Consider the following 461,373-nt stretch of genomic DNA (forward strand, 5'->3'; position numbering starts at 1 on the left):
TTGTGGTGCTTTTTAGCAGCCTGGGCTTTCTGTGCAGCTGGCTTGGTTGCTTTTTTGTGGTGCTTTTTAGCAGCCTGGGCTTTCTGTGCAGCTGGCTTGGTTGCTTTTTTGTGGTGCTTTTTAGCAGCCTGAGCTTTCTGAGCCGCTGGTGCTTTCTTCGCTACTTTTTTGTGTTTCTTAGCTGCCTGAGCTTTCTGGGCAACTTTCTTATGATGAACTGCTTTGTGCTTAACAGGTGCTGCGGTAGTGGTAGCGGCAGCAGCCGGAGCAGCTGTAGTGGTCTCAGCAGCGAAAGCAACAGAAGACATACCCATAGCAGCGGCGATCACCAGTGCAACTAATTTTTTCATCGCAAAATCCTCGAACTATTTTTTCATGTGTAGCCCACTGCGGGGCCGGTGAAAGAACTATATGAAAAACAATTCGGTCTTTCCGTGAGGCATTGGTATCGGCGTGTAACGGAATGTACAAAGGCGGGTAAAGGAAGTGAAAAGGGCGGCCCATCAGGCCGCCGCGCAGTTTACTCAGAGAGATAGCGTTGTTCAAGGTGTTGACGGAAATAGTGCGGATTCAGTGTTTCACCCGTGGCATTCACCAACAGTTGCTGCGTCGGGAAGCGGCTGCCGTGCTGCCAGATGTTCTGCTGTAACCAATCAAACACCGGCTGCAACTCCCCGTTACGGATCAGATCATCCACTTGTGGGATAGCGCGTTTCACCGCCTGGAACAACTGGGCGGCGTACATGGCACCCAGCGTGTACGTTGGGAAGTAACCAAAGGCGCCATCGGTCCAGTGAATGTCTTGCATGCAGCCATCGCGGTAGTTGCCACGCGTATCCATCCCCAGAGATTGCTGCATTTTCTCATCCCACAGCGCGGGGATGTCATCAACTTCAATCTCGCCTTCAATCAACGCACGTTCGATTTCGTAACGCAGGATCACATGAGCGGGATAGCTCAGTTCATCGGCATCCACGCGGATAAAGCCCGGTTTCACGCGTTGTGTCTGACGAACAAAGTTATCCAGCGCCAATGCGGGCTGGTCACCCATCAAGGCGACGACCTGCGGATGAATATGCTGCAGGAACGCCTTGCTGCGGCCCAACTGCATCTCCATAAACAGGCTTTGTGATTCATGCATGGCGGTCGATCGCGCATGTGCCACTGGTTGTCCACGCCATTGCTGCGGTAAATTCTGCTCGTAACGTGCGTGGCCGGTTTCGTGGATCACGCCCATCATCGCACTCAGGAAATCGTTCTCATTGTAACGTGTGGTAATGCGCACATCTTCTGGCACGCCACCACAGAAGGGGTGAGCGCTGACATCCAGGCGGCCATGGTTGAAATCGAAGCCCAGTGTTTTCATCACACTCAAACCGAGTTGCTTTTGCGCTTCAATGGCAAAGGGACCCACCGGCGCCGCGATGGCGGTTTTCTGTTGCTTCTCGATGGCTTTTTGCAGCAGCGCGGGCAGCCAGCTTTTCAACTCGCCAAAGGTACTGTCGAGTTGCGCACTGGTCATGCCGGGTTCGAACACATCCAGCAGCGCGTCATACCGAGACACACCCAGTGCATCGGCGCGCAGTTGTGCTTCTTCACGGCTGAGTTTCACCACTTCTTTCAGGTTAGCTGAGAAGCCTTGCCAGTCATTGGCGGGGCGCTGTTGGCGCCAGGCATGCTCACAACGCGAACCAGCCAGCGATTTGGCTTCGACTAATGAAGCGGGCAGAATCGTTGCCTGTTGCCAGGCACGCTGCATTTCGCTCAGGTTAGCTTGCTCAACATCGTTCAACGATTCCTGCTGAGCGGCATCGAACAGGCCGCCGAGGCGTTTATCGGTCAACAGTTCATGCATAAACACGCTGAGTTCCGCCATGGCTTCACCGCGCGCCTGGCTGCCGCCGGGTGGCATCGTGGTTTGCATATCGACACCGGCGATAGCCCCAAGGTGGCCAAAGCGCGCCAGGCGCTGGAAAGTTTTGCTAAGTTCCTGATAAGCAGAAGTCACAATTAAAGCTCCTTATGACGGTAAACGGGGCGAAATATCTCGCAAGGGTAGATCAACCGGCCAGCAGAAGCGAACGCAGGCGCCACCAAGCGGACTGCTCTCAATAGTGACATGTCCCTGCAGTGCCTGGGCAATGGAGTGGACAATTGCCAGCCCAAGCCCGCAGCCACCGGTCGCGCGATCCCGACTGGGATCGAGACGAACAAAAGGTTCGAACACGCGCGCGCGTTCTTCGGGGGGGATACCCGGCCCATCATCTTCGACCTGTAAATTACCAATGGCGCCGTCAAACCACAGGCTAACGCGCAGCCGCTGCTGGGCATAACGCAGCGCATTGTTCACCAGATTGTCCAGAACGCGCTCCATCAGACGGGTATCGGCGGATCCCACATTCTCAAGTTGCGGAATATCCAGGGCGATATGTGCCTGCGGATTCATGGTTTGTACATCTTCGATGTGCACTCGCAGCCACTGCGCCAAATCAAACGATTGAAGGTTGAGATCGACACGCGGGCGGTCGAGGCGCGCATAGGTCAACAGCTCTTCTATCAGACTCTCTAACTGGCCGACATCGCGGTTCAACGCAGCGGACTCGGCGTCACTGAGGTTATCGCTCATTTCCAGGCGATAGCGCAGTCGAACCAGCGGTGTCCTTAACTCGTGGGCGATGCCATCAATCAGCTGTTTTTTGCTGGCGACCAGCGTATTGATATTGTCCGCCATCTGGTTAAACGCCACGCCAAGGCTGTGCAGACTCGAGGTACTTTCAAAATGGGTACGCACATCCAACTCACCGCGACCAAAACGTTGCGCGGCTTTTTCCAGCCGCTGCATCTCCTGCCAGTGCGGTCGTAGCCAGATAAACACCGGCAGCGCCAAAGACATACCGATAAACGCCAACAGCGCGATATCCAGAATGCGCATTTGATGCAGATAAAACAGATAAGGGATCGGGCCGACCGACAGCACATAATGGCTGCGCGGTATGTGCTGCAGGAAGGTGTATTGATCGTCAAGTGCGACGATCTCACCGGCGCGCAGGCGGCGCATATCAGGCTCATCCAGCTGATATTTACTCATCGGTTCGATATGCAGCTCAAACGACAAGTCGAGATCGAGATTGCGGATGGTTTTATTCCAGTCACGCGGGGGAATCTCACGCAATTCACTGCGCATTAAAAACAGCGAACTCGCCATCAAATCGTTCATTGACTGGCGGCCCGCACGCTCAGCGGTGAACTTGTAGACCAGCCCCACCAGCAAGGTCATCACCAGAAAGCAGACGAACAGCAGCAGATAGAACTGGATAAAGAGTTTTCTCATGCGGAGCGGGTATCCCAGGCCTGAGGCGCGAACAGGTAACCTTTATTGCGGATGGTTTTGATACGAAACGGCTCGGTGGCACTGTCATACAGTTTTTTGCGCAGGCGAGATATCGCCACATCAATACTGCGATCCATGCCGTCATAGCTCACCCCTCGCAAGGTTTTCAGCAACGCATCACGATTCAGAATCTGGCCTGCATGCGTGGCCAGCTCCCACAGCAGATCAAAATCGGCGGTGGAGAGGGTGATGTTTTCATCAAACAGCGTTACCTGGCGATTGAGGGAGTCAATGGTCAGCGAACCAAAACGCAGCACCCGTTGCGAACTCTGAATGGCTGGCGCGACTTCGGGCTGGGAACCCTGCGCCTGACGCAGATGCAGGCGCAAACGTGCCAGCAAAACAGCGGGCGGTGTGGTTTTCAGAATGTAGTCATTGGCACCCATTTCCAGCGCCAGAATGTGGTTCATGTCGCTGTCCAGCGATGTCAGCAGCACAATCGGCCCAGACCAGTGCGCACGCAAATCGCGACAGACGGTCATACCATCTTTGCCTGGCAACATGATATCCAGCAGCACCAGGTCGGGATCGGCGTTGAGAATAGTGGCTTCAGCGCGGTCACCGCGCGTTTCTACAGTCACTTCAATATCGTGGCGGCCAAGGTAGGCGGCGATCAGTTCGCCGACTTCCGGCTCATCTTCCACATAGACAATTCTGTTCATATTTCACTGCGAGTGATGAGAATGGCATCAGCATAACTTTTCCTGGTCCTGAGCTCTACGCTATCGCACGAAATATCCCTGGCTGACTGGTATGTTTACCGTGAAATGTGCCATTATTAGCCGCGCATTGTAGCGCAAGGTTCGGAACCGTAACGAAAACCAGGAGGAGTGCGAGGGTGTCTGATAAAGAGCTGGCTTCAGCCGGATACAGTGACCGCATCTGCTTCAATTACAGCGATTTTCTTTCTGCTTCCTGCAAAAAACGCTGGAGTTTCGTTGACGCTATTTACGGCGTGATGCCGATTTTTGGCATGGTCACGCGCAAGTCAGCTCACGGCTTAGCCGCAAGTGACGATCATTTGAAAGAATTAGCATTACAAATCATTTCAACGCAGGTCAGTGACGAGATAAATATCGCACGACTGATTACCCTCGCGGAACAACAGCACATCAGCCGTTTTGACATCCAACTGCCTTATCCGTTGTCAGAAGACCAGCTGGACGCGATTCATCAGGAATACCGTAAAGCGTTGAATCTGACACAGCAGGATGACCTGCTGTGCGTCTCAATCCCGGTTCAACCTCACTAATTACTGCGTTAGCTGCCACATCGCTGGCAGTGCTGCCGCAATCAGTAATCCAATCGCGATGCGCTCAAGTTGTGTTAGCACTTTGTTGCCACGGCCGCCGCGTCGCGCGTACAGGAACAGCAGTAATCCCGGCGCGTACAGCACCACAGACAGCAGCAGATGCAGCGGACCTGAAGCATAAAGCAGCCAGAATCCATAAGCACTGGCACCGACTCCGACCGACATCGCCAGCGGATTTTTTTGTCCGCGAACCGCTTTAATTAAATACAGACCCACCAGTAGATATGGCACCAGAATCATCTCTGACGCGATGGTCAGCAGCGTATTGTAATCCGCGCCAGTGACCGCAATCAGGATCAGACAAACCTGCACGCTGCCGTTGGTGAGCCACAACGAAGCGGCTGGCGAATTGTGACGATTCTGTCGCGCAATGCTGCGGGGAAAAGCCCCTTGCTGTGCCGCCAGAAAAGGGACTTCTGCCGCCATAATTGTCCAGCTTAAATACGCGCCACACACGGAAATAATCAGACCCACCGCAATCACCGTATTACCCCAATGCCCCAACAGATGCTGCATCAAGCCGGCCATGGAGGGATTTCGCATTTGCGCCAGCTCTGCACGGGGCACCACGCCCAGTGCAAGCAGGGTCACCAGTAAGTAAACCAGCAGTGCCGCGATAACCGCCAGCATGGTGGCGCGTCCCACATCTTTCTTATGACGTGCCCGCGCGGAGACTACCACGGCGCCTTCCACACCAATGAAGACCCACAAGGTAATCAACATGGTCTGCTTGACTTGCTGCCACAGTGGCTGACCTAGCGCGACGCCGCTGAAGTCAAAGTGGAAGCGGTGGTAGTTAAATGCGAGCAAAGCCAACACCACAAACAGCAGCAGCGGTACCAGTTTCCCCAGGGTAGCGAGCAGGTTGATGCTGGCAGCTGTTTGCACGCCTCGTAACACCAGCCAGTGCACCAGCCATAAAAGTACCGACGCACCGAGCATCGCTTGCCAGGTATTGCCATCGCCAAATACCACTTGGTCAGGCGAATCGGTGAAGAAACTCAGCGCCGAAAAGACAATCACCAGATAAGAAACGTTGGCGATGACCGCACAGAGCCAGTAACCCCATGCGGAACAAAATCCGACTACCTCACCAAATCCGGCGCGTGCATAGGTAAAAATCCCGCCGTCCAGTTCGGGTTTTAAGCGCGTCAGCAGCAGCATGGCCATCGCGAGAAACAGAATGCCGACACCGGTGATCAGCCAGCCAATCAGCAGTGCAGCGGGACCGGCGACGGCAGCCATATTTTGCGGCAGGCTAAATACACCCGCACCGAGCATGGAGCTGAGTACCAGCGCGGTGAGCGCGCTCAGACCTAATTTTTTATCCAAAACACCATTCCTGGACAGCAGAGTATGCTGGGTAGTGACGATTCCGCTGGAGTGTAACGTGGCAATTGGCCGATTTTGAAACGGAATACCCTGAAAACAGGCGAAGGATTTTACGGAGAGCGAAAAGGGAAGGCAATGCAGGATTATGCAGATCTGCGCACAGACTATGCAAACAGATGAGCAGGGCGACGAAAGCCGCCCCGCAAGCGAATTACTTGAACAGATCCGCGGTCACGGTCAGGTTGCCACCGCTTTGGTTCGACCACTGACGCGTGATGTGATAGTACTTCGCACCTTTTTCCACGGCACGTTTGCCCACAGCATCAGAGATCTCTGTTGGCGTACCGAAGTGGTCAGAGAAGGTGATGGTATCAAACGGCTGCATCTGTGCCGCAGTAATCGCATTCACTTCCTGCACGCTACGGCCATCCGCCAGTTTCACCGTATAACGTTCACCGGTGGAGCTTTGCGTTTCAAAGAAACGGCCTACGCTACGACTTGGCGTATCAGAAGAGGCAACGCCAGGGATAGCCACTTTCTTCGCTTCTGCACCGCCCGCGGCTAAAGCGGCTTTACCGGCTTCAGAATCAGCTGGGATGGAATCGGAGACGCTCTGCACTTTGCGCTCTGGTGCATCGGCTTTATAAACATAAGCCGTCACGTACTGGTTGCCGCCGTTGTTGGCATCAACCTGACGCACAATAAAGAAGGAAGCTGCGCCTTTGTCTTTCGCTTTTTTAGCAATCGCTTCATTCACATCAGGCTGGCTGGAGAAAAAGCCATTGACGGAAACCGTGTCGAATGGCTCTAAACGATAGGCTTCCGCTTTCGGCAGTTCTTTAACACCGCTGAACTTACGGTATTGAGTGGACTCATCCGCTTTAGGGGCATTCGCTTTGTACAAATCTGCGGTGACGCGCCAGTTGCCGCCGTTACCGTTAGTATCGTTGATACCCTGCACATAGAAGGAGTCAGCGCCTTTTTCATCGGCTGCTTTGGAGATGGCATCGGTGGCATCGCCAATAGCATTAAAGCGACCGTTGATATTAATACGTTTGAATGGCTTCAACGCGGCCGCTTGTTCTGGCGTCAACTCTTTGGCGGCAAATGCATTTGCTGCCAACAGTGATAACAAGGTGGTCGCCAGAATGGTGTTCTTCAGCTTCATAAAAATGATCCTTCGCCTTACGCAAAATGAGTACGAAAACGTGCTGGACTCTTGATGTATAACAGATTAGCCGCTGATTATTGCATGTAATAATCAACCTGTCTCAGCCAATTTATGCGCATAAGATTGACAATCTCCGCAAATTATTCATCGACATGTCATTTACCTATGCTATGGCTTTTTTTTGACCGCTTTACCACTTATTCTGGTAACACATAGCATCATAATAGTTAAAGTATTGTTAAATAAAGGTTTTTAAAAACACTAAATTCGACATGACACGATTTTGCGCAGCAGAATATTTTTTATTATGTCGCAAAACTAGTGGCAAAACGTGGCATTCAATCTTTGCATCTGAATATTAGTGTGAATGTCATAAGTGTGCGTTATCGCTGTGGATCACTTTTCACATTTTCAGTAGGTTATAAAGACTTTGTTACATTGCGCATTTTGCTCATAAAAAGCTGAAACGCTGTTTCAGCCTTATGGGCTTGTGCCACTTACAGAACCTCATCCTTTAATTGTTGAAAGGAAACAGTATGTTAATTGGGATACCCAAAGAGCGGTTAGCCAATGAGTCGCGCGTTGCTGCAACGCCAAAGACTGTTGAGCAACTGATCAAGCTGGGATTCAGCGTCACGGTCGAGCAGGGCGCTGGTATTCGCGCAAGTTTTGACGATGAGAGCTTTATCGCCGCTGGTGCCACTGTCAGCAACACCGAAAGTGTCTGGCAGTCTGACATTGTGTTGAAAGTGAATGCGCCAGACGATCAGGAGATCGAACTGACTCGCGCGGGCAGCACCTTAGTGAGCTTTATCTGGCCAGCACAAAATCCGGCGCTGCTAGAAAAACTGGCCGCGCGTAACGTCACCGTCATGGCGATGGATTCTGTACCACGTATTTCCCGTGCCCAGGCACTGGATGCACTGAGTTCCATGGCGAACATCGCCGGTTACCGTGCCATTGTTGAAGCTGCGCATGAATTTGGCCGCTTCTTTACCGGGCAAATCACCGCAGCAGGTAAAGTACCACCGGCGAAAGTGATGATTATCGGCGCGGGCGTGGCGGGTCTGGCGGCAATCGGTGCAGCGGGCAGCCTTGGGGCTATCGTTCGTGCGTTCGATACCCGTCCAGAAGTGAAGGAACAGGTGCAGAGTATGGGCGCCGAGTTCCTTGAGCTGGATTTCGAAGAGGAAGCCGGCAGTGGCGATGGCTATGCCAAAGTGATGTCAGAAGCCTTTATTAAGGCGGAGATGGAACTGTTTGCCGCGCAGGCGAAAGAAGTCGATATCATCGTAACCACCGCGTTGATCCCAGGCAAACCGGCACCGAAGCTGATTACCGCTGAAATGGTTGCCAGCATGAAGCCGGGTAGCGTGATTGTCGATCTGGCGGCAGCCACCGGCGGTAACTGTGATTTGACGGTAGCCGATCAGGTGACGTTGACCCGCAACGGCGTGAAGATCATCGGTTATACCGATCTGCCTAGCCGTCTGCCAACGCAATCTTCTCAGCTGTATGGCACTAACCTGGTTAACCTGCTGAAACTGCTGTGCAAAGAGAAGAACGGCGAAATCACCGTCGACTTCGATGACGTCGTCGTGCGCGGCGTCACGGTGATTCGTGAAGGCGAAGTCACCTGGCCAGCACCGCCGATTCAGGTATCAGCGGCGCCGAAAGCCGCGCAGGCAGCCATTGAGCCAAAAGCAAAAGTGGAAGCCAAACCGGTTTCACCGTGGCGCAAATATCTGTTGCTGGCATTGGCTGTGGTGCTGTTCGCCTGTCTGGCCAACGTGGCACCGCCTGAGTTCCTGTCCCACTTTACGGTCTTCGCGCTCTCTTGCGTCGTCGGTTACTACGTGGTGTGGAACGTCAGCCATGCATTGCATACGCCATTAATGTCCGTCACTAACGCCATTTCCGGCATTATTGTGGTGGGTGCGGTGCTGCAAATGGGCCACGGCGGTTGGGTGACTTTCCTTGCCTTCGTCGCTGTACTGATTGCCAGCATCAATATCTTCGGTGGATTCACCGTCACCCAGCGCATGCTGAAAATGTTTCGTAAGAATTAAGGGGTAACAACATGTCTGGCGGATTAGTGACTGCAGCATACATTGTTGCCGCAATTCTGTTTATTTTCAGCCTGGCCGGCCTCTCAAAACACGAGACGTCAAAGCAGGGTAACATCTTTGGAGTCAGTGGCATGGCGATTGCGCTGCTGGCGACCATCTTTGGTCCCAACAGCGGCAACGTGGCGTGGATTCTGTTGGCGATGGTGATCGGTGGCGCAATCGGTGTGCGTCTGGCGAAGAAAGTCGAGATGACTGAAATGCCAGAGCTGGTGGCGATTCTGCACAGCTTCGTGGGTCTGGCTGCCGTTCTGGTGGGCTTCAACAGCTACCTCGATCATGCACCCGGTCTGGCGCCGGTGATGGAAAATATCCATCTGACGGAAGTGTTCCTTGGCATCTTTATCGGTGCGGTGACCTTCACCGGTTCTATCGTGGCGTTTGGCAAACTGCGCGGCAAGATCTCTTCTAAAGCGTTGATGCTGCCACATCGTCATAAGATGAATCTGGCTGCGCTGGTGGTTTCTTTCCTGCTGATGCTGTGGTTTGTGCAGACGAATAGTACCGGTTCACAAGTGGTTGCCTTACTGCTGATGACCGTCATTGCTCTGGTCTTCGGCTGGCACCTGGTCGCCTCCATTGGCGGTGCGGATATGCCGGTTGTGGTGTCGATGCTGAACTCTTACTCCGGTTGGGCTGCGGCGGCGGCGGGCTTTATGCTTAGCAATGACCTGCTGATTGTCACCGGTGCGTTAGTGGGTTCTTCGGGTGCGATTCTGTCCTACATTATGTGTAAGGCGATGAACCGCTCGTTCATTAGCGTTATTGCAGGTGGTTTTGGCACCGATGTGAGTGTCGGTGGCGAAAGCGAAGAAGAGGGTGAACACCGTGAAATCACGGCAGAAGACACTGCAGAACTGCTGAAAGGTTCAACGTCAGTGATCATCACGCCTGGCTACGGCATGGCGGTGGCGCAGGCGCAGTACCCGGTGGCGGAAATCACCGAGAAACTGCGTGCGCGTGGCATCAAAGTGCGTTTCGGGATCCATCCGGTTGCCGGTCGTTTGCCTGGCCACATGAACGTGTTGCTGGCTGAAGCCAAAGTGCCGTATGACGTGGTGCTGGAAATGGACGAGATTAACGATGATTTCAGCGATACCGATACCGTGCTGGTGATCGGTGCCAATGACACCGTTAACCCGGCGGCGCAGGAAGATCCGCGCAGCCCAATCGCGGGTATGCCCGTACTGGAAGTGTGGAAAGCGCAGAACGTTATCGTGTTTAAACGTTCAATGAATACCGGTTACGCCGGGGTACAGAACCCGCTGTTCTTCAAAGACAACACGCAAATGTTGTTTGGTGATGCGAAGGCGAGTGTAGAAGGTATCCTGCGCGCGCTGTAATCTGTATTGCGATTAAAAAAGGCGACCATCTGGTCGCCTTTGTTGTTTTAATCGTCTTCGTCTTCTTCATCGTCATAATCAATCGGCGATTTGAAATCGTCCGGTTTGATTGCCAGCAAATCACAACGCAGATGATCGATAACCTGCTCTGCGGTATTCCCGAGGAACGCGGCTGAAAGGCCAGTGCGGCCGATGGTGCCGAGTACCACAATCCCCGCCTCCAGATGAGAGGCGATATCCGGTATCACTTCCTCCGGCAAGCCTTTTGCCACATGCGTAAACTCTTCGCCGATGGAGAATTTCTGGCGTAACGCTTTCATCGCCACCAGATGTTGTCCGCGAATCGCATCGTTATACACGCTGGGGTCAAAGTCGGGGAGTTCAATAGCGATATTGATTGGCGTGATGGGATAAGCACCGACAAGGTGCACTTCAGTATGATTGACCATATCAGCCAGCAGCACCGTTTCACGAATCAGCTTTTGATTTAACTCATCGTGATGGGGCTCTTCACTGGCCAGATTGACCGCCACAACGGCTCTGCCTCCTTCTGGCCATGGCTGATCTTTCACCATCCACGCCGGGCAGGGGCATTTACGCAGCAGATGCCAGTCAGTTGGGGTAAAAATCACCGCTTCGAGGCGATCGTGCTGGTGGGCCATTTTCAACACCAGGTCGTGCTGGTGCGCCATCACTTCCTGAATGATCGCTTCATAAGGGCGATTATGCCACACCACTTTAATTTCAATATCAACACCCGCCTCAAGATAGGCGTGGGCCTGTTGACGAATCCATTCAGTACGCTGACTGATGACGCCTTTACGCATGTTGGAACGTTCATCAGGCGACAACAAGGTGGTCATTTCATAGGAGAAGTCGTAGATAGGCAGAAAAGCTTTGATTTTTCCGCCGATACGTTGATTCAGATACACCGCACGACGTAACGCGGGTTGATCGTCCTGCTGGGCGTCAATCGCCACCAGAATATTTTGGTACCGGGACATAGGGCAATCTCCTCAAACCAAAGCAAGTTGGATTAAAGATAGCCTAAGTTGGCGCGGGGCAGAAGGGGAAAAGTTGTTGCCGGATCAATAAACTAACATTTATCGACCCGGCATAGAATCACGCAGCTTGTTCAGTCTGACCTGCCAGTTCTGCCAGCAACGCATGGTTCTCGATGGTGATATATTTGCCTTTCACTGCCAGCATGCCACTTTTCTGGAAGCGGCCCAGCAGACGGCTGATGGTTTCTACGGTTAGTCCCAGGTAGTTACCAATGTCCCCACGCGTCATGGTCAGGCGGAACTCGCGTTGAGAAAAACCACGTTGACCAAAGCGGCGGGACAGATTCCAGACAAAGGCCGCCAGACGCTCTTCCGCGTTTTTCTTCGAGAGCAGCAGGATCATGTCCTGATCGCCTTTAATCTCACCGCTCATCAGACGCATCATCTGCTGACGCAGTGCCGGCATTTTACCGGAGAGATCGTCAAGGGTTTCGAAAGGAATTTCACACACCATTGCCGTTTCCAGCGCCTGAGCAAAACTGGGGTGATGCGCGCCGACAATCGCATCAAAGCCCACTAAATCCCCAGCCAGATGGAAACCGGTGATTTGCTCATCACCCTGTTCAGTGATGGTATAGCTTTTGATAGTGCCGGAGCGGATAGCGTAAAGCGATTTCAGTTCATCACCGGCTTTGAACAACGTCTGACCTTTCTGAATCGGCTTTTTGCGCTCAATGATATTGTCCAGCTGATCCAGCTCATGCTCGTTCAGTGTGAAAGGGATACACAACTGGCTGATACTGCAATCCTGACAGTGAATGGCACAACCGCCAGACTGAATACGTCGAATGCTGCGTTTTTCCGGGATCATATAGGTACGCTCGATGATTATTGACTGCCGTCAATTTTAACATTTTTACGCGTTAAGGGAACTCATCCGAGCAGTAATTCCCCTTAAACCCCCACTAACGTAGGGTATACCTGAGTTTGCGCAAGGTTTGCCTGACATTATTTTTTGACCTGGAACGTTTTGTTGCCATATTTACATCTGGTCACAACTTGTCTTAGCGCAAAAAGTGACAGATGTGATGCCAAAAATCCTTTGCTACTATTTTGTTTTTGAGCGGCAACTTGCGCTCAGCAAACCACCAGGCGTGAGAAAACACCATGAACCTAGACGATGAAAACCTTTTCCGGGATGCCATGGGCGATGTGACGCCACTGAAAGATTGTGCCAATACCCAATGGTTGCGTTCCCCTTCAACCAAAGCGCCGCGCCCGACGCAAGCCAATGACGAACAGGAAAATTTCCTCACGCGGGGCTTTCTTGACATCATCCCGCTGACGACTCCGCTGGAATACAAAACAGAAGGGATTCAACAAGGTGTGCTGGATAAGTTGCGGCTGGGGAAATATTCCCTGGACGCCAGCCTGAACCTGCTGCGTCAGCCGGTAGAAACCTGTCGAAAGTCATTGTTCAGTTTCATGCTGCAGGCACGCAAGCAGGGGCTACGCAATTTGCTGATTATCCACGGCAAAGGCCGTGATGATGAAGCGCATGCCAATATCGTACGCAGTTATCTGGCTCGCTGGCTGACGCAGTTTGACGAGGTGCAAAGCTTTTGCGTGGCGCAGCCCCAGCACGGAGGTGCCGGGGCGTTGTATGTCAGTTTAAGAAAAACGGATCAGGCGCGGCTGGATAATCGAGAGCGCCACGCCAAACGCAGTCGCTAATCAGGTGTGAAATTTGCGAATGGTCGCCAGCAACACTTCAGCACTCAGGCTGAGATGACTGCCGCTGCGGGTGATAATCCCCACCGGCTCTCCCGGCCCTGGAGAGTTAATCGGCAGGGCAATCACGGCATTGTGGCTTAGATCTTCCTTGATAGCGCCTGAGGGGACAAACCACACATAGTCATAACGCAGGGCCAGCTGACGCGCCAGCGAAGTGGATGAGGTTTCAACACAATTAGCGGGAAGCGCACAACCTTGCTCGTCCAGCATATGTTGAGCGATACGGCGCGGGGCAGTGCCCTCCGGCGATATCACCACCGGCCACTGCATCGCGCGGGATAACGTGACATTGTCACTGAGGAGCGGGTGTTCCGGGCGTACAACCAGTTTAAGCGATTCAAGGAATAGCAATTCATAACTCAGACCCGCCATCATTTCACTGTCGGCCATGCGCCCAATGCCAATATCAAACTCACCCGCGCGCAACCCAGCCAGCAGAACATTATTATGTAATGTCGCCACTTGTACCGTGGTGTTCGGCTGTTGCTCATGAAAGCGATCGAGAATCTGTGGCAGCATGCCCATTGCCGCGGTGGTGAGCGCGCCGAGACGAATCACGACCGGTCGGCCTGGTTGTGGGGCATTAAAGCTTTGGCCCGCATGGTTAAGTGCATCCAGCACTTTTACCGCATGGACAAGAAATTGCTCGCCGAGCGTCGTTAATTGGGCACCGAGACGGCCACGTTCAAACAGACGCGCACCAGCCAGTTCTTCCAGTTCATTCAGGGTTTTTGAGAGCGCAGGCTGGCTGAGATTGAGTGTCTCTGCCGCGCGCCCCAGCGTGCCTTGCTGCGCAACCGCAACAAAGGTGTGTAAATGGCGCAAGCGAATGCGCTGATTGAAAAGGGAATTTTTGTCCATAGCCTCAAACATAATGACTTTTACCTGATGGCGGCAATGGGAAAACTGGAATTATGTTAACTTCACTGCAAAATTATATTAACAAAACCCCTGAAATTGCTAACCTGATGTTTTAAATCGAATTAGTAAAAATCAGCGTCAGTGCAAAATTATCACCTATTGCAATATCAAGCGCTTAATCTCGCATAATTTGAATAATTCTCACTTACACCTAAAAATCCTGCCCGTTATTGTTAACGATGAGCTATCATTAGCGCCGTTTTTTTTACCAAAACTGATGATTAAACGATGAATGTGCAGGAGTTGATCCGTGACCACCGTTGAAGCCGTAGATGTTCGCCAGCTGATTAATCAGAGTGCGCTTAGCCGTTGGCAAAAACGCCTGATTGCGCTGTGCTTCATCGTTGTTGCGCTGGATGGCATGGACATCGCGCTGATGGGCTTTATCGCTCCGACATTGAAAGCCAGTTGGGGCGTCACTAATCATCAGCTTGGCATGGTGATCAGCGCCGCGCTGATTGGCCTGGCCTTAGGTGCCATGGTGGCGGGGCCATTGGCCGATCGCTACGGGCGGCGTGTGATGATACTGCTCAGCGTGGGTTTTTTTGGCTTGTGGACGCTGGCAACCGCCATGGCGCAAAACATCGATCAAATGATGTTGTTCCGTTTTCTCACCGGCCTTGGCCTCGGTGCAGCCATGCCAAACGTTGGCACGCTGGTAGCAGAGTATGCTCCAGAGCGTCGACGTTCCTTCATTATTACCGTGGTGTTCTGCGGTTTCACCTTTGGTGCCGCATCGGGCGGATTTGCGGCTTCCTGGCTGTTGCCTCGCTATGACTGGCACTCCGTGATGTTGATGGGTGGCGTCTTGCCGCTGATTGTGTTGCCTTTCCTGCTGCGCGGCTTACCGGAATCCGTGCGCTTCCTGATTAGCCGTCGTGCACCTGCTGCACGTATTCATGCCATTTTGGATCGCATGCTGCCTGGCGTCGTTGAGCCGAACAGCCATTACCAGTCCACTGAACAGGTTGTCGTGCGGCGTGGCGCAGTGGCGACGGTGGTATCGCGGCGTTATCTCTTCGGCAGCCTGATGTTATGGGGCGGCTACTTTATGGGGCTGTTCCTCGTCTATCTGATTGGCAGCTGGATGCCCTCGCTGATCAACACGCTGGGAATGTCGGTGACGGAAGCCGCCATCGTTACGGCGATGTACCAGGCGGGCGGCACGGTAGGTTCGCTGTTTGCTGGCTGGCTGATGGATCGCATCAATGCCAATATCGCGCTGGCGGTGATCTACTTCTGTGGCGGTATTGCGATTGTCGCGCTCGGCTTCTCTCCGGCGGAAGTGGGATTAATGAGTGCCATCGCCTTCTTTAGCGGCTTCTGCTTTAACGGCGCCAACACCGGCATGAATGCGCTGTCGGCCAGCTATTACCCTACGCACGCGCGTGCGACCGGTTCCAGCTGGATGCACGGTGTGGGCCGCGTCGGCGCGATTATGAGTGCTTTTGTCGGCGCAGAACTCCTTTCGCTCGGGTGGTCGTTCAGCCAAATCTTCCTGTTGCTGGCGATTCCAGCGGTGCTCACCACGATCATGCTGGCCCTGAAATGTCGCTTTGGTGACCCGTCAGACCGGGCTGAGTGACAAGGCGGTCACAGTTCCACGAAATTCCTCCACGGCGATAAAGGGTTGATCTACATTAGCAACAACCCTTAACGCCGAGGTGATGACCATGGAAAACTTTCTCACCAGCGATGCGATTCGCACGCTGTTCTCGCAAGCGATGTCCAGTATGTATCAGCAGGAAGTGCCGCAATATGGCACCCTGACGCAACTGGTCACGGCCGTGAATGAACGTACGCTGGAAGCACAACCCGCTTTAAAAAACCGTCTCGCCGCCGCCGATGAACTGGACCGACTCAGTGTGGAACGTCACGGTGCGATTCGCGTGGGAACGGCAGAAGAACTCAGCACACTGCGCCAGATGTTTGCGGTGATGGGAATGGAACCGGTGGGATATTACGATCTCTCGCAAGCGGGGGTGCCGGTTCACTCCACCGCGTTCCGTCCGGTCACTGACAGCGCATTGCGCCGCAATCCATTCCGCGTGTTTACCTCTCTGTTACGGCTGGAACTGATTGATGACGCCGCGCTAAGGGAAAAAGCCGCAACTATTTTGGCCGCGCGCGATATTTTCACGCCGGGTTGTCGCGCATTGATCGCTCAACATCAACAGCAGGGCGGTTTGAATGCTGCGGACGCGGCGCGTTTTGTCAAAGAGGCGCTGGAAACCTTCCGCTGGCATGCCCAAACCACCGTGGACAGCGTGACCTACCGCGCACTGAGTCAGCAACATCGATTGATCGCCGATGTGGTGTGCTTCCAGGGGTGCCACATCAACCATCTGACGCCGCGCACGCTGGATATCGATCGCGTGCAAACCTTGATGCCCTCGCGCGGCATCGATCCCAAAACCCTTATTGAGGGGCCACCACGGCGCGAGGTGCCGATCCTGTTACGTCAAACCAGCTTTAAAGCGCTGGAAGAGGCAGTGCATTTTAATGACGGCACTCCCGGCACCCATACTGCGCGCTTTGGCGAGATTGAGCAGCGCGGCGCGGCACTGACCCCCAAAGGACGTACACTGTACGACCGTCTGTTGGCGGAAGCAGGCACCGGCAGCGATAACCAGCATCATCAACAGCATCTGAGCGCAGTGTTTCGTGATTTCCCTGATGATGAAGAAGCCTTGCGTGAACAGGAACTGGCGTGGTTCCGCTACCGTTTGACCGCTAAGGGCACCCAGCATCCTCCGCAAATGGGGGAAACCCTGGCCCAACTCCTCGCTGAGGGGCGGGTGCAGGCAGAACCGATTGTGTATGAAGATTTCCTGCCAGTGAGTGCAGCGGGGATATTCCAGTCTAATTTAGGCGACGAAACGCACGCACGCAGCGCGGGCAATGCCAGCAGGGCGGATTTTGAAGCCGCGTTAGGCGCAGCGGTGCAGGATGAGATGGCGTTGTATCAGCAGATGCAGCAGCGCAGCCTGGCACGTTGCGGTATCCGTTAGCGGCATAAGAAAACCGGTCTGTGAAGTGGCATCACCACTTCAGCAGACCGGCTTCATTTCTTTTGATTTTTATTGCAAGCGCGAATCACGCACCAGCGTGTACTTCCCGGCACCCAAAAACATGATGGCGAGTGCGCCAAGCAGATAAAGAGCCTCTGTTTCCAGAGACCAGGCGCCAACATCTGTGCGATGCCAGACTGCGCCCATTTTTACCAGCAAGGTCGCAACAACCATGTTCACCGCGATAATGAAGGCCGCAGGGCGCGTCATTAAACCGATGATCACCATAACAGGTGCCACTATTTCCCCGATGTAAGCACCGTAAGCGATGAAACCTGGCATGCCTTTAACGGCCAGCAGATGGGCGATCCAGTCGACGCCATGCATCACTTTGAATTCGCCATGAAACAGCAGCAGGCCGCCAAACGTCAGACGTAACAGCAGTTTACCGAAGTCCGGGTGATCGCTCATCCGATTGAACATCTGGTTGATACCACCAAACATCGCGCTTCTCCGTCTCGCCAGGTTAACTTGTAACCTTAAAGCAATTCGCCATGCCAGGGTTAGCCAAAAAATTTGATGGAGATGTTCAATGGATCGAAAGCATATTCGGCTTAATCTGCAAATGCTTTCAGAACATGGACATTCGCTCAAGGCCTGCAAATAATGGAACCAAGCTTGATCTGGGAACCCGAGATGAAAAACGAACGACGTCTGAGGATCATGACCGCAGAGGGTGAGCTCAGAGGCCTGATTGACGATGATCTTTTTGTCTTCAAGGGAATACCTTACGCCGCACCGCCTGTGGGCGCACTGCGCTGGCGTCCGCCACAGCCGGTTGCGCCTTGGCAAGAAGTACGTGAAGCCACGCAATGGGGGGATGCCAGCTGGCAAAACCGGGATTATTGCGTGGCAGTGGGTGGCGGCGATCCGGGCCGGTTCAATGAGGATTGTCTGTACCTGAATATCTGGACGCCAGACGTTGAGCCCTCCCGTCCCTTGCCGGTGATGGTGTGGCTGCACGGCGGGGGCTTTACCATCGGCGCAGGTAGTCTTGATCCCTATCGTGGCAAAGCCTTAGCCGCGCAGGGCGTCGTCGTGGTCACGCTCAATTATCGACTTGGCCACTTTGGCTTTTTCGCCCATCCGGCGCTGGATGCTGAATACCCGCAAGAAGCGGTGGTGAATAACTTTGCCTTGCTGGATCAAATCGCTGCGCTGCAATGGGTTCAACGCAATATTCCTGCCTTTGGCGGCGATCGCCACAATATCACGCTGTTTGGTGAATCATCGGGTGCGCGCAGCGTGTTGTCTTTGTGCTGTTCTCCGCTGGCTGAAGGGCTGTTCCACAAAGGCATTGTCCAGAGTGCATACAGCTTGCCGGATGTGCCGCGCAGGAGGGCGCAACAAATCGGTAAACAGGTTGCAGCGCATTTTGGCCTGCCGGATCACGCCTCTGCTGAACAGCTTCGTCAGTTACCTGCCGATCAATTCTGGCCGCTGCAACGTCCACTGGGATTAGGTCCGGTGGCAATCAGCGGTGATGCGGTGCTCCCCAAACCGATGCTCGAAACCTTTATGGCCGGTAAACAGCATCGGGTGCCGTTGATGGTGGGAAGTAACAGTGATGAAGCCAGCGTACTGGATTATTTTGGTGTGGATCCTGCAACGGTGTTACAGCAAATTCGTCGCAAAAATCGCCTGAGCTATGGCCTGATGAAATGGCTATACGATATTCACGACGATACCTTACTGGGCCGGTCAGTGGCGCGAGACATGGCGTTTACCGTGATCCCGTTACTGGTGGCGCAGTCTCAACACAGTATTGGCATGCCTGCCTGGCGATACTGGTTCGACTATGTGTCAGAGAATGCCCGCGATCTCTATCCACATGGCACCTGGCATGGCAACGAAATCCCCTATGTATTCAACACGCTGACCTCGCTTAAACCGCTGCCTGAGCGGGATTACACTGCCGCAGATAAGCGCTTTGCCGACATGGTCAGTACCTATTGGGTGACCTTCGCCCGGGATGCCAGTGAGTTTAGCTATCAGTTGCAGGGCCAAATCGACTGGCCGGTGTGGCGTCCCCGTGAAGACCTGACACTCGCCCTCGGTGATCAGGGTAAACCGCAAGCGGTGTTGAAGTCGCGTTTTATGCGTGGGCGTCTGCGTTTGTTCCGTCTCATGATGCGCAGCCACGTTAAGCTTTGATGAGCAGGCTAATAGTGAAATTGCGCAAATGAATCCTTAAGGCAAATGACGCGTTAACTGATTGATTAATGATAACAATGGCAGCCATTCCTCTTAAGCAGACAGCAATTAATTAGCTTATTAAACCGTTACATTTTCCCAATCCACTGCCGATAAACGCAATATGCCCGATTTTATCGGGCCTCCTACGCGTTTCACACCAAGGGATTATGTATGGGAATCTTAAAAAACTTCACTATTCGCGCCGTCATGCTGACTATTCTCGGGCTGTTTTGCCTGCTGTGGTGCGGTGTCGGATTATTTAGCGTGCACTCGCTCAATGCCCTCGGCGAAGGGAATGAGATAGACCGTGAGCTGGTTAATCAGATGACGGTACTGAGTAAAGGCAACGATCAATATTTTCGTGTGGTGACGCGTCTATCCCGCGTGATGGAAGGGCGTGCATCGGGCGCGGCAGTGAGCGCGGAAGCATTCGCACCGGTGCAACAGGCGCTGGAGAGTATGAAAGCGCAGCTGGTGCAATTCAAAGCGATGGCACCCGGCCCGATGGACAGTGAAACGGTTAACAGCGTTATCGCCAGCTGGCAGAAATTGCTGGATGAGGGGATTGCGCCGCAGGTGTCGCTGGCACAGCAGAGCACTGTTGAAGCTTACCGCACACAGGCTAATAACGTGACGCCCGCCCTAAGCCGCGCCTTTGGCACCAGCGCGGAGGCGTTCAATAAAGCTGCAGGCATTAAGCTGGATGAAACCCGTGTCACCGTCGATAAACTCACCAATATTACCAAGGTGATTATTCTGGTTGCCGTGGTGTTCGGCCTTGTCATTTTGTTGTTCACCGACCGTTATCTGGTGGCGATGCTGGTGAAACCGCTGGAGCGCGTGCGCAACCATTTCGCGGTGATTGCGCAGGGCGATCTCAGCCAGCCAGTAGAGGATTTTGGTCGCAACTGCGTCGGCAAACTGGTGCCGCTGCTGCGTGCGATGCAGGACAGTCTGCGTGAAGCAGTGAGTGCCATTCGCAGTGGAACAGAGAATATCTATCGCGGGGCGGCAGAAATTTCATCCGGTAATAACGATCTCTCCTCACGCACTGAAGAGCAAGCGGCCGCGCTGGAGCAAACGGCAGCCAGCATGGAGCAGCTCACGGCAACGGTGAAATTCAACGCCGACAACGCCCGTCAGGCCAGCTCGCTGGCAGAAACGGCCACCGGCACCGCACAGCAGGGCGGCCGTCTGGTGGGGGAAGTGGTCACCACCATGCAGGGCATTTCCGGCAGTTCGAAGAAAATCGCTGAGATCACCAACGTGATCAACAGCATTGCTTTCCAGACCAATATCCTGGCCCTTAACGCCGCTGTTGAAGCTGCGCGTGCGGGCGAACAAGGCCGTGGTTTCGCGGTAGTGGCCAGTGAAGTACGTAATCTGGCACAGCGCAGTGCGGGTGCGGCGAAAGAGATCGCCACGCTGATTGAAGATTCCGTCCAGCGTGTTGATAAAGGCTCTGCGTTGGTCAGCAGCGCGGGCAGCACCATGAACGATATTCTGAAGTCGGTACAGGATGTAAATGAGATCATGAAGCATATCGCGGCTGCCTCCGAAGAGCAGAGCAAGGGCATTTCGCAGGTCGGCACCGCCGTCACGGAAATGGACAGCGTGACCCAGCAAAACGCCTCGCTGGTGGAGCAGGTTTCTGCGGCGGCCAGCGCGCTGGAGCGTCAAACGGAAGAGTTGCAGGCTTCTGTCGCGAAATTCCGTCTGTCGGACAGTGCGCCGTTAGGCAAAGCTCAGGCCGCGCCAGCCAGCACCGTTCTGCGCCGGCCGCTGCTAACCAGTACGCCAGTCGCTCAATCGAAGTCGGCCAGCGCCGATGAGTGGGTTTCATTCTGAGGCTGACACAGCCACGCCACCAGATCCGGCAGGAACGGTGGCGCATCCTGTTCTGCACACTGTAAAAGGCTGTACGCTGCCCCGGTGGCCACGCTGTTGGCAAACGGGGCAATCAAGCGACCATTCGCCAAATCATTTTGCACCAGTGTCACATCCGCCACCGTGGCACCAAAGCCCTGAATCGCCGCGCTGATGGCAAGATCCATGGTGGCAAAGTGCTGATTGCGTGCCATCGGCACCTTCGCCGCCTGGTCCGCCAGCCACATTTGCCAGTCGCGAGCATCATTGGTGGGATGCAAAAAAGTAAACTTCGCCAAATCGCTGATGCTCACGGGCGGCGTGACGTTACTGCCCAAAACCGGCGTCAATCGCTCATCAAATAAACGAATGGAACCAGCAGGGGGCGTGCCAAACACAATTGCCGCATCAAAATTTTCCAACTGTGAAGCGTGATCCAGCGTGGTGGTGAGCGCTACGTGGATTTCTGGCCGCTGTTGCTCCAGTGCCACCAAACGCGGCACCAGCCAGCGCATGGCACAGGTCGGTGCTTTCAAACGAATCGAGGCATTGCTGCGGCTGGCTTTCTCTGTCGCGTTCACCAGCATGGCGTAACCTTGCTGCAGTTCGGGCAACAATGCCGCCCCTTGTTCGGTGAGATGCAGACCGCGCGCATGACGGGCAAACAACGGAAATCCCAGCCAGCTTTCCAGCGTAGCGATTTTACGGCTCACCGCCCCCTGCGTAATGCACAACTCACTGGCCGCGCGCGTCAGATTGAGATGACGTGCAGTGACCAGAAATGCATGGATGGCATTTAGCGGTAGTGCAGAGCGGGACATAATGACCTCAAGCTATGATTTTTAATCATGGCTATTATGACAACAATTCGCTTGTCGACTCAAGCGTCACGCCGTTGAATAGAAATCTACTTTCCTTACGTGGTTATGCAACCTTGTGGAGCAACGATGACCTTGAATAGCAGTGTTAACATCTCTTCCAAACAGCCCGATGTCGGCACGACGATTTTCAGCGTCATCGGCCAGCTATCGGCACAACATAAAGCCATCAACCTGTCGCAGGGCGCGCCGAATTTTCCATGCGATCCCCATCTGGTTGAGCTGGTCAGTAAAGCCATGCGCGAAGGTCATAACCAATATGCCTCTCTGACCGGTTTACCCGCGTTGCGTGAAGCGCTGGCCGAAAAAGTCGAGACGCTTTATGGCCAGCGCTACGATGCGGGTAGCGAGGTGTTAATCACCGGCAGCGCCAGTCAGGGGATTTACATGGCGATTTCTGCGCTGGTGCACCCTGGCGACGAGGTGATCTTCTTCGAGCCGGCGTTCGACAGCTATGCGCCAGTGGTACGTTTGCAGGGAGCAACGCCGATTGGCCTGAAATTGCAGGTGCCGGATTTTGCGATTAACTGGGATGAGCTGCGTGCCACCATCACGCCGCGCACCCGCATGATCATTATCAACACCCCGCACAATCCGAGTGCACAGGTGCTGACGCCAGCCGACCTGGAACAGCTGGCAGCCTTGACCCGCAACACGGATATCGTGGTGCTGTCCGACGAAGTCTATGAACACATTCTGTTTGATGGTCGTGCCCACTGCGGCATGGCTACCCATCCGGAACTGGCGCAGCGCAGCGTGATCGTTTCCTCCTTTGGCAAAACGTTCCACGTCACCGGCTGGCGTGTGGGTTACGCGCTGGCACCGGCCGCGCTGATGGAAGAGATTGTAAAGGTGCATCAGTTCATGATGTACGCCGCCGATACACCGATGCAGGTGGGTTTTGCGCACTATCTGCAGAATCCGCAAAACTACCTGCAGCTGTCACCGTTCTATCAGGAAAAACGCGATCGTCTGCTGTCATTGATGCAAGATTCGCCGTTTAAACTGCTGCCGAGCGCGGGATCCTTCTTTATGTTGGCCAGTTACGGACATTTCAGTGACGAAAGCGACAGTGAAATGGTAAAACGTCTCATCGTCGATCACGGTGTGGCCACCATTCCGTTGTCGGCGTTTTATATGGACGGCACTGACAATAAATTAATTCGCCTGTCATTCGCGAAAGACGACGCAACACTGCAGGCAGGCGCGGAAGCGCTGTGCCGTATTAAAGGGTAATTAGGGGAAGAATAATGAAAAAATTAAACGCACTTTTTGTGGCGCTGGGCATGCTGACCTCAGCACACGCGCTGGCACAGGAAACCTTACGCTACGGTCTGGAGTCACAATATCCGCCGTTTGAAAGCCGCAACGCACAGGGCGAGCTGGAAGGTTTTGATATCGAACTGGGCAAAGCGATTTGCCAGGTCGGTAACTTTGACTGTAAGTGGGTGGAAAGCAGCTTTGATGCGCTGATCCCGGCACTGCAGGCGAAAAAGTTTGATGCGATCAACTCGGCGATGAATATCACCGAAGCGCGTGCTAAAAGCATCGATTTCACCAAACCTATCTACCGCATTCCTACCATGCTGATCGTCAAAGCGGGTGAGAAGTTGCTGCCAACCGCCGAGTCGCTGAAAGGCAAAAACATCGGCGTGTTGCAGGGTTCTATCCAGGAAACTTACGCTAAGAAGCACTGGGAGCCGCAGGGTGTGACCGTGACCTCTTATCAGGACCAGAACCAGGTTTATAACGACATGGTCGCGGGCCGCCTTGATGGCACGCTGGTGATGTCTGCTGCAGGCCAGTCTGGTTTCCTTGATAAGCCTCAAGGTAAAGGTTTCGCCTTTGTCGGCAAGCCGGTTGAAGATGACACCATCCTCGGTTCAGGTATCGGTTTTGGTCTGCGTAAAGGTGATGCCAAGCTGAAAGGTGAACTGGATGCGGCTATCACGAAAGTGCAGGCTGACGGCACCATCACCAAGCTGGCGGCGAAATTCTTCCCTGGCATTGATGTGACCGCAGCGAAATAACATCAAGCGCCATACTGGCGCGCTGCTCCGTTAAAACCGGATTGAATTAAGGCTGCCGTTGTTCACCTATGGCAGCCTTTTTCGTTTACGTCGGAGTCGGTGACATCGTCTCTCAGCGGTTGCCGGGCCGCTGACAGCGTTAAGATCTGCCGGTAAGGATCGGGCTTATTTCGCCGCCAGATAACACAGCGCTTCGGCTACCTGATACGATTTCACAAACGACGGCACCGGTAAAAACTCGAAGCGTGAATGGAAATTGTGTGCGCCGGTAAAGAAGTTCGGTGTCAGCAATCCTTTTGCCGATAAAGCCGCACCGTCTGTGCCGCCGCGCATCGGGATGACTTTCGGCTCCACGCCCACTTGTTCGAGCGCCGCAAATATCAAGTCAATTGCACGACGATCTTCCCCAATGGCATTACTAATGTTGCTGTAGGTGTCGTTAATGGTGAGTGAAACATGCCCGGTGGGGTATAGCGCGGCGATCTCATCTGCGACTTCCACCAACTGCTGTTTTTTCTGATCGAAACCCTGTAAATCAAAGTCGCGAATCGATGCCTTCAGCACCGCACGGCTGGCATTGGCATTGATATCGTTAAACCAGATATAGCCTTCACGTCCTTCGGTATGCTCTGGCGTGGCCAGGCGATCGAAACGTGAGATGAAGTCGTGAGCCATCAGTAGTGGGTTAACCAGCACGCCTTTGCCGGACATCGGATGCGCCGGCACGCCGGTAAACACCAGTTCCGCCGCCGCCGCATTAAAGTTCTCATACACCACTTCGCCCAGCTCACAGCAATCGATAGTCCAGGCAAAATCGACGTTAAAGCGAGTGTCCAAATCCAGCGCTTTGGCACCGCGCAGCCCAATTTCCTCATCCGGTACAAATGCCACCACGATGTCGCCATGATCGCCTTTCAGATTCTCCATCAACGTCATTACCACCGTCACCGCCGCTTTATTGTCGGCGCCGAGCACGCTGGTGCCATCGCTAAAGATGATCTCCTGACCGTGATAGGGCGCAATCTCCGGGTGTTCCGCTACGCGCAGCCAAATATCCTGCTGCGCGTTCAGACACAAATCATCGCCGTTAAACGTCAGGGTTTGCGGGTGGATATCCGCTGACAAACCCACATCCACCGTGTCGATATGGGTAATAAAGCCGATGCGTGGCGCATCTGGTCGATTGCCCGGTTTCACCGCCGTCACCGTCGCATGCTGATCGATGACGATATCCTGCAGCCCAAGCTCATGCAGTTCCTGTGCCAGCAACTCCGCCATCGCATGTTGTGAAGGGGTGCTGGGCAGCGTGGTGGATTTGGCATCGCTCTGGCTGGAAACCGCCAGATAACGGTAAAAACGTTGGGTCAGTTGGCGAGCGAGTTGGTCTGTCATCACATTTCCTTATTAGCTTTGCGCGATGTGCATTACACACCTCGGATAAATCGTGTTATTTATCAATAAATACCGATGCGGGCTCATGGAAGTCAACAAAAACGAGGATCACAATGAAAAAGATGATGGCAAAGTTCACACTCAGTGCGTTGTGTTTAGCGGTGGCAGGCGGGGTATCGGCAAAAACGCTGGTTTACTGTTCTGAAGGTTCGCCAGAGAATTTCAATCCGCAACTTTACACTTCAGGTACCAGCGTTGATGCCAGCGCAGTGCCTATTTTCAACCGTTTGGTGGACTTCAAGCCCGGCACTACGGAACTGGTGCCAAGTCTGGCTGAAAGCTGGGATATCAGCCCGGACGGCACGGTTTACACGTTTCACTTACGCAAAGGGGTTAAATTCCAGAGCAACAAACTGTTTAAACCCTCGCGCGACCTGAATGCCGATGACGTGATCTTCTCGTTTATGCGTCAGATGGATGCCAAAAATCCCTACCACAACGTCTCCGGTGGCAACTACAGCAATTTCGATAGCCTGGAACTGGCGAAGCTGATCAAGAATATAGAGAAGGTGGATGACAATACGGTGCGCATCACGCTGGCGCATGCGGAAGCGCCGTTCCTCGCGGATTTGGCCTGGTACTTCGCCTCCATTCACTCTGCGGAATATGCCGATCAGATGCTAAAAGCGGGCACACCAGAGAAAGTCGACATGGAGCCGATCGGCACCGGTCCCTTTGAGCTGGTGCAATATCAAAAAGACTCACGCATCCTCTACAAAGCCTTCCCGGATTACTGGCAGGGCAAAGCGAAACTGGATCGCATTGTCTTCTCCATCACCCCGGACGCCTCGGTGCGCTATGCCAAGCTGGAGAAAAACGAGTGCCAGGTGATGCCGTTCCCGAATCCTGCCGATCTGGAAAAAATGCGCAGCAACCCGGATCTGACGCTGGAGCAGAAGTCGGGGCTCAACACCGGTTTCCTGTCGTTCAATACCACCAAAGCGCCGTTGGATAACGTGAAAGTCCGCCAGGCACTGGCGATGGCCATCAACAAGCAGGCGATTATTGACGCGATATTCAAAGGCACTGGCACGGTGGCGAAAAATATTCTGCCGCCGGGTGTCTGGAGTGCAGATAAGGATCTGAAGGATTACGATTATGATCCGCAGAAAGCCAAAGCACTGCTACAGGAAGCAGGCATCAAACCCGGCACTGAAATCGCGCTGTGGGCGATGCCGGTACAGCGCCCTTATAATCCAAACGCGCGACGAATGGCAGAGATGATTCAGGCCGATTGGGCGCAGGTGGGCATTAAAGCCAATATCGTCAGTTATGAGTGGGGTGAATACCTGAAGCGCGTGAAGGGCGGCGAGCATCAGGCGGCGCTGATGGGCTGGACCACGGCGACGGGCGATCCGGATAACTTCTTTGGCCCGCTCTACAGCTGCACCTCGGCCAATGGCGGTTCCAACTCCTCCAAATGGTGCTATCAGCCGTTCGAGAAGATCATCACTGAAGCGCGCGCGGAGCAAAATCACGACAAGCGCGTCATGCTGTATCGTGAAGCGCAGCAGATCATGCACGATCAAATGCCTGCCGTGATGATCGCCCATTCAACGATTTTCGAGCCGGTGCGCAAAACGGTGAGCGGATATACCGTCGATCCGTTTGGTAAACACATTTTCTATCCGGTCGATATCAAGAATTGATGACGGGCAAGTGCCGCTCAAAGGCGGCATATTATGTTGAGCGCGCGTGACGTGTCAGGGCTTCCAGCGTTGACGCAATGGTTCCTCCAGCGCGTTCATTTGCTGCAGTAAAAACGTCATAAATACATTCAGGGCGGCACTGCGAGTTCGCCCTGATTGCGCCTGTAACTGCAAGTTGCGCTGACTCAATTGATCGATCCCCACCGAGCGTAATATCAAGCCGTGCGTTTCCGCTTCCTGCAGCACGGTAAAGGCGCTGCAAATGGTCAGGGCCAGCGGAGTGCGCAGCAGAAAGTGGAACAACGTTGAGAAGGTATCGCAGGTAATCACCGGTTCAATCAAATTGCCGCTCATGTGGCTCGCCAGCTCAAACAATTGGCGCACGGTGGTGTTTTGCTGTGGCAAAGCCAGCGGATAGTGGCTGACATCGTTCAGGGTCACGTGTGCGGCGCTGGCCAGCGGATGACTCTGATGCATCACCAGCAGCACCGGGGCGGACCAGGAACCGATCACCTCCACGCCGCGTTCAGCGTGCAGGCTGAATTGCAGTGCCAGATCGCACTCGCCGCTGCGCAGCAGTTCAGCGACACCTTGCGTACTTGCCACTTTGATATCAAACAGCACGCCGGGATTATCCTCACGGAAGGCGGCAATCATGCGCGGCAGCAGCGTAAAGGCTAATCCATCGGTACAGGCCACGCGAATCAGGGTGCGTCGCACGGCCTTCAGCCCCTTAATTTCTGCCAGCGCGTACTCCATCTCAAGCATCGTTTTGCGTACGTGATGGGCGTAAATTTCGCCGGCTTCGTTCAGCACCATCCCGCGCGCATGCCGGTCAAACAGGGGCACGCCCACCTGGTTTTCCAGTCGCTGAATTTGTCTGCTGATGGCAGACACCGCCACAAACAGCTGTTCACTGGCCGCGCTGAGCGAACCGGTATTGGCAACGGCCAGGAAATAGCGGATTTCATTGCTTATCATGCGGATGCCTCATGCTGGTGCATGCCTCGAAATCGGGCAGCAGAGCTTTGCCAAAAAAGCAAATCATACTCGATAAATTGATAATTGTGGCAAAGCAAGGTTTCCGCAAAGATGACAAAACCAAAATACCAATATAAGACATGCAAACATGACAGCACAACAAGCGGTACAACAAGCCACCGCCTGGTTCGACAGCGGGGAATTTCAGGAAACATTGGCTCGACGTGTGGCGCAACGCACCGAAAGCCAGCGCCAGGATCGCGACAACGAATTACAGCGTTACCTGCAGGATGAGATTGGCCCACAGCTCATCGCGCTGGGCTTCACCTTACATTTTATCGACAACCCTGAAGCCGCCCATCGCCCATTCCTGGTGGCGGTACGCATCGAAGATCCGGCACTGCCGACCTTGTTGAGTTACGGACATGGCGATGTGGTGTTCGGTGACGACGAAAACTGGCGTGAAGAGTTATCGCCGTGGCAGTTGGTGGAAGAGGGTGACCGCTGGTACGCCCGTGGCAGCGCGGATAATAAAGGCCAGCACTGCGTGAACCTCGCGGCACTCGAACAGGTGTTCAAGGCACGCGGTGGACGGTTCGGTTTCAACTGCAAAATGCTGTTTGAGATGGGTGAGGAGATCAGCTCGCCGGGTCTGGCTCAGCTGTGTCAGCATCATGCTGAACTGCTGAAAGCCGATCTGTTTATCGCTTCTGACGGCCCGCGTCTCAATGCGGTGCGCCCAACCCTGTTCCTTGGCTCCCGGGGTGCGGTGAACTTCCGTCTCACCGTTACCGCGCGTGACAACGCCTATCACTCCGGTAACTGGGGCGGATTATTGACCAATCCAGGCACTCAGTTAGCCAACGCCATTGCTTGCCTCGTGAACGAAAAGGGCGTGCTGCAGGTTGAGGCGCTGAAACCTGACTCTCTCACTCAACAAGTGCGCGACATCCTCAGCGACATCGAAGTGGGCGGGATGCCAGGGGATCCCGAGATTGATACCACCTGGGGCGAGCCGACGCTCTCTCCGACAGAAAGACTCTACGGCTGGAATACGCTGGAAGTCCTCGCATTCCTGACGGGCAATCCGGCACGTCCGATGAATGCGATTCCCGGTGAAGCCACGGCGGTGTGCCAACTGCGCTTTGTGGTCGGCACCGATTGGGAAAACCTGGCTCAGCATGTGAGCGATCATCTGGCGCAGCACGGTTTTGACTACGTGAAAGTGGAGTTTATGCGCGGGTCACCGGCCACGCGACTCGATCCTACCGATCCGCTGGTGGATTGGGTGCTGGCGAGCATGGCAGAGACCAGCGGCAAAAAACCGGCGTTGCTGCCAAATCTCGGCGGCTCACTGCCAAACGAAGTGTTCTCTGACATTCTCGGGCTGCCGACATTGTGGGTGCCGCACTCTTACCCGGCCTGCGGTCAGCATGGCGTCAACGAACATATGCTGAAGTCGATTGCGCGTGAAGGTCTGCAAATTATGACACGCCTGCTGTGGGATCTCGGCGAGCAAGGTAGCGAGCTGGTGGCTAAACACCGTCAGCACGCAGGAGGTGCTGCATGAGCACGCTTAACACAGCTGCCCCATTGAGCAGCACCAAACCGAATCTGCATAAAACGCTGTTTGCCACCTGTATCGGCAATGCGCTGGAGTGGTTTGATATTGCGGTGTATGGCTTCTTTGCCAGCTACATTGCCCATGCGTTCTTCCCCACCAGCGATCCCTCCGTCTCCTTGCTGCTGACCTTTGGCAGCTTCGGCGTCTCATTCCTGATCCGTCCGCTGGGGGCGATTGTGCTCGGCAACTATGCCGATCGCCACGGGCGTAAAAAGGCGCTGCTGCTGTCGATCAACCTGATGATGCTGGGCGGTGCGGTCATCACCTTTATGCCTGGTTACGCCAGCATTGGCCTGATAGCGCCGCTGCTGATTTTACTGGCGCGTCTGGTGCAGGGCTTCTCGGCGGGGGGTGAATTCGGTAGCTCGACAGCATTTCTGGTCGAGCATTTCCCGGAGCGCAGGGCGTTTATCGCCAGCTGGCAGTTTGCCACCCAGGGCGCAAGTACCTTGCTGGCCTCGGCGTTTGGTTTGGGACTGACGCAGATCCTCACGGAAAGTCAGATTCAGGATTGGGGATGGCGTATCCCGTTTGCCTTCGGGCTGCTGATTGGCCCATTGGGCATCTATATCCGCCGTCATGTGCATGAGCCTGCCAGTTTTGAAGCGCAAGCGCCTGAGGCCGCTCCGCTCAAGCGTCTGTTTGGTCGTCAAAAAGAGCTGATGCTGCTGGCGATTGGCCTGATGGTGATCTCCACCGCCGTGAACTACATGCTCAACTACGTGCCAACTTACGCCACCAAAAACCTGCATCTGCCGGGTTCTGCCGCGTTCACCGCGACGTTGCTGGCAGGGGGGATCCTGACGGTGGTGACGCCGCTGATGGGGCTGTTGGCGGAGCGCGTGGGCCGCGTGCCGTTGATGTGGGGTTCGCTGATCATGCTAATCGCCACCATTTATCCGGCGTTTAAGCTGGTGGTGAATCACACCACGCCGACCACCTTGATCATTCTGGTGTGCTGGATGGCGTTGCTGAAATCGATCTATTTCTCGACGGTCCCGTCAGTGATGGCCGACCTGTTCCCCATTGGTACTCGCGCCAGCGGGATGGCGATCAGCTATAACGTCGCGGTGACGGTGTTTGGTGGTTTTGCACCGCTGATTTGTACGCTGTTGATCAGTGCCACTGGCACCAGCCTCGCGCCAGGCTATTACCTGATGGCGATGTCGGTACTGAGTGGATTAGCCTTACTGCGCAGTCAGAAGCGCATCGCGTAAAGACGATTGAGTTGCGCCGTACCTGAAAGCGAACAGCTTAAATAGCGAAGAAGAGGTGTGGCTGCGCGTGCCATTGCGCAGCCTTCAAAAGGCGCCATTTCTGGTGCAGTTCACCTCATGGCAATGCCTGGCTGGCAGCTTATCCAGCCAGGTACTTCACTCAGGAAAACTGCAAATAGGCCACGTGGGTTTGCAGATACTCTTCCAGTCCATGACGTCCATCTGCACCACCGATACCCGATTTGCGCCAACCCGCATGGAACCCTTGCATCGCCTCGAAGTTCTCGCGGTTGATGTAGGTCTCACCAAACTTCAACTGACGCAACGCAATCATCGCCGTGTTCAGATTTTGCGTGTAGATCGAAGAGGTCAGGCCATATTCACAATCGTTAGCCAGCGCGATGGCTTCATCCAGAGTTTTAAAGGTCATCACCGGTAATACCGGCCCAAAGATCTCTTCGCGCATGATTTCCATCTCCTGACGCACACCGGTAATGATCGTCGGTTCGAAGTAGAACCCTTTATCGCCCACGCGCTTGCCACCCAGAACCACTTTTCCGCCCTCAGACACCGCTTTGGCCACTTTCTGCTCCACGCGTTCCAGTGCGGCGGCGGTGATCAGCGGGCCCATGTCGATATCGGTTTGCTCGGCTGGGTTGCCAAACTTCACCTGTTTCATTGCTGCAGTCAGTGCGCTGATGAAGCGATCATAAATGCCTTCCTGGACGTACACGCGTTCCGCACAGTTGCACACTTGCCCGGTGTTTATTACCCGAGAGCTGACAATGGCCTTCACAGCGAGATCCAGGTCCGCATCATCCATCACAATGGCTGGCGCTTTACCGCCAAGTTCCAGCGACACCTTGGTGACGTTTTTCGCGGCGGCTTGCATCGTAGCAATGCCCGCGCCCACGCTGCCGGTCAGGCTCACTAAACCGACCTTCGGGTTGGCGGCCATCTCCTGACCGACTTCGGGGCCATAGCCAAATACGAAATTGATCACGCCTTTCGGCAGGCCGATCTCATGAATGATCTGCGCAAAAATCGCTGCATTGTTAGGGGTGAGTTCACTGGGTTTGATGGCGATAGTGTTGCCGGTAATCAGCGCCGGAGCGGCTTTACGCGCAATCAGGAAGAACGGGAAATTCCAGGGCAGGATGCCGGTGGTGACACCGATGGCTTTCTTGAACACGAAGATATTTTCATTTGGGCGATCGCTATTGACGATTTCACCTTCATAACGGCGCGCCCATTCGGCCATGTAATCCAGATAATCTGCGGTGAACAGCACTTCAGTCTGCGCCAGCCCCTGCGTTTTACCGCCTTCCGCCACGATAGTGGCCGTCAATTCGGGTTCACGCTGGCGAATGCTTGCAGCAATTTTACGCAACCAGTTACCGCGCTCAATGGCGGGCAATGCTTCCCATGCGGGTTGTGCTGTTTCTGCCGCTGCAATTGCCTGCGCTGCATCTTGCTGTGTGCCTTGCGGCACCCGTGACAGCAGCGTTTCAGTTGCTGGATTGATGACCTCAATCCACTTATCGTTCTGATCGTTTACAAACGCGCCATTAATGTAGTGTTGATGGTGTGTTGTCATCTGTAGGGTCTCCGCGATCGGTTTTGTTAGCATGGTGTGAATCGAGAGTGAAACAGATCAAGGTGTAGCACCTTTTTGTCAGTGCCAGAGCGGATGGCGGGATGGCAGAGAAGGGAAGAACGATACGACAGACGCAGCATTCCTGATGAAATGCCGCGTATTCAGCGTGTTAGTAAGAAAAAATTTTATGCAGAAAGATCAGGAACCCGGCACCGCTGCGCCGCTGGCGATAAACCACGCGAGGAAACTGACGCCAGCAATGATGATGGCAATAGGGAAGAGCAATCCGATTTTCATAGATATCCTGATCTTTAAGCGAGTTGAACAATGGCGCGATGGGTTTTCATCATACTGAACAGCTGGAATTGGCTGGCGTCATCCACCTCGCGCAGATGTTCGCCTTTCTGATAACGAATGCGGTGAATATGACCGAGTTGACGCCACACCACGATGGCCGAAGCCAGCAGGGCGCAATTCTCTTCGCTCTGAATGCAGTCGAGTGTGGCGTAACGCTCTTCATCCAATCCATTAATGAACACGTTTAACGCCTGAGGCGGCACAATGGCGCGGATATCATCCAGCATCACGCGGCTCACCGGCTGCGACAACAGCAGCGTCAACCTTTTGCTATTCATCTCATTCCTTCGTTGCGATGATTTTTCCAACGTTATACGGAATTCGCCACGTCGGGGAAAGCTCATCGGGCGGCTTTGTGTGACTGCCATGTTAAACAGCAGGCTGGCAGTCAGTCAAAAACTGTGTCGATCAACACAACAAAAATAAAAAATATCCTCAATAATAAGTGACTTATAAAAACCAGCCCGATTGATGCCTGCAAATGCAATTTTGTGATCCTCATGTTGAAGACCCGCCGAATTTTGCCAGCACCGCGCGCTTTCCGGCAGCCATCCAAAGGCTGATGAAAAGCTGCGCACCGTAGACTGCTGCTAATCGGGAAACTGTCAGTTTCCTGTGGGCCTCAACCTTTCGAAGGAATAACAATGAACAGTGCCATTCTTGCCGGTATTTTATGGCATCTGGTGGGTGCCGCCAGTGCCGCATGTTTTTATGCTCCGTTTAAGCAGGTAAAAAAGTGGTCATGGGAAACAATGTGGTCAGTCGGCGGCGCGATGTCATGGCTGATTCTGCCCTGGGCGGTCAGCGCGGTGCTGCTGCCTAACTTCTGGGCGTATTACGGTAGTTTTAGCTTCTCGCAGCTGCTGCCGGTGTTTCTGTTTGGTGCCATGTGGGGCGTCGGGAATATTAACTATGGCCTGACCATGCGTTATCTCGGCATGTCGATGGGCATTGGTATCGCCATCGGTATCACGCTCGTGGTGGGCACCCTGATGACGCCGCTGTTGCAGGGACGCTTTGTTGAGCTGTTCAGCTCGCCGGGCGGACGAATGACGTTGTTAGGCGTACTGGTGGCGTTGGTGGGTGTGGCAATCGTTTCGCGTGCCGGTTTGTTGAAAGAGCGTGCACTCGGCATCAATGCAGAAGAGTTTAATCTGAAGAAAGGGCTGGTGCTGGCGGTGCTGTGCGGCATCTTCTCAGCCGGGATGTCTTTCGCGATGGATGCGGCGAAACCGATGCATGAAGCGGCAGCCAATCTGGGTATCAATCCATTGTACGTAGCCTTACCCAGTTATGTGGTGATCATGGGCGGCGGTGCGCTGGTTAATCTGGCCTATTGCTTTATCCGTCTGGCGATCAAACCGGAACTGTCGGTACGCCGCGATTTTTCAGTGGCAAAACCGATGCTAATGGCCAACGTGGCATTCGCCGTGCTCGGTGGCACCATGTGGTATCTGCAGTTCTTCTTCTACGCCTGGGGCCACGCGAAAATCCCTGCGCAATATGACTTTGTCAGCTGGATGCTGCACATGAGCCTGTATGTGCTGTGCGGCGGATTAGTCGGCCTGGTGCTGAAAGAGTGGAAAGCGGTAGGGCAGCGCCCGGTTCGCGTGTTGTCGTTGGGTTGTGTGGTGATCATCATCGCGGCCAACATCGTTGGATTAGGCATGGCCAACGGTTAATTAACTCGCCTTCCTCTAAAAAGCCTGACGCACGGCAAGGTGCATCAGGCTTTTATTTTATCGGTCAGTGATGTGCGTTGCGGGAGAAAGCGCTGGCGCCAGGCACTCGGTGTCAAACCCGTATCCCGCGTAAACACCACCGAGAAGTAATTGCTGTCATCAAAGCCGCAGCGTGCGGCCACTTCACTGATTAACCCATCCTGCGTACGCAGCAAATATTTTGCCTGGCATAATTGCAGTTGTCGCAAGTAGTGGCCAATTGTCATGCCGGTTTGCTGGCGGAACAGCTGCTTCAGCGCACGCTCATTTAATTCATTTTGTTGGCAAAAATCGGCTAAGTCGAACGGACGATGCAGTGCACCCTGTAAGGCAGACATTAGCAAATCAAGCTGTTCACCTTCCGGCAGCGCCCATGGACGGTCGGCGGCATAACCATGGCGACGCAAGATCAACGCCAGCTGCAGGAACAGGGCTTCAGAGAGCTGAATCGACAACGAATCGCTTTTGCGGCTTTCCCGTTCCAGCTGGCTGATTACCCCTCGTGCCAGCGCCATGCCGCGCGTGGTTAAGCGCCAGCAACCTGGTGCATCATCGTCTTGCGGGGGCAGCAGCTGGCTCCAGTCCAGACTCAGGCGAAAGCGATCGCGGCAATAGAGGATGTTATCCAGCGCCAGATCGTTGACGCTGTCATAGCTGTGGCAATCATTGTCACGGATATAGAACACATCGCCGCAGGTGATCAACCACGGGCGGTCATTGAGCACGTGCAAGCCGTTACCGCGCCAGACGATCACAATTTCACTGAATTCATGACGATGCGGTGGGAAGGAGGGCTGAGGCATGCGTTCGGCCACCGCAATCGGCAGATTGGTGGCCGGGAAATAGTCTTCGCGCGTCAAAATCAGCGACATGGTAACCACTCCAATTACAACATCTGCTGGCGCTCCGCTCGGGGCGCGCAGCCAAATTCCCGCCGAAACAGCGTGGAGAAGTGGTTGCTGTCACCGAATCCACACTGATAGGCGATGTCCGTTATGCGCATATCGCTATGACGCAATAAATGCCGGGCCTGCAATAAACGCAGCCGATTCAGGTAGCGCTGAGGCGTATTGCCGGTTTGCTGCTTCATCTGGCGATGCAGGGTGCGCAGCGAAAGCGAGAAGCGATCGGCCAGCGCATCCCACTCAATATCTTCACTGTAGTGCTCATTGAGCCAGTCAAGCAACCGATGCAGGCGTGCTTCCTGATCCTGCGCATGATCGTTGTGACCGGCTTCGCGCAACAGCACCAGCAGTTGCAAAAACAGCTGTTCCTGATGCGCCTGACGCTCCAGCGACCAGACCTCCTGCTGTTTCATCTGCGTCACAATCTGCAGCGCCTGCGCCATCACCTTGTGATTGATACGCCAGTGCGACAGATAGCTGCCGTTTTCATCTCCGGGCAGCAATGACTGTAAACCGGAGAGAAAACGAAACGCTGCCGGGCTGCGGTACAGCACATTGGTCAGGCACAGATTCTCTGTTTGTTCATACAGATGGCGATCGTGATCGCGTACAAAGCACACGCAACCGGCGCACAGGGTCTGCGGCTGGCCGTTAAACACGTGAATACCGGAACCTTGCTCAACCAGTACGATTTCATGGAAATCATGATGATGCTCAGGAAAGGCCTGCTGCGGTACGCGCGGCTCAATGGCAATCGCGTAGTTTCCTTCCGGAAAGAAATCAGCACTGTGCAGAACGGTCATGATGCGCCTCTCGATTAACAATTTTGTAACCGAGTCTACGCAGGCGCTGTGCACCTTACCTTGAAATTTAAACCGCACAACGCAGGAAAATGGCGAATTATTCAAGATCGGCCAGGTGATTGATGGAATTGCGGTAAAGCTCACAACTCTGTTGTTCCACGGTTCTGTGAGCTTTCTCACGATCATCTTTGCCAGCCTGCCAGCGACTATCACGCGCTGGCAGTAAGGGGAAGGTGGCGAGGCGCCTGTATTTATACGCTATAGCCATCTCATCACAGGAAGAAACGCCATGAGTATGCGTAACATTGTTGCCATTGATTTAGGCGCATCCAGCGGGCGCGTGATGCTCGCACAATGGACCTCTGCTAACCAGCGCATCACCCTGCGTGAAGTGTGCCGTTTTGCCAATCAGCGTATTCGTCGCGCCGGTTATGACTGCTGGGATCTCGACAGCCTGGAGCAGGCGATTCGCGCAGGATTGGCGCAATTAGATGATGAGGGCATCGTGCCGGATAGCATCGGCATTGATACCTGGGGCGTGGATCTGGTGCTACTGGATGCCAACGGAGAACGCATTGGCGAAACGGTCAGTTATCGTGACTCGCGCACCGATGGATTGATGGCGCAAGCGATCAATGAGCTGGGCAAAGCCGCCATTTACCAGCGCACAGGTATCCAATTTCTGCCCTTCAATACCCTGTATCAGATGCGTGCGCTGCACCAGCAACAGCCGGACTGGCAGGCACAGGTCAAACATGCACTGATGATCCCGGATTATCTGCATTATCGTCTGACCGGCAACATGAACTGGGAGTACACCAACGCCACCACTACGCAGATGCTGAACATTGAAACTGGCGAGTGGGATAGCGAGTTGCTGTCGTGGGCAGGGATCGAAGCCGACTGGTTTGGCAAACCGACTGCACCGGGCAATACCGTAGGCAACTGGATCAATACCAGCGGTAAAAAAATTCCGGTCGTGGCCGTTGCCACGCACGATACCGCCAGCGCAGTGCTGGCCACGCCGCTCATGCAGGACGACGCCGCTTATCTCAGCTCTGGCACCTGGTCCTTAATGGGCATAGAAAGTCTGCAACCCTGCGTAAGCCGCACTGCGCTCGATGCCAACATCACCAATGAAGGAGGCGCGGAGGGCTATCGGGTGTTGAAGAACATCATGGGCCTGTGGTTGTTACAGCGCGTTTGCAGTGAATTGCACATTTCAGATCTCTGCACATTGATTGACGCAGCGGAAAATGAACCTGCCTGTCGTGCCCTGATCAATCCCAATCATCCGCGTTTTATCAATCCCGCCAGCATGGTGCAGGAGATTCAGGACGCCTGCGCCGAGCAGCACATGCCGATTCCACAAAGCCCTGCAGCGCTGGCGCGCACCATTTTCGACAGCCTGGCGCTGCTGTATCGCCAGGTGATAGGCGAACTGGGCAACCTGCGCGGAGCACCGATTCGCCAGTTACATGTGGTTGGCGGTGGCAGTCAGAACCCATTACTGAACCAGTTATGCGCCGATGCCTGCGAAATGCCGGTGCTGGCCGGTCCGATTGAAGCCTCAACGCTCGGTAATGTCGGCTGTCAGCTAATGGCGTTGGGTGAACTGCGCGACGTGGCCGAACTGCGCCGCTGCATCGACAAGAATTTCCCGTTAGAAACGTTTGTACCTCAGAACGCCAGCATCTTCGCTGCCCACCAGGCACGCTTTGCGGCACTGAGCCAACCTGCTAAGGAACTTGCATATGACAAAGCTGATTGAACAAGCCTTTGAACTGTCGAAACAACGCTACGCGGCGTTGGGTATTGATGTGGACCAGATCATGACGAAACTGGATGGCATCCCGGTGTCCATGCACTGCTGGCAGGGGGATGATGTTCGTGGCTTTGAAAACCCGAATGGCGAACTGACGGGCGGCATTCAGGCTACCGGTAACTATCCGGGGCGCGCTCGCAATGCAGATGAACTGCGCGCTGACATTGAGAAAGCGATGTCACTGATCCCCGGCGCCAAACGCCTTAATCTGCACGCCATTTATCTGGAAAGCGACACCCCAGTTGAGCGTGATGCCATTGAGCCGAAGCACTTCAGCGGCTGGGTAGAGTGGGCGAAATCCAACAAGTTAGGACTGGATTTTAACCCCAGCTGCTTCTCGCACCCGCTGAGCGCCGACGGCTTTACGCTGTCCCATGCGGATAAAAGGATTCGCCAGTTCTGGATCGACCACTGCAAAGCCAGCCGCCGTATTTCAGCGCACTTTGGTGAACAGCTCGGGACGCCATCGGTGATGAACATCTGGGTGCCGGATGGCATGAAAGATCTCACCATCGATCGTCTGGCACCGCGCGAGCGTCTGGCCAGCGCGCTGGATGAGGTGATCAGTGAGAAGCTCGATCCCCGTCATCATATCGATGCGGTGGAGAGCAAACTGTTCGGTATCGGCGCGGAGAGTTACACCGTGGGCTCCAACGAATTTTGCCTCGGCTACGCCGCCAGCCGTCAAACGGCGCTGACGTTAGACGCCGGACATTTCCATCCAACCGAAGTGATTTCCGACAAGATATCCACTGCCATGCTGTATGTGCCGCGTTTGCTGCTGCACGTCAGCCGCCCGGTACGTTGGGATAGCGATCATGTGGTACTGCTCGATGATGAAACCCAGGCCATCGCCACGGAGATCGCCCGCCATAAACTGTTCGACAAAGTGCATATCGGCCTGGATTTCTTTGACGCCTCAATCAACCGCATCGCCGCCTGGGTGATTGGCACCCGCAACGCCAAAAAAGCGCTGCTGCGCGCACTGCTGGAACCCAGCGATCAGCTGCGGAAATGTGAGCAGGAAGGGGATTACACCGCGCGTCTGGCGCTGCTGGAAGAGCAGAAATCGTTACCCTGGCAGGCGGTCTGGGAAGCCTGGTGTCTGCGCCATGATGTGCCCGCCGATGCCAGCTGGCTGAGCGAAGTGCGTCACTATGAACAACAAACATTGCGTCTACGTTAAGGGATCAACCATGCAAAATATTCTCTCTTCTTCATTCGTTCAGGACATGGTGAAGGCGACCAGTGATATGTGGCTGAAAGGCTGGGATGAGCGCAATGGCGGCAATGTCAGCCTGCGTTTGCTGCCGGAGGAAGCGCAGGCCTGGTCAGCTGATTTTTATGCCGAACCGCGCTGTATTGAGTTAACCCAACCGGCACCGGCCCTGGCCAACGATTGGTTCCTGGTCACCGGTTCTGGCAAGTTCTTCCGTAACGTTCAGCTTGATCCCGCCGACTGTCTGGCGCTGTTACAGGTGGACGACAAAGGGCTGTCGTACAAAATCCACTGGGGGCTCAGCAACGGCGGGTTACCGACCTCGGAACTGGCGGCGCATTTCCAGTCGCACAGCGTGCGTAAGCAGGTATCCAACGGGGCTGACCGCGTGATTATGCACTGCCATGCCACCAATTTTATGGCGTTGAGTTACGTGGTGAATCTGGATTCCGCCCGTTTCACGCGTTTGCTATGGGAAGGCAGCACCGAATGTCTGGTGGTGTTCCCGGATGGCGTCGGTATCCTGCCGTGGATGGTGCCGGGAACCGATCAGATTGGTCAAGCCACCGCTGATGCCATGGAATCACACAGCCTGGTGATGTGGCCATTCCACGGCATTTTCGGTGCCGGTCCGAATCTGGATGAAACTTTTGGCTTGATCGACACGGCCGAGAAGTCTTCTGAAGTGGTGGTCAAAGCCTTGTCGATGGGCGGGATTCGCCAGAGCATCACCACCGAACAGCTGGTGGCACTCGGTGAACGCTTCAGTGTGAAACCGTGGCAGGCTGCATTGGATGCGGAGCGCAGCGATGTTGCGTAAAGCCTTTGTGATGCAGGTGCATGCGCACTGTCATGATGAATATTTGCGTCGCCATTCACCGATTTGGCCTGAGCTGGAGCAGACGTTGAAAGCCCACGGCGCGCACAATTATGCGATCTGGCTCGATGCGGAACGTAATTTGTTGTTTGCCAGCGTGGAGATTGAATCAGAAGCGCGTTGGGAGGCGGTCGCAAACACGGAAGTGTGCCAGCGTTGGTGGGCATCCATGAAAGATCTGATGCCATCGAATGTGAACAATAGCCCGATCAGCCAGGCGTTGAAACCGATGTTTTTTATGCCGTAAGGCTTTCAAACATGGCACTTTGGTGCAAGTCAGGGGCGGCCTGGAGGTCGCACCTGACTTCAGGATGAGAAAACATCACGGGTCAGCATGCTATGACGCGTTTAACGCGCAGTAGCCTGCCAGAGCGGGCCAGATGGCCATCTGCGTATCGACTATTCCATCGAGATCGTCACGACTTGCGCCTTCACGGGCGCGCACCGACATGCCTTGCAACACGCAGGCCAGATAGCTGGCCAACGTACCGCTGTTGGCACACTGCGGCAATTCACCGCGCTGCTGCCGGCCATCCAGAAATTGCTGCAAAGCCCGTTCCTGCGCATGATGTTGCTTAGCCAGCATCTGTGCAATCTCGTCTGAGCCTGAAGAGAGCGCACTGGACGTGCAGATAAAGAAACAGCCAGCGGGCTTATCGCATTCGGTAAAACAGGCTGCAGTGGCACGAAAATAGGCTTCAATCGCGGCTTTGACATCGAGTGTTTCATCGTTAAGCACCTGTTGACGCTGCGCGCTGAAAGTGTCGATATAGCGCTGCATTGCTGCGCGGAACAAGCCTTCCTTATTCTCAAACTCCGCGTAAAGCGTCGGCGCTTTCGCCCCCGTCGCGTTCACCAAATCTGACAGCGAGGTGCCTTCATAACCGTGTGCCCAAAACAACATTAATGCTTTATCCAGCGCATCGTTGCGATCAAATACTTTGGGGCGACCACGCGTTTTGCGATTAAGCGTGTCGGTCATTTGCGTCATAGGGACACCTCACTGCATGAAGAACATGTGATTAAATTACCGATCGCTAACTAAATATGCAAGCGCAGCCGACATTCTCCCTCATTCACTTTGCCCGTTTGTGCTTTACCTGTGGCACAACACTCATATCGATAAGTGAAAAAGGGCGCTAAAGCCCATAATCACGCCACTTGAAAATAAAATAACGACCGTTAATAAAATGATTGACGAGATACCCGCTTCGGCGCTAGCATTTAATTAACGGTTGTTAACTTAATTCAGCCGACCCCTTTCATCTGCATAAGAGAGACGATCATGAAAAGCATCAAAATGGTATTAGCCGCAGTCGCACTGTCATCCATCGCGTTTGGTAGCATGGCTGCCGAATTAGTGAATCAGGCACCTTTAAACCAGCAGCAAATAGGTGTGGTCAGTGCATCAGGTAGCACTAACCTGACTTCACTGGAGCATCAGCTATCTGAGAAGGCGAGTGCTGCCGGAGCAAAGTCGTTCCGCATCACTTCGACCTCTGGCAACAACAAGCTAAATGGCACAGCGGTAATTTATAACTAATCACCAAAGCGCAAAGAATGGCGCAGGGGCGCACCGATGTGTGCCCCTGGTCGTGAAGCGAATTATCCGTTAGAGCGGAGCTGCGGATACCGACGGAAGATGGTGATACACCAGAACAACGCAACAAGTCCGATTAACCCACCTACGTTACCCACATCCGACATTTTCATATGCAGGCTGACCTGGTTACCCAACAGGGCACCCGCACCAATCCCGATGTTATAAATGCCTGAGAACAATGACATCGCCACATCGGTAGCATCCGGTGCCAGTGACAGCACACGAACCTGCATCGCCAGGCCTATCATCATCATTGCCATGCCCCAGAAAATGCACAGCAGCGAAATGGCTGCCGGGCGCACGGCGGCAAACAGCAAAAGCCCCATACTCAACGTGATGATGCCAATGGCGGCAAGTAACATCGCTGAGGGGAATTTGTTGCCCAGCGTACTGAACAGCACGCTGCCGATAATCCCGGCGGAACCGAACAGCAAGAGCAGTAAGGTCGTGAAGTTCTCATCCGCATTCGCGACCACCTGCATAAAGGGTTCGATGTAGCTGTAAGCGGTGTAGTGCGCAGTAACCACCAGCGTTACCAGAATATACATTGCCACCAGCGCCGGACGGCGGAACAGCATCGGTACGCTACTCAGTGAGCCAGTGTGCTCGCTCGGCAGCCGTGGCAGTATCCGCACCAGCAAAATCAACAGCACCAACGCTGACAAGCCGATCATGCCGAAAGTGGTGCGCCAGCCGAGATATTGCCCAACGATACGGCCAATGGGCACGCCCAACACCATCGCCAATGCGGTACCGGTTGCCAGCATACTCAACGCCTGGGTTTTCTTGCCAGCCGGTGCAACTCGAATCGCGAGTGACGCGGTAATCGACCAGAACACCGCGTGCGCCAGTGCGATGCCGATGCGCGAAATCACCAGCGAGGTGAAATCCCATGCTACGGACGAAAGCACATGGCTGGCGATAAACAGAATGAACAACACCGACAGCAGCAGGCGGCGTTCAATATTACGCGTCACTAGCATTAACGGCAGGGATAACAGCGCAACGACCCATGCATAAATGGTCAGCATAATACCGACATCAGCAGTCTTCATGGCGTAGCTCGCCGCGATATCGGACAACAGGCCAACAGGGACAAATTCAGTGGTATTAAAAACAAAGGCGGCAATCGCCAGCAGCACAACGCGTAGCCAGGCTGTTTTACGTGAGACGATAGTTGGTTGCATGGGGTTCAAATCGATCTGACAGCGAGTGAGGGGGCGAAACGAGCCCGGTTAAGTGACCTGCATCACAAATTGGGGCTATTGTGGAGCATTAATGAGCGGATGAAAACCATATAGACCGTTTTTATTCCTGAATATTTTTTATCGCTGAAGGCCAGGTTAATAGCCTGAGGTTATTATCAATTCTTGCTTTTTGCCTAAAGGGTGAAAGCAGGCAAGAACCATCAAGGCGTAGCGCTTTACGATCCCGTGATGAGGAAGTCGGCTGTTTCTGTATGAGAACGATGTGACAGCCGTACTTAACATCACGCCTTAAGCGCTACGCGATTGTCAGACCAGCATTATCAGAGTTGCACCATGTGTTTTAGCGCCACGCTATGCTGAGTGGTCAGGCTTTTTTTTACCGCCACCGGACAACAATGCTCGCATCCCATCGCACTGGAATAAAATTTACGGGCTTGTTGAATGGCGGCAGTGGCCGTGTAGAAAGTCCCGAGAAAGCGCCGTGCACCATCAGAAGGGAGGAACGGGCAGCCTGTTGCATGTACCACATGGTTGTCGTTATAGCCTGCATGCTTATCGACGTAATAATAGAGTTGCATCTAACGTCCTCATTGCTGTGAAAAAAGAAAATCTAACTATTGTTGGAATAAAAAGGATTATAGCGACGAATTGTCGTTTTGTTTTAAGTGGGACTATTTGAAAGCGCGATTCTGACGGCTTAAGCGAGAAGCGGGGCGCAGCGGCCCCGTCATTTAGATGAAAGGTATTACAGTTTTCGGCACTGCAAACGCCAGCCGACGAACAAGGCCAGCAACAGCAACACAGTGATGAACAGCGTCACGCCCGTCCAGCCATAGCTGTGCCAGAACACACCGCCTAGCGTGCCCGCCACGCTGGAACCCACGTAATAGCTGAACAAATAGAGTGACGAGGCCTGGCCCTTAGCGCGGCGCGCGCGCGGACCAATCCAGCCGCTGGCGACAGAGTGCGCGGCAAAAAAGCCCGCCGTAAACAGCATCATACCAGGCAGTATCAGCCAGAGAGAATGAAAGGCGGTGAGCAACAGTCCGGCCAGCATAATAGCCGTGGCGCTAATCATCACCGGACCACGACCAAAGCGACTGGTCATCGCGCCCGCTTTGGGAGAACTCCACGAACCGGTCAGATAAACCACCGACAGCAGGCCCACCACCGCCTGGCTCAACGACCAGGGTGCGCTCAACAAACGGTAGCCGATGTAATTAAACAGCGTCACAAACGCGCCCATCAGCAGGAAACCTTCTGCGAACAGGAAGGGTAACCCTTTGTCGCGCCAGTGCAGCCGGAAGTTAATCAACAAGCTGCGCGGACGTAACGAGGCGGGACGGAAATGACGTGACGCCGGCAAAATCTTCCAGAACATCAGTGCGCCCGCCAGCGAAAAGCAACCGATCACCCCAATCGCCACACGCCATGAGAAGAAATCGGTTAGCACGCCGGTCAGCAAGCGACCGCTCATGCCGCCAATGGAGTTACCGCTGATATACAGACCCATCGAGAAGGCAATGACGCGGGGATGTATCTCTTCACTCAAATAGGTCATACCGACCGCCGCAACGCCACTGAGAGACAAACCAATCAGCGCGCGCATCATCAGAATGCCTTGCCAGCTGGTCATGGTGGCCGAAATCAGGGTGCAAATGGCAGCGAGCATCAAGGCCGTGACCATCACCGATTTACGCCCGATGGCATCGGATAGTGGGCCGGTCACCAGCAAGCCCAGCGCCATCAATCCCGTGGAGAGTGACAGTGAAATACTGCTCTCAGCGGGAGAGACGCCAAACTGCTGCGACAGCACGGGCAGAATCGGCTGAACACAATACAGCAGTGCGAAGGTGGCCAATCCTGCGGAGAATAATGCAAGAGTGACGCGCATAAACTGCGGTGAACCACGCTCAATCCATTCTGAGGGGGCGACGGTTGGAGCAGGCTGAACGGACAACTCGTCTTCATGAATTGTCACTGCCTGGGAAGAGCGACTCACGGAATATCCTTAGATGAGAAACGGTCTGATTACTGTAGGAAAATGGGAATAGGTTGTACAATATATTAATAATCTCAAATGAGACGTTTAAAGTATGAATGTTGAGTTGCGCCATCTGCGTTATTTCATCGCCGTTGCGGAAGAGCTGCACTTTGGCCGCGCGGCACAGCGGCTAAATATCTCCCAACCGCCGCTCAGCCAACAGATTCAGCAGCTGGAGCAGGAGATTGGCGCACAGCTGTTTACCCGAACCAATCGCAGCGTGCAGATCACACCTGCCGGTCAGTTGTTTTTACAGGATGCGCGCGTCATTCTGCTGCAGGTTGAACAAGCCGCCAGTCGGGCTGCGCGTGTGCACAGTGGACAGGAAGGCGAGCTGCGCATTGGTTTCACCTCTTCCGCACCCTTCACCGGACTGGTTTCCGATGCGCTTTATCAATTTCGTCAGCGTTGGCCGGAAGTGCACATTTCGATGCAGGAAAATAACACGCGTCAGCAGTTAGCACCGCTGCACGAAGGTCGGTTGGATTTAGGTGTGATGCGCAACACACCGTTGCCAAGCGATTTACAGCATCGGGTACTGCTACGCGAGCCATTGTGCGCGCTGGTGCACTGGGCACATCCGCTGGCGGATGCCGAATCGATCTCCATTCAGGCACTGGCCAACGAGCCCTTCGTGTTTTTTGATCCGCAGGGGGGGACCGCGCTGTACGGGGAAACACTGGCGCTGCTGCACCGTTATCAAATCAAACCCTTTATTACTCAGGAGGTGGGCGAGGCGATGACGATTCTCGGTCTGGTCGCAACCGGATTGGGTGTTTCTATATTGCCGGCCTCATTTCGGCGTGCGCGACTGGCTGATGTGGTGTGGATTCCCCTGCAGGAGCACGATGCCATTTCTGAAGTCTGGCTGGTCTGGTCAGCCACGCGGCAACCCACTGCGCAAATGCACAATATGATGCAGTTGATGATGCAGAATGCCGAAATTTAAATCGTCTGATGATCAATGGCCCGATCTTTATGTGCGATAAATCACATTTCTAATCAAATATTTGACGCTGCCTGCCAATCTGCATCACCATAGCTGCTGTTTATTTAGAAGCGCGAAAATATCCGGGAGCAGGGCGTGAATCTGGACAGTCAGCCTGGCCACATTGACCAAATAAAACAGACCAACGCAGGCGTGGTTTACCGACTGATTGACCATTACGGCCCGATTTCGCGTATTGAGCTTTCTAAACGTGCCCAGCTGGCGCCCGCCAGCATCACTAAAATCGTGCGGGAAATGCTCGATGCGCATCTGGTGCAGGAAACTGAATTCCAGGAGCCGGGCAGCCGAGGACGCCCGGCCATTGGTTTGATTCTGGATACGCTCGCCTGGCACTATCTTGCCATACGAATTCAACCGGGACAGATCACGCTGACGCTGCGCGATCTTAGCAGCCGTGCGTTGCAGGAAGATCGTTTACCCCTGCCTGCCAGCGCTGACCAGCCGCTGCTGCAAACACTGCAGAATAGGGTCAATGAGTTCTTCGTCCGCCATCAAAACAAACTTGAGCGTCTTACCGCGATTGCCATCACCTTACCCGGTTTAATTAACGCGGCATCGGGTGTGGTGCATCGCATGCCGGGCTATGATGTGCAGGAAATGCCGTTAGGTGAAACACTTTCCTCGCTCACGGGTTTACCCGTATTTGTGCAACATGACATCTCCGCCTGGACGCTGGCCGAAGCGCTGTTCGGTGCTTCGCGCGGTGCGCAGGATGTGATTCAGATAGTGATTGATGAAACGGTAGGCGCGGGCGTGATCAGCGGAGGCCAGCTTTTGCACAAACGTGGTCGTGCGCTGGTAGAAATTGGACATACGCAGATCGATCCTTACGGCCAGCAGTGTTACTGCGGCAATCATGGCTGTCTGGAAACCGTAGCCAGCACCGGCAGTTTATTGCAATTGGCTGCACAGCGTTTGTCTTCGCAACCCGACAGTTTGCTGCATCGTGAACCCCTGACCATCGCCAGTTTATGTGCCGCTGCACAGCAAGGCGATCGGCTGGCGCGTGACGTTATTGCCGGGGTGGGCCACCACATTGGTCGCATGCTGGCTATGATGGTGAATATCTTCAACCCACAACAAATCCTGATTGGTTCTCCGCTTAATCAAGCCGCTGATGTGCTGTTTCCTGCCGTCAGCAGCACTATTCGTCAGCAGGCGCTACCCGCGTACAGTCATGAGATCCAACTTGCCCCTACCAGCTTTAGCGATCCGGGTACTTTTGGTGCCGCCGCGCTGATCAAAGACTCACTTTATAGCGGTCATTTGCTGGTAAAACTGTTGCAGGGCTAATCACTGCTCGCCTTAAGTTTGCGCTAACGCAATCTGCCATCCGAGACATTTCCTTAAACTGCCTTCTTCGCAGGTTACACATCGCTTCAACGAAGGAGGAGTAAGGTGAAAACAATCTTTGTCACCGGTACCGACACTGCGGTGGGTAAAACCGTCGTGTCACGCGCACTGCTGCAGTGTTTTGCCAAAGCGGGCCTCTGTGCCGCGGGCTACAAACCTGTTGCCAAGAGTGCACAGCACACGCCTGACGGGTTGCGTAATAAGGATGCTTTGCTGTTGCAGCAGGCGTCGGGTCTTGACCTGCCGTACCAGGCGGTGAATCCCATTACGCTGGAAGAAGATGAAATCAGTACCAGCGCATCGGTGCGAATGGATTATCCGTTGCTGAGCCGCAGCCTTGAGCAGTTAAAAAGTCAGGCTGCGCGGGTAGTGGTGGAAGGAACCGGTGGATGGCGCAGTTTGATGAATGATCTGCAACCGTTGTCCAGTTGGGTTCAGCAGGAACAACTGCCGGTCGTCCTGGTGGTGGGCATTAAGGAAGGTTGCATTAGCCATGCTTTACTGACCGCCGATGCCATTGCACGCGATGGTCTGCCTTTAGCGGGTTGGGTCGCCAATCGTATTAATCCGGGGTTAGCGCATTACGCTGAAATTATTGATGTTCTGCGTGAAAAGCTGGGTGCACCACTGCTGGGGGAGTTGCCTTATTTGCCCCGTGCTGAGCAGCGTGAGCTGAGCGGTTATCTGGATATTTCTCTGCTGGACGAGACACTAATGCACGATGACAGTGCGCAGCTTGCGGCAGGATGAAACGAAGTGATGCAAATGATCGGTGGCTGAATCTAAGGTTTCGGATTCAGCATCCGAGAACATCCTACTTAAATCCTATTATTTTCATTCTGTTATAAAATTTCTCCTCATTATGAGTGCCAATGGCGTGAATCATGCATCAGCCCTGCTGATGAATATTCTGCCGGAGCACACTTATGTCACACTCCCCAAAAGGTTTATTGTATGGGCTTGATGCCCGTATTGGTCCTGTTCCCGCCTTTTTCGCTGCGTTGCAGCACGTCCTTGCCAGCGTGGTGGGGATCATTACGCCGCCACTGATTATTGGTTCAATCCTCGGATTGCAGACTTACATTCCGTATCTGATCAGCATGTCTTTGCTGGTTTCCGGTTTAGGGACGTTTCTGCAGGCGCGTCGCTTTATGGGGATTGGGGCGGGCATGATTTGCCTGCAAGGCACCAGCTTTGCCTTTCTGGGTGTCATTTTGTCTGGTGGTTTGATGGTGAAAGCGCAGGGCGGTTCACCGGAAGCTGTGATGGCGATGATCATGGGCTGCAACTTCGTGGCAGCGTTTATTCCGATGTTGATCAGCCGTTGTGTGGCGCCGCTGAGGAAAGTGCTGACGCCAGTGGTGACCGGCACGGTGATTACCTTGATCGGTATCAGCCTGATTAAAGTTAGCATCACCGATTGGGCAGGCGGGCATAACGCCGCTGACTTTGGCGCTCCGGGGAATCTGGCGCTGGGCGGGCTGACGCTGCTGGTGATCATTGTGCTTAACCGCTCCCAAAATCGCTGGATGCGCCTTGTCGCGGTAGTGGCAGGCATTGTGGTTGGCTGTCTGGCGGCGGCACTGACCGGCCATCTGCCCATCAAACCGATGATGTCCAGTCACTGGCTGGTTTTGCCTTCATTTTTCCGCTTTGGCTTTGATTTTAGCTGGAGCATTTTCGTGCCGATTGCGCTGGTGTCGGTGATTTGCGTGATTGAGGCGGTAGGGGATCTGACAGCGAATTGCCTGATCTCGCAACAACCGATTGAGGGCGAAGGTTTTCAGCGTCGTTTGCAGGGAGGCATTCTGGCAGATGGTATGAGCTGCCTGTTCGCCGCGATGTTTTCGGCATTCCCCAACACCACTTTTGCGCAAAATAATGGCGTGATTCAGATGACCGGCGTGGCCAGCCGTTATGTTGGTATGGTGATTGGCCTGATGTTGTTACTGTTGGGCGTGTTTCCGGTGATCGGCAATGTGCTGCAGCAAATCCCTGCGCCGGTCCTTGGTGGCGCGACCCTGGTGATGTTTGGCAGTGTGGTGGCGGCAGGTATTCGGGTGATGACGCAGTCACCGTTGGGCCGCCGTGAGATGTTAATCGTCGCGGTGTCATTTGGCATTGGCTTAGGTGTGGAAGCGGTACCCGAGGTGTTGAAACAGTTGCCATCATTGGTGAGTAATTTGTTTGGTCATGCGGTGACCACGGGTGGCATTCTGGCGATGCTGTTGAATATTGTGCTGCCATCGGAACGGGGGGATGAACGGATGGTTAATGCGGTGGAGGAAAATCACTGATTTTGCGTTAGGGGAATTGGGGATCTAAACCACTGGCTGTGAGTCGGTGCGTATGTCGGAAGAGGCGGGGATCTAAACCAAGGGCTGTGAGTCGGTGCGTATGTCGTAAGAGGTGGGATTTAAACCACTGGCTGTGAGTCGGTGCGTACGTCGGATGAGGTGGGGATTTAAACCACTGACTGTGAGTCAGTGCGTACGTCGGAAGAGGCGGCAGATCGTAAAGACGCCGTAAACCATCCCTGGGGCTCGGCCCGCGCCATCCCTGGCGCAGGACGCTTTACTCCTCTGCCGCCTCTTCCAACGTTTCAGCTGTCGTGCGGTTTGTTTGCGTTCGGGCTTTCGTGCGATTTGCTCTAAAATTCAGCTGTTGTGCGGTTTATCTGCATTCGGGCTGTCGTGCACTGTTCCTTAAGATTCAGCCATTGTGCGTTTGCTATGGATTCAACCTACGGCGCGTACGTCCTGAGCTGAGGTAATCCGCGATATAGTCCTGCGAAATCTCACCGCTGTAGCGACCTTCCTCATCCACGATCGGCATCCAGACGGTGTTGTGCTCATACAGCTTGGATAGCACCACGCGCAGGTTCTCTTCCGCTTTGCCCGTCACCTTAAAGGTATGCAGCATCTCCTCGCAGCGACCGGCGGCATTGCGCGCTTCGCGACGTTTTACAAAGCCCAGCGGCTTGCCATCATTATCCACCACGGTGACCGATCGCATATCGTTGTCATCCATAGTGGCGAAAGCCTCCTGCAACGGAGTGCTGCGCTTAACGGTGATGGTCGGCTGTTGATCGGTGACGTCGCCTGCCTGCACCAGCAGCAGGCGTTTCAGCGTACGATCCTGGCCAACAAAGGAACCGACGAAATCATTGGCCGGTTTCGCCAGCAATTCGTCGGGACTGGCGCATTGCACGATCTTGCCCTGACCAAACACCGCGATGCGGTCGCCCAGTTTGAGTGCTTCATCGATATCATGGCTCACCAGCATCACGGTTTTCTTCAGCTGGCGCTGCATCTCAAGAAACTCATTCTGAATCACTTCACGGTTGATTGGGTCGACAGCGCCGAAAGGTTCATCCATCAGCAACACCGGTGGATCAGCCGCCAGCGCGCGGATCACGCCGATACGCTGCTGCTGACCGCCTGACATCTCTCGTGGATAGCGATGTAGGAATTTGCTGGGGTCGAGCGCCACCATGCTCATCAATTCAGTCGCCCGTTCGCGACAGCGCTTTTTATCCCAGCCCAGCATACGCGGCACCACGGTAATGTTCTCTTCGATGGTCATATTAGGAAACAGACCAATCTGCTGAATCACATAGCCAATATTACGACGCAGCGTGACGGTATCCTGTCCACTGGTGTCTTCGCCGTTGATCAATATCTTACCGCTGCTGGCAGGAATCAGACGGTTGATCATCTTCAGCGTGGTGGTTTTGCCGCAACCGGAAGGGCCGAGCAGCACACACATCTCTCCGGCAGGCACTTCCAGGCTGACGTTATCCACGGCGTTAAACGCGGTGCCGTTCTTTTGCGTAAAGGTTTTCGTCAGGTTTTCCAGTTTTATCATTATCGAATCCCCTTAGGAGTCAGCGCCGACTGCAAACGGTGCAGTAGCCAATCAAGCACAATCGCTAATAAACAAATCATCAGTGCACCCGCAATCAGCATGCGCACGTCACTGCCGCTGATACCATCCAGCAGCTGTAAGCCCAATCCACCTGCGCCTATCACTGCGGCAATCGCCATGACGCCGACGTTCATCACCACGGCAGTACGAATACCGCCGAAGATCACTGGCAGCGCCATGGGAATCTCCACCCAGCGCAGGCGCTGCCAGAATGTCATGCCAATACCGCGGCCGGCTTCACGCAAGCCCGGTGACAAATTCTCCAGTGCGGTATGGGTGTTACGCACAATCGGCAGCAGGGAATAGAGAAACACCGCGCAGATAGCGGGCAAAGCACCAATACCCTGACCGATCATGGAAAACAGCGGAATCATCAGACCAAACAGCGCAATGGTCGGAATGGTCAGTACAATGGTGGCGATACCGAGCACTGGCGTTGCCAGCCATTTGAAACGCACAATCAAAATACCCAACGGCACGCCAACGATGATGGCGAATCCCACCGCCACCAGCACCAGCCAGGTATGCTGCCAGGTTAACGCCATCAGGGTGTGCCAGTTACTCATGATGTAATGCAAAGTCTCCATGACGCCTCCTTACAGCATGTTTTTCGATTGAAGGAAATCACGCGCCACCTGCTGCGGTGACTGGTGATCGATATCAACACGTTTGTTCATCTCAGTGATCGCTTCGTCGGTGATCAGTGGTGAGAGTTGATTGAGGGCCGCATCCAATCCCGGATGGCTTTCCAGCACATCCTGGCGCACGACAGGCGTGACGTTGTAACTCGGGAAGAAGTGCTTATCATCGTCCAGTACCTTGAGATCAAAGCCTTTGACTCGTCCGTCAGTGGTGTAAATCAAGCCCGCATCGACAAAGCCATCGCGTACCGCGTTGTACACCAATCCCGGGTCCATCTGGCGGATCTGCGGGCGATCCAGCGGCATGTTATAGGCTTTCTGTAATGGCTTGAGACCATCGGAGCGGCCAGAAAACTCTAAATCGAGACCGAGTTTCCAGTTGTGGTCTGGATCAGTTTTGCGCACCTGCTCCAGCTTGGCCACGAGCTGTGACATGGTGCTGATGCCTTCTTTGTTTGCACGGTCACGCTGCATGGCAAATGCATAGGTATTATTCATTGGCGCGGGGTCAAGCCAGATCAGCCCCAGTTTGGCATCGAGCTGTTTGACGGTTTTATAGGCTTCTTCTGAGGACATCGGTTTGTTGATGTGATTGAAGATGATCAGCGAAGTACCGGTGTACTCCCAGGTCATGTCAATTTGCTTGTTGATCATCGCATTGCGGCCGATAGTCGTGGCGATATTGGTCTTGGGGACCACCTGAAAACCTTTCTTTTGCAGCCAGAGCACGGTCATGGCAGACAGGATGTGCTGTTCGGTAAAGCTCTTCGTTGCCATCACAATCGGTGTGGCCGCAGCGGCGGATTGGCTGATGGCCAGTGTGGCGGCCAGTGCCAGCGCGGAGTACTTCATCCAGCGCGTTAAGTTGTACGTGATACCCATCACTTATCTCCTTGTGTTAAGCCGCAGAGTGCGGGCTGAGGAAACGTCCGAGGGCTGCCAACAGCAAATCGAGGATCAGTGCAAACAGGGCGGTGGCCACGGCACCAATGATCAACGTTGGGAAGTCATTGAGGTAAATGCCGGGGAAAATCAGTTCACCATAGCTGCTGGCACCAATCAGGAAGGCCAGCGGCGCTGTTCCCACGTTAATGGCAGTCGCGATGCGTACGCCCGCCAGAATCACCGGCAGGGCATTGGGAATTTCCACCTGAAGTAGACGCTGGAATTTGGTCATGCCGATACCGTTGGCGGCTTCAATCAGCGACGGCGGCACCGCGCTCAAACCGGCAAAGGTATTACGCACAATGGGCAGCAATGAGGCGAGAAATAGGGCGATTAACGCAGGCCGATCACCAATCCCGACGATAACCATGGCTAATGCCAATACCGCCAGCGGCGGCAACGTATTTCCGACGTTAAAGATCTGCATCACATATTCAGCCCAGCGGCGGGCGAACGGGCGGCTCAGTAAAACCCCGCTCGGAATACCAATCAGCAGAGCAAAAAACATTGACCAAAACACTAAAAACAGATGCTGTTGGCCGAGATAGATTAAGTCTTCTTGCCGGTCGCGCAGCGTATTCAGCCCGATTCCCCAAACCAGCAGGGCAATCACCGCGACGATGGCCAGCAGTGCCAGCCCGGCTCTACTGATGAGCGATGCATTATGCATGCGAGAGTCTCCCTGATTCGACAAATTGCTCGATCTTGTTATGTCATTTCACGGTTGAGGGTGTAGTGAAGAAAGAATCACATACGAAAGACCTGAACCGCATCAAATTACAGATAAAATGACTGTTAGATGCTGCTTTTCCAGTGAATAACTGGAAACTGCTGTTAAAAGCTATAGCAATACTTAGCGCAATGCGCCAGTTTTTACGGCAAAATCAGACAGATAGAAAAGGGGTTAAAACCTTCTTAACCCGCATGAAACAAGGCATCATCTGACAATAAAAAAATTCATCGAATTGAGTGACATTGTCACATTGCAGGCGCACACAGAGGAAACTCGTCTGATGGAAAATCAGCTAGCCTTGAGAGAAAAAAGGAGACGTATGACTGAAACTGCAGAATTGAACACGGAACATCGCCACTGGATCCTTATCGCCTGCATGCTAGCCATGTTTATGGCTGCGATTGAAGTCACGATTGTGGCGACCGCGATGCCGACCATCATTGCTGAACTCGGTGGTTTTTCGCAGTTTGGCTGGGTCTTCTCGATCTATTTGCTGACGCAGGCGGTGAGCGTACCACTTTATGGACGGCTCGCTGATATGTGGGGCCGTAAACGGCTCTTCTTCATTGGCGTCTCGCTGTTCCTGATGGGTTCGATATTGTGCGGGTTTGCGCACACCATGACGTGGTTAATTCTATTCCGCGCGTTTCAGGGGCTGGGGGCAGGCGCGATTATGCCGCTCACCAGCACCATTGTGGCTGACATCTATTCTCCGCGTGAACGTGCCAATGTGCAGGGCTGGCTCTCCAGTGTTTGGGGTGTCGCGGCTATTATTGGGCCACTGAGCGGAGCCTGGCTGGTACAGCACTTTAACTGGTCGGTGATTTTCTGGGTTAACGTGCCGATTGGCCTGTTTTCCATGCTGCTGTTAGCGCGCTTTTTACCGGCGCGTGAGCATCATAAAGGGGCAACGCTGAATTTTACCGGCAGCTGCTGGCTGATGATCTGCGTCACCGCGTTACTGGTTGCGCTATTGCAGGCGGATGCCCTTGGCTATTGGCTGCTGGCTTTCTTATTATTAGCGCTTCTGGCGGGCTGGCAGTTAAAGCAGCACGAGCAACGTGCTGAGGCGCCGCTGTTTCCTCTCGCCATCTGGCGCAGCCGTCTCATTCTGGCAGGCAATGCCGGCAATCTAATTATTGGCGCCACCATGATGGGCATCAGCGCTTTTCTGCCAACGTGGATTCAGGGTATTACTGGCGGTACACCGCTGCAGGCGGGGAGTGCGCTGGCGATGATGTCGATTGGCTGGCCGTTAGCCAGCACGCTGAGTGGTCGATTGATGTTAGTCACGTCCTATCGCTTTACCGCGCAGCTGGGAGCCTTGTTATTGATTGCGGGCAGCGCGCTGCTACTGCTGTTGCGTGCCGACAGTTCGATTATGCAAGCCGGGCTGACTGCCTTTGTCATTGGCACGGGTATGGGCATGACCAGCACCACCTTCCTGGTGTCGGTGCAAAACCATGCCCATTACGACATTCGTGGCATTTGCACTGCGTCAATTATGTTTAGTCGAATGCTGGGTTCGGCGATTGGTACTGCGTTAATGGGAGCGGTGCTGAACTTCAATCTTGCACAGCGTCTGCCGCAGGCCCACGATCCGATGCAGCAAATCATGTCACATGAAAGCCGTCAGTCACTGTCCGAAGCGACATTGCATCAGTGGACAAATCAGATCGCCGCTTCGCTGCACTGGGTATTTGTGGTGGCGTTGGCCATTGCGATGTTGACGTTGTGGATTGCGTGGTTAATGCCGCGCCAGCGGCCTGAAGCGGAATGAAAAAGGGCGGCCATCGGCCGCCCATTCACGATTACTGCGCTGGGGCATCCTGTGAACTGCCTGCGCTGGCCGGGACATCACTTTCGCTATCGCGGCCGTTTTTCTTATACACGATTTTCTGGCTGTCATTTTCGCAGTGACCCACCACCTGACCGCCCGCTTGATCGGCCTGATCGTTAGGCACAATATCCAGCGTGAAGTCTGATTCGGCCACGCCATTACTGACGATTTTCTTGCTGATATCTGCTTTGACACTTTCACAGGAAGCCTGTGCCAGCACCGGCAACACCAGCATTGCCATCAACATCACTGCATTACGCTTTTTCATCACACTCTCCTTGGTTCTGAATTCCCTTGAAAACTATAGCAGCAACAGCGAATTAAGGTGCGACCGTACGGCCGGTACGACGATCAAGGCAGCGCAAGGTATTTGGTTCCCAATACGCATTGACGTTATAGCTCTTCTCGCAGCTATCACGGGTGTCAAAAGCCTTATCGGTTTTATCGAACTCTTTCTCCACGCGCGTATTCACTTTATTGCGCAGATTTTTGGTGTCGTTCCACTGCTCTTTACTTTGACGCGCGGCTTCGTTGCTGGAAGCACTGTTGCCATTCTCAATGATCAGGCGGTCAGTTTGGGCCGATGCCAGCGGTGCAGTCAGCAGCGCACCGCAGGTTAACGTCACAGTCAGCAGGAGAGAAAACAGGTTTTTCATTGTGATTTCCTTTAGTTAACACCAGCACAGCCAGAAACCCGGCTGTTACAACCATGAGGGCTAGTATATCATCGCTGCAACTTTGCTCACCAGCGGTGAGCCTTTTGTTTAGGCGAGAGAGAGATTTTCTATGCTGTTGAAAACCACTTTGCTGTTTTTTTTGACTGCAATTGCCGAAATTGTCGGCTGTTTCTTGCCATGGCTGTGGCTGAAGAAGGGAATGAGCGCGTGGCTATTACTTCCTGCAGCGGTGAGTCTGGCGCTGTTTGTCTGGCTACTGACCCTTCATCCGGCGGCAAGTGGCCGGGTATACGCGGCCTACGGTGGTGTTTATGTTGTGACGGCGCTGATTTGGCTGCGCGTGGTGGATGGCGTCAAACTGAGTACGTGGGATTGGGTTGGCGCGTTGGTGGCGTTTAGCGGTATGTTAATTATTGTTGCCGGTTGGGGCCGGGCATAAGCGAAGGGCGCAACCTGTGCGCCCATGACAATAATCAGCCTTTATACACTTTCAGACCTGCAAGCGTCTGGGAGACCGGCATGATTTCCAGCGTATTGATATTGACGTGTTTAGGCAGTGTCGTGACCCAATATACCGCTTCAGTGACATCTTCCGCTGTCAGCGCGGTGGTGCCTTCGTAAACGGCATCTGCACGCCCATCATCGCCTTTGAAGCGCACATTAGAAAACTCGGTGCCGCCCACTAAGCCCGGCTCGATATCGGTGACGCGCAGCGCGGTGCCGTGCAAATCGGTACGCAGATTAAGGCTGAACTGGCGCACGAACGCTTTGGTCGCGCCATAAACGTTGCCGCCCTGATAAGGCCAGCTGCCAGCGATGGAGCCGATGTTAACGATGTGACCGACATTGCGCTCCACCATGGCGGGCAGCACGGCACGCGTCATGTACACCAAACCTTTGTTGTTGGTGTCGATCATGTTTTCCCAATCTTCAATATTGGCTTTATGCGCGGGCTCGATCCCTAATGCCAGACCGGCGTTATTCACCAGTACGTCGATATCACGCCACTCTGCGGGCAGCGCAGCGATAGCTTCATCAATAGCGGCGCGATTACGCACATCCAACTGAACGGTGTAAAGGTTGGCACCCAACTCATCTTTCAGCTCTTTCAGACGCTCTGCGCGACGTCCGCTGGCAATCACTTTATGACCATTAGCGATGAAGCGACGGGTGATGCTTTCACCAAAACCGGCGGTGGCGCCAGTGACAAAAATAATCATCTCACTGTTCCTTAAACAATTGTACGTCAATGTTAACCAATTGATTTTAAGACTAAAAAACCAACTCTAAACTACGAAAGGGGCATATAGGGGGTAAACTAAATTGCCAGCACAGTATTGAGCATGTCAACCTGGCTACCGCTAAACTTTATGATCATTGAGCCATAAACATCATAAACCATCTGTGCATTCTCATGGCCCATTTGCGTTGCTATGAACGTTGGATTGGCTCCCGCGGATAACATCCAGCAAGCGTAAGTATGCCTTGTCTGGTAAGGATTTCTCCTTTTTATTCCCGCCCGCTTAGTTGCTGCATTCCAGCGGGCGCTAATGCCGGCGGTGGAAAACCATGGTTTATCTTGCGGATCCAAACGCCTTGGCACAAACACAAATCTGAGATGCTGCTCTTCAGTTTTACCGTAGTCTCTTGGGTGAAACGTGATGGTGACATCTGGTCGGGATGGATCACGTTTAGCACAATGGAAAAGCCATTCTGAAAGTTGAAGCGATTGCAGTAACATGAACCTACCAAGAGTTTCTGGTTAATTCGATTGCAGTAAGTCAAATTAAAAAAACTTCAATAAGATTTATCTCATTAGCCATTACTAAGTGTTTAGAAACTGTTAATATTCTTATCTTCGTTGCTTTGGGGATAATGGAATGTCATATATTGATTCAAACTTGGTAGGTAATGAAACGGTTCTATACCGTGGGAAAGTAACGCTTTGGGCATGGTTGCCTTGGCTGATTTGGGGATTAATCTTGGGATTTGCCACCATTGTTGGTTTTCTATTAATACCTCTAGGTTATTTAATGATCAGGTCAAATGAGGCTGGCGTTACAAACAAGCGACTCATCGCGAAGTCTGGCCTTATTCGCCGGGATACTGTCGAAATACCAATTAAAAAAGTTTCCAGCCTGCAAGTCAAACAAGGCATTATTGGTCGCTTACTGGGTTACGGCACTCTTATCATTAGTGATGTAGGTGCAGCGCATGCACCTATCAGATACATTAGAGAGCCTTTAAAGTTTAGACAAAGGTTCTTCGAGGTTCAGGAGGAGTTAGAAAATTCCTGAACATTAAGCTAACCCGCTTAGGCGGGTTTTTTATTGCCTGGATAAAACATGACAGCCTTTTCATAAGCGCTGGCTGGTGGCGAACAGCAGTCAATGAAAGTACTGACTGACTCCAACTTATCTAGTTAGACGCAGTAACTTTTAAAAGTTAATATATTTGGTGCGCCAGATATGGCATAACTTGCCATATCTGGGTAATGCTAAAAATAGCAAGAAAAATCATTCCTGCTTATTTGTCTTTAATGAGTTAACAAATAGCTCACTATATTTCTTATTGATTATTTTTGAAAGTTGCAAGGATGGCCTCTCTACATATATCCATGAAACTAAGGCAAGGCAGGCCGTAACCATTAGAGGAAGAATGATCCCAGGAATTGGGTTTAATGGCGAGTGAAGGGTAAAAACTTGCTGAATAGGGAAGCCCCATAGATAAATGCCATACGATATATCATGCTTAGGTCTGAGCTTTACGAACCATCTCGCGGTTGCGAGGTGAAACGAAAGCAAGCAAAAACTAATACATATCAGCCAGGAAAACACATTTTCTTTGTCTTTAAAGAATGGAGAGGCCACAAGAAGAAAAACAGGCATCAGTAAATTCTTGCTAAATTGATTTTTATTTATTGCCAGCAGTGCACCCAGTGAAAAACATGGCGCGAGTAAATAAATGGCGTTGTTATCGCTGGAGGCAAAAAGAACCCCCTTGAAAGGGGTTAACGGCTCGATGATAATTGCCAGGCATATTAAAGAGGATAAAACCCTACTTCTCAAGGCCTGAAGCACAAAGGCCATCGCAAGAAATGAATAACAGTATGACTCGTATTTTATCGTCCAAATTGAACCATTAAATCCATAACCATTAACGAAATTCACTCCGGGAAGGAAATACTTTGTATCCAGAATCATGTTTTTGTAAACATATTCGTAAATTACTGGGCTTTTGAAATAATCCACTAAGTCGACTTTGGTTATTGCTGGCCCTATAATGAAAGCAGAAATAAACACGACAAATAATAGGCCAGGAAAGATCCTGAGAGAGCGAGAGCAAATGAAATGGAATATCGATCTGTTCGTCAGGATGCTATTTGTAACGAGCAGGCCACTTACAAAAAAGAATATTTTAACAGCCAGCCCACCAGTGGTGACGTAAGTGAATAAATATTTTGTTGGGTCAGATAATCCCCAGGAAGGATTTAGGGCAAAGGAGTGATAAACAATTACAGCTATTGCAGCCAAAATTCTCAGCAGGTCTAAATTATTATTACCACGTTTTAATAACTCATCAATACTGTTGTTCATTATAAAAACCTTACGATATGATGATGAACTTTAACAAAAAATTTTGACTATGTCGCTTGATAAATGGGTGCATTGCGGAATCAAACAGCTAAGCCCCACTTAAATTTCCTTTTGCGCCAGTTAAGCTGATTGACAGAATTGCTAAGGTTTAGCGCTGGTGAGCGGGTCGCGCTCCAGATGGAAGGCAACCCCATGCGACGAATAGGGTATTCGAAGCACCTGAGGACGGAAGACCGTCTGATTGAGGGGAGTTACTGCAATAAGTTATTAAGGTGAAACGGTGAAGGTGGAAGTCATCATAAACCCTCCATGCATGCACATTTATCACTGTTGCGATAAATGTGGGATTAGCCTGTGCAGAAAATAGTTAGCATACGTAAGAATGCGGTTTTATGCGGGGAAGAGAAGATACAACGCAATGCGGATCGGGGGCTGCCTGCTGTTATCTTGGGTTAGGTCTTTCAGCAAGCCTGGCATCGAAGTTTATCACCCCGACACCAGGTGCCTGTTTAGCTCAGTGAATCAGAAGGAACGCCAGTTATCCTCCGGGGAGGTGCCCGCTGTTACCAGCGCTGCGCGCGATTTTAGCGGGGAGAGAACCGGCTTTTTGACGAAATTTTCAGATCTCGGTGTCATGGCATCAGTGCTATCCATCAATTTAAACGTGCTGACCAGTTCTGCCATCACTGCAGCCTGCTCTGACATCGACAGGGCGGCACTGGCTGACTCTTCAACCAACGCTGCATTCTGCTGCGTGGTGGTGTCAATTTGTCCCATTGCGATGTTGATTTGACCGATACCCTCACTCTGTTCGCGGCTGGCATGGGCGATTTCTTCAATCAACTGCGTCATGTTGTGGATATCAGACACAATGCTGGACATACCCTGATCGGCTTTGACGACCAGTTCTCTGCCTGAAGTCACGCGTGAAACCGTGTCATCAATCAGTGTCTTGATCTCGCGCGCGGCACCTGCGCTTCGCTGAGCCAGACTGCGGACTTCGCTGGCGACCACCGCGAAGCCTCGGCCTGATTCTCCGGCGCGCGCAGCCTCAACAGCGGCATTCAGTGCCAGAATGTTGGTCTGGAATGCAATGCCATCAATCACCTTGATGATTTCGGACATCTTCTGCGAATCGTTCGAAATCTCCTGTATCCGTGAGGATACAGCGTTCATCACGGTGCCGTTATCTCTGACCGCCGTAGCTACGCCGCTGACAAACTGGCGAGCCTGTTCGGTATTATTGGCGGTATTGCTCAGCGTTGAAGTCAGCTCTTCTAACGTAGCTGCCGTTTCTTCCAGGCTCGATGCCTGCTCCTCGGTGCGAGAGGCCAGGTCATTATTACCGCCACTGATTTCACTGGAGGCAAGCGCGATGTTGTTTGCACCTTCACGCACACGAAGCAGCACGCCCGAGAGTTTTTCAACAAAACGGTTGAACGCCGCTGATATCTGCGCCAGCTCATCTCCGCCACGCACATCCAGGCGACGCGTCAGGTCACCTTCCCCTGAAGCCACGTCTTCCAGGGCATCACGTAAAATGGCGAGGCGACGCAACTGCTGGTTGAATACCAGCCCGGCAATCAGCGCGGTAATAATCAGACTCACCAGAGTAATGAGGATGCTTTCACGCTGTAATGTCGTCAGTGATGCCGTCACTTCATTACGATCAACGGCGATCACCAGTGACCATGGCGTCCCTTTAACGGGGGACGCGTAAACAAACTGCTGTTCGCCACCGATGGTCAATTCGGCATGACCGCCATTGCTGGCCAGATTATGGATAGTGTTGATATCGAGTGAAGGTGATAACTCGGTCACTGGCTTGAGAATCAGATCTGCTTGCGGCGCGGCAATCAGTTTACCGCTGCTGTCGACCAGGAAGGCAAAACTCTTCTCAAGTGGATGGATGGCACTCACCGTATTGGAGACGGTATCGAGGTGCAAATCACTGCCTATTACACCCAATGTTTTACCGTTATCCACAATCGGCTGAGCAAAGGTAATGGTCAGCTTGCCCGTTGAGGCATCGACATACGGATCCAGTAACACCGGATGGCCGGCTTTGACGGTTTCCAGATACCACGGACGTTGGCTGCCATCATAGGTTGCTGGCATAGGGTGCACGAACACATGGGAATGCGGCTCAGGATAGACGATGTAGGCATCATCAAACTCGCCTGCTTCGATCGCAGCACGGAGAAAAGGAACAGCATCGTCGTGACGGCCAAACGCCGTTTTGATCGATCCGGTGATACGTTGTTTTTCTGCTGCCCAGCCAGCCAGTTCGGCGGCATGAATCCGCGAAAGCTGCCCAATCCGCTCATCAATGCTCTCAAGTGTCTTGCCACGCACCGTGGTGTAAGTAAAAGTGGCAAGTGCGATAAGGGATACTGCCGTAATAACCACGCTGATAGCGATTAAACGCGAGCGTAATGTTTTTAACATGATTGACCTTCCACCCAACTGGATCACATTTGAGGTTTATTTTTCCAGAATGCGTCCTGCGTCACTGAAAATTCCGAATACGTATCTGTTATCGGTAACCCAGCATAAAACTGTAGTGAGGCGTATTGGGTGCGGAAGGAAGAGCGATCAGGGTGTTTGAGATGAGTGATTTTGCCCGTCTCACATGTAAAGGGGACGGGCAGGTTAATGGTGAGGGCATTCGCGCCGCGTAACTGCTTAACTTAGCGGGATGAGTGCTACCTGATGTGCGTCGGAATAACGATCAGAAGTCACCGGTGTGGCGTCCTCATCAACCTGGAATTGTGTCACCGACTGCTGCAAATTCACCACTTGCTGTTGCAGAGAACTCGCTGCGGTAGCGACTTCAGCCACCAGCGAAGCATTCTGCTGCGTCACGCCATCCATCTGCTGGATAGCGATATTGATCTGTGATATGCCGCGAGTCTGCTCGCCGGAAGCCAACATCACTTCATCCATGATATCGACCACTTTCTTCACATCGAGCATCACTTCATTCATGGTGACGCCAGCATCCTTAACCAAGCCTGAACCTTGCTCAATGTTGCTGAGCGAGTCATTGATCATCAGGCCAATTTCCTTCGCAGCGGTGGCGCTGCGCTGAGCAAGCACCCGAACTTCCGAAGCGACGACCGCAAAACCGCGTCCCGCTTCACCGGCGCGAGCGGCTTCAACGGCTGCATTTAAGGCCAGCAGATTGGTCTGGAAGGCGATGCCGTCAATCACACCAACGATGTCGCCAATTTTAGCTGAACTTTTCTCAATAGAACTCATGGTGGTGACCACTTCAGAGACGACCGTTGCACCCCGCGAGGCAGAGTCAGAGGCCTTCTGCGACAGTGCGTTAGCTTTGCGCGTATTGTCCTCATTGTTTTTTACTGTCGCCATAATCTGTTCCATGCTGGAAGCCGTCTCATCCAGCGAGGCAGCCTGTTGCTCAGTACGACTGGAGAGGTCAATATTGCCAATGGCGATCTCCTCAACACCGGAGCCGATGGCATCGGTGCCATGGCGCACCATCAGCACCATGTTCACCAGGCCATCGCGCATACGTTGTACCGCGGCAAACAATTGCGCTATTTCGTTTTTACCAGAGATGTCGATACGCGCACGCAGGTCTCCTTCGGCGATGCGGTCAAACACATTAATCACATGATTGAGCGGCTTAACGACGAGATGGGTCATCACCGACCAGGCTAAGCCAGCCAGCACCAGCGCGCAGGCAATACAAAAGTAGAGCGTAAACGCCATGCGCTGAACGCGATCGCTGGAGTCGCTATAGGCGACATCGATACTTTTAATTTTGAATGCGACCAGCGCTTTAGAGGCTTTATCAAAGGCGCCGTACAACGCAGTTGATTTCCCTGCACGCTGGCGATACTCATCCAGTTTGCCTGCTTCGAGCGCGGCAAAAGCCGGATCAATAAACTCTTTCATCAGTGCAGCACGCGTGGTGGCCATCTCAGCGGCAATCGGCTTCTCCGCTGATGATTGCGGATATTTAAGATATTCCTGCCACTTAGCGCTGGCGTTATCTATTTTACCTCTGGCGCGTTCCAGTGCGACTTTGGCTTTTTCGGTTTCACCACTGCCCACCAGTGATTCATATAAACGCAAGTCCAGGCGCCCGCGCAGTAATAATTCTGAACTTTCATTAAGTGCCACCAGGCCCGGCAGGACTTCTGTATCGACGGTGGCAAAGGATTTATTGCCAGACTGTACGGCAAATAACCCTAAAATACCGACGAACAGCAATAATGCCGTTAATGAAAAAACCATGATGCTGAGGGCGGTACGGATCTTTATTCTACGAAACATGGACTATTCCCTGAGAACGTTTAATTGAAAAAGATGAAGGCGTAGTGAAAATGAATTTTTAATGAAAACGGGAAGCCATGAACATGACTTCCAGTCGGCGATCTGACTTAACTCAAATGCTAGGGGCTGGCAGTCTCAGCCAGGAAGGTTTGAAGTTTTTTATGATAAAACTTTGCTTGCATCATGGTGCCATGGCCGCTGGTCTCAGCACTGGCTGGAATAAGCAATAATTCTGCTTTCTTAATCTGATGCAGTTCATTCTGCATAATGCCAGTTTCAACCGGATTACGTTCATCATCTGCTGAATTAATGATCAGCATCGGTGCTGTAATACGGCTTAATCCGGGCATGGCATTATAATTCGCCGATGAACCCCAGATATAAATGAAATCGTTGGCATCCGCGGTGACAGGTGCAGCAAGGCGTGCCTCCACCAGTTTATCCGCCAGTGCGCGCGTTGGGGCTTTGTGTTGATAAGCCAGAGTGCCGCCGGTGGTGGCAATACTGAACATGATATTCGCGGTTTTTAAAGTAGGGGGTTGCTGCTGATAGTTGCCTTCGGCCCAGGCAGGATCGCCTTTGATCGACTCAATCAGCATACGGCGTAGCATCCAGTTGCGGCCCGATAACTCATTCGGCTGCGATGCCATCGGGACCAGTGCATCCATCATGCCGGGATATTTTTCTCCCCAAAGCCAGGTCTGCATACCCCCCATGGAATAACCCATCACCAGGCGTAAATGGGAAATGCCCAGGCCTTCTTTAATCAGCCGATATTGCGCGGTCACCATATCGTCATAATCGTAATGCGGGAATGCCATTCTCAAGCCATCAGAAGGTTTAGATGATTTCCCTGATCCAATTCCTTCCGGAATGATAATAAAATACTTGCTGGCATCCAGCGCCTGTCCCGGGCCAAATAACTCTCCGGCAAATCCCGGTGCCAGCAGTGCGCTGAGGGGTTGATTGGTTCCGTGCAGTAATAATACCGCTGGTTTATTCTTATCACCTAAAGTAATGTAGTGAATGCGCACGTCTTTTAATTTTTCACCGCTATTAAAGCTAAATTCTTTAGCGGTCCAGTCAGCTTCTGTTGGCGTGGGTAATGAACTGGCTGCGTGCGTTAAGGGTGACAAAGTTAACAGAATGGCACTGGCCACTCCTGATATCGTGCGATTAAACATAAACGTCGCTCTTATGTGGTGGTATACCCTGGAGGGCTGATATTAGTTTTAATAGAGATAAATCCCAATTAATATCAACGTGATTTAAGGAAAAGCAGACAATAATCTTCTTTTTTGAGTTTTAACAAGACGATTTTTATCGGGTTTTTCTTAGGCTAATACATCCGTGTGCCAGTGCGATGTTTAGCATTATTGGATTCATTCCGTCCTTTCATATTTATCATTGTCAACAATTTATGGGTTTTTCATAAATTGATCTTTTCCAATTAGCCATATCTCGCTTCCAGCCCATCGTTACCCATCCCTGATGAAAAGATCTGCACGGAAACCGTGCGACGCTGCACCTAAATGACGCATAAAAATGGCTGTTATTAACCTGTATTCGTCGAGTATTCACCTTCAACCTGGCTTTGAATCACTCCGCAATCGGTTGCTAATGTTAGCAAACGGTTGCGCATTCGATTGCGATTCAGAAACGGTTTCGGCGCTACAAAAAATGAATAAAACATTGAAAAATAACAACATTAATTAATTTTCGCGTTGGCATAGCGTTTGCACTACACCTTTAAGGCAACTCATTGCAATTTTACTTATCAAGGAACCGTTATGCCTTACGCCTCTGAAACGCTACTGCGCGCCAGCTTTTTTGATTTCACCGCACTGGCTTCTCAGCCCGATGATATCGCTGCGCATGCGCGCTACCTCGAAGACGGCTTGCTAACATTACGCGAGGGTAAGGTGGTGTCGCTTGAAAGTTGGGAGATCGCAGAAGGGCGCGTTGATGCCGCCACGGTCATCGATCTGCGCGGCAAGCTGATCGTGCCGGGCTTTGTTGATACCCATATTCACTATCCGCAAACCGAGATGATTGGCGCATTCGGCGAACAGCTGCTGGAGTGGCTGAACCAATATACTTTCCCGGTCGAGAGTCAGTATCACTGTCCGGATCACGCAGCACAGATGTCGGCCTTCTTCCTGCAACAATTGCTGTCTAACGGCACCACCACGGCGTTGGTGTTTGGCACGGTGCACAAACAATCGGTCGATGCGCTGTTTCATGCCGCGCAACAGCTGGATATGCGTCTGATTGCCGGAAAGGTGATGATGGACCGCAACGCACCCACTTATCTGACAGAAACGCCGGAAGAGAGCTATCAGGATTCACGTGAACTGATTGAACGCTGGCATCAGCGTGGTCGTCTGAGCTATGCCTTGACGCCACGTTTCGCGCCGACCTCCTCGCCAGAACTGCTGGAAAAAGTCCGTCAGCTGCGCGAAGCGTTCCCGGATACCTGGTTGCATACGCATCTGAGTGAAAATCAGCAGGAGATCGCCTGGGTCAAATCGCTGTTCCCGGCGCGGGATGGTTACCTCGACGTTTATCATCATCATCAGCTCACCGGCAAACGCAGCGTTTTTGCTCACTGTCTGCATTTGGAAGAGAACGAGTGGCAATGCCTGCACGACACGGATTCCTCTATCGCCTTTTGTCCGACGTCGAACCTGTTCCTCGGCAGTGGCCTGTTTAACATTAAACGCTGCTGGCAGCAGGGCGTGCGCATGGGCATCGGAACGGATGTGGGCGCCGGCACCACCTTCAATATGCTGCAAACGCTAGGGGAAGCCTACAAAGTTGGGCAGTTACAGCAGTACAAGCTCAGCGCCTGCGAAGCCTTTTACCACGCAACGCTGGGTGGCGCGCATGCGCTGGATATCGACGACAAAATTGGCAATTTCAATCCCGGTAAAGAAGCGGATTTCGTGGTGATCGACCCCGCAGTTTCACCGCTGCAAAAACTGCGCAGCGCCAACAGCAAAGATATCTGGGAACGTTTGTTTGTGATGATGACGCTGGGAGACGATCGCAACATTGCGCAAACCTGGGTCAGCGGTAAACCGGTGTGGCAGCGCGATCGTGAGGAGGTCACTGCATGATCCAGTTCCTGCTGAATAATCGGCTGGTCACCGAAACATCCGTGTGTATCAGCACCAGCAGAGCGGTTGTTGAGTGACGTTGAAACTGCCAGGATAGAAGCATCCCGCCGCACCGGTTGCGGCGTTGCTGATTATCAGGAGCGATAATGACTTCACGAGCCAATCCGTTTTTCACCGTCAGTGCATTGCCCTATCAAACTCCGCCTTTTGACCTGATTGAGGAAGCCGATTTTCTCCCGGCTCTCGAAGCGGGTATCGCAGAAAAACGTCAGGAAATTGCCGCCATCGCCAATAATCCTGAACCGGCCACTTTTGCCAACACCTATGAAGCCCTGGAGCGCAGCGGGCAGTTGCTAAACCGCGTTAATCTGGTGTTTGGGGCCATGACGTCGGCGAATACCAGTGATTTGTTGCAGGAAGTGGATGAACTGATCACCCCTAAACTCACCGCGCTGAGTGATGAGATCCATTTGAACAGCCAGCTGTTTGCCCGTCTCGACAGCGTGTACCAGCATCGCGGTTCTGCCTGCCCGGATGCAGAGTCGATGCGTCTGGTGGAAGTCACCTGGCAGCACTTCCAGCTGGCCGGTGCCAGTCTGAGCGATGCGGATAAAGCTCAGCTGCGTGCCTGTAATCAGGAACTCGCCACGCTGAGTACCCGTTTTGGCAACAAGCTACTGGCGGCGACCAAAGCGGGCGCGTATACGGTGAGCAGTGTGGCGGCGCTGGCAGGATTGAGTGAAGAAGAGTTAGCCCATGCTAAAGCCGCAGCGGAAGCGCGTGGATTACACGGCGAATGGCTGCTGCCGTTACAAAACACCACGCAACAGCCCGCCTTGCAGTCGCTGGAAGTGCGTGCCACGCGCGAAGCCTTATTCACTCAGGCACTGACGCGCAGCGAACAGGGCGATGAAAACGATACGCGTGCGATTGTGTTACGCATGGCGCAGCTGCGCGCAGAACAGGCGAAACTGCTGGGTTTCAATACTTACGCGGAGTGGAGTATGCAGGATCAGATGGCGAAAACGCCGGATGCTGCTTTTGCGTTTATGCGTAATATCGTCCCGGCGGCGCGAGCCCGCGCCGAGCGAGAAGCCGCGGACATCCAGCAGATCATTGAGCAGCAGCACCACAATTTCCCGCTGCGTGCCTGGGACTGGAATTTCTATGCTGAACAAGTGAGAAAAGCCAAATACGCCCTGGATGAGAGCCAAATCCGCCCGTACTTTGAACTGAATAACGTACTGGAAAAGGGCGTGTTCTGGTCCGCCAGCCAGCTGTTTGGTATTCGCTTCGCGCAGCGTCACGATCTACCGGTGTATCATCCGGACGTCAACGTTTATGAAATCTTCGATGCTGACGATACGCCACTGGCGTTGTTCTATACCGACTTCTACAAGCGTGATAACAAAAGCGGCGGCGCCTGGATGAGCAACTTCGTTGATCAGACGACGCTGCTTGGCACCAAACCGGTGATTTACAACGTCTGCAATTACACCAAACCGCAGGCTGGGCAACCTGCGTTGCTCAGCTGGGATGAGGTGATCACACTGTTCCACGAATTCGGCCATGCGCTGCACGGGCTGTTTGCGACTCAACGTTATCCAAGCCTGTCCGGCACCGCTACGCCACGCGATTTCGTCGAGTTCCCTTCACAGATTAACGAGCACTGGGCCAGCGATGAAAAAGTGTTCGCCAACTATGCCCGTCATTATCAGAGTGGCGATGCGATGCCCGAAGAACTACGCGAGAAGATGGTGCGCGCATCTAAGTTCAACAAGGGCTACGACATGACCGAACTGCTGGCGGCGGCGTTGCTGGATCTGCAATGGCATTCGCTGACCACGCAGGACAATCCGCAGGATGTCAGTCACTTTGAACTACAGGCGCTGGCGGCAGAGCAGATCGCGTTAGCGACCGTGCCACCGCGTTATCGCTCCACTTATTTCCGCCATATCTGGGGCGGAGGGTATGCGGCCGGTTATTACGCGTATATCTGGACGCAGATGTTAGCCGATGATGGTTATCAGGCCTTTGTTGAACGTGGCGGGTTGAGTCGCGAGAATGGCCAGCAGTTCCGCGATCATATTCTTTCACGGGGTAACAGCAGCGATCTGCAACATCTGTGGCTGGCATGGCGTGGAAAAGCACCGGAGATTGGTCCGATGCTGAAGAATCGCGGTTTAGAAGAGGCGTGATAAGCAGGGCGCACGGCGTGAAGTGAACCCCGAAAGTTGGACACCGTTACAACAAGTATGGGGTCATTCCTGGCGGTGCGCCCTGGCATTAACCCAACGGGCCACCTTCAATGGTGTCACACATCCCGGCCAGCACCCGCTCGCCGGTTTCGTTTTTCAAATCGGCATACCACGCAGCGGTCACTTCCGCATCTTTCGCATGCGTTACATCGCAGCGTTTGCGTGCTTTCAGCACCAAATCTTTGGTGCGTTCCACGCGGCGCGCCTCGTAGCGCTGCAATCCATCTTCGATACCCAGCGAATGCGAGGCCAGCGTCTGCGCCAGCACCACCGCATCTTCCATCGCGGCACAGCCACCCTGGCCGATATCTGGCGTGGTGCTGTGGGCGGCATCGCCGAGCAAGGCCACACGACCTTTGACGAAACGGCTAAAGGGTTCAATGTCGTGAATTTCAACCCGATTGGTGGTGTCGGGATTGATAGTGTCGATCAGACGCTGCACCGGATCGGCCCAGCCGCTGAAGTAATTCTTCAGATCCTGCCGCAGAGTGGAACGATCTTCGGCTAAGCCCTTGGGCAAAGGCACGTCGAAGAAGAAGTAAAAGCGATTGCCGCTCACAGGCATCAAGGAGACGCGCTTACCCTCGCCAACAAAGGTTGTCCACTGATCGGCTGGGGCGATGCTTTCATCGACGGTGACCAAGCCGTTCCAGTTAACGTAGCCGGCGTAGCGTCGTTCGACATGTTCTCCCAACACATAGTGGCGGATCACGGAATGCGTACCGTCAGCAGCGACAAGGAAATCGCCTTCAGCCAGGCTGCCATCATCAAACCATGCAGTCACGCCCGTGGCGCTTTGCTCGACCTGTGTCACGCGTTTGCCAAACTGGATACGCGAGCGGCCATAGGTATCAATCAGCATCGCCTGCAACTCGGCGCGTGCCACTGGATAAGGGTATTCTCCCACCTGCTGCACCAGGGGTGACAGGCTAAAGCGGGTCAGGGTGCTGCCAGTGTGCGCATCGTTATAGGCCATAAACGCCATATTGCCGCCCAGAGCCCGCAGTTGCTGTCTCATGCCGAGCGCATTCAGGCATTTTACGCCGTTGGGCCAGATAGAGATGGCCGCGCCGACCGGCTTCATCTCTTTAACCGCTTCAAATACGGCGGTCTCGAATCCCGCTTTCTCCAGCGCAATCGCCGCGCTCATGCCACCAATACCCGCTCCAATCACAATCGCTTTCATCACTGTCTCCTTTGTCTACCTGATGTCTCCTGCAACTTTCGTACCATTAAGTTTTCTTCGCGTGCTTATTATGTATTCCATTGATTTAAATGAATTATATTTGATCCCGCAAAGTGTGTACTGCACCGTTATTGCGCAACAATTTGCACGACAATAGGGCGCCAAAAGCCGAAGGTGAATCGAATGTTGCAATATGGCGTTTGGCAGAGGAGACGCCATACTATGTAGAACCTTTTCGCGAGGAGCGTCATATGAAGTGGATAATGGTGTTGGTCATGCTGTTCAGTGCCGGTGCGATAGCGCAAACCCAATGGCAACCGGATAAGAAAGTGCCGGTGGCGCAGTTGACGCCGGTTGCCGCCAAATGCGACCTCTCGTCATGTCAGCAGAATTGCTACATCCAGCAGTCGCAATGCAAAAATGACAACGGCGGTGGCTGTGGATCGCTCGCACAAATTTGCGTACAAAACTGTTCGAACGAGTGCCGATAAATGAAATAAATCTGTCATAACAGGGTGCTAGCGTGTTTCCCCGGCAAGGTAATATTCTGATAACAGGGGAAAATAATGAAAACCCGCTATACACTGATTGCAACGGTTTTATTGCTCGCTCAACAAGCTCATGCGGCAACGCTGCCGCAGGCAGCTGCACTGGCCGCGCAAACGTCAACCGGTTCAACCCCAGGCTATACGCAGCTGGAACAGCAGTCGCTACAGGCTCAGCGCGCCTGGCTGCAAGGTGACAGTGCGACACTGAAACGTGAGCAACTGGAAAAAGCCAAACAGACCAGCACGCAGGCAGACAAAGCGTGGCTCAAAAGCAGCGGTTACGATTTTAACGTCAAGCAAAATCAGCAGGCTGGCATCGCGCTGTTATCAGGTTTCAGCACATTGCCGGACAGCGTATTGACGGCTAACCGCGCCACCGTGACCGATATCAACCTGAATGCCACGCAGAACGTGCGCCATCAGGCGTTACAGGATGCGGAGGCGATCAGCTCGCTCTATTTCCTGTCTGATGCGATGGGGCCGCGTCTCGGCAAAGCTTTCATCGCGGCTTATGACAAAGGTGAAATCAATAAAGCTGCTGCGCTGATTAAAGCCAGTGAGGTCAGCACCAGCGCCGCTAAAAAACATTTCAACTACCCGCGCCCGTTCCTGCATGAAGGCAACACCATACATCTGGTACCGGATGATGTGGTGGTGAAAGACAATGTGCGATATACCGCGGACGGCGGATCGTTCCCCAGCGGGCACACCAATACCGGTTATACCGATGCGCTGCTGATGGCCGAAATGGTGCCAGAACGCTTTGAGGCGCTGGTGACACGCGGCGCGCGTTATGGTTATTCGCGTCTGGTGCTGGGCGTGCACTATCCGCTGGACGTGATGGGTTCACGCATGGTGGCAGAGCGCAACGTGGCGACCTACCTTAACGATGCACGCTATCAGGTGTTGTTCAAAGAGGCGCGCGATCAATTGCGTACCGCGTTAGAGAAAGAGTGCGGCACCTCACTGGCTGAATGCGCACGTTCGACCGGCAAGGACGATGCTTACCGCGCGCCGGATATGAAGCAGTTCTATCGTTTCACGATGAGCTACAATCTGCCAAAAGCCAATGTGAAAAATACGCCGGTTCAGATACCGCAGGGCGCAGAGATCCTGCTGAAAACGGCGCTGCCGCATCTGTCTGACGCGCAGATTCGTCGCCTGATGGTGAAAACAGCCTTGCCAAACGGCTATCCGTTGTCGGGTAATGCTGAGCAATCCTTCTGGCAGCGCGTCGATCTCACCGCCGCGTACGCCATGGCGAAGTGATCCTGACGCGGGCACTGACGTCGTCAATATGTCGGTGCCCGCAACTTACGGATTTGCGTTCTTGTTACGGTGATCAAACGCGAAGAGCGTAGAAAGGGTTAACGCGATGACTGCAGCAACAGCGGAATAGTCAGAACAAACCGCCATTATCTTCTCAGACTACCGTATTCGGTATGAAGATTCGCAGTGCATAGCCGCAGCCCGGGAGCTAATCGACGATAAATAGCTTCGCACCGTGTGTCGTGGAGGAACGATGTGCTTCGGCATTATCGGCAACCTGATAACTCACGCCCGGCGTCAAAGTAAAAGTGCGGCCATCTTCCAGTTCGGTGACCATTTCGCCTTCCAGACACAGCAGTATATGACCTTTGCTGCACCAGTGATCGGCGATATAACCCGGTGAATACTCCACCATGCGCACACGAATATCGCCAAAACGCTGAGTGCGCCACAGCGCAAACCCGCTGTCGCCCGGATGTTTTTCGGTTTCGAGGGTGCTCCAGTCGGTAATGCCAAACGGTAGTTGATTGATCTGCACGACGCTATCCTTATTGAATTCGACGAGAACACAACATTACCGCCTGGCATAAAAATAACCAGTTAATTCAACCAACTTCATGCCACATTTCGCTCATCGCCAGCTCCAGACTTTTGAACACCCGATAACGTGCATTATGAAACGCAAAGCGTTCCGGGCGTGGCTGTAACTCGCCGGGATTAAGGAGTACTGCGTGCTGTGCCGCCGTTGACAGATCGGGCCAGACACCCACGCCGACGCCCGCACAAAGCGCAGCACCCAGCGCGCCAGTCTCTTTGCACTCCGCCACGCGAATCGGAATCCCTAACACATCAGCAAACATTTGCGGCCAGATACAGCTGCGCGCCGCGCCACCCGAGAGGATTGCGTGGGTAAACGGGATCCCTGCCGCGCGCAAGCGATCGATGTGCGCGCGATGGGCAAATATCACGCCTTCAAACAGCGCAAACAGCATATCCGCGCGCGTATGCCAGCCGCTCAATCCGTAAAACCCCGCTTTTGCGGGTTCAGATTTACGACCGGAATAGAGGTAAGGATGATAGAGCGGCAACTGCGGGTTGGGCTCAACATGAGCCACGGTATCACTGCTGTGCGCCGCGCCGCTGCCGGCGCGGCCATCATCGAACTCACGCAGGAACCAGTCGAGATTGGCGGCCGAGGTGGCGCTGGCTTCAATCGCCATAAAGCGATCATTTTCAATAATTGAATTCATAAACACGGGCCGCTGGTAATCCGGTTTATCGACCACCACCTGATTGATGCTCCAGGTTCCTGCGACGATAGAAGCCTCTCCGGTTTTCACCACGCCAGAACCAATGGCGCTGGCCACCACATCGAAAATGCCGGCCACCACCGGAATGCCTGACGGTAATCCGGTGAGTTGCGCGGCGCGCGCGGTCACGTGTCCGACCACCGCACAAGACTCGCGCAGAGGCGGCAGCAGGTTAAGCGCCTCTTCAATGCCATACAAAGCCATCAACTCGCGGCTGTAATTGCGCTGCCGATAATCGATTAATCCAGCCCCGGCGGCATCGGAAACCTCAGCGCTGATAGCCCCGCAGAGGAAATGGGCGATGACATCTTTAGCACACAACAAATGGCCGATCTGCGCCCAGCGATCGGGCTGATGTTGTTTGATCCAGCTTATCAGCACAGGCGTGGCAGCGGGCCAGGGCTTCTGCAGCGAAAGTTGATAGATGGCTTTATCGGCACCGCTGGCTTCCAGATCCTGCACGGTTTCCATGGCGCGATGGTCGATAGATTGAATGCCGAACAAGGGCTGTTGCTGCTTATCAAGTGCATACAGACCATTACCGTGACCCGCCGCGCCCACGGCAATCACCTCATTCGCCGCGCTGCCCGCCTGTTGCAGGCAGCGCGTGACAGCCACGCTGACCCCGTGCCAGATATCTTCTACCGGACGCTCCGCATAACCTTCCTGCGGCTGGTGGGTTTCTCCCGCACATTCGGCAACCGACAGCACGCGGCCACTGAGATCAAACAGTACCGCTTTGATCATGGTGTTTCCGGCATCTATGCCGAGAAGTTGACTCATATCCGACTCCGATTCACAGACGAAGACGGCGCACCGCTTAAGCGCCGGTGCAGGTAAAACTCAACCCTGCTGATAAATGTCCAGGGCTTCCGCGCCGCTGGCGCCCTGGTGGATGATCGCCATCAGCGCTTTCACTACGCGAGACGGATTATCGTGTTGATACACGTTCCGGCCGTACACCATACCGCTGGCACCTTGTGCCATTAACGCAGCGCTTTTCGCCAGTACCGGTGCCAGTTCACCTTTACCGCCTCCTCGCACCAGCGTAGGGCAGCGCGCCGCTTCCACGACGCGGTGAAAATCTTCTACATTTTCCGTTGGATCGGCTTTGATGATGTCAGCGCCAAGCTCTCGCGCCAACCGCACCAGCGGCACGATTTTCTCGACATCACCGAGTGAACCATAAGCCGCACCTTGTCCGGCGGGGGCCATCACCAGAGGCTCAATCATCAACGGCATGGCGTAACGATCACACGCCTGACGCAGACGGCCGATATTCTCCACGCACATGCGGAAAATGCCGGGTTCATCAGGAATCAGATAGAGATTCACCACCACTGCAGCCGCATCCATCTGCAATGCAGCGAGGATGGGCTCATCAGGGTTGTGCAACACCGCCCACATCTCACGATGGCGTGCCACGTTGTAGGCGTTACCGACATCCGTACGCATCACCAATGCTGGCTTACGGCCTGCGACCTGTTGCAACAGATCCGCCTGGCCGTAATTCACCTGAATCGCATCCGGCTGTGCGGCAATCAGGTTTTTTATGACCCCCTCAATATTTTCCAGCCCAATCAGAAAATCAGGCTCGTTAGCAATGCCGTGGTCGATGGCCACATCAAGGCATTTGCCGTGTTGAAACAGACGATTCATGCGGACTTTATTGCTGACTAACATGGCGTGTTTCCTCCTGGAAAAGAGTGGGGTTAAGACCGGTCAGACCGTGCTGACGCGCCAGACTGGCGCAGCTGCTTTGTAAATGGTGTTGTCGTTGAGTGGCGTTCCAGCCGCGCAAGTCGGCCATCAGTTCAGCAATTTCTGCTACCAGTGCGGGGGTTAATTCGCCGCAAATCGCCAGCGAGGTGCGGCGCACCAGCAGGTCCTCAAGCTGCTGAACCTGCTCATGCTCAATGAGGTAACGGAGTTCCAGCGCGCTATAACCTGCATGATGCTGCAGCGGTTGTTCACCCTGTTGCTGGATCAGGTGCAGGATCGGCAGAGCACGGCTGCCATAACGGCGGACTAACTGCGACACGCGGGACAGTGGCAGGGAATACTGCTGTGCGAGCTGGGTAAGCCACGCGGTTTGCCCGGAAGGTGCTGGGAAATCGCGGCCGCCGCCAATCGGCAGATCGCCGCTCGATACCCGGCGTTTTTCTCCAATCAGACGCAATACCCGGTCCGCTGCCTCTTCACCAAACTGACGGAAGGTGGTCCATTTACCACCAACCAGACAAAGCAGGCTGTAGGTATGTGCGGCAGCGGGGGGCAGCAGCACCAGCGAGTGATTGCGGGAGATTTGCCCGTTTACTTTGGCGTCGCTGGCCGGAAGTGGGCGCACACCGCAAAAGGTGTAAAGAATGGACGATTCCGGCACCACGACGTCAGGGAAAACAAAGCGCAGCGACTCAAGAATGTAGGCTTTTTCCTCTTCCTCACACACCACGCTATCCGGGTCGTCAACGCGAATATCCGTTGAACCCAGTAGCACCTTGCCAAACCAGGGAAACATGATGCAGACACGGCCTTCCTGGTTTTCGAAATAGACCATTTCCCCATCGAGCATCTGTAACAGTTCGGGGTGATCGATGATCAGATGCGAACCCTTAGTCCCGCCAATCAGTTTGGTGAAATGCCCAGAGGGCGCCAGGCGATGATTAAGCTGATCTATCCACGCGCCGCCGGCATTCACCAGTACATGCGGCTGCAGAGTAAAGTGCTCACCGCTGAGTGCATCCTGTAAGGTAACGGATTCGCCATCGGCACTCACCAGTTGCAGATAATTCAGCGCCAGCGCGTCTGGACAGGCGCGCTCAGCATCCTCTATCAATTCATAACCCAGTCGTTCCGGTGCACTGATCCAGGCATCGTAGTAGCTGGCGCTGTATTTCACCCAGGGTGCGAACCCAGGCCAGCGGTCGCGCGTAGCCGCCTCAGCGCGTACCTGATGTTTGGGCATGGAGCCGTACTGTTTGGTGTAAACATCGTAAAGACTGAGGCCGGTTTTGATCAGCAGTGCACCACGCCGCGTGGGTTTATCGCTCAGACGCAGAAAGCGCCGCGTGGCATTGATGAGTCCACCCCCCAGATTATCGATCGGGACGGTGGTGCGCAGCGGAAAAACATAGTGCGCGGCATTTTTCAGCAGCCGGTCGCGCTCAATCACCGACTCTTTGACCAGCGCAAACTCGCCGGTTTCCAGATAGCGCAGTCCGCCGTGGATCATGCGCGATAAGGCACCGCTGGCCGCCTGACACCAGTCGCCTTTTTCCACCAGAATCGCTGGAATACCTTGTAATGCCAGCTCGCGAAAGGTACTGATGCCGTTAATGCCGCCACCAATAATGAGCACCGGTGTCGACGTGCGTTGTCGTAAAGCACTGAGTCGCTGCTCGCGTGTTGCATTATTCTCCATGGATTGCTCCCCGGCTCGCGGCCATTTCGAGTACACCTGCTGTGGTAGATGTGACTGATCACGCTTGAATAAGAAAGAGTGTCACCTTTCCCATACCCGTAGCGGTAAAGCGTATTGTGAGATTTAAATCGTTGACGTAAAAAGGAGTTATCGTTAATGGGATTTTCAAAAGTTGTGATTGCTCTCACAAAGACGGTGTAAGTGTGAGGACGCAGTCGTGCCTGAATTAGAGCTGAAATTAGTTTCGTGTCAAAATAATGACTTAACTAAAATTAAGGGATTATCATGAATTTCTCGAAGATCGTCGGTGCGATTGGCTTGCTGACCAGCAGTAGCGTTTTCGCACAAACCCCTTCACCTGACGCCATTATTAAACCGTTGATGGAGCAGTATCAGATTCCGGGCATGGCGGTGGCTATTTTGCACGACGGCAAAACCGAGTTTTACAATTACGGCGTGGCATCTAAAGAGACACGGCAGCCGATTACCGCGCAGACCTTGTTTGAAATCGGGTCACTCAGCAAAACCTTTACCGCCACCCTGGCGAGCTATGCTGCTCAGCAGAAAAAGCTGCAATTTAGTGATAAAGCCAGCACATGGTTGCCGGAACTGAAGGGCAGTGCGTTTGATCAGGTGTCACTGCTTAACCTCGCGACCCACACATCGGGTACGCCGCTGTTTGTTCCGGACGATGTCACCAATCAGCAGCAGTTGATGAACTGGTACAAAAACTGGCAGCCGTCGGCTCAGCCGGGCACCCAGCGTGTCTACTCCAATCTCGGGATTGGTATGCTCGGCATGATCGCCGCCAAAAGTTTGCATCAGCCATTTATCCGCGCGATGGAACAACAACTGTTACCTGCAATGGGCATGCATCACACTTTTATTCAGGTGCCCGCATCGGCGATGGGCCAATATGCGCAAGGTTATAACAAGCAGGACAAGCCAGTGCGTGTGACGCCAGGCCCATTGGATGCGGAATCCTATGGACTGAAATCGACATCAGCGGATTTGATTCGCTGGCTGGCGATCCAACTCGATGAACAGAAGGTGGCGACGGAGTGGCAGCAGGCGATTGACGCCACGCATCAGGGCTACTACAAAACCGCCGCGTTTACCCAGGCGATGATGTGGGAATACTATCCGCTGCCCGTTTCATCCCAGCAGTTGGTGGACGGCAACAGCGGCCAGCGCATCATGAAAGGGATGTCGGCCACGTTGATCACGCCACCGCAGGCTGCGCCACAACAGGCGTGGTATAACAAAACCGGTTCGACTAATGGCTTCTCGACCTACGCGGTGTTTATTCCGTCACAGAAAATTGCGGTGATTATGCTGGCGAATAAATGGTTCCCAAATGACGATCGCGTTATGGCAGCGGACCACATCATTCAGGCGTTGAGTCATTAACAAATGAATGGGCGCGCCCCGGCGCGCCACGTTAAAGGGCACGCTACTTTCGTGCATCCAGAGCGAGTTTGACGGCCATTCCCGCCAACACCGTCCCCATCAACCAGCGCTGTAAACGCTGCCAGCTGGGGCGTGCCAGTAAAAATGTCGACACCTGGCCAGCAGTAGTAATGAAAATCGCATTGACCGTCAGGCTAATCACAATTTGGGTGACGCCCAATACCAGCGACTGCGTCAGCACGCTACCGTGATGCGGGCTAATAAACTGCGGTAACAGTGACAGAAACATCATGGCGATTTTTGGGTTGGCGAGGTTAGTGAGGAAACCCATGGTGAACAATTTACGCGGATTGTCGGCAGGGAGATCGCGCACGGCGAATGGCGAGCGGCCGCCGGGCTTGAGTGCCTGCCACGCCAGATACAGTAAATAGAGTGCGCCACCGAAACGCAACGCGTCATAGGCCCAGGGTACCGCCAATAGCCAGGCGGTGATGCCAAGCGTCGCGCACAGCATGTAAAACACAAAACCTAACGCCACGCCGCCGAGGGAAATATAACCCGCCCGTTTGCCCTGACACAGCGAACGTGAAACCAGGTAGATCATATTGGGGCCCGGTGTTAGCACCAATCCCAATGCCACCAATGAAAACGCTAACCAACTTGACAGTTCTGGCATGCAACACTCCTTGCGTTATTTTCGCAATTATGGCGTGAACCTGGCATATCAGGCAACGCACGTTTTCAGACTGACAACAGGAATAAGCTGCGTTAGTTTGGCTTTGCTTATTTTATTTAAAAGGGAGATGAAAATGACCGTTCCTGTAGTGGCACTGCTAACGGCAAAACCGGGTTGCGAAGATAAAGCTGAGCAATTATTTCGTGGTGTTATTGAAGAGACGCTGCGTGAAGAAGGGTGTATGACCTATCAGCTCAACATCGATAGCAAAAATCCGCGCCGCTTTGTCTGGACCGAAGAGTGGGCGAGCCAGGAATTACTTGATAAGCACCTGAATGCCCCACACATCGTTAAACTGTTCGCGGATCTTGAACCGCTGCTAGAACACGCCGAAGTGGTGGCATTACGCAAAGTCGCGGGTGGCAATGCGTGAAGAGAATAAGCAGACTTCGGTCTGCTTTTTATTTGTAGATTTTGATATGAGATTCCGCGTCAGAATATAAAGGAGACCAGAATGAGAACACAAAAGCGTTGCATGGGTTACGTCGCTATTGTGGTCGATGATTATGACCGCGCGATTGAATACTATACGCAAAAACTGGGGTTCCATTTAATCGAAGATACCCCGCAACCGGGCAAGCGCTGGGTGGTGGTCAATCCTAATCCGCAGAGCGATTGTAACTTGCTGCTGGCGCAGGCATCGAATGAGCGCCAGCAAGGGTTTATTGGTAACCAATGCGGCGGCCGCGTGTTCCTGTTTTTACAAACGGACGACTTCTGGCGTGATTACCAGCAAATGAAAGCCAATGGTGTCATTTTCTGTGAAGAACCCCGCGAAGAGGAGTATGGCACGGTTGTGGTTTTCGAGGATTTGTACGGCAACCGTTGGGATCTTTACCAGAACAAATGATCGACCGGTCTTACTCGCCTCAAAACCCAGGTTTCATACAGCGGTTAAGCGGCCGATAATGGAAGCCAGAAATGACCTGGTTTCCCACTTTAAACAGGTAGATGCGGGCGGTGAAATTCTCGTCCGCCAGCGGATCAATATATTTCCCGACGGCGGGATCTTGCGTATCGGGACCCGCAATGCGAAAAGATTTGCGGGTGGATACCGTAACGGAATCGGAGTGGTAGTCATAATCCAGGTTCACAGTGCGATCGACACTCATTCTGCTTTCCAACCCCTGCGGTGACATAAACGCCAGATAAGCATTAAGATGGCCTTCACGACTGCCGCTTAATATATCCCAATAGCCATGGCTTACCACCGTCCGGTCTGGTTCATCATAGATAATAAACGTCTCGGTCCGGCAATCGCCAGAAAATGGCCGTACAAAATAGGGCAGCGAAAACCAACCCAGCAGCAATGCCAACAGGCAACATGCCGCAGAAAAAGCCATTCTCATGGATGGTTTCTCCCGATAACCGCAAATGTCTGGCAAAAGGTTGTCGCCAGTTCAATTTCGCCATTGCACACAAAGAAATTAATCGCGTTGCCACGATCGGCATTAATGTAGATTTTGCTTTGCGGCGTAATGGAAACCTGCATTTTGTTAAGCCAGTAATTCACGCGCGTTGCCGACTCATGTTTGTCATTTTCCACGTATTGAGAAAACAGAATGGTGTGCCCATTTAGCTGGAGTGATTCGCCATATCGCAATGGGTGGATAAGTTGTTGGCTACGAATCAGAGCGCCCGCGATAAAGAACAGGCAGCAGAGCAGCAGCGTAAGTGCCCTTAATTTTATGTTAGCCGGTTTATTCTTAACGGCTGATTTCGATGTATCAGAAACAGAGAACGCTGATGTCTCTTGCTTTTGATTCACACTATCCTGGCATTCCGGGAACGAATAATTTTGTGAGTCTGATACCAGGGTAATGCAACCGGGTTTTAAGCGATATCCCATGTATCCCAGTGTTTCAAGAATTTCGCCTTCCACATCAAGTGAAGCGAGTGATTTCCGGATGCGAAAAAGGGTTTGTCGCACAGTATTATCGGAGACCACAGCCCCATGGTTTTTCCAGCAGGCGTCATGTAAGGCTTCTTTGGAAACGATATTACCTTCATGCTCACACATGTACGTCAGGCATAGTTTACTTTGCCTGCTAAGAATAATCTCTTTATCTTCCAGCCTGATCAGACCGGTATCGGTAAAAAAAATAATGGTCACTTCTGCCTGGTCCCCATGGTGCATCTTCAACGCACACTTTTCATTCGGCTGATTATAACACGGTCTGACAAAACGGCATGCTGATGATGCCATTCAAGTAAGTAACAGCCTTGTCACAGATATATCTATATGATTAATATAGAAATAATATTCATATCGGTGACTTTTAAGTGACATTTACACCAGCGTGTTGAAAGCCTTCAATCTAGCGAATAATATGCGCATCGGATTAATCGCATGGCATCGGATAATATCGATCAGATGAATCTGTAATAATTGCATATTGGCGTGATTACAATTGAGGAATATCAACAATGCATAGCGTCATTAAAATAACAACCAGCAAACTCAAAAATAAAAATATCGCTATTATGACACCCAGCGCGATCACTTATTATGGTATTCGCGCCATGTTGACAACATTGAATGCTGTGACGGTGACTCACCATCCCATCCAAACCCATGATGAACAGATCAACATCATTGATAAAGACCTGGATCTGATTATTATCGACACTGAGGTTGGCAATGCAGATGTTATTTCTATGCTGATAAAATCTTACTTGCCCACGGCATCTGTCATCATTTTGACCCGCGCATCGGATATCAGACTATTACAAAAATATAAAAAATCAGGTGTGCAAGCGATATTAAACAGGAAAAGCAATCAACGCGAGGTTGAAGAGGCGGTGACGGCAGTACTTGAACATCGAGTTTGGGGATTTGAAGTCAAACCCACTGCTCCGCAGAAGGGTTCATCTCTTCGGCAGGTATTCTCATCGAGAATGTATGAAGAAGCGATGCTTTCACTCAGTACCACGGAAAGAACGATCATCCGCTCCATCTATCGCGGCCGTACCGTAACGGATATTGCTGTTGCCAAAGACAAAAGTATTAAAACCATTAGCAGCCAAAAACAGTCTGCAATGCGCAAACTCAATGTAAAAAATCTGGCTGAACTCCATCAGCGTTATCACGCCTGGCTGGAATAGCACCTGCCCGGCCATTTCGTTCCCACACATTACCGTCTTCTTCCTCTTTATTTCCCGTCATTTCTCTTCATTTCCCGGCACCGGAGAGCCACTCCGGTGCACTTTCGGTTGGACGTTTTTCTCAGTTTTTTGTGATGTATTTCATAAAATCGTGCGCTGAGGTTAGGTGAAATATCGCCAGGTTGTTATGAATGAAGCTTATCTAAGTTTCATTCGAAACAATAGGGGCGACAAAATGAATACATCTTTTACCTCTTTACAACAACCTGAAGATGCAAAGCACCATATCCGCTTGATGAAACAAGTGCTCAGAGCGCAAATCGGCGATGTTGAGGGCCTGTTTGAGCAGGTCAGAAGCAAAATCCTCAGCGAAATTGCTGCAGCACGCGAGGAAGAAGCGCGAAACGGCACGGCATGGCCACAGGTACGTTGGGATGACATAGCCGCTGGGCGCATTTCCGATGAAGTGAAGGATCACATTCGTCGTCGCGGGTGTGTGGTGGTCAGGCAAACCTTTACGCGCGAGCAGGCGCTGGGCTGGGATGCGTCAATGCTGGAATACCTTGATAAAAATGATTTCGATGAAGTCTATAAAGGGCCGGGTGACAACTTCTTTGGCAGCCTCGATGCATCACGTCCTGAAATTTACCCGATCTACTGGAGCGAAGCACAGATGTCTGCGCGCCAGAGCGACGCCATGGCACAAACCCAATCCTTCCTGAATCGCCTGTGGACCTTCGAATCCAACGGAACGCGCTGGTTTGACCCTGATGTCAGCATTATCTACCCCGATCGTATTCGCCGTCGTTTACCTGGCACGACATCAAAAGGGCTGGGCGCGCATACTGATTCCGGTGCGCTGGAACGCTGGTTACTGCCGGCTTACCAACAGGTGTTCAGCAAAATCTTCAATAACCAATTCGATCAATACGATCCCTGGGATGCGGCACATCGCACCGAAGTGAACGAATATCAGGCCGGTACGACCACCAAATGTTCAGTTTTCCGCACTTTCCAGGGATGGACAGCGCTGTCTGATATGCAATTGCATCAGGGATTACTCCATGTGGTGCCCGTACCGGAAGCGATGGCTTATCTGTTGCTGCGTCCACTGCTAAAAGATGTGCCGGAGGATGAGCTTTGCGGTGTTGCACCGGGCAAAGTGCTGCCCATCTCACAGCAGTGGCATCCGGAACTGATTGAGGGATTGTGCTCGATTCCGGCCATGGAGGCGGGTGATTCTGTGTGGTGGCATTGTGATGTCATTCACTCGGTTGCTCCGGTTGAGGATCAACAGGGGTGGGGCAATGTGATGTACATCCCTGCTGCGCCCCTGTGCGAGAAGAATGCTGCCTATGCCACTCAGGTTGCTCAGGCATTGGCCACCGGTGCTTCACCGGGTGATTTCCCGAAAGAGGACTATGAAACCCACTGGCGTGACCGGTTTACCCTGGACGCGTTAAATAGCAACGGTCGTCGCAGTCTCGGCTTAGAGTAAGTTTCTGGTAAGCTGAGTAAAATTTAAAATGAAGCAGGCATTATGAACGCACGTCATCAGCACATTATCCAACTGGTCAGCGAACGCGGCAGCGTCAGCGTTAATGAACTGGCGCAAACCACCGGCGTTTCTGAAGTGACGGTGCGTCAGGATCTGAATGTTCTGGAGAAAGGCGGCTTTCTGCGCCGCGTGCACGGTTCTGCCGTGGCGCCAGAAAGCGATGATGTTGGTGCACGTATGCAGACCCGCTTTGCCGTCAAAAAACGCCTCGCGGAGTACGCCGCTTCGCTGGTTAACGCGGGTGAAACGGTGTTTATCGAGGGCGGCAGTACTAACGCTTTGCTGGCGCGCGAACTGAGTGAACGCGGTGATATCACGATTATTACCGTAAGCCATTACATCGCTGGTTTGTTGAGAGAAAAGGGCGGTGATGTGATCATTCTCGGCGGGCTGTTCCAAAAAAGCAGTGAGTCCGTGGTTGGGCCGCTGACGCGTTTGTGCATTCAACATCTCAATTTTCATAAAGCGTTTATCGGTATCGACGGCTGGGATGCCGTTACCGGATTTACCGGCCGCGATATGCTGCGCTGCGATGTGGTCAACGCGATCATGGAAAAGCAGACGCACACTGTCGCGCTCACCGACTCTTCTAAATTTGGCCAGATCCATCCCTTCGCCCTGGCGCCGACATTGCCCTTTAAGCAGGTGATCACCGATAACCAACTGTCCCCGGCGTTTCAGGAGATATTGCACCAGCAGCCAATGGAATTAACGCTGATTTAGCGAAATGAGTTTAGCAGGCGTGGCAGGAAGCACGGACGATCAGTTCCCCCTGCGCGATGAGGTGGAGTGGGCTGGCCTCAGGATTATCCAGACGGTGCATCATCGCGACGACCGCGTTATGTCCAATGGCATTGAAGGGCTGTTTCCAGGTGGTTAACGGAATGCCCAGCAGCGCGGAATATTCATTGTCATCAAAACCGACGACGTTGATTTTTGCCCCCTGCTGACTGCAAAGGGATAACAACTTCATCGCGGTAAAGTCATTGGCACAGACGACATCACGCGCGCCACTGGCCAGTAACTGGTGAATAAAGTCGGCATGATTCAGTTCGCCTTCATGCTGCCAGGACTGCTGGGGAGTGATGTCCGCTTCCTGCAACGCCAGTTGATAACCGAGCATGCGCATATAAACCGTGTTTGCGGAGAAACGTTCGCAGAGGAAATCGATGCGGCGTGGGCGTTCGGCCAGTAAATGCCGCGTCATCACTGCACCCGCTGCGACGTTATCGATGCCAATTAAATCCCACCGGCTGCGCGCAGGCCAGCGCACCACATCACTGTCCAGCAGCACCACACTCATGCCGTCGCGTTCCAGTTTACTCAGAATCAATTGATTAATTTCAGTGGCGAAGGGATGAAATTCAATGGGAATAAAGAACACGCCTTTTACACCACTACGTTGGTAGCGCTCAATCACACCATCAATCTTGCTGATGATGGCCTGACGTGAAGCACCTGCGCCCAACGTCATGACACCGTTCCACACCAAATCAAAGTTGAAGGGCTGAGACAGAGCGGCAATGGATTTAAAGATCTGCTCAAACAGAAATCCACTTTCGTTGGCTTCCATACGTGGCGAAAGAATGCCCAACGCCATCGCGGGCGGCAGGTGTGTCATCTGGCTGGGTTCAGAATAGGTAATGTAATGGCCTGAACCCTGGGTACTGCTAATCAGCCCCTGTTCACGTAAGCGTGACAGTGCGCGAGATAGCGTGGGGCGTGAAACATCCAGCTCGGCACACAGCATCATTTCAGTCGGCAAACGTTCACCGCTGGCATAATCGCCACGATGAATACGTTGCGTTAATTCAAGATACACGCGATCCAGCTTGCCTGATTTCGCCATAGTGCGGTTTGCCCGTTGATCAACAGTTTCAGCGATGGAACACATTAAGGGAGTTAATAAGTAAAATCAACTAACTGAAAAACGTGCAAATTTGTAAATTATGAAAAAATGATAGTGGATTCGATTTTTTTAAATTGAACGACATTGAGTGAAAAATAGCGCACAAACTGAACGGAAACTTGTGATCAACTCCGCTAAATCGCTATTTGCGCTCGATATGTAATCCATTTGTGTTTGTTTTGTGATCAATTCCAAAAGATAAAGTAAAAATGTTGCGTAAGGTTGTCATCAGTTGTCAGGTATTTAATTTTACAAATTTGTAAACATAAAACCCTACATCTGTGCCTGTTAGGGCCAACTGAGGAATGACACATGTCTCAATACGCAGCATTGGTAGAGAAGGTCATTAATGAAAACCGCGACACACTGCTGGCCGTTGATCCGCACCAAATTGACCAGCTCATCACAGAAATCCGCCAGGCGAAAACCATCCAGCTTTATGCCATGGGTCGCATGCAACTATCAGTGCGTGGCTTCGCCATGCGCCTTAAGCACATGGGATTTGACAGTTACGTCGTGTATGACACCACCTCGCCCTATCTTGGCAAAGGTGATTTGCTCATCGTGCACTGTGCCGTCACCAATGTAGAACTGAACATCATCAAACTGGCGAAAGAAGCCGGTGCCCGCATCGTGTTGCTTACCGCACACCCTGAAAATGAACATGGTCAATATGCGGATTTGGCGGTGCGTGTACCCGGCCAGATATTCGGCGGCGAACAGGAAATCCCGTCCATTCAGCCCATGTCTACCTTGCTGGAACAGTCGCTGTTCCTCTTCACCGATATCGTCACCATGATGCTGATTGAGCAGTGCGGAATCCAGATGGATGCGATGAAAGCCAGCCACACCAACCTCGAAGGGTTGCCTCATAAATTTGCCTGAGTGGAGCGCATACGATGAAAGACGGTGACATCATTCAGATTGCTCATCTGGTGGAAGATCTTGATGCGGCAATGCAGCACTACTGGGAAGCCTTCAACATGGGCCCGTGGGATGTCTATACCTACGGTCCACACAACGTGAACCAATCGATCTACCGTGGTCAACCGGCAGAGCATATCTACAAAATTGCCGTGTGCTGGATTAATGGCGTGCAGATGGAATTGATGCAGCCGGTCTCAGGCTACAGCATCTATGACGAATACATCGAAAAGCACGGGTACGGCTTGCATCACCTCAAACTTTATTTTGCGGATTGTGAAAAGGCGCTCGAAACCTACAAAGCACGCGGATATGACGTGGTGCAGAGCGGCAATATTGGTGATGACGTTTTCTACTACCTCGATACTGAGGAGCGTTTTCAGGGTGCCGTGATCGAAATCGGTAACGCTGGCTCCATTCCTGAACCTGAACGGCGCTATCCCGCCTGATATAGGACACACATGATGATGAAAACGCGTAATGCTCTCACGCTGGCACTGCTGCTGGGCGTGACCTCAATCTGCACATCGCTGCCTGCTCAGGCGGCAGATGAATACACCATGGTCGGTATTCCCAAGTTGCGTTCTGCATGGTTCAACGATTATGAAACTGGCCTGAAAAAAGCGGCCAAAGATTTCAAAATCGATGCCTATCAGCAGGCACCTGCCTCCGCTGATGAAGCGCAGCAGGTACGCATTATCGAAGACAGCATCACCCAGGGCGCCAATGCATTGTTGGTGGTGCCAAATAATGCCAGTTCGGTGGAGCCAGTCTTCAACCGTGCGCGAAGCCAGAAGATTGTGGTCATCACCCACGAATCAGTGAACCAACCTGGCGCTGACTATGACGTTGAGATGATCGAAAACGAAAAATTTGGTCGCTACATGATGGATGAGTTTGCCAAACATGCGGGTGGCAAAGGGGAGTTCGCTATTTATGTGGGCTCATTGACCGTACCTGCGCACAACACCTGGGCAGATGCCGCGATCAAAGAGATGAAAGAGAAATATCCCGATATGAAGCTGGTCTCCGATCGCTTCCCGGTCAGCGAAGATCGTAACGCCTCACGTCAGAAAACATTGGAGTTACTTTCAACCTATCCCGATTTGAAAGGGGTACTGGCATTCGGCAGTCAGGGTGGGCCGGGTGCTGCACAGGCGCTGCGTGAAAAAGGCCTGGTGGGGAAACTGACCGTGATTGGAACGACGTCGCCGAAAGAGAGCGCCACCTTCCTCAAGGACGGGTCCTTGACCGAATCGATTCTCTGGAGCCCGGGTGAGGCCTCCTACGCCATGGCCTACATCGCCAAAATGGTGCTGGATGGCAAGCGGGATCAGATCAAACAAGGTCTGGAAATCCCCACGCTTGGCGTACCGACCATCAATGGCCAAAACATCATCTTTGATAAGCCACTGACGGTCACCAAAGACAATTACAGCAAGTACGATTTTTAAATGATGAGGGCGGCATCTTTGTCGCCCCCTAAGCCTGAAAGGTTTATTCGTGAGGCGTCATCGATGATGCCCGTCTCTTTCACCGCAGAGTGTGCGGAGGTCGTATGCAGTTTTTATCTGTGGCGAATGTCACGAAAAAATTTGGCGGCGTGACCGCACTCAACGATGTCAGTTTTGATATCAATGAAGGAGAAGTGCACGGCCTGGTGGGTGAAAACGGCTGCGGCAAATCCACCTTAATGAAAATCATTGCCGGCGTTGAATCACGCGATCGCGGTAGCCTGACCATCAAAAATCAACCCATCCAGCGTTTCACGGCAATGGATGCGGTGAAGCAGGGCATTGGCATCATCTACCAGGACCTGTCACTGTTTCCCAATCTCAGCGTGTTAGAAAACATCTATATCAGCCAGATGCTGAATGACCGCAAAGCGCTGGTGCGCAGCAGCACATACAAAGATAACGTCGTCAAAATCATCGCTCAATTGGGCATTCATCTCGATTTAGACGCAACGGTAGACGAACTGCCCATTGCTAAACAACAGTTGGTGGCGATTGCACGTGCGCTGGTCAATCAATCAAAACTGATCATCCTTGATGAACCCACGACCGCGCTAACGCGCAGCGAAATCAACAATCTCTTTGCTATTTTGCGCCAGTTAAAACAGCAAGGTATCGCCTTCATTTTTATCAGCCACAAACTGAATGAATTACTGGAAATCTGCGACCGCGTCACCGTGATGCGCGATGGCAAAGTCATTGACTGCCAGCCCACGGAAAAACTCACCAGCGGTGATATTGAAAATCTGATGCTGGGCTATGCCCTGAGCTTTGAAACGCGGGCAACCAGCGCAACGGATGAGGTGCTGCTCAGTGTTCGCCATCTCTGCAAACGCAACAGCTTTCAGGATGTCAGTTTTGAATTACGCAAAGGTGAAGTCTTAGGCATCGCCGGATTACTGGGTGCCGGACGTACCGAACTGGCCATGGCACTGTTTGGCGTGGAGCCCGCACAAAGTGGCGAAATCTATTTGCATGGTCAACCTGTCACCATCAACAGCATTCATGCCGCGGTTAAACACGGTATCGCCTATGTTCCCGAAGATCGTCTGGCCCAGGGGCTCATCATGGAGCAGAGCATCGCCGCGAATGCGGCTATTTGTACCCTGGATCATTACCTGACCCCGATGCGACTGCTTAACAGTCAAAAAATGCGCGATACGGTTGAGGAGTTGCTCAAAGGCATGCAGGTGAAATATGGCAGTCAGGACCAACCGATTCGCATGCTTTCCGGTGGCAATCAGCAAAAGGTGGTGCTGGCAAAATGGCTGGCCATGCGACCTCAGGTGTTCATTTTGGACAGCCCCACAGTGGGCATTGATGTGGGTGCCAAAAACTACATCTACCAAACCGTGAAAGCGAAAGCGCAGGAAGGCATGGGCATCATTTTTATTTCGGATGAGCTACCCGAGCTGCTGGCCAATTGTGACCGCATCATCATGATGCAGCGCGGTCGTCTGGGCAAAAGCTGGCGCAGTGACGAAATTGATAATGAAACGCTGCAACATGAGATGGAGCGGCAATAACGCCCACCGAAGGAGAGTGTCGTGGATATGATGAAACTGTTCAAAGCGCGTGAGACCCTGCTGCTGGTGCTGATCGTCGTGTTGTCGATTGTGATCACCAGTATCAATCCCAACTTCATTAGCTTTGATAATCTGACCGACCTGCTGAAGTCCTGGACCGTGCTGGGCATCTTTGCGTTAGGTGTCTTACTGGTGCTGATTTCCGGTGGGTTTGACGTTTCGTTTACCGCCATTGCCCAGGTAGCGCAATATGTGGTGGTGTTCTGGTTCCTGCAACTTGGGCTCGACAATATCTGGCTGGCAATAATATGTGCACTGATTCTCGGCGCCTTAATGGGATTGCTGAACGGCATCATCATCTATTACTTCAAAATCACGGCCATTATCGTCACGATTGCCACCAACAGTCTGTTTTACGGCACACTTTACGTCGTGACGCAGGGTGATTTGATTTACGACTTGCCGCCTTCACTGCTCAGTCTGGCAGAGATAAAAATCTTCCCGTTACAGGCGGCAAACGGCGCCTGGTATGGCTTAAGTCTGGTGACCTGTTTGTGGTTTGCCCTGGCGATATTCCTGCATCTGTTCCTCAAACACACCGTACTGGGGCGCAGCATATACGCGGTAGGCGGCAATGCGCTGTCTGCCGAACGCGTGGGTTTTAACCTGCGTCGCACCACCTTATTCATTTATACCTTTGTCGGTGCTATTTCCGGATTTGCCAGCATAATCCAGGTATCGATTGTGCAGACGGTGATCCCTAATTCCATTGTGGGTTCTGAGTTGCAGGTGATTGCGGCCGTGGTGCTGGGGGGGGCATCGGTCACTGGCGGGCGCGGCAGCGTGGCAGGAACGCTGTTAGGCGTATTGCTGTTCGCCATCCTCAGCAACAGCCTGACGCTGCTGAAAGTCTCACCTTACTACTACAACGTCTTCACCGGTTTGGTGATTCTGTTTAGCGTGTCACTGAATGCGCTGCAAATTCTTCGACAGAAAAGGGCGCAGGTGCGCGTGGTGGTGGAACAATGAGGAGCAAAGCCATGAAAACTTACGCGCCCGCACGCCTGCGTCTCAGTGCTGTCATTGCGGAGAATCTGTCGCTGTATGTGGTGCTGATTGCCGTATTTATCCTGATGTTCGCACTCAACGGTGAGAAGTTTGTTCGCACGCAGAACCTGATATCGATGGCCTATCAATTACCGATAGTCGGTTTACTGGCGATTGGCATGATGATTTCAATGCTGTCCGGCGGGATCAATCTCTCCATCATCTCAACGGCGAACCTCAATGGCATTATTATCGCGCTCGTGCTGCAAGCCCTCTCCTCACAGGGCATGAAATTGGCGGGGATCGAACTGGTGATACTCGCTGTGCTGCTCGGCTTTATTGCCTGTCTGCTGGTGGGCGTGATCAACGGCTTGCTGATAGCGATCCTCAAGATCCCCGATATTTTGGTCACGCTCGGCACCATGACGTTAATTGCCGGGTTGAATGTGGTGCTGACGCGCGGTTATACGCTGTCGGGTTTCCCGGATTCATTGTTGAGTCTGGGTAATGGCGTCAGTTTCGGTATCCCTAACGCACTGATTTTGTTCGTCGTGGCAGCCATTATTGCGTCAGTGGTGCTTAATAAAACCCGATTTGGTTTTAGCCTGTATATGATGGGTTCAAACGCGACGGCGGCACAATACGCCAACGTCAACCTGGTAAAAATCACCGTGATGCAATATGTGTTCTCTTCAACGTTCGCAGCGCTGACCTCGCTGGTGATGATGGGGCAACTGAACTCGGTCAAAGCCAGCTATGCGGATTCTTATTTGCTGGTGGCGGTACTGGCCGCGTTTCTCGGTAAAGTGAGTCCGTTTGGCGGTTTCGGCCGTGTTTCGGGTGTTGTCCTGGCGGTGATTATCCTGCAGATGATATCCAGCGGATTAAACCTGCTGCGTCTCGATCCCTTTATGATCACCGCGACCTGGGGGGCGATAATTATCGCAATTGTGGTGTTCCGGGGCTTGTTCTCTCAGATTAAACTGCGTATGAGTAAATAATTAAAACATCAACATCGCGAATTCAGGATTCAATGTTCCCTAACATCACCTCTAAAAGACTGCAGTATCGCCAGTTAGCTGCCGATGACTGGCGATTCTTTCTCTCGCTGCAACAGGATGAGCGCGTGATGCGCTATGTGGCCGATCCGCAGCCTGAAGACGAGATTCGACGTGACAGGTTCGAGATAAGATTGCCGCGCTGGCAAAAAGGCAGTGCACATTGGCTCTGTCTGGTCATCATAGAAAAGGGGCACTCTGCGCCGTTAGGCCTCACCGGATTGATTGATCGCGGTGCAGGTATAGCGGAAGTCGGTTTTTTACTGGCAGCAGAGGCTCAAGGCAAAGGATTGGGTTCGGAATCACTTCACGATATCGCGCGTTATGCGCTGAATGAACTGGGCTTTCGCAAGCTGATTGCCACTGTGACCGCTGGAAATGAAGCCTCGCGCAGGACACTATTAAAAGTGGGATTCCAGCAGGAGGGCACCTTGCGGAAAAGCTATCATCTCGCCGGTGAATGGCGGGACGATTGGGTCTTTGGATTATTCGCGGACGAATGGAAGCCACTCTAACCTGCGATTAACGCCTGTGCCGTTAACTCATCGGTAATTAATCCCGTCACCAAACCGCTGGCCAATACCGCGCGGATCGCGTCGACTTTGCTTAATCCCCCCACCAACGCCACAATCTCGGCGCGGTGGGCAAGCTCTAAATCCACCGACAGCGTGCGCGCCGTCAGGCTGTTGTGAATCATCTGCCCGCTGGCGTCAAAGAAATGACCGAGCAGCTCACCGACAGCGCCAGAAGCCGAGATATCGTTGATCTCGGCTTCATCAATCATGCCGGCTTCAACCAATTGCGCGGCCGGTTCCACGGTCCCGATCCCCACCAGTTTCACCTCGCTCTGTGCAGCCATGGCAAACACTTCGCTGACGCCGCGCTGTTTAAGCAGCACGTCGCGGTCTTCCTGAGTATTGGCAAAGAACGGCACCGGCATCATATACGCCTGCGCACCGGTCTTTTCGGCAATGCGATGCATGACATCGTGGGGATTGAGCGCATAGTTGCGCGTCAAACAGCCCAGCAGCGAAACGAAGCGCATATGCGGGGCGTCAATGCGCGGGAGTTGGTGAATAGCTGCGGAAAGGGTGCGACCGTGTCCCAGCCCCAGGGTGATCGCAGGCTGTGACGTGAGTAGATTGCGCAGGTAATCCGCGCCCGCCATACCCAGCGTTCGTACCGGCAATCCCTCTTCACCAAGGTCAGGCGCAACGTGGCAAAAACGCAGTCCGTGCTTTTCGCGCAGCTGATCTTCCAGCGCCACGCACGCCATGATATCGCCATCAATCGACACCTTCACCGCACCCTCCGCGACCATTTTGGCAATCATGCGATGGGTTTTGACAGACGGTAATCCCAGACGTTTGGCGACTTCAGCCTGGGTCAGGCCGCCCACGTAGTGCAGCCAGGCGGCACGCAGGGCTAAAGAGTCATCGCGTTCAGCGGGAGTAGGAGCCGGTTTCATGTTTCATTTCCTGATCAATAGGCTTAGGAAGCCAGATGCAAATCCTGCACGCCCGTATCAATGTGCGATGCCCAAAACGCGACGCTTTCCGCGATATCCGCCACCACCTGGCGGTCAGTGGGTTCACGCTCTTTAAAACTCAGTTCGAGGCAGATTTCGTTATCGTGCGCGCCGCCGCGCGCCAGCGCGTCCAGCAGCGGCTGGGGCTGAATACGGCCGCCCGCATTGTACTGCAATGTGAAGGGTCTGTGGCCGCCTTTGTCCATCATGCTTTGTTTTATATGAATAATCGGCGAGTAGCGCGGCACCGCTTCTGCCCACGCGTAAGGGTCGTAATCACGCGGGTCGGTTGAAGTCACATCGCCGTGATCGATATCCGCCATCATCCACATCGGCAGGGCAAAGGACTCACTGCTCAAACGCTGCTGCAGTGCGAGGCAAGCCGGAATGGTCTCACCAAACTCGCGTCCGATGCTCATCGGTTCCCAAAACAGGTACTTCAATCCGGCGGATTGGGCATGTTCCGCTACCTCGGCCCAGCAGTCTATCGCGATCTCGATCAAGGCATCCCGCCGCGTCCTGTCGTTGAAATCCTGCTGGGTGAAAATGGCGAACTGCGATCCGACCGCCTCGCCGCCCAGTTCCGCAGTGATATCCGCGAAGGTTTTGAACCAGTCAACGTAGTAGCGCCGCACTTCAACGTCCGGATGACCAAAATGATTGAGGCGGCCATAGGGGCCAGTCATACCCGAGGTCACGCGCACCCCGGTTTCTCGCAGCGCTTTCTGCATCTGGCGCGACATGCGGTTGATGGTGGCGGCTGGCCAGCCGGGATTAATAAATTCATGAGTTAACTGCAGATCGCGGATACGGATCTGTTGTGCCACGGTGTGAATCAGATCCTGCGGATCGGCAAAACGATTCACCAGTGGGTTGGTATTGAGCGAAAGCGTTAACGGCATGATTACGCCTCCTTACGCAGCGGCACGGCCGCAGCATAGGTCGCGTCAAACCATTGGCTAAAGGCCTGCTGCTGCACTGCCGTCAGATGCAACTGATGCTTGGTGCGACGCCACAGCACATCCTCCGCCTGCTGCGCCCACTCATTTTCCACCAGGTAGCGCACTTCGGCTTCATATAACTGTGCGCCGAAATGGCGGCCCAGATCGTTGAGCTCACGAGCGTGACCCAGCACTTTCTCAATGCGCGTGCCATACAAACGCGCATAGTGTTTGCGTAGCGGCGCCGGTAACCATGGCCAGCGCGTTTTCACTTGCTCAAGGAAACTTTCGAAATCGCCATTTGCCATATCACCGCCCGGCAAAGTGGCCTCGCGTGTCCAGTCTTCTCCCATATTGGGGAAGAAGGGCGCGAGCTTCTGGATAGCGTGTTCTGCCAGCTTACGGAAAGTGGTAATTTTGCCACCAAACACATGCAGCAGCGGGGCGTTTTGCTGATCGTCGAGATCGAACACGTAGTCACGCGTGACGGCAGAAGGGTTACCTTTGCCATCGTCAAACAGCGGACGCACGCCCGAGAATCGGGTAATCACATCGCTGGCGCGCAGTTTCACTTTGAAGTAGCGATTGACCACATCGATAAGGTACTGCTGCTCGCTGTCATCGGCGGTCACCGCTTCCGCTTTGCCTTGCCACGGAATATCGGTGGTGCCGATCAGGGCTTTATCGCCTTCATAAGGGTTGATGAAAATGACGCGTTTGTCGGTGTTTTGCACCAGATACGCCTGCTGGCCTTCCCAGAATTTCGGCACGATGATGTGTGAACCTTTAACCAGACGCACGCTGCGATTGCTTTTGGTCTGCGTGACCTGATTGACGATATCCAGTACCCACGGCCCGGCTGCATTCACCAGCACTTTGGCGAATACCGTGCGCTGCGCGCCGCTGGCCGCATCCTGAAGGGTCACTTCCCACTTGCCGCTGATGCGTTTGGCGGAGACACAGCGGGTGCGCGGCAAAATCGTTGCGCCGCGCTCCGCGGCATCCACCGCATTGAGTGCGACCAGGCGGGCATCATCGACCCAGCAATCGGAGTACTCGAAGCCTTTGCTGTAACTATCGAGGATCGGCGCGCCTTCAGGATCGCGCATCAGATCGAGCGATCGCGTGCCGGGCAGCTTTTTGCGCCCACCTAAGTTGTCATAAAGGAACAGCCCCAGACGCACCAGCCACGCCGGACGATCGGACGGGCTGTGCGGTAACACAAAGCGCATCGGCCAGATAATGTGCGGCGCGGCATTCAGCAACACTTCACGCTCGATCAGCGCCTCACGAACCAGGCGGAACTCATAATATTCAAGATAGCGCAGCCCGCCGTGTACCAGTTTGCCCGAGCGCGAGGAGGTACCCTGTGCAAGGTCGTCTTTTTCACACATCATCACGGACAAGCCGCGCCCGGCCGCATCACGTGCGATGCCCGCGCCATTAATGCCACCGCCAATGACAAACAGATCCAGCGTATTTTCACTCATGGTGTACTCCTTAAAACTTATTCAGTGCATGCCAGGCGGCAGGGAGATCGCTGCGGATCTGCTGATAATGGGGAAACAGTTGGTTATAACGCTGCGACAGTTCAGCGGAAGGCGGTTCAGGCGCATCCAGCAACGGGCGCACCCAGGTTTCCACGCACTGCGCCATCGAGGGATAGGCGCCAATCGCCACCGCTGCCATCATCGCGGCGCCCGCTGCACCGGCTTCATCACGCTGGCTGATACGCACCGGCGCGCCAATGCAGGAAGAGAGGATCTGGCGTAGCGGCTGGGAACGCACCGCACCGCCCGTGAGACGAATCTCACCCGGCAGGGTGCTGCCCATCGCCTGATAACAATCACGCGCGGCCATACCGATGCCTTCAATCACACCACGCACCAGGTCGGCAAAATTATGCTGATAGTTAAGTCCGGTGAAGCTGGCGCGCGCGTCGGCGTTGACGAACGGCCCGCGTTCACCGGCAATCGAGATGTAGGGATGGAACAGCAGGGTGCCGGGTTCAGCTTTGTTGAGCCACTGGTCGATATGTGCCACCAGCCGCGCATGATCGATTTCACAGCCGAATCCGCTCAGCAATTCACTGGCCACATTCAACAACCAGTCGAGATTAAGGGTAGACGCCATATTGGTTTGCACCTGCGTCACATAGCCCGGCCAGGGCAGCGGAATCACATAGCCAGTTTGCGCAGGATTCAGCCACACCTCATCAATGGTCACGCTGCGCAGATGCACGCCGGTAGAGCCGACAATTGAGCAGGCGGTATGGGCTTCGCCGGTGTGCACGCCTGCGCCCAGCGCGGTCATCGCCATATCCACATAACCCAGCGATATCGGTGTGCCCGCGCGCAGGCCGGTGAGGGCTGCGGCCTCAGCGGTCAATGGATGGGTGATTTGCGTGCCATCAATGATTTCGGGCAGCAGATGGCGGCGATGTTCCAGTCCCAGCGCCGCGATGACGGTGTCGTCATAACGCTGGGTGCGAAAGTTACCAAAGGTGAAGCTGGCCTCAGAAGGATCGGTGGCACGTACGCCCGTCAGATTGAGGTAAAGCCAGTCTTTGCAATGCAGCGCCACTTCGCTGTTCGCCAGCAGATCCGGAAAGTGCTGGTCCATATGCGCCATCTGCGAACCCTGCTGGCAGGTATTCAGCCCGGTGCCCGTGGCCTTAAAACGCTCGGCTGCAAGGGCGTGCTGGTTTAGGGCATCGACGGTGTGTGCCGCACGCGCATCCAGCCAAATCCAGGCATCCTCCACCGGCTGGTTGTTGGCGCCGACCAGCCAGGTGCCATCGCCTTGTGCGGTGACAGCCACGGCCACCACGCGGGAAGAGAGGTTTTCCACACGCTCGCCCAGTTTCCTTATCGCGTCCACGGCATCTTGCCAGGTCTGCGTCATGGATTGCTGCGCGGCACCGCCTTCACTGCGGTAATAGCGGTTACGCACGGAGGCGCACGCCAGCTGTGTGCCTTCCAGATCAAACGCCACCGCTTTCACCACGGAGGTGCCGGAATCCAGACCCAGAATGATATCGCTGTTACCCACGTACACCTCCGAAGGGAAGAAAAGTTGACCCATCACGTCGTGTTAATTCCCTGTGATGAATTTGCTAAATAATGTCTTACACCACTTCCCATGGAGATAACATATCTCGTGTATTATTTTTCGATAAAACGAATAAATTTCACCTCAGTTAGCGAGTTTGATCACGAAAATGGCGGTGGTAGACGACAGGATGAAATGAGATATCACAAGAATAAGGCTTGTATGGCGGGCCTTTATTAGCTGGCTAGGCGCTAGGGTGTGAATTTAGCGATCCAGATCGCGCTCCTGAAAAATTCGTGAACCCTCTGTTGACAATTTAGTCACATCAGCACAATCCTCATCACAAGAGTTATCACATTTATAACATTTAATGCGGCGATTATCGCAGCAGATAACAGTGAGAGGTCACGTTATGTCCGATGTCTCAATGCTGGCACAGCAGCTCTCCCGAAAGCGCATTCGCCGCTACAGCATCATCGGTGTTGTGGTGGTTGCGGTGATTGCCGCCATGGCCATTGACACAAAAGTGGTGAAAATCGGTTCCGGGCAAGATGTGCAAGAGCAAGGTTTCTCGCCGGATAGCTACGGGGAGAAAACCTTCCCCGGTATTCAGCAGGATGTTGAAGCGCGTGCGGTGGATGCAAAAACCCTCGCCGATGCATTGAAAGCCAATCAACAAGCCGCGGTACAGCAATACGGTGTGGGTTCGCCGCTTCCGGTCATCCCCGTCAAGCTGGAGGGGGTGGTTCAGTCAGGGCAGATGGGCATCTTCCCGCTGAAAGTGGCCGGCTTACCGGAAGGAAATGTGATTCGCCTGCAAACGGGCCCGGCTATCACCGGCACCGACTTGCGTGATGCCAGCGGAAAAATCCAGTTCGGTGATTTTACCAACCAGATTGAGTATCAAAACGCCGGTTCGGCGATCAATCGCGCCATGAAAGCCAAAGTACTGGATAAGTTGGATCGCGATGCGCTGCCCGGAAAAACCGTTCAGGTGGTGGGGGTGTTCCGGTTGCTCACGCCGAATAACTGGATGGTGACGCCAGTCAGTCTGGAGGTGAAATGAAACCGTTCAACGTTAACCCGGCGCTACTGAAAGGCGAAGTGATCCTTGAAGCGCGCAACATCAGCAAGATCTATGGATCGACCCATGCACTCAAGGGCGTGAATTTTGAGATCCGTCGCGGTGAAGTCACTACGTTGTTTGGTGAAAACGGCGCAGGCAAATCCACGCTAATGAAAATTTTGTCAGGCGTGATTACGCCAACATCCGGGGAAATTCTCTACAACGGCGAAGAGAAAGTGTTTCGCTCCGCCACTGAAGCACGCGATTGCGGCATCTCGATTATCCATCAGGAGCTGAATCTCGCTCCCAACATGAACGTGCGCGACAACATCTTTATGGGGCGCGAAATCATGAAGCCGGGTGGGGTGGACTACGCGGAAGAAGCCCGCATAACCGCCCATCTGATGGCGGCGCTGGAGGAGGAAATTGATCCGCTGACGCCGGTGGAAAACCTGCGTCTGGGCCAACAACAGATTGTCGAAATCGCCCGCGCGTTGTCGGTGAATTCACAGATTCTGATCATGGATGAACCGACATCGGCGCTCAGTGCTGCGGAAGTGGCGGTGCTGTTCCAGGTGATCCGCGATCTCACCAGTCAGGGCGTGGCCATTGTTTACATCTCACATCATCTCGAAGAGGCACTGGAGATCACCGATCGCGCCGTGGTACTGCGTGATGGCGTGATGACCGCGTACGCGAAACGCGATGAGATCGATCTCGAATGGATCGTGCGCAATATGGTGGGCGACCACTTTGACCTGGGTTCGCCCCCGCAAGGGTATGACTTTGGCGACCAGGCGTTGACTGTGCAAGACCTGACGGTGAAAAGCAAAACCGGGATTCGGCTGGTGGATAACCTCTCGCTGGCAGTGAAAGCCGGTGAAATTGTCTGCATCTATGGCCTGATGGGCGCGGGGCGCACCGAACTGCTGGAGTGTATCGCCGGGCGTATTCATCAAAGCCAGGGACACATTTTGCTGCAAGACACCGATGTCAGCGGCTTAACCATTCAACAGCGCATTCAAATCGGCCTTGCGTTGGTACCGGAAGATCGGCAACGCGACGGTCTGGTGCAAACCATGTCAGTGGGCGAAAACCTGTCGCTCGCCAGTATCAGCGAATTTGTGCGCGGTCTGGTGCTGTCACCACGGCGTGAAAAGCAGCTGGTGACAGACAGTATTCGCAACGTGACGGTGAAAACCGCTGGCGGTGAGGCGGCCATCGGTTCGCTTTCCGGTGGCAATCAACAAAAAGTGGTGATCGGCAAAATGCTGGCCACCCGTCCAAAAGTGATCCTGCTGGATGAACCCAGCCGCGGCATTGATATCGGTGCCAAAGCGGAAGTGTTTCGTCTGCTGGCGGAAAACGCCAAAAAGGGGCTGGCGGTGGTGTACACCACCTCGGAAGTGGGGGAATGCCTGAGTATTGCGCATCGCATTGTAGTGATGAGCAAAGGGCGCATTAACGCCATCTTCGATTCCAGCGTGAGTAAAGAACGCATTATGGCCGCTTCAGGCGAGTCTCTGGTGGCATGACATGAAAAACGGAGCAAACGGTATGACAGACAGAACACACACGCTGGATTCGCCGCCCGTCGCGAGTAAAAAGAAGGCCGATAAAAGTCTCAATCTGGCGCGATTGCTGCTGGAAGGGCGTGCGTTTATTGCGCTGCTGGTGATTATTGTCACTTTTTCCCTGCTCTCGCCTAACTACTTTACCGGCGCCAACTTCCTGACCATGGCATCTCACGTGGCGATCTTTGGCTTACCGGCGATTGGCATGCTGCTGGTGATCCTCAATGGCGGGATTGATTTGTCCGTGGGCTCGACGCTGGGTCTGGCCGGGGTGATGGCCGGCTTTATGATGCAGGGCATCAACCTTGAAGCGCTGGGCGTGGTGCTGTATCTGCCGGTGTGGGCGGTGGCGATATTAACGCTGGTGATCGGGGCGCTGGTGGGATTGGTGAATGGCGTGCTGATTGCCTGGTTCCGCGTTCCAGCGTTTGTTGCCACGCTCGGCACCATGTATGTGGCACGCGGTATCGCATTGCTGATCACCAATGGTCTGACCTACAACAAACTCTCTGGAAGTGATGCGCTGGGCAACACCGGCTTTGACTGGCTTGGCTTCAATCGCATCTTCAATATCCCCGTCGGTGTGTTGGTGCTGGGTGTAGTAGCACTGGCCTGTGGTTTCCTGCTGAGTCGTTCGGCGTTTGGCCGCTGGCTCTATGCCTCTGGTGGTAATGAGCGCGCCGCCGATCTTTCCGGCGTGCCGGTGAAACGCATCAAGATCAGCGTTTACGTGTTGTCGGGTATCTGTGCCGCGATGGCGGGACTGGTGCTCTCTTCACAGCTCACCTCAGCCGGCCCAACGGCGGGTACCACCTATGAACTGACCGCGATTGCTGCGGTGGTGATTGGCGGAGCGGCCCTGACCGGTGGTCGCGGTAATGTGCGCGGCACGCTGCTGGGCGCTTTTGTAATCGGTTTTCTCTCTGATGGCTTAGTGATTATCGGCGTTTCTGCCTACTGGCAGACGGTGTTCACTGGCGCCGTGATTGTGCTGGCGGTATTGCTCAACACCCTGCAATACGGCAAACGCAGTCGCTAACTCACGCGCGCTGTCTGGCAGCGCGCGGTTATCCGTAAAACCTGTACCCTAAATAATAACGGAGCACCTATGTTCACAAAACGTCTGTTTATTGCTGCCGCAGCGATGGCTATCACCACCTTCGCTGCACCGACCTGGGCGGATAACGGGTTGATGACCATCATCGTCAACGATCCTTCCAACCCTTACTGGCTGACAGAAGGCCAGGTCGCGCAAAAAGCGGCTGAAAAACTTGGCTACAGCGCAAAAGTCAGCGCGCACAAAGGTGATACCAACACCGAAAGCCAGCTGATTGATACGGCGATCACCAACAAATCCAAGGCCATCATTCTTGATCCGGCTAACGCCGACGGTTCTGTCGGTTCAGTGAAAAAAGCCATCGCGGCGAACATCCCGGTGTTTATCATTAACGCCGAGCTGAACCAGAGCGGATTGGCCAAAGCGCAGTTGGTTTCTAACAATGCGCAGGGCGCGGCGGTGGGCGCGATGGAGTGGGTGAAACAGGTAGGCGATACCGCCAACTATGTTGAATTAGTGGGCCCGCCATCCGATAACAACGCGGCAACACGTGCCAATGGTTTTGATACTGTGCTGTCACAGTACCCGACGCTGAAGAAAGTGGGTCAGGAAGTCGCCAACTGGGACCGTACCCAGGGCTTCAACAAGATGCAGTCACTGCTGCAGGCTAACCCGAATATCAAAGGCGTGATTAGCGGCAACGATGAAATGGCGCTGGGGGCGATTGCCGCGTTGAAAGAAGCCGGTAAGCTGAACCAGATTAAAGTGGGTGGTTTTGATGGCTCGCCGGATGCCGTTGATGCCGTAAAAGCCGGTACTCTGGCGTATACCGTAATGCAGCCCGTGGCGCAGTTCGCGCAGAAAGCGGTAGAGCAGGCTGACAGCTTCCTGAAAACCGGTAAAACCGGCGCAGCATCGGAAAAACAGCTGTTTGACTGCATTTTGATCACCAAAGAGAACGCGGGTAATTTCGTATCACCGTTTGTATTGAAGCAGTAATGCATGACGTGCGGCTTTCGGGCCGCACACTGCTCAGCGGACGCACTCCGGTGCGTCGCTGTAACCCTTCTCGTGAGTCCAAACACCACATCATTTGCAAAAGGCGCGTTTCCGCGTTGTAATCACCTGGAACCCGCATTTCTGCATCACTTTCTGGACGAAATATGGCGCACAACCCGCAGGACTCTTCTCTCAACGTCTTCATGGCCGAACCCTTACCCAGCGACAGTCGTCAGGCGCGGCAGTTGGCGCGACGCCAGTTAATCGCGGAAGCCGTGATGGCAGAAGGCGCAATTCGCATTGAAGATATCACTGACCGTTTCGGCATCAGTCTGATGACCGCGCACCGTGATATTGATGAGATGGTCGAACGTGGATTGCTGCATAAGTCGCGTGGGGTGGTCTCCGCCACGCCAACCAGCCTGGTCGAGTCCAGCGATATCTACCGTGCGACGCGTCAACTGGAAGAGAAGCAAGCCATCGCTGAAGTGGCTGCCACTTATCTGGAGCCAGGACAGGCGATTTTCCTTGATGATTCCACCACGGTATTGCAGATGGCTCGCCTGTTACACGCGCGCGCCCCGTTAACGGTGATCACCAACTCACTGACGCTGATGAATGAGTTACGCAACGGGCGCGATATCACGCTGATGGGATTAGGCGGTCAGTTTTATCACTGGTGCAATGCGTTTATGGGCCGCATGACGCGAGAAGAGATTGCCAGTCTGCGCGCCGATGTGTTCTTCGTCAGTATGTCTGCGATCATTGATGACACGGTCTTTCATCAGTCAGCTGAAACCGTCGAAACCAAACGAGCGATGTTTGATGCTGCACAGAAACGTATTTTGATGATGGATAACACCAAATTTGAACGCCGGGCGCTGCATCGTTTTGCCCATCTCAGCGAGTTCGATGTGGTGATTGTCAACCAGGGTACGCCGGTGCCCGTGCTGCGACGGATGCAGGATCTGGGCGTGAACGTCGTGGTTGCGCCCATGAAGATCCACACGACCCCACGCGAAGAAGTCTGATTACCCCTGCGAATTTATTCCCTCAGATAACCGGAGGTGCTCACGGTCGGCCGCGACAGTGAGGCTTCTGCCTGTGCAAATGCGTTTGACAAGACAACCTACCTACTAGTAGATTGAATGCTCAGCACCTGCCACCGTCAACCAGGACGGCGCAGTTGATTACCACGCGCTATTGATTCGGCTCGGGTAAGTGCCTTGTCTTAATTTATGCCATGTTGAGCGAACCTATGAACAAGCCTTCTCTTTCGACCGGCCAGACACTCACCCGTCTGGCCGCTATTGCAGTGGTACCATTGATAGTCATCGCGTTATTTCTCTGGGCTGGCGGCTGGTTAACACCGAATAAGTTGACCTCCGATAAGCTCATTACCGTGCTACAAAAATCAGGCGGGGAGCATCCCGGCTACCGACGCAATCATGCCAAAGGCGTCTGTATAAACGGCAGCTTTGCCGCTAACGGCAATGCCAGCGTGCTGTCGCGTGCCGGGCTGTTTGCACCGGGCGAAACCCCGGTGATCGGGCGCTTTGCTATTGCCGGTGGCAACCCGAACGCCCCGGATTATGCCGTGCCGGTGCGCAGCATGGCGTTAGCGTTTTACCAAAAAGATGGTCAACAGTGGCGCACTGGAATGAATGCCATGCCGATGTTTCCGGTGAAGAGTGTGGAAGGGTTTTACGATCTGCAAATCGCCACGCTCCCCGATGCTAAAACAGGTAAGCCCGATCCCGCGAAAATTCAGGCCTTCGTTCAAAAACATCCCGAAATCAAACCATTCTTCGGCTGGGCGCAACAGTATGTGCCTTCATCGAGTTGGGCGAGCGATCGCTTTAACAGCCTCAATGCCTTTAACTTTGTTGATTCGGCCGGTAAGAGCCACGTGGTTCGCTGGAGCATGGTACCGCACAGCGAGTATCAGCCAATCAATGCTGCGGATAAGAATGACAGCAACTTCCTGCAGAGCGATCTGCAACAACGTCTTGCTAAAGGGGCGCTGCAATGGGACCTGATTATCACCGTCGCTGATGCGCAGGACAGCAGTAGCGATGCTTCGATTGCCTGGCCAGCGGACCGGCAAACCATCAATGCGGGAACCCTGACCATCAACCAAACCACGCCACAGCAGCAGGGCGCCTGTAACGACATCAATTACGATCCGCTGATTCTGCCAGAGGGTATCACCGCTTCAGACGATCCGATCCTCAATGCACGTTCATCGGCTTATGCCAAATCCTACAACGCCCGTACCCGTGAACAGGCAGGAGCACACTGATGAAACACACAGAGACTTTCCATCCGGCGTTGCGCGCGATTCACTGGCTGATGGCTGCCGCTATTATGACCATGCTGTTTATCGGTGTGGCCATGGTCGCCACCGTATCGTCACTGCACAGCTTGCTCGTGGCGATCCACAAGCCGTTGGGCTTAATGATATTGCTGTTGGTGGTGGTGCGATTGTGGCTGCGTTTTACCACCGCTAAACCGGCCTTGCCGGAGACGTTATCAAACGGGCAAAAAGCGCTGGCACACCTTTCGCATTGGGCATTGTACGCAATGATGCTGGCGCAGCCTCTTATCGGCTGGGCGATGCTGTCGGCTGCAGGCTATCCGATCAGTCTGGGAGGCAGTCTGGTGCTGCCCCCCATCACGCCGATCAGTAATGATCTCTATGCCTGGTTGCGTCCGCTGCATAGCTGGGTGGCCTTAGCCTTGTTCATAACGGTCATGCTGCATCTTGCTGCCGCGTTGTTCCATGCGCTGATTCTGCGTGATGGTGTATTCAGGAGTATGACCGGCCGCCGTAAGCGTTCTGAAGCGCCTTGACATCCCGGCTGCAGGTCAGTAGGTTCAGTGCCAATTTACTGATTTGCAGCCATTTCATCTTTGCTGCCGGAGCCCTACATGACCGTTGAACGTTCGCCTAAAGCCACTGAAATCATTAACCACACCCGAGAGTTGCTCACTGCGGGTGGTTATAAAAGTTTCAGCTATGCCGATTTGGCAGAACGCGTGCAAATCCGTAAAGCCAGTATTCATCATCATTTTCCTGGCAAAGCCGATCTGGTGCTGGCCGTGGTCAATGATTATCGTGAGGAGGCGCGAGCCGGCATGGCCGCGACCAGTGAGCATTTCAGCGATGATCCGCTGGCTGAGCTGAACGGTTATGTGAATTTTTGGGCTACCTGCATTAAGGAAAACAACTCCCCGTTCTGTATTTGCGTGATGCTGGCAGTGGAACTGCCGACCTTACCGGAAGAAGTGGCGGCTGAAGTGACCGGACATTTCGCCGATCTGTCCGCGTGGCTGGCCGGTGTGTTGCAGAAGGGGGAAAAGCGTGGGGTGTTTATTCTGCGTGAAGGAGCGGAAATGGAAGCCAAATCGCTGATGGCCACGGTGCATGGTGCCATGATAGCCGCGCGCGCGTTTAATAACCCCGAACTGTTTTTACCCATGATTAAACCGGTGTTGAACAATCTGGTTATTACCGCCTAATTGCCTCGCGGAGATTTAGCCTCGCGACTCTTTCATCAGCAACAAAATCACTTTATCCACCAGATAAGGCGCCTGTTTATTTAATTCAGGGTCATCGCGTAACTGCGCGGCAATATTTAACGCAAAGTCGCGAAGGGTTTGTTTATCCGATTCCGTTGATTCAGCAGCCGAAGAACGGCAAACGGGATGTTGGTTGGGAAAATGAATCACACTCACGTTGCCCCCTGAAATATGTCGCTAAAGTCAGCTGAATAAACATTAATCTACTAGTTGGTAGGCTGGCAGTCAAGGGATGGATTCTCAGTAAAGCACCGCAGGTTTAAACGCCTCTCAATGCCCTGAAAGCGCTGCATCGGCTGGTTTCTCACCGCTTCGCCAGTACCGCCCGAAAATAGGAATTTTTACCTTTCGCCGTTTCACAAATCCTCTTAAATTAGCGCCGACGAGCAGTGCAAGTCGCCAACGATTTGGTGTCTTAACAACAATCAAATTAAAAACAATTGCATTCCATTTTTAATGGTAATGAGGATTTCGATGCTTTTAAAACGCAGCTGCAGTTTTGCCATTGTCGCTTTAGTCTGTTTATCGGTTACCGCTTGTGGCATGTCGCATCGTGGTCGTAATACGGCGATTGGTGCGGGTGTCGGTGCAGTGGGTGGTGCGGTATTAACCGGCGGCAGTACCTTTGGTACGCTGGGTGGTGCGGCCATCGGTGGTTTGATTGGTCATGAAGTGAGCCGTTGATCCACTCTGCTGATCTATTTCGTCGCGCACTGAATGCGCGACGAAATAAAATATTTTATAACGTCGTCTTTATTCTTCTATTAGATTTTCTTTAACTGGCCAAACACCTGTTTGCCGTTATGGAATGTCGCCATCACCGGTGCAATATGCGCCACGGCTTCTGCAGAACAACTCGCCGCGACCAACATCATCGTTGCGCTGTCCTGTGCCTTCGGCCACTGCTGTTCTCCCTGGCTATTCAGCGGCAGCACCTCATTGGTGGCAATACCCAAAGCACGACTCAATGAGAATTCATCCGGGCCACGATACAACTGCGCATAGACATTGGCTTTTTCCAGCATGCTGCCGCTGCCAAAGGGTTGCCAGTGGTCGGCAATGGTATCCGTGCCGGACCATACCGGCACGCCCGCTGCACGCAGTTGCGGCAATGGCATGATCACGCGACCAATCGGCACGGTTGTCGCGATGCTAAACTGCTGCGCTTTGAGTTCCTCGATCATCGCATCCAGTTCACTGCCCGATAACGTGCCCAGCGCAAACGCATGGCTGAGGGTGACTTTTCCTTTTAACTGCGGATTCTCGCGCACCGTTTTCAGCATATAGCGTATCGCGGCTACGCCGTGCGGCTCGGTTTCATGCAGGTGGATATCCACCGGCGCAGCAAAATCCAGTGCGATGCTGAACATCGTATCCAGTGACTTCTCCATCGCACCATCGACGTTGGTCGGATCCAGGCCACCGACATAATTGGCCCCCATTTTCATCGCTTCACGCATCATGCCTTCGACCTTTGAACGCAACAGCCCATGCTGCGGGAAGGCGACAATCTTCGCGGTAAAGTCCTGACGGTGATTTTCAATCGCCTGTTGTAAGTGCGCCAACCCATCCAGCTTACTGATCGGGTCGATATTACAATGGCTGCGCGCTTCGGTGCTGCCTTTGGACTGCAGTAAGCCAATCAGCTTTTCGGCACGTATTTCGGAGGTCGGCACAATCTCAGGAAGAATCTGCTCCTCCTGATGAATCATATCGATAACGCTTTTGCGCGGTAGCGGGGCGCGCCATCCATCGCCATAAAAGGTTTTATCGAGGTGAATGTGCATATCGCGTGTTGCGGGCAGCAGGACGTGTCCCGCCGCATCCCAGGCGGGGAGGGTGCTGCTGAATCCCGCGGCGTGGATGCCCGTGATTTGCGCGCCGTTGATTTCGATATCGTACAAACCGGTGCGCGTGGCGGTGATGACGCCCTTATGGCGCACATAGCCTTCTTCCAGGCGTACATTGCGCAACAGATAGTGGCTAACATCGATGTGCGTCAGGTTTTCAGGCGCACAGGCTGCCGCTACAGCTGTGCGGCCACTTAATCCGGCGCCGAGCAGCGTGCCTGCCGCCGTCAGTTTGATGCCAGCGGAAAGAAAGTCACGGCGGTTGCCGGAAGTCATGAGGCTCATACGTTATTTTCTCCTTGTAGGGGAGATTTACCCTAGAGGAGCGATAAGCGCTGTGCTGTGATTTTTTCCACTGATAACTATGGAGAAAAGTAATGACGCACCGTACAACATCGTTATCCGATGCGGACTGGCCGGAAGCATTATTTGTCTTAAATGAATCTTGCCTGGCTCATTCTCAATGTGACAAGTGTGCGCACGGTGTATCTTGAATGTTACGAGTCGGTATATTTAATAGAGCGAATTTTATAAATTCAATGACCCAGAAATTAAGTGTTCTGAAAGTGACAATTGTTTTTGGCTTGTTAAATTAAATCATGCCGACTGTTATTAAAATACAATAACTCAATACTTGTTAAAATTCCGTATTATTGATGTTGAGCGAATGTCTATGGTAATTGTCACTCTGCTAAATAGTAAGATAATCGCATCATTACGGCACATTCCCCGAGTTTTTCTCACTTCAGCGCTGCAAAATTAACGCACAAATCCACGCTAAAACCTTGAATTAAGTTGATAAAAATCAAAGTTTATTTCTGGGTTAACTGTGTCGTTACATTTAATTCACATGAAAATCATTCATTTATAGCGCGATTTTTTGCTTTTTGTTACAAGTTACCCCTTTAATTAGGATGCCTTTGTGTAAACGAAAATATAGAATAATTTACAGAAAAATTCTTATTACGAGCGGTGTCGATACCTACGCCTGCAAGTGTTATCGACAGACATTTCGTTAACAATCATGATTTATTTTCCCCGTTCTTTCTCCGGAACGAACGCCGAAGTGAATAACCTATTCTCCAGTCGTCATCTGTCTGGAAAATATACTGTGGTTGTTGCTCGTAGTTAAGAGAAAGACGACAGTGCGGCACCGATTTCAACTTGTTATGCACCAATCTCACTTCATAACTCGTGAAATGGCGCTGGATTGCCGTTAACTAATTCGGTCACTCAAAAAAAGAAGATAGTCATGCTAAGTAACGATCTTACATCGCTGATCACGCGTATTGACTTCGCGCTAATTTCATCCATTCACATCATTTTCCCCCCGCTAACCATCGGACTGGCTGCACTGTTGTTCATTTCTGAACTGATGTGGGTCAGGAAGCAAGATGAGCAGTGGTATCGCCTGTGTCGCTTCTTTGAAAAGCTGTTTATCGTTAACTTCGGTGCTGGCGTGGCAACCGGTGTCACCATGGAAATGGCCTTTGGTATTCTTTATGGCCGCTTCTCGCAGGCTGCTGGCCCGTTCTTTGGTCAAGTGCTCGGCTATGAGACCATCACCGCCTTTATGTACGAAGCCGGCTTTATCGGCCTGATGATCTTTGGATGGGGCAAGATCAGTAAAGGGATGCACCTGTTTGCGACCTTTAACGTGGCGCTCTCTTCTACGCTTTCTGCGATGTGGATCCTGGTGGCTAACTCCTGGATGCAGACACCCACCGGTGTTGAACTGCATAACGGCATCTTCATTGTGACCGACTGGTTGGCCGCACTGTTTAACCCGAATGCGCGTAGTGCCTTCCCACACATGCTGCTGGCAAGTTTTGAGTTGTCGCTCTGCTTCGTGGTGGCAACCTGTGCCTGGTATGTGCTGAAACAGCGTCATGTGGACCTGTTCCTGAAACCCCTGAAGTATTCACTGATGGCGCTGGCCGTGGTCGCCGCCGTTCAGATTTATATGGGTGACGTGCTGGGTGAAGCAACGCTGGAACATAAACCGGCGGCGCTGGCAGCAATGGAAGGGCACTACGATACTTATGATTCAGCGGGTAACGTCAACAGTGCCTGGCATATTCTGGGTTGGCCAAACAAAGAAGGCACTGGCCTCGCATGGTCTATCGATATCCCGCACGGTTTAAGCCTGATTGAAACCAAAACCTGGAACGGTACGGTAACGGGCCTGAACAGCTTCCCGAAAGATCAGCAACCACCTGTGGTGTTGCCGTTCTACGCTTTCCGCGCCATGTCAGGTGCCGCTGGTGCCATGTTGCTGGTGAGCCTCTGGGGCGTCTGGCTGATTGCACGTCGTCGCATGACCGCTGAGCGGGCTCCGCGCAATAAGCTGTTCCTGGCGCTGGCCGTCATTATGGTGGCCCTGCCTTACATCGCAGTAATTGCGGGCTGGTGGACGCGCGAAATTGGCCGTCAGCCGTGGATCGTTTATGGCCTGATGCGCACCGAAGACGGTATGAGTCCAATGACCCTGGGTCTGGCGATCTTCTGGCTGGTGGGCTTTGCCATCTTTGAAACTGCGGTGGTCGCGGGCACCATTTGGTTCCTGGCGAAAGTGGTGCGTATTGGTCCTGATTTGACCAGCAAAATTCCGGGCGAGGGGCATGAGCATTTGGGTCACCTTGAAATGCCTGCCAGTGGTCATGCTGACCATCCTGAATATATCCGTCCGGTTTGATGGGAGAATAAATCCATGGACATGCTTAATTCGACTCAGCACTTCCTGATCATCGCCTGGTGGTTAGCCTTTGGTATCAGTGTTCTTTTATATATCGCGCTGGATGGCGCCGATCTGGGGGCAGGGATCTTCTCGCTCTTCGTCCGCGACCATGATGAACGTGGCGCGATCATGTCGGCAATGGCCGGCACCTGGGATGCCAATGAAACCTGGCTGATCGTCGCTGGCGGGATTATGTTCGGCACCTTCCCGTTTGTGTACGGTTCGGCGTTTAGTTATCTGATGGTGCCGATGGCGCTGGTACTGTGGGGCATTATGTCTCGTGCGGTTGCCCTGGAATTCCGTCATCTGGCCTCGCCATTCTGGCAGAAGTTTTCTGACGGCATCTTCGGTGTCGCCAGCCTCGCGGTCACCTTCTTTGGTGGGATGAGCGTTGGCGCGTTGCTGCAAGGTTTCCAGATGGATTCACCAGCTCAAGGGGTTCCAACCTATGTGGGCGGTGCATTTAACTTTATTTCAGCGTTTTCCATCTGGACCGGTGTGGCCTCCTGCGTGGCAATGACGCTGGCAGGCGTGCTGTTCGTGCGTGCTCGCTTCGAGAAAAATGAACCGATTCGTCAGGATGCAGCTCGCTGGACCGCGGTGATCTTCTGGTTAGCGATTGCTGCCGTGGTGATTACCTGGGTGTGGAGTGCGGTGATCTTCGACTGGGCACGTGCGAAATGGTTTGGTCCGCATTTCTGGATCTGGGGCCTGTTTGGCTTAATCGCACTGGTCTGTATTGATCAGGTGCGTCGTGACACTCTGAAGGACAAAGATTTTGCAGCGGTGATGTGGTTCAATGGCGCGGCATTCATTCTGGGCTTCGGTATGTTACTGACCATGTTCCCATGGATCGTGCCAGGCACCTGGACCATCTGGGCGGGCGCCAGCCCACAGGTTTCGCTGATTACCTTCACCATGACCATGGGCGGTTTTGTGCCGGTGATGCTGATGTATAACTGGTATCAGATCTGGGTATTCCGCGGCCGTATCTCCAAGCTGGTTGGTCACGGGGGACACTAAGACATCATGTCTGCGAGTTCCCCTCCAAGTGGAATGGCAGCCCGCCTGGCGGAACGTTGGCTTTCGAGCCTGCGTCGCCAGGCGGGCGGTTTATTTTCACTGTCCATCAGTATGGCGGCGCTCAATGCCATATTGATGATTGCACAGTGCTGGCTGTTAGCCTGGCTGATCAGCAACGCTGTGCTCGGCGGTAAAAACTTTACTGCACTCCTGCCTTATCTCTTGTGGCTCCCGGTGGTGATGTTGTTGCGGGCAGGGATCGATATCCTGCGGCAGGGCTTTGCATTTGAAGCTTCTGCACGTATCCGTCAGGGACTGCGCGGCATGTTGTTAGATCGCATCGCTGCATTAGGTCCAGCCTGGAGCCAGCATCAACGTACGGGCAGTATCGCCAGCTCTCTTGGCGAAGGCGTCGAAGCTATCGAAGCCTATTTTTCCGGTTTTCTTCCGCAAAAAATCATCATCGGCATTGTGCCGCTAGCCATTCTGGTGGCGCTTTTTCCTTTTGACTGGGTCTCCGGCTTAATCATGCTGATCACCGCGCCGCTGGTGCCGTTGTTCATGATCGTCGTAGGAAAGGGCGCAGAGAAAATGAGCCTGAAGCAGTGGCACAAACTCAGCCTGATGAGTGCCCACTTCTTTGATGTGATTGCTGGCCTGACAACGCTTCGTCAGACCAATGCGGCGCGTCGGCAAGCGAACATTATCGCGGCGATCTCGGACAGCTATCGTCAGACCACCATGAAGGTGTTGCGACTGGCATTCCTTTCATCATTAGTGCTGGAATTTTTTGCCACCATCAGCACCGCGATGGTGGCGGTGTATGTCGGATTCCGTCTGTTCTATGGCGAGATGGGCTTCCTGCCTGGGCTGTTTGCCTTGTTGCTGGCGCCAGAATTTTTCCGTCCCCTGCGTGATTTGGGCACGCACTATCATGCCCGAATGGATGCCATTGGTGCGACGGAAGGTCTACTGGCGATCCTGAATGCTGAAGAGCCTGCATCGTCGCAAGGCCACGCCGAACTCCCGGCAAAACCGCGTGAAATCACCGTGGAAGGCGTGAGCTATCAGTATGAAGAGGGCGGCGGAGTCGCGGATGTCTCGTTGACTTTGCGGAGCGGGGAAACACTGGCGATTGTCGGCACCAGCGGCGCCGGTAAAACGACGTTATCGCGCCTGTTATTGGGCTTTATTACCCCAAACTCTGGACGCATCGTCATTGATGGCAGCGATCTTTCATCATTAGATCTTCCCGCATGGCAGCAACAGATTGGCTGGCTCCCGCAGCGACCGACCCTCTTTGCCGGTTCGATTGCGGAAAATATCCTGTTGTCGCGTTCAGGTATCAGCCAGGCAGAGGTTGAAGCAGCAGCACAGCTGGCTCAGGCTGACACGTTTATCCAGTTACTGCCGGGGCAGTATGAATACCGGCTGGGCGACGGTGGAAAAGGGCTGTCCGGTGGGCAGATCCAGCGTATTGCGATGGCGCGCGCCGTATTGAGTACGCCAGCGGTGGTGATTCTTGATGAACCCACGGTGGCACTGGATCGTCAGACAGCACAGCAAATGATTGCCGCGTTGAGTGACACATTACCGGATAGCGCACGCTTGATCATCACCCACGATACGGAGATCGCTGCCGCGGCTGACCGGGTTATCGTGCTGGCGAAAGGGCGTGTGGTTGAGTCGGGAACGCCGCAGGCACTGCGCGATCAGGCTGGGGTATTCGCTGAACTCGAGCGTCTGCAAACAGGAGACCTCGCATGAAGGATCTTTGCCATCTCTTGCGCCTGGCGCGCCCATGGCGTTTCCGCATGGCGGTGGGGATATTGCTCTCTGTGATTGTGATTCTCTCCAACGTTGCACTGCTTGCCTTGTCAGGCTGGTTTATCACCTCCATGGCGCTGGCTGGCGTAGGCTCTCTGGCACTGGAGTTCTTCACTCCGGCTGCGGCGATTCGTGGCCTTGCGGTATTGCGTACTTTCGCGCGTTATCTGGAAAGATTAGTGACGCACGATGCAACGTTGCGCTTGTTGTCGGTTTTGCGTGTCTGGTTCTATCAACAATTAGCGCATCTTGCGCCTGCGCGACTGCAGGATTTCCGCGATGGGGATGTGCTGGCACGTTTTCGCGCTGATATTGATAGCCTCGACAATTTCTATCTGCGTATTCTGACGCCGGCCATTGCAGGGCTGATTTCGTCGCTCATCATTTTGGCAGGAATTTGCTGGTTCTCACCTTCAGTGGCATTAATTGATGCCGTGGTGCTGTTGCTTGCGGGCGTGATCGTGCCCTGGATTGTAGCATCGCTGACGCAAGCCAGTGGCAACCAGATTACTACCGTGCGCTCATCCGTTCAGGCTGCATCCACCGATTTGGTGCGGGGATTACCAGAGTTACAGCTGGTTGGGGCTGTTAGCCATCAAACCGATCATCTGCGCCAGCTTTCTCAGCAATTGATTAGCGCACAGCGTCGGCAAGCCTGGATTAGCGCCAGCGGCGGGGCGCTCTGCGCCTTAATGGGGCAGCTCGGGTTATTTTTTGCCTTTATTCTGTTGTTTAACACTGACCATACAACCGGCATTTCTGCCAGTGAAATCGTGATGTTGCTGTTCACCATACTGGCAAGTACTGAAGCGGTGGCTGGGTTGCCCGCTGCCTTTGCCGCCCTTGGCACTACGCGCGCAGCGGCACGCCGATTGTTCTCGATGACCGAACTGACACCGGCGATCGTCTTGCCTGAAACCAGCTCAGTACCGGAAAGCAGTGAGCTGTCATTTAATTCAGTCACGATGCGTTATTCACCTGATGCTCCCAACGTACTGGATAAACTGAGCTTTACCGTGCCCGTCGGCCATTGCCTGGCGATTTTGGGACCCAGCGGAGCGGGTAAAACCACCGTATTGAATCTGGTGCAGGGATTCTGGGAAACGACAGCGGGAGATGTCACTATTGGCGGTCGTCCGGTCAGGACGCTTTCTGAAGATACACTGCGCCAGATGATCTCGGTGGTTGGCCAGAAAACCTATCTCTTCAACGCATCGATTCGAGACAACCTGCGCCTGGTTGCACCGGATGCGGATGACGAGGCTTTGTGGGATGCACTGGCGCGCGCCGCTTTATACGACGAAGTCCGCGCATTTCCGCTGGGGCTCGACACCCTGGTGGGAGAGTTAGGAGGGCGTCTGTCTGGTGGTCAGGCCCGCAGGATTGGGATTGCCCGCGCGTATCTTTCCCATGCGCCGATCATGTTGCTGGACGAGCCCACCGAAGGGCTGGACGCAGTAAATACCGAATTAGTGCTTAACTGCTTGAAAGAACTCATTAAGGGTAAAACCACGCTGCTGGTGACCCATCAGATCCAGCCACTTTCCCTCGCGGACAGTCGGTTACTGCTCGATAAACAATAACAAGAGCAGGGATCTGTTTTTTGGTTTATTTACATCTGCTTAGGGTCAACCTGAGCAGATGCTTAATCAATACAAAAATAAACTTGTGAGACAACTGACCAGGGATCACCATGGATAAAATGACAAACTCCAAAACCCGACGAAAACATATTCGTTTCCCACATCTGCTGATTGATCAAATCGAAGAGAGTATGAAGAGCGAAAACATTCAAAACTTCTCAGCCTGGGTTGTCGAAGCCTGTCGTCTGAAAGCGCGGGAAGCTGGCAACAGAAAGAAGTAATTTATCATTTCCCGTCGGTGGCAGGTCATCATCGCTGACGTGTAGCGGACGGGAAATCCAATCTGGTTTAAATCCTTCAATTTCATCTCACATAAGTTTTCCGCGCTTGGAACAGCAGCGCCAGTAGAACGCACAGCTCAACAAAACACACGCATATTAGAGGCGGTCATCTTATCTTAGCCAGATGATAAAAGGGCGCATAATGTATATTATGTTAAATAAGGTATCTGAAGGCGCACCAGAAACTGTACACCATGCTCACCCGCTCTCCACTGTCTTGTCCTGCCAGACTGTCTTGACTGCCAATCGACATCCTGCTGATAGTTTATGGCAATACAGGAAATGGTTATTTCCCCGCACTGGCCTAACCGGCTTCAATTGCGTATAAGCCATCAAACCTCCCATGCTGTTCGATGGCTCACAGAGTAAATGACTCATCATGGGCTTTACCTCTCAACTCGTTTTGTAGAGACACGAGTAGCGACGATAACCGACCGCTGGCATAAGTGATGAATTCTGGGCGCCCCAATGTACGGTCAAAAACCTGCTGTGGCAGGAATCTTTTCATCTCATTGTAAAAGCGACCATCACCTATAATTGCACCAATGCTTTGAATACGTTGTGCCAGCAATTCATCATAATGCGGAATTTTATAGTCATTAATTTTTTTCTTAACTAAATCAATTTCATAAACAGCATTCTGTTGCAGTAGCCAAGGCAAATCCCACAGATCGCGGTAACGAATATACCTTGTGGTTGCGGCAAGAGAGATAAGTTTGTCACTCATAATTTCGTTGAGAGATTCACACATAACCAGCGTATCGCTGTAACCATCAGGCAAAACGCTGTAATTGCGTGTCAGTGACATGGGTTTTCTGGTGTATGCGGGTACATTGGCGATTTCGATCTTGATACGCTGTTTTGGCATATCCCTTCTTTCTGGTGCTGTTGTTACCGATACTTGCCACTTATCAATTCTAATCTCTTCATAACCTGGCTCGTTCCTCAGCTCGGCTGGTTCTTTTACCGTAACTTCTAAGCCGTATCGGGAGCCGAGGTAGTCCTCAATACAACTCCTGAGATTTTTAAGGTCTACGCTGGAAAAACCCATACCACCCGCAAAATCAAGGTCTTCGCTAAAGCGATTGCCGCCATAGCACAGTCTCAGCGATGTTCCGCCCTGAAATGTAAGGTCCTGTAGTAATCCTTCTTTATCCAGGCAAAATAGAATGTCGTAATGCAGTAGCTCTTTCTCAACGACATTTCGCATGCCATCAAGTTCAGCTGACTCCATGGCTTGACCAACTAAGTCGGCAAAATTAACCTTCTGATTCATCCTGAAGCTCCGTTGTATCGACCAGATGCAGGTTACGCCCTACCCGCCGCAAATCTCTGAGTGCTGTCTTCATCGTGGCCTGACGTAAAGGCGAGTCACCGATGTATGTGTCTTGCAAAATCTGCTCGGGAGAACGCTTGGTATGGGTAAACTCAATAACGCCATAGGGCGTTTTATGCTCTTCAGAACGTCCAGTGGTCATCACTGTAATTCTGCTCATTGGTATTTGAGAGATAGCACCATAAGCAGATAACGCTGATTCCAGACTAAGATAGTTGTATTCACCTCTACGCAGCGCTAATACCACCCTTTCAAGCGTGTAGGCATCTTTACTTCTGGCTAAGGCGTAAACGTAAACCCCCCGGATAGCACGTGTGAGGATGCCGTCTTTTACCAGTCGATTTAAACCTGCTTTAAGGGTTTTCGCGCTATCTTCATAAAAAATTTTGGCTAAATCCCTAAGTGTAAAGACATAACGTCCTTTCTTATCAAACATGTTTAACTGCGTAATGGCGGTCATTCTGTTCATCATTAAGTCTACATAAAAACCAATAAAATATAGTTTATATGTAAACATAATCATTTCCAAAACGTCAAGTAAACATGAAAGCACCATTAATGCAGCCTTCGCGTAGACTTAGTTTTTGATCGCTGATACTGTCCAGCCTAAGCGAGATATCAATCCCCCTTCAAAAATCGTATAACACACCATCAAATTAAGGCGTCGCTACGCCAATCTTTAGCAATAATCCCTCACATGAAATCTCAGAATTCACGTAGCGACGTCAGAGAATGCAGCGTTCAGCCAGCGTCTTAAACCGACAATCATGCAAATCCCGATAGGATTCGTAACAGCTATCTCAGGCGTTTTTCCTGCCATCAACTACAGTTAACTGATTCAAACCCCAGCAAAAAAGACATCATGCCCTTTTCTCTCACCACACATCTGTTCGCGCGGCTACGTCTGTTAATCTCGATTGCTGCCGGAGTCGTCTGCTATTACTTACTGCCTGCAAAACTGGGCGAGTTGCAACGCGTATTGATTGGATGGAATGTGTTGGCGTGGCTTTATCTGTGGTTTATCTGGTTTCGCATGCTGCGTACCGATGCTGGCGAGATCAAGCGTATCGCCCAGATGCAAGATCAGAGCGCCGCGTTGGTCTTGGGCATGGTCATTGTGGCCTGCATGATCAGCATCGTTGCGATCATGAGCGAACTCCCGGCACTAAAAAATCTCAATGGCACGCCGCGCGTATTACATCTGTTATTAACCGCGATGACGTTGATTGTCTCATGGGCATTACTGCCGAGTTCATTTGCCATGCATTACGCACACCAACACTATTTGCGTCGCACTCAGGATGTCACACCCATGATTTTCCCGGAAAAACCGGACGAACCGGCTTACTGGGATTTCCTCTATTTCTCATTCACCATCGCAGTTGCATCGCAGACCGCTGATGTGGCAACCGGTACCACCGAAATGCGCAAGCTGGCGCTGCTGCAATCGGTGATCTCGTTTATTTTCAATCTGGCCATTCTGGGATTGTCGGTGAATGTCGGCGCCGGATTGCTGAGTTAATCCTTAACGACGCCCTTTATTAATTGAGGCAGACCAGTTGAAGTCACTGACTTCGCTGGCAGATTGCGCTTCAGGTTTCTTGCGGCGCGTAGGTGTTTTTTTGGCTTTGTCCGCTTTGGCTTTTTCTTTGGCTAGCTTGATGGTCATCACTTGCTGACGCGCGTCTGCGGTATATTCTTTCTCTTTCTTCGCATCAGGCTCTTTACCGCTGCGCTGACGATGTTTTTCCATTAACCCTTTGAAGATCTCATCCACTTCAATTCGTTCGGCTTCATTAAACTGATCGATTGAAATCATTTTCTTATCGCTCATCGCGTTATTTCCTCAGTAAATGGCTAAGCTCAAGTCTACACCATTGCTGCCGGCGCGGCTTTCTTGTAATCTTGCCCGCCAATCATCCGCCTGCCAATTAGGACGTAATATGACCGCTCACTCTTCTAAAGATCCCATGCACGGCGTGACGCTCGAGATGATTGTTAATGCGTTAGTGGCACATTATGGCTGGGCCGAACTCAGTAAACTCGTCAATATCAACTGCTTTAAAAACGATCCCAGCGTAAAATCCAGTCTCAAATTCCTGCGCCGCACACCCTGGGCGCGTGCTGAAGTGGAAGCGCTCTACCTCGATTCTCTTGAGAAACCCGCCAAACAAGATTCGGTGGAAAGTGGCTTTAATCCCTGGACCCAGGGCCACAAATAACCACAGCGGCTGACGCTCTGCTCGCCCTTTCCTTTTGGACAACCTTGCCAGCGTCATCACATTTTCCAATGACAGGCTGCCTTGTAACTTCGTTTCTCGCGTGACAATATCGATACATGTATATACATGTATCGCCCATTGCAAACACAACTGATAAACAAAAATAACATAACGCACTGCGTTCATTGTTTCAGCGAGGAAACTATGTCAGCCGAATCACCTGCAGCCGATTATTCAGGCAGAGAAAACCAGCGCCTGTCTGAAACCCGCTCCATCGATTACATTCCGCTCCGCGAACGCCATGGTCACCCTTTTAGTCAGTTCACACTCTGGTTTGGCGGTAACCTGCAAATCACCGCCATTGTCACCGGTGCGCTCGCCGTGGTGCTGGGCGGCGATGTGGTCTGGTCGCTTGTGGGTCTGTTGGTAGGCCAGATTATTGGTGCCGCCATTATGTCGTTGCATGCTATTCAAGGCCCGCGCCTTGGCTTACCACAGATGATCACCAGCCGCATGCAGTTTGGCGTGTATGGTGCGGTGATCCCGCTGGTACTGGTATGTATTATGTATGTCGGATTTTCGGCCAGCGGCACCGTGTTGGCCGGTCAGGCACTGGCAAAGTTGATTAATGTTAGCAACGCGACCGGGATGGTCCTGTTCAGCGCCATCATTGTCGTGATTGCGGTGCTTGGATATCGGGTGATTCACAAGCTGGGTAAAGTGGCGAGCGTCATCGGGGTGCTGGCTTTTGCTTACCTGTTTATCACCCTGCTTTCCACGCATGATTTGTCCGCCGTATGGCAAAATCAGCACTTCACGATTGCCAATTTCCTGCTGGCCGTTTCGCTATCTTCTTCCTGGCAGATCGCATTTTGTCCCTATGTCTCTGATTACTCACGCTACCTGCCGGCTAACGTATCGGCGAACAAGCTGTTCAGCTCGGTGTTTTTCGGCACCGTATTAGGCACACAGGCCTCAATGACGTTGGGCGTGATTGTGGCGGCTATTGCAGGAAAAGCGTTTTCCGGCAATGAAGTGGGATATATCGTTGGTCTGGGCAGTAGCGCGACCATGGCAATGGTGATCTACTTCGCTATCTGTTTTGGCAAGATTACCTTCACTACCCTGAATGCTTACGGCAGCTTTATGTCACTCACCACTATTGTGTCAGGGTTCCGGCAGCAAACGTCTCTCAGTCGTGGTGGTCGTATTTTGTTTGTGGTGCTGATGGTGACGATAGCCTGCATCATCGCACTGCTCAGCGAACCGGCCTTCCTCAAGTCGTTTACCCATTTCCTGTTGTTCCTGCTGGCCTTCTTTGTTCCGTGGAGCGCAATCAGCCTTACCGATTTTTATCTGATCACCAAAGGACGCGTCGATATTCCGGCACTTTCACAACCTGATGGCCGTTACGGTCGCTGGAACTGGGTTGGGATTGTGGTGTATTGCCTGGGCGTATGGGTGCAGCTGCCGTTTATTGATAATCCGCTGCACCATGGCTCATTAACCTGGATATTTGCGGGTAATGATGTGTCGTGGATTATTGGTTGGTTTATCACCGCATTGCTGTGGTTAGCTGCACGCCGGTGGGATCGCCGTGGCACGCTGGAAAGAGCGATCCACCCTGCCGAGTGACGTTGTCACGGCCGCCTCAACTGGCGGCCGTATCACTTACTTATCGTTAGTAAATCGCCCCACAATGGTGGCAGCCCCCAAGGTATGGCCTTTCAATTTGGCGATCAACTCATCATGTGTCAGTCCGCCAGGTAATTGATTTACCGGCAAATCTGTTGCCACCATCACGAAGTTATAATGATGTATGCCACTTCCCACCGGCGGGCAAGGACCGTAGTAACTTGTGGTGCCCGGCGAATTCTTACCTCCGGTGTAACCTTCGCCTTTACTCAACTCGCCCTGCGCAAACTGCGTGCGATCCGCCGCGATGTTATAGGCCACCATATGTGTCACGCCTAACCCTTTTCCCCCTACGGGATCGGTCAGCATCAGTGCAAAACTGCGGGTGCCGGCGGGTGCATTCGACCAGCTCAAAGCCGGCGACACATTGTCGCCGGTGCATGACGGGTTACTTTTGTTGTTGCCTGCAAAGGTTTTATTCAGCATGGCACTGTCGTTAAAATCCGAAGATTGCAGCGTAAATACCGGGGCAGCCAACACGCTTCCCGGAAGCAGCGCCAATAATAGTGCGCGTTTGAACATCACCATTTCTCACTCCTGTTGATGAAAAAATCAGCCAAAACATCAAGTATATAACCTGATCACATTCATGCCGCAGACTACACTGCTGAAAGTCCTCTTTGAAACGCAGGAGCATTGGATGCCAGCCTCTTCACTCGCGTTGTTTGCCGCTGCCACGCAGCAATGGTTTCGCGACACCTTTAGCGCGGCGACGCCCGCACAACAGGAAGCCTGGCGAGCCATTTCGAGCGGTAAAAACTGTCTGGTGATTGCACCTACTGGTTCTGGTAAAACGCTGGCGGCATTTCTCTATGCGATTGATGCCCTGTTTCGTGAACGCAGCGCCGGAGATCTCCCCGAACGAAGCCACAGAACACGCATTCTTTACCTCTCTCCGGTGAAAGCGCTGGCGGCGGATGTTCAGCGCAATCTGCAACGGCCTTTAGCGGGAGTGGCTGACGAGCGGCGCAAACGCGGTGAAGCCGAGATCACCCTGGAGGTGGGCATGCGATCTGGCGATACACTCAGCAGCGAGCGGGCAAAATTACAGCGTCGCCCACCGGATATTTTGATCACCACGCCCGAATCTTTGTTTCTGATGCTGACATCAAAAGCCCGCGACACGCTGCGTGGCATCTCTACGGTGATTGTTGATGAAGTACATGCCATCGCAGGCAGCAAACGTGGCGCGCATCTGGCGCTCAGCCTTGAACGGCTGGATGCGCTGCTAACGCACCCTGCGCAGCGTATCGGCCTCTCCGCCACGGTAAAACCACCTGAAGTTGTCGCACAGTTTCTTGGCGGAAGTCGCGAAACACTGATCGTTAATCCTCCCGCTCAGCGCTCATTAGCGTTAACCATTAGGGTGCCTGTTGAAGATATGACGGATATTCAGCAGCGGCCCGATAGCCGTTCAGTGCAGGATGCCACACTGTCCGCGGGATCCATCTGGCCACATATTGAAGCCGGGATTCTGGATGAGGTGTTACGCCATCGCGCCACTTTGGTGTTTACCAATTCTCGCGGGTTGGCTGAAAAACTTACCGCGCGACTGAATGAGCTCTACACGCGTCGTCTCGGAGAAAAGCCCACTGCGCCAGAAGCATCCTTTGCCTACGGTTCCTTTACTGGCGGCACAGAGAAACGCTCCGTCACAACGAATGACTTATTGGCTCGCTCCCACCACGGTTCTGTTTCTAAAGAACAACGGCTGGAAATTGAAAACGCGCTCAAAGCGGGCGAGCTGCGTTGCGTGGTCGCCACATCAAGCCTGGAGCTGGGTATTGATATGGGCGATATCGATCTGGTGATTCAGGTGGGCGCACCCCCTTCGGTTGCCAGTGCCCTCCAGCGCGTGGGCCGCGCAGGCCATCAGGTTGGTGGCACACCCAAAGGTATCATCTGGCCGCGAACCCGACGTGATTTGGTGGATGCGGCCGTCATCGTCGACTCGATGATGGCGGGTGAACTTGATGCGATAACCCTGCCACACAATCCGCTGGATCTGCTGGCTCAGCATACGGTCGCCGCCGCCTCAATGGACACGCTGGAAATCGACAGCTGGTTTGAGCTGGTGCGGCGCGCAGAACCATTCAAAACGTTACCGCGTAACGCATTTGACGCCGTATTGGATATGCTAGCCGGGCGTTATCCTTCCGATGAGTTCGCCAACCTGCGCCCCCGCATCATTTGGGACCGACAGAACAATACCCTCACCGGGCGGCCTGGTGCGCAGCATCTGGCCGTCACCAGCGGTGGCACCATTCCTGATCGCGGCATGTTTAGCGTTATGCTGCCTGAAGGTGAAGAACAGACGGGGGCACGGCGCGTCGGGGAACTGGATGAAGAGATGGTTTATGAGTCGCGGATTAACGACATCATTACCCTGGGCGCGACATCATGGCGCATTCAGCAAATCACCCACGATCAGGTGGTGGTGGTGCCTGCACCGGGCCGTTCAGCACGTTTGCCCTTCTGGCATGGCGACAGCCTCGGCCGTTCAGCGACTCTGGGGGAAGCGATTGGCGGTTATTTGCGACACGCCAGTCATGAGGTGTCACTGCCCGGCGACAGTCTTGACGCCAATGCCCGACACAATATTAAAAGCCTGATCGCAGAACAAATTCAGGCAACCGGCGAGTTGCCCACCGACCGCAGCTTGTTGATTGAGCGTTGTCGGGATGAAACCGGCGACTGGCGCGTGATCCTGCATTCTCCTTATGGGCAGCGCGTACACGCTCCCTGGGCACTGGCGGTGGCAGAACGCATTGGCCGCATCATGGGGATCGATCCGGCTGTGGTCGCCAGCGACGATGGTATCGTGGCACGCTTCCCCGATAGCGACGGTCGAGTGCCAGGTGCCGAGCTCTTTTTATTCGAACCGGATGAACTGCAACGCATCGTCATGGCATCAGTCGGGCATTCGGCACTGTTCGCCGCTCGTTTTCGTGAATGTGCTGCCCGTGCCCTGCTATTGCCACGCCGCAATCCCGGCAAACGTTCTCCTCTCTGGCAACAACGTTTACGCGCGAGCCAGTTGCTGGAAGTGGCGCGTCAGTTTACAGACTTCCCGATCCTGATTGAGACGGCACGCGAATGTTTGCAGGACGTATACGACCTGCCTGCGCTGCATCACCTGATGGCGCGATTACATCAGGGTGATGTGCGGTTGACAGAAGTCACCACCGAAACGCCCTCGCCGTTTGCCGCACCGCTGCTGTTTGGCTACGTCGCCGAGTTCATGTATGCCAGTGATGCACCGCAGGCAGAACGACGCGCTTCAATGCTGGCGATCGACAGCAATCTGCTGAGTGATCTCCTGGGTCAGGCGGAGATGCGTGAGTTGCTGGAACCCGCCGTGATTGCACGCGTTGAACAGGAGTTACAGCGTTGCGTGGCGGAGTATCAGGCGCGCAGTATTGAGGCTCTGGTGGATATGCTGCGCGAACTGGGTCCGTTATCAACCGAAGAACTTGTTGCACGCTTCAATGGCGATGAGCCCCTTGAGCCCGGCTTACACGCGCTGCAACAGGCGCAGCGGATTGTCAGTGTGACAATCGCGGGTATCGCACGCTGGGCAGTGGCTGAAGATGCGGTGCGTCTGCACGATGCGCTGGGTTGCGTGTTACCTGTAGGCCTCCCGGCTGCACTGCTCGAACCGGTCGTCCGTCCATTGCAGGATCTATTGGGGCGCTACGCCCGCACCCACGCCGTATTTTCCAGTTTGCAGGTGGCTCAACGCTTTGGCCTCGGCCGCGCCGTTGTGGATGAAGCTTTGGATCAGCTTCGCCAGCAAAATAAGTTACTTAAAGGCGATTTTCTCGCCTCTGGGGCTGATGAGTCCGCGCAGTGGGCAGCAGAAAGCGTGTTTCGCCGCTTGCGTGTGCGATCGTTACAGTCCGCACGCGACGCCACTCAACCCGTTGCACCGGCGGCATACGTGGCGTTTCTGCTTGAGCGCCAGGGGCTGTTGAGTGATGCGAACGCGCGTCAGACACAAGGCGCTTTCTCCGGTCTGAATGGCGTAATGAGCGTCGTTGAACAACTGGCAGGCGTGGTGCTGCCGGTATCACTGTGGGAATCGCAAATCTTCCCTGCACGCATTCGGGATTATCAGCCAGCCATGCTGGATGAATTGCTCTCATCGGGAGAGGTTATTTGGGTCGGTCATCCCTCATCAAACCTACAGGACGGCTTGGTTTCCCTGCATTTAAGTGAATTCGCCAGCGAAACCTTACCTGCCATGGATCATTCAGTGACATTGTCACCTATTGAAAGCAGATTAGTGGCGCTGATGCAGGACGGCGCGGGTTGGTTCGTCAGACAACTGATGCCACGCATCACTGAAACCATGGATAGCAATGAACTGATTGAGCCGACAGACGTGTATCAGGCTCTTTGGCAACTTATCTGGCGCGGAGTCCTGACCATTGATACCTGGTCGGCACTGCGTAATCTCAGCCAGATTGCCAGCACGCCCAAACCGCGCCCTGTTCGTGCTCGTCACGGACGGCACAGTCGATCCAGTTTTGGCGCCAGCCGCCCGGTCGAATCACGACTCTCGCTTCACGCTATGGCCGGTCGCTGGTCGTTGATTCCTCGCCAGCCGATTGCCGACACCGAACGCGCGCTGTCAATGGCAGAAAATATGCTCGACCGATTTGGTGTCATCACCCGAGGTGCCGCAATCGCCGAACAGATTCCCGGTGGTTTTCCGGCGCTGCAACCGGTGCTGCGCGCTATGGAAGATGCGGGCCGACTGTTGCGCGGGCGTTTTATTGCAGGCATGGGCGCCGCGCAGTTTGCTGATAACTCTGCTATCGATCGACTGCGTCAACTCGATGCCGACAAGTCAGCGCGGCATGCCCCCGTTGTGCTATCAGCCATTGACCCTGTCAATCCCTTCGGGTTAACACTGCCATGGCCGATCAGTATCACGGGAACCAAACCCACGCGCCGCGCGGGTGCTTTCGCGGTGATCGTCAGGGGTCGCGTCATGCTTTACCTGCCACCAGGTGGCAAAGAGTTGATGACCTTTAATGCGCAGGACAGCGACGAAGATCTTCATGCCGCACTGGTTGCGCTGGGCCAGGCGTTAAGCCGCGAAAAGCATCTTAATTTCACGCTGGAACGGATTAACGATCGACCCGTCGGACAATCCAACCTGCTCGCGGCGTTAAAAGAGGCGGGTTTCTCCCGTGTCCCCAAAGGTTACAGTTGGTATGGTTAATAAGCGCGCTGACGATAATCCTGCAGTTGCATTCTTTCCAGCTGGAGCGGCGTGGCAACGGGCCACGCTTGCTGCGGAAACAGGTAAAGACGAATGCTAAAAAGATGAAACAGCGGTGTGAGCAACCCGTCATCCTGCTTTGCCAGCCGTTCCAGCAGCAGCAACAGCCAGTCGAGTTCATCCAGCAAATCCTGGTGTGGTCGGGTTTGCAACGATTTCAGACGCCGTTTCAGGAACAAGGCGAGCTCGTGGAACATCTGCCCACTATCCAGCTGATGTTTTGCCAGCAGATCTTTGTGTCGGGCGTAGTAATCAAAGCTGTTCACGCCCAGCCACACCTCCGTTAATAACATCCCGGCGGTCGACATATCCGGCTGTGGATCGAGTCGTAAACGGGGTAACACCACGTTGACCTTATCCAGCATCAAACTGATAAAACGTTGCCTGCCAAGCAGTGACGACCCCGTACGTTCAAGCTCTTTAATAAAACGCAACAGCTCACGTAAGCCCTGACGAACCGCGCGCCGCGCCGTCCATGAAGGACGTTTGTTACGCATCAGCACAGTGGCTATCACGGCAAAAAGTACGCCCGTCAGTGATGCAATGGCGTTGTTAATGAGCAGTACCAAATCGGGTTTCAGATGATGGCCCAAACCGATAAAGCCAGGAATCTGGATAGCCACGCTGATGCCAATCATATTGGTTGAGGGACGTGCAATCATCAGGCCGAGTATCAGCAAGCCCGGCACCAGACAAATAATCAACGCCTCAAATGAGGTCGCCTGCGGCAACAGCAACGCCACATAAATCACGCTGATAACAATGGCGACAATCACACCACGCACGAACAATTTCATTGAAGTCAGAGGCGTATCCATACTGGCAAAAAGCGAACTCAGGATGGCGGCCATTACCGGTGCTGAGGCACCATCGTGCCACCCCGTGCCCATCCACAGCAAACAGGAGCCAAAAATCGCGCAAAAGGCGGTTAAAGCAGAAAGCCTGATCAGCCCTTTGTCATAGAAACGATGAGTGCGTTTACCGCGTGCGGGTGTGGTGTCACCCGAGAGATCGCTGACCAATCCGCCGACGCTTTGATACGCGCCTGCAATGCGCACGAAGTCGGCCATGCGCTCCAGCAAACCGGTAAACAGCAGGCAGTGTTCAATCGGCAGCTCCCCGCTACGCCAGGCCTGGTTGATATCACTCTGACAACGGCTTAATTCCAGCTGGATACCGCTGGTTTCGCCAACGGCTTCACCATCGTTAAGCCAGTGCAAAAACAGACGAAACGCCACCGCGACGTTGTCCGGGAACGTAATCTGCAATGCCGATAAACGCTGCAGACGCAGCTCAATGGCGGTGAGCGTAGGGATTAAATAAGAGAGATGTTGATACTGCACGCTGACCAGACGAATCAAACGGCGCGCGGCATCACCCTCGTAAACACAGTGCGTAATCAGAATTTCCACTTGCTGCGGATTGGTCGCCATACGCGTCAGAATGTCATCGCGCTCGGGAGACTTATCGCCCGGAATACCTGACAGCAAATCGTGACACAGCTTGCGCGCATTCAAATACCACTGGCTGACACTCTGTTCCAGCAAACTACGCATCGAGACCGGAAACAATAACGCATGCACCAGGCTGCTACACACTGTGCCTACCGCGATCTCTTCAATACGGGATAACACGGTATTGGTGATCGACAGCGGCGTCATCACCTCTGGAAATCCCATGATGGCAGCGCTGTAACCTGCCAGCATGAACACATAGCTTTTCGGCGTGCGATCGTGCAGGGAGAGATACAGGCACACACTGACCCACAGCGAGATAACAAAGCTAAAAAGTAAGGGGTGTTCAACAGTGACGGGAAAAACAAAGAAGATAAACACGCCGCCTAACAAGGTGCCGAGCATACGAAACAGTGATTTCGAAATGGTGGACGCAGAGTATAGCTGAGAGGCAATGAAAACCGTGGTAATGGCCCAGGCGGGTTTATCCAGGTTGAGTTCCAGTGAGAAGTACAATGCCAAAAAGGCAGCCAGACAGGTTTTTACAGCAAAAAAAACGGCGTTTTTTGAAAACCACTGCATGACAGTATTGAGACCAGACGGCACTAAGTGCGGCGTATCCTGCCAGAATATTCAATCTACTCACGGCGATAAATATGTCAGGTTGTTACAGCATCAAAATTGGTGATATTGGCAGGTAATCAATATCAGGGTAATTATTAAGGGCTACTAATGGACTAAGTGCGAATTCAGCCCCTATTTACAGAATCTCTCTGATTTATAAGCCTATTGCTTCACAGCCTGTCATCAGTCAGATAAATGTGTTATGGATCACACTTTTCTAAATAACCTCAATGATTACAACGGCTCCATAAAAACATTTCGCGCAATCTAGCGCACAGTGTTGCGCCAGATCATCGCAGGGTGAAACTCAGTTACTCACCACTGTTACCCAGTTCGCATCTTTGCCGGCAGGCGCTTCACTTACACGCTTCAACGATCCACTTTTGGCATCAATGGCGTAGCTTCCTGTTACCGCGCTTTTTTCACCGCTGGCAATCAACCATTTTCCGTCTGCGGTAATAGCAATGCTGCGCGGCTGCTTCTCAACCGGCCAGCTGCCAATCAGCGTCAGTTTGCCACTGTGTGGATCAACGCGGTAGCCACTCACCGTACTGCTGGTCCGTTCGGTCACATACAGGAAGTGACCGTTTGGCGTCAGATGAATATCGGCTGACCAGATCCGTGGCGTGGTATCGCTATAGCCCGCTGGACGCTCACGCCCATGTTGCAATTTAAATTCCTCGGCTACTGCATTGGGTGTTTCACTGACTTTGACCAGTTCGCCGCTCGGTTCACGGCGGAACTGAGTGATGATGCCGCCCATCTCGCCGACGTTATACAGATAGCGCTGATCCGGCGATAATACCGAATGACGCGGGCCGTTTTCATCGGCGGTTTTCACATAACCGTTACCCAGCGCGCTGAGTTCCCCCTCCTCATTCAATTTCAGCTGTAACACGCGGTCAGTACCGAGATTACCGACGTAGGCAGTTTTACCGGCATCATCAACAATGACCGAATGTGCCGCATGACCCGTCTTGTAACTGCCAACCGGCGGCGCTATCACCTTGCCATCTTTGGCCAGCCGATAGACATGCACCACATCGCCATCGTAGGAGGCGCCCAACAGGAATCGCCCTTGCTTGTCGGTGCTGATGTACGGATAACTGGCGGTAGCAGGGACTTCAGCTCTCTGATGAAGATCGCCGGTGGCGCGATCGATCTGCCAGCTCACCAGTTGCAGTGGCTTGCTGCGAATGGCCGCATATAAATGCTGGTGATCGGCACTCAGTGCCAGTGGCATCACTTTTCCGCCGGCCTGGGTACGACCTAGCAGTTGCAATGCGCCGGATTGTTCATCCAGTGCGTAACGCGCGATAGTGCCATCATCGGCTTCTGAGACGTATACAAAGGTTTTTGCCAGCAATGGTGCGCTGAGCGCCATCGCCGTGAGTAATGTGGCTATCTGAAAGGTTTTCTTCATTTAATTTCCTCAGCGAACCAGAGCCGGACGTTTTGCGTCAAAACGCCAGTTATCAATCAAAAACTGCATGCCAAGTGCATCGTTGCGGTTCTTATCAGGCAGTGCGTTGTAGAGTGCGTGCGCCTGTTCGACGCGCTCCATATTCAGTTCGATGCCCAATCCTGGGCCTGGCGGCAGCTCCAGGTAGCCATCACGGATTTGCGGTGGCTGGTGGCTGAGTTGCTGGCCATCTTGCCATATCCAGTGTGTATCGAAGGCGGTCTGACGATCGCCAGGCGCTGCGGCACCAAGATGGGCCACCATCGCCAGGGAAACATCAAAGTGATTATTGGAATGGCAACCGGTGGTGAGGCCCCATTCGTTACACAGTTGTGCGACGACGTTAGCGTTGCGCATCGTCCAGAAATGGGGATCGGCAAGCGGGATGTCGATGGCGTTGAGCTGCAGAGCATGCTGCAACTGCCGCCAGTCATTGGCGATCATATTGGTCGCCACCGGCACGCCAGTGGCGCGACGGAACTCGGCTAGCGTTTCACGCCCGGAATACCCCTGCTCTGCGCCACAAGGATCTTCCAGATACGGCACTTTGCCTGCCAACTGCTTACCAAAGCGAATCGCTTCATCCAGCGACCAACTGGCATTCGGGTCCACGGTGACGCGAGATTGTGGATACCGCGCCAGCAAGGCCTCCACGGTTTCGACTTCTTGCTCGCCATGCAGGACGCCGCCTTTTAGCTTGAAGTCACGAAAGCCATATTGTTCTTCTGCGGCTTCTGCGAGCCGCACCACTGCTGCACTGTCCATTGCCGGTTGATGACGTAACCGGAACCAGCCATCTGCTTCGTCATCACCCGAACGGTAGCGCATATTCGTGCGTTGACGGTCAGCGATATAAAACAGATAGCCCAACACCGGAATGCGCTCCCGCTGTTTACCACTGGCGAGCAGTTCTGCCACGGGCAGGTCGAGGAATTTACCCTGCAGATCGAGCAACGCTGCCTCAATGGCCGCTGCCGCGTTGTAAAACTTCTCTGGGTTCATCTGCGGAATATGAATGTCGTTGGTGTGCGAAGTCTGCTGCTGCCGCGTGTCGCTGGCAAAGAGTTGACTGAGCGTGGCGTTAGCGCGCATCAGCGAGCTGCCAATGATCAGAGGGCGAAACAGTTCCAGCAGTTGCAACGTTGAAGCGTGGCACGGTGTTTCCCCCACGCCGCTGTTGCCCGCTGAATCAGTCAATAGCACCAGAATACGGGTGAAGTAGCAGTTATGCGCCCCGCCGATGTTCAGCAGCATGCTGTCGTATCCGGCAACCGGAACGATGCGCATTGATTTAATGACTGGTGTGTCGGACATGGTTTCTCTCCGTGTGACCGAATGCAGGGGGAACAGGTTTACGACGCAGCAGCAGCCAGACACCGGTGATAACCGACACGCTGGTCAGCGCATACAGTCCACCGGTGGTGCTGCCGGTATGAAGTTCAAGATAGCCAAACACGGTGGGGGCAAAGAAGCCGCCGAGGTTACCGATTGAGTTGATCAGGGCAATGCCGGGCGCGGCGATTGAAGCAGGCAATTCGCTTTGCGGCATCGGCCAGAAAAAGGCCGCGCTGACTTTCGAGCCAATACAGGCAACGATCATCGCGACAAACCCAAACCAGGGTGTCCCGGTGGTCGCCATAAAGGTGCCGCACGCGGCAATCAGCATGGCAATGCCCAGCCCTTTGTCCAGCTTATTGCGATAGCGATCGGTGGTTTTACCCAGCAGGAACAAGGCCACAATGGCACATAACCAGGGAACGGCGGTCAGCAAACCAATCTCAAAACTGTTGTAACCCTGAATGCGCTGGATAATTTGCGGTAGCCAGAACACCAGGGTGTAACCGGTCATGGTCATGGTGAAAAAAATCAGGCAATAGAACAGCAAGCTGCGATCGCGCAATAAACCCCAGCGGCCATACTCTTTAACATGTACGTCACGTGCTGCGTCTTCTAACGCTAACTGTGCTTGCAGCGCACGTTGCTCTGCTGGGTTAAGCCATTTGGCATCCTGAGGTTTTGAGACCAGTACCAGCGCGGCCAGCAAACCAATCACCATGGAGCCGCCTCCTTCCAGGAACATCACCCATTTCCAACCGGCAAGCCCATTCACTTCATGCAGCAGCAGAATCGCGCCGGTCAGCGGACCGGAAAACAAGAAGGCGCTAGCGGTGGCACTCAACACCATCGCGGTGGCACGACCTCGCCATGCGTTAGGCACCCACTGGCGGAAATAGAACAGCACGCCAGGAAAGAACCCGGCTTCTGCCACGCCTAATAAAAATCGCAGAACGTAGAAGTGCAGCGGTGTACTCACAAAACCGGTTAACACCACCACGATGCCCCAGGTGATCATGATGCGCGTCAGCCACACGCGAGCCCCGAGCTTTTTTAACATCATATTGCTGGGGACTTCGAACAGCGCGTAGCCAATAAAGAACAGGCCGGCGCCCAGACCAAATGCAGCAGCACTGATACCCGCATCAGTTTGTAATTCAGCTTTGACGAATCCGATGTTGGCTCGGTCGATCTGGTTAACAATCAGCATCAGCGCCAGCATTGGAATGATACGGCGGAAAAACTTAGCGATTGCGGAAGCGATATGCGCGTCGTGATCTGCTGCTAAATCATAAGATTGTTGAACCGTCATGCGTCACCTATTGGGTTAATAGCATCGCTATAGGTATACGCAGTCGATTAAAGAGCGGTTATGTGAGAATGCCCGAGACCGTTTGTGCAAATGTTGAAGGGGGTTTTATGTTCAATGCGTTAGCGGTTTTCCCAGCGTAAAGTTTTGTGTGGGTTTGTGCGCTGGCTCACTGGGAAGGTAGCGGCTTTGCCAGTTGGTTAAAATCAGTCATCGTTAAACAGCGCCTCCAGTTCATCCAGTTGCGGTATGCCCGCTGACTGCACGGAAAGTTTTAATTCCAGCGCATTGAGATACAACGTCAATACTTTGAGCGACCCTGAATAAAGGCCGTTCTCAATCTGTGAGATCACTGTGCGGTGAACACCTGAATGTAAGGCTGCAGTGGCTTGCGTCCACCTTTTCGCTTTACGTTTTCCTGGCACTTTATGCCGATATCTTGCATGCCGGGCAGCATACACCTCCAGATGTTGCTATATAGCAACATTCATATGAAAAAGACCTGATTGTTATCATATAGCAACATTTTAAAATTGCGACAAACTCTTATGAAGGGCAAAAACTTTGGTAAAACCGTGGTCAAAGTGGCTGAAGAAGAGTGATGGGGGTCCGGTTATTCTGAACATTCAATAACCGGCTTAATAGCGGCGCTATCTCTGTTTAACCTGCGGCAGCAAGAGTTCCGTCAAAATTTTATGACGCTGCGTTTTGGTCAGCCAAAACATGCGTGGAACCCATGCCGGACGCGGCTGAGTTACATAGAGATGCTGCATTTCATATAACCAGTTTGCGTTGTTCATTGTTCCCTCCTTTGTTAAGAAAAGTATGGAGGGATAAACACGGAACAAATAGTGAGAAGATTATAAAATTTGTTCCGGGTTTAATCAGTGATGGCGAAGCAATGGCGATTAGCGCCCTTTCTTCTTCCTGCCAGGCTGTGTGAAACGCTGACGACCTGCGGGTTTAGCTGCGGATTTCTCTGGAATCTTTGCACCGTTCGATGCGACTTTTTTCCCCGCTGTTGCCGGTTTCTTTTTCGCCTGGCTTTGCTGCGTTTTTTGGTCTTCGGATGAAGAATCCTCGATCAAGTTAAACAACTCAATCAATTCGTCATCGGTAAAATCACGCCATTCGCCCAGCGGGATGCCTTTCAGGCTGACATTCATAATGCGGGTACGTTCAAGCTTGGTGACTTCAAAGCCAAAATGCTTGGTCATACGACGAATCTGGCGGTTTAACCCTTGAACCAGGATGATACGAAACACAAAGGTCGACTCTTTCTTCACTTTGCATTTTTTGGTCACGGTACCCAGCATCGGCACACCCGCCGCCATTCCGGCGATAAACTCGTCGGTGATCGGCTTATCCACGGTCACCACATACTCTTTCTCGTGGTTGTTACCGGCGCGCAGGATCTTATTGACCAGGTCACCGTGGTTGGTGAGGAAAATCAGACCCTGTGAGTCTTTATCCAGACGGCCGATCGGGAACACGCGTTTACTATGGTTAACAAAATCACCGATGTTATCACGCTCACCCTCTTCCATCGTGGTAATAATGCCCACGGGCTTGTTGAGCGCAATCAGCACTAAATCTTCTTCGTTACGCGGCTCGATCAACTGCCCATTCACTTTCACTTCATCCCCGGCAAAGACCTGTGCGCCAACGGTCGCGCGCTTGCCGTTAATAAAAACGTTGCCTTGCTCTATGTAACGATCGGCATCACGTCGTGAGCAGATTCCGCTCTCGCTAATGTATTTGTTCAGGCGCGTGGATGAGTTGGGCAGCATGGTTCCTCCGAAAAAAAACGGACTATACAACAACCTTAGACGTTGTGTAAGACACGGTTAAACATCATTGTTCTAGCTTGTAACCTCATCACCGTTTGGTAACAGCACACTAACATTGTGGTTGTTCCTCAGGAATCGATCAGCGACAATCGCCATCCATCGCGTTTTCTTATGACAGAGTATGACCTTCATGACACACCTGCGTCGCGCCAGCTGGATAACATCGCTGCGGACTTTCCTTGCCCGTCTTTGGCCGCATCCGTTACCGGTCGCCAAAAAACAGAGAGTGATGGCCAGCATCGGTGCGGGCCTCGGCCTGATGATCACCAGCCTGACCAGCCATTGGCTGCTTGGTGAGGTCAACTTATGGTTTGTGGCACCGATGGGGGCGTCTGCAGTGCTGCTTTTCGGCTTACCGAATAGTCCGTTGGCGCAACCCTGGTCGATTGTTGGCGGGAATCTGGTCGCAGGCGTGATAGGCGTGACAACCGCGATGTATGTGCCCTATCCCGCAGTCGCTTGCGGCATTGCGGCTTGTCTCGCCATTGCCGTGATGTTTCAGCTGCGCTGCTTGCATCCTCCCAGCGGGGCGGTGGCGCTGACAGCGATTCTGGGCGGCAGTGGCGTTCAGCAACTGGGATATCAGTTTATTCTCTCTCCCGTGCTGCTGAATTCCGTGTGTCTTGCTGTATTGGCAATCATTTTTAATAATCTTGCGGGTCGCCGCTACCCGCACCCGCTGGCTGCAAACGAACCTAAAACGAATTCAGTGGCGCTTGAAGTGCCAATCACTCGCGATGATCTGCATCAGGCACTGGAGAACGGCCAGCTTCTCGACATTGACGAGGATGATTTGCAGCAGTTGTTACAGCGCGCTGAAGAAATTGCACGTCGTCGGCAACAGTTATCGCCACAGCCCCTGAAGCGCGCCAGTTAGATAGCAGGCGATATGAGCCTCGCCTGCTGACCGCATTAACACAGACCTCGGCTTATCTCCCCGCCGAAGCCGTGAATCCTTACACCATTATCATCCACTTCGACCACCGCAAAGGGCACTTCGCTTGGACCATCGAGCATGCCCTTCATGGTATAAAACCCTCTTTGACCGATGTATGCAGCGTTGCCGCGGTGGTCATGTCCTGAGAAGCAAAACTGTATGTTGTAACTAGATAGAAGATCCACCAGCACACTGGCGTTCATCAGTATATGCGTGGTGTGAGGCGCCAGCGGGTAATGACCAAACACCCCCACTTTCTCACCCCGTTGCTGAGCTTCAATCAATTGCCGTTCAATCCAGTTCAGCTGCTGCTGCCCTACGGCACCGTTCCATGGCTGAGCCTGCGGCTGTCGCTGCGCCTTTAATTCCGCCAGCAGGTTCTCCGCCTGGTAGTAGTCGTCACCATTCTGCGCATTGCAGTACAAACTGACATCGTTACCGTCATAAACGATAAACCGCCACCCCGCTAAACGAAACGCGTAATAACTTTTGGGGAGTGCCGCACGATTATTCAGATGCTGAGCAAGGGTTTGCGCATCATGGTTCCCCAACACCACCGCATGCGGATGCACCAGCTGGTCATACAGCGGCAGAATGGCGGCATAGCTGGCCCAATCGCGGTCAACCAAATCCCCCAGCGTGACAACAAAATCCAGCGGCTGCTGATTCAGGGCTTCAATTGCCTGCGGTAACTTATCAAGAGCATGACGGTAGTAGAGGTTATTTTCGATATCAGCTTCGACATCGGCGTACTGCGGGTCAGCAATCACACCGAAACGCAGCACGTTATCTCTCATCGCAGGACGTAAATCAGGCAAAGCATAAAGTTCGGCCACATCGCCGAGGAGTTCTCGCTGCAAGGATGTCAATGGATGCGGATGAGTCACGGAAAACACTCCTTAGCGAATACCAGCACGCATGAACGACTGAATAAACTGGCGCTGGAAAATCAGGAACAGCACCAGTAACGGCAAGGTGGTCATCAAGGTAGCGGCACCAATGAGCGCCCACTGTACGCCCTGCTCTGGCGCCGAGAACAATTGCAATCCGACGGTGAGCGGTCTTACGTTGACGGAATCGGTAATCACCAGCGGCCACAGGAAATCATTCCAGTGGAAGCTAATCGACACCAGGGCAAACGCGATGTAGATCGGCCGGGCTAGCGGGATGTATATCTTACGTAAGATATAAAAACGGCTGGCGCCCTCGACAATAGCGGCCTCTTCCAGCACCAGCGGGATGCTTTTAAACGTCTGACGCAGCAGAAAAATGGCAAAAGCAGAGGCGAAATACGGCAATGCTATCCCCGTTAAGGTATCGCGCAGCCCAAACGCACCGATGGTTTTGTAATTGTTCAAAATCAAAACATCCGGGCTAATCATCAATTGCAGCAGGATCAGCGCGAAGATAACCCCTGAGAATTTCATTTTGAAACGCACCAGCGCATAGGCCGCCATGGTCGCCAAAATCAACTGCACCACCACAATCATCAGCACCAGCAACGTGGTATTGAGGAAGTAGCGGGCAAAAGGCGCGGCATGCCAGGCCTTGATAAAATTATCGAAGGTCAGCGGCGAGAAAAGCGAAAAACTGGCCTGATCGGATGCTGGATGGATCGCCACCCACAGTGCCACCAGAATCGGCAGCAGCCACAGCAGCGCCGCCAGCCAGATGGTGAGATTCAGACACCAGCCACCCAACAAGTTCGTCTTATTCATTGATAATGGGCTCGCTTGTCCAGCAACGTAAATTTGATCAGCGCAATCGCCGCGAGGATCACCAACAACACCACGGTCATGGCCGCAGCAGCAGGCATATCCCAGAAACTGAATGCGGTGCGATAGATATAGAACAACAGCAGACTACTACTGTTGTTGGGGCCTCCGTTGGTCATGGCAATCACCTGATCGACAATGCGGAAGGCGTTCATCGAAGCATTGATCAACACAAATAGCGTCGTTGGCATCAACAGTGGCCATTGCACACGACGGAAAAAGTAGCCGCGTGAAGCTCCTTCAATCGCTGCCGCTTCATTGAGGCGGGGATCGATCTGCTGCAAGGCAGCCAGATAGAAGATCATAAAGAAGCCCGCTTCACGCCAGACAGAAACCGCCATCAGGCAATAGAGGGAGGTGCCCGGCTCACCGAGCCAGTTCACAGCAGGCAGCGAGAACAGCGCCAGCAACTTATTCAACAGCCCCAGCTGCGGAGTGTAGAAAAACAGCCACAGATTGGCGATGGCAATCATGGGGAGCAATGATGGGATAAAAAACGCCGCGCGGACCAGCGAATTCGCTGCCAATCGTCGGTTCACGGCCAGCGCCATCATCAAAGCCAGCGTGACGGCCAGTGGAATTGTGATCAGTGCATACAACACGTTGTTCCAGAGCGATTGGATGAAAATATCGTCATCCAACAACGCCATGTAATTATCCAGCCCAACAAAGTGGGCCGGATGATTATTACGGGAAGCGCTGAACAGACTCTCCCAGATCGTCGCCACCGCGGGATAATGCGTAAACAGCAGTAAAAAACTGAGTGCTGGCAAAATCAGCAGGTAACCATAAAGCTGCGTCGACCAGAATGCGGGACGACGCTGCGGCGTACTGGCAATTATCGTGCTCATCGCGCTTCCGTTACTGGTAGGACTTTAACAGGCGATCCGCTTGCTTCTGCGCACCCTCAAGCGCTTCTGCCGGGGTTTTTGCCTGGGTCACCGCAGCTTCGACAGCATGGTTCAACGCATCCTGAATCTGTACGCTGTTGTAGGTCGAGAGTTCTGGCTGGGCATACTTCAACTGCTCACGGGCGACCAGCGCCTGAGGGACCTCTTTTACGTAGTCTTTCATCACCGTGGTATCCCATGCCGCTGGAGACGTCGCCACATAGCCGGTCGCGATACTCCAGCGCGCGGCCTGCTCCGGTGACGTCACCCAACGGATAAATTCCATCGCGGCCTTTTGCTGCTCCGGTGAAGCATTTTTGAAGACATAGAGGTTACCGCCGCCCGTTGGGCTGCCACGCTGAGTCTTCTCTGGCAGCATTGCCACACCAAACGGGAATTTGGCGTTATCGCGCACGTTGGTCAGGTTACCGGTGGTGGTCACCATCATGGCGGTTTTACCGCTGATAAAGTCCTGTGGTGTGGTACCCCAGGCGATGGCGCCTTTCGGTGACACTTCTTCTTTCTGCCCAAGGTCGGTCAGCCATTGCAGTGTCTCAACGTTACCTGGCGTGTTGAAATGCACGGCCGTGCCTTTACCGTTATCCAGACGGCCGCCATTGGTGGCAGACAATCCCTGGAAGTTCCAGTAGCCGTTAGGCGTTGACGGAATCTCAATCCCCCATTGGCTGACACCATTGGCATCTTTGATGGTCAGTTTTTTACTGAACTCGACCACTTGCTGCCAGTTAGCCGGCGGCGTGTCGCCATTCAGCCCCGCTTTTTCGAATGCTTGTTTATTCCAGTACATCACCACGGTAGAGCGCTGGAACGGTACGCCCCACACTTTGCCGTCAATGTGACGCAGGAAGGCAGGATAAAAACCGTCGATCCATTTTTTGCCTTCATCACCTGTTGCCAGATCGCTGGCGGCGACAATCGCGCCCGCATCAATCAGGGAATAAGCCTCAATGTCACCAATGACCGCCAGCTGCGGTGCATTGCCGCCACGGAACGCCGTCAGGGCTTTGGTGACCGTTGTCGCATAATCACCGGTGTACACTGGCTGAATGCTCACTTCCGGATGCACTTTTTCGAAATCAGTCACCAGCGCGTCAACGGTGTGGCTGACTTTGCCACCAACCGCGATCGGATAGTACATCTGCAATTTAACCGGATCGGCGGCAAAAGCGGAAACCGAAGTACAGAGCAGTAAAGCAGAGGCCAGGCGTGAGTAACGAATCGCAGACATGATTATCCCTTGGGCGAAAAACAACGGTTAAACAGCGTATTTTTTCTGTGAAACAAACATCTGTTGCTCGGCAGACAAACAGCGCTTGCCGGTCGTGGTGGAGAACAGATATTGACGGGTTGCGGACCACTGCAAGCCGACCTGGCTGTCCTCGACAAAATGCTGCATGCCGGGCACTTTCACGGTGATGGCATCGGCCAGGCCCGCGAGTTGGCACACCAGCAAGGTATCAGCACCCATGTATTCGTAGCTGATCGCCCGGGCTTTAAGCGCCGCGTGTTCAGGTGAAATCAGCTGAATATCTTCCGCTCGTAAACCGAGACTCAATGCCACCTCATCGCAATGCTCAACCACCGGCGCCTGTAAGTGGCTCAGGTAATGACGGTTCTCTTTGTTGTGCAACGGCAGGATATTCATGGGTGGCGCGCCGATAAACTGCGCGGCAAAAACCGTGGCGGGGTTGTTATAAAGATCGTTCGGTGTGCCTTGCTGCTCGATATGGCCGTCATTCAGCAGAATAATACTGTCCGCCATGCTCATCGCTTCGGTCTGATCGTGCGTGACATACAGCATGGTGAGCCCCAGTTTCTTCTGTAAGGCACGAATCTCACGGCGCATGCTTTGGCGCAGTTTGGCATCAAGGTTGGACAGGGGTTCATCCATCAAACACAGGTTGTTATTGGCGATAACCGCCCTTCCCAACGCCACACGTTGCTGTTGGCCCCCCGAGAGCTGAGATGGCAGGCGATCAAGCAACTTATCCAGTTCCATCAGCTTGCTGACGTCATCCAGTCGGCTCGCAAATGTCTGTTTGTCTTCCCCACGTGCTTTTAAGCCAAACAGCAGATTCTCGCGGACATTCAGATGTGGAAAAAGTGCATAGGATTGAAAAACCATCGAGAGTTTGCGCTGCGAGGGTGGCAAATGGGTGATATCGGTGTGTTTGAAGTGGATCTCGCCGCGATCGGCGGTTTCCAGCCCGGCAATGGTGCGCAGTAGTGTGGATTTTCCACAGCCTGATGGCCCAAGCAGCGCAACAAAGCTCCCTTCTGCGGCATCAAAGGTAATGTCATTGAGGGCAATTTTTTCCCCCCAGGCTTTAGTGATGTGATGTAGCGAAAGGTGGCTCATGCATCCGCAGTCCTGAAAACAGAATGGCGGTAAGCTAGCTCAGGGAAATGAAGGATTTATGTTGCTGGGGTGACGGTTGGGTGACTGAAATAAATCTCAGATAACATGACAGTAAAGGAGTGTTAGCTGAGAATGGGCGTAATAGTATGCGCAGTGAGAAAATTGGAGGGTGATAAAAGAGCGACACCGCGTGGTGCCGCCATGAAATAATACCCTACTGCGACATACTCAAAATCGTCCGAATATTTTGTGCTGTCGTCGCCACAATATCGATGGCACCCGTGCGCAATGCACCGAGAATGGCCATGGCTTTAGTATTTTCTGAAGCAATAGCGATCACGCAGGGGATCTTACGTAATTCTTCGATGCTGAGGCCAATCACGCGGTCATTCATCACCGTATCCACGTGTTGCCCCTGGGCATTGAAGAAGTCGTAACCGGCAACATCACCGGTGACGCCCTGATTCACATGCGCGTCGATGATCTCATGCGGCGTAAACCAGCCGAGTTTCACCATATAACTGTTTTCATTCATATCACCGATGCCCACTATCGCCACATCGGCCTTACGTGCCCGGTCCAGCGTCTCTTTGATGGTGCCGTTTTGCATAAAGGCGTCACGGAGTGCGCGGTTCTCAACATAGGCCGGGGCATACAGGGTTTCGCTGATACCGCCAAACTTCTTAGCCAAACGACGGCTGATATGATCGGCGTTAATCGCATCACCGGGACGATGTGTCCCACCGATACCGCTGATAAACAGACAATTACGCGTCGGCACCTGACCGGGATAATCGGCAACAGCGGCGACGTTGCGCCCTTGACCCACAGCGACAATGGCATTGTCTTTTAATGATTGCGCAAGATGGGCTGAAACTAACGCCGCCACCTGACGACGCTGCTCTTCATCGTCCGGCGAATCCAGGGCAATCAGCGCACGTTGTAGTTGGGGGAAACGGCTTTGCAGTTGTTGTTCAAGGCGCGTACTGAACACCGGATGGTAGCGCACATTAATTTCGACGATGCCCTCTTCACGCGCACGTTTGAGCAGTCGGCCAACTTTAATGCGGGATATCCCAAACTTACGCGCAATCTCCTCCTGGGTGATTTCGTCCTGATAATAGGCCACCGCAATTTCTGTCAGCAGCTCGGAGTCCTGAGAAAGCGTGTTTTTTTCCATCCGTTACCTGTCTTGTATCGTGACACCTGATTTAAGGAAGGAGTTATATCATTGATACGACTCGCTTCGCCAGACAGCAGCAAGGCGAGTCGCAGGTTGCATCACGCTTAACGCTTAATGGCGTCGATTTTCAGCATGCGGGCAATGACGATATCCAGCTCTTTCTGATCGAAGATCTGCTTCCAGTCTGGCTTAACAATCTTCTCGCGACCGTATTCCATGGCGATCATACAGGCATCCGAGAACGGGTTGGTGGCGCGGAAGGCCACGGCCAGTGCGATCTGAATATGGCCATACAGCATCGCTTTGGCCGCTTCTTCCGGCACGCCGCTGTGCTTGACGGTCTCATCCAGTGCTTCTTTCATAAAAGCACCCACCATGCAGGCTACGGTTTCCACCAGCGTTGGCTCCAGATAGGCCAGCTGCGTCACCGTGACCCAATGCACTTCCTCTACCGGACCGTACATCACGCTGATGACTTTGCTCAGTTCGGCTTTCTGCGCATCGGAGCCAGTTTCATACGAAGCCGCGACGTGCTGTACAGCCGCGATGCCACCGAAGGCATCCGCGTGCTCTTCTTTGGTGTAGCGCTCCAGGAACACTGACGGATGGCAAGGGTGCGCCACCGCATATTCGATGCCGTCACGATGCGCGATCAGGTTTGCGTAAGCCGCAGCCGGGTCCAGCGTCAGCAGGATCGCACCGGCCTTCATCTGCGGCACCACGCCCTCAGACACTTTGCCCAGAACGATATCCGGTACGGCCAGAATCACTACGTCACTGACCGGCACAACGGAAGCAGCATCAGACAACTCACGGCCTTGCGCCGTCACTTGTTCCTGCGCCTTCGGTGAGTTCTCAACGTAAAACACCTGGTAATCGCTTTTCTGGAAGTTGGCAGAAATGCGCATACCCATTTTGCCGCCTGCGCCAATTACGGTGATGGTTTTCAATGCATTGCTCATTTGTATAACTCCTGATCTTGTTTACTACGTAAGAATTCAACGGTACGGCGCGTCCATTCGGCTTCGCGCTCGCAGGTCAGCACGGCATCGTCCTGCCACGGCAACCAGTGTTCAACGATTTGATTAATCTCTCTTTCTGCCGGGCGCACACTGGCGATCATCCGCTCATAGTCCAGCAGGCCCTCGCCCATCAGGCAGCCGGCAAAGGTAAAGCCGACCCAGCCATCACGACGCGTAAAGGCAAAATCTTTGATGTGCAGGTTACCGACGCGCGCCGCCGTATTGGCGATCACCTGTTCAGGCAATTCCAGCCCTGCTACGCAGTTAGCGGGATCGAGACACACACATAACCACGGCGAGAGGAACTTATTGATCACCGACATCATCGCGCCGCTGTTGACCTGCTCATACGTCTCCAGACACAGACGTACCTGCTGGCGAGCGAAATCAGGCAGCACCGCAGCAATCAATTCTGCGGCTTCATCCAGTGAAGGACGGTGATCGGCGGTGTAAAACATCGAGCGCACGACATGGGCATCGAGAATGTTTGCCATATGCAGATAGCGACGCAGATGGGCGGTGCCCAAGCCGCGTGTACCCAGCTCAAGCGTGATGCCAAGTTTGTCGGCCAGTTGGCGAAGATCCTGCAACTGCTCATCTGACCAACTTTCAATCGCCGGGTAATCACAAATCTGGAACACCGAGATATCCAGTTCGGCGGTCTGCTGCAGCATCTGCTCCAGCGACAGCGGGTTGGGCACTTTGCTGGACATGCGCCAGAAAAAGGCATAAGTACTGAGTCCGATACGGCTCATTAACGGATCTCCTTCGCCAGCACGCTGGCCTCTTCAATGATTTGCGCCAGTGCATTCGGGTCGTGGGCAAAACGGCCCAGGAACAGCCCATGAACGTCAGTCCCCAGACGCTGAATCAGCCCCGGCCCGGCGCTGCCACCATAAATAATTTTCAAGGTGATACCCTCCGGCGTTTTCAGCTGTTGCAGGCCTGAACAGACCGCGCGGATATAGCTATCCGGTGCAGGTTGTGGCGCACCAATCGCCCACTGCGGCTCATAGGCAAAGAACACCTCGCCCTTTAGACCTTGTTGCACTGCATCAGCCAATGCTTCCGCCAGTTGCTGTTCGCACAGTGCGATAGCCTGATCCGGCCCGGCCTGCTGTTCTTCGCCGATACACAGCACCGGTGTTAATCCGTGTCGCAGCGACATCGCCACTTTGGCAGCAATCTGCGCTTTGTCTTCATGGAAGTGGCGACGACGCTCAGCGTGACCGATTTCGGCCAGTGAGCAACCGAGTTCCTGCAACATGCTGGCGCTGACCTCACCGGTCCAGGCGCCGTTCTCAGCCTGACACACATCCTGGCCGCCAAAGCGCACCGGTGTTTTTGCGAAAATGTCAGCCACAGCGGGAATAGCCGGATAAGCGGGCAGTACAAACAACCCAACATCACCGTTTTTCACCGCCGGCAACTGTGCCAATCCGGCGACTTTGCGGCACCAGTCCAGTGTCTGCTGGTAACCGAAATACATTTTCAGGCTGACGCCGAGCCAGATTTTGGGCTGAGACATCATTACGCTCCTTGCTGAGAGGCTTTGTGTTCTTTTAGCAGATCGCCAACGGTATTGACGATCATCGCCAGTGAAATCGCACCCGCATCTGGCGTACCGACACTTTTCTCGGCTAGCGGACGCGCACGACCCATTTTCGGCACCAGCTGAGCGGTGTCTTGTGCGGCCTTATCGGCCACCTGTGCCGCCGCCAACCAGGCCTCAGTCAGTGAAGCACCCTCTGCGACTGCAGCGTTAAGGCTGTCGCTAAACGGCACCAACACATCGACCATGGTTTTGTCGCCTACCTTCGCTTTGCCAAAGTGCATAATGCCCTCTTTGGCTTCACGTACGCCGGCTGCGACGCGTTGCGCATTCGGTGACTGTTGATCGCCAATGGCCGTCCCCAGCGCCGTGAGTGCGACGCCCCACAGTGCACCCGATGTGCCCCCGGCTTTATCTGCCCAGGCATCCGCAGCACGGCACAACAGGCTGCCTGCACCTGCGCCGCGCGTCGCCACTTCACGCGCTTTCTCTACCGCGCCCAGCACGCCACGCTCCATACCGATACCATGATCACCGTCACCGGCCACGGCATCGATATCGCCTAATTTTTCCGCGTTACGCTGTAACAAATCTGCCACTGATTCCAGGATATGTAACACGCGCTGTGCGCTCTGCTGTGACTCTGCAGAAGCCTGCGGCAGTGCTTCTTCCGTGCTCTCTTCACGCTCTTCGGCACTCAACGGTTCCGCGATCAACACGCTACCTTTGCGATAGGCGGGTGCGTTTGCTGGGGCACACCACAGCGTCTCCAGCTCATCATCCAACCACATCAGCGTCAGCGATGCGCCCGCCATATTAAAGCTGGTGACAAACTCGCCGACATCCGGCTGAACCACCTGCAATCCTGCGGCGGCCAGCAGCTGTGCCACGCGGCGATACACCACGAACAACTCTTCATACTTTACGGAACCCAAACCATTGAGGATCACCGCCACGCGCTGGCCCTCAATCTGCCTGACGTCGGCAGGCACTTCGCTCAGCAGACGTTCAACAAACAGCTCGGCCAGTTCGTCGGCACTGGGCACATCGGTTTCACTGATGCCCGGCTCACCGTGGATGCCGAGCCCCAGCGCCATGCGCCCTTTTTCAACTTCAAACAGTGGATGGGTGGCACCCGGCAAGGTACATCCGCCAAATGCCACACCGAAAGTCCGCGTACGATCGTTAGCATGCTGTGACTTCTTAAGCACGGTGGCTAAATCATCGCCCGCTTCCGCCGCTGCACACGCCGCTTTAAACACACATAAATCACCCGCCACACCACGGCGCTTTGCCCGTTCGTCTTTACTGGCGCTGGAGATATCATCCGTCACCGCCAGAATTTCACAGGAAATGCCCTCGGCGCGCAGGCGTTCGCAAGCCTGGCCGAAGTGCAGTACATCACCCGCATAGTTTCCGAACATCAGCAACACGCCCGCGCCGTTATGCGCCGCTCTGGCCACGTTGTAGATCTGCTGAGCAGACGGCGAAGCAAACAGGTTCCCCATAGCTGCGCCGTGTGCCAGACCTTGTCCAACCAACCCGGCGAAGGCCGGATAATGACCGGAACCGCCGCCCACAATCACCGCAACCGTATTAGGTTGGCTGCGCGTGCTGCGCACCACACCACCGGAGACCTGACGAACTTTATCGGCGTTGGCGGCGACAAAGCCTTCAATGAGTTCAGCAGCAAAGGCTGAAGGTTGGTTAAACAGGTACGTCATTTTAGTGCTCCTGTGCGATAGAGGTCGGCTGAGACTGCGGGCGCTGGCGATTCAATAACAGCATAAGGACGGCTGACAGCAGCATGAAGCCACCGACCACAAACATCGGTAACACATAGCTGTTGGTGGCGTCATGCAGTGCGCCAGTGATGTAGCCCGCGGAGAAGCCCGCCACGTTTCCTAAGGTGTTGATAAGTGCGATAGCCGCTGCGGCTGACGCGCCGGTCAGGAACTGCGTTGGCAGCGTCCAGAAGTTAGGCAAGGCAGCAAAGATGGAGCTGGCCGTAATCGCGATCACCATGATGGTGGTGAACGGTGAATCCATATACAGCGCGAGTGGCACGCTGATACCACCGGCCAGCGCTGGAATCGCGATGTGCCAGGTTTTGCAACCACGACGGGTGGCATCTTTTGACCAGAAGTACATCACCACGGCAGCAATCAGGTATGGCACGCCGGTAATCAAGCCCTTCTGCATCACGTTAAAGGTGGTTCCAAACTGCTGCTGGAAGCCGCCGATAATGGTTGGCAGGAAGAAGGCCAGCGCATACAGGCCATAGATAAAGCCGAAGTAGATCAGGCACAGCGTCCACACACGACCGTTGCCCATCACTGAACGCAGGCTGTGTTTCTTATGGCCCTGCTTCTGCTGATGCTCCGCTTCCAGCTCGTTGGTCAGCCAGGTCTTCTCATCTGCGGTTAACCACTTCGCCTGACGCGGTGAGTCCACCAGCCAGAACAGCGCCACGATACCGATCAGAATCGCCGGGATGGAAACACCCAGGAACATCACGCGCCAGCCATCCAGACCAAACAGACCGTGTTGCTCAATCAAACCTGCCGCCAGGGGCGCACCGAATACCACGGTCAGCGGCTGTGCCAGATAGAACAAGGACAGGATTTTGCTGCGATGACGTCCCGGTACCCACATGCTCAGATAAAGAATCGCGCCCGGGAAGAAGCCCGCTTCAGCAATACCCAGCAACAGGCGCAGCGTATACAGGCCTTCGACACTGCTCACCCAGGTGAACAGCAGCGAGACGATACCCCAGCTGATCATGATACGTGCCAGCCAGCGACGTGCGCCGAACTTATGCAACGCCAGGTTGCTCGGCACTTCCAGCAGGATATAACCGATAAAGAAGATGCCGGACGCCAGACCAAACTGCACACCTGTCAGACCGAGGTCCTGAGTCATGCCATTGGGGCCAGCAAAAGAAATTGCGGTGCGGTCAAGGAAGTTAATAAAGAACATCAGTGCTACGAAAGGCACCAGACGCCAGGAGATTTTGCTGATAGCGGATTTCTCAATCGCCGTCATGTTTTGCTGACTCATAACGCACCTCCATGACGTGCGTGGTTAAAACTGTTGTTTGGTGTTGACCAAACGCCAAGGGGGCGCTGGTTGCAGGTGTACTGAGAGGTACGGTGTAAATGACACATGTTCGAGTCCTCGATGGGTCTTCTTGTACATTGGTATCGTTATGCGAACAAATGAACACTACACGTATAAATGCTCATCCCTCAACTGCAATGATTGAAAATGTGAGCCTGCTCATGAGATTTGATTTTGGCCCTGAATCGGAAAAATACGCAGAAATGCGGCGCAATCCGCGTGGCATCAGCCCCTGCTACGGGGCTCATCACCCAAACAGCACACAAAACATATGAACAACCATTGAACATATGATTGTATTTATGGCAGGCTGTCAGTGAACATCTTCTCGCCTACGTAACAAACGTTCAGGCGTCAGAACAAAACCCTGCTGGAGAATGACGATGAAAACAATCGCAATCGGCGCCGATGATGCGGCTATCGAATTGAAAAACATCATTAAAAAACTGCTTGAAGAGAAAGATTACCAGGTGACGGATTACACCAATGACGCGCAAAACGACCGTCCAATGTATCCGGATGTGGCTTTTGCACTGGCGACGGCTATTCAGAAGAATGAATTTGAACGCGGAATTCTGCTATGCGGTACCGGTATCGGCGTAGCCATCGTGGCAAATAAAGTGGAAGGCGTACGTGCGGCACAGTGTCATGACACTTTCTCCGCTGAACGCGCGCGTAAAAGCAACAATGCCCAGATTATGACCATGGGCGCACGCGTTATCGGGCCTGAACTGGCGAAAAATATCGTCAATGCCTGGCTGGCCTCCGAGTTTGAAGGTGGCGGCTCCACCGCCAAAGTCGAGAAGATCGGTTACTACGAACAAGTTTCACATACTAAATAATCACCGACTTCTTACCTCTGGAGAACCTTATGTCAACACGCCGGGAAAGAGCCAACGCCATCCGTGCTTTAAGCATGGATGGCGTACAACAAGCCAAGTCAGGTCATCCGGGTGCCCCCATGGGCATGGCGGATATCGCCGAAGTTTTGTGGCTCGATTTTTTACAGCACAATCCAAACAATCCTAAGTGGGCTAACCGTGACCGCTTCGTCCTGTCGAATGGCCACGGTTCGATGCTGATCTACAGCCTGCTGCACCTGAGCGGATACGACCTGCCACTCAGCGAGCTGAAGAATTTCCGCCAGCTGCATTCAAAAACCCCGGGTCATCCGGAATACGGCTATACACCGGGCGTGGAAACCACCACCGGGCCGCTGGGTCAGGGGATTGCAAATGCAGTGGGCTTCGCGATTGCCGAGCGCACGCTGGCCGCGCAGTTTAACCGACCTGGTCACGACATCGTCGATCACCACACCTATGTGTTTATGGGTGACGGCTGCATGATGGAAGGGATTTCGCACGAAGTCTGCTCGATCGCCGGGACTCTGAAGCTGGGGAAACTGGTGGCCTTCTATGACGACAACGGTATTTCCATCGATGGTCATGTGGATGGCTGGTTCACGGATGATACCGCAGCACGCTTCGAAGCCTACGGCTGGCATGTGGTGCGCGACGTAGATGGTCATGACGGCGAAGCCATCAAGAAAGCGGTTGAAGAAGCCAAAGCGGTTACAGACAAACCTTCCCTGCTGATGTGCAAAACCGTGATTGGTTTTGGCTCACCGAATAAAGCCGGTACCCATGATGTCCATGGCGCACCGTTAGGCGATGACGAAATTGCCCAGACCCGCCAACATCTGGGCTGGCATCACGCGCCGTTCGAAGTCCCTTCGGATATTTATGCCCAGTGGGATGCGAAAGAAGCCGGTCAGGCGAAAGAGTCTGCGTGGGAGGCTAAAGTCGCGGCCTATGCCGAGGCTCACCCTGAGCTGGCGGCGGAATTTAACCGTCGTATCAATGATGCATTACCCGATAACTGGGAAACCGAGTCGCAACAATTTATCCAGCAACTACAGGCTAATCCAGCGAAAATCGCCAGCCGCAAAGCGTCTCAGAATGCGATTGAAGCCTTCGGCAAGATCCTGCCGGAGTATCTGGGGGGATCGGCGGATCTCGCGCCCAGCAACCTGACCATGTGGTCGGGTTCTAAACCCATCAATGAAGATCCTGCCGGTAACTACATTCATTACGGCGTACGCGAATTCGGTATGACCGCCATCGCCAACGGCATCGCGCTGCACGGTGGTTTCCTGCCCTACACCGCAACTTTCCTGATGTTCGTGGAGTATGCACGTAACGCGGCACGTATGGCGGCGTTGATGAAAGTGCGTCAGATCATGGTCTACACCCATGACTCCATCGGCCTGGGCGAAGATGGACCAACGCACCAGCCAGTAGAACAGATGGCCAGCCTGCGCGTGACGCCCAATATGAGTCTGTGGCGTCCGTGTGACCAGGTTGAGTCTGCCGTGGCCTGGAAATACGCTATCGAGCGTGTCAACGGCCCTACCGCGCTGATCTTCTCGCGTCAGAATCTGGCACAGCAGGATCGCAGCGCGGAGCAACTGGCCAACGTAGTGCGCGGTGGTTATGTACTGAAAGACAGTGAAGGTACGCCAGAGCTGATCCTAATCGCCACCGGTTCAGAAGTGGAACTGGCCGTTGCCGCCTACGAGCAGCTGACCCAGGAAGGCCGCAAAGTACGTGTGGTGTCGATGCCCTCTACCGATGCTTTCGACAAGCAGGATGCAGCCTACCGTGAATCAGTATTGCCAAAAGCGGTGGCAGCGCGTGTGGCCATCGAAGCGGGTATCGCAGATTACTGGTTCAAGTACACTGGCCTGAATGGCGCTATCGTGGGCATGACCACCTTCGGTGAATCTGCTCCAGCAGATCTTCTGTTCAAAGCGTTCGGTTTCACCGTTGAGAACGTGGTGAACACCGCGAAATCTCTTCTGTAATCAGCGGTCGCCCGCCGTGGCGGCCCTACAGATGCCGATACCGGGTGCGCATTGCGCACCTGTTTTTTTACACGCTTCTCGCCGTTGACATCAATACATCTCCACACGCCGATTAAAACCTCCCTGCACAAAATTGCGCTAAATCAATCCCCCCTCAAGTAACCTGCAAATCCTCTGGTCAGACAGCTAAATCAAGCCTAGCTTAAAGATGCATTTAAAATACAACTTATACGCAAGGTGTGATTATGTTCTGTGTGCAATGTGAGCAAACCATTCGAACTCCCGTCGCCAACGGCTGTTCTTACGCGCAGGGAATGTGCGGCAAGACCGCTGAAACCTCCGACTTACAGGATTTATTGATTGCAACGCTGCAAGGGCTCTCGGCATGGGCCTGCAAAGCGCGCGAATATGACCTGATTGACCACGCGGTCGACAGCTTCGCCCCGCGCGCCTTCTTTTCCACCCTCACCAACGTCAACTTTGATCCGATCCGTATCGTCGGTTACGCGCGTGAAGCGATAGCCAAACGTGAAGCACTAAAAGCGCTGTGCCTCGCGCTCGATGCCCATGCGCAGGTCGAACATCCGATGGCTGACTTACAGCTGGTCAGTGACGACCTCGGCGATCTGCAAAGGCAAGCGGCGGCCTTTATCCCCAACCGCGATAAAGCTGCCATCGGTGACAACATTCTCGGCCTGCGCCTGCTTTGTCTCTATGGGCTAAAGGGTGCAGCGGCGTACATGGAACACGCGCATGTCCTCGGTCAATATGACAACGCCATCTACGCACGTTATCACACCATCATGGCGTGGCTCGGCACCTGGCCAGCGGAGATGAATGCATTGCTTGAATGTGCGATGGATATCGGCCAGATGAATTTCAGCGTGATGCAAATCCTCGATGCGGGTGAAACCCATGCTTATGGCCATCCCACCCCCACTCAGGTCAACGTCAAAGCGGTCGCGGGTAAAAGCATCTTGATTTCCGGCCATGACCTGAAAGATCTCTATCACCTGCTGCAACAAACCGAGGGCACAGGCGTTAACGTCTACACCCATGGCGAGATGTTGCCTGCGCATGGCTATCCTGAACTGCGTAAATTCAAACACCTGGTGGGTAACTACGGCAGCGGCTGGCAGAACCAGCAGGTTGAATTCGCGCGCTTCCCTGGCCCTATTGTGATGACATCCAACTGCATCATCGATCCGCATGTTGGCTCGTATCAGGATCGTATCTGGACGCGCAGCATCGTTGGCTGGCCTGGCGTCAATCATCTGGAAGGTGACGATTTCAGCCCTGTGATTTCACAAGCCTTGCAGCTCAACGGTTTCCCTTACAGTGAGATTGAACATCTCATTACCGTGGGCTTTGGCCGACAAACGCTGCTCGGGGCGGTCGATACGCTGATCGACCTCGTCAGCCGGGAGAAATTGCGCCACGTATTTTTAGTCGGTGGCTGCGACGGTGCACGCGGTGAACGCAATTACTTCACGGATTTTGCCACCCAGGTGCCGGCAGATTGCCTGATCTTAACGCTGGCTTGCGGGAAGTATCGCTTTAACAAACTCGATTTCGGTGACATTGAAGGCTTACCGCGTCTGGTGGATGCCGGACAATGCAACGATGCCTATTCAGCCATCATGTTGGCCGTAACCCTGGCAGAGAAACTGGGCTGCGGCGTCAATGAACTGCCACTCTCGTTAGTGCTGTCCTGGTTTGAACAAAAGGCGATTGTGATTCTGCTGACGTTGCTGTCATTAGGCGTCACTAATATTGTCACCGGCCCCACTGCGCCCGGCTTCCTGACACCGGACCTGCTTGCCGTGTTGAATGAGAAATTTGGCCTGCGCCAGGTCACCACCGTTGAGCAAGATATGCAACAGATGCTGAGCGCATAGGAGACACCATGACCATGCCAACCCCACTGTGCCCATGGCGCATGCAAGTCCATCATATTCACCAGGAAACGCCTGATGTCTGGACGCTGTCGCTGATTTGCCATGATTACTATCCCTACCGCGCAGGCCAATACGCCCTCGTGAGTATCAGTCATCAAAAGGAGACACTGCGCGCCTATACGTTGTCGTCAACGCCGGGCATCAGCGAATACATCACACTGACCGTCAGACGTATTGAAAACGGGGCTGGGTCAAACTGGCTCACACAGCAGGTGAAACGCGGTGACTACCTGTGGCTATCGGATGCCCAGGGCACATTTACCTGTGACCCCCTCGCCAGTAACAAACTGCTATTACTGGCAGCAGGTTGCGGCGTCACGCCGGTGATGTCGATGCGACGCTGGCTGGCTGCTCATCGCCCTGACGTGGATGTGCAGGTAATCTACAGCGTGCGCTCACCGCAGGATGTGATTTTCGCGGATGAGTGGCAGAACTATCCCGTGACGCTGGTGGCGGAGAATCAGGCAAGCGCAGGATTTACCGCTGGGCGTTTAACACAGGCGATGCTGAATGCCGTCCCGGATCTTACCGCACGGACACTTTTCTGTTGTGGTCCTGCACCCTATATGGAATGGGTAGAAAACACAGCGCGAGAAATGGGGGTTTTACACGTCTTTAAAGAGCCCTTCTTCACCCCTGCGGCGCCCGCGGCGAGTGAAGGCGTGAAGGTGAGCAAACTGTCTGAAGCGAAAACCTTCTTTGCAGCCCATGGCGACTCATTGTTGCAGGCGCTGGAAAGCAATCAGGTAGCAGTAAATGCCGCCTGTCGCGAAGGCGTGTGTGGCTGCTGCAAAACCCAGGTGCTTGCCGGTGAATACAGCGTCAGCAGTACGCTGACCCTAACCGAACAAGAGATCGCTGCGGGCTATGTGCTGGCCTGCTCTTGCCAGCCATTAAGTGATTTAGTGGTGGCATAAGAGGTAAAAAACGCGCTTCAATGGAAGGGCGTTTTTCTTACCTTTCCTTGCCGTAACGCGTAAGCTACGCCTCTCTCTCAAGGAACTGGAGGAAACATGTCCACCCTACGTTTGCTGATCTCTGACTCACACGATCCATGGTTTAATCTCGCGGTGGAAGAGTGCATCTTCCGACAGATGCCCACGACCCAGCGCGTGTTGTTTTTATGGCAAAACGCCGAAACGGTGGTCATTGGCCGCGCACAAAATCCGTGGAAAGAGTGCAATACGCGCAGGATGGCAGAAGATGGCATCAAACTGGCGCGGCGCAGCAGCGGCGGCGGTGCGGTGTTCCATGATTTGGGCAACGCTTGTTTCACTTTTATGGCCGGTAAACCTGAATACGATAAAACCGTCTCGACGGCGATTATTTTGCAGGCGCTTGCGAAGCTCGGTATGCGCGCCGAAGCCTCCGGTCGCAATGACATCGTGGTCAATGTGAATGGCGATATACGCAAGATTTCCGGTTCCGCCTATCGTGAAACACCCGATCGCGGTTTTCACCACGGCACTTTCCTGATGAGCGCCGATCTTTCACGTCTTGCTGATTATCTTAACCCGGACATCAAAAAGCTTCAGGCTAAAGGGATCTCGTCGGTGCGTTCACGCGTCGCTAATATTGCGGATTTTATCCCGGAGATCAGTTTTGCTGATATCCGTCGTGAAGTGATTGCCGCCTACTTCACGCATTACCACGAAACCTGCGAGCCCGAATATATTTCACCTGAAGTGCTGCCAGACCTTCCCGGCTTTAAGGAGCAGTTTGCCCGACAGAGCAGCTGGGAGTGGAATTTTGGTCAGGCACCTGATTTCTCGCATCTGCTGCAGGAACGCTTTGTCTGGGGTGGCGTTGAGATTCACTTTGATGTTGAGCGCGGCACGATTAGCCGCAGCCAGATTTTCACCGATAGCCTTAATCCCGCACCCTTAGAAGCGCTGGCGATGAAGCTTCAAGGGGTGGCGTATCGCCCGGAATCCCTGCAGGCTGCCATGCAAGAACTGATTGCGGCGTTCCCGGAGCAACAGAAGGAACTCAACGAATTGGCCAGCTGGCTGGTGAACAGCATCAGATAAGATGGCGTTGCACCAGCGCCTCAATCAGTCCCTGCAGTTCCTTTACGCCATCCAGTTGCCGAATATCGCTACACACCACGGCATTTGAGATGGCGTCTGCCGCGCCCAGCAAGCCCCACAAGCTGGATTGCGGCAGCTTCGCCTCAGCAAACCACAGACGAAACTTCGCCATGAAATCGAGTTGGTATTTGCGCTTCACTTCGGCCAATTCGGGCGTGCTGTTGAGCGCTGACAGCACATCGGGGATCTCGCGCCCCTGAGTGAGTACACAGTTCACATAACAAGCCGCCACCGTGCTGGCACGTTCCGTCAGTTCGCTGCCCGCCTTGGCCATCGCCGCATCAATCACAGCGTTTTGCCGCACATCAAAGTCCTCATACAGCGCAGCGAGCAAACCGTGTCGGGTACCAAAATGCTCATACACCACGGGCTTACTGACACCCGCTTCGACCGCCACCCGTCCTAAGGTCAGCGCATCACTGCCGTGCGAGCGCACCAGGTTCCACGCCGTGCTGATGAGCTGCTCGCGGCGTTCGTCAAAGGTCATACGCTGGCGCGTTGGTGAGTTCATGCAGGTTCCTTCAAAGTGAAAAGTCGCTGTCCCAACTGCCGGGCGAGCGCGTAATGCGCATCAGGATAACCCTCATCGGACGGCAACAACAGTTCGCTGGTGATCACGGGCGCGCCGCAATAGCCGAAGATCCCCTCATCGATCTGATTGCGCATACTGCCGAAATAACCGCGTCGCAAATACGTGCGCGTATTCGCCGCCCCCAGCGCCAGCAGATGCACCTGAAGATGCCCCAACTTCTTTATCACCTTTTCACCGGTATCGTCATATGCCCAGCCCTGGGTAAATACGCGGTCAATCCATCCTTTCAATTGTGCCGGAAACGACCACCAGTAAATCGGATACAGCATTACCAGCGCATCTGCACGGTTCAGACGTTGCTGTTCAGCCAACACATCCGCAGGTGAAACAGTGCCTGATTTGAACTGATCGAAATCCGCCTGGTTGAAGCGCGGGTCGAATTGCTCAGCGGCTAAATCGGCGATTTCAACACTGTGCAAACCACTCGCCGTGATACCTGCAGCAAGGTGTCTGACCACAGCGTGCGTATGTGAATGGCTGTCAGGATGGGCCGTAACGATAAGCGTATGCATGGGAATAATCTCCGACATTGATTGACCTACCATTGGTAACTTACCAAAAGTAGGTTGTCAATGACTTATTTGTCATGCGACTTGAAGGTGCAATGCCCTATGGTTGAGCCAAGGGGTGATGACAAAGTTTGGGGTTGGCTGGAAGACTTGGTTACGCAGGAGATGACGATTCCTGGGTGGGTTTGTCTGATTTGGCGAGTTCGTCTGATTTGGCTTATTTGGCTTATTTGGCTGATTGGGCTGATTGGGCTGATTGGGCTGATTGGGCTGATTGGGCTGATTGGGCTGATTGGGCTGATTGGGCGAGTTTGACGAGTTTGACGAGTTTGACGAGTTTGACGAGTTTGGCGAGTTTGGCGAGTTTGACGAGTTTGACGAGTTTGACGAGTTTGACGAGTTTGACGAGTTTGACGAGTTTGACGAGTTTGACGAGTTTAGTGATGATCCAGACCAGTGTTCCATACCTTCACTGGGTTTTATCAAAGCGGGCACAATCTAAATGGCCGTAGCACCGCTGATGCTGCAAGGGCTATCCGCAGCGCTGAGGCTTTTACGTTGTGCCAGGAGCCAGGCGCAGGGATGCGCCGGGCAGTTCGGGTTGGCCAGGACGGCCTTACCCGAACGATCCGTCGGCACGACGTGGAAGCCGAGGGTACCGCGTTAGCGGCGCGAGGACGGCCCGGCAGCAGCAGCGGTGCTACGGCCCACACCGGCACATACAAAAAAGCTGCCATTTCTTGATCAATGGCAGCCCTAACACCAGGCAAAAATCTTAGGATGCGCCTTAACAAACAATTTGCTACAACAAACCCTACCCAAGAGCCCTCATGGCCCTCGCCATAGCACGCTTTCTCATGAGCGCTTTTCTAGCCAAGCTCACCCAAACGTGACACCGTCACTCACCAGAAAAGCGATCACTATCGCGTCACGCTCGCCACGCACATCAGGTAAAGCGCCCTGCTCACTGATCGAATCCCCTGGCATCAACCGCTCATCGCCAACACGCACAATGCCATCCAGCAACGTCAGCCATGTTGAGTAACCGGCAAGATGTGGCACCTCAACCTGTGCGCCCCGCTCCACTTTTAGATCAAAAATAAAAACGTCCTGACCCAACGGCAACGGTGCATCGCTACTTTCTGGTCCCGCCAGCAAAGTCCAGGCGTTTAGCGGCAACCCATCCGCGCGAGTGAAATCCAGGGTGCGTGGCGCACCGCCGCTTTTAGCCGGACGGATATAGGCCTGCAGCATCTCGGTTTCAATAAAAGGTGCAGACTCTTCATAACGCACTCCACTCCCCGCACTCACCACCATGGCGCGTTTGGCGTTCAGCGCAATTTTGTCGCCATTTTCAGCAAGGTGTTGAGCGGAACCGCGCCAGACGTAGCTAAAAATCTCTTCATCTTGCCGTGTATGCATCGGAATACGCGCATCCATTTTCAACGACATCTGATCAACAATCGCCAACGCGCCAAAAGCCTCACCGGGTCTTTGCCGGCGGATGGTAAAGGGACCGTATTCAAATAACTGGTCGCGCTGGGCTCGCATCACGTTCATGGTTTGCTCCTCAAAATGTGGCTATGCACATCATGATAGCGGCGAGAAAATCCCAGAACAGGTGTTCGATTTGCTCGCTTATGTCAAAATTTTTGAATATTAATAACCCGTAGCAATAATAAGAGGCAGAAACAACACTCAGACCGCCAACTTTCAGCATTCAGGATTAGTCAGCCTGCATATTTTTGCGTAAAATACACTTTTCCGTGATGAGTAAATAACATGAATCGCAGCGAACAGATTCTTGATGCAGCCGAACAGTGCATGCGCCTAAAAGGTTTTCATCAAACCTCCATTCAGAATATTGCCAGCCAGGCAGACGTTAGCATTGGTTTAATCTACAAGTATTACAAAAATAAAGAAGCCATTATTGAAGCGTTGGTGACGAATGTAGTTCAACGCATGATTGCATTATTAAATGCTGATTTTGAGCGAATTGCCCATGCAGGAGGCGTGACGCATTCGGTGCAGGACATTGTGCCACCTGAAGTCGAGCACAGTATTGTCTTGCTAATGGAAATCTCATCTGAAGCCACACGTAATGGGCGTATTCGTCAGATAATGAATGATGCGTGGCAGGTATTAAAAAATAATTTTATTACTCAGGAACAGACGCTTAATCCGTCACTGGATGCCAGCGTTATCAATACCCGATTGCACATCATTTCACTGGTGATTGATGGCATGATCATCCGCCGTTGCATGAAACAGCGTGAGGTACCTGTCGGGTTTATGCCTTTCTTCGATGCCATCACACGTGACATCAATCAACATGATAAGGTTTGATATCAGCCAAACAGATGATGCGAAAGAATGCCATTGATCCTGCCTTTTTCCCGATGATCGAGGGTATTATCGCCAAAGGCGCGGCAGGCAACGCCATCCACCAGCATCAATAAGAATTGAATACGCTCATTGCACTGCTGATCACTCACGCCAGGGCTCTGTTGACATAATGATGTCTCCAACTCCGTAATTAATAATTGTTCTTCCTGCGCCAGAACTGCGCGCACAGCTTGATTACGCGATGCTTCCGAATACATCTCCAGCAATAAACAGCGATCCTGATAAGGCCAATCCTGCCAAAAGCCGGATTCCGTATTGATAATATCAGCGGTACTGCTTTGACGCGGAAGATTATTTTGCAGAAACAGACGCCAATTCACAGCAATACTCTTAATGGTTTCACTGACGATTAATTCTTTGCTCTCAAAATAACGATATATCTGCCCTGCTCCCAAGCCAGATTCACGGCTAATATCCGCCATGCTGGCACCATGAAAACCCGACTGACTAAAGCAGACTTTAGCCGCTGAAATAATCAGCTGCTGTCGTTGCTGAAAGAATTCTTCATTCTCTGATTTGCTCAATCATGACTCCTAAAATGTCCACAGCGTAATTATTGTTTTTCATAGGATACGCGAAGGCGTTTCTCACTGAAATAGTGATAAAAAACCCGGTTACATTTTTCACCGGGCCGATACATTACCGGCCCGGGAAAGCGTTACAGTTTCAGTTCAGATTCTTTCAATGCCGTACCGCCACCCAATACTTTGTAGAAAGTATTCAGGTTTTGGTAGTAGGCCTGCTCAACACTGACCAAACTGGTCCGCGCCGTGTAGAGCGTACGCTGGGCAGTTAACGCATTCAGATAGGTATCAACCCCGTTCTGATAACGCAGGTCGGCCAAATGATAGTAAGTCTGCGATGCAGCAACATTATTACGTTGGCTGGTCAACTGATCGTTGATGGTGCCACGCCGTGCCAGCGCATCCGCGACTTCAGAGAAAGCGGTTTGCACAGACTTCTCATACACCGCAACGTAATACTCTTTCTGCGCTTTGGTGTAGTTCAGGTAGGAAACGTTATAGCCACCTTTGAAAATCGGCAGCGAAATGCTCGGTGCAAACGACCAAATGCCTGCGCCGTTCTTAAACAGTGAAGACAAATCGGCACTGCCAACACCTCCGCTTGCGGTCAGCGTAATGCTCGGGAAGAAGTTGGCTCGCGCAGCGCCGATATTGGCATTGGCCGCTTTTAGGTTGTGCTCGGCCTGCAAAACGTCTGGGCGATTGTTCAGTGCCTCCGATGACACGCCAGCAGGTACGGTTTTCAACGCATTGCCAATCGACTCAATATCCTGGGGTAACAGGCTATCCGGCACACGCTTCCCGACCACCAAATCCAGCGCATTCTTATCCTGCGCCACGCTGGTGGTATAGCTGGCCACATCTGCCTGTGCAGATTGATAAGTCGTTTCTGCTGAAGCCACATCGACCATCGAATCCACGCCGTTTTGCAGACGTTTGCGCGTCACCTCCAGCGACTGGCGCGCACTCTCTGCCGTCTCTTTCGCGATCGCCAGATTACTGCGATCCGCCGCCAGCTGTAACCAGTAATCCACCGTGTTATACAGCACCGTCAGGCGCGTGCTGCGAGCGCCCTCCAGCGTGCCAAGATAGGTTTCATACTGCTGACGCGAAAGACTCTGATTCTTGCCAAACAGGTCCAGCTCGAAGGAGCTCACGCTGCCTTCCGCCGAATAAGTATTACTGAGCGCGGTTTGATTCCCCTCGCCCGTCAACGCACGCGAACGGGTGCCGCTCACGCCTGCGCTAATCGTCGGGAAGAGATCGGCGCGCTGCTCGCCGTACTGTGCGTGTGCCGATTTCACACTGGCGACCGCTTCACGTAGATCGCGGCTGCTGTCCAGCGCCATCGCCACCACCTGACGCAGCTTGGTATCCAGCACATAATCCTGCCAGCTGATATCACGATAATTCGCTGGCGTGCCCTGCAAGCCACGATAGGCATCGCCGGTTGGTGTGCTGGTGCTGACCGCATCATTGGGACGATCGTAGTGCGGATCGAGTGACACACAGCCCGCGAGAAAGCACGGTAACAACACCATTAATAATTTTGCAGACATATTACTCCTCCGCCTTCACAGCTGATTCGGTTGACTGTGCATCGTCATGCGGAATCGCCGGAAACACGCGACGGACCAGAACAAAGAACAGCGGTACAAAGAAGATGGCCAGTAACGTTGCTGTCAGGGTGCCGCCGATAATACCTGTCCCGATAGCAATACGGCTGTTAGCACCCGCGCCGGTAGAAATCGCCAGCGGCAGCACCCCAGCAGTGAACGCCAGTGACGTCATGATGATCGGACGCAAACGCATCGTGGCGGCATGAATCGCAGCTTTCACCAGATTCTCGCCTTTGCGGTAATTTTCCTCCGCAAACTCCACAATCAGAATCGCGTTCTTCGCGGATAGGCCGATGATGGTGAGCAACGCCACCTGGAAGTACACATCGTTTTCAAGACCGCGCAACGTAATCGCCAGAAGTGATCCAATCACCCCTAACGGCACCACCATCATCACCGAGAACGGCACCGACCAGCTTTCATACAGCGCGGCAAGACACAGGAACACCACAATCAGGGAAATGCCATACAACGACATCGCCTGGTTGCCAGAAAGTTTTTCCTGATAAGAGAGTCCACTCCACGCAAAGGTTGTGCCAGCCGGTAGTTTGGCCGCCAGCTTTTCCATTGCGGTGATGGCATCGCCCGAACTCTTGCCCGATGCTGACGATCCTTCAATTTCATAAGAAGCCAGGCCGTTATAGCGTGACAACACATCTGGACCGTAAGCCCATTTTGAGGAGGCGAACGACGAGAACGGCACCATGGTAGTGTTACTGCTGCTATCCGTTCCGCGCACATACCATTGGTCGATATCTTCAGGCTTACTGCGGAACTGTTGATCGCCCTGCATATACACTTTCTTCACGCGACCACGATCGGTGAAGTCGTTGATGTAACTCCCGCCAATCGCTGCACTCAGCGTGTCGTTAATGTCGCTAATGGTCAGCCCCAGCGATTGCGCTTTGGCATCATCAATACTGACATCCAACTGCGGCAGATCTGGCAGTGAGTTCGCGCGTACCGCACTCAACACCGGGTCCTGGTTGGCTTCGGCAATCAGCTGGTTACGCATTTTCAGCAGTTGGTCGCGATCGGTGGCCCCACGCGCCTGTAATTCAAAGGTAAAGCCGTTCGATTGACCTAACCCCGATACTGAAGGCGGTGAAAGTACGAAGATCTGCGCGTCACGGATGCTGGAGAGCGCAGCCATCGCGCGGCCCGCAATGGCATCGGCGCTGTTCTCCGTGCCTTTACGCTCGCTCCAGTTTTTCAGCGAGATAAAACCAATACCGGCGTTTTGTCCGCTACCAGCAAAACTGAAACCGTTAACCAGCATGCTAACGTTAACGTTGTCTTTTTCTTTGGTGGCAAAGTACTGCTGTACCTGCTGACGGACTTCACTGGTACGGTTTTCCGTGGCACCCGGTGCCAGCTGATACTGCACCATGATATAGCCCTGGTCTTCCGTCGGCAGGAAGCCGGTTGGCAAACGCATATACAGCACTGCACAACCGATCAACAACACGCCGTACAGCAGCAGGTAGCGCACTGAACTGTTCACCACATGGCCCACACCGTTTTGATAGCGCCCCTGCACTTTTTCATAACTGCGGTTAAACCAGCCAAAGAAACCTTTGGTGCCGCTTTCGTGGTTATGAGGTTTCAGTAAGGTTGCACAAAGGGCCGGCGTCAGTGTCAGCGCCACAATCACCGACAGCACCATCGACGACACAATGGTGATCGAAAACTGGCGATAGATCACACCGGTTGAACCACTGAAGAAGGTCATCGGCAGGAACACCGCCGACAACACCAGCGCGATACCAATCAAAGCACCGGTGATCTCCTTCATTGATTTTTCCGTGGCCTGTCGCGGCGGTAACCCCTCCTCGCGCATCACGCGCTCAACGTTCTCCACCACCACAATCGCATCATCGACCAGCAAGCCGATGGCTAGCACCATGCCAAACATGGTTAAGGTGTTTATCGAGTAACCAAACAGCGACAGCACACCGAACGTACCCAGTAAAACCACCGGCACGGCAATCGCCGGGATCAACGTCGTACGAATGTTCTGCAGGAACACGAACATCACGATAACCACCAGGATCACCGCTTCGATCAGCGTTTTCACCACCTCTTCAATCGAGATTTTGACGAAGTCGGTGCTGTCGAGTGGATAAGCAATCTCGTAGCCCGCCGGCATGCTGCTACGGAACTCATTGATGGTGGCTTTCACCTGCTCAGCGGTGGAAAGCGCATTCGCACCAGATGCCAGCTGCACAGCGATACCGGATGCGGGATGGCCATTCGCCAACACGTTGGCACTGTAGTCTTCATCGCCCATTTCGACGCGCGCGACATCACTCAGTCGCACTACCGAACCGTCAGACTGACTCTTAAGCACGATGTTGCGGAACTGCTCTGGTGTTTGCAGACGCGAACGCGAACGAACTGTCGCCACCAGCTGCTGTTCTTTGCTGGCTGGCTGTGCGCCCAATTGCCCAGAAGAAACCTGGGTATTTTGGCTCTCCAGCGCGGTAGTGACATCCGAGGGCATCAGTGAATAGGATGCAAGCTTACTCGGGTCCAGCCAGATGCGCATCGCGTACTCGGCACCAAACACTTGCACGCTACCCACGCCGGAAACACGCGCCAGCGTATCTTCCATATTACTGACCATATAGTCAGCGACATCGGAAGAGCTGCTTTTATTGGTTTTGTCGTACACCGCCAGGATCAGCAGGAAGTCGCTCTGCGCTTTCTCCACGGTGACACCTTGCGTGGTGACCGCGGTAGGCAAACGGCTCTCTGCCTGCTGAACCTTGTTCTGTACCTGAACCTGGGCGATATCGGGATCGGTGCCCTGCTGGAAGGTCACATTGATCTTCACCTGCCCGGTCGATGCCGTGCTGGTGGAGTCAAAATAGAGCAACCCATCCAGCCCGGTGAGCTGCTGCTCAATCACCTGCGTGACGCTGCTCTCCAGCGTTTCCGCCGACGCACCGGTGTACGTTGCCTGAATACTGATCTGCGGTGGCGCGACGTCAGGATATTGCGCCACGGGCAGGCTGTTAATGCTGAGTAGACCGAACATCATAATGCAGATGGCGATAACCCAGGCAAATACCGGCCGACGAATAAAGAACTGAGCCAACATATCAGTTACCCTCGCTGGTCGCGGCTTTATCGTTTGGCGTCACTTCCACGGCTTTAACACTCATGCCCGCCTGCACTTTTCCCGTGCCTTCAACAATCAACTTGTCACCACTATTGAGGCCAGAGGTGATCAGCCACTTATTCCCGATCACGCGATCGGCAACCACTTCACGGCTTTCGACTTTATTCTCTTTATCGACCACCAATGCCGTGGCGTTGCCTTTGGCATCACGGGTGATCCCCTGCTGCGGTGCCAGGATCGCATCGGATTTTACGCCGTTCGTCACATTGGCGCGGACATACATGCCTGGCAGTAGCTCATGTTGCGGGTTAGGGAAGATAGCGCGCAGCGTCACGGTGCCAGTGGCTTCATCTACCGACACCTCCGTCAGTTCCAGTTTGCCCGGATGGTCATAAGCACTGCCATCTTCGAGTTTCACCGTCACAGGCACGGCATCAGTGCTCTGCTGTAAGGAAGCCTGCTGACGCTTCAGTTTGAGCAGTTGGACGCTGGATTGCGTCAGATCGACATAAATGGGGTCGAGAGCACGAATTGTCGCCAGTGCAGTGGTTTGACTGGCGGTCACCAGCGCACCTGGCGTCACCGATGAAATGCCAATACGACCGCTGATCGGCGCTTTGATTTGGGTGTAATTCAGATTGATGCGCGCACTTTCTACAGCGGCACGATATTGGTCCACCGATGCCACGTTTTGCTGATAGGTTGCCAAAGCATCATCAGCATCCTGACGCGACACGCCGTTCTCTTTCACCAAAGCAGCATAACGCTCCGCTTTTAATTTGCTGCTTTTTACCAACGCCTGCGCGTTCTTTAATTGCGCGAGCGCTTGATCGTAACTGGCCTGATAGCTGGCCGGGTCGATCTGATATAACACCTGCCCGGCTTTCACTTCGTCGCCTTCGGTAAACAGGCGTTTCAGGATAATGCCTTCAACCTGCGGACGAACTTCGGATGTCATACTGCCGGTCACACGTCCGGCAAGTTGGCTGTCCAGCGTAACCGATTCGTTTTGCAACGTTTTCACACCCACTTCCGTTGTGGTGGCGTGGGTTTGCTGATTGCTGCTTTGATCGCAAGCGGCGACTAACATCACCAGTCCGGCGATCACACTGCGCTGAAAATTCTTCATGAATAACCCTGTAGTGAACGTTCATTCTCAATCTGAAGTCTATCAAACTCGCATCACCGCAACTGTCAGGAAAATGAAAAGAGTCAGATTATGGATTAGCTTTAGGTGCTACAGGTGCCAGAGGCCACAACGTTCCTTCCACTCGCAAATCGCAAAAAAGTCATTTGGAAACATGAGAATCTTTCAATATAAGAATGAAAAATTGTCAGGTTACAAAACAACAACAGATATGTACAAAAATTTCCATCGCATCAGGATTATTTGATGTGAATTTGCGTTATATCACACCTATATTCTATTTTAATTATTGGTGACTTTAAGAAATGGCACATGAACAAATAACTCCCCGTTAATGTCGCGGAGGATATCTTCCCTTATTAACATCATAACCTGTTGCTTTATTCCTCCCCATCATCCATCTCACCCATGGTGCATATTGGGTCATAATAAAAATTTATTTTTCAATTCAAATTAAAGTCATAAAGAAAATACCACTTCCCTTTACCCGCCTGCAGAGCAATATCCATGGGGGGATCGCTATTTGTCATACTAAAGATGACAATAAAAATAATTGCGTTATGTTTTCGTTAGAAAAGTGTTTAGGAAGTTTCTTATCTTCACACGGGCCAGCAAATAATATAAAAACGTTGAAAGTTTTGTAAATTCGAGTCAATACACAGAGCCTCCATTTAAACGGAATTAAGTGCTCATCGGTTTTTATTGCCGTTTTATTTCAGGGTGCAAAATAAGATTATTTTGCGGTCCGTGCGGTAGCCATGCCGAAATAAAAACAAAGGGTGATTATGGATCGTGTCGTCGTTGCGCATTCCCCGCTAGGTGAATCACTGTTATTCAAAAGCATGACAGGCCATGAGGCATTGTCGTGCCTTTATCAATATGACATTGAATTTCTTAGTAAAGATAACAGCATCGCGTTACCCGACTTGTTAGGTAAACCATTAACGCTGGAGTTAAACCCACGTCCCGGCGTCACACGTTACCTGAGTGGCATTATTACGCGCATGGCATTTGTTGGGCACGAGAAGCATCGGGAAGAATATTATACTTATCGTGCGGAGGTCAGACCTGAATTATGGTATCTGACACAAAATCGCGGCTTCCGTATTTGGCAAAAACAATCCGTAAAGCAAATCATCGAAACGGTCTTGAATGACGCTGGCATTATCTTTGAAAATAAGCTCACCGGTAGCTATCGCGAATGGGAATTCTGCGTGCAGTATCAGGAAAGCACCTTCGATTTCATTCAACGATTGATGGAGCACGAAGGAATCTATTTCTATTTCGAGCACGCCATGGATAAACAGACGCTGATTCTGGCAGATGATCCCTCTGTTCATCACCCTTTTACCGGCTATGACTGCATTGAATATCACCAGGCCGCAGCAGGCGGATATGTCAATGATGAAAGCATCAATATCTGGCAAGCCAGCGCGGCTATTTCCCCCAGCCTTTACCAACACGATGATTACAATTATCTGGAAAGTAATGCTGATCTTTCCGCAAACGGTCAGATCGGTCAATCACACGCAGAAAAAATAGCCACTCAGCGCGAATGGCCGGGACACTATACGCAACAAGGTGATGGGCAAAATTACGTCACGGTGCGTCAGCAGGAATTTGCGGCGCGCCAGCTGGAATCCGATGGCGTGGGCGATGCCTTTGGACTGGCACCCGGCTATACCTTTGCGCTGATCAAGGCCCCACGCGCCAGCGATGAAGGTCAATCCTTTTTGATTACCGCCGTGGATTACCAACTGGTGGAAAACAGTTACGCCAGCAACGACGAAGACTTTACGCGCCACTGCTTTACCTTTCGCGTGGTGCCCGCCACGGTGAACTGGCGACCGGCACGCAGCACGCACTGGCCGCGTACCAGTGGCCCGCAAACGGCTGTGGTGGTCAACGCCCCCGATGCCAGCAAAGGCGATAACAGCACGGTGGCCACCGACGAATACGGTCGCGTGCGGGTGAAATTCCTGTGGTTTAAACCCGATAACGAGGCGGATCTCTACTCCTGCTGGTTACGTGTGGCCAGTGGGTGGGCAGGCAGTCAGCAAGGGTATTATCAAATTCCGCGCGTCGGTGAAGAAGTGGTGGTGGATTTCATTAACGGTGATCCGCACAGGCCAGTCATCACCGGTCGCGTGTTCAATAATCTGCAAACTCTGCCGGTGGGCGAAAGTCTGTTATCCATTGGCAGTGAAGGCGATATCGCCGATAGCGACACGATTACGGCTGAAGCCGCCTCATCCTGGTCATGGTCAAAAAGCGGTTTCTGGACGCGCTCCGTGGGAAACAGCGATGCCAGCAACGGCAATTTTATCTCGTTCGAAGATTTATCAGGCGAAGAGTCGCTGGATATTCATGCGCAAAAAGATCTCAACCTCTCGGCAAACAATGCCATCAAGATTTATGCCGCTAAAGAGGGCGATGGTGCGCTGAAAATTTGGGCTCCCGGTAAAGTGACGATTCACAGCAATGACACGGTGTCCACCAGCGCCCCCACCACCTACCACACCTCGCGCGGCAGTTACTACACGGTCACCGGCGCGAACTTCACCACAACTGGTATCGGCCTGACCATCAACGGCGTCAATGGCACGGTGAACGCGGTGAGCAACGTGGCTGCCACTACCACCGATTTTGCGGTGAAGGGCTTAAGCATGGATTACACCTACATCAAGCGCAGCAAAACCCAGGTCGAATACAAAGCCGATCTGCAACGCTTCGAGCAGGTGCCGTTTTACACCCTTCGCACCAACATGATGTCAATCATGAGTGGCGCGGTGAGTGAAGGCCTCGGTAATACCTTGCAGGAGAAGATCAAAAAGCTCACCGATGAGCGCGATGCGCGCAAAACCATCAAGCAGGAAGCCGACGATAAGAAGAAAACGGATTGGGAGAAGCAGCGCGAAGAGAAGGTGACGCAGAAAAATAACCCGCAGACGCGTGAACAGGCCGAGCGTGAGAATAACCGCGACGGCCAGAACAACAACAACAACAACAACAACAACCAGAATGATAATCCGCCTGCTGATGAAAACGATCCCACCTTCAATCCGTGGGCGGATGCGTAATGCAAATTATCAAACCGTCGCATCTCAGCGTACTCTCCCGCCCCTATCGCTGGCAGCAACAGGATTATCTCGGTGTGGCGGTTATCGCGCTGCTGGATATGGCGCCTCAGCCTGCGCTGCGTGATGAGCAAACGCTGTGGCAGCGCGTCAGTGAAACGCTGCAATCACCCGATGGCGTGCTGGATATGGCGATCCCCAAACAGTGCGCGGAATTTCTCGTCAGTGGTTATGGCTACCCTGCCGCGGGCGAATCCGAATGTGAGGTGGTGATTCAGGTGGCCGGGTTGCGCAAACAGCTCACCGTCGGTTCGGATCAGGTCGCCCCCTTGCACGCGATATCGATGGTTCATCCGATGCGCCAGGCCTTAATGGGCAAGAATTATGACGACTCGTGGCTGCAGCATGATTATCCCGGGTTCCCGCGTGATACCGACTGGCGGGTATTTAATCAGGCCCCTGCGGATCAGTGGTGGTCAGAACGCGATACCCTGCCACGCGGTGCTGAGTGGCGCATTGAGAACATGCACCCCGGCCAGCCGTTACAACAGGGAAAATTACCGCTTTGGCAGGCCTGTGCGTTTGTGACCCGTCGTCGTCAGGATGGCGTGTTGTTTGAAACCGTGACGATGCGCGCCACCACCCTGCACTTTCTGCCGCACTGCAACGAGCTGCTGGTGATTTGGCATGGCCGTTGCCCCATAAACGAAGATGATGCATTTGATGTGAAGTCGCTGATGGTGGCTCTGGAGCGGGATGAAGCACCGCGTGGAGAGGAGCATTATCGCCACGTTCACCAGTTGCGCAGTACCGATGCCGATGCCGCACTGCATGCACTCCGCGAAAGCGATCTCATTGATGGGGCGATTCTCGCCAACACCCGCACCCCATCGTTCAATCGCGATCCCGGCCCTTTGCTGCAAAACCTTAATCGCTATGAACATCAGCAGCGCCAGCAGTTCGATCAACCGGTGCCGGAAAGCAGCCTGCATAAATTCGCGATAGAAGACGATTTAGCCGGCCAGTTGGCGCGGCAGGAAGCCGAAGGTGAGCAGCAGTATCAGCAGATGATGACGCGCTATCAGCAGGAATCACAACGCACTCACGCGGCATCCTTACCGATGCCCGATGGCGCAAGCCAGTATCGCCAGCAGCGCGACGAACTGCATGCCAATCGTCATCTACTCGGCCCGCGTGACAAAGACATTGCGCACAGCGAACAGGCCCTGCTCGACAGCTATCGCCTGACCGCACAGCAACAGCCTTCCGCGCCACGCCTCAGCCTTGCCGCCTCAGACTCTCAGCGTCAACAGCTCATCGCCTGCATGCGCGGCGACAAAGACGCGCGTGGTTGGGATTTGACCGGAGCCGACCTTTCCGGGCTGGACCTGCGCGGCATTGATCTGGAAAACGCGCTACTGGAAAACACCGATTTCAGCCACTGCCAGCTGAACGGCGCCGATTTGCGCGGCGCAGTACTGGTTCGTGCTGAGTTCTATTACACCAGCCTGACGCACTGCCTGCTAGACGGAGCCAACCTGGCGCAAGCGCAGTGCTGGCACAGCGATTTTAGCGACAGCAGCCTGTGTGAAGTCGAACTGGACGCGTGCCAACTGGAACACTGCCGTTTCGAGCGTGCGCTGTTGCGTCAGCTGTTTGTACAGCAGGCGACGATAGCCCACTGCAACCTGCAACATGCCCTGATTGATCGCTGCGATCTGATGAATTTGTCGCTGGAGGCCCTGGATTTTAGCCACGCGCAGGTTGTCCAGAGCAACCTGATTCACTGCAGGTTAAATGCGGTGCGTTTTCAACATGCTAACGCGCACAGCATGGCGCTGGTGACCTGTACTTCATCCGATCTCTGCTTTGACGATGCACAACTGAAACAGTGCGTGTTCACCGCGCAGAGTCAGTTGCCCCAGGCACATTTCCGTCGAGCCCAACTGACTGAATGTAACCTGCGCGACATCGACTTACAGGCGGCTAACTTCGATCAAGCCACGCTGCACAACAGCGACCTCAGCGGTGCCAATTGCCGTGGTGCCAGCCTGCGATTGATGCGCACCCACAATAGCCGTTTTGTCCGCACCGATTTCCGCGCCGCGTGGCTGACCGGCAGCCTTCTGCTCGGTGCCGATTTGCAGAAAAGCCAGCTCGCCGGCTGCGATCTCAGTGATTGCAATCTGTTCCGCGCGGATTTGTCGCAAACCCATGCTGATTCTCACACCCGCTTCGAGGATGCGCTGACCGACAGCATGAAAACGCTGCCGCGTCGTCGCGAACATCAGGTATAGCCATGACGCCAACTCAAATTCAGCACGCCATCAAGCAAGGTCAGATCATCCATGCGATTGCCCCCACTGCGCGTCACTTCGCCGGCATGGATCTTTCCGGGGGAAGTTTTATCGCCGTCGATTTGAGGGGAGCCGATTTTCGCGGCTGTAATTTACATGAAACGCAGTTCAGCGAATGCCAACTTGCCGGGGCGCAGTTTGATCAGGCGCAGCTGCGCGAGACGCTGTTTAGCCAATGTCAGATGGTCGCCACACAGTTCAGCGGCTGCACGCTAACCGACTGTCTGTTCAATCAGTGTCAGTTGATGGAAAGCGACTTCAGCGAAACTATCCACATCAACAGCCAATTCAATAAAGGCGACCTCAGTGACAGCAGTTTCCTGCTGGCATCGCTGTTTCAAAGCGGTTTTATCGAGCTGTCGGCCTACCAGATGCTGCTACGCCATGCCAGTCTGGAACAATGCACGCTGATGAGCCTCGACCTGCGCCGCAGCGATTTGCACAGCAGCCGCTTTGCGCTTTGCACCTTCTATCAATGCGATATGCGCGGCGGCGACTACCGCCAGCAACATTTTGCCCGCAGCCAGTTCACCGCCAGCCAATTGGATGAAGCCAGTTTTCAGGGCGCAGAACTGACGCAGTGCAATTTCAGCCAGGTATCGCTGCGCGCGGCGGATCTGCGCAACGTGCAGGCCTCGCAGGCGCTGTTTACCGGCAGCGTGATGAGCGAAGCACGCTGTCAGCAGAGCAACTTCAATCAGGCCATTTTTATGCAGGCGCAGCTGGACGATGCCGATTTCAGCCACTGCCAATTACAGCGCGTAGTGCTGCAACAGGCGCGGGCCGAGCGCACTAACTTTCAGCACAGCCAGTTGCACTACGCCGATTTCTCCTATGCCACGCTGGATCACGCCGATCTCCGTGACGCGCACTTTGCGCACACCCGCTTGCATCGTGCCAGCCAGCAGCAGAGCCACTTCTCCAGCCGTGACGGCATCGTTGAACAGGATGACGCGCTGTTTGCCGCTGAAAACTGGCAGCCGCACACGCGGTTAACCCCCCACGAGGATCACCATGAACCACGCTGAAAAAACCGTTGCCATGCCGCTGGATCTCCCGTTACAGGCCGAGGGGCAGGTGTTGAGCATCGATGCAACCGGCTCCGTTCAGGTGCTGATTGAAGGCCGCCGCTGGCACGGACAACGCGCCGCCAGTTGCCTGCTTACGCCACAGGTGGATGACCGCGTGCTGATGTGTCGCGCCGGAGAGCAATTGTGGCTATTGGCGGTCCTGGTACGCAGCCAACCGCAGCAGGCCGCTGAGCTGCACTGCGAAGGCGAATTAACCCTCAGCACCAGTCAGAAATTAACGCTGCGCAGCCCACAGTTTCAGTTGGCCGCGCAGCACGGCGACTGTCAGATCGACGAACTGAACTATCGCGGAGAAAAAGTCGCCCTGTGGGTGTCGCTCAGTCGTTTGTTTGGACAACGCTGCGAAAGTGTCTGGGAGAGTCTGAGTCAAATCAGTCACCACCTGCTGCGCCGCACCACCCACACCGAACAAGTGCGGGCGGGCCAGCTGGATATCAAAACCAGCCAGCTCACCCGTTTGCGCGCGCCGACCACTTTGATCAGTAGCGAAGCACTGACGCGTGTCGACGGTAAACAGATTCACATGGGCTAAGAGGGAACAGCATGTTTGCAAATTGTCAGTGTGGTGGCACCGATCAGGCGATTGCCGATGTCTGCAAAACCCCGGCACCGGTCACTTTCGTCAATCTGGCTCTCGGTAACACCGCTGTGCCAACGGCCAGCACGGTGCTGTTCGCCGGTATGCCTGCGCACAACCTCTCCACGATCACGCCAATCACCCAGGGCGATGAAGCGGGCGTGCTGGGCGGTGTGATTTCAGAAACTTTTATGGGGCTGTCGCGCCACCTCACGGGCTGCAACTCTCTTTTAATCAACGGCATGCCCGCCACGCGCATGGGCAGCGTGACGCAACAGAACGTGGCCAACGCGCCCGGCGTACGCATCAGCCCGAGCCAAACCACGGTGGCATTGCTGGCGACATAGTCTTGCACATGGCGAAACAACCCGGGAAATCGCGCAATCAACGGTGCTGCTTACGGCGAAAAGCGCCACCGCACGCCGCGACCACTGCGTACCCCTTTTGAAGACTGATGTTTTTACACAGGACGTTGATAAAAATGACAACACTGCACAGCAAACTGCCCTTTCTCGCTGCCCTTTTTGCCACCGCCATCACGGCCGGCTGCAAAGCGCCGCCTCCCATTGTGACGGCGGATACCCTTGAAACCAGCACCGTCAACGCGGTACCGCTGGTGCATATGCACATCATCCAACCCCCACACCAGTTCACACCGGTCAACGCCGCATATCGCACCCTCTATCCGGCATCACTCATGAACCGTCCCGACTTCAGTGGGCTGCGTATGGAGACGCTGGAAGCCGGTGCCACGCTGCAAGTTCTGGGCGAAGTGGAGAACAGCTGGCTGGCCGTTTCAACGCAAGATAACGGCCAACTCAGCGGTTATATCCCTTATCGCGCAGCCGTGACGGCCGATCGCTACAGCGCCACGGTGAAGGCACAGGCCGCGCGTCCTCGTCGCGCCCAGCAGCAGTGTATTGGCGTGGGCTCGGGTGACCAGGCGTGCCGAAAAGGCAACTCATCCACTTGGATTATTCAGTAATGAAGGCGCGTATCGCGGTGCTGTGCGGGCTGCTGCTGTTGCTCAGCGGTTGTATGTCGTCGTCACGCCAGGTCCCAGCCAACTGGCAATTGACGCTGAACGGTGCGTCGAACGCCAACAACGGCGCGCCGTTAAAAGTGCGGGTCTTTGTGCTGCGCTCGGATGCCAATTTCCAGTCGGCCGACTTCTACTCGTTGCAGAACAACGCATCAACGGTGCTGGGCGCGGATCTGCTGGATACCCAGCAACGTTTTCTGACCTCACAGCAACCCCAGCAAACCCTGAGCGGCACACCGTCACTTGAGGCGCACTATCTGGGGGTGATCGCCGAATACGCCACGCTTAACGGCAAAGCCTGGCGCGTCGTGGTACCGCTGCCCGCCCCCACCGAAACCAATTTCTACAAGTTCTGGCAATTCTCGCCCGATGCACTGCACGGCCAGGTGAACGCCACCGCAGCCGGTTTGCACCTCACGGCAAACGACGATTAAACGGAATCAGGAAGGCGCTATGCACACCGCAGACAAGGTGATTTGGAGTGAAGGGATGTTTTTACGTCCTCACCATTTTCAGCAGTCGGAACGCTGGCTGGAAGCGTACAGCCGCAGTTGGGGCAAGCTACAGTGTCCGTGGCACTGGGGCTTTATGACGCTGACGATTGACCAGGCACTGTTGCGTCAGGGCAAACTGGCGATTGCTGAAGCCAGCGGTCTGCTGCCCGATGGCACGCCCTTTGTGATTAACGGCGCTGAAAATGGCCCGGCACCGCTGGCGCTGAGCGACGTGCAGGAGCCGATTGACGTGGTGCTGGCCTTGCCGGAACAGCGTCAGGGTCAGACTGAAGTGATCTTCAGCGATGCCAGCGATTCACTGGCGCGTTATCTCAGCCAGGATCGTGAAGTGGACGATCTCAATGCCTCCTCGGTGGGGCGCGCGCCGATGCAGTTTGGTCGCCTGCGTCTCTGCCTGATGCCCGCGGCTGATCTTAACGCAGAATGGACCGCCGTCGGCGTGGCGCGAGTCAAGAGCAGCGGCAGCGATCGCGCCCTGACGCTCGACACCGATTACATTCCCCCGCTGCTCAACGGTCATGTCTCCCCGACCATCACCGCTTTTCTTAACGATATGCACGGCCTGCTGCAACAGCGCAGTGAGCAAATGGGCGAACGATTGCAGCAGGCGGGACGCGGCGGCAATACCGAGATGATCGATTTTATGCTGCTGACGCTGATCAACCGCTACATCGGTCAGGTGGCGCACAGCCGCCGCTTGCCGCAGTTGCATCCCGAGCGCCTGTTCAGCGAGTGGTTACAGTTTGCCACTGAACTCTCCAGCTGGTCACCGTCGCGCCGCCCCGGCGAGCAGTTACCGGTGTATGACCACGATAACCTCTATCTCAGCTTTAGCCGTCTGATGATTCAACTGCGCCAAAGCCTGTCGCTGGTGATGGAAGAGAATGCGCTGCAGCTGACGTTAACCGAACGCTCACACGGCCTGTACGTGGCGACGGTGTCCGACGTCAGTTTGATTCGCGATTACGGCTTTGTGCTGGCAGTGCGCGCCGATTTGCCGGGTGAAATGCTGATCACCCACTTCCCGGCACAGATGAAAATCGCCCCGGTAACGCGAATCCGTGACCTGGTGCAGTTGCAGTTGCCCGGCATTGGTTTACGCATCATGCCCGCCGCCCCAAGGCAAATCCCCTGGCACTCAGGCTACGTCTACTTCGAGCTGGAGCGCAGCGGTGATTTGTGGCAGCAGATGGCGAAAGCCGAAGCCTTTGCGCTGCACCTCGCGGGCGAATTCCCCGGTCTCGACCTGCAACTATGGGCGCTGCGTCATGCGCGCAATTAAGCACGGAGAAAAGCGATCATGATGCAGCCGCAGTCACTGAATGGCGAACTGGAAACCGCTTCAGCCCATGAGAATCCGCTGGTGGCGATTGCCAATCCGTTGATCAATTCCATTGCGCAGCTTCGCCATTCGGTCAGCCACGACAATCCTGCGGGCCTGCGTCAGCAGTTGATCGACCTGGTGCGCCGCTTTGAAGTGGCCTGCCAGCAGGCGCAATTGCCGTATGAGACCATCGTCGGTGCACGTTATTGCCTGTGCACTTCGCTGGATGAAGCAGCAGCCCTCACGCCGTGGGGCAGTCGCGATGTCTGGCCGCGCAGCGGATTACTGGTCACCTTCCACAACGAAACCTGGGGAGGCGAGAAGTTCTTTCAACTGCTGGCGCGCCTGACACAGCATCCACAGCAAAACATCCTGTTGCTGGAGCTGATGAACGCCTGCCTGCTGCTCGGCTTTGAAGGTCGCTATCGCATCATGGAGAACGGCCGTACGCAGCTGGAAACCCTGAAACTGCGCCTGCTGCAGTTGATTCGATCAGTGCGCGGTCCTTACCCACCTCCGTTGTCACCGCAGCCGCTGGATGAACCGGTACAACTCAAATTGTGGAAGCCGCTTATCCCGCTGTGGAGTTTTGCCGCCCTGCTGGCACTGCTGGGGTGCGCGGTGTACATCGCGTTGAACTGGCGACTCAACCACTTCACCGCGCCAGTACTCTCTGCGATTTATCAAACCGATGTGCCGAAAGTGGATATCGCCCGCCCGGCGGCACCTGCAGCACCGACGCTGGATCTGCGTCACTTCCTCGCGCCTGAGATCGCCGAAGGGTTAGTGACGGTCCGTGACGAAGCCACCCGCAGCGTGGTGCTGCTGCGGGGTGACGGCCTGTTTGACTCAGCTGCCACTAGCATTCGCGATCGTTATCGCCCGGTGATCCGCCGCATCGCGCAGGCGATGGACAACGTCAACGGTCAGATTCGCGTCAGCGGTTACACCGATAACGTGCCGATTCGCAGCGCGCGCTTCAACTCGAACTATGCCCTGTCGCTGGCGCGTGCCCAGTCAGTACAGGAGATGCTGGCGCAGGATCTGCAGCAGCCGCAGCGCATCATCGTTGAAGGTCGGGGTGAAAGTAACCCGCTGGCACCGAATGATTCTGCCGCCAATCGTGCGCGCAATCGTCGCGTTGAAATCACCCTGCTGGTTGCGCCTAAACAGACAGAAACCGAACTCAACAGCGTGCATTAAAAGGAATGGCCATGATTCGCACTGTGTTTTCCATCGCCACCAGCCGCCTGATGTGGAGCGGCCTCGGCATCACCGCACTCTGTTTGCTGATCTGGACCGTTGGCCCGCTGGTCGCCATCGGTGACTACCGCCCGCTGGAATCCGCGCTGTATCGCTATATTGCTATCGCCGTGCTGTATACGTTGTGGGTCAGCTATCGCGTGGTGCCGCGCCTGTGGCGTCGCTGGCAAAACCGCCGTCTGGTGCAAAAAATCGCGCCGGTGGAAAGTGCGCCTGCCGATGAAATGTCGGCCGAGCATCCGCTGGCGGAGCGTTTCAGTGAGGCGACTCAGTTGCTGCGCCAGGCGCGATTCAACCGCCCGGAAAGCCGTCGCTGGCCACGCTGGATGCAAAAGCTCAATCGACAATATCTGTATCAACTGCCCTGGTACATGCTGATTGGCGCACCGGGGGCCGGTAAAACCACCGCGCTGGTCAACTCGGGGCTGCACTTCCCGCTGGCGGCGCAGTTCGGCAAGACCGCACTGCGCGGCGTGGGTGGCACACGCCACTGTGACTGGTGGTTTACCGACGAAGCGATCCTGCTGGATACCGCCGGGCGTTACACCACGCAGGAGAGCGACCGCCAGCAGGATGCCTCCGAATGGCGCAGTTTTATCGGATTGCTGAAGAAGTACCGCCCACGTCAGCCGGTGAATGGCGCCATTATCACCATCAGCGTCGGTGATTTGCTCAGTGAGTCCGAGGATGTGCGTCATCAACAGGCCAGCGCCCTGCGCAAGCGCCTGCTGGAACTGCGCGATCAGCTGGCGATCCCTTTCCCGGTTTACGTGCTGGTGACCAAAACCGATCTGTTGAAAGGCTTTACCGCCAGTTTTGGCGCGATGAGCAAAGCGCAGCGCGATCAAATCTGGGGCTTTACCTGGCCATGGAGCGAGGATCAGCTCGACCCAGGATCGGCATTCGAACCGCAGTTTGATCGTTTGCATCAGCGCCTCGATGCCGGTTTGGCCGATCTGATGATCAATGAACATGACAGCCTGAAACGCGCCGAGATGTATCTCTTCCCACAAGAGTTCATGGCGTTGAAACCTTTGCTGAAACACTACCTTGACGTGGTGTTTGCCACCTCCGGTTATGACGCAAAGCTGATTCCTCGCGGTGTCTATTTTACCAGCGGTACTCAGGAGGGGTTACCCTTTGACCGCGTGATGGGCCAGATGAGTCGTGCGCTCGGCTTACCGGCGCTACGCGCGGCAGATGCTGCCTCACAGCAACCGGGACACGGCCAGAGTTTCTTCCTGCACCAAATGTTGACCGAAGTGGTATTCAAAGAGGCCGGGCTGGCAGGGATTAACCGCTGGTGGGCGATGCGCAATCGTCTGGTGCACTTAGTCACTTATGGCGTCCTCGCATTGCTGCTGTTGCTGGCGTTGATTGTCTGGTTTACCAGCTATCACCACAATAAAGGCTACCTGGCGGAAGTACAGCAGCGTGTGCCGGATATTGAGAAGCAGAGTAAGGCGCTGTCGCCGCTCAACGGTGAGAACCTCTTCTCGCAGCTGCCGTTCCTCAACAGCCTGGCGGGCCTGCCCAACAGCGACAAGCTCACAGACCTGCAACAGCCGCCGCTCAGCTGGCGCGCTGGATTGTATCGCGGCGAAGAAGTCTCCACCGCCTCCGACTCACTGTATCAGCGAGCGCTGGAGCAGATGCTGTTGCCAGTGATTGCCCGCAATATCACCGACTGGCTGCGCAGTGATAACGGCAGCGATGTCGATTACAGCTACGAAGCGCTGAAAGCCTATCAAATGCTCTATCTGCCGCAGCACTATGATGGCAAATTCCTGCACGCCTGGGTGATGCTTAACGTACAACGCACTCAGGGCGCTAATGCTCCACAGGCGCAGTTAAAGGCGCTGGATTATCACCTGGGTCAACTGCTCGACGACAAAATCAACGCTTCACCGTTTGAGCGCGATGAGCCACTGGTGGTGCGTCAGATCGAGATGATCAGCCGTTCACCGCTATCAACGCGCGTCTATGGACGCCTCAAACGCCTGCTGATGCCACGTATCACGCCGGGTGTTAGCGTGGTCAATCTGAGCGGAGCCCAAACCGAACTGGTGTTCAGCCGTAAAAGCGGTAAACCGTTAACCGAAGCCATTCCTGGCTTCTTCACGCCCGCCGGATACTGGGGACCGTTTAACAGCAACATTAAAAACGTGGCAGCCAGTTTACTGCAGGAAGATCGTTGGGTACTCACCCGCCGCGAAACTGCCGACGAGCAGAGCACACTGGAAGAGACGGTGCGCCGCCTTTACCTCGACGACTACATGCGTCAATGGGATGCGCTGCTGCAAGACATTCAGCTCCAGCCAATCAATAGCCTCGACGCTCGCATCAATATGGCGCGTTTGCTGTCCGGACGCACCTCGCCACTGCGCCAGCTGATCATCAATCTCAGCCGCAATCTGACACTGACGCCGCCCGAGGATGAGAAAGCCAAACAGGATCAGCCATCACTGCTGGAACGCAGCACGCATTACGTCAATAACAACGCGACGGCCACCTTGCAGGCGCTGTTCCGTGCACGTAAGGCGGCACAGAGCGGCAATATTGAGGCTCCGGAGCAGCGGGTGATGGCGCACTTCGCCAGCATCATTGAGCAAGCACAGGTCAGCGATCCTAAACAGAGCAACATCCCGTTTGATGCACAGCTGAAGGACATCGACGATCTTTACAGTTATCTCACCGCCGTGCAGGACGCCAGCAACAGCGGCATGTCGCCGCCGGACAGCAGCATTATCTCCCGCATGCAGGCCGATGCCGGGCGTCAACCTGAACCCTTCCGCACGCTGCTGCTGGAGTTAGCCGTGGGCGCCAGCAGTGACACGCAAAAGCGCGATATGAGCAATATGCAGAAACGTGTCGGGGTGGAAGTGGGTAGCTTTTGCCGCAGTGCCATTGCCGGGCGCTATCCGTTCAATCGCACGTCGGGCACCGATGTCACACCCGACGATCTGGCGCGCATGTTCGCACCCGGCACCGGGCTGATGGACAGCTTCTTCCGCGACAATCTCGCCAGCAAAGTGGATACCACCCACAGCAACTGGCGCTATGCCCCCGGCGTCGATGGCAAAACGTTACCCGGCGGCACCAGCCTGCTGCGCCCCTTCCAGCAAGCACAGGCGATCCGCGAAGCGCTGTTTGCCAACGGTTCAACCACGCCGACCTATCGCCTGACGATCACCCCCATCGGCATGGATAACAGCATTCTGAACCTGACGCTGGATGTGGATGGACAGATCCTACGCTACAGCCACGGTCCGCAGACGCCGCAGGTGGTGAACTGGCCGGGCAGCGGCAACACCCAGCAGGTACGCATGCAGATAGGCCTGACCGACGGCACCACCAATACGCTCAACACCAGTGGCCCGTGGGCGCTGAATCGCCTGTTCGACAAAGCCAGTTTGAGTCCGGCCAGTGGCCAGAGCCAACGCGCCACCTTCTCGTTGGGTGGCCATCAGGTGGTATTGGCTTACACGCCAAACAGCGTGCGCAATCCGCTGCAACTGCCGGGGTTTAGCTGCCCATGAATAACAAAACTTCACCCTTGGGTTGGTACGGCAAACTGCCGGGCAGCGGTGACTTCATGCGCCGTCGTCTGCCCACACGGCTGGTGAATAGCTGGGCGCAATGGTTTCAAAGTAGCCTGCCGCGTCTGGCGCAACAGCCTGCCGGGGGGCGTGCACCGGTGTGGAATTTCATCATTCCCGCGACCCTGGGTGTGCCGATGATCCAGATGGGGTGTCTCTTGCCGACGCGCGATCGCGTAGGTCGGCAATATCCCTTGTGCGCGATGCAGTTAGTGGACCCCGTTGACTGGCACGCCATGCAGTTGCACACCGCCGGTGACTGGTATCACCAGCTCGGCAAAACCCTGACGCTGGCGGTGCAAAATCGCTACAGCGGTGATCAATTCGATAATGCGCTGAACGCACTGCCGCCACAGCTAGCGCGGCCGCCGCAGTCGGATGTATTTGATGTGATCGGTTATCAGGATACGCCCTGCAATCTCAACTGGCCGCAGGTGGTGCACTACTTTGATCCCGCCCAGTACAGCAGTTTCTGGTGGAGTAACCAGAGTGACGGCAGCGCCTTTTACAGCCATTCGCACAGCGGCAACTTCACCACTCAGCTGTTCTTGCGTTTGTTCAATCCACCCCATGCCAGCCGCGGCGAACCGCCGTTGTTTGGCCCGTCTTAACGGTGAATAGATGAATATCGACGCCCTTCTTACCCCGCTGCGTGACGATGCGCCCTGCGGCGATGACCTCGAATACGATGCCGCATTTATGGCACTGGAACAGGCGCGCAGTGGCAAAACGGAACAGCAGTTTGGCAACACCATCATTCCGGCCGAGCCACCCGACTGGCAATTGGTGGCACAGCAGGCCGAACAGCTGTTGAACCGCACGCGTGATATCCGCTTGCTGCTGATTCTCACTGAAGCCAGGACGCACACTCAGGGGTTATCGGGCTGTGCGGCCGGGATGACGTTGCTCAGTGAAGCCATCGCACGCTACTGGCCCACACTGCATCCTGCACTGGAGTTTGACGGCGAGCCGGATCTGCTGATGCGCGTTAGCGCACTGGCCGCCCTCGGTTCGCGATCGGGCTTATGCCGGGCAATGCGCAACAGCTGGTTGCTGAAAAGTGCCACCGGTGAACTTACGCTGCGCGATGCCATCGCTCTGCTCGACGGCAGCAAGAGCGAAATAGCGGATTTCCCCGGCGGACTTGCGCGCTTACGTGAAGCCATGCAACACCCTGACTTCGCCAACGCAGAGGCCATCCGCACGCTGTGTCAGCAATTCACACTGCTGCGCCAGTCGCTGGAACAGCATCTGGAGGCGGCGGACAGGCCCGATCTGGCGACGACAGAAAAGGCACTGGGGTTGCTGTTGCCCCTTCTGCCCACACAAGTGTCCCCCATTGACGCAGCAGAACCGGCTATCACAGAGACGGTGGCAACGCCGCTGCCATCGCTCTCTTCCGTTGGCTCACCGCCGCTGAGCTGGCAGCAGGTTCAGATCGAGTCTCGCGCTGATGCTGAGCTGATGCTGGAAAAAATCCGCCTCTACTTTCAGCAACACGAACCGAGCCATCCGGCGCCGATCATGCTCGAACGCGTGCAGCGTCTGATTCAACTCGATTTCCTCGACATTATTCGTGACCTGGCGCCCGACGCCGTCACCCAACTGCAGGGCCTGTTTGGCCGTGCGGGCGAATAAACGCCTGACCTCAGGCACATCACTCATGGAGAACACTATGGCTAACTTCCCCACCATTAAACGCGCCCGCAGTGGACAGAAGTTCATCTCGCGTAACCGTGCGCCACGCGTGCAGATTGAGTATGACGTGGAGATTTATGGCTCTGAACGCAAGGTGCAACTGCCTTTCGTGATGGGCGTCATGGCCGATCTGGTGGGGCAACCCACAGAAGATCAGCCGGAGATCGCCGAGCGTAAGTTCCTCGAAGTGGATATCGATAACTTCGATGAGCGCATGAAAGCGCTAAAGCCCCATCTTGCGTATCACGTGGAGAACACCCTGACCGGCGAAGGCAAGGTCGGTGTCGATCTCACCTTCAACAGCATGGAAGATTTTCTGCCCGATGCGATTGTGCGCCGTGTCGATCCCCTCAATGAGCTGCTGGAAGCCCGTACACAACTCTCCAATCTGCTCTCCTATATGGATGGCAAAAACGGAGCTGAAGCGCTGATTGCCGAAGTGCTGAAAAACCCGACCTTACTGAAAACGCTGGCCGCTGCCCCTAAACCGGCGACCGCCTCGAACGATGAAAGCGAAACGGAGAAACACGATGAGTAATGCTGCCTCGCAAACCGCACGCCTGCAGACGGAAACCGTCACGCAGAGCGACTTCAGCGCACTGCTGAATAAAGAGTTTCGCCCGAACAACGATCAGGCGCGTGACGCCATTTCACAGGCGGTGCAAACACTTGCCGCGCAGGCACTGGAAAACACCCTGCCGGTATCAGACGATGCTTACCGCACGATTCAGGCGCTGATCGCTGAAATTGACGCCAAACTGTCGCAGCAGGTTAACGCCATCATGCATCACGAGAGTTTTCAGCAGCTCGAAGGCGCCTGGCGCGGCCTGCACTATCTGGTGAACAACACCGAAACCGACGAGATGCTGAAAATCCGCGTGATGAACATCAGCAAAAAAGAGCTGAGCCGCACGCTGAAACGCTACAAAGGCGTGGGCTGGGATCAGAGCCCGCTGTTCAAGAAAATCTACGAAGAAGAGTATGGCCAGTTTGGTGGCGAGCCCTACGGCTGCCTGGTCGGCGATTACTACTTTGACCACAGCCCGCCGGATGTTGAGCTGCTGGGCGAACTGGCGAAAATCGGTGCCGCTGCGCACTGTCCGGTGATCACTGGCGCGGCCCCCAGCGCACTGCAGATGGAGTCCTGGCAGGAGCTGGCTAACCCGCGCGATCTCACCAAAATCTTCACAAACACCGAATACGCGGCATGGCGCACGCTGCGCGAGAGTGAAGACACCCGCTATCTGGGTCTGGTGATGCCGCGCTTCCTCGCACGTTTGCCCTACGGTGTCCGCACGAACCCGGTCGATAGCTTTGATTTCACCGAAGATACTGAAGGCGCCACCCATAAAAATTACACCTGGGCCAACGCCGCTTACGCCATGGCGGCCAACATCAACCGCTCCTTCAAACAGTTTGGCTGGAGCACGTCGATTCGCGGCGTGGAATCCGGTGGTTCGGTGGAAAATCTGCCGTGCCACGTGTTCCCGACCGATGACGGCGGCGTGGACATGAAATGCCCTACCGAAATCGCCATCAGCGATCGTCGTGAAGCTGAACTGGCGAAAAACGGCTTTATCCCACTGGTGCACCGTAAGAACTCTGACTTTGCCGCCTTTATCGGCGCGCAGTCTCTACAAAAACCAGAGGATTACTATGATGCCGATGCCGCCGCCAATGCCCAACTCGCGGCCCGTCTGCCCTATCTGTTCGCTTGCTGCCGCTTCGCCCACTACCTGAAATGCATCGTGCGCGACAAGATCGGCTCGTTCCAGGAGCGCGCCGATATGGAGCGCTGGCTCAACGCCTGGATCATCCGCTACGTCGATGGCGATCCGGTCAACTCCACGCAGGAAACCAAAGCCCGCAAGCCGCTGGCCGATGCGCGCGTCACCGTTGAGGAGCAAGAAGACAACCCCGGTTATTACGCCGCGAAGTTCTTCCTGCGTCCGCACTACCAGCTTGAAGGCCTGACGGTTTCTCTCCGTCTGGTGTCGAAACTCCCTTCGCTGAAACAGCAGCAAGGATAAAACCCTCTGGGCGCAGATTTTCGCCCATTTTTTGCTTGTTCATTACTAAGGAGTGTTATCAGCATGACCATCGCAATGTATCTGAAGCCGGAAGGCGTGGAAGGCGAATCTAAAGACTCAGCTCACACCGGCTGGATCGACATTCTTTCTTTCAACTGGGGGGCGAATCAGCCGAATAACATGAGCGTGGGCGGCGGCGGCGGTGCCGGTAAAGTCAATTATCAGGACCTGCACGTGCATGCTCGTATCGACAAAGCCACACCAACGCTGATGTTGTACTGCTCCAACGGTAAGCACATCCCAACGCTGGAGTTCCACGTCACTAAAGCCGGTGGCTCACAGATTATTTACAACAAAATCAACCTGACCGAAGTGCTGGTGACCAGTGTGCAGTTCACCGGTTCTCGTGATGATGACACTGTCGGGATCGAGTATTCGTTCCAGGCGGCACAGGTCGAAGATATCTACACCCAGCAATCGGAAGACGGTTCAGCGGGTGCGGATACCACTTTCGGCTGGAATATCAAAACCAACACCGCGTCTTAATCGATTCCGATCGGTTTGTTGGGGCGTCCTCTCGGGCGCCCTCGCATGCACTTTTTGCAGGTAATGCCTATGCGATTCACCCTTGTTGAGAGTAAAAACGGCGTACAGCCTCCGCTGACCAGCGTTGATTTCTACCCGCCAGGCGGCACCATTGGCCGCAGTGAAGACAACAACTTTATCCTGCCCGACGACAGTCGCACCATTTCGCGACTGCAACTGCTGGTCCACACCTCTGCCGAAGGCGAATGCCGCATCACCAATCGCGGTAACGTGATCAACGTCGATTTCAACGGCATTCCGCTGGAGCACGGTCGTCAGGTGGAATTACAAAGCGGCGATCTGCTCGGCATTGGCGACTACACGCTGGAAGTCAGTGAGATTGATGGGCAAATGCCGGCACCGCGCGTCTCAATGCCCTCCTCGGCTCAGGCGAAAACCGTACCGCACAGCCCTGATGCGAACGTGCCCGGTGAGATCTGGGACAGTTTATCGCGTGATTTTGCCACGCCCAAAGTGGCCCCTGCCGCGCCCGATGCGCAGCATCCGCTGACCCAACCTGCGGCTAAAGCGCTCAATCCGATTGATCCTTTAAGTCAGGAATCACAGCATACGGACCTGACCGAGCTTGGCGTTCGCGAAAACGACCCGGCTCGTCTGTTTACCGGCAGCGACCTGTTCCAGCAGCCCACCATTTTGCAGGATGCAACGCCCACTACGCTGCGCGATCAGCCGCGAATGGCGCACCCGCAGCCGCAAACCGAACTCGATCCGCTGGCGCTGTTTGGCAGCAGCGGCAGCGCGCAACCTGATGACAGCGATCCTTTTGGTCTGCTGAACGGCCAGGCGCAACCCTTAACGCCGCCTGACCTGTTTCAACCAGAAGCCGCGTCAGCGCTTGCTGCACAGCACACGTCATCCGCCGCTGCGGTGCCGACATCGGCGCCGTTAACACCCGTACCAGCACCATCATCATTACCCTCATCCTCTTCGTCATCGTTATCGTCACAAGCAGCGCCCTCACCGGCATCGCCATTGTCAGAAATACGGCTATCTGAACCCACACCGACGCCAACACCTCGCGTGCAGCAGGCCAACCCTGAGCACTCCAATGCACGCCGTGCCAGCGGCCGTATGGGGATTGACCCGGTGAGTTACAAAACCGCCGCGCAACGACGTGCTGCAAACACGCCAGGCGTGGAGTCAGAACTTTTACAGGCGTTTCTTGAAGGGGCCGATCTCGCCGACCTCGATAGCCAGCCCCATCTCGACAAAGAGCAGATGCACCTGCTAGGTCAGTTGCTGAGTCTGTTTTCGCAAGGCACCGTCGCGCTGCTGTCATCGCGCACCATGCTTAAACGTGGCGTGAATGCCGAAATGACCATGATCCTCGAACAGGCGAATAACCCGTTTAAGCTGCTGCCTTCGGGTAAAAGCGTGCTGGTGCAGATGTTTAGCAGCCAGATGCCCGGTTTTATGGAACCCGAAAAAGCGGTACGCGATGCGCTGGTCGACTTACAGGCGCACCAGCTCGGCATGATTGCCGGTATCCGCGCCATTATCACCGCCATGCTGCAATCCTTTAATCCTGACAATTTGCAGCAGGAAGAGAGTAGCCGCCATCTGTTCTCCGCCTCGCGTAAGGCTGCGCGTTGGGATGCGTTTGTGAAACGTTATCAAACCATCGCCAGTGAAATTGATGACGATTTTCATACCTTGTTTGGCGAAGCCTTCCTGCACGCTTACGACGTCGAAGTGAATCATTACAAAGACCTGCAAACGCAAAAAACGGATAAATGATGAATATAACGTTCGCGTCCATCAGCCATCAGGGCAAACGCAGCACCAATCAGGACCGACTGGCGAATGCACTGGGCGCTCGCGCTGCCTGCTTCGTGATGTGCGACGGCATAGCGGGCGAAAACGGCGGTGACACCGCCGCTCGTCTGGCGTGCGACACCATCATCACCCAGTTTGACGGTGACAACCATCTGGATGCACAGCGTATCCGTGGCTATATCGCCTCCGCGAACCAGGCGATTAAACAACAGCAGCACAGCCACGATGCGTTAAAAAACATGGGCACAACGCTGGTGAGTTTGTTTATCGATCGTGATTACCAGCTCGCCTACTGGGCGCATGCCGGAGACAGCCGCCTGTACCACTTTCGACGCGGTTATCTACTGGAAATGACGCGCGATCACAGTCTGGCGCAGCGCATGCAGGATGCGGGTTATCCCAGCGAGGCGATTAATCAGAATTTGCTCTATTACGCGCTGGGCATGAAAGAGGAGCGTGAAGCCAGCTACAGCGACGTACTGGCGCTGGAAGATGGCGATGTCTTTTTGCTCTGCACCGACGGCTTCTGGCACGAGATGGAGGTCAGTGATCTGGAGCAAACCTTGCGCATGGTGAGCCATCCCCAGGAGTGGCTGGCCCTGTTGCAGCGTATGAAGCCAGAGGACAACGGTGACAACTTTAGCGCCATGGCGGTATGGATGGGCGATCCACAAGAATCCACGCTGCTGAGTTCGCTGGGCGATGCGCAGCGAATTTTGTTGTCGCAGCGCGACTGAGGAGAAGGCGATGAAAACTGCTTCCGCAGTATTGCTATCGCTGCTGCTGTTGCCTGTAGCGAGCGAGGCCAAAAGCGTGCGCATCGTTTGGTCACCCACGCTGCGTCTCAGTGCCTGGCTGGATAACGTGGTGGATGGGCGCGTCAAAAGCTGGTGTGACGACAGCGTGGCCCTGCATTTCGAACCGCAAGGCGAGTTAAAACCGGATGCCCTGGAAACCTTTGTGCCGCAGGTCGGCCAGTTGCTGAAACGTCAGTGCCGCAGCCTCGACACGCTGCACTGGACGCTGATCGACAGCAGCGGCAAAGCGCTGCGCGAAGGCGATGTCACGGCGAAAGAGAACTGGCGGATCCCGCCAAAACCGCCCGTCGTGGTCGCGCAGGCCGACACCACCCCGTGGCAGCGTTTTCGTGTGAATGATCGGTGCCAGATGCGCACTTACTGGCCTGCGTCGGGCGATGCGCGCTTTACCTTTGATGCGCATCCGCTGTGTGACAAGGACGGCTGGATCAGTGGCGCCGGTACCTTGCATCAAGGTGACGCCGCCACGGCACTCTGGTTCCTGCAAGGCTATCCGCTGATCGACCTGCCCGTGGGTGCCCAGGATGCACAGGTGGTGGCAGCCAACAATCAGCGTTTGATCCTCGCCAGCGGCGTGAATGCACAGAGTTGGTTATTACTGCCCTGGGATGCCGAACATCTTGCCTGGCGTTTTCACGGCGATGTGCTGGTAAAAGCCAGCGAAGCGCAAACCCGTGATGACAACCTCAATGCCCAGTTAATGGCTGATGCGTTGCATCGCTGGCAGATTGGCGCCAGCGCCAGCCAGCTCAACTGGCACCGCGTCGATGCGCTAAATCTGCAACAGCGCGATCCCACGCAACCCGACAGCTAAACCACACCAGACTGCGTGATCACCTGACGCTTAAATGGCAAGCACTAGAGGGCGCGCCATTTAATCGCATCCAGATATTAAGGAGCCTGAATGAAACCCCATCCCGACAGTTTCAACGGTTGGCAGGCGCGCACCCAGCAGCGCATCACGGCTCGTGATGAGATGCGTCCCAGTTTATTGGACCGTTTGACTGACGATCATCCTGACCAGCAGCGCGTCGAACTGGGCCGCCAGTCGATCAGTCACCAGGCGTTGCGCTCTCAGGTTCTGCGTGACTTGCAATGGTTGTTTAACTGCATCAACAACGAAAGCCAGCACGATTTAAAGCCGTGGCCTGACGCACAGATGTCGGTTATCAACTTTGGTCTGACTCCGCTGGCGGGCAAACGTATGTCGGAGATTGAGTGGGATGACGTGCGCACGGCGCTGCGACGCGCGATGTTGCAGTTCGAGCCGCGTATCATTCCGCATGACCTGCACATCCGCTGCCTAACCGATGTCAACGCGCTGAACAACCACAACACCCTTTCCATCGAAATCAGCGGCAATCTGTGGTGTATTCCCTGGCCGCTGGCGTTTGTGTTTCGTACCGAGCTTGATCTGGAGCACAGCCGTTTTGACCTGAAGGACGCCGACGCATGAATCCTCAACTGCTCGACTACTACAATCGCGAACTGAGTTACCTGCGTGAGATGGGCGCGGAATTCGCCGATCGTTACCCCAAAGTGGCTGGCCGCCTGGGTATGCAGGGGATCGACGTCGCCGACCCGTATATCGAACGTTTAATGGAGGGATTCGCTTTCCTCACTTCACGCGTGCAGCTCAAGATGGACGCTGAATTTCCGCGGTTCACTGAACAATTGCTGGAGATGATCTACCCCAATTACCTTGCGCCGACGCCGTCAATGGCGATTGTCGAATTTCAGCCAGACCACATGAAAGGCAAAATCAGCAGCGGATTCTCCATTCCTCGCGGTTCGCTGATCGAAAATCAGGCGATGAAAAGCAAAGGCGTCAGCTGCAAATACCGTACCGCTCATGACGTTACGCTTTTACCGTTGCAGCTACGTGAGGTTTCATTGGGCGGTTTGCCCGCTAATCTGCCGATCTCGGCCGCCAGTCTCACACAGCGCGGTGCAGTGCGCGCGTTACGCATCCGCTTGCAAACCACCGGCAATATCCCACTGCATCAACTAGAGATGACCGATATCCGCTTTCATCTTAGCGGCGCAGACTTGCCTGCCAGCGCATTGATGGAATTGTTGATGGCGCATTGCGTCGGCGTGCTGTATCGCAGTCTCGATAATGCACAGCATCTATTACTGGACGCTGACGCCCTACAGCAACAAGGTTTCGCTAACGAAGAAGCCCTGTTGCCCGACGATCAACGCAATTTCACCGGGTATCGTTTATTGCAGGAGTATTTTGCTTTTCCGGCACGATTCCTGTTTTTCCGCACTGGCGGTTTGCAACCCCTGGTGAAACAGCTGCGTGGCGCCACTGAAATGGAAATCGTGCTGCTGCTGGATAAAGCCGATGATGACCTCGAAAGCCTGGTGGATGTCACGCATCTGGCCATGCACTGCACACCGGCCATCAACCTGTTCCCCCGCGTGGCCGAGCGCATTCAGCTGACAGAGGGACGTAACGATTATCATCTGGTGGTGGATAATACCAACCCGCTCGATTACGAGATCTTCAGCGTCAGCCGCCTGTACGGCAGCGGTCAGGCACTGCATGAAGAGCAGATATTTCGTCCGTTCTGGCACAGCTTCGGCAGCGATCATGGCAATTATGGCGCCTACTTCTCACAACGACGTGAGCAGCGTACGCTGTCCGACCAGGCAAAAGTCTACGGCACGCGCACCGGCTACAGTGGTTCCGAGCTGTTTGTTACCCTGGTGGATGAGCATCAGTCGCCGTGGTCTGACGCGGTGCAATACGTGATGGCCGACGTGTTGTGCACCAATCGCGACTTGCCTTTGCTGCTTAAACAGCAAGGCATGGAGCAATTCACCTTACCAACCTCTGCGCCCGTTTTAGGCATTCATCTGCGTAAGGGGCCGAGTGCCCCCCGGCCGGCACTCGCTGCGGGCGCAACGGCCTGGCGACTGATCAGCCAGCTGCAGCTTAATTACCTGAGTCTGATGGAGAGCGAAGGCGATCAGGGCGCGGCTTCTCTGCGTCAGCTGTTGTCGCTGTATGCCAATACCGCGGAAGCGGCAACGGCTCGCCAGATTGAAGGGGTGCGTCACTGCGAACTGCGTCCGGTGTTTCGTCGAGTGCCCGAACCAGGACCGATTGTGTTTGCACGCGGTATCGCCATCACCCTCACGATAGACGAGCAAGCGTTTGGTGGTGCCAGCCCGTGGATGCTGGGCAGCGTGCTCGCCATGCTGTTCAGCCGCATGGTCGCCATCAACACTTTTACTGAACTGACGCTCAACAGCAGCCAGCGTGGTGAAGTGGGCTACTGGCCGCCGCAAATGGGTAAGAGGTCACTGCTGTGACCGCGCTGCACAACGGCTGGCGCATTGCCTGTCGCCTGCCGGATGATTTCTGGGCAAAACGCTGTGCTGCGCCCTTCCAGCACGATCTCTTTCAGCTATTGCGCCGCCTCGATGCGCAGGCCGGTCACGCCTGGTCACTCGGACGGGCCCCACTGCCACGTGACGAGCCCTTGCGTTTGGGCCAGTCACCGTCGCTGGCCTTTGCGCCCGCTACCCTGGCGGGGATTCGCCAACGTAGCGAAGACGAAACGCATCAAGTGGATATCTGGAGTTTTGGCCTGTTTGGCCCCAATGGTCCGCTGCCGCTGCACCTCACCGAATATGCGCACGAGCGCGTCACGCATTTTGGCGACCGCAGCATGGTGGATTTCTGCAATCTGTTTCACCACCGGCTGATTTTACTGTTTTACCGTGCGTGGGCAGATGCCCAGCCCGCGATTGCCCTCGATCGTCCTGACCATCATCAGTTCAACCATTACCTCTCCTGCCTCACTGGCGTTGGCCAACCCGCACTGCAACAGCAGCGTGGCAGCCTGAATGAGCACGCTCGTTATGCACTCGCTGGGCATTTCACCCGGCAAACACACGATGGTGAAGGCCTGACGCGCAGCCTGAGCTGGTACTTTCAGGTGCCTGTTGCCATCCAAAACAACATTCCGCAGTGGATGCAGATCGGTGTGCGGGAACAGGCACAGCTGCGCGCCGGAAAGCATGCGCCGCGCCTCGGGGAAACCGCTTTTCTCGGCGGAGCCGTGCGCGACATTCAGCACAAGTTTCGCCTGCGTTTTGGCCCGCTGCGCCTGAAGGATTATCAGCTATTGCTCCCTCGTGCCCGCCATGCGCAGCAGGTGGTGGACTGGCTGCGGCAATACCTTGGCATTGAGTACAACTGGGAGGTGCAGCTGGAACTGCATGAGGAAGATGTGGCGGGCGTGGTGCTCGGTGGTCAGCAACCTCTCGGCTATACCAGCTGGCTTGGCGAGCAGCCGGTCAAACGCCACCGTGATGATTTGATTTACCAACCGGCTACCCCGCATTGATGTCAGAGACGTTTCATTGCGCACCCATCAGCCTTTATCGCCCAAACCATTAGCGTCGCTCTTTATCAGCGACGTTGGAAACATTCGCGTTAATAAGGGAACACCATGTCAGATATTCGCCGCAACGTTCTGTTTAGCAAACTGAATCGCACCCTGTTTACCTCGCTGGAAAGCGCCACCGCATTTTGTAAGTTGCGCGGTAATCCGTATGTCGAACTGGTGCATTGGCTGCATCAACTCTGGCAGCAACCTAACAGTGACCTGCAACAGATTGCGCGGCGCTTTGAATTGGATGACGCACAACTCAGCAGTGACTTAGTCAGCGCCTTAGATCGCCTGCCGCGTGGTGCCAGTGCCGTGGCCGATCTCGCTGAGCATATTGATAATGCCGTGGAACGCGCCTGGATTTACTGCTCGCTGAGCGTGGGTGAAACACAGATTCGCGGCGGCCACCTGTTGCTCGCCCTGTTGAAAACGGTGGCTCTGCGTCATGTTGTGTTAGCCATCTCCGGCGAATTTGCGCATATCAGTGCCGATCGTCTGCTGGAGTCGTTTGGTGACTATGTTGAGTTGAGTGATGAACAGCCATCAGCGAAAAGTGACAACGTCACTCAAACTACGTCACTTCCCGCCTCCGATGAAAATGTCCTGGCAAAGTATGGTCGTGATCTCACCGCCGAAGCACGTGCCGGCAATATCGACCCGGTGGTTGGCCGTGATGACGAAATTCGTCAGATGATCGATATTCTGTTGCGCCGTCGCCAGAACAATCCGCTGCTGACCGGCGAAGCCGGTGTAGGGAAAACCGCGCTGGCGGAAGGTCTGGCGCAGTGTATCGCCAGCGGCAAAGTGCCACCGCCGTTGCAACAGGTGCAACTGTGGCTATTGGATATCGGCCTGCTGCAAGCCGGTGCCTCAGTGAAAGGGGAATTTGAGGCTCGCCTGCAGTCGGTGATCAATCAGGTCCAGTCCAGCCCACAACCGATTGTGTTGTTTATTGATGAAATTCATACGCTGGTCGGTGCTGGCGGTCAGCAAGGCACGGGCGATGCCGCTAACTTGTTGAAACCCGCCCTTGCGCGCGGGCAACTTCGCACCGTGGGAGCCACCACCTGGGCGGAGTACAAAAAGTACATTGAGAAAGATCCGGCGCTGACACGCCGTTTTCAGCCGGTACAGGTGGCAGAACCGGACGAACACACCGCCATTCTGATGCTGCGCCATCTGGCTCAGCCGCTGTCGCAACATCATCAGGTGCTGTTATTGGATGAAGCGTTGCAGAGCGCAGTCCGTCTATCACAACGCTATATTCCTGCCCGACAGTTACCCGATAAAGCCATCGCTTTACTGGATACCGCCTGCGCCCGCGTGGCGGTGAGTCTGCACCATCAACCGCCGCAGCTGGCTTTTTGTCGTCAACAATTGGCGGCACTGCAACTGGAAATCGACATTGCCGAACGTGAATCACGGCTCGGTTTTGATTCCGCGGCTGCACGCATCGCCAAAGCACAACAAAAGCAGGCGACCTTGCAAGACGAAGAGCAGCAGTTAGATCTGCGCTGGCAGCAGGCACTGGCACTGACCCAGCAGTTGGGCGCGCTGCGCGCTGAACTGCTGGTCGATCAGGATAGCGAACGCACCGCGCGCTATCAGGCGGTGCAACAGCAGCTGGACGACCTGCAAGGTGATACGCCACTGACCTTCCCGGCCGTCGACAGCAGCGTGGTGGCCAGCGTGGTCGCAGACTGGACCGGAATCCCCCTCGGCCGCATGCTACAAAGTGAACGCGATGCCGTGCTGAACCTTGCCGATACACTGGCGCAGCGGGTCATTGGCCAGCAACCTGCGCTCAATGCCATCGCCCAGCGCATCCAGACGTCACGTGCCGGACTCGACGATCCTGGCAAGCCGATTGGGGTGTTTATGCTGTGTGGCCCGTCGGGTACCGGGAAAACCGAGACGGCGCTGGCGCTGGCCGAGACCTTGTACGGTGGCGAACAAAACCTGATTACCATCAATATGAGTGAATTCCAGGAAGCGCACAGCGTTTCAACCCTGAAAGGAGCCCCGCCGGGCTATGTCGGCTATGGCGAAGGCGGTGTGCTCACCGAAGCGGTGCGACGCCGTCCTTACAGCGTGGTGCTGCTGGATGAGATAGAAAAAGCCCACCCGGACGTGCACGAAATCTTTTTCCAGGTCTTCGATAAAGGCTGGATGGAGGATGGCGAGGGTCGGCGCATCGACTTCCGCAATACAGTGATGATTTTGACCTCGAATATTGGCAGTGATGAGCTGGCGCACGCCTGTTCGGATACTGACATGCAGCCAGATACCGAGGCCCTGAATAGCCTGCTGCGCGCGCCACTGCGCGAAGTCTTCCCTGCCGCGCTATTAGGCCGTTTATCGGTAATCCCCTACAAGCCACTGAGCGATGCCATGCTGATTCGCATTATCGATCTGCGCCTGGCGAAGATTCAGCAGCGGCTGCAAGAACGGCACGCTATCCGCGCCGGGTTTACGCCAGCGGTGGCGCATCAGATTATGCAGCGCTGTACGGAAGGAGAATCCGGTGGTCGTATGGTGGACGCGGTGCTGTCGCAAACGCTGCTGCCGCAAATCAGTTGCCAGTTGTTGAGTGAGCCTGCCGCGAGTTCACCACGACAGCTGCACGTTGATTATCAGCATGATGCGTTCCAGCTGTTATTTAGCGTGGAGGCAGATGATGAGTGAAACCCACAACAAAACCGTGTCGCAGGCGCTGCCGGTGGGCTACCGCTTCAACGAGTATGAGATTCAACAAGTCATTGGTGAAGGGGGCTTTGGCATTGTCTATCGCGCCTGGGACAGCGAATTGGATCGTACGGTTGCCATCAAAGAGTTTATGCCTGCATCAATCGCGTTGCGCGATGAAGATCATCACCTGCTGTTGCGCAGCGAGCGATTCATGCGTCTCTACCAGGCCGGGCTGCAAAGCTTTGTGCAGGAAGCCAAAACGCTGGGCCGTTTCAACCATCCCCACCTGCTGCACGTGCTGCGCTTCTGGCAGGCCAATGATACCGCCTATATGGTGACGCAGTTTTATCAAGGAGAAACCTTGAAAAGCCGCTACCTGCGCGATTTTACCCCGTGCAGCGAAGCGGAAATTCGCGCCATGCTGCCACCGCTGCTCAGCGCATTGAAAACCCTGCACGATCATGACTATCTGCATCGCGATATTGCGCCGGACAATATCCTGCTACAGCAGGATGGATCGCCGGTACTGCTGGATTTCGGCTCGGCCTGCAAAACCATCGGACACCTTACCGATAAAACCGAAATCATGCTGAAACCGGGTTACGCGCCCATTGAGCAGTACAGCGAAGGACGCGATGGCGATCAGGGGCCGTGGACCGATATCTATGCGCTGGGCGCGGTGCTGCATACGTTGATTTGCGGCGAGGCGCCGCCGGTGAGCGTGGTGCGTTCACTCAGTGACAGCTATCAGCCGCTGGCAGAACGGGAGCTGGCCGGCTATTCACACGGCTTGTTGCGTACCATCGACCAGATGTTGGCCTGCGAACCGGAACAACGTCCGCAGTCGATTGTGGTTCTGCGCGATCGGTTGGTGGAAAATGACCGTGAAGTTCAGTGTGACGCGCCAGAACCGGAACTGACACCTGCGAGTGACGCCACCTCGCTGCCTGCATTGGTGATACCGGAGAAGGTGATGCCTCAACCGGCTATCACAACAGGGCGCAAACGGCGACCACTGTGGATTGGCGGCGGCATAGCCGCAGCGGGACTCGTTACCTTGCTCGCGGTGCACGGCTTGACAAGCCATAGTCCTCCCCCCGCGGCGGTCACGCCAACCAAACCCGCCGTGGAAGTGGCAGCCAATAATGTGACACCGTCACTTAAACCCGCCGTAGCCGCTGCCCCCGTCACGCCCGCGCAGATCTATTTGCGTGCTGTGGATGCCACACAACTGACTCAGGTCGAGATCAACGGCAAACCGCAAAGCACGGAAGATCAGGATGGCATGAAGAGACTGAGTTTGGTTCCGGGGGACTATCAGTTGCAGGTGACGCTTAAGCAAGGAGGTCGCTGGCAGCACAGCTTACATATTGATGAAGGGAGCGGCACCTGGCTGGTGAATGTGCCGACTCCCGCAAGCTGATTTATTCAACCACGTTGCCATTTTCGCTAAACAGCACCTTGTCACCCTGCGACTGGTGCTGTGAAACCTGCAGCGTCCAGACGTGGTTGTCATCGTTGCCCGCACCTGCTGCCGGAGACAGCACATAGCTGTAATCACCGTTGCGGAAGATGTAGCCACGGAAATCGTGTGACGGACCAATGTTCAGCGTCGATCCCTTAAGCGTCAGTTCGTGATGATTCTTTTTATTAATCGAGTGGTAGATGATGCCATCGCACTCCACGTCACCCTCGACGCATTTGCTGGTATCCAAATACACCTGATAACTTTTGCTGTCGAAGAACGGCTTTTTAGCTGTTGGCGTTTGTGCCGCAGCCTGGAGTGAAAAACAGACCAGTGATAAGGCAAGTAGCTTTTTCATAATTTGATATAAATTCCTTTGTGATAGACGTTCAATTCACTTTTTCTGCGATTCACCAATCCCTTCATACGCACGCCGCGCGAATAAACAAACTGCATCCATGCTCGATCCAAATCTTCTGGCGATTCGCCATTTATCACTTTCAACGCCGTCGAGTAATATAATCCTTTATGATTCAGGTTATCACGCGTACCAATATTAAACGCCAACATCACTAACGCATCAAATTCATTTTGTGTCAGGGCAACTTTGGCATACTGACGCACCGCATCGACGAATTTTTTTAAATCCTGCGAGAATAGCGTTTCAGCCGCCGACTCTGAGATACCGTCTTTGAACTGATCAAATTCACTCTGGCGACTGATCCAATGCCCGTAGCCAATTGTGGCGCCGGCAGTCCAGCTACTGATGGTGTGGGAACGGTGGTCATCATAAGGTAACGTGTGTAGCTGTTCATACTGCATCATCAGTTTAAGTACTTGATAACTCGGATACATCGTCATTGGATTCTTGCGTGCGCCATTCGGGTTACTGCCGGTGGAACCGTGCGCACGCGGCAGCGCGCTGCGTTGACCGGACGATAACTGACTAAAGGTTTTTTTACCGGGAGAAACCAGACCATCGGGATGGTGATAAAAATGTTTTTGGTAGGTGATAATTGCTTTGGTGGTGTTATTTCCGCAAATGCCATCAATTTGCAACTGCGGGAACCCGTTTTTATTTAATAACGTTTGCACCAGTTTGACATCTTGCGGTCGATTAGTTCCGCGCAGTCCAACACTTTCCAGTATCGTATCCATTATTCGCCTCAAAAATTCTTTTCGTGTGAGTAATTTTATTGACGCCTGAAGCACGTAGCGAATAATTATGCCGTATTTTTGACCACGATAATGGACCTGAGCGTTCAGATTGTTCTTAAACTTTTAAATGACATTTTCGTGACACATCACCGAGCCTTTAAATAAGGCTAAGGGCGAAACCATGAATTTTTCCTGCAAATGAATTGCACGACTTTGAGTCCAGGAATAATCGCGGCGGCAGGCGCTGTATCCTTGCCCACGGCCACGTGATAAATCAGTTGCTGGCGATGACGGATTGCAACGCCAGGACTGGGATGGTCAACGGCCGGATGTTATCAGGCATGCCGTTTGCCGCTGCCGCCATTGAGACCTGCGCCAGAGCAACCTGGTGTGCGCCCTGCTCGCGTCCCTGCGTGACAGCGTCGGCGATGAGCGCATGATAGCGTTGATGATCTCCCGCTTTGAATGCGGCCCAGGCGTCCGGGATCAACGCGACCTGTGGCTGTTTTTCTACCGGAAGTGTCGGCGGGCAGAACAACGACTGTGTGGCGGCTAAGGTTGACTCGGCGGCGCATAGCACCAGTGAAGGCCCGGCCATTTGGTGCAGGTGGTGCGCCAATATCCGGTCTGCACGATACACCTGACAGCCCGGTTGTTGCGACTGGAAGCTGTCGGCTACCGGGCCGAGCGTTGAGCAGGTTATGACGATGGCATCGAACCAGGGCGTCAAACTGTGTAATAACTGTTCTAAACGATTCTGCTGTTCTGCGGTCATGCCGCCACTGAGTTCTGCTTCAGCCAGCAGATGCGGCATCACAATATGACTCAATGCGTGGGCAGGAAATTCAAGGGCGTGGGCAGGAAATTCAAGGGCGTGTGCCGCGTGATCGAACAGCGCGATATTGCTGGCGGCGGTGTGCAGGCAAGCGATGGTCATTGTCGTCCTTATCATGATGTCAATTGAGTTTCTGCGTGATCCCCGCAACAGGTTTGCTGAGGTAGGTTATTGCTTTGCCGTCCAAAAGTATTCAAGATTATTTAACATTCCACGGTTGCTGCCACCATGAACCTGCACATACTGGCCTTTATTATTGCGATCTTACCGGTAGCCCTGTCGCCGGGGGCGAGTTTCACTCTTGCCATTAATAATACGCTGGTGGCAGGCTCACGCGGGCTGGCGGCAATTATCCTCGGCACGGCATTCGGTATTTATACCCATGCGCTGTTAATTGGCCTGGGGATCAGCGCCCTGTTGGTGCGATCCCCCATTATTTTTAATCTGTTAAGCGTGGCGGGGGCCGCTTATCTGCTATGGCTCGGCATACAGCTGTTGCGCCGTGGTCGTCATATTTCCCAACCTGTCGCCTCTTACCGCAGCGCCCGCATGGGGATTAAAGATGCCTGGCTAGCCAATGTGCTCAATCCTAAAGCGGTGATGCTCTATCTCACCGTGGTCTCGCAATTCGCCGGGCGCGACCATGCCTTACTGCATTATCTGCTGCTGGCCTCCATACACGTCACCATTATGGCTCTGTGGCTGATCATCATCTGTTTCACGTTGCTGACTTCAGCACGGGTGATCAATATTCGAAAACTGTCCATCGCCATCAACATCGCTGGCGGGCTGATACTGGTGTTCTTTGCTATCAGCAATTTGGTTCAGCTTTTTATGACCTTCAAGCATTAATCTCCACGCCCTGTCATCTCCCGCTTCGCCTGCAAGTTTGGCCTGCGCTGCTACCTTTAGTGGGTTGCATTAACCTTACAAAAGCTGGAGATATTATGAGCAGTGACGATCGTAAACCGACCACCACGGATGCTGGCATTCCGGTAGCCAGCGATGAACACTCCCTGTCTGTCGGGCCGGACGGTCCGCTGGTGCTACATGATCACTACCTGATTGAGCAGATGGCGAACTTCAACCGTGAGCGTATCCCGGAACGCCAGCCGCACGCCAAAGGCAGCGGCGCATTCGGCCATTTTGAAGTGACGGACGATGTCAGTCGTTATACCAAAGCGGCAGTATTTCAGCCCGGCACCAAAACCGATGTGGTGATGCGCTTTTCAACCGTTGCAGGGGAACGCGGCAGCCCCGACACCTGGCGCGATCCGCGCGGTTTTGCCCTCAAGTTTTATACCAGTGAAGGCAATTACGACATGGTGGGCAACAATACCCCCGTGTTCTTCATTCGCGATCCCATGAAGTTTCAGCACTTTATCCGATCGCAAAAGCGCCGCGCCGATAATAATCTGCGCGACCACGATATGCAGTGGGATTTCTGGACGCTGTCGCCAGAATCGGCGCATCAGGTTACCTGGTTGATGGGCGATCGCGGTATTCCCAAAAGCTGGCGACATATGAACGGCTACTCCAGCCACACCTACATGTGGGTGAACGCGCAGGGTGAGAAGTTTTGGGTGAAATACCACTTCAAAACCGATCAGGGCGTGGAGTTTCTGGCGCAGGAAAACGCGGATACGTTGGCCGGTCAGGATGGCGACTACCACACCCGCGATCTGTTTAACGCCATCAAAAACGGTGAGTTCCCCAGCTGGACGCTTTACATGCAGATCATGCCCTTTGCCGAAGCCGAGACCTATCGCTTCAACCCCTTCGATCTCACTAAAGTCTGGCCGCATGCCGACTACCCGCTGATTAAAGTCGGAAAACTCCAGTTAAACCGCAATCCCACTGACAACCATGCGCAGATCGAGCAAGCTGCGTTTGAGCCAAACAATCTGGTACCCGGCATTGGTTTGAGCCCGGACAAAATGCTGATCGGTCGTGTGTTTGCTTACGCCGATGCGCACCGTGCACGTTTGGGCGTGAATTACAAACAGATCCCGGTCAATGCGCCACACTCCCCGGTGCACAGCTACAGCAAAGACGGTGCGATGCGGATGAATCCCGTGTCCGATCCGGTGTATGCCCCCAACTCCAAAGGCGGCCCGGTAGCGGATGGCGATCGTTATCCCACCGACTCCACCTGGGAATCGCAAGGCAACATGGTGCGGGCGCCCTACACGCTGCGTAAGGATGATGATGACTTCGGTCAGGCTAATACGCTGGTGAATAAAGTGATGGATGATGCGGCACGCGATCGTCTGGTGAACAACGTTAGCGGGCATCTGTTGGATGGCGTGGAAGAACCGGTGCTGTCACGCGCGTTTGCGTACTGGCGTAACATTGATCAAACCATTGGCGACCGTATTGCACAGCAGGTGCAGGCAGAACGCGCCAAACGATAATGAAAAAAAGGGCGCAGCTGTGAACAGCGTGCGCCCTTGATGATGACTCTATTACTTCAGACGGAACGCGACCACGCTGTCACCCGCCTGGGTGCCCAGCGAACCGTGACCACCCGCCGCGATGACCACGTATTGCTTACCGTCTTTACCCATAAAGGTTGACGGTGTGGCCTGCGCACCCGCGCTCAGCTCGGTCTGCCACAGCAGCTCACCGGTGGTGCTGTCGTAAGCACGGAAGAAGTTATCCGCGGTTGCGCCATGGAACACCAGATCACCCGCTGTCAGCAACGGACCACCGTGTGCCACCATGCCCATCGGGAAGCCGATTGGGAAACGACCCGGCAGGAAGCTGGTTTTCAGGTTTTTAGTCACACCCACGCGGCGCAACCACTCGGTTTTCCCGGTTTTCAGGTCTACGCCCACCATACGACCCCACGGCGGCGCGATACACGGAATACCCAGGCCAGACGCCAACTGCTGAATGTGAATCGCGTAGTCACCCTGGAAGTTTTCATTCCAGTATGGCTGGCCATCTTTGGTGAACAGACGCTGCGTTTCGGTCTGCGGCGTACGCTTGATCAGGTTGTATTTGTAGGCGAGGCGCACCGGTGCGGCAATCAACATCTGACGCTGTGGATCAACCGCCACAGAACCCCAGTTGAACACGCCAATGTTACCCGGGAAGATCAGCGAACCGGCTTCAGTGGCTGGCGTCCATGGGTTGCCATCATAACGCAGCGAACGGAAATCCATGCGGCATGACATCTGGTCAAACGGCGTGATGCCCCACATTGATTTCTCAGTCAGCGGGTCTGGAATGAAGTTCAGGCTCGAAACCGGCTGCGTCGCGGCAAACTTCTCACCCGGCACACCGCCTTCAGTGGAAACCTTCACCTGATTAACCGGATACACTGGCTGACCGGTCAGACGATTCAAGACAAACAGGTTGCCGGTCTTGGTCGGCAGAATGACGACCGGCTGTTTCTGACCCTGATAATCGATATCCAGCAATGACGGCTGCGATGGGTTATCGCGGTCCCACAGATCGTGGTTCGAACTCTGATAACGCCATTTGAACGCACCGGTCTGCAGATCCAACGCCACCAGTGCATCACGGAATTTCTCCGTGTTGCTGTTGGCATCACGTTCGATGCCCACTTCATCCGGTGACGCGTTACCAAACGGCACATACACCAGACCATTTTTCAGGTCAGCGCTCAGCGTGCCCCAGGCGACTGGCGTATCCTGCGGATAGTTTTGTCCCGCAGCGATTGGCGCAGTATTTTCTGGATTCGACGGATCGAAATTCCATACCAGACGACCGGTTTCGGCGTCATAGGCACGAATCACGCCAGACGGGTTACCGCTGTTGAAGCCGTTGTCCATGACTGAACCACCGACAATCACTAGCTTGCCGGCCACCAGCGGCGCGGCAGTTTGCATCAACGCATGTGGGCGCACTTCGCCCATGTTGGCATGCAGATCCACCACGCCGTTAGTGCCGAAATCAGCACAAGGTTTGCCGGTATCGGCATCCAGTGCAATCAGCTGTGCATCGGTGGTGGCGTTGAAGATACGCTTACGGCAGATGGCTGGAGCCGCAGCTGAATCTTGCGCAGCAACCGGGCTTTGCTCGTAATAGCTCACACCACGACAGGTCTGGTGCTGCTGCAGGTAAGAACGATCTTTATTTGGTGTGTACTTCCACTTCACCGCACCGGTTTCCGGATCGAGTGCGTGCACTTCGTTATGAGGCGTACAGAAATACAGCATACCGTTGGCTTTCACCGGGGTGGCTTCGAAGGTGTATTCGCTGGCATCCGCATCCTGACGCAAATCGCCAGTGTGATAAGTCCAGGCCACTTCGAGGTTTTGCACGTTCTCTTTGGTGATTTGATTCAGTGAAGAGAAGCGTTGACCGTCAGTGGTCCCGCCGTATGCGGTCCAGTCGTTAGCGGCACCCTGCTCGCTGGCTTGTTCACGCGCATTGCTAATGGTGCCCGCCTGCGGCAGTGGATCGTAAAAGCACAGACCGATCACCACCACAATCATCACGATGACGGTGCCACCCAGGAAGGTGTGGAAGCGGCGTTCGCCCTGATACAGCGGTTTGACCACCCACGGCATCGCCAGCCACAGGCCGATCACGCCAAACAGATCGCCACGAGGGATCCATTGCCATTTATCAAAGCCCACTTCCCAGATAATCCAGGCCAGGGTAATCCACATCAGAACCGCATACAGTGCCAACGCACTACGCTGGTTTCTGAACAGTAAAATAGCGGTAATCAGCAAGCCCACCGCCATCAGTGCATAGAACGCGCTGCCGCCCAGCATCAGCAATTTTCCACCCATATAGAGCAGCGCTAATGCCAGAATCGCCAGCACGATGCTGGTTAGTTTGTTAACCATGCCAATCCCTCAACGTTTTTCATCAATTACCACCCAAAATAAACCTACATAAACTCAACAGAATTTTAACGTACGTTATCGAACAGTAAAAACCCGTTGCTGAGTGTGTCGTTAGCTCCGCTTATGAATGTAGCCGGGCTAATGACTGATGAATCCCGCCGAGTTCAATGTGTGACTGAAATCACGTTTTATTTATCGCCGTGAGAATTAATCATTAGTGAGGATAAATCGCATTTTTTGATAACGCCCTATGCATGATCTTTGACCCGTTGCGGCTTTTGCGCTCACTGCATAACGTTGCGCGGATTTGTTACTACGCCTGCTGTAGCGGAAAACTTACGCTGTTTTCTTTTTCTCAGGGAAACACGATGAAAGTTACGCTTATCGCCAGCGCATTGCTGGCCATCACCTTCAACGCTTTTGCTGCCAAAACCGAACTCGTGGTGGGCGATCAAAAAGGCAACGCCCGAGCGGTGATGTCCGCCGCCGGTGAACTCAACAATCTGCCTTATGAGATCAAATGGTACGAATTTCCTAACGCCGCTCCCTTGCTTGAATCACTCAATTCTCAGCATCTGGATGCGGGATTAGTCGGTGATGGTCCGCTGGCTTTTGCGGTAGCGGCAGGTGCTAAAATTCGCGCCATTCAGGCCTCGCAATATCTGGGCAACGGATTGCTGGTCAAAAAGGACAGCGCTGTTCGTAACATCGCCGACCTCAGAGGTAAAAAAGTGGCCACGGTGAAAGGCTCATCAGGCCAAAACATGGTGCTCAACGCACTTCACCAGGCCGGGTTACCTGATGACAGCGTTAACTTTGTTTTCACCACGCCTGCTGAAGCGACATTGGCACTGGATAACGGCGCAGTGGATGCCGTGGCGACATGGGAACCCTATGTCTCTTTTGCGGTAGCTCAGTCAGGTGATCGCATCGCTATCGACGGTAAGGAGGCCCCCGTCTCCAACTATCTGGTGGCCACCGATAGTGCGATCAGCAGTAAACGCACGGAGCTGAGTGATTTTCGGCAACGCCTGATACGCGCTCGCGCATGGGGCGTGGCTCACCCGCAGGAGTATGCCAATGGCATCGCATCGTTGCTGCGCCTGCCTGATAACGTCGCCCTGAGTAAAGTTCAGCGTGAAAACAATGCCCCGGTTGAAGACTATGCGCTGGTGGCACAGCGCCAGCAGGCCGCCATAGATACCTTCGCGCGCAGCGGATTAATCAAACCCGGCCTGCAAGCAAGCAGCCTGGTTGATGCATCATTCTTTGAAAAACAGGGAGCGTCTAAACCATGATGAATCTGGCGTTGTATCTCGACTCAGGCATTCATCAGGGGGGCTGGCGTCATCCGCAGGCCGCCACGACCGGCGGCCGTAACTGGCCGCTGTACCGTAAAATTGCCCAACGCGCTGAAGCGGCAAAACTCGATATGATTTTTGTGGCGGATAAGTTAGCGATTGATGATGTGTATGGCGGACATCTGGCACATACCGTGCAGCACCGTCAGGTGGGTTGGTCTGAGCCGCTCACCTTACTGGCCGCACTGGCGGCGGTCACCGATCGTATTGGCTTAGGCGGTACGGTCTCCTCCTCCTATTCCGAACCCTATACCACCGCGCGGCAGTTGGCCAACATCGATCACATCAGCAATGGACGCGCTGCATGGAACGTGGTGACCTCACTTACCCATGCCGAAGCACGTAATTTCGGCCGCAGCCAGCACTTCAGCCATGAGGATCGCTATCGCCGAGCGGCAGAGTTCATCGACGTGATGAAAACCCTCTGGGACAGCTTTGAAGAGGATGCGTTGGTGGTTGATAAAAGCCGCGCACGCTTTGCCGACCCGACGCGTTTTCATCGCTTCGACCATCAGGGTGAATCCTTTGAGGTGCAGGGTCCCCTAAACCTGCCCCGTCCGCCGCAAGGGCATCCGGTGGTGATTCAGGCCGGTGTTTCTGAGGCTTTTATCGATTTGGCCGCCCAGCACGCAGAGATGCTGTTTGTGGTGCAACCTAACCGGGAACGCGCGCAGCAATTTTATCAAACCCTCAAAGAACGTGCGCAACACTACCATCGCCAACCCGATCAGCTCCGTGTCATGCCGGGTTTAGTGCCCATTGTTGGCCACAGCGAACGGGATGCCAGCGATCGTGCTGAATATCTCAAATCACTGATCACCGTGGAATCCGGCCTTAGTTTTGTCTCTGCCAGCATGAACATCGACCTGTCACAGTATCCGGTGGATGGACCGGTGCCCGATTTGCGTGAACAGATCACCGGCAGTAAAGGCCGTTTCCAATATGTCATTGCCAACGCGATCGAGCAAAATCTGACGCTCGGCGAGATGGCGAAACGTTATGCGGAAAGCCTGTCGTTCCCTTCACCCACTGGCACGGCGGATCATATCGCGCAGCAGATGATCGATTGGTATCAACATCAGGCTTGTGATGGGTTTGTCATTCTCCCCACCTATATTGATGAAAATGAAGATCTGTTCCTCAGCCAGGTGGTACCGCGCTTGCAAGATGCAGGGGTGTTTCATCAGGATTATGCTGCGGGCACGCTGCGCGAACGTTTAGGCCTTGCTAAGCCGGCTAATCGCTTTCGTTGATACGTTCGCTGATGATCGCAAGCAATCGCAAAAGTTATGCTTTTTGCGATTGCTTGCGATATCTCAGCGTTTTTTCAGCCACTCTTTGAGTTTCCATAAGGAGACCGGCGCTTGATACACCGTGCCCTTACCCTCTTTGATCGGTCTCAATAAGCCTTGATCGGCTAGATTTTTTAACCGACTGCGCGCGGTATTATCTGCGATACCGAGTCTTGCTTTCACCCCTGCGGCGCTCAACAGCGAACCCGGCGCATGCAGCGCAATCGCCATGATATCCAGCTCACCTTTCGCCAACGACATATTCTCTTCGACCCAATGCACCAGGCGCGCCCGTTCCTGATGCAGCGTGGTAATTTGCTCTGTGAAAGCGTGCACCGCGCGCATGACAACTTCACATTGGAATTGGACAAAATAGGTAAGATCAAGCTCGTCCGTTTCGCTGTAGAGGTAAGACATTCCGTATTTAACGGCGGCAGCCTTGAGGAGTTTACTGATCGAAATATAGCGAAAGGCGTGATAGCCACGACGGATCAAATGATGATAGAACAAGCCACGAGCCGTACGTCCATTACCATCATTGAAGGGATGAATGTAACCAATGGCAAAATGCAGAATACACGCAACCAGCAACGGGTGTGTATCCTGCTGTTCAAGAAACTCAACTTCAGCGCATAACGCATCCAGCATGCCATTCAATGCGGCATAATCGGGCGGTTGATGAATGATTTCGCCATCTCGCCCGGCGACAAATACGTCATTGTTGCAGCGCACTTCCCCTGGCCGATACTTTTCGTCATTGATGCCGGAACAGGCGATGTGATGCAAATGCAGGATATCGGCGCGGGTCAACGGCCCCTCGCCCATTGCGGCAATATGCTGCATCAGCCGCCAATTCCCCATGATCATGCTCTCATCTTCGTTGCGGGGCTCCCTTCCTACCGCCAGTAACTCCATGGCCACCCGCGAGGTGGTTGCGGCCCCTTCAAGCTGGCTGGAAGAAATCGCCTCTTCCATGATCAATTGGGACATCAGGTAGGAAGCCGCGTCTTGATCAGTCGGCTCACCGTTGCGCGCAAAGGTCATGCGATCCACCAGGGAGATGGCCGCGTTAATTTTGGCGGTAAAGTTGCAACTCACTTCCTGTGACGCAATCACGAAGTGCTGAGCACTACTCTGCCGTTTAAATTTTAACGCGCTCCACACGGCCAATCGTTCATCAGCATCCCGGATACGACGGCTAAGCTCGTCGAAATGCAGATAACGCATATCCCACTCAGCATAGCGGCTTAGCAGCTCCACTGTCTCAGCGTGGGTCTGGGTATCAAGCAGTTGTTTGGGTGGGCGGCGTAATCTCATCTCAAGCAATCTCAAAAATAGTCACTTTTGAGTTTACTTGAGATAACCATAGGTGGCAAATGTAAAAATTAAACTCTAAAGCACTGATATTTATAGTTAACCATCCCCACACCGAAATATAAACAGATCCCTGGCAGTCATGAATTAAAGAAGTGTCAGTGCGTTATTTTTCGTGTCTGAATCGCGTATTCCAGCCGCGATCACAGAATCAGGATAAGTGTGAGGCAGATAAAAGTGGTTTGTCTTTTTTGCCAGAAAACGGGGTGGCTTTAATGAAAATTCCATGCAGATGACCGAGGCGCAGCGCCGCTTTTATCGTCAGACTTGAATGTCAGGAAAAGTAAATTACCCCCGATAAGAGGTTGCCCTGCGATGTCTGAAAGTCACATCTTAATTAAAAATGCTGAAGTTATTGATCCCGCCAGGAATATCCAGGGACGCCAGGATATTCACATCCTCAATGACCTGATTGCCTCCCCCGATACGCCCGTTAGCGCTCGAACCGAAATCATCGATGCTAAGGATTGCTACCTGTTTCCTGGCCTGATTGATTATCACGCACACGTCTTTTATGGCGGAACGCACAGTAGCGTACCGCCCGATCTCGCCTCGTTGCCCTTTGGCGTGACCACCATTGTTGATGCTGGATCTGCAGGCTCAGCGAATGTTGAAAGCTTTTTACGTGACCAGATTCCCCGCAGTCTGGTGCGCATCAAAGCGTTTGTGACGGCTTATCCAGGCGGACAACTTTGGCAAGAGGAGAACCACAACCCAGACTACTTTGATTTTCCCCGCCTGCAGCAGTTGTTCCGCCGTTATCCCGAGACTCTGCTGGGCCTGAAGCTGAAACAGGAGCGTGCAGTCGTGGGCGAGCTGGGTTCCCGACCCTTCCTTCGCGCGGTAGAGATGGCCACGCAGCTCGACTGTCGTGTGGCTGTTCACATGACCGATCCGGTTCAAACCACCGAACAACTGCTGGAAATATTCCGCAGCGGAGACGTTTTCGCGCATTGCTTCCACGGCAAGGGTGACACCCTGCTCGACGACAATGGCCGGGTAAAATCGGCGGCTCGACAAGCTCGCGCAAGAGGCGTGATCTTTGATTGCGCACACGGACGCAATAATTTCTCTCAACGCGTCGCACAGCTGGCAGTCGCCGATGATTTCTTACCCGACATCATTAGCAGCGACCTCTCCGCTCTGACGCTCAATCGCCCGCCGGTGTTTGGCCTCCCCTGGGTGATGTCTAAATTTCTTGCCATGGGCATGTCACTGTTTGATGTGGTGGAACGCTGTACCGCACGCCCGGCCGCTTTGCTGGGCATGTCTCAACAAATAGGCACTCTGCAGCCTGGCAGTTGTGCCGATGTGGCACTGTTCCGACTCGAAAAACGCGATGTCAGCTTCACCGATGTCCATCAGCATACCCTTACGGGTAGCCAGTTGCTGGTGCCTCAACTCACTCTGAAATCCGGCATGCCACTGTGGCGCGCCAATTTTGGCCTTCACTGAGGTATTCCTTATGCGATCTCCCTGGCTTCGTATCGGCGGTACGCTGATGTTGGGCATGTTTATCTCCTACATCGACCGCACTAACCTTTCAGTCACATTAAAAGAAGTGGCGAGCGACCTTGGCTTCAGTGGCGCGGATTTTGCCACTACCTCAAGCCTGGTATTAACCGCATTTTTGATTGGCTACATTGTGGCCAACATTTCGGGTGGCATTTTCACCACCCGCTACGATCCGAAAACCATCGCCATCGGCATGATGGCGCTGTGGTCTGTCGCGACACTGGCTACCGGCTTTGCCAGTACCGTCATGCTGTTAGTTGCCTGCCGTTTTGTGCTGGGTGTGGCGGAAGGCATCTATTGGCCGCAACAATCCCGTTTTGTTCGCTTATGGTTTACGCCCTCAGAACTGACGCGCGCCAACAGCCTGATTCACTATTACGGGCAGTTTTTGGCGCTGGGCCTCGGCTTTATCATTTTAACGCCACTGCATGATCTGATGGGTTGGCGCAATCTGTTCTTCCTCTGTGGGGGGATAGGGTTGCTGATCATGGTGCCTTTGTATGCACGCGTGTTGTTGAACACGCGCGATGCACCGGTTCAGCAAGAGAAGGTTGCCCCACGTCAGGCGCGCCTCACACGTGCAGATTTTGGTGGGCTGTCGTTTGTCCTGCTGATCGTCACTTACCTTACTCAGGGCATGTTGTTCTGGGGGATTACGTTGTGGATTCCGATGGCGGTGAGTTCGCTGGGCTTCAGCGGCTGGAGTGCGGCCCTGGCAAGTGCCCTGCCTTATCTTCTGGCGGTTGTGCTGGCCATCCCGATGTCCTGGCTGAGTGATAAAACCGGCAAACGGATTCTCATCGCTTCGCTTGGGTTGCTGATCCCTGGCGCCATGTTGCTGGTGCTGCCACTGGTACAAAGCGGCATGATGAAAATGACGCTGATTACACTCGCGATGGGGTACTACGCCAGCAGTTTCACACCCAATATCTGGTCGATTATTCAATCCAGCGTGCGTCCACATGCTGTAGGCGCAGCTGCCGGGATTGTTAATGGTTTGGGCGCAGGCGGTGGTGGCACACTGGCGGGTTTTATGGTTGCCATTTTGTATGCCCGAACCGGAAGCTATACCTCTGGATTTGCCCTGCTCGGTGCACTGGTGATTGTTGGCGGCATCTCGCTGTTGGCATTTGGTTGGTGGCGTAATCGCCACCCCGTGGGCCAAACTCAACCTGCCGCACTATAAAATAACGCTGATGTGATCATGCTGGTGCAGAGAAACTGACCCTGGGCGGCCTATTGATGGCCACCCTGACAGCACAGCAGACGTTGTCATTTTACACCGCGTGCCGCTGGCAGAACGCAGCAATGTCTGGCGACTGGAAGTCCGCCAGATGTGCCATCAGCTTCTCCAGCGGCCAATTCCACCACGCAATCGCCTGCAACTGAGCCGCGATGTCCGGCGTAAAACGGCCACGAATGGGTTTCGCAGGCACGCCGCCAACAATGGTGTAAGGTGCCACATCTTTAGTGACGACCGCGCCAGCAGCCAATACCGCACCATCGCCGACGGTCACACCCGGCAACACAATCACGCCATGACCGATCCACACATCGTTGCCGATGATGACGCGGTCCTCTCGACGGTTGGCAAAAAAACCCGCATCACGCTGTGCCTGAGGGTCATAATATTCCGGGCAGTAGGTAAAACGATGCTGGGAGGCGCGATCCATCGGATGATTAGGTGCCCCAATACGCACCTGATTGGCAATCGCGGTGAAACGTCCAATTTGCGCATCAGCGACACAACAGTGCTCGCCCAGGTAAGAAAAATCTCCCAACTCGCTATATTCAAGATAACTTTCGGCGAGAATCTCACATTGCTGACCAATGTGGGTTTCGCGCATACGCACGCTAGGATCGATGACGGTGTGTTGCAGTTTAGCCGGTTGGACAGCGGCAAGGGCCATAGCAAGCTCCAATGTGGTCAGAGGTCTGGATAACGGGATGTATCAGGTCAACGGCGAAGCACAACACTAAAGCGGCAAGATGACAGAAATGCTATCGTAGCGGCTTCGTTATCGGCCATTTAAGGAAAGGGAATGAGAACACCGTGGTCACTGTTAGCACTATTGTGGTCTTCTGGTCAGGCGTCAGCGGCACTGCCCGCTGATATCAAAGCGGGTGATATCGTGCAGGTGCAGTTATCACAATTGCATCCCACGCAAGCCGCGATTGGTTATCGCCAGTTGGATTACAAACTGCACCGTTACCAGGCCGATCCCAAAAAGCTGTTCGATGATTTTTGTGAAAGCATGGGACAGAAAGGCGTAGACAAGTTCAACAGCAAATCACGCATCTCAGATCCAGACAGCTTCACCTGTAAAGCCCCGGTGGGTGCGCAGCCAGGACCGATGAAAACCGCCGTCATCGCCCCGGATAATGCACTCTACCTCACGGATGGTCACCACACTTTCAGTAACTTTGCTGACATTGGTGGCTTGAAAACACGCGTGCAGGTGCGCATCACCAATGATTTCCGCAATCTGAAAACCATGAGTGCTTTCTGGCAGCAAATGGAGGCCGCGCATCTGGTCTGGCTGGATACACCCAAAGGCAAAATCACCCCGCATGACCTGCCGAAAGAACTCGGCCGTAAATACATGCAGGATGACGAATATCGTTCGCTGGTCTATTTCGTGCGCGATATCGGCTTCGAGAAAGAGGAAAATCCCCCGCCGTTCCTTGAATTCTATTGGGGTAAATGGCTGGAGACTGAACTGCCGCTGAAATCATTCGATCTGCACGATCGCAAAGGTTATGGCGCAGCGGTCACCGCCATTGCGGAAAAAATCACCGACGTACCTAAAGACACGGTCATTGCTCAGAGTGATGCCGGGCCGCTCACGGCTGAGAAGCTGGGCGCGATGAAGAAAGTGAATGATAAAAAACTCGATAAGATGATTTCTGCAGATGGCAAACTCGGCTGGGCGTTTAAACAATAGCGTCACTGCGCCTGACCAATCCCAGAAAATTCTGCGCCGTTGCCGTCAATGCATGCTCATGCCAGGCCACCGCTAATCCGGTGGTCGGTACCGGCGCTTTTATCTGTTTAAAAACCACGCCTGATAAGCTGAATTGACGCATCGATTCCGGTACCAGTGAGATTCCTAATCCCGCAGCCACAACAGACAATATCGAAACGATATGCGGTGCGGGCTGCCCTTCCACTGGCGTGAAGCCGTGCTGGCGGCACGCCTGCAGTACGGACTCGCGCAAACTGGTACCGCTCTCTTGCGGCGTCAAAATAAAATGTTCGTCGCGTAACGACGGCAACGCAATTTTGCCGCGTACTCTTGCCAGCGGATGGTTAAGCGGTAGTGCAGCCACCAGCGGTTCCTGCACCAGGAGCTGGACCGTGACGTTATCAGGTATCGTATTTTCCTGGCGCAGTAGCGCGATATCCAGTTGCTGATTGGCTAGCGCCTGAAGCAACACAATCGAATTGGCTTCCATCACCTTTAGCATCACGCCGGGAAAAGCTTCGCGGAAGGCGCGGATAAAACCCGGCACCAGCGGATTCATCCCTACGGTGCCAGTAAACCCTAAACGCAACGAACCTGATCCACCTTGTGCCGCGCGGCGTGCGGCATCCACCGCCCCAGCAGCGATATCAGGCAGCGGCTGAACGGATAGCAAAAATGCTCGCCCGGCCTCCGTCAGTTCCACACCCTGCGCCGTGCGGTTGAACAACGCATAGCCAATCTCTGTTTCGAGATCCTTGATTTGCATGCTGAGCGGTGGCTGTCCGATCCCGAGTTTCGCCGCTGCGCGCGTGAAATTACGCTCGTTAGCGACGGCAAGGAAGTAGCGAATGTGGCGTAACTCCATCTGTTTTATAGATACCTTTATGCAGCGCTATATATTGGACAGATGATAGTTGGCGCGGTAGCGTTGTGCAATCTTCGTTACCCTGGAATCACCATGAGTCGCTCGTTAGAAAATGCTCTGCCTGTGTCATCCCCTGCAACGTTCAGCATCGCGCGCGGTAGCAGTGAGTATCGTCGTGCAGGCATTGCTTTTTTCATGCTCGGACTGGCCAGTTTTTCACTGATCTATTGTGTACAGCCACTGCTACCCGCTTTCACTCACGCGTTTAATGTCACGCCGGCGCAAAGTTCTCTCGCCCTGTCGCTCACCACCGGTTTGCTGGCGGTGTCTATCTTGCTGGCAGGGGCATTTTCTCAGGCTGTAGGACGTCGTGGATTGATGTTCACCTCAATGGCGCTGGCATCGATCTGCAATTTCATTGCGGCGGTGTTACCCAATTGGCATCTGCTGTTGGTCGCCCGTGCGGTAGAAGGCGTGGTGCTGGGCGGCGTCCCAGCCGTCGCCATGGCCTGGTTGGCGGAGGAAATCGATAAAAAAGATCTCGGCAAAACCATGGGATTGTACGTCGGCGGCACCGCATTTGGCGCGATGGTTGGACGCGTCGGCATGGGATTGCTGAGTGAATTCACCTCATGGCGCATCGCCATGGGCGTATTGGGTGTGCTCGGCTTAGCGGCAGCGATAGCATTTGTACTGTTATTGCCTGAATCGCGTAATTTCGAACGCAAACCGGGACTCAATCTCCACTTCCATTTCAGAGCCTGGTTTAGTCACCTCGGCAATAAGGGATTGATTCGCTTGTATGCCACCGGATTCTTCCTGACCAGCGTGTTTGTCACACTGTTTAACTACGCCACTTTCCGCCTCTCTGACGCGCCGTTTAACTTTAGCCAGACACAGGTAAGCCTGATTTTCTGTGCCTACGCGATTGGTATTGTCTCCTCCTCATTGTCGGGGAGTCTGGCCGATCGGTTCGGTCGTAAGCCATTGCTGATTGCCGGTTTTCTGTTGTTGCTAGCCGGTATTTTACTGACGGTGCCAGATAACCTGCTGTGCTTGATTGGTGGCATTATCCTGATTACCAGCGGTTTCTTTGTCGCGCACGCTGCGGCGAGCGGTTCCGTCGGCCCGTTAGCCGGTAATAATCGCGGCCATGCTTCATCACTGTATCTGTTGTTCTACTATATGGGATCCAGCATTACGGGCTCGTTTGGCGGTTGGTTCTGGCTGCACGGTGGCTGGAATGCCGTGGTAGGCCTGACGGTCGTCATGGCGCTGGCCGGCCTGGCATTGAGCGGATTGTCGCGGCAGAAGCATTCTGCATAAAACCTCAGGGGCGCATGCTGTGCGCCCCTTTATCTCTACCCTTTCTTCTTCACCCGGCGTGACTGACGGAACTGATCGACAATCACCGCCAGCACAATAATGGTGCCTTTGATGATGTCCTGGTAGTAGGCGTCAACGCGCAGGAAGGTGAACCCTGACATCATAACCCCGAGGATCAACGCCCCGATAACCGTACCGAGAATACGGCCGCGTCCACCGGAAAGGGATACCCCGCCAATCACTGCGGCGGCGATCGCATCCAGTTCATACATCATCCCCATTCCCGCCTGTGCGGTCTTGATGCGCGCAATCGCGACCATCGCCGCGAGGCCCGCTAACAGACCGGCAATCACGTAGATTTTGATCAGATGGCGTTCAATGTTGATCCCTGACGCACGTGCCGCAGGCAAATTCGCACCAATCGCATAGGTAAATTTACCAAAGCGGGTATAACGCATCACCAGATGGAACAGCAGCGCGACCACAAGGAATATCGCCACCGGTGCCCAGCGTCCCAGGCCGTTACCTAACCATGCGAAGCCATCAGTAAAGCCCGATACCGGGCTACCCTCGGTAAACCAGTTAGCGACACCACGTGCCGCCACCATCATGCCCAGGGTGGCGATAAAGGGTGGGATCTTGGTCAGGCTGATCAGTAGACCGTTCACCAGCCCTGCTAGCGCACCAATTAACAACCCTACGCCAAGTGGCACAAAGAAAGGCAGGTCGGTCAGGCCAGGATAGAACACTTTCGGCCAGAGCGAACTTTGCGCAAAAGTAGCCGCAATCATCGCGCTCATCGCCACCACTGAGCCGGAGGACAAATCAATGCCTCCGGTGATGATCACCAGCGTAACCCCCACAGCGATGATGCCAATGACGGCCACCTGGAGAATGATGATTTGCAGGCGGTGCAGGTTGAACAGGAAGCTTTGCCCTACCACGATCCAGCCCGCGATTTCGAACAGCGCCGCGATACCGAGAAACACCAGGAAGATGTTTACCTCCGTGGGCAAGCGTTTTTTCCGCCGCGCAGGCACGGGCTGCAGGTTATCCGTTGTCGACATAGTCATATTTTCCTCAACTCGATGCGTTAATGAGCCGCCAGACTCATGATGGAGGTTTGATCGGCGCTCGCCGCCGCCACAATGCCGGTGACTTTGCCTTCATGCATCACCACGATGCGGTCGCTCATGCCGAGCACTTCAGGCAGTTCCGATGAGATCAAAATGATGGCAACCCCTTGGCGGGCCAGTTCGACAATCAACCGATGAATTTCCGCCTTGGCACCGACATCTATGCCGCGCGTGGGCTCATCCAGGATCAGGATGCGCGGTTTAGTCAGCAGCCAGCGACAGATCAGCACCTTCTGCTGGTTACCACCGGACAGGTTTTCGATGCATTCGTGCATGTTGGGCGTTTTTACCCGCAACTTCTGGCAAATATCGTGGCAATCCGCTTCCAGCGATGCTTCATCGACGATGCCGTTGCGGCAGTAGTTTTCATGAATGGCGGCGATCTGCATGTTTTCCTGAATATCCAGCGGCAGGAAACAACCGGTCTCCTTACGATCCTCCGTCAGCATCGCCATACCGTGATGAATGGCCTTGTAGGCCGATGACATCACCAGCTTACTCCCGGCCAGTTCAATGCTGCCCGCCGTGGCCGGGGTCACGCCAAATAGCGTTTCCGCGACGTTGGAACGCCCGGACCCTACCAGCCCGGCAAAACCGAGAATCTCCCCGGCACGCAGTTCAAACGACACATCGCTGAACACCCCTGCCAGCCCCAATCCCTCAACTTTTAACGCCACATCACCGATCGGCACCGCCTCTTTGGGGAACATCTGGGTGATTTCACGTCCGACCATCATCTTGATGATCTGGTCGCGTGAGACGTCGCTGGCGGCATGGGTGCCGACAAACTTACCATCGCGAAACACGGTAAATTCGTCAGCAATTTCATACAGTTCATTCATTTTGTGCGTGATGTAGACGATGCCAATGCCACTGTCGCGCAAATCACGGATGATGTTGAACAGATGTGCCACTTCGGTTTCGGTAATCGATGAAGTGGATTCATCCATGATCAGCACATCAGCCTCCAGCGACACCGCTTTGGCAATCTCTACCATCTGCCGGCTGGCCATCGACAGCTCGGCAATCAAGGCGTCAGGATCAAGATCCAACTTGAGCCGGGTCAGCAAGGCTTCGGTCTGTTGATACATGGCAGCATGGTCGATCAGGCCGAAACGGTTGCGCGGCTCGCGCCGTATCCAGATGTTTTCGGCCACCGTCATTGAGTTCATCAACAGCAGTTCCTGATGAATCATCGCGATACCCGCCTGTTGCGCAGCCAGTGGGCTAGCGAGCGTCACGGATTCTCCCCGCAACCGAATTTCGCCGCTATCCGGTTGATACAGGCCGGAGATGATCTTCATGAGTGTCGATTTTCCGGCGCCGTTCTCCCCCATCAGGGCATGGACCGAACCCGGTTTGATCTTCAGCGAGACATCATCCAGCGCCACCACTCCGGGAAAGGCTTTGCGTACCTTTTCCACTTCCAGCACATAATCCCAGCGTGCAGCATCTTGCGGCGCGCCGCGTGGGCGCACCGGTGTCAGTTGGCTTGTCATGGGTCTCTCCCGCTTATTTCATGAACTGATTCATGTTGGCTGGCGTAACCAGCTGATAGGGGATCAGCACGCGCTTATCGACTTTTTCTCCCTTCACCAATTTCATGGCGGTGACCAAAGCTTCGCGGCCCTGAGCATTGGCGTCCTGGAACACCGTGACATCGAGATCGCCCGCCTTCATGGCGTTCAGTGCATCGACAGTGGCGTCAATGCCCGCCACCACTACAGTTTTCATGTCGCGATTCGATGCTTTTAACGCCTGGATTGCACCCAACGCCATTTCGTCGTTGTTCGCCACCACGGCATCAAATTTGAGGTTGGTAGAGAGCCAGTTGGTCATCAGGTTGTTGCCGCCGGTGCGCGTCCATTTCGCCACCTGTTTATCCACCACCTTGATGCCATCGCACGGCGCCTTTTTGAACACATCTTCCACCGCTTGCGTGCGCAGGACTGCCGACTGTTGCGCTAAATCACCTTGCATAATCAACACGTTGCCTTTGCCATTTAGCAAACGACACACTTCTTTGGCTTGCAGCGTGCCTCCTTCGATTTCGCTGGAGCCGACAAACGCCTGATTATCGGGCAGCGTGGCGATATTGGCCGGTTCGCGGTTGACGTAAACCAAAGGGATATCCGCATCTTTGGCTTCATCAGTCACAGATTGCACCGCCGTGCTGTCTACCGGGTTAACAATGATGGCTTGCAAGCTGGAAGCGGTGAAATTTTGGATCTGGTTAAGCTGGGTGCCGACTTCGTTTTTACCATCTTCCATCTGTACCGCTGCGCCCTCTTTCTTCGCTTCTTCAGCTATGGCGCTGCGCAGAATGGTCAGCCAGTTATCGTCAAACGCCGACATCGCTACGCCAATTTGCGGCGTTGCCGCATGCAAAGAGGCGGAGAGGGGCAACATGCACAGCAGGGTAAGCAATTTTTTTGTAGGTTTACGCATGATGTTCTCTTCTTTCGTCAGATTATTATTGGGCTGCGACTGCAGCCCGCTGTTATTAACGGCAACGAATTACCCGATGTTGGGCAGCGTATAATCGGAGGGGGCGTCCGCCAGGCAGCGCTGCAACAGCGCCACTGACTTACGCATCCCCTCGTCACGCGACAACACCACATCTTCATGTTCAATACTCAGCACATCGTCATAGCCCACCTGGCGCAGGTGGTAGCAGAACTGTTTCCACCACTGCTCATCCTGACCGTAGCCCAGCGTGACATAGTTCCATGCGCGTTCCCGGTTATGGCTGGAGTGCAGGTTTTCCAGGCGGCTGGTGAGCGCGGCCTGGCGCGGATTGACCCAGGCGTCTTTGGCATGAACGTGATAGATGGCATCACCCAAATCGTGGATACAGGCCAGCGGATCGGCACCCATCCAGATCAGGTGGCTCGGATCGAAGTTAACGCCAACCGTTTCCCCGATCGCTTCACGTAATCGCCAGAAACTCGGCACGTTGTACACCAGTTGTCCCGCGTGGAACTCAATGCACAACCGTTCAACCTTGTGCTGCTGTGCCAGTTTGACGCGCTGTTTCCACCATGGAATGGCGATTTCATTCCACTGGTATTCGAGGATCTGCCCGCAAAATGGCGGCCAGGCGACGGTGATCCAGTTCGGCCATTGGTCGCCAGGGCCTCCCGGTAAGCCCGACATCATGACCACGCGCTCAATACCCAGCAGACCGGCCAGCTCCAGCGTGGCATCGGCACAAGCCTGGTGTTCTTTGCCACTTTCACCCGGATGTAGCGGGTTGCCACTGGCATTCAGCGCGGAAATCGTCAGACCGTGGTCGCGGACTTTGGCGAGAAAATTGCGACGAGTCTCAGCACTGCTGAGCAGCGCATTGAGATCCAGATGTGGCGCGGAGGACCAGTTACCGCAGCAAAATTCTACGTGGGTCAATCCCAGCTCCGCTGCGGCACGCAGCATTTCGTCCTGACTCAGATGACCAAGACTGTCGGTGACCATGCCGATTTTCATGGTTGTGCTCCTGCAAACTCACTGATAGAAACCGGGCGACGTTCGCGCGCGGCATGTTGTATCGCCTCCAGCACCAACGCCACCGCCAGACCATCGGCAAAATTGCCTTTGCTATAGGGGCGATTTTCCGCCACCGCTTGCATAAACTCGGCAATCATAAAGCCGAAGCCCTCGGCGTAGCCGATTGCCACACCGTCATGCGGCACGGGAATCAAATCACTTAGGTACGGGAAGGCGGGATTGTTGGCGCGTGTGACAAAGGCTCCGCTCTCTTTACTGGCGCGGGCGATCTGGAATTCACCGGGGCGTTCAGAATTAAACAACACGGTGCCTTTGCTGCCGGTTAAGGTGAATGACAGGGTATTGCCCATGCCAACCGTGACGCGGCTGGCGGAAAACAGCCCCTGACAACCGCTGTTAAAACGCAAGACACAGGAACTGATGTCATCCGTGTCCACGACTGCGCTTTGGTCACTCAACGTCACATGGCTATGCCCGGCATTGGCGGTGAGAGGCAGATAACGGTGTTTGATAAAGGTATCTTCCGTGGCACCGACGATCTCAAGAATGTCACCGCAGAGAAAACGCGCGATATCAATGGCGTGTGCGCCGATATCATGCAATGCCCCGCCTCCAGCACGGCTTTCGGTATAACGCCAGCTGTGCGGCAACAGAGGATCAGCGGCATATCCGGTTTGATACTGCACCAGCAGATGAGTTGGCGTGCCGATCTCACCCTGTTCAATCAACTGTTTGATCATCGAGATCGCTGGAATACGGCGATAGTTGAAGACACTCCCATTGATGCCTTTACTGCTTGCCGCCAGTTCGGTGAGCTCTTTGGCTTGTGCTGCGGTCAGCGCCAGCGGTTTTTCGCACAAAACATGTTTACCCGCGCGCAAGGCCGCCGCCGCCACTTCCGCATGCAGGAAATTAGGCAGCGCCACACTGACAATGTCGATATCCGGGTTGTTCAGTACTGCTTGCCAGTCACTGCTGGTGTGTGCAAAACCCCATACGCGTGATAACTCCTGGGCCGCATCTTCGCGGGCATCACATATTGTATGCAGGTTGAACTGATGGTCTGGCCCTGCCAAACGGGCCTGATGCGCCCGATAGCCCGAAGCGTGAGCGGCACCAATCATGCCCGCACCAATGATGGCAATGTTGTAAGTTTTCATTGCGCCACCTCCTGCCACTGACCGGAATCTGCTGAGGCAAACAGCGCATCCATCACGCGCATCTGGGCAATGGCGTCTTCAATACCAAATTCCAGTGCCTGCTCACCGCGCACAGCGCGAGCGAAGTTAGTGACTTCGCACTGATACTGTTCCACTTCAGGCAAGTGACGGGGCTGCGGTGCCGCATCGTCTAAACCGCTGTGGGAATCGATCCATAAGGTGGCGGGCGAACCTTTGCCGGGGACATAGGGGGCGGAGAGATCGAGCAGTGATTTTTCACATACCACCTGCACACGCTGTGAGGCGGCCATTTTCAGGCTGACGGTCAGCGTGACCTGCTGGCCATCACCAAAATCAAGGATGGCGTGGGTGGTCTCATCGGTGCCATTGAGCGGTGAACGCACCATTGAGCAGAACACGCGTTGCGGTTCGCGCCCTAAGAGATAACGTGCCGTCATCACGGTGTAACAGCCGAGATCAAACAGCGCGCCGCCACCCTTTTTCACATCAAAGCGGAAGTCCCCAGGATTATCGAGCATGAATGACAGCAGAATCTGCGCGGTTTGTAGTTTGCCGTGTTCACCACTGCGCAAATGCTGGCGCAGAATGTCAAACTGCGGGTGATGGCGCACCATAAAGGCTTCCGCCACCACCAGATTGGCCGGAATATCGCGCAGGCGCAGCGCTTCCTGCGCATTCAGCGCAATCGGTTTTTCACACAACACATGTTTGCCATGTGCCGCAGCAGCCAACACCATATCGATATGCTGATCGTTTGGCAGTGGCACATAAATAGCCTCAATTTCCGGGTCATTCAGCAATGCCTCGTAATCGCCGTAGGCTTTCTCGATGCCAAATTGTGCCGCTTTGGCCTGCGCCTTCTGCAGTGAGCGCGATGCGATGGCTTTGACTTCACAATTCTCACTCGCCAGCATAGCGGGAATGAGTTTGGCACAGGCGATATTGGCGGTACTGATAACTCCCCAGCGAAGCGGATTGGTCACTTTCTTAACTCCATGATTTGACATCATTTACCTCTCAGACCGAGTGCGATCACATGTTTAGTGTTATGACGATTGGTGACGAAAATGTGTCGCAATTGATCGCTTTCCTCGGTTTTCAAGTCAATCAAGAGAGCATAAATGATGTTAAAATAATGATGCTCATCACACATCATTTTGATGCATTAAAACTCAAATAAGCAATAAATTTGCATTATCAGACAGATAGCAAAGATTGATTTTTGCGTCATTACCGTTATGATGAGTCACAATGATTGAATGATGGGTTTTACATCAGAAATGAATGACAAATTGTATAAGCGTGGACCTACCGTTGCAGAGATCGCCACTTACACCGGCTATGGCACTGCCACGGTTGACCGTGTGATCAATGACCGACCAGGTGTACGCGAGAAAACGCGCCATAAGGTGATGGTCGCTATTCAGCAACTGCAAGGACGACATGAAAATAGTGCTATCCAGCCCGTAAAACGCATTACGTTTATTTGCGATGCGGGTTCAAGCTTTATCCGTTTAATTGAGAGTGAAATTAGAAAATATATTGCTGTCCATCATGAATATTCATTTACTTTCGACAGCATTCCTAACGTACAGGTGGATTCCGAGCGATTCAGTGCCCTTATTCAACAACGCGCTAAAACCAGCGACGGCATTATTTTGGTCTCTCGCGATGAAGTGAAAGTCAATCGCGCAGTACGCCATACGGTTGACCGTGGTGTACCTGTTATTTGCCTGACCACTGATCTGCCCAACTCCCGGCGAAATGCCTACGTTGGTCTTGATCCACTGAGCACCGGTGCGACCGCCGCCTGGCTCATGGGCCGCATGCTGCCCCGTATATCAGGTAAAATCTTGCTGCTGTTTAGCGCCAGCTATCGCACCCAGGAAGAGCGCGAAATCGGATTTCGTCGCGTGTTACGCGCTGAATTCCCACACCTGCATATTCTTGAGCGTATGAACGTAAACGATGAAGCGGAAAATGCCTGCCTGAGCGTTAAAAAATATCTCAGCGAACATGAACCGATGGCCGGTATTTATAATATGGCAGGCGGTAATCGCGGTGTCGCGCAAGCTCTAGCCGAATATGGCCTGAGTGGCAAAGTGTTATTTATCGGTCATGAATTGAGTCACTATACGCGAAAGTTACTGGAACAAGGGGAGATGGACATTGTGTTAGGACACGATGTGCAGCAAGAAATAGAACACTGCATCATGCTGATTGAGCGTTTTAGATCGGGCGACACCTGTAACGATATTAAAACCACGTTACAGGTGTTTAATAAAAATTCCTGGTTTAACTGACAGGGTAAATAATCAGAAACGCGAGTACTTGGTGTAAATCAGTGAGGGGAACCACGTCTTTTCGATGCGTTCACCCTGGCACAGCGCCTCAATGGTGGTGATGCACGCGTTGACTTCACGATCCATATCGTGGGCAAACAGAATGTCCATCTCCCCTTGTTCCAGCAATTTATGTGTATGTTCAGTGAGTTCGTGACCGACAAATAAGGTTTTTCCTGTCAATCCTGCTTCTTTAATGGCGCGGGCAATACCGCGATTGCCACCAGCCAGATTGTAAATACCCGCGACATCCGGATTGTGGGTCAGGAACTCTTTAATGATCTTGTAGGTGCCGTCCGACTCGTCATTGGAATCAATACGTTCAATAACATCAATCTGTGGGAATTCGGCACGCATCACCCGGCGGAAGCCCATTTCGCGCTCTTCCTGGGTGCGATACGTTGAGCTGGCGACAAACAGCACTTTGGCTTTTTCCTGCTTGATCATCCGCCCTATAAACAGCGCCGCATTCGCACCTACACTCACTTCATCCACGCCAATATAAGCAGCGGAATGAGGCATGTCAGAGGTCAGACACACCACCGGGACGTTTTTTAATCCGGCTTCACGCACTTCGCTGTTGATCAAAATATCTTCGCGCGAGACCAACACCACCCCATCGGCTGCATCAATGCGTGATTTGAGTAAATCGCAGAAGGACCGCTGATCGCGCTGGTAGTTAGGCACACTGTCGAAGGTAAAGGAGACGTGAGGATAGTGGTCTTTGACACGTGATAAGGCACCGCGAATGATCTCGATAAAGCTGCTACCTGCATCCACCACAAAAGCGATTTTCTTCTCAGCGACCAGCGGTGCTGACACCGGCGAACGCTGTGACATCGCCTGCTCAACGCGTAGCCTGGTGCTCTCTTTAACCCCCGGACGGTTATTCAGCACACGGTCGACAGTAGCCGTACTCAAGCCAGAAATTCTGGCGATATCCTGAATAGTGAGTTTTTTCCGCAGGTTATGATCGGTCATTGCGCGCATCCATGATTTTTACAAGGAGGTCATCATAGTGCAAAAGAAGAAAAAAATTAACCCGGCTTATGCCGGGTTAATTGATTGGGTTACATCAGATGAAGGCATCAACGCTGCTTGCGACGACGCTCAGTGATGAAAATCAGGATAATCAACAACACCGCGACACCGATCCCAATACCACTCCACGCTAGCGTTGCCGCGTTGCGAATCAGGAATGAGGAGCCACCGCCTGCCTGAATCTGCATCACGTCTTGCGCGGTGAGTTGCGGATCGCCCTTACCAAACTGGCCCATGACGTAATTGGTCACGGCAGCAATCTGCGCAGGCGTCAGCGAAGAGGTGATATGCTCAGCATCCGCGCTGAATGCGGGCATTGAGGCAATTTCCCCCTGACTTTCACGATGAATCCCCTGAGAGATGGCCATCACCACGTTGTTAGCCAGTTCAGCACCCACTGCGCTGTTGCGCGTCAGTGACGGAATACGCTGATCTGCCGTGCCCTCACCGCTCATCGTATGGCAAGCCGCGCAGGCGGAGCTGTACAGCGAAGCACCATCAACATTGCTCAGGTTGTCATGACGTTCCGGGGCCGCATTGTCTGGGATAGGAAATTCGAGCTTCTCCCATGAAGTCTCCGCTTTCGCTTTCTCAACCGCGTAGGACGGCGAAGATTGCTGCGGATTACGCACCGGCTTGACGGTTTTCAGGTAAGTGGCGATCGCATTCAGATCGTCATCACTCAGATGCTGGAAGCTGTTTTGCACCGCTTCCGCCATGCCGCCACCGGCTTGTGCTTTGCCTTCAACATGCCCGGTTTTGAGATACTGCACCAGTTCTTGATTGCTCCAGCCACCAATCCCGGAAATCGGGTCAGAAGTCAGATTAGGCGCATACCAGCCACCGACCACGGCTCCTTGCAGATACTTGCTGTTATCCACCGCCAGCATGTCATTACGCGGAGTATGACAACTGGTACAGTGGGCCAGCCCATCCACCAGATAATGACCGCGATTGACCTCCGCCGAGACATTGCTGTCGGGCTTGAACTGTTCGGTGTTCAGGAACAGGGCATTCCAGACGCGCATCACCCCCGGCAGATTGAACGGGAATTTTAGCTCTGTATGCTCGCCAGGATGCGCATCAACCGGAGCCACACCCTGCATGAAGTACACATACAGCGCATGCATGTCTTCATCGGTAATTTTGCTGTATTCGGTGTACGGCATCGCCGGATAGAGACGCGTACCATCCGGTGCTACGCCTTCACGCACGGCACGGTTGAAATCCGCTTCGCTGTAATGGCCAATCCCAAAATCTTTGGATGGCGTAATGTTGCTGGAGATGATGGTGCCCATCGGCATCGGGAATTCATATCCACCGGCATACGGCTTGCCACCGTGCTCAGCGGTATGGCATGCGATACAGTCACCCGCGCGTGAAAGATATTCACCGCGTTTGATCAGCATCTGATCATCAGCGTGAGCGCCAGTCAAGGTTGCGCCAAACAGCAGTGCACTGAGAAGAAGGTGAGTTTTACGCATCTCAAATCTCCCGCGCAATGATGTCAGCGGACCGAATCGCCAGCGCAATCGCCGTTAAGGTCGGATTCACCACGCCCGCCGCAGGGATGACCCCCACAGAGGCAATAAATAGATTCGGGTGGTCGTGCGTGCGGCAATCTTTATCCACCACCGAGTCTTTCGGATCGTTACCCATGATCATGGTGCCCATCAGATGGTCGTGGTTAACGAAGTCGGTGGTTTCGATGTAGGTGCCGTTCATATCGCGAACGATATTTTTGTACTGCTCCTTCGCGGCAGCAGCACCACGTTTGATGTAATCATCCACGTCGTAGTGCACTTTGAGCGTAGGAATACCCAGCGCATCTTTGTGTGTGGTGCTTGGCATCACGCGGTTATTGGGATCCGGTAAGGCTTCAAAGAACGTTGAAACCTCTGCCCAGCGTTCGCTGTAGTGGCGAATATTTTCATCCAACTCTTTACCCATCATGCCTTGCGACAGGAAGCGCTGAGTCAAGCCCAGTGTAGGGTTTAGGTTAGTGATGGTGTGTTTGATCGCCGAGTGCTCAGAGCGGAACGCCCCATCGCGCCAGTTAAAGATCCCCGTTTGCTGCACCGGTCCACGTCCCATCCACACTGGCTCATCCGTGAGGAAGTGCATGTTGATACCGGTGTGATCCATCAAGTTGCGACCCACTTGATCAGAGGAGTTCGCCACATCCGACAGCAACAGCAGTTTTGCACTTTCGAAGGAGTGTGCCGCAATCACAAAATATTTGGCTTGCAGGCGCACATCATCCCCGTGTGGCGTTTTGTAGTGAATCGCCACAATCTTACGGTCCGGCCCTTTTTCGATGTTATAGGCCACCGCTTCAGTGATCAGCTTGACGCCGTTACGCACCGATTTTTCAGCGTGAATGCTGCCGTTATACAGCGCACCAATCGGACAGACAGGCGCACAGTTGTTATTACCCTGACACGCCGGGCGACCATCATAAGGAACATGGGTACGAATATTCGGCTCGTGGACGAAGTTGTAGCCTTTCTTCTCCAGCTTGTTTTTGAAGTGAGTGGTGAGATAGAGCGGTGGCTCGGGATCCACCGGATAGGGTGCTGAACGCGGAGGAAATGCGCTGCCCCCCTGCCCACTTTGGTCTTCTGTGTCACTGCCAGAGACGCCTAACTCGATTTCGGCACGATGGTAGTACGGCTCTAACTCGCTGTACTCCAGCGGCCAGTCGCGGCCTACGCCATACATTGTTTTCAGCTTCATATCGTTTGGCAGATAACGCCAGGTCGCGCCACCCCAGTGCCAGGTGGTGCCGCCCACTAACTTCAACATTCCCGGCAGCATTTCAAAGGAGCCGGTGTTTTCAATGTAGTTTTTTGCGTAGGAGGTATTCGCCCACGGATTGTTAGGGAACGGATCGTTAAAATCGAATTTACGCGGTGAGTTACGGAAGTTTTCGATCAGCTTCCAGCGTTCCACTTTGGGACCCGCTTCCAGCATGATCACCGATTTACCTTGTTTGGCGAGCTCATTCGCCATGTTGCTGCCTACGGCACCGGAGCCGACGACAATCACATCTGCGTCAAATTGTTTTGCCACAATGACTTACCCTGGATGAATTTATAATGTGTAACGTGCAGCGCTTATTTCGGTACCGAGGTCCAGTAACCGGTACTCCAGCGCGAATAGGACGGAATGGGCGCGTACGCGTAGGTCTGTCGATACATCAACGCCTGGGTGTAGGTGACAAATTGGGTGTCATCCTCTGCATGACCCGGTCGCGCCGTGCCGGCATACCCGAGGTATAGGCTGGCAATGATGTTCATCGCGGTTTGCTTCACTTCACCGGTTAATTCCGGTGCAACTTTTAACGCTTCGATATTGGCGTATCGCCCTTTGTGAATCAGACCAGCCAGTTGCTGTGCCTTTTGCGCAAAAGTGTCATCCACATGGCTCAGTGCACTGTAGGCGCGCTGAGTCAGTGACGGTTCCAGGGTTTTCGCCGTGAGGAATTCACACAATTGATGGAAATCAGCACCATCATTGCTGGCGATGGTTGGCGTACTGGCAAAAGTGGAGAGGTTGGGCAGTAATGTCAGTGACATCATTCCTGCCCCGGAGTACATCAAAAAGTGGCGACGCGACAATACAGCCGCACCCGCCTGAGACTGACGCAATTGCGCGACAGCCGGCAGTGGTAGAAGCTTGCTCACAGTTAACCCCGACATCAAAACACATCAAATGATGCAAAATAGTTAATAAAACACGGCAATCATATACTCAATATTCATAAAATCAACAATCATAAAGCAGCAATAATCATCATTAAGCATAAAAATCACATCTTTTGATCAGGGAGTGAGGGTATTTGATTGGTTATAAGCAGAAGTGAGGGTGGTGCAGAAGTGGAAAGTGAGTTCGGTGCGCGGGGGGTGCGCACCGGTTTGCAGCAAAAAAACGGCCGTGTGGTGCGAACGGCTAGGCCAGTTCGCAGTTTTTTACATCAGCGGAAGGGGCCAGCAAGCTTTTATCAAACTCCTGCAAAGGTGCCGCATCGCGCACGCGCATCGGCCAGTCAGGATTGGCCAGCGCGCTTTTGCCCAGCGCCACAAAATCAGCCCCCTGCTCCAGTGCCTGTGAGGCACGATGGCAGTCTGACAGCGAGCCATTTGCCACAATGGTCAGACTGGGTGCCACCTCGCGAGCAAGCTGCACCAGCGAGCGTGCATTGTCAGTAAACGCGGGTTGCAGCGCGTCATATTCGGTGAGGTGCAGGTAATCAATGCCTGAATCCGCGAACAGACGAAATACCTGCTTTGCGCCCGCTTCCCCTTCCCGCCACTTATGGTGGAAATCATTCACTTTGCCCTGTGAAATACGCACACCTAAGGTGACATCCTGGCCAATGCGCTGGCGTACCGCTCGGATCACCGCCAGGGTCAGCGACAAGCGTGCTGTGATATCGCCGCCCCAGCGGTCGTGGCGCTGATTGGTGTAATCCGTGAAGAATTGATCGAGCAGATAGCCATTCGCACCATGAATTTCAATGCCATCAAATCCGGCTACACCAATCGCGCGCGCGGCAGTCTCGGCAAAACTGTCAATTGCCTGCTGAATCTGCTCCTCGCTCATTTCTGCCGGCAACGCATAGTCGCCATGACCATGGTAAAAGCCCAGCTGTTCTCCGCGCGGTTGCACGACTGAAGGTGCCAAGGTATCGCTTCGGTAAATATTGCCCTGGGAAATCGCGCCTGCATGCATCAATTGCGCGATAATTTTGCCGCCATGCTGATGCACAGCATCCGTAATGGCACGCCAGCCCGCGACCTGTCGGCTATTCACTAACCCGGCCTGGAACGCGTAAGTCTGTGACCAGGCTTCATCGATATACAATCCTTCCGTAATGATGGTGCCAAAACCGCCGCGAGCGAAACGGGTGTAATAGTGCTTCATACGGTCGCCTGGCACGCCATCCACCGTGGCAGAGATGCGTGTCATGGGCGCAACCATGATGCGATTCTTCAATGCGAGGCGATTTAACGTGCCGCTCTGAAATAAGTGTTTATCGGCCATTTTGCCTTGTGCTTCCTGATTATCGTCAGTGCGCAGTATAGTGTGTCGCATTAAGCGCAAAAATGGCCAAAGATGATACGTCTGTATAACGGAAATCGTTAAAATGAACTCCAAAGATATTGAGGTTTTCCTGATGGTGTCGCAAACCCGTAGCCTGACGCAGGCGGCACGGCGGCTAAATACCACACCGATGACGGTGTCACGGCGGCTGGCCTCGCTGGAGGAAGATCTCGGCGTGCGGCTGCTGCACCGCACCACCCGCGCTATCGCGCTAACGGTAGAAGGGGAAGAGTTTCTGCCTTACGCTAAATCACTGGCGGAAACCGAGCAGAGCGCACGCAATCTGTTTTCCCCACACCAGCAAGGTGCGACCGGGCAACTGCGTATTACGGCACCTTCAGGATTTGGCCGTCGCACCATCATCCCTTTGTTACCTGCTTTAATGGAGGCGAACCCCGAACTGCGCATTGAATTTCAGCTCAGTGATGATGTGACCGATCTGGTGGGATTGGGCTACGATGTCGCCATTCGCATTGCACCGCTGCGTGACTCCCGTCTGGTTGCTCATCGTCTTGCTGACAACCCACGTATGCTGTGCGCCTCCCCCGATTATCTGCAGCGCTTTGGTACGCCTCAGACATTGAATGATCTTCACAGGCATAACTGCCTGCGACTTTCCGGTGTGGTGCAGTGGAGCTTTATCATTGATGGACATATTTCCAGCCTGAGCGTGGAGGGGCGTTTTAGTGGCAGTAACGTAGAGGGTGTGCGTACACTCTGTGTGGCCGGCAGCGGCATTGCGCAGTTATCCGAGTGGGATATAAGGGAAGAACTGGCGGCAGGCACACTGGTTGCCATCGATCTACTCGATGCCCAACCACAGATGCTCGGTGTTTGGGCGCTGTTTCCCACCACGCGACAATTACCCGCACGCGTGACGGTATTTCTTAATGCGCTGAAGCAAGCAATGGAGAAAAACAGATAAATACCCTGTTCTCGCGCCGCTGTTATAGGCTTAAATCATTGATTCAATGATTCACTTCATGGAGGCCCATCTTGAAACCAGAAATTCACACCCTCGCATCGACAGAAATCTATCGCAATCGCTGGATGACGCTTAAAGAAGATAAAATTCAACGGGCGGATGGCAGTGAAGGCATCTACTCAGTGATTGAAAAGAACGATTTTGTGGTGATTCTTCCGGTAGAGCAGGACAGTATTTTCGTGGTGGAGCAGTACCGTTATCCCATCAGTGAACGCACCATTGAGCTTCCTCAGGGCAGTTGGGAACTCGACCCTGGCGCCACACCCGAAGCGCTGGCCGCTGGCGAGTTGCAAGAAGAGACCGGGTTAATTGCCGATCGCTGGCAGTATGTTGGCTATCAAAAACTGGCACAGGGATATTCAGCGCAGGGATACCACATCTACCTTGCCAGCGAGTTGCGTTATCAGGGACAAAACCTGGATGCGGAAGAAGTTGGGCTGACCGCGCGAAAAATGAAGATCAGCGAGTTTCTGCAACTGGTGTTGGCAGGGAAAGTCACCGATGCCACCTCCGTAACCGCGTTTTTGCTGGCGCGGGCGAAAGGGTTGATAGATTAATCCCGGTTAACTCAATGGCATGACGGGATTTCGGTCGCCATAAATGGCGCCCCTACCACGATGGCGTGGGGTTTTCATTGGATAGGGATTGATGTGCATCCTTGGATTGAGTCGTTCACGTCGTTTTGAAAGGTGCGCACTGATGCGCACCTTTATCGCGAATCCTGCCGCTTAGTGACTCACCGCGTCAGCCAACACCAGTTGCGCACCTGCCGCACTGACAGCAACGCCATCAATATACAACTGGCGCTGTTCTGCCGTCGGCAAGACAATCTGCAGCGTTTTCCAGGCTGGCTGGTAATCGCCTTTACGCTGGAAGCTAAGGTGAATCGCTTCGGCATCGCTACGCATTTCCCAGCTTAACCACAAGGCGTTGCCCTGCTGATAACCCCAGGACTCACCGTCATCTTCAAATACCAGACCTTTGCTCTCGCCTTTACCCTGTAATGGATAAAGTTGCAGCGTGCGACGGTCATCCGCTTGCGCATCCACATGACGCAAACGCTGACTGAGCGGCAATGCAGCGCCAGCTCGCACCAACATCGGCTGGGTTTCCAGTGGTGCTGGCAAGGTGATCCACTGACCGCCGCTATACCACTGCTGCGTTGCGAAGTCATACCAGCCAGTTTGGTTATCTGGCAGCCACAAACGGCGTTCACGTTGTCCTGCTTCCACCACGCTGGCCACCAGCAAATCGCGACCCAGCATAAACTCATCGCACTCAGCGAAGGTCTGTTTATCCTGTTCATGATCGAGGAACGTTGGGCGCAGCATCGGCTCATCATCAGCATGTGCTTGCCACAGCAAAGTATAGAGGTATGGCAGCAAGCGATAACGCAGTTCAATCGCAGCACGAATCGCAGGGGTGACTGTCGGATACATCCAGGGTTCATTCACCGTGTGATCGTCATTCCAGGAGTGAATGGTGAAACGCGGATGCATCACGCCGTTTTGCACCCAACGCACGAACAATTCTGCATCCGGCTTATCACCCGAGAACCCCCCCACGTCATGACCCACGTTGTACAGTCCCGACAAACTCATCCCCAGGCCCATGCGGATGTTGTAACGCAGTGACGTCCAGTTAGTACGGTTATCACCGCTCCAGGTTTGCACATAGCGTTGCATGCCGGCGCAGCCAGAACGCGAGATCAGGAAAGGACGCTTCTCTGGGGCAAAACGCTGCTGCGCTTCCATTGACGCACGCATCATCAGTAATGGCATCACCGGGCGAATATGCTTGATGGCGATGGGGGTGCCGAAACCGTGGCAGCGCGCTTCACCATCCCACACTTCATATTCGTTGTTGTCGTTCCAGGTCGAGTCAATGCCCTTCTCCAACAGTTGTTGGGTGACATTTTCCTGCCACCAGGCCACCGCCTGCGGATGAGTAAAATCGAGATGTGAACCTTCATCGTCCCAAAACACCGAGCGCTCTGGCGCATCCTGTTCCGAATCGCGGATAAACAAGCCTTGCGCCGCAACTTCTTCATAACGCGGATGGTCCTGCAATAAGCATGGCTTGATGTTGGCTGCCAGACGCAAACCAGCATCATGAAACGCCTGGCTCATCACTTCCGGCTGCGGCACTTTGTCGTAGTTCCAGTTAAATACATAGCGCTTGTTATTGATCGAGGTATAACCCGATGACAGCTGGAAAGAGTCACACGGAATGTCGTGCTCTTCACACAGGCGAATGAAGTTCATCAGCTGATTTTGCGCATCCGGTGCATCGGTGTAGTGCATGGTGGAACCGCTGTAGCCGAGGCTCCATTTCGGGCCAAACAGCGTTTTACCGGTCAGACGCACAAAGGCTTTGGTGACATCCAGTACTTTGCTGCCAACAAACAGGTAGTAATCAATGTCGCCGCTTTCCGCCTGCCAGCGGCGATAAGGCTGATGGTAGTTATCCAACTCGTTGCCGAGATCAAACCAGCTGCTGCTGAGGTTATCGTAGTAAAGACCGAAACTCACATCGCTGCGTCGCGTAATGGTAAAAGGTACATGTTTGTAAAGCGGATCGGTTGAAGAGGCGTTATAACCCATCGCATCAAGGTTACGCATTTCATAACGCTTGCCATTGCGCTGCAGGTCACCGGCTTTCTCGCCCAGGCCGTAATAGGCATCGTCATTCATACGACGCTGGTAGTGCGCCACGCCATCGCCGTGCGCATTGATAAGATAGGCGCTGGTTGGTCGGTCGCAGGTCAGCAGTTGCCAGGCGCCAGCGCTATCACGATGTTGCCACTCCAGCGCCAGCGGCTGATGGACAATCACGCGCAGCACATCGGTGGAGACCACCAGCGTATCGCCCTCTTCTTCCAGGGTGAATCCTGGCAGGGTAAAGCCTGCCAGACTGTCACGCGGACGCCCTTCCCACGGCACATCGCTCTCTGGCGCAATGCTCCAGGTGCGGTCCAGCGCATAGCCGCTTTGGCGTTTAATCGAGACACGGAACATGCCAGATTCCAGCACATACAGGTTCAGCGTGTATTTTCCATCGACGGTTAATGCAACATGGTGTTGATCAGAATGTGTGAGTGACCAATTCTTTAAGGTTTTCATTGTTACCTACTTTATTCAGGCGCGCTGGGCGCGACGTTCAGCAATAAATGCAATCAGGAAGACCGCGCCAATCAGGTCGAAGAAGCCCATGGCGACAAACAGCGGGTTAAAGCCAATCTTGTCGGCGGTGACGCCGATCACCAGTGAGAACAGGAAGCTGGAGATCCACGCGAAGGAACCGCGCATACCGTTCACCGTCGCCATTTGGCCTTTATCAAACTTTTCCACCACCAGCGCACTGAGCATGCAGGAGATGATCTGATGCCCAAAGCCACCAATCGAGATCAATGCGATGGCGACATACGGGTCTTTAGTCATCGCCACCAGCGCGAGGGAAAGCATCAGGAAAGCACCGGTGACCGAGCTGGCAACGACCGAATTAACCAGTCTGAAACCAAACAAACGGGTGTAGAGGCGCGTCAGATAGCCACTGGCCACACTGCCAAGGTCCGCAGCGAGGAAAGGCATCCAGGCAAACATGGCGATCTGCTTGAGATCCATACCGAGATCTTTCGCCAGATAGAGCGGCACCCAAAAACTCAGTACGCCCCACGCCGGTTCAGCCATAAAAGCGGGAATGGCGATACCGTAAAAACGTTTGTTTTTTGAGACGCTTTTCAGCGCTTTAAAGAAAGGTAATTTGACAGCGGGGGGTTCATTATCCTGACGGATGAATTCCAGTTCAGACGCCTGCAAATTCGGATGGCGCTCAGGATCACGATAGAACAACGCCCAAAGCACCACCCACGCCAGCGCCAGGCAACCGGTGAACAGGAAAGCGCCCTGCCAGCCGAAAGAGGCGTGCGCGAAGTAGATGATGGGCGGTGCCAGCATCGCGCCAATTGAGAAGCCCACACCCGCCCAACCCGCTGCAACCGGACGCTCTTTTTTCGGGAACCATTCGCCTAACACTTTGGCGTTGGCAGGCGTTGCCGCAGCTTCCGCGCCACCCATCACAAAGCGCAGAATGGCAAGATGCACCCAGCTAGCCGCTCCGGCATGGAACAGACAGGCAACCGCCCAGACCGAAGCACAAATCAGGAAGCCGACTTTGAGACCGATGACATCAATCAGCCAGCCGCAAATCGGTTGAAAGAAGGTATACGCCAGCTGAAATGCGCCGACGATCCATGAATATTGTTCAGTGGTGATGCCCAGGCTGGTTTTCAGCTCAGGTGCCAGAATGCCCAATGAGTTACGCGTGATGTAGTTGACGGTAACGCCCGCTAAGAACAACACCAATACCCACCAGCGCAAATTGCGGAAGGTGCGTTTGCTGCCAGCGGCAGCGATCCCTGGATTCAAACTGCGGTTCATCTGGTTCTCCAATCTTTATTAACATCATGAGCTTACAAATCCTGTGATGTTTGCGCGGGCATCGATAAACCGGAAATATCGCTGGCTGCCGCACAGGAATTGCTGCTTGTTGTTGAGGAGCGACTTCAGTGAGTCATCTCTAACCATCCGCCAGGAGTGAACCACAGATGCTGAATCTGGTCGCCAGTAAGATGCCGCATTTGTGATCTGGTTAACCAAAATGGCTAACCAGGTTGACATCCACTGTTAAAGAGTCGAATTTTAGGGCCTGAAAGCGCAATCCATGTCAAAAACAGTGCGCTAACCGATAAATAGGTCAACCAATATAAGAATCGTCTTGAGTTTCATCTCAGGGCCGAGAAGAGGTAACAACATGAAGCAGACCTGGCGCTGGTATGGCCCAAATGATCCCGTTTCTCTTGCCGATGCACGCCAGGCTGGCGCGACCGGCATCGTCACCGCCCTGCACCACATCCCTAACGGCGAAGTGTGGTCGGTGGACGAAATTATGCAGCGTAAAGCCATCGTGGAAGCCGCTGGGCTGGTGTGGTCAGTGGTGGAAAGCGTGCCGATTCACGAAGAGATCAAAACCGGCAGCGGTGAGTGTCAGAAGTGGATCAGTCATTATCAGCAGTCGCTGCGAAATCTGGCGCAATGCGGTATCAAAACAGTCTGCTACAACTTCATGCCGATCCTCGACTGGACACGTACGGACCTTGAATATCTGTTACCCGATGGCGCGAAAGCCCTGCGATTTGATCAGATCGAATTTGCCGTGTTTGAACTGCACATTTTGCAGCGTCCCGGTGCGGAGAAGGATTACAGCGCCACTGAAATAGCGCAGGCAGCTGAGCGTTTCGCCAGCATGAGCGAAGAGCATAAAACCCGCCTGACGCGCAATATCATCGCGGGTTTACCGGGTGCAGAAGAAGGTTACACGCTGGACCAGTTCCGTGCGCAATTAGCCCGTTATGACGGTATCGGCAAAGCTGAGTTACGTGAAAACTTCGCTACCTTCCTGCGCGCCATTATTCCGGTAGCAGAAGAAGCCGGTATTCGTATGGCTGTTCACCCGGATGATCCACCTCGTCCGATTCTTGGTTTACCGCGCATTGTCTCCCATGCAGAAGACTTACAGTGGATGATCGATACCGTACCCAGCCCGGCGAATGGGTTCACCATGTGCACCGGTTCTTATGGCGTGTTGGCGGAAAACGATCTCGCCGGCATGGTGAAACGTTTTGGTCCGCGTATCTACTTCGCGCACTTGCGGTCAACCAAACGCGAAGAGAATCCAAACACCTTCCACGAAGCGGCGCATTTGGGCGGCGATGTTGACATGTTCGCCGTCATTAAGGCGATTGCTGAAGAAGAACATCGCCGTAAAGCTGCCGGTCAGGAGGATTTGATTCCGATGCGCCCGGATCATGGTCACCAGATGCTCGACGACTTGAGAAAGAAAACCAACCCCGGCTATTCAGCGATTGGTCGCCTGAAAGGGTTGGCGGAAATTCGCGGTGTGGAGCTGGCGATCCATCGCGCTTATTTCTGAAAGCTTAGCGCCGTCGTGGTCGCCATAAATGGCGACCCTATAATCCATCGGTAGGCTGTAAGGGACATCCCCCAAAATCCACCGGTAGGCCATATGGGGCCTCTCCCTAACATGCATCGGTCCGATGTAGGGTGCGCATTAATGCGCACTTGGTCGAATGGAGTTTACATGGAACACAACCTTGCCAATGGCGAGCTAAACGTCACCCGTCCCGCATGGAATCATCAGCGGCTGGTACCGCGTATTGTGCATCTCGGCTGTGGCGCCTTTCATCGCGCGCATCAGGCGTTGTATCTGCATCATCTGCTTGAAATCAGCGACACTGACTGGGGCATTTGTGAGGTCAACCTGATGTCGGCGAGCGGCAAACTGTTGGTCGAACAACTGCGCCAGCAAGATCTGCTCTACAGCGTGACGGAAAAAGGTGCCGAGCAGAACGATGTCCACCTCGTTGCGGCCATCAAAGAAGCCTTGCACCCTGCGCTGGATGGGCACGACGGCATTATCGACGCGCTGGCTCGTCCGGAAACCGCTATCGTTTCATTGACGGTGACGGAAAAAGGCTATTGCACTCAAGGTGCCAACGGTGAGTTGGATGCTGACAATACGTTGATACAACATGATGTTGCGCACCCCACGACGCCGAAATCTGCCATTGGTTTTATCGTCGAAGCATTACGTGTTCGTCGTGAACGCGGTGTTGGGCCGTTTACGGTGCTCTCCTGCGACAACCTGCGTGATAACGGCCATGTAGCGCGCGCCGCTGTGGTGGGCCTGGCGCAGTTGCGCGATGCGGCACTGGCGCATTGGATTGATGAGAACGTCACCTTCCCCAGCAGCATGGTTGACCGCATCGTTCCCGCAGTGACCGACGAAACTCAACAGGAAATTCGTCTGCTACTGGGCGTAGACGATCCCTGTGGCGTGGCCTGTGAGCCGTTTCGCCAATGGGTGATCGAAGAAAAGTTTGTCAACGGTCGCCCAGAATGGGATCGCGTTGGCGCGCAGTTTGTGGCCGACGTTGCGCCATTTGAAATGATGAAACTGCGTATGCTCAACGGCAGTCACTCATTTCTTGCCTATCTCGGTTATTTGGGTGGCTGTGAAACCATCGCTGACACCATGCAACTCCCGACCTATCGCCAGGCGGCATTGGCACTGATGATGCAAGAGCAGGCACCTACGCTGTCGATGCCTGAGGGGATCGATCTGCACGCCTATGCCAGCCAGTTGATTAAGCGTTTTAGCAACCCTTCGCTGCGCCACCGGACGCAACAGATTGCGATGGATGGAAGTCAGAAGCTGCCACAGCGCTGGCTCGATTCCGTGCGCTATCACTTGCTGCAGGGCAGTGACTATCGCCACTTGATGCTGGGCATTGCTGGCTGGATGCGTTACGTACTCGGACAAAATGAACGAGGTGAAGCCTTTGATGTGGTTGACCCATTAATTGCCACGCTAAAAGATATCAACCAGCACACGCCAGAAGGCGATGCCCGTGTTATCGCCCTGCTTGCCGTGAGAACCATTTTTGGAGACGATTTGCCCGCCAATCCGGGCTTCGTCAGCCATCTTCAACAGGTGTACGCGCACCTTTGCCAACATGGTGCCCGCGCCGCCGTTGCATCCCTGAATCAGGAGCCGAAATGAAGCACTTTATGGATGACGATTTCCTGCTGCAAAGCGACGTTGCGCGTCGTTTGTACCATGACTTTGCCGCCGATATGCCGATCTACGATTATCACTGTCATCTCAACCCGCAGGAGATCGCCGAGGATCGTCAGTTCGCAAACCTCGGTCAGATTTGGCTGGAAGGTGACCATTACAAATGGCGCGCCTTGCGTGCTGCGGGCGTGGATGAATCGCTGATCACCGGTAAATCTACGAGTGATTACGATAAATATCTCGCGTGGGCCCACACCGTGCCCAAAACGCTGGGCAATCCGCTCTACCACTGGACGCATCTGGAGCTGCGCCGCCCGTTCGGCATCACCAATAGGTTATTTGGGCCGGACACTGCGCAACGCGTATGGGACGAATGCGCCGAGAAACTGGCAACCCCGGCATTTTCTGCACGCGGCATTATGCGTCAAATGAATGTACGTATGGTTGGCACCACCGATGATCCGGTTGATTCGCTGCAATATCATCGTCAGATTGCTGAAGATAGCAGCTTTGATATTGATGTCGCCCCAAGCTGGCGTCCGGATAAGGTGTTCAAGATTGAGCTTGAAGGCTTTGTTGAATACCTGGGACGGCTGGAGGCAGCAGCGGATGTGGCGATCACCGACTTTGATGCGTTGCGCACCGCGCTGTTGCGCCGTTTAGATCACTTCTCTGCCCATGGCTGTCGTGCAGCGGATCACGGGATTGAAGTGATGCGCTTTGCACCTGTTCCTGACGATAGCGTGTTGGACGCCATTCTGGCGAAACGTCGCAACGGCGACACGCTAAGCGAACTGGAAATCGCGCAGTTTAGCAGCGCGGTGCTGGTCTGGTTGGGTTCCGAGTATGCACGACGTGATTGGGTGATGCAGTTACACATCGGTGCCATTCGCAATAACAGCACTCGCCTGTTCCGTTTGCTCGGTGCCGACAGCGGTTTTGACTCCATTGGCGATAACAATATTGCTTTGCCGCTCTCGCGCCTGCTGGATGCGATGGATGTTAACGACCAACTGCCAAAGACCATTCTGTACTGCCTCAATCCGCGTGACAACGAAGTGCTGGCGACCATGGCAGGTAACTTCCAGGGTGCGGGCATCGCCGGAAAAGTGCAGTTTGGTTCCGGTTGGTGGTTCAACGATCAGCGCGATGGCATGCTGCGCCAGTTGGAGCAACTGTCTCAAATCGGTTTGCTCAGCCAGTTTGTCGGGATGCTGACCGATTCACGCAGCTTCCTCTCTTACACACGTCACGAATACTTCCGCCGTATTCTGTGCAACCTGCTCGGTCAATGGGTGCAGGATGGCATTGTGCCGCACGATGAAGCCTTACTTGGCAGCATGCTGCAAGATATTTGCTTTAACAACGCACAGCGCTACTTTGCCCTCAATCCACGTTGAAAATTGCGCCCTGTGCTATAGTGCAGGGCGCAATTGATGGCAGCGTCAGTGGTCGTAAACTTCTTAATTAGCAGAAAAGAGCTCATGAAAACACAAGCATCAGCACAGCGCCCTTATCAGGAAGTGGGGGAAATGTTGCGTAACATGATTACGCAAAAGCAGTATGCCGTGGGCGAGCGGTTGCCGCCTGAGCGTGAACTGGCTGCGCTGCTGGATGTCACGCGTACGCTGGTGCGTGAGGCTCTGATTATGCTGGAACTGGAAGGCTTGATTGAGGTGCGCCGGGGTGCAGGCATTTATGTTGTGAATGACAGTCCTACACCGCGAGCAGCAGCGCAGGCGGCCTGCAATGATGCCGGACCGTTTGAGATGCTGCAGGCGCGTCAGCTTCTGGAGAGCAATATTGCTGAGTTTGCCGCGCTTCAGGCTACCCGTGAAGACATCATTAAGATGCGACAGGCGCTGGAACTGGAAGAGAAAGAACTCGCTTCTGGCGCGGTCAACGAAAGCGAGAACGGCGATCGTAATTTCCATTTAGCGATTGCTGAAGCCACCCACAACAGCATGTTGGTGGAGCTTTTTAAGCAATCCTGGCAGTGGCGTGAAGACAATGTGATGTGGAGCCAGCTGCATCGTCATCTGGTCAACACCCATTACCGCAAACAGTGGCTGGACGACCACAAGAAGATCCTCGCCACGCTGATTAAGAAAGATGCACGCGCCGCCAAGCAGGCCATGTGGCAGCATCTGGAGAATGTAAAACAGCGCTTGCTGGAATTTTCAGACGTCGATGACATCTATTTTGATGGTTACCTGTTTGAATCCTGGCCGCTGGACAGCGCCAACGGCTAGCATGAGCCCTTGTCACCAAGGGCTTTCAGGTGATTACTGCGGTAACGAAGCTTTTAAACGCTGTGCTGCGAGAGCTAAATTGGTTTCCGATACTGAAGCATACGAAATACGCAGTGTAGAAGTATCCGGATTATCACAGTAGAAAAACTCACCGGGAACATACACCACACCATTGCTCAGCGTGGTTTTCAGCCATTCGGTGGTGTTGAAGGCTTCTTTGAACGTTGCCCACAGGAACATGCCACCCAGCGGGCGATAGAAGTGCAGCTTATCCCCCAACTCCGTCTCCAATGCTGCACACAGTGCATCGCACTTCTGCTTATAGGCCGCGCGGATCAAGCGAATCTGCTCCGGCAAGCGACCGGTTTCCAGATAATGACGCGTCAGGGATTGTGACAAAGCACTGGTGTGCAGATCCGTAGCCTGCTTCAGGTTCACCACCGATGATTTCAACCAACCCGGCATGGTAATCCAGCCAACACGTGCACCCGGTGCCAGAATTTTGGAGAAGGTCGAGGTATAAATGACATTCTCACTGGCACCCATGCCTTGAGCATGGGATTTCAATGGGCGGAATGTCTGGTCGGTGAAGTTGATCTCGCTGTAGGGATCGTCTTCAAAAATCAGGAAATCATACTGCTTCGCCAGTGCAACCAGCTGCTGACGGCGCGCTTCTGATAAGGTCACACCGCTTGGATTGCCAAAGGTCGGAACGATATACACGGCTTTGATTGGCGTCTGTTTGACCAGTTCTGCCAGCTCGTCAACGATCATGCCTTCGCCATCGGTGCCCACAGACTTAAATTGCGCATCAGCCAACTGGAAGACCTGTAACGCGGCGAGATAAGTCGGACGCTCCACCACCACCACGTCGCCTGGGTTAATCAGCGCGCGCGCAAGGATATCCAGTGATTGCTGTGACCCGGAAGTGACCACAACGTCGTCCGGTGTGCAATCGATACCACGATCGGCTGAAATGCGGCAGATCGCTTCACGTAACAGCGGATCCCCTTCACTCAAGCCATACTGAAACGCATTGTGCCCATCCTGGGTTAGCGCACGGTCCATGGCAATGCGCAGACCTTCGGTATCAAACAGATCGGAATTCGGGATACCACCACCGAGTGAAATCACCCCTTCCATTTTGCTGTGTTTCAATAAATCGCGAATGGCTGATGAATGAATGCGTTTAACGTTATGGGATAACTTTTGCGACGACATAAAACCTTTACCTGATTATATTTTTCTAAGGCTAAATTCATAACATAAGTTAGCTATGCTGATAATCACATTTTCACGGTTTAGCAAAGAGAATTTAGTACCGGAAGGAAACGACTGATATGGCGAAATTATCACTGTTGGCAAAGAACGAAAAAAGGCGGAGGGGTGAGCTCCGCCTTGCTTCAAGTTCCGGTCAATGTGCCTGACCGGTCAGTTGCAAAAGGGCAACGATGATTTGCAGGATCACCCGGACCAGGTCCAGGAGTAATCGAACAATTTCCATCACTTTCCTTCTCCTCTGACAGGAGCGCGCCTTTCAGCCGTCGGGGCTTTGACTCCACCCGCCGATGGCCTGAGCACAGCTGTGAGGAGTGCTGAGCGCCACTCATTGTGGAAGCCACAGGCCAGCACCACCTGAAACCTGCCGGGATTTGACAATCCGCGCCCCTGGGAGTCATCAGAAAACAATGAGACTGCGCTCGCCACTCAACACCTGTATAACCATACAGTATTTTTGCGAAACTTGAAATATTCCCCCGCACATTTTATGATTTGCTTTGTGAGGAGTGCTGAGCACCCCGTTCGCAGCGCGGTTACCAGCCAGTTAGCGAACATAAAAAAAGGATTTGGCGTGATAGCCAAATCCTTTTTTATTGCCTGCGATACTCAGTTTGCGGAACTGACACGCCAGATGGCATTACCGGCATCATCCGCGATCAGCACACCGCCCTGCTGGTCTGAAGCCAGGCCGACCGGCAAACCTCGTACCTGTTTTTGGTCATCGGTCAGGAATCCCGTGACGACTGGCTGCGGCTGTCCAACCGGTTTTCCGTTTTCGAATTTCACCCACACCACCTGGTACCCATTCAACGGCGTGCGATTCCAGCTGCCGTGCTCACTGATAAATGCCCCACCGCGATACTGCGGCATGTTATCTGCGCCATAGAACAGCAAGCCAAGCGGTGCCACATGCGAGCTAAGCGCGTAGTCCGGCTTGATGGCCTTCTCGACTAAATCGGGACGCTGTGGCTGCGCTCGCACATCGATATGTTGGCCATAATAGCTGTAAGGCCAGCCGTAAAAACCTTTCTCCTGCACTGATGTCATGTAATCTGGCACCAGGTCTGAGCCGATTTCGTCTCGCTCGTTGACAATCGCCCACAGCTTGCCGCTTTGCGGTTCCCATTGCAGACCGGTTGGATTACGCAGCCCGCTGGCATAAATGCGGCTGGCACCGCTCGCCGCATCAACCTCTAATACCGCAGCACGGCGGTACTCTGCACCAATGCCGTTTTCCGTAATGTTACTGTTGGAACCGACGCCGACATAAAGCTTAGTCCCGTCCGGACTGGCGACCAGTGATTTAGTCCAGTGGTGGTTAATCGGCCCACCGGGCAACTCGGTTACCACTACGGGCGGTGTGCGAATCTCGGTTTGGCCGCTCTCATACGGGAACTTCACCAGACTATCGGCATTGGCAACATACAGCGTGTTGCCCACCAGCTGCATGCCGAACGGCGCGGTGAGGTTGTCGATAAAACGATGTTGCTCCCATTTACCATTTACATTGCGCAGCAACGTAATGCGATTGCCACCCGCCCCGCCCTTACCAGACGCATTCTTCACGATGCCGGTAATCAGATCCTTCGGCGCGGTAGTCGGTTTCGGTGTGCCATTGGACTCCGCCACCAGCACATCATTGTTTGGCAGCACCAAAACTTGCCGAGGGTGCTGCAGATGTTCGGCAATCTTTTCAATTTTCAACCCTTCTGCCACCTTCGGCATTTCACCGGCTTTCCACGGCGTAGCCTGCGGTACCTGCATCGGTGGCACAAAGAAGTTTTGCGCTTGCGGTAATTCAGGATCGGGGCCAATTTGCTTTTGCGGATCAATCAACGCACCGTCATCGCAGGCACTGAGTAGCATCGCGAGCGTTACTGCACCAAGAATCTGTTTCATTCGCGACCTCCTTGTACGGTACGTCCACGCAGTGCGAGTTGAACATTAGCAAGTAACAGCAGAACGACGACCGCCGTCGATAATGTTACGCCCAGTGGCACAACCGCATAGGCATCACGGCTATGAATAAAGGCATTCACGATAGCCAGCACGATTGCCAACAGCGACAGCCAGAAGTGCGTTTTTTCACTGGGATAAGGGCCGCGAAATAAGTAAACAAGACTGATTAATCTTGGCAGGATCGCCAGCACCAGACCCATCGCAATCAACCAACTGGCTGATTTGGTCCACATGATGACGAAGGTTTGCAGATAGATGATATCGAACAGCCAGGCCGCGACAAAAAAGCCCAGCGGCAAGGGTTCCAACAGTGCATAAAGCCCGACGACAAACGCCGAACGTCCCGAGGTATACAACATTTGACTCTCCCTTTACGTTTATTTTTCAGACGCTGGCTGTGTTTCTCTTCCCCGAAACCGCAGCCAAACGCCTGTGAAATATTAGTAAAGATGAAGAGTTATGCGCGAAAATCCCGCAAAAAGCCTAAAGGTTATGACTTATCCGCTGGCAGCGTGACCCAATAACCCGGTTGATATGGCAGAGGCAAAAACTTCTCATGGAACTCACGGAATGTCGCGTCAGGATCGAGATCCTTGAACAAATCCGGATGCAGCCATTTCGCTAAGGCCTGAATCGCAACAAACTGATACGGGCTGTCGTAGAACTGATGCCAGATGGCGTGGGCATTGCCATTGTGCGCCACCGGTAGAGTTTTGAAGGCATCGCGCATCATCAGTAATTTCAAACGTGCAGTGGCTTCCTTGGTGTCAGCGCCTGGCCCTACACCCACCCAATTGCCGACGGTGTTGTAATTCTTCCAGTTTGCGCCCGTCACCACTACCACATCCGGGCGGCTGGCAATGATTTGCTCTGGGTTGAGAGTGCCGAACGTACCTGGAATCAGATCTTTAGCGATATTGCTGCCGCCAGAGAGTTCCACCATCTGACCAAAGTTCTCGTTTCCAAACGACATGCAGCATTCGTCGGTATAGCCACCCGCGCGGTCGATCATCACTTTCGGACGCGGGCCCGCGAAGTTTTTCAGGCGATCGGTCACCTTTTCGATCTGCGCACGGCGGAAAGCCACGATCTCTTCAGCACGCTGCGGGTTATTGACCAGTTCGCCCATGATGCGGATGCTCTTCTCGGCGTGCTCCATCGGTTTCTCACGGAAGTCGATAAACACCACCGGTACGCCAACCGCCTGCAACTTCTCAATCAACTTGCCTTCATCCGTTGCCGCTTTGGATTCCAGATTCATCAGCACCAGATCCGGTTTTAACGTCAGGGCTTGCTCAACGTTGAAGGTGCCGTCTTTTGCACCACCGAAGGTCGGCAGCTTTTTAATTTCCGGATACTTTTTCTCATAGGCCATATAACCGTCATAGTCGGCCTTATGGAAGTCATCACGCCAGCCCACCACGCGATGGAACGGCGCAGCAGTATCGAAAGCCGCCAACAGATACATCTGGCGCCCTTCGCCCAAAATAATGCGTTTCGATTCCTCTTTAACTTCAACCTGACGTCCTGCAATGTCAGTGATGATTTTTGCCGAAGCGGAATCCGCCACAGCCAGTAACCCCAGCGCTAACAGCCATTTTTTCATTGTGTCTACCCATACAAATGATAATGATTATTATTAAAATTTCGCGGCGTCACTATTACCTGGCAGACGCGAAATGAAAAGCCCCTGAGACACATTTTTTTACATCCGTTAACGCATCACATCACTGTGCCATCGCTCACAAAACGTCCCGCATCCGTGAATATGCTCACAGCACGCCATGCAACTGCCCAATTAATCGGCTGCTCTTCCCGCATTTTGGCTAATGCGTAAACAAAATGTGAAGGCTAAATTACGAAATGAAACGCCGTTTTAATTTTTAGATAACGCTCAGCCTGAGCATGGAAATCGTTCTGGAGGCCATACCGTGAAGATCAGCGCCATTGATGTCACTCTTTTTACCTACCCAACGCGCCGTGTTTCCGACAGCGCCGGGCACTCCCATCCCGGTGCAGAAACCGATGCACAAATGGCGCTGCTCACCCTGACCAGCGAAGACGGCGATTGTGGTTACGCCTTTGCGCCAGCAGAAGTCATACGGCCGCATGTGGTCAACGCCTTCTTCCGTAAGGTGCTGATCGGGCAAAACGCCTTTGATCGTGAACGTCTTTGGCAGGATCTGGTGCACTGGCAGCGCGGCAGCGCACATCAGCTCACCGAACGAGCGCTCTCCGCCGTGGAACAAGCCCTGTGGGATTTGATTGGCCGCAAACTTAAACAGCCGGTGCATAAGCTGCTGGGCGGCTATCGCGAGAAAATCCCCGCTTACGGCAGCACCATGTGTGGCGATGAGCTTGAAGGTGGCCTCTCAACGCCGGACGAGTACGCCCAGTTTGCCGAGAAGTTGGTAGCACGCGGTTATCAAGCCATCAAACTGCATACCTGGATGCCGCCGGTTTCATTTGCCCCCAGCACCGCGATGGATATCAAAGCCTGTGCCGCGGTACGCGAAGCGGTAGGTCCGGATATCGCCCTGATGCTGGACGGCTACCACTGGTACAGTCGCAGCGAGGCACTCACCATCGGTAAAGCGCTGGAGAAGCTTAACTTCGCCTGGTTTGAAGAGCCGATGGAAGAGGAAAGCATGGCCTCCTATGCCTGGCTGGCGGAAAACCTCAGCATTGACGTCCTTGGGCCGGAGAGTCTCGGCGGCAAACACCACAGCCGTGCCGATTGGGTGCGTGCAGGAGCCTGTGACATCCTGCGGGCCGGGGCCAACGGCGTCGGTGGCATCTCGGCCACCCTGAAAGTGGCCAGCCTGGCCGAAGCCTTCGGTATGGATTGTGAAGTCCATGGCAACGGTGCGGCCAGCATCGCGGTGGTGGGTGCGATTCGTAACTGCCGCTGGTATGAGCGCGGACTGCTGCACCCTTTCCTCGATTACGAACAACCGCCCGCCTATCTCAACAGCCTGGTCGATCCGATGGATGAACAGGGCTTTGTGCATCTACCCACGCGGCCTGGACTCGGGGAGGACATCAATTTCAGCTGGATTGAAACGCATACGGTGAATCGCTGGTAAGCGTCGAACACAAGCAGTACGGCAAACAACTATAAACCTCTGACCTGCTGGACTTTGCTTATGAACATTTCTCGTTATTGCAGAGCGTGGTGCGCCACGCTGCTGCTGCTCACGGGTAGCCCGTCGCTGCTGGCCGCCACGCCAGACGACCAGCTGATCGTGGGCATGAACATGAACAACCTATTGACGCTCGATCCCGCTGCCATGACCGGCAATGAAGTGGTGGGCATTGTGGTCAATCTCTATGATGGGCTCGTTGAGTTGGACCCGCGCCAGCTCACCCACGTGCGCCCTGCTCTGGCGGAACGTTGGGAGATCAGCGCCGATCATCGCCAACTCACTTTCCATCTGCGAGATGGCGTGCATTTCCATTCCGGTCACCCGCTGACGAGCGAGGACGTGATTTGGTCAATACGTCGGGTGCTGCATCTTAATCTGGCACAAGCTTCAGTGTGGAAATCGTACGGCTTTAGCAAAGACAATGTGGATCAGATGATCACGGCCCCCGATGCTCACACGGTGGTGATCCAGTTGCCTAAGCCTAACGATCCGCAGCTAGTGCTCTATTCGCTGGCCGCACTTGGCAGCATGGTGGTGCTGGACAGTAAAACGGTGCAGGCACATGCGGTCAATAATGACTGGGGCAATCGCTGGTTAACCACGCACGAAGCCGGTTCAGGCCCGTTTCGTCTTGATGTGTGGCAGGCCAAAGATGTATTGCGCATGAGCAGGGATGAAAATTACTGGCGTGGCGCTGCCAGATTAACCCGCGTGGTGTTCCGCCATTTGCAGGAGTCACAAACCCTGCGTTTGATGATGCAAAAAGGGGATATCGACATCGCCAGTAACATGGCCATTCCTGATGTGCATGCGCTGCGCCACGATCCCGATCTCAGCATTGATGCGGTGCAAAAAGGCACGCTCTATTACCTGGCAATGAGCATGAAGGATGACCACTTCGCCAACCCGCAAGTGCGCGAAGCCGTGCGCTACTTAGTCGATTATCAGGGCATCAATAAAACCCTGATGGCCGGTTATGGCACCTTGCATCAGCGTCCGATCCAGTCTGGTATGCCTGAAACACTGCCCGATCCCGGCTATCGACTCGATGTGCCACGCGCCAAAGCGTTGCTGGCGGCTGCGGGTTATCCCAACGGCTTCGACACCACCTTGCGCGTGTTAGCCGACCAACCCTTCCTGAACATCGCCATCGCCATTCAATCGACACTGATGCAGGCAGGCATTCGCGCCAAAATCATCACCGGCACCGGTAACCAGATTTATGGCGCAATGCGCGAACGCCAGTTCAATTTACTGGTCGGTCGTGGTGGCAGCGGTGTAGAACCGCACCCGCATTCCAGTCTGCGTTCGCTGGTGTACAACCCGAATAATGCTGACAGTGCCCGGCTGACGAATTTTCAAGGATGGCGCACCGGTTTCTACGATGCCCAGCTCAACAAGATGATCGATCAGGCGCTGCTGGAACGAGATACACAAAAGCAGCAGCAGGATTATTTTGCCATTCAACGACGTTATGACCAGTTGATTCCGGCTCTGATGCCGATTTCTCAAATGACCGATTCGGTGGTGGTGAACAATCGCGTGCAGGATTATGTGCCGCACCCTTCCGCCACCACCTTCCTGCGCGATGTGTGGAAAACGCCGGATAGTCTGGCTGGAGGTGCCCAATGACCTTAACCAAACGTCACTGGCGGCGAGCGCGTAGCCGTGTATTGCAGGTCGCTATCACGCTGTTCGGCCTGTTGTTACTCACTTTCTTCATTGGCCGCGTGATGCCGCTGGATCCGGTGCTGGCCATTGTCGGACCGGATGCCGATCACGCCACCTATCAGCAGGTTTACCACCAGCTGGGTTTTGATAAACCGTTGTGGGTGCAGTTCTGGATTTATCTGCAAGGCTTGCTGCACGGCAATCTTGGGCTGGCGCTGCTCACCGGACAGCCGGTGATCAACGATATTCTGCGTGTGTTCCCAGCCACCGTTGAACTGGCCACACTCGCCATTCTGCTCGGCACCGGTCTGGGCGTGCCGCTGGGCGTGTGGGCTGCTGCACGGCGCAACAGCGTGGTGGATTATCTGGTGCGCATCATCAGTCTGGCCGGCTACTCCACGCCAATTTTCTGGGTCGGTATGATCGGTTTACTGCTGTTCTACGCGCATCTGGGTTGGGTCGGCGGTGCCGGTCGGGTTGATTTCAGTCTCGATGGCATTGTGCCGCGTCGCACTGGATTGTTGCTGATCGATGCGCTGCTGGCAGGCAATCTCACGGTGTTTAACAACGCACTCAATCATCTGATCCTGCCCGCTTCTTTGTTGGGCTTCCATTCACTGGCCTACATCAGCCGTATGACGCGCAGCTTTATGCTGGCGCAACTGTCGCAGGAATTCATTTTGACCGCGCGGGTAAAAGGCCTGACGGAGTGGCAGGTGATTTGGCAACACGCCTTCCGCAATATTCTGGTGCAGCTGCTGACGGTGGTGGCGCTGGCGTATGGATCCCTGCTTGAAGGCGCGGTATTGATTGAAACCGTGTTTTCCTGGCCCGGTTTTGGCTCTTATCTCACGGGCAGCCTGATGCTCGGCGATATGAATGCGGTGATGGGCTGCGTATTGGTGGTCGGCCTGATTTTCGTGCTGCTTAACCTGCTCTCTGACCTGCTTTATCAGGTATTCGATCCGAGGACCAAAGTATGACTGTCTCTCTCGATCTGCTTCATGCCAGCACCACGCGCGAACGCGTGGCACGTTGTCGCCGTGCTCTCTCGCGTATCGGCCATTTCCTGTGGCAAATGGCCTGCAATCCCCTCACGGCCATCGGCGGAGGCATCATTTTACTGCTGCTGATCGTGGCGCTGTTTGCACCGTGGATCGCCCCCTACCATCCACTGATTCAGGATTTGAATAACGCACTCACGCCGCCGAACGCACAACACTGGTTTGGCACCGATGAGTTTGGACGCGATATCTTCAGTCGTCTGGTGTGGGGCGCGCGCATTACTTTGTACATCGTCATGCTGGTGTCGATCACCGTCGGGCCATTAGGCCTGCTGTTGGGTGTGACTGCGGGCTACTTCGGCGGCAAAGTGGACAGCGTATTAATGCGCGTCACCGATATCTTCATTTCGTTCCCGAGTCTGGTGCTGGCGTTGGCGTTTGTCGCGGCGCTGGGTCCCGGCCTGGAACATGTGGTGATGGCCATCACCCTCACCGCCTGGCCGCCAATTGCTCGCCTGGCGCGTGCGGAAGCGCTGTCGCTGCGTCAGGCGGACTTTGTCTCTGCCGTGCGCCTGCAAGGTGCCTCTTCTCTGCGCATTTTGTGGAAACACATCGTGCCGCTGTGTCTGCCCTCGGTGATCATCCGCATCACCATGAACATGGCCGGCATTATTCTCACCGCCGCCGGACTCGGTTTTCTTGGCTTGGGTGCGCAGCCGCCCGATCCTGAATGGGGCGCGATGATCGCCAGTGGCCGCACTTACATGCTGGAGTGCTGGTGGGTGGTGACCATGCCGGGATTAGCGATTTTGATCAACAGTCTGGCGTTTAATTTCTTAGGAGATGGCTTACGTGACATCCTCGATCCCCGTAGCGAATAGCGCTGTTCCCCTGCTCGATGTGCAGGACCTTCAGGTTAATTTCGTCAATGGCCTCCAGATGACGCCAGCGGTGCGTGGCATCTCCTTCCAGTTAGGCAAAGAGAAGCTGGCAATTGTCGGTGAGTCAGGCTCAGGCAAGTCCACGGTCGGCCGGGCGCTGTTGCAACTGCACCCGCGTAGCGCGCAAGTGACCGCTCAGCGCATGCAGTTTGCCGATGTCGATCTGCTACGCGCTTCGCCTGCACAAATGCGTGCCGTGCGCGGCAAACGTATTTCGATGATCATGCAAGACCCTAAATACTCACTGAATCCTGTGGTACGCGTGGGTGAGCAAATTGCCGAAGCCTGGCGCAGTCACCATCCGGGGCAGCGCGAAGTGGCACGCCAGCGGGCGCTGGAGATGCTGGAGGTGGTACAGATTCGTGATCCACAGCGTGTGTACCAATGTTTTCCGCACGAGATCTCAGGCGGTCAAGGCCAGCGCGTGATGATCGCCATGATGCTGATCACCGACCCCGAGTTGCTGATCGCCGATGAGCCGACCTCGGCGCTGGATGTGTCGGTCCGGTTGCAGGTGTTGACGCTGCTGGATGAGTTGGTGCAGCAGCGCGGGCTGGGCCTGATCTTTATCAGTCACGACCTCAATCTGGTGCGACGTTTTTGCGATCGCGTGTTGGTGATGTATGCCGGCCGCGTGGTCGAATCGCTGGCCGCCGATCAGCTCGATCATGCCCGGCATCCTTATACCCAGGGATTACTGGCCTCGCTGCCGGATATGGACGCACGCCGCTCGCGATTGCCGGTACTACAGCGCCAGGCAAGCTGGTTACAACCTTAAGGAGAGAGCATGAACGAGATGATCCGTGTGAGTCACCTTAACCTTAGCTTTGGCGAGGACGAGCAGCGCAACCAGGTGCTGTATGACGTCAATTTGTCGGTGCGTGAAGGAGAAATTTTTGGCCTGGTCGGCGAGTCTGGATCGGGGAAAACCACGGTGCTGAAATGTCTTGCCGGGCTGTTTACCCATTGGGACGGCGAGCTCGCGATTGCAGGACGAAAACGGGAGCATCGCATTGACCGTGCCCTCTGCCGCCAGGTGCAGATGGTGTTCCAGGATCCTTATGGCTCGTTGCATCCGCGCCACACCATTGGCGACATTCTGGAAGAGCCGTTGCACATTCACGGTATCGGACAACGTTCGCAACGCGTGATTGCCATGTTGGAAAAGGTTGGACTCAATCGTGCCTGGCAAACCCGCTATCCGCATCAGCTCTCTGGCGGTCAGCGCCAGCGTGTGGCCATAGCCCGTGCGTTGATTCTCGAACCACGTGTGCTGTTGCTGGATGAGCCCACCTCCGCGCTCGATGTCTCCGTGCAGGCAGAGATTCTGAACTTGTTAAGTGACTTGCAGCAGCAGGAGAACCTGACCTACATGATGGTGACGCACGATCTGGGCGTCGTGGCGCATCTGTGTCATCGAGTGGCGGTGATGCAGCATGGCAAGCTGTTAGAAACATTAGATGTGGACACCCTGGTGGGGAATGGTGCGCAGATGCCCTATACGCGAATGCTGGTGGAATCGAGCCGGGCTTAAATAATGGAAAGCATCAATTAAGCATGGGGTGATAACGCAGTCTGGTGCCGCAGCAGAGACGCTGCGGCCCGTACCCTTGCAGATGACGGAAAACTGCCTTTTTGAAAAAGTCAGTCTGGCCAGATCATAGGCTTAACTCATCGATCTTAAGAACCAAACCCCATCCATAAGATGGCTTGGTTCGATTCTGCAAGGCGCGCATTCAGGCGCACCTGCATACCCAGACAAAATTTTCTCGGCTGAACGCAACCCATCGTTACAGCAGATCACGAACAAAGCGCACGATGTCCTGATTCTGTCCGTGTTCGAACAGACACGCCTGGAAGCGAGCACCGCCAACGGCAGCTTTCACCAGTTCAGGATCCAGTGCGCGCAATGAATCAAGGTAATCTTCTTTCAGCAACGTGGCTTTCACCTGATTGAGAATGCCCGCATTACGCACCTGCGGTTCTTTACGCTCTGGCGGATAGCCTAAGCCTTTTTCGCCGGTGAAGGCTTTCTCGAAGATAAACCGTAGATTCAACTCGGCTCCCCAACCAAAACCCTTGGCGAAAGGCAGCGACAGCGCATTGCCGTTGTTAATTTGCGCGAACAGATAAGCATCGGCGGGATCGATACAGTAGCCGCACACGACACCGGGATGCAGGTTGAGCGACACCAACGCTCCTTGCCCGGTCCCACAACCTGCGACCACAAAGTCAGCCGCTTTACTGTTCAGCAACAGTCCAGCCATGATGCCGAGGTGAATATAAGTCAGATGATGATCCTGCTCGTCGCTCATGCCGACGTTAAACACCTGATGGCCGAGCGGTTGCGCGACAGTTTGCAGTTCTTTCCATACGGTTGCGTTCTTAGCGGCCTGGCTATTTTCCATCATCAAAGCGATTTTCATGATCCATCCTCAGATTAATTTGAAACACTGTTTCATTTTAATCAAGGTGCGCTAAAATGCAGCCCTGAAATGTCCCTTTCGATGTGAGATCTGTCACACATTGATGAAGTCACTGGTGAGGAAAACCGATGTTTATTTATAAAAGCGCGACGACTAAAGAAGACCTCGGCAACGGCGTGACGCGGCGCGTCATGGCCCACGGGGGGCGGATGATGGCGGTCGAAGTGACCTTTGAAAAGGATGCAGTGGGGCCATTGCATCATCACCCCCATGAGCAACTGACCTATGTGTTGGCCGGCCGTTTTGCTTTTACGATTGATGGGGTTACGCAGGAAGTCGGCGCGGGAGACACATTATATAAAGCGCCTAATGTGGTGCACGGTTGCGTCTGTCTGGAGGCGGGTACGCTGCTGGATACCTTCACGCCACAGCGCGAGGATTTTCTCGGGTCGCGGTAGATAGCGGATACACATGCAGGTGCATCTCTGGAGAGTACATGCGTTCCTGCTGGATTGCCGCTTGCCCGTTAAACGATCGGTGTTATCGCCGTCTGGGGCCGCTCATTAACTTCTGTACGTGATGTCAAAAGGCTACAAATATGGCGGGTAGCTCAGGATGGACAGGATGACAGCCGCCCCAGTGCGCAAAAAAAAAGCTGCCACTTCGAAAAGTGACAGCTTTACTAAGCAAAAGCCTTATTTGTGCGTCAATACGCTGCTTAGCGCGATCTGACACTCACTTACGCGTTAGTAAAATTTTTCAGCCCACCAAAGCCGCAATTTCAGTCCCCAGGCACTGCTCCAACCGGTGGTGGTGCTGACCACTTTGCCGCGCTCTAGCACGATAAAGGTCGGCGTCACGTTGATATCCCAGCGTTGACTCACTGCACCGTTTTCATCGTTCACCGCCGGGCCCTGCAGGCCTTTTTTCTCCAGCCAGGTGGCGACACGCTGGTCATCACCCGACCGTAGTGCCACGGTCACCACCTGCGTACCGTTCTGGCTGAGCGCAGCCACCGTGGGCGTGGTGAGTTTGCACACCCCGCACCAGGTGGCCCACACATACACCAGCACCGGCTTATCCTGACTTAACGTGGCCAGGTTAACTTCGCTATTGATCGTCGTCAGCGGCTGTTGTGCCAGATCGGCTGGCAGCTGCGGGGCGCGCAGCCAATCCATGCCCCACATTATCGCCGCGGCGATCAGCACCAGCACTGCTGCTTCACGCAGCCAGCGCTTGAGACGCATCATGGTTTCGCCTGCAACGCGCCCTTCACTGCGGCTTCCAGTTGCGCATAAGGCACCGCGCCGCTGATCAGCTCATTGCCCACCAGCGTAGCAGGTGTGCCCTGCACACCTAACTGCTGCGCCAGCGTCAGATTCTCATTGATGGTGTCGAGGCTGGCTTTACTGGGTTCTTTCAACTTGATACCGGTTTTATCCAGCGCCGCGGCAATGCTCGCTTCGTCGTGGTTGCCCTTTTTCGCCATCAAGCGCTCGTGGAGTTTCAGGAAGTTTTTAGGTTGCTGTTCCCAAACCGTCAATGCCAAACGCGCGGATGTCAAAGAGGTTTCGGCACGATACGGCAGCGGTTTTAATACTACCGCCACCTGTGGATAGGTTTTCAGCAGCTTCTCAATATCCGCATCGAATTTCTTGCAGAACACGCAGTTGTAGTCAGTGAAATACACCAGCGTCAGCGCCGGTTTTTCTGCCCCGATGCGCGGCGAGCCGGCATCATTGAACAGGGCATCGTGGTTTTTCTTCACCATCTGCGCGACAACGCTCTGCTGCTGTTTCGCCGCTTCTTTATCAAAGGCATCAGCGGCTTCGGCCAGAATTGCCGGATTCTGCACCAGCGTTTCACGAATCAGCTGTTTGATACGTGCCTCTTGTTCAGGTGTAAACGGTGCCGCCGCCAGTGCAGGCAGGGTCAGAAACATCAGGGACAGTAACAGGGATTTTTTAATCATTTTTTGGCCTCAGAGAGAGTAGAAATCACCACTTCACGACTCAGCAACGGTGACAAAATGTGGCCATGCGGCAGTGCCGGGCCGTAAATTTGGTTAAAAGGGATGGCAACGCGGTCGCGCTTGCGCAGGAATTCACCGATCGCGGGGTCAGGCTGAGTCCAGTCACCGCGCAGCAGCACCACATCATCGGCTTTCAACGCGGCGCGCACGTCAGGTTGATTCAGCACCCGGGATTTATTCACCTTGCAGGTAATGCACCAGTCGGCGGTGACATCGACAAACACGCGCTTATCTTGCTCTAGTGCCTGATTGATCGCCGCTTCTGTCAGCGGCTGCCAGTAGAGCGTTTCCTCCTCTGGCTCAATGCGCGTCATCAGGAATACCGCCGCCGCCAACGTCAGAGTGATAAACACCACTCCGGCTTGTTGCAGCGCCCGACGCTGAATTAACCAGCCACACAGCACCAGCAGCAATACACCACCCAGCACCATGGCAAAAGATTCACCCCAGTGTGGGATCAGCAGTGTGACCAGCCAGAAAGTGGCGAGCAGCATCAACAGACCAAGCAGGGTACGCAGATGAACCATCCAGCGCCCCGGACGAGGCAGGCAGCGCGCCAAACCTGGCAACGCCGCGACCAACAGCCATGGCAGGCTCATGCCGATACCTAATGCGGCAAAGAGCAACCACAACTGCGGCAAGGGTGCGGTAAGCGCATAGGCCACTGCGGTTCCGAGAAACGGTGCGCTGCACGGCGTCGCCAGTAACGTGGCAAAAGCCCCCTGACCAAAATGCCCCAGCAGCCCGCTACCGCCCTGCGTTGCCAGTCGGGTGTTAAGACCTGAAGGTAAACGGAAATGCAGCAAATCAAACAGACTGGCAGTGAAGAAGAACATCACCAGTACCATCGCCAGCAGGAAACCACTGCTCTGGAACTGGATGCCCCAGCCCAACGCCTGGCCACTCAGCCGCAGGCCGGTCATCAACGCCGCGAGCAGCAGGAACGAGAACAGGATTCCGGCGCTGGAGGCAAGAAACTGCTGCCGGGTCTGACGCCGCGATTGGCCTTGTTGCTGCACCAGACCGCTGAGTTTTATTGCCAGCACCGGCAGCACACATGGCATCAGGTTGAGGATCAATCCCCCCAACAGCGCCAGCAATATCACTGACCATAGGGTTTGTGATTTGCTATCGGAGACAAGGGGCCGAGCGCCGATGATCACCGAACTTTGCTGGGCGATACCCGCGTCAACCACCACCAGCGACAACGTTTTACCGCGCAAATCGGGTGCCGCTTCGCCCCACTCATCGGTGACCGCAACCCGCGCGCTGAGGATGTCGCCCTTCACCGTGATCTGCGGTGCAGCCAGCATGCTCCCTTGCGGATAGTCGAAAAACAGCTCAGGTTTAGTCCATCCACCCTGACGCTGAGCGCGGATTTGGAGTTCGCCATCGACGTTGCTGACGTCGAGTTGATCGGTCAAACCGCTTTCAGCGGGGATCTGCCCCATCGCCTGGGCGTAATCGCGGGCAAAATCGGGGGCAGCCTGTTGGTCGAGATCCAGAGTGAAGGGGAAATCGGTCAGAATACAGACATCGCTACAGGTCGAGAGTGTGAGCGTGCCGGCCAGTTTTTCATCTGGCACCTTTTTCAGCTCAATCGGCAGCGTGATATTGCCTTTGTAGCCTTGGGTGGTGAGCCCGCTCACGTCAAAGCGAGCAGGCGCAGGCCAATACCATGTAGCGTTGCTGGCGGGCGTTTGCCAGCGAATTTCCGGGGCCACGCCACCTTCGCCCGGCGAACGCCAGTACGTTTTCCAACCGTTTTCCAGTCGGATATCCAGTAATATTTGCGCATCAGCGCCATGACTCGCGCTGCGTAAGCGTACTTCTGCATGGCTGTTTTGTGCATTACGCAGCCAGCCAGTATCGGCAGCGTGCACTATGCTCGTGCAGCTGACCAGCAGGAGCAACAAGCTCCTGATAAAGAGATTCATCAATTTTTCTCCGGTGAATAACAAGGTTTACGCGATGGGATGCGTAGCGTTATTCCCGAAAGACGCAGAAGGTCAGATGCCGCCGCTGTACGGGCGGAAAGAGAGGCTCACGACGATAACCTGATGTGGGTTTAGACGAGAAGAGCGTGGTCAGTAAGGCGATGACCATCAACAGAAACGGCATGACGCTGTCGATAATCGGGGCCGCAGCGTGAAGTGATTTTGCGCTGATGGAGCAGATTTTTTCGCCACCGATTTGGTCGTGATCGCTGAACGACGAGGCGCTGATCTGCGCCTGAGAAGCATTGGGCAGATTAAAGCTACGCTGGGCGAGACAAAATGCCAGCACCAGACAAAGCAGTGCCAGAATCCATTTTGCGCGTTGTGCTGATTTGGTCATGCCATCGCCCCAGAGTAAAGTGCGGGCATTTTAAGCACATGCAGCAGAAACACCAAGCGTTGCTGTGTAAACTTTTGTCTGGCTGAGGTTAATCGTGGCGTTGTCGCAGCGAAGTCTATGCGCACCACTCAGCCCTAATGGGGCTTAAGAAGCACGTAATAGGTTACGCTGCGACACGGACTGGCGATTTACTGCGGATTAAACAATATCATCCACCACTCCGCCATCGACGCGCAATGCCGCGCCGGAGGTGGCCGAAGCTTGTTGCGAGCACACGTATACCACCATATTTGCCACCTCTTCCACCGTGGCTGCACGCTGAATCACCGAACTCGGACGCTGCGCCATCACAAACTCTTTCGCCAGTACTTCTAGCGTTTTTCCGGTTCGTTTGACTTCTTCTTCCATCATTGCTGCAAAACCATCTGAGATGGTGGGGCCCGGCAGCACGCTGTTTACCGTCACGCCGCTCCCTGCTGCGACTTTCGCCAGCCCACGCGCCAGCGAGAGTTGTGCGGTTTTGGTCACACCGTAATGCACCATATCCGCGGGGATGTTGCGCGCCGATTCAGAAGAGATAAACACCACGCGCCCCCAACCGCGTTTCACCATCTCCGGCAGCAAAGCGCGGGATAGTCGCACACCCGACATCACGTTGGTCTGCCAGTAAGCTTCCCAGGTATCGTCATCGGTGGCGTAGAAGTCTTGCGGGCCGTAAATTCCGGCGTTGTTGACCAGAATATCAATGGGCGGCAATCCGTTCAGCAATTGCTTTACGCCCTGTGCGCTGCCGAGATCGGCAATAAAAGTATGAATTTTGGCGCCAACCACCAATCCATTCAGCTTCTCACGTGCCCGGCTCACCGAGTCTTCACTGCGCCCATTAAGCACCACTTCGGCACCGCTCTCAGCCAATCCCTGAGCGATCGCAAAACCAATGCCGCCCGTTGATGCCGTCACTAACGCGGTTTTACCGTGCAAATCAATGTTCATAGAGTCTCCTTGATGGATGGGCAATATCATGCAAAACATCCAACAAGCCTGGTTGAGCGAGTGAAATATGCCTTGTCAAATCATGCGGTTATTATCACGACTGTGAATTAGCACAAGCGTGTCTGGCCTGCTTTCTGCCCCGCCAAATCGCCCACAGCGCCACTGCCAGCAGCAATAACCGTGCCGGACAAAACCGCTGCAGGTGGACGGTTGTATTTGCTTGCACTTCCCTAAGCACAATCTCTTCAGCGCGATCCATACTGACAGCTTGATGCCTAAAGGAGTGACCGTAATGAAGACGATTGCTATCGCCGCACCGGGCGCTATGGGCGCGGCCATCGGTGCTGTACTTGCCCGGCATGGGGCGCGGGTGATTGCTCCGCTGAGCGAACGCTCAGCCCAGTCACAACAGCGTGCCCAACAGGCCAATATCGCCAACTGCAGCGCACAGGCGCTTTGTGAGGCCGATATGATTCTGTCGATTCTGCCGCCCGAATCGGCACTCAGCTGGGCACAACAGATGGCTCCGCTTTTACAAGCCGCCGCGCATAAACCGTTGTATGTGGATTGCAATGCCATCAGTCCGGAGACGCTCAAACGAGTGGCTCAGGTGATTGAAAGCGCCGGTACCCCTTTTGCCGATGCGGCGATAATTGGCTTGCCGCCTGGCGAGCAGAATCCTTCCGGACCGCGTTTCTGGTTTGCAGGGCCACATGCCGGGAAACTGGCGCAGTTAAGTGATTATGGGTTGCGGGTGCGGGTGATGGGCGCTGAGAACGGCGCCGCTTCGGCATTGAAGATGGCTTATGCCGGGATTAATAAAGGCATCACCCTGCTGACCTCGGCGATGCTGATCAATGCCAGCCGTGTGGGTGCCGCCGATGCACTGCGTGAAGAGATGCAGGAGAGCCAGCTGGCGTTACTGAAGCGAATGGAAAAAGCCGCCCCGGATATGCTGCCAAAAGCCTGGCGCTGGGCGGCGGAGATGGATGAGATTGCTACGCTTAATCAGGGCGAACTGGCCACCGATCAACTCTATCGGGCCTTAGGGGAAATCTGCCGCCAGCTGGCTGACGATCGCCAACACGATCAACAGTTCAGCGCCTTACTGGCGGACTTCTTTCAACCTGATGCAGACAAAGCGGGCTGAGCACTCACCGGCAGCCGCAGCTGACGCTGCAACCAGGCACTCGCCGCCGCTTCATCCGGATCGGCGGCATTGAGTTGCAACACTGGCCCAAGCGCCATCGGCTGCGCCGTTTCCGCCAGCTTACGTAGCTCAGGCAGATACTCGGCACCTGGATGACCCGGCATGCGATCGGTCAGTCGTGACTGATAACGCGCTACCGCTTCGTCAGGGGTGATCGCCAGCCACAGCTCCAGCACCCGAGTGATACCCGCCTGCTCTAATCCTTGCTGCAACACTTCTTTTGGCTGGAAGCCGAACCAGGCGTCAATCAGGTATACGCAGCAGGTGGGAGCTTGCCCGACCACCTTCCAGATTGCCTGATAAGCCGCACATCCCAACTGACGGTTACGCAGGCGATCCACCGGCGCGAAACTGGCCATAAAAGGTTCTTTGAGGCTGTCCAGCGTCAGTACCGGAAAACCAAACCGTTCCGCCATAGCCCGTGTCAGGGTGCTTTTCCCCGACGCGGGAATGCCGTTGACCAGCACCACCATCTTTTCTTCAGTGTGAGAAGTCATAGGATTTCTATCACCTCCGCCACACTGCTGGCCTGACGTAACCGCACCAGCGTCTCTTCATCTTCCAATAGTGAGACAATCGCGCGAATGCCCTCTTCGATGTGCGCATTGCTGTCGCGCGCGCCGAACATGATGACGATATCGGCTTTGTCACTCCCCTCAAAAGAGATCGGCTCATCCAGCACAATCATGCTGAAGCAATCTTTCAACACGCCCGTTTCCGGACGCGCATGCGGAATGGCTATCCCTTCCTCAAACACATAATAAGCGCCGTGCGTCAGGGTATTGGCTATCACCGCCTCCGGATAGGAATCCTTCACATATCCACCGCTCACCAACGGTTGTGCGGCCAGCGCGATCACTTCGCGCCAGTCCGTGGCGCTGATCCCCACCTGAATCGCATTCGCTTCTTGCAGCAGTCGCTTAATACTCATACTGCCTCCTTAAATTGATTTGCGGATGGTATTACGCAGTTCATCAATTTTAACGAACAGCGGATCAATTTCCTGACGAAAACGGCGGCTTTTCGCAAAGATATTTAATGCACGATTATATTCCAGCATTAATTGTTTCTGCGCATCGACCGCTTGCGGATTAATAGCGAGCTGTTGTTCCAGCTCGCTAATTTTCCCACTGATGGTTTCTGCCTGAAGATCTATTTCTTGTGAATCCTGACTCTTATTATCCGAGCCCTTTTTCAAGAATCCAAACATAGCGTCTCCTGCCCCGAATGGCGCCAGGGCACCTCAGGTTTATTACGTCATGAGTGAGTCGTACTTAACGGAACAGTGAAATCTTTTCTACCAGCACATTGGTGACGGCATCATTAGCGGGTACCAGGAAGTTGCGTACGCTGTCATTCACTTTACCTTTTTCAAACGTCTGCTTGCAGTTTGCCACCCACTGCACATTCATTTCCGTGCCGACGTTCACTTTTTCGATACCGCTGCGCACGGCCAGGCGCATGTCTTCATCACTCACGCCCGTACCGCCGTGCAACACCAACGGGGTTTTGGTCGCTTCAGTAATATCGGCCAGACGCTGATGCTGAATATGCGCTTTACCGGTATACAGTCCATGTACGGTACCGATGGAGATGGCCAGCATATCAACGCCGGTTTCATCCACGAAACGCTTAGCATCATCTACGGTGGTAAAGGACGCATCGTTCATTTCGACTTCTTTACCGTCTTCTGAACCACCGATAGCACCCAGTTCTGCTTCAACCGAGACCTGCAACGGGCGCGCCATATCAATCACGCGACGCGTATTGGCAATATTCTCTTCAATCGATAAATGCGAGCCGTCATACATAATAGAACTGAATCCTGCATCCAGTGCCGTTTGAATCGCATCGAGATCTGAACAGTGATCGAGATGCAGGCACGTTGGCACATTACGGCTTTCAGATAACGAGCGAATCGCATCCACTAATAATTTATGTCCCAGATATTTCGCCGTGCCGGTTGAGATCTGAATCATTAATGGACTGTTGGTTTTCTCTGCTGCTTTAAAAAAGGCCGGTAACATTTCCAGGCAGTGCAAATTAAAGGAACCAAGCGCTTTAAATTCACGTTGTTTAGCCACCTGTAACAGATCGGTAAAGTTATAAAGTTTCATGAAGCTTTTCCTCGTGGGATTTAGGGGATTTTCCGTTAACAAACCAGGCGATCAGAGTGATAAAGACAATAAAGAGTGCGACGAACAACCAGTTGCCCTGGAACGCATGGCCCAATACCAATCCGGTACTGATGACGTCAGAGTCACTGAAGGTCACACCGGTGAAGCCGTAGCTTTCGAGCATTGGCACCAATATGGCCGGCAGGAAAGTGATGAACAGGCCATGAACAAAACCGCCAATCATCGCTCCACGACGCCCACCCAGAGCATTACCGAATACACCTGCGGTGCCACCGGCAAAGAAGTTGGTGAGCAGGCCAGGCAGAATCATCGCCAGACCGAACATGGGGAACACCAGCATGCCGACCACGGAACCCAGAGTTGTCGCCAGGAAGCCGACGATCACGGCATTCGGTGCGTAAGGGAACATCACCGGACAGTCGAGCGCGGGTTTTGCATCTGGCACCAGGCGCATCGCAATGCCACGGAACGCTGGCACCAACTCGTTGAGCAGTAAACGCACGCCGCTATACAGCACGAACACGCCGGCGACGAACTGAATCGACTGCATAAAGGCATACATCAGATAGTTCATGCCGTTGCTGTACTGGCCGATAAATTCTGGGCCTGCTGCCACTGCCGGGATCAGGTACATCGGTACCATCACCACTGCCATCGACAGATAGGTGTCCTGCAGGAACTTGAAGTTGTCTGGCAGCTTGAGATCTTCCGTTGAGCGCGAGCCTTTACCGACCACCTTCGCCACTGCCGCCGTCAGCAAGTAGCCAATGGTGCAGAAGTGCCCCAGTGCAACATCATCGGAATCCGTGATTCGGCGCACCACCGGCTGAGCCAGCGCTGGCATCACGACCGCCATAATGCCGCCGAAGATGCCGCCCGTTAGGATCAGCGGTAAACCCGTCAGCCCGGCTTTATAGCCAATCACCGCTCCGATGGTTGCCATCCACAGCAGCGCCTGACCCGTGAGGAAGATGTATTTGAACGGCGTCAGACGCGCGATGATGATGTTGACGATAAAGATCACCAACAATGTCAGCGCCACTTCTGATCCCAACTCGCGGCTTGCTAATCCGGCAATGGCGGCCACATCGGTGATATAGCCCTTCATGCCAAAACCGTGGGTGAAGATGGTATTCAGGAAGGTCAGCGTACCGACAATGATATTGATACCCGCCATCATGATTAAAAAGCCCAGCAGTGTTTTAAAGGTGCCTTCCACCACCTTACCTGCGGATTTTTTCTGCAGTAGCAGACCAATCAGAGCAATAAAGGCGATCAGAATTGATGCCTGCCCTAATAAGTCTTTTACCAGGAAGTTGATCACACTATTCATGGTTAGCAACCTTCAGATTACGTTCTTTCATAAACGCCACGATTTTTTCCTCAATTTCAGCTTTATCGGTCAGCTTGTTGAGAATAATCACCCGTTTAATTTGTTCCGGGCTGGCATCCGCGTTAAGGACATCCGCAAATGCTTTTTGAGTGAGAATCATGTCGGATTTAAAAGCATTGGCTTCTGAAATAGTGGTGTGATCAATATCCGCTTCAATTTCGAGTTTCTTTAATACGGATTTAGCACTCATTTCGATGGCGAAACTAGAACCCAGACCACATCCACAGACACATAATATTTTCAGCATGGCGTTTTCCTCACAGAATATGCAGTTGTTTAGCGAGTTTGTAATGATGCCCTTCGGTATCAACCAGGCGTTTTTTCATGCTTATAAGATCAATCGGTATCGGTCGATTACTGCCATTAATAATCACCGCTTTGTTGCGCATCCCCGACTGAATACAGCGCGCAACTTCACTGGCCATAATGGTGCCTTGATAAATCTCTTCACAGGTCGGGTCACCACTACGCAAGCCGTAACCGATAATAGTTTTACGAATTCGTACCCCTATCAGCGGCTCAATCTGTTTAATTAAGGTATCAATCGCACCCTGAAAGCCCGGCGAGTATTCGCGGGTGTAGCCTTCAGAGCAGAGAATCACCACGCTGTTCTGCGCGGCAAGCCGCTGCGTGATGCGTTCTGCCAGTTCTTGCGCCGGGATCTGGCACTCCGGAATCAGCGCGAAATCAGCATTGGATTTGATCGCCGATTGCAGCGTCAGTTCGCCACAATAGCCGCCGAGCAACTCAACCATAAATACACGACCGGTTAACGCGCGGCCGGTATTTCTTAATTTCGATACTTCTTTTAAGACTTGCTCACAAGCGGTAGAGAAACCAATGGTGTAGTCACTGCCAAAAACATCATTATCAATGGTCATGCCTACACCAAAGCAATTCACGCCGAATTCGCTTAATGTATGTAAAAACTGTAATGAGCCATCACCCCCGGCCATAATTAATACATCGATGCGCAGCGATTTGAGTTGTTTGGCGATCAGCTCATACTCAGGGCGAATTAATTTTCGCGTGGTTCGTCCAGATTGCATTACGGGAATTGAAGTGATGGCATAATCAACCAGATCGCGCTGCGACATTTCCTGATGGCGATTTTCTAATAAACCGGGAATGCCGCCATTAAATAACACCATATCCGCCTGCGTCATACGTGATATCTGAAACACAAAGTTATTTATTCCGGTAACATCGCCACCGCTTATCACTATGCCAATTCTCATTGTCATCACTCCGTATGCTGCGCGTCTGACATTCATTCTTCCGGTGAACGGCTTTTCTATTTGCAACGAAGATCACATTTTTGCCATGTATTTCATTACTCGTAACGTTGACAAGCATGAATAACCATTGTTTTTTGTGATATTAATCACATTGCGAATTTTGCCCGTTATTTAATAAAACCAATAAAATCATTTAGTTATATTTATTTAACCGTAGAATACACACCGAACCTGCCATCGCTTTTTCATCTGAATTTCTTTCGATCTGAATTGTGATTGCCCACGCATTTTTATCAGTTCGCCGACTTTCTCCACGAAGGATAAAGGGATAATGATTCAGTGCGTTATTTGTTGATCAGTACCGATGAATGATTGACGTCACGTTTATCTGGCTGTCCAATATCGCAGCAAATAAATGACAAAGAAGAGAAAACATGACCAACTCGCAGGAGATGTTGCGTCAGCTCGCTGGCATAGTGGGCGGCAAACAAGTATTGACCCATGCCGATGATAAAGCCTGGTACACCAAGGGATTTCGTGTCGGTCGCGGTGAGGCACTGGCAGTGATATTGCCGCAAAACTTGCTGCAACTGTGGCAAAGCCTAAAGGTATGCGTGGCACAGGACGTCATTATTTTGATGCAAGCCTCGAATACCGGCGTGACCGGCGGCTCAACCCCGGATGGCAATGATTATGACCGCGACGTGGTGATCATCAGCACCCGCCAGCTCAAGGGCGTACAGGTCATCGATCAAGCGCGACAGGTCATCGCCTTCCCCGGTACCACCCTGACCGAACTGGAGCACACGCTGCAACCGTTGGGACGCGAACCGCACTCGGTGATTGGTTCCAGCTGCATTGGCGCTTCTGTCGTGGGAGGCATCTGTAACAACTCGGGCGGTTCACTGATTCGCCGGGGCCCCGCCTTTACTGAAAAATCACTGTTTGCCCGTATCCATGATGATGGGCGCTTAGAGATGGTCAATCACCTTGGTATCGATTTAGGTGATACGCCGGAGGCGATGCTGAAGAGTCTGGCTGAGCAGCAGTATCAGACCGGCGACCAGGCCGATTGGGACGGCAAAATCTGGGCTGATGATTACGCCGACCGTCTGCGGGATGTCCGCGCTGATTCCCCTGCGCGCTTCAACGGCGATCTACGTTATCTGCACGACAGTTCTGGCAGTGCAGGAAAAGTGGTGGTGTTTGCTGTGCGGCTGCCCACCTTTGAAGCGAGCGCGGGGAGCGACACCTTTTATGTCGGCACCCATGATGAGAGTGTTTTGGTGGCGTTACGCCGTTTTCTCCTCACCGAAATGAGCGAACTGCCGCTGCAGGCAGAGTATATTCATCGCAACGCGTTCGATTTAACCGTGCGATACGCCAAACATATGTATCTGGCGATCCGTAAATTCGGTCCACAGGCCATTCCGAAGATGATGGGCAATAAAGCGAAATGGGATGTCCGTGTCAGTCATCTGCCTTTCCTGCCACGCAATTTTGTTGATCGGGCGCTGCAATGCTTTAACCAGCTCACACCCAGCTTTATTGCCCCGCGCATCATGGCTTATCGCGACGAATATCAACATCATCTAATGATCAAAGTCGATGCGCAGCAGACCAACGAATTGCATACGTTGTTGCAGCAATTTTTTGCCGGGCATCCCGGCGGCTTTTTCCATTGTGATGCCCGCGAAGGTGCAGATGCATTCCTGGTGCGTTTTGGCGTAGGCGGGTGCACCATCTCTTATTGTGATGCGCTGGGTTATAACCCGAACGAAAGGCTGGTGGCCTTCGACGTGGCGTTGCGCCGCAATGACGATGCCTGGCGCTTAACCTTGCCGGATCACTTAGCGGCACAGGTGCAGGTCGATTCCTGCTGCGGGCACTTTTTCTGTTATGTGAATCATCAGGATTATGTGCTGAAGGAAGGGGTGGATGCGAAGGCGTTTAAAGAAGCGGTCAAAGTCTATCTTGAACAGCGTGGTGCGAAGTACCCGGCTGAGCATAATGTGGGACATCTCTATCAGGCATCGTGCGAGCATGTGGCGCACTGGAAGCAACTGGACCCCACCAACAGCTGCAATCCGGGTGTAGGCAAGACCAGTAAGAAGAAGTATTGGGCGTAAAGGCAGATCCAAAGAGCGCCTCATTTTTAGCTGAAACGCATCCTGACGCTGGTGCAGGGTCAGGATGCGTCACCTTGCTTTACTGGTACGCCGTGCGAATTACTTCGCGTATGCCTCGGTAGAAAGGGTCAGCGTCACATCATCGCTCACGGCTGGAACATACTTATCCAGCTTAAAGTCCGAACGTTTAATCACGCCCGTGGCGTCAAAACCAATCGCCTGCTTCTTCACCATCGGGTGCATGCCCTGTTGATTCAGCGTCGCGTGTAGCGTGATCGGCTTAGTGATGCCTTTCAGCGTCAAATTGCCTTCCACATCAAACTTATTGTCACCCTTCACCACCACTTTGGTGCTGTGGAACATGGCTGAAGGATATTTGGACGTATTGAAATATTCCGCACCGAGGAACTCTTTGGTCAGCGCGGGCACATGCGTATCAATCTGGGAAACCGGCAGCGTAACATCCACGCGCGATTGCTCTGGATGAGCCTTATCGAACACCAGCGAACCTTTGCTGTTCGGGATGTCGGCCGTTGGATGGGAGAAACCGAAGTGCGTCCAGGTCACGATAACCGAGGTATGCGCGGGGTCGAGGTCATAATGCATTGCCGCAGCCTGAGAAACAGGTGCATACAAAACAGCGGCTGCCAACATTGGCAAGACTAAACGGGTAACGTTTTTCACTCAGAGTTCCTTTTAGATCGGCAGAATCTATTGAGTGTCTCGAAATCCCGGACTGAGGAATAGTGAAGAGATTTGCCCGTGACCTTCAAATATATTCAAAAATATCAGTATGTAATGGTTTACACAGGTGAAAGTATTTTGCACTGATAGTGTTTAATTGCATCCATAGCCTATTAGCTATAACATGTGCTATAGCTAATAGGCTATAGGATGGCGATATGTGGGAAATACTAACAACGGATGTGTTTGACGAATGGTTCCTCGCGCAACATGAAACCTTACGTGAAGACGTGTTAGCCATTATGGGAATTTTAGCAGAAATGGGGCCGCAGCTTGGACGACCATATGTTGATACCCTCAAGGGATGCAAATTTTCGCACCTTAAAGAATTACGTATTCAGCACGATGGTAAGCCGATTCGAGCATTTTTCGCCTTTGATCCTGTGCACCGTGCGATCGTGTTATGTGCCGGAGATAAATCAGGCGTGAATCAAAAACAATTTTACCGGAAAATGATCAGCATGGCTGAGGCCGAATACCGCCGGCATTTAGTGCAGATGGAGGGATAATATGTCTACGTACAAAGAGTTACTGGAAAAACAATCCGCAGAAAGCCAACTACGCATCACAAAGAAAGTTGAAAAACTGCGTCAGGAAATTGCTTTAAGCCAACTGCGTGAAGAGCTAAACCTGTCACAAACAGAACTTGCCCGCACGATTGGCATATCCCAACCAACGTTGGCTAAAATTGAAAATCCCGGCAATGATCCGCGCCTTTCAACATTAAGACGTTACGTGGCTGCGTTGGGTGGGGAAATACGTATTGATGTGACTTTGCCGAATGGTAAGCACATCGCTTTTCAACTTTGATTAATCAGTATTCGCCAGCGGCGGCGTTCACGCATTAATCGGGTATGAAGCTGCAGGATAAGGGGCAACGTCAGGGATGCAACCGCATCACGTGTGAGGTTCGGCAATCCTTGCTGTTGTCGTAGCCCCTGCAGTGCGGCTTCCGCATTATCACTGGCATCACACTGCTCGCGCAATGTGGCTTGCCAGGCCGCGAAAGTTGGCGGCGCGATAGCGTCCAGATCAGCCACGGTCTCACGTAAAAAGCGTTTGCAGTGTCCAAGCAGCGTTTGCCATGGAATCTGTGGCGACTGGAGTGCCAGCATTAGCCCATCGACATCCGCCACGCGCTGGTAGCGCGCCGACACCACATAGCCAATTTGCTGATCGACCCGCAGTCGCTGGAAAAACCGCGGTTCCAGAAACAATGAGAGCGCGCGCAGTGCCGCTAAATTCCGGTCATCAGCAATCGGCAGCGGAATAAACAGCAGCAGCGCCTGATCGCCTCCGGTGCAAGGGATCGGCTTAATACCTCTTTGCAAGCGCGGCGGCTGTGCACTGCTTACCAAACCAGGCGAGAAGTTGCTCAGCAGATGGGACACACGCTGATGTAATAGCCCGTGTTTGCCACACCACGCCGCCAGCCATGGGGTATCACTGGTGGGAGCAATCAATTGAACAGGCAAGGCTGAGAGCAGCTGTCGAATCACGATCGTTTGCGCAGGCGCCAGCGGTTTTGCATCGGGAACCAGATTCAATGCCTCAACTGCATGATGCACGGCCAGCAAAGCTGGTGACTCAGAGACTGGCAAATTCAGCACTAACTGCCAACCTCCCTGCTTCTGCTGCCAACTGCCACTTCCTCCTACATGACGCAACGCCGCCAACACCGGACGCAGCCGTGTTTGCCGCGCCTGCGCATCCTCACCACTCAGCGTGTGATAAAAAGCCGGCCGCAACAGCAAGGTCTCAACCTGCTGTCGTGGCGCGATACGCGGCAGGGGCATCGCTATCGGCGACAACGTGGGCAATACGGCCTGGTGGGCAGCGGGATAGAAAGAAAATGCGGGCGTTGAGAATGTACTCAGGCTGCGCGGCAGCCCTTTTTTGCGCCGCAGCGTGAAACCTTGCGTCTGGACGCTTTCTGGCGAGTCCAGTTGCTGCTGAGTGAGCAAGCGTGAGCAAGGCTTCTGCGCCAGCGCAGCGATAAAAGCTCGGAAACCCTGCGGCACGGAATCGGCAGGCGCAAAACCTAACGCCCGACCACGCAACTGTTCCAGTGGCGATAGACAGGCAAAATCGTGCTGCGCCAGCTGGGAATAATGCTGGAGATGCTCAGGGGTGCAAAGTTTGATGGCGGCTAAATGCTGCCAGAAGCAGTGCTCAATGCGTTGCGCCTGCTCCGCGCTGATTTTAGGCCCAGTGAAGCGCAGCGCTAACCATCCGTGCTGCTTATCCTGCCACAGCCATTGTCCCTGCAGTGTATCGCACAATTCAGCCTCTCTGAGTGCGGCCAACAGGCTGCCCGGCGCTTCATCTTGCCAGAACACACTGAGCAAGGTGACTTTGTCACGTAAAACAGGTTCCTCACCCGATAACATCAGCGTCAGCCAGAAACTCTCATTATCTGATAGCTGCAACATCACGTCGCCCGAAGGCAATGTGGGTGCGGCATATGAAGGGGTGTTTTTTGCTGAATTGACCGCCGAAAAGTGTTGCGCAAGATGCGCCAACTCATCCAGCGATTGCGGGCCCTGTAGCCACAGTTCCAGCGTATTTGCGTGATAATAACGCTGATGGAAGTCGCGCAACGCGGTCTGCAACAAAGTGACATTGTCACCAAACGACTGTTGATTACCGATGCGAAAACGCTGAAAAGCCCCACCCAGCGTATCCACCAGCGCGGCTTCGCTGAGCGTTTCAGCATGATGTTGCAGAAGTTGACACTCTGCATCGATCACCGCGACTTCCTGCCGAATAGCCTGCTGGCCGAGCAACGGTGCGGCGATCATATCGCTTAACCGCTGCACACCTTCTGCTAAATCCGCTGCTGGCAGCTGGAAGAAAAAGGCGCTGTGGCTGAGTTGCGTGGTGGCGTTGACCTGCCCACCCCGCTGTTGCACCCACGGCATCAGGCGCTCGCTATCTTTAAAACGCTCGCTGCCGCAGAACAACAGGTGCTCCAGCAAGTGCGCCAGACCCGGCCAGCGATCGGGTTCATCCAGACTGCCCGCCTGCACGCGGATCAGTGCGGCGGCATCACGCGCACCAGCCTGATGATGCAGGTGGCAACGCAAGCCATTGGCTAACACCAGCTGGCGCGAGGTCATCAGGTCACTCGCTGCTTGAAGATCAGCTCAGAGTTGGAGCGATTGCGGAACTGAAGCTGGGCGATTTTGATATCGCTGCAGGTGGCTTCGCGACGCGCTTCCAGGATCTTACCGTGATGCGGTGACTTACTGCACACCGGATCGGTATTATCCGCATTGCCGGTCAGCATGTAAGCCTGGCAACGGCAACCACCGAAGTCTTTTTCTTTCTCATCACACGAACGGCACGGTTCCGGCATCCAGTCGTAACCACGATAGCGGTTAAAACCAAAGGAGTTATACCAGATGTCTTCCAGGCTATGCTCCAGCACCGACGGGAACTCCACCGGCAACTGACGCGCGCTGTGGCATGGCAGTGCCGTGCCTTCAGGCGTGACACTCAGGAAGATTGAACCCCAGCCGCCCATACAGGGTTTGGGCCGCTCTTCGTAATAATCCGGCGTGACGAACAGCAGATTAGTGAGGTTACCGGACTTGCTCATACGTTCGCGGTACTCCGCCACCACCGCTTCGGCATGGGCAATCTGTTCGCGTGTCGGCAATAAGCCCTGACGGTTAAGATGCGCCCAGCCGTAAAACTGACAGGTTGCCAGCTCAACGTCGTCCGCTTCCAGTTCGATGCACAGGTCGATGATCTTATCGATCTGGTCGATATTGTGTCGATGCAGCACGAAGTTCAGCACCATCGGATAGCCGTGCGCTTTCACCGCTTTCGCCATCTCCAGCTTCTGCTGGAAAGCTTTTTTCGAGCCGGCCAGCGCGGCGTTGAGGGTTTCATCACTCGCCTGGAAGCTGATCTGAATATGATCCAGACCCGCATCGGCGAAGGCGTCGAGTTTCTTCGCCGTCAGACCGATACCGGAAGTAATCAGGTTGGTGTAGAAACCGAGATCGCGTGCCGCTTTGATCAACTCGGGCAGATCTTTCCGCGTCAGCGGTTCGCCGCCCGAAAAGCCCATCTGCACACTGCCCATGGCGCGCGCCTGGCGGAACACGTCAATCCACTGCTCAGTCGTCAGCTCTTTCTCCTGTTGCGAGAAGTCGAGCGGATTCGAGCAGTATGGGCACTGCAGCGGGCAGCGATAAGTCAGCTCAGCCAGTAGCCACAGCGGCGGCGTGGCGGTTTTATTCAGGTTCACGACACTGGATCCATTTCTGTTCTACGGCGGATTGCAGGAATTCCTTCACGTCATCATCCACGCCGCCCGCTTCCGGGAAACGGCTGTTGAGAATGGCGATGATGGCGGCCACATCCTGTTTGCCGGTGACCAGTTCAAGGATCGCCGTTGCGGTTTCATTCAGCTTGGCCATGCCTTCGGGATACAGCACCACATGGCTCTCCTGCGCCGGTTCCCACTGCATGCGATAGCCACGACGGAAAGCCGGAATCAGATTATCTTTCATCATGTTATACCAGTCTTGTGCTGTGCCAGGACACCTGATCGGTGACCGTGTGATAAGGCGGGCGTTGCAAAGAATACGCCATGGTCATGGCATCCAGCAGCGTCCAGAGAATATCGAGTTTGAACTGCAGAATCTCCAGCATGCGGTTCTGCTGCTCAGCAGTGGTGAACACTTCCAGCGCCAGCGCCAGCCCGTGCTCCACATCGCGGTTTGCCTGGCTCAGGCGGCTGCGGAAATAGAAGTAACCCTCTTCTTTGATCCACGGATAGTGCTGCGGCCAACTGTCGAGGCGCGACTGGTGGATTTGCGGTGCAAACAGCTCGGTTAATGAGCTACAGGCCGCTTCCTGCCAGTTGGCGCGACGGGCGAAGTTAACGTAGGCATCCACAGCAAAACGCACGCCCGGCAGCACCAGTTTTTCTGACAGCAGGACTTCACGATCCAATCCCACGGCTTCACCGAGTTGCAGCCAGGCTTCAATACCGCCTTCCTGACCGTTGCTGCCGTCATGGTCGAGGATGCGCTGTACCCACTTACGACGGGTTGCAGGGTCCGGGCAGTTCGCCATAATCGCCGCGTCTTTCAGAGGAATATTGGTCTGATAATAGAAGCGGTTCGCGACCCAGCCCTGAATCTGTTCACGGGTCGCTTCACCATTATGCATCGCGATATGGTAGGGATGATGAATGTGGTAAAACGCGCCTTTGGCACGCAGCGCCTGCTCAAACTCTTGCGGCGATAAGGCTTCGGTAATGATCACGATGCGCTCTCCTGCAGATGAATCGCCATCCCGTCCCAGCTCACTTCAATGCCCTGCTGCGCCAGATACTGACGCTGCGGCGACTGCTCGTTGAGGATCGGATTGGTGTTATTAATGTGAATCAGAATTTTGCGTTGTGCAGGCAGTGACGCCAGCAGTGCCATCAGGCCGTGCTCCTCTGCCAGCGCGAGATGGCCCATCGCTTTGCCGGTGTTTTTACCGACGCCGGTGGCAAGCAGCTCATCGTCTTGCCAGACGGTGCCGTCAATTAACAGGCAATCGGCTTTTTCCAGCCACGGCATGATCACCGCATCGGGCTCGCCCAGACCTGGCGCATACAGCAGTGTCTGGCCATTGGCGGTATTTTCGATAAACAGCGCGACGTTATGCCCCGGCAGCGGACGATCGCGATACGGCGAATACGGTGGCGCATTGCTGAGAATCGGGATAGCAGTGAACTGCAGGTCGCGACACACATCAACGCGAAACGGTTCAAGGGGCGTAAGACCATGGTGCTGCAAACCGCCGTTCCAGTGCTGCAACATGGTGAAAATCGGGAAACCGCTGGTGAGATCGGCATGCACCTCGGGCGTACACCACACCTGATGCGGGCAGCCTTCGCGCAGACTGAGTAAACCGGTGGTGTGATCGATCTGACTGTCGGTAAGAATGATGCTGCCAATCGCGGTGCCGCGCAGGACCCCTTTTTTATTCAGTTCGGGTGTGTGGGCGATCTGTTGGCTGATATCTGGCGATGCGTTACACAGCACCCAATCTTCGCCGTTGTCACTGACAATGATCGAGGATTGCGTCCGCGCCTGAGCCTGAATCGTACCGTTGCGCAGGCCGCTGCAATTGGCGCAGTTACAGTTCCACTGCGGAAAGCCGCCGCCTGCCGCTGAACCGAGCACTTTAATAAACATGAGAGATAACCAGAATGAAAAATAAAATGCCCGCACGAGTGGCGGGCAGAAAGTCTTAGCGGTTGGAGATGTACAGAGTCACTTCCAGGCCCAGACGCAGGTCAACAAATTCAGGTTTTTTCCACATAACTTTCTTCCTCAAAACAAAAAACGCAGAGCAGGCTCTGCTGGAAATGCTTGCACCAGGAAACGAATTTTCTGGCAACAAGGCACGACGCGGGCTGATGTTGCGCCAATGTAACGGTCAGATCAACCCCGATTCGGTAAGGGAATTGTGCTAATCCTGCCAAATCTGTTGCAGGACTCGCTGCCAGTTACCCCAGGCAAACTGCTCAATCATGGTTTGATCATAGCTGAGCGAAGTGAGCAACGCATACAGACGCGGCAGCCCAGACACATCTTTCAATTCATCTGGCACACTGATGCCGTCAAAATCCGAACCAAATGCTACGTTTTCTGGCCCCATTATTTCAACTAAATGATCCAGATGTTTAACAATTTCGATCAATGGCGTATCACTATCGCGTTTGCCATCCGGCCGTAAGAAAGCGTTGCCAAAATTAATCCCTACCACTCCGCCGCTGTCGCGAATGGCACGCAGTTGCTCGTCGGTAAGATTGCGCGGCTGCGCGCAACGCGCGTGTGCATTAGAATGGCTGGCCACCAGCGGCGCGTTTGAGAGCCGTGCGGTATCCCAAAATGCTTTCTCATTCATATGCGACACGTCAATCATCATGCGATGGCGATTAGCGGCAGCGATCAACTGCTCACCTGCCGTGGTGAGGCCCGCTCCGGTATCTGGCGAATGCGGGAAAGCGCCGTTTACCCCTTCACCGAAACGGTTAGGTAAATTCCAGAAAGGCCCGATACTGCGCACCCCAGCCTGATAGAAAGCATGCAAATCTTCGCCATCAGCATCGAATCCATCTGCCCCTTCAATATGCGCGACCATCGCCAGCACACCCTCGTGGCGACAGGCAGCAATATCCGCCGTCGTCAGGCATAAACGGGCGCGCCCGGCGGATTGTGCCGCCAGCGTTTTGAGGATATCGAGTTGTTGCCAGAGAATATCGATCGGCTGCCACTGCTCGTTTGCACGTTGCGGCGCGACCTCATTGATGTAGCGCTGCGGCGGAACAAAGAGCGCAAAAAGTCCGCCGGCAAAACCGCCTTGCTGCATACGCGGAAAATCCAGATGCCCTTTCTCAATACCGGCAAAAAAAGCATTAGCGGGATCATCATGATGATGCAGCCACAGGTTAAGCAGCAGGTCGTTATGACCATCGAAGGTTTTAAATAACATAGGGGGTCACACAGCGAGACAACATGGACGCTATGCTACTCGCCCCCTGCTGATTCGCCAAACACAGGGGCACAAAGCGTTAGTTCTGTGCAACCTTTAAGCCATGATAAAACGTAGGTTTGACGTCGAGGCGCTGCTTGATCAGCCCATATTTTTGATAAAAGTCGGCGGTGTCCTGCTGCTGCGCAATCGTGGCATCATCAATAGCTTGCCAATGCGACTGGCGCCGCGCAAAGGACTTCGCCGCGGCTTCTTTTGGGAAGCCGATAATTTTCGCCAGCGTGGTGGAGTACGCATCAACATGGCTGTTCGCCCAGCGATCCGCCGCCGCAAGGCGATTAACGTAATCCTGCAGCGCCGCGCGTTTAGCCTCATCATTAAGGGCTGCATCGGTTGCCGCCAGGAAACTGTTACCGCTGGAAAGGCCCACGCCGTTGATCAACACGCGGCCCGTGTGTGTCACTTCCGCCAGTGCGGTGTAAGGATCCCAGGTTGACCAGGCATCGACCGATCCGTTGGCCAATGCAATGCGCGCATCGGCGGGTGTCAGGAAACGAAAGTTGACGTCCTTATCCGTCAAACCGGCCTTTTCCAGTGCTTTCAGCGCTTCAAAATGGCCGATAGAGCCACGCCCGGTGGCAATATTTTTTCCTTTGAGATCGGCCACGGTTTTAATTTTTGAATCCGGGCTCACCAATACCGCTAAGCCTTCAGGTACAGATTTACTTACCGCCACCGCTTTCACTTGCGAACCCGCCGCCAGCGAGAACAGCAGCGGCGCGTCACCGATAATACCCGCATCGACGGCGCCCGCATTCAGTGCCTCCGCCAGCGGTGCCGCTGCCGGGAACTCCGCCCATTCGATTTTATAATGGAGATTATTGAGCTGCTGCGCTGCTTCCATCTCGGCGTGCATATTGCCCTTCTGGTCGGCAATACGCAGTGTGACGGTTTCCGCCGCAGCGGTTCCACTGGCAAGCATCACAAACAGGGCTAAAGCTGTTCTTTTCATTCTATTTTCTCTTCTGGCGCAAAACCCCAGACTACCCTGTTGTGCTAAAAGCCCAGATGCCGATTTCGTCTGAGGAATATCATCCTGCGCATAAGCAGCACAACGCTTTTGGCCGTCGATTCTCATCACCCTCCACATTTGTTGTGAACGGTTGGGACAGAGAGGGTTCACAGAATGTGGGGCCTGGCTGTTGCGGCAACTTCACAACGATATGTCAGTTATGCAACGCGAGTTGTCAGTTATGCGTGAGCAGCGTGCGGCGATGTGGTCCAGACTGAGTACAGACCCATAAGGAGAACCTCATGCTCAACCACCCTGCAGAAAAATACCGCCCCTTCCCGGTGATCGATTTGCCCGACCGCCAGTGGCCATCGCGCCAGCTCACCCAGGCACCGCGCTGGCTTTCTACCGATCTGCGCGACGGCAACCAGGCGCTGGCGACGCCAATGGACAGCGCACGCAAGCTGGAATTCTGGCAGCTGCTACTGCGTTGCGGCTTCAAAGAGATTGAGGTGGCGTTTCCTGCTGCCTCGCAAACCGATTTCGACTTTGTACGGCTGCTGATTGAACAGCATCATATTCCGCAAGGCGTTGCGATTCAGGTGCTGACACAAGCACGCAGCGATTTAATCGATCGTACCTTTGAAGCGCTGCGCGGCGCGCCGCAGGCGATTATTCACCTGTACAACGCCACTGCGCCGTTGTTCCGCGAGCGCGTATTCCGCCAGAGCAAGGCGGAGATCATTGAGCTGGCCTGCGCCGGTGCCCGGCAAATCCGCGCCCAATGTGAAGTACAAAGTGATACGGCCTGGACCTTCCAGTATTCGCCAGAAACGTTCTGCTTTACTGAACCGGAATTTGCACTGGAGATCTGTGAAGCGGTAGCGGCGATCTGGCAACCGGGTCCGGATCGCCCGATGATTATCAACCTGCCCGCTACGGTGGAAGTGAATACCCCGAACGTCTATGCGGATCAGATCGAGTATTTCTGCCGTCACTTTAGCCAGCGTTCACAGGTCGCGATTTGCGTGCATCCGCATAACGATCGCGGCACGGGCGTGGCCTGTGCCGAGCTGGCGATGCTGGCCGGCGCCGATCGCGTAGAAGGTTGCTTGTTTGGTAATGGTGAGCGTACCGGCAATGTCGATATTGTGACGCTGGCGCTTAATTTATATACCCAGGGCGTGGCCCCGGAACTCGATTTCAGCGATATCCAGCAGGTGCTGGAAGTGGTGACCCGTTGTAACCAATTGCCGGTTCATCCACGCCATCCGTATGCCGGTGAGTTGGTGTTTACCGCATTTTCGGGTTCGCATCAGGACGCGATTCGTAAAGGCTTTGCCGAGCGTAATGCGCGTCAGGAAGCCATCTGGCAAATGCCGTATTTGCCGCTCGATCCAGTCGATATCGGTTGCAGTTATGAAGCGGTGATTCGCGTCAACAGTCAGTCGGGTAAAGGTGGAGCTGCCTGGCTGCTGGAGCAAAACCATGGGCTGCAGTTACCGCGTGGGCTGCAGCAAGACTTCAGCCGTATTGTGCAGCAGCAGACGGATGGACACGGCCAGGAAATGACGCATCACGCACTGTGGCAACTGTTCTGCCAGCATTACGGCTTAACGCAGCCTTCGCGTCGGTTACTGGACGCGGAAAGCCACAGCGATGAGAAAGGTGAAACGCGATTTAAAGCGCGGCTGCAGGATGGCGGACAAACGCTGACGCTGGAAGGCAAAGGCAACGGGCTGCTGTCGGCGGCGGTAGCGGCACTGCGTCAGCGCTATGATCTGTCCATCAGCATAGAGGATTACCACGAGCATACGCTGGGTAAACGCAGTGACAGCCGCTCTGTCACCTACATTAGCTGTACCAATGCACGCGGCGAACGTGCCTGGGGTGTGGGCATCGATAATGATGTGACACGCGCCTCATTGCAGGCGCTACTCAACGCAGCCCACGCTTTTCTGCCGCAGGAAAGTAGTTCGCCGGCGTAACGCCGAGCACGCGTCGGAACATCGCACTGAAGGCGCTCGGGCTGTCATAGCCCAGTTCGAGCGCCACCGTTAACACCGTTTCACCCTGCGCCAGCCGCGCCAACGCCACGCTGAGGCGTGCGCGACGCACCCAGTCGCTGAACTGCAAGCCGGTTTCGCGGTTAAAATGGCGCGCCAGCGTGCGTTCAGCGACACAGAGTTCGCTGGCTGCTCTCGCAAGTGTCCAGCTTTCGCCCGGGCGCTGGTGAATTTGCTGGCACAGTGCGCGCAGCCTTTCACTCTCCGGCCACGGCAGGCCAAACGGCAGCACATCCATTACGCGAATTTCATCGAGAATCAATTCATAAATGCGTTCAGCGCGGCTGCCAGAGGCGTATGCGTCCGGCAATGCCAGTGCACTGACGATCAGCTCACGCAGCAGTGGGGAAATCTGCACCACCTGACAGCTGGCAGGCAGATCCGCTCGTGCGAGCGGATCGACAAACAGCGTGCGTGCCGCCACGGCTCCGACTATGTGCAGTGCATGCCCGGTGCCCGCCGGTAACCACACGCCACGACTCGGCGGCACAATCCAGCTACCCTGCCGGGTTTCGACTTTCACTACGCCGCTTAAGGTATGGATTAACTGTGCACAATCGTGGTGATGCCACGACTCAGCATCACCGTGCGCATAATCGTGCGCATAAGGCACCAGCGGGCGCTGGCTAAAATCGAAGTTGAGGCGCTGGCTCATTTAGCGCTTCAGGTATTGGTAAACCGCCGCCAGGTCCTGCTCGCCGTAACCGGCATCAACCGCCTGCTGCCAGACATCGACGATGTTCTCCAGCGCGGGCAGTTTGCTATCACCCGCCGCATCCAGTGCCAGTTTGGCATCTTTCAATGCCCATACCAGGTGCATCTGCGGGGTGAAATCACCACTGGCGATCATACCCAGTTTCATTTTGGCGTACGGTGCCGCCAGCGGGCCGCCATCCAGCACTTTCCACAGATCGTCGGTGCTGAATCCAAACTGCTCCGCCAGGCGTGTACTCTCCGCCAGACTTTGCATCAGGCCAATCAGCCAGCTGTTGACCACCAGTTTCATACGCGAGCTGGCACCCGCCTCACCCAGCCACTGTGTGCCTTTACCAATTGCCGCAAACACCTGCTCAGCGGCCTGCGCTTTGCTTTGATCGCCGCTGGCCATCACCAGAATCTGCGCATTTTCGGCAGGCGCTTTGGTACCGGAAACCGGGGCATCGATAAAGAGCACATCCGGACGTGCGTGTTGCAGGTCGGCGATCAGCGCATCAGTGGCTTCCACGCCAATGGTGCCCATCTGGCAGACGGTCGCGCCCTGCTTCAATGCGCTGCTTGCTTCGGTCAGGGTCTGACGCGTGGTGTCGCCGTCAGACAGCATTGCGATCACCACATCAGCACCCTCTACGGCCTGCGCTGCGCTGTCGCTGAGTTGCAAACCGGCATCCAGCAAGTCTTCACCTTTGGCACGCGTGCGGTTCCAGCCGCGCACCACAAAATCTTTTTTCAGTAAGTTTGCGGCAAACGCGTGCCCCATTGCACCCAAACCTAATACCGCCACGACGGGTTGCTGACTCATCTTGATTCCCTTTTATGCATTCAGACAAAACAGTGAGACTGACAGAAATTTCTGCGCGCAGCCAGGCGAGAGGTGCGCCGAAAGGCATTTTTAATCTCACCCCCGACAAGATACAGGGTTAATCAGCATGCTTTTTAAACAGCGCTGGGCGCTTCCTGGCAAAGAGGATCGGATAACAATTTACCGGGTTAATTTTATCATTGCGGCAAAGGCACCAGCATTCGTATTCATCGCTATTCGATTATTGGAAAAAGTTCGCATATGATAAATGGGAAACTAACACTCTATAAATAATTACCGATGACATCAGAAAACCAAAGCTTAAAAGTCACTCGAGAACGTGGAAGACCCCGCGTCTTCGATATGGACGACGTTTTAGATAAAGCAATGATAGTATTCAGAAAGAAAGGTTATCACGCTTCATCAATAGCCGACCTGGGCGAAGCCATGAGTTTAACGGCTGGCAGTATATATAAGGCGTTTACTGATAAGCGCACCCTCTTTTTGCGGGTATTTGAACGCTACATTGCCCTGCGTAATGCCGATTTACGTCAGCGGTTGCAACATTTCCCTGATGGCAGATCGCGGATTGAGGAATTACTGCAATTTTATTTAGACTCAGCGGTTGAGATTGAAGGGCGTAGAGGTTGTTTGGTTGTTGGGAGTACGGTTGAACTGCAAACGCTGGATGAAGAATTGTCAGAGTTAGTCAGGCAGGCCGTGATGCGCAATCAAAACTTTCTCGTTTCGCTTATTATTGAAGGCCAGAAGGACGGATCTATTTCCTCTCAACTGGATGCTGAAACTGCGGCAGGCTTACTGCTGTGCGTAGCATTCGGCATGCGTGTGGTGGGTAAAGTTCAGGATGTGACTAATGGGAAAAAAACCATTACTATGGTGATGAAGGTTCTGGACTAGTTTATTTGCCATATTAGGAAATAATCATTTCCTAATTAAATTTAATCATAGCGCTCCACTGAACGCCTGTGATCCCTAAGAGGAATTGATATGTGCATCAATGATGCAGCGAAGAGTCACAGAACGGTTATGGAGGAGAATATGACATCACCGATAGATATTTCAGAAGAGGAAGCCCTGGGACGCGTTGTGGGCGAAATTTTAAGCGCGGGAAAAACGCTCAGTCGCAAAACACTGTGTTATGAATTGCTCAAAAAACTGGATGAGACTGAAGAATCATCAGTTAAAAAGCACTATTCAAATATTTTTAAAAAACTGTTGTCTTGTTAGACTATAAATGAAAATCGCATCCGCTTGATTGCTTTTAATATCTCTATTTTGAGCAATCATCTGTTTTGTACCGCCGACATCCTGCTTGTATTCGATAAAACCCTGCGCCAATGCTTGCCGTTACGCTTATTTTTCTCGTTTCTGTATAAGAAACATCCCAATAATGGCTAAAACCAGGTAATAGGGAATAATCTGCTTTCCCCGGCGCAGAAAAAAAACAAAATCACATCCTCATCAGATAAGAATTAATTATGTATTTAATCCATGATTAAGGCATGAGGATAATAAAAAATGAAAGACCCTATACAGCGCCGCATCCCGTCAAATTTGTCGCGCATTGAATTATCTGAACAGTGGCAAATCACTTACTGGACGCTCACTCTGCATACGACGCAGGAAAGACTTACCCGGGCGGTGCGAGAAGTAGGATCAGAGACCGAAGCGGTTCGCCGATGGCTCAATGACCATCCTCCTGTCCGACAACCCAAGTCTCTTTAATAAGACCGACTCTCGCCATGACACTGACGGGATAGACGCGTAAGGACAACGTGATCGCAGTTTCGCCAACGTTATGGCTAATGAATCTACCAGGCGGCCGCTCAGTCGTTTATGTTGACCTTGTTCAGCCCATTGCCAGGAAAACAACCGTGAGCCAACCGCCTATACGCTCCCAACGTCACAGCAACCTCCCCGCCCGAAGTATGTCAGTCAAATAACAGCATTTATTTAATATAAAGCGTGAAAATGTAATACCATTTATCGACAAAACTATTAACATATGCGCGATTAATGTTCCACTTGGTTCATTCCACGTCTTTTATACGGTCTTTCATAATGAAAATTGCTTTACTGCGACAGGCACCGTTGCTGATGCTGCCTGCATTATTCCCTTTGCAGCTGATGGCGGCGGATAATGCCAGCAATACCATGGTCGTCAGTGCCGCGCCTGCGGGCACCGGTTTGTCAGAGCTGGATACGCCCGCAGCGGTGAGTGTGGTGTCCGGTGACGATATGCGTCATGCGGCACCACGCGTCAACCTCTCGGAAAATCTCGCCAGCGTGCCGGGCATGCAGATTCAGAACCGCCAAAATTATGCGCAGGATTTACAAATCTCCGTACGCGGATTTGGCTCGCGATCGACCTTTGGCCTGCGCGGTATCCGCCTGTATGTCGACGGCATTCCCGCCACGATGCCGGATGGTCAGGGACAAACCTCAAATATCGACATTGGTTCGATTGATCACGTTGAAGTACTGCGCGGCCCCTTCTCAGCCCTGTACGGCAACTCGTCGGGTGGTGTGATTAATGTCGAAACCCAAACCGGTCAGCAACCCACCACGCTGGAAGCCAGCACCTGGTACGGTAGCTATGGCAGCTGGCGCAACAGCGTCAAAGCCAGCGGTGCCACCGGCGATGGTACCCAGGCAGGCGATGTGAATTACACCGTGTCGGCTTCGCGCTTTACCACCCATGGCTATCGCGATCACAGCTCGGCACAGAAAAACCTCGGTAACGCCAAACTCGGGGTGCGCATTGATGATGTCAGCACCCTGACACTGCTGTTTAACAGCGTTCATGTGGATGCACAGGATCCCGGCGGTTTGACCGAGGCGCAGTGGAAAGATAACCCGCGTCAGGTTGTCAGCAACGTGACGCTCTACAACGCGCGCAAAACCGTCGACCAAACGCAGGCTGGGCTGCACTATCAGCGCCAGATGAGCGAGAATGACGATCTCAGCGTGATGATGTACGCCGGTGAGCGTGAAACCACACAGTATCAATCGATCCCGGCTAGTGCGCAGATTAATACTAAAGGACATCCAGGAGGCGTGATCTCGCTGGCACGCCACTATCAGGGCATTGATACGCGCTGGACGCATCGCGATACGGTGTTCACCTTTCCTGTGACGCTGACTGCCGGTCTCGACTATGAAACCATGACCGAAAAGCGTAAAGGCTATCAGAACTTTACCACCAGCAACGGTGTGACGGACTATGGCGTACAGGGTGATATGCGCCGCAATGAACGTAACCTGATGTGGAACCTCGATCCTTATCTGCAAACAGCGTGGCAGTTCACCGATAAATGGTCACTGGATGCTGGGGTACGTTTGAGTACGGTGAATTTCGACTCCAACGATTATTACGTCACCTCAAGCGATCCCGATGACAGCGGTAATCGCCGTTATCATCGCTGGCTGCCAGCTGCCTCCCTAAAATATGCGATTGATAATAGCTGGAATGCCTATGTGTCTGCGGGTCGTGGTTTTGAAACGCCTACGCTAAATGAGTTGTCTTATCGTTCTCTGAGCCAGTCTGGGCTTAATTTAGATCTCAAACCTGCAACGAGTGACACGGTTGAATTAGGCACTAAAAAAAGAATAGGCAACGGACTTATCACTGCTGCAATATTCCAGACTGATACGTCCAACGAGATTGTTTCAGCGGGAAGTTCTGAAGGGCGTTCAATTTACAAAAATGCCGGTGAAACCCGTCGTCGCGGACTGGAGTTGGGTCTGGATCAGGAGTTTGGCTATGACTGGCACCTGAAAGCGGCATGGACCCTGCTGGATGCGCGCTATCGTTCCAACGCCTGCGGCACGGACAGCTGTGACGGCAACCGTATTCCAGGCATCGCACGTAATATGGCCTATGCCGGATTAGCCTATGCACCGGATCAAGGCTGGTATGCCGGCGGTGATGTGCGCTACATGAGCGACATTGCAGCGGACGATGAAAATGACGTCAAAGCCCCCTCTTACACCGTATTTAGCCTGAACTCGGGTTATAAGTGGCTGGTACAGAACTGGACGCTGGACTTGTTTGGTCGCGTAGATAACCTGTTCGACCGTACTTATGTGGGTTCTGTGATCGTCAATGAGAGCAACGGTCGCTATTACGAACCGGCGCCAGGGCGCAACTACAGCGTAGGCCTGACGGTGAGTTATGCGTTTCAGTAACTGATACCGCGCGCCTGTGAAAAAGCCCTGCAAGCATCTTCGGATCGCAGGGCTTTTTTTATGCCATTTAGACAATACGGGCGCGGTCAATGCAGGCCCATGGCAATGAAGATTACTTCAGCAGAGCCAGCACATCGGCCGTTGAGCCTGTTTCGCCCAGACGCGGGAAGATACGCTCAACGCTGTTTTGGTGGGTATCAGCGTTCAGACAGGTCATCGCATCAGTTGCCAGCGTGACGTTGTAACCCAACTCGTAAGCCTGACGCGCAGTGGATTCCACGCCAATGCTGGTGGCGATACCGCACACCACCACCTGAGTGATACCACGCTGCTGCAACTGATCGTGCAGATCCGTGTTGTGGAAACCACCCCAGGTCTTTTTCGTCACGGCAATTTCATCGGCTTTCAGCGCCATTTCCGGCACCAGCACAGCCCAGTCGGCTGGCAGTTCGCCACTGTGGCGTGCCTGCTCGTTACGGCCGGGCGCGCCACCGGCGACATTCACTTTCACCACCGGCAGGTTTTTGCCATGAAACGCCTTAACCAGCTGTGCACAACGCTCAACCACATCATCGGCTGACAAAGGCGCAACAGGAAGACGGACAATGCCGTGCTGCAGGTCAATCACAATCAGGGCGGTTTTTGCGTCTAAGGTTGTTAAAGCCATGGGAATTCCTCTCAGGATTATTGGTCGGCGATACGTTGCAGTAAGGGAATAGCGGCCAGCAAAATTTTCTGTTCCGCACTATTGAGCGTGGTTGCCATGCTCTGGAGTAGCCAGTCATCACGCTTTGCACGATTGGCGGCGATCAGCGTCAGGCAGCTTTCCGTCGGCAGATAGCGGGTTTTACGGCCGTCCAGCGGATCGGCTTCCCCTTTCACTAATCCCTGCGCCTGCAAGCTGGCCACGGTCGCGCCCATCGACTGACTGCGTACGCCTTCTAACTCGGCCAGTTCTGTTACCGTCATCGCGCCATCGCGCACCAGATAACCCAACACAGAAACCTGTGGCCAGGTGAGATCGCCCGGTGGGGCCGATTCGCGCAGACGTCGCGCCAGTTTGCCATTCACGCTGCGTAGAGTTGCAGCCGCGCTATTCAGGTCGCTCATGGCACCTTCTCCTTACTGATGAAGCGCGAGTATATAAATACGAAGGCAAACTGTGTAGTTTACCTTCGTATCAATTTGTAATTGGCACTCAGGGCCGCTTGATATAATGAATCAAACTGTGAAAACGCAGCGGTGTGCTGAGGGGATTGCGATAACTGTGTGCGACATCCGCCGCGAACTGGTGCGCTTCGCCGCTTTGCAGACGACGCCAGGTGCCCTCCACGCACAGCAGCAGTTCACCTTCCAGCACCACCACCTGCTCGATGACGCCATTTTCGTGCGCTGATGAATCGCTTTGCGCACCACCGGCAAGCGTGACCTCCAGCAGATCAAAACGCAATGCCGCATCATACGGCAGCAGCGGCTTTACCTGCATTTGCGCATTGGGTTGGCTAAACGTCGCGGCGCTACCCGGCGGTTGATCGCTGCCCTGGACAAAAAACGAGAAAGGCACATTGAATCCGGTGGCGATTTTCCACAATGTCGCCACCGTCGGGCTCGATTCACCGCGTTCGATTTGGCCCAGCATCGCTTTGCTGACACCGGTGCGATCCGCTGCCAGTGTCAGGCTCCAGCCGTTCGCCTGGCGCAATTGTTTTAACGCCTGACTCAAATGTTGATGCAGATTTTCCATGATATCTCCTGGCAAATTCGCGCGCAGTGTAGCACTTGTGCGTTATAACACACTCGTGCAATAGTGTGCGCTATAACGCACAGCAGGATGCAATCCGATGATGACCGCCACTTCGCGCAACGCTTTCTCCTTCCCTATGCTGGTTTCCGGTTTTATTGCGGTGCTGGTGGGATACAGCAGCACTGCCGCATTGATTTTCCAGGCCGCTCAGGCCGCAGGCGCCTCGCCAGAACAGATCGGCGGCTGGCTGTCGATGCTCGGCATCGGCATGGGGCTCGCCTCTTTTGGTCTTTCGGTGTGGACACGCATGCCGATTCTGGCTGCCTGGTCGACGCCGGGCGCGGCACTGTTAGCCACCAGCGTGCAGGGCCTGACCTTGAATGAAGTGGTGGGCGTGTTTGTGGCGACCAATGCGCTGATCGTACTGAGTGGCGTGACCGGACTGTTTGCCCGCTTGATGAACCACATCCCGCAATCTTTGGCAGCGGCGATGCTGGCGGGGATTTTACTGCGCTTCGGGATCGGCACCTTCACCGGTTTACAAGGTAACTTTGCGCTGTGTGGCAGTATGTGTCTGGTGTGGCTGTTAAGCCGACGCTGGCTGCCGCGCTATGCCATCATTCTGGCCCTGATCGCCGGGGTGCTGGTGGCGGTGGGTCAGCAGGCGATTCACTTCCCACCGCATGCGCTGACGCTGAGCGTGCCGGAATTTATCATGCCGCAGTTTACGCTGGCATCGCTGATTGGCGTGGGTTTGCCCTATTTCCTCGTCACCATGGCTTCACAAAATGCGCCGGGCATTGCGACCCTGCAGGCACATGGTTACCAACCGCCGGTTTCCGCTCTTACTGGCTGGACCGGCTTTATTGCGCTGGTCTTGTCTCCGTTTGGCGGTTTTTCGGTGTGCATTGCGGCCATTACCGCTGCCATTTGCATGGGAGACGATGTGGATGCCGATCCGAAACGACGCTGGATGGCCTCCGCGATTGCCGGGATTTTCTATCTGCTGACTGGCTTTACCGGCGCGCTGATCGCCATTCTGTTAAGTGCCTTGCCGCAGGTGCTGATCGCCACGCTGGCCGGTCTGGCGCTACTTGCCACCCTCTCCGGCAGTCTGCAACGCGCCCTCGCCGAACCCGATCACCGTGACAGCGCCATCGTCGCCTTTTTGATCACCGCCAGTGGTATCTCACTGCTGGGTATTGGCTCTGCCTTCTGGGGATTAATCGGCGGCATGATCACCCATTTGGTCCTGAGCCAACGCGCACGCGCTTAAAATTTCAGCAACTCACGCCTACACGCGGGAAAAACACCCTGTTTTTCCCCCTTTATCAGCCGTTTGATTCCCTGCATTTGGCTTAAGATCACTAGCATCGCCAATTACACACACTGTTTTGCTTCAGGCAACCACCGATAAGGGCCCTACGAGTGGCAAAAACTTTTCTGCGCAGCGGCAATCTGGATTCGGTACTGGCACTGGGTGAAAACGGCCAGCCGGTCTGGGCCTCTGCCCTGCAAATCCGTGAAACACTGCGTTTACGTCGCCAGACGGCGCTGGCTAACTGCCTCGCCATTCCCCAGGCCAACGAGCGTGGTGACCGCCTCGACTGGTATGCGCCCTTTAACGGCAAAGTGAAATCCTGGCGCGGCGCCAGCGACCACGAACGACAAAAAGCGCTGGAATTACTGACGCTCAATCAGCAGGATTTACTGGCTGCAAGTTTACGCGCGCGTGACGCAGAGAATCCGGCGATGCGCCTGTTTGGCGCCTTACTGAGCAAGACGCTGCAGTTCCCGGATCAGCAGTACGTTTATCTGGTCGATGGCAAACCCGTCATCACCTTCTGGGGCTTTGTCGATCCGCAGGCGCGCTCACGCGATGACGCACTGGCCTGCCTGCGCGACAGCCTGGAAGAGGATTTACCGCCGTTGCTGCCAGAACCACCGGCCGCTGTTATCGTGGCACCGGTTATCGCGCCTTTGATTGAAGTGCCTGCCGTTGCTGCTGTACCCGTGGTGGAAGAGCCCGTCGAGATCGCACAGCCTGAACCTGAACCTGAAGCGCCACAGCCGGTGCCTGAACCTGAACCGAAAGTCGAGCAGCCGCCTGTCCGTCGCCCTTCCGCACTGCGTCCACTGATGCTGCTGCTCCCGGTCGCTGCCGTGGCGGCAGCGGGTGTGGCGTTCTGGCTGCACAGCTCACCGCCTGAAACCGCACCGCAAGCCCAGGTCACCGATGCACCCGTGCCCGTTTTCACGCCACCGCCGGTGGTCGCGAAAGCTGAAAAACTGGCCGCGACGCTGCCGCAAAAAACGGCCACCGTCAGCGCCGCGCCGTTACCTGCCGCGCCACCTGCCCCGCCAGAAGTGATTGCTGAACATACGGAACCGGCTAAGGCTGATGACCTGGTCATGACCACCGAAGATGCGCGTATTGGCTCCGTGAAGTTTATCAACGGCACCTGGCGCGTCATATTACGACAAACTAACCTGCCAACCGGTAAGCCACCAAGCCTGCGTTACCAGCTGCGTAACGGTAAAGGCATCGCCACCATTACGCAGGGCGATAACATCCGCTGTAAAGCCGATGTCACTGCCGCGATGACGGTAGACGGCACCATGGTGGTTCGCAGCCGCTATACTGCGACCTGCAGCGACAAATCGCGCTACCGCATGCCGGAACTGGTGTGTAAAGCCGGTGATGGTATTGCCAGTTGCACTGCGCAGTACGGCGCAGATCAGGTCTTCCCGTTGACGATTAAGCGTGAGAGTAAGTAAACATGTTGGCTCCCCTCATCGATGACAAACAAAAAATCACGCTGATTGAAGATAGCGGTGTGCAGTTTCTCGATTTTGGCTTACGTCTGCCTGCCTTGCAGGCGCGCCGCCAGTTCGTTCGTCAAACCGCTAACGGACCGCTGCTGCGGCTGAACGTGGACGGCAACAGCGGCAAATTTTTGCTCTATCCCGAAGATGGCGGTGCAGCAGAAGTGGTGCGTCCCGAGTCGGACATTGCACTGGCAGATTCGTTAACGCTACTGGCACACCAGTGGCTGCCGCTGCCGGTGTTGCGCTGCACCAGTGGTCGCCGTTTTATCGGCGGCCCGGATAACTGGGCGCGCCTGCACCTGGCACCGCTGGCACAGCCAGATGTCGCAGGTAACACCCATCGCATTACGCTGGCGTTTGATACCCGCATCGTGCCGGAACAGGACGGCGGCGAACAGCACGGTCTGAGCAAAGCCGATGCACAAAACGGCGTGAGTTTCGCCCTTGCCTGGCACAACTATGAACTGGGTGAGTTTCTGGACCACACCTGGGTGGATGGCTGGCTGCGTGAAACCTTTACGCTGCAGGTTAACGCGCTGGAGTCTCGCCGCGAGCAGGAGCTGAATCAGGCGCTGCGTGAGTTTGAGTATCAGGCACACTATCTCAACCTGCTGGAACTGCTGGGTGAGCAGTTGGATCTGGCCGAGATCTACATTCAGGCCACTTCGCTGCAAACCCCGGCGGTGAACGTGGATATCATCCTTGACGTCGGTAACTCGCACACCTGCGGCATTTTGGTAGAAGACCACGCCGAAGAGAGCAACGGTCTGCGCCAGACTTACGAACTGCAACTGCGCGACCTCTCTGAACCGCATCAGGTCTACAACGAGCTGTTTGACAGCCGTCTCGAATTCGCAGAAACCCGCTTTGGTAAAGCGAATTTCTCGCTGGAAAGTGGCCGCGAAAACGCCTTTATGTGGCCATCGCTGACGCGCGTTGGTCGTGAAGCCAGCCGTCTTGCGCTGCTGCGTGCAGGCACAGAGGGCAGCACCGGTCTCTCCAGCCCGCGCCGTTATCTGTGGGATGAAGCACGTTATCAGCCAGGCTGGCGCTTCAACGCCCATGGCAGCAGTGACGAGCCACAGGCAACCGCGATGCCTTTCACCCTGCTGCTGAACGATGAAGGCCAGCCGTTGCACGCACTGGCTGAAGACGATCGCCTGCCGGTGTTCTCTGCCAGCTACAGCCGCAGTTCGCTGATGACTTTTATGCTGTGTGAGCTACTGGCTCAGGCGATGATGCAGATGAACAGCGTGGCACAGCGCCAGCGTATGCCGCAGAGCCAGGCCCCGCGCCAGTTGCGTCATGTGATCCTCACGCTGCCGTCAGCGATGCCAAAACCAGAACGGGAAATTTTCCGTCGCCGCATGCAGGAAGCCATCGCGCTGGTGTGGAAAGCTGAAGGCTGGCATCCCGCAGAAGACGATTTCAGCATGCAAAGCCAGGCGAAAAGCCTGCGCCCGGTGCCGGATGTCCAGATGGAGTGGGATGAAGCCACCTGCGGACAGATGGTGTGGCTGTTCAACGAAACCCAGGTGAACTTTGCCGGGCGTGCAGAAGATTTCTTCAGCAGCATGGCACGTCCGGATCGTCCGCGTGAAGCCGACGAAGTGCCGGGCAAAAGCCTGCGCATTGCTTCCATCGACATCGGCGGCGGCACCACCGATCTGGCGATCACTCAATATCGTCTTGATGACGGCCAGGGCAACAACGTTAAGATCACCCCGCGCCTGCTTTTCCGTGAAGGCTTTAAAGTCGCGGGCGACGATATTCTGTTGGATGTGATTCAGCTGTGGATTCTGCCTGCGCTACAACAAAGTCTGCAAAAAGCAGGCCTGACGCTGGCCGAACCGCTGATGAACAAACTGTTCGGTCACGACAGCCGCATGGATGGGCAAGCCACGCTGCGTCAGCAAGTCACCCTGCAGCTGTTTATCCCGCTGGCGCAGGCAGTACTGGAGCGTTATGAAAACTGGGACCCGCTCGACAGCCACAGCGAAATCAATGCGCTGTTCGGTGAGCTGGTACCGCAAAAGCCTGCCAGTAGCGTGCTGGCGTTTGTTAACGGTGAGATTCAGCGCACGCTGGGCGGCGACAACCGCTTCGATCTGCTTGATGTGCCTTTGGTGGTGAGCATGGCGCAGTTGCACGGTGAATTCCTGCAACATCGTATGGCGATCATCCCGGCCTTGCGCGCCATGTGCGAAGTGGTGTCGCTGTATCAGTGCGATGTGTTGCTGTTGACCGGCCGTCCTTCGCGTTTCCCGGGCATTCAGGCATTGGTGCGTCACCTGCAACCGCTGCCGGGCAGCCGTATTTTGTCACTGGAAGGCTATCACACCAGCGACTGGTATCCGTTCAACAAACAAGGTCGCATTGATAACCCGAAATCCACTGCTGCCGTGGGCGCGATGCTGTGTCTGCTGGCGCTCGATCTGCGTCTCAGCAGCTTCTGGTTCCGTGCGGGTGATTTCGAACCTTACTCCACTATCCGTTATCTGGGTGTGCTGGATGAGAACGCCACGCTGAGCGATGACAACCTGTGTTACAGCGAGATTGACCTCGATAAAGGTGATTTCGCGCTGGATCGGAAAAGCAGCTTCCGCATTCGCGGCAACGTCTGCCTCGGATTCCGTCAGCTGGATAATGACCGCTGGCCAGCTTCACCCCTTTACAGTCTGAGCATCACCGATCCGCATCTGGCACGTAAAGTGGCCGGCGAAAGCATTTTGCGCATTAAGCTGGCGGTCCAGCCGGGGCCTGACAACTTTGGCCCGGAGCGTCTGGTGCTGAGCGATGCCCGTATGGATGACGGCACCCGCGTGCCACTGGAACAACTGAGCCTGAAACTGAATACGCTGTCTGCGACGGGCAATGCCAACGCGCAGTATTGGATTGACAGCGGGAGCGTCTGCAAACGATGAGAACTGCCAAGAGAGTCACCTCTGTTACGCCCGCCAAACGTCTGAGCCTGATGCAGGAGACGCTGGATGGCGCACTGAACTGGATTGAAAACCACCACGCGCAGGCACCGCGTCTGGCGCTGGAAGCGGATACGCTGCGGCTGCAACTGCGCCGCGCGCGCGTGGAGAGTCACGCCCTGGCGCGTCAACTGGCGCGTCCGGTGACGCTGGCGTTGTTTGGCCAGTCGCAGGCGGGCAAAGCCTGGCTGTTAAGTGAGATGGTGGGCGATGCGCAAGGCCAGCTGATGGCGCGTCTGGGCGATCGCGTGGTGAACCATTTCCAGAACATCAATCCCGGCAATCTCGATTTTGCTATTGCCACCCGCTTCAGCCACCAGCGTGAAACCCAGTCCAGCGCCTGGCCGCTGGAAATGACGCTGCTCAATGACGTGGAGCTGATTCGTCTGGTGCTGGCCTGTGCCAAAACCGAAGCGCAGCCGGATAGTGCGGTGATCGATGCCGCGCTGCAGCGTTTGCAGCGCCATCGTCAGGACGAGCTACAGCCAGGCCTCGACAGCGATGCGTTGATCACACTGTGGGCGTGGAGCCGCCGCCAGCATCGTCACGCCGAGGTACTGGATCGCCACTTCTGGCCGCAGGCGGTGGAACTCGCCCCGTGGTTAAACGTCGATGATCGCATTCAGCTGTTTGCACTACTGTGGCCAAACCAGGTGGCGCTCAACGAACAGCTGCGCAATCTGATGCATCTGCGTCACCAGTTGCGCCAGGCACCGCGCCTGCTCGCCCCCCTCAGCCTGCTGACCGATGACGCCTCGCTGCCGGCGGAGAAACTGATTAGCCACGATGCCGACTGGCAGGAAATGATTGAAGTCTGTCCGATCGTCGCCAATCGTGTCGGCAAACCGCAGCAAGTGCCGCTGGGCTTACTGGCGCTGCTGACGCTGGAAATCACCGTTCCATTGAGTTCGACACCGCGTCAGGCGCTGTATGATGAAGCCGATATGCTGGAACTGCCTGCGCCCGGCCAGCCTGCTGATTCGGGCCAGCAAGAGGATTTAGCGCAACTGCGCAAGCGCGATGCTTTGCGCGCGGCGCTGCTGGAGCAGAAACGCGCGCTGCTGCCGGGTCTGTATGCCGCACGTCAGGGCATCGATCTGATGTTAATTTGCACTGCCGCCAGCCAGCGTCAGGATACCGAGCTTGCCGCTAACGCGCTGCGTGAATGGCATATCCATCAAACTGTGGCCGCCAGCGGGGAAAAACCCCGCCTGATTTGGGCGATTACCCCGCACGATGCGCGTTACCAGCAGCATCAGATTAATGTGGATGAAGCCGTACAGCGTCAGATCGGGCAACCCGGACAGAGCTGGGGTTCCATGCTGGCACTCGATCGTGCCGGTGTCGATCGCATGGGCAGCTGGTTGCAGGACGAAATGCAGCCAGAAGCACGTCGTGATCGTCTGGCCCAGCAATTAAGCACCTTGCAGCAAAAGCTGGTGGAGCGTTTGCAACCGTGGACCGAATCCACTGCCACGCCAGAACAGGCAGCACGCAAGCAGGCGATTTCCGATACCTTGCTGAAGTGCCTGCAACATCGCACTGGCCTGCACGGCGAACTGCTGGAGCGCTTACAGCCTTCGCGCGAAGCGGTGCGTCAGCTGTGGCTGAGCCAGAGCAGCGGTAATGTCGTGCAGCACAGCGCGAAAACCGCTGCGGCTGAGCAGAGCTATTTTGGTATTGGCTTTGAGTTTGACCTGTTTAAAGATGAACCGGTGGCCCCTGCGGAACCGCGGAACGGCAGCGGCCAGCGCGATCAGCAATTCCCGCAGCAGGTGTTTGCGCTGTGGCTTGAGCATCTGCGTCAGCTGCCGGAAAGCCGGAGTTTACTGACGCTGCTGAACGTGGATAAACCGACCATGGAATTGCTGGTGGAAGAGCTGATTACCGCCAGCTTCCGCCTGAAAGTATTAAATAAGCTGCAAAGCGCGCTTAGCGAACCGGATGCTCAGGCCAGCGCGCATGAAGCGCGGACCGATCGCCAGGTTTCCCGTGCGATGACGGTGTTGGGGGATTTTGTGGCCTGGTTAGGCTTCCTGCAGCGCCCGGAGAGTGAACGGCCTGAGAGTCGCGTTAATCGCGGACAAACCATCTTCGCACGTCCGCCTGCGCCAAGCGTGAGCTTCTCGCAAGGCCAGCGTTTAACGCGTTTGTCAGCCGCACCCGCCAATCATACCGCGTATTATATTTATGACTGGCTGGTGGGATTAAATTCGGTGATCGTGGAAAACAACGGCTATACCGGCGGCAGCGACCTGCCCGCCAATGCCCGTCAGATGCTGGCGATTCTACTGCTGCCACTGCACGCGTAATCAGTCATGAATCAGGCGCAGCTCGCCTCGCAGCTGCTGCGCCGCTTCTTCCATCAGCGCCAGCACCGGTGCAAACTCCGCCTCGCTCGCCTGTGCAATATGATGTAAATGCAGTTCAGCTGGCAGCGCAATCCCGCCCGTCAGCCAATCCCACAGCGCATCCAGATTACAGCCAAACTCTCCGCTGCAGCCGCTTTGGGCCACAAACTCGCGGTAGAACGCTTGCCGGCTGGCCAATTGCTGGAAATCAAAAGAGAGCGTCAACATGGTTAGTTCACCTGTTTGAAGCTGCGATAGTGATCGGTGGTCAGAAAGATCAGTCCATCTGAAGAGTAAAGCAGACGATCGGCGTCGCGGTGACCGCAATCGTAATTCACATCGGCCTCATACCATTGCCGCCCCGCTTGCATTGGCAGGCGTTGCTCACGATTGCTAAAACGATCGCCTCCAATGGCTCGACCCGGCAACACCGTGCATAAGTCGCCTTTGCTGGGGTTCCAGCCCTGACGGCGTGCTTCATTTTTGGTGAGATAAAGATCCGGCAACTGATGATTTTGCTGTAACCACTGCGCCACGGTGTGGGCTTCGGTGAGTTTGGCAATATCTGTGCCGTGTGCGGCGGTTTTACCGGTTAAATGCGGCTTAAGCCCGGCCCAGGTGGCGGCCAGCGCGAGAATGAGTCCAATCCAGAGTTTCTTTGACATAGTGACATCCCGAAGTGCAGGACGCCGATAATAGCAGGATTATCGTGAAGAAGAACGCGGGCCAGCATGGCTGGCCCTGGCGGAGGTGTTACTGCATCGCACTCGCGGCTGGCACGGCATGTCGACGCCATGCGCCTGGCGCCACGCCATACTGACGTTTGAAACTGCGATTGAACGACTGCTGCGAATCAAACCCCAGTGAAATCGCCACATTAAGGATAGGTTCGTTGGTGGTCGTTAAACGGTCCGCCGATTTTTTCAGTTTCTTATTACGAATGTACTCACCCAGCGGGTAGCCGGTGTGCTCTTTGAACATACGCTGCAGGTGCCATTTCGAATAACCGGCGCGCCCTGCTACGGTGTCCAGATCCAGACGTGCTTCAATGTTGTTATCAATCCAGTCGATCAGATCGTGAATAAATGCGTCGCTCATCATCCCATTTTCTCCCGTCGCCTTAACGAACAGTATCAGTATCAGTTGCAATTACACTTTAAGGGTGACTGACTATGACATTTAATGCAAGTTTTATTATTGCATTAAATGCCGCACTCGCCGTAGGGGCTTTCCCCCCTCTGAAACGAATTGATCAAAACAGCACATAAAGTGTATCAGATATTCTTGCAGATGCAGTTTGCAGCAGCCTACACTCATCGCGTTTTAATGCAATCTTAAAAGTTGCAGATTTTTCGTACATGTCCTTTCTTTTTTCACACCAACGCGGAATAACAACAATGCATCTGCAAACATATGGGGTTCGTCGGGCAGTAAGCCTGTCAGGAGTGATGTTGCTGGGAAGCCTGCTGGCCGCTTGCGATCGGGGTGTGGCGCAAAACGCCCCGCCACCGCCGCCCGAAGTGAGTGTCGCGCAGGTGGTCGAACAAAAAGTCAGCCAATGGGATAGCTTCAATGGTCGCTTTGAAGCGGTGCAAAGTGTGCAACTGCGCCCCCGCGTTTCCGGCTATATCGATCAGGTTAACTATCGCGAAGGCGATGACGTGAAAAAGGGTCAGGTGCTGTTTACCATTGATGACCGCACCTATCGCGCGACGTTAGAGCAGGCACAAGCTGAACTCGCCACCGCGCGCAGTCAGGCCTCGCTGGCACGCAGTGAGTCGGCGCGCACCGATAAACTGATTGGCACCAATGTGGTGTCACGCGAAGAGTGGGAGCAGCGTCGATCGGCGGCAAACCAGGCACAAGCTAATGTGCTTTCCGCGCAGGCCGCCGTTGATATGGCACAGCTGAATCTCGATTTTACCCGCGTCACTGCCCCGATTGATGGCCGTGCCAGCCGCGCGATGATCACCACCGGTAACCTGGTCACAGCCGGAGACAGTGCCAGCGTGCTGACCACGCTGGTGTCGCAGGATCGTATGTACGTCTATTTCGACGTCGATGAAGCCACCTATCTGCAGTATCAGGCGATGGCACGTCAGGGACAAAATCGCGGTTCGCTGCCGGTGGAAATCGCGCTGACCGGCGAGCAAGGTTATCCGCATCGTGGCACCGTTGACTTCCTCGACAACCAGCTGACCGCCAGCACTGGCACCATTCGCATGCGCGCCACGCTCGATAATCATGAACGTCAGTTCACCCCAGGTCTGTTTGCCCGCGTGCGTTTACCCGGCAGCGCCGCGTTTAACGCGCTGTTGATCGACGATAAAGCGGTGTTGACCGATCAGGATCGTAAATACGTGTATGTGGTCGATGCGCAGGGTAAAGCCGAGCGTCGCGATATTCAGGCTGGCGAGTTGGCTGATGGCCTGCGCATTGTTCAATCCGGTTTGAAGCCGGGTGACAAGGTGATCGTCAATGGCCTGCAGAAAGTCTTCATGCCTGGCATGCCGGTGAAAGCTCAGCCGGTGGCAATGCGCTCCGCTCAATAATAATCGAGACTGCCTGTTATGGATTTCTCCCGCTTTTTTATCGACCGACCGATCTTTGCGGCGGTACTGTCGATTTTGATATTTACCACCGGACTGATCGCCATACCGCTGCTGCCGATCAGTGAATATCCCAATGTGGTGCCACCCAGCGTGCAGGTGCGCGCGGAATATCCTGGCGCCAACCCCAAAGTGATTGCTGATTCCGTGGCAACGCCACTGGAAGAGGCGATCAACGGGGTCGAAAACATGATGTACATGAAGTCGGTGGCCGGTTCAGATGGCGTGCTGGTCACCACCGTGACCTTCCGTCCGGGTACCGATCCCGATCAGGCGCAGGTTCAGGTTCAGAACCGTGTGGCGCAGGCAGAAGCGCGCTTGCCAGAGGAAGTGCGTCAGTTGGGTTTGACCACGCAGAAGATGTCACCGACGCTGACGCTGGTGGTGCACATGTTCTCGCCGAAGGGCAAGTATGACTCACTCTATCTGCGCAACTACGCCACGCTGAAGGTGAAAGATGAGCTAGCGCGCCTGCCGGGCGTTGGTCAGATTCAGATCTTCGGTGCCGGTGAGTACGCGATGCGTGTATGGCTCGATCCCAACAAGGTGGCGGCGCGTGGTATGACCGCCTCGGATGTGGTTAGCGCCATGCAGGAGCAGAACGTGCAAGTGTCTGCCGGTCAGTTAGGCGCTGAGCCGACCAAAAAGGCCAGTGACTTCCTGTTGTCGATCAACACTCAGGGCCGTCTGGAGAGCGAAGAGCAGTTTGGCAATATTATCCTGAAAACCGCCGATGACGGCTCGCTGGTGCGCCTGCGTGACGTGGCGCGTATTGAGATGGGTTCCGGTAGTTACGCCCTGCGCTCGCAGCTGAATAACAAGGATGCGGTCGGTATCGGTATCTTCCAGGCACCGGGTGCCAACGCCATCGACTTGTCGAATGCTGTGCGTGACAAGATGGCCGAACTGGCCACTCGTTTCCCGGATGATGTGCAGTGGGCGGCACCGTACGATCCAACCGTGTTCGTACGTGACTCGATCCGTGCCGTGGTGCAAACGCTGTTTGAAGCGATTGTGCTGGTGGTACTGGTGGTGATCTTGTTCCTGCAAACCTGGCGTGCATCAATCATTCCGTTGCTGGCAGTGCCGGTTTCGGTGGTGGGGACGTTCAGCGTGCTTTACCTGCTGGGCTTCTCGCTCAACACCCTCAGTTTGTTCGGGTTGGTGTTGGCGATAGGTATCGTGGTGGATGACGCCATTGTGGTAGTGGAGAACGTCGAACGTAATATCGCAATGGGACTCTCACCGACAGCGGCTGCGCATCAGGCGATGCGCGAAGTGTCGGGGCCTATTATCGCGATTGCGTTAGTGCTGTGTGCGGTATTCGTGCCGATGGCGTTCCTGTCCGGTGTAACCGGTCAGTTCTACAAACAGTTTGCGGTGACGATTGCCATCTCCACGGTGATCTCCGCCATTAACTCACTGACGCTCTCTCCGGCGCTGGCGGCCAAGCTACTGAAGTCGCATGATGCACCGAAAGATATGCCGACGCGTCTGATTGATCGCTTGCTCGGCTGGGTTTTCCGTCCGTTCAACCGCTTCTTCCAGCGCAGCTCGGATGGCTACGAGTCGATGGTGGGCAAAACCCTGCGTCGTCGCGGTGCGGTGTTTGGCGTTTACGTGATACTGCTGGCGGGCGCGGGCTTTATGTTCCACACCGTGCCGGGCGGCTTTATTCCGACGCAGGATAAGCTATATCTGATTGGCGGCGTAAAAATGCCGGAAGGTTCGTCACTGGCGCGTACCGATGAAGTGATTCGCAAGATGAGCGAAATCGGCATGAACACCGAAGGCGTGGCCTACTCTGTCGCCTTCCCCGGTTTGAATGCCTTACAGTTCACCAATACGCCGAACACCGGAACCGTATTCTTCGGTCTGAAGCCGTTTAATGAACGTACCCGAACGGCTGCGGAGATTAACGCTGAAATCAACGCGAAAATCTCCAAAATCCAGCAAGGCTTTGGCTTCTCGATTATGCCACCGCCGATTCTGGGACTGGGTCAGGGTTCGGGTTATTCGCTGTATGTGCAGGATCGTGCGGGCTTAGGTTACGGTGCATTGCAAACCGCCATTAATACCCTTTCCGGTGCGGTGATGCAGACGCCGGGCATGATGTTCCCGATCTCCTCGTATCAAGCCAACGTGCCGCAACTGGATGTGCAGGTTGATCGTGATAAAGCCAAAGCGCAAGGCGTGTCGTTGACTGACCTGTTCAGTACCTTGCAGGTGTATCTCGGCTCCTCTTACGTCAACGATTTCAACAAGTTTGGTCGTACCTGGCGTGTGATGGCGCAGGCAGACGGTGATTTCCGTAGCAGCGTGCAGGATATTGCTAATCTGCGTACCCGTAACAATCAGGGCGAGATGGTGCCAATCGGCAGTATGGTCAACATCACCACCACTTACGGCCCCGATCCGGTAATTCGCTACAACGGCTATCCGGCGGCGGACCTGATTGGTGATGCCGATCCACGCGTGCTCTCTTCGGCACAGGCGATGGAAAAACTGGAGGCGATGTCAAGCCAGGTACTGCCAAACGGCATGAATATTGAGTGGACCGACCTGAGCTACCAGCAGGCGACGCAAGGCAATACCGCGTTTATCGTCTTCCCGGTTGCGGTACTGCTGGCGTTCCTGGTGCTGGCGGCGCTGTATGAGAGCTGGACCCTGCCGCTGGCGGTGATCCTGATTGTGCCGGTCACCATGCTGTCCGCGCTGGTCGGGGTGTGGCTTACCGGCGGCGATAACAACGTGTTTGTGCAGGTAGGTCTGGTGGTACTGATGGGACTGGCGTGTAAGAACGCGATTCTGATCGTCGAGTTTGCGCGCGAGCTGGAGATGCAGGGTAAAGGGATTGTCGAGTCGGCGCTTGAAGCCTGTCGCCTGCGTCTGCGCCCGATCGTGATGACTTCAATCGCCTTTATTGCCGGTACCATTCCACTGATTCTGGGTGAAGGCGCCGGTGCGGAAGTGCGCGGTGTTACCGGGATCACGGTGTTCTCAGGCATGTTGGGCGTGACGCTGTTTGGTTTGTTCCTGACGCCAGTGTTCTATGTGACGTTGCGTAAGCTGGTCACGCGTAAACAGCCGGATGCGGAAGTGCAGACGGTGTAGTTGAATCGCGGTTAAAAACCAAAGGGGCCTTGAGCTCTAAGGGTTATCAGTTAACGTCCTGTTCAGGTAAGGCCGCTATTTTGTTAAAGATGGCGGCCTTTTCTTTTGCGCGATTAAGTGCGGGCCCCACCACCTCTGCTGCTGCCGGGCCGTCCTCGCGCCGCTTCGCGGTGCCCTCGGCTGCATCAGAGGCGCTGTGGCCTCAGACACTTTGCCCTTTGTGGCAGTAAAAGCGCTATCACCTGAGCCATCTCGCCCTTTGTAGCAGTAAAAACGCTATCGCCTGAGCCATCGTGCCCTTTCCAGCAGCGTAAACAGATGTCAGCAAGCAGGCTGGTGCCGCTCTGGGGATGGCATTTCGCAGCGCTGAACGGAATGAGGAAGCCAGGAGAGCCAGCATGGATGCTGGCGAAAGGTGCAACCGGGACAGGGAAAGTCCCGTCTGCACCGGTCCGTCAGGCGGACGAGTGAAGTGAAGGTACCGCGTCAGCGGCGCGAGGACAGCCAGCCCCAGAGCGGCACCAGACTGCGTTATCACCTGTACCACCAGCCACTGAGCAGCGCCAGACTGCGTCATCACCCCATGCTTAACTGACATGCATCAGCCCACTGATCCCAAATTTTTGCCTGTGCAGTGAAAACAAAAAAGGCCGTCATAAAATGACGACCTTAGAGGATGGTTCATAGGTTGTGATGCGCCTTAAGGCGCACCAAGTAAATCAGCGAGCTTTTTTACAGAGTTCCGCGATCTCAAGCTCGGGTAACTCTTCGCAACTGCTGGTGTCGTGTTTCTTCAGCTCAGCCAGTGCATCCGCTACCGTGCGGGTTTCCAGCACTTTTAGGGAAGCCTCTTCGGCTTCTTCGGCAATCGACTTGAAATACCAGCACAAGTTGGCACTGACAAGACAGCGCGGTGCAACATCAGGGCGTGATGCCCAGAGTTTTTTATCTTCGATGACCGAGGTATAAATATCGCGCAGCGTTATCTCCGCGGCTGGACGACCGAGATGAATCGAACCGGTGCGGCCAAGCGTAGAGACGATGATGCCATCGCGCGTTAACGGAACCATAAGTTTCCGAATGAAACTGGGGTTCGCTTCAAGACCATACGCCAGTATGGCACTGGTCGAGCGTTTGCCCAGTTGCTCCGCCATCGCTACGCTCAAAACCATCTGCAAAGCTGTCGGGAAGCGGTAATCTAGCATTTCTGTATCCTGATTTGCGGTCTATCTTATTGTTTTCATACCGCGACAGTGAGTAATCAATGAGCAATAAATATAACAAACACTGTTGCTTTTTAGAAGCCAGCGACTGTGATCAAGGCACGTATTCATCATTTGATCAGGCAGAAGCGCACAGGCTGCTTAGTTTATCGCCCCCTTTTACGTTTTCGGCTTCAGTGCAAGCAATTTTTGCTTCAGCACCCCCACCAACAACACGTTGATTAACGCCAACAGGCACAGCAACCATAATGTGGCATTTGCGCCGAATTGCTGAAAAACATATCCCCCTACCAATGGCGTTAACGCTTGGCCAATCAGTGCCGGGCGCGCCATGCGCCCAACCACAATGGCATAAGCCTCTGGTTTGACCATTACTAGCGGTAAAGTTCCGCGCACAATGGCACGCAGGCCATTTCCGGCACCATAGAGCACCATGCTGACCAGTGCGAATTTAGGATAAAGGGTCAGCAACAGCAGCCCTATCGCCACTAATCCTACCGAGAAAAATGTCGTCCAGATCGGATGTCCGCGTTTGAACGCGATATCCACAATACGTGACCCCACCTGACAAGGACCCAGAATCGCACTGATGGCCAAGGCGGCGGTTAATGAGTGACCGCTAGCCTGTAACAGGCTGATCAACTGCACCGAAATAGCGGTCATGATCACCGAAGCGAGGGTAAAAATGCTGCATAACAACCAAAACAGCGCGGGTGCCAAATCACCACTGGCGTTACGCTGCTTTGTCGCCGTTTTCACGATGGGCTTAATTGGCGCAGGCAGTGCATACCAGTAGGCAGGCAACACGGTGAGGCATAACAGCGCGGCAATGGCGAAACAGGCGCCACGCCAGTCAAGCCAGTGAATCAGCAGCGCAGTGCCCGGCCACACCAGCGTGGTGCAAAAGCCGGAGATTAAGGTAATGCCGGTGATCGCACCGCGAGCCTGTCCACCGTACAGCGTTCCAAGAGTGGCAAACAGGGCGTCGTATAAACCCATCGCCATTCCAATGCCAATAATCAGCCAGGCAAAGAGAAACAGCAGTAAATGGTGGCTCAATCCCATGATGACCAGACCCAATGCCATCATCGCTCCACTCGACGCCAGTAGCACGCGACCATAGCTGCCAGCAATCAAGCGACCACTCCAGGGCGCTAACAGGCCAGAAACCAAAATGCCCAGGGACAACGCGCCATACACCCACTGCTGAGACCAGCCGGTTTCCGCGACAATCGGATTCGCCATCACGGCCATGAGATAAAAGGATCCGCCCCATGAGAGGATTTGGACCCCGCCCAATGTCACAATGGCAGAAACCGCAGGTTTAGGGTGATGCTCCACGACAAGTTTCCGTTAGCAGGCAAAGCATTGTTATAACATGTTCATCCTGTTGGAAAAATGCTTGTGTGCCCTGCTTCGCGAAATCACGTTTACAGAGTGGAAGATTGGCACCAAATACGATAAGTTAAATGGTATGTTGTAACTACGGAGCGTAACATGTCTCGCTATGATTTAGTGGCTGATTTGCACGAGTGCGTCAACGCATTGGAACAAGGTTTAACGACCCTGCGCCAGCAGGTCGAACAACAGCCGTTGCTGATTGCGCGCGCATTCAGCTTGCCCGAAATCGAGAAAGGCCACGAGAATGATGAGATTGAGCGTATCGCCGTCACTCAACATCTCGGGCAAAAAGCACGTGACATGGCGCTGGCTCACTACTGTCGTCTGTTTATGCAGCACCAGTCGGAAAAACTCAGCACCAAGGCTGCGGTGCGTTTGCCTGGCGCCATCTGTATAGAAGCGGATGAAGCCGTCAGCGAGCACATCAGTCAGCAGGTGGCCGATATCAACGCGCTTAAAGTGCGCCTTGAGCACCTGATTACCGTGGAATCAGGCCTGCCGAGCGAGGCGCGCTTTGAGTTTGTTCACCAGCATTTGCGCGGTTTAATCACTCTGAACGCCTACCGTAGCGTGACCTTACTGCACGCGCCGGATAGCCTGCGTTTTGGCTGGGCCAACAAGAACATCATTAAAAACCTGACGCGTGAAGCCGTGGTCGAGCAACTGGAACGCAGCCTGAAGGCAAACCGTGCGCAAGCGCCCTGGACGCGCGAACAGTGGGCAGAGAAAGTCCAGCAGGAGCTGGACATGATCCTGTCACTGCCCGCCGATGCCAAACTGAAAATCAAACGTCCTGTGAAGGTGCAGCCCATTGCCCGCGTGTGGCGCGCCAGTAATAAGAAACAGGTGCAACTCGCCTGCCCTTCACCGCTGCTGGTGCTGTGCCGGGATAAGACGCAGGTGCCAATTTTGGGGGAATTGCTGGATTACGATGCTGATAACGTCACGCATCGTCATAAGCCGCTGGCGCAGCCGCTGCATCTGGTGATCCCACGGTTACATTTGTGGAGCGACAAGCTTTAACGAAGAAGCGGCCCTTAGGCCGCCTCTGTCATAACTCATTATCGCTGAATTGAGCCGTATCAACCCTCAGTTAATCGCGATAATTATTGCTTCATGCTGCCAACCATCTCTTCCGGCCTTACCCACTCGTCAAACTGCTCTTCGGTCAGATAGCCGAGCTTCAGCGCTGAGCCTTTGAGCGTCAGCCCTTCTTTATGGGCTTTCTTGGCGATTTCTGCCGCTTTGTCGTAACCGATATGGGTATTCAACGCGGTCACCAGCATCAACGATTCATTCAGCAACTGATCGATGCGCTCACGCACCGGCTCAATGCCCACCGCACAGTGATGGTTGAAGCTGTCCATACCATCAGCCAGCAAGCGAATTGACTGTAGGAAGTTATGGATCACCATTGGGCGGAACACGTTCAACTCGAAGTTGCCCGATGCCCCACCAATGTTCACCGCGACGTCGTTACCCATTACCTGGCAGCACAGCATGGTCAGCGCTTCACACTGCGTCGGGTTCACTTTACCTGGCATGATTGAGCTGCCCGGTTCGTTTTCCGGAATGGCGAGTTCGCCAATCCCGCAACGCGGACCCGATGCCAGCCAGCGCACGTCGTTGGCGATTTTCATCAGTGACGCCGCCAGGCCTTTCAATGCGCCATGTGCATGCACCAGCGCATCGCAGGTTGCCAGCGCTTCAAACTTATTCGGTGCAGTAACGAACGGTTGCTGAGTCAGTTCGGCCAGCGCTTTCGCCACGCGAACCGCATACTCCGGATGGGTATTTAAGCCGGTGCCCACCGCCGTGCCACCCAGCGCCAGCTCAGCGACATGGGGAATGCTGTGTTCGATGTGCTTGAGGTTATGTTCCAGCATCGCGACCCAGCCGGAAATCTCCTGACCCAGCGTCAACGGCGTGGCATCTTGCAGGTGAGTACGACCAATCTTCACGATGTCCTTAAAGGCTTCAGACTTCTCGCTCAGGGTCTTTTTCAGGACATGAATCTGCGGAATCAGCTGCTCCCGCACGGCGATGACCGCAGCCACGTGCATGGCGGTGGGGAACACGTCGTTGGAGCTCTGGCTCTTGTTAACGTCATCGTTTGGGTGCACCAAACGCGACATGCCACGCTCGCCGCCGAGAATTTCACTGGCACGGTTGGCCAGCACTTCGTTCATATTCATGTTGGTCTGAGTACCGGAGCCGGTCTGCCAAATCGCCAGCGGGAACTCGTCACTGTGTTTATCAGCCAGCACTTCGTCAGCGGCTTTCAGGATCGCTTCCGCCCGCTCTGCCGGCAACAGGCCAAGATCGCGGTTCACCTGGGCTGCAGCGCGTTTGGTCATTGCCAACGCATGCACTAATGCGACGGGCATCTTCTCGGTTGAGATACGGAAATGCTCCAGCGAACGCTGGGTTTGTGCCCCCCACAACTTATCTGCCGGTACTTCGATCGGTCCCATTGAATCTTTTTCAATGCGATTCGCTGCCATGACTACGTCTCCTTAGCTCAGATTTGAGGTTTCCGCCCAGGTCGTCTTCCCGCGACGCCGTTGAGCGAGCAAGATTGTCACACACAAGAAATTAACATTATGCGAGCCCATCGCGTTTATTGCACTTGTTGATGTATTTTGTATGGCACTTTCTGCTTTAATAAGCCTATTTACTTACGGTTATTAAGGGTAAACGATGCAAAAAATGAACAATTCGCTGCAAAATTACGCTTGGGGCAGCAAAACTGCGCTGACCGAACTTTACGGCATTGAGAACCCGCAAGGATTACCAATGGCGGAACTGTGGATGGGTGCCCATCCTAAAAGTCCGTCAACCGTTGAGATCAAGGGTGAAACGCGTTCCCTGCGCGATGTGATAAATGATGACCAGACCGCAGCCTTGGGCGCGGCAGTCGCAGCGCGTTTTGGTGAGTTGCCGTTTTTGTTTAAGGTGCTGTGTGCCGATCAGGCCTTATCGATCCAGGTTCACCCGAGCAAAGCCGCCGCTGAAGAGGGTTTCGCGCGCGAGAATGCTGCAGGTATTCCGATTGGCGCCGCTGAACGCAACTACAAAGATGCGAATCATAAGCCGGAACTGGTGTATGCCCTGACCCCTTTCCAGGCGATGAACGGCTTTCGCGAAATGCACGAGATTGTCTCGCTGCTGGAACCCGTGGCGGGTGCCCACCCGCAAATCGCTCACTTCCTTGAAAAACCTGATGAAGTCAGCCTCGCCAAACTGTTCTCCACACTGCTATCGCTAAATGATGAACCTAAATCACTGGCGTTAGCGGTACTGAAATCAGCGCTCAACTCACGTGGCGGCGAACCCTGGCAGACTATAAAGAGCATTGCGGCCGATTATCCGGACGATACCGGCTTGTTCTCACCGCTGTTGTTAAATGTCATCACTCTGCAGCCCGGCGAAGCCATGTTCCTGTTTGCCGAAACGCCGCACGCTTATTTGAAAGGCGTGGCACTGGAAGTGATGGCGAATTCCGATAACGTACTGCGTGCGGGACTGACGCCAAAATTCATCGATATCCCTGAGTTGATGGCGAACCTGAAGTTTGAAGCGAAGCCCGCTGCCACGTTGTTGACGCAGCCTCAGCAAGTGGGAGACACGCTGAACTTCCCGATTCCGGTGGACGATTTTGCCTTTGCCATCCACGCCCTCTCCGCCACACCACAGCCGTTAGCGCAACAGAGTGCGGCGCTGCTGTTTTGTATCGAAGGTCAGGCGGTGATTGAGAAGTCAGGTGAGCAACTGCTGTTGAAGCCCGGTGAATCATGCTTCGTTGCTGCCAATGAATCTCCGGTTAATGCCGCAGGCACAGGACGCCTGGCGCGGGTCTATAACGCGCTCAGCTGATCCGGCTGACGATACCAGCATTAACTGCTATTCTTTCAAACTATTACTTTAAACGCCTGCGGGCGTTTTTCTTCACCGTCGCCCTCAAGCAGCGGCGGGCGGACCCAAGGATAAGGACGACTCAGCGATGAAAAAGACCAAGGTTGCCGTAGGTGTGATTGTGGCGCTCGGCGTGATCTGGACAGGTGCGGCCTGGTTTACCGGCAAGCAGCTGGAAAGCCATATGGATCAAATGTTGCAGAACGCCAACACACAGCTTAATGCCTATGCACCGAACGCTCGCCTGACGCTCAGCTATCAGGATTACCAGCGCGGCATCTTCAGCAGCAAAACTAAACTGGTGATTCAGGCCAGTTCACAGACTGAAGACAACCCGCTGCTGAAGCCGGGTCAAAGCATCGTGCTGAACGAAACCATCGACCATGGTCCCTTCCCCTTTGCGCAGCTGAAACGCGGCAGCCTGATTCCGAGCATGGCTTCGGTGCATACCGAGCTCGAAAACACCGATGCGGTGAAGAAACTGTTTGAGCTTACCAACGGCAAATCGCTGGTGACCGCTGATACGCGTGTGGGCTACAGCGGTGCGACCGACACCGCACTGGATCTGCTGGCGGTGGATTATAACAACGCGCAGACTGGCGACCGTCTTGCCACCAACGGCGGAACCCTGGAGATCAGCGCAGACAGTAAAGGCGATAAAGTCAGCCTGAACGGTGACTTTTCCAGCATTGCCGTCACCAGCAAAAACCAGGTTGAGCAGCCGGTGCTGTTTACCCTTAACGGCCTGAAGCTGAAGGGTGATACCCATCTCAGCCCGGAAGGCGTGCGCGTCGGCGATCAGTCCATCAGCCTGGATAAACTCGACGCCAGCATTAACGGCCAGGAAGGTTTGTCATTACAGAAGCTGGACACTCAATCCTCCTTCGATAATAAAGATGGCAAGATCGGCGGCGATCTGAATATGAACGTCGGCAACATTAGCTTGCAGAAGCAGCCGTTCGGCGAAGCAAAGCTGGCCATGAAGTTTGCGCAGTTTGATGCGCAAGCGGTGAAAACCTTCTCGGATAGCTACAACGCGCAGATGCAGGCACTGCTGAACCAGCCAGGTTTAGTCGAGGATCCCGTCCGCTATCAGGCTAGCGTGCAGACCATCCTGAAGAATAACCTGCCGACGCTGCTGAAGGGTTCACCTACCGTCAGCATCGCGCCGCTGAGCTGGAAAAACGATAAAGGGGAAAGCACCTTTAACCTCAGCATCGGTTTTAACGATCCCGCCACCGTCACCGGTGAAGCGCAGACGTTGGGCGCGGCAGTGGATCGCGTGCTGAAAACGCTGGATGGCAAACTGAACATCAATATGCCAATGGCAACCGAAACGATGCGTCATGTTGGTCTGGCCGAAGGTTATCAGAGCGACGATGCGCAGAAGATGGCGGACCAGCAGGTGAAAGGTCTGGCGGCGATGGGCCAGATGTTCCGTCTGACGCAGCAACAGGATGACAACATCACCACCAGCCTGCAGTACGGCAACGGCCAGGTGACGATGAATGGCGACAAGATGTCACTGGAACAGTTCCTGTCTCGCTATATGCTGGGTGCGCAGACCAGCGAAGGGATGCCTGAGTAACAACGATATACCCGCGGCGCGAGCTATCGCGCCGCTAAACGCCTCGCACCAACTGTGGCGGCACAATCAGCGTTTGCACTTCCGCCTCCGGTTGCGCCAGTCGTTGCAGCATCCTTTCCCCCGCTCGCCTTCCCACATCACGCGCTTCACTACTGACAAACGTCAGCGAGGAGTCATACGACTCGCGTTGCGGATCGTCATTAAAGCCGACCAGTGCCAGCTTTTGCGTGAAGTAGCTGTCCACTGCATCTTCGCCCAACGAGCGTCCGCTGTGGATCGCACCAAAATAGCAGCCGAGCGTGGTACTGGCGTTATGGGCAATGATAGCGGTGATGCGTGGGTGATGATGCAGTAAGTCTTGCGTCAATGCCGATACGCTCTGTTGCCGGTCATCACACTCAATGATCCAGTCCGGGCGGAACGGTAAACCGTATTGCAGCAGCGTGGCGCAATAACCGCCAATTCTTTCAGCACGCGTCAGTGAAGACCCCAATCCACCTACCCACGCGATACGCTGATGCCCCTGACGGATCAGGTACTCCGTCGCGATGCGCGCGGCCTGGCTGTTGTCTGGACGCAAGGAATCGACTTTATCGAGGCTGCTGGCCCGCGCGGCGCAGATCAAGGCAATTTGCTGTTCGTGTGCCTGCGCCACCAGCATTTCCGCCTGCGCCACGGCGCCGCCCAACACGATGCCATCGGCCCCTTGCGCCACCAATGAATCGAAACAGCGCTGCAGATTTTGCCCGTGCTGACCACTTTGCGTCAGCACCAGGACTTTGCCCTGCTGTTCCAGCACTTCGCTCAAGCCTGCGGTCATCGCTGCGTAAAAGGGCTGGCTGAGATCGCGCACAATCAGACCTATGACACCACTCTCGCCACCACGCAGGATGGAGGCTGAACGGTTGCGCACGTATCCCAGCTGCTCAATCGCCTGATTAACGCGTTCGGCCGTGGCGGAAGAGATACGACCTTTGCCGGACAGCACCAAAGAGACTGTCGATACCGATACGCCAGCCGCCTGCGCGACATCGTGAATAGTGGTTTTAGGCTGAGACATCCGGTTCCGTTTCCAACAACTGATGAAGAAACAAAGAGGTAAAACGTTACACTGATTGACGCAAAAATAAAGCCTGGAATTAGTCACGCTTTGTGACTATAGCCACAAAATTGCTTGGTAAAACGTTTTATCATTCTTTACCCATATGAAAACTTGTCGCTTTTTAACCAGGAGAGACCATGTCCGCCAGCCGACCCAAAATGTCACTTTGGGAATTTTTCCAGAGTCTGGGTAAAACCTTTATGTTGCCCGTCGCCCTGCTGTCTTTTTGCGGCATTTTGCTTGGGATAGGCAGCTCGCTCAGCAGTCACGATGTCTTGACGCTGATCCCGATGCTCGATCAGCCCTTCCTGCAATATCTGTTTATCTGGATGGCGAAGCTGGGTTCATTTGCCTTCAGCTATCTGCCAGTGATGTTCGCCATTGCGATTCCACTGGGCATGGCGAGGGAGAACAAAGGTGTCGCTGCCTTTGCCGGTTTCGTCGGCTATGCAGTCCTGAACCTGAGCGTCAACTTCTGGCTCAATATCAATGGCATTCTTCCCACCACCGACGCGGCGGTGCTGAAAGCCAACAACGTTCAAAATATCCTTGGCATCCAATCCATTGATACCGGTATCCTGGGGGCGGTGATCGTTGGTGTGGTGGTGTTCTGGCTGCATGAACGCTTCCACAACATTCGCCTGCCGGATGCACTCGCCTTCTTCGGTGGCACGCGCTTTGTGCCGATTGTCACCACCGTGGTGATGGGTTTGCTCGGCTTAGTGGTGCCGCTGATTTGGCCTTTCTTTGCGCGCGCCATCACCGGTCTCGGCTGGATGATCAACAGTGCCGGTGAATTTGGCCCGATGATCTTCGGCACCGGCGAACGCCTGCTGCTGCCGTTTGGTCTGCAGCATATTCTGGTGGCAATTATTCGCTTCACCGATGCGGGCGGTACGCTCGACGTCTGCGGCAAAAGCGTCAGCGGTGCCCTCACCATCTTCCAGGCGCAGCTGGCTTGCCCGGATACTCACGGCTTTGCAGAAAGCGCCACGCGTTTCCTGTCGCAAGGCAAAATGCCGGCCTTCCTCGGTGGTTTACCGGGTGCGGCACTGGCGATTTATCACTGTGCCCGTCCCGAAAATCGTCACAAAATTAAGGGGCTGCTGATTTCTGGTGTGGTGGCTTGCGTCGTCGGCGGCACCACCGAACCGATCGAATTCCTATTCCTGTTCGTGGCTCCGGTGCTGTATTTGATCCACGCCCTGTTGACGGGTCTGGGCTTCACCGTGATGGCGATACTCGGCGTAACTATCGGTAACACCGACGGCAACGTTATCGACTTCTTCGTGTTCGGCGTGCTGCACGGCCTCTCTACCAAATGGTATTGGGTGCCGGTCATTGCGGCGGTGTGGTTCGTGGGTTACTACGCGATCTTCCGGTTTGCTATTACCCGCTTCAACATCAAGACTCCGGGTCGCGAAGCAGAAACCAGCAGCGTGGAGCAGCAGGTCAGCCGCGCGGGCGTGGGGAAATCAGGTTACAACACCCCGGCGATTCTGGCGGCGTTGGGCGGCGTGGACAACATCACATCGCTGGATAACTGCCTGACGCGTCTGCGCCTCACCATTGCTGACATGAGTAAGGTGGACGATGCCGCATTAAAAGCCAACGGCGCAATTGGTGTGGTGCACCTTAATCAAACCAGCCTGCAAGTGGTCATCGGTCCACAGGTGCAGTCTGTGAAAGATGAAATGGCACATCTGATGAGTGCGACGGCGTCATGATGCAGAGGTTTGATTTCGACCATGTCGTGGATCGTCACGGTAGCTGGTGCACGCAGTGGGATTTTGTAGCGGATCGCTTCGGTGTGGAGGGCTTATTGCCCTTCACCATCTCCGATATGGATTTCGCGACGGCGCCCTGCATCATTGAGGCGTTGCAACAGCGCTTGAACCATGGCGTATTGGGCTACAGCCGCTGGCAGCACAATGATTTCACCTCGGCGATTCAGCACTGGATGCGCAGCCGTTTTGCCACCGACATTGAGGCACAATCACTGGTTTATGGACCGTCGGTGATCTACATGGTGGCGCAGATGCTGCGCCACTGGACAAAACCCGGCGATGAAGTGCTGATTCATACGCCCGCCTACGATGCGTTCTATAACACTATCAACGGTAATCAGCGCCGCGTGCTAGAACTGCCGCTACAGCGTCAGGGTAATGACTGGCAGTGTGATATGACTCGGCTGGAACAATTACTGGCGCGACCCGATTGCAAAGTGATGCTGCTGTGCAGCCCGCACAATCCTACCGGCAAAGTGTGGCAGCGCGAGGAGTTACAGCAAATGGCCGCGCTCTGTGCACGTTACGATGTGAAAGTGATCAGCGATGAGATCCATATGGATATGGTGTTGGGCGATGCAGACCACATCCCGTGGAGCCAGGTGGCGCAATCTCCCTGGGCGTTATTCACGTCGGCATCGAAGAGTTTCAACATCCCGGCACTGACCGGCGCCTGGGGCATCATTCCGCATGAAACCGATCGTCAGGCCTGGTTCCACGCACTGAAACAGCAGGATGGCTTATCGTCACCGGCGGTGATGGCTGTGGCTGCCACCATTGCCGCGTATCGTGAAGGTGAAGCCTGGTTGGATGGACTGCGCGATTATCTACAGGCGAATATGCAGCACATTGCGCAACGATTGAATGCGGCGTTTCCTGCGCTTAACTGGCAGCCCCCTGCCGCTACCTATCTGGCATGGATTGATCTCACACCGTTGGGCATTGATGAACAGACATTGCAACATCGGCTGATTCATCAGTACAAAGTCGCGATCATGCCGGGTTCAACCTATGGTGAAGCCAGTCAGGGATATCTGCGGCTCAATGCCGGTTGTCCGCGCAGTAAACTCGATGACGGACTGGATCGTCTGATTGCGGCTTTAAAATCGTGTTAAAGGCGTTCGGATGCTGATTAATTCAGCATCCATTTCACAGCTTGCGCAAATCACTGGCGCTGTTGCGCAAGATGTTTTTATAATGCTCTGCACTTTATGAAACTTTAGCGAGTGCGACATGATTGACCTGAAACTCCCCCTGACCGACATTCACCGCCACCTTGATGGCAACATCCGCGCACAAACCATCCTTGATTTAGGTCGCCAGTTTAACCTCACGCTGCCCGCTAACTCGCTCGACGAACTGCGTCCGCATGTGCAAGTCACAGCCAATGAACCCGACCTGGTGAGCTTCCTGCAGAAACTGGACTGGGGCGTCAAGGTGTTGGGCGATTTGGATGCCTGCCGCCGCATCGCGCTGGAAAACGTGGAAGATGCCGCACGTGCTGGCATTCACTACGCAGAACTGCGTTTCTCACCGGGCTATATGGCGATGACGCACAACCTGCCGATCGCTGGTGTGGTGGAAGCCGTGATTGATGGTGTACGCGCGGGCGTAAAACAGTTCGGCGTGGATGTGAACCTGATCGGCATTATGAGTCGCACCTTTGGTGACGAAGCCTGCCTGCGCGAACTGGAAGGTTTGCTGGCACACCGTGATGGCATTACCGCCGTCGATCTGGCCGGTGATGAGCTCGGCTTCCCGGGCAGTGAATTCCTCAGCCACTTCAATCGCGCGCGCGATGCCGGTTTCCGTATTACCGTGCACGCCGGTGAAGCCGCTGGCCCGGAAAGCATCTGGCAGGCGATTCGCGAACTCGGCGCTGAGCGTATTGGCCATGGCGTTAAAGCGATTGAAGATCGCGCATTGATGGATTTCCTGGCAGAGCAGCGCATTGGTATTGAATCCTGCCTGACCTCCAACATTCAGACCAGCACAGTAGCTTCACTGGCCACTCATCCGCTGAAAGCCTTCCTGCAACACGGTATTCTCGCCACCATTAATACCGATGATCCGGCGGTTCAGGGTATTGAGCTGGCGCATGAATATGAGCACGCTGCGCCGCAGGCAGGATTAACCGCTGAAGAGATGCGTCAGGCGCAGGAAAATGGTGTGACCATTGCCTTCCTCAGTGAGGCAGAGAAAGCTGCCCTGCGTCAGCGCGTGGCGGGGTAATTACCTCAAAAGCAAAAAGGTGCGCTTCGCTGCGCACCTTTAAATCACATCGCACGTTAGGGTGAGGCCCTTTTTGAGTGACATCACCCTGGCGTATGCTTTTACTCCGTCACTTCAGCGACATCGTCTGGCGCTTCTCAGCGGACTGTAAGCCGAGTTCAATCAACTCCATCACCTGAATCGCCTCTTCAGCCTGGACTGGGTTATCTCCGGTGCCCGCAATCGCATCGCGAATCGCCGCGTAGTACGCCGGATAGTTACCCGGCAGAGTTAGCAGTTCTTTCTCCACCATCACGTCGCCTTCTGCCAGCGTCAGAGTGCCATTGCGCATGTCATAGCCCCAGTCTTCCTGCGGAGGACGTTCACCTGCTTTCAGGCGATCTTCCTGCGGATCCAGACCGTATTTGACGTAGCTGCCCCGCGTGCCGTGCACCACAAAACGTGCAGATTCTGCCGCCACCAGCATGCTGGCGTGTAACACGACCCGACGAGTGGGATAAGTCAGCACCGCATGGAAATAATCGGTGGTTTGCGCGCCAGGACGCAGTTCAGCCATATCCACAGCGATCGCTACCGGCGGGCCAAACAATTGCAGCGCCTGGTCCAGTACATGGGGTCCAAGATCAAACCAGATACCGCTACCCGGGCCTTTCATTTCACGCCAGCGCTGGCGAACTTCGGGGCGGAAACGGTCAAAATGCGATTCAAGATAGCGCACATCACCTAAGGCGCCATCAGCCAGCAAGGTTTTCAACGTCAGAAAATCACTGTCCCAGCGGCGGTTGTGGAATACGGAGAGCAGTAGCCCTTTGGCTTTGGCCAGTGCATCCAGCTCACGCGCTTGTGACAGTGTCACGGTGAAGGGCTTATCCACCACCACATGTTTACCGGCATTCAGTGCCGCTTTGGCTAACGGGAAGTGAGTATCATTTGGCGTCGGTATGACAATCAGTTGCAGTGTCGGGTCATCCAGCAGGGCTTGTGGATCAGAAACCACTTGCACCGAGGGCCAGTCGGCATGCACCTTGCTGGCATCGCTGCTGGAGACGGCTGCCAATTCAACGCCTGGCGTGCCGACGATCAAAGGAGCATGAAAGGTTTTGCTGGCAAAACCGTAGCCAATCAGGCCGACACGTAATTTATCGCTCATTCTCATTCCTCTTGTTCGTTACCAGACTGATTTAAGACGAATCAGCCAGTAACAACAAGGCGGAATCAGCTGAAAACTCAGGAGATCGCACTCCGTGCCGGTTGCCAGCTCTCCTGAGCCACTAAGGCATCGTGCGCATCCTGACTGCGGCGACGGAAATCACTGGGGCTGACGCCCACCCGTTTACGGAAAACGCGAGAGAAATAGAGCTGATCGTCATAACCCACTTCGCGCCCGACCGAGGCAATCGGCTCCTGCGTGGTTTGCAGCAACAGTTTGGCGCGGATGACACGCTGATCTTCACGCCAGCGCAGCAGATTAATCCCCATCTGCTCGCGAAACAGATGCGCCAGCCGTGACGGGGAAAGACACACATGGCGCGCCACTTCCTCGATTTTTACCTCACTGGCTAAATGGTTGGTGACGTATTGACAGGCCTCAATCACGCGCGGATCGCGAATTTGTTGATGGCTGCGCGGATCTTCCTCCACCGCGCGCAACAACAAGCGCTCCAGCAGATTCATTGCCAGTTCCTCGGCAAAGCGACGACCCGAATTGTGGGTCTGCTCAATGCTGGCAAACAGGCGGTCAAACTCGGCACGTTGCGCTTCTGGCAAACGTAACCGCCCCACGCCCTGACTCTCATCCTGCCACTGCAACCAATCCGTCCAGTAGGCACGCGGACGGAAATAGACCCAACGGTGGAACCAGCATGGGCTGTCAGGGGAACGGCCGTAATAGTGCGGCGTTTTCGGCTGAAACAGCAGCAAATCGCCGGGCTCGCAGTCAAACGCCGACTCTCCATCAAAAATGCGCCCCTGGCCTTTGATGGTCAGATTGAGGATGTAACCTTTCATGCCGAGCGGCCGGTCGATAAAGAAGTCCAGCTGATCGTTGGCATTGATTGGCGTTAAGCCCGCCACCAGCCAGGCATTAAACGGATAGCCGGGTAGCAGTGGATTCTGCTGCTCACTGGGGGGTTCACGATGGTACATAGTGCCCTCACGATAACCTGTAAATGCGCAGTGGATCGCGCCAGATGGGCGACCGGATGGCCGCCCTGCATCATTTTTCACGGCTGGGATCAGGCCGCTTTGTTTTTCTGTTTGTAGCGGTCAAAAATCACCGCCGCTAACAGTATCAAACCGCGCACCACATACTGTGAGAACGGCGAGATATTCAATAAATTCATCGCATTCTCAACCGTACCCAGAATCAGTACGCCCGCCACCACATAAGAAATCTTACCGATGCCGCCTTTCAGCGAAACGCCGCCCAGCACACAGGCTGAAATCACAATCAGTTCATACCCGAGCGAGGTCATCGGCTGACCACTGGTCATGCGCGAGGCCAAAATAATCCCCGCCGCCGCCGAGACCAGTCCCGAGAGAATGAAAATGATGATGCGAGTGCGCACCACCGGCACCCCGGCCAGACGTGCGGCTTCTTCATTACCGCCAATCGCCAGCGTGTTGCGACCAAAGGTGGTTTTGTTCAGCACAAAACCGAAAACAATCATGGTGGCGATGGTGAGCCAGATGGGCGCTGGCAAGCCGAGCCAGTTGGCATAGCCGAGGGTGAAGAAGCGTTCATCCTCAATGCCGACCGCTTTACCGTCAGAGAAGATATACGCCAGACCACGCACAATCTGCATGGTTGCCAGCGTGGTGATCAGCGCATTGATCTTTAGCCGGGCAATCACAAAGCCATTAATAAATCCGGTGGCCATACCGAGCACCAAACCGGCCGCGACGCCCAACCACAGACTCTCCGTCATGTTGATCACCACCGCGGTCACCACACCAGCGCAGGCAATCACCGAGGCCACGGAAAGGTCAAAATCGCCAGAAGCGAGGCAGAACAGCATGCCGCAGGCCACCATGCCGGACATCGACATGGCCAGTCCCAGCCCTTTCATATTGATGAACGTGCCAAAATTGGGTACGAAGATGGCGCAAACGATAAACAGCAGCGCGAAAACCACCAGCATGCCGAAATTATCCCAGATACGCCCCAGCTGCAGGCCGTTACGCTGCACCGGTGGTGTGTTGGAAGTGGTAGATGAAGCCATTGTTGCTCTCCTTTACATCAGGCCACGGCGGCCGCTTGAGGGGTTTTCGGCATCGCCAGGCTCAGCGTCAGCTGCTCCGTGGCCGCATCGTGTGGCAATTCTCCGGCAATCTCACCTTCACGCATCACCACGATACGGTCAGCCAGGCCCATCACTTCGGGCAGATCGCTGGAAGCAAACAGCACCGCGATCCCTTTATTCGCCAGTTGGTAAATCAGGTTATAGATTTCATGCTTGGCACCGACATCAATACCGCGCGTCGGTTCATCCAGCAGAATCACATTCATCTCTTCGGACAACCAACGACCCAAAATCGCCTTCTGCTGATTGCCTCCCGACAGATTCATGATCAGCTGTTGCGGGCCAGGCGTTTTGATGTTGAGCGATCGGATGTGAAGATCGGCGTTTTTCGCCTCCCAGCCGGGTTTGATCAGACACCCCGCCGTGAGATTATGGCGGCGCGCGCTGATATTGATGTTGTCGCGCACCGAGTGCACCGGAATAATCCCTTCGGATTTACGATCTTCCGGACACAGCATAATCCCCGCGTGAATCGCATCGATCGGCTGGCGAATGTTGAGCTTTTTGCCATCCAGTGACACGCTGCCGCCACGCAGTTTGGTCGCACCAAACAGCCCCTTCATCAATTCACTGCGCCCCGCGCCAACCAATCCAAACAGGCCAACGATTTCACCGGCTCGGACCGTCAGCGAAATCGGCATGCGCACGCCTTTGGCCTCTACTTGATCAAGTTGCAAACGGACTTTACCCAATGTGCGCGGCGTATAGCCGTAAATATCACCGAGGTTACGCCCGACCATCGCCTGTACCAGATCGTCATGATGGGTGTTCGGCATGTCGGTGAAGGTGCGCACGTAGCGACCATCTTTGAACACGGTGATGGCATCGCTCAGAGCAAAGATTTCCTCCATGCGATGTGACACGTACAGCACGGTGCGGCCCTGATCGCGCAGCTGACGAATGACGCGGAACAGATGCTCAATTTCACGTGCAGAAAGTGAACTGGTCGGCTCGTCAAAGGCGATGATGCGCGCATTACGCGCCAGCGCTTTGGCGATCTCCACCATCTGCCACTGACCGAGCGACAGATATTTCAGCGGCATGTCTGGATCGATATCCATGCCGAGATTTTTAAGCTGCAGATCTGCTTCATACCGCAGCAATTTGCGATTCACCAATCCGCGTTTGTGTGGCAACTGTCCGAGATAGATGTTCTCCGCCACGCTCATCTCCGGCACCAGATGCAGCTCCTGATAGATGATCGCCACGCCCGCATCCAGCGCATCCACGGTGTTGTTGAAGCTTTTCACTTCACCTTTGATGCGAATCTCACCTTCAGTCGGCTGATAACTGCCGCTGAGAATCTTTAACAACGTGGACTTTCCCGCGCCGTTTTCGCCCATCAGCGCATGCACTTCCCCGGCGCGGCACTGGAATGAGATATCCTGCAGCGCTTTTACGCCCGGAAAGGTTTTACTGATGCCATGAAAGGACAGAAAGGCTTGATCAGTTTCCATGGAAACTCCTCTTCGCCCCCATCCTTCGCGCCATTGCCGCGTTGGCTTCGCACATTTGTCCCAGCGACGAGCGACACGGGAGCAAACGCGGTGGCCAACCTGCTGCAACACCAGGGATGGAGGCTGCGTTTATCAATCAGGCGACTTACATCAGCCCTTTCTTCGCCAACTCAGTTTTGAAGTTGTCGCGGGTAATCAGCACCACATCGGTGACTTCGGTGAACTTCGCGGGCTCTTCGCCTTTGGTCACCCAGTTGTAGAGCATCTGACTGCTCTTATAACCGTGCACATCCGGGCTTGGCAGCAGTGAGCCATAGAAGCCGGTTGGCGCCCCTTTGGAGAGTTCGCTCACCGCATCCACGCCGTTGATGCCAATGCCGATCACGTCTGGCGCTTTAAAGCCCTGGCCTTCAGTCGCGCGTACGCCACCCAGCACGGTGTTGTCATTCATGCCGACAATCAGCCAGTGTTTCACCTCGGGATGCTGCACCAGCAGCGAGTTACCGGCATCAAACGCACCAGGAATGTCGTTGGATTTGGTGGGTACCTGATAGATCTGCTTCTCCGGGAATCCGGCTGCTTTTAGCGCTTCCATCGAACCGCCGGTGCGGCGACGCGCAGTGTCCAACTCATTGGCGGTAATCGCCATCACGCCGGTCTCTTTCGCATCCCAGCCGCGCTTCTGCATCTCTTTATAGAGTTCCTGGCCCTGACGCTCACCGATTTTGGTCGCCGCCATCATCACCAACGGCACCGTGTCCATCGGCTTGCCTTTGGCGGTGACGAACTGATCATCAACCGCAATCACTTTCAGGCCATAACTGCGCGCCTTCGCCACGATGGCTGAACCCAGTTTCGGGTCCGGTGTGCAGATCACGAAGCCTTTGGCACCGCTCGCCGCCAGGCTGTCGATGGCATTGAGGGTTTTCTCGCCGTCAGGCACCGCGATTTTGATGACGTCGAAACCGAGATCTTTGCCGGCTTTATCGGCGAACTTCCATTCCGTCTGGAACCAGGGTTCCTCCGGTTGTTTGACGAGGAAACCGAGTTTCATGGTTTCGGCGATAGCGGATTGTGACATAACCGCGGCGAGACCTACCGCCGCCAGCGCTTTAGTGAATTTATGCATGATGCTCTCCGGCACAATGGTGTTTTATCGCTGTTAATAACGAATCGGTGTAAACGCTACCAATTGGATTTCACGTTTGGGTACAGCGCAAAATCAGCGCGTTAGCTCAAAGGTTGTACAAAGGCTGTGCAAACGCTGGGCTAGTTGTAGCGGTATTGGCGAAGAAAAATGTAGAGCGGTATCACATCCCAAAACGATGACTAATTCCTCCATATATTCAGCGAAATTAACCAGTCATTAACTTTTGCTGCCGATCACATAACCTCGCCGATGGCAGAAAAGTGCATATTCTCAGCCAGCGATGACTAACGGCTTATGCCCCCGCATTCCAGGATAGAGCCAGATAACTCACACAGGAGAATCCCAATGGGTGCTGGCGCCATAACAATTGGGCTGGATTTTGGCAGTGACTCGGTGCGTGCCCTCGCCGTGGACTGCCGCAGTGGTCAAGAGCTGGAAACCGCGGTGGTGAACTATCCGCGTTGGGCGCAGGGGCAATTCTGTGATGCGCATGCCAACCGTTTTCGTCATCACCCACAGGACTACATTGATGCGCTGGAGCAGGCGATCGTGGCGGTGGTGCAAGCGTTAACAGTGGAACAGCGGGCTTGGGTGGTGGGTATTGGCGTCGATTCAACCGGCTCAACCCCCGCCCCGATTGACCGCGATGGCAACGTGTTAGCCTTGCGTCCGGAGTTTGCGACCAATCCCAACGCCATGTTTGTGCTGTGGAAGGATCACACCGCGATTGAAGAAGCGGAAGAGATTAATCAGCTGTGCCGCAACGGTCATTTCACCGATTACACCCGCTATATCGGCGGTGTGTATTCATCGGAGTGGTTCTGGGCCAAGATTCTGCATGTGTCACGCCAGGATGCGGCGGTGCGTGATGCTGCAGTGTCTTGGGTGGAACTCTGCGATTGGGTACCGGCACTGTTAAGCGGTCGCACCGCCCCGGCGCAGTTGCGGCGTGGACGCTGTGCTGCCGGGCATAAATCGCTGTGGCATCCTGAATGGCATGGCCTACCGCCTGCCGACTTTTTCCGTGCCCTCGACCCGATGTTGATCGAGCAGTTGGATTCCCCGCTATTTACCGACACCTTCACTGCTGATGTCCCGGTGGGTACGTTGTCTGCCGAATGGGCGCAGCGTTTGGGACTGTCTGAACAGGTGATTCTCTCCGGTGGTGCTTTTGACTGCCACATGGGCGCGGTCGGTGCAGGTGCACAGCCTTATACGCTGGTGAAAGTGATTGGCACCTCAACCTGCGACATTTTGATTGCTGATAGTGAGAAAGTAGGCGATCGCGCAATTAAAGGCATTTGCGGCCAGGTGGATGGCAGCGTCGTGCCGGGTGCCATCGGCTGCGAAGCCGGTCAGTCCGCGTTTGGCGATATTTACGCCTGGTTCAGTCGTTTGCTGGGCTGGCCGCTGCAGCAGGCGGTGGCGCGCCATCCTGAGTTGCAGCCGCAACTCGCCGAAATGCAGCAGGATTTGATCCGCTCCCTTACCGAAGCCTGGGCTACCGATCCACAGCTCGATCATCTGCCCGTGGTGCTGGATTGGTTCAACGGGCGTCGTACGCCGGATGCCAATCAGCGCCTGAAAGGCGTGATCACCGATTTGAATCTCGGCACTGACGCGCCTGCATTGTTTGGGGGTCTGGTGGCCGCCACGGCGTTTGGTGCCCGCGCCATTATGGAGTGCTTCGAGAAACAACAGATTCCGGTGGAGAGCATTCTGACGCTTGGCGGCATCGCACGTAAGTCTCCCGCCATTATGCAGGCATGCTGCGACGTGATGAACCGCCCGCTGGATATCGTGGCTTCTGACGAATGCTGCGCGCTGGGCGCCGCTATTTTTGCCGCCGTCGCCGCGAAGGTGTATGCCGACGTCCCTGCCGCACAGCAGGTGATGGCGAGTCCGATTGCCGTGACCTTGCAGCCTAACAGCCTGCGCGTAGCGGGCTATCAACAGCTTTATCAACGCTATCAGAACTGGTGCCAGGCCGCTGAACCTCAGTATGCCGCCCGCGCCACATCCGCTAAGTAAAGGAGCGAGAAATGGAACAGAACGTTTGGTTTGTGATTGGGACTCAGCATCTCTACGGAGCGGAAACCTTGCGCCAGGTCGAACATCACGCGCGCCAGGTGATGGATGGTTTGAACCAGGCGGGCACGCTGCCCGTGCCGCTGGTGTTGAAGCCACTGGTGAAATCACCCGATGAAGCGCTGGCGCTGTGCCGTGAAGCCAACCACGACAATAATTGTGTCGGTATCATCACCTGGCTGCATACCTTTTCACCGGCCAAGATGTGGATTGGTGGGCTGAGTATCCTGAATAAGCCATTGCTGCAATTCCATACCCAGTTCAACGCAGAAATTCCGTGGGACAGTATGGATATGGACTTTATGAACCTGAACCAGACCGCTCATGGCGGCCGTGAGTTCGGCTTTATTGGCGCACGTATGGGCCTGCAGCATAGCGTGGTGACTGGCCACTGGCAGGATAAGACCAGCCAGCAGCGCATCGGACGCTGGATCAATGCAGCATTAGCAAAGCAGGCCAGCCAGCAGCTAAAAGTGGCGCGCTTTGGCGACAATATGCGTGAAGTGGCGGTGACCGAAGGCGATAAGGTGGCGGCGCAGATTCAATTTGGTTATTCGGTTAACGGTTGGGGCGTGGGTGATCTCGTTGAGGTGGTGAACAGCGTCAGTGATGGCGATGTGCATGCGCTGATCGATGAATACGAGAGCCAGTATCTGTTTAGCGAGGCTGCCGCCGTGAATGGCGAGAAGCGTCAGAATGTGCTGGATGCGGCGCGCATTGAACTGGGTTTGAAGCGTTTCCTCGATGACGAGGGCTGCAAAGCCTTTACCACTAATTTCCAGACTCTCCACGGCATGACGCAGTTGCCGGGCTTGGCCGTTCAACGTTTGATGGGCCAGGGTTATGGTTTCGCCGGTGAGGGTGACTGGAAGACTGCCGCGCTGCTGCATATTTTGAAGGTGCAGGCCGGGAATCGTGCAGGCGGTACTTCATTTATGGAGGATTACACGTATCACTTTTCACCCGGCAACGATTTGGTGTTGGGTTCACATATGCTGGAAGTGTGCCCTTCGATTGCCAAAGAGGCGAAGCCGTTGATTGATGTGCAGTTCCTCGGCATTGGTGGCAAAGCCGACCCGGCGCGCATGATTTTCTCCACACCCGCCGGACGCGCGGTGAATGCCAGTGTGATTGATATGGGTGATCGTTTCCGTTTGCTGGTGAATGTGGTGGATGCAATTGAGCAGCCGAAACCGCTGCCGAAGTTGCCGGTCGCGCGTGCGTTGTGGCGTGCACAACCCTCACTGGCTACCGCTTCCGAAGCCTGGATTCTGGCCGGTGGCGCGCACCATACGGTGTTTAGTCAGGCACTGGATTTGGATGATATGTATTTGTACGGTGAGCTGAACGGCATTGAAGTGCTGGTGATCGATGAAGATACGCGTTTGCCGGCGTTCAAGGATGCGTTGCGCTGGAATGAGGTGTATTACCGATTAGCGCGTTAATTTGAATGGTTTCTTAAAGCCGCGAGGATTCGCGGCTTTTTTGTGGCTTAAAAGCGTGCGATCCAGTCGACAAAGGTGGGCGTTGCGTAAAGTCGGCGTAAATACATCCCTGTAGCCTCGGACGCCGCATCCCTGCGGCGTACGCTTTACTCCACTGCCCACCTTTGTCTCCTTTATGCATGTCCGCTGCATGGTTTCCAGGGTCAAAAACTGGCGCCGTTCTCTTGCATTACAGCGCTACGATTTGGCGGATTTATAAACCTGGCAGCATTCCTATACTTGCACTGACTACAGCAATAACAGTCTCAATTGCCCCATAAAGGCCAGCCCGAAGAGCAAAGCGTTTGCGCCAGGGATGGCGCGGCCGATCTGCATGGATGCGGGGTTCCTTTGCGATCGGGCTGGCCTTTAGGGGGCCGGGCACCGAACCATCAGCAACGCCACCTAACATTCAAAAATATGAGCGTTAAAACCTGCAACCCCTACCCAACATCCACAAATCTGAACACCAAAAACCGCGTCCCCGAATCGGAGCCCCAAAACAAAAAAGGTGCGCAAATTTGCGCACCTCTCAAAACAAACATGACGCTCACAACTACGAAGTTAAACGCTTAACCGGCGCATTCTTCTGGCGATCCCACATTACCGTTAGCAGACGTTGCAAAGCGATAAATGCGAACAACAGAATACCGATGGCGATCTTTGTCCACCAGGAACTCAGCGTGCCATCGAAGTTAATCCATGTCTGAATCAGACCCTGGATCAACACCCCAAACAACGTGCCGAGCACCGTGCCCACACCGCCGGACAACAAGGTGCCGCCGATCACCACCGAGGCAATCGCGTCCAGTTCCACGCCCAATCCTGCCAGGGCATAGCCTGCTGAGGTATAAATCGAGAACACAATCCCCGCCAGTGTCGCCAGTGTGGTGGAAAGCATATAAATCTTGATGGTGGTGGCGCGTGTCGAAACACCCATCAACTGCGCCGACGTCAGATTGCCGCCGATGGCATACACCTGATTACCAAAACGCGTGCGATGCGCGAGGATAATGCCGCCGATCACTACCACCAGCATAATCACCGCCAGCAAACTAAGACGCCCGCCACCGGGGATCTTCCATGCCAGACTCGACAGCGTGGAATAGAGCGGATGATCGATGGGAATCGAGTTTTCGGAAACCAGATAACTGCAGCCGCGCAAGAAAAACATCCCCGCTAGCGTAATAATGAAGGCCGGGATCTTCAGTGCATCAATCAGCCAACCCATCATGGCACCGAATAGTGCCCCCATTGCCAGCACAATCGCGAAGGCTAGAATCGGATCGACGTGATAATCACCGATGATTTTCGCCAAAAATACGCCGCTAAAGGCAATAACGGCCCCCACTGACAGATCGATACCGCCTGACAAAATCACAAACGTCATGCCCACGGCGATAATGCCGAGAAACGCGTTATCAGTCAGGATATTGCAGATCACGCGCGTCGAGGCAAAGCCAGGGAACTGACTCAGGCAGAACAGATAACCGGCGACAAACACCAGCAGCGTAATCATCAATGGCAGATGGCGTTTAATCATTTTGGACGTCTCCCTTTCAGAATGGCGATAAAGCGCGGCGATTGCAGCAACAGCACACACATCACCACCACCGCTTTCACCACCTGATTCAGCTCCGGCGGGAAGCCAGACAGCAAAATACCGGTATTCATCGACTGAATAATCAGCGCGCCAACCAGCGACAACACCAGATTAAAACGCCCGCCCATCAGCGATGCACCGCCAATCACAACGGCAAGAATGGCATCCAACTCCAGCCACAAACCGGCATTGTTGGCATCGGCGCCACGTATATCCGCTGCCACGATCAGGCCTGCAACTGCTGCACACACACCGCTGATCGCATAGGTGGACATCACCACTAACCAGCCATTTACACCGGCATTACGTGCGGCGCGCAGGTTAATCCCCACCGCTTCGATAAACAGGCCCAGGGCAGTTTTTCGCGTCAGCAGCCACACTAACAGTGCCACCAGCAGCGTAATCCACACCGGAACCGGCAGCATCCACAGCGAGCCGCTGCCAAACCAACCGAGGCTGTCGCTGTTAAAAGTCACAATCTGACCCTGAGTAATCAGCTGTGCAATACCGCGCCCGGCCACCATCAATATCAACGTGGCAACAAACGGCTGAATCTTCAGTAGCGCCACCAGCACGCCATTCCATAAGCCACAGGCAAGGCCGGTGCCAAGGGTGGCGAGGATAATAAAACTCAGGCTGTGCCCCGCAACGGTCAACGTGGCCGCCGTCGCCCCCGCGATCGCCATCACCGCACCTACCGACAAATCAATCCCGCCGGTGGCAATCACCAGCGTCATACCGATCGCCAGTAGGGCAACGGGGGCAGCGCGGTTCAGGATATCAATCGGGCTGCCAAACAGGCGACCGTCCTGGATATGCACCGCAAAAAAATTGTTTGCGACCAGGCTATCCACCAACAGCACCAGAATCAGCGCAACGATTTGCGGCATGCCTGGCGGTAACTTCGGCTTACGCCGTTCAGGTTTTGGATGTGTCATAGGGGATTCAAGCATGTTGTGCTCCTCCATCGGCGATGGCATTCACAATCGACGCCACCGACAGCTGCTCCAGCGGGATTTCAGCTACCTGCTTCAGATCGCGCATGATCAACACGCGATCGGCATAGCCCACCAGCTCTTCGAGTTCAGAGGAGATAACCAGTAACGCCAGTCCATCGGCGCACAGGGTTTCAATCAAACGAATGATCTCGGCATGTGCACCAACATCAATGCCGCGCGTCGGTTCGTCGAGAATTAAGAATTGCGGCTTCGTCACCAGCCAGCGTGACAGCAGCACCTTTTGCTGATTACCGCCGGAGAGTAATTCCACTGGCTGATCGGCATGTGGCGTGCGAATTCCCAAGCTTTTGATAAAGCGTTCTGCGATTGCCTGTTGTTCACGCCGTTTAATCGGACGCAGCCAGCCGCGTTGTGCCTGCAGCGCTAAAATAATATTTTCACGCACCGAAGCCGCACCGATGATGCCGTCGGTTTTACGATCCTCCGGGCAGAATCCCATCCCCAGATGGGAGGCTTTGGCCGGTGTCCGAATATGCTGCACTTTGCCTTTGATGGTGGCAGTGCCCCGATCCGCACGACGGATACCAAACAGCACCTCGGCGGTTTCGGTGCGCCCCGATCCCAGCAAGCCGGCTAAGCCCACCACTTCTCCCGGACGCACCTCGAGGTCGAAAGGTTCAATGGTGCCCTTCTTGCCGTAATCTTTAAATGACACAACCGGTTGATTGCTCTTCAGCGTACTGCCCTGACGCTGCAAGGCGGTCTCCAGCAGTTCGCGCCCCAGCATCAGTTTGATCAATTCGATTTGCGGCAATGATGCCGTATCACGCGTGGCAATAAACTGGCCGTTGCGCAAAACGGTAATACGATCGGTGATGCGATACACCTGGTCGAGAAAATGAGTGACAAAAATCAGGCTCATTCCTCTGGCTTTCAACTGCGCCATCAGGGTGAACAGCATTTCAACTTCGCTGGCATCGAGGCTGGCGGTAGGTTCGTCAAGGATTAACACCTGTGCGGAGAGATCCACGGCGCGACAAATCGCAATGATTTGCTGCATCGCGACTGAGTAATGGCCCAGGGGACGCGTCACGTCGAGCGCAAAACCGTAGTTGCGCATCAGCGCATCGGCATCACGCACCATACGCTTGCGGTCGATCATGCCAAAGCGGCGCGGCTCGCGGCCGATGTAGAGATTATCTGCCACCGACATATTTGGCAGGAGATTCACCTCCTGATAAACCGTACCGATGCCCATTTGCTGCGCATCGGCAGTATTGTGCGGTGAAATGGTACTGCCATTCAGGGTGATGGTGCCGGCATCCCGGGTGTAAACACCGGTCAGCACTTTAATCAGCGTGGATTTTCCGGCACCGTTTTCGCCCAGCAGCGCCATGATCTCGCCTTTGCGAATACTGAATGAGACATTATCCAGCGCTTTCACGCCGGGGAAACCTTTGCTGATACCGTTGAGTGTCAGGAGTGCGGATGCATCTGCGGTGCTCATCAGGTTCTACCTCGCCTTACGTCATGAAAAACCGCCCCGAAGGGCGGTTGCGGGGATCAGTAACCCATGCCTTTTTTGGTGTCGAGCTGTGCCTGCGCGGAATCTGGCAGATACAGTTTCGATTCGGTTTTGATGATTTTTGGTGGCATCGTGCCGTCTTTTTTGAATTTCTCCAGCGCATCAAAAGCCGGACCCGCCATATTTGGCGTCAGCTCGACGTTGGCATTGGCTTCACCCGCCAGCATCGCTTTATAAATATCCGGCACACCGTCGATGGATCCGGTCAGAATATCTTTGCCTGGCTTCAGACCCGCTTCTTTAATGGCCTGAATGGCACCGATTGCCATATCATCGTTATGCGCATACACCATGCAGATGTTCTTGCCGTTGTTTTCCGCTTTGATGAAGCTCTCCATCACCTCTTTACCTTTACTGCGCGTAAAGTCGCCGGACTGCGAACGGATCACTTTGATGTTGTTATGGCCCGCGATGGCGTCGGCAAATCCTTTCTTACGATCGATGGCTACGCTGGCACCCACGGTGCCTTGTAACTCAACCACGTTGCACTTCTTGTCACCGACAGTTTTCACCAGCCAGTCACCGATCAACTTGCCTTCCAGCACGTTGTCTGCGGTCACCACCGCCATGTACAGCGACTTATCTTTCACCACAATGGCGCGGTCTAACAGGAACACCGGAATTTTGGCGTCTTTGGCTTCTTCCAGCACCGGTTCCCAACCAGTCTGCACTACCGGCGCGATGAAAATGGCGTCAACGCCCTGCGCGATAAACGATCGCACCGCTTTGATTTGGTTTTCCTGCTTCTGCTGACCATCGGCGATTTTCAATGTGATACCGCGCTTTTGCGCTTCGCTTTTCGCCACGTTGGTTTCCGCTGAACGCCAGCCTGATTCCGAGCCAACCTGTGAGAAGCCCACCGTCATATCTGCGGCAAGTACCGAAGTACTGAGCGCTGAACTGACCATGGCGGTTAAGAGTAAACGTTTCCACATAATTTCATTCCTCTGAAGGGAGTGTGCTGTAGGGGTACAAAACGCAGATTAAGCCTGGCGTAAAAGTAAAAAAACAAGCGCGACATACCTCACAAAACAGAATGAATTAAAGGAGTTACGAAATTAAACCGCGAAGAAGTCGTACCAGCAATATGGACAATTTGCCTGATATTTATTTCAATGGCGGTTAAATAAATGTAATAAACAGAATCGGTTAGGATGGTGGCTACTGGAAGCGATTACAGACGTTGCGTAAAGAATGGTTATCGAGTGCGAGCAGCAGCAATGATCAGTTTTGTGATTATTCGCACACTATGTGATTTGCAGTTTCAAAGCGTGTACATGAAATTGCTGAACTGTTCGAGATAAATTGACCTGAAAAAGGTTTTATAAGAATGAAAATCAGCACATTAAGCATAAAAAAGAATGACTACTTTCATTTGCGTTTGAGGTGTGAGCTTTTTTCACATCCTGCCGCCTGCCAGGGCTAAATTTGCCTTAATCTCAGTCTGAAATGCGCGTTTAAAATAATGAAATGAAGAAAAAGTGTCTTTTCATGAGCGAATTAGCTCACGTTGTCTGATTTTTGATTTTTTTTAACGCGGGTGTATGGACTCTGGCCGCGTGCTCCCTATACTTGGGCACTTCCCAGTTTTCTATTTTTTAATGGCAATCATGACTGCGCTAGATTACCTGTTGAAATTCCGCAAAGTGAATAATCTTGAGAGTCTGGAAAAACTCTACGACCATCTCAATTATTCGCTGACCGATGATAATGACATCATCAATATGTATCGCGCTGCCGATCACCGTCGTGCTGAACTGGTTTCCGGCGGCCGCCTCTTCGATATGGGCCGCGTGCCAAAATCGGTCTGGCGCTACGTAATGTAATGGGTTTTCCCCACCTTTTTCTGCACTATAGCGTTGTCCATGTCGGGCGTGCCCCGTTTGGACATTCAACGCCTTCTTAATTTCGCTACAGGATCCGCAAGATGACCGAATCGGTAAACCCGCCGCGTATTGCTGGCTGGCTGTTATTGCCGCTGGCCTGGTTGATTATGACGATGCTGACCAGTGCGCTGGTTGTGGCCATGTATCTGAGCCCGTTGTTTGATACTGAATTGCGTACCACGTTGTTCACTCATGCCAGCCAATTGTTCACGCAATGGGCGATTTCCCTGCTCACCGCAGGCGTGGTTTGGGTCTACAGTATTTGGGTTTGCTGGATGTTCTGTAAACGTTCGCGCCGTTTACCGCGTCATTACATCCTGTGGTTACTGATGACGGTGTTACTGGCGTTGAAAACCTTCGCGTTCACCCCGGTGGCAGATAACAAAGCCATTCAAACCTTGCTGTTGTCACTGCTGGCGGCGGCGGTATTTGTGCCCTACTTCAAACGCTCTCAACGTGTGAAAGAGACGTTTATCCAGCCATAACGGCGCGAGTTTCGTCAGGAATTTAATTCTGAGTGCTCTCAACACCCACACATTTTGTGTAAAGGTTGAGATGCACCTCTCAATTCCGGATAATAGACGCCTTTCGGCTTCCCAGGTTAAAAAATGACCGATTACTTACTTCTCTTTATTGGCACTGTGCTGGTGAACAACTTCGTCCTCGTGAAGTTTCTCGGCCTATGCCCCTTTATGGGCGTGTCAAAAAAATTGGAAACGGCCATCGGCATGGGACTCGCCACCACTTTCGTGATCACCCTGGCGTCGATTTGCGCCTGGCTGGTGAACCATCTGATTCTGGTGCCGCTCGATCTGGTGTACCTGCGTACCCTGGCGTATATCCTGGTGATCGCCGTGGTGGTGCAATTCACCGAAATGGTGGTGCGCAAAACCAGCCCGTCACTCTATCGCCTGCTGGGCATTTTTCTGCCGCTGATTACCACTAACTGTGCGGTGCTGGGTGTCCCCTTACTGAGCGTCAATCTCAACCATACCTTTATGCAGGCTGCGGTCTATGGCTTCAGTGCCTCGCTCGGCTTCTCCCTGGTGATGGTGCTGTTCGCCGGTATGCGTGAACGTCTGGTATTGGCCAACGTCCCTGCGCCGTTCAAGGGCAACTCAATTGCATTAGTCACCGCAGGTTTGATGGCGCTGGCCTTTATGGGCTTTACCGGGCTGGTGAAATTCTAATGACCGCGATTTGGATTGCTATTGTGGCTATTGCTGCGCTGGGCCTGGTTTTTGGCGCCCTGCTCGGCTACGCTTCGCGCCGATTCGAGGTAGAAAAAGATCCGATCGTTGAACAGATCGACAGTATTCTGCCGCAGAGTCAGTGCGGCCAATGTGGTTATCCCGGCTGCCGCCCGTACGCCGATGCCGTGGGGAATAACGGTGAAGCCATTAATAAATGCGCCCCCGGTGGCGAGCAAACCATGCTCAAGCTGGCCGCGCTGCTTAACGTTGAACCGCAACCGCTGGATGGCGGTGAGGAAGTGCAGGAACCGATCCGCACCGTGGCCTGGATTGATGAAGCCAATTGCATCGGCTGTACCAAATGTATTCAGGCTTGCCCAGTGGATGCCATTGTCGGCGCCACCCGCGCCATGCATACCGTGTTGAGCGATGTCTGTACCGGCTGCGATTTGTGTGTCGCTCCCTGCCCGACTGACTGTATTGAAATGCGTCCGGTTGCCACGACCACGGCCAACTGGAAATGGGATCTCGAAACCATTCCTGTACGGGTGATCCCGGTAGAAACTCATGCTTAATCTGCTAAAACTGTTCCGCAAAGAAAAACTGTGGGATTTTCAGGGCGGTATTCATCCACCTGAGATGAAAACCCAGTCAAACGGCACGCCGTTAAGCCAGTTACCGCTGCCTGAACAATTCATCATTCCGTTAAAACAGCATATCGGCCATGAAGGCGAGATTTGTGTGTCGCCTGGCGATCACGTTCTGCGTGGTCAACCGCTGACGTTTGGCAGCGGACGCATGCTGCCGGTGCACGCGCCGACTTCCGGCACCATCGAAGCGATTGCGCCACATATGACCGCGCACCCTTCGGGTCTTTCCGAGCTATGTATTTTCCTGCGTGCCGATGGTGAAGACCGCTGGACTACGCTCGATCCGCAACCTGACTTCCGCGCGCTGCCGCGTGAAGAGGTCGTCAAGCGTATCCATGAGGCCGGCGTGGCCGGTTTAGGTGGTGCAGGCTTCCCGACCGCCACTAAACTGCGCGGCGGATTGCGCGGGGTCAAAACCCTGATTATCAACGCCGCCGAGTGTGAACCTTACATCACTGCCGATGACCGTCTGATGCAGGACTGCGCGGCTGAAGTGCTGGAGGGATGTCGCATCCTCGCCTGGGTATTGCAGGCAGAGCGCGTGCTGATTGGCATCGAAGATAATAAACCCGAAGCGATTGCGGCGCTGAAGCAGGCCTTGGGCGGTGATCGCGAGTTGCAACTGCGCGTGATACCGACCAAATACCCGTCTGGTGGCGCCAAACAGCTGACGCAGATTCTTACCGGTGTCGAAGTCCCGCATGGCGGCCGTTCCACCGATATAGGCGTGCTGATGCAGAACGTGGGTACCGCATGGGCGGTAAAGCGCGCCATTATTGATGGCGAGCCGATTACCGAACGTGTCGTCACGCTGACCGGCGAAGCCATTGCGCAACCACGTAACGTTTGGGGACGTCTGGGCACGCCGGTGAGCCATCTTCTGCATCATGTCGGTTTTGCGCCAGGTTCGCGGCAGATGGTGATTATGGGCGGCCCGCTGATGGGCTTTACGCTGCCATCACTTAATGTGCCGCTGGTTAAAATCTCCAACTGTATTCTGGCACCGTCTGCCAGTGAGATGGGCAATAACGAAGAAGAACAGTCCTGTATTCGTTGCAGTGCCTGTGCGGATGCCTGCCCGGCGAAGCTGTTGCCGCAACAGTTGTTCTGGTACAGCCAGGGCGGCGATCATGAGAAAGCGCGCGCCCATAACATCGATGACTGTATTGAGTGCGGTGCCTGTGCGTACGTTTGCCCCAGCAATATCCCGCTGGTGCAATATTACCGCCAGGAGAAGGCCGAGTTGCGCGCCATCGATCTCGAAGCGAAGCGCACCGCTGAAGCTAAAGCGCGCTTTGAAGCGCGTCAGGCGCGTTTAGAGCGGGAAAAACTGGCGCGTGAAGCGCGTCATGAAGAAGCAAAACAGCGTGTGGCACGTAGCGATCAGGGTGAACGTGACGCGGCGATTGCTCGCGTGAAGGCGCGTGCCGCCAAAACTCCAGAACAGGAAACTGCCGAGCGTGAGGCTCGCCATGCGCAGGCGTTAGCTCAGCAGGCGGAAAAACAGTCAGAGACGCAGGCGCTGAGTCGCCAGTCTGGCGATCCGCGTAAAGCGGCGGTTGAAGCCGCGATTGCGCGTGCTAAAGCGAAGAAGTCTGGTGTGACTGAGCAACCGGTAGGCAACGTTGCTGAAACACCTGTTGCTGAGGCTGATCCTCGTAAAGCAGCGGTTGAAGCGGCCATTGCGCGTGCTAAAGCGAAGAAAGCGGCTGCGGCTGGTGAACAAGTATCTGAGCTTGCTGATGCAGCCACAGCCGCTGAAGTTGATCCCCGTAAAGCGGCGGTTGAAGCCGCCATTGCGCGCGCTAAGGCGAAAAAAGCGGCTGCCGCAGCTGTGCCAACTTCTGAATCAGCTGACGTACCACAAACACCTGAGCCTTCTGATGCAGCAACTGCTGCAGAAGTGGACCCGCGTAAAGCGGCAGTTGAAGCGGCCATTGCCCGAGCCAAAGCGAAGAAGGCAGCGGCGGCAGCTGAGCAGACTTCTGAATCTGCTGATGCAGCACCTACCGCTGAAATCGATCCACGCAAAGCTGCGGTTGAAGCCGCCATTGCCCGGGCCAAAGCGAAGAAAGCGGCTGCGGCAGCTGAGTCCACTTCTGAATCTGCTGACGCAGCACAAGCGCTTGAACGTACTCACGCAGCACCTGCCGCTGAAATCGATCCGCGTAAAGCAGCGGTTGAAGCCGCCATTGCGCGTGCCAAAGCGAAGAAAGCGGCTGCGGCAGCTGAGCCGACTTCTGAATCTGCTAACGCACCACAAGCACCTGAGCCTTTTGATGCAGCATCTGCTGCAGAAGTGGATCCTCGCAAAGCTGCGGTTGAAGCCGCCATTGCGCGTGCCAAAGCGAAAAAAGCGGCTGCAGCAGCTGTGCCGACTTCTGAACCTGCTGACGCATCACAAGCATCTGAACGTACTCACGCAGCACCTGCTGCTGAAATCGATCCGCGCAAAGCAGCGGTTGAAGCCGCCATTGCGCGCGCTAAAGCGAAGAAAGCTGCGGCAGCTGCCGAGCAAGCTTCTGCATCTGCTGAAGCCGCGCCTGAATCATCTTCTGAAGTGGAGGCTGCTGCCTCTCCTGACTCCGCCGACCCACGTAAAGCGGCAATTGCTGCCGCGGTCGCCCGTGCCAAAGCGCGTAAAGCGCAGCAGCAGCCTTCGACGACTGAGGAATAAATGGCTTTTCGTATCGCAAGTTCTCCTTACACCCATAACCGCCGCAGCACCGGCAACATCATGCTGCTGGTGGTGCTGGCTGCGCTGCCGGGCATGGCCGCGCAGTGGTATTTCTTTGGCGTGGGGTTTCTGATTCAGGTATTGCTCGCCACCGCCACTGCGTGGATCACTGAAGGCGCCATTTTGCGTCTGCGCAAAACGCCAGTGGTGCCGACACTCTCGGATAACTCCGCCCTCCTCACCGCGCTACTGCTCGGCATCAGCCTGCCGCCGCTGGCGCCCTGGTGGCTGGTGGTGATTGGCACCGTATTTGCCATTGTCATCGCGAAACAACTGTATGGCGGTCTGGGTCAAAACCCTTTCAACCCAGCGATGGTCGGTTATGTGGTCTTACTGATCTCCTTCCCGGTGCAGATGACCAGTTGGTTGCCACCGGATTCCTTGCAGTCCATCAAACCCGGTTTGCTCGATTCTCTGAGCATGATCTTCACCAACCATACACTGGCCGGTGAGACCATGCAGCAGCTACAAATCGGCGTGGATGGCATCAGTCAGGCCACACCGCTGGATACCTTTAAAACCGGCCTGCGTGCCGGGCACAGTGCTGAGCAGTTACTGGCTGAGCCGATTTATACCGGCGTGCTGGCGGGATTAGGCTGGCAGTGGATTAACCTCGGCTATCTGCTGGGTGGCATGCTGCTGTTGGCGAAGAATGCCATTCGCTGGCACATCCCCGTCAGTTTCCTCGTATCGCTGGCGTTCTGCGCCACTCTTGGCTGGTTGTTCTCGCCAGAATCGCTCAACTCGCCACTGATTCATTTGTTCTCCGGGGCGACCATGCTCGGCGCGTTCTTTATCGCCACCGATCCGGTCACCGCGTCGACGACTAACCGTGGTCGTCTGGTTTATGGTGCACTGATTGGTTTGCTGGTGTGGCTGATTCGCAGTTTTGGTGGTTATCCAGACGGTGTGGCCTTCGCGGTTCTGTTGGCGAACATTTGCGTACCGCTGATTGATTACTACACCCAGCCGCGCGTTTACGGCCATCGCAAGGATTAAAGATGTTCGATGCTATTCGAAAAAATGCTATAACGCTGGCGGCGTTTGCGGTAATCACCACCGGTGTGACTGCTGTGGTGAACTATGTCACCAAGCCCACGGTGGAGCATCAGACGGCACTGCAGCAAAAGAACCTGCTCGATCAGGTGGTGCCCACCGATATGTATGACAATCATATTCAGCAAGAGTGTTTTCTGGTCACCGACGCGGCGGCGTTAGGCAATAACAAGCCGCATCATCTCTATCTGGCACGTAAAGGTGATCAGCCTGTCGCGGCGGCGCTTGAGACCACCGCGCCAGACGGCTATTCTGGTGCAATTCAGATGCTGGTCGGTGCTGATTTCCACGGCAAAGTATTGGGCGTCCGTGTGGTGGAACACCATGAAACACCCGGGCTGGGCGATAAGATCGAACTGCGTATTTCTGACTGGATCAATAGCTTTAACGGCAAAGTGGTGCACGGTGCCGACGACAAGAACTTTGCGGTGAAAAAAGATGGCGGTGAATTTGATCAATTTACCGGTGCCACCATTACTCCGCGCGCGGTGGTCAATGCCACCAAACGCACCGCACTACTGATTGAAACGTTGCCAGCGAAGCTCTCTTCGCTGCCTGAATGTGGAGATGCACCATGAGTGAAGCGAAAAACCTGCTGGTTGGTGGCCTGTGGAAAAATAACTCCGCCTTAGTGCAGTTGCTGGGTCTGTGCCCATTGCTGGCCGTGACCTCAACCGCCACTAACGCCCTCGGCCTTGGCCTGGCCACCACCTTGGTGCTGACCATCACCAATAGCGCTATTTCGGCTTCGCGTCGTTGGGTGCCAGCTGAAATCCGCATCCCTATTTACGTGATGATCATCGCTTCGGTGGTGAGCTGTGTACAGATGCTGATTAATGCTTACGCATACGGCCTGTATCAGTCATTGGGCATCTTTATCCCCCTGATCGTGACCAACTGTATTGTGGTGGGCCGCGCTGAAGCGGTGGCGTCGAAAAGCAGCATCCCGCTCTCCGCACTGGATGGATTTGCCATTGGGATGGGCGCGACCTGCGCGATGGTGACGTTAGGTTCGATTCGTGAGTTGATCGGCAGTGGCACGCTGTTTAATGGCGCGGACCAACTGCTTGGGCCGTGGGCCAAAGCACTGCGCATTGAAGTCTTTCATTTTGATTCACCGATGTTGCTGGCGATGTTGCCGCCAGGTGCGTTTATCGGTTTAGGTATGCTGCTGGCGGGTAAATATCTGATCGATCAGAAAATGAAGCAGCGCGCCGCCTTGCGAGCATCGGAACCTGAAATCGCGCCGCAAGGCGAAACCGGGAAGGCCGTGTGAACAAGGACAAGCGACTGCAAATTCTCACGCGCCTGCGTGATGATAACCCCCATCCCACCACGGAACTGAATTTCAGTTCACCGTTTGAGCTGTTGATTGCGGTGCTGCTCTCGGCACAAGCGACGGATGTCAGCGTCAATAAGGCCACCGCAAAGCTCTATCCGGTGGCCAACACCCCTGCAGCGGTACTGGCGTTAGGCGTGGATGGCGTAAAGGAATACATCAAAACTATCGGCCTGTTTAACAGCAAAGCGGAGAATGTGATCAAAACCTGCCGCATTCTCATCGAACAGCATGCTGGTGAGGTCCCGGAAGATCGCGCGGCATTAGAAGCCCTGCCTGGCGTCGGTCGCAAAACCGCTAACGTGGTGCTGAATACCGCCTTTGGCTGGCCAACCATTGCGGTGGATACCCATATTTTCCGCGTCAGCAATCGCACCCGTTTCGCGCCCGGCAAAAATGTCGAAGAAGTCGAAGACAAGCTGATTAAAGTGGTGCCATCCGCCTTTAAAGTCGATTGCCACCATTGGTTGATCCTGCACGGCCGCTATACCTGCGTGGCACGCAAACCGCGCTGTGGATCTTGCCTGATCGAAGATTTGTGTGAGTTTGACGCTAAAGAGTCTTAGTGTCCGTCAGGGGCTTCAGCCACGGCTCCCACAGAGAGACTGACTCCGTCGCCAGCGCGCGAAGACGGTTCTCATCCGCACCGCAGGCGTTAATCAGGGATTGCAGGGTCATAAGTCTTCCTCGCTGACAAAGGTTTCATCCGGCACGTCCTGTGTGTCACTGATAATGAAAATATCGTTCGGGAGCGTGAAGTTGCGCAGCTTCAGCAGCGCCAGCGGCCCCTCACCCGCTTCGGTGCGCAGAATGTAGTTCAGCGGGCGACCGTCGGGAGCCTGCCAGGTGAGCTGCCAGCTGCTGCTGATGCCCGGATTAGCGCTGACCTGGGCTTTATCCAGCAGGCGAATCAGGCCCCAGCTGCCCGGCATGTCGCCGTACTGGCGGGTGCCGGCCTTCGTGCTTATCCAGCTCAGCGATGCGCCCGGCGCTTCGGTGTCGGCAGGCCAGGTGAAGCGTTTCCACACCGGCTGCTGATTCATGTACGTGAGCCTCTGGCTGTCGATAATCAGGTCAGTCTGCATCACGTCTGCGGCCGTACCGGGACGCAGCTCAAAGTGCAGCCCGGCCTCTCCGCGGGTGAACACCACGTCCGATATCCGGCTCAGCTGGTTCATCGCTTTCAGGAATGCGGGATTGAACGTCAGTCCCTGGGCGTTGATGCTGTCCGGCACCAAGCGGGTGCCTTCGCGGTGCAGTACGCCGCTGAGACGCGACTGCAGGAAGCGGGTGATGCGGCCGTTGTCCGCGTTCAGATATTTTGCCAGCAGCGGCAGTGACACCTCGCTGCTGACATTCTTAAAGGGATAACGCCCGCCAAACGCGCTGTTCCACTCGCTCACCACCGCCTGCTGCCACCGGGCGTTCAGGCTTTCCGCTGCAGGCCTCAGCACCTGCTGCCAGGCCTGCTCCATCGGACGCACAAACACCGTCTGACCAAAGCCGCTCCATTCCTGCCCGAGTCCGGCGGCGACCAGGCTGCCGTAGTCGCGGGTGTCAGTGAGGTCAACGGTTTTCCCCTGGAACACCGTCTGCGCCAGCGTCTGCGTCATGGCCTGCGGGTCTGCCGCGTTGGTGACCTGCTGGAGACGCAGACGCACCTGCGTCACACGCGTCAGGAAGGTGCGCAGGCTCATACTGCTGCTGCCCTGATTATCCATCAGCGCCAGCAGCGGGCCGAAGGTGGCATTAAGGGGGCCGGTCGGGCCGCTGTTCTGGTCAATGGCCGGGCGTTTTTCCCGACTGAGCAGGTTCTGCGCGGATTTCACCAGGGAGTCGGCAATGGCATCCCCACTCTGCCCGGTCCGTCCCTGCACGCTGAGGGTGTTCATCAGCGCCACCAGCGGCGACTGGCGCACATCCGCCATCAGCGTGAGCTGATCAATTGCATCGGAAAGCGTCGGAGCAGGCTGCAGGCGCAGGCTGTTGAGGAAGTTCAGCCAGGCGGCGCTGTAGTCAGAGAAGTAACGGCTGGTGAGCCGCGCTTCCAGCGCTTCGGGTGAGGATGCATCACCGGCGGGCGGCGGTGCATCGCTGAGTACCCAGTCCATCTCCTCACGCCGCTCCCGCGCCACTTTTTCAATCGCGGGTTTAACGCCATCTTCCCAGGCCTGGCGGGTGAACATGCCGGGCACAACTTCATCGGTGGTAAACAGGCGACCCGCGTCCGTGTCGCCGGTCATATCGGCCAGCCGCAGGTCCGCATACTGTCGGGCGACCTGTGAGAGCACCCGCTGGTACTGGCGGGTTTCGCTGTTGGTCACCCCCATCTGACGTACCAGCAGGGTGCGCACCTGCCTGACCAGCTCCGGGTCTGCTTTCAGCGCCCATTCGGGGCGAGAGATGAGATTCTCTGCATAGAAGGCCAGTAGAGGACTCCCGGCGCCCTGCCAGTACGCGTTATCCAGGCCCTGCCGCTGCACCCAGTTCTGCATCAGCGTCTGGCTGAACCAGCCGGCGTCCATGCGTTCCGGGTGCGTCATCATCAGATACAGCCTGAGCTGCGTGTAGGCCTGCTTTGACTGCGTTTCGCGCAGCGGGCTGTCGGGTGGGAGTGCCGCGAACGTATTCAGGCGGCCTAGCAGCGTTGCCGCCGCATCACGCAGCAGCGGCAACGCTGCTTCACCATAGCGCGGCCAAAGCGCCGTTAGCAGCGCTTCATTCTGATTGAGGCCCAGGCGGCTATACCACGGCTCAGCGTGCTCAACCCGATACTGCAGGCGCTCGATGGTTTTCTGCAGCACAGCCAGTGACGCCAAACGCTGCGGCAGAGGCTGGCGGGCATCAACCACCTGCTCCGTCTGCGCCTGCACTTCACCAATCACGCTGCGGTTGGCCAGGAAGGATACCAGCATACCCGCCCCCCAAAGCACCACTAGCGCGTAGGACACAGCGGCCAGAACACCCGCCCAGGAAAGCCCCGGACGTACCGCGCGCAGATGCGACGGCAGATGTTTAAGCGAAGCCGGTATTGCATCCCAGCGATTATCCCACCCCCAGTGGTGCGGCATGCTGTGTTGCGCGCCAGCTGAAGGCGTGCTGAACACCATGCCAGCCAGCGGCAGCGGATGAAAAGGGTTTTGCAGCGGCGTGAGCAGCGCAGTCAGCGATCCCGGCTCACGTACCAGCTGGTCAGCGAGGCTCAGCAGAAATCGATGTTCCGAACTGCCTGCGGCCTGCTGAATGCCCTGAGTGGTAAGCTTTTCAGCCAGTTCGGCGCATAACGCAACGGCATTTCCGGCATCCGGCATCATACAGCCAACCGCCTGCGTCTGGCGTCCCGGCTGCTCGCCCGCGCGTAGATGTAGCGACCAGACGAACAGCGGCAGTCGCCAGCCCAGGGCCTTATAGTGAGCCGCCAGCTCATGAACAGTAGCATCTATTGCAGCGGCGGAAGGCAGCTCGGCTGGAGGCGAACCGTTAACAACGGCGAGGCGATCGGCAGCCGAAGTCACCCAGACCAGCGCATCGGCGGGCCTGCGCCGCAGGCGCTTCAGGGCTATTAGCCAGTTCTGATCGGAATATGAAGCCGTGTCACCTCCCCACAGCAGCAGCGTGCCGCTATCTTCCTGCCAGAGCTGCTCAGGCAGGCCAGGCGTCAGACGCTCCACATCCGCTACGCTACCAGTAATCAGCAGGATACGGATTTTGCGTTTCCAGAACTGGCCATATTGTGTGCGGAGAGCCTGCCTGAGGTGCTCAAGCAAAATATTGTGATTTTGAACAGATGTGCTTTTAGTCTGTTGTAATGGCGAATCATTTTCTAATACCTGTTCAGGCTTATAGGGCTTTTGACCTTCATTGCATAATCTTTTCTGATAGAGATAAAAAATAAAAACTGCCATCATTAAGAAAATAATACTACATCCCCAAATGACCCAAACAGATTCTCTACTCACCCCTAATGCATCTATATTTCTTTTTAAAGTGTAAATCAGAAATGCGCTTACACATTCTAGCGCGACAACCAATATTGCATAGCCAGTCACGCTAAAACCGCATGTGGATTGCTTAGTTTTTTCCATCATAAAATAACATCCCTGTAACCAGACAAATTGAATAAGTGCCATCTCTATTGCCACAAATTAACAATTGCGCTTCTTCAGATTGAATCGCAGCTTCTGTTATTAATGACAACGATGTAGGGAAAGATAGTGGACCAGGAGGTCCAAACGAATGATTGATCACTAAAAAAGGATGTCGGGGAGGAAGCGACCATTTATTTGAGTGGGCATACTGTGCAAGCTCGATCTGAGCTTTTTCTTCAATTCCTGTCAACCATACACATTTGATATCAGAACTTTTAAGATTGTTATATTCAACCAGCACATCCAGAGACTGAGTTAGTGATTCTGAATGCAAAAACCTTCCAACACCCGCTTGTGCATTCAATGAATAGCTTTTTATTGTCTCTTTGCTGCATATCAACTTTGCAGAAATAAATTCACTGTACTCAACTTCACGCGAGTTAGGCCAGTCCTGTAAGGTAATAATCAATGTCAACCCTTGGATCTTGCGTGACTCTTTCCCTGAAAAAAAGTCATCAACGGAGCTTAGAAATGCTGGAATTAGATCCCATTGTCTATACACAGCGTGAGAAACTAATTGGATATCATGATTTTTTGTAGTCAATACGACAATGTCATATAAGATGTTTCGATAATCCGAAACCTGATCCTCAATTTCTTTATCCAAAAAATCAAATTTAGCATTGAGTGTGGCGAATTTAGTATGCAACCCTCGCCCTTTCTGGGGGTATGCAGGAATATCAGGAAGAGCACCAGTTAACGCCAGACTTCCTTTTAGTTCAGGACATATAATGACATTCGCTATTATCGGTCTTTGCCACATAGCCCAACGTTGCCATTGAGTCTTAGTATATTGTGTTTGTATATTCCACAATATTGCCACATTCGAAGATTGCTCATACCGAAATAATGCCATTCCCAGAAAACAAAACCAGATTAATAATGAGGGAAGCAGTCCATTGATAAATACATCTAAAAATGTTCGGGCGTGAAAAAGAAAGATAGTGATTGATGTGCCAGAGCCTACCAACACAAAAAGAACAGTAAGCCAGAATTTCTTTGATGGAGGGTTCAATACTTTTTTATGTGGGATATTCGGAATCGGCCAATTCATCTTATTTACTCAACCCTTTCGTTTCTAAAACTAATGATTCTACAACCGCACTCACAAACACAGTCATGTACAACCACCTGAACACCGTTATCAAATAATGTTGGATCGCCTTGCTGAATCTGATTAGTTCCATGTAGTGGACATGAAACCCTATCACCAACTATTGCAACCTGAATTCCTTCAACATACATAGTAGATGAGGCCGTTATTACCTCACCACCATGGGTGGTTGCATCACCCAGACAAGTTAATGCTGGCATAATCTTCATCCTTTAATTAAACAAGAAATAACTGAATGCAAAAAAATGAAAGTGCACTTTCATAACTATGAACCCCTTATAATTATAAAAGCCACAAACATGCCAAAAACATATCCTCCATGCAAAAGACAAGATAACAGACTGTACAGGCCAACACGCCCATCCTTATTCTTTCTAATAACCAAAAACACTATCGACCACAAATAAAAAAGACATGAAAAAAGCATAGATGAGTAATATATGATTATCCTATATATATCCCTACCCAAAAAAAACGACTCTGAACGGTATACTTCAAAGTCAAAAAACTGCAAGATAACCATTGCAAACGCACCGATAAAAAAAGACACAAAAGGTATTCTCTCGGAAATTGAAGAATCCCGAGAGACTACCACCACTCCTTTTATTTTCATGATTTACCCTCGCAAAAAAATAATTTCAACGATTAAGCCATGTGGATCATCAACAAAGCAATGAACTCAAGAGATAAATATCTCAATAGCTTACCCATCATATTGATATTACATCGATAGATTTCGGCTACACCAGGCACTGGAAAGATAAGGAGAGTTTATTTTAACTTCATGAGTTCATTTACTCTCAAAAACGATGACAACTCCATTCGATAAAAACAGAAACATCACCCCAAATAATAAATGATATTAATTCAACACCCATATGAATACCCAAGCTGCTTTCTGTAATACTCAGATAGCTGCTAAATATATCAATCATTCACTCAGTAACTTCTTCAGAAAGCATTATTTCTTAATCGAAAAGAATGAGTTATACGATCCCATATTTCCACTAGTTCAGCATTGTTGTAAGTCGGCGGGGGCATAGCATGATTATTTAATGTCAGGTCAAGATTGGGGTTTTTGAATTCCGCTGTTTTCTCATTGGCTATAGCGGTAAACAATAACTGTGCAGAGGCGTCATCAGGCGACGTTTCTGACGGAGCTGTGGCAAGCCATTCACTTGAATCAAACCCGGCAATCTGTGTTTTACCCTTACGCAGTGTCCGGGCATTAATTTGATTCAAATAAGACTGAATTTCACCGCTTCGCTCCAGCATATTGGTGCTTTCTTTTAAGGCATTATTGCTCCAGACTGTAAACGAAAAGACCGGATTATGCGGATAGACAAAGGTAATATCCTCCTTCGCTAGCGCGCTTCCGTCGCGGATAAACCCTTCTGAAATACAGGCCCCCGGCTGTGTCGGGATTTCATCGTCTTTACGTCCGCTCAGGCGAGACATCAGATCTTGGAGCTCTGCAATTTTCTGTGGCTTATCATTGGCCATCCAAGCGAGTCTACCAACCTCTTTGCGTAACCAAAACTCACGTTCTTTGGCAAATTTTTGGTCCGAGTAATCGGTAATGTTCTGAGTGAGAATAAACGCCACTCCGTCTACGTACAGGTGCCCTTCCAGAATGCGCCCAAAACCCGGCACGCTCTCATTTTTATTACGATCAAATATCACCGCATTCTCACTAACCCGGTACACCTGCTTGAGAAAAGGCTGATCCACTTTTCTTACTGTGTGTCCGTTCTGTAGCTCCTGTTCGCGTCTCCGGATACGCTGTTCAAACGCTGGACGGTAGAGCCGTTTGCTGCTGATACTGACCTCATTAATCTGGGCGCTGTCCGTCAGAGTATTTTCAAAAGAGGCCGGAACCTCAAACACATAACGCCCTACGCACTGGGCTTTCGTGGTGGCAAAAAGAGTATCGACCATACGTTTTTCCTTGTCCGTTAACGCCGACGGCGTATGCACAAATGTCACATAGTTGTAAATATAGAATCCTGCTGCCAGCAGCACCATCGCCAGAGGGATAAGCAGTTGAAGAAGGAATTTTTTCATGGTGTAGGCACCTGCTGCACGATTTTCACCACCGAGCGGATTGTGAACATCAGGGCATCTGACAGGTCGCGGTCAACCGAACGGGAACGGTCTGCCGGGGCAACGGCATAGGCCCCTTCATGGTCAACATCAGTTGCCAGCACACCTCGAATTCGGGGGGACGTCGTGCGGATAGCCGTAACCGGTACCGTGCCGTCTCCAGGCGTTCCCGCAGAAATCAGCTCATGGGTTCTCAACGAGGATAACTCAAGAGGTTTTCCATCATCCTTCCTCACCCTTTGAGCTTCCTTCACGCGCACAGGAATATTTTCCTTCCACGTCAGGAACTCGTCAGACGGATTGTCCGCACTCGCACCGTAAAACAGCCAGGTCTGCGGATGGTATTTGCCGTTCAACTCTTCAATGAATTCTTTAACTTCCTCATTTATCCTCGTTTCATATTTATTCCACTCATCTTCAGTATTACCCAGCAGCAAATCCTGCTCACACAGCCGCCACCAAGCCGCTTTATTCAGATAAATCTCCTTATAAGGATCATCCAGTGGCAGGGACTGGCGGGAATTAGCCCCTTCTATTCTCAGCCAGCCCGAACCATAAGTCCTGCTCGGTAAAAGCTGTAACGGACCGGGGGACTGCGCCAGTACCGGCATCAGCTTTTCTGCATTATCCCCGATAATCATCCCGGTAATGCCCCTCTCACCGATTTTCATCCGCCGGTAGGCCGTTGGCGAGCCAAGGTCCGGCATCACCCCGTGCACTATCCCCAGTATATTTTCCTGTCCGTTCATGTTTTCTGAGTAGTGCCGGGCAACCAGTCCCCCCATTGAGTGGGTGACCAGAATGACTTTATTTATCGCCAGACGGCCGTGGTAGTCCCTTAGTACCTTACCGATATACGCGCCCAGCAACATCGCTGAATCCGCATTGGACTGAAGCCAGTTGTAACCAAAAACGTGCACTGGGTATAAAAATCTATAACTGTGTGCCGCTTCATCAGCAGTTAAAACCTGTTCTATCGGTTCATCTCCTATTCTTACACCTACAAAACGCTGCCGTGTCGTCTGCATCTGAGCCTCTCTGAAGTAATTGTCCATCAGGATGTCATCGTCGTTGAGCAGGTATTGCAGCCGATCTAGTGCCTTCCCATAGCTCTTATAAAATGCACTTCCCCATCCTCTTTCACGTCGGGAGCTGAATTTTATATCTTCCATGGCTTCGTTGAATATTTCGCCACTGTCATCCACAGTAGTGGTCCTCGGATCAAGAAGAAACTTCCTTTTCTCCGCGCTAGCCATCGGCCATTTGCCAAGCGATGTAGCACTGAACTGCCAGACTTCACTATTTTTGTTTTTCAGATTTGACCCCATTACCCCCGGAATAAAAATAACCGGGATCACTTTTTCAGGCGGCGCGAGGCATAGCGCAAAATGTTCTTTTTCTTTTTTTTGGGGAATGATTTGATAATGAAAGTTCCCATTTTCATCCCAGATGGGGCGATGGTAAGACCGATTTTTTTCGTCCATGCATTAACCTCCAGTTATTAATCGCCATAACAAAAATTATTACTCACCCTGATAATACTTGGCATTAAGTGTTGATAATTAAATAAATCACAGACAGACCACATTAGAATAAAACTCCACGATATATTTTAAGAAAGTTGGTGGTTTGTTGCCTTGCCTTGCCTGAAATTCATTAGCATTAATAAATGATGGAGTCTTACTAAGATTTAAATTACCACCTTGAGAAATTTCTCGTCATGTATTCTTAATTACTTTCACCACCCCCATACAAATACCTTTATATTGTACTGATTGCCCAGTTGCATCATTAGCGATTTTACTGTTGCCATTAACACTTAAAATGCTAATACTCTGCCCTCTAATAGGAGGATTATAAAACGGCCTAGTCATAATGGGAGTAATTCCGAACTCGGACTGACTCCATGTTTGCGCCATCTCACTGGCACTCTGGCCCCCAAACTTTTGCCACACTGCCGCTCGTTGAATGATTTTATCTGGAGCACCGCACTCAACTTCTCCATTTCCAATCCTCAGATAAGCACCACCACTACCGATTAAAAGAATTTCCTTAGAAGCGCGAATAATTATTTTTCCTTCGCTGCTGCTTATTCTCACATCTTTGAGAGCATCCAAAGTTACTTCATCTCCCTGCGCCTGAATTTCCACTTTACCTTTAGCCGCAAAAATTTTAATTCCTAAACCCTGAGCAAATAAACTAATAACACTTCCAGCGGCGACTCTGAATGCTTTAATAATACTGAAGTCTGCATTACTTCCACTGGTTGCGATCAGATTCTCTCCAGCAGATATTTGCAGACTCTTTGGGGTTGTCTGGGCGATACCGTGAGGAGCAGACATTAATAGAACAGACTGCTTTAGTTCTTTCAAAGCATCATTGAGGAGTGCCTTTTGGCTTTGTAGATCAGCAAGCTCTGCTTTGGCCACTTCAGCCGCACTTCGCAGTGATTCGGTTAAGCGCTGAGCCTGCTGAAGTTCATTTACCGCCGCTTGCATTGCCAACATATTTCCTTCAGCGTGTGACTGCTCATCAGCGCTGATGAAAATTCCAGCCCCGCCGCGAATAGAAATATGTTTATCGGTACGTAACTCTGCACCTTCCCCACGCAACGATCTTGAAGCATCAACGTTATGACCAAGGTTAAGCTGCGTCTTCCCCCCATACTCCGTGCTGAGCTTGATATGCTCCTCACCACGCTTGTCCTCCATACGCAGCTTATTCAGCCCAGCCGTGCGGATAACGTTGCGGGTACTGTTTTTCTCAGTAACGTGATCAACATGACGCGAATCATGCAGCGCATGTGCAATATAAGGCTGGTCCGGATCCCCCTCACGAAACGCTATGGCCACCTCCGTTCCCTGTATCAGCGGAAAATGGAAGCCGTACCCATCCCCACCGTAAGGCTTCGCGAGGCGAACGGGCATACTTTCAAGACCGCGATCCTTGCCCTCCTCGTCCGCATCAAACACCACACGGTATAACCCGGATGCATCCTGCCAGGCATAGATGTCGTTGTCTTTCGCGCTGGTCACGCGAGCCGTCATGGTGCCGCTGACTTTAGGCCGGGCAAGCAGAGCGGGACGCCAGCAAAGCGTCTCACTGTAAGGCACGGCATTCAGACTGGCCTGGAATGCGGAGCGCCGGCTCGCACTGACATTGATTCGGGTGATTAAAAAGGGAGTCTGCAACCGCGCGGGCAGCGTGGGTATGCCTGTCTCGGTGACAGAGAAAACGTGGCCCGGGCTAATAAAGGCGTCGTTGCATATTCCCGTTATCAGCGTCTGTCGGGCAAGAAAACGTTCATGGTCGAGACGGGCATAAAAGTTTGCGGTCTCGGCCTCCGGAACATACTTATCACCGCTGTAGGGATGGCGCGGACGATAGTGATACACCTCCCCGTAAGTGATGTTGTCACCATCACCCCGCGTCATATCTGCCTTCACCGACCGCAGCACGCGCTGTGCCTCACGATGGTTGTAATCCTTTGCTGTCACACCCGCTTCAACCACGTTATGGGTCAGATTCAGATTCCAGATGGATTCCTGGGCGTTGTCTTCCAGGCCCGATGGGCTGTTCAGCGGCAGCGATTTCTGCTCAGAATAAGCGCTCTGCGTGTCCCCAAACCGGATGACTTCAGTCTGCGTATCGGGCTGAAGCGTGAAGTAGTAGAAGATGCCGATTTCAGACACCAGACGCTGAACAAACTTCAGGTCACTTTCCTGATACTGGTTAATCTGTTCCCTTCTGGGATAGTCATGCTTCAGGCTGAACTCATATTCCCATCCATGAAAACCATGCTCATCCAGTATCTGACTGACGACTTCCGGCACGGATTTATTCACAAAGAAGCGATGTGTGCGGTATTGCTTATCCAGAAGCGCAAAGCGGGGCTCAATAATAATGAGATAACTGACCTGGTCGGCGGAACCCGTCAGGCGGCGGAAATCGGTGATATAACCGTGAACAATCTTCTGCGATTCGAATTTCTGCAGAGGTCCAATGCCCATAGTCAGCGTCACCGCTTTGCGCAGCATCAGGTCTGGTGAAATGTCATTATCCGGGCTGGTGAACATCACGCTGTAAAGATAGTTCTCGCTCAACGCTTCCATGCCCGTAAGATTTTCCACATCAATCGGTGAGTTGCAGGCTGGAATCAATAAAGAATAACGATTGAGCGTAGAGGAAATTGCCGATGCTGTTTTTTCTATTAGGCCAGAGGGGGTCATTGTCATTCTCTCCTTGATGACGAATTGTTATGTCTCCCACTAATTGCAGAGAGAATAACGTCAGTAATATTTTTATTTCTTGATTGCCGATATTGACTTCTTTATCAAGCTATCAGGGATTAACGTCACCGATATCGCATGCTTTTCCACAGGGAAAAAACGCCACCAGTGATTGTCATACGACTGCTGCGACGACTAAAATTGATAAATTCACACTCTGTTTCAGGCACGCTACCGCCCCTGGCCGTTAACCGAAGCCTATAAGGTCTGAGGCATCTGTAAATCGGTGTATTTTTCAGAGGCGTATCTGCGCGCAGGCGAACCTCTGAAAAAGCGGACAGTGAACCACCCACGCGGGCTTACGCGAAGGCGCGTTCGTTCAAGGAATTGGAATGAATGATTTTGACATCCTTGTAAGTCCAGGTTTTTATTCGCGGCGCAGTCCAATCTGCTCCAGGTCGTTGTGCTTCTTTTTATAAGTGCCCTTGATGTCGTGCATCACAGGGTTAATCTTCGCCACCCTTAGGTTCTCCTTATGAACGTGAGGGGAAGCTCGATTGACTTATGCGCCCCTGTGGTGTGCAGGTACTGGCGTAAATTGGAACGGACTTTCAAAGCACCCGCTTGATAAGCCCTACTCATGATTCAATCGTATAAATAGTGAAGAAAAGAATTAAGACCCAACTTTTCCTGTGAGTTCGTGCGCGAATATAAAGTAATTAACGGACCTAAATCAACACTCTGCCACGACCGTTTATCGCTGATTTGTATAAGGAAATTCTTAAATTTGACTTTAAGTCATTGTTAGATAGCTCATAACTTAATCAGGAATATCTGAAAAAATTTTTTAAGAAAATTTATTTTCAGGCGGTCATTTCGTTTAAATGAGAGAAAACCAGTAAGCAGATCTAACAACTTTCATCTGGGGATTACTTTGGGGGGGATTGCAGTGAACATTGCGCCCGGTACACATTGCCGAGGTTGAGGGGGAAATGCGCCGCCGCTATCTCTGTTTCACAAATAGCACTCAGTTTGGGACACATTTTCCTTTCGATCAGAGATGCCGGCAGGTCTGGGCTTTAACCGAAAGGGTATAATCCAATGCATTAACGGGTTGCTATTAATGGAAAAAAACAAAAGTGGTCATGTAGAATTAAAAGAAATCGTCCTTAAGCTAAAACCTCATGACATTAAATAATGGTTATTTGGGACTTCACCATTCCAATTTGACGCCAAAACCCCAGTCTGAGCCTATGCCGATGATCGATCGCAATCTTGCGCTGTGGTATCGGCAGTTTGGCGATCCTATTGATGTACTGACGCTGGAATCTTCCCCTTTAGCCCCACGTCCCGCTGACTTGTTGCGTGTACAAATGCACTATGCGCCGATTAACGCGTCTGACCTGATCCCTATAACCGGTGCTTATCGTCACCGTGTCGCGCCGCCACAGGTGGCCGGTTACGAAGGTGTGGGTACGGTGATCGCCGCGCCCCCCTCTTTTCAACATCGGGTTGGCCAACGTGTGCTGCCGCTGCGCGGCGTCGGCTGCTGGCAACATTATGTGGATATCGATCCGCAGCTCGCTATTCCGGTGCCAGAGGACATCCCCAGCACGCTGGCGGCTCGCGCCTATATCAATCCGCTTGCCGCTTTGCTGATGTTGCGGCAATGGCCGGTCAGCGGTAAAAACGTACTGATCACGGCGGGTGGATCCGCCTGCGCACTTTTGCTGGCTCAGTGGGCTCAACTGCACGGTGCACATCAGGTTGTGGTGGTGTATCGCGCTTCTGCACATGCAGAAAGGCTGCATGCCCTGGGCCTGACTGTGTTGCAGGATACTGCGCAGGAAACACTGAAAGCGGTGAGTGCACAAACAGATATCGTTTTTGATGCGGTGGGTGGCGATGTGGGACAGCTCATCTGGCAAGCACTACCTGAGCACGCACACTTTGTGGCTTACGGTGTGTTAAGCGGCACGCCGGTAAAAGTGAATGCCAACCGTCCGGCGCTGCACTGGTTTCATGTGCGGCACACCCTGGGCGATATTGGCGCGGCGCAGTGGCAGCAGCTTTTCTTAGCGCTCTGGCCGCTGCTGCGCAACAGCGAATGTGGCGAAGTGGAGATTTTCCCGTTGAGCGAGTGGCGCGCGGCCATCGAGAGTTATCACCAGTCAGGGCGGTCACGCAAGCCTATGCTGTGTCTGGACCGGTGAAGAGAGGCTATGCAGCCTCTCTGTTCAATCGATTATTTTGCCGCAGCCTGCAGCCAGGCAACCACCAGCGGTGATAGTCGATTTTGCAGCGCCGCCCGTTCTGACTGGAACAGCGTTGCGACAAAGAACGGGTGATCGGTCAGTTCAACACCGCGCACGTCCCGATCCAAATCCCACGACGTAATCTTCAGATTATGGGTCGCCAGCGCGTCACTGAATTCCGGGTTCACGCCGAAATTACAGTGATACCCCTCATCACTCTCCACCGCGCCGTAAGCTTGCGCAATCCTTGAGCCGGGTTCGAAAGTCACCGTGCCACGCTGTTCCACCAGCGAACAGGCCAGTGGGGCAATCACCCAGCGTCCACCTTCATCGGTTTCCGCATGCCCTGCATCTTCCCAGCCCAGCACGTTACGGGCGTACTCCACCACCGCATACTGAAAACCGCCACATGAACCGAGGAACGGTTTGTGGTGTTCACGCGCCCAGCGGATCGTTGCAAAGACACCTTCGTCGTTGAGATACGGGCTGCCCGGCACCACCCAAATGGCATCGTAATCGTTCCAGTGATGTTGATTGATGTCTGGAGTGGCGATCCAGTCGGCGGTGACGTCGAGCGAGAGAGATTTTGCGGCAAACTGAACAGCAGGAGGAATGGCTTGATGTGCAACGGCATTGGCACGGTAATCGCCAACAAGGGCGACACGAACTGACTGCGTCATGGTTACGTCCTTTCAGGGAAAAAACGAGGTTACAGCAAACATCCAGAGCTGTCTAAGCGCATTTTAGCGAGGTATCACTCACTTTCGTTAACGCGCATTTAGGTTAATACCTGCTTTTTATACGGTTAAATGTTCTTCTTTATGGTGATTAACTCGACGGATGTTGACCACGCAATCGTTTACTTCTTTTACGGTTTTAATTAAATCGTAATTTTGTGCGCAGGATCAACAAATTAGCCATCTGGAAACTTTAGCCAGCCTATTACGCTCAACAATCAAGCAATTGTGCTTAGTAAATGCGCATATGCGGTCTTTATTTTGGCATAAATTATCATATACAGCGTTATATCCTGCAAAACAGACCTTAAGCGGTTTATATCAGGAAAATGATCCAAAGGATCTCCAGCTAACACGTTTATTCTGATATAATGCCACACAGCAATATTTAACACTGATTTACAACTTTTTATAACGGCATTAACCCTACCTGTTACAAGTATTTCAGCGTGCAAAAAATGCTTGCCCTGTTGGTCTGATTCAGCCAAATTAGGCGCCGTTTTTCCTTTCTAATAACAATGTTGCGCGGGATTACTCAGCCCGACGCAGACTTAATTCCTGTCGCAAAACAGGCTATGTATAAACTGAGGTACAAGTGTCAACTGCAAACAAACACACTGACGAGGCAGTAAGCCTCAACGCGTTCAAACAGCCGAAAGCGTTTTATCTAATCTTCTCCATCGAACTGTGGGAGCGTTTCGGCTACTACGGTCTGCAAGCCATCATGGCCGTTTACCTGGTGAAACAGTTGGGGATGTCCGAAGCGGACTCTATTACCCTGTTCACCTCGTTCAGCGCCCTGGTTTACGGCATGGTCGCGATTGGCGGCTGGCTGGGCGATAAAGTCTTGGGCACCAAACGTGTGATTGTGCTCGGCGTTATCGTGCTGGCACTCGGCTATGCGCTGATCGCCTTCTCAGGCCATGATACCGCGATGGTGTATGTAGGTATGGCGACCATTGCCGTGGGTAGTGGCTTGTTCAAAGCCAACCCTTCTTCTTTGTTGTCTACCTGCTACGAGAAAGATGATCCGCGCATCGATGGTGCATTCACCATGTTCTATATGTCGATCAACATCGGTTCTCTGTTCTCAATGATGCTGACACCGTGGTTGGCTGCACATTACGGCTGGGGCGCAGCGTTCTCGCTCTCCGTGGTGGGTCTGGTGATTACCTTACTGAATTTCCTGTTCTGCCAGCGCCTGGTGAAAAACTACGGTTCTAAACCGGACTTTGCTCCACTGAACGTCAGCAAACTGCTGATGACGCTGGTAGGTGTGGTGGCGCTGGTTGCCATTGCGGCCTGGCTGTTGCATCACCAAAGCATTGCACGTATGGCGCTGGGCGTGATTGCCATTGGCATCGTGCTGGTGTTCGCGAAAGAAGCCTTTGCGCTGCAGGGTGCGGCTCGCCGTAAGATGATCGTCGCCTTCCTGTTAATGCTCGAAGCGATTGTGTTCTTCGTGCTGTACATGCAGATGCCGACTTCACTCAACTTCTTCGCCATTCGTAACGTTGAGCATGCCATTCTGGGCATTACCTTCGAACCTGAACAGTTCCAGGCGCTGAACCCGTTCTGGATCATGCTGGCCAGCCCGATTCTGGCGGCGGTTTATAACAAGCTGGGCGACAAACTGCCGATGCCGCATAAGTTCGCGATTGGTATGGTGCTCTGCTCTGCTGCCTTCCTGGTGCTGCCGTTTGGTGCCAAATTCGCTAACGATGCCGGTATTGTTTCGGTGAACTGGTTGATCATCAGCTATGCACTGCAGAGCGTGGGCGAATTGATGATTTCCGGTCTCGGCCTGGCGATGGTGGCACAGTTAGTCCCACAGCGTCTGATGGGCTTCATCATGGGCTCGTGGTTCCTGACCACGGCGGGTGCCGCAATGATTGCCGGTAAAGTGGCTAATCTGATGGCCGTGCCAAATGATGTGACCGATCCGCATACTTCGCTGGAGGTTTACAGCCATGTGTTCCAGCAGATTGGTATTGCTACCGGTGTGATCGCCATCCTGATGCTGATCACCGCGCCACTGCTCAACCGCATGACGCAGAATGATGCTACACAGCCTGAACTGAAAAGCGCCAACGCGAATCAGTAATGGATGTGATGTCACGAAGCCGGGCCAACGCCCGGCTTTTTTATTTCCTGTAACGCATTTCTTTCCCTCGCTTTAACGTTTCCTGCGGTCAGTGCTTCGCTTTTCATCCCATAACCCGCATGATGACGGCTTCTTGTTAAGCAAGCGGTCATCGTCATGGATCGATTCGAAGAACTTCAGGTGTTTGTCGCAGTGATTCAGCAAGGCAGCCTGGCGGGCGCCGCACGTCTGTTACAGCGATCCCCACCGGTGATTACCCGCACATTAAGCGCACTTGAATCCCGTCTCGGCACAACCCTGATAGAGCGCACGACACGACAGCTGGCCCCCACAGAAGCGGGCTGGCGCCTGTTCGAACAGGCGCGACAGTTATTAAGTGATTACCACAGCGCACTGGACAGCGCGCATCACAGCGGCTTACAAGGACTCCTGCGCATTACCGCCCCCGTGCCATTCGGCCGCCTTCACATCATGCCGCTGGTGAATGCCTTCTTACAGCAACATCCCGAGATGCAGATTGAAGTGGTGTTGAGCGACAGCTATCAGGATTTAATTGAAAATGGCCTGGATATCGCCCTGCGCATTGGCGAACTGCAGGATTCCTCGATGGTGGCACGTAAGGTGGGCAGCGTACGTTCTACCCTGGTGGCCAGTCCCGATTATTTACATCGCGCCGGGGCCCCCTCACATCCCAGTGAACTCACTCAGCATGCAGTGATCACCAGCCTGCGGCACACGCGAGAATGGCGCTTTGCCCAGGACTTGCGCGTGCGGATCCTGCCGCGATTGCGGGTCAACGACATTGAAAGCCAGCTGGAAACGCTGCGCGGCGGCCAGGGGATTGGCCGTTTGCTGTCATATCAGGTGCTGGGAGATCTGCGCGAGGGCAGACTGATCCACTTATTACCCGAGTGGGAACCTGCACCGCTACCGGTGCAACTGGTGACTCAGCGGGTGAAAAATATGACGCCGAAAGTACGACAGTTCTGGGAATTTGCGCTTGAACAGCTGCCTTCGCTACCCTGCTTTGTTGCAGATAAGCCAAAGGCAGCGCCGAATTCCTGATCACTGTCACTGGTATTTTTATTTAGCAGTTTTATGCTGTTTCGATCACAACCACACTTCCAGGAGAAGCCATGATGAAACTCTATTGCAAGCCCGGTGCCTGTTCGCTGTCACCGCATATTGTTGCGCGTGAATGCGGGTTGGACTTTACCCAGGTCAATGTTGACCTGCAGAAAAAGGTCACCGAGCAGGGAGACGATTACTGGCAGATTAACCCCAAAGGACAGGTTCCTGCGCTGCAATTTGATGACGGCAGTTTGTTAACCGAAGGCGTTGCTATTGTGCAGTATCTGGCGGATTTGAAGCCAGACCGCAATCTGCTGGCACCCACCGGCAGCCTGACGCGCTACCACACCATTGAATGGCTGAGCTTTGTCAGCAGTGAACTGCATAAAACCTTCTCACCGCTGTTCCGTCCGGATACCCCGGAAGAGTACAAAGCGATTGTGCGTGCACAGTTAGAGAAGAAATATCAGGTTGTGAATGAAGCGCTGCAAGACAAGCAGTGGTTGATGGGTCTGCGTTATACCGTGGCCGATGTCTATCTGTTTGTGGTTACACGTTGGGCAAAAGCCATCAAGCTGGATCTGAGCGGGTTAGCCGCGCTGGAAGCCTGGTTCAACCGTGTGGCAGAACGTCCAGCGGTGCAAGCGGCGTTGAAAGCGGAAGGTTTGGTTTAACAATAGACAGGCGCACCCTGTGCGCCTGTTATTCATGCTGTCAGCAGGCAACCGGATGGTCTCCCGCTTGATCTGTGCGGTGTACGCTTTACAGCTTCTCGGCGGCAAAGTGCTGAGTCGGTTGCGCAATCGCGTCCTGTGCCGCGACCAGTTGCAACTCGTACTCGCCCATCTCATGGGTTTTCAGCATCACTTCATAAACCGCTGCGGTAACGTGCTCCAGCGCATCCTGCAACGATTTGCCGTGCAACAGATCGACCAGCAGTAAACCACTGGTCAAATCGCCCACGCCCACCGGCTGACGGACGCCAAAGTCCACCAGCGGACGGCTGATGTGCCAGCACTCATCAGCGGTGACCAGTAGCATTTCAAACCGATCGCTGCGACGACCAGCACGCGCCAGATGCTTCACCAGCACCACTTTCGGCCCTTGCGCCACTAACGCGCGTGCCGCCACTACCGCCTGCTCTACATTTGCCACTTCATGGCCACTGAGCATTTCCAGCTCCAGCAGATTCGGTGCGATGATATCGCTGGCCGGCATTGCCATCTTGCAATGGAATTCCGCAACGCCAGGCGCCACGATGCAGCCCTTCTCGGGATGGCCCATCACCGGATCGCAGAAGAACCAGGCGTTCGGGTTGGCGGCTTTCACCTGACGCACGATCTCCAGAATCTGCTCGCCCTGCTCCGCAGACCCTAAATAACCGCTCAGCACCGCATCACAGGTCTTCAGACGGTCAATCGCCGCAATGCCTTTGACGATGTCGGTGAGATGCGTGGCAGGCATCACAGTGCCGGTCCAGTGACCATATTGCGTGTGATTGGAGAACTGTACGGTGTTCAACGGCCAAACGTTTGCGCCCATACGACGCATCGGGAATTCGGCGGCGCTGTTACCGGCGTGGCCGTAAACCACATGTGATTGGATTGCGAGGATATTTTTCATTATTGCCCTGTACTGCCTTGCCATAAAAAAGGGCCGGAAACCGGCCCTCGAACCTTACTGCCAGTTAATCAGGCAGTAGTGTTTTTTACCGCGACGCAACAGCGTGAAGCGACCAAACAGTTTGTCGCTGTCGCTGAAACGATACTCGGCGTCAGATTGTTTTTCACCGTTGAGAGAAACGGCGTTGGAACCGATCATGGTACGAGCCTGACCGCGCGAAGGCACCAGCTCTGCCGCCACCAACGCCTGTTGCAGGTCATCTTCTGCATTCAGATTGATCACCGGCATACCGTCCTGCGCCAGCTGTTCGAAGTCCGCTTCAGTCATCTCGGTCAGGCTGCCGGAGAACAGGCTGTCGGTAATACGCTTAGCGGCTGTCAGACCGGCTTCACCGTGCACCAGACGCGTCACCTGTTCTGCCAGCACATACTGCGCGCGTGGCGCTTTACCGCTGTTCTTGTCTTCTTCTTCCAGCGCATTGATCTCTTCAATGCTCATAAAGGTGAAGAACTTCAGGAAGCGATAGACGTCAGCATCGGCGGTGTTGATCCAGAACTGGTAGAACTTGTATGGGCTGGTTTTCTTCGCATCGAGCCACACTGCGCCACCTTCGGTTTTACCGAATTTGGTGCCATCAGATTTGGTGATCAGCGGAACGGTCAAGCCCCATGCCTGCTGCTGATGCAGACGGCGCGTCAGATCGATACCTGACGTGATGTTGCCCCACTGGTCGGAACCGCCAATCTGCAGCACCACATCGTGACGCTTGTTCAGTTCCGCAAAGTCGTAACCCTGCAGCAGGTTGTAGGAGAATTCGGTGTAAGAAATACCCTGATCTTCACGGTTCAGACGCTGTTTCACCGCTTCGCGGTTGATCATCTGGTTCACCGAGAAGTGCTTACCGATATCACGCAGGAAGGTCAGCACGTTCATGCCGCCAAACCAGTCGTAGTTGTTCGCTGCGATAGCACTATTATCGCCGCAGTCGAAGCTGAGGAAAGGCGCAACCTGGTTGCGGATCTTTTCAACCCATTCGCCCACGGTATCAGCGGTGTTGAGTTTACGTTCTGCTGCTTTAAAGCTGGGATCGCCAATCAGACCGGTGGCACCACCCACCAGCGCGACCGGCTTGTGTCCGGCGTCCTGAAAACGTTTCAGGCAGAGCAGCGGCACCAGATGGCCCAAATGCAAGCTATCAGCGGTCGGATCGAAGCCGCAATAGAGTGCAATTGGCCCTTGCGCCAGTCGCTCTGCTAACGCTTCCTCGTCCGTTACCTGGGCGACTAAGCCCCTTTCTTGCAATTGTTGTATCAGGTTACTGCTGGTCATCACTGACTCCAAATTGATCAGACTGCACCTAGGCTGGTACACAGCTTTCCGCTGAGATGCGGATACGAAAAAAATGAGGGCTATAGCATAAAGCGCTGACGCCAACTGCGCCAGCGTTGATAGGGGATAAAACGCAGTTTTACGGCGCTAAACGGTCAATCGTCCAGCCGTTGCCTTCACGTTGGTAGAGGAAGCGATCGTGCAGGCGATGTTCGCCGCCCTGCCAGAACTCCACGGTGTGGAATTTAACGCGATATCCGCCCCAGAAACTGGGTAAAGGCACTTCACCCTGCTGGAATTTCTGCTTCAGCTCGAGGAATTTGCCTTCCAGCACGCCGCGCGCCGAAATTCGGCTCGACTGCTTCGACACCCAGGCGCCGATCTGGCTATCACGTGGGCGGCTGCTGAAGTATTTCAGCACTTCCAGTGGCGACAGTTTTTCCACTTCCCCTAACACCATCACCTGGCGTTCAAGGAAGTGCCATGGGAAATGCAGCGAGATGCGCGGATTGTCCGCCAGCTGCAGCGCTTTGCGGCTGCCCAGATTGGTGTAAAACACCATGCCTTGTTCATCGTAATGTTTCAGCAACACAATACGCTGATAAGGCTGGCCGCTGCTGTCAACGGTGGCGACGGTCATTGCTGTTGGATCGGGCAGTTGGGCATCGCACGCCTGCTTGAGCCAATGTTCAAACAACGCCAGCGGATTGTCTGGCAGATCGTTACGTCTAAGCCCGCCGCGCGTGTACTCACGACGTAAATGGGCAATGTTTTGCAAGCTGTCACTGTCGCTCATGCTGATTCTCTTCGTTACTGGGCGGACGCATCCGCATTTTGCAATTCACAGTCATTAATCACGATTTTGTCATTACGCTCAACAAAAGCGCCATTGCCTTTAGACCAGAAGACATAAGTGCCGTCGCTGTAACGCGCGCCCGAGGCCGATACGGTTTGGGTTAAGGTGAGCGGTTTACCATCCAGAATAAAGCTAACCTGCTGCTTCGGATTGTCCAGTGTCACCGTTAACGGTAACGTGCCGCACTGATAGCGCAATGTCTGTGGTGTCGGCTGCTCTTTGTGCATCATGCCGCAGCCACTCATCGTGACGACACAGCTCAACAGGATAACGATTTTTTTCATCTTTCACTCCTTAACGTGTCAATCGGGCATTCGCCGGATAAATGGCACCCAATACACTCATTTCCCGTGCACCGGTGACGGCAGGCAAATTGCCTGGCAAACCGGACAAGGTGCGAAACGCCAGCCAGGCGAAGGCCAACGCTTCCATATCATCACCACTGATCCCGGCGTCATCCGTCGTCCCCACTTCTGTTCCCGGCAAATGCGCCGCCAGCCGTGCCATCAGCAATGGGTTGCGACTGCCGCCACCACACACCAGCAGGCGATCGCAGCCATCATTGAGCTGAACTTGCTGGGCAATGGTCAGGGCGGTGAGTTCACTGAGTGTGGCCTGCACATCCTGCGGTGCCAGCGCCGGGAAACGCTGCAATTGACGTTCAACCCAGCCGAGATTGAAATATTCACGACCGGTACTTTTCGGTGGCGGTAGCGCGAACCAGGGATCGTTAAGCATTTCATCCAGCAGTGCAGGTACGACCTGACCACTGCGCGCCCAGCTGGCATCTTTATCATAGGGCAAGCCCTGATGGCGCCAAATCCAGGCATCAATCAGCATATTGCCAGGCCCGGTATCAAACCCACGCACCGGCTGGCCGGGAATCAACAATGACAGATTGGCAATACCGCCAATGTTGAGCACCATACGCCGTTCAACGCTGTCCATCAGCAGCGCCTGATGGAACGCGGGAACCAGTGGAGCGCCTTGTCCGCCTAAGGCCATGTCGCGACGACGAAAATCGGCCACCACGGTAATTCCCGTGGCTGCGGCGATTTGATTGCTGTCCCCAATCTGTAGCGTATTCGGGGCGTCGCTTTGCGGCTCATGCCACACGGTCTGCCCATGGCAACCGATGGCCATGATGTCATTGGCTTCCAGCGATTGCTGCTGCATCAGCGTTAACACCGCTTCTGCAAACAGTTTGCCTAGTCGGGTATCCAACTGACCCAGTTGCGACAGGGTCAGCGATTGACCCTGACAGATTGCCAGCACTTGTTGACGAATTTCCTGCGGCATCGGGTGGCAATAGCTGGCCTGCTGCGCCACCATGTGCTCATCAATGACCGCCAGTACGACATCTACCCCATCGAGGCTGGTGCCGGACATCACACCAATATAGCGTCCTGATTTCATAGCGGTTCCTTACCCACGCGCGAGTCTGCAATACGATTCTGTTTAGCCTGGCAAATATCAGCGGCTAATTCTATGATAAAATTCCGCTTTTCAACCGCACAGCACACGGCATTTCAGCGATAAAATATTTTCAGCACGAAATTGAATTTTTGTTGAGGGGCAATGGTCTATCCTTCGCCTCAGCCGCGTATTATTTGGACATAGAGTCAATTGCCAGCTTTCTGTCTTATACTCTTGCTGTAGAGGACGAGAACATGGCGTTTTTTTGCATTAAGGAGCTTTCTGATGATTAAGCGTTTTGTAGCCGTGGCACTGACCGGCCTGACGCTGGCAGGTTGTGTCAGCAATGACACCCTTTCCGGTGATGTGTATAGCGCCAATGAAGCCAAACAAGTACAAAGTGTCTCATACGGTACTCTGGTGTCGGTTCGCCCGGTTAAAATCCAGGGTGGCGATGAAAATAACGTGATTGGCGCGATTGGTGGTGCGGTACTGGGTGGTTTCCTCGGTAACACCATTGGTGGCGGTACCGGTCGTAGTCTGGCTACGGCAGGTGGTGCAGTACTCGGCGGCGTAGCAGGCCAGGGCGTGCAGGGTGCGGTCAACAAGTCTGACGGTGTTGAGCTGGAAATCCGTAAAGACGATGGCAACACCATCATGGTGGTGCAGAAACAGGCCGCAACCCGTTACTCAGTGGGTCAGCGCGTCGTCATGGCGTCGAATGGCAGCCAGGTGACCGTTTCACCACGCTAAGCGAACAGATAAAAAAAACCGACGCCAGCGCGTCGGTTTTTTTATTTCTCGCGGTTCTGGAACTCGAGAATGTTTTTTTCCAGTCGAGCAATCAGCGTGACCATTTGATTAATCTCTTCGAGGCTGATGCCTGAAAGGATGTCATCGCGGGTAGCATCAATCACATTTTCAACCTGCTCGATAATCGGCTCGGCCTGCTTCGTCAGCTTAATGCGTTTGGCACGACGGTCGTTAGCGCAGGTGGCACGCGTAATTAATCCCTTCTCTTCCAACTGATCCAGCGTACGCACTAATGAAGGTTGTTCAATACCAATGGCTTTTGCCAGCTGGATTTGCGACTGCTCTGGCGGAAGTTGATGAATATTGTGTAACGTCACCCAATGCGTTTGTGTCAACTCAAGCGGCTTCAAACGCTGGTCAATCAAGGCACGCCAGATGCGTACCAGCCGAGACAGGTCTGTACCGAGGGGCGTATCCATTTCATCTCCTTATAATTAGCTTGCTAGCTATCAAGCCAGATTTTACACTATTCTGCGAGTTTACAGGACAAATTACAAATCCCAGGCCAGACGGCACGCTCTCTTCTACGCTAGTTTGAGAGAGAACCTGGGACAATGAAGGATGAAGACACGTGTCCATTACCGCACTTTCCACCACTGCTCCGCTAACCGACCTGGTATTCGGTGCCTCGCTGTTCTTTCCGCCGCTGTTTAAAGCTGTGCTGCTGGGATTCTTTTTCTGGTTACTGATTCACCCCTTGCTGCGCGGCTGGATGTATTCCGGCGACATCTGGCATCCCACCTTGATGGATCTTTCCCTGTTTGTTTTGTGCGTCACGGGCGCACTGTGGATACTGAGCCTCGGATAAATCACCATGAAATTCAACCCTTTTAAATATTTTTCAACGTTGGTGGTGTTTGCCCTGGCCCTGATTGCCGGCTGGTGGATGTGGAACTACTACATGCAATCACCGTGGACGCGTGATGGCAAAGTACGCGCGGAGCTGGTGGATATCACTCCTGAAGTCTCAGGACGCATCATTGATCTAAAGGTACAAGACAACCAGTTTGTACATAAAGGTGACACCTTACTGAAGATTGATCCCGTTCCCTGGCAAATCGCCCTCGATAATGCGGATGCCCAGTTGGCGAAGGCCCAATCCGATTTGGCTAAAGCTCAACATGAGGCCAATCGCCGTGCCAGCCTGCCACGTAATGTGATCTCAGCAGAAGATATGGACGCGGCGCGACTGACGGCGAACGCCGCCGCAGCCACCGCTAAAGCTGCGCAGGCGAGTCTGGATCAGGCGCGCTGGAATCTGCAACAAACCACCCTGACCGCGCCCACCGACGGTTGGATCAGCAACCTGACGCTGCGTCCCGGTAACTACGCCACCGCCGGAACGCCACTGTTCGCATTGGTGGATAGTCACTCCTACTATGTGATGGGCTACTTCGAAGAGACCAAACTGCGTCACATTCAGCCCGGCGCAGACGCGCAAATCGTGCTCTACAGCAACGGTGCTCGCTTACAGGGCAAAGTCGAGAGCATCGGGCGCGCCATCTACGATCAGAGCGTTGCGACGGACAGCGGATTAGTACCGGACATTAAACCCAATGTGCCGTGGGTGCGTCTGGCCCAGCGCGTGCCGGTGCGCATTCGATTAGCGGCCATACCGGATGATGTTCCGCTGGTGGCGGGTACCACCTGCACGATTTCCATCGCGCATTGAGGCCGTCATGAATTTGCAATGGCTGGCCTGGCAAAATCTGCCGTGGATTAAAGCAACCGGCGGCCAATGGCGTTATGCCTTGCGTAATGCGATTGCGATGTGCCTGGCACTGACGATCGCGTACGCGCTGCAACTGGATGAACCTTATTGGGCGATGACATCCGCTGCCGTGGTGAGTTTCCCGACCGTGGGCGGGGCGATCAGTAAAAGTCTGGGCCGAATTGTGGGCAGCCTGCTCGGTGCCACCGCCGCACTGCTGATTGCCGGGCATACGCTCAACGAGCCCTGGTTGTTTGCCTTTTTCATGGCCGGCTGGCTGGCGTTTTGTACCTGGATCGCCAACCACTATCAAAACAACGTCGCGTACGCCTTCTCACTGGCCGGGTACACGGCTGCAATTATCGCCTTCAGCAGCGTGAACATTACCGATGTCACCCAGTTGTGGGATATCACTCAGGCGCGCGTTTGCGAGGTGATTTCAGGGATTCTTTGTGCCGGGCTGATGATGATGGTGTTGCCCAGTACATCAGATGGCAACACCTTGATGACTTCACTGCGGCAAATGCACGCCCGTCTGCTCGATCATGCGGTGTTACTGTTGCAGCAAAGCAGTACTGACAACGTACGCACCGCACATGAGAATGTCATCAGCCAGATTCTTACCATGAACCTATTGCGTATTCAGGCATTCTGGAGCCACTACCGCTATCGCCGTCAGAACAACGTGCTTAATTACGTTTTGCACCAACAGTTACGGTTGACCAGTGTCCTCTCCAGTCTGCGCCGCATGCTGCTTAACTGGCCGGACGCGCCCCCGGAACTCTACACCGCCATTCAGCAGTTGTTACATGAACTGGCATTACCGCAGTGTGATAAATATCGCCTGGCGCGGATATTGCGCAGCGTGACACCAGAAGCCATCGGCGATTATCGTCAGCGCGCCTTTGTTCAGCGTCTGCGCTACTTCTGTTGGGTTTACCTCAACGTCAATCGCTGGATACGTTTGATTGAACGCGCTGATGCCGATACACGCTTTCAACCCCCCAAAGTGCCCTCACTGGCACGTGAAAGTGACAGCGCCGAGGCCGGCTGGAGTGCGTTGCGCACTTTCAGCGTCATCATGCTGGGCTGTGCATTCTGGATTGGCACGCAATGGGATGCAGGCGCGGCAGCGTTAACGCTGACGGCCATTGCCTGCGTGCTCTACTCTTCCGCACCCTCTCCCAGCGGCAGCGTATCACTGCTGCTGAAAACCCTGTTGTGGCTGTCGCTGTTCAGTTTTTTATTACAATACGGGTTGATGGTGCAGATCAGCGCTCTGTGGCAATTTCTGCTGGTGCTGTTTCCGCTGCTGATGACCTTGCAACTGTTTAAGCTACAGCAGAAAAAACGCGCGGGAATGTGGGGGCAATTTATTGTTTTTATGGGTTCCTTTATTGCCGTCACCAATCCGCCAGACTGGGATTATCAAAGCTTCCTCAACGATAACCTGGCAAAAGTGTGTGGCGTACTGCTGGCATGGATGGCTTTTCAGATACTGCGTCCCAGCTCCGATGCACGCCGCAGCCGTCGGCATATTCGCGCGTTACGTGATGCGTTTCTGGACCAGCTGCGACGACATCCCCGCCGGAGCGAAAGCCACTTTGAATCGCAGATTTATCATCACATCAGTCAGTTGAGCAATAGTCGTGATGAACAGGCGCGTGTCTGGCTGCTGCGCTGGGGCGTGGTACTGCTCAACTGTTCTCACATCGTTTGGCAATTACGCGAATGGCAACCCGCTTCAGGCACTCTGGCGCAAATGCGCGATAGTAGCTTGCAGGATTTACAACGGATTATGAGCCTGCGCGGCGTGCGCCACACCTCGTTGCAGGCCACACTCGATGAGCTGGAGGGTATGATTGCGCAACTTGAGCAGCAGCCTGATAGCGAGGCCAATACACTGGCGGGCATTTTATGGCGTCTGCGCTGCTCATTGGCGCAACTGAGTCAGGCAGTGCCGGATTGATTACTGGCAATACTGCGTGGTCTGACGGTTAAAATCGTCCTGCAGCTGCTGCAAGGTTTTGTGCCCTTCAAAACGGGTTTTATCTTGCTCGGTCATCGGCTCAATCACCAGGTATCGCTCTTCATACGAATAGATAAAGCGACGATCGAGAAACGTACCGGTGAAGCTTTTTCCGCGGATTGAGCCACACACGGTGGTTAACGAACGATGAAAAAATTCGGTGTGCAGGAAATTGGTTTCAGTGGCACTGCGCAACACATTCTGACAACCCTGCGCCTGTAAACGCTCAAGCGTGTGCGGGGTCAGCCATTCCCGACCGCGGGCGATATCTTCGCAACTTGCACGCAATGGGTTGGTGTCAATGGTGCGCTGTAACTGGCGGCTGGTATCTAATCTCAACTGTGTTTCGTTGGGTTGATCACATCCCGCGAGTAATACACATAACAGCAAAATCCCACGCGTTTTCATTCCTGCCCCTGAGAGGTTCTATTCCTGAATCAACATCCTAGGACGGATATCGCGCGGAGTGAAGCGGGAAAGTGGGTCAGAATTTTTCCGGCATTGAAAAGAGGCAGACGGCAGATGGCCTGCCGTCCAGAACGTTAAATCACGCCGCAGGCAAATCGGGCACCGCCTCCGCCTAACGGTTGTGGATGGTCAGCATGATTATCGCCCCCCACATGGACCATCAATGCCTTACCTTTGACTTCGCTCAGCGATTTAATTCGTGGCGCAACCACGGGATAATCGGCCTTGCCATCATCAGTGACATACAGGGCAGGCAGATCGCCCAAATGGCCATCGGCGTAAGGTCCAAGATGTTTACCGGTATTTTGTGGATCCAGGTGCCCACCCGCTGCGCCGGCCGCAACGGTTTTGCCATCCGATTGCCCTGGCTCACAGCTGCCTTTGGCATGCACATGGAAACCGTGGATACCCGGTTTAAGGCCCGTCAGCGCGGGAGCAAACTGCAAACCATACGGCGTTTCACTGATAGTGACTTTACCAATGGCTGCCCCGATACCCTGTGCGGTGACCTCATGCAAGGTCACCTCTTCAGAGGCGGCCTGTGCCCCAGCGGCACAAACCAACGCCAGCGTGGCGATGAGGATTTTCTTCATAACGTCTCCTTACGGTTGAAATGCTTTGTAAGCCTGGACCGGAATGGACCATGCTGCCGTAATTTGACGTAGTTTTACGCTTCAGGGCACATCAAAACCGAGCGCCGCTTTGCGAATGCGGAACCACTGCTGACGGTCAAGCGTGAGTTGGCCAGCACCTGCCGCTTCGCTGACGCGCGTGGTTTTACCCGATCCGATGATGGGCAATGGCCGGCTTGGCAATTTCATCACCCACGCATACACCACCTGTTCGATGCTACTCGCGCCGATTTCCTGTTTTACCCGCTCAAGCTCATCACGCAGCGGCTGATATTGCGCATCGTTAAACAGGCGCCCGCCCCCTAAACATGACCAGGCCATTGGGCGGATACGCACCTGCTGGCATTGATCGAGCGTGCCATCGAGCAACGTTGATTGCTCCAATGGCGAGATTTCCAGTTGGTTAGTGACCAGGCTGAACGGCAAACGTGATTGCAACAGCGTGAACTGGGAGGCGGTAAAGTTTGATACCCCAAAATGACGCACTTTGCCGCTCTGATGCAGTGCCATAAAGGCTTCGGCAATTTCATCTGCATCCATTAATGGGTCCGGACGATGGATCAGCAGCAGATCGAGATAATCGGTGTTGAAGTAACGCAGCGAATTTTCTGCGCTGTGCAAGATGTGGCTGGCCTCGGTGATGTAATGGCCGATTTTATGTTCAGGCTTAGCACGCGTCGCAATGCCGCACTTGGTGACAATCTGCAGTTTTTCACGCAGCCCGGGCGCCAGGCGCAGCGCATCACCAAAGGCGGCTTCACAACCATAGTTACCATAGATATCAGCGTGATCGACCGTGGTGATGCCCAAAGACAGATGATGCTCGATAAAAGCGACCAACTGCTGCGGCGTCATGCCCCACTCCAGCAGACGCCAGTATCCAACGATCAACGGTGAGAATTGAGGTCCCTGCGGGGCGATAGTTTGCGGTTGTAACATCGGTTAACTCCCTTGAACACGAAAGCGAATCTGGGAGTATAACGGAAAGGCAAATCATCGTTTTCTTAAAACAGGGAGGGTTGTTCCGGATCATGATTTTCATCGACTTTTTGTTGTCGGTGCAGGCGCAACCAACGCTGGCGACAAAGCCGTAGCACATCGCGTTTTTGCGCATCGGTAAACTTCATCCAGTTAAAACGCTCCTCACGGCTTCGCAGGCAGCCACGACAGTAGCCCCGTGCGTCACTCTGGCAAATGCCGCGACACGGGCTGGGAACAGGGAAGAACTCTAATTGCTCGGCCACATCCACTCCGGTTTAACAACAAACTTCATATTGATAACAGCATAGTGACATTGTGCAAAGCGTATACGCAGTTCGCCCACATTTCATCCAGCTATTGCCACGGAAACGGATATTTACCATTGAAGCCAGCGCAGAAACCTTTGGTTGGGTACTGTTTAATAAGCGTTAAGGTTTTCCTCATGTTGTATTCATACGATTGTCACATTCCATCCAGCCATTGAGTTTTCATGAAATTCCCGAACAAGTTACAGTGCCATACCAGCAGTTTTAATCTGATTGCCGCCCTGTTTTTTACCTTCGTGCTCAACGCCCTGTTTCTGCTACGCGCATGGGAAATTATCCCTTACGATCGCCTGCACGATTATCTGTTTGCGGCCAGCATTCCGGTGGTTTTGGCCTCGGCTTTCTATCTCATTTTCTCACTGCTGGCATGGCCCTATGCGCGCAAGCCGCTGCTGATTCTATTGGTGCTGGTCAGCGCCGCCGCTAACTACTTTATGCACAGTTTCGGCACGGTGATCGACACCAACATGATTGAAAACGTGTTTGAATCGGATGCTCAGGAGGCCGGTGCGCTGATCAGCAGCAGCTACGTGGTGTGGATGATTTTGATGGGGTTGGTGCCCGTCGCCGCCATCTGCATGGTGCGGATTAAAACCGGACAACGCTGGTGGTGGAGCCTGCTGCAACGTTTGGCCGGGGCGTTGGGCGCCATTCTGCTGATTCTGCTGATGGCGGTGCTGTTCTACAAAGATTACGCCTCGCTCATTCGTAACAATAAAGGGCTGGTGAAGATGATCACCCCAGCCAATATCGTCAGCGGCACCGGTCATTACGTCGATCAGCGTTATCTGCAAGGCAGCCAGGCGCTGGTCAAAATTGGCCAGGATGCCAAAAAAGGCCCGCTGATCGCGGCTGAACCGAAGAAAACGCTGGTGGTATTGGTGGTAGGCGAAACCGGACGTGCTGAGAACTTTTCTCTTGGCGGCTATGCGCGTGAAACCAACCCTGAGCTGAAAAAGCAGCAGGTTATCTACTATCCCGATGCCAGTTCGTGTGGCACGGAAACGGCCATCTCCGTACCCTGCATGTTCTCTAACATGCCGCGTGAACATTATGATGCCAATCTGGCCCATCACCAGGAAGGCGTACTCGATATTCTGGCACATGCCGGGGTGAGCGTGCTGTGGCGTGAAAACGATGGCGGTTGTAAAGGTGCCTGCGATCGCGTGCCGCATACGGATATGACGCAGTGGAATCTGTCGCAATATTGTCACGATGGTTTCTGTCTGGATGATGTTCTGCTGCATCGTTTTGATCACTACGTGGACAGTCTGCACAATGACGGGATAATCGTTTTGCATCAAATGGGCAGCCATGGCCCGGCCTATTATCAGCGCTATCCGGCAGAATTTCGTCGCTTCACGCCTACCTGCGACAGCAACCAGATTCAGGATTGCGATCATCAGGCGCTGGTAAACACCTATGACAACTCTTTGCTGTATACCGACGATATGGTGAGCCGCACCATTGATAAACTCAAAGCATTAAGCGACCGCTTTAACGTCGCATTGGTCTATCTCTCGGATCACGGTGAATCATTGGGTGAACATGGTATGTATCTACACGGTGCGCCCTATCTGTTTGCCCCTTCACAGCAGACGCACATCCCACTGCTGATGTGGATGTCACCCGGCTATGCGTCGGCGTTCCACATTAATGAGTCCTGTTTACGCCAGCAGGCTGCGAGTGAGAAAGTGTCGCAAGACAATCTTTTCCATACGGTTTTGGGCATGTTCAACATCCAGACACAAGAGTACCAACCGCAACTGGACATGATCAGATCGTGCCAAAATGCCGGATAAGGTTTGCATTAGACCGACTGGTCTAATACTGTGTGGTCCATGAACAAAACTGTGCAACGCAACGAAACCCGTGAACATCTGCTCGCTACTGGCGAGCAGGTTTGTCTGCAACGCGGTTTTACCGGAATGGGGCTAAGCGAAATGCTGGCGCTGGCGGAAGTGCCGAAAGGCTCGTTTTACCACTACTTCCGCTCCAAAGAAGCTTTTGGCGTCGCATTGCTGGAGCGCTATTTCGTTCACTATCTGCAACAGATTGAACAGCAGTTAAGTCAGCCGGGTTTATCGGCACGGGAACGTTTGCTGGCGCACTTCCGCTATGGCGCAACGCTGTTTATCGAGCAGGGTCATATAGTAGGCTGCCTCGGCGTCAAGTTATCAGCGGAAGTGTGTGATTTGTCAGAGCCGATGCGCGATGCGTTACAACACGGTGCCAGCGCAACTATCGCAATTTACGCACGCTGTCTGAGTGAGGTCGCTGCTGAACAGGCGCTACCTTACGGACAAACGCCCGAGCAACTGGCCCAGCGCTGTTATTTGTTATGGCTGGGTGCCAGTTTACAAAGCAAAATTTCACGAGAGCCAGGGCCGATAAGCCTGGCACTTGAAACCATTGAACAGTGGCTGAATGGCCACTGATTTTTAAAAACCGCAGTTTCTAGACGACCGGTCTACTTACAGGAGTCATCATGGCGAGTAAACAGCTGTTCTCCCCACTTAAAGTGGGCGCGATTACCGTACCTAACCGTGTCTTCATGGCACCGCTGACGCGTCTGCGCAGCATCGAGCCCGGCGACATTCCTACTCCGCTGATGGCGGAATATTATCAGCAGCGCGCCAGCGCCGGTCTGATCATTACTGAAGCAACGCAGATCTCTTTCCAGGCGAAAGGTTATGCTGGCGCACCGGGTTTGCATACTCAGCAGCAAATCGCCGCGTGGAAAGTGATCAATGAAAGCATTCACGCCGCGAAGGGTCACAGCGCGGTGCAACTGTGGCACACCGGCCGCATTTCGCACAACAGCGTTCAGCCTGAAGGCAAAGCGCCCGTCGCCCCTTCAGCTATTGTTGCCGGTACCCGTACTTCACTGCGTGCTGAAGATGGCACCGTTTACCGTGAGGACACCTCACTGCCACGTGAACTGAGCGTGGCAGAAATTCAGCAGATCGTTAAAGATTTCGGCCAGGCGGCAGCGAACGCGCGTGAAGCCGATTTCGACCTGCTGGAACTGCATTCAGCCCACGGCTACCTGATGCATCAGTTCCTGGCGCCGGGTTCTAACCAGCGTACCGATGAATACGGCGGCTCGATCGAGAAGCGTGGTCGTTTTGCGCTGGAAGTGGTGGATGCGGCGATTGCGAACTGGTCTGCCGATCGTATCGGCATCCGTATTTCGCCAATTGGTGCCTTCCAGAATCTGGAAAATGGTGCAGACGAAGAAGCAGCAGCGCTGTGGTACATCTCCGAACTGGGGCAGCGTGGCCTGGCGTATCTGCACCTTTCCGAACCAGACTGGGCCGGTGGCCAGCCTTACAGCGATGCTTTCCGTGCTAAAGTTCGTGCGCTGTTCCCTGGCGTGATCATCGGTGCGGGTGCATACACCGTTGAAAAAGCCGACGACCTGATTGCGCGCGGCTTAATCGATGCTGTGGCCTTTGGTCGCGACTTTATTGCTAACCCGGATTTGGTTGAGCGTCTGCAGCAAGACGCACCGCTGAATCCACAGCGCCCGGAAAGCTTCTACGGCGGCGGCGCTGAGGGCTATACGGATTACCCAACCCTGTAAGAATCAGGCTGCCGCACCGGATGTGCGGCAGTGCTGTTTCTTCAGGGCATTAACTGGCTATACTTGCTAGTCTTTGTCATTCCCTGATGACTTTTCAAAAGAGGATGTTATGCGTTTACTTCACACCATGTTACGCGTTGGCGATCTGCAACGTTCTATCGATTTTTATACTCGTGTACTGGGCATGCGCGTACTGCGTCAAAGCGAAAACACCGAATACAAATACACCCTGGCTTTCGTTGGTTACACCGAAGAGAGTGAAGGCGCGGTGATCGAACTGACCTACAACTGGGGCGTTGATAAGTATGACCTCGGCAATGCTTATGGCCATATTGCGCTGGGCGTCGATAACGTTGCAGAGACCTGTGAACGTATCCGCAGTGTCGGTGGCAACGTAACGCGTGAAGCCGGTCCGGTTAAAGGCGGCACCACCATCATTGCTTTTGTTGAAGATCCCGATGGTTACAAAATCGAGCTGATCGAAAACAAACACGCTGGTCACGGCCTCGGTCATTGATGCCGTTAGTCAGTCTGCTAATTTGCAGGCTGACTTCCCTCTCCTGCTGCACCCTCCCGTAATTTTTGCCATAATGCACGCTGCCCCATTTCTTGCTATGAGATCCTGATGTCTGAATCGAACGCCTTAAACGCTCTTCATCAACGCTTCCGTGGTTTTTATCCTGTGGTTATTGACGTCGAAACTGCCGGCTTTAACGCGCAAACCGATGCGCTGCTGGAAATTGCAGCGACCACGCTTAAGATGGATGAGGACGGTTGGTTACACCGTGATGAAACCCTGCACTTTCACGTTGAGCCGTTCGAAGGCGCGATCCTTAATCCTGCGGCGCTGGCGTTTACGGGCATCGATCCCTCCAACCCTTTACGTGGTGCGGTAAGCGAGTACGAGGCGCTGCATGCCATTTTCAAGATGGTACGTAAAGGCACCAAAGATCATGGCTGCAATCGCGCGATTATCGTGGCGCACAATGCCACCTTCGATTTGAATTTTGTGATGGCAGCGGCCGAACGCGCCAGCCTGAAGCGAAATCCCTTCCACCCTTTTGCGACCTTTGATACTGCAGCACTGAGCGGTTTAGTATTGGGACAGACCGTGCTGGCGAAAGCCTGTAAAGCAGCGGGGATGGAGTTTGACAGCACACAGGCGCACTCGGCGCTCTACGACACTGAACAAACGGCCACGCTGTTCTGTGAGCTGGTCAATCGCTGGAAACGTTTGGGAGGTTGGCCACTGGCTTTCAGTGAAGAGCAGACCGAAGACGACGCCTCTGCCTGATGGGCTGATTGAACGATTGAACGATTGATTTTCAAATAAAAGGCCGACATTTGTCGGCCTTCGCAATTATTCCGCTTCTTTATACTTCTCAGCGGTTTCTTTCACCAGCGGCTGCAATTCGCCACGCTGGAACATCTCAACGATGATGTCGCAACCGCCGACCAGCTCACCATCAACCCACAGCTGCGGGAAGGTTGGCCAGTTAGCGAATTTCGGCATTTCAGCGCGGATATCCGGGTTCTGCAGGATATCAACATACGCGAAGCGCTCACCACAGGCAGAAAGCGCCTGCACAGCCTGTGCAGAGAAACCGCAGCTTGGCAGTTTCGGGGAACCTTTCATGTATAACAGAATCGGGTTTTCTGCGATCTGGCGCTGAATTTTTTCAACAGTACTCATTATTGCCTTCCTTAATCCTTCACTTCGTGTTTGTTTATTGTAGCGACTTCAGCCCCACACTGAAAACGGGATTTTGCGTTACCGACCGGCTGATCGCCATGTTTGTTAAGTGCAAACAGGATAGATAACATTTTCCTATCATTAATAAGCATGAACAAATTAATAATTAGCAATAATTTCGCTGCGTTAAACAGCTGAAATCGCTCAATTTAGCGACATTATCTGCCTGGTAACAGATTAATGGAAAAAGGCCTTACCTTTTGGAAAAAAAGTGGATTAGAATTGCTTCGGCGCTGATCGTTGATCAGATTTCTCTTACTCTGCCGCAGCCTGCTTTTTGCCAGACTGCTTAACCTGTAACCGGACTATGCGTTTACTGATTACGCTTTTCATACTGGCCTTTGCCCAACTGTTCTTTAACGTGGCTTCTGCTTCCCAGCATGCCCCGATTAATGCCAGTTTGCATAACGCCGAGAAAAAAAGTGCGCGCGAAGATGAGCGCCGCAAGCGACGCCCGGTTAAAACAACGGCTAAAAAGTCTCGCCTGACTACCGTGCAGAAGCTCAAGCTGAAAAAGCAGAGTAAAACCGAAACCGCCTTAAACAAATCCAGCCGCAAAAAATCCCTGCTGAAGTCGCCATTGAAAAAGTATGGCCATCAACGCCTCGCGAAAAAGTCCCCAGATGTGGACGATGAAGTTCAGGGACTCACTGGCATTAAGATGAGCAAATCCCACCGCTTGCGCTACCAAAAGGCACGCGAAACCGCGATGACGAAGTTGATGGGACAACTGGGCAAGCCTTACCAGTGGGGTGGCACCTCACCCCATACCGGTTTCGATTGCAGTGGTTTGGTGTGGTATGCCTATAAAGATCTCGTCAAATACAAATTCCCGCGCACGGCGAATGAGATGTATCACCTGCACGATGCCGCACCTATTAAGCGTGAGATGCTGGAGAAAGGGGATTTGGTATTCTTCCGCATCAATAATCGCGGGACTGCCGATCATGTGGGCGTTTACCTCGGCAACGGTAAATTCATCCAGTCTCCACGCACCGGTAAAGACATTCAAATTAGTGCATTAGGCGAAGACTACTGGCAGAAACACTATGTGGGTGCGCGCCGTATGATGACACCAAAAACTATTCGCTAATTGTTGCGCAACAACATCCTGTGGCTCTTGCCACAAAAAAAGCCGGACGCTTAATCAGTGCCGGCTTTTTTTATTGATGCGATTTGAATTAATGAAGAATGGCGGTGAAGCTAAACGCAATAATCATCAACAGTGCGCCAACCGTGGTCATTAGCGCCAGCTTTAAATCTGTACTCATCACTACTCCTTAGTCACACATTTATTAGGGTTAAAACAATTTTCGCACAGCGGTGGGCAAAAATCTCGTCTTATCCGCGTTGGCTTGCTAGAATCGCCGCCTTTCGTTGCGCAACTGATTTTGCGCATGCTGTATTTACAGCCTGCTGAAGTGGTTTTCCCTGCCTGAAACGGCAGATTTTCCCCCTTTTTAGGGCGTAAAACCCTTCGCAGACGCAAACGTTTAACAATATACTTATCAGTAAGTTGCGATAAGCCGGGGAGTACCTTTTTCATGGCAACAATTAAAGATGTAGCGAAACGCGCCGGTGTATCAACTACCACCGTTTCGCATGTCATCAACAAAACGCGTTTTGTCGCAGAGGAAACGCGTAACGCCGTATGGGAAGCGATCAAAGAGCTGCACTATTCGCCGAGCGCCGTTGCGCGTAGTTTGAAGGTGAATCACACCAAAACGCTGGGACTGTTGGCCACCTCCAGTGAAGCGCCCTATTTTGCCGAAATTATTGAAGCCGTTGAGAACCACTGTTTCGAACGCGGCTATACCTTGATTCTGGGCAACGCACATAACGATTTACAAAAGCAGCGCGCTTATCTGTCGATGATGGCGCAAAAGCGTGTGGATGGTCTGTTAGTCATGTGCTCCGAGTATCCTGACGATTTGCTGCAGATGCTGGAAGAGAACCGCAATATCCCGATGGTGGTCATGGACTGGGGCGCCTCACGCGGCGACTTCACCGATACCGTGCAGGATAACGCCTTCCACGGCGGTTATCTGGCGGGTCGTTACCTGATTGAGCGCGGCCACCGTGATATTGGTGCCATTCCGGGCCAAATGGAGCGCAACACCGGCGGGGGGCGCCATGCGGGCTTCCTGCAGGCGATGAGCGAAGCCGGTGTGACCGTGCGGCCGGAATGGGTGGTTCAGGGCGACTTCGAGCCAGAATCGGGTTATCAGGCGATGCAGCAGATCCTTAATCAGAAACAGCGTCCGACCGCCGTGTTCTGCGGTGGCGATATCATGGCGATGGGCGCGATTTGTGCCGCCGATGAGATGGGGCTGCGCGTGCCGCAGGATATCTCCGTTATTGGCTATGATAACGTGCGCAACGCGCGCTATTTCACCCCGGCGCTGACCACGGTCCACCAGCCGAAGGCTCAGTTGGGCGAGAAAGCACTGGAAATGTTACTGGATCGTATTACCAGCAAACGCGAAGAGCCGCAAACCATAGAAGTGCAGCCAACATTGATTGAGCGCCGCTCTGTGGCGGACGGTCCATTCCGCGATTACCGCCGTTAATGCTGATTTTCGCTGAGCCATTCGTGGTTCAGCGTTTCAGCATCGCCGAGATAGGCGAGTAACCACTCCAGCGCGGGTGACGCGCGCTGTTCTGACCAGCTGACGCAGCAGGGGCTTTCCGGAAACGGCTGCGGCAGTGATAACTCCACCAGCGCGCCATTGTCGAGTAAAGGTCGCGCAAGGTGGCCTGGCACCATGCCCACGCACAATCCCGCCTGCAAACAGTCCATTCCCGTTTCCCACTCTGGCACCACCAAACGCCGCTGATTATCCAATGTCCAGGTCATGCGTCGTGGTAATGCGCGAGAGGTATCTTCCAATACCAGCGATGGCCAGGCACGCAGCGCTTCTTCATTAAGTTCGATATGCGCGGCCAGAGGATGGTCGGGACTGACCACACAACGCCAGTTAAGGGCGCCCATGTCCTGAAACGCAAAACGTCCGCCTACAGGGATCGCCTGGGTGGCGCCAATCGCCACATCGACCCGCCCGTCCGCTAAGGCATCCCAAACACCGTTAAATACCTCGTAGCTGATAATCAATTCCATATCCGGGAAATGACGGTAAAAGTCCTTTACCAATTGCCGGGTACGCTGTGGTTTTACAATGCAATCCACGGCAATACTGAGTTGTCCGCGCCAGCCATTCGCCAGTTGCTGGCACTGCCTGCGGGTTGCCAGCATTTTTTTGATAACAGATCGCCCTTCCCGCACAAAATGCTCGCCTGCAGGGGTTAAAACCACCTCACGGTGCTGACGCTCAAACAACGGCACGGCCAACCAGGTTTCCAGCTGGCGCACCGTGTAGCTGACGGCAGAGGGCACGCGATGCAACTCCTGGGCCGCAGCACTAAAACTGCCATTGCGCGCGACAGCGTCCACCACTTCCAGCGCATATTCAGACCACATATTTTTGCCTTCAAAAATTTTAACAGCACCGCGCAAATATTAGCGTTTCACAAAGAATGACGCACTCTTTTACACTCCCCGGCGTTCAATCTGCCAATGAGAATCACTATGTTGTCGTCAAAAGGATTTATTCCCTACCTTGCTGTGCTCAGTATGCTCGGCTTCCTCGCTACGGATATGTATCTGCCCGCCTTTGGGGACATGCAACGCGACTTCGCCACCGCACCGGGCACCATCAGCGCCAGCCTCAGTCTGTTTCTCGGTGGATTTGCCTGCGCGCAGGTATTCTGGGGACCGCTGTCAGACCGTTTTGGACGTAAACCGATTTTACTGGCAGGTTTGACGATTTTTGCCCTGGGTTGCCTGGGGATGTTATGGGTGACGGACGTCAACATGATGCTGGCACTGCGCTTTGTGCAGGCTGTTGGTGTGTGCGCCGCTGCAGTCAGTTGGCAGGCACTGGTGGTCGATCGCTATCCCAAAGCCCAGGCTAACAAAGTGTTCGCCACCATTATGCCGCTGGTTGCCCTTTCCCCCGCGCTGGCCCCTTTACTGGGAGCGTGGCTGATGGGCCATTTCCACTGGCGCAGCATCTTTATCGCGCTGACGATCATCACCGTGCTGCTGATCATCGGAACCTTGCAACTTGCCGCGCCTAAAAAAACCAAAGCCGATCATACCCCGCAACCCGGCTGGCTGAATCTGCTCACCACGCGTGTTTACAGCGGCAACGTGCTGATTTACTCGGCGTGTTCTGCCAGTTTCTTTGCCTGGTTAACCGGTTCGCCCTTCATCCTGGCGTCAGCGGGTTTAACCCCCGCCGATATTGGTCTGAGCTATATTCCGCAGACCATTGCGTTTCTGATTGGTGGCTTTGGTTGCCGTGCGATGCTGAGCCGTTATCAAGGGTCACAACTGCTGCCATGGCTGTTGGTGCTCTACAGCCTGAGCATTTTGAGTCTGTTTGTCGTCGCGATGATGCCCGCGCCCTCTTTGATTGCACTGCTGCTGCCCTTCTGCGGCATGGCACTGGCGAATGGCGCCATCTATCCGATTGTGGTGGCCAGTGCATTAGCGCCCTTCCCACATGCCACAGGCAAGGCGGCGGGACTCCAAAACCTGCTGCAACTGGGCTTGTGCTTTATTGCCAGCCTGCTGGTCTCGGCCGGATTACAACAAGCGCTTTACAACACCACACTGGTGATGGTCGCCACGGTAGTTCTGGCATGGGCCGGTTTCATCTGGCAACGCAGCCTAAACGCACAAAGTGATATTGCTCACACCTCCCGTCCCTGCGAAGATAATCACTGATGCAACGATTATCGTTAGCAAACTAACGATAACTCGTTGAATATTGACCCACGTGAGCATATACTCAGTGGGTCAGCATTTCTGCAACAAATCAATAACATAATTGCATTAATTTTAAGCGACTCTGTCGCTGGGATGGCGTCTGCACGATCTTCCTCTCCTGATTGGTGCCAGACATTTCTATTCAGATTCATACCTCTGTAAAACGTCGGATATCTGGCGCACGGATTTTCCGTGAGTTCTCTCACAGGCCTTAGGAAATTGACTATTATTTCCACAGGTTCAAATCGGAAGGGTGATGGAGAAGCTATGAGTTCATCGTGTATAGAAGAAGTGAGCCTTGAAGAAAACCACTGGTTTCGCATCGTCAACGAATTACTGGAACGCGCTGATGTTGCAGTCAATGGCACACGCCCCTGGGATATTCAGGTCAAGCATCCGGATTTTTTCAAACGTGTTTTGCAGGAAGGATCGCTAGGTCTGGGCGAAAGTTATATGGATGGCTGGTGGGAATGCGAACAATTAGATGTCTTTTTCCATCGCGTTCTGCAACACCATCTGGATAAACAACTCCCGCGTCATTTTAAAGATACCTTGCGTATTGCGGCCGCGCGTTTAACCAATTTACAGTCGAAAAAACGTGCCTGGATTGTCGGGAAAGAGCATTACGACCTCGGTAACGATCTTTTTTCACTGATGCTCGATCCCTTTATGCAGTATTCCTGCGGTTACTGGAAAGACGCTGAAACACTGGAACAGGCTCAGTCTGCCAAACTGGATATGATTTGCCGCAAGCTTCAGCTTGAGCCAGGCATGACGCTGCTGGATATCGGCTGCGGCTGGGGCGGATTGGCGGAATTTGCCGCACGCAACTACGGTGTTAAAGTGCAGGGTGTGACCATTTCCGCAGAACAGCAGAAGTTGGCACAGCAACGCTGCGAAGGGTTGGACGTCAACATCTTGCTGCAGGATTACCGCGATTTGAATTTGCAGTTTGATCGCATTGTGTCTGTCGGGATGTTTGAACACGTGGGGCCGAAAAACTATGCCACTTATTTTGATGTTGCCGATCGCAATCTCAAACCAGACGGCATATTTTTACTGCATACCATTGGTGCCATCACCACCGACATGAATGTTGATCCCTGGATTGATAAATATATCTTCCCTAATGGATGTTTACCGTCTGTGCGCCAGATTGCGGATGCCAGCGAAAAACATTTTATTATGGAAGACTGGCATAATTTTGGTGCGGATTATGACACCACATTAATGGCATGGCATGAACGGTTCCTGGCGTCCTGGCCGCAGCTTGAAGAAAAATATGGCGATCGCTTCAAACGGATGTTTAGTTATTACCTCAATGCTTGCGCCGGCGCTTTCCGCGCGCGTGACATCCAATTGTGGCAGGTGGTCTTTAGTCGCGGTAAAGAAGGTGGTTTACGCGTTGCGCGTTAATCAATGACAGCAAGAGAAAAGGCGCCGCGGCGCCTTTTTTATTGGATTACTCTGCGTCTGCGGCTTGCGCCAGCGCAATGGCCGCAGCTTCGCGCTGAGCCAGCACGCGTTCCACCGTCTCGACAATCGCCTGAGTATGGGGATCGATCTCAATATTCACCTTATGCCCCAGTTTTTTCGCACCCAGCGTGGTGCGCTCCAGGGTTTCTGGAATCAGATGCACGCAGAATTTACTCTTGGTGACGTCACCCACTGTCAAGCTGATGCCATCGATACCGACGAAACCTTTATGCAGGATATATTTGATCTGAGAAGCATCCTGCAATTTAAACCACACTTCACGGTTATTTTCTGACTGGATGATTTTGCAGATTTCAGCAGTGGTCATAATATGGCCAGACATTAAATGTCCGCCAATTTCATCACTGAACTTCGCCGCGCGCTCAATATTCACTACATCGCCAACCGCTAATTCTCCCAGGTTGGTAATGCGCAGGGTTTCTTTGATCAGGTCGAAGCTCACGCGATCGCCCTCAATCGCCGTCACCGTCAGGCAGCAACCGTTGTGCGCCACCGATGCCCCCAACGCTAATCCCGGTAAGAGCTCTTCCGGCAGACGAACGATATGGGTACGAAACAACTCTTTTTCTTCCACGGCGATAATTTCGGCCGTGCCCTGCACAATTCCAGTAAACATACTTTCAGCCTCTGCGAAGTTTGCGTCAGTTTATCACAGCTTGGGTTGCGCGGTTTAATTTGCCGGAGTTCAAACTTTACACAATTAACTTAACAAAATGCGATCAAAGTTTGGTGGAACGCAGCGCTACCGCTACACTATGCCGCGCATTCTTTGGGGATATCCCCCTCTTCTCTTCTTAATTTAAGCAGGTGTTACGTGCAGAAGTATTTAACAGAAGCGCGTCAATTGCTGGCCCTCGCGATCCCGGTCATCCTTGCTCAGGTGGCTCAGACGGCGATGGGTTTTGTGGATACCATTATGGCCGGTGCGGTGAGCGCCACGGATATGGCCGCCGTTGCTGTCGGCACCTCTATCTGGCTTCCCGCCATTCTGTTTGGTCATGGTCTTCTGCTGGCGTTGACGCCCACCGTTGCACAATTCAACGGTTCAGGACGGCGCGAACGCATCGCGGAACAAGTGCGTCAGGGGTACTGGCTGGCGCTGGCAGTCGCCTTGCTGATTATGCTGGTGCTGTGGAATGCAGGGTATCTGATTCATGCCATGCACGATATCGATCCGCAACTGGCCGCGAAAGCCGAAGGCTACCTGCATGCATTATTGTGGGGTGCACCCGGTTACCTGTTCTTCCAGGTGGCACGTAATCAGTGCGATGGATTATCAAAAACCAAGCCAGCCATGCTGCTGGGCTTTTTAGGCTTGCTGGTTAACATTCCGCTGAACTACGTGTTCATTTATGGTCATTTCGGTATGCCCGCTCTCGGGGGCGTTGGCTGTGGTGTCGCCACCGCCTCGGTTTACTGGGTGATGTTTATCGTGATGCGTTTCTGGGTTAAACGCATGGCGAGCATGCGCGATATTCGCATGAACAGCCGCTGGTCTCCGCCCTCACGTGTCATTTTGTCACGGCTGTTTAACCTCGGGTTACCCGTTGCGCTGGCTCTGTTCTTTGAAGTCACTTTGTTTGCGGTGGTCGCGCTGCTGGTCTCTCCGCTGGGGATCGTCAAAGTCGCGGGTCATCAGATTGCGCTGAACTTCAGTTCGCTGATGTTCGTTTTGCCACTGTCACTCGGTGTCGCGACCACCATCCGCGTGGGATATCGTCTTGGGCAGGGCTCAACTGAACAGGCGCGCGTGGCGGCATGGACGGGACAAGGTGTCGGTATCAGCATGGCCGCTATCACAGCGATCTTCACCGTCACCTTCCGTGAACATATCGCCGCACTTTACACCGCCAATCCAGAAGTGATTACGCTGGCCGCCCAGCTTATGCTGCTCGCTGCCATCTATCAGTTCTCGGATTCCATTCAGGTCATAGGTAGCGGGATTCTGCGCGGCTACAAAGATACGCGCTCAATCTTCTTTATCACCCTGATTGCCTATTGGGTGCTGGGTTTGCCGGTGGGTTATATTCTGGCGCTCACCGACTGGGTGGTACCGCAACTCGGTCCAGCAGGATTCTGGTGCGGATTTATTGTCGGCCTGACGTCTGCTGCCGTCATGATGATTTGGCGTATTCTTCGGTTGCAACGTTTGCCGGCGCAGATAATTTTGGCGCGCGCGGCCCGCTAAGTGGCTGAACAGGCCGTTATTTGCTCCCGCAATGCCTAAAAAAACAGCGGGTCGCACAGATGCTGGTCAGTCGTCATGGAAAATCATTTTTTCCCTTGCCAGCATCGCGGCCTGCCGTTAATATTCGTCCCCGCTGTCGCCCTGACAGCATGTTGCGCTCTTAGCTCAGTTGGTTAGAGCACCACCTTGACATGGTGGGGGTCGATGGTTCGAGTCCATTAGAGCGCACCAAGTGCGTCCGTAGCTCAGTTGGTTAGAGCACCACCTTGACATGGTGGGGGTCGGTGGTTCGAGTCCACTCGGACGCACCAAATTTCTAAAATGCGCTCTTAGCTCAGTTGGTTAGAGCACCACCTTGACATGGTGGGGGTCGATGGTTCGAGTCCATTAGAGCGCACCACTCTTTGTTTTCTCTCTCTTTGCGCAACACCCCTTTCCTTGATCTGTATCGTTTTCTCTCTCAGCTTTTATATTGGTTTTCGCATACTTAGCGTCTATACTATGCCGCGTTGTCCACCTGAAAGGTTTCAGCGCTAACGTGCCTATGCAAACAACTCAAATGATTTGCGCAACACTGCTCTGCCAGTTCCCTCGCGTACTGCATAACTTCTCTGCACGCTTAGCCTCTGTCACCTATTCTTACTCCTGTACGATCCAAACCAACACCATACACATTTTCACTTCGCTGCCTTGCGCTGCGAATCCCGACCTCTATCATCCATCACAACTTACAGAAAACCTGACATGAAAAAGACCAAGATTGTTTGTACTATCGGTCCGAAAACCGAATCTGAAGAGATGCTGACTCAACTGCTGGAAGCGGGCATGAACGTCATGCGCCTGAACTTCTCTCACGGGGATTATGCCGAACATGGTCAGCGCATCACTAACATGCGTGCCGTCATGGAAAAAACCGGTCGTCAGGCCGCGATTCTGCTGGACACCAAAGGTCCTGAAATTCGTACCATGAAGCTGGAAGGCGGCAACGATGTTGCATTGAAAGCCGGCCAGACTTTCACTTTCACCACCGATCAGTCAGTGATTGGTAACAGCGAACGTGTTGCTGTGACCTATGCAGGCTTCACCGAAGACCTGAAAATCGGCAACACCGTGTTGGTCGATGATGGCCTGATTGGTATGCAGGTGACTGAAGTGACAGAAAACACTGTCGTCTGTCATGTGCTGAACAACGGTGACCTCGGTGAAAACAAAGGCGTTAACCTGCCAGGTGTTTCTATCCAGCTGCCAGCATTGGCTGAAAAAGACAAACGTGACCTGATCTTCGGCTGCGAGCAAGGCGTTGACTTCGTGGCGGCTTCCTTTATCCGTAAACGTTCGGATGTACTGGAAATTCGCGAGCACCTGAAAGCCCACGGCGGCGAGCACATCCAGATCATCTCTAAAATCGAAAACCAGGAAGGCCTGAACAACTTCGAAGAGATTCTGGAAGCCTCTGACGGCATCATGGTTGCACGTGGTGACCTGGGTGTTGAGATCCCGGTTGAAGAAGTGATCTTCGCGCAGAAGATGATGATCAAGAAATGTAATAAAGCACGCAAAGTGGTCATCACTGCGACGCAGATGCTGGATTCCATGATCAAGAACCCACGCCCTACCCGTGCGGAAGCAGGCGACGTGGCGAACGCCATCCTTGATGGTACTGATGCGGTAATGCTGTCGGGCGAAAGTGCTAAGGGTCGTTACCCGCTGGAATCCGTGACTATCATGGCAACCATCTGTGAGCGTACCGACCGCGTAATGAAATCACGCATCGGTGAGCTGCAGGATTCACGCAAAATGCGCATCACTGAAGCGGTTTGTCGCGGCGCAGTGGAAACAGCAGAAAAGCTGGAAGCCCCTGTTATTGTGGTGGCGACCGAAGGCGGTAAGTCTGCCAAAGCGATTCGTAAATACTTCCCGGATGCCACCATTCTGGCGCTGACCACCAATGCGACCACCGCACGTCAGCTGATTCTGAGCAAAGGCGTAGAGACGCGTCTGGTGACTGAAATTGCCTCAACGGATGATTTCTACCGTATTGGCAAGGAAATGGCGCTGGAAAGTGGCTATGCACAGAAAGGCGACGTTGTGGTGATGGTATCAGGTGCGCTGGTTCCAAGTGGCACGACCAACACCGCTTCAGTCCACGTACTCTGATTTTTGCCTGAAGTTTTATTTAAAAGCGCCTTTTTGGGGCGCTTTTTTTATTCTTGCGCTAATACAAAATCCAGATTTTTCCAATCGATAATAACTATTCAATATCCCGCACAATTAAGGTTAGTCCGATTAAATCTCTCTGTTTTAGCTAAATATTTTCATCATCTTCTGCGAAACGCTGCTTCTTTGAGCGAACGATCAAATTTAAGCATGTTCTCATCAAAAATTTATTCTCAACTCAAAAAGCTTTGTGTAATACTTGTAACGCTACATGGAGATTAACTCAATTCTAGAGGGTATTAATAATGAATCGTACTAAACTGGTACTGGGCGCGGTAATTCTGGGTTCAACTCTGCTGGCTGGTTGCTCAAGCAACGCTAAAATCGACCAGCTGTCTTCAGACGTTCAGACTCTGAACGCTAAAGTTGACCAGCTGAGCAACGACGTGAACGCAATCCGTTCTGACGTTCAGGCTGCTAAAGATGACGCAGCTCGCGCTAACCAGCGTCTGGACAACCAGGCTCACTCTTACCGTAAGTAAGAGTTCTGGTTTGAAAAATGGTGCCCATGTGGCACCATTTTTTTTGTCCTGATTTTGGTTCTGAATCAGGGTTTCGCGCCGCTCTCACCCATCGCCTGACTGATGGTCGCTTGTCCTGCCCCAGCGCCACTCTGCTGCGTTTGCAGTACATCCGGTAACGCCGTGTCCTGCGTAACGGGTTCGCCGCTGCTCACCAGTACGGGCATCCCTGAACGACGCGCCATCGCCTCTTTGATCAGTGCCGTGTCACTCTTCTGGCTATTGATAAACGCCTTAGATTTTGCGGTCAACGCAATCGGCATCGTTTGCGGATCGTCCTTCTCATTGCGCGACAACGGCTGATGCACCTCTACGTAACGCTTGCCATCCGGTTCCACCGCATACTTGATCGGCTCGTTAACGATCTGCACCCTCGTTCCCTTCGGCACACTGTTGAACAGCGCTTCGATATCATCCGGACGCAAACGAATACAGCCCGAGCTCACGCGCATCCCAATACCGAAATCGGCGTTGGTGCCGTGGATCAAATACTGGCCGGTCCCGCGCGCCAGACGCATCGCAAACAGACCCATCGGGTTGTCTGGCCCGGCCGGAACGACACCCGGTAAGGTGATGCCCTCTTTCGCGTAGCGTTTGCGGATATTGACGGTAGGCGTCCAGGTGGGATTGGGGATTTTCTGGCTGATGCTGGTGACCATACTGGGTGTCGCAGCGCCCAACTGGCCGATTCCGATCGGATACACCACCACGCGATTCTCCCCTTTCGGATAGTAGTAGAGACGCAGCTCCGCAAGGTTGATGACGATGCCTTCACGAGGTGCATCAGGCAGCAGCATTTGTAATGGAACCGTCAGTTGCGTCCCCGCTTTGGGCAGCCAGGGATCGACACCAGGATTGGCCTCCAGCATGCCGAGCATCCCAATCTTATAATGCGCTGCGATGCTCTCTAAGGGCCGTTTGTCGTCAGGGACAGTGGTCAGGGTATTCTCGCCAATTAAACGGCTGTTATCGGCTGGCAGGGGATATTCCGTTGCAAATGCAGGTGCAGAAAGTCCGAAGCAGGACAACAGCAATGCACCGGCTAAACGTAACGCTGGTTTCATGCAATTTTCTCTTTGTCGGATGGAACAGACCCCGGTCATGCCGGGGTCTGGAGAGTGTAACTTAGCTGAGGCTTTGAGCGTTATGACGGATCGCGCGAATCATCGCTTCCAATCCTTGAGAACGTGTAGGAGTGAGGTGTTGAGTCAACTCTAATTCTGCGAACCAATGACCGACATCCAGCGCGAGAATCTCCTGCGCTTGCAAGCCCTGATAGAGGCTAAATACCACCGCAATCAAGCCCTTAACGATGGCGGCATCACTGTCCCCTTCAAAGGCGATGGTGCCATCAGCTTGTGGGGTCATGCGGATCCACACCTGGCTCTGGCAACCGGAAATCACATACTCTGGCTGCTGTAAGCTTTCAGAGGATTCTGGTAATTTCGCACCGAGTTCAATGATGTAGAGATACTTCTCTTCCCAATTAGCGCAACGGTTAAAGTTGCGCACCAGCTTCTCTTTCTCTGGCAAATTCGCCATGGATAACTCCTGAAATCTGCTCAACCGCCCAGCAGACGATGAATACGCGTCAAACCTGCTGCCAGGCGATCGGCTTCTTCTTCACTGTTATACAGTGCAAACGAGGCACGACACATCGCGGGCACCGCATAATGGCGCATCAGTGGCATAGCACAATGATGGCCGGTGCGGATCGCAATGCCGTATTGATCGAGGAAACTCCCGACATCGAATGCATGATGCTTACCAAGGTTGAATGCCACCACGCCACTGCGCTGTGCAGGACCGTAAATGATCAGGTCTGGCACCGACGCGAGCTTATCTAATGCATAACGCATCAGTGACGTCTCACGTTCGTTGATGACATCTAAACCCAGCTCACTGATCCAGTTCAGCGCCGCGCCCAAGCCGATAATGCCACCGGTATTCGGTGTGCCGGCTTCAAAACGCCATGGCGTGCTGTTCCAGGTGGTGCCAGTTGGCAGCATCACCTGATCGATCATTGAACCGCCGCCTTCCCACGGTGGCATGATCTCCTGCAGTGCTTTACGCGCATACAGTACGCCGATGCCGGTCGGCCCATAAATTTTATGGCCCGAGAAGACGTAGAAATCGCAATCGATATCCTGCACATCCACCTTGTGATGCATCACCGCCTGAGCACCGTCTACCAGCGTGATCACGCCAGCGGCTTTCGCCTGTGCGACGATGGCTTTTACCGGGTTTACGGTACCGAGCACGTTGGAAACATGCGTCACCGCCAGCAGGCGTGTGCGGCTGTCGATCAACCCACTCAGTTGCTCAAGGGCTAATTCGCCTTGCTCGTTAAGCGGCAGAACGCGAATCTCAGCCCCGGTGCGTTGCGCCACCATCTGCCACGGCACGATATTAGCGTGGTGCTCCATCTCCGTGATGATGATGTTATCACCCGATTGCAGCTGACTGCCGCCCCAACTGTTGGCCACCAGATTGATGCCTTCAGTGGTGCCTTTAACGAAGATAATCTCTTCTGGCGATGCCGCATTGAGAAAACGCGAGGCTTGCGTACGCACGTTTTCCATATCGGTGGTGGCTTGCGCACTGAGCGAGTGGATGCCACGGTGCACGGCGGCATAGCCGTGCTGGTAAAAATAACTTTCCGCATTGATAACCGCGAGCGGGCGCTGAGCGCTGGCCGCGCTATCAAGGTAGGCCAGCGGATGTCCGTTGACCTCACGTTTCAGAATCGGAAATTCCGCTCTGATTCGTTCGAGATCGAAAGTCATAACTCAACTCCAGGGAAACGCGCACTAATGCGTTCCAGCACCAGCTGGCGCAGCGGTTCTTCTTCCAGCAGTTCGGTCAATTCAGCTGCGAACGCATGGATAATCATCTGCTGTGCGGCATCTTCAGGGATACCACGCGAGCGCAGATAGAACATCTGCTCATCGTCGATACGGCCAATCGTTGCGCCATGGCTGCACTTCACATCATCCGCATAGATTTCCAGCTGCGGCTTGGTGTCCACTTCCGCCAGGCGACCGAGCAACAGGTTGTTGTTGGTCATCTGTCCGTCAGTTTTCAGTGCATGCTTCGCCACTTTAATGTGACCGTTGAAAATCGAACGGCCCTTATCGCGCGAGATGGTTTTGTGCAGCTGACGACTCAGGCAGTAGCCTTTGTTGTGTTCCAGATAGCTGCGGGTATCCGCCACTTCTGCGTTGATCGGCAGCACCAGACTGTTCAGTGACAGCTGGGTGTTTTCACCGTTGAGCTGCACGCTGGTGTTGTGACGAGACAAGCCGGCACCCAGCAGGAAGCTGGTGCTGCTGACCTGCGCATCACGACCAATCACGATATCATTGTGTGCAAAGTGATAGCTACTGCTCTCTTCAAACGCCAGCTTGATGTGTTTCAGTTGGGCATTGTCGGCGACGGCAAAGGTAAAGCGAGCACCAGTGAAGTGTGCCGCACCGTTCAGCGTCACGTAATGCTCAATCACTTCAGCTTCGGCGCTCTGCTCCAGCTCAAGATGATGGCGGTGATGAACGGTGTTCAACGCATCGGCTTTGCCGCTGGTGATGTGCAGTAAATACAGCGGACGTGCCGCCGACTTGCCGCGCGCCAGACGAATGGAAGTCACTTCTTCCGCCAGGCTTTCGGTCAGATGCAGGAACACTTCTGGCTGCACCGCAGCCGGCAACGGGCGGCGTTCAGCCGCACGGCTGTGCTGCACGTCAAACAGATCGGTGTCGCGCGCACTCAGCTCAGGCTGGAAGCGGCCATCAACAAACACCAGACGCACCGCATCCACCGGCAGCGCCAATTCAGCAACCTGCTCCGCCGTAACGGTCTGCGCTTCTGGCAGCACGAACTGGTTGGCGAACAGGCCATCCAGCGCGGTGTATTTCCAGTTTTCATGCTTACGGGTCGGCAAGCCGACACGCATTAATTGCTGCCAGTGCTGCTGTGCCTGCAGAGAACGCACCTCACCGCGCGATTCAAACAGGTGATGCCACTGTTGCAGGGCGTTATCACTCTTCGTCGGTAAGCCAGCCATAGCCTTGCTCCTCCAGCTGTTTAACCAGCGAGAAATCGCCAGACTTAACGATTTTGCCCTGATACAGCACGTGCACGTGATCTGGCTTGATGTAATCCAGGATGCGCTGGTAGTGGGTCACGATAATGAATGAACGCTTACCGTCACGCAGGCTGTTAACGCCTTCAGCGACGATTTTCAGCGCATCGATATCCAGACCAGAGTCGGTTTCATCCAGGATGCACAATTCTGGCTCAAGAGCGGCCATCTGCAGAATGTCGTTACGCTTCTTCTCACCACCGGAGAAGCCAACGTTCACTGAACGGGTCAGCAGATCTTCAGGCATCTTCAGCAGTTTAATTTTGTCTTCGATGAAGTCCTGGAAATCAAAACGATCCAGCTCTTCCTGCTCACGGTATTTGCGCACCGCATTCACAGAAGTCTGCAGGAAGAATTGGTTGCTGACGCCCGGAATCTCGACCGGGTACTGGAACGCCATGAAGATGCCTTCGCCCGCGCGCTCTTCTGGTTCGAGTTCCAGCAGATCTTTGCCATGGAAACTGACCGAACCGCCAGTGACTTCGTAATCTTCACGACCTGCCAGCGTTGCAGACAGGGTACTTTTACCCGAGCCGTTAGGGCCCATGATGGCGTGGACTTCGCCCGGCTTCACTTCAAGGTTCAGACCGCGCAAAATCTCTTTGTCTTCAACGCTAACCTGTAAATCTTTAATGCTTAACATACTCTTTCCTTCACATTGCTTCCGGCAACGCGTGTGGCATCAGCCCACACTGTGCTCAAGGCTGATAGCCAACAGTTTTTGCGCTTCCACGGCGAATTCCAGTGGCAGCTCGGAGAAAACATCTTTGCAGAAGCCGTTGACGATCATCGAGATCGCATCTTCTTCGCTAATGCCGCGCTGCAGGCAGTAGAACATCTGGTCTTCGCCAATACGCGAGGTGGTGGCTTCATGTTCCAGCTGTGCTGTGTTGTTGCGCGTTTCCACATACGGGAAGGTGTGCGCACCGCACTCGGCACCAATCAGCATCGAGTCACACTGGGTGAAGTTACGCGCGTTGGTCGCGGTTGGCATGATTTTTACCAGACCACGATAAGTGTTCTCACTCTTACCGGCAGAGATCCCTTTCGAGATGATGGTCGACTTGGTGTTTTTACCAATGTGGATCATCTTGGTACCGGTATCCGCCTGCTGACGGCCGCTGGTCAGTGCGACAGAGTAGAATTCACCCACAGAGTAATCACCACGCAGGATACAGCTTGGGTATTTCCAGGTGATGGCTGATCCCGTCTCTGACTGTGTCCATGACATCTTGCTGTGGTCGCCTTCACACAGCGCGCGCTTGGTCACGAAGTTGAGGATACCGCCCTCGCCTTCACCGCCCGGGAACCAGTTCTGTACGGTGGAATATTTCACTTCGGCGTTTTTGTGGATGATCACTTCAACCACTGCGGCGTGCAGCTGGTAAGTGTCACGCACCGGCGCGGAGCAGCCTTCGATGTAGCTGACATAGCTGTCTTCATCGGCGATCAGAATGGTACGTTCGAACTGACCCGTTTTCGCCGCGTTGATACGGAAATAAGTCGACAGCTCCATCGGGCAACGCACGCCTTTGGGGATGTAAACAAAAGTACCGTCTGAAGCCACAGCAGAGTTCAATGCTGCGAAGAAGTTATCGTTGTGGGGAACCACAGTACCGAGATACTTCTGCACCAGCTCTGGATGATCGTGAATCGCTTCACCGAATGAGCAGAAGATAATGCCTTGCTCAGCCAGTTTGTCACGATAGGTGGTGGATACGGAAACAGAGTCAAAAATCGCATCAACGGCGACTTCACGTCCTTCACGTACCGGAACACCCAACTGATTGAAAGCGTCTTCCACTTCTTTCGTCAGGTAATCGCTTGACGCTACGCTGCCAGACGTTTGCTTCGCACCCGGTTCAGACGCGCAACTATCATCGCAATTGCCGCAAGACGGCGCGGAATAGTAGCTGTAGTCCTGATAATCGAGTGAGGCGTAGTTGGCTTTCAACCAATGTGGTTCTTCCATCTCTAACCAGGCACGGAAGGCCTTGAGGCGGAATTCCAGCATCCACTCAGGTTCGTTACGTTTGGCCGAAATGGCACGCACCACATCTTCATTGATGCCGTGTGCCAATTCGTCGGTTTGCAACTGGGTAAAGAAGCCTTCTTTATAATTCAGGCTACCTTCCCACGTTTGTACATCGTCAGATGCTTCGCTGTGTCGTGACATTTTACTTACTCGACGCCAAAACTCTCACCGCACCCGCAGGCGTGCTGAGCTTTAGGGTTGTTGAATTTAAAAATCTGGTTCAGGCCTTCACGGACATAATCCAGTTCGGTACCGTCAACAAACGGCATAGCCTGAAGAGGCACAAATAATTTTGCGCCGAATTGCTCAAACGTCAGGTCGTCATCGGCTGGCTCTTTTGTCAGATCCATAACGTACCCAAAACCGGCACAGCCGGACTGCTTCACACCCAATCTCAGGCCCTTAACTTCAGGATCCGCCTCAACCAGGTTAAGAATCTGTTTCGCTGCCGATTCGGTCAGCGTAAGCCCTTTCCAGACGAAATCGTCGGGTGAAAAGGAAGCTGCATTTACTGATGACATAGTGCTACCTCGTAAGTCTGGGCCTTTTCAGGCTATCCCCCTATGGTAGTGATATCAGATACCACTTCAACCTCTTGTTTTGCAGGGATAATCATCTCGTGCTGTTTTTTACTGTTGCTTTATTAAGCATAGTCTCTTCAATCGAGCTTGTGAGCGGCATTCCCGTGCGCGCCACGCCAGCGTAACCCGTTAAAATGACGTAAAATTTAGAAATTCAACTTTACGACATCGTCATGATTGATAGGTTACGCCTTTCTTCAATGTAAAGAGATTGTTATTGCCGATTTTAGTAACAGGCAAAGGAAATCAATAAAATTTCATTGCGGGAATTGCATTCCTGACGCGGTTGAATATGATAATGATTATCATTAACCCATTTAGGGTAGCGACATGACGCTTACCGTCTCAGCCTGGTTACAACACAAAATCGATGAATATAAGTTTTCAGTGCGTGATATCACCGTCGACTTCTACATGGCTCAGGCTAAGCTCAACCGCACCGATTGTACTATTGACCAACTGCGTCGCTTTAACGACACCTGTCTCGACATGGCAGAAATCTGCGAGCTTAACGGCGACGACCAAAGCTATCTGCATGCCATGGGCAAGCTCCATCACCGCTTAGTGCAGGAGATGGGCAATGCCGATCGCGACCGTTTATTCCGTATTCAGGCCTATCAACTGGCGCGCCTGTCGTTGACTCGTTTGTGTCATCAACTGGCGCTCAGCGGCGAGTGGGATAAAGCCACCAGCCTGCAGAGTGATTTCGTCCGTCACGCAGGCTGGATATTCTAATCCAGCTTTGTGACGACTCCTACAATTTGTTTACATCATTTCCAGTAATGCCTGCAGCGGATGGCGCATGCCGTTGCCCTCGGCGCGTTTAACCTGGCTGCGACAGGAGAAACCTGTCGCCAGACAACGCTGACGTGGCAGTTTCTGTAATTGCGGATGCCACGAGAGTTCGTAGATGCCCAGTGAATTTTCGAGGTTCTTGCTCTCATGTCCGTACGTCCCCGCCATACCGCAACACCCGACGTTGACGTTCTCCAGCTTCGCACCGAAACGCGCAAAGATGTCCTGCCACTGATTCGGCGTAGAGGGCAGCGCAGTGACTTCAGTACAGTGCGCAAACAGATACCAGGCCTCGCCGCTGGCAGCTTGCACCGCGCGCGCATTCAGGGCCTGCTGCAACCATTCGTGGACCAGTTGCACCTTGAACTCACCACGCTGCTCACCCAGCACTTCCTGATATTCATCGCGATAACACAGCACCGTTGCGGGATCGACCCCAACCATCGGCATCCCCAATTGGGCGACACGATTTAGAAACTCGGCGGTTTTACCGGCAGTGCGCGCAAAGCGCTGCAGGAAGCCTTTCACATGCTGCGCTTTACCGTTCGGTGAGAAGGGTAATAACACCGGACGATAGCCCAGCTTTTCAATCAATTTGACAAAATCGGTCACCAGCTGTGCTTCGTAATAGCTGGTGAACGGATCCTGCACCACCAGCACACAGTTTTCACGCTGCGCGATATCCATCGCTTCCAGCTGTTCCAGCGTCAGGCTCATGGCTGGATGCCCACCGAGTTGCTGTTTCAGACTTGGCGATGAAAGCAACGGCAGATCGACCATGCCAATGTGGGTTTTACTGAGATCGCGCACCCACGGTTGCTTAAGGAAGAAGTTGAACACCTTAGGCGCTTTGGCCATCAAAGGCGCATAACTCTCAACGGTGGCCACCAAATGATCGCTCACCGGACGCAAATAGCGCGTGTGATAAAGCTGCAGGAAGCGCGAGCGGAAGCCCGGTACATCAATCTTAATCGGGCACTGCGTCGAACAGGCTTTGCAGGCTAAACAGCCTGACATCGCCTCTTTCACTTCATGAGAAAAGTCATACTCGCCCTGCTTCGCGTGCCAGGAGTTACGCGTGCGTTGGATCAGTGTGCGCAGGCTGGCCCCCTGTTTCGGCAGCGCCTGTTCCAGCTGAGAGGGATCAACGCCCTGCTCTGACAGCAAACGCAACCATTCACGCGTTAGCGTCGCGCGTCCTTTCGGCGAATGGATACGGTTGCGGGTAATCTTCATCGATGGGCACATCGGGCTACGCGCATCAAAGTTGAAGCATAAGCCGTTGCCGTTGCACTCCATGGCGCCGCGCCAGTCAGTTCGCACCGTGACCGGAATCTGACGATCGTAAGTGCCACGTTTCACCGCATCCACCTGCATCATCGGCTCGTTGCTGCTCAGCGGGGTGCATATCTTGCCGGGGTTCAGGCGATTATCAGGATCAAAGGCCGCTTTAATCGCGCGCAGTTCGTTGAACAGCGTCTCGCCAAAAAATTCCGGGCTGTACTGCGCGCGGAATCCTTTACCGTGTTCACCCCACAGTAATCCGCCGTAGCGCGCGGTCAGCGCCACCACTTCGTCGGAGATTTGCTTCATCAGCATCTCTTGTTGCGGATCGCACATGTCGAGCGCAGGACGCACGTGCAGAACACCGGCGTCCACATGGCCAAACATGCCGTAACTCAGGCCATGGCTATCGAGCAAAGCACGGAAATCGACAATGTAATCCGCCAGTTGTTCTGGCGGTACTGCCGTGTCTTCCACAAACGGAATCGGCTTAGCGCGCCCTTTGGCGTTGCCCAGCAAGCCCACCGCTTTTTTGCGCATATTATAAATGCGCTCGATACCGCCTAAATCATTACACAGCTGATAGCCGATCACACCGCCCTGCTGCTGCGCCATCAACTCCTCCAGCCGAGCGCACAAGCTGTTGACCTGCTGTTCGATTAATTCGCCGTTGTCACCGGCAAATTCAACAATATTCAGACCGAGCATTTCCTTATCCGGCACATCGGTAATCAGCTCTTTTACCGAGTGCCAGACAATATCCTCTCGTGCCAGATTCAACACTTTAGAATCCACGGTTTCCACTGACAGCGCTTTGGCTTCCACCATGAAAGGGGCATTACGCAACGCAGAGTCAAAGGAGTCATACTTGATGTTCACCAGACGACGCACTTTAGGGATCGGCGTGATGTCCAGACGCGCTTCCGTAATAAAGGCCAGCGTCCCTTCTGCACCGCATAACAAGCGCGTCAGATCGAAGGTTTGCATGTCATCGCTGAACACATGACGCAAGTCATAACCGGTCAGGAAGCGGTTAAGCTTAGGGAATTTATCCAGAATCAGGTCACGCTGATCACGACAGCGGTTTAACACCTGTTGATAGATGCGCCCTTCGGCTGTCGGTGTTGTTGCTAATTGCTCAGCCAGTTCGGTGGGCATCGCGCGGGTATCCAGGATATCACCGCCGAGCAGAACCGCCCGCAATCCCTCCACGTGATCCGAGGTTTTACCATACACCAGCGAACCCTGCCCGGATGCATCGGTATTGATCATGCCACCTAAGGTAGCGCGATTACTGGTGGAGAGCTCCGGCGAAAAGAAGAATCCATAAGGCTTCAGCCAGGCATTGAGCTGATCTTTCACCACGCCCGCTTCCACACGCACCCAACCCTGTTCAGGATTGATTTCAAGGATGCGATTCATGTAGCGCGACATGTCGACCACAATGCCCTGATTGAGTGACTGACCGTTGGTACCCGTTCCGCCGCCGCGTGGGGTAAACACCAGGCTGTTAAACCGCGTTTCACCTGCCAGACGCGCGATTAATGCCACGTCCGCCGTCGAACGCGGAAACAGCGCGGCATCGGGTAACAGCTGATAAATGCTGTTATCGGTAGAAAGCGAGAGACGATCGGCATAACTGGTGGCGGTATCGCCGGTGAAGCCTTGTTCTTTTAATGACTGCAGGAATGTCAGCACCAGTTGAACGAGGCCTGGCGCCTGGGAAATCTGTGGGATCATTATTGCGTGACCGAGATGTTGTAAACGTTTGCGTGGTTATTTTTTTCAACCATTGGTTTTATCATATTTTTTTATCGCCTGCTGTTTTTTCAGGAAAGACCTTCGCGCGCCCTGCTTTTTTCTGTTTAATTTTCAGGAAATAGCTCATCATTGATCAGGGCCCACGCGGTCCACCACGAAGGATTAATTGAGGTCAAAACGTTGTGATGAAAAGCCTGCAACGCGGTATGGATCTACCGCAACTGCTGTTCTCGTTGATGTTCATTCTCATCATGATCATCGCCTGCCTGTGGGTGGTACAACCCTTTATTCTGGGCTTTGCCTGGGCCAGCATGGTGGTGATTGCGACCTGGCCATTAATGATCCGTTTGCAGCATCTGCTGTGGGGACGACGATCGCTGGCGGTGATCGCCATGACCATTCTATTACTGCTGCTGTTTATTATTCCGATTGCCCTGCTGGTGAGTAGCCTGATCGACAACAGCGCGCCGGTCATCGCCTGGGCAACGCAACGCCATCTGGTTTTCCCGGACTTTGTCTGGCTGCGCGAGATTCCTTATGTCGGCAACAAAACCTACTCCAGCTACCACAAAATGGTCGATGGCGGCGGTACAGCGATTTTAAATCAGCTGCAACCTTACATTGGTCGCACCACAGGCTTCTTTGTGGCACAAGCCGGCCACTTCGGCCGCTTTATGATTCACCTCGCCGTCATGCTGCTGTTTAGCGTGTTGCTCTACTGGCGCGGTGAGCAGGTCGGCCACGGCATTCGCCACTTTGCTTATCGCATGGGCGGACGTCGCGGCGATGCGGCGGTGCTACTGGCCGGGCAAGCGATTCGTGCCGTGGCGCTGGGCGTGGTGGTGACGGCGCTGGTGCAGGGTGTGCTGGGCGGTATTGGCCTGGCAATCTCCGGCATCCCTTACGCCACTCTGCTCACCGTGCTGATGATTCTGACATGCCTGGTGCAGTTGGGGCCGTTAGTGGTGCTGGTACCGGCCATCATCTGGCTCTACTGGAGTGGCGATACCACCTGGGGCACGATATTACTGGTGTGGAGTTGTGTGGTCGGTACGCTCGATAGCGTGTTGCGTCCGATGCTGATTCGCATGGGTGCAGATTTGCCGATGATTCTGATCCTTTCCGGTGTTATCGGTGGATTGATCGCCTTCGGCATGATTGGGCTGTTTATTGGTCCTGTGGTATTAGCCGTGTCCTATCGTCTGGTTTCCGTATGGATGCATGAAGCCCCTGCCCCGGATGATGACCCGCAAACGGTCATCGAAGCTCTTGCCGAACACGAGGAAGAGCAACCTTAAAGCAGACCTTTTCTGCGAGCGGTGCAGATAAATGCACCGCCTTCTTCTCGCACTCCTGATTTGCCTTACCTACCGCGCTGAAAGCAACTTAATCGCTGTCACATAATTGCCTGCAACACCTTTTATTTTTCATAAGCGATTTTTAAGAAAAAACGCAGATTTAGGCGCTTTAGGTGGATTTCGCTAACGGAATGATTATTTTTCGAACTGAATCATCAGGCGCAACCGTTAAAAAAGCACAGAAAAGATTATCAGCTTTAAACTAATAAGAGGATTCTTAAAGACGCCAGCAAGCCTGATGAATAACATGAATCCTATGTTTGAGATCAAACCACTGATTTTTAAACAACCTTTTTCCCCTGAGTAAAGTGAAGAATTGCTGTGTGTAGTCTTTGCCCATCCCCTGTGATGGGCTTTTTTTTTGTATTTTTTATGGATAAAGAAAAGGCCAGCAGCGCTGGCCTTAATGATTTCATCAAGGACGCTTCAGATTTACCCCGAACGCGTCCTAATTGATGTCTGATTACTGCTTAGCAGCATCCAATTCCGCCAGATTTAACCAGGTTTGCACCACGGTATCCGGGTTCAATGACAGGCTATCAATCCCCTGCTCCATCAACCATGCTGCGAAGTCTTCATGGTCTGAAGGGCCCTGCCCGCAAATTCCCACGTATTTACCCTGTTTCTTCGCGGCCTGAATTGACATCGACAGCAGCGCCTTCACGGCGTCGTTGCGCTCATCAAACAGCGCCGAGACCACACCAGAATCGCGATCAAGGCCTAGCGCCAGTTGCGTCATATCGTTCGAACCGATAGAGAAGCCATCGAAGTACTGCAGGAACTGCTCAGCCAGCAAGGCGTTTGATGGTATTTCACACATCATGATCACCTTCAAGCCGTTCTCACCGCGCTTCAGACCTTGCTTACCGAGTTCTTCCACCACGGCCGCCGCCTGGTCAACGGTGCGCACAAATGGAATCATAATCTCGACGTTGGTCAGACCCATTTCATTACGCACACGTTTCACGGCTTCACACTCCAGCGCGAAACAGTCGCGGAAGCTGTCCGCCACATAGCGCCCCGCGCCACGGAAGCCCAGCATCGGGTTCTCTTCTTCTGGCTCGTAACGCTCGCCACCCACCAGGTTGGCGTATTCGTTCGATTTGAAGTCTGAGAGGCGCACAATGACGCGCTTCGGCGCGAAGGCCGCACCCAGGGTAGCGATCCCTTCGGTCAGACGGGCGATGTAGAACTCAACCGGATCGTCGAAACCTTTCATCATTTGACGAATCTGCTGCTGCAATTCCGGTGTCTGCTGGTCAAATTCCAGCAGGGCTTTCGGATGCACGCCGATCATACGGTTGATGATAAATTCCAGACGTGCCAGACCGACACCCTCGTTCGGCAAACAGGCGAAGTCAAAGGCACGATCCGGGTTACCGACGTTCATCATGATTTTCAGTGGCAGGTCCGGCATGGTATCCACTTGCGAGCTGGTGACTTCAAAGTCCAGCAGATCCTGATACACATAACCGGTGTCGCCTTCAGCACAGGAAACGGTCACCTTATGCCCATCTTTCAGATGGTCGGTGGCATCACCGCAGCCAACGACAGCAGGAATGCCCAGCTCACGCGCGATGATCGCCGCATGGCAGGTACGGCCGCCACGATTGGTGACAATCGCGGAGGCTTTCTTCATGATCGGTTCCCAATCTGGGTCAGTCATGTCAGTGACCAGCACATCACCTTTTTCGATGCGGTGCATTTCGCTGATGTCATGAATCACTTTCACTTCACCCGCGCCAATGCGATGGCCGATGGCACGACCTTCGGCCAGCACCTTGCCTTTCCCTTGCAGGTTATAGCGCTCCATCACCTGACCGTTTGACCGCACGGTTTCCGGACGCGCCTGCACAATGAACAATTTGCCAGTGTGACCATCTTTGGCCCACTCGATATCCATGGGGCGTTTGTAGTGCTGCTCAATCAACACCGCCTGACGCGCCAGATCCTGCACTTCTTCATCGGTCAGACTAAAGCGGTCACGCTGCTCCTGATCGACATCTTCAATGCGCACCTGCTCACCGTGTTCCTGAGAATCGGCATATACCATGCGAATCTTTTTGGAGCCCATGGTGCGGCGAACGATGGCCGGGCGATTGGCTGCCAGCGTCGGTTTATGCACATAGAACTCATCCGGGTTGACCGCCCCCTGCACCACCATTTCTCCGAGGCCAAACGCCGAGGTGATGAAGACCACCTGGTCGAAACCGGATTCAGTATCAATAGTGAACATCACGCCGGAAGAGGCAAGATCGGATCGCACCATGCGCTGAATACCAGCTGACAGGGCCACGCCACGATGGTCGTAACCCTGATGCACACGATAGGAGATCGCACGATCGTTAAATAAGGAAGCGTACACGTGCTTCACGGCCACCAGCACCGCATCGAAGCCCTGCACGTTAAGGAACGTCTCCTGCTGCCCCGCAAACGAGGCATCGGGCATGTCCTCCGCGGTGGCGGATGATCGCACCGCAAAGGAAGCGTCGGCATCATCAGAGGAGAGTTGCTCATAGGCAGTACGAATCGCCTCTTCCAGCTCAGGCAGGAATGGCGTGTCCACAACCCATTGACGAATTTGTTTACCGGCCTTAGCCAGCTCTTCAACATCATCAATATCCGTTTTGTCCAGCAAATCATAAATGCGCTGGTTCAGTCCGCTTTGATCGAGAAACAGATTAAAGGCGTAAGATGTCGTGGCATAGCCGTTAGGCACGGAGACGCCCAATGACGACAAGTTAGTAATCATTTCTCCCAGGGAAGCATTCTTGCCCCCCACCCGATCAACATCATGCATGCCAAGCTGGTTGTACCAGAGCACTAGCGACTGTTGGTCTTGATTGGACATTGAGATTATCCTTCATTTAAATGATTGGAGCACATGGAACAATTTGCTATTCGCCAAAACAGCCTGGCACAATCAATTAATAAAGACTAAGTGTTGAATCGTTAAAGCAGAAAAAGAAACGCAAAATCGGACTAGTACCTGTTAGTGCTAGCGTTGCGCAACGGGCTTATTTAATGCTGAAACATGGCCGCAACGATATTTTTCCCCTTTTCAGAGGGTTAGCCATTGCTTTTTGTTGCGCAACAGATTCAGACTTTATTTTTACCTTGTGATAAAAATTGCGGGGAAATAGCCGTTTTCAAAACAGCATTTCATCTAATATTGTTCATCACACAAATCAAATTCCAGCAGAAAGCGCTAACGATATGGATATTTCATTTTATTTTTAATTAAAATGAAATATCAGCAATGACATTGTTACGCAAAAGTAAATAAGAGGGGATTTCGCCTATGAGCACTGAGCGCAGTGTGTTCTACATTTCAGACGGTACCGCCATTACCGCGGAGGTATTGGGGCATGCCGTTTTGTCGCAATTCCCTGTGAACATCAATAGTGTGACCCTGCCCTTTGTTGAGAATGTTCAGCGAGCTCAGGCGGTGAAGGCGCAGATTAACGCGCTGTATCAGCAAAGCGGCGTACGTCCGATTGTGTTCTTTTCCATCGTCACCCCGGATGTGCGCGAAATCATTCTGGAAAGCGAAGGCTTTTGTCAGGACATCGTGCAGGCATTAGTGGGCCCGTTGCAAAGTGAACTGGGCGTTGCTTCAATGCCAGTGGCGCACCGAACCCATGGTCTGACGGCGAGCAATCTCGGCAAGTATGATGCGCGTATTGCCGCAATTGATTACACCCTGGCGCACGATGATGGTATTTCACTGCGTGGTCTGGAAGATGCGCAGGTCATTTTGCTCGGCGTCTCTCGCTGTGGCAAAACACCCACCAGCCTCTATCTGGCAATGCAGTTTGGTGTACGTGCGGCAAACTATCCCTTTATCGCCGATGACATGGATAACCTAAAATTGCCGCCGGCGTTACGCGCCCATCAACATAAGCTGTTTGGATTAACCATCGATCCTGAACGTCTGGCGGCGATTCGGCAAGAGCGTGCAGAGAATACCCGTTATGCCTCAATGCGCCAGTGCCGGCTCGAAGTGGGAGAAGTGGAAGCGCTCTTCCGCACGCATCAGATTCGTTACCTTAACAGTACCAACTATTCGGTCGAGGAGATTGCCACCAAAATCCTCGACATCATGGGTCTGCGCCGCAGCATGTATTAATCGGTACGCCAGGCCGTAAAGCCTGGCTTCCGTCTTGTTTCGCTCACCTTTCTTTTTAGCGGGTTGAATTCGCGGCCTATTGGTTTATTGTGACCACCATCACTTCCCGGTATTTCACCGTTGCGAAGAACAGATTTTGAGAATCCCAATGAACAAGACTGATGAACTGCGTACTGCGCGCATCGGCAGCCTGCTAACGCCTGCTGCGCTTGCGCAAGAACACCCCATTTCACCGGAGGTGGCGGCCACCGTCACCGCTGCGCGCCAGCGTATTGCACGTATTTTAACCGGCGAAGATCCACGCCTGTTGGTGATTATCGGCCCGTGCTCGCTGCACGACCCTAAAGCCGCGCTGGAATATGCCGAACGCCTCAACGTGTTACGCGAACGTTATCAGGACCGTCTGGAAATCGTGATGCGCGCTTACTTCGAAAAACCGCGCACGGTGGTCGGCTGGAAAGGATTGATCTCAGATCCGGATCTGGATGGCAGTTTCGACGTTAATCGCGGCATCGCCATTGCCCGTAAACTGTTGCTGGATATCAACGCCACCGGTATGCCGACCGCCACCGAGTTCCTCGATATGGTGATCGGCCAGTTTATTGCAGACCTGATCAGCTGGGGCGCCATTGGTGCACGCACCACAGAGAGTCAGATCCACCGAGAAATGGCTTCGGCACTGTCGTGCCCCGTTGGTTTTAAAAACGGTACGGACGGCAATGTGCAAATCGCGGTGGATGCCATTCGCGCCTCACGCGTCAGCCATATGTTCCTTTCGCCGGATAAGCACGGTCAGATGACGATTTATCAGACCAGCGGCAATCCGCATGGTCATGTCATTCTGCGCGGTGGTCGTCAACCTAACTACCACGCCGAAGATGTCGCGGCCGCGGCCGCAAATCTGCGTGACTTTAATTTGCCGGAACAGCTGATCATCGACTTCAGCCATGGTAACTGCCTGAAACAGCATCGTCGCCAGCGCGATGTTGCGGATGATGTGGCAGCACAGATTCGTGCGGGATCCCGTGCGGTCGCAGGCGTGATGATTGAAAGCTTCCTGCAGGAAGGCAATCAGAAAGTGGTGAGCGGTGAACCGTTAAACTACGGTCAGTCCATTACCGATCCCTGCCTGAGCTGGGAAGACAGCGCCGAAGTGCTGGAGAAACTGGCTGCCGCGGTCGACAGCCGTTTTTAATCACCTTAGCTGGAGCAACTCACCTCCAGCGTTTTGCCCCACTCTGGCGGCCGTTGGCGTAACTCTGCGCTGACGGCCGCATCATCAAATGGCTGCTGTAAGGCCAGATGGAGCCGCTCCAGCGCCGCCTTCTCACCCTGCTCGACTTCTTCAATCACCTGCTGTGCCAGATAATTGCGCAACACCAGCGCCGGGTTGGCCGCTTTCATGACCTGCTGGCGTTGTTCATCTGATGCTTCATCCTGCAGCAGACGCTGACGATAGCCGTCGTACCAGTGGTCAAACGCCTCGCGATCGATAAATTCATCACGCAGCGGCGAACGCTGTTGATGCTGCTGCGTCTCACTCAGTAAGCGGAAGGTCAGCGTGTAATCGCTTCGCTCTTGTGTCATCAGCGACAGCAGTTGCGTCAGAATCGCGTTGTCATTGGCATCGGCAGTCAGAAGACCCAGTTTAGCGCGCATCTTCTCACCCCAGACCCGCATCAGTTCCGTTTCATACTGGCTGAGCGCCTGTTTTAACTGATCCGTGCTCATCAACCCTGACAATGCATGCGCCAGACGGTTGAGGTTCCACAAACCAATCATCGGCTGATTCTCAAAGGAATAGCGCCCCTGATAATCGCTGTGATTGCAGATGAATCCGGGCTGGTAATCATCAAGGAAGCCATACGGACCATAATCCAGCGTCAGTCCGAGGATCGACATGTTGTCGGTGTTCATCACGCCATGCGCAAAACCTACGCTCTGCCATTGGGCGATCAGGCTGGCAGTGCGTTTCACGATATCGGTAAACCACAGCACATAGCGGTCAGCGTCATCGCTTAGCTGCGGCCAGTGATGATGAATGGCGTAATCCGCCAGTTGCCGGACCTTATCCTGCTCGCCGCCATAGTAAAAATGTTCAAAGTGACCAAAACGCAGATGACTCTCAGCGATGCGCATCAGCATTGCCCCGCGTTCCTGCGTTTCACGCAGCACCGGCTCATCGCCAATCGCCAGAGCCAGCGCGCGAGTGGTGGGAATCCCCAAATGATGCAGCGCTTCCGAAGCCAGGAACTCACGCACGCTGGAACGAATCACCGCCCGGCCATCCCCCATACGCGAATAGGGCGTTAATCCCGCCCCTTTCAAATGCCAGTCGAGTTTACGTCCGTTCGTCAGTTGCTGTTCACCCAGCAGAATGCCACGCCCATCACCCAGTTGGCCGGCCCACACGCCAAATTGATGTCCGCTGTAAACCTGTGCCAGCGGTGCCATACCTGGCAATAGTTCACGACCACTCCAGACGCCGTGCCCCTGCCCAGTGAAGAGCCCGGCATCCAGTTCCATTTCTGCCGCCAGCGGCGCGTTATGATAGAACAGACGCCCGCCTTCCAACGGCGTTGGCATCAGCGCCGTATAGCATCCCGACAGCTCTTGCTGCCAGCTGTTAATAAATTGCATCACCACTCCAGAAGGTGCACACGAAAAGCACCGACAGTGAGTTTAAAGAATAGGGTTCAGTGTAACGCTGGGCGTCAGCGGATGACAGTTGAAAGGACTACTGCTGTGAAGGGGTATGCGAAGTCACATCAGGATAAATAAGATCACCTAACCGTTCCGCTTTGACAACCGGGAACAAATTGCCTTGCAGTTGAGCTCCGCTCAGGGTGCTGACTTTCTCCAGCATGACGTTATCGTCAACACCACATATTATGAGCTGATCGGCATAATCTGAGAAATTATCGATGACCGTTTGGATAAAGGGTGTAAAAGATGCACGTTTAGCCAGGCCTTGTATAAAGGTTTTATCCAGTTTCAGTACACTAAAGAGATTATCGTAAACTGCGGTCGCAGGTGCTTTACCCGCACCAAATTGGGAAAGCGATAAACGGAATTCCTGCTGTAATGTGGCCAAAAGTGGCTGCGCTTTTCCGCGCGCTAATTGCGGAAACGTTTCGCTAATATCGAGAATAATAAAAGGAAGTTGTTTAAATTTCCTTAACAGAAATTCACTTTCAAGCAGCGTTAACGCCATCGAATCATCAATACGAACCAGAGCGATAATTTGATGTAGCTCAAAAAAGTCACGGTACTTTTCCAGTAAAGAAAGCTGGCTCTGCATTAACCGTAATTGCTGCGCATCGTCTAATTGCGGCAACAGCAAATCCTGCGGCAGCGTAATAGGTGCGCTGTCGTGGACGAATTGCGTCACCAGCTCGACCGCAGTCAGCTGGCCCGCCAGTGTATAAACTGGATAGAACCAGGTTTCCGACTGATAGTCGGCAGATAAATGGACTTTCATTTTAGCAGCCAGAAGCAGTGGCAATTGGCGCATCGTATATCAATGAAAACGGTCAGGCAATAGGACCAAACGTTAGAAGAGACGCAATTTTTTGCCTGATTAAACCGTTTTAAGCCATAAATAAAACTTAAGCCAAATAACCGGGGTGGTTGTCCATACTCATTAAATAAATTCAGTCTTATTTTTAGTATTAATGCGGTCGCAGGTAAAGTGCCATTTTAAATGAGAGTTAAATTCGAGGGGAATTCAATAATAAATCGGCTGAAAAACCATGAAGAGAATAGGTCATTCAGCACTGGTATGGTAATCACTCAGATACGACGTGCCTGCCAAAATACCTTGCGCCAATAGACATTATCCAGTGAAGAGCGAATCACGCCCTGGCTGGTAGAAGCGTGGATAAAGGTGTTATCGGTATCATAAATACCCACATGCAGGCCATTCTCTCCGCTGCCCGTTTTAAAGAAGACCAGATCACCGGGCAGCAAATCGCGTTTATCAATGCGTGTACCAATATCCGTCTGGTCGACGGTAGAACGCGGCAGTTGCATATCGAATTTATCGCGGAAGGTTAGATAAACAAAACCAGAGCAGTCTACACCGCCTCGACTTAATCCACCGTAGCGATAAGGTGTGCCACGCCAGCGACCTAACTGATCGTTGAGTTGAGCAATCACGGTGATGGAATCAGAAAGACGGCCATTCGGCGGCGGCGCGTGATGGCTACTACACCCAGCCAGCAGCATCATCAGAAGAAATACCGTTATTCGCATCAGAATGTCCCTAAATCCGTCGCCCGGATGACACTTTAGCGGCAAATCTGCTTAACAGGCAATGTTATTCAGGGAATAAACAGCAAAGGGCCTTGCGGCGTATCCAATTGTTCAAACTCGGTTTGGTAAAGCGGAGAGAGATTGGCGGCGGTGAGGACTTCCCGCGCACGTCCCTGCATGACCACTTCCCCCTGATGCATCAACCCTACGCGGTCAGCATGGCGCAGACTGTGGTTAAGATCGTGGCCGCTGGCAATCACCGCGATACCGGCGCGGCACAGCTGGAGCAGCAATTTGTCCACGGCTCGCTGCTGTGCGACATCCAGCGCCGTCAGTGGCTCATCCAGAATTAAAAGCTTGCCGTGAGGATTGATCGCTGGATGGATTTGCATCACCACCGCCGCCAGCCGCACGCGCTGCCATTCGCCTCCGGAGAGCTGCGTCAGCTTACGGGTTAATTTGTCCTGTACGCTGAGTTGCGTCAGCACATCATTGAGTGTGACATCTGCCTGCGGCGACGCCGAAGAGAAATGCAATCGTAGATAGTGCCAGACGGGCATGGTCCCTAACGCGGCCTGTTGTTGCGGTAACCAGGCACGCCACTGAGCCAGCGCGGACCCGCTTAAGCGGCTCAACGACATTCCTGCAAGCTGAATCACGCCTTGAGCCGGTAATAATCCCGACAGCGCACTGAGCAAAGTACTTTTTCCCGCGCCATTCGGGCCCACCAGATGTATCCATTCACCCGCATTAACGCTGAGATCAACCGGAGCCAGACGTCCCGCGACGCTGACTCCCTGACACTGCAACAGCATTTACTCTGCCAGCGCCTGCTCAACGCGTTTCAGGATGATCGGATCATCAGGCGTCATATCCGGAGAAAAACGCGCAATCACCTTGCCCTGTTTGTTGATGAGGAATTTTTCGAAATTCCACAAAATGTCGCCCTCAGCTTTAGGTGCACGACCTTTGCTCACCATACGCTCGAGGAAACCGCTGCCTTCAGGACGTTCGGCTTCCGGCTGCGCTGCCGTTAACTGCGCATACAGCGGATGACGATCTGCACCGTTCACATCGGTTTTATCGAACATCGGGAAAGTCACACCATAAGTGGTGCTACAGAAGGTTTTGATCTCTTCGTTGCTGCCCGGCTCCTGCTCCAGAAACTGGTTGCACGGGAAACCCAGCACGCTAAAGTTTTTGTCCTGCCAGGCTTTCTGCAGTGATTCAAGTTGCTCATACTGCGCCGTCAGCCCACATTTTGACGCCACGTTGACCACCAGCAGTACGTTGTCCTGATACTGTGCCAGCGTCGTTTTTTCGCCGTCCAGGGTAACCAGTTCTGTCTGATAAATGCTCATTGTCGATTCCTGTTGTTGAGACCAAGATGCCAGCCATTGCTAGCGCGAAGATTTCACTAATAGCACGATAAACAGCGGTGCGCCGAGGGTGGCGGTGACCACGCCAATCGGCAGCTCTGCCGACGTCAGCACCAGTCGGGCGATAATATCTGCCCCGAGGAGCACCGCAGCCCCTGCCAGCGCCGAGGCGGGCAGCAGGTAACGATGATCGCTAAAACCGCTTAAGCGTAACAGATGAGGGATGACCAATCCGACAAACCCGATGGCACCGGCCATCGCCACGCTGGTGCCAACCAGCCAGCCCATCGCCAGCACTAACAGGTTGCGCCATAACAACAACGGCAGGCCTAGCTGACGCGCCGAGGTTTCCCCCAGTGAGAGTAAATTCAGCGTCCGCGCGGTGGCGGTAAGCAGCAGAGTAACCGGCAACAGCGCCAGCATCATCCAGCCATAGCGCCAGTCAATACCGCCAAAGCCGCCCATCATCCAGTACATTAACTGCCGCAGATCGAGGCTGGTGCTAAAGTACACGGCCCATGTCATCACTGCGCTACAGATAATGCCGAGCGCGACCCCCGTGAGCAATAAGCGGTTGGCTGAAAGCTTGCGATGGGCAAAGTGCAGCAGGATCAGCGTGATCAATAATGCGCCCGCCATCGCCGCCAGCGCCAGGCTCCATAATGAGCCATTGCCGAGCATGACACCCAACACTAACCCAATGCCCGCGCCATTTGATACGCCAAGCAGGCCGGGTTCTGCCAGCGGATTGTTGAACAGCGCCTGCATCACCACACCACACACCGCCAGTGCAGCGCCCACCAGCAGCACGGCCAGCGTCCGCGGTAAGCGTAACTGCCAGACGAAGAGCTCACCCTTCGATGAAAACCATTGGGTTGGGGATATCCAGCTGTCTCCAGCACACAGACTGAGTACAAACAGCAGTAGCAGAGTGGCACTCAGCAGCATCAGCCAGCGCTGGCTGCGACGATCGGCCTGATAAGCAAGCTGGTCCAACAGAGTCATAGATGAGATTGGCTGAGAAAACAGAGATTTGATTGTAGTGAGATTGTGGCAAAAAGAAAGCGGCACCGAGTGGGTGCCGCTGAGTAATACTTACTGATGAGGCGGGATCGGTTGACCGTGATTATCACGCTTATCGTGGTTATCGTGGTTATCACGCGGGTCATGATGCTGGTCGCGCGGCTGCGGTTTGTTATCGTGGCGCGGCGCATTGCCCGGGTGCTGTGACTGCCAGCCGTTACCGTTCCAGTAACCGTGTGGGCCTTTCATGCCAACACGCTGATTGTGGTGCTGTTTCCACCAGGTTGGCGCTCGCCAGTCGTAGCCATCCCAATAGTAGCCACGTTTATCCTGATCACCGATATGAATAGAGACACCCGGTGTGTTGATGTTAACGGAAACATTGGCGCTAGCCAGCAGCGGCATGCCTAACAGGATGCCCAGTAAAAGTGCTGTCTTTTTCATCAGCAATACCTCTTGTTATGTGATGGCGCTGTTATAACAAATGGATTGCGACAGTCACTATCAGCCAGTGCCGATTTTCATCCTATTTTCCGCATACTTACGAAATCCTGACATTATGGAAAAATTGCGCAGAATGGCTATCTTGCAGCCAATAAAAAAGGCCGCTAAGCGGCCTTTTTGTCATACTGAAATTAGTCAGCGTCCTTCGGTGTCGCGTTCTCAACGCGACTTTTCAACTTCTGTCCCGGACGGAAGGTCACCACTCGGCGGGCAGTGATAGGAATATCTTCCCCCGTCTTCGGGTTACGGCCCGGACGTTGGTTTTTGTCACGCAGATCAAAATTACCAAATCCGGACAGTTTAACCTGTTCTCCGTTCTCCAACGCGCGGCGAACTTCTTCAAAGAAGAGCTCAACCAACTCTTTGGCATCGCGTTTGCTCAACCCGAGTTTTTCAAACAGGTACTCTGACATTTCAGCTTTTGTAAGCGCCATAGGTTCAATCCCTCAAGGTTGCCTGGAATCGCTCTTTTAATGCCGCAACGCATTTGGCAACGGTCGCGGCAATCTCCTCTTCTTCGAGTGTCCGGCTGGTATCCTGCAAAATCAGGCTAATCGCGAGGCTCTTTTCGCCCTCGTTCACGCCCTTACCACGGTACACGTCAAACAAGTTTACGCCAACTACCTGATTTACGCCAACTTTCTTACACTCCGCGATGATATCTGCTGCGGGCACGTTTTCAGCCACTACCACAGCGATATCACGACGGTTCGCCGGGAAGCGTGAAATCTCGCGCGCGTCAGGCAGGACGCGGTCTGCGACCTTATTCCAAAGCAGTTCAAACACTAAGGTGCGGCCGTTGAGATCCAGCTTACGTTCCAACTCCGGATGAACCACTCCGATAAATCCGATTCGTTCGCCGCGTAAATAAATTGCCGCGCTCTGTCCTGGATGCAGTGCCGGATTAGCTTCTGCACGGAAAGAAATCTCATCAAGTTTACCGGTCAAATCCAGTAGCGACTCTAAATCGCCTTTTAAATCATAGAAGTCAACTGTCTGGCGCGCCAGATCCCAATGCTCTTCGTAACGATTACCGCTCAGAACCCCCGCCAGCATAAGATCCTGGCGAATACCGAGATCGGCCTGCGTATCAGGAACAAAGCGCAAACCGCTCTCAAACAGGCGTACGCGGCCTTGCTGACGGTTCTGGTTATACACCACTGCACCAAGCAGGCCGGTCCACAGCGACAGGCGCATCGCCGACATATCGCTGGAAATTGGGCTTGGCAGAATCAGCGCTTCTTCGCCTGGATGCAGCAACTGCTGCACTTTGGGATCAACGAAGCTATAAGTAATGGCTTCCTGATAACCTTTATCGACGAGCAGGTTACGCGCCCGCTTCAGCGACAAATCCGCTTCGCGATGCTGAGTCATGATCAGGTTGGCTTTCACTGGCACGTCTGGGATGTTGTTGTAGCCGTATACGCGAGCCACTTCTTCAACCAGATCTTCCTCAATCGCCATATCGAAACGCCAGCTTGGCGCAACGGCTGTCCACTCGCCATTGCCCACGCTCACTTCGCAACCCAGACGCGTCAGGATATCGGTGACCTGCTCATCGGCGATCACGTGACCAATCAGACGGTCCAGCTTTTCGCGACGCAACGTGATAGTGGCGCGCTCAGGCAATTTACTGGCGTCGGTTTGATCGATAACCGGACCTGCTTCACCCCCACAGATGTCGAGCAGCAGCTGGGTAGCACGCTCAATGGCTTTGAATTGCAGCGCCGGATCAACACCACGCTCGTAACGATGCGACGCATCGGTATGCAGGCCCTGACGACGTGCACGGCCGGTGATCGCCAGCGGTTCAAAGAAGGCACACTCGAACAGCACATTTTTGGTTTCTTCGTTCACACCAGAGTGTTCACCACCAAAAATACCGCCCATCGCCAGCGCTTTCTGATGGTCAGCAATCACCAGCGTATCGCTGCTGAGTTTGGCTTCAGTGCCATCCAACAGCGTCAACACTTCGCCCTCTTCCGCCATACGCACCACAATGCCGCCGTCAATGCGGTCGAGGTCAAAGGCATGCATTGGCTGACCCAGTTCCAGCAGAACGTAGTTAGTGATGTCTACCACCGGGTCGATAGAACGGATTCCACAGCGACGCAGTTTTTCACGCATCCACAGTGGCGTTGCCGCTTTTACGTTAATTCCTTTCACCACGCGGCCCAGATAACGTGGGCAAGCCTCTGTGGCGTCCACGCGAATCGGGAAGGTATCGGTGATTGTTGCCTTAACGGGCTCAATCGTTGGCTCAGTGAGCGGCAAACCGTTGACCACCGCCACATCGCGCGCGATGCCGATAATACCGAGGCAATCAGCACGGTTAGGCGTCACACTGATTTCAATGGTGTTGTCATCCAGTTGCAGATAGCTGCGGATATCCGTGCCAATCGGCGCATCAGCGGGCAGTTCAATAATGCCGCTGTGATCGTCGGAAATACCCAGCTCAGAGAACGAGCACAGCATGCCTTCTGAAGGCTCACCGCGCAGTTTCGCGGCTTTGATTTTGAAATCGCCTGGCAGCACAGCGCCGACGGTCGCCACCGCGACTTTCAGGCCCTGGCGGCAGTTTGGCGCGCCACAGACGATATCCAGCAGGCGCTCGCCGCCCACGTTGATTTTGGTCACGCGCAGTTTGTCGGCGTTCGGGTGCTGGCCGCACTCCACCACTTCACCCACCACCACGCCATGGAACGCACCGGCGACAGGATCCACGCCGTCCACTTCCAGGCCGGCCATGGTGATTTGCTCAGACAGCGCAGCGCTGTCCAGGGCTGGATTTACCCATTCGCGTAACCAGAGTTCACTGAATTTCATTGGATAACCTGCCCTTATTTAAATTGTTTGAGGAAACGTAAATCATTTTCGAAGAAGGCGCGCAGATCGTTCACGCCATAACGCAGCATGGTGAGACGCTCCATCCCCATGCCGAAAGCGAAGCCCGAGTAAACTTCCGGATCGATGCCGACATTGCGCAGCACATTTGGATGCACCATGCCGCAGCCCAGCACTTCCAGCCACTTGCCGTTTTTACCCATCACATCCACTTCTGCGGAGGGTTCAGTGAACGGGAAGTAAGAAGGACGGAAGCGAATCTGCAGGTCTTCTTCAAAGAAGTTGTTCAGGAAATCGTGCAGCGTGCCTTTCAGATTGGTGAAGCTGATGTCTTTATCAACAATCAGGCCTTCCATCTGATGGAACATTGGGGTGTGCGTTTGATCGTAGTCGTTACGATACACGCGACCTGGCGCGATGATGCGGATCGGTGGCTGCTGATTTTTCATGGTGCGGATCTGCACGCCAGACGTCTGGGTGCGCAGCAGACGGGTGGCATCGAACCAGAAGGTATCGTGGTCAGCACGTGCTGGATGGTGGCCGGGAATGTTGAGTGCGTCGAAGTTATGATAGTCATCTTCGATTTCTGGACCCGTGACCACCGCAAAGCCCAACTCGCCGAAGAAGTTTTCGATACGGTCGATGGTGCGGGTCACCGGGTGCAATCCACCGTTCTCAACGCGACGACCAGGCAGCGAGACATCAATGGTCTCTGCGGCGAGGCGCGCATTCAGTTCAGCGCTTTCCAGGGTGTTTTTACGCTCGGTAAGGCGGTCTTGTACCTGCTGCTTCGCTTCGTTAATCACCGCGCCTGCTGCCGGACGGTCTTCCGCTGGCAGTTCACGCAGGGTGGTCATTTGCAGCGTCAGGTGCCCTTTCTTACCCAGGAATTCGACGCGCACGGCGTCCAGGGCGGCGATATCCGACGCCTCGTCGATAGCGGCCGTGGCACGGGCCACCAGGTCTGCGAGTTGGGACATGATTTCCTCTTCTTCCAGCCGGGCTGGTCAGTTCTTGTAAGGACCGTGAGATCCGATTAAGTGTCGCCAGAAACAAAAAAGCCTCCACGAGGGAGGCTTTCAGCGCGATTTTTCGTTTCTTTTCTTATGCGCAAAAGCCCCCGATTGTCAGGCGCTAAAGTAAAAAAAGAAACGGAAAATAGCAGCGTGCATGCTTGCGTTACCTTGTCTTGATAGAAACCGCACTATTGAAAAGCCCAGCGATTAAAATGTCAATCTTTTGCGTGAGTTGCAGGCAATAAAAAAGGGAGCAAGCTCCCTTTTTCATCTGACTTACGCCAGAGCTGATTTTGCTTTTTCGACCAGTGCCGTGAAGGTCACTTTGTCGAATACAGCGATGTCAGCCAGAATCTTACGGTCGATTTCAATAGAGGCTTTTTTCAGGCCATTGATGAAACGGCTGTAAGAGATACCGTTCTGACGGGCCGCAGCGTTGATACGCGCGATCCACAGCTGACGGAACTGACGCTTACGTTGACGACGGTCACGGTAAGCATACTGACCAGCTTTGATAACAGCCTGGAAAGCAACGCGGTAAACACGTGAACGTGCACCGTAGTAGCCTTTAGCTTGTTTTAAGATTTTCTTGTGACGTGCGCGAGCAATTACACCACGTTTTACGCGAGCCATGTGAGCTCTCCTATATCATATTCTGTGATGCCCTATTCCCTGCAGTACGCAAAGTGTTCAGGCAGATTTATAAAAAGTTTACTTATGCGTACGGCAGGCAGGCAACAACCAGACCCAGATCGCCTTTAGACACCATGCCTTTCGGACGCAGGTGACGTTTACGCTTGGTAGACTTCTTAGTCAGAATATGACGCAGGTTCGCGTGCTTACGCTTGAAGCCGCCAGAAGCGGTCTTCTTGAAGCGCTTAGCCGCGCCACGGACAGTTTTAATCTTTGGCATTTTTACAAATATCCACTTCGCATTGTTAATAAAATGAATCAGACAGGCGAATAAAATTCCGCACAGCGCGAACGCTGCGCGGCATTATTACTTGAAGGCCTACTGTTTCTTCTTCGGTGCGAGCACCATGATCATCTGGCGGCCTTCGATCTTAGTCGGGAAGGACTCGACAATGGCCAGATCCAGATCTTCACACAGGTCTTTACGGACGCGGTTAAGCACTTCCATACCGATCTGCTGGTGCGCCATTTCACGACCACGGAAACGCAGCGTGATTTTGGCTTTATCGCCCTCTTCCAGAAAGCGAATCAGGTTGCGTAGTTTGACCTGATAGTCGCCATCATCGGTACCAGGACGGAATTTGATTTCCTTAACCTGGATAACTTTCTGCTTCTTCTTCTGTTCCTTAGAAGACTTACTCTTTTCATAAAGGAACTTGCCGTAATCCATAATACGGCAAACCGGCGGTTCGGCGTTCGGGCTGATTTCAACTAAATCTACGCCAGCTTCTTCGGCTTTCTCAATTGCTTCGCGCAATGTCACAATGCCAAGTTGCTCGCCGTCTACGCCAGTTAAGCGCACTTCGGTAGCACGGATTTCGCCGTTGATACGGTTCGGACGCGTCGGTTGTACTCGTTTTCCGCCTTTAATAACCTTATTCCTCTAATTGGTGAAGATGTCGGCTGCGAATCTCTTGTTGCAGCTTCTCAACAAACACATCTACGTCCATGCTCCCGAGGTCTTTACCACGGCGGGTGCGCACGGCAACTTTGCCTGCTTCCACCTCTTTCTCACCGCAAACCAGCATATAAGGGACGCGACGTAATGTGTGCTCGCGGATTTTAAAGCCTATCTTCTCGTTTCTCAAGTCTGCTTTGACACGAATGCCAGCTTTCTGCAATTTCTTTGTCAATTCACTGACATATTCTGCCTGACTGTCGGTAATATTCATCACCACAGCCTGCACCGGGGCCAGCCAGCTCGGGAAGAAGCCCGCGAACTCTTCGGTCAGGATGCCGATAAAGCGCTCCATTGAACCGAGAATCGCACGGTGAATCATGACCGGCGTCTGACGATCGTTGTTTTCACCCACATAAGTGGCGTCCAAACGTTTTGGCAGGGAGAAGTCTAGCTGAACGGTGCCGCACTGCCATGCGCGGTCGAGGCAATCGTACAGGGTAAACTCAATTTTCGGGCCGTAGAAGGCACCCTCTCCAGGCTGATATTCGAACGGAATTTCGTTCTCCTTCAGCGCTTCTGCTAAATCCACTTCCGCACGGTCCCACATTTCATCGGTACCGATACGTTTCTCCGGACGGGTCGACAGTTTCACCACGATTTTTTCAAAACCGAAGGTGCTGTACATGTCGTAAACCATGCGGATACAGCTGTTCACTTCATCACGAACCTGATCTTCAGTACAGAAGACGTGCGCATCATCCTGGGTAAAACCACGAACGCGCATCAGGCCGTGCAATGCGCCTGAAGGCTCATTACGGTGGCAGCTACCAAATTCCGCCATACGCAGCGGCAGGTCACGGTAGGATTTCAGACCCTGATTAAAGATCTGAACGTGGCCAGGGCAGTTCATTGGCTTGATGCAATATTCACGGTTCTCTGAAGAGGTGGTGAACATCGCTTCTTTGTAGTTTTCCCAGTGGCCGGTTTTTTCCCACAGCACACGGTCCATCATGAACGGACCTTTCACTTCCTGGTAATCGTACTCTTTCAGCTTGGTACGGACGAACACTTCCAGTTCACGGAAGATGGTCCAACCGTCGTTGTGCCAGAACACCATACCTGGCGCTTCTTCCTGCATATGGTACAGGTCAAGCTGCTTACCGATTTTACGGTGATCGCGCTTCGCCGCTTCTTCCAGACGCTGCAGATAGGCAGCCAGCTGCTTCTTGTCGCCCCACGCTGTACCGTAAATACGCTGCAGCATTTTGTTGTCGCTGTTGCCGCGCCAGTAAGCACCGGAGATTTTCTGCAGTTTGAAGTGATGGCAGAAACGCATGTTCGGCACGTGCGGACCGCGGCACATGTCGATATATTCTTCATGATGATACAAGCCAGGTTGATCATCGTGGCTGATGTTTTCGTCGAGAATGGTGGTTTTGTAGCTTTCGCCACGCTCAGCAAACACGTCACGCGCTTCCTGCCAGCTCACCTTCTTCTTCACAACATCGTAATTAGTCTCAGCCAGCTGGTGCATACGCTTTTCCAGCAGCTCAAGATCTTCCTGCGTCAGTGTGTGATCCAAATCGACGTCATAATAGAAGCCGTTATCGATCACCGGACCAATCGCCATTTTGGTATTCGGCCACAGCTGTTTAATTGCATGCCCTAACAGGTGTGCACAAGAGTGACGAATAATTTCCAGACCGGCTTCATCTTTGGCGGTGATAATTGCCACCTGAGCATCTTCGGTGATCGGATCAACCGCGTCCACCAGCTCGCCATTAACACGACCGGCAATGCAGGCTTTCGCCAGACCCGGTCCAATATCCAGAGCGATGTCCATCACGCTGACCGGACGGTCAAATACGCGCTGGCTGCCATCAGGAAGAGTAATTACTGGCATTTCATATCCTTAATTGCAGTGGTAAGCCACACGAAAGCCTACATGCAACATTGAGTTCTGTTTGAGTAACCCGGCGTAATGTCAGACCCACGTTGTCGGAATGACGCCAGGAATGTAAAGCGCCGGAGATAATAGCAGCTTTCTGCCGCGATCTAAACCCGCGAAAAATGCGCTAAGCCATCGACAGATAAAAAAAAACCGCTGCGCGGCGCAGGCCGGCAACGGTTTCTTCATCACGGCTCGCTTACATCGCGTAAGAAAGCTGGATGGTGGTTTTGGTGTCAGTACGATCCGGCGCAGACTCTGGCGGATTGTTATTCCAGGTCACGTTGTAAGCCAGCTTCAGTGCAAAGTGCGAGTTAATCGCTACCTGCAAGCCGGTTTCGGAGTTCACCGTCGTGTCATCACCGAAGCTGCTCAGCACAGATACACCCTGAATGAACTTGGTGGTATCCGTCAGCTGCCATTGATAACTCACCGCACCATAGCCCAGGGCTTTGGTTTCGTGGCCACCCGCGTGGAAGTCATCATAACGAACACCTGGACCGAATTCAGCACGCAGTGAATGCACCGGGCCGTTAAGGATCTGGCGACCGTAACCTGCGGTCAACACATCGCGTGAGTCATAACCGTTGAAACGGTCGCTCAACCAGCTTGCCTGGCCGAACAGGTAGTCAGCACTGTTCAGGTTGTAACGAGTACGACCACCCAGGCTGTAGGTCTCTGACGAACGCTCATCGTTTGAGGAGTTGTTCGCGGCATTACCCCAGAGACTGTAAGCGGTGTTGGTCTGATACCAGGTCATGTTGGTCGCAGCACTCAGCGCTGAACTGGTGGTGTTACCGGTTTGAGCCAGATATCCCGCTGACGCGCTGCCTTCAAACGGTTTTTTTGCCGTTGAAGGGTCATCCATGGAGGTAAAAACGGTGTTATCAGCTAATGCCTGGTGACAAAATGCTCCAGCAGAGAGCAATACAACAGCGGACAGCTTATTAAAGGCTTTCATTAAATGTGACCCGTACGGCAGTTTAAAAAAGAGTGAGTCTGAAGAGTTTTCCCGGCCAATCAATGCAATTTACGGTAAGTTTTGTAAAAAAGTATGAAGGTGCCAGAAATGCCAGGTTCCGCGCTGGAACCACATGGTTAATAGGAGCTTTCCCATTTCCGCTGCGCATTATAAGAGGCAATTAACCAAATAGCAGCCCAATTGATACAAGAATTTTCTGAAGCCTGTTGACGCAGATTTACGCCTCCTTTCCCCTCCCAATTGCGCAGAATTCGCTCTATTCGCAGCGCTGGTCTACGCTGGAATTTGTTCCATAACAACGAGGTGAATGATGAGTGACCACGACCTGAAACGTTACATTGTCACGCTAAGCTATTCGGATGAGAGCTTAGGCGATCTGCAATCTCTAAACAGTGTGATGGTCAATGGCGGTTACACCACGACCCTGCATGACGACGAGGGCCGTTCACATGAATTGGGGACCAACAGTTTTGGCATCATCACTGCCCTGGAACAACACGAGATTGCGGAACACGCAGCCGGGCTGGCCGATGTTGCTTTGCACCGCCAGGCAGAGGTGAAAATCAGCACGCTATCCGAATTTCTAAAGGCAAAACCCTGACGCGCCACAAATAATCGCCCCACCACTGGTTTTGCTGAAGTTTTGAGCGCTACAATCAAACTTACGCAGCGAATAAAGAGGATTACCCAATGTGGTCAGCCATTAGTCGTCTGTTAAGCGAACACGCCGGTGAAGCTGAAATCACTGAACGTTACGAACTCCCCGGTGGCGATGTGCATCCTGCCTGGCGCCTCCGCTACGGCGATCTCGACGTTTTCGTAAAATGTAATACGCGCGATATGCTCACCCTGTTTAGCTGGGAAGCGGATCAGTTGGGATTGCTGGCGCGGACACAGACGGTCCGGGTGCCAAAAGTGTATGGCGTCGGGAATGACCGCGACAGCAGCTTTTTGCTGTTGGAGTATATTCAGCCAGAGGCGCTGAACGAACAGAGCGCCTTCCAGCTTGGCCAGCAGTTGGCTCACCTGCATCAATGGAGCGAGCAACCGCAGTTTGGCCTCGATTACGATAACAACATCACCACCTCCCCCCAGCCCAACAGCTGGCTACGCCGCTGGTCGGTGTTCTTTGCTGAACAGCGTATTGGCTGGCAACTACAGCTGGCCGCAGAGAAAGGGGTGCAATACGGCAATACCGAACTGATCGTCGATTGCGTGCAACGCGCGCTGGCCAATCATCATCCTCAGCCTTCTCTATTACACGGCGATTTGTGGCCTGCTAACTGCGCGGATAGCAGCAGTGGGCCATGGCTGTTTGACCCCGCCTGCTATTGGGGCGATCGGGAGTGCGATCTCGCGATGTTGAATTACTACGTCGAATTGCCACGCCAGATTTACGAGGGATATCACTCGGTGTGGCCGCTGGCAGAAGGGTTTTCGCAACGACAGCCGGTGTATCAGCTCTACTATTTGCTCAACCGCGCCAACGTGTTTGCCGGTAGCTGGACAAACGCCGCACAATTCGCGATTGAGCAGTTGTTGAATGAAGATGAATTGGGACAACGTCAGGCCAGGCCGGCCTGACGCCTTACAGCATGCCCAGTAATTTCAGGACAAAATACCCCGCAATAGCAATCACAATCGGCAGGATGTAGAGCGGGAAAATTTGCAGCAAAATAGTATGTCGCGGGACATGGATCTTCTCTTCCAGCTGCGCGCGCGTGCGCCCTTCTGCACCTTTGGTTTGTTCAAGAATCAGCTGATCCTCAATACCTTCTTTGATGTGACGTGACTGACGCCACATGCGCGCGCCTGACGCCTGCAGCGCAATGCCGACAAAAATCAGGATGTAGATAATCCAGAAGCCAATATTGGCACCGCCATGAAACTCCGGCACCGGTGAGTTTTGCCAAAACAGATTCAAAAACGGCGTATTGAACTTGATCATGTCGACCATGACATGGACAAAGTCGAGCATCACGGCATCAATGCCCGGCTGCTTTTCACTGTGTTTAAACATGAAGCCGAGAATTGAAATAATGGTGGATAGCAGCGCCGGAATAAAAATTACCCAGCCAGCCACTCGCTTAAGGATGGCGATGCGGCCAGCCTGTTGGTAAGTCATGGTGTCTCCCTTCACATACAGTAGTTTTGCCCTAAGTCTACCTGCACTGCGGCTTTTTTTCCTGAAAAATGCGTAACCTGCCGTGAGTCGGATTTACCGGCTGCACATGGTAAGGTAGGGCAAATTTCAAACGGAGCTGTTGTATGTCTTATCGTCGCCCGGTGTTGGCCGCTATTTTTGATATGGACGGATTGCTGATCGATTCTGAACCCCTGTGGGATCAGGCGGAACTGGATGTGTTTGCCAGTTTGGGGGTGGATATTACCCGCCGCCATGAACTGCCCGATACGCTGGGTTTGCGCATCGATCAAACCGTCCGTATGTGGTTTGAAGCCCTGCCGTGGAACGGCCCGGATCAGGCGGAAGTCACGCAACGTATCATTGCCCGCGCACTGGCATTGGTTGAGGAGACGCGTCCATTACTGCCCGGCGTTGAACAGGCATTGCAACTTTGCCAGCAGCAGGGATTGAAGATCGCCCTCGCCTCAGCGTCACCGCTGTTTATGCTGGAGCGCGTGCTGGAGATGTTCGACCTGCGCAAATACTTCGACGCCATTGCTTCAGCCGAAGCCCTGCCTTACAGCAAACCTCATCCACAGGTCTATCTGGATGCGGCGGCGAAGTTGGCGGTGGACCCGCTGAACTGTGTGACGCTGGAAGATTCGTTCAATGGCATGATCGCCACCAAAGCCGCGCGCATGCGTTCGATTGTGGTGCCTGCAGCCGAGTACGCGGATGATGCGCGGTGGACGCTGGCCAATGTGAAGCTGGCGAATTTAACCGAGTTGAAAGCTGAGCATCTGTTCAATTAATTCTGATACACCTGTGTCGGGCCAGGACGCAGCCCATCCACTCTCGTTGCCCACCTGTGGGCAACGCTTTCCATTGTTCCTCTGAGCACTCACTACGGCAATAACCGCGCGTATTTGATCGCCTACACAAATAAATAAAACAACGTTTCATTTTTATTGAATTCATATCCCATCCTGCCTAAGATGCCCAAAGACCCACTTCGGGACACTTCCTTTAACTTTGAGAGGTCTGAGATGGACGTTCGTCAAAGCATTCATACTGAGCATGCAAAAAATCTGGACACCGCCGGATTACGTCGCGAATTTTTGATCGAGAAAATTTTTGCGGCCGACAATTACACCCTCACTTACAGCCACATTGATCGCATCATCATTGGCGGTGTTATGCCAATCCAGCAGTCGGTGACGATTGGTGAGGAAGTTGGTAAACAGCTGGGCGTCAGCTATTTTCTCGAACGTCGCGAGCTGGGCGTGATCAACATTGGCGGACCGGGCTTGATTGACGTTGATGGCAAAACCTGGGAGGTGGGCCATCAGGAGGCGCTGTATGTGGGCCAGGGTGCCAAAAGCGTGGTTTTCCGCAGCAGCAACGCCAATCTTCCAGCGAAGTTTTACTACAACAGCGCACCCGCACATACCCGTTATCCGGATAAAAAGATCACCCTGCAGGATGCAGTCAAAGCCACGTTAGGCGATGCTGCGACCTCAAACCGTCGCACCATTAATAAATTTATCGTGCCGGATGTGTTACCTACCTGCCAACTCACCATGGGACTCACGCGTCTTGATGACGGCAATCTGTGGAACACCATGCCGTGCCACACCCATGAACGTCGTATGGAAGTGTACTTTTACTTTGATATGGCAGATGACAGTGCCGTTTTCCACATGATGGGGCAGCCGCAGGAAACGCGACATTTACTGGTGCACAACGAGCAGGCGGTGATTTCACCGAGCTGGTCAATTCATGCCGGTGTGGGGACACAGCGCTATACCTTTATCTGGGGCATGGTGGGCGAAAACCAGGTGTTTGATGACATGGATCACGTCAGCATCAGCGCGCTGCGCTAACAGGAGCGAAAGATGATCCTTAACGCATTTAATCTTGAAGGCAAAATCGCGCTGGTCACCGGCTGTAATACCGGTTTAGGTCAGGGGATGGCCTTAGGGTTGGCGCAAGCCGGCTGTGACATCATCGGCGTTAACCGTGCCGGTCCTGCCGATACACAGGCTAAAGTTGAAGCCCTGGGCCGCCGCTTTTGGTCGATTCAGGCCGATTTGACTCAGCCGAAAGGGGTGCCGCAGATTGTTGAGCAAGCCGTGGCTCAGGCAGGACGTATCGATATTCTGGTGAATAACGCGGGCATCATCCGCCGTGAAGATGCGCTCAACTTCAGCGAGCAGGACTGGGACGATGTGATGAACATCAACAGCAAAAGCCTGTTCTTCCTGTCTCAGCAGGTGGCGCGTCAGTTTATTGCTCAGGGCAACGGCGGCAAAATTATTAATATCGCCTCAATGCTCTCCTTTCAGGGCGGCATCCGCGTGCCCTCTTACACTGCGTCGAAAAGCGCAGTGATGGGTTTAACGCGGCTGATGGCCAATGAGTGGGCGAAACACGGCATTAACGTGAATGCCATCGCTCCTGGCTACATGGCGACCAATAACACCGAACAACTGCGTAATGATGAGTCGCGCAATGAAGAGATCCTTGGGCGCATCCCTGCCGGACGTTGGGGTGTTCCGGATGACATGATGGGTCCGATCGTGTTTCTGGCTTCTGACGCTGCAGATTATGTGCACGGCTACACGCTGGCCGTCGATGGTGGATGGTTAGCACGCTAACCTGTTCTTTTCCCGCGTCATTATGACGCGGGAAAGCGAAAAATATTAACGCTTCGTTACAGCGTCACCGTTCTATTTCACTGGATAAATCCCTATACTGGATGCATCGACAGTTTTTGCAGCCAGGTTTCATCATGACGGCCGAAGGCCATATCATTTTTGCCATTGCCAGCGCGATTTTTGCTAAGCGTGCGGAGCTGACGCCAGTCATGGCCAGCGCCGACTGGTGGCATCTCGTGCCTGCTGCACTACTGACCTGTCTGCTGCCTGATATTGACCATCCTAAATCCGTGTTAGGCCAGCGCCTGAAATGGATCTCGCAACCTATCGCTCGCGCCTTTGGTCATCGTGGATTTACCCACAGTTTGCTGGCGGTGGCGGTCAGCCTGTGGCTATTCCAGATTAACGTCCCGGCGGACTGGTTCCTGCCTGCCGATGTCTTACAGGGGATGACGCTGGGCTATCTCAGTCACATCGTCGCCGACATGTTGACCCCCGCAGGCGTCCCCTTGCTGTGGCCGTGCCGCTGGCGTTTCCGTTTGCCGCTGCTCAACAGCCAAAAAGGTAATCAGCTGGAGCGCGCACTTTGCCTCGCATTGGTCGGATATGCACTGTGGTTTCCCGCTGGCATGCCCTCTTTTGGTGCCAACGGTTGGCCCGAGCAACTGTTTAATACGCTGCAAAATGGTGTCGGTCGGCTGGTTAATGGTCAAAACGGTCAATAATCAGGCAAATAAATCAATAAAGTTATAACCCATTCCTTTTGAGTATAAGCCTGCACTTTCCTGAACTGGTAACATTCCTGACATTCCCTGACGGGAACTTACTGTTTTCCGTGCCAGCCAAACGTGCTGCGCGGCACACTTCTGGAGTCGAGTATGGATTTTCCCCTCATTATTAATATCATCGCCTTCGTTGCGTTGCTGATTCTGTTGAATCGCATTGGCAACCAAAGCTGGAGCCTGTCGAAACGTGTGCTGACTGGTTTAGTGATTGGCGTGCTGTTCGGTCTGGCGCTGCAAACCATTTATGGCGAAAACAGCCCGGTGGTTAAGGATTCAATCAGCTGGTTCAACATTGTCGGCAACGGTTATGTCCAGTTGCTGCAGATGATTGTGATGCCGCTGGTGTTTGCGTCGATCCTGAGCGCTGTCGCGCGCCTGCATAATGCCTCTTCACTCGGCAAGATCAGCGTGCTGACCATTGGCGTATTGCTGTTCACCACCGCGATCTCCGCGCTGGTGGGTGTGATGGTCACCGGGCTGTTTGGCCTGAGCGCGGAAGGTCTGGTGCAGGGTGCGCAGGAAACCGCACGTTTGAGCGCGATCCAGAGCAACTATGTAGGCAAGGTTGCAGATCTCAGTACGCCGCAGCTGCTGCTCTCCTTTATCCCGAAAAATCCGTTTGCCGATATGGCGGGTGCTAACCCAACCTCGATCATCAGCGTGGTGATCTTCGCTGCCTTCCTCGGCGTGGCGGCATTGCAGCTGCTGAAGGATGACAAAGTCAAAGGCGAGCGCGTACTGGTGGCAATTGATACGCTGCAGTCCTGGGTGATGAAACTGGTGCGTTTGATCATGAAGCTGACGCCGTACGGTGTGCTGGCGCTGATGACCAAAGTGGTGGCGGGCTCTAACCTGCAGGACATCATCAAGCTGGGCGGTTTTGTGGTGGCCTCTTATCTCGGTCTGGCGATCATGTTTGGCGTGCACGCCCTGCTGCTGTCCGTGAACGGCATCAACCCAATGCGCTTCTTCCGCAAAGTATGGCCGGTGATCACCTTCGCTTTCACCAGCCGTTCCAGTGCGGCCAGCATTCCGCTGAACGTGGAAACGCAGACGCGCCGTCTTGGTGTGCCGGAATCGATTGCCAGCTTCTCGGCTTCCTTTGGTGCCACCATTGGTCAGAACGGTTGCGCCGGTTTGTACCCGACCATGCTGGCGGTGATGGTTGCACCAACGGTCGGCATCAACCCGTTTGATCCGATGTGGATTGCGACACTGGTCGGTATCGTTACGCTGAGCTCAGCCGGTGTTGCTGGTGTTGGCGGCGGTGCCACTTTCGCTGCGCTGATTGTGCTGCCAGCGATGGGCTTGCCAGTCACACTGGTTGCCCTGCTGATTTCCATCGAGCCGCTGATCGATATGGGCCGTACCGCATTGAACGTCAATGGTTCGATGACAGCAGGTTCACTCACCAGTCGCTGGCTCGGTTTGACTGATAAAAAAGTGCTGGAAAGCGACGAGCACGCTGAACTAGCGCATCGCTAATTCCGACGCAACAGAACAACGGCAGCCCTCATCGCCTGCCGTTGTTTTATGGCTGAAACTCCGCAATTCCCCCCGATCGTGGCGCTAGCGTCAGGAAAGCGTTAAGCATGGTAAACAGACGAAAAATCAGCCACTTTTCACTTGAGTTTTGTCATTAAAAGGCGAATTCTGCTATCAGTCATAGCAGGAGAATCACAGATGAAAAACGTTATCGCCTCGGTGCTGGCGTTAACCTTATTAACGCCAGCCATCAGTTTTGCCCACCCTTACGGCTGGGGCCTCGGCCCAGGTCCACATTGGGGTGGGGGTCCACATTGGGGAGGTGGCCCACGTTGGGGCGGCCCGGGTCCGTTGCGCTTCTTACCTGAAGCGGCTACTGCGGTGCTAATTGGCGGTCTCACCTATTACATGCTGAATGGCAACTACTACCAGCGTCAGGGCGATACCTATGTCGTCGTTCAGGCGCCTGAAGCACCGCCAGAGGGCGGAATGCGCGTGCTGGATTTCAACGGAAAACGCTATTACGTGCAGGAAGGTCACTACTATCAGCGTGAGATGGGCGGCAATTATGTTGAAGTGCCCCGCCCGTACGGACTGTAAGCGCAAAACGAAAAAAGGCCCGTCATCGACGGGCCTTTTTGTATTCGGCAAGCATTACTGTGCAGCTTGCGGATCGGTATCGTAGTCTTTACAGCTCTGGAAGCCGTAGTTCATCACGCGGCCCACATCGTTGTAACTGACAAAGTAGGTCTGTGCTTTACCATCACGCTCGCCGAGCACGTAGGTCTGGCAAGTACCACGGGCATGTACCATGGTAATTTCAGTTGATGGCGCACCCGCAATCTGGCGGACCTGATCGCGCGTCATTCCTTTTTTCACATCTTTAACCACCGGCTTAGTCACATAGCTTTCGGCTTTGTCATAAGTCGTACAACCCGACAAGGCTACCAGCGTCATAGCGGCAGCGATACATCCCAGCACTTTATTCATCTTTATATTCCTCATACTTTGTCCATGTCACAATAAGCCTGGAACATAAATCCAGATTTATCAACTTAATGGCTTCGCTTTAAGCCCATTCTGAAGCGTTAGTTTTGCGTAAAATTGCTGTGTTGCCGCTTCACGCTTCGTATAATCTCCCGGCAAAAAAATCTTAAGACATCAATAAAACAGAGGATCAATGACACCTGCACACTCTAATCGGCTGGTTTACGCCATTACGCTGGGCCTGCTCGCGGCACTTGGACCGCTCTGTATCGACCTGTACTTGCCCGCCTTACCTGAACTGGCGCGCGATCTGCATACCGAAACCGCCACCGCGCAGTTAAGTTTAACCGCAGGATTACTGGGCCTCGGCGCAGGACAATTGCTGTTTGGCCCGATGAGCGACAAGTTTGGCCGAATCCGCCCGTTGTTGCTGTCGCTGGTGCTGTTATTTATCGCGTCGATTGGCTGCGCGCTGGCAAAAGACATTCACTCCCTGTTGGTAGCACGTCTGTTTGAAGGTCTGGCGGGTGCAGGCGGCGCGGTGTTGTCACGCGCTATCGCACGCGATATGTACAGCGGCCATGAACTGACTCGCTTCTTTGCCCTGCTAATGCTGGTGAATGGCCTGGCGCCGATTGGTGCACCGGTGCTCGGCGGTGTGTTAATGACGGTGCTGAACTGGCGCGGCATTTTTGTGGTACTCGGTTGTATCGCTGTACTGCTGATCTTCCTCGCGCGCTGGAAACTGCACGAAACGCTGCCCGCCGAACGTCGCAGCCAGGGCTCAATCTTTTCCGCCTGGGCAGCACTCGGCCAGGTGATCACTCATCGTCCCTTCATGGGCTTCTGCCTGACGCAGGGCTTTATGATGTCCGGCATGTTTGCCTACATCGGCGCTTCCCCCTTTGTGTTACAGCAAATCTACGGCCTGTCACCTCAGGCGTTTAGCTTTTGTTTCGCTGCCAATGGCTTCGGCCTGATTATTGCATCTCAAACCAGTGCACGTTTGTGCCCACTGTGGGGAGAATATCGCGTGCTAAAAGGCGGGCTGACGCTGGCATTCGTGGCATCGAGCTGTCTGTTATTAGCGGGTCTGACCGGGGCACCGCTGCCGGTGATCCTGCTGGCACTGTTCTTCACCATTGCCAGTAACGGTGTCATTGCGACGACGGCTTCGTCTCTGGCGATGCAGAGTCAGGGGCATCGTGCAGGCAGCGCCTCAGCGGTGATTGGTGTCACCATGTTCACGTTAGGTGCCATTAGCGTGCCCGTAACCGGTTTGGGCGGCACCTCAGTATCGAGCATGACGGGCACTATCTTTGGCTGCTTTATGCTGGCAATTTTGATGTTCATCCTGTTGGCACAAAAACCGAAAAGCGCCTGAAAAGCCTGCAAATAAGTGCGACAACAAGCCATGCGGCTTGTTGTTTGACAACGGAGGCGTTAGCTTTAGCAGATGATTCGTATTGTGCCGTCAGGCTACTGACTTGAGGAGAGGTTCATGTCACTGCAGCAGGAAATCATTGAAGCGTTGGGTGTTAAACCCGTTATCGATCCGCAACAGGAAGTCCGCGTCAGCGTCGATTTTCTGAAATCCTACCTGAAAGCCAATCCATTCCTGAAAACGCTGGTGCTTGGCATTAGCGGCGGACAGGACTCCACGCTAACTGGCATCCTGTCTCAAACCGCCATTCGCGAGTTGCGAGAAGAGACCGGCGATAAGGACTACACCTTTATCGCGGTACGTCTGCCGTATGGCGTGCAGGCCGATGAGCAGGATTGTCAGGATGCGCTGGCGTTTATCCAGCCGGATCGCACGTTAGTGGTCAATATCAAAGAAGCGATTCTCGCCAGTGAGTGCGCGTTGAAAGAAGCGGGCATCGCAGTCTCCGATTTCGTACGCGGCAACGAAAAAGCCCGCGAGCGTATGAAGGCACAATACAGCATCGCCGGTATGACCAAAGGCGTGGTGGTAGGCACCGATCATGCGGCCGAAGCCGTAACCGGCTTCTTTACCAAATACGGTGACGGTGGCAGCGATATCAACCCGATTTTCCGCCTGCATAAAGGCCAGGGTAAACAGCTGTTAAAAACGCTGGGCTGCCCGGAACACTTGTATCTGAAACACCCGACGGCCGATCTGGAAGACGATCGTCCTGGCTTGCAGGATGAAGTGGCACTTGGCGTGACCTATCAGCAGATTGACGCTTATCTGGAAGGGAAAACCATTGATGCCGCCGCTGCCAAGACCATCGAAGGCTGGTATCTGAAAACCGAACACAAACGTCGTCCGCCGATCACCGTGTTCGACGACTTCTGGAAAAAGTAACCGCCCTGCGTTTCCCGCCGCTGTTGTGGGAAACGCCCTCCTTCTGCCGCTGACTGGCGAGAAAAGCATCACGCTGATATACTGGACGGACAACCAGTAATCGGAGTGTGTTTTGGTCAGACGTGCAGCCATTCACCGCCTGGAATTCGACGCGGCGGCGATTTATCAATATCCCGAACATTTACGACAATGGCTGGAAGGATTACCGAATCAGCCAGGCGTGTATACCTTTCACGGTGAGAGCGACAGCCTGCCACTGTATATCGGCAAAAGCGTCAACCTGCGCAGCCGGGTGATGTCGCATTTTCGCACGCCGGATGAAGCCAACATGTTGCGTCAGGCGCGGCGTGTGACCTGGATCCCTACCGCGGGCGATCTTGGCGCGCAACTGCTGGAAGCGCAGATGATTAAAACGCAGCAGCCGCTGTTTAATAAGCGCCTGCGCAAAAATCGTCAGCTCTGTTCGTTGCAGCTTGGCGATGGTGCTCCGCAGGTGGTTTACGCCAAAGATCTCGACTTCTCCTGCTCCCCCAATCTCTACGGTTTGTTTCGCAGCCGCTTAGCGGCCATGGAAAAACTCAAGGCGATTGCCGATGAACAACGCCTGTGCCATGGATTACTGGGATTAGAGCGCTTATCACCGGGACGCGGCTGTTTTCGCGCCGCGCTAAAACGCTGCGCCGGGGCGTGCTGCGGTAACGAATCCGTTGAAGCCCATCAGCAACGTTTGCATCAGGCACTGGAACAGATGCGCGTGGTGTGCTGGCCGTGGCAAGGTCCAGTTGGCATGGTAGAAGTGGGAGCAGAGATGACACAGATTCACGTCATCGATCACTGGTTCTGGCTCGGTTCGGTCACCACCGAAGCGGAAGCCCGCCAGCTACAGCGCGCACGCCAGGGTTTTGATCATGACGGCTATAAAATCTTGTGTCGCCCGCTGCTGTCCGGGGTTTTCCCGCTGATCGAACTCTAAAACAAAACCGCCGACGCTGCCCAAAGCATCAGATGCAGTGGACAACGTCGGCGGTCTCAAACCGATGAGCTAAACGGCTTATTCACCATCAGCCGGCGGTGGCGGCATTTTACCGTCATGCGGGCCTTTCTCTGTCAGACGTTTCTCAAAGTTGGCGTTGTACTGTTTTTTCTGTTCAGGTGTCAGCACATTGTAAATCTTGTTCTGCGTTTCCATCATGCTCACCGCACGATCTTTCGCGTTGGCGGTCATTTTCTCAGCCTGCGCTTCGGCTTTCGCTTTATCGAAAGTATCTGAAGCGATGATGCTGTGGTTAGCACGACGCTCTTCCAGAGATGGACGTTTCATCTCTTTATGGCTGTCACGCATGATGGTTTTGATCTGCGCTTTCTGCGCATCCGTCAGATTCAGGCCTTTGAACATCATCTCCATACCGTGATGACGCATTGGCGGCTTGTGCATCGGTTTTTCGCTACCTGCTGGCGGTGGTGTCAGATTGTCCGCTGCAGCGTGGACGATGTTGGCAGCACCAAGAGCCATTGCAGTAGCCAGGAACAGGGAAGTGAGTTTACGCATAATATTTGTCCTTACTATTCAGTTTCATGACGACAAGGTGTGTCGCGTCTTCGGAAACAAGCATACGACGCCAAACGTCAACTACTCAGAGTCTGAGTAAAGCCCTGAAAGCATAAAAGACAGTAATCAGGCAATCATGGAGAGAAAGAGAAGAAATGCGTGAGGAATTGCAAAAGAGTATGACAATCAAAGGGAAATGCGCAGGAATTAAGGAGGAGTGTAACGGTATTGTCGGATTTGCGGAAGGGAAAAATGGGTGAATATTCTTCACCCACCTTATTTATAACGTCAGAGCCTGCGTCTGCTCGTTCTCTTCCACCAACATCAGGCCGGCACGCAGCCCCGCGGCGACATTTGGATTGGGAAACAGCACATATTCACGCGCCTGTTGTACGTAGTAGCGCGTCTCCCCCTCTTCAGCCAGCAACGTGCCCTGCGGGAATGCCGTAAAGTTCAGCGTTTCTGGCCCCATGTGCAACACAAACGCGTCACCGTGACGGGTAATCTGCTGCGCCACACGATAATGCCGCGGCTGTTCCCGCACTTCTGGCAGTGGGTCGCCATACAATAATGCCGCCAGCGCCTGCTGCACCGCCGAGAACTGGCTGAGATCATTTTCACCAAACGGCAGGGCTTTACCCAGCTCCAGCGTACAGCTTGCCGCATCATGATGTTCACAGCTGTAGTGGGTAAAAGTGCCGCCAGGGGAACGATGAAACACCAGCGCTTCCAGCTCTGCCGCCGCCAGCCAGTGCAGAAAGTCGTGCGGCCACGGTTGAGGATTCAAGGGCATCACACCAAAGCGCGCATGGTACGAGCCACGAATCGCGGTATGCAGATCGAGATGCCAGCGTACTTCATGATCGCGACATTCGCGCCAGAACTGTTCAAGCGCCTGTTCCAGTCGCAACGTGCGCTGAGCTTCAGGCAAATCGGACACCTTCTGCCAGCGCCCACCGAACAAACGGTTAATATCATATTGCTGATAGCGCTTGCCGCTGCGTAGCGCATCGGGATTGCCCAATATCACCAGCAACCGCACCGCTAACGGTTTTTCTCCGCGCAGCAGTGGCGTCAACAACAGGTTAAGAATCTCAACCGGCGCCGTTTCGTTGCCGTGCACGCCCGCTGACAGCACCAGCGCCTGATGCGTCGGTGCATGGGGTGTCAGGGATAGAATGCCCTCATCGTGCCACTGCCACTGTAAATGGGCATTGCTGCCCTGCCGCTGCTGAGGCGGCTTACCCGACAGGGTTTGTTGTAGAAAATCCTGCATGTACACTCCTTTTCAACTCAGAAGCTTCACTTACCCTCTGAGGTTAACGCTGAAATGCGTAGACACTGTCTAAGTCTAGCAGCTGTGTCAGCTCATCCAGCGCGGTGCGTCCTTCACGCAGTAACTGTGGATCGGCCAAATCGGCTTGGGTGAGGCGATCGCGATAGTGGCGATCGACCCAACTGTTCAGGGTGGTGAACAGGCGATCGTTCATCAGTACCGCTGGATTAAGGGCCTGACGCTCTGCTTCATTGAGCACCACGCGCAAACGCAGACAGGCTGGCCCACCGCCATTGCACATACTCTCACGCAGATCGAACACCGTGAGCTCACGAATCGGTCCGCCGCTCTCCACCAGCTCGCTCAAATAGCGCCACACGCCCGCATGCTGGCGTGACTCTTCAGGCAGTACCAGTCGCATCCCACCTTCAGGATGCTGCAACAGCTGGCTGTTAAACAGATAGGTATTCACCGCGTCGGCCACTGACACTTTATCGCGCGGCACCACAATCGGCTGGAAGCCGGGCACGCGCGCAGCCAGCTGTTGTAATAACGCCGGCTGATCGACAAACGCCTCTTCATGGCAGAACAGCACCTGCTGGTTGCTGACGGCGATGACATCGTTGTGGAATACGCCCTGATCGATCACCAGCGGGTTTTGTTGAGCAAACAGCGTGCGATCGTCGTCGAGTTGATGCAGGCGCGCCACCGCGGCACTGGCTTCCCGCGTCTGACGTGCCGGATAACGTGCCGGTGCAGCGCCCTGCTGTTGTCCATCACGACCATAAACAAACAGCTGAACACCTGCATCGCCATACTCCGCACCAAAGCGGTTATGGTTGGCAGCACCTTCATCGCCAAACAGCGCCACCTGCGGCAAAGCATCATGCACGCTGAAATGTTGCGGATCGCGGAAAATGGCGCGCAGCAAGTCGGCCGTTTCCGGCGCTTCGATGGCACGGTGGAATTTATTGTTAAGGTTAGCCACGGTAAAGTGCACGCGCCCATCGGCACTGTCGGCTGAAGGCGAGACGGTGGCGGCATTGGCCACCCACATTGCCGAGGCAGAACTGGCTGCAGACAACAGTTGCGGTGCCTGCCGGGCGGCTTTCTCCAGCACCTGTTCGTCAGTGCCAGCGAAACCTAACTGGCGCAGCAGTGGGATATTCGGCCGCTCATGCGGCGGAATCACCCCTTGCACATAGCCCATGTCCGCCAGTGCTTTCATTTTCAACAGGCCCTGTTTCGCCGCCAGACGTGGGTTTGAAGGCTGCAGCTGATTACGCGTTGAGGCTTCATTACCAAATGAGAGCCCGGCGTAATGGTGCGTCAGGCCGACCAGACCGTCAAAATTGGCTTCAAACGCTTTCATCATTCAGCTCCTTCCGCGGAGAAATCCAGTCCCGGCGATAAGCTGCCCGGTAAGGCCAGGCTCGGGCTCTCCAAAGATGCCATCGGCCACGCGCAGTAATCTGCGGCATACCATGCACTGGCGCGATGATTACCGGACGCACCTACACCGCCAAACGGCGCTGAGCTGGCGGCACCGGTTAACGGTTTGTTCCAGTTAACAATCCCGGCACGCGCTTCCAGCAGCAGTTGGTCAAACTGCGCACGCTGCGGAGAAATCAAGCCGCAAGAGAGGCCATAGCGCGTCTGGTTGGCGAAGCGAATCGCCTGATCGTACTCATCGTAGCGGATGACCTGCAGCAGCGGACCAAACACCTCTTCGTCGGGCAGTTTCGCCACGTCCGTCATCTCAATGATACCGGGAGTGATAATGGCGCTGTCGCGGTCGGGCCAGTGCATCGCCAGTAACACCTTGCCGCCAAGATCGATACGCTGCTGCCAGGCGGCGTAAATATGTCCAGCGGCGGCAGGTGAAATCACGCTGCCCATAAAGGGCTGCGGTTCAGCATTCCAGGCGGCAGGCTGCAGACGAGCGGTCACTTCCACCAAACGCTGCAGGAAGGCATCCCCTGCGGCTCCGCGTTTCACCAGCAGACGACGCGCACAGGTGCAGCGCTGCCCGGCTGTAATAAAGGCAGACTGAATCGCGATGTGCACTGCGCCATCAAGGTCTGAGGGGTCCTCGACGATCAGCGCATTGTTACCGCCCATCTCCAGCGCCAGCATTTTCTCAGGCTGACCGGCAAACTGGCGATGCAGGTGATAGCCTGTTGCGGCACTGCCGGTAAACAGCAAGCCATCGATTTGTGGCTCATGTGCCAGTGCCTGGCCGGTTTCGCGCGCGCCCTGCAATAGCGCGATCACACCCGCTGGCAGCCCCGCTTGCTCCCACAGCTCAACGGTTTTTTCCGCCGTCATCGGCGTAAGCTCACTCGGTTTGAACACGACACAGTTGCCCGCCAGCAGCGCGGGAACGATATGTCCGTTCGGCAGATGGCCAGGAAAATTGTAGGGACCAAACACTGCGAGTACGCCGTGCGGGCGATGGCGCAACGAACTTTCACCCTCGGCCTGTTCTCCGGTACGCGTGTGGTAGGCTTTTACCGAGATGGCGATTTTATTGATCATCGCCTGCACTTCGGTCAGAGTTTCCCAACGGGGTTTACCGGTTTCTTTGGCGATGGTTTCTGCCAGTGCAGTTTTGTGGCTCTCGAGTAATTTGGCAAAAGCTTCCACTACCGCCTGACGTTCCGCGAAAGGCTTGCGTGCCCAGGCGGGAAAGGCCGCGCGCGCCGCTTCGCAAGCCGCCGCCACCTGTGCACCGGTCGCTGCCCGTCCCTGCCATAACGTTTCACCATTCACCGGGTTTTGTTTGGTTAACGCTTCAGCGCCGCCCGTCAGCCATTGACCATTAATGAAGTGCGTCATGCTTTTTTCTCCTCGCGGCACAGCGTGACCACACGCAATGCATCGCCATAATCGCAGCGCAACGCCGTGCGCTGATGCTCATTGATGCGGACTTTTCCGCTCGCCATATCGACGGGCAGCAGCGCCACGCGGAAATGCTGGTAATCACCGTTGGCGACCAGGCACAGCGGCCAGCTGTCATCGGCTTCCCCGGCTTCGGCCTGAAGCAGGTGACTTTTACGGATGGCGCGAATGCGATCAATCTCGCACTCCAGCGTTGGGCCGCCGTCAAAGATGTCGACGTAATTGAGATAACGAAACCCTTCCGCTTCCAGCACGGCGCGCGCGGGTGCCGTTTTCGGATGCACTTCGCCAATCACTTTCTGCGCCGCTTCACTGAGATAATGGATATACAGCGGATGTTTTGGCATCAGCTCAGCAATAAAGGCTTTCTGCCCGGTGCCGCTGAGGAAATCGGCTTCACGAAACTCCATGGAGAAGAAACGGCTGCCGACGCTGTCCCAGAACGGGGAATGCCCGGCGTCATCACTGACACCGCGCATCTCAGCCACCACGTGCTTCATAAAGCGATCGCGGAAATTAGCCATAAACAGGAAGCGGGATTTCGACAGCAGATGGCCATTTTTTCCATCGCGATAATCGGGATCGAGGAACAGCGTGCACAGTTCGCTACTGCCGGTGTGATCGTTACTTAACGACAGCGTTGGCAAACTGGCGTAAACATTCAACTCTTTCGAAGCGTGTACCTGCGTACCCACCCGGAAGTTGTACCACGGGTCTTGCAGGCCCACGGCCACTTCAATGGCACAGATCCCAACAGCGCGATTGTCTGCGCTATCGGCCAGTACAAACACATAGCCTTGTTCAGCACGCGAAAGCGCGCCCTGCCAGGTGAGCAAAGAACGCTCAATACGCGCTTTCAGTGTCTCGCTATCGGCGGGCAGCGAGGTTAAGCCGCCCCCGGTTTTGCCCGCCAGCGACAGCAACTGCGCAAGGTCGTCACGTTCGACGGGGCGAATCACCATCATGATGCAGCTCCTTTGAGCACGCGAGCGCAGGCACGTTCAAAGCGCGCCAGTCCCTCTTTCACTTCCGCTTCACTGATATTCAGCGCGGGCGCGAAACGCACCACGTTAGCACCGGCAATCAGCACCATGACGCCCTCTTCCGCCGCCGCCAGGTTGAACTGTTTCGCTTTCCCGGCAAAATCTTCATTCAGCACGGCTCCAATCAACAGCCCAAGACCGCGAACTTCTTTAAAGATCGGCAGGCGCTGGTTCATCTCTTGTAATGCCGCGACAAACCACTGATGGCGCTCTGTGACACCTGCCATAAAATCGGGTTGGTTAATCAACTCCATCACTTTACCGGCGACGGCACCTGCCAGCGGGTTACCGCCGTAGGTGGTGCCGTGGGTGCCCACGCCCATCACCAGCGCCAGGTCTTCACGTGTCAGCATCGCGCCGATCGGGAAGCCACCACCCAGCGCTTTGGCGGTGGTCAGCACGTCCGGCGTCACGCCATAGTGCATGTAGGCATACAGCGAACCGGTACGCCCCACGCCGCTCTGCACTTCATCGAATATCAGCGTCGCCTGATGTTTGTCGCACAATTCACGCAGGCCGCGCAGGAAAGCCGGATCGGCCGGTACAACACCGCCCTCACCCTGAATCGGTTCAACAATCACGGCACAGGTTTGGTCAGTGATCAGTGCTGCGGCAGAGGCCAGATCGTTGAAGCTGGCATGTTCAATCGCCGGGGGTAACGGCGCAAAATCACGTGAATAAGCCGGTTGGCCACCTGCTGAAACAGTAAATAGCGTGCGTCCGTGGAAAGCATTATTGAAGGCCACGATGCCATTTTTCTCGGCGCCAAAACGATCGTGCGCGACTTTACGCGCCAGTTTCAGTGCTGCCTCATTGGCCTCTGCCCCGGAGTTACAGAAGAACACGCGATCGGCAAAGGTGGCGTCAATGAGCTGTTTAGCCAGGCGCAAAATAGGTTCGTTGGTATAGCCATTGCCGGTGTGCCATAGCTTACCGGCCTGCTCTGTCAGAGCCTGTTGCAAAGCGGGATGCGCATGTCCCAATGCATTAACCGCGATGCCGCCTGCAAAGTCGATGTAATCCTTACCTTGCTGATCCCAGAGCGTTGAGCCTTCAGCACGCACCGGTACAAAAGCTGCGGGGGCATATACCGGCATCATCCATTGATCAAAATCGTGACGTGAAACCTGCAGTGACATAGCCATTTCTCCTGCTCCAGCTAAGTGAAGCTATTGTTTTAAAATTGTTAAAATCCGTTGTGTCGCAGCACTACTGTAGAGTGCAGTAAGCGTGCCAGCTAGCGGAAAAAATGCATAAATGGGTTTGAGTAACGCAATATCAATGATTTACATTAGGTCACTATTCACATTAACTGCATAAAAAGTGAATATCAGTCTGATGGAGAGAGGAGAGCAGCTATTTATTTAGCAGATTTATGCATTCACAAAATGAAATAGCGCTTTTGTGATCGCACAGCAAATATTTCGCCAAAAAGTCGCGGCGTTCGCCCTGTTTTAGGGCAACTTGTGCATTTATGGTGCACGGATGTGCAGGAAATGTGCATCCAAATCGGCAAGCAGAGGTGGCACTCACTCGCTCCTGTTTAACAATCTCTTTGCATATTTGGCTGCATTTTGAACAACGCCTTAATTAAACGTAAGTTAAACGACGTTTAGTGACTAAGGTTATTATCATTGCAGAAATAAAAAGACACAAAGAGATTAACCAGATAATTACCATGCTAATGATTAGGTGGTTTTATATATTTGTTATTGAACAATAATGCATAGGCTTGTGCTATTTAACCATCATAGAAACAGGGTGATTTACTTTTCTTTAATTTTACAAATATTAATATAAAACAATTAGTTATCTATTTATATTGATGCGATACATATTGATATTGGGATAAGTTTATCCAATGTAGAATCCCATATAATGGAAGTTAAGATTAAAAATCACACAAAAAGCCAATCGGAAATATTTAGTTACATATATTGCACTGTTGATCTTGAACCTTTTGTGTCATTTTCTTTTCACCCCGATGACGGGGATACAATTAAAAAATATCACAGGGTAAATTATAAATGATGAAGCGCTCCTTACTGGCAGCAGTGATGCCTTTACTGCTGGGACTTTCTTCGGCTCAGGCCGCCGAAATCTATAACAAAGATGGCAACAAACTGGACCTGACCGGCAAAATCAACGTTTCGCATCTGTTCTCTGATAACGACAGCGCAAACGGTGAAGTTTCTTCCTATACCCGTCTGGGCTTTAAAGGCGAAACCAAAATTAATGACCAGCTGACCGGCTATGGTCAGTGGCAATACCAGTACAGCCTGAGCAACACTGAAGGCAGCGATGCCAACTCAGGCAACAAAACCCGTCTGGGCTTTGCGGGTCTGAAAATTGCTCAGTTCGGTTCAATCGACTACGGCCGTAACTACGGTCTGGTGTACGACGTACTGGGCTACACCGATATGCTGCCGTACTTTGGTGGTGATTCAGGTTACACCGATGCGTTCCTGTCAGGCCGTTCTACCGGTGTGCTGACCTGGCGTAACAAAGATTTCTTCGGTCTGGTGAAAGGCTGGAACTTTGCCGCGCAGTATGAAGGCAAAAACGAGCGTTCTGACAGCGCAACCGCCAGCAACCTGGCGGTACGTCGTTCGAATGGTGACGGCTTCGCGCTGTCAACCTCTTATGACTTTGACTTTGGCCTGAGCCTGGTCGGTGCTTACGCTAATCTGGATCGCGTGACGGCACAGAACACCGCAACCTACGGCCGTGGCGATAAAGCACAGAGCTGGGCAGCCGGTCTGAAATATGATGCCAACCAGATTTACCTGGCGACCATCTATGGCGAAACGCAGAACGCGACGCCGATCGGTAATAACGGTTTCGCTAACAAAGCGGTTAACTTTGAAGCCGTTGCACAGTATCAGTTCCTGAATGGCCTGCGTCCTTCACTGGGCTATGTGTCTTCTCGCGCGAAAGATGTCGAGAACAATGTGGGCGATACTGACCTGTTCAAATACGTTGCCGTTGGCGTGACTTACTACTTCAACAAGAACATGTCTGCTTACGCAGAATATAAAATCAACCTGTTGAAAGATAACAACGCGTTAAACATCAACACTGACGACGTAACTGCTGTTGGTCTGGTGTATCAGTTCTAATTGAGTATCCCTCATTGCATACCGGCTAGTGTCGGCTGGGTATGAGCAAAGGGCAGCGCAAGCTGCCCTTTTTTATTGTGCATTTGACCGTCAATGAGCGATCACGGCGCCAGTAAATCGAAACGATTATCCTCACCGGAATTGATGCTAAACGGTTCCTGTAATTGCAGCGTAATCCAGTTGGAAGTCACCCTGCTGCCCTTGCTGTCTTCCAGCGTCACAGATAGGCGATAGCTGTTGGTGGCGTCAGATGCGCTGTTCCACGTGGGCATAATAATGCTCCATCCTTGCGGATCGTTAGGATTGGCACCCGGCGTTAAGCTCAGTGCCTGAGTGTCGCCCTGCCAGACCACTTTAGTGATCGGATTGGCATTACGGATTTGCAATTTCAGCGGCAGGCTTTCACCGCCGTTTAATTGCCATGGCGGCGTAGCGAGGAACACGGATAAAGTTTTGCGCTGACGATATTCCATCACCGGCGTAGTGTTGCGGGTGACCATGTCGTAGCGACTGCCACGCAGCGAACGCGCTTCTGCCACGTTATCGGCACTCAACTGCTGGCTCAGCGGCACGCCGAAACGGTAGTTAAGATGCAAACCCAGCTGATCCTGACTTTCACCTTCATTACTGGTTTTGTGGCTGGCAGAGAGTGTGACCAACGGCACAGGCGTGTAGGAGACACCAAAGGTCAGCGCCGAAGGATTGTGATAGGTGTTGCCGCTGCTAAACAGATCCACATCATTGCCCAGATACTGCTCCCAACTCACTGACATCCCAAGCTGGCGATAGAAAGGCAGATAGCCCTGGGTGGTGAAATCGTAACCGCGTGCTAAACGCTGTTGCTGGAAAGGATCGCGATTCTGCCAACCCGACAGTGGCGTGTAGTAGTTAGCCGAGAAGCGCAGGTAATCGCCCCACGCTTCGGTGCCCACTGAAGCGCGCTGCAATCCGCTGTTGAACATGCGATCGACAAAACCGTTGTAACCTAGCAGCCATTTACCCGCCGTCCAGCGTTGTCCCAAGCCGATATTGCCCACCAGCCCATCATCCGTTTGATGAAAGCCGACTTCACTAAAGGTCAGGTATTGGTAGCGATCGGCCCACGGCGTAAGCAAAGAAGCGCCACTGCCGGTGAAGTTACCGTCCATATCGACGTTAAAATCGATTTGCGCTTTACCGTAAGGCGACAGCAGGGATTGGCCTTCATCCACCACGCGGTTCGCCACTTCATCGCGGAAATGGTTAAACGCCCAGATGCCCGCCTGATGACCAAAAGTGTTGTCGCTGGTGCTGTCCTGACTGGCTTCACCAATGCTCTTGGCGATGGTGGCCAGATTCTTGCTGAAGGCCGCATTCTCGTCTTCATAGCCGAGTGCGGGCAGGTCGCTGGCCATTTTCTGGAAACGTTCGGGATCGCTAAAGGGCGCATCAGCAACGTGCGTGTCAGTGACCAGCGCCAAAGCCGGTGCAGTGAAAAGCAGCCCCGTTGCGGCAGGCAGCATGCGCAGTGATTTGAAAGCGGAAAAAACAGATGTCATAGCAAAAACAGGCTTTTATCCAGTTTAGAATTTGAGGTGGCTCACAAAACTGTACTGGAATACCCTAACACATTCTGCCGATATTGCAGAAAAGGCCGGGCTGAATTAGGACATTGCCTGATTAGCAAATGCACCATTTTCTCTTGATCACCAAATCGCTCCGCATCGCGTAATGTTCGTCAGTTCAGCGACAGGTGATAACGCAGGCTGGTGCCGTATAGGGGCTGTAGCCCGCACTCCAATATGCTCGCCCACAAGAAAAAAGCTGCCATTTTAACAATGACAGCTTTTGCAAATAGGGCTTTAACTAACGAGCGTTACCCCCCGCAGAGCGCCCTGCATAAAGCCCCGCCAGGCGCTCACGGCTGCTGCGATCAGGAGAAAATCAGCCCGCCATCCACGTTGATGGTTTGACCGGTAATGTAGCGCGCATCATCCGACGCGAGAAACGCCACCAGACCGGCGACATCTTGTGGCTGTCCGGCGCGTTTCAACGGAATATTTTCCACCCATTCCGCCATCAACTCGCCTTTGCCGTACTGCTTTTTATCGCTGCTCAGGATTTCTCCCCACACGCGATCGTTATAATCCCACATCTCACTTTCGATGATGCCCGGACAGAAAGCATTCACGGTGATGTGCCATGGCGCCAGTTCCAGCGCCAAACTCTGAGTAATACCGATGACGCCCATTTTACTGGCTGCATAGTGTGGCGTGTAAATAAAGCCCTGCCGCCCCTGCCCTGATGAGGTGTTGATCAGGCTGCCGCTGCCCTGTTTCACCATGTACTTTGCCGCCTCACGACAACACAGCCAGACGCCAGTGGTGTTCACTGCCAGAATTTTTTCGAAATCACTTTTCGGCATCGCGTCGAAGCGATCGATGGTGATCACGCCGGCGTTCTGAATCGAGACATCAATGGTGCCAAAGCGCTCAGCGGCCTGCTGATAAAGCTGCTGTACTTCGGCCTCATTGGTCACATCCACCTGCAGCGCCAGAATCTCGCTGCCAAACTGCTCTTCCAGCGCCCGCGCCGTGGTGAATACCCGGTCCGAGTTGGACACCATGACCAGTCTTGCACCATCACGTGCAAATCGTGCGGCAATGCCCGCGCCAATCCCGCGGCATGCGCCGGTAATCACCACCGTTTTTCCACTAAAATCGCGTGTCATATTGCCTCCTGTTATCCATGCGTTGCTTCAGGCAGGGCGGCCGATTGCTGCTTTTTTTCATGTCTGCGCAGCAGCACCACCTTACTTTGTAATTTTTGCTGGAACTGGTCGATCACTACGGCGGTGACAATCACCAGCCCTTTAATCACCATTTGCCAGAAATCGCTGACGCCCATCATCACCATGCCATCGGCGAGGAACACGATAACAAAGGCACCGATGATCGAACCTGATACGCGCCCGCGCCCTCCTGCTAACGCAGTTCCGCCTAGCACCGTCGCGCCGATGGCGTCCATTTCGAACATGTTGCCGGTCATCGGGTGCGCAGTTTGCAGCTGAGATGCCACGATCAATCCCACCAGCGCAGCGCATAAACCGGAGAAGGCATAGACAAACACTTTGACCTTGATGATCGGTACACCGGCCAGGCGTGCCGCAGATTCATTGCCGCCGGTGGCATAGATATAACGACCCAGTGGGGTTTTACGTGTCAGATAGAGGCCGAGCAGCAGGAAGCCGATCATCAACCAGATAGGGATGTAGACACCAAGCACACTGCCCGATCCCAAAAACGCGAAACCGGTATTGCCCAATGCTGGCATCCCCACCAGATTGGCGTAAGTGCTGCCATCGTTGAACAGCAGCGCGGCCCCGCGAGCCACATACATCATGCCGAGGGTGCAGATAAAGGGTGCCACGCCCAGACGCGTCACGACGGTGCCGTTGATCAACCCCAGCACAATGCCAAACAGCGCCACCACCAGAATCACTTCCGGCACGTTAAAGAACAGCGTGTTGCCGCCCCACAGCGGCACACCATTGGTGAGCAAAGCCCCCGCCACCATGCCGCAGATGCCCGCCACCGCACCGACCGACAGATCGATGCCACCGGTCAGGATCACCAGCGTCATCCCAATCGCCAGCAGCCCGGTGATGGCCACATGCTGCGTCATGATCAGTAAGTTTGAGGTGGTCAGGAAATTAGGCACCATAAAGCTGAAAAAACCGACCACGATCAGTAACGCGATAAAGGTTCGCGCTTTCAGCAAGTACATATAAAGCAGGTATTTCTGGTTCATTTATTGATCTCCTGCGGGCTCAATCATGCGGTGTTGAGGCGCTAATCAGCGCTTCTCGCGTTGCCGCGCTGCGCGGTAAGTCGGCGGTAATACGGCCATCGGCCATCACCAGAATGCGATCGGCCAGTGCCATCACCTCATCCAGTTCAGAAGAGGAGAACATCACCGCCAGACCTTGCTGTGCGAGATTGCCAATCAGGTGGTACACGTCCGTTTTGGCCCCCACATCGATCCCGCGCGTGGGTTCATCCAGCAACACCACTTGAGGGCCCGTCATCAGCGCTTTTCCCAGCACCACTTTCTGCTGGTTACCGCCGCTGAGTGAGGTAATCGGCAGTTCCGGATCGCTCACTTTGATGGCGAGATGACCAATCATTTCATCGACGCGACGCTGTTCTTTGTGGGGATTGAGTAAGCGCAGCGCACGGCGAAAACCGCGCAAACTGAGATCGCTTAACGTCATGTTGGCGGTGATGGACATCAGCTGCACCACGCCTTCGGTTTGTCTATCTTCCGGTACCAGCGCAATGCCTTTCTTTAACCGCTGCTGGAAATTGCGTTTATCCAGCACTTCGCCATTCAGGCTGACGCTGCCAGACTGGCAGTGCATCATGCCAATCAGCCCTTTAAACAACTCCGTGCGTCCCGCGCCCAGCAAACCGTAAATGCCGATCACTTCACCCTTGCGCAGTGAAAACGACACATCATTGAGCTTGTAGCCGCCATTCTGATGCAGTGCCGTCAGGCCGTTGACGTGCAAAACGGTTTCGCCCTGAGCCGCGGGCTGATAGTCAAAGTGTTTTTTCTTGTCGCCGACCATCTGTTCGATGATCCAGGGAACCGAAGCGTCACGCACTTCTCGCTCGCTGATAAAGCGACCGTCACGAAAAATGGTGATGTGATCGCCAATTTCCATCAGCTCTTCCAGCCGATGCGAGATATAGATGATGGTCACGCCACGCCGCTTCAGCTGGTCAATGACGTTGAACAGCACTTTCACTTCAGACTGGCTCAGCGCACTGGTGGGTTCATCCATGATCAGCACACGCGTATCTTTGGACAACGCCCGGGCGATCTCGACCAGCTGCTGATGGCCGATGCCCAATTCCCCCAGCTGTGCATAAGGGTCAACATCCAGCTCCAGCCGCTCCAGCAATGATTTCGCCAGCGCATACTGATAATTTTCGTTGATCACGCCGCGCTGGAAAAACTCGTTGGCGATAAAGATGTTGTCCATCACATTCATGTTGGGGAACAGGTTGAGTTCCTGAAAGATGATGCTGATGCCGTGCTTTTCCGCCTGGTGGGTGGAACTGAGCGACACCACTTTGCCGTCCAGCAAAATTTCACCGGAGGAAGGGGTTTCCACGCCTGCCAGCATTTTCATCATGGTGGATTTACCGGCACCGTTTTCGCCAATCAGCACGTTCACTTTGTTGCGATAGACGCGGTAATTCACCTGATCGAGTGCGGTCACGCCGGGGTAAATGCGTGACACATTACGAGTTTCGATGATCACGTCACTTTGAGGATTTTGCATACCCGCTCCTTACTGCCGCACGATGGCAGCAGGTGTGACATTCGGCACCTGCTCAGGCGTATCGAAGCTGCTAAACACGCCGGAAATTTGCACCTTATCGCCGACTTTGGGCTTGAAGGCGCTCATCATGTTGGCTGCCTGCTGATTAATGGCGCGGCTGTAGTCGCCAAACAGCACCTGATCGTTGAAGTCCTGATAGCTGGCCCCTTTATAGGCATCACGCAGCACCGTGCCAGGGAAAATCGGACCGACCTGCACCGTCACGTTATCGCCTGATACATCTTTCACCGTCATGCGGCCATTACGTGAAGTGGTATTCACCGCTGTGACTTCACCACTGACCTTGACGCTGAAGACACAGGGGTTCTCTTCCTGTGCGCGGTAGCCGTAGGTTTGACAGGCGCTGTCAAAATCTTTGGAGGACTTCAACGCATTCAGCAGTTCAGCCACTGGCTTCGCATCGTGCTGAATCTGCGGCACCAGTTTCTGCTGCCAGGTCTGAGCAATATTGGCCATTTTGGGATTGGGGGGATTTTTCAGGTCGGCCAGCTCCTGCTGCGACACAATGCGGCAACCGCTAAGGATCACGATAGGAAGCAGTAACCAGAGTCGTTTGTGCATCACATTCTCCTGGGCGCCTGCTGTGCAGGCGCACCGATTATTGATTACGACTTGTAGTTAAAGTCCTGCACACCTTTAGCATTGTCCGGGGTGATCAAAATGCCGCGGAACATCACGCGCTGCTTCTCTGGCTTTACCCCTTTCTGGATGAAGTTGTCGAGGTCGGTCACACCCTGCGCAGCAATAGCCTGTGCCTGCAACATCACCGTGGCTTTCAGATCGCCTTTTTCTACCGCATCACGCTCGTCGTTGCTGCCGTCGATACCCACCACGGTGACATCGGTGCGGCCTGCGGCTTTAAGTGCCGCAATTGCGCCCAGCGCCACTGGTCCGTTACCGCAGATCACGCCTTTAACATCGGGATGGGCCTGCAGAATGCTGTCCATAATGCGTTTGCCATCGATCAGGGTGCCTTTCGCATCCTGACGCGCGACAGATTTCATATCCGGATACTGATCCAGCACCTGGTGGAAGGATTTCGAGCGGGTGACGCAGTTGTTGTCAGCGAGGTTACAGGTCAATTCGGCATAGCTGCCCTTTTCACCCATTTTCTCCACAAACACGTTGGCCACATCAGAACCCGCCTGGAAGTTGTTGTGGGTGATTTGCACCAGCGCCACATCGTCTACCGGAATCTCACGGTTGATCAGCACCACGGGAATACCCGCATCTTTGGCTTTTTTGATTGCCGCGACGCTGGCGGTGGAGTCGGCGTTATCCAGCACAATGCCCTGCACTTTTTTACCGATGGCGGCATCGATCAGTTCGCTCTGCTTCTTAACGTCTTCACCATGCGACAGCACGCTGGTTTTATAGCCCAGCTCTTGCGCTTTCAGGTTGGCGCCTTTGGCTTCGGAAGCGTAATAGGGGTTATCCAGTGAGTTCACCAGAATCATGATGGTGCCTTTGTCGGCAGCGAAACTGGATTGGGCGATCAGGCAACTGGCAATGGCAGTGAATAACAGGGTACGTTTTTTCATGTTCGTGCTCTCTCGTTGTTTTGTTGTTATTGCAGGGTTGAGGCCGTACTGGTGCTGGCGCGGCATTACCAGATGGTGAAGCCGCCATCGATCATTAAATCTGCGCCGGTGATCATGTCGCTGCCGTTGCTGGCGAAGAACAGCACGGCAGCGGCAATTTCATCGGTGTAAGCAAAACGCCCTAGCGGGATCAGTTTTTTCATCTGTTCGCCTTTCTCACCGCGCCAGGCCTTTTCGCCCATCGGCGTCAGCACCACGGTGGGTGACAAGGTATTCACGTTGATACGGTGTGGTGCGAACTCTTTGGCTATGACTTTGGTCATACCGAGCAGACCCGCTTTGGCAGAGGTATAGGCCACGTGGTTATCAATGGCGATGGAAGCGGCCTGTGAAGCGATATTGATGATCTTGCCGCCCTTACCGGCGCGCACCATGCGTTTGCCCGCCGCTTGTGAGCAGAGAAAAGGCCCCGTGAGATTAACGGCGATCTGCTTTTGCCACTCGGCAAAGTCGGTTTCCAGTACCGGCTGTAACATCACATAACCCGCGCAGTTCACCAGGATATCGATGTGACCGTAATGCTGTTCGACGTGATCGAACGCCACCTCCACCGAATCAGCATCGGTCACGTCACAGCACACCAGCAGCACGCGGTCAGCGGAGAATTGTTCCTGCACAGCCGCGACGCGATCGCTTTCGAATGGAGGGTAAAGCAGGGCCAGTCGCGCACCTTTTTCTAACAGCATGGCGTTACTGGCCATGGCAATACCACCGAGGCCACCGGTCACCACCGCCACCTTGCCGGTGAGGTCCAGATCGGTATTCACGCCGTAGCGCAGGTTGACATCGTATTCCCCACTCATCCTTTCTCTCCTGTGTGCATTTTCAGCGGCTCTGGTTATCTCTGGCCGGATAGGTTCGCAGTAACATTGATTTTCGAACAAAAATATAAGCTATCGTTTCGCAATGGTTTGTGGGTGAGATCAAATTTCATACAAATGATTTAAACTATTTTTATCCATCTGTTTTTTAAGTAAATAACTAAATGACGCGTTTTTTGATATAGAAATAACGGCTGGCAGGTGTATGTGAAATCAATTGCATGGCTTTATCTTATTTTCATTCGAAAATGCATCTTTGTGCGAGCCGCCTCGCAAATCCCTGGCACGCAGAGTAAAATCATCACGGGTTTTCTTATTGCCAAAACCAGACCGTGATTGGAAAGAGGGAGCATTTCGATTGAAAAGCAAAACTGAGCAGCTGGCTGACATGCAGCAGCGTCGTGAGAAGATCCTGGAGATGATCCGCGAAGACGGCACAGTCACGGTTAAAGCGCTTACCGATACCTTTGGCCTGACCGAGGCAACCATCCGCACCGATTTGCGTATGCTGCAAAAAGCCGGGCATGTGCAGCGTTATCACGGTGGCGCCACGCTGATGACCGGTAAGCAGAACACCGGCGCACTGCTGCTTGAGCGTCAAACTCACCTTGATGAGAAAGAAGCCATTGGCCGGCTGGCCGCGCAGTATGTGGAAAATGGGGATACGGTGATTTTCGATTCCGGCACCACGACCACCGCCATTGCGGAGGCGATTGGCCACATCCGTCGTTTATCGGTGATCACCACGGCGGTGAATATTGCGCTGAAGCTGGGGGGGGAACCGGGGATTAATATCCTGCTGACGGGCGGTACCTTCAAATTTCCGACACTCTCGACGTCCGGTGAGAAAGCGGCTTCTTTCTTTGAAAACGTGCTGGCCGAAAAGCTGTTTCTCGCCACCGCCTGTATTTCGCCGCGCCTCGGGTTGAGCTTCCCCAGCGAGACGGATATCAAAGTGAAGATGGCGATGATCAACTCCGCCAGTACGGTGTTTGTGGTGGCAGACTCCAGCAAAATCGATAAGGTGTCGATGTTTGCCCTGCCCTGTGACTGGAGCAAAATCCATTATTTGATTACCGATCGCGGGATCACGTCGGCGCAGATTGCGGCGTTTGAAGCGTTAGGTGTACAGGTGTTGGTGGCAGGCATTGAAGAGGCAAAAAAACGCGCGGTGTTTTGAGCATTCATTCAGGGGCGGCCAACTCGCCGCCCCCTCGATGCTGATTAGAAACCTAAGCTATCCAGCAAATCATCGACCTGATCCTGGTTCGCGACCACGCCTGGTGCATTGGCATGGATCTGCGGGCCATTCAACAGGCTGCTGGCGTCTTTGCGCGCGGCAGCGTTGGCTTCAGGCATATTCTCCAGCAGCACCATCAGCAACTGACGCTCGATCTCCTGGATCACATCCATCATGCGCTTGATCACCTGACCAGTCAGGTCCTGGAAATCCTGCGCCATCATGATCTCGAGCAGCTGCTTGTTGGTGTACGAGGTATGCGACGGCACATCACTGAGAAATTCGCGCGTATCCGAAACCAACTCGCGTGCATCCGCCAGCTCAATCGGGTTTTCAAACCACGCATCCCAACGGCCTTTCAGCTGGTTGGCGCTGGCTTCCATTTTGTCCTGGTGTGGCTGCGCGGCTTCAACGCAGTTTAGTGCGCGTTCTGCCGCTTGCGCCGTCATCTGCACCACGTAATCCAGGCGGTCACGGGCGTCCGGAATCGCTTCCGCCGCTTCGGCAATCGCCTGGTCTAACCCCAATTCGCGCAGGCTGTCGCGCAACATGCGCGTCAGCGAGCCGATACGGGTAATAATGTCGTGTGCCGAGGCTTCTTCGGTTGGTTTCGGAAGGTCGCTCATCACATCTCCTTACATACCCAGTTTTTCGAAAATTTTACCCAGCTTTTCTTCCAGCGTGGCTGCGGTGAACGGCTTCACTACGTAACCGCTGGCACCGGCCTGGGCGGCTGCAATGATGTTCTCTTTTTTCGCTTCGGCGGTGACCATCAGCACGGGCAGTTTGCTCAATGCCGCATCCGCACGAATGGTCTGCAGCAGTTCCAGACCGTCCATATTGGGCATGTTCCAGTCGGATACCACGAAATCAAAACCACCCGCACGCAGTTTGGTCAGTGCATCAACACCGTCCTCTGCTTCTTCAACGTTGTTGAATCCCAGCTCTTTCAGCAGGTTGCGGACGATACGACGCATCGTATTGAAGTCATCCACCACCAAAAAGCGCATGTTTTTATCAGCCATATCTACTCCTGTGTTGTCTCGTCCGGCAGGACGGGCTCGTTAAATTCGCAATGCCTGTCCGGCGCTAATTTTTGCCAGCATGTGCTGACTGATGTGTCCTAAATCGACTACTTCACTGGCACCGCCCATCGCAATCGCTTCGCGCGGCATACCAAAGACGACGCAGCTGGCTTCATCCTGCGCGATGGTCCAGGCACCGGCACGATGCATTTCCAGCATCCCGGCGGCACCGTCGTTACCCATCCCGGTGAGGATGACACCCACGGCATTTCGTCCTGCGTGTGTCGCCACGGACCGGAACAGCACGTCAACAGACGGCTTATGGCGGTTCACTGGCGGTCCATCATTCAGTTTCACCACGTAGTTAGCGCCACTACGGCCCAACTCCATGTGCATGGCACCCGGCGCGATATAGGCATGGCCGGGCAAAATACGTTCGCCATCTTCCGCTTCTTTCACGGTAATCTGGCACAGCTTGTTCAGGCGCTCGGCAAACGAGCGGGTAAAACCTGGCGGCATATGCTGAGTGATCAGCAGCGCCGGGCTGGTCGCGGGCAGCGGTTGCAACACATGGCGAATCGCCTCCGTACCGCCGGTAGAAGAACCAATCGCAATCAGCTTCTCACTACTGAGCAGCGGGCCGGCTTTCAGCGTCACCGGGGCTGGCGTCGCAGGGCGCGCATGCAATTTCGCCCGGGCCGCTGCACGAATTTTATCGGCGATCATCTGGCTGTAAGCCAGCATCCCTTCGCGAATCCCCAACTGCGGCTTGGTGACGAAATCCACCGCGCCCAACTCCAGCGCGCGCAGCGTCACTTCTGATCCTTTACCGGTCAGCGATGACACCATCACCACCGGCATCGGGCGCAGGCGCATCAGCTTTTCCAGGAAGTCGAGGCCATCCATACGCGGCATTTCGACGTCCAGCGTCAGCACCTGTGGGTTGTACTGCTTGATTAAATCCCGCGCCACCAACGGATCGGGCGCGGTGGCGACCATCTCCATATCGGCGTGGCTGTTGATGATCTCCGTCATCAACTGTCGCATTAGCGCGGAGTCATCCACGCACATCACGGTGATTTTGCTCATCGTCTTTCCTTGGTCAATCCATAGACTGTCTGTCCACGCAGCCAGAACTCTTTACTGATCTGGCTGAAGTTCTCTGAGTGTCCAGCGAACAGCACACCGCCGGGCTTCAGCAGGGGAACGAAACGGCGCAGAATTTTTTCCTGCGTCTCTTTATCGAAATAGATCATCACGTTGCGACAGAAAATTGCGTCGAACGGACCCGGCAACGCCCAGTCGTTGGCCAGTAAATTCAGCTGCGAATAGTTCACCATGCTGGCGAGATCGGAGCGTACGCGTACCATGCCTTCATGCGGGCCAGTGCCACGCAGGAAAAAGCGTTGCAGCTGCGATTGCGATAAGGTGCGCAGCTCTTCCTGGCGATACACCCCCGCCACGGCTTTTTCCAATACCTGTGTATCAATATCGCTGGCGTGGACCTGGAATTTGCCCGGTCCGGTGCCCAGCGTTTCGGCCAACGTCATGGCGATGGAGTACGGCTCTTCGCCGGTTGAGGCGGCGGTACTCCACACGCTGTAACTGCCACTGCGCTTACGCGCATGATCCGCGAGGATCGGGAAATGGTGCGCCTCGCGGAAAAATGAAGTCAGATTGGTGGTCAGTGCGTTAATAAACGCCTGCCACTCTGCACTGTTCTGGTCTTGCTCCAGCAACGCCAGATAACGACCAAAATCATCAATGTTCAGCGTGCGCAAACGGCGCACTAAGCGGTTGTAAACCATCTCCCGCTTGTGATCGGCCAGCACGATGCCTGCGCGTTGATAGATCAGCTGGCTGATACGACGAAAATGCGTATCTGAGAGCGGCAGGCGCTGCACCATTTGCGAGAGCAGCGTTGTCGCTTCACTTTGATCCAATAACGTCGATTTCTTCATGTCAGGTCACCCGGCAACAAACTGATTAAATTGTGATACTGCGATTACTGCTGCGCTGCCAGTTGGGCCGCCTTGCGGCGGCCACACGGATTAAAAGGTTTCCCAGTTATCGTCCGCGCTACGTGCACCTGCGGGTTGAGCCAGCGCTTTGACTGCGGCTGGACGCAACATTTTTGGCGCTGTAGATACGTTAACGGCCTGAGCGACAAATTCTTTACCAATATTGAACACCGCAACCGACTGTTTCAGTCGACTGGCCTGATCTTCCAGTGCGGCAGCCGCCGTGGCTGACTCTTCAACCAGCGCGGCGTTCTGCTGTGTCACGCGGTCCATCTCGTTCACGGCCAGACCCACCTGGTCGATTCCGCGACTCTGTTCATCCGACGCCGAGGCGATTTCGCCCATGATGTCGGTGACGCGAGTGACGGCGTTGACGATGTTGGTCATGGTTTCGCCTGCGCTCTCCACCAGCACCGAACCGGTGTTGACGCGACTCACCGAGTCTTCGATCAGGCCTTTGATCTCTTTCGCTGCCTGGGCGCTGCGCTGTGCCAGACTGCGCACCTCACCCGCCACCACCGCAAAGCCACGGCCCTGTTCACCCGCACGTGCCGCTTCAACCGCCGCGTTGAGTGCCAGAATGTTGGTCTGGAACGCGATGCCATCGATCACACTGATGATGTCGGCGATTTTCTTCGAGCTACCGGTGATCTCTTTCATGGTGGTGACCACGCCATCCACCACTTTGCCGCCGTGCTGCGCGGTTTCAGAGGCAGTCAGCGCCAGTTGTGAAGCCTGACGGGCGTTTTCGGCGTTCTGCTTCACGGTCGCGGTCAGCTGCTCCATGCTGGCAGCCGTCTCTTCCAGAGAAGCGGCCTGCTGTTCAGTGCGTGAAGAGAGATCGTTGTTACCCATGGCGATTTCGCTGGCACCGGTGTAAATAGCGTCTGAACCATCACGCACGGTACGTACGGTATTCGCCAGCTCCTGCTGCATGTGCTGCAGTGAGGTCAGCAGTTCGCCCATCTCGTTGCGCATACTGACATCGATCTGCTGCGTCAGATCGCCACGTGCGATATGACGAATATGTTCGATGCTCTGTTTCAGCGGACGAATCAGCACGTTGCGCATACCGCTCCACACCAGCGCAATCACCAGCAGGGTCACCAGCAAGGTGCCGATCACCAGCATGATGGAGTGCTGATAGGCGCTCTCATTGGCATCAATACCCTGTTTAGCCAGCACGATGTTGTAGTTCAGCCATGCGGTGTAATCCTTTTCGAATTTATCCTGCATACCTTGCGTAGGCTGATCGACAAAGCCTTTGAAATTCCCGTTACCCAGGAAGTCAATCAGCTCGGCGAGTCCGCCGCGGAAGGCGTTGTAGTTGGCCTGCAGCGTCTTGACGTTCTCTGCGCTTTTGCCCTTCTCAGACAAATTCGCGTTGAACTCCGCAAAGGCCTGGTCAGCGGTTTTCAACTCCTCACTTGCCAGCGCGACCAGATCTTTCACGGTTGCGCCTGAGCCAGCCTGCTGGCTGTCCAGCAAATAGCGGATCCCTGCACGGTTCAGCGTGTTACGCGCCTGAACCAGCGATACCCAAGAGGTGCCCATTGCCCGTTGCAGCGTACTGAGACGCTGGTTGTAGGCAAAATTCTCTTTATCGGCTTTCACCGTGGTAAAAAACATCCCTCCGGAAAACAGCTGCAGCAAGGCAAACAGTGCCAGCACACATAACAGCCCGGAAACGACACGAATACGACTAAACATAAACACCTCATTGGTTGGCGGATCGCTCCTGTTATCGGCGTTCACAGGGGGATCTTTATGTTGTCTGCAACGGGTTGGACCAGCGGGAATTAAGGAGGATCTGGGATAAATTAAAGTGTGCCAACAGGTGAACGGACGCACCTGCGTGCGCCCGGTTAAAAACGTTTAAAATGTCTCCCAGTTGCTGTCACTCACTGGCGTGGTGACAGCTTTGCGCGGTGTACTCAGCACCGGCTGCACGCTCGGTGACGCGCGCACCACCGCAGTGGCCTGCGAGGCACGCGGCACGCGGAATACCGCCACTGACTGGCTCAAACGACTGGCCTGCTCTTCCAGCGACGCCGCAGCAGCGGCGGATTCTTCCACCAGCGAGGCATTCTGCTGCGTCACGCGATCCATCTCCGTGACCGCCTGGCCGACCTGATCGATACCGCGGCTCTGCTCATCCGACGCTGAGGCGATTTCGCCCATGATATCGGTGACACGCGTCACCGCGCCGACGATATCATTCATGGTTTCACCGGCGGTGCCGACCAGCTGCGAACCGCTGTTAACCCGATTCACCGAATCCTCAATTAAACCTTTAATCTCTTTCGCCGCCTGCGCGCTGCGCTGTGCCAGATTACGCACTTCACCGGCGACCACCGCAAAGCCGCGGCCCTGCTCACCCGCGCGAGCGGCTTCGACCGCCGCGTTCAGTGCCAGAATATTGGTCTGGAAGGCAATCCCATCGATCACGCTGATGATATCGGCGATTTTCTTCGAACTGCCTGCAATATCACTCATGGTACGCACCACGCCATTCACCACTTCGCCGCCTTTGCGTGCGGTATCAGAAGCACTGAGCGCCAGCTGAGATGCCTGACGGGCGTTCTCCGCATTCTGCTTCACGGTTGCCGTCAGCTGCTCCATGCTGGCCGCCGTCTGTTCCAGCGAAGCCGCCTGCTCTTCAGTTCGGGCGGAGAGATCGTTGTTGCCCGCCGAGATTTCGCTCGCGCCGGTAAAAATGGCATCCGAGCCATCACGCACATGACTGACGGTACGCACCAGCGACTGCTGCATCTCATGCAGGCTGGCTGCCAGTTGGGTCATCTCGTTACGCCCTTCGACGGCAATATTCTGCGTCAGATCGCCCGAAGCGATATGGCGGATATGGCCCAGCAGCTGATGCAAAGGCTGAATCAGCACCGCACGCAGACCGTACCAGCAGCCGACAATCACAAACACCACCACCAATGCCACCACCGCCAGCAGCCACATCATGGTGTGGAACGCTTGCTGGTTCTGCGCCACGCCTTCCGCCGCCAGCGCACTCTGCGCCGTGCGCCACTCTGCATAAGTGGCCTTCATCTTCACCTGTTTGGCTTCAATGTTCTGCGCAAACATGCCTTGCAGATCGTTAGCTTTCAAACGTTCCAGCATCGCTTTCAAGCCATCGTTGAAGGCGGCGTAGTCCGTTTCCAGCCGATCGCGCAGTGCGTCCGGCAAGCCTGGCGTACCCGGCAGATCGTAGTAACGCTGGTAGTGCCCGGCAGCCACATCCAGTTGCTTTTCCGTCTGTGCAATCAGCGCCTGAAGCTGGCCGCCGTTGGACTGTGCGGCCATGCTGCCCTGCATGCGCAACATCGCGCGGTTTAATACGGTACGGGTCTGGTTGAGTTCAATCCAGGCGTCGGACATCGCGCCGACGTTGTTGGTCGACGTCTGTGCCACGGCAAAAGCTTCTTTATCTTTTTGTAAGGCAGACCAGAACAATCCGCCCGACAGTAACTGCAAAGCACCAAAGACCAGCAAGACTGCGATCAGGCTGGTGACAACATTGATTCGTTTTAACATGGGTTCTCCAAAGAGTGAGGCATTTCGGCTCCCGCTGTTATCGACCGCAGTTGTTAAATTTTGAGGGGCTTTAAAGGATTTTACGAAATATAATTCTGCCAATAACTTTCTTTACAGTGTTTTATAACTAAAGAAATTGTCATTAAAAAAAATGCGCCTTTACCGGATAAACGATAAAAGCGCATTGATGTTGTTGGAATAAAAGGATATTGCGGCAGTGGGTGCGCCAGCGCACGCCACTGCAAGCGATTAAAACGTTTCCCAGTTACTGTCGCTGACCGGCGCCGTCACGGCTTTACGTGGTGCACTCAACACCGGCGGCGCGATCTGCGGATGGCGCACCACGGCAGTGGCCATGCCAGGCTGTTCGGCACGCGGCACACGGAACACCGCCACAGACTGGCTCAGACGGCTGGCCTGCTCTTCCAGCGAAGCCGCTGCCGCAGCAGACTCTTCGACCAGCGAGGCGTTCTGCTGGGTCACGCGGTCCATTTCCGTCACTGCCTGACCGACCTGATCGATACCGCGACTCTGTTCATCAGACGCTGAGGCGATTTCGCCCATAATATCGGTCACGCGGGTGACCGCATTGACGATTTCACTCATGGTTTCACCGGCGGTACCCACCAGCTGCGAACCGCTGTTGACGCGATTGACAGAATCTTCAATCAGACCCTTAATCTCTTTCGCCGCCTGGGCGCTGCGCTGCGCCAGGTTGCGTACTTCACCGGCCACCACCGCAAAACCACGCCCCTGCTCGCCAGCACGTGCCGCTTCTACCGCGGCGTTCAGCGCAAGGATGTTGGTCTGGAAGGCGATACCGTCAATCACGCTGGTAATATCAGCGATTTTCTTCGAACTCCCGGCGATATCGCTCATGGTGCGCACTACGCCTTCCACCACGTTGCCGCCCTTCTGTGCGGTTTCAGAGGCACTCAACGCCAGCTGTGACGCCTGACGGGCGTTTTCGGCGTTCTGTTTCACTGTGGCGGTCAGCTGTTCCATGCTGGCTGCGGTCTGTTCCAGCGAGGCGGCCTGCTCTTCCGTACGGGCTGAGAGATCGTTGTTACCCGCGGAGATTTCACTCGCGCCGGTGAAGATCGCATCAGAGCCGTCACGCACGTTACTGACAGTACGCACCAGCGACTGCTGCATGTCATGCAGGCTGCTCGCCAGTTGGCTCATCTCATTGCGGCCTTCAACGGTAATACTCTGGGTCAGATCACCCTGCGCGATCGACTGAATGTGGGCAATGTTAGTGTTCAATGGATTAATCAGAATGCGGCGCAGGTTCACCCAGCACAATCCAATCACCACTAATACCACCACCATGATAGCGCCCAGAATCCAGCTCATGCGGCTGAAGGCATTGGCATTTTTTTCCTGGCCTTGTGCTGCCAGCTTCGCCACATCCGCACGCCAGTCGGTGTAAGTTTTCAGGAATTTGCTCTGGCTCGGTGCCACCGGCACGCTGCCCGCTTTTGATAAATCGTTAGCAATCAGCGCATCCTGCATCTGTCCCAATGCCGTGGCGTAAGCCGCATAGCCCTCATCCAGTTGCCCTGTGAGTTCAGCATTTTGTCCCGGTGTATCCGGAATCGCTTTATAGAGTTTGAAATTATCCGCTGCTTTTTGCTGGAACTGCTTGCTGTCGTTGAACAGTCCCTCAATATCCGGCTCTTTGTTGGCCAGTTTACTGGTGGCGATACGCAACTGGATGCGCGTCAATACAACACGGCTTTGGTTGAGGCTCATATAAGCATCATTCAGCGCCGAAAGGTTTTGGCTCGCTAGCTGCGACACATTGAAGCTGGATTTGTCGTCGTTTAATGCTTTGAGAAATATTGATCCGGATATGACCTGCAGCAGGCCAAACATCAGTAGCACCACCAGCAGACTGGTGACTACGCGAATTTTTTTTAACATAGATAGCCCTGGGAAAAGTAAGTAAATGGAACGCAGTATTTATCGGCGGGCGAGGCAGGGAGTTTAATGAAAGTTGTGTGAATAAATATTGTTATTATCTGATTTTTATAGAAATTATTTCAGTGAGGGATTATCACGGGCCGATGTTGCCAGCCCGTGATTGTCGATGATTACGCGCTACGCAGCGTATCCACCAGCGCCATCTCTTCGCTGCTCAGCAGCTTCTCGATGTCGACCAGAATCAGCATACGCTCGCCCAGTGCGCCGAGGCCGGTCAGGTACTCGGTAGACATGGTTACAGCGAATTCCGGTGCCGGACGAATCTGTTCTTGCATCAGAGAGAGCACGTCAGACACGCCATCCACCACGATACCCACCACGCGGTGCTCAAGATTCAGCACGATCACCACGGTGTTTTCGTTGTATTCCACATCCTGCTGCGCGAACTTCACGCGCAGGTCGATGATTGGCACGATCACGCCACGCAGGTTAGTCACACCCTTGATGAACTCAGGAGTGTTAGCAATACGCGTTACCTGATCGTAACCCCGAATCTCCTGCACTTTGAGAATGTCGATGCCGTACTCTTCGTCACCCAGGGTGAAAACTAAGAATTCCTGGCCCACGGTTTCGCCAGCGATTTTGGTCACGGTTGCCATGTCAGTCATTTTTTTGCCCTTTATTTATCTATTACGCTGCGGCACCGGCCACACGCTTTTCACGGTTCAACGATTGCAGTGCAGAAACATCCACAATCAGCGCCACGCTACCATCGCCGAGGATGGTGGCGGCAGAAATGCCCGGCACTTTGCGGTAGTTGCTTTCCAGATTCTTCACCACCACCTGATGCTGGCCAATCAGCTGATCCACCAGCAGTGCATAACGACGGCCTGCGCTCTGCAGAATCACCACGATGCCCTGGGTCGCATCGGTTTTGGCATTCTGTACATCAAACACATTCCACAGCTCAACCAGCGGCAGGTATTCGCCACGCACTTCCAGCACGCGCTCGCCACCTGCCAGCGGTTTCAGCTCTTCAGCCGTTGGCTGCAGGGATTCCATCACCGCGTTCAGCGGCAGAATGAACACTTCATCCGCCACGCGCACTGACATGCCATCCAGGATAGCCAGCGTCAGTGGCAGCAGGATGCGAATGGTGGTGCCTTTGCCCTGCTTCGAGGAGATTTCGACGTGACCGCCCATCTCCTGAATGTTTCGTTTCACCACGTCCATGCCCACGCCACGGCCGGATACGTCAGTCACCTGCTCCGCCGTTGAGAAGCCCGGTGCGAAGATCAGCATACCGACTTCTTCATCGCTCATGCTGTCGCTGACCGGCAGGCCAGAGGACAGGGCTTTCGCCAGAATACGTTCACGGTTCAGACCGGCGCCGTCATCGATCACTTCGATGCAGATATTGCCGCCCTGATGTTCTGCTGACAGTGTCAGATTGCCCACCGCCGTTTTGCTAGAGGCCAGACGCTTCTCTGGCGTTTCGATACCGTGGTCAAGACTGTTACGCACCAGGTGCGTTAACGGATCGATAATGCGCTCGATCAGGCTCTTATCCAGTTCAGTTGAGCTACCCAGCAGCGTCAGCTCCACTTCTTTGCCCAGCTTGCTGGCCAGATCGCGCACCAGACGCGGGAAGCGGCTAAACACATACTCCATCGGCATCATACGAATCGACATCACCGACTCTTGCAGGTCACGCGCGTTACGCTCCAGCTGGCCCATGCTGTTCAGCAGGTCGCCGTGCGCCACAGGATCCAGTTCGCCAGAACGCTGTGCCAGCATCGATTGGGTAATCACCAGCTCGCCAACCAGGTTGATCAGCTGATCCACCTTCTCAACCGCAACACGAATACTGCTGGATTCGCTGGTTTTAGCCGGCGCTGCCGCACGTTTCGCTTCACGCTTGGCTGGCGGGGTGATGTCGGTTACGGTGGCGGTTTGCACCGGTGCAGGGGCTTCCACCGCAACGGCTTCGGCAGGTGCTGCTGCGTCGGCGGCCGCGCCTTCCGGGAAATGAATCTGCGCTTCATCAATAACAAAACAGAGCACCGCAACGATGTCGTCTTTTCCGACGCCATCAATGGTCACTTCTAACGAGTTGGTGCCTTTCACCACGTTGGAGACAGTGCCGAGATTACCCAGCTCCTCCAGCATCAGTTCCGGCTCTTTCTCTTTCAAATCGATCAGTTGCAGGCGTAAACCCGCGGCCGTGGCCGGGGCTGCGGCGATCTCCACCACGTCGGCCACTTTTGCCGGCTCGGGTGCGATTCCTTTGGCTTCCAGCGCCAGCTGACGCAGTGCTTCGCAGATATATTTGAAGTTTTCTGCGTTGGGTTCCTGCGCCGTTTTATAGGCATCGAGCTGTTCTTGCATAATATCTTTGGTTTCCAAAAACAGGTTGATGATGTCGGTGCTGAGCTGCATTTCGCCGCGGCGCGCACCATCCAGAATGTTTTCCAGGATGTGGGTGGTTTCCTGTAAAACCGTAAAGCCAAACGTACCGGCTCCGCCCTTAATGGAGTGGGCGGCGCGGAAGATGGCATTCAACTGCTCGGAATCGGGCTCCTGGGGATCCAATCCCAACAGGTGTTGCTCCATATCCGCTAACAGCTCATCGGCTTCATCGAAAAACGTCTGGTAAAAATCGCTGATGTCCATGCTCACGGGATCACCTCGGCTGTGAGGGTTGGTCTGGTGTCACCGCGCCTGCCGCTGGCTGCGCTGCTGGTGCAGGTGCCACCGCACTGGCCGGCGAGGCCGGAGTCGCGGTAGAACTTGCGGGTGCAGCAGATGCAGCGGGACCGGTCGGTGCGGTAATGTCGGGAATAATTTGTGCCGGGTCAGTTATCTGCGCGGCATCGCTCTCAGAGTTCTCTTTCTCAATCGCAGCCTGGGTGTCATGGTTCAACACCAGCAGACTGATACGACGGTTTACAGCATCGTTCGAACCACGATTCTTTAACTTCATGGTGTCAGCCATGCCCACTACGCGCAGCATTTTGCCCCCATCCAGTCCGCCAATGACTAATTCACGACGTGAAGCATTGGCGCGGTCTGCTGAGAGTTCCCAGTTGCTGTAGCCACGGTCGCCAGACGCATACTGAAAATCATCCGTATGCCCAGCCAGACTGATTTTGTTCGGAATATCATTCAGAACCGGCGCAATAGCGCGCAGGATGTCACGCATGTACGGCTCCACTTCTGCGCTACCGGTTTTGAACATTGGGCGGTTCTGGCTATCAATGATCTGAATGCGCAGCCCCTCCTCCACCATGTTGATGATCAGATGCGGACGCAGTGCTTTCAGACGCGGATCGGCTTCAATCAACTGGTCCAGCTTTTCGCGCAGACGATTCAGACGAATCTCCTCCAGCTTTTTCTTCTGCGCATCCATATCGACCACTTTCTTCACTTCACCGTCTTTACGCGTTGGATCATCACCGCCGCCGGGGATCGGGCTTTCGCTATCGCTGCTGCGCTGGCCACCGGTCAGCGCGACTTTCAGCGGCGTACGAAAGTATTCTGCAATCTGAATCAACTCTTTCGGGCTGGAAATTGAGAGCAGCCACATCACCATAAAGAACGCCATCATCGCCGTCATAAAGTCGGCATAGGCAATCTTCCACGAGCCGTGGCTGCCATGATGACCTTTATGTTTGCGCTTTTTAACCAGCACAATGGGGCGATTGCCTGCCTTCATGAGTTCTGATCCGAGGTTTGTTTCGCAGGATTTTTCGCGTTACGCACATGCTCTTCCAGCTCGGAGAACGACGGACGCTCAGCGGAATACAGGGTTTTACGCCCAAATTCCACGGCGATCTGCGGTGCGTAACCATTCAGACTGGAGAGCAAGGTCACCTTGACGCACTGCATCATTTTGGTGGTTTCGGCACACTTCTGACGCAGCACTGACGCCAGCGGCGAGATAAAGCCATAAGCCAGCAAGATGCCGAGGAAGGTTCCCACCATGGCGTGTGCTACCAGTGCGCCCAACTCTGCTGCCGGGCGATCGGCTGAGGCCAGTGCGTGTACCACGCCCATCACCGCCGCCACGATACCGAAGGCAGGTAAGCCATCGCCCATGGCCGATATACTTTGCGCCGGCACTTCACACTCGTGCTCGTAGGTCTCGATCTCTTCGTCCATCAGCGCTTCAATTTCAAACGCATTCATATTTCCGCTCACCATCAATCGCAAATAGTCGGTAATAAAATCCACCAACTGTTTATCGGACAAAATACGCGGATAGTTAGCAAAAATTTCGCTCTGGCTGGGATCTTCAATGTCACGTTCTAATGACAGCATGCCTTGCTGACGTGATTTCGCCATCAGGCGATACAGCAGTGCCATTAAATCCATGTATACAGCTTTGTTATATTTCGAGCCGCGCATTAACATTGGCAAGGCTTTTAATGTTTTCTTGATCGACTTGCCATTGTTGCCCACTAAAAAGGCACCAATACCGGCACCGCCGATAATAATCAGCTCGGCAGGTTGATAAAGCGCCCCCAGATGGCCACCGACCATCATATAGCCGCCCAACACGGAGCCGACGACCACGATATAACCCAGAATAATCAGCACAAAAAATCCTTACGTCCGTAACGTGTTGGTAGAAGTTAAGCCAGAGAGCCGCAGGTGTTATTCGTAAATCGTGGGCAAAAAAAAAGCAGCGGACTAAGCCGCTGCTGGATGTTTTCCACGATGCGAACAAACTTAAACGGCGCGTTTAACCTGTTCATCCAGCAGTTGTGGAAAGGTATCGGCAGAATCTGCAGAAAGTTTACGTCTTTTTACGGCACGTGATGGCGGCTGGCACAGGCTGCAAACAAAGCTGCCAACAGGCTGATGAGCGTGATTAATAAAGCTCCCGCCACAGCATTTACAGTCAGACAATTCCAGCATGCCGCTTTCAACGAATCGCACCAGGGTCCATGCACGCGTTAGCGCCAACAGCGGGCCCTCGTCCGATTGCGGACACTGCTCAAGATACAAGCGATACGCTTTGATCACCGCTTCAACACCATTGCTCAGCCCGGTTTTCAACAGGAACTGCCAGGCATTACAGAACATGGATGAGTGAATATTTTGTTCCCAGGTCATGAACCAATCGGTTGAGAATGGCAGCATGCCTTTCGGTGGTGGTGCACCACGCAGCTCTTTATACAGTTTAATCAGGCGACCACGGCTCAGCTGGGTTTCACTCTCCAGCATTTGCAGTCGTGCGCCCAACGTAATCAGCTCCATGGCCAGCTGAATATCGCGCGCTTCCTGAACAATACTTTTTTCGGTCATTAAACCGCCCTCTTCTTCGCGGAAGCATCATCTTTTGACGCGTTCCGCAGTAAACGGCTGGATAATAAAATGCCGGTGTGGATTTGCTGCAGGTCATCCACGCGTGATTCTTGAGTCAAACGATTAATATGGTTGTGATCGGTAAAGCGGAACTGGCAAACCAGTTGATTGGTTTCCGCTAATTTTACCATCTCAGGCAAGGTTAATTGCGACAATGCATCTGCCATCGATTCGTCGATGCCTAAACGAAACATTGCTGAAGCTTTTTCCTGGTTAATTAAACGCTGAGCAAGAAGCAAATATGACAGATTGATGTCATATATATGTTTTAGTAATTCTGATGTACCCATTTTTTTCCATCCTGATAGAAGCGACACATATACGGCCACAGAATTAAAAGTTCTATGGTTCGGGTTGCTGGTTGGTAAATCTAAAGATGGCAAAAAATAATCAGGCAAAGCCAACGTGTACTGAACTGTTTCACTTCCCGCCGGGACACTGATCAGTAGTAGTCAAAACTCCAGGCCAATCTTTTCTTGAGTTGTAACCATCTTCCGTGACGTCTGCTTACAGTTTTTTAAGACTAATCCGAAAACAACGCAAATCTATATCGTCTGATTTCTACATACAACGTGAGTGGTGCGAAATTTTAGATAAAGTGTGATCTGCGTCACACTTTTAAGGCAAATTTTTTCCTGGAAGCTTCAGAATTGCTTTTCTGTTGTACGTTTTTTGAGCGAATTTGAATTGTTTCGCTAATATTTCACTCTAAAAAGCCCCTGTTTAGCCTGTGTGGTCGATTGTCATGACAGCGCGATCTTTTATCTGTTGAGTTGGTTTTAAATGGCGATATGCAGCCACTTATAATCATAAAGGCAGCATAATATGCTGATTTTAGGAAAAACTATTTGCTTCTAAATTAATCACTTACAGGGAATATTGCTGAAAGGCACTACCACCATGATGATAGATAAGCGTGAAGACTGGACGCAGCGCGCCTGGGAACTGTTAGGGCTTTGTAGGGAGTGTTTAGCGAACGGCAGTGGATGTAACAGTGCGTTACATTAGTGATATGAATGAATTGGGGATTTGACGCATTGATTTGAGATAACTATCGGCCTGACCAACCAAACCTTTAGGGCTGACATGAAAAAAAAGCTTTTTTCGCGTTCAATTGCACGCTTTTTAACCAAAACGTGCGATTTTGGCTGCCGTGTCAGGCAGTTACCTCTTAAGTAAATGAAAACGATTTCGCAGGTTTAAGATGGGTAGTGAAAACGGTGCGCAGAACTGCGCACCGGAAAGCAGATTTAGGCGAGTTTCGGGAAGGTCGCGACTTTATTGGCGATACCATGATCGGCGCTGCGCGCAGGTAACGCATTTAAATCACGCAGGAAGCTTTCACGCCATTGCGTAATATCCTGCTTACGCAACACCGCCATCATGTCGTTGTAGCGTGAAATACGCTCCGTGCGCGGCATGGTGAGCGCTCTGTTGAGTGCAGCGGCCACCTCGTCACGATCGTAAGGATTAACGATCAATGCCGACGTCAGCTCATTTGCCGCCCCCGCAAAGCGAGACAGCACCAGCACGCCCGGATCGTCCGGGTCCTGCGCGGCTACGTACTCTTTCGCCACCAGATTCATGCCGTCACGCAGCGGCGTGACCAGACCCACATCGGTTAAGCGGAAGATTTTCATCAACAGGCGGCGATCAAAGTGCTGGTTCAGATAATAGAGCGGTGTCCAGCCGAGCGTACCGTACTTACCGTTAATGCGCCCCGCTTCAGTCTCTAATTGATGGCGAATATCCTGATAGGCCTGCACATCGCCACGAGACGTCGGCGCGATTTGTGAATAACGGATATTGCCGCGATGCTGCGGGAAATTCTCCAGCAGTGCCTCATAAGCCAGAAAACGCTCCGGTAATCCTTTGGAATAATCGAGCCGCTCGCTGGCAATAATGTTTTGCACATCGCCCAGCTCACGTTTCATTGCCGCCATCTTCGGTGGCAAATGTCCCTCTGCCATCTCTTTTATGCTGTCCGGTTCGATACCAATCGGATACACCTCAGTCATAAAAGTATTGCCAAAGGCACGGTGTTTCTTCTCACCTTTATTCTGCAACTGCGTCAACTGGCTCAGGCTATCGAGGAAGGCCACGCGATCGGATTCGGTCTGGAAACCCAGCAAGTCATAATCGCACAGCATCTCCAGCAGCGTCTGATGCGGTGGCAGCGCATTAAAGATTTCCGGCGTCGGGAACGGGATATGTAAAAAGAAGCCGATGCGATTATTCACACCCAGCTTGCGCAACTCGGCCGCAAACGGCAGCAGATGATAATCATGGATCCATAACACATCGTCGGGTTGCAGCAGCGGTTTCAGGCGCTGCGCCAGTAAGGTGTTCACGCGGCAATAGCCATCCCAGGCTTCACGCTGATACTGCACTAAATCCAGACGATAGTGGAAGGCAGGCCAGATAACGGTATTGGAGAACTGGCAGTAGTACTGATCGTAATCGTTCTGATTGAGCGGCAGAGAAGCATAGGTGATGCCATCCTGCTCGACTTGCGAAAGAGGCTCATCTTCCTCGCCAGAAAATTCACTGATCTCTCCGTTCCAGCCAAACCACAAGCCTCCGGTGGTGCGTAACGCGTCCAAAATGCCCACCGCAAGACCCCCTGCGCTGGCTTTGCCTCCATCCGGAATGGCGATACGGTTAGATACCACGACTAAACGACTCATAACCTTGACTCCTTACCGACGATGTCATGTTCTAGTTGTAATAATAGTTGCGCCAGCCAGTGCCATACCGCGTCAACGCTGTCGAGACGGTAGCGCGCATGGCTGGCGCCTTCTCCGACCTTGACTGAAATGCCCTGCATGGCGTTCACGGCGAGAAATCCTTTTTCATCGGTCAGATCGTCACCCACGAAGACCGGAATACGGCCAATAAAGGGGGCTTCTTGCATGAATTCACGTACCGCCGCACCTTTATCGATGCCCTGCGGCTTCAACTCCACCACGCACTTGCCCGGCTGTAGCGCCAGCGCAGGAAAGCGCATCACGGCGTCTTCTGCCAGTTGCATGATGGATTTCTCGTACTCGGGCGCGTTGCGATAGTGCAGTGCGAACGCCATGCCTTTCACTTCCAGCAGGGTGCCTGGCCATTGGTCGAGCGTTTGCTGCAGTTCGGTTTGTAGCGTTTGCGCAATATCGCCAGGCAACGAATGCCGGTGCACGTGCCCGCTGGCGTCACGGCGTTCTGCTCCATGCACGCCAGCAGCGGGCGCTTCCAGTGGCGCAACCAGCGCATCCAGTTGCGCAATCGGACGGCCCGATACCAGCGCCAGGGCGCCATGACTCAGATTGGAGATTTGTTGCAGATGCTGGCGCACCGATGCGGGGATGGAAACCGACTCGGGTTGCGATTCAATGGTCGCTAGCGTGCCGTCGACATCAAAAAAGAAGGCATAAAGACCGCCGCTGAGTGACGGCAAGGTGCTGTTCTGATTAACCGCAGGGGTCACGTCTCCTCCTGTTCATTGGGCTTTAACAGGATGTTCGAAGTCAGGCTGGGTGTTTTCAGTCCGATGTCTGGACTGAGGCGAGGAGATTGAGCCAAAAACGGGGGACTGCGATAGGTAACTCTCCACAAACGCACAACTTTATTGCCAACACAGCAACCTGACTGCGAACATCGTCAGCCTTAAGTCTAGACGGAGATCACAGTTTTGCCAGGCGCAGCGGGTTAATGCATGAGAAAAGTGTTTGTTTCAGGTCTTTGCGACGGCAAAAAATCGCCCCCTTTCCTTTTATAACGCTTCGCTTTTTTAAGACCTTAATTTTTGCCCGCCCTCTTTCCCTGATGACGCCGCATTTACCAGATTTTCCTCACTTGCATCCGCGCCGCCGATTGGCTTATGGTGCGGTTACCGCGCGATTCAAGGCGGAAAAAAGGCCGAAAAAGGCCCATATCTGCGCCAAATGGCGCTTTCAGGCAGGCATTCAGGACGATGAAAATCCGATCAAGTTCACACTTTAGCGATGTCATGGCGGGTAACAGCCTATGATCCCCCAGAGCTACAGCCAGCGCGTGCATTTCTATTACTGCATTTTGGTGGCGCTGAAGATCAATGCAAAAACGCGCAAACCCGCCGGCGTGCGCGGCAAGAATAACTTTCTGCTGAAGTGGCTGCGCAACGCGCAGAACAACACCATTTTCCACCCCGACATCACCAGCGAAATTGAGTGGCTGCGTGGCAAAATTATCAGCTCCGGGCCGGATGCCGATCTGGAGCCGATGCTGCAATACGTTTATGACACCGCCAAGCGCGCCGAAACCCTGCGGTTAGGCTCTTAGGCCCCCTTACGTAACTCTACCAGGTTGCCTAAGTATTCAACCGAATCTTTCCCGTGATGGGCCTTTCTTATGATGCGTTCTCAACCTGATAAAGAATGAGAACGGAATCATATGAAACGTAAAGCGTTAATTTTTGCTATGCCAATGCTGTTTGCTGCTGGCAGCGCTGTTGCAGCCGAAACCAGTGAAGGCTATTACGCCTCTGCAAAATATCTGCAAAGTGAACAACGTGCCAAAGAGATGGATACCAGCGCACGTCCTGGCGTGGGGCAATTTGTTGCAGGCAATGAAAAGGCACACAACGGCGCGGCAGCGCTTGCAGCCGGTTATCAATGGGGCAATGGCTGGCGCACGGAAGGCGAATATACCTTTGGTCAGAAATCCGAATTCACCAGCGGTTCATCGACTTTCACTTCCAGCTATAACCATCTGCAAACCGATGTCCAGCGCTTGATGCTGAACGTGTATCGTGACTATCAAATCGGCTATAACGTTGCGTTGTACGGCACCGCAGGCGTTGGCGTCAGTAAAATCAAAGCGGGCGGTTGGCAAGGCAATCCCTCTCGTCAGTATGCTTCAACCACGCAAAACAACCTGACCTACAGTGTCGGTGCTGGTATTAGCTACACGCCGATTGATCAGGTGAGCCTGGATCTTGGCTACCGTTATGTGGATATGGGCAAAATAGAGAGCGGATACAACACGTTCGGGAATGCTCGTGGCCTTAAAGATGAGCAAATGAAAGCGCATCTGGTGGAAAACCAGTTTGTTCTGGGAGCCCGTTATTTGTTCTGATGCCTGACGCATCCCTGCGCCTTCCCGCCGGAGGGCGCATCACTATTCTGATTCCGCACTTAGCATGTGTCGGAACCATCTCTCCCTGTTAAAGTACCCTGCTGAAAAGTCAGCGATGGAACGTTTGGCTGCACGACCATCAACAGGGACGGATAACAGGACATCTTACATGAATTTCACCATACGCAAGGCTCAGGCCGAGGACGCGGAACTGCTTCATCAGCTGGGACGCATGACCTACAGCGCGCATTTCAAACATATGTGGGTTTCAACCGACGAAATGGATGCGTTTATCGATAAAGAATACGGCCTGACGGTGCTGCAGAGCAGCCTCGCGGCAGAAAACGAGAGCTGGCTGATCGCCGAGACCGATCACCCAGTAGGTTTTGCCAAGGTCACCTGGAATACACCGGTTCCTGATTCCGGCATGACGGGCGCCATGTTGAATAAGCTCTACCTGAATCCCGATCAGACCGGTAAGAACTTCGGCAAAATCATGTTCCAAAGCATCATCAATGAAGCCCGTGAGAAGCAGGAAGGTTACATGTGGCTGGAAGTGATGGCTGAAAACGTGCGTGCACGTAAATTTTGGGAAGCCTTTGGCATGCAGCACATCAAAGACATCCCGTTCGTTACCGCCTCGCAGCGCAGCACGCTGCAAATTTTGGGTATGGTGATTTAACCCGACAAGGCGCCGCGAACACCGATTTCGCCGCGCCTTTTCCGCCTTTATCTGCGTTCATCCCCGTCTTTACCACTTATTCAGATTTGTTATAACGATATAATCAGTTTTTCTTTCAAGCCATCTCTCCGCATCATAACGGCAACACAGGAGGCGTTATGGCTGATATCTCTCTACACAAACACTCACAGGGTATGGCGCATTTCGCGCCCGGTTTGCTGCTTACGGCGGCCATTGCGCTGGCAACGGCATGGCTCGGTAATCTACCGTCTGTCGCACAACTGGGGTTAGGCGCACTGACGCTGGCCATCATCGGCGGGATCATTCTCGGCAATACGCTCTACCCGACGGTGCACGGTCACTGCGACGCGGGCGTACAGTTTGCCAAACAGAAACTGCTGCGTCTCGGCATTATCCTTTATGGCTTCCGCCTCACCTTCCAGCAGGTGCTGGATGTCGGCGTCAGCGGTGTGGTGATCGATGTACTGATGCTGACCAGCACCTTTACCCTCGCCTGCTGGCTGGGACGTAAAATCCTGAAACTGGATCGTGAAACCGCGTGGTTGATTGGTGCAGGTAGCAGTATTTGCGGGGCCGCCGCCGTACTGGCGACTGAACCGGTGATTAAAGCCGAATCGTCCAAAGTGGCGGTGGCGGTCGCGACTGTGGTGATCTTCGGTACACTGGCGATTTTCCTTTACCCGCTGATTTGGCATAGCGTTTCGCCTTTACTGCCGGGCCTGAGCCTGAGTGAATTTGGTATTTACACCGGTTCGACCATGCATGAAGTGGCGCAGGTCGTGGCGGCCGGACATGCTATCAGCCCGGAAACAGAAAATGCGGCGGTCATTGCCAAAATGCTGCGCGTGATGATGCTGGCACCGTTCCTGGTGGTCATCGGCGTGATGGTACGCCGCAGCGCACCGGCTACCAGCGGGGAAAAACAGCGTATTACTTTCCCATGGTTTGCACTGGCGTTCATTCTGGTGGCGCTGTTTAACTCAGCGCATTTGATTCCCGCCTCGGCGATTGCGGTCATTAATCAGCTGGATAACGTGCTGCTCGCCATGGCGATGGCCGCACTGGGTCTTACCACCCATATCAGTCAACTGAAGCGAGCCGGTCTGCGTCCGCTGTTATTAGGATTGATGTTGTTTATCTGGCTGATTGTCGGTGGCGGCGCGATTAATCTCACCATCCATCATTGGCTTGGATAACTTATTTGCCGCCCGACTGGGCGGCAAATACCTTATTGTTTGAAGTGTTTTCGTGAATAGATGGCGGTCTGTCTGCGGCTTTTAATGCGGAATTTGGCATGAGAGATCACCGTCATCCACTTCGGATCAACCTTGTTGGTCAAATAAACATTCAACTGTTCCAACAGCGCCTCCCAATTCTTCGCCTGCCAGGCTTTGTCACTGCCGAGTGACTCTTTCATTAACTGAATGAGGCTATCCACTCTGGCTTTTACGTCACTCAGTGTTTCTCCAGCCTGATGCGATGCTGCTAATTTCCGGATTTCGGTGGCGTAATAATGGATGTCAATCTCGTTCTCGCGCACGCGAACCTCTGCTTATTATTGGTCCGTAATATTACAGTAACCTAAGTCTGTGAATTAACATAATCGGCAATACCTTTCGCCGCTTCGCTATTGTTACCTATCAGCATTTCTTTTTTCAGGATTGATGGGCAACCTTCACCCTATCAGACAATAAAAAAACCGCCCGCAGGCGGCGTGTCACATCACTTTCTAGCAGATATTGAAATGGGGTTTCATTATTTTAGCGAAATCTTAACGAATTTCTTTCGGACACCCACATCAATTCAACAACCCTTTAAAATCAGTGAATTAGATGATTTTAATCCAGTCAGAATCACTCTTTAATCGTAAATTCCAGCTCACTGAGTTTTTGATACTCCTTCGCCAGCTTTTTAAGTTGCACCGCACGCATTTTATCCGCACGCGCCAGCGCTTCTTCTTCGGTTAACTGAAACTCTTTTTTCTTAAAAAACTGCTCAAAGTTGTACTCACGATCGCGGCGCTGTACAAATACCTCGCCATCATTTTTGAGTTCACCTTCTGCGATGTAGATGCCCCGGGTTAATGCATATTTTGTTATATAGGCTTTTGTCATGCTGTCCTCTCATCTTGCTACGTCGGTTAATTAAAGCAAAATTGCCGCGTAATTTACAGTATCTTGAAGAAAAAACAGTCTATTCCTGGTTAGTATTGCCATTGATTTAATTAATGTTTTAATTAAGCCTAACGTCAACACCAGGAAAAAACACCTCAGGTTTGGAGACAATTAAAAGCGCAGCGAGATTTAAACATTTCAGCTGTGTGAAGCGACCCCACAGGAAATTTCCTCTCAGCCGCGCAAACAACGGCATTCATTTTTTCTGGATATCTTCCCAATTCAGCCCGAAGCGCATGAGGTATTTACGTAAGCGATCGGCATCATTCGGCTGCTTTTTATGCTGCCGTGAGACCGAAAATAAATGCCGTCCCGCTTCAGATAATGTTGAGGTGTGTTGGCAGACTTCCAGCACCGTTTCGAGTTGTTTTTGCTCGAAGAGGTCAATATCGCCAACCATCGACAGTAAGGGGGATGCCACTCGCTCACTCTGCCAGTTTACGCGTAATCGCGCGATCTCCTCGTCTACCAGCATCAGTGAAATACGCCCGTCTTCAGCCAGTGTTGCCATTCGCATAACACTGGCACCCAGTTCACGAAAGTTACCGTGCCATGCAGCTGCTGGTGAGGTGGCAAAAGCCACATAATGCTGACGCGCTTCTTTATCAAACCGCACCTGATGCTGACGCGTGCGCGTAAATCGCTGCAATTCATAGTCGATATTCGGTTCGATATCCTCACGACGCTCTGCCAGTCCCGGCAACTGGAAAGTCCACATATTGATGCGTGCGTAAAGGTCCTCCCTGAAGCGCCCCTCTTTTACCCATTGGCGCATGTCACGGTGCGTGCCCG

The 461,373-nt window shown here is 53.9% G+C and carries 412 protein-coding genes, 3 tRNA genes, 1 other RNA gene, 2 pseudogenes and 1 other annotated feature (1 of these 419 only partly in view); of the genes and pseudogenes, 193 read left to right on the forward strand and 225 right to left on the reverse strand.

All coding sequences use genetic code 11. The features are described from left to right. From asr to rstA, 4 genes are all read right to left on the reverse strand, one after another. A partial coding sequence (asr, locus tag ACCW76_RS00005) for an acid resistance repetitive basic protein Asr (RefSeq protein WP_436337358.1) occupies window positions 1-350 on the reverse strand: 350 nt, incomplete at its 3' end. Between the two features lie 170 nt (window positions 351-520). Beyond that, complete coding sequence (locus tag ACCW76_RS00010) at window positions 521-2,008, reverse strand: carboxypeptidase M32 (RefSeq protein WP_436337359.1); 1,488 nt, start codon at window positions 2,006-2,008, stop codon at window positions 521-523. A 12-nt stretch (window positions 2,009-2,020) separates the two neighbouring features. After that, the gene (gene rstB, locus ACCW76_RS00015; RefSeq protein ID WP_045833346.1) at window positions 2,021-3,331 is read right to left on the reverse strand and encodes a two-component system sensor histidine kinase RstB; all 1,311 of its coding nucleotides are present in this window, start codon (window positions 3,329-3,331) and stop codon (window positions 2,021-2,023) included. After that, entirely contained in the window at window positions 3,328-4,053 is a 726-nt protein-coding gene (gene rstA, locus ACCW76_RS00020; RefSeq protein WP_038646832.1) for a two-component system response regulator RstA, read from the reverse strand. The genes rstB and rstA overlap by 4 nt, the downstream gene beginning before the upstream one ends. A 176-nt stretch (window positions 4,054-4,229) precedes the next feature. On the opposite strand from rstA, the gene ACCW76_RS00025 reads away from it, so the two are divergent. Further along, entirely contained in the window at window positions 4,230-4,643 is a 414-nt protein-coding gene (locus ACCW76_RS00025; RefSeq protein WP_038646835.1) for a hypothetical protein, read from the forward strand. Here the strand turns inward: ACCW76_RS00025 and ACCW76_RS00030 are convergent, their stop codons facing one another. Both ACCW76_RS00030 and ydgH read right to left on the reverse strand, forming a co-directional pair. Next, entirely contained in the window at window positions 4,644-6,035 is a 1,392-nt protein-coding gene (locus ACCW76_RS00030) for a basic amino acid/polyamine antiporter (RefSeq protein WP_436337360.1), read from the reverse strand. Between the two features lie 211 nt (window positions 6,036-6,246). Beyond that, a complete protein-coding gene (gene ydgH / locus ACCW76_RS00035; RefSeq protein ID WP_038646839.1) occupies window positions 6,247-7,203 on the reverse strand; it encodes a DUF1471 family protein YdgH in 957 nt (318 codons plus the stop codon). 539 nt (window positions 7,204-7,742) lie between these two features. Between ydgH and pntA the strand changes: the two genes are divergently transcribed. After that, a complete protein-coding gene (gene pntA / locus ACCW76_RS00040; RefSeq protein ID WP_436337361.1) occupies window positions 7,743-9,275 on the forward strand; it encodes a Re/Si-specific NAD(P)(+) transhydrogenase subunit alpha in 1,533 nt (510 codons plus the stop codon). Between the two features lie 11 nt (window positions 9,276-9,286). Continuing rightward, a complete protein-coding gene (gene pntB, locus ACCW76_RS00045) occupies window positions 9,287-10,675 on the forward strand; it encodes a Re/Si-specific NAD(P)(+) transhydrogenase subunit beta (RefSeq protein ID WP_038646844.1) in 1,389 nt (462 codons plus the stop codon). Window positions 10,676-10,722: 47 nt separating this feature from the next. Here the strand turns inward: pntB and uspE are convergent, their stop codons facing one another. Together uspE and ACCW76_RS00055 are read right to left on the reverse strand one after the other, a co-directional pair. Next, window positions 10,723-11,679, reverse strand: a complete 957-nt coding sequence (gene uspE / locus ACCW76_RS00050) for a universal stress protein UspE (protein WP_436337362.1) — start codon at window positions 11,677-11,679, stop codon at window positions 10,723-10,725. Window positions 11,680-11,797: 118 nt separating this feature from the next. Beyond that, complete coding sequence (locus tag ACCW76_RS00055; protein WP_034830913.1) at window positions 11,798-12,550, reverse strand: FNR family transcription factor; 753 nt, start codon at window positions 12,548-12,550, stop codon at window positions 11,798-11,800. A gap of 296 nt (window positions 12,551-12,846) precedes the next feature. Between ACCW76_RS00055 and smrA the strand changes: the two genes are divergently transcribed. Continuing rightward, complete coding sequence (gene smrA, locus ACCW76_RS00060; protein WP_436337363.1) at window positions 12,847-13,413, forward strand: DNA endonuclease SmrA; 567 nt, start codon at window positions 12,847-12,849, stop codon at window positions 13,411-13,413. Here smrA and ACCW76_RS00065 read toward each other — a convergent pair whose 3' ends face one another. Then, entirely contained in the window at window positions 13,414-14,334 is a 921-nt protein-coding gene (locus ACCW76_RS00065) for a LysR substrate-binding domain-containing protein (RefSeq protein ID WP_034830936.1), read from the reverse strand. Window positions 14,335-14,644: 310 nt separating this feature from the next. Here ACCW76_RS00065 and ACCW76_RS00070 point away from each other — a divergent pair, with 310 nt between their 5' ends. Both ACCW76_RS00070 and hglS read left to right on the forward strand, forming a co-directional pair. Then, window positions 14,645-15,979 carry an MFS transporter gene (locus tag ACCW76_RS00070; protein WP_160867384.1) on the forward strand — a complete coding sequence of 445 codons (1,335 nt, stop codon included), beginning with the start codon at window positions 14,645-14,647 and terminating at the stop codon, window positions 15,977-15,979. Between the two features lie 88 nt (window positions 15,980-16,067). Then, the gene (hglS, locus tag ACCW76_RS00075) at window positions 16,068-17,405 is read left to right on the forward strand and encodes a 2-oxoadipate dioxygenase/decarboxylase HglS (protein WP_436337364.1); all 1,338 of its coding nucleotides are present in this window, start codon (window positions 16,068-16,070) and stop codon (window positions 17,403-17,405) included. A 69-nt stretch (window positions 17,406-17,474) separates the two neighbouring features. Here the strand turns inward: hglS and ACCW76_RS00080 are convergent, their stop codons facing one another. Then, window positions 17,475-17,909: a DoxX family protein gene (locus ACCW76_RS00080; RefSeq protein ID WP_045814209.1), complete on the reverse strand. Its 435-nt coding sequence runs from the start codon at window positions 17,907-17,909 to the stop codon at window positions 17,475-17,477. 192 nt (window positions 17,910-18,101) lie between these two features. Between ACCW76_RS00080 and ACCW76_RS00085 the strand changes: the two genes are divergently transcribed. Together ACCW76_RS00085 and ACCW76_RS00090 are read left to right on the forward strand one after the other, a co-directional pair. After that, the gene (locus tag ACCW76_RS00085; RefSeq protein WP_436337365.1) at window positions 18,102-19,619 is read left to right on the forward strand and encodes a carboxylesterase/lipase family protein; all 1,518 of its coding nucleotides are present in this window, start codon (window positions 18,102-18,104) and stop codon (window positions 19,617-19,619) included. A gap of 213 nt (window positions 19,620-19,832) precedes the next feature. Then, window positions 19,833-21,509, forward strand: coding sequence for a methyl-accepting chemotaxis protein (locus ACCW76_RS00090; protein WP_436337366.1), 1,677 nt, complete (start codon window positions 19,833-19,835; stop codon window positions 21,507-21,509). Here the strand turns inward: ACCW76_RS00090 and ACCW76_RS00095 are convergent. Then, a complete protein-coding gene (locus ACCW76_RS00095; RefSeq protein WP_038646856.1) occupies window positions 21,467-22,348 on the reverse strand; it encodes a LysR substrate-binding domain-containing protein in 882 nt (293 codons plus the stop codon). The two genes, ACCW76_RS00090 and ACCW76_RS00095, sit on opposite strands and share 43 nt — an antisense overlap. A gap of 126 nt (window positions 22,349-22,474) precedes the next feature. Between ACCW76_RS00095 and ACCW76_RS00100 the strand changes: the two genes are divergently transcribed. Further along, window positions 22,475-23,641: a methionine aminotransferase gene (locus ACCW76_RS00100; protein WP_436337367.1), complete on the forward strand. Its 1,167-nt coding sequence runs from the start codon at window positions 22,475-22,477 to the stop codon at window positions 23,639-23,641. 14 nt (window positions 23,642-23,655) lie between these two features. Further along, a complete protein-coding gene (locus ACCW76_RS00105) occupies window positions 23,656-24,435 on the forward strand; it encodes a transporter substrate-binding domain-containing protein (RefSeq protein WP_045833356.1) in 780 nt (259 codons plus the stop codon). A 165-nt stretch (window positions 24,436-24,600) separates the two neighbouring features. Here the strand turns inward: ACCW76_RS00105 and pepT are convergent, their stop codons facing one another. Then, window positions 24,601-25,827 (reverse strand): peptidase T, encoded by a 1,227-nt coding sequence (pepT, locus tag ACCW76_RS00110; protein WP_436337368.1) that lies wholly within the window; start codon window positions 25,825-25,827, stop codon window positions 24,601-24,603. Window positions 25,828-25,940: 113 nt separating this feature from the next. Here pepT and ACCW76_RS00115 point away from each other — a divergent pair, with 113 nt between their 5' ends. Continuing rightward, window positions 25,941-27,536 carry an ABC transporter substrate-binding protein gene (locus tag ACCW76_RS00115; protein WP_436337369.1) on the forward strand — a complete coding sequence of 532 codons (1,596 nt, stop codon included), beginning with the start codon at window positions 25,941-25,943 and terminating at the stop codon, window positions 27,534-27,536. 54 nt (window positions 27,537-27,590) lie between these two features. Here ACCW76_RS00115 and ACCW76_RS00120 read toward each other — a convergent pair whose 3' ends face one another. Further along, window positions 27,591-28,517 carry a LysR family transcriptional regulator gene (locus tag ACCW76_RS00120; RefSeq protein WP_436337370.1) on the reverse strand — a complete coding sequence of 309 codons (927 nt, stop codon included), beginning with the start codon at window positions 28,515-28,517 and terminating at the stop codon, window positions 27,591-27,593. 148 nt (window positions 28,518-28,665) lie between these two features. On the opposite strand from ACCW76_RS00120, the gene ACCW76_RS00125 reads away from it, so the two are divergent. Together ACCW76_RS00125 and ACCW76_RS00130 are read left to right on the forward strand one after the other, a co-directional pair. After that, the gene (locus ACCW76_RS00125) at window positions 28,666-30,087 is read left to right on the forward strand and encodes a M20 family metallopeptidase (protein ID WP_436337371.1); all 1,422 of its coding nucleotides are present in this window, start codon (window positions 28,666-28,668) and stop codon (window positions 30,085-30,087) included. Beyond that, window positions 30,084-31,358, forward strand: coding sequence for an MFS transporter (locus ACCW76_RS00130; RefSeq protein WP_436337372.1), 1,275 nt, complete (start codon window positions 30,084-30,086; stop codon window positions 31,356-31,358). The genes ACCW76_RS00125 and ACCW76_RS00130 overlap by 4 nt, the downstream gene beginning before the upstream one ends. Before the next feature lie 160 nt (window positions 31,359-31,518). Here the strand turns inward: ACCW76_RS00130 and aldA are convergent, their stop codons facing one another. The 3 genes from aldA to ACCW76_RS00145 form a co-directional block, all read right to left on the reverse strand. Further along, window positions 31,519-32,955 carry an aldehyde dehydrogenase gene (aldA, locus tag ACCW76_RS00135; protein WP_436337373.1) on the reverse strand — a complete coding sequence of 479 codons (1,437 nt, stop codon included), beginning with the start codon at window positions 32,953-32,955 and terminating at the stop codon, window positions 31,519-31,521. A 198-nt stretch (window positions 32,956-33,153) separates the two neighbouring features. Beyond that, window positions 33,154-33,252, reverse strand: coding sequence for a YoaK family small membrane protein (locus ACCW76_RS00140; protein WP_141399000.1), 99 nt, complete (start codon window positions 33,250-33,252; stop codon window positions 33,154-33,156). Window positions 33,253-33,266: 14 nt separating this feature from the next. Next, a complete protein-coding gene (locus tag ACCW76_RS00145; protein WP_038646873.1) occupies window positions 33,267-33,590 on the reverse strand; it encodes a hypothetical protein in 324 nt (107 codons plus the stop codon). 366 nt (window positions 33,591-33,956) lie between these two features. Here ACCW76_RS00145 and rhaT point away from each other — a divergent pair, with 366 nt between their 5' ends. Continuing rightward, window positions 33,957-34,994 carry an L-rhamnose/proton symporter RhaT gene (gene rhaT / locus ACCW76_RS00150; RefSeq protein ID WP_436337374.1) on the forward strand — a complete coding sequence of 346 codons (1,038 nt, stop codon included), beginning with the start codon at window positions 33,957-33,959 and terminating at the stop codon, window positions 34,992-34,994. Between the two features lie 44 nt (window positions 34,995-35,038). On the opposite strand, the gene rhaR is transcribed toward rhaT, so the two are convergent. Next, the gene (gene rhaR, locus ACCW76_RS00155; RefSeq protein ID WP_436337375.1) at window positions 35,039-35,905 is read right to left on the reverse strand and encodes an HTH-type transcriptional activator RhaR; all 867 of its coding nucleotides are present in this window, start codon (window positions 35,903-35,905) and stop codon (window positions 35,039-35,041) included. Window positions 35,906-35,919: 14 nt separating this feature from the next. Beyond that, entirely contained in the window at window positions 35,920-36,741 is an 822-nt protein-coding gene (gene rhaS / locus ACCW76_RS00160; protein WP_436337376.1) for an HTH-type transcriptional activator RhaS, read from the reverse strand. 289 nt (window positions 36,742-37,030) lie between these two features. Between rhaS and rhaB the strand changes: the two genes are divergently transcribed. The 4 genes from rhaB to rhaM are packed head-to-tail and all read left to right on the forward strand — an operon-like array spanning window position 37,031 to window position 40,909. Then, entirely contained in the window at window positions 37,031-38,512 is a 1,482-nt protein-coding gene (gene rhaB, locus ACCW76_RS00165) for a rhamnulokinase (protein WP_436337377.1), read from the forward strand. After that, window positions 38,496-39,752, forward strand: coding sequence for an L-rhamnose isomerase (locus ACCW76_RS00170; RefSeq protein WP_436337378.1), 1,257 nt, complete (start codon window positions 38,496-38,498; stop codon window positions 39,750-39,752). Before rhaB ends, ACCW76_RS00170 begins: the two co-directional genes overlap by 17 nt. Window positions 39,753-39,762: 10 nt before the next feature. Beyond that, a complete protein-coding gene (gene rhaD, locus ACCW76_RS00175; RefSeq protein ID WP_436337379.1) occupies window positions 39,763-40,605 on the forward strand; it encodes a rhamnulose-1-phosphate aldolase in 843 nt (280 codons plus the stop codon). Then, window positions 40,595-40,909, forward strand: coding sequence for an L-rhamnose mutarotase (gene rhaM, locus ACCW76_RS00180; protein WP_038646887.1), 315 nt, complete (start codon window positions 40,595-40,597; stop codon window positions 40,907-40,909). Before rhaD ends, rhaM begins: the two co-directional genes overlap by 11 nt. Window positions 40,910-40,999: 90 nt before the next feature. On the opposite strand, the gene ACCW76_RS00185 is transcribed toward rhaM, so the two are convergent. Beyond that, window positions 41,000-41,653, reverse strand: coding sequence for a TetR/AcrR family transcriptional regulator (locus ACCW76_RS00185; RefSeq protein ID WP_038646889.1), 654 nt, complete (start codon window positions 41,651-41,653; stop codon window positions 41,000-41,002). 294 nt (window positions 41,654-41,947) lie between these two features. On the opposite strand from ACCW76_RS00185, the gene bhsA reads away from it, so the two are divergent. Then, window positions 41,948-42,205: a multiple stress resistance protein BhsA gene (gene bhsA, locus ACCW76_RS00190; RefSeq protein WP_038646891.1), complete on the forward strand. Its 258-nt coding sequence runs from the start codon at window positions 41,948-41,950 to the stop codon at window positions 42,203-42,205. Window positions 42,206-42,267: 62 nt separating this feature from the next. Here bhsA and ACCW76_RS00195 read toward each other — a convergent pair whose 3' ends face one another. The 3 genes from ACCW76_RS00195 to ACCW76_RS00205 form a co-directional block, all read right to left on the reverse strand. Continuing rightward, window positions 42,268-43,452: a sugar transporter gene (locus ACCW76_RS00195; protein WP_436337380.1), complete on the reverse strand. Its 1,185-nt coding sequence runs from the start codon at window positions 43,450-43,452 to the stop codon at window positions 42,268-42,270. A 341-nt stretch (window positions 43,453-43,793) separates the two neighbouring features. Beyond that, a complete protein-coding gene (locus tag ACCW76_RS00200) occupies window positions 43,794-44,051 on the reverse strand; it encodes a hypothetical protein (protein ID WP_038646892.1) in 258 nt (85 codons plus the stop codon). Between the two features lie 167 nt (window positions 44,052-44,218). Next, entirely contained in the window at window positions 44,219-45,475 is a 1,257-nt protein-coding gene (locus tag ACCW76_RS00205; RefSeq protein ID WP_436337381.1) for an MFS transporter, read from the reverse strand. 94 nt (window positions 45,476-45,569) lie between these two features. On the opposite strand from ACCW76_RS00205, the gene ACCW76_RS00210 reads away from it, so the two are divergent. The 4 genes from ACCW76_RS00210 (at window position 45,570) to ACCW76_RS00225 (ending at window position 50,176) form a co-directional block, all read left to right on the forward strand. Further along, window positions 45,570-46,466, forward strand: coding sequence for a LysR substrate-binding domain-containing protein (locus tag ACCW76_RS00210; RefSeq protein WP_436337382.1), 897 nt, complete (start codon window positions 45,570-45,572; stop codon window positions 46,464-46,466). Between the two features lie 135 nt (window positions 46,467-46,601). Beyond that, on the forward strand, window positions 46,602-47,819 hold the full coding sequence (mlc, locus tag ACCW76_RS00215; RefSeq protein ID WP_045814227.1) for a sugar metabolism global transcriptional regulator Mlc: 1,218 nt from the start codon (window positions 46,602-46,604) through the stop codon (window positions 47,817-47,819). Window positions 47,820-47,924: 105 nt separating this feature from the next. Next, the gene (gene bioD / locus ACCW76_RS00220; protein ID WP_436337383.1) at window positions 47,925-48,629 is read left to right on the forward strand and encodes a dethiobiotin synthase; all 705 of its coding nucleotides are present in this window, start codon (window positions 47,925-47,927) and stop codon (window positions 48,627-48,629) included. A gap of 176 nt (window positions 48,630-48,805) precedes the next feature. Then, window positions 48,806-50,176 (forward strand): nucleobase:cation symporter-2 family protein, encoded by a 1,371-nt coding sequence (locus ACCW76_RS00225; RefSeq protein ID WP_436337384.1) that lies wholly within the window; start codon window positions 48,806-48,808, stop codon window positions 50,174-50,176. Window positions 50,177-50,609: 433 nt separating this feature from the next. On the opposite strand, the gene osmV is transcribed toward ACCW76_RS00225, so the two are convergent. From osmV to ACCW76_RS00245, 4 genes are read right to left on the reverse strand one after another with little or no spacing between them, the layout of a single operon-like run. Next, window positions 50,610-51,746 carry an osmoprotectant ABC transporter ATP-binding protein OsmV gene (osmV, locus tag ACCW76_RS00230; protein ID WP_436337385.1) on the reverse strand — a complete coding sequence of 379 codons (1,137 nt, stop codon included), beginning with the start codon at window positions 51,744-51,746 and terminating at the stop codon, window positions 50,610-50,612. Beyond that, window positions 51,746-52,393 carry an osmoprotectant ABC transporter permease OsmW gene (osmW, locus tag ACCW76_RS00235; RefSeq protein WP_034823432.1) on the reverse strand — a complete coding sequence of 216 codons (648 nt, stop codon included), beginning with the start codon at window positions 52,391-52,393 and terminating at the stop codon, window positions 51,746-51,748. The genes osmV and osmW overlap by 1 nt, the downstream gene beginning before the upstream one ends. A gap of 9 nt (window positions 52,394-52,402) precedes the next feature. Next, window positions 52,403-53,299 (reverse strand): glycine betaine ABC transporter substrate-binding protein, encoded by an 897-nt coding sequence (locus tag ACCW76_RS00240; RefSeq protein ID WP_436337671.1) that lies wholly within the window; start codon window positions 53,297-53,299, stop codon window positions 52,403-52,405. 46 nt (window positions 53,300-53,345) lie between these two features. Continuing rightward, a complete protein-coding gene (locus tag ACCW76_RS00245; RefSeq protein WP_436337386.1) occupies window positions 53,346-54,062 on the reverse strand; it encodes an ABC transporter permease in 717 nt (238 codons plus the stop codon). Window positions 54,063-54,444: 382 nt separating this feature from the next. On the opposite strand from ACCW76_RS00245, the gene ACCW76_RS00250 reads away from it, so the two are divergent. Beyond that, window positions 54,445-55,905 (forward strand): MDR family MFS transporter, encoded by a 1,461-nt coding sequence (locus tag ACCW76_RS00250; protein WP_436337387.1) that lies wholly within the window; start codon window positions 54,445-54,447, stop codon window positions 55,903-55,905. A 31-nt stretch (window positions 55,906-55,936) separates the two neighbouring features. Here ACCW76_RS00250 and ACCW76_RS00255 read toward each other — a convergent pair whose 3' ends face one another. Then, a complete protein-coding gene (locus tag ACCW76_RS00255) occupies window positions 55,937-56,233 on the reverse strand; it encodes a DUF1161 domain-containing protein (protein WP_038646911.1) in 297 nt (98 codons plus the stop codon). 52 nt (window positions 56,234-56,285) lie between these two features. Next, the gene (locus ACCW76_RS00260) at window positions 56,286-56,621 is read right to left on the reverse strand and encodes a DUF1283 family protein (protein ID WP_045833376.1); all 336 of its coding nucleotides are present in this window, start codon (window positions 56,619-56,621) and stop codon (window positions 56,286-56,288) included. 130 nt (window positions 56,622-56,751) lie between these two features. On the opposite strand from ACCW76_RS00260, the gene ACCW76_RS00265 reads away from it, so the two are divergent. Continuing rightward, a complete protein-coding gene (locus ACCW76_RS00265) occupies window positions 56,752-57,081 on the forward strand; it encodes a YnfA family protein (RefSeq protein ID WP_436337388.1) in 330 nt (109 codons plus the stop codon). Window positions 57,082-57,115: 34 nt separating this feature from the next. Here the strand turns inward: ACCW76_RS00265 and ydfG are convergent, their stop codons facing one another. Together ydfG and ACCW76_RS00275 are read right to left on the reverse strand one after the other, a co-directional pair. Next, on the reverse strand, window positions 57,116-57,862 hold the full coding sequence (gene ydfG / locus ACCW76_RS00270; protein ID WP_436337389.1) for a bifunctional NADP-dependent 3-hydroxy acid dehydrogenase/3-hydroxypropionate dehydrogenase YdfG: 747 nt from the start codon (window positions 57,860-57,862) through the stop codon (window positions 57,116-57,118). Between the two features lie 98 nt (window positions 57,863-57,960). Continuing rightward, window positions 57,961-58,305, reverse strand: a pseudogene (locus ACCW76_RS00275) (tyrosine-type recombinase/integrase); the annotation flags it as partial. 217 nt (window positions 58,306-58,522) lie between these two features. Between ACCW76_RS00275 and ACCW76_RS00280 the strand changes: the two are divergent. Continuing rightward, entirely contained in the window at window positions 58,523-58,939 is a 417-nt protein-coding gene (locus ACCW76_RS00280; protein WP_436337390.1) for a PH domain-containing protein, read from the forward strand. Window positions 58,940-59,158: 219 nt separating this feature from the next. On the opposite strand, the gene ACCW76_RS00285 is transcribed toward ACCW76_RS00280, so the two are convergent. The 4 genes from ACCW76_RS00285 to ACCW76_RS00300 all read right to left on the reverse strand — a co-directional run bounded on the left by ACCW76_RS00285 (window position 59,159) and on the right by ACCW76_RS00300 (window position 65,727). Beyond that, the gene (locus ACCW76_RS00285) at window positions 59,159-60,238 is read right to left on the reverse strand and encodes an acyltransferase family protein (protein ID WP_436337391.1); all 1,080 of its coding nucleotides are present in this window, start codon (window positions 60,236-60,238) and stop codon (window positions 59,159-59,161) included. A gap of 522 nt (window positions 60,239-60,760) precedes the next feature. Further along, window positions 60,761-62,686 carry a methyl-accepting chemotaxis protein gene (locus tag ACCW76_RS00290; protein ID WP_436337392.1) on the reverse strand — a complete coding sequence of 642 codons (1,926 nt, stop codon included), beginning with the start codon at window positions 62,684-62,686 and terminating at the stop codon, window positions 60,761-60,763. Between the two features lie 237 nt (window positions 62,687-62,923). Then, window positions 62,924-64,543: a methyl-accepting chemotaxis protein gene (locus ACCW76_RS00295; RefSeq protein WP_436337393.1), complete on the reverse strand. Its 1,620-nt coding sequence runs from the start codon at window positions 64,541-64,543 to the stop codon at window positions 62,924-62,926. A 119-nt stretch (window positions 64,544-64,662) separates the two neighbouring features. Beyond that, entirely contained in the window at window positions 64,663-65,727 is a 1,065-nt protein-coding gene (locus ACCW76_RS00300) for an alpha/beta fold hydrolase (RefSeq protein ID WP_436337394.1), read from the reverse strand. A gap of 606 nt (window positions 65,728-66,333) precedes the next feature. On the opposite strand from ACCW76_RS00300, the gene guaD reads away from it, so the two are divergent. Both guaD and dcp read left to right on the forward strand, forming a co-directional pair. Continuing rightward, window positions 66,334-67,662, forward strand: coding sequence for a guanine deaminase (gene guaD / locus ACCW76_RS00305; RefSeq protein WP_436337395.1), 1,329 nt, complete (start codon window positions 66,334-66,336; stop codon window positions 67,660-67,662). A gap of 146 nt (window positions 67,663-67,808) precedes the next feature. Beyond that, window positions 67,809-69,860, forward strand: a complete 2,052-nt coding sequence (dcp, locus tag ACCW76_RS00310) for a peptidyl-dipeptidase Dcp (RefSeq protein ID WP_436337396.1) — start codon at window positions 67,809-67,811, stop codon at window positions 69,858-69,860. Between the two features lie 88 nt (window positions 69,861-69,948). Here the strand turns inward: dcp and hpxO are convergent, their stop codons facing one another. Beyond that, on the reverse strand, window positions 69,949-71,106 hold the full coding sequence (hpxO, locus tag ACCW76_RS00315) for an FAD-dependent urate hydroxylase HpxO (protein WP_436337397.1): 1,158 nt from the start codon (window positions 71,104-71,106) through the stop codon (window positions 69,949-69,951). Between the two features lie 251 nt (window positions 71,107-71,357). Here hpxO and ACCW76_RS00320 point away from each other — a divergent pair, with 251 nt between their 5' ends. Together ACCW76_RS00320 and ACCW76_RS00325 are read left to right on the forward strand one after the other, a co-directional pair. Beyond that, window positions 71,358-71,597 (forward strand): hypothetical protein, encoded by a 240-nt coding sequence (locus ACCW76_RS00320; RefSeq protein WP_038646933.1) that lies wholly within the window; start codon window positions 71,358-71,360, stop codon window positions 71,595-71,597. A 75-nt stretch (window positions 71,598-71,672) separates the two neighbouring features. Further along, window positions 71,673-72,923, forward strand: coding sequence for an acid phosphatase (locus tag ACCW76_RS00325; RefSeq protein WP_436337398.1), 1,251 nt, complete (start codon window positions 71,673-71,675; stop codon window positions 72,921-72,923). A gap of 208 nt (window positions 72,924-73,131) precedes the next feature. Here the strand turns inward: ACCW76_RS00325 and ACCW76_RS00330 are convergent, their stop codons facing one another. From ACCW76_RS00330 to ACCW76_RS00345, 4 genes are all read right to left on the reverse strand, one after another. Then, the gene (locus tag ACCW76_RS00330; RefSeq protein ID WP_436337399.1) at window positions 73,132-73,461 is read right to left on the reverse strand and encodes a DHCW motif cupin fold protein; all 330 of its coding nucleotides are present in this window, start codon (window positions 73,459-73,461) and stop codon (window positions 73,132-73,134) included. A gap of 67 nt (window positions 73,462-73,528) precedes the next feature. Further along, the gene (locus ACCW76_RS00335) at window positions 73,529-75,016 is read right to left on the reverse strand and encodes an FGGY-family carbohydrate kinase (protein WP_436337400.1); all 1,488 of its coding nucleotides are present in this window, start codon (window positions 75,014-75,016) and stop codon (window positions 73,529-73,531) included. A gap of 60 nt (window positions 75,017-75,076) precedes the next feature. Continuing rightward, a complete protein-coding gene (locus tag ACCW76_RS00340) occupies window positions 75,077-75,916 on the reverse strand; it encodes a class I fructose-bisphosphate aldolase (RefSeq protein ID WP_436337401.1) in 840 nt (279 codons plus the stop codon). Continuing rightward, a complete protein-coding gene (locus tag ACCW76_RS00345) occupies window positions 75,900-77,654 on the reverse strand; it encodes a glycerol-3-phosphate dehydrogenase/oxidase (RefSeq protein WP_436337402.1) in 1,755 nt (584 codons plus the stop codon). Before ACCW76_RS00345 ends, ACCW76_RS00340 begins: the two co-directional genes overlap by 17 nt. Before the next feature lie 282 nt (window positions 77,655-77,936). Between ACCW76_RS00345 and ampC the strand changes: the two genes are divergently transcribed. Further along, window positions 77,937-79,064, forward strand: coding sequence for a class C beta-lactamase (ampC, locus tag ACCW76_RS00350; RefSeq protein ID WP_436337672.1), 1,128 nt, complete (start codon window positions 77,937-77,939; stop codon window positions 79,062-79,064). A 43-nt stretch (window positions 79,065-79,107) separates the two neighbouring features. On the opposite strand, the gene ACCW76_RS00355 is transcribed toward ampC, so the two are convergent. Further along, complete coding sequence (locus ACCW76_RS00355; protein ID WP_436337403.1) at window positions 79,108-79,740, reverse strand: LysE family translocator; 633 nt, start codon at window positions 79,738-79,740, stop codon at window positions 79,108-79,110. Between the two features lie 133 nt (window positions 79,741-79,873). Here ACCW76_RS00355 and ACCW76_RS00360 point away from each other — a divergent pair, with 133 nt between their 5' ends. Together ACCW76_RS00360 and ACCW76_RS00365 are read left to right on the forward strand one after the other, a co-directional pair. After that, complete coding sequence (locus ACCW76_RS00360) at window positions 79,874-80,173, forward strand: putative quinol monooxygenase (protein ID WP_045833388.1); 300 nt, start codon at window positions 79,874-79,876, stop codon at window positions 80,171-80,173. A gap of 81 nt (window positions 80,174-80,254) precedes the next feature. Next, window positions 80,255-80,650 (forward strand): VOC family protein, encoded by a 396-nt coding sequence (locus ACCW76_RS00365; protein WP_436337404.1) that lies wholly within the window; start codon window positions 80,255-80,257, stop codon window positions 80,648-80,650. 19 nt (window positions 80,651-80,669) lie between these two features. On the opposite strand, the gene ACCW76_RS00370 is transcribed toward ACCW76_RS00365, so the two are convergent. Then, window positions 80,670-81,149 (reverse strand): hypothetical protein, encoded by a 480-nt coding sequence (locus ACCW76_RS00370; protein WP_436337405.1) that lies wholly within the window; start codon window positions 81,147-81,149, stop codon window positions 80,670-80,672. Continuing rightward, complete coding sequence (locus tag ACCW76_RS00375; RefSeq protein WP_436337406.1) at window positions 81,146-81,913, reverse strand: winged helix-turn-helix domain-containing protein; 768 nt, start codon at window positions 81,911-81,913, stop codon at window positions 81,146-81,148. Before ACCW76_RS00375 ends, ACCW76_RS00370 begins: the two co-directional genes overlap by 4 nt. A 314-nt stretch (window positions 81,914-82,227) precedes the next feature. Between ACCW76_RS00375 and ACCW76_RS00380 the strand changes: the two genes are divergently transcribed. The 3 genes from ACCW76_RS00380 to ACCW76_RS00390 all read left to right on the forward strand — a co-directional run bounded on the left by ACCW76_RS00380 (window position 82,228) and on the right by ACCW76_RS00390 (window position 85,186). Further along, entirely contained in the window at window positions 82,228-82,905 is a 678-nt protein-coding gene (locus ACCW76_RS00380) for a LuxR C-terminal-related transcriptional regulator (protein WP_436337407.1), read from the forward strand. Between the two features lie 235 nt (window positions 82,906-83,140). Beyond that, window positions 83,141-84,403 (forward strand): DUF1479 domain-containing protein, encoded by a 1,263-nt coding sequence (locus tag ACCW76_RS00385; protein ID WP_436337408.1) that lies wholly within the window; start codon window positions 83,141-83,143, stop codon window positions 84,401-84,403. A 42-nt stretch (window positions 84,404-84,445) separates the two neighbouring features. After that, window positions 84,446-85,186, forward strand: coding sequence for a DeoR family transcriptional regulator (locus ACCW76_RS00390; protein WP_436337409.1), 741 nt, complete (start codon window positions 84,446-84,448; stop codon window positions 85,184-85,186). A 10-nt stretch (window positions 85,187-85,196) separates the two neighbouring features. Here ACCW76_RS00390 and ACCW76_RS00395 read toward each other — a convergent pair whose 3' ends face one another. Continuing rightward, window positions 85,197-86,312, reverse strand: coding sequence for a GntR family transcriptional regulator (locus tag ACCW76_RS00395; RefSeq protein WP_436337410.1), 1,116 nt, complete (start codon window positions 86,310-86,312; stop codon window positions 85,197-85,199). A 372-nt stretch (window positions 86,313-86,684) separates the two neighbouring features. Here ACCW76_RS00395 and ACCW76_RS00400 point away from each other — a divergent pair, with 372 nt between their 5' ends. From ACCW76_RS00400 to ACCW76_RS00430, 7 genes are all read left to right on the forward strand, one after another. Then, complete coding sequence (locus tag ACCW76_RS00400) at window positions 86,685-87,257, forward strand: SIS domain-containing protein (protein ID WP_160867339.1); 573 nt, start codon at window positions 86,685-86,687, stop codon at window positions 87,255-87,257. A 14-nt stretch (window positions 87,258-87,271) separates the two neighbouring features. After that, on the forward strand, window positions 87,272-87,745 hold the full coding sequence (locus ACCW76_RS00405) for a VOC family protein (RefSeq protein WP_224928272.1): 474 nt from the start codon (window positions 87,272-87,274) through the stop codon (window positions 87,743-87,745). A 12-nt stretch (window positions 87,746-87,757) separates the two neighbouring features. After that, window positions 87,758-88,750, forward strand: coding sequence for an autoinducer 2 ABC transporter substrate-binding protein (locus ACCW76_RS00410; protein ID WP_237449327.1), 993 nt, complete (start codon window positions 87,758-87,760; stop codon window positions 88,748-88,750). A gap of 104 nt (window positions 88,751-88,854) precedes the next feature. Further along, window positions 88,855-90,336 (forward strand): sugar ABC transporter ATP-binding protein, encoded by a 1,482-nt coding sequence (locus ACCW76_RS00415; RefSeq protein WP_436337411.1) that lies wholly within the window; start codon window positions 88,855-88,857, stop codon window positions 90,334-90,336. 27 nt (window positions 90,337-90,363) lie between these two features. Further along, window positions 90,364-91,365, forward strand: a complete 1,002-nt coding sequence (locus ACCW76_RS00420) for an ABC transporter permease (RefSeq protein ID WP_436337673.1) — start codon at window positions 90,364-90,366, stop codon at window positions 91,363-91,365. A gap of 11 nt (window positions 91,366-91,376) precedes the next feature. Beyond that, window positions 91,377-92,384 carry an ABC transporter permease gene (locus ACCW76_RS00425; RefSeq protein WP_436337412.1) on the forward strand — a complete coding sequence of 336 codons (1,008 nt, stop codon included), beginning with the start codon at window positions 91,377-91,379 and terminating at the stop codon, window positions 92,382-92,384. 32 nt (window positions 92,385-92,416) lie between these two features. Beyond that, window positions 92,417-92,956, forward strand: coding sequence for a GNAT family N-acetyltransferase (locus ACCW76_RS00430; protein ID WP_436337413.1), 540 nt, complete (start codon window positions 92,417-92,419; stop codon window positions 92,954-92,956). Here the strand turns inward: ACCW76_RS00430 and ACCW76_RS00435 are convergent. Genes ACCW76_RS00435 through ACCW76_RS00450 form a run of 4 tightly spaced genes read right to left on the reverse strand, consistent with a single transcriptional unit; the run spans window position 92,953 to window position 97,994 of the window. After that, the gene (locus ACCW76_RS00435; RefSeq protein ID WP_038646961.1) at window positions 92,953-93,909 is read right to left on the reverse strand and encodes a sugar-binding transcriptional regulator; all 957 of its coding nucleotides are present in this window, start codon (window positions 93,907-93,909) and stop codon (window positions 92,953-92,955) included. The genes ACCW76_RS00430 and ACCW76_RS00435 overlap by 4 nt on opposite strands. Window positions 93,910-93,932: 23 nt before the next feature. Next, the gene (locus ACCW76_RS00440) at window positions 93,933-94,871 is read right to left on the reverse strand and encodes a sugar phosphate isomerase/epimerase family protein (RefSeq protein WP_045833395.1); all 939 of its coding nucleotides are present in this window, start codon (window positions 94,869-94,871) and stop codon (window positions 93,933-93,935) included. A gap of 2 nt (window positions 94,872-94,873) precedes the next feature. After that, on the reverse strand, window positions 94,874-96,400 hold the full coding sequence (locus ACCW76_RS00445) for a glycerol-3-phosphate dehydrogenase (RefSeq protein ID WP_436337414.1): 1,527 nt from the start codon (window positions 96,398-96,400) through the stop codon (window positions 94,874-94,876). 10 nt (window positions 96,401-96,410) lie between these two features. Further along, on the reverse strand, window positions 96,411-97,994 hold the full coding sequence (locus ACCW76_RS00450; protein WP_231638464.1) for an FGGY-family carbohydrate kinase: 1,584 nt from the start codon (window positions 97,992-97,994) through the stop codon (window positions 96,411-96,413). Window positions 97,995-98,373: 379 nt separating this feature from the next. Here ACCW76_RS00450 and ACCW76_RS00455 point away from each other — a divergent pair, with 379 nt between their 5' ends. The 8 genes from ACCW76_RS00455 to ACCW76_RS00490 all read left to right on the forward strand — a co-directional run bounded on the left by ACCW76_RS00455 (window position 98,374) and on the right by ACCW76_RS00490 (window position 106,179). Further along, window positions 98,374-99,027 carry a DUF2291 domain-containing protein gene (locus ACCW76_RS00455; protein ID WP_436337415.1) on the forward strand — a complete coding sequence of 218 codons (654 nt, stop codon included), beginning with the start codon at window positions 98,374-98,376 and terminating at the stop codon, window positions 99,025-99,027. After that, on the forward strand, window positions 99,024-100,562 hold the full coding sequence (locus ACCW76_RS00460; protein WP_436337416.1) for a sugar ABC transporter ATP-binding protein: 1,539 nt from the start codon (window positions 99,024-99,026) through the stop codon (window positions 100,560-100,562). The genes ACCW76_RS00455 and ACCW76_RS00460 overlap by 4 nt, the downstream gene beginning before the upstream one ends. Before the next feature lie 22 nt (window positions 100,563-100,584). After that, a complete protein-coding gene (locus ACCW76_RS00465) occupies window positions 100,585-101,640 on the forward strand; it encodes an ABC transporter permease (RefSeq protein ID WP_436337417.1) in 1,056 nt (351 codons plus the stop codon). A gap of 69 nt (window positions 101,641-101,709) precedes the next feature. Beyond that, complete coding sequence (locus ACCW76_RS00470) at window positions 101,710-102,657, forward strand: D-ribose ABC transporter substrate-binding protein (protein WP_034823484.1); 948 nt, start codon at window positions 101,710-101,712, stop codon at window positions 102,655-102,657. Between the two features lie 164 nt (window positions 102,658-102,821). Then, window positions 102,822-103,688, forward strand: coding sequence for a DeoR/GlpR family DNA-binding transcription regulator (locus ACCW76_RS00475; RefSeq protein ID WP_038646971.1), 867 nt, complete (start codon window positions 102,822-102,824; stop codon window positions 103,686-103,688). 227 nt (window positions 103,689-103,915) lie between these two features. Further along, on the forward strand, window positions 103,916-104,959 hold the full coding sequence (locus tag ACCW76_RS00480) for a catalase family peroxidase (protein WP_436337418.1): 1,044 nt from the start codon (window positions 103,916-103,918) through the stop codon (window positions 104,957-104,959). After that, entirely contained in the window at window positions 104,959-105,510 is a 552-nt protein-coding gene (locus tag ACCW76_RS00485) for a cytochrome b (protein ID WP_045833400.1), read from the forward strand. The genes ACCW76_RS00480 and ACCW76_RS00485 overlap by 1 nt, the downstream gene beginning before the upstream one ends. Window positions 105,511-105,588: 78 nt before the next feature. Next, window positions 105,589-106,179, forward strand: a complete 591-nt coding sequence (locus ACCW76_RS00490; protein ID WP_436337419.1) for a TetR/AcrR family transcriptional regulator — start codon at window positions 105,589-105,591, stop codon at window positions 106,177-106,179. A gap of 15 nt (window positions 106,180-106,194) precedes the next feature. Here the strand turns inward: ACCW76_RS00490 and ACCW76_RS00495 are convergent, their stop codons facing one another. Then, on the reverse strand, window positions 106,195-106,395 hold the full coding sequence (locus tag ACCW76_RS00495; protein ID WP_038646979.1) for a hypothetical protein: 201 nt from the start codon (window positions 106,393-106,395) through the stop codon (window positions 106,195-106,197). Between the two features lie 318 nt (window positions 106,396-106,713). Here ACCW76_RS00495 and ACCW76_RS00500 point away from each other — a divergent pair, with 318 nt between their 5' ends. After that, window positions 106,714-106,923 carry a glycine zipper 2TM domain-containing protein gene (locus ACCW76_RS00500; RefSeq protein WP_038646981.1) on the forward strand — a complete coding sequence of 70 codons (210 nt, stop codon included), beginning with the start codon at window positions 106,714-106,716 and terminating at the stop codon, window positions 106,921-106,923. 80 nt (window positions 106,924-107,003) lie between these two features. Here the strand turns inward: ACCW76_RS00500 and ACCW76_RS00505 are convergent, their stop codons facing one another. After that, window positions 107,004-108,374: an amidohydrolase gene (locus tag ACCW76_RS00505; protein WP_436337420.1), complete on the reverse strand. Its 1,371-nt coding sequence runs from the start codon at window positions 108,372-108,374 to the stop codon at window positions 107,004-107,006. Window positions 108,375-109,341: 967 nt separating this feature from the next. On the opposite strand from ACCW76_RS00505, the gene ACCW76_RS00510 reads away from it, so the two are divergent. The 5 genes from ACCW76_RS00510 to ACCW76_RS00530 all read left to right on the forward strand — a co-directional run bounded on the left by ACCW76_RS00510 (window position 109,342) and on the right by ACCW76_RS00530 (window position 115,540). After that, window positions 109,342-110,784 carry a cytochrome ubiquinol oxidase subunit I gene (locus tag ACCW76_RS00510; protein WP_436337421.1) on the forward strand — a complete coding sequence of 481 codons (1,443 nt, stop codon included), beginning with the start codon at window positions 109,342-109,344 and terminating at the stop codon, window positions 110,782-110,784. Between the two features lie 15 nt (window positions 110,785-110,799). Beyond that, window positions 110,800-111,849, forward strand: a complete 1,050-nt coding sequence (locus ACCW76_RS00515; protein WP_034823522.1) for a cytochrome d ubiquinol oxidase subunit II — start codon at window positions 110,800-110,802, stop codon at window positions 111,847-111,849. Between the two features lie 6 nt (window positions 111,850-111,855). Beyond that, window positions 111,856-113,616 carry a thiol reductant ABC exporter subunit CydD gene (cydD, locus tag ACCW76_RS00520; RefSeq protein ID WP_436337422.1) on the forward strand — a complete coding sequence of 587 codons (1,761 nt, stop codon included), beginning with the start codon at window positions 111,856-111,858 and terminating at the stop codon, window positions 113,614-113,616. Beyond that, window positions 113,613-115,259 (forward strand): thiol reductant ABC exporter subunit CydC, encoded by a 1,647-nt coding sequence (gene cydC, locus ACCW76_RS00525; RefSeq protein ID WP_436337423.1) that lies wholly within the window; start codon window positions 113,613-113,615, stop codon window positions 115,257-115,259. Before cydD ends, cydC begins: the two co-directional genes overlap by 4 nt. Before the next feature lie 110 nt (window positions 115,260-115,369). Further along, a complete protein-coding gene (locus ACCW76_RS00530) occupies window positions 115,370-115,540 on the forward strand; it encodes a YlcI/YnfO family protein (protein WP_436337424.1) in 171 nt (56 codons plus the stop codon). A gap of 418 nt (window positions 115,541-115,958) precedes the next feature. Here the strand turns inward: ACCW76_RS00530 and ACCW76_RS00535 are convergent, their stop codons facing one another. Together ACCW76_RS00535 and abiEi are read right to left on the reverse strand one after the other, a co-directional pair. Then, window positions 115,959-116,876 carry a nucleotidyl transferase AbiEii/AbiGii toxin family protein gene (locus ACCW76_RS00535; RefSeq protein WP_436337425.1) on the reverse strand — a complete coding sequence of 306 codons (918 nt, stop codon included), beginning with the start codon at window positions 116,874-116,876 and terminating at the stop codon, window positions 115,959-115,961. After that, the gene (gene abiEi, locus ACCW76_RS00540) at window positions 116,860-117,405 is read right to left on the reverse strand and encodes a type IV toxin-antitoxin system AbiEi family antitoxin (RefSeq protein WP_045833444.1); all 546 of its coding nucleotides are present in this window, start codon (window positions 117,403-117,405) and stop codon (window positions 116,860-116,862) included. Before abiEi ends, ACCW76_RS00535 begins: the two co-directional genes overlap by 17 nt. 393 nt (window positions 117,406-117,798) lie before the next feature. Here abiEi and ACCW76_RS00545 point away from each other — a divergent pair, with 393 nt between their 5' ends. Continuing rightward, window positions 117,799-118,458, forward strand: coding sequence for a DUF1345 domain-containing protein (locus ACCW76_RS00545; protein ID WP_436337426.1), 660 nt, complete (start codon window positions 117,799-117,801; stop codon window positions 118,456-118,458). A 3-nt stretch (window positions 118,459-118,461) separates the two neighbouring features. Here ACCW76_RS00545 and ACCW76_RS00550 read toward each other — a convergent pair whose 3' ends face one another. Further along, window positions 118,462-118,770 carry a hypothetical protein gene (locus tag ACCW76_RS00550; protein ID WP_038647003.1) on the reverse strand — a complete coding sequence of 103 codons (309 nt, stop codon included), beginning with the start codon at window positions 118,768-118,770 and terminating at the stop codon, window positions 118,462-118,464. 109 nt (window positions 118,771-118,879) lie between these two features. Between ACCW76_RS00550 and ACCW76_RS00555 the strand changes: the two genes are divergently transcribed. Further along, entirely contained in the window at window positions 118,880-119,158 is a 279-nt protein-coding gene (locus ACCW76_RS00555; protein WP_436337427.1) for a VF530 family DNA-binding protein, read from the forward strand. Between the two features lie 204 nt (window positions 119,159-119,362). Further along, complete coding sequence (locus ACCW76_RS00560; protein WP_436337428.1) at window positions 119,363-120,793, forward strand: purine-cytosine permease family protein; 1,431 nt, start codon at window positions 119,363-119,365, stop codon at window positions 120,791-120,793. Window positions 120,794-120,829: 36 nt separating this feature from the next. Here ACCW76_RS00560 and ACCW76_RS00565 read toward each other — a convergent pair whose 3' ends face one another. Beyond that, entirely contained in the window at window positions 120,830-121,381 is a 552-nt protein-coding gene (locus tag ACCW76_RS00565; protein WP_436337429.1) for a YbhB/YbcL family Raf kinase inhibitor-like protein, read from the reverse strand. Window positions 121,382-121,493: 112 nt separating this feature from the next. Between ACCW76_RS00565 and ACCW76_RS00570 the strand changes: the two genes are divergently transcribed. Then, window positions 121,494-126,083 carry an ATP-dependent helicase gene (locus ACCW76_RS00570; protein ID WP_436337430.1) on the forward strand — a complete coding sequence of 1,530 codons (4,590 nt, stop codon included), beginning with the start codon at window positions 121,494-121,496 and terminating at the stop codon, window positions 126,081-126,083. Here the strand turns inward: ACCW76_RS00570 and ACCW76_RS00575 are convergent. The 7 genes from ACCW76_RS00575 to rluF form a co-directional block, all read right to left on the reverse strand. Beyond that, window positions 126,080-128,179: an FUSC family protein gene (locus tag ACCW76_RS00575; protein WP_436337431.1), complete on the reverse strand. Its 2,100-nt coding sequence runs from the start codon at window positions 128,177-128,179 to the stop codon at window positions 126,080-126,082. The genes ACCW76_RS00570 and ACCW76_RS00575 overlap by 4 nt on opposite strands. Window positions 128,180-128,528: 349 nt before the next feature. Continuing rightward, on the reverse strand, window positions 128,529-129,644 hold the full coding sequence (locus tag ACCW76_RS00580; RefSeq protein WP_436337432.1) for a lactonase family protein: 1,116 nt from the start codon (window positions 129,642-129,644) through the stop codon (window positions 128,529-128,531). A gap of 9 nt (window positions 129,645-129,653) precedes the next feature. After that, on the reverse strand, window positions 129,654-130,997 hold the full coding sequence (locus ACCW76_RS00585; RefSeq protein WP_436337433.1) for an enolase C-terminal domain-like protein: 1,344 nt from the start codon (window positions 130,995-130,997) through the stop codon (window positions 129,654-129,656). Next, entirely contained in the window at window positions 130,975-132,330 is a 1,356-nt protein-coding gene (locus tag ACCW76_RS00590; protein WP_436337434.1) for an MFS transporter, read from the reverse strand. The genes ACCW76_RS00585 and ACCW76_RS00590 overlap by 23 nt, the downstream gene beginning before the upstream one ends. A gap of 203 nt (window positions 132,331-132,533) precedes the next feature. Continuing rightward, complete coding sequence (locus ACCW76_RS00595; protein ID WP_436337435.1) at window positions 132,534-132,788, reverse strand: helix-turn-helix transcriptional regulator; 255 nt, start codon at window positions 132,786-132,788, stop codon at window positions 132,534-132,536. 189 nt (window positions 132,789-132,977) lie between these two features. Beyond that, the gene (locus ACCW76_RS00600; RefSeq protein ID WP_436337436.1) at window positions 132,978-133,127 is read right to left on the reverse strand and encodes a hypothetical protein; all 150 of its coding nucleotides are present in this window, start codon (window positions 133,125-133,127) and stop codon (window positions 132,978-132,980) included. A gap of 108 nt (window positions 133,128-133,235) precedes the next feature. Then, window positions 133,236-134,117 (reverse strand): 23S rRNA pseudouridine(2604) synthase RluF, encoded by an 882-nt coding sequence (gene rluF / locus ACCW76_RS00605; protein ID WP_436337437.1) that lies wholly within the window; start codon window positions 134,115-134,117, stop codon window positions 133,236-133,238. Window positions 134,118-134,307: 190 nt separating this feature from the next. On the opposite strand from rluF, the gene ACCW76_RS00610 reads away from it, so the two are divergent. Continuing rightward, the gene (locus ACCW76_RS00610) at window positions 134,308-135,054 is read left to right on the forward strand and encodes an HPP family protein (protein ID WP_436337438.1); all 747 of its coding nucleotides are present in this window, start codon (window positions 134,308-134,310) and stop codon (window positions 135,052-135,054) included. 35 nt (window positions 135,055-135,089) lie between these two features. Here the strand turns inward: ACCW76_RS00610 and ACCW76_RS00615 are convergent, their stop codons facing one another. The 11 genes from ACCW76_RS00615 to ACCW76_RS00665 all read right to left on the reverse strand — a co-directional run bounded on the left by ACCW76_RS00615 (window position 135,090) and on the right by ACCW76_RS00665 (window position 146,976). Next, window positions 135,090-136,001, reverse strand: coding sequence for a metallophosphoesterase (locus ACCW76_RS00615; RefSeq protein ID WP_436337439.1), 912 nt, complete (start codon window positions 135,999-136,001; stop codon window positions 135,090-135,092). Window positions 136,002-136,013: 12 nt separating this feature from the next. After that, on the reverse strand, window positions 136,014-136,832 hold the full coding sequence (locus tag ACCW76_RS00620) for a carbohydrate ABC transporter permease (protein WP_436337440.1): 819 nt from the start codon (window positions 136,830-136,832) through the stop codon (window positions 136,014-136,016). Continuing rightward, the gene (locus ACCW76_RS00625; RefSeq protein ID WP_436337441.1) at window positions 136,829-137,740 is read right to left on the reverse strand and encodes a carbohydrate ABC transporter permease; all 912 of its coding nucleotides are present in this window, start codon (window positions 137,738-137,740) and stop codon (window positions 136,829-136,831) included. Before ACCW76_RS00625 ends, ACCW76_RS00620 begins: the two co-directional genes overlap by 4 nt. A 10-nt stretch (window positions 137,741-137,750) precedes the next feature. Further along, window positions 137,751-139,028 (reverse strand): ABC transporter substrate-binding protein, encoded by a 1,278-nt coding sequence (locus ACCW76_RS00630; RefSeq protein ID WP_436337442.1) that lies wholly within the window; start codon window positions 139,026-139,028, stop codon window positions 137,751-137,753. Between the two features lie 27 nt (window positions 139,029-139,055). Then, window positions 139,056-140,159 carry an ABC transporter ATP-binding protein gene (locus tag ACCW76_RS00635; protein WP_436337443.1) on the reverse strand — a complete coding sequence of 368 codons (1,104 nt, stop codon included), beginning with the start codon at window positions 140,157-140,159 and terminating at the stop codon, window positions 139,056-139,058. Window positions 140,160-140,373: 214 nt separating this feature from the next. After that, window positions 140,374-141,339 carry a sugar-binding transcriptional regulator gene (locus ACCW76_RS00640; RefSeq protein WP_038647033.1) on the reverse strand — a complete coding sequence of 322 codons (966 nt, stop codon included), beginning with the start codon at window positions 141,337-141,339 and terminating at the stop codon, window positions 140,374-140,376. 107 nt (window positions 141,340-141,446) lie between these two features. Beyond that, window positions 141,447-142,304, reverse strand: a complete 858-nt coding sequence (locus ACCW76_RS00645; RefSeq protein WP_034823572.1) for a phosphogluconate dehydrogenase C-terminal domain-containing protein — start codon at window positions 142,302-142,304, stop codon at window positions 141,447-141,449. Continuing rightward, entirely contained in the window at window positions 142,301-143,119 is an 819-nt protein-coding gene (locus ACCW76_RS00650; protein ID WP_436337444.1) for a sugar phosphate isomerase/epimerase family protein, read from the reverse strand. Before ACCW76_RS00650 ends, ACCW76_RS00645 begins: the two co-directional genes overlap by 4 nt. After that, on the reverse strand, window positions 143,119-143,892 hold the full coding sequence (locus tag ACCW76_RS00655) for a triose-phosphate isomerase family protein (RefSeq protein WP_045833428.1): 774 nt from the start codon (window positions 143,890-143,892) through the stop codon (window positions 143,119-143,121). Before ACCW76_RS00655 ends, ACCW76_RS00650 begins: the two co-directional genes overlap by 1 nt. A gap of 2 nt (window positions 143,893-143,894) precedes the next feature. Continuing rightward, window positions 143,895-145,640 (reverse strand): dihydroxyacetone kinase family protein, encoded by a 1,746-nt coding sequence (locus ACCW76_RS00660; protein WP_436337445.1) that lies wholly within the window; start codon window positions 145,638-145,640, stop codon window positions 143,895-143,897. 1 nt (window position 145,641) lies between these two features. Next, window positions 145,642-146,976 carry an MFS transporter gene (locus tag ACCW76_RS00665; protein WP_038647041.1) on the reverse strand — a complete coding sequence of 445 codons (1,335 nt, stop codon included), beginning with the start codon at window positions 146,974-146,976 and terminating at the stop codon, window positions 145,642-145,644. Window positions 146,977-147,419: 443 nt separating this feature from the next. Here ACCW76_RS00665 and ACCW76_RS00670 point away from each other — a divergent pair, with 443 nt between their 5' ends. The 5 genes from ACCW76_RS00670 to ACCW76_RS00690 all read left to right on the forward strand — a co-directional run bounded on the left by ACCW76_RS00670 (window position 147,420) and on the right by ACCW76_RS00690 (window position 153,887). Beyond that, entirely contained in the window at window positions 147,420-147,878 is a 459-nt protein-coding gene (locus ACCW76_RS00670) for an RpiB/LacA/LacB family sugar-phosphate isomerase (RefSeq protein WP_038647043.1), read from the forward strand. 29 nt (window positions 147,879-147,907) lie between these two features. Continuing rightward, the gene (tkt, locus tag ACCW76_RS00675; RefSeq protein ID WP_436337446.1) at window positions 147,908-149,899 is read left to right on the forward strand and encodes a transketolase; all 1,992 of its coding nucleotides are present in this window, start codon (window positions 147,908-147,910) and stop codon (window positions 149,897-149,899) included. A 245-nt stretch (window positions 149,900-150,144) separates the two neighbouring features. Then, a complete protein-coding gene (gene hcp / locus ACCW76_RS00680; protein WP_436337447.1) occupies window positions 150,145-151,797 on the forward strand; it encodes a hydroxylamine reductase in 1,653 nt (550 codons plus the stop codon). A gap of 8 nt (window positions 151,798-151,805) precedes the next feature. Then, window positions 151,806-152,774: an NADH oxidoreductase gene (gene hcr, locus ACCW76_RS00685; protein WP_436337448.1), complete on the forward strand. Its 969-nt coding sequence runs from the start codon at window positions 151,806-151,808 to the stop codon at window positions 152,772-152,774. Window positions 152,775-152,870: 96 nt separating this feature from the next. Continuing rightward, the gene (locus tag ACCW76_RS00690) at window positions 152,871-153,887 is read left to right on the forward strand and encodes a lipoate--protein ligase A (protein ID WP_436337449.1); all 1,017 of its coding nucleotides are present in this window, start codon (window positions 152,871-152,873) and stop codon (window positions 153,885-153,887) included. On the opposite strand, the gene ACCW76_RS00695 is transcribed toward ACCW76_RS00690, so the two are convergent. Further along, window positions 153,880-154,458, reverse strand: coding sequence for a TetR/AcrR family transcriptional regulator (locus ACCW76_RS00695; protein WP_038647046.1), 579 nt, complete (start codon window positions 154,456-154,458; stop codon window positions 153,880-153,882). The two genes, ACCW76_RS00690 and ACCW76_RS00695, sit on opposite strands and share 8 nt — an antisense overlap. Then, the gene (locus ACCW76_RS00700; RefSeq protein WP_436337674.1) at window positions 154,455-155,051 is read right to left on the reverse strand and encodes an NAD(P)H-dependent oxidoreductase; all 597 of its coding nucleotides are present in this window, start codon (window positions 155,049-155,051) and stop codon (window positions 154,455-154,457) included. Before ACCW76_RS00700 ends, ACCW76_RS00695 begins: the two co-directional genes overlap by 4 nt. Before the next feature lie 99 nt (window positions 155,052-155,150). Here ACCW76_RS00700 and ACCW76_RS00705 point away from each other — a divergent pair, with 99 nt between their 5' ends. Together ACCW76_RS00705 and ACCW76_RS00710 are read left to right on the forward strand one after the other, a co-directional pair. Continuing rightward, a complete protein-coding gene (locus ACCW76_RS00705) occupies window positions 155,151-155,363 on the forward strand; it encodes a hypothetical protein (protein ID WP_436337450.1) in 213 nt (70 codons plus the stop codon). Continuing rightward, window positions 155,350-155,550, forward strand: coding sequence for a hypothetical protein (locus ACCW76_RS00710; protein WP_436337451.1), 201 nt, complete (start codon window positions 155,350-155,352; stop codon window positions 155,548-155,550). Before ACCW76_RS00705 ends, ACCW76_RS00710 begins: the two co-directional genes overlap by 14 nt. Before the next feature lie 377 nt (window positions 155,551-155,927). Here the strand turns inward: ACCW76_RS00710 and ACCW76_RS00715 are convergent, their stop codons facing one another. Next, entirely contained in the window at window positions 155,928-156,608 is a 681-nt protein-coding gene (locus ACCW76_RS00715) for a pirin family protein (protein WP_436337452.1), read from the reverse strand. Window positions 156,609-156,830: 222 nt separating this feature from the next. Here ACCW76_RS00715 and ACCW76_RS00720 point away from each other — a divergent pair, with 222 nt between their 5' ends. Next, window positions 156,831-157,394, forward strand: a complete 564-nt coding sequence (locus ACCW76_RS00720) for a TetR/AcrR family transcriptional regulator (protein WP_436337453.1) — start codon at window positions 156,831-156,833, stop codon at window positions 157,392-157,394. Between the two features lie 2 nt (window positions 157,395-157,396). On the opposite strand, the gene ACCW76_RS00725 is transcribed toward ACCW76_RS00720, so the two are convergent. The 4 genes from ACCW76_RS00725 to ACCW76_RS00740 form a co-directional block, all read right to left on the reverse strand. Continuing rightward, entirely contained in the window at window positions 157,397-157,978 is a 582-nt protein-coding gene (locus ACCW76_RS00725; protein ID WP_436337454.1) for a TetR/AcrR family transcriptional regulator, read from the reverse strand. Between the two features lie 134 nt (window positions 157,979-158,112). Next, window positions 158,113-159,537, reverse strand: a complete 1,425-nt coding sequence (locus ACCW76_RS00730) for an efflux transporter outer membrane subunit (protein WP_436337455.1) — start codon at window positions 159,535-159,537, stop codon at window positions 158,113-158,115. A 1-nt stretch (window position 159,538) separates the two neighbouring features. Further along, window positions 159,539-162,700, reverse strand: coding sequence for an efflux RND transporter permease subunit (locus ACCW76_RS00735; RefSeq protein ID WP_045832053.1), 3,162 nt, complete (start codon window positions 162,698-162,700; stop codon window positions 159,539-159,541). 1 nt (window position 162,701) lies between these two features. Continuing rightward, a complete protein-coding gene (locus ACCW76_RS00740) occupies window positions 162,702-163,850 on the reverse strand; it encodes an efflux RND transporter periplasmic adaptor subunit (protein WP_045832052.1) in 1,149 nt (382 codons plus the stop codon). Between the two features lie 803 nt (window positions 163,851-164,653). Here ACCW76_RS00740 and ACCW76_RS00745 point away from each other — a divergent pair. The 23 genes from ACCW76_RS00745 to ACCW76_RS00855 all read left to right on the forward strand — a co-directional run bounded on the left by ACCW76_RS00745 (window position 164,654) and on the right by ACCW76_RS00855 (window position 194,161). Further along, a complete protein-coding gene (locus tag ACCW76_RS00745) occupies window positions 164,654-166,948 on the forward strand; it encodes a type VI secretion system Vgr family protein (RefSeq protein ID WP_436337456.1) in 2,295 nt (764 codons plus the stop codon). Then, window positions 166,948-169,242 carry a DUF2169 family type VI secretion system accessory protein gene (locus ACCW76_RS00750; RefSeq protein WP_436337457.1) on the forward strand — a complete coding sequence of 765 codons (2,295 nt, stop codon included), beginning with the start codon at window positions 166,948-166,950 and terminating at the stop codon, window positions 169,240-169,242. The genes ACCW76_RS00745 and ACCW76_RS00750 overlap by 1 nt, the downstream gene beginning before the upstream one ends. A gap of 2 nt (window positions 169,243-169,244) precedes the next feature. Continuing rightward, window positions 169,245-170,330, forward strand: a complete 1,086-nt coding sequence (locus tag ACCW76_RS00755) for a pentapeptide repeat-containing protein (protein ID WP_436337458.1) — start codon at window positions 169,245-169,247, stop codon at window positions 170,328-170,330. Further along, window positions 170,317-170,925, forward strand: coding sequence for a DUF3540 domain-containing protein (locus tag ACCW76_RS00760; protein WP_436337459.1), 609 nt, complete (start codon window positions 170,317-170,319; stop codon window positions 170,923-170,925). The genes ACCW76_RS00755 and ACCW76_RS00760 overlap by 14 nt, the downstream gene beginning before the upstream one ends. 11 nt (window positions 170,926-170,936) lie before the next feature. Further along, a complete protein-coding gene (locus tag ACCW76_RS00765) occupies window positions 170,937-171,317 on the forward strand; it encodes a DUF4150 domain-containing protein (RefSeq protein WP_436337460.1) in 381 nt (126 codons plus the stop codon). Window positions 171,318-171,451: 134 nt separating this feature from the next. Beyond that, entirely contained in the window at window positions 171,452-171,955 is a 504-nt protein-coding gene (locus tag ACCW76_RS00770) for an SH3 domain-containing protein (protein ID WP_436337461.1), read from the forward strand. Further along, on the forward strand, window positions 171,955-172,446 hold the full coding sequence (tssJ, locus tag ACCW76_RS00775; protein ID WP_436337462.1) for a type VI secretion system lipoprotein TssJ: 492 nt from the start codon (window positions 171,955-171,957) through the stop codon (window positions 172,444-172,446). Before ACCW76_RS00770 ends, tssJ begins: the two co-directional genes overlap by 1 nt. A gap of 19 nt (window positions 172,447-172,465) precedes the next feature. Continuing rightward, a complete protein-coding gene (tssK, locus tag ACCW76_RS00780) occupies window positions 172,466-173,809 on the forward strand; it encodes a type VI secretion system baseplate subunit TssK (protein WP_436337463.1) in 1,344 nt (447 codons plus the stop codon). A 21-nt stretch (window positions 173,810-173,830) separates the two neighbouring features. Next, window positions 173,831-175,054, forward strand: a complete 1,224-nt coding sequence (locus ACCW76_RS00785; RefSeq protein ID WP_436337675.1) for a DotU family type VI secretion system protein — start codon at window positions 173,831-173,833, stop codon at window positions 175,052-175,054. A gap of 11 nt (window positions 175,055-175,065) precedes the next feature. Then, complete coding sequence (gene tssM / locus ACCW76_RS00790; protein ID WP_436337464.1) at window positions 175,066-178,653, forward strand: type VI secretion system membrane subunit TssM; 3,588 nt, start codon at window positions 175,066-175,068, stop codon at window positions 178,651-178,653. After that, entirely contained in the window at window positions 178,650-179,324 is a 675-nt protein-coding gene (gene tagF, locus ACCW76_RS00795) for a type VI secretion system-associated protein TagF (protein ID WP_436337465.1), read from the forward strand. Before tssM ends, tagF begins: the two co-directional genes overlap by 4 nt. Before the next feature lie 10 nt (window positions 179,325-179,334). After that, window positions 179,335-180,351, forward strand: a complete 1,017-nt coding sequence (gene tssA, locus ACCW76_RS00800; RefSeq protein WP_436337466.1) for a type VI secretion system protein TssA — start codon at window positions 179,335-179,337, stop codon at window positions 180,349-180,351. Between the two features lie 25 nt (window positions 180,352-180,376). Continuing rightward, on the forward strand, window positions 180,377-180,949 hold the full coding sequence (gene tssB, locus ACCW76_RS00805) for a type VI secretion system contractile sheath small subunit (protein WP_436337467.1): 573 nt from the start codon (window positions 180,377-180,379) through the stop codon (window positions 180,947-180,949). After that, the gene (gene tssC / locus ACCW76_RS00810) at window positions 180,942-182,441 is read left to right on the forward strand and encodes a type VI secretion system contractile sheath large subunit (protein WP_436337468.1); all 1,500 of its coding nucleotides are present in this window, start codon (window positions 180,942-180,944) and stop codon (window positions 182,439-182,441) included. Before tssB ends, tssC begins: the two co-directional genes overlap by 8 nt. Window positions 182,442-182,504: 63 nt before the next feature. Continuing rightward, window positions 182,505-182,987, forward strand: coding sequence for an Hcp family type VI secretion system effector (locus ACCW76_RS00815; protein WP_436337469.1), 483 nt, complete (start codon window positions 182,505-182,507; stop codon window positions 182,985-182,987). Between the two features lie 69 nt (window positions 182,988-183,056). Further along, entirely contained in the window at window positions 183,057-184,784 is a 1,728-nt protein-coding gene (tagH, locus tag ACCW76_RS00820) for a type VI secretion system-associated FHA domain protein TagH (protein WP_436337470.1), read from the forward strand. Beyond that, window positions 184,784-185,560, forward strand: a complete 777-nt coding sequence (locus ACCW76_RS00825; RefSeq protein WP_436337676.1) for a PP2C family protein-serine/threonine phosphatase — start codon at window positions 184,784-184,786, stop codon at window positions 185,558-185,560. Before tagH ends, ACCW76_RS00825 begins: the two co-directional genes overlap by 1 nt. Window positions 185,561-185,570: 10 nt before the next feature. Further along, window positions 185,571-186,455, forward strand: coding sequence for a hypothetical protein (locus tag ACCW76_RS00830; RefSeq protein ID WP_436337471.1), 885 nt, complete (start codon window positions 185,571-185,573; stop codon window positions 186,453-186,455). Between the two features lie 90 nt (window positions 186,456-186,545). After that, window positions 186,546-187,097, forward strand: coding sequence for a type VI secretion system baseplate subunit TssE (gene tssE, locus ACCW76_RS00835; protein ID WP_436337472.1), 552 nt, complete (start codon window positions 186,546-186,548; stop codon window positions 187,095-187,097). Continuing rightward, window positions 187,094-188,965 (forward strand): type VI secretion system baseplate subunit TssF, encoded by a 1,872-nt coding sequence (gene tssF / locus ACCW76_RS00840; RefSeq protein WP_436337473.1) that lies wholly within the window; start codon window positions 187,094-187,096, stop codon window positions 188,963-188,965. Before tssE ends, tssF begins: the two co-directional genes overlap by 4 nt. Continuing rightward, window positions 188,962-190,005: a type VI secretion system baseplate subunit TssG gene (gene tssG, locus ACCW76_RS00845; protein WP_436337474.1), complete on the forward strand. Its 1,044-nt coding sequence runs from the start codon at window positions 188,962-188,964 to the stop codon at window positions 190,003-190,005. Before tssF ends, tssG begins: the two co-directional genes overlap by 4 nt. Window positions 190,006-190,110: 105 nt before the next feature. Further along, window positions 190,111-192,735, forward strand: a complete 2,625-nt coding sequence (tssH, locus tag ACCW76_RS00850) for a type VI secretion system ATPase TssH (protein ID WP_436337475.1) — start codon at window positions 190,111-190,113, stop codon at window positions 192,733-192,735. After that, window positions 192,728-194,161 carry a serine/threonine protein kinase gene (locus ACCW76_RS00855; protein WP_436337677.1) on the forward strand — a complete coding sequence of 478 codons (1,434 nt, stop codon included), beginning with the start codon at window positions 192,728-192,730 and terminating at the stop codon, window positions 194,159-194,161. Before tssH ends, ACCW76_RS00855 begins: the two co-directional genes overlap by 8 nt. Window position 194,162: 1 nt before the next feature. On the opposite strand, the gene ACCW76_RS00860 is transcribed toward ACCW76_RS00855, so the two are convergent. The 3 genes from ACCW76_RS00860 to ACCW76_RS00870 form a co-directional block, all read right to left on the reverse strand. Further along, window positions 194,163-194,561 carry a hypothetical protein gene (locus ACCW76_RS00860; RefSeq protein WP_436337476.1) on the reverse strand — a complete coding sequence of 133 codons (399 nt, stop codon included), beginning with the start codon at window positions 194,559-194,561 and terminating at the stop codon, window positions 194,163-194,165. Next, on the reverse strand, window positions 194,558-195,361 hold the full coding sequence (locus tag ACCW76_RS00865) for a glycoside hydrolase family protein (protein WP_436337477.1): 804 nt from the start codon (window positions 195,359-195,361) through the stop codon (window positions 194,558-194,560). The genes ACCW76_RS00860 and ACCW76_RS00865 overlap by 4 nt, the downstream gene beginning before the upstream one ends. Before the next feature lie 274 nt (window positions 195,362-195,635). Next, on the reverse strand, window positions 195,636-196,298 hold the full coding sequence (locus ACCW76_RS00870) for a glutamate racemase (protein WP_436337478.1): 663 nt from the start codon (window positions 196,296-196,298) through the stop codon (window positions 195,636-195,638). Window positions 196,299-196,424: 126 nt separating this feature from the next. Here ACCW76_RS00870 and ACCW76_RS00875 point away from each other — a divergent pair, with 126 nt between their 5' ends. Together ACCW76_RS00875 and ACCW76_RS00880 are read left to right on the forward strand one after the other, a co-directional pair. Then, window positions 196,425-197,048: a LysE family translocator gene (locus ACCW76_RS00875; RefSeq protein WP_436337479.1), complete on the forward strand. Its 624-nt coding sequence runs from the start codon at window positions 196,425-196,427 to the stop codon at window positions 197,046-197,048. Window positions 197,049-197,143: 95 nt separating this feature from the next. Further along, window positions 197,144-198,610 (forward strand): catalase, encoded by a 1,467-nt coding sequence (locus ACCW76_RS00880; RefSeq protein ID WP_436337480.1) that lies wholly within the window; start codon window positions 197,144-197,146, stop codon window positions 198,608-198,610. Window positions 198,611-198,661: 51 nt separating this feature from the next. Here the strand turns inward: ACCW76_RS00880 and ACCW76_RS00885 are convergent, their stop codons facing one another. After that, window positions 198,662-201,022 carry a membrane-bound PQQ-dependent dehydrogenase, glucose/quinate/shikimate family gene (locus ACCW76_RS00885; RefSeq protein ID WP_160867272.1) on the reverse strand — a complete coding sequence of 787 codons (2,361 nt, stop codon included), beginning with the start codon at window positions 201,020-201,022 and terminating at the stop codon, window positions 198,662-198,664. A gap of 368 nt (window positions 201,023-201,390) precedes the next feature. On the opposite strand from ACCW76_RS00885, the gene ACCW76_RS00890 reads away from it, so the two are divergent. Next, entirely contained in the window at window positions 201,391-202,320 is a 930-nt protein-coding gene (locus tag ACCW76_RS00890; protein ID WP_436337481.1) for an aliphatic sulfonate ABC transporter substrate-binding protein, read from the forward strand. Further along, window positions 202,317-203,636, forward strand: a complete 1,320-nt coding sequence (locus tag ACCW76_RS00895; protein ID WP_436337482.1) for an NtaA/DmoA family FMN-dependent monooxygenase — start codon at window positions 202,317-202,319, stop codon at window positions 203,634-203,636. Before ACCW76_RS00890 ends, ACCW76_RS00895 begins: the two co-directional genes overlap by 4 nt. A gap of 63 nt (window positions 203,637-203,699) precedes the next feature. Here ACCW76_RS00895 and ACCW76_RS00900 read toward each other — a convergent pair whose 3' ends face one another. Then, on the reverse strand, window positions 203,700-204,992 hold the full coding sequence (locus ACCW76_RS00900) for a Fic family protein (RefSeq protein ID WP_436337483.1): 1,293 nt from the start codon (window positions 204,990-204,992) through the stop codon (window positions 203,700-203,702). Window positions 204,993-205,364: 372 nt separating this feature from the next. On the opposite strand from ACCW76_RS00900, the gene ACCW76_RS00905 reads away from it, so the two are divergent. After that, the gene (locus ACCW76_RS00905; protein ID WP_436337484.1) at window positions 205,365-206,504 is read left to right on the forward strand and encodes a metallo-dependent hydrolase; all 1,140 of its coding nucleotides are present in this window, start codon (window positions 205,365-205,367) and stop codon (window positions 206,502-206,504) included. A 10-nt stretch (window positions 206,505-206,514) separates the two neighbouring features. Next, window positions 206,515-207,750, forward strand: a complete 1,236-nt coding sequence (locus tag ACCW76_RS00910; RefSeq protein ID WP_436337485.1) for an MFS transporter — start codon at window positions 206,515-206,517, stop codon at window positions 207,748-207,750. Window positions 207,751-207,841: 91 nt separating this feature from the next. On the opposite strand, the gene ACCW76_RS00915 is transcribed toward ACCW76_RS00910, so the two are convergent. Then, complete coding sequence (locus ACCW76_RS00915; protein ID WP_045814316.1) at window positions 207,842-208,474, reverse strand: DapH/DapD/GlmU-related protein; 633 nt, start codon at window positions 208,472-208,474, stop codon at window positions 207,842-207,844. 132 nt (window positions 208,475-208,606) lie between these two features. On the opposite strand from ACCW76_RS00915, the gene ACCW76_RS00920 reads away from it, so the two are divergent. Continuing rightward, window positions 208,607-209,509: a ParB/Srx family N-terminal domain-containing protein gene (locus ACCW76_RS00920; protein ID WP_436337486.1), complete on the forward strand. Its 903-nt coding sequence runs from the start codon at window positions 208,607-208,609 to the stop codon at window positions 209,507-209,509. On the opposite strand, the gene ACCW76_RS00925 is transcribed toward ACCW76_RS00920, so the two are convergent. After that, a complete protein-coding gene (locus ACCW76_RS00925; protein ID WP_436337487.1) occupies window positions 209,499-210,395 on the reverse strand; it encodes a LysR family transcriptional regulator in 897 nt (298 codons plus the stop codon). The genes ACCW76_RS00920 and ACCW76_RS00925 overlap by 11 nt on opposite strands. Before the next feature lie 93 nt (window positions 210,396-210,488). On the opposite strand from ACCW76_RS00925, the gene ACCW76_RS00930 reads away from it, so the two are divergent. Then, entirely contained in the window at window positions 210,489-211,721 is a 1,233-nt protein-coding gene (locus tag ACCW76_RS00930) for an MFS transporter (protein ID WP_436337488.1), read from the forward strand. A gap of 35 nt (window positions 211,722-211,756) precedes the next feature. Here the strand turns inward: ACCW76_RS00930 and ACCW76_RS00935 are convergent, their stop codons facing one another. The 6 genes from ACCW76_RS00935 to ACCW76_RS00960 all read right to left on the reverse strand — a co-directional run bounded on the left by ACCW76_RS00935 (window position 211,757) and on the right by ACCW76_RS00960 (window position 218,525). Beyond that, entirely contained in the window at window positions 211,757-212,788 is a 1,032-nt protein-coding gene (locus tag ACCW76_RS00935; protein ID WP_436337489.1) for an ABC transporter permease, read from the reverse strand. 26 nt (window positions 212,789-212,814) lie between these two features. Further along, window positions 212,815-214,356 (reverse strand): sugar ABC transporter ATP-binding protein, encoded by a 1,542-nt coding sequence (locus tag ACCW76_RS00940; RefSeq protein WP_436337490.1) that lies wholly within the window; start codon window positions 214,354-214,356, stop codon window positions 212,815-212,817. A gap of 13 nt (window positions 214,357-214,369) precedes the next feature. Then, on the reverse strand, window positions 214,370-215,305 hold the full coding sequence (locus ACCW76_RS00945; protein WP_436337491.1) for a sugar ABC transporter substrate-binding protein: 936 nt from the start codon (window positions 215,303-215,305) through the stop codon (window positions 214,370-214,372). Window positions 215,306-215,374: 69 nt separating this feature from the next. Then, the gene (locus ACCW76_RS00950; RefSeq protein ID WP_436337492.1) at window positions 215,375-216,340 is read right to left on the reverse strand and encodes a sugar phosphate isomerase/epimerase family protein; all 966 of its coding nucleotides are present in this window, start codon (window positions 216,338-216,340) and stop codon (window positions 215,375-215,377) included. Further along, a complete protein-coding gene (locus ACCW76_RS00955; protein WP_436337493.1) occupies window positions 216,337-217,521 on the reverse strand; it encodes a Gfo/Idh/MocA family protein in 1,185 nt (394 codons plus the stop codon). The genes ACCW76_RS00950 and ACCW76_RS00955 overlap by 4 nt, the downstream gene beginning before the upstream one ends. Then, window positions 217,518-218,525: a Gfo/Idh/MocA family protein gene (locus tag ACCW76_RS00960; RefSeq protein ID WP_436337494.1), complete on the reverse strand. Its 1,008-nt coding sequence runs from the start codon at window positions 218,523-218,525 to the stop codon at window positions 217,518-217,520. Before ACCW76_RS00960 ends, ACCW76_RS00955 begins: the two co-directional genes overlap by 4 nt. A 297-nt stretch (window positions 218,526-218,822) precedes the next feature. On the opposite strand from ACCW76_RS00960, the gene ACCW76_RS00965 reads away from it, so the two are divergent. Beyond that, window positions 218,823-219,845 carry a LacI family DNA-binding transcriptional regulator gene (locus ACCW76_RS00965; protein ID WP_436337495.1) on the forward strand — a complete coding sequence of 341 codons (1,023 nt, stop codon included), beginning with the start codon at window positions 218,823-218,825 and terminating at the stop codon, window positions 219,843-219,845. Window positions 219,846-219,857: 12 nt separating this feature from the next. Here the strand turns inward: ACCW76_RS00965 and ACCW76_RS00970 are convergent, their stop codons facing one another. The 5 genes from ACCW76_RS00970 to ACCW76_RS00990 form a co-directional block, all read right to left on the reverse strand. Then, window positions 219,858-220,865: a LacI family DNA-binding transcriptional regulator gene (locus tag ACCW76_RS00970; protein ID WP_436337496.1), complete on the reverse strand. Its 1,008-nt coding sequence runs from the start codon at window positions 220,863-220,865 to the stop codon at window positions 219,858-219,860. 107 nt (window positions 220,866-220,972) lie between these two features. Continuing rightward, entirely contained in the window at window positions 220,973-222,409 is a 1,437-nt protein-coding gene (locus ACCW76_RS00975) for a c-type cytochrome (protein ID WP_436337497.1), read from the reverse strand. Window position 222,410: 1 nt separating this feature from the next. Next, window positions 222,411-223,997, reverse strand: coding sequence for a GMC family oxidoreductase (locus ACCW76_RS00980; protein WP_436337498.1), 1,587 nt, complete (start codon window positions 223,995-223,997; stop codon window positions 222,411-222,413). Window positions 223,998-224,041: 44 nt separating this feature from the next. Continuing rightward, window positions 224,042-224,611, reverse strand: coding sequence for a sugar dehydrogenase complex small subunit (locus ACCW76_RS00985; protein WP_436337499.1), 570 nt, complete (start codon window positions 224,609-224,611; stop codon window positions 224,042-224,044). Between the two features lie 265 nt (window positions 224,612-224,876). Continuing rightward, on the reverse strand, window positions 224,877-225,971 hold the full coding sequence (locus tag ACCW76_RS00990; RefSeq protein ID WP_436337500.1) for an NADH:flavin oxidoreductase: 1,095 nt from the start codon (window positions 225,969-225,971) through the stop codon (window positions 224,877-224,879). Between the two features lie 103 nt (window positions 225,972-226,074). Here ACCW76_RS00990 and ACCW76_RS00995 point away from each other — a divergent pair, with 103 nt between their 5' ends. Both ACCW76_RS00995 and ACCW76_RS01000 read left to right on the forward strand, forming a co-directional pair. Beyond that, window positions 226,075-226,956 (forward strand): LysR family transcriptional regulator, encoded by an 882-nt coding sequence (locus ACCW76_RS00995; RefSeq protein ID WP_436337501.1) that lies wholly within the window; start codon window positions 226,075-226,077, stop codon window positions 226,954-226,956. 71 nt (window positions 226,957-227,027) lie between these two features. Next, window positions 227,028-227,573: an NUDIX domain-containing protein gene (locus ACCW76_RS01000; RefSeq protein ID WP_084935784.1), complete on the forward strand. Its 546-nt coding sequence runs from the start codon at window positions 227,028-227,030 to the stop codon at window positions 227,571-227,573. Window positions 227,574-227,744: 171 nt separating this feature from the next. Here ACCW76_RS01000 and ACCW76_RS01005 read toward each other — a convergent pair whose 3' ends face one another. Together ACCW76_RS01005 and ACCW76_RS01010 are read right to left on the reverse strand one after the other, a co-directional pair. Continuing rightward, the gene (locus ACCW76_RS01005) at window positions 227,745-230,138 is read right to left on the reverse strand and encodes a TIM-barrel domain-containing protein (RefSeq protein WP_436337502.1); all 2,394 of its coding nucleotides are present in this window, start codon (window positions 230,136-230,138) and stop codon (window positions 227,745-227,747) included. 15 nt (window positions 230,139-230,153) lie between these two features. Then, window positions 230,154-231,455: an MFS transporter gene (locus ACCW76_RS01010; protein ID WP_436337503.1), complete on the reverse strand. Its 1,302-nt coding sequence runs from the start codon at window positions 231,453-231,455 to the stop codon at window positions 230,154-230,156. Between the two features lie 373 nt (window positions 231,456-231,828). Between ACCW76_RS01010 and uxuA the strand changes: the two genes are divergently transcribed. The 4 genes from uxuA (at window position 231,829) to uxuR (ending at window position 236,924) form a co-directional block, all read left to right on the forward strand. Next, window positions 231,829-233,007 (forward strand): mannonate dehydratase, encoded by a 1,179-nt coding sequence (gene uxuA / locus ACCW76_RS01015; RefSeq protein ID WP_436337504.1) that lies wholly within the window; start codon window positions 231,829-231,831, stop codon window positions 233,005-233,007. A 168-nt stretch (window positions 233,008-233,175) separates the two neighbouring features. Next, entirely contained in the window at window positions 233,176-234,657 is a 1,482-nt protein-coding gene (locus ACCW76_RS01020) for a fructuronate reductase (protein WP_436337505.1), read from the forward strand. Then, a complete protein-coding gene (gene uxaC, locus ACCW76_RS01025) occupies window positions 234,654-236,072 on the forward strand; it encodes a glucuronate isomerase (RefSeq protein ID WP_436337506.1) in 1,419 nt (472 codons plus the stop codon). Before ACCW76_RS01020 ends, uxaC begins: the two co-directional genes overlap by 4 nt. Window positions 236,073-236,156: 84 nt before the next feature. After that, a complete protein-coding gene (gene uxuR, locus ACCW76_RS01030; RefSeq protein WP_038647095.1) occupies window positions 236,157-236,924 on the forward strand; it encodes a Uxu operon transcriptional regulator in 768 nt (255 codons plus the stop codon). A gap of 33 nt (window positions 236,925-236,957) precedes the next feature. On the opposite strand, the gene ACCW76_RS01035 is transcribed toward uxuR, so the two are convergent. The 4 genes from ACCW76_RS01035 to ACCW76_RS01050 form a co-directional block, all read right to left on the reverse strand. After that, complete coding sequence (locus tag ACCW76_RS01035) at window positions 236,958-238,145, reverse strand: PLP-dependent aminotransferase family protein (RefSeq protein ID WP_436337507.1); 1,188 nt, start codon at window positions 238,143-238,145, stop codon at window positions 236,958-236,960. Window positions 238,146-238,811: 666 nt separating this feature from the next. Further along, window positions 238,812-240,104 carry a PQQ-dependent sugar dehydrogenase gene (locus tag ACCW76_RS01040; protein WP_436337508.1) on the reverse strand — a complete coding sequence of 431 codons (1,293 nt, stop codon included), beginning with the start codon at window positions 240,102-240,104 and terminating at the stop codon, window positions 238,812-238,814. Next, window positions 240,101-240,523 carry a DUF2231 domain-containing protein gene (locus ACCW76_RS01045; protein ID WP_436337509.1) on the reverse strand — a complete coding sequence of 141 codons (423 nt, stop codon included), beginning with the start codon at window positions 240,521-240,523 and terminating at the stop codon, window positions 240,101-240,103. The genes ACCW76_RS01040 and ACCW76_RS01045 overlap by 4 nt, the downstream gene beginning before the upstream one ends. Window positions 240,524-240,654: 131 nt before the next feature. After that, a complete protein-coding gene (locus tag ACCW76_RS01050; protein WP_436337510.1) occupies window positions 240,655-241,770 on the reverse strand; it encodes an ABC transporter substrate-binding protein in 1,116 nt (371 codons plus the stop codon). Window positions 241,771-242,095: 325 nt separating this feature from the next. On the opposite strand from ACCW76_RS01050, the gene ACCW76_RS01055 reads away from it, so the two are divergent. The 6 genes from ACCW76_RS01055 to ACCW76_RS01080 all read left to right on the forward strand — a co-directional run bounded on the left by ACCW76_RS01055 (window position 242,096) and on the right by ACCW76_RS01080 (window position 248,460). Next, window positions 242,096-243,250 (forward strand): mandelate racemase family protein, encoded by a 1,155-nt coding sequence (locus tag ACCW76_RS01055; RefSeq protein ID WP_436337511.1) that lies wholly within the window; start codon window positions 242,096-242,098, stop codon window positions 243,248-243,250. Between the two features lie 165 nt (window positions 243,251-243,415). Further along, window positions 243,416-244,942, forward strand: coding sequence for an ABC transporter substrate-binding protein (locus tag ACCW76_RS01060; protein WP_436337678.1), 1,527 nt, complete (start codon window positions 243,416-243,418; stop codon window positions 244,940-244,942). Continuing rightward, window positions 244,939-245,964, forward strand: coding sequence for an ABC transporter permease (locus ACCW76_RS01065; protein ID WP_038647108.1), 1,026 nt, complete (start codon window positions 244,939-244,941; stop codon window positions 245,962-245,964). Before ACCW76_RS01060 ends, ACCW76_RS01065 begins: the two co-directional genes overlap by 4 nt. Next, a complete protein-coding gene (locus ACCW76_RS01070; protein WP_436337512.1) occupies window positions 245,961-246,866 on the forward strand; it encodes an ABC transporter permease in 906 nt (301 codons plus the stop codon). Before ACCW76_RS01065 ends, ACCW76_RS01070 begins: the two co-directional genes overlap by 4 nt. Continuing rightward, window positions 246,838-247,704, forward strand: a complete 867-nt coding sequence (locus ACCW76_RS01075; protein ID WP_436337513.1) for an ABC transporter ATP-binding protein — start codon at window positions 246,838-246,840, stop codon at window positions 247,702-247,704. Before ACCW76_RS01070 ends, ACCW76_RS01075 begins: the two co-directional genes overlap by 29 nt. 18 nt (window positions 247,705-247,722) lie before the next feature. Further along, window positions 247,723-248,460, forward strand: coding sequence for an ABC transporter ATP-binding protein (locus ACCW76_RS01080; protein WP_436337679.1), 738 nt, complete (start codon window positions 247,723-247,725; stop codon window positions 248,458-248,460). Window positions 248,461-248,716: 256 nt separating this feature from the next. On the opposite strand, the gene ACCW76_RS01085 is transcribed toward ACCW76_RS01080, so the two are convergent. After that, window positions 248,717-249,352 (reverse strand): RpiB/LacA/LacB family sugar-phosphate isomerase, encoded by a 636-nt coding sequence (locus ACCW76_RS01085; RefSeq protein ID WP_045832032.1) that lies wholly within the window; start codon window positions 249,350-249,352, stop codon window positions 248,717-248,719. Window positions 249,353-249,480: 128 nt separating this feature from the next. Here ACCW76_RS01085 and ACCW76_RS01090 point away from each other — a divergent pair, with 128 nt between their 5' ends. Next, on the forward strand, window positions 249,481-249,810 hold the full coding sequence (locus ACCW76_RS01090) for a cupin domain-containing protein (RefSeq protein WP_038647114.1): 330 nt from the start codon (window positions 249,481-249,483) through the stop codon (window positions 249,808-249,810). A 288-nt stretch (window positions 249,811-250,098) separates the two neighbouring features. Here the strand turns inward: ACCW76_RS01090 and ACCW76_RS01095 are convergent, their stop codons facing one another. The 5 genes from ACCW76_RS01095 to ACCW76_RS01115 all read right to left on the reverse strand — a co-directional run bounded on the left by ACCW76_RS01095 (window position 250,099) and on the right by ACCW76_RS01115 (window position 254,714). Further along, window positions 250,099-250,602 carry a protein disulfide oxidoreductase gene (locus ACCW76_RS01095; protein ID WP_436337514.1) on the reverse strand — a complete coding sequence of 168 codons (504 nt, stop codon included), beginning with the start codon at window positions 250,600-250,602 and terminating at the stop codon, window positions 250,099-250,101. Next, a complete protein-coding gene (locus ACCW76_RS01100; protein WP_436337515.1) occupies window positions 250,599-251,324 on the reverse strand; it encodes a DsbA family protein in 726 nt (241 codons plus the stop codon). The genes ACCW76_RS01095 and ACCW76_RS01100 overlap by 4 nt, the downstream gene beginning before the upstream one ends. After that, window positions 251,321-253,321, reverse strand: a complete 2,001-nt coding sequence (locus ACCW76_RS01105) for a protein-disulfide reductase DsbD family protein (RefSeq protein ID WP_436337516.1) — start codon at window positions 253,319-253,321, stop codon at window positions 251,321-251,323. Before ACCW76_RS01105 ends, ACCW76_RS01100 begins: the two co-directional genes overlap by 4 nt. A 49-nt stretch (window positions 253,322-253,370) precedes the next feature. Next, window positions 253,371-253,721, reverse strand: a complete 351-nt coding sequence (locus ACCW76_RS01110; protein WP_045832029.1) for a hypothetical protein — start codon at window positions 253,719-253,721, stop codon at window positions 253,371-253,373. 198 nt (window positions 253,722-253,919) lie between these two features. After that, entirely contained in the window at window positions 253,920-254,714 is a 795-nt protein-coding gene (locus tag ACCW76_RS01115; protein WP_436337517.1) for an SDR family NAD(P)-dependent oxidoreductase, read from the reverse strand. A gap of 292 nt (window positions 254,715-255,006) precedes the next feature. On the opposite strand from ACCW76_RS01115, the gene ACCW76_RS01120 reads away from it, so the two are divergent. Beyond that, complete coding sequence (locus ACCW76_RS01120; RefSeq protein WP_436337518.1) at window positions 255,007-255,864, forward strand: DUF1932 domain-containing protein; 858 nt, start codon at window positions 255,007-255,009, stop codon at window positions 255,862-255,864. Here the strand turns inward: ACCW76_RS01120 and ACCW76_RS01125 are convergent. From ACCW76_RS01125 to ACCW76_RS01155, 7 genes are all read right to left on the reverse strand, one after another. After that, window positions 255,837-256,421 carry an AAA family ATPase gene (locus ACCW76_RS01125; RefSeq protein WP_045814338.1) on the reverse strand — a complete coding sequence of 195 codons (585 nt, stop codon included), beginning with the start codon at window positions 256,419-256,421 and terminating at the stop codon, window positions 255,837-255,839. The genes ACCW76_RS01120 and ACCW76_RS01125 overlap by 28 nt on opposite strands. After that, the gene (locus ACCW76_RS01130) at window positions 256,418-256,855 is read right to left on the reverse strand and encodes a PTS sugar transporter subunit IIA (RefSeq protein ID WP_038647128.1); all 438 of its coding nucleotides are present in this window, start codon (window positions 256,853-256,855) and stop codon (window positions 256,418-256,420) included. The genes ACCW76_RS01125 and ACCW76_RS01130 overlap by 4 nt, the downstream gene beginning before the upstream one ends. A 9-nt stretch (window positions 256,856-256,864) precedes the next feature. Beyond that, the gene (locus ACCW76_RS01135) at window positions 256,865-257,134 is read right to left on the reverse strand and encodes a hypothetical protein (protein WP_038647130.1); all 270 of its coding nucleotides are present in this window, start codon (window positions 257,132-257,134) and stop codon (window positions 256,865-256,867) included. Window positions 257,135-257,198: 64 nt separating this feature from the next. Further along, complete coding sequence (locus ACCW76_RS01140; RefSeq protein WP_045814340.1) at window positions 257,199-258,041, reverse strand: class II fructose-bisphosphate aldolase; 843 nt, start codon at window positions 258,039-258,041, stop codon at window positions 257,199-257,201. Then, on the reverse strand, window positions 258,028-259,395 hold the full coding sequence (locus ACCW76_RS01145; protein WP_034827290.1) for a PTS sugar transporter subunit IIC: 1,368 nt from the start codon (window positions 259,393-259,395) through the stop codon (window positions 258,028-258,030). The genes ACCW76_RS01140 and ACCW76_RS01145 overlap by 14 nt, the downstream gene beginning before the upstream one ends. Further along, window positions 259,388-259,702: a PTS sugar transporter subunit IIB gene (locus tag ACCW76_RS01150; protein ID WP_034827292.1), complete on the reverse strand. Its 315-nt coding sequence runs from the start codon at window positions 259,700-259,702 to the stop codon at window positions 259,388-259,390. Before ACCW76_RS01150 ends, ACCW76_RS01145 begins: the two co-directional genes overlap by 8 nt. A 10-nt stretch (window positions 259,703-259,712) precedes the next feature. Continuing rightward, on the reverse strand, window positions 259,713-260,693 hold the full coding sequence (locus ACCW76_RS01155; RefSeq protein ID WP_436337680.1) for a 6-phosphofructokinase: 981 nt from the start codon (window positions 260,691-260,693) through the stop codon (window positions 259,713-259,715). A gap of 434 nt (window positions 260,694-261,127) precedes the next feature. Between ACCW76_RS01155 and dld the strand changes: the two genes are divergently transcribed. Beyond that, window positions 261,128-262,822 (forward strand): D-lactate dehydrogenase, encoded by a 1,695-nt coding sequence (dld, locus tag ACCW76_RS01160; RefSeq protein WP_436337519.1) that lies wholly within the window; start codon window positions 261,128-261,130, stop codon window positions 262,820-262,822. 99 nt (window positions 262,823-262,921) lie between these two features. Here the strand turns inward: dld and ACCW76_RS01165 are convergent, their stop codons facing one another. Then, window positions 262,922-263,476: a YceI family protein gene (locus ACCW76_RS01165; RefSeq protein ID WP_436337681.1), complete on the reverse strand. Its 555-nt coding sequence runs from the start codon at window positions 263,474-263,476 to the stop codon at window positions 262,922-262,924. A gap of 248 nt (window positions 263,477-263,724) precedes the next feature. On the opposite strand from ACCW76_RS01165, the gene ACCW76_RS01170 reads away from it, so the two are divergent. Then, the gene (locus tag ACCW76_RS01170) at window positions 263,725-264,075 is read left to right on the forward strand and encodes a type II toxin-antitoxin system RelE/ParE family toxin (protein WP_436337520.1); all 351 of its coding nucleotides are present in this window, start codon (window positions 263,725-263,727) and stop codon (window positions 264,073-264,075) included. Window position 264,076: 1 nt separating this feature from the next. Next, entirely contained in the window at window positions 264,077-264,376 is a 300-nt protein-coding gene (locus tag ACCW76_RS01175) for a helix-turn-helix domain-containing protein (RefSeq protein WP_436337521.1), read from the forward strand. Here the strand turns inward: ACCW76_RS01175 and pqqF are convergent. The 8 genes from pqqF to ACCW76_RS01215 all read right to left on the reverse strand — a co-directional run bounded on the left by pqqF (window position 264,367) and on the right by ACCW76_RS01215 (window position 272,087). Continuing rightward, a complete protein-coding gene (pqqF, locus tag ACCW76_RS01180) occupies window positions 264,367-266,685 on the reverse strand; it encodes a pyrroloquinoline quinone biosynthesis protein PqqF (RefSeq protein ID WP_436337522.1) in 2,319 nt (772 codons plus the stop codon). The two genes, ACCW76_RS01175 and pqqF, sit on opposite strands and share 10 nt — an antisense overlap. Further along, on the reverse strand, window positions 266,685-267,824 hold the full coding sequence (pqqE, locus tag ACCW76_RS01185; RefSeq protein ID WP_436337523.1) for a pyrroloquinoline quinone biosynthesis protein PqqE: 1,140 nt from the start codon (window positions 267,822-267,824) through the stop codon (window positions 266,685-266,687). The genes pqqF and pqqE overlap by 1 nt, the downstream gene beginning before the upstream one ends. Beyond that, window positions 267,811-268,089: a pyrroloquinoline quinone biosynthesis peptide chaperone PqqD gene (gene pqqD, locus ACCW76_RS01190; protein ID WP_045832070.1), complete on the reverse strand. Its 279-nt coding sequence runs from the start codon at window positions 268,087-268,089 to the stop codon at window positions 267,811-267,813. The genes pqqE and pqqD overlap by 14 nt, the downstream gene beginning before the upstream one ends. A gap of 4 nt (window positions 268,090-268,093) precedes the next feature. Beyond that, complete coding sequence (gene pqqC / locus ACCW76_RS01195; protein ID WP_038647148.1) at window positions 268,094-268,849, reverse strand: pyrroloquinoline-quinone synthase PqqC; 756 nt, start codon at window positions 268,847-268,849, stop codon at window positions 268,094-268,096. Next, window positions 268,846-269,772 (reverse strand): pyrroloquinoline quinone biosynthesis protein PqqB, encoded by a 927-nt coding sequence (pqqB, locus tag ACCW76_RS01200; protein ID WP_436337524.1) that lies wholly within the window; start codon window positions 269,770-269,772, stop codon window positions 268,846-268,848. Before pqqB ends, pqqC begins: the two co-directional genes overlap by 4 nt. A 55-nt stretch (window positions 269,773-269,827) precedes the next feature. Beyond that, window positions 269,828-269,899 (reverse strand): pyrroloquinoline quinone precursor peptide PqqA, encoded by a 72-nt coding sequence (pqqA, locus tag ACCW76_RS01205; RefSeq protein WP_010617686.1) that lies wholly within the window; start codon window positions 269,897-269,899, stop codon window positions 269,828-269,830. Window positions 269,900-270,049: 150 nt separating this feature from the next. Beyond that, window positions 270,050-271,075, reverse strand: coding sequence for a dipeptidase (locus ACCW76_RS01210; RefSeq protein ID WP_436337525.1), 1,026 nt, complete (start codon window positions 271,073-271,075; stop codon window positions 270,050-270,052). A 79-nt stretch (window positions 271,076-271,154) separates the two neighbouring features. Next, window positions 271,155-272,087: an ABC transporter substrate-binding protein gene (locus ACCW76_RS01215; RefSeq protein ID WP_436337526.1), complete on the reverse strand. Its 933-nt coding sequence runs from the start codon at window positions 272,085-272,087 to the stop codon at window positions 271,155-271,157. 302 nt (window positions 272,088-272,389) lie between these two features. On the opposite strand from ACCW76_RS01215, the gene leuA reads away from it, so the two are divergent. Beyond that, window positions 272,390-274,075 (forward strand): 2-isopropylmalate synthase, encoded by a 1,686-nt coding sequence (gene leuA / locus ACCW76_RS01220; RefSeq protein ID WP_436337527.1) that lies wholly within the window; start codon window positions 272,390-272,392, stop codon window positions 274,073-274,075. Here leuA and ACCW76_RS01225 read toward each other — a convergent pair. Together ACCW76_RS01225 and ACCW76_RS01230 are read right to left on the reverse strand one after the other, a co-directional pair. Continuing rightward, entirely contained in the window at window positions 274,026-274,808 is a 783-nt protein-coding gene (locus ACCW76_RS01225) for an AraC family transcriptional regulator (protein WP_038647157.1), read from the reverse strand. The genes leuA and ACCW76_RS01225 overlap by 50 nt on opposite strands. Further along, window positions 274,809-275,672 (reverse strand): NAD(P)-dependent oxidoreductase, encoded by an 864-nt coding sequence (locus tag ACCW76_RS01230; protein WP_436337528.1) that lies wholly within the window; start codon window positions 275,670-275,672, stop codon window positions 274,809-274,811. A gap of 300 nt (window positions 275,673-275,972) precedes the next feature. Here ACCW76_RS01230 and ACCW76_RS01235 point away from each other — a divergent pair, with 300 nt between their 5' ends. From ACCW76_RS01235 to pqqU, 4 genes are all read left to right on the forward strand, one after another. After that, entirely contained in the window at window positions 275,973-276,590 is a 618-nt protein-coding gene (locus tag ACCW76_RS01235) for a TetR/AcrR family transcriptional regulator (RefSeq protein ID WP_436337529.1), read from the forward strand. 141 nt (window positions 276,591-276,731) lie between these two features. Beyond that, a complete protein-coding gene (locus ACCW76_RS01240) occupies window positions 276,732-276,920 on the forward strand; it encodes a biofilm development regulator YmgB/AriR family protein (RefSeq protein ID WP_436337530.1) in 189 nt (62 codons plus the stop codon). Window positions 276,921-277,211: 291 nt separating this feature from the next. Further along, the gene (locus tag ACCW76_RS01245; RefSeq protein ID WP_200538581.1) at window positions 277,212-277,418 is read left to right on the forward strand and encodes a DUF3606 domain-containing protein; all 207 of its coding nucleotides are present in this window, start codon (window positions 277,212-277,214) and stop codon (window positions 277,416-277,418) included. 336 nt (window positions 277,419-277,754) lie between these two features. Then, the gene (gene pqqU, locus ACCW76_RS01250) at window positions 277,755-279,881 is read left to right on the forward strand and encodes a TonB-dependent receptor PqqU (RefSeq protein WP_436337531.1); all 2,127 of its coding nucleotides are present in this window, start codon (window positions 277,755-277,757) and stop codon (window positions 279,879-279,881) included. Between the two features lie 112 nt (window positions 279,882-279,993). Here pqqU and ACCW76_RS01255 read toward each other — a convergent pair whose 3' ends face one another. The 3 genes from ACCW76_RS01255 to ACCW76_RS01265 all read right to left on the reverse strand — a co-directional run bounded on the left by ACCW76_RS01255 (window position 279,994) and on the right by ACCW76_RS01265 (window position 281,625). Further along, complete coding sequence (locus ACCW76_RS01255; protein ID WP_436337532.1) at window positions 279,994-280,548, reverse strand: isochorismatase family protein; 555 nt, start codon at window positions 280,546-280,548, stop codon at window positions 279,994-279,996. A gap of 17 nt (window positions 280,549-280,565) precedes the next feature. Continuing rightward, window positions 280,566-280,991 carry a MarR family winged helix-turn-helix transcriptional regulator gene (locus ACCW76_RS01260; RefSeq protein ID WP_436337533.1) on the reverse strand — a complete coding sequence of 142 codons (426 nt, stop codon included), beginning with the start codon at window positions 280,989-280,991 and terminating at the stop codon, window positions 280,566-280,568. A gap of 88 nt (window positions 280,992-281,079) precedes the next feature. Then, window positions 281,080-281,625 (reverse strand): helix-turn-helix domain-containing protein, encoded by a 546-nt coding sequence (locus tag ACCW76_RS01265; RefSeq protein ID WP_038647169.1) that lies wholly within the window; start codon window positions 281,623-281,625, stop codon window positions 281,080-281,082. 97 nt (window positions 281,626-281,722) lie between these two features. On the opposite strand from ACCW76_RS01265, the gene ACCW76_RS01270 reads away from it, so the two are divergent. The 4 genes from ACCW76_RS01270 to ACCW76_RS01285 all read left to right on the forward strand — a co-directional run bounded on the left by ACCW76_RS01270 (window position 281,723) and on the right by ACCW76_RS01285 (window position 289,747). Then, a complete protein-coding gene (locus ACCW76_RS01270) occupies window positions 281,723-282,901 on the forward strand; it encodes a benzoate/H(+) symporter BenE family transporter (RefSeq protein ID WP_081946733.1) in 1,179 nt (392 codons plus the stop codon). Between the two features lie 152 nt (window positions 282,902-283,053). Beyond that, entirely contained in the window at window positions 283,054-284,403 is a 1,350-nt protein-coding gene (locus ACCW76_RS01275) for an SrfA family protein (protein ID WP_436337534.1), read from the forward strand. Between the two features lie 2 nt (window positions 284,404-284,405). Continuing rightward, window positions 284,406-287,378: a virulence factor SrfB gene (locus tag ACCW76_RS01280; protein WP_436337535.1), complete on the forward strand. Its 2,973-nt coding sequence runs from the start codon at window positions 284,406-284,408 to the stop codon at window positions 287,376-287,378. Continuing rightward, window positions 287,375-289,747 carry a virulence factor SrfC family protein gene (locus ACCW76_RS01285; RefSeq protein WP_436337536.1) on the forward strand — a complete coding sequence of 791 codons (2,373 nt, stop codon included), beginning with the start codon at window positions 287,375-287,377 and terminating at the stop codon, window positions 289,745-289,747. Before ACCW76_RS01280 ends, ACCW76_RS01285 begins: the two co-directional genes overlap by 4 nt. Here ACCW76_RS01285 and ACCW76_RS01290 read toward each other — a convergent pair whose 3' ends face one another. The 3 genes from ACCW76_RS01290 to ACCW76_RS01300 form a co-directional block, all read right to left on the reverse strand. Further along, window positions 289,748-290,014: a barstar family protein gene (locus ACCW76_RS01290; RefSeq protein ID WP_038647177.1), complete on the reverse strand. Its 267-nt coding sequence runs from the start codon at window positions 290,012-290,014 to the stop codon at window positions 289,748-289,750. 2 nt (window positions 290,015-290,016) lie between these two features. Beyond that, window positions 290,017-290,451 (reverse strand): ribonuclease domain-containing protein, encoded by a 435-nt coding sequence (locus ACCW76_RS01295; protein WP_436337537.1) that lies wholly within the window; start codon window positions 290,449-290,451, stop codon window positions 290,017-290,019. Between the two features lie 88 nt (window positions 290,452-290,539). Then, window positions 290,540-290,887, reverse strand: a complete 348-nt coding sequence (locus ACCW76_RS01300; RefSeq protein WP_034827340.1) for a helix-turn-helix domain-containing protein — start codon at window positions 290,885-290,887, stop codon at window positions 290,540-290,542. A gap of 296 nt (window positions 290,888-291,183) precedes the next feature. Between ACCW76_RS01300 and ACCW76_RS01305 the strand changes: the two genes are divergently transcribed. Further along, window positions 291,184-292,338: an efflux RND transporter periplasmic adaptor subunit gene (locus ACCW76_RS01305; RefSeq protein WP_038647183.1), complete on the forward strand. Its 1,155-nt coding sequence runs from the start codon at window positions 291,184-291,186 to the stop codon at window positions 292,336-292,338. A gap of 18 nt (window positions 292,339-292,356) precedes the next feature. Then, window positions 292,357-295,509 (forward strand): multidrug efflux RND transporter permease subunit OqxB, encoded by a 3,153-nt coding sequence (gene oqxB, locus ACCW76_RS01310; protein WP_436337538.1) that lies wholly within the window; start codon window positions 292,357-292,359, stop codon window positions 295,507-295,509. Window positions 295,510-296,228: 719 nt separating this feature from the next. Here oqxB and ACCW76_RS01315 read toward each other — a convergent pair. Together ACCW76_RS01315 and ACCW76_RS01320 are read right to left on the reverse strand one after the other, a co-directional pair. After that, entirely contained in the window at window positions 296,229-296,714 is a 486-nt protein-coding gene (locus ACCW76_RS01315) for an RrF2 family transcriptional regulator (RefSeq protein WP_045814359.1), read from the reverse strand. Between the two features lie 177 nt (window positions 296,715-296,891). After that, window positions 296,892-298,073: an MFS transporter gene (locus ACCW76_RS01320; RefSeq protein ID WP_436337539.1), complete on the reverse strand. Its 1,182-nt coding sequence runs from the start codon at window positions 298,071-298,073 to the stop codon at window positions 296,892-296,894. A 156-nt stretch (window positions 298,074-298,229) separates the two neighbouring features. On the opposite strand from ACCW76_RS01320, the gene tus reads away from it, so the two are divergent. Then, complete coding sequence (tus, locus tag ACCW76_RS01325; protein WP_436337540.1) at window positions 298,230-299,156, forward strand: DNA replication terminus site-binding protein; 927 nt, start codon at window positions 298,230-298,232, stop codon at window positions 299,154-299,156. An 83-nt stretch (window positions 299,157-299,239) separates the two neighbouring features. Here the strand turns inward: tus and fumC are convergent, their stop codons facing one another. Beyond that, window positions 299,240-300,637 carry a class II fumarate hydratase gene (gene fumC, locus ACCW76_RS01330; RefSeq protein WP_436337541.1) on the reverse strand — a complete coding sequence of 466 codons (1,398 nt, stop codon included), beginning with the start codon at window positions 300,635-300,637 and terminating at the stop codon, window positions 299,240-299,242. Between the two features lie 196 nt (window positions 300,638-300,833). Here fumC and manA point away from each other — a divergent pair, with 196 nt between their 5' ends. Together manA and ACCW76_RS01340 are read left to right on the forward strand one after the other, a co-directional pair. Then, on the forward strand, window positions 300,834-302,009 hold the full coding sequence (gene manA / locus ACCW76_RS01335) for a mannose-6-phosphate isomerase (RefSeq protein WP_436337542.1): 1,176 nt from the start codon (window positions 300,834-300,836) through the stop codon (window positions 302,007-302,009). A gap of 127 nt (window positions 302,010-302,136) precedes the next feature. Beyond that, window positions 302,137-303,636: a YdgA family protein gene (locus tag ACCW76_RS01340; protein ID WP_436337543.1), complete on the forward strand. Its 1,500-nt coding sequence runs from the start codon at window positions 302,137-302,139 to the stop codon at window positions 303,634-303,636. Window positions 303,637-303,670: 34 nt separating this feature from the next. Here ACCW76_RS01340 and malI read toward each other — a convergent pair whose 3' ends face one another. Beyond that, on the reverse strand, window positions 303,671-304,696 hold the full coding sequence (gene malI, locus ACCW76_RS01345) for a Mal regulon transcriptional regulator MalI (RefSeq protein WP_045814365.1): 1,026 nt from the start codon (window positions 304,694-304,696) through the stop codon (window positions 303,671-303,673). A 179-nt stretch (window positions 304,697-304,875) separates the two neighbouring features. On the opposite strand from malI, the gene malX reads away from it, so the two are divergent. The 3 genes from malX to add all read left to right on the forward strand — a co-directional run bounded on the left by malX (window position 304,876) and on the right by add (window position 308,757). Continuing rightward, window positions 304,876-306,465, forward strand: coding sequence for a maltose/glucose-specific PTS transporter subunit IIBC (malX, locus tag ACCW76_RS01350; RefSeq protein WP_045814366.1), 1,590 nt, complete (start codon window positions 304,876-304,878; stop codon window positions 306,463-306,465). Further along, window positions 306,462-307,640: a MalY/PatB family protein gene (locus tag ACCW76_RS01355; RefSeq protein ID WP_436337544.1), complete on the forward strand. Its 1,179-nt coding sequence runs from the start codon at window positions 306,462-306,464 to the stop codon at window positions 307,638-307,640. Before malX ends, ACCW76_RS01355 begins: the two co-directional genes overlap by 4 nt. A gap of 118 nt (window positions 307,641-307,758) precedes the next feature. Beyond that, on the forward strand, window positions 307,759-308,757 hold the full coding sequence (add, locus tag ACCW76_RS01360; protein WP_436337545.1) for an adenosine deaminase: 999 nt from the start codon (window positions 307,759-307,761) through the stop codon (window positions 308,755-308,757). Window positions 308,758-308,866: 109 nt separating this feature from the next. Here the strand turns inward: add and ACCW76_RS01365 are convergent, their stop codons facing one another. The 5 genes from ACCW76_RS01365 to ACCW76_RS01385 all read right to left on the reverse strand — a co-directional run bounded on the left by ACCW76_RS01365 (window position 308,867) and on the right by ACCW76_RS01385 (window position 314,645). Continuing rightward, window positions 308,867-309,907 carry an oxidoreductase gene (locus tag ACCW76_RS01365; RefSeq protein ID WP_045831940.1) on the reverse strand — a complete coding sequence of 347 codons (1,041 nt, stop codon included), beginning with the start codon at window positions 309,905-309,907 and terminating at the stop codon, window positions 308,867-308,869. A 77-nt stretch (window positions 309,908-309,984) separates the two neighbouring features. Further along, window positions 309,985-310,902 carry an arabinose operon transcriptional regulator AraC gene (araC, locus tag ACCW76_RS01370; protein ID WP_034827384.1) on the reverse strand — a complete coding sequence of 306 codons (918 nt, stop codon included), beginning with the start codon at window positions 310,900-310,902 and terminating at the stop codon, window positions 309,985-309,987. An 89-nt stretch (window positions 310,903-310,991) separates the two neighbouring features. Next, the gene (araH, locus tag ACCW76_RS01375; RefSeq protein ID WP_034827386.1) at window positions 310,992-311,978 is read right to left on the reverse strand and encodes an L-arabinose ABC transporter permease AraH; all 987 of its coding nucleotides are present in this window, start codon (window positions 311,976-311,978) and stop codon (window positions 310,992-310,994) included. Between the two features lie 17 nt (window positions 311,979-311,995). Beyond that, a complete protein-coding gene (gene araG, locus ACCW76_RS01380; RefSeq protein ID WP_436337546.1) occupies window positions 311,996-313,516 on the reverse strand; it encodes an L-arabinose ABC transporter ATP-binding protein AraG in 1,521 nt (506 codons plus the stop codon). Between the two features lie 145 nt (window positions 313,517-313,661). Next, window positions 313,662-314,645: an arabinose ABC transporter substrate-binding protein gene (locus ACCW76_RS01385; protein ID WP_038647214.1), complete on the reverse strand. Its 984-nt coding sequence runs from the start codon at window positions 314,643-314,645 to the stop codon at window positions 313,662-313,664. Between the two features lie 366 nt (window positions 314,646-315,011). Between ACCW76_RS01385 and ACCW76_RS01390 the strand changes: the two genes are divergently transcribed. Then, window positions 315,012-316,697: a ribulokinase gene (locus tag ACCW76_RS01390; RefSeq protein ID WP_436337547.1), complete on the forward strand. Its 1,686-nt coding sequence runs from the start codon at window positions 315,012-315,014 to the stop codon at window positions 316,695-316,697. Between the two features lie 11 nt (window positions 316,698-316,708). Then, window positions 316,709-318,199 carry an L-arabinose isomerase gene (araA, locus tag ACCW76_RS01395; RefSeq protein WP_436337548.1) on the forward strand — a complete coding sequence of 497 codons (1,491 nt, stop codon included), beginning with the start codon at window positions 316,709-316,711 and terminating at the stop codon, window positions 318,197-318,199. Window positions 318,200-318,794: 595 nt separating this feature from the next. On the opposite strand, the gene yjfF is transcribed toward araA, so the two are convergent. The 4 genes from yjfF to ytfQ are packed head-to-tail and all read right to left on the reverse strand — an operon-like array spanning window position 318,795 to window position 323,320. After that, complete coding sequence (yjfF, locus tag ACCW76_RS01400; RefSeq protein WP_038647220.1) at window positions 318,795-319,781, reverse strand: galactofuranose ABC transporter, permease protein YjfF; 987 nt, start codon at window positions 319,779-319,781, stop codon at window positions 318,795-318,797. Then, the gene (ytfT, locus tag ACCW76_RS01405) at window positions 319,778-320,794 is read right to left on the reverse strand and encodes a galactofuranose ABC transporter, ATP-binding protein YtfT (RefSeq protein ID WP_436337549.1); all 1,017 of its coding nucleotides are present in this window, start codon (window positions 320,792-320,794) and stop codon (window positions 319,778-319,780) included. The genes yjfF and ytfT overlap by 4 nt, the downstream gene beginning before the upstream one ends. After that, window positions 320,787-322,307 (reverse strand): galactofuranose ABC transporter, ATP-binding protein YtfR, encoded by a 1,521-nt coding sequence (gene ytfR, locus ACCW76_RS01410; RefSeq protein WP_045816966.1) that lies wholly within the window; start codon window positions 322,305-322,307, stop codon window positions 320,787-320,789. Before ytfR ends, ytfT begins: the two co-directional genes overlap by 8 nt. 56 nt (window positions 322,308-322,363) lie before the next feature. Beyond that, the gene (ytfQ, locus tag ACCW76_RS01415; RefSeq protein WP_045816967.1) at window positions 322,364-323,320 is read right to left on the reverse strand and encodes a galactofuranose ABC transporter, galactofuranose-binding protein YtfQ; all 957 of its coding nucleotides are present in this window, start codon (window positions 323,318-323,320) and stop codon (window positions 322,364-322,366) included. Window positions 323,321-323,995: 675 nt separating this feature from the next. Here ytfQ and ydgT point away from each other — a divergent pair. From ydgT to nth, 9 genes are all read left to right on the forward strand, one after another. Then, window positions 323,996-324,211, forward strand: a complete 216-nt coding sequence (gene ydgT / locus ACCW76_RS01420; protein WP_038647227.1) for a transcription modulator YdgT — start codon at window positions 323,996-323,998, stop codon at window positions 324,209-324,211. A gap of 101 nt (window positions 324,212-324,312) precedes the next feature. Further along, window positions 324,313-324,756 carry a DUF2569 domain-containing protein gene (locus ACCW76_RS01425; protein WP_034827411.1) on the forward strand — a complete coding sequence of 148 codons (444 nt, stop codon included), beginning with the start codon at window positions 324,313-324,315 and terminating at the stop codon, window positions 324,754-324,756. A gap of 123 nt (window positions 324,757-324,879) precedes the next feature. Continuing rightward, entirely contained in the window at window positions 324,880-325,461 is a 582-nt protein-coding gene (gene rsxA, locus ACCW76_RS01430) for an electron transport complex subunit RsxA (RefSeq protein ID WP_034827413.1), read from the forward strand. Next, complete coding sequence (gene rsxB, locus ACCW76_RS01435) at window positions 325,461-326,039, forward strand: electron transport complex subunit RsxB (RefSeq protein ID WP_436337550.1); 579 nt, start codon at window positions 325,461-325,463, stop codon at window positions 326,037-326,039. Before rsxA ends, rsxB begins: the two co-directional genes overlap by 1 nt. Beyond that, window positions 326,032-328,791 (forward strand): electron transport complex subunit RsxC, encoded by a 2,760-nt coding sequence (gene rsxC, locus ACCW76_RS01440; RefSeq protein WP_436337551.1) that lies wholly within the window; start codon window positions 326,032-326,034, stop codon window positions 328,789-328,791. Before rsxB ends, rsxC begins: the two co-directional genes overlap by 8 nt. Beyond that, on the forward strand, window positions 328,792-329,850 hold the full coding sequence (rsxD, locus tag ACCW76_RS01445) for an electron transport complex subunit RsxD (protein WP_045834375.1): 1,059 nt from the start codon (window positions 328,792-328,794) through the stop codon (window positions 329,848-329,850). Between the two features lie 2 nt (window positions 329,851-329,852). Then, complete coding sequence (gene rsxG / locus ACCW76_RS01450; protein ID WP_436337552.1) at window positions 329,853-330,485, forward strand: electron transport complex subunit RsxG; 633 nt, start codon at window positions 329,853-329,855, stop codon at window positions 330,483-330,485. After that, complete coding sequence (locus tag ACCW76_RS01455) at window positions 330,482-331,183, forward strand: electron transport complex subunit E (RefSeq protein ID WP_038647235.1); 702 nt, start codon at window positions 330,482-330,484, stop codon at window positions 331,181-331,183. The genes rsxG and ACCW76_RS01455 overlap by 4 nt, the downstream gene beginning before the upstream one ends. Further along, a complete protein-coding gene (nth, locus tag ACCW76_RS01460; RefSeq protein ID WP_038647237.1) occupies window positions 331,180-331,812 on the forward strand; it encodes an endonuclease III in 633 nt (210 codons plus the stop codon). Before ACCW76_RS01455 ends, nth begins: the two co-directional genes overlap by 4 nt. A 108-nt stretch (window positions 331,813-331,920) precedes the next feature. Here the strand turns inward: nth and ACCW76_RS01465 are convergent, their stop codons facing one another. From ACCW76_RS01465 to ACCW76_RS01495, 7 genes and pseudogenes are all read right to left on the reverse strand, one after another. Further along, window positions 331,921-335,277, reverse strand: a complete 3,357-nt coding sequence (locus ACCW76_RS01465) for an ImcF-related family protein (protein WP_436337682.1) — start codon at window positions 335,275-335,277, stop codon at window positions 331,921-331,923. Between the two features lie 40 nt (window positions 335,278-335,317). After that, window positions 335,318-336,448 carry a hypothetical protein gene (locus ACCW76_RS01470; RefSeq protein WP_436337553.1) on the reverse strand — a complete coding sequence of 377 codons (1,131 nt, stop codon included), beginning with the start codon at window positions 336,446-336,448 and terminating at the stop codon, window positions 335,318-335,320. 5 nt (window positions 336,449-336,453) lie between these two features. After that, window positions 336,454-336,711 carry a PAAR domain-containing protein gene (locus ACCW76_RS01475; protein ID WP_436337683.1) on the reverse strand — a complete coding sequence of 86 codons (258 nt, stop codon included), beginning with the start codon at window positions 336,709-336,711 and terminating at the stop codon, window positions 336,454-336,456. A 748-nt stretch (window positions 336,712-337,459) separates the two neighbouring features. Then, entirely contained in the window at window positions 337,460-338,572 is a 1,113-nt protein-coding gene (locus ACCW76_RS01480) for a T6SS immunity protein Tli4 family protein (protein WP_436337554.1), read from the reverse strand. Beyond that, window positions 338,569-340,095, reverse strand: coding sequence for a lipase family alpha/beta hydrolase (locus ACCW76_RS01485; protein WP_436337555.1), 1,527 nt, complete (start codon window positions 340,093-340,095; stop codon window positions 338,569-338,571). Before ACCW76_RS01485 ends, ACCW76_RS01480 begins: the two co-directional genes overlap by 4 nt. Before the next feature lie 234 nt (window positions 340,096-340,329). After that, window positions 340,330-342,840 carry a type VI secretion system Vgr family protein gene (locus ACCW76_RS01490; RefSeq protein WP_436337684.1) on the reverse strand — a complete coding sequence of 837 codons (2,511 nt, stop codon included), beginning with the start codon at window positions 342,838-342,840 and terminating at the stop codon, window positions 340,330-340,332. Window positions 342,841-343,199: 359 nt separating this feature from the next. Continuing rightward, window positions 343,200-343,372: pseudogene (locus tag ACCW76_RS01495) on the reverse strand (type VI secretion system tube protein Hcp); the annotation flags it as partial. 652 nt (window positions 343,373-344,024) lie between these two features. On the opposite strand from ACCW76_RS01495, the gene ACCW76_RS01500 reads away from it, so the two are divergent. Continuing rightward, window positions 344,025-345,053: a zinc-dependent alcohol dehydrogenase family protein gene (locus tag ACCW76_RS01500; protein ID WP_436337556.1), complete on the forward strand. Its 1,029-nt coding sequence runs from the start codon at window positions 344,025-344,027 to the stop codon at window positions 345,051-345,053. A gap of 32 nt (window positions 345,054-345,085) precedes the next feature. Here the strand turns inward: ACCW76_RS01500 and ACCW76_RS01505 are convergent, their stop codons facing one another. Next, the gene (locus ACCW76_RS01505; RefSeq protein WP_436337557.1) at window positions 345,086-345,775 is read right to left on the reverse strand and encodes a CTP synthase C-terminal region-related (seleno)protein; all 690 of its coding nucleotides are present in this window, start codon (window positions 345,773-345,775) and stop codon (window positions 345,086-345,088) included. Window positions 345,776-346,427: 652 nt separating this feature from the next. Between ACCW76_RS01505 and dtpA the strand changes: the two genes are divergently transcribed. From dtpA to gstA, 3 genes are all read left to right on the forward strand, one after another. Beyond that, complete coding sequence (gene dtpA / locus ACCW76_RS01510; RefSeq protein WP_436337558.1) at window positions 346,428-347,936, forward strand: dipeptide/tripeptide permease DtpA; 1,509 nt, start codon at window positions 346,428-346,430, stop codon at window positions 347,934-347,936. A gap of 156 nt (window positions 347,937-348,092) precedes the next feature. Continuing rightward, window positions 348,093-349,001: a LysR family transcriptional regulator gene (locus ACCW76_RS01515; RefSeq protein ID WP_436337559.1), complete on the forward strand. Its 909-nt coding sequence runs from the start codon at window positions 348,093-348,095 to the stop codon at window positions 348,999-349,001. A gap of 74 nt (window positions 349,002-349,075) precedes the next feature. Further along, window positions 349,076-349,681, forward strand: coding sequence for a glutathione transferase GstA (gene gstA, locus ACCW76_RS01520; protein WP_197079560.1), 606 nt, complete (start codon window positions 349,076-349,078; stop codon window positions 349,679-349,681). Between the two features lie 88 nt (window positions 349,682-349,769). Here the strand turns inward: gstA and pdxY are convergent, their stop codons facing one another. From pdxY to anmK, 5 genes are all read right to left on the reverse strand, one after another. Continuing rightward, entirely contained in the window at window positions 349,770-350,630 is an 861-nt protein-coding gene (pdxY, locus tag ACCW76_RS01525; protein WP_045813989.1) for a pyridoxal kinase PdxY, read from the reverse strand. Window positions 350,631-350,684: 54 nt separating this feature from the next. Then, window positions 350,685-351,959 carry a tyrosine--tRNA ligase gene (gene tyrS, locus ACCW76_RS01530; protein ID WP_045813988.1) on the reverse strand — a complete coding sequence of 425 codons (1,275 nt, stop codon included), beginning with the start codon at window positions 351,957-351,959 and terminating at the stop codon, window positions 350,685-350,687. Between the two features lie 139 nt (window positions 351,960-352,098). Further along, on the reverse strand, window positions 352,099-352,755 hold the full coding sequence (gene pdxH / locus ACCW76_RS01535) for a pyridoxamine 5'-phosphate oxidase (RefSeq protein WP_045834198.1): 657 nt from the start codon (window positions 352,753-352,755) through the stop codon (window positions 352,099-352,101). Between the two features lie 14 nt (window positions 352,756-352,769). Next, a complete protein-coding gene (locus ACCW76_RS01540) occupies window positions 352,770-353,099 on the reverse strand; it encodes an MliC family protein (protein WP_038647260.1) in 330 nt (109 codons plus the stop codon). A gap of 10 nt (window positions 353,100-353,109) precedes the next feature. Next, window positions 353,110-354,231, reverse strand: coding sequence for an anhydro-N-acetylmuramic acid kinase (anmK, locus tag ACCW76_RS01545; protein WP_436337560.1), 1,122 nt, complete (start codon window positions 354,229-354,231; stop codon window positions 353,110-353,112). Window positions 354,232-354,516: 285 nt separating this feature from the next. Here anmK and slyB point away from each other — a divergent pair, with 285 nt between their 5' ends. After that, window positions 354,517-354,984 carry an outer membrane lipoprotein SlyB gene (gene slyB / locus ACCW76_RS01550; RefSeq protein WP_034821586.1) on the forward strand — a complete coding sequence of 156 codons (468 nt, stop codon included), beginning with the start codon at window positions 354,517-354,519 and terminating at the stop codon, window positions 354,982-354,984. Between the two features lie 41 nt (window positions 354,985-355,025). Here slyB and slyA read toward each other — a convergent pair whose 3' ends face one another. Continuing rightward, the gene (gene slyA, locus ACCW76_RS01555; protein WP_034821588.1) at window positions 355,026-355,463 is read right to left on the reverse strand and encodes a transcriptional regulator SlyA; all 438 of its coding nucleotides are present in this window, start codon (window positions 355,461-355,463) and stop codon (window positions 355,026-355,028) included. Window positions 355,464-355,615: 152 nt separating this feature from the next. Between slyA and ACCW76_RS01560 the strand changes: the two genes are divergently transcribed. The 3 genes from ACCW76_RS01560 to ACCW76_RS01570 are packed head-to-tail and all read left to right on the forward strand — an operon-like array spanning window position 355,616 to window position 358,724. Beyond that, a complete protein-coding gene (locus ACCW76_RS01560) occupies window positions 355,616-355,852 on the forward strand; it encodes a DUF1656 domain-containing protein (RefSeq protein ID WP_436337561.1) in 237 nt (78 codons plus the stop codon). 6 nt (window positions 355,853-355,858) lie between these two features. Further along, window positions 355,859-356,716: an efflux RND transporter periplasmic adaptor subunit gene (locus ACCW76_RS01565; protein ID WP_038647266.1), complete on the forward strand. Its 858-nt coding sequence runs from the start codon at window positions 355,859-355,861 to the stop codon at window positions 356,714-356,716. 7 nt (window positions 356,717-356,723) lie between these two features. Further along, the gene (locus ACCW76_RS01570; protein WP_436337562.1) at window positions 356,724-358,724 is read left to right on the forward strand and encodes an FUSC family protein; all 2,001 of its coding nucleotides are present in this window, start codon (window positions 356,724-356,726) and stop codon (window positions 358,722-358,724) included. On the opposite strand, the gene ACCW76_RS01575 is transcribed toward ACCW76_RS01570, so the two are convergent. The 4 genes from ACCW76_RS01575 to ACCW76_RS01590 form a co-directional block, all read right to left on the reverse strand. Next, complete coding sequence (locus ACCW76_RS01575; RefSeq protein WP_038647270.1) at window positions 358,725-359,192, reverse strand: hypothetical protein; 468 nt, start codon at window positions 359,190-359,192, stop codon at window positions 358,725-358,727. Window positions 359,193-359,326: 134 nt separating this feature from the next. Next, entirely contained in the window at window positions 359,327-359,845 is a 519-nt protein-coding gene (gene sodC / locus ACCW76_RS01580; protein ID WP_034821608.1) for a superoxide dismutase family protein, read from the reverse strand. Between the two features lie 81 nt (window positions 359,846-359,926). Then, window positions 359,927-360,823 carry an aldo/keto reductase gene (locus ACCW76_RS01585; RefSeq protein ID WP_436337563.1) on the reverse strand — a complete coding sequence of 299 codons (897 nt, stop codon included), beginning with the start codon at window positions 360,821-360,823 and terminating at the stop codon, window positions 359,927-359,929. A gap of 65 nt (window positions 360,824-360,888) precedes the next feature. Next, entirely contained in the window at window positions 360,889-361,128 is a 240-nt protein-coding gene (locus ACCW76_RS01590; protein WP_034821614.1) for a DUF1289 domain-containing protein, read from the reverse strand. A gap of 227 nt (window positions 361,129-361,355) precedes the next feature. Between ACCW76_RS01590 and eptA the strand changes: the two genes are divergently transcribed. The 5 genes from eptA to rnt all read left to right on the forward strand — a co-directional run bounded on the left by eptA (window position 361,356) and on the right by rnt (window position 366,071). Beyond that, window positions 361,356-362,993: a phosphoethanolamine transferase EptA gene (gene eptA / locus ACCW76_RS01595; protein WP_045834203.1), complete on the forward strand. Its 1,638-nt coding sequence runs from the start codon at window positions 361,356-361,358 to the stop codon at window positions 362,991-362,993. Window positions 362,994-363,032: 39 nt separating this feature from the next. Further along, window positions 363,033-363,629 (forward strand): TetR/AcrR family transcriptional regulator, encoded by a 597-nt coding sequence (locus tag ACCW76_RS01600; RefSeq protein WP_038647277.1) that lies wholly within the window; start codon window positions 363,033-363,035, stop codon window positions 363,627-363,629. A 50-nt stretch (window positions 363,630-363,679) separates the two neighbouring features. Continuing rightward, the gene (locus ACCW76_RS01605; RefSeq protein WP_436337564.1) at window positions 363,680-364,777 is read left to right on the forward strand and encodes an alkene reductase; all 1,098 of its coding nucleotides are present in this window, start codon (window positions 363,680-363,682) and stop codon (window positions 364,775-364,777) included. A 109-nt stretch (window positions 364,778-364,886) separates the two neighbouring features. Then, the gene (gloA, locus tag ACCW76_RS01610; RefSeq protein ID WP_034821634.1) at window positions 364,887-365,294 is read left to right on the forward strand and encodes a lactoylglutathione lyase; all 408 of its coding nucleotides are present in this window, start codon (window positions 364,887-364,889) and stop codon (window positions 365,292-365,294) included. 108 nt (window positions 365,295-365,402) lie between these two features. Then, a complete protein-coding gene (gene rnt / locus ACCW76_RS01615; RefSeq protein WP_045813980.1) occupies window positions 365,403-366,071 on the forward strand; it encodes a ribonuclease T in 669 nt (222 codons plus the stop codon). Between the two features lie 66 nt (window positions 366,072-366,137). Here the strand turns inward: rnt and ACCW76_RS01620 are convergent, their stop codons facing one another. Further along, the gene (locus ACCW76_RS01620; RefSeq protein WP_197079559.1) at window positions 366,138-366,473 is read right to left on the reverse strand and encodes a Grx4 family monothiol glutaredoxin; all 336 of its coding nucleotides are present in this window, start codon (window positions 366,471-366,473) and stop codon (window positions 366,138-366,140) included. A 364-nt stretch (window positions 366,474-366,837) separates the two neighbouring features. On the opposite strand from ACCW76_RS01620, the gene ACCW76_RS01625 reads away from it, so the two are divergent. Next, window positions 366,838-367,623 carry a C40 family peptidase gene (locus ACCW76_RS01625; RefSeq protein ID WP_045834204.1) on the forward strand — a complete coding sequence of 262 codons (786 nt, stop codon included), beginning with the start codon at window positions 366,838-366,840 and terminating at the stop codon, window positions 367,621-367,623. An 88-nt stretch (window positions 367,624-367,711) separates the two neighbouring features. Here ACCW76_RS01625 and ACCW76_RS01630 read toward each other — a convergent pair whose 3' ends face one another. Next, window positions 367,712-367,801, reverse strand: a complete 90-nt coding sequence (locus tag ACCW76_RS01630; protein WP_097119278.1) for a YnhF family membrane protein — start codon at window positions 367,799-367,801, stop codon at window positions 367,712-367,714. 273 nt (window positions 367,802-368,074) lie between these two features. Here ACCW76_RS01630 and purR point away from each other — a divergent pair, with 273 nt between their 5' ends. After that, a complete protein-coding gene (purR, locus tag ACCW76_RS01635) occupies window positions 368,075-369,100 on the forward strand; it encodes an HTH-type transcriptional repressor PurR (RefSeq protein ID WP_038647288.1) in 1,026 nt (341 codons plus the stop codon). Here the strand turns inward: purR and punR are convergent. Beyond that, complete coding sequence (gene punR / locus ACCW76_RS01640; RefSeq protein ID WP_436337565.1) at window positions 369,097-370,008, reverse strand: DNA-binding transcriptional activator PunR; 912 nt, start codon at window positions 370,006-370,008, stop codon at window positions 369,097-369,099. The two genes, purR and punR, sit on opposite strands and share 4 nt — an antisense overlap. Before the next feature lie 108 nt (window positions 370,009-370,116). Here punR and punC point away from each other — a divergent pair, with 108 nt between their 5' ends. Together punC and cfa are read left to right on the forward strand one after the other, a co-directional pair. Beyond that, on the forward strand, window positions 370,117-371,319 hold the full coding sequence (gene punC, locus ACCW76_RS01645) for a purine nucleoside transporter PunC (RefSeq protein ID WP_045813977.1): 1,203 nt from the start codon (window positions 370,117-370,119) through the stop codon (window positions 371,317-371,319). Between the two features lie 309 nt (window positions 371,320-371,628). Beyond that, window positions 371,629-372,777 carry a cyclopropane fatty acyl phospholipid synthase gene (gene cfa, locus ACCW76_RS01650; RefSeq protein ID WP_436337566.1) on the forward strand — a complete coding sequence of 383 codons (1,149 nt, stop codon included), beginning with the start codon at window positions 371,629-371,631 and terminating at the stop codon, window positions 372,775-372,777. Window positions 372,778-372,823: 46 nt separating this feature from the next. Here the strand turns inward: cfa and ACCW76_RS01655 are convergent, their stop codons facing one another. Beyond that, entirely contained in the window at window positions 372,824-373,474 is a 651-nt protein-coding gene (locus tag ACCW76_RS01655) for a riboflavin synthase (protein WP_034821656.1), read from the reverse strand. A 198-nt stretch (window positions 373,475-373,672) separates the two neighbouring features. On the opposite strand from ACCW76_RS01655, the gene ACCW76_RS01660 reads away from it, so the two are divergent. From ACCW76_RS01660 to ACCW76_RS01685, 6 genes are all read left to right on the forward strand, one after another. Further along, window positions 373,673-375,046: an MATE family efflux transporter gene (locus tag ACCW76_RS01660; protein WP_200537318.1), complete on the forward strand. Its 1,374-nt coding sequence runs from the start codon at window positions 373,673-373,675 to the stop codon at window positions 375,044-375,046. A gap of 154 nt (window positions 375,047-375,200) precedes the next feature. Continuing rightward, window positions 375,201-375,277, forward strand: a tRNA-Val gene (locus tag ACCW76_RS01665). 3 nt (window positions 375,278-375,280) lie between these two features. After that, window positions 375,281-375,357 (forward strand) — tRNA-Val (locus ACCW76_RS01670). Between the two features lie 12 nt (window positions 375,358-375,369). After that, a tRNA-Val gene (locus tag ACCW76_RS01675) sits at window positions 375,370-375,446 on the forward strand. Between the two features lie 344 nt (window positions 375,447-375,790). Beyond that, window positions 375,791-377,203 carry a pyruvate kinase PykF gene (gene pykF / locus ACCW76_RS01680; protein WP_436337567.1) on the forward strand — a complete coding sequence of 471 codons (1,413 nt, stop codon included), beginning with the start codon at window positions 375,791-375,793 and terminating at the stop codon, window positions 377,201-377,203. Window positions 377,204-377,508: 305 nt separating this feature from the next. After that, the gene (locus ACCW76_RS01685; protein ID WP_007374746.1) at window positions 377,509-377,745 is read left to right on the forward strand and encodes a major outer membrane lipoprotein; all 237 of its coding nucleotides are present in this window, start codon (window positions 377,509-377,511) and stop codon (window positions 377,743-377,745) included. Between the two features lie 65 nt (window positions 377,746-377,810). On the opposite strand, the gene ACCW76_RS01690 is transcribed toward ACCW76_RS01685, so the two are convergent. The 7 genes from ACCW76_RS01690 to sufA all read right to left on the reverse strand — a co-directional run bounded on the left by ACCW76_RS01690 (window position 377,811) and on the right by sufA (window position 384,478). After that, window positions 377,811-378,848 (reverse strand): L,D-transpeptidase family protein, encoded by a 1,038-nt coding sequence (locus ACCW76_RS01690; protein WP_038647302.1) that lies wholly within the window; start codon window positions 378,846-378,848, stop codon window positions 377,811-377,813. Between the two features lie 61 nt (window positions 378,849-378,909). Beyond that, window positions 378,910-379,326 carry a cysteine desulfuration protein SufE gene (sufE, locus tag ACCW76_RS01695; RefSeq protein WP_038647304.1) on the reverse strand — a complete coding sequence of 139 codons (417 nt, stop codon included), beginning with the start codon at window positions 379,324-379,326 and terminating at the stop codon, window positions 378,910-378,912. A 20-nt stretch (window positions 379,327-379,346) separates the two neighbouring features. Further along, window positions 379,347-380,570, reverse strand: a complete 1,224-nt coding sequence (sufS, locus tag ACCW76_RS01700; RefSeq protein WP_038647306.1) for a cysteine desulfurase SufS — start codon at window positions 380,568-380,570, stop codon at window positions 379,347-379,349. Further along, entirely contained in the window at window positions 380,567-381,844 is a 1,278-nt protein-coding gene (gene sufD / locus ACCW76_RS01705; protein ID WP_038647308.1) for a Fe-S cluster assembly protein SufD, read from the reverse strand. The genes sufS and sufD overlap by 4 nt, the downstream gene beginning before the upstream one ends. Then, on the reverse strand, window positions 381,819-382,565 hold the full coding sequence (gene sufC / locus ACCW76_RS01710) for a Fe-S cluster assembly ATPase SufC (RefSeq protein WP_034821684.1): 747 nt from the start codon (window positions 382,563-382,565) through the stop codon (window positions 381,819-381,821). Before sufC ends, sufD begins: the two co-directional genes overlap by 26 nt. 39 nt (window positions 382,566-382,604) lie before the next feature. Beyond that, the gene (gene sufB, locus ACCW76_RS01715; protein ID WP_038647310.1) at window positions 382,605-384,098 is read right to left on the reverse strand and encodes a Fe-S cluster assembly protein SufB; all 1,494 of its coding nucleotides are present in this window, start codon (window positions 384,096-384,098) and stop codon (window positions 382,605-382,607) included. A gap of 5 nt (window positions 384,099-384,103) precedes the next feature. Beyond that, a complete protein-coding gene (gene sufA / locus ACCW76_RS01720; protein ID WP_038647312.1) occupies window positions 384,104-384,478 on the reverse strand; it encodes a Fe-S cluster assembly scaffold SufA in 375 nt (124 codons plus the stop codon). A gap of 390 nt (window positions 384,479-384,868) precedes the next feature. Between sufA and ACCW76_RS01725 the strand changes: the two genes are divergently transcribed. Then, a complete protein-coding gene (locus ACCW76_RS01725; RefSeq protein ID WP_045813973.1) occupies window positions 384,869-385,273 on the forward strand; it encodes a hypothetical protein in 405 nt (134 codons plus the stop codon). A gap of 30 nt (window positions 385,274-385,303) precedes the next feature. Here ACCW76_RS01725 and ydiJ read toward each other — a convergent pair whose 3' ends face one another. Beyond that, window positions 385,304-388,357 carry a D-2-hydroxyglutarate dehydrogenase YdiJ gene (gene ydiJ / locus ACCW76_RS01730; RefSeq protein ID WP_436337568.1) on the reverse strand — a complete coding sequence of 1,018 codons (3,054 nt, stop codon included), beginning with the start codon at window positions 388,355-388,357 and terminating at the stop codon, window positions 385,304-385,306. Between the two features lie 206 nt (window positions 388,358-388,563). Here ydiJ and ydiK point away from each other — a divergent pair, with 206 nt between their 5' ends. Next, complete coding sequence (ydiK, locus tag ACCW76_RS01735) at window positions 388,564-389,676, forward strand: AI-2E family transporter YdiK (RefSeq protein ID WP_436337569.1); 1,113 nt, start codon at window positions 388,564-388,566, stop codon at window positions 389,674-389,676. 316 nt (window positions 389,677-389,992) lie between these two features. Beyond that, window positions 389,993-390,100, forward strand: an RNA gene (gene rprA / locus ACCW76_RS01740) — antisense sRNA RprA. Between the two features lie 99 nt (window positions 390,101-390,199). On the opposite strand, the gene ppsA is transcribed toward rprA, so the two are convergent. Next, window positions 390,200-392,587: a phosphoenolpyruvate synthase gene (ppsA, locus tag ACCW76_RS01745; protein WP_436337570.1), complete on the reverse strand. Its 2,388-nt coding sequence runs from the start codon at window positions 392,585-392,587 to the stop codon at window positions 390,200-390,202. 450 nt (window positions 392,588-393,037) lie between these two features. Between ppsA and ppsR the strand changes: the two genes are divergently transcribed. Together ppsR and ACCW76_RS01755 are read left to right on the forward strand one after the other, a co-directional pair. Beyond that, a complete protein-coding gene (ppsR, locus tag ACCW76_RS01750; protein WP_034821695.1) occupies window positions 393,038-393,865 on the forward strand; it encodes a posphoenolpyruvate synthetase regulatory kinase/phosphorylase PpsR in 828 nt (275 codons plus the stop codon). Between the two features lie 148 nt (window positions 393,866-394,013). Further along, the gene (locus tag ACCW76_RS01755; protein ID WP_034821698.1) at window positions 394,014-395,060 is read left to right on the forward strand and encodes a 3-deoxy-7-phosphoheptulonate synthase; all 1,047 of its coding nucleotides are present in this window, start codon (window positions 394,014-394,016) and stop codon (window positions 395,058-395,060) included. 5 nt (window positions 395,061-395,065) lie between these two features. On the opposite strand, the gene ACCW76_RS01760 is transcribed toward ACCW76_RS01755, so the two are convergent. The 16 genes from ACCW76_RS01760 to ACCW76_RS01835 form a co-directional block, all read right to left on the reverse strand. Continuing rightward, window positions 395,066-396,505: a protein adenylyltransferase SelO gene (locus tag ACCW76_RS01760; protein WP_436337571.1), complete on the reverse strand. Its 1,440-nt coding sequence runs from the start codon at window positions 396,503-396,505 to the stop codon at window positions 395,066-395,068. Between the two features lie 97 nt (window positions 396,506-396,602). Further along, window positions 396,603-397,346 carry an EAL domain-containing protein gene (locus ACCW76_RS01765; RefSeq protein ID WP_436337685.1) on the reverse strand — a complete coding sequence of 248 codons (744 nt, stop codon included), beginning with the start codon at window positions 397,344-397,346 and terminating at the stop codon, window positions 396,603-396,605. Window positions 397,347-397,657: 311 nt separating this feature from the next. Beyond that, window positions 397,658-398,119, reverse strand: coding sequence for an NlpC/P60 family protein (locus tag ACCW76_RS01770; RefSeq protein ID WP_045813968.1), 462 nt, complete (start codon window positions 398,117-398,119; stop codon window positions 397,658-397,660). A 68-nt stretch (window positions 398,120-398,187) separates the two neighbouring features. Continuing rightward, window positions 398,188-398,934, reverse strand: coding sequence for a vitamin B12 ABC transporter ATP-binding protein BtuD (btuD, locus tag ACCW76_RS01775; protein WP_038647327.1), 747 nt, complete (start codon window positions 398,932-398,934; stop codon window positions 398,188-398,190). Continuing rightward, window positions 398,935-399,480, reverse strand: a complete 546-nt coding sequence (locus tag ACCW76_RS01780) for a glutathione peroxidase (RefSeq protein ID WP_038647329.1) — start codon at window positions 399,478-399,480, stop codon at window positions 398,935-398,937. It abuts the gene before it with no gap. A gap of 39 nt (window positions 399,481-399,519) precedes the next feature. Next, window positions 399,520-400,503 carry a vitamin B12 ABC transporter permease BtuC gene (btuC, locus tag ACCW76_RS01785; RefSeq protein ID WP_436337572.1) on the reverse strand — a complete coding sequence of 328 codons (984 nt, stop codon included), beginning with the start codon at window positions 400,501-400,503 and terminating at the stop codon, window positions 399,520-399,522. A 90-nt stretch (window positions 400,504-400,593) separates the two neighbouring features. After that, window positions 400,594-400,965, reverse strand: coding sequence for a DUF2502 domain-containing protein (locus tag ACCW76_RS01790; RefSeq protein ID WP_038647333.1), 372 nt, complete (start codon window positions 400,963-400,965; stop codon window positions 400,594-400,596). 191 nt (window positions 400,966-401,156) lie between these two features. Beyond that, window positions 401,157-401,459 carry an integration host factor subunit alpha gene (gene ihfA / locus ACCW76_RS01795; protein WP_007892687.1) on the reverse strand — a complete coding sequence of 101 codons (303 nt, stop codon included), beginning with the start codon at window positions 401,457-401,459 and terminating at the stop codon, window positions 401,157-401,159. 4 nt (window positions 401,460-401,463) lie between these two features. Next, entirely contained in the window at window positions 401,464-403,851 is a 2,388-nt protein-coding gene (gene pheT, locus ACCW76_RS01800) for a phenylalanine--tRNA ligase subunit beta (protein ID WP_436337573.1), read from the reverse strand. A gap of 14 nt (window positions 403,852-403,865) precedes the next feature. Then, complete coding sequence (pheS, locus tag ACCW76_RS01805) at window positions 403,866-404,849, reverse strand: phenylalanine--tRNA ligase subunit alpha (RefSeq protein ID WP_038647337.1); 984 nt, start codon at window positions 404,847-404,849, stop codon at window positions 403,866-403,868. 71 nt (window positions 404,850-404,920) lie between these two features. After that, window positions 404,921-405,046: a sequence feature (Phe leader region), on the reverse strand. Continuing rightward, on the reverse strand, window positions 404,997-405,041 hold the full coding sequence (pheM, locus tag ACCW76_RS01810; RefSeq protein ID WP_121626058.1) for a pheST operon leader peptide PheM: 45 nt from the start codon (window positions 405,039-405,041) through the stop codon (window positions 404,997-404,999). It overlaps the preceding feature by 45 nt. Before the next feature lie 115 nt (window positions 405,047-405,161). Then, window positions 405,162-405,518, reverse strand: coding sequence for a 50S ribosomal protein L20 (gene rplT / locus ACCW76_RS01815; RefSeq protein WP_007892678.1), 357 nt, complete (start codon window positions 405,516-405,518; stop codon window positions 405,162-405,164). An 82-nt stretch (window positions 405,519-405,600) separates the two neighbouring features. Then, complete coding sequence (gene rpmI, locus ACCW76_RS01820; RefSeq protein WP_006118955.1) at window positions 405,601-405,798, reverse strand: 50S ribosomal protein L35; 198 nt, start codon at window positions 405,796-405,798, stop codon at window positions 405,601-405,603. A 99-nt stretch (window positions 405,799-405,897) separates the two neighbouring features. Continuing rightward, the gene (gene infC / locus ACCW76_RS01825; protein ID WP_034821726.1) at window positions 405,898-406,449 is read right to left on the reverse strand and encodes a translation initiation factor IF-3; all 552 of its coding nucleotides are present in this window, start codon (window positions 406,447-406,449) and stop codon (window positions 405,898-405,900) included. Between the two features lie 4 nt (window positions 406,450-406,453). Continuing rightward, window positions 406,454-408,382, reverse strand: coding sequence for a threonine--tRNA ligase (thrS, locus tag ACCW76_RS01830; RefSeq protein ID WP_038647340.1), 1,929 nt, complete (start codon window positions 408,380-408,382; stop codon window positions 406,454-406,456). 244 nt (window positions 408,383-408,626) lie between these two features. Then, window positions 408,627-409,388, reverse strand: coding sequence for a DUF481 domain-containing protein (locus ACCW76_RS01835; RefSeq protein WP_038647342.1), 762 nt, complete (start codon window positions 409,386-409,388; stop codon window positions 408,627-408,629). A 328-nt stretch (window positions 409,389-409,716) separates the two neighbouring features. Between ACCW76_RS01835 and ghoS the strand changes: the two genes are divergently transcribed. Both ghoS and ACCW76_RS01845 read left to right on the forward strand, forming a co-directional pair. Further along, window positions 409,717-410,010 (forward strand): type V toxin-antitoxin system endoribonuclease antitoxin GhoS, encoded by a 294-nt coding sequence (gene ghoS / locus ACCW76_RS01840; protein ID WP_231647374.1) that lies wholly within the window; start codon window positions 409,717-409,719, stop codon window positions 410,008-410,010. Window positions 410,011-410,099: 89 nt separating this feature from the next. Beyond that, entirely contained in the window at window positions 410,100-410,993 is an 894-nt protein-coding gene (locus tag ACCW76_RS01845) for a fructosamine kinase family protein (protein WP_436337574.1), read from the forward strand. A gap of 4 nt (window positions 410,994-410,997) precedes the next feature. Here the strand turns inward: ACCW76_RS01845 and ACCW76_RS01850 are convergent, their stop codons facing one another. Further along, the gene (locus ACCW76_RS01850) at window positions 410,998-411,534 is read right to left on the reverse strand and encodes a YniB family protein (RefSeq protein WP_436337575.1); all 537 of its coding nucleotides are present in this window, start codon (window positions 411,532-411,534) and stop codon (window positions 410,998-411,000) included. Between the two features lie 143 nt (window positions 411,535-411,677). On the opposite strand from ACCW76_RS01850, the gene hxpB reads away from it, so the two are divergent. From hxpB to ACCW76_RS01880, 6 genes are all read left to right on the forward strand, one after another. Continuing rightward, complete coding sequence (gene hxpB, locus ACCW76_RS01855) at window positions 411,678-412,346, forward strand: hexitol phosphatase HxpB (protein WP_436337576.1); 669 nt, start codon at window positions 411,678-411,680, stop codon at window positions 412,344-412,346. A gap of 234 nt (window positions 412,347-412,580) precedes the next feature. Beyond that, window positions 412,581-413,417: a 5-dehydro-4-deoxy-D-glucuronate isomerase gene (gene kduI, locus ACCW76_RS01860; protein WP_045813961.1), complete on the forward strand. Its 837-nt coding sequence runs from the start codon at window positions 412,581-412,583 to the stop codon at window positions 413,415-413,417. Between the two features lie 12 nt (window positions 413,418-413,429). Further along, entirely contained in the window at window positions 413,430-414,191 is a 762-nt protein-coding gene (gene kduD / locus ACCW76_RS01865) for a 2-dehydro-3-deoxy-D-gluconate 5-dehydrogenase KduD (protein ID WP_038647352.1), read from the forward strand. Window positions 414,192-414,325: 134 nt separating this feature from the next. Beyond that, entirely contained in the window at window positions 414,326-414,916 is a 591-nt protein-coding gene (locus ACCW76_RS01870) for a metal-dependent hydrolase (RefSeq protein WP_038650160.1), read from the forward strand. Between the two features lie 153 nt (window positions 414,917-415,069). Beyond that, entirely contained in the window at window positions 415,070-416,461 is a 1,392-nt protein-coding gene (locus tag ACCW76_RS01875) for an L-cystine transporter (protein WP_038647354.1), read from the forward strand. Window positions 416,462-416,659: 198 nt separating this feature from the next. Next, on the forward strand, window positions 416,660-417,061 hold the full coding sequence (locus tag ACCW76_RS01880) for a DUF6515 family protein (protein WP_436337577.1): 402 nt from the start codon (window positions 416,660-416,662) through the stop codon (window positions 417,059-417,061). A 54-nt stretch (window positions 417,062-417,115) separates the two neighbouring features. Here ACCW76_RS01880 and osmE read toward each other — a convergent pair whose 3' ends face one another. Then, window positions 417,116-417,451: an osmotically-inducible lipoprotein OsmE gene (gene osmE, locus ACCW76_RS01885; RefSeq protein ID WP_038647358.1), complete on the reverse strand. Its 336-nt coding sequence runs from the start codon at window positions 417,449-417,451 to the stop codon at window positions 417,116-417,118. A gap of 190 nt (window positions 417,452-417,641) precedes the next feature. On the opposite strand from osmE, the gene ACCW76_RS01890 reads away from it, so the two are divergent. The 3 genes from ACCW76_RS01890 to cho all read left to right on the forward strand — a co-directional run bounded on the left by ACCW76_RS01890 (window position 417,642) and on the right by cho (window position 420,750). Next, window positions 417,642-418,832, forward strand: a complete 1,191-nt coding sequence (locus tag ACCW76_RS01890; RefSeq protein ID WP_038647360.1) for a multidrug effflux MFS transporter — start codon at window positions 417,642-417,644, stop codon at window positions 418,830-418,832. A 117-nt stretch (window positions 418,833-418,949) separates the two neighbouring features. Next, window positions 418,950-419,777, forward strand: a complete 828-nt coding sequence (nadE, locus tag ACCW76_RS01895; RefSeq protein WP_436337578.1) for an ammonia-dependent NAD(+) synthetase — start codon at window positions 418,950-418,952, stop codon at window positions 419,775-419,777. A 112-nt stretch (window positions 419,778-419,889) separates the two neighbouring features. After that, window positions 419,890-420,750: an excinuclease Cho gene (gene cho, locus ACCW76_RS01900; RefSeq protein ID WP_436337579.1), complete on the forward strand. Its 861-nt coding sequence runs from the start codon at window positions 419,890-419,892 to the stop codon at window positions 420,748-420,750. Between the two features lie 78 nt (window positions 420,751-420,828). Here the strand turns inward: cho and spy are convergent, their stop codons facing one another. The 6 genes from spy to ACCW76_RS01930 form a co-directional block, all read right to left on the reverse strand. Beyond that, window positions 420,829-421,326 carry an ATP-independent periplasmic protein-refolding chaperone Spy gene (gene spy, locus ACCW76_RS01905; protein ID WP_038647366.1) on the reverse strand — a complete coding sequence of 166 codons (498 nt, stop codon included), beginning with the start codon at window positions 421,324-421,326 and terminating at the stop codon, window positions 420,829-420,831. 280 nt (window positions 421,327-421,606) lie between these two features. Further along, complete coding sequence (gene astE, locus ACCW76_RS01910) at window positions 421,607-422,602, reverse strand: succinylglutamate desuccinylase (protein WP_436337580.1); 996 nt, start codon at window positions 422,600-422,602, stop codon at window positions 421,607-421,609. 43 nt (window positions 422,603-422,645) lie between these two features. Then, on the reverse strand, window positions 422,646-423,974 hold the full coding sequence (astB, locus tag ACCW76_RS01915) for an N-succinylarginine dihydrolase (RefSeq protein WP_436337686.1): 1,329 nt from the start codon (window positions 423,972-423,974) through the stop codon (window positions 422,646-422,648). Further along, the gene (astD, locus tag ACCW76_RS01920) at window positions 423,974-425,440 is read right to left on the reverse strand and encodes a succinylglutamate-semialdehyde dehydrogenase (protein ID WP_436337581.1); all 1,467 of its coding nucleotides are present in this window, start codon (window positions 425,438-425,440) and stop codon (window positions 423,974-423,976) included. The genes astB and astD overlap by 1 nt, the downstream gene beginning before the upstream one ends. Next, window positions 425,437-426,468, reverse strand: coding sequence for an arginine N-succinyltransferase (gene astA / locus ACCW76_RS01925; RefSeq protein WP_436337582.1), 1,032 nt, complete (start codon window positions 426,466-426,468; stop codon window positions 425,437-425,439). The genes astD and astA overlap by 4 nt, the downstream gene beginning before the upstream one ends. Further along, window positions 426,465-427,685 (reverse strand): aspartate aminotransferase family protein, encoded by a 1,221-nt coding sequence (locus ACCW76_RS01930; protein WP_436337687.1) that lies wholly within the window; start codon window positions 427,683-427,685, stop codon window positions 426,465-426,467. The genes astA and ACCW76_RS01930 overlap by 4 nt, the downstream gene beginning before the upstream one ends. A gap of 888 nt (window positions 427,686-428,573) precedes the next feature. Between ACCW76_RS01930 and ACCW76_RS01935 the strand changes: the two genes are divergently transcribed. Continuing rightward, the gene (locus ACCW76_RS01935; RefSeq protein ID WP_436337583.1) at window positions 428,574-429,665 is read left to right on the forward strand and encodes a porin; all 1,092 of its coding nucleotides are present in this window, start codon (window positions 428,574-428,576) and stop codon (window positions 429,663-429,665) included. A gap of 101 nt (window positions 429,666-429,766) precedes the next feature. On the opposite strand, the gene ACCW76_RS01940 is transcribed toward ACCW76_RS01935, so the two are convergent. The 7 genes from ACCW76_RS01940 to ACCW76_RS01970 all read right to left on the reverse strand — a co-directional run bounded on the left by ACCW76_RS01940 (window position 429,767) and on the right by ACCW76_RS01970 (window position 437,458). Continuing rightward, a complete protein-coding gene (locus ACCW76_RS01940) occupies window positions 429,767-431,203 on the reverse strand; it encodes a YchO/YchP family invasin (RefSeq protein WP_436337584.1) in 1,437 nt (478 codons plus the stop codon). A gap of 374 nt (window positions 431,204-431,577) precedes the next feature. Further along, window positions 431,578-432,375: an SDR family oxidoreductase gene (locus ACCW76_RS01945; RefSeq protein ID WP_436337585.1), complete on the reverse strand. Its 798-nt coding sequence runs from the start codon at window positions 432,373-432,375 to the stop codon at window positions 431,578-431,580. Between the two features lie 11 nt (window positions 432,376-432,386). Next, window positions 432,387-433,454, reverse strand: a complete 1,068-nt coding sequence (locus ACCW76_RS01950) for an ABC transporter permease (protein ID WP_038647393.1) — start codon at window positions 433,452-433,454, stop codon at window positions 432,387-432,389. Between the two features lie 19 nt (window positions 433,455-433,473). Next, window positions 433,474-434,994 (reverse strand): sugar ABC transporter ATP-binding protein, encoded by a 1,521-nt coding sequence (locus tag ACCW76_RS01955; protein WP_436337586.1) that lies wholly within the window; start codon window positions 434,992-434,994, stop codon window positions 433,474-433,476. 9 nt (window positions 434,995-435,003) lie between these two features. Further along, window positions 435,004-435,615 (reverse strand): DUF2291 family protein, encoded by a 612-nt coding sequence (locus ACCW76_RS01960; protein WP_436337587.1) that lies wholly within the window; start codon window positions 435,613-435,615, stop codon window positions 435,004-435,006. Between the two features lie 44 nt (window positions 435,616-435,659). Next, window positions 435,660-436,595 (reverse strand): D-ribose ABC transporter substrate-binding protein, encoded by a 936-nt coding sequence (locus ACCW76_RS01965; RefSeq protein WP_436337588.1) that lies wholly within the window; start codon window positions 436,593-436,595, stop codon window positions 435,660-435,662. A gap of 65 nt (window positions 436,596-436,660) precedes the next feature. After that, on the reverse strand, window positions 436,661-437,458 hold the full coding sequence (locus tag ACCW76_RS01970) for a GolD/DthD family dehydrogenase (RefSeq protein WP_436337589.1): 798 nt from the start codon (window positions 437,456-437,458) through the stop codon (window positions 436,661-436,663). Window positions 437,459-437,834: 376 nt separating this feature from the next. Between ACCW76_RS01970 and ACCW76_RS01975 the strand changes: the two genes are divergently transcribed. Continuing rightward, window positions 437,835-438,656 carry a DeoR/GlpR family DNA-binding transcription regulator gene (locus ACCW76_RS01975; RefSeq protein ID WP_038647401.1) on the forward strand — a complete coding sequence of 274 codons (822 nt, stop codon included), beginning with the start codon at window positions 437,835-437,837 and terminating at the stop codon, window positions 438,654-438,656. 44 nt (window positions 438,657-438,700) lie between these two features. Here ACCW76_RS01975 and cheZ read toward each other — a convergent pair whose 3' ends face one another. The 15 genes from cheZ to otsB all read right to left on the reverse strand — a co-directional run bounded on the left by cheZ (window position 438,701) and on the right by otsB (window position 456,076). Then, entirely contained in the window at window positions 438,701-439,342 is a 642-nt protein-coding gene (cheZ, locus tag ACCW76_RS01980) for a protein phosphatase CheZ (RefSeq protein WP_038647403.1), read from the reverse strand. Between the two features lie 9 nt (window positions 439,343-439,351). Further along, window positions 439,352-439,741 (reverse strand): chemotaxis response regulator CheY, encoded by a 390-nt coding sequence (cheY, locus tag ACCW76_RS01985; protein WP_007892562.1) that lies wholly within the window; start codon window positions 439,739-439,741, stop codon window positions 439,352-439,354. Window positions 439,742-439,780: 39 nt separating this feature from the next. Beyond that, window positions 439,781-440,830 (reverse strand): protein-glutamate methylesterase/protein-glutamine glutaminase, encoded by a 1,050-nt coding sequence (locus tag ACCW76_RS01990; protein WP_436337590.1) that lies wholly within the window; start codon window positions 440,828-440,830, stop codon window positions 439,781-439,783. After that, window positions 440,827-441,702 (reverse strand): protein-glutamate O-methyltransferase CheR, encoded by an 876-nt coding sequence (gene cheR, locus ACCW76_RS01995; protein ID WP_034821825.1) that lies wholly within the window; start codon window positions 441,700-441,702, stop codon window positions 440,827-440,829. Before cheR ends, ACCW76_RS01990 begins: the two co-directional genes overlap by 4 nt. A 90-nt stretch (window positions 441,703-441,792) precedes the next feature. Then, window positions 441,793-443,472 (reverse strand): methyl-accepting chemotaxis protein, encoded by a 1,680-nt coding sequence (locus ACCW76_RS02000; RefSeq protein WP_436337591.1) that lies wholly within the window; start codon window positions 443,470-443,472, stop codon window positions 441,793-441,795. A 165-nt stretch (window positions 443,473-443,637) separates the two neighbouring features. Further along, window positions 443,638-445,308 (reverse strand): methyl-accepting chemotaxis protein, encoded by a 1,671-nt coding sequence (locus tag ACCW76_RS02005; protein ID WP_436337592.1) that lies wholly within the window; start codon window positions 445,306-445,308, stop codon window positions 443,638-443,640. Between the two features lie 249 nt (window positions 445,309-445,557). Continuing rightward, the gene (locus ACCW76_RS02010; protein ID WP_436337593.1) at window positions 445,558-447,234 is read right to left on the reverse strand and encodes a methyl-accepting chemotaxis protein; all 1,677 of its coding nucleotides are present in this window, start codon (window positions 447,232-447,234) and stop codon (window positions 445,558-445,560) included. A gap of 170 nt (window positions 447,235-447,404) precedes the next feature. Beyond that, complete coding sequence (gene cheW, locus ACCW76_RS02015) at window positions 447,405-447,902, reverse strand: chemotaxis protein CheW (RefSeq protein ID WP_034821837.1); 498 nt, start codon at window positions 447,900-447,902, stop codon at window positions 447,405-447,407. Window positions 447,903-447,924: 22 nt separating this feature from the next. Further along, window positions 447,925-449,907 carry a chemotaxis protein CheA gene (cheA, locus tag ACCW76_RS02020; RefSeq protein WP_436337688.1) on the reverse strand — a complete coding sequence of 661 codons (1,983 nt, stop codon included), beginning with the start codon at window positions 449,905-449,907 and terminating at the stop codon, window positions 447,925-447,927. 10 nt (window positions 449,908-449,917) lie between these two features. Next, complete coding sequence (gene motB, locus ACCW76_RS02025) at window positions 449,918-450,949, reverse strand: flagellar motor protein MotB (protein WP_038647414.1); 1,032 nt, start codon at window positions 450,947-450,949, stop codon at window positions 449,918-449,920. Continuing rightward, a complete protein-coding gene (gene motA / locus ACCW76_RS02030) occupies window positions 450,946-451,833 on the reverse strand; it encodes a flagellar motor stator protein MotA (protein WP_034821846.1) in 888 nt (295 codons plus the stop codon). The genes motB and motA overlap by 4 nt, the downstream gene beginning before the upstream one ends. Before the next feature lie 132 nt (window positions 451,834-451,965). Then, window positions 451,966-452,544: a flagellar transcriptional regulator FlhC gene (gene flhC, locus ACCW76_RS02035; RefSeq protein WP_034821849.1), complete on the reverse strand. Its 579-nt coding sequence runs from the start codon at window positions 452,542-452,544 to the stop codon at window positions 451,966-451,968. Next, on the reverse strand, window positions 452,544-452,894 hold the full coding sequence (gene flhD, locus ACCW76_RS02040; protein ID WP_034821852.1) for a flagellar transcriptional regulator FlhD: 351 nt from the start codon (window positions 452,892-452,894) through the stop codon (window positions 452,544-452,546). The genes flhC and flhD overlap by 1 nt, the downstream gene beginning before the upstream one ends. 960 nt (window positions 452,895-453,854) lie before the next feature. Next, window positions 453,855-455,291, reverse strand: coding sequence for an alpha,alpha-trehalose-phosphate synthase (gene otsA, locus ACCW76_RS02045; RefSeq protein WP_436337594.1), 1,437 nt, complete (start codon window positions 455,289-455,291; stop codon window positions 453,855-453,857). Then, entirely contained in the window at window positions 455,288-456,076 is a 789-nt protein-coding gene (gene otsB / locus ACCW76_RS02050) for a trehalose-phosphatase (RefSeq protein WP_045834241.1), read from the reverse strand. Before otsB ends, otsA begins: the two co-directional genes overlap by 4 nt. 224 nt (window positions 456,077-456,300) lie before the next feature. Between otsB and ACCW76_RS02055 the strand changes: the two genes are divergently transcribed. The 5 genes from ACCW76_RS02055 to ACCW76_RS02075 all read left to right on the forward strand — a co-directional run bounded on the left by ACCW76_RS02055 (window position 456,301) and on the right by ACCW76_RS02075 (window position 459,603). Then, window positions 456,301-456,591 (forward strand): hypothetical protein, encoded by a 291-nt coding sequence (locus tag ACCW76_RS02055; protein WP_045813939.1) that lies wholly within the window; start codon window positions 456,301-456,303, stop codon window positions 456,589-456,591. Window positions 456,592-456,615: 24 nt separating this feature from the next. After that, on the forward strand, window positions 456,616-456,909 hold the full coding sequence (locus tag ACCW76_RS02060) for a hypothetical protein (protein WP_234465340.1): 294 nt from the start codon (window positions 456,616-456,618) through the stop codon (window positions 456,907-456,909). Between the two features lie 111 nt (window positions 456,910-457,020). Beyond that, the gene (locus tag ACCW76_RS02065) at window positions 457,021-457,704 is read left to right on the forward strand and encodes an outer membrane protein (RefSeq protein ID WP_436337595.1); all 684 of its coding nucleotides are present in this window, start codon (window positions 457,021-457,023) and stop codon (window positions 457,702-457,704) included. Window positions 457,705-457,873: 169 nt separating this feature from the next. Then, window positions 457,874-458,386, forward strand: a complete 513-nt coding sequence (locus tag ACCW76_RS02070) for a GNAT family N-acetyltransferase (protein WP_034821865.1) — start codon at window positions 457,874-457,876, stop codon at window positions 458,384-458,386. Window positions 458,387-458,544: 158 nt separating this feature from the next. Then, complete coding sequence (locus ACCW76_RS02075) at window positions 458,545-459,603, forward strand: YeiH family putative sulfate export transporter (RefSeq protein WP_034821867.1); 1,059 nt, start codon at window positions 458,545-458,547, stop codon at window positions 459,601-459,603. Between the two features lie 32 nt (window positions 459,604-459,635). Here ACCW76_RS02075 and ACCW76_RS02080 read toward each other — a convergent pair whose 3' ends face one another. The 3 genes from ACCW76_RS02080 to rtcR form a co-directional block, all read right to left on the reverse strand. After that, window positions 459,636-459,947 carry a hypothetical protein gene (locus ACCW76_RS02080; protein ID WP_436337596.1) on the reverse strand — a complete coding sequence of 104 codons (312 nt, stop codon included), beginning with the start codon at window positions 459,945-459,947 and terminating at the stop codon, window positions 459,636-459,638. A gap of 313 nt (window positions 459,948-460,260) precedes the next feature. Beyond that, window positions 460,261-460,521: a hypothetical protein gene (locus ACCW76_RS02085; RefSeq protein ID WP_034821873.1), complete on the reverse strand. Its 261-nt coding sequence runs from the start codon at window positions 460,519-460,521 to the stop codon at window positions 460,261-460,263. A gap of 256 nt (window positions 460,522-460,777) precedes the next feature. Beyond that, window positions 460,778-461,373, reverse strand: the final stretch of a protein-coding gene (gene rtcR / locus ACCW76_RS02090) for an RNA repair transcriptional activator RtcR (protein ID WP_436337597.1). The gene runs 979 nt beyond the window's last position; 596 of the gene's 1,575 nt are visible here — the last part of the coding sequence; its start codon lies beyond the right edge, outside the window — the gene reads right to left on this strand; its stop codon occupies window positions 460,778-460,780.

Source organism: Pantoea sp. C8B4, assembly GCF_051336905.1.
Lineage (GTDB): Bacteria > Pseudomonadota > Gammaproteobacteria > Enterobacterales > Enterobacteriaceae > Pantoea > Pantoea rwandensis_B.

Coding starts and splice junctions, on each gene's coding strand:
- ACCW76_RS02060 (WP_234465340.1), top strand. CDS start 456,616: ATGATCCCCCAGAGCTACAGCCAGCGCGTGCATTTCTATTACTGCATT.
- ACCW76_RS00240 (WP_436337671.1), bottom strand. CDS start 53,299: ATGAAGTACTCCGCGCTGGCACTGGCCGCCACACTGGCCATCAGCCAA.
- rsxD (WP_045834375.1), top strand. CDS start 328,792: ATGGCTTTTCGTATCGCAAGTTCTCCTTACACCCATAACCGCCGCAGC.
- ACCW76_RS01835 (WP_038647342.1), bottom strand. CDS start 409,388: ATGAAAGCCTTTAATAAGCTGTCCGCTGTTGTATTGCTCTCTGCTGGA.
- rhaM (WP_038646887.1), top strand. CDS start 40,595: ATGTTGCGTAAAGCCTTTGTGATGCAGGTGCATGCGCACTGTCATGAT.
- ACCW76_RS01960 (WP_436337587.1), bottom strand. CDS start 435,615: ATGCACAAACGACTCTGGTTACTGCTTCCTATCGTGATCCTTAGCGGT.
- ACCW76_RS00535 (WP_436337425.1), bottom strand. CDS start 116,876: ATGAATCAGAAGGTTAATTTTGCCGACTTAGTTGGTCAAGCCATGGAG.
- ACCW76_RS00435 (WP_038646961.1), bottom strand. CDS start 93,909: ATGAAACCGGCTCCTACTCCCGCTGAACGCGATGACTCTTTAGCCCTG.
- ACCW76_RS00250 (WP_436337387.1), top strand. CDS start 54,445: ATGACTGAAACTGCAGAATTGAACACGGAACATCGCCACTGGATCCTT.
- ACCW76_RS00125 (WP_436337371.1), top strand. CDS start 28,666: ATGACAGCACAACAAGCGGTACAACAAGCCACCGCCTGGTTCGACAGC.
- ACCW76_RS00365 (WP_436337404.1), top strand. CDS start 80,255: ATGAGAACACAAAAGCGTTGCATGGGTTACGTCGCTATTGTGGTCGAT.
- pdxH (WP_045834198.1), bottom strand. CDS start 352,755: ATGAGCGACAGTGACAGCTTGCAAAACATTGCCCATTTACGTCGTGAG.
- ACCW76_RS01010 (WP_436337503.1), bottom strand. CDS start 231,455: ATGAACCGCAGTTTGAATCCAGGGATCGCTGCCGCTGGCAGCAAACGC.
- ACCW76_RS00425 (WP_436337412.1), top strand. CDS start 91,377: ATGAAAACTTACGCGCCCGCACGCCTGCGTCTCAGTGCTGTCATTGCG.
- ACCW76_RS01040 (WP_436337508.1), bottom strand. CDS start 240,104: ATGAAACAGATTCTTGGTGCAGTAACGCTCGCGATGCTACTCAGTGCC.
- ACCW76_RS01390 (WP_436337547.1), top strand. CDS start 315,012: ATGGGTGCTGGCGCCATAACAATTGGGCTGGATTTTGGCAGTGACTCG.
- ACCW76_RS00440 (WP_045833395.1), bottom strand. CDS start 94,871: ATGCCGTTAACGCTTTCGCTCAATACCAACCCACTGGTGAATCGTTTT.
- bhsA (WP_038646891.1), top strand. CDS start 41,948: ATGAAAAGCATCAAAATGGTATTAGCCGCAGTCGCACTGTCATCCATC.
- ACCW76_RS00995 (WP_436337501.1), top strand. CDS start 226,075: ATGAACTCCAAAGATATTGAGGTTTTCCTGATGGTGTCGCAAACCCGT.
- ACCW76_RS00715 (WP_436337452.1), bottom strand. CDS start 156,608: ATGAACGTGATGCGAGCCCAGCGCGACCAGTTATTTGAATACGGTCCC.
- ACCW76_RS00360 (WP_045833388.1), top strand. CDS start 79,874: ATGACCGTTCCTGTAGTGGCACTGCTAACGGCAAAACCGGGTTGCGAA.
- ACCW76_RS01035 (WP_436337507.1), bottom strand. CDS start 238,145: ATGTCGTCGCAAAAGTTATCCCATAACGTTAAACGCATTCATTCATCA.
- cheY (WP_007892562.1), bottom strand. CDS start 439,741: ATGGCTGATAAAAACATGCGCTTTTTGGTGGTGGATGACTTCAATACG.
- cydD (WP_436337422.1), top strand. CDS start 111,856: ATGTCTGCGAGTTCCCCTCCAAGTGGAATGGCAGCCCGCCTGGCGGAA.
- araH (WP_034827386.1), bottom strand. CDS start 311,978: ATGGCTTCATCTACCACTTCCAACACACCACCGGTGCAGCGTAACGGC.
- ACCW76_RS02005 (WP_436337592.1), bottom strand. CDS start 445,308: ATGTTAAAACGAATCAATGTTGTCACCAGCCTGATCGCAGTCTTGCTG.
- oqxB (WP_436337538.1), top strand. CDS start 292,357: ATGGATTTCTCCCGCTTTTTTATCGACCGACCGATCTTTGCGGCGGTA.
- ACCW76_RS00690 (WP_436337449.1), top strand. CDS start 152,871: ATGTCCACCCTACGTTTGCTGATCTCTGACTCACACGATCCATGGTTT.
- ACCW76_RS00400 (WP_160867339.1), top strand. CDS start 86,685: ATGTCTCAATACGCAGCATTGGTAGAGAAGGTCATTAATGAAAACCGC.
- ACCW76_RS00295 (WP_436337393.1), bottom strand. CDS start 64,543: ATGTTTCGTAGAATAAAGATCCGTACCGCCCTCAGCATCATGGTTTTT.
- osmV (WP_436337385.1), bottom strand. CDS start 51,746: ATGATAAAACTGGAAAACCTGACGAAAACCTTTACGCAAAAGAACGGC.
- ACCW76_RS00575 (WP_436337431.1), bottom strand. CDS start 128,179: ATGCAGTGGTTTTCAAAAAACGCCGTTTTTTTTGCTGTAAAAACCTGT.
- hxpB (WP_436337576.1), top strand. CDS start 411,678: ATGTCTTATCGTCGCCCGGTGTTGGCCGCTATTTTTGATATGGACGGA.
- cheW (WP_034821837.1), bottom strand. CDS start 447,902: ATGACTGACATGGCAACCGTGACCAAAATCGCTGGCGAAACCGTGGGC.
- ACCW76_RS00460 (WP_436337416.1), top strand. CDS start 99,024: ATGAAACCGTTCAACGTTAACCCGGCGCTACTGAAAGGCGAAGTGATC.
- fumC (WP_436337541.1), bottom strand. CDS start 300,637: ATGGCAGCGAATCGCATTGAAAAAGATTCAATGGGACCGATCGAAGTA.
- ACCW76_RS00485 (WP_045833400.1), top strand. CDS start 104,959: ATGAAACACACAGAGACTTTCCATCCGGCGTTGCGCGCGATTCACTGG.
- ACCW76_RS00950 (WP_436337492.1), bottom strand. CDS start 216,340: ATGAAAATCGGCATGGTCACCGACAGTCTTGGTCATCTGAGTCAGGAC.
- purR (WP_038647288.1), top strand. CDS start 368,075: ATGGCAACAATTAAAGATGTAGCGAAACGCGCCGGTGTATCAACTACC.
- ACCW76_RS00200 (WP_038646892.1), bottom strand. CDS start 44,051: ATGCAACTCTATTATTACGTCGATAAGCATGCAGGCTATAACGACAAC.
- ACCW76_RS01125 (WP_045814338.1), bottom strand. CDS start 256,421: ATGACTTCTCACACTGAAGAAAAGATGGTGGTGCTGGTCAACGGCATT.
- ACCW76_RS00185 (WP_038646889.1), bottom strand. CDS start 41,653: ATGACGCAAATGACCGACACGCTTAATCGCAAAACGCGTGGTCGCCCC.
- sufS (WP_038647306.1), bottom strand. CDS start 380,570: ATGACTTTCGATCTCGAACGAATCAGAGCGGAATTTCCGATTCTGAAA.
- ACCW76_RS01630 (WP_097119278.1), bottom strand. CDS start 367,801: ATGAGTACAGATTTAAAGCTGGCGCTAATGACCACGGTTGGCGCACTG.
- ACCW76_RS00195 (WP_436337380.1), bottom strand. CDS start 43,452: ATGCAACCAACTATCGTCTCACGTAAAACAGCCTGGCTACGCGTTGTG.
- ACCW76_RS01135 (WP_038647130.1), bottom strand. CDS start 257,134: ATGTTTGGATTCTTGAAAAAGGGCTCGGATAATAAGAGTCAGGATTCA.
- ACCW76_RS00140 (WP_141399000.1), bottom strand. CDS start 33,252: ATGAAAATCGGATTGCTCTTCCCTATTGCCATCATCATTGCTGGCGTC.
- tssM (WP_436337464.1), top strand. CDS start 175,066: ATGATTCGCACTGTGTTTTCCATCGCCACCAGCCGCCTGATGTGGAGC.
- ACCW76_RS00765 (WP_436337460.1), top strand. CDS start 170,937: ATGTTTGCAAATTGTCAGTGTGGTGGCACCGATCAGGCGATTGCCGAT.
- ACCW76_RS00170 (WP_436337378.1), top strand. CDS start 38,496: ATGACAAAGCTGATTGAACAAGCCTTTGAACTGTCGAAACAACGCTAC.
- ACCW76_RS00290 (WP_436337392.1), bottom strand. CDS start 62,686: ATGTTAAAAACATTACGCTCGCGTTTAATCGCTATCAGCGTGGTTATT.
- ytfT (WP_436337549.1), bottom strand. CDS start 320,794: ATGCTTGAATCCCCTATGACACATCCAAAACCTGAACGGCGTAAGCCG.
- motB (WP_038647414.1), bottom strand. CDS start 450,949: ATGAAGGCAGGCAATCGCCCCATTGTGCTGGTTAAAAAGCGCAAACAT.
- malI (WP_045814365.1), bottom strand. CDS start 304,696: ATGTCTCAGCCTAAAACCACTATTCACGATGTCGCGCAGGCGGCTGGC.
- ACCW76_RS00335 (WP_436337400.1), bottom strand. CDS start 75,016: ATGAGTCAACTTCTCGGCATAGATGCCGGAAACACCATGATCAAAGCG.
- nadE (WP_436337578.1), top strand. CDS start 418,950: ATGTCACTGCAGCAGGAAATCATTGAAGCGTTGGGTGTTAAACCCGTT.
- ACCW76_RS00940 (WP_436337490.1), bottom strand. CDS start 214,356: ATGACAAGCCAACTGACACCGGTGCGCCCACGCGGCGCGCCGCAAGAT.
- ACCW76_RS01150 (WP_034827292.1), bottom strand. CDS start 259,702: ATGCTGAAAATATTATGTGTCTGTGGATGTGGTCTGGGTTCTAGTTTC.
- ACCW76_RS00430 (WP_436337413.1), top strand. CDS start 92,417: ATGTTCCCTAACATCACCTCTAAAAGACTGCAGTATCGCCAGTTAGCT.
- thrS (WP_038647340.1), bottom strand. CDS start 408,382: ATGCCAGTAATTACTCTTCCTGATGGCAGCCAGCGCGTATTTGACCGT.
- ACCW76_RS01285 (WP_436337536.1), top strand. CDS start 287,375: ATGAGAACTGCCAAGAGAGTCACCTCTGTTACGCCCGCCAAACGTCTG.
- ACCW76_RS01570 (WP_436337562.1), top strand. CDS start 356,724: ATGAATTTGCAATGGCTGGCCTGGCAAAATCTGCCGTGGATTAAAGCA.
- ACCW76_RS00475 (WP_038646971.1), top strand. CDS start 102,822: ATGGCGCACAACCCGCAGGACTCTTCTCTCAACGTCTTCATGGCCGAA.
- tssA (WP_436337466.1), top strand. CDS start 179,335: ATGAATATCGACGCCCTTCTTACCCCGCTGCGTGACGATGCGCCCTGC.
- ACCW76_RS00925 (WP_436337487.1), bottom strand. CDS start 210,395: ATGGAGTTACGCCACATTCGCTACTTCCTTGCCGTCGCTAACGAGCGT.
- ACCW76_RS01165 (WP_436337681.1), bottom strand. CDS start 263,476: ATGTTGGCAGCCGCTGTTTTGTATGCACCTGTTTCTCAGGCTGCGGCA.
- ACCW76_RS01655 (WP_034821656.1), bottom strand. CDS start 373,474: ATGTTTACTGGAATTGTGCAGGGCACGGCCGAAATTATCGCCGTGGAA.
- ACCW76_RS01295 (WP_436337537.1), bottom strand. CDS start 290,451: ATGTCAAAGAAACTCTGGATTGGACTCATTCTCGCGCTGGCCGCCACC.
- ACCW76_RS00500 (WP_038646981.1), top strand. CDS start 106,714: ATGCTTTTAAAACGCAGCTGCAGTTTTGCCATTGTCGCTTTAGTCTGT.
- ACCW76_RS00255 (WP_038646911.1), bottom strand. CDS start 56,233: ATGAAAAAGCGTAATGCAGTGATGTTGATGGCAATGCTGGTGTTGCCG.
- ACCW76_RS01990 (WP_436337590.1), bottom strand. CDS start 440,830: ATGAGCAAAATCACCGTGATGTGCGTGGATGACTCCGCGCTAATGCGA.
- ACCW76_RS01970 (WP_436337589.1), bottom strand. CDS start 437,458: ATGAGTGGGGAATACGATGTCAACCTGCGCTACGGCGTGAATACCGAT.
- ACCW76_RS01890 (WP_038647360.1), top strand. CDS start 417,642: ATGACACCTGCACACTCTAATCGGCTGGTTTACGCCATTACGCTGGGC.
- ACCW76_RS00515 (WP_034823522.1), top strand. CDS start 110,800: ATGGACATGCTTAATTCGACTCAGCACTTCCTGATCATCGCCTGGTGG.
- ACCW76_RS01210 (WP_436337525.1), bottom strand. CDS start 271,075: ATGTTATTTAAAACCTTCGATGGTCATAACGACCTGCTGCTTAACCTG.
- ACCW76_RS00895 (WP_436337482.1), top strand. CDS start 202,317: ATGATGAATCTGGCGTTGTATCTCGACTCAGGCATTCATCAGGGGGGC.
- pheS (WP_038647337.1), bottom strand. CDS start 404,849: ATGTCCCAACTCGCAGACCTGGTGGCCCGTGCCACGGCCGCTATCGAC.
- ACCW76_RS00875 (WP_436337479.1), top strand. CDS start 196,425: ATGAACCTGCACATACTGGCCTTTATTATTGCGATCTTACCGGTAGCC.
- ACCW76_RS00695 (WP_038647046.1), bottom strand. CDS start 154,458: ATGAACTCACCAACGCGCCAGCGTATGACCTTTGACGAACGCCGCGAG.
- ACCW76_RS02070 (WP_034821865.1), top strand. CDS start 457,874: ATGAATTTCACCATACGCAAGGCTCAGGCCGAGGACGCGGAACTGCTT.
- rnt (WP_045813980.1), top strand. CDS start 365,403: ATGTCTGAATCGAACGCCTTAAACGCTCTTCATCAACGCTTCCGTGGT.
- ACCW76_RS00825 (WP_436337676.1), top strand. CDS start 184,784: ATGAATATAACGTTCGCGTCCATCAGCCATCAGGGCAAACGCAGCACC.
- cheR (WP_034821825.1), bottom strand. CDS start 441,702: ATGAAGAAATCGACGTTATTGGATCAAAGTGAAGCGACAACGCTGCTC.
- ACCW76_RS00285 (WP_436337391.1), bottom strand. CDS start 60,238: ATGAACAACAGTATTGATGAGTTATTAAAACGTGGTAATAATAATTTA.
- osmE (WP_038647358.1), bottom strand. CDS start 417,451: ATGAATAAAGTGCTGGGATGTATCGCTGCCGCTATGACGCTGGTAGCC.
- ACCW76_RS00210 (WP_436337382.1), top strand. CDS start 45,570: ATGAATGTTGAGTTGCGCCATCTGCGTTATTTCATCGCCGTTGCGGAA.
- ACCW76_RS00855 (WP_436337677.1), top strand. CDS start 192,728: ATGAGTGAAACCCACAACAAAACCGTGTCGCAGGCGCTGCCGGTGGGC.
- pdxY (WP_045813989.1), bottom strand. CDS start 350,630: ATGAAAAATATCCTCGCAATCCAATCACATGTGGTTTACGGCCACGCC.
- ACCW76_RS01605 (WP_436337564.1), top strand. CDS start 363,680: ATGGCGAGTAAACAGCTGTTCTCCCCACTTAAAGTGGGCGCGATTACC.
- ACCW76_RS01365 (WP_045831940.1), bottom strand. CDS start 309,907: ATGAGCGATAAATTACGTGTCGGCCTGATTGGCTACGGTTTTGCCAGC.
- ACCW76_RS00930 (WP_436337488.1), top strand. CDS start 210,489: ATGAGTCGCTCGTTAGAAAATGCTCTGCCTGTGTCATCCCCTGCAACG.
- pntA (WP_436337361.1), top strand. CDS start 7,743: ATGTTAATTGGGATACCCAAAGAGCGGTTAGCCAATGAGTCGCGCGTT.
- ACCW76_RS01490 (WP_436337684.1), bottom strand. CDS start 342,840: ATGACCCCCTCTGGCCTAATAGAAAAAACAGCATCGGCAATTTCCTCT.
- ACCW76_RS01880 (WP_436337577.1), top strand. CDS start 416,660: ATGAAAAACGTTATCGCCTCGGTGCTGGCGTTAACCTTATTAACGCCA.
- ACCW76_RS01425 (WP_034827411.1), top strand. CDS start 324,313: ATGACCGAATCGGTAAACCCGCCGCGTATTGCTGGCTGGCTGTTATTG.
- rhaR (WP_436337375.1), bottom strand. CDS start 35,905: ATGTCGCTGATTTTGACGCGCGAAGACTATTTCCCGGCCACCAATCTG.
- tssE (WP_436337472.1), top strand. CDS start 186,546: ATGAAACCCCATCCCGACAGTTTCAACGGTTGGCAGGCGCGCACCCAG.
- ACCW76_RS01950 (WP_038647393.1), bottom strand. CDS start 433,454: ATGAACCAGAAATACCTGCTTTATATGTACTTGCTGAAAGCGCGAACC.
- araC (WP_034827384.1), bottom strand. CDS start 310,902: ATGTACCATCGTGAACCCCCCAGTGAGCAGCAGAATCCACTGCTACCC.
- astD (WP_436337581.1), bottom strand. CDS start 425,440: ATGACGCACTTCATTAATGGTCAATGGCTGACGGGCGGCGCTGAAGCG.
- ACCW76_RS01690 (WP_038647302.1), bottom strand. CDS start 378,848: ATGAAACCAGCGTTACGTTTAGCCGGTGCATTGCTGTTGTCCTGCTTC.
- ACCW76_RS00145 (WP_038646873.1), bottom strand. CDS start 33,590: ATGAATAGCAAAAGGTTGACGCTGCTGTTGTCGCAGCCGGTGAGCCGC.
- ydgT (WP_038647227.1), top strand. CDS start 323,996: ATGACTGCGCTAGATTACCTGTTGAAATTCCGCAAAGTGAATAATCTT.
- ACCW76_RS00585 (WP_436337433.1), bottom strand. CDS start 130,997: ATGTCCGACACACCAGTCATTAAATCAATGCGCATCGTTCCGGTTGCC.
- ACCW76_RS00480 (WP_436337418.1), top strand. CDS start 103,916: ATGAACAAGCCTTCTCTTTCGACCGGCCAGACACTCACCCGTCTGGCC.
- ACCW76_RS00510 (WP_436337421.1), top strand. CDS start 109,342: ATGCTAAGTAACGATCTTACATCGCTGATCACGCGTATTGACTTCGCG.
- ACCW76_RS00650 (WP_436337444.1), bottom strand. CDS start 143,119: ATGAGCCGTATCGGACTCAGTACTTATGCCTTTTTCTGGCGCATGTCC.
- ACCW76_RS00785 (WP_436337675.1), top strand. CDS start 173,831: ATGCAGCCGCAGTCACTGAATGGCGAACTGGAAACCGCTTCAGCCCAT.
- ACCW76_RS01245 (WP_200538581.1), top strand. CDS start 277,212: ATGAAAGACCCTATACAGCGCCGCATCCCGTCAAATTTGTCGCGCATT.
- ACCW76_RS00340 (WP_436337401.1), bottom strand. CDS start 75,916: ATGTTAGTCAGCAATAAAGTCCGCATGAATCGTCTGTTTCAACACGGC.
- uxaC (WP_436337506.1), top strand. CDS start 234,654: ATGAAGCACTTTATGGATGACGATTTCCTGCTGCAAAGCGACGTTGCG.
- ydfG (WP_436337389.1), bottom strand. CDS start 57,862: ATGATTATTTTTGTCACTGGCGCCACCGCCGGTTTTGGTGAAAGCATC.
- ACCW76_RS00245 (WP_436337386.1), bottom strand. CDS start 54,062: ATGCATAATGCATCGCTCATCAGTAGAGCCGGGCTGGCACTGCTGGCC.
- ACCW76_RS00645 (WP_034823572.1), bottom strand. CDS start 142,304: ATGAGCAATGCATTGAAAACCATCACCGTAATTGGCGCAGGCGGCAAA.
- ACCW76_RS00870 (WP_436337478.1), bottom strand. CDS start 196,298: ATGACCATCGCTTGCCTGCACACCGCCGCCAGCAATATCGCGCTGTTC.
- ACCW76_RS01505 (WP_436337557.1), bottom strand. CDS start 345,775: ATGACGCAGTCAGTTCGTGTCGCCCTTGTTGGCGATTACCGTGCCAAT.
- ACCW76_RS01515 (WP_436337559.1), top strand. CDS start 348,093: ATGGATCGATTCGAAGAACTTCAGGTGTTTGTCGCAGTGATTCAGCAA.
- ACCW76_RS01540 (WP_038647260.1), bottom strand. CDS start 353,099: ATGAAAAAAATCGTTATCCTGTTGAGCTGTGTCGTCACGATGAGTGGC.
- ACCW76_RS00900 (WP_436337483.1), bottom strand. CDS start 204,992: ATGAGATTACGCCGCCCACCCAAACAACTGCTTGATACCCAGACCCAC.
- astB (WP_436337686.1), bottom strand. CDS start 423,974: ATGAAAGCGTTTGAAGCCAATTTTGACGGTCTGGTCGGCCTGACGCAC.
- ACCW76_RS01850 (WP_436337575.1), bottom strand. CDS start 411,534: ATGACTTACCAACAGGCTGGCCGCATCGCCATCCTTAAGCGAGTGGCT.
- ACCW76_RS01170 (WP_436337520.1), top strand. CDS start 263,725: ATGTGGGAAATACTAACAACGGATGTGTTTGACGAATGGTTCCTCGCG.
- punR (WP_436337565.1), bottom strand. CDS start 370,008: ATGTGGTCTGAATATGCGCTGGAAGTGGTGGACGCTGTCGCGCGCAAT.
- ACCW76_RS00965 (WP_436337495.1), top strand. CDS start 218,823: ATGAATGACAAATTGTATAAGCGTGGACCTACCGTTGCAGAGATCGCC.
- ACCW76_RS01940 (WP_436337584.1), bottom strand. CDS start 431,203: ATGACATCTGTTTTTTCCGCTTTCAAATCACTGCGCATGCTGCCTGCC.
- ACCW76_RS00660 (WP_436337445.1), bottom strand. CDS start 145,640: ATGACGTACCTGTTTAACCAACCTTCAGCCTTTGCTGCTGAACTCATT.
- ACCW76_RS00545 (WP_436337426.1), top strand. CDS start 117,799: ATGCCCTTTTCTCTCACCACACATCTGTTCGCGCGGCTACGTCTGTTA.
- ACCW76_RS01575 (WP_038647270.1), bottom strand. CDS start 359,192: ATGAAAACGCGTGGGATTTTGCTGTTATGTGTATTACTCGCGGGATGT.
- ACCW76_RS00420 (WP_436337673.1), top strand. CDS start 90,364: ATGATGAAACTGTTCAAAGCGCGTGAGACCCTGCTGCTGGTGCTGATC.
- ACCW76_RS01265 (WP_038647169.1), bottom strand. CDS start 281,625: ATGGAAAATCTGCATCAACATTTGAGTCAGGCGTTAAAACAATTGCGC.
- ACCW76_RS01725 (WP_045813973.1), top strand. CDS start 384,869: ATGACGCTTACCGTCTCAGCCTGGTTACAACACAAAATCGATGAATAT.
- ACCW76_RS00455 (WP_436337415.1), top strand. CDS start 98,374: ATGTCCGATGTCTCAATGCTGGCACAGCAGCTCTCCCGAAAGCGCATT.
- ACCW76_RS00555 (WP_436337427.1), top strand. CDS start 118,880: ATGACCGCTCACTCTTCTAAAGATCCCATGCACGGCGTGACGCTCGAG.
- rsxG (WP_436337552.1), top strand. CDS start 329,853: ATGTTCGATGCTATTCGAAAAAATGCTATAACGCTGGCGGCGTTTGCG.
- abiEi (WP_045833444.1), bottom strand. CDS start 117,405: ATGAACAGAATGACCGCCATTACGCAGTTAAACATGTTTGATAAGAAA.
- ACCW76_RS00755 (WP_436337458.1), top strand. CDS start 169,245: ATGACGCCAACTCAAATTCAGCACGCCATCAAGCAAGGTCAGATCATC.
- ACCW76_RS00120 (WP_436337370.1), bottom strand. CDS start 28,517: ATGATAAGCAATGAAATCCGCTATTTCCTGGCCGTTGCCAATACCGGT.
- ACCW76_RS01140 (WP_045814340.1), bottom strand. CDS start 258,041: ATGAAACTTTATAACTTTACCGATCTGTTACAGGTGGCTAAACAACGT.
- uxuA (WP_436337504.1), top strand. CDS start 231,829: ATGAAGCAGACCTGGCGCTGGTATGGCCCAAATGATCCCGTTTCTCTT.
- anmK (WP_436337560.1), bottom strand. CDS start 354,231: ATGAAATCAGGACGCTATATTGGTGTGATGTCCGGCACCAGCCTCGAT.
- ACCW76_RS00370 (WP_436337405.1), bottom strand. CDS start 81,149: ATGAGAATGGCTTTTTCTGCGGCATGTTGCCTGTTGGCATTGCTGCTG.
- uspE (WP_436337362.1), bottom strand. CDS start 11,679: ATGTCCCGGTACCAAAATATTCTGGTGGCGATTGACGCCCAGCAGGAC.
- ACCW76_RS01625 (WP_045834204.1), top strand. CDS start 366,838: ATGCGTTTACTGATTACGCTTTTCATACTGGCCTTTGCCCAACTGTTC.
- ACCW76_RS01485 (WP_436337555.1), bottom strand. CDS start 340,095: ATGGACGAAAAAAATCGGTCTTACCATCGCCCCATCTGGGATGAAAAT.
- ydiJ (WP_436337568.1), bottom strand. CDS start 388,357: ATGATCCCACAGATTTCCCAGGCGCCAGGCCTCGTTCAACTGGTGCTG.
- ACCW76_RS00390 (WP_436337409.1), top strand. CDS start 84,446: ATGAACGCACGTCATCAGCACATTATCCAACTGGTCAGCGAACGCGGC.
- ACCW76_RS00470 (WP_034823484.1), top strand. CDS start 101,710: ATGTTCACAAAACGTCTGTTTATTGCTGCCGCAGCGATGGCTATCACC.
- rpmI (WP_006118955.1), bottom strand. CDS start 405,798: ATGCCAAAGATTAAAACTGTCCGTGGCGCGGCTAAGCGCTTCAAGAAG.
- rplT (WP_007892678.1), bottom strand. CDS start 405,518: ATGGCTCGCGTAAAACGTGGTGTAATTGCTCGCGCACGTCACAAGAAA.
- slyB (WP_034821586.1), top strand. CDS start 354,517: ATGATTAAGCGTTTTGTAGCCGTGGCACTGACCGGCCTGACGCTGGCA.
- ACCW76_RS00105 (WP_045833356.1), top strand. CDS start 23,656: ATGAAAAAATTAAACGCACTTTTTGTGGCGCTGGGCATGCTGACCTCA.
- ACCW76_RS00225 (WP_436337384.1), top strand. CDS start 48,806: ATGTCACACTCCCCAAAAGGTTTATTGTATGGGCTTGATGCCCGTATT.
- ACCW76_RS00100 (WP_436337367.1), top strand. CDS start 22,475: ATGACCTTGAATAGCAGTGTTAACATCTCTTCCAAACAGCCCGATGTC.
- ACCW76_RS01305 (WP_038647183.1), top strand. CDS start 291,184: ATGCATCTGCAAACATATGGGGTTCGTCGGGCAGTAAGCCTGTCAGGA.
- ACCW76_RS00300 (WP_436337394.1), bottom strand. CDS start 65,727: ATGTTTAATCGCACGATATCAGGAGTGGCCAGTGCCATTCTGTTAACT.
- slyA (WP_034821588.1), bottom strand. CDS start 355,463: ATGGATACGCCCCTCGGTACAGACCTGTCTCGGCTGGTACGCATCTGG.
- tssJ (WP_436337462.1), top strand. CDS start 171,955: ATGAAGGCGCGTATCGCGGTGCTGTGCGGGCTGCTGCTGTTGCTCAGC.
- ACCW76_RS01870 (WP_038650160.1), top strand. CDS start 414,326: ATGACGGCCGAAGGCCATATCATTTTTGCCATTGCCAGCGCGATTTTT.
- ACCW76_RS00065 (WP_034830936.1), bottom strand. CDS start 14,334: ATGGACAAAAATTCCCTTTTCAATCAGCGCATTCGCTTGCGCCATTTA.
- ACCW76_RS01930 (WP_436337687.1), bottom strand. CDS start 427,685: ATGTCACTGCAGGTTTCACGTCACGATTTTGATCAATGGATGATGCCG.
- ACCW76_RS00635 (WP_436337443.1), bottom strand. CDS start 140,159: ATGAGCCACCTTTCGCTACATCACATCACTAAAGCCTGGGGGGAAAAA.
- pqqU (WP_436337531.1), top strand. CDS start 277,755: ATGAAAATTGCTTTACTGCGACAGGCACCGTTGCTGATGCTGCCTGCA.
- ACCW76_RS00770 (WP_436337461.1), top strand. CDS start 171,452: ATGACAACACTGCACAGCAAACTGCCCTTTCTCGCTGCCCTTTTTGCC.
- ACCW76_RS00590 (WP_436337434.1), bottom strand. CDS start 132,330: ATGACGGTTCAACAATCTTATGATTTAGCAGCAGATCACGACGCGCAT.
- ACCW76_RS01110 (WP_045832029.1), bottom strand. CDS start 253,721: ATGACCAAATCAGCACAACGCGCAAAATGGATTCTGGCACTGCTTTGT.
- btuD (WP_038647327.1), bottom strand. CDS start 398,934: ATGCTGTTGCAGTGTCAGGGAGTCAGCGTCGCGGGACGTCTGGCTCCG.
- ACCW76_RS02075 (WP_034821867.1), top strand. CDS start 458,545: ATGGCTGATATCTCTCTACACAAACACTCACAGGGTATGGCGCATTTC.
- spy (WP_038647366.1), bottom strand. CDS start 421,326: ATGCGTAAACTCACTTCCCTGTTCCTGGCTACTGCAATGGCTCTTGGT.
- ACCW76_RS00640 (WP_038647033.1), bottom strand. CDS start 141,339: ATGGAAAAAAACACGCTTTCTCAGGACTCCGAGCTGCTGACAGAAATT.
- pheT (WP_436337573.1), bottom strand. CDS start 403,851: ATGAAATTCAGTGAACTCTGGTTACGCGAATGGGTAAATCCAGCCCTG.
- ACCW76_RS00730 (WP_436337455.1), bottom strand. CDS start 159,537: ATGTCTGCAAAATTATTAATGGTGTTGTTACCGTGCTTTCTCGCGGGC.
- rsxB (WP_436337550.1), top strand. CDS start 325,461: ATGACCGCGATTTGGATTGCTATTGTGGCTATTGCTGCGCTGGGCCTG.
- manA (WP_436337542.1), top strand. CDS start 300,834: ATGCAAAAAATGAACAATTCGCTGCAAAATTACGCTTGGGGCAGCAAA.
- ACCW76_RS00860 (WP_436337476.1), bottom strand. CDS start 194,561: ATGAAAAAGCTACTTGCCTTATCACTGGTCTGTTTTTCACTCCAGGCT.
- btuC (WP_436337572.1), bottom strand. CDS start 400,503: ATGACTCTGTTGGACCAGCTTGCTTATCAGGCCGATCGTCGCAGCCAG.
- ghoS (WP_231647374.1), top strand. CDS start 409,717: ATGATGAGTGACCACGACCTGAAACGTTACATTGTCACGCTAAGCTAT.
- eptA (WP_045834203.1), top strand. CDS start 361,356: ATGAAATTCCCGAACAAGTTACAGTGCCATACCAGCAGTTTTAATCTG.
- ACCW76_RS00530 (WP_436337424.1), top strand. CDS start 115,370: ATGGATAAAATGACAAACTCCAAAACCCGACGAAAACATATTCGTTTC.
- cydC (WP_436337423.1), top strand. CDS start 113,613: ATGAAGGATCTTTGCCATCTCTTGCGCCTGGCGCGCCCATGGCGTTTC.
- ACCW76_RS00705 (WP_436337450.1), top strand. CDS start 155,151: ATGGTTGAGCCAAGGGGTGATGACAAAGTTTGGGGTTGGCTGGAAGAC.
- hcr (WP_436337448.1), top strand. CDS start 151,806: ATGACCATGCCAACCCCACTGTGCCCATGGCGCATGCAAGTCCATCAT.
- flhC (WP_034821849.1), bottom strand. CDS start 452,544: ATGACCGAAAAAAGTATTGTTCAGGAAGCGCGCGATATTCAGCTGGCC.
- tus (WP_436337540.1), top strand. CDS start 298,230: ATGTCTCGCTATGATTTAGTGGCTGATTTGCACGAGTGCGTCAACGCA.
- ACCW76_RS01105 (WP_436337516.1), bottom strand. CDS start 253,321: ATGAATCTCTTTATCAGGAGCTTGTTGCTCCTGCTGGTCAGCTGCACG.
- ACCW76_RS00830 (WP_436337471.1), top strand. CDS start 185,571: ATGAAAACTGCTTCCGCAGTATTGCTATCGCTGCTGCTGTTGCCTGTA.
- ACCW76_RS00265 (WP_436337388.1), top strand. CDS start 56,752: ATGCTGTTGAAAACCACTTTGCTGTTTTTTTTGACTGCAATTGCCGAA.
- ACCW76_RS00080 (WP_045814209.1), bottom strand. CDS start 17,909: ATGTTTGGTGGTATCAACCAGATGTTCAATCGGATGAGCGATCACCCG.
- ACCW76_RS01770 (WP_045813968.1), bottom strand. CDS start 398,119: ATGCGAATAACGGTATTTCTTCTGATGATGCTGCTGGCTGGGTGTAGT.
- ACCW76_RS01065 (WP_038647108.1), top strand. CDS start 244,939: ATGACCTTAACCAAACGTCACTGGCGGCGAGCGCGTAGCCGTGTATTG.
- ACCW76_RS00445 (WP_436337414.1), bottom strand. CDS start 96,400: ATGAGTGAAAATACGCTGGATCTGTTTGTCATTGGCGGTGGCATTAAT.
- ACCW76_RS00550 (WP_038647003.1), bottom strand. CDS start 118,770: ATGAGCGATAAGAAAATGATTTCAATCGATCAGTTTAATGAAGCCGAA.
- tkt (WP_436337446.1), top strand. CDS start 147,908: ATGTCAACACGCCGGGAAAGAGCCAACGCCATCCGTGCTTTAAGCATG.
- ACCW76_RS01130 (WP_038647128.1), bottom strand. CDS start 256,855: ATGAGTATTAAGCGACTGCTGCAAGAAGCGAATGCGATTCAGGTGGGG.
- ACCW76_RS00055 (WP_034830913.1), bottom strand. CDS start 12,550: ATGATCCCGGAAAAACGCAGCATTCGACGTATTCAGTCTGGCGGTTGT.
- rstA (WP_038646832.1), bottom strand. CDS start 4,053: ATGAACAGAATTGTCTATGTGGAAGATGAGCCGGAAGTCGGCGAACTG.
- ACCW76_RS01480 (WP_436337554.1), bottom strand. CDS start 338,572: ATGAAAAAATTCCTTCTTCAACTGCTTATCCCTCTGGCGATGGTGCTG.
- araG (WP_436337546.1), bottom strand. CDS start 313,516: ATGGAAACTGATCAAGCCTTTCTGTCCTTTCATGGCATCAGTAAAACC.
- ACCW76_RS01175 (WP_436337521.1), top strand. CDS start 264,077: ATGTCTACGTACAAAGAGTTACTGGAAAAACAATCCGCAGAAAGCCAA.
- ACCW76_RS00740 (WP_045832052.1), bottom strand. CDS start 163,850: ATGAAGAATTTTCAGCGCAGTGTGATCGCCGGACTGGTGATGTTAGTC.
- tssB (WP_436337467.1), top strand. CDS start 180,377: ATGGAGAACACTATGGCTAACTTCCCCACCATTAAACGCGCCCGCAGT.
- ACCW76_RS00620 (WP_436337440.1), bottom strand. CDS start 136,832: ATGAATAAGACGAACTTGTTGGGTGGCTGGTGTCTGAATCTCACCATC.
- ihfA (WP_007892687.1), bottom strand. CDS start 401,459: ATGGCGCTTACAAAAGCTGAAATGTCAGAGTACCTGTTTGAAAAACTC.
- ACCW76_RS01115 (WP_436337517.1), bottom strand. CDS start 254,714: ATGAACATTGATTTGCACGGTAAAACCGCGTTAGTGACGGCATCAACG.
- ACCW76_RS00320 (WP_038646933.1), top strand. CDS start 71,358: ATGAAGTGGATAATGGTGTTGGTCATGCTGTTCAGTGCCGGTGCGATA.
- ytfR (WP_045816966.1), bottom strand. CDS start 322,307: ATGAGCACCGCAGATGCATCCGCACTCCTGACACTCAACGGTATCAGC.
- ACCW76_RS01280 (WP_436337535.1), top strand. CDS start 284,406: ATGTTGGCTCCCCTCATCGATGACAAACAAAAAATCACGCTGATTGAA.
- tagH (WP_436337470.1), top strand. CDS start 183,057: ATGCGATTCACCCTTGTTGAGAGTAAAAACGGCGTACAGCCTCCGCTG.
- ACCW76_RS01355 (WP_436337544.1), top strand. CDS start 306,462: ATGATGCAGAGGTTTGATTTCGACCATGTCGTGGATCGTCACGGTAGC.
- sufB (WP_038647310.1), bottom strand. CDS start 384,098: ATGTCACGACACAGCGAAGCATCTGACGATGTACAAACGTGGGAAGGT.
- tssH (WP_436337475.1), top strand. CDS start 190,111: ATGTCAGATATTCGCCGCAACGTTCTGTTTAGCAAACTGAATCGCACC.
- dcp (WP_436337396.1), top strand. CDS start 67,809: ATGACTTCACGAGCCAATCCGTTTTTCACCGTCAGTGCATTGCCCTAT.
- ACCW76_RS00670 (WP_038647043.1), top strand. CDS start 147,420: ATGAAAACAATCGCAATCGGCGCCGATGATGCGGCTATCGAATTGAAA.
- ACCW76_RS01965 (WP_436337588.1), bottom strand. CDS start 436,595: ATGAAAAAACGTACCCTGTTATTCACTGCCATTGCCAGTTGCCTGATC.
- ACCW76_RS01760 (WP_436337571.1), bottom strand. CDS start 396,505: ATGCAATTTATTAACAGCTGGCAGCAAGAGCTGTCGGGATGCTATACG.
- ACCW76_RS01120 (WP_436337518.1), top strand. CDS start 255,007: ATGAAGACGATTGCTATCGCCGCACCGGGCGCTATGGGCGCGGCCATC.
- ACCW76_RS00760 (WP_436337459.1), top strand. CDS start 170,317: ATGAACCACGCTGAAAAAACCGTTGCCATGCCGCTGGATCTCCCGTTA.
- cfa (WP_436337566.1), top strand. CDS start 371,629: ATGAGTTCATCGTGTATAGAAGAAGTGAGCCTTGAAGAAAACCACTGG.
- gstA (WP_197079560.1), top strand. CDS start 349,076: ATGAAACTCTATTGCAAGCCCGGTGCCTGTTCGCTGTCACCGCATATT.
- ACCW76_RS00415 (WP_436337411.1), top strand. CDS start 88,855: ATGCAGTTTTTATCTGTGGCGAATGTCACGAAAAAATTTGGCGGCGTG.
- ACCW76_RS01385 (WP_038647214.1), bottom strand. CDS start 314,645: ATGCATAAATTCACTAAAGCGCTGGCGGCGGTAGGTCTCGCCGCGGTT.
- aldA (WP_436337373.1), bottom strand. CDS start 32,955: ATGACAACACACCATCAACACTACATTAATGGCGCGTTTGTAAACGAT.
- gloA (WP_034821634.1), top strand. CDS start 364,887: ATGCGTTTACTTCACACCATGTTACGCGTTGGCGATCTGCAACGTTCT.
- ACCW76_RS01340 (WP_436337543.1), top strand. CDS start 302,137: ATGAAAAAGACCAAGGTTGCCGTAGGTGTGATTGTGGCGCTCGGCGTG.
- kduD (WP_038647352.1), top strand. CDS start 413,430: ATGATCCTTAACGCATTTAATCTTGAAGGCAAAATCGCGCTGGTCACC.
- ACCW76_RS00815 (WP_436337469.1), top strand. CDS start 182,505: ATGACCATCGCAATGTATCTGAAGCCGGAAGGCGTGGAAGGCGAATCT.
- ACCW76_RS00345 (WP_436337402.1), bottom strand. CDS start 77,654: ATGGAGAATAATGCAACACGCGAGCAGCGACTCAGTGCTTTACGACAA.
- add (WP_436337545.1), top strand. CDS start 307,759: ATGATTGACCTGAAACTCCCCCTGACCGACATTCACCGCCACCTTGAT.
- hpxO (WP_436337397.1), bottom strand. CDS start 71,106: ATGAAAGCGATTGTGATTGGAGCGGGTATTGGTGGCATGAGCGCGGCG.
- ACCW76_RS00935 (WP_436337489.1), bottom strand. CDS start 212,788: ATGTCGACAACGGATAACCTGCAGCCCGTGCCTGCGCGGCGGAAAAAA.
- ACCW76_RS01300 (WP_034827340.1), bottom strand. CDS start 290,887: ATGATGAGCGACGCATTTATTCACGATCTGATCGACTGGATTGATAAC.
- ACCW76_RS00260 (WP_045833376.1), bottom strand. CDS start 56,621: ATGAAAAACCTGTTTTCTCTCCTGCTGACTGTGACGTTAACCTGCGGT.
- hglS (WP_436337364.1), top strand. CDS start 16,068: ATGGAAAACTTTCTCACCAGCGATGCGATTCGCACGCTGTTCTCGCAA.
- ACCW76_RS00880 (WP_436337480.1), top strand. CDS start 197,144: ATGAGCAGTGACGATCGTAAACCGACCACCACGGATGCTGGCATTCCG.
- ACCW76_RS01315 (WP_045814359.1), bottom strand. CDS start 296,714: ATGCTAGATTACCGCTTCCCGACAGCTTTGCAGATGGTTTTGAGCGTA.
- ACCW76_RS00625 (WP_436337441.1), bottom strand. CDS start 137,740: ATGAGCACGATAATTGCCAGTACGCCGCAGCGTCGTCCCGCATTCTGG.
- ACCW76_RS01470 (WP_436337553.1), bottom strand. CDS start 336,448: ATGAATTGGCCGATTCCGAATATCCCACATAAAAAAGTATTGAACCCT.
- ACCW76_RS01230 (WP_436337528.1), bottom strand. CDS start 275,672: ATGAGTCAGCAACCCGTCGTGGCGGTATTAGGTTTGGGTGCAATGGGG.
- otsA (WP_436337594.1), bottom strand. CDS start 455,291: ATGAGTCGTTTAGTCGTGGTATCTAACCGTATCGCCATTCCGGATGGA.
- ACCW76_RS00380 (WP_436337407.1), top strand. CDS start 82,228: ATGCATAGCGTCATTAAAATAACAACCAGCAAACTCAAAAATAAAAAT.
- rhaS (WP_436337376.1), bottom strand. CDS start 36,741: ATGACCGTTCTGCACAGTGCTGATTTCTTTCCGGAAGGAAACTACGCG.
- ACCW76_RS01845 (WP_436337574.1), top strand. CDS start 410,100: ATGTGGTCAGCCATTAGTCGTCTGTTAAGCGAACACGCCGGTGAAGCT.
- ACCW76_RS00975 (WP_436337497.1), bottom strand. CDS start 222,409: ATGCGTAAAACTCACCTTCTTCTCAGTGCACTGCTGTTTGGCGCAACC.
- ppsA (WP_436337570.1), bottom strand. CDS start 392,587: ATGTCCAATCAAGACCAACAGTCGCTAGTGCTCTGGTACAACCAGCTT.
- ydiK (WP_436337569.1), top strand. CDS start 388,564: ATGAAAAGCCTGCAACGCGGTATGGATCTACCGCAACTGCTGTTCTCG.
- ACCW76_RS01090 (WP_038647114.1), top strand. CDS start 249,481: ATGTTTATTTATAAAAGCGCGACGACTAAAGAAGACCTCGGCAACGGC.
- astE (WP_436337580.1), bottom strand. CDS start 422,602: ATGCAGGATTTTCTACAACAAACCCTGTCGGGTAAGCCGCCTCAGCAG.
- ACCW76_RS01790 (WP_038647333.1), bottom strand. CDS start 400,965: ATGAAAAAGACAGCACTTTTACTGGGCATCCTGTTAGGCATGCCGCTG.
- tssF (WP_436337473.1), top strand. CDS start 187,094: ATGAATCCTCAACTGCTCGACTACTACAATCGCGAACTGAGTTACCTG.
- ACCW76_RS02065 (WP_436337595.1), top strand. CDS start 457,021: ATGAAACGTAAAGCGTTAATTTTTGCTATGCCAATGCTGTTTGCTGCT.
- ACCW76_RS00560 (WP_436337428.1), top strand. CDS start 119,363: ATGTCAGCCGAATCACCTGCAGCCGATTATTCAGGCAGAGAAAACCAG.
- ytfQ (WP_045816967.1), bottom strand. CDS start 323,320: ATGTGGAAACGTTTACTCTTAACCGCCATGGTCAGTTCAGCGCTCAGT.
- rsxC (WP_436337551.1), top strand. CDS start 326,032: ATGCTTAATCTGCTAAAACTGTTCCGCAAAGAAAAACTGTGGGATTTT.
- ACCW76_RS00865 (WP_436337477.1), bottom strand. CDS start 195,361: ATGGATACGATACTGGAAAGTGTTGGACTGCGCGGAACTAATCGACCG.
- ACCW76_RS01945 (WP_436337585.1), bottom strand. CDS start 432,375: ATGACACGCGATTTTAGTGGAAAAACGGTGGTGATTACCGGCGCATGC.
- ACCW76_RS01215 (WP_436337526.1), bottom strand. CDS start 272,087: ATGAAAAGAACAGCTTTAGCCCTGTTTGTGATGCTTGCCAGTGGAACC.
- ACCW76_RS00630 (WP_436337442.1), bottom strand. CDS start 139,028: ATGTCTGCGATTCGTTACTCACGCCTGGCCTCTGCTTTACTGCTCTGT.
- ACCW76_RS01270 (WP_081946733.1), top strand. CDS start 281,723: ATGATGACCGCCACTTCGCGCAACGCTTTCTCCTTCCCTATGCTGGTT.
- cheZ (WP_038647403.1), bottom strand. CDS start 439,342: ATGAGCGACCTTCCGAAACCAACCGAAGAAGCCTCGGCACACGACATT.
- ACCW76_RS00385 (WP_436337408.1), top strand. CDS start 83,141: ATGAATACATCTTTTACCTCTTTACAACAACCTGAAGATGCAAAGCAC.
- ACCW76_RS00990 (WP_436337500.1), bottom strand. CDS start 225,971: ATGGCCGATAAACACTTATTTCAGAGCGGCACGTTAAATCGCCTCGCA.
- tyrS (WP_045813988.1), bottom strand. CDS start 351,959: ATGACCAGCAGTAACCTGATACAACAATTGCAAGAAAGGGGCTTAGTC.
- ACCW76_RS00955 (WP_436337493.1), bottom strand. CDS start 217,521: ATGAAAACTTACAACATTGCCATCATTGGTGCGGGCATGATTGGTGCC.
- ACCW76_RS02000 (WP_436337591.1), bottom strand. CDS start 443,472: ATGTTTAGTCGTATTCGTGTCGTTTCCGGGCTGTTATGTGTGCTGGCA.
- ACCW76_RS00130 (WP_436337372.1), top strand. CDS start 30,084: ATGAGCACGCTTAACACAGCTGCCCCATTGAGCAGCACCAAACCGAAT.
- ACCW76_RS01050 (WP_436337510.1), bottom strand. CDS start 241,770: ATGAAAAAATGGCTGTTAGCGCTGGGGTTACTGGCTGTGGCGGATTCC.
- ACCW76_RS00750 (WP_436337457.1), top strand. CDS start 166,948: ATGCAAATTATCAAACCGTCGCATCTCAGCGTACTCTCCCGCCCCTAT.
- ACCW76_RS01455 (WP_038647235.1), top strand. CDS start 330,482: ATGAGTGAAGCGAAAAACCTGCTGGTTGGTGGCCTGTGGAAAAATAAC.
- ACCW76_RS00325 (WP_436337398.1), top strand. CDS start 71,673: ATGAAAACCCGCTATACACTGATTGCAACGGTTTTATTGCTCGCTCAA.
- ACCW76_RS00115 (WP_436337369.1), top strand. CDS start 25,941: ATGAAAAAGATGATGGCAAAGTTCACACTCAGTGCGTTGTGTTTAGCG.
- ACCW76_RS01005 (WP_436337502.1), bottom strand. CDS start 230,138: ATGAAAACCTTAAAGAATTGGTCACTCACACATTCTGATCAACACCAT.
- rsxA (WP_034827413.1), top strand. CDS start 324,880: ATGACCGATTACTTACTTCTCTTTATTGGCACTGTGCTGGTGAACAAC.
- ACCW76_RS01080 (WP_436337679.1), top strand. CDS start 247,723: ATGATCCGTGTGAGTCACCTTAACCTTAGCTTTGGCGAGGACGAGCAG.
- ACCW76_RS01020 (WP_436337505.1), top strand. CDS start 233,176: ATGGAACACAACCTTGCCAATGGCGAGCTAAACGTCACCCGTCCCGCA.
- ACCW76_RS00095 (WP_038646856.1), bottom strand. CDS start 22,348: ATGTCCCGCTCTGCACTACCGCTAAATGCCATCCATGCATTTCTGGTC.
- guaD (WP_436337395.1), top strand. CDS start 66,334: ATGCCTTACGCCTCTGAAACGCTACTGCGCGCCAGCTTTTTTGATTTC.
- pykF (WP_436337567.1), top strand. CDS start 375,791: ATGAAAAAGACCAAGATTGTTTGTACTATCGGTCCGAAAACCGAATCT.
- pntB (WP_038646844.1), top strand. CDS start 9,287: ATGTCTGGCGGATTAGTGACTGCAGCATACATTGTTGCCGCAATTCTG.
- flhD (WP_034821852.1), bottom strand. CDS start 452,894: ATGGGTACATCAGAATTACTAAAACATATATATGACATCAATCTGTCA.
- ACCW76_RS01935 (WP_436337583.1), top strand. CDS start 428,574: ATGATGAAGCGCTCCTTACTGGCAGCAGTGATGCCTTTACTGCTGGGA.
- sufD (WP_038647308.1), bottom strand. CDS start 381,844: ATGGCTGGCTTACCGACGAAGAGTGATAACGCCCTGCAACAGTGGCAT.
- ACCW76_RS01045 (WP_436337509.1), bottom strand. CDS start 240,523: ATGTTGTATACCTCGGGACGTTCGGCGTTTGTCGTCGGGCTTTATGCA.
- rhaT (WP_436337374.1), top strand. CDS start 33,957: ATGAACAGTGCCATTCTTGCCGGTATTTTATGGCATCTGGTGGGTGCC.
- rhaD (WP_436337379.1), top strand. CDS start 39,763: ATGCAAAATATTCTCTCTTCTTCATTCGTTCAGGACATGGTGAAGGCG.
- leuA (WP_436337527.1), top strand. CDS start 272,390: ATGCTCAACCACCCTGCAGAAAAATACCGCCCCTTCCCGGTGATCGAT.
- uxuR (WP_038647095.1), top strand. CDS start 236,157: ATGAAAACACAAGCATCAGCACAGCGCCCTTATCAGGAAGTGGGGGAA.
- ACCW76_RS00355 (WP_436337403.1), bottom strand. CDS start 79,740: ATGCCAGAACTGTCAAGTTGGTTAGCGTTTTCATTGGTGGCATTGGGA.
- ACCW76_RS00970 (WP_436337496.1), bottom strand. CDS start 220,865: ATGACCGATCATAACCTGCGGAAAAAACTCACTATTCAGGATATCGCC.
- ACCW76_RS00280 (WP_436337390.1), top strand. CDS start 58,523: ATGTCATATATTGATTCAAACTTGGTAGGTAATGAAACGGTTCTATAC.
- ACCW76_RS00580 (WP_436337432.1), bottom strand. CDS start 129,644: ATGAAGAAAACCTTTCAGATAGCCACATTACTCACGGCGATGGCGCTC.
- yjfF (WP_038647220.1), bottom strand. CDS start 319,781: ATGATTAAACGCCATCTGCCATTGATGATTACGCTGCTGGTGTTTGTC.
- sufC (WP_034821684.1), bottom strand. CDS start 382,565: ATGTTAAGCATTAAAGATTTACAGGTTAGCGTTGAAGACAAAGAGATT.
- ACCW76_RS01765 (WP_436337685.1), bottom strand. CDS start 397,346: ATGAAAGTCCATTTATCTGCCGACTATCAGTCGGAAACCTGGTTCTAT.
- ACCW76_RS00600 (WP_436337436.1), bottom strand. CDS start 133,127: ATGAACAACGCAAACTGGTTATATGAAATGCAGCATCTCTATGTAACT.
- ACCW76_RS01145 (WP_034827290.1), bottom strand. CDS start 259,395: ATGAATAGTGTGATCAACTTCCTGGTAAAAGACTTATTAGGGCAGGCA.
- ACCW76_RS01600 (WP_038647277.1), top strand. CDS start 363,033: ATGAACAAAACTGTGCAACGCAACGAAACCCGTGAACATCTGCTCGCT.
- pqqF (WP_436337522.1), bottom strand. CDS start 266,685: ATGACCTCGCGCCAGCTGGTGTTAGCCAATGGCTTGCGTTGCCACCTG.
- dld (WP_436337519.1), top strand. CDS start 261,128: ATGACCAACTCGCAGGAGATGTTGCGTCAGCTCGCTGGCATAGTGGGC.
- tssC (WP_436337468.1), top strand. CDS start 180,942: ATGAGTAATGCTGCCTCGCAAACCGCACGCCTGCAGACGGAAACCGTC.
- ACCW76_RS01565 (WP_038647266.1), top strand. CDS start 355,859: ATGAAATTCAACCCTTTTAAATATTTTTCAACGTTGGTGGTGTTTGCC.
- ACCW76_RS00890 (WP_436337481.1), top strand. CDS start 201,391: ATGAAAGTTACGCTTATCGCCAGCGCATTGCTGGCCATCACCTTCAAC.
- ppsR (WP_034821695.1), top strand. CDS start 393,038: ATGAGCACTGAGCGCAGTGTGTTCTACATTTCAGACGGTACCGCCATT.
- ACCW76_RS01060 (WP_436337678.1), top strand. CDS start 243,416: ATGAACATGAACAACCTATTGACGCTCGATCCCGCTGCCATGACCGGC.
- ACCW76_RS00085 (WP_436337365.1), top strand. CDS start 18,102: ATGAAAAACGAACGACGTCTGAGGATCATGACCGCAGAGGGTGAGCTC.
- ACCW76_RS01585 (WP_436337563.1), bottom strand. CDS start 360,823: ATGTTACAACCGCAAACTATCGCCCCGCAGGGACCTCAATTCTCACCG.
- ACCW76_RS00905 (WP_436337484.1), top strand. CDS start 205,365: ATGTCTGAAAGTCACATCTTAATTAAAAATGCTGAAGTTATTGATCCC.
- ACCW76_RS01085 (WP_045832032.1), bottom strand. CDS start 249,352: ATGAAAATCGCTTTGATGATGGAAAATAGCCAGGCCGCTAAGAACGCA.
- tssK (WP_436337463.1), top strand. CDS start 172,466: ATGCACACCGCAGACAAGGTGATTTGGAGTGAAGGGATGTTTTTACGT.
- sufA (WP_038647312.1), bottom strand. CDS start 384,478: ATGTCATCAGTAAATGCAGCTTCCTTTTCACCCGACGATTTCGTCTGG.
- smrA (WP_436337363.1), top strand. CDS start 12,847: ATGAACCTAGACGATGAAAACCTTTTCCGGGATGCCATGGGCGATGTG.
- ACCW76_RS01155 (WP_436337680.1), bottom strand. CDS start 260,693: ATGAGAATTGGCATAGTGATAAGCGGTGGCGATGTTACCGGAATAAAT.
- ACCW76_RS00565 (WP_436337429.1), bottom strand. CDS start 121,381: ATGGTGATGTTCAAACGCGCACTATTATTGGCGCTGCTTCCGGGAAGC.
- ACCW76_RS00450 (WP_231638464.1), bottom strand. CDS start 97,994: ATGGGTCAACTTTTCTTCCCTTCGGAGGTGTACGTGGGTAACAGCGAT.
- ACCW76_RS01095 (WP_436337514.1), bottom strand. CDS start 250,602: ATGATGCGTCTCAAGCGCTGGCTGCGTGAAGCAGCAGTGCTGGTGCTG.
- ACCW76_RS00910 (WP_436337485.1), top strand. CDS start 206,515: ATGCGATCTCCCTGGCTTCGTATCGGCGGTACGCTGATGTTGGGCATG.
- ACCW76_RS00885 (WP_160867272.1), bottom strand. CDS start 201,022: ATGGTTAACAAACTAACCAGCATCGTGCTGGCGATTCTGGCATTAGCG.
- ACCW76_RS00720 (WP_436337453.1), top strand. CDS start 156,831: ATGAATCGCAGCGAACAGATTCTTGATGCAGCCGAACAGTGCATGCGC.
- tagF (WP_436337465.1), top strand. CDS start 178,650: ATGAATAACAAAACTTCACCCTTGGGTTGGTACGGCAAACTGCCGGGC.
- araA (WP_436337548.1), top strand. CDS start 316,709: ATGGAACAGAACGTTTGGTTTGTGATTGGGACTCAGCATCTCTACGGA.
- ACCW76_RS01240 (WP_436337530.1), top strand. CDS start 276,732: ATGACATCACCGATAGATATTTCAGAAGAGGAAGCCCTGGGACGCGTT.
- punC (WP_045813977.1), top strand. CDS start 370,117: ATGTTGTCGTCAAAAGGATTTATTCCCTACCTTGCTGTGCTCAGTATG.
- ACCW76_RS02085 (WP_034821873.1), bottom strand. CDS start 460,521: ATGACAAAAGCCTATATAACAAAATATGCATTAACCCGGGGCATCTAC.
- ACCW76_RS01755 (WP_034821698.1), top strand. CDS start 394,014: ATGAACAAGACTGATGAACTGCGTACTGCGCGCATCGGCAGCCTGCTA.
- ACCW76_RS00700 (WP_436337674.1), bottom strand. CDS start 155,051: ATGCATACGCTTATCGTTACGGCCCATCCTGACAGCCATTCACATACG.
- ydgH (WP_038646839.1), bottom strand. CDS start 7,203: ATGAAGCTGAAGAACACCATTCTGGCGACCACCTTGTTATCACTGTTG.
- ACCW76_RS01780 (WP_038647329.1), bottom strand. CDS start 399,480: ATGAGCATTTATCAGACAGAACTGGTTACCCTGGACGGCGAAAAAACG.
- ACCW76_RS01225 (WP_038647157.1), bottom strand. CDS start 274,808: ATGAGCCAGCGCCTCAACTTCGATTTTAGCCAGCGCCCGCTGGTGCCT.
- cheA (WP_436337688.1), bottom strand. CDS start 449,907: ATGGACATCAGCGATTTTTACCAGACGTTTTTCGATGAAGCCGATGAG.
- ACCW76_RS00665 (WP_038647041.1), bottom strand. CDS start 146,976: ATGAGTCAGCAAAACATGACGGCGATTGAGAAATCCGCTATCAGCAAA.
- ACCW76_RS00920 (WP_436337486.1), top strand. CDS start 208,607: ATGAGAACACCGTGGTCACTGTTAGCACTATTGTGGTCTTCTGGTCAG.
- ACCW76_RS01235 (WP_436337529.1), top strand. CDS start 275,973: ATGACATCAGAAAACCAAAGCTTAAAAGTCACTCGAGAACGTGGAAGA.
- astA (WP_436337582.1), bottom strand. CDS start 426,468: ATGATGGTGATTCGCCCCGTCGAACGTGACGACCTTGCGCAGTTGCTG.
- ACCW76_RS00090 (WP_436337366.1), top strand. CDS start 19,833: ATGGGAATCTTAAAAAACTTCACTATTCGCGCCGTCATGCTGACTATT.
- ACCW76_RS01255 (WP_436337532.1), bottom strand. CDS start 280,548: ATGGCTTTAACAACCTTAGACGCAAAAACCGCCCTGATTGTGATTGAC.
- hcp (WP_436337447.1), top strand. CDS start 150,145: ATGTTCTGTGTGCAATGTGAGCAAACCATTCGAACTCCCGTCGCCAAC.
- ACCW76_RS00490 (WP_436337419.1), top strand. CDS start 105,589: ATGACCGTTGAACGTTCGCCTAAAGCCACTGAAATCATTAACCACACC.
- ACCW76_RS01290 (WP_038647177.1), bottom strand. CDS start 290,014: ATGTTGACGCTCTCTTTTGATTTCCAGCAATTGGCCAGCCGGCAAGCG.
- pqqB (WP_436337524.1), bottom strand. CDS start 269,772: ATGTTTATTAAAGTGCTCGGTTCAGCGGCAGGCGGCGGCTTTCCGCAG.
- sufE (WP_038647304.1), bottom strand. CDS start 379,326: ATGGCGAATTTGCCAGAGAAAGAGAAGCTGGTGCGCAACTTTAACCGT.
- ACCW76_RS01875 (WP_038647354.1), top strand. CDS start 415,070: ATGGATTTTCCCCTCATTATTAATATCATCGCCTTCGTTGCGTTGCTG.
- ACCW76_RS00735 (WP_045832053.1), bottom strand. CDS start 162,700: ATGTTGGCTCAGTTCTTTATTCGTCGGCCGGTATTTGCCTGGGTTATC.
- ACCW76_RS01260 (WP_436337533.1), bottom strand. CDS start 280,991: ATGAGCGACCTGAATAGCGCGGCTGCAACTCTACGCAGCGTGAATGGC.
- pqqD (WP_045832070.1), bottom strand. CDS start 268,089: ATGAAAGATAATCTGATTCCGGCTTTCCGTCGTGGCTATCGCATGCAG.
- rhaB (WP_436337377.1), top strand. CDS start 37,031: ATGAGTATGCGTAACATTGTTGCCATTGATTTAGGCGCATCCAGCGGG.
- ACCW76_RS02010 (WP_436337593.1), bottom strand. CDS start 447,234: ATGTTAAAAAAAATTCGCGTAGTCACCAGTCTGCTGGTGGTGCTACTG.
- ACCW76_RS02055 (WP_045813939.1), top strand. CDS start 456,301: ATGCATGAGAAAAGTGTTTGTTTCAGGTCTTTGCGACGGCAAAAAATC.
- ACCW76_RS00505 (WP_436337420.1), bottom strand. CDS start 108,374: ATGAGCCTCATGACTTCCGGCAACCGCCGTGACTTTCTTTCCGCTGGC.
- ACCW76_RS00465 (WP_436337417.1), top strand. CDS start 100,585: ATGACAGACAGAACACACACGCTGGATTCGCCGCCCGTCGCGAGTAAA.
- malX (WP_045814366.1), top strand. CDS start 304,876: ATGTCCGCCAGCCGACCCAAAATGTCACTTTGGGAATTTTTCCAGAGT.
- ACCW76_RS00915 (WP_045814316.1), bottom strand. CDS start 208,474: ATGGCCCTTGCCGCTGTCCAACCGGCTAAACTGCAACACACCGTCATC.
- rstB (WP_045833346.1), bottom strand. CDS start 3,331: ATGAGAAAACTCTTTATCCAGTTCTATCTGCTGCTGTTCGTCTGCTTT.
- kduI (WP_045813961.1), top strand. CDS start 412,581: ATGGACGTTCGTCAAAGCATTCATACTGAGCATGCAAAAAATCTGGAC.
- ACCW76_RS01685 (WP_007374746.1), top strand. CDS start 377,509: ATGAATCGTACTAAACTGGTACTGGGCGCGGTAATTCTGGGTTCAACT.
- ACCW76_RS01500 (WP_436337556.1), top strand. CDS start 344,025: ATGACATTAAATAATGGTTATTTGGGACTTCACCATTCCAATTTGACG.
- ACCW76_RS01955 (WP_436337586.1), bottom strand. CDS start 434,994: ATGCAAAATCCTCAAAGTGACGTGATCATCGAAACTCGTAATGTGTCA.
- ACCW76_RS00405 (WP_224928272.1), top strand. CDS start 87,272: ATGAAAGACGGTGACATCATTCAGATTGCTCATCTGGTGGAAGATCTT.
- ACCW76_RS00945 (WP_436337491.1), bottom strand. CDS start 215,305: ATGCGTAAACCTACAAAAAAATTGCTTACCCTGCTGTGCATGTTGCCC.
- ACCW76_RS00410 (WP_237449327.1), top strand. CDS start 87,758: ATGATGATGAAAACGCGTAATGCTCTCACGCTGGCACTGCTGCTGGGC.
- osmW (WP_034823432.1), bottom strand. CDS start 52,393: ATGGAGACTTTGCATTACATCATGAGTAACTGGCACACCCTGATGGCG.
- ACCW76_RS00570 (WP_436337430.1), top strand. CDS start 121,494: ATGCCAGCCTCTTCACTCGCGTTGTTTGCCGCTGCCACGCAGCAATGG.
- ACCW76_RS01100 (WP_436337515.1), bottom strand. CDS start 251,324: ATGATTAAAAAATCCCTGTTACTGTCCCTGATGTTTCTGACCCTGCCT.
- ACCW76_RS00610 (WP_436337438.1), top strand. CDS start 134,308: ATGACACACCTGCGTCGCGCCAGCTGGATAACATCGCTGCGGACTTTC.
- ACCW76_RS00745 (WP_436337456.1), top strand. CDS start 164,654: ATGGATCGTGTCGTCGTTGCGCATTCCCCGCTAGGTGAATCACTGTTA.
- sodC (WP_034821608.1), bottom strand. CDS start 359,845: ATGAAGAAAATCCTCATCGCCACGCTGGCGTTGGTTTGTGCCGCTGGG.
- ACCW76_RS01070 (WP_436337512.1), top strand. CDS start 245,961: ATGACTGTCTCTCTCGATCTGCTTCATGCCAGCACCACGCGCGAACGC.
- ACCW76_RS00395 (WP_436337410.1), bottom strand. CDS start 86,312: ATGGCGAAATCAGGCAAGCTGGATCGCGTGTATCTTGAATTAACGCAA.
- pepT (WP_436337368.1), bottom strand. CDS start 25,827: ATGACAGACCAACTCGCTCGCCAACTGACCCAACGTTTTTACCGTTAT.
- ACCW76_RS00655 (WP_045833428.1), bottom strand. CDS start 143,892: ATGTCTCAGCCCAAAATCTGGCTCGGCGTCAGCCTGAAAATGTATTTC.
- rluF (WP_436337437.1), bottom strand. CDS start 134,117: ATGCTGCCCAACTCATCCACGCGCCTGAACAAATACATTAGCGAGAGC.